Origin of the sequence: Peribacillus sp. FSL M8-0224, from assembly GCF_038003055.1 — a bacterium.
In the GTDB taxonomy this organism is placed as follows: Bacteria; Bacillota; Bacilli; order Bacillales; family DSM-1321; genus Peribacillus; species Peribacillus frigoritolerans.
Genome location: NZ_JBBOOJ010000001.1, coordinates 2,595,217 through 3,056,589, shown reverse-complemented (window position 1 = coordinate 3,056,589; position 461,373 = coordinate 2,595,217). Strand labels below are relative to the sequence as shown.

Here is a 461,373-nt window from a genome sequence, read left to right as displayed (position 1 = left end):
AAATCAAGTGCTGAAAGTGATGTTGAAACGAACGGGATTTTTATGTATGATGTAAATGTTATATGTGAGGATTATTATTCAAAAACAAATTAATTGGAAACAGAAAGATAATAAAAACGTTATTTAGTAACGAGGGATATTATGTTGATTAAGTATAAGAAAAGTTATGAGAAGTTTGCCATGGGATTATTATCATTCATGCCAAATGAAAAAGAGATAAAAACGCTTCGGAATACGATGAAGAATTATGAAACGGATGAAAACCTACAGCTGTTCTTATGGAAAGATGAAGAGATTACGGGCCTGATCGGTATAGAAGTCTCTCCAACCCACATTGAGATACAACATATATCTGTAAATCCATCCTTCCGGAAGCAAGGTATCGGTAAAACGATGGTCAGGGCCATCAAGGAGCAATATCCTGACAAAGAATTAAAAGCAAATGAGTTTACGGAAAGCTTTCTTGACAGGTGTGAAGATTTCTGAATATGAAAGCTTGAATGGAGGACCGCCTTTAAGGGCGGTCCTCCATTCTTGTTTTTCGAAGGGATAGCTGTCGAGCCCTTTTTGAAATGACATCCGAACGGTCACGCATTAGGTGCTTATCAACTATCGATGTATTGGCCATGTCGCTATCCGCACCCCATATGGATCCTTCTTGCAAACACATGGACTGGCATTTTTCGATCAGTCTTTGATCCGATATGGGCAGATTGATGCTTTTATATGGCTTTTGTGATAACATTCGCTCATGGGTATCCTCGAGCAATTTGAACAGTCGTTCTGGGTCGAGTCCCAACTTCAGGAGCTCGGCCTTTTTTAGGTGGAGATTTGCCAAGGCTTTAGACAGGGTCCTTGCAGCCCCTTTTTTGTTTCCCCTGCGATCATGATACAGGGCAACCGCAATTTGAATGAGCCCGACCCAATGAGAGTCACGCTCTTTTGGTGCGGTTTCTTTCCAATATTCTTCAAGAATTTCATGACATTCGAAGTAATCCCTAGTCCCATGGAAATGGACAAGGAAAGAAAGGTAGTCTTCCGCGTAAGTCAATAGGAGCACCCCTTTTGTTTGATGGAATTATCTAAGGTAAGGCAAAAAACATTTTCTTATAGCCTAACACCCGCTATGTATACTCACCAAGTTTAGCATAGAATTTTTTCTTGGAAAATAAAGAAAGCCGATTGCAAGGCAATCAGCTTGATTCGTCAGTCTTCCATTAACACCAAGAAGCACCGACGATAACTAATAAAATGAACAATACTACAATAAACGCGAATCCGCCGCCGTGTCCAAAACCACCTGCACCCATAATGAGTACCTCCTTTGTTCTGCTATTCTTACATTTCTAGGTTATGTTGGATTTCGTAATGTGATTGGGCAACGACCCATTTGTCGGAAATCCCTAATAAAAACTTTTCTAGGGACAGTAAATTATTATTTGGATAAAGGGCGGCAATCCACTATACTTGATTAGTAAAAGAAATAGGCCTTTTCCGGCCAATTAGATTTAAATGAGGTAATTTAATGGGTTATAATATAAAAATTGACGCTTTCGAAGGTCCGATGGATTTACTCCTGCATTTGATTAATCGCCTGGAAATAGACATCTACGATATTCCGATGGCTGATATTACAGATCAATACCTAGGGTACATCCATACAATGCAGCATCTGGAATTGGATGTGGCCAGCGAATATCTGGTGATGGCTGCAACACTGCTTGCCATCAAGAGTAAAATGTTGCTTCCAAAGCATGAAGATGAACAATTGATTGATGAAGATGGGGAAATATTTGAGGAAGATCCACGGGACGAGCTTGTGGAAAAACTATTAGAATATAAAAAGTATAAATATGCAGCCGAAGAATTTAAAGGGATGGAAGAAGAACGCAGCTTGCTGTTCACTAAACCCCCAAGTGATTTATCTGTTTATGTTAAAGAAGCGGAAAGTGATAAACAAGAGTTGAATATAAGTCTATATGATATGTTGGGTGCTCTGCAAAAACTGCTGCGAAGGCAAAAAATTCAAAAGCCGCTTTACACGAAAGTAACGAAACAAGAGATGTCGATAGAGAAACGAATGGATGAAATCAAGATTGAGTTACAGTCCATTAAAGGGAAGAAAAGTTTTTTTGAACTGTTTTCGCTCCCGGTCAAGGAGCATATCGTCATCACTTTCATGGCGGTGCTGGAACTGATGAAACTTAATGAAATCATCGTTGAACAGGAAGGTAATTTTTCGGAAATCATGATTGCTGCTAAGGAAGGTGTAGAACCAGTTGGAAGTTATTAATTGGAAAGGGATTCTTGAGGCATTATTGTTTGCTGCCGGAGATGAAGGGCTCTCTGTCAAACAAATTGCCTCGGTCCTGGAAATTACGGAATATCAAGCAACGGACATCGTTGAAAGTTTAAAGGAAGAATATGTATCGGATGTACGCGGGATTCAAGTGATCGAAATAGCGGGCGTTTATCAAATGACGACAAAAAAAGAGCACTCGGATTACTTGAAAAGACTAGTCGAAACATCAAGCACTCAAGGCTTATCCCAGGCGGCATTGGAAACACTCGCAATCATTGCTTATAAGCAGCCGATTACTAGAGCTGAAATTGATGAAATACGCGGAGTGAAAACGGAACGCCCCATTCATACACTTGTCACCAAAGTCTTAATTAAAGAGGTTGGACGTGCTGAAGGCTCGGGCCGGGCTTATTTATATGGGACAACAAAAGAGTTTTTGGATTACTTCGGCCTGAATTCCATAGATGAATTACCGCCTCTCGCCGATAATTCGGATGATAGCTTTGAAAGTGGTGAAGCCGATTTGTTTTTTGAAAAATTTCAGCAAACAATCGAATAACATTTTTCTTTGAATTGTGATAATATAGAAAAAAATGAATGCGGGGGGATTGCGGGTGCGAATTGTAGCATGCAATGGATTTGGGCTTGAAAAGGAAAAGTCAAATTCACCTGAGGACTTCTTTAATCGATCCGTTATACAATACATAAAGGATGGAGAAGAAAAGACGCTGAATGTACTGTATCTTCGCTATTTTGATGAGATGGTCACTCTTTGGACCCCATATCCCGCCAATCCCCTATTCAAAAGCCCTAACAGAGATATTTATATGGCTGACATCATCGCCATGGTCTGTCTACTCAAAGACCCAAGCCTGGTTAACCGAAAACGAATATATATAAATGCAGAAAAAGACATGGCTGGTTATTTCGAAAATATAGATTTTGAAAAATTGGAGAAAGTGTTTATATCTATTGACCAAGCTAAACCATATGATATAGAATCACATGTTGACTATTATATTTAATCTTAATCAATTTGAGGAGGGTTCACGGTTGGGGAATACATTGGTAAAATCTCAGCTTGAGGATGTAAAGGGCTTTTTGGAAACGACAGTGGCTCAACTGGAAGAATTTATAAATGAGACGACCTATTCTAAGCTGCAAGAAGAAAAAAGCGGGGATGAAACCTATTATAAAGGAATCCTTTCAAGTTTAAGAAGAATGCTTGTAAGTTGTGAAGAGGGCCTGGAGGCTTGCCAAATCGTTCTGAAAAATGATGTTTTCAATAAAGCTGCAGCTGAAAAGACGCTTTATAGAGTTTATCATCAATGTATCGAAGAATACTTTTCCCCAAAATCAGATCGGTGGTTTGAGGACAGCAGATCTGCCTATACAGGAAAAAACTCGATTAAATTTCACCAAAGTGTACCTGACAGCATAATATCCATTCTGAAGGCCGTGGAAAGTGGATTCCAGACCATGCGTGAAGAATTGGAGTTTTATGAAACGGATTACCGGACGAAAATGTTACAGTCAAGATAATGAAACAGCAAGGCTTAATAAGCCTTGCTGTTTTTTTTAGCTATAAATGGAATCTCCGCTTAATCGAAACATAAAATACTTTGATGATTTATGTGCATGGGAATAGGGGGAGGTTGCAAGATGTCTGAGGTAAGAGATTATGCTAAAGAGGTAAGTGATTGGGTTGATGGAGTGATGGAATATCTTGAGAAGATCGATATCACCGATTCGCCGTTGCTGTCAAATATTGAACGGCTTTCCGGGTTGGCTAAGAATATGGATGAGGAAGAAATGGATTATGAGGATATGGTCCTGATTGAAGAAGAGATGGCTCGGGTCTACGAGGAAATTGAAGAACTCGCTAGAGAATTCAATATACAGGAAAGGCAATCAGTGCCGATTGGGAAGCATACGCTACCGCCGTTACCTTATGCCTATGAAGCGTTGGAACCGACGATCTCAAGGGAAATCATGTATCTGCACCATGATAAGCATCATCAAGCATATGTCGATGGTCTGAATAAAGCGGAATTGATGATGAAAAAAGCGAGAGAAACGAATGATTTTTCCTTGTTGAAACATTGGGAAAAGGAAGCAGCCTTTCATGGATCAGGCCATTATCTCCATACGCTGTTCTGGGAAGTGATGATTCCGGGAGGGGGCGGACAGCCAAGGGGGGATTTACTTAAACAGATTGAGAAGGATTTTGGAAGCTTTGCAGCTTTTAAAAGTCATTTTAGTGAGGCTGCCAAACAAGTAGAAGGTGTTGGCTGGGCGATATTAGTCTGGTCTCCGCGTGCGCGGCGGCTAGAAATACTTCAATCGGAATTGCACATGGTTTTGACCCAGTGGGATACGATCCCAATCCTTGTTCTTGATGTATGGGAACATGCTTATTACCTGCAATATAAAAATAATCGGGCAGGCTATGTGGACAAATGGTGGGACGTTGTAAACTGGCCGAAAATAGCCGTAAGGTTCACCGAAGCGAAAAAGCTTATTTGGAAAAAGCAATAACTGATAAAATATAGAAATGTCTTTGGAGAACCAATTACAACTAAACGGGCCGTCAAGGTTCGTTTTTTTTAGATTGAAATTTTGAAACAAGAATTTTTTAAGGGAAATATGGGAAAGATATGAAGGGAGATCTGAAAATTTTATTTGAAAGCGACTTATGATTCTCATTTGGATATTATAATTAGATTGAAAAGGAGAGGAAATCATCTCACGAAATAATGAGCATGTGTCTTATTTGTATCTTAGAAATAATATTGGAAATGTGTTGAAAATGCTAATTTGAAGTACTATGGGATTTTAAAAATAATTAATTTATATTAATATAAAAACTGTGACCAATTTGTGAACTTAAAAATTATTAAGGTATATTTATTGACTAGTTTCTATTTAATAATTATTATAAACAGGAGCAGATAAAAAAATAGCTATTGGAGGAATTTATTATGTCATTGATCAATAAACAAGTTGAAGATTTTAAAGTACAAGCTTACCATGCAGGAGAATTCAAAGAAGTTACACTTGAAGATGTTAAAGGGAAATGGGCAGTATTCTTTTTCTACCCAGCTGACTTCTCTTTCGTATGTCCAACTGAATTAGCCGATCTTCAAGATAACTATGAAACATTCAAGGAAATTGGTTGTGAAGTTTACTCAGTTTCAACAGATACTCATTTCAGCCACAAAGGATGGGCTGATGCTACTGATACAATCGGAAAAATCCAATATCCAATGTTAGCTGACCCAGCAAACGTTTTATCCCGTCAATTCGGTGTATTGATTGAAGAAGATGGATTGGCTCTACGTGGAACTTTCATCGTAAATCCAGAAGGACAAATTAAAGCATACGAAGTCAATGATTTAGGAATTGGCCGTAATGCTGAAGAACTTGTAAGAAAAGTTCAAGCTGCACAATTCGTAGCGGAACATGGAGATAAAGTTTGCCCTGCAAAATGGACTCCAGGTGAAGATACTCTTGAACCAAGCCTAGACCTAGTAGGTAAACTTTAATTTTTATGGGATGGTCCATTTCTTCAATTAATGGACATACCCAGCATTGATTACGATTACTGGACAAATCGTCCGACATGATCTAATGACAAAAGGCACTTACCTAAAATAAGTGCCTTTTGTTTTTCAAAATAATCAGTTTAGCACGTTATAATCATTCAGCAAGGAGCACAAAAGATGAAAAAAATATATGATTTATTAATTATTGGTGGCGGTCCTGCAGGCCTCTCAGCCGGTGTTTATGCAGGAAGAGCTAAGTTAAAAACAATAATCCTAGAAAAAGGAACTGGCGGCGGACAAGCTGCAACTACGTCGGAAATAGCCAATTATCCTGGTATCCGTCATATATCGGGCCCTAGGTTAGTTGAAGAAATGAAGCTTCAAAACGAAGATTTTGGCGTTGAGTTCGCCAAAGCCGATGTAACGGGCGTGGATTTCTCCGGTGAGGTGAAAGTCGTTAAAACCCTTGGCGGGGATTACCATGCACGCGCCGTCATCATTGCAACGGGTGCTTCTCCAAGAACACTAGGATTTCCAGGTGAAGAGGAATTCACTGGCCGCGGTGTAGCTTATTGTTCAACATGTGATGGTGAATTCTTTGAAGGGTTGGAAGTTTTCGTTATCGGGGCAGGATATGCAGCCGCTGAAGAAGCAATATTCCTGACACGCTTTGCTACAAAAGTGACAATCATCGCCCGTGAATCAAGCTTCTCGTGTGCCCCGTCCATTGTTGATAAAGTAATGGCAAATGATAAGATTGAAGTGAAATTCAATACGGAAATCCTAGGGGTTCATGGAGACGGGATGATTCAAAGTGCACGTTTCATCAATAACGTTACCAAAGAAGAATTTGAATATAAGGCGAAGGAAGAAGACAATACGTTTGGCGTATTCGTTTTCATAGGTTACGAGCCGAAAACAGAGATATTCAAGGGCCATATCGAAATGGATGATGCTGGATACATTTTAACCGATGATGATATGAAGACTAATGTGAATGGTGTCTATGCGGCGGGTGACCTAAGGCCAAAATCCTTGCGCCAGATTATCACAGCTGTATCTGATGGAGCGATTGCAGCAACGGATGCCGGCAAATATATTGAGGAAGAAAAAGATCGCCTGGGAATCAAAGATGAACCTGAAGTTGAAAAACCGGCGAAAAAAGAACAGGCCGCTGTCCCAGCAGGCAAAAGCGCTTTATTAAGTGATGCGTTACGTGGCCAATTAAAGGGAATCTTCGGCAAGATGGAGAGCGACGTTACATTGGTGTCCATTGTCGATGAAAGTTTGCCAAAATCAGTCGAATTGCGAGACTTCTTGTTGGATGTTGCGGAATTAGGAGATAAGCTTCATCTTGAGGTATACAACAAAGGGGAAAATGCGGAAATTGAAGAAAAAATCAATGCGGATAAGTTCCCTGTCGTTTCCCTCTTAAATTCAAATGGTGAATACAGTGGCGTCAAATTCCACGGTGTACCAGGCGGCCATGAGTTGAATTCTTTCATTTTGGCCATCTATAACCTGGCTGGACCTGGTCAAGCATTGGATTCAGCCGTATTGAATTCAATTAAGGGAATCAGTAAAAAAGCGAACATTAAGGTCATGGTTTCATTGGCATGTCACTACTGTCCAGACGTTGTTGTGGGTGCACAGCGCATAGCGATTGAAAACCCTAACGTTGAAGCTGAAATGGTCGATATAAGCAATTTCCAGGAAATCAAGAAGAAATATAAAGTCATGAGCGTGCCGGCCATGATCATCAATGATGAAGAAGTCGTATTCGGAGCTAAGAAAATTGATGAAATCGCTGCATTATTAGTATAATAGAACACTAAATCGATAGGGGCCCCTATCGATTTTTTTTATGGGAATTCTCCCTTGAAATCAGTGGATATCAGGAAGGTTTAGATTCTTTTATTCATAACCCTTGTCCCTTTGCATAAACTTGTACAAAAACAAGTAAAGAGACGAGGGGGCACTCATGCGTTTTCTATATAAAGGGTTATCGAGTTTATGTATCGTCATTCTCCTGTTGTCTTTTATGGCACCTGTACAAAGCGTCAATGCAAATGTATCCGTAAGTGCCCATAGCGCGATTTTAATGGATGAGGATAGCGGAAGGGTCATTTATGAAGTGAATGCTCATGAAAAGAATCGCATAGCAAGCATTACGAAAATAATGACGGCTATCTTGGCTATTGAATCGGGACAAATGGATGAGACAGTGAAGGTGAGCAGCAATGCCGTCGGGACGGAGGGATCTTCCCTTTACTTAAAAGAAGGAGAAAAAATTAAGCTCGAAGATTTGGTATATGGCTTGATGCTTCGTTCAGGTAATGATGCAGCAGTGGCAATCAGCGAAAAGGTTGGCGGAAGCCTGGATGGATTCGTCTGGATGATGAATCAAAAGGCGGAAGAAATAGGGATGAAAAATACCCATTTTTCAAATCCACATGGTTTGGATAATACGAAGAACCATTATTCAACCGCCTATGATATGGCCATTCTCACTCGTTATGCCATGCAAAATGAAACGTATGCGAAGATTGCCGGCACAAAGGAACACAGGGCACCTAATTCCACAGAACAATGGGATTATGTATGGAAGAACAAAAATCGCCTACTTACACAATTATATGAGTATTGCACAGGGGGGAAAACAGGGTATACGAAACTAGCAAAACGTACCTTGGTTACGACGGCAACAAAAAACGAGCATGACCTGATTGCTGTGACATTGAATGGTCCGGATGATTGGAATGATCATATTCACATGTACGAATCCGCCTTTAAGGATTACAAGCCAACAGAAATTTTACCCACAGGCATGGTGGAAAACATGGAAAATAAAATATATAAAGGACATGTCTACATTAAAAATGATTTTTCATACCCACTGACAAACGAAGAGAGAGAATTGGTCAAAGTGAAAATGAAATTGCTGAAGCCCCAGAAGGCTTGGGATGATAAAAGGAAAATCCCGGAAGTGGTCGGCAGAGCATCCATCTATCTTGATGGGAAGAAAATAGGCACTCGCTCAATTTTTTATGGAGAAGCAAAAGAAAGCTTCAAGCAACAATCATTCCAATCTTCTTGGGCTGAAGTATTTGAAGCGGTATTGGGAATCGGACGCAATGGTTAATTACATTTGGGTCGGGATGTTCGTGATCGGTATAGTCTTTGGCATGATTAATGGAACGATGGATCAGGTGAATGAAGCTCTATTTGTCAGCGCAAAGGAAGCGGTCACCCTTTGCCTGGGACTGATGAGCATACTTGTCTTTTGGCTGGGTTTGATGAAAATAGCGGAGGAATCGGGGCTGTTAGATAAACTATCCAACTTGTTCAAGCCGTTCATGAGATGGCTATTCCCTGAAGTCCCTCCTAATCATCCCGCAATGGGGTATATACTTTCCAATATGATGGCAAACACATTCGGATTGGGGAATGCAGCTACGCCTCTTGGTATAAAAGCCATGGAACAGCTTAAGAAACTAAATGGAGGAAAAGCAACGGTCAGCCGCTCGATGGTCACTTTTTTAGCAATCAATACCTCAAGCGTAACGTTGATTCCAACCACTGTCATTGCGATCCGCATGAACTACGATGCCCACTCCCCGACGGACATCGTATTTCCGACCATAATAGCAACGGCCATTTCTGCCGTTGGGGGAATCGCGATAGATCGATATTTTTATTACAGGAGAAAGAGGAGCGGGAGGGAATAGGATGTTGCACTGGATGACTACCATTTCAATTTGGATGATACCGGTTTTGATCCTCGGTATATTACTGTATGGCACATTGAAAAGAGTTCCCACCTATGAGACCTTCGTTGAGGGGGGGAAAGAAGGAATCAGCATGTCCTTTTCCCTCATCCCTTTCCTGGTGGGGATGCTTGTGGCAATTTCAGTATTTAGGGCATCAGGGGCCTTGGATTTCATTGTACAATCACTGCATCCCTTGCTTTCCCTTCTTCATTTTCCGTCTGAGGTTTTACCCCTTGCGATTATTAGACCAATATCCGGAACAGCAGCTTTAGGAATCACCAGCGACCTGATATCGGTTTATGGACCGGATTCCTTTGTTGGCCGCTTGGCTGCCACGATTCAGGGAAGTACAGATACCACCTTCTATGTATTGACCGTTTATTTTGGAGCCGTCGGAATCAAAAAAATGGGTGATGCCCTTAAGGTCGGCCTTTTGGCAGACTTGATTGGAATCATAGCTGCCGTTATTGTCGTCACACTGGTTTTCGGTATGAATTAAAAGGTAGGGAAATGGACGATTCCATTTCTTTTTTTTGTCTTTTTTCTTAAAAGCAGCCCTCCATTATTAAGGTGTATTCAAACTTTCATCAAAAGAAACATTTTTTTGTATGGAAAAATAAGCTATGTTACACTCATTATGGAAACCAACCCATTTAACCGTCCCATTATTGGTGTAATAATAAAAGAAAAGCTCTTAATCGCGAAAAACCTTTTGTTTTTGCCTCTCAATATGTAATAATTGTATGATTGTGTATGTATAGACAATAACAAACGAATGATTATACTATGGGGTGAAGATAGATGGAACGATTACAAAAGGTGATAGCACATGCTGGACTGGCTTCCCGCCGTAAAGCAGAAGAATTGATTTTAGAAGGTAAGGTAAAAGTGAACGGCAAAGTAGTGAAGGAATTAGGTGTGAAAGTGGGGCCTAATGATAAGGTTGAGGTTAATGAAGTCCCGCTTGAAAAAGAAGCTCCGGTTTATTTCCTATTCTATAAACCGCGCGGCGTCATTTCGGCCGTTTCTGATGATAAGAACAGAAAAGTCGTAACGGACTTTTTCCCTTACATCAATGAACGGATTTATCCAGTTGGCCGCTTGGATTACGATACTTCGGGCTTGTTGATTTTAACCAATGACGGGGAATTTGCAAACACGTTAATGCATCCGAAGCATGAAGTGGATAAAGTGTATGTGGCAAAAGTGAAAGGGATGCCTTTGCGTGAAAGCTTGAAAAAGCTGGATAAGGGTATCAAGTTGGAGGATGGCAAGACTGCTCCCGCCAAGACGAGGGTATTGTCCACCGACAAGAAAAAGGAAACGGCCATAGTTGAAATCACTATACATGAAGGCAGGAACAGGCAAGTCCGCCGGATGTTCGAAGCAATTGGCCATCCCGTCATTAAATTGAAGAGGGAACAATATGGTTTCTTGACCTTGGACGGTTTAACTGCAGGGGATTCCCGGGAGCTGACTCCACATGAAGTTAAATTAATGCGGACTTTAGCAACGACCGAGCCTAAACAGCGGAGAATGTAAGCTAGTATTTTTTCCGTATTGATAGGTTGAAACCACTACCCCATTCTTCCCCTGGAAGAAATGGGTGGTGGAAAACAACCTGTAAATACCTTTTCCTTCATGAATCGGGAAAGAATGTCACAAAACCTTCAGAAATGTAAATATAAAGGACATGGCGTTAAATGGTATAATGGTATGGTTAAATTTAGTGTGGCCTTAGGAGGAACTCTATGGATAAAAAGAAGCGACGCCTCATTAGCAGAACCATCATTCTCCTGCTTTTAGGTGCAGCTTTAGTGTTTGCCCTTTATACGAACTTCACCAAAGATAAGAAAGAAAGCCTGAGAAAAGGATCCGATGCACCCAATTTCGTCTTGACTGATATGGAAGGTAAAGAGCATAAACTTTCCGATTACAAGGGAAAAGGCGTCTTCCTGAACTTTTGGGGTACATATTGCAAGCCGTGTGAATATGAAATGCCTTATATGGAAAATCAATATAAAAACTTTAAAGACCAGGGCGTTGAGATATTGGCCGTTAACGTCGGGGAATCTGACTATGCTGTCAATAATTTCATTACAAAGCATGATCTTACCTTTCCTGTCATGATCGATAAAGGTAGGGAAGTGGAAAATGCTTACCGCGTGGATATATTGCCTGTCTCCTTTTTGGTTGATAAAGAGGGGAAAGTGATAGATATCATCACCGGAGCCTTGACAGAAGAGAGCATCCAAAAGCATATGGAGAGAATTAAACCATAATATTGGGGAGTTTTTGACATGAAAGAAGTAAAATGCGATTGTGGTCATGTAAATCCGTTTGGCACAAAGATTTGCGGGAAATGCGGAATGGTGCTTGGAAACGAAAAAGAGAACAAGCTTATTGATATGAGATATGAAGGTAGTGCCAGGCGTTCACAAACATATAGAAAAACGATCATCGATAAAATATGGAATTTCTTTTCTTCCGTTAAGGTCGGGGTGACGCTCATTGTCATTGCTTTGATCGCTTCTGCTATCGGGACGATTTTACCCCAGGAAATGTACATCCCTTCAACAGTTACGCCTGCACAGCATTATGAGCAAGAATACGGCTGGTTCGGAAGGGTGTATTATGAACTCGGGTTTCATAACTTGTATAGTTCATGGTGGTATTTGATTATCATTGGCATGCTGGGCATATCACTATTGATTGCCAGTATCGATCGTTTCTTTCCATTATATCGATCGTTAAAAAAGCAAGGGGTCACACGTCATGACGGTTTCATGAAACGTCAGCGGATTTATGGGGTGACAAAGCTTGAAGAACAACAAGATATAAACCTTGAAGAAGTAAAGGCTAGACTAAAAAGGCAGCGTTATCATATACGAGAGGAAAACGGTCATATACTTGCCGAAAAAGGTCGTTTTTCACGTTGGGGACCCTATGTCAATCATATTGGACTTATCATCTTCTTAATTGGAGCATTATTTCGTTCCGTCCCTGGGATGTATATCGACAAAGTACTTTGGCTCCGAGAAGGAGAAAGAAAAGAAATCCCGGGTACAAATGGTGAATACTATCTTCAGAATAATGAGTTTACCTTAGATGTGTATGACAAAGAAAATGAAGAAGATAAACAGTACAGTGCTGCAATAGATAAAACCGGTACGATCGCAAAAACCTATCAATCCGATGTTACGCTCTATGAACGCAAGGGAGAAACCTTACCAGGGGAAAAAGTGGACCTTGTTAAGCTAAAAGATTATAAAATCAAAGTCAATGAACCTCTGAAACAAGATCATTATGCCCTCTACCAAGTAGACTATAAACTGGATGAACTCAGTACGATGTCATTTAATTTAATTAACAAAAAAACCGAAGAGAAATATGGCAGCTTAAAGGTTGATTTGAATAATCCTCAAAAGAAATACGAGTTGAAAGAAGGATATTCCGTTGACTTGATCAGTTACTTCCCCGATTTCGAGTTCGATGAAAAAGGCGAACCTAGAACGATATCGAAGATTCCGAATAATCCAGCATTTATTTTTAAAATGCATACCCCTGATAAGCCAGATGGTGAAGTCAGTTTCGTGGCGATTAAGGAGACTGTGGAGCCTTTAGGGGAAAACACTTATAAAATGGCTTTTAATGGTGTGGAAACCCAAGATGTCACGGCTTTGACCGTCAGGAAGGATTTAACGCTTTGGATCCTATTCACGGGTGGAATCATTTTCATGATCGGCGTTGTCCAAGGGTCTTATTGGAATCACCGGCGTATATGGATTAAGAGGAAAGATGATGAGATACTTTTGGCCGGCCATACAAACAAAAACTGGCACGGTATTAAAAGAGATATAAAACAAGCGATAGAATCAACATCACTTTCCGAACCAATGGATCAACTTGAAGAGGAGAAATCTTCTAGTAAGGGGGAAGTTTTAAATGGCTGAATTAAGCAGTAACCTTTTATATGCAGCTTTCATTTTATATCTGATCGCAACCTTTTTATTTGGGGGATCGATCAAGGATAAACGCGGTGCGGAGGAAAAGAAACAAAACAAATGGGCAAAATTGGGCATTTTCATCACCATTCTCGGGTTTGCGGCGCAAATTGGGTATTTCATCACCAGATGGATTGCTGCCGGACATGCTCCGGTAAGTAACCTGTTTGAATTTACGACCTTTTTCGGAATGATGCTGGTCGGTGCTTTCATATTAATTTATTTTCTTTATAAAACACCTGCCCTTGGGCTATTCGCTTTACCGATTGCGTTATTGATAATCGCTTATGCAAGTATGTTCCCTACAGAAATATCGCCACTCATTCCAGCTTTGCAGAGTGACTGGCTTTATATTCACGTAACGACTGCAGCGGCGGGACAATCGATCCTTGCCATAAGTTTCGTTACTGCCATCATTTATTTAGTCAAATACGTCGATCAGACACAATCAAACAAAAGAACGTTCTGGCTTGAAGCCATCATGTTCACATTAGTTTCCACCGTCGGTTTCGTCATCATCACTTCTTCTTTTGCGGCCATGGACTATAAGGCGAATTTTGAGTGGGTCGATAAAAACGGTGCCGAGCTTAAACAGGAATTCAACCTGCCGGCATTGGTAGGTCCCAATGAAGGGAAACTCATCGAGACGGATCGATTTGAACCGCTGGTGGACATGCCTGCACTGATCAATGCCAAGAAACTGAATACTGTACTTTGGTCAATCGGTATGGGACTCGTCCTGTATGGTTTAATAAGGTTGATTGCTCGCAAAAGAGTGGCAGCATTGATTAAACCGATCGTTAAAAATGTGAATTTGAATTTATTGGACGAGATTAGTTATCGTTCGGTCCTTATCGGTTTTCCGATCTTTACACTCGGTGCCCTCATTTTTGCAATGATTTGGGCTCAAGTGGCCTGGACGCGATTCTGGGGCTGGGATCCGAAAGAGGTCTGGGCACTGGTTACTTGGCTGTTTTATGCGGCTTTCTTGCATTTGCGCTTGTCTAAAGGGTGGCAAGGGGAAAAATCGGCTTGGCTTGCCGTCATCGGTTTTGCCATCATCATGTTTAACCTGATATTCGTCAATCTTGTTATTGCTGGTTTGCATTCATATGCTTGATTCTGTATTGTAATATTAGATGAAGGGGGTCTTTTGATAGAAACGTCGAGGAGTTGGCTTATCGATTTTTCTAGAGAATGATCCCTTTTTCCTTTCATCCCTTTTAATAAGAATATTTCGGAGAAAAAGCACTTATCCATTCTTAATGAGCGGTCGGAGCCTTTTTTGTGACAAAATGGTGAAAGGTTCATGGAAGCCATGTGAAATTGGCTCTTTATCGTACTTTGTAAGGAAAAAGTATTAGTCATGGAAGTATTCATTTTGTAGAATATATGATAGGAGGCTGATTACATAATGTATAACGCTATTAAAATTCTCGTGGTGGATGATGAGGAAAGAATCCGCCGGCTGCTAAAGATGTATTTGGAAAGAGAAGAATACATAATCGATGAAGCTGAAAATGGAGATATGGCTTTAACAAAAGCCCTTGAAAATGATTATGATTTAATTTTATTGGATATTATGATGCCTGGGAAAGATGGAATCGAAGTTTGCCGTGAATTAAGGGAAAAGAAAACGACTCCAATTATCATGCTGACGGCTAAAGGGGAAGAAGTGAATCGCGTTCAAGGATTTGAAGTGGGGACCGATGATTATATCGTAAAGCCGTTCAGTCCCCGTGAAGTCGTGTTAAGGGTTAAAGCTTTATTGCGTCGCTCTTCAAGCACAGGTTACATGCAGACGGAAACGACGGCAAAAGATGTGATCGTCTTCTCACATCTAACAATAGACAATGATGCCCACCGTGTACTTGCTGATAATAAAGAGGTTTCATTAACACCGAAAGAATATGAATTGTTATATTTCTTGGCGAAATCCCCAGATAAGGTTTTTGACCGGGAGCAATTGTTAAAAGAAGTATGGCACTATGAATTCTTTGGAGATCTTCGAACTGTAGACACGCATGTTAAACGCTTGCGTGAAAAATTAAACCGCATATCCGAAAACGCAGCCAAGATGATTGTGACCGTTTGGGGTGTAGGTTACAAGTTCGAAGTCATTAATGACTGATGCTATGGGGCAGTGTTGTAGGGAAGCTATGGGCAACGATCCTATTGCTCGTGTCGTTTGTATTAATTGTTTTAACCGTTCTGCTGGTCGAATTCTTTGAGAATTTCCAAATTGAAAATATTGAAAATGATTTAACCAAAACGGCTGAACAAATCATTAAGGTGACCAATGAACATCAGGGATCCAGCAATGAGGTATTACAAATAGCTTCGGAATTAATAGGCAATGAAACGAAAATGATCATTCTTAATGATGACAAAATGGTATTCTCATCCATCGGTGGAGATAATGAGTTTGAAATTACGCCGGAACTCATTAAAAATGACCCCGAATTGCTCAAGGTTTTTACGGAAAGAAAGACTGTAAAAAAGGAAATGGCGCTATCGGAGGATGCGGGAAACGAGGGCTTATCCGCAATCGTGGTAGGCATTCCGCTTGAATTGAATGGGGAACAGGATGAAGTGTTCCTATTTCAATCGTTGGAGTCCATGGAAGAAACCACAAAATCCACTACACAGTTCATTTTATTGGCAGCAGGCATCGCCATTATTTTGACAACGATTTTTGCTTTCTTTTTATCTACAAGAATCAATGCTCCATTGGTGAAGATGAGGGAAGCCGCCCTAGCGATTGCCCGGGGGAAGTTTGATACAAAGGTTCCAATACTGACTCAAGATGAAATCGGTGAGCTGGCCATAGCGTTTAATCAGATGAGGAAGCAACTGAAATTCAATATGAATGCACTTAGTCAGGAAAAGGAACATCTCTCAAGCATTCTTAGCAGTATGGCAGATGGGGTCATCACCTTCAATAAAGACGGCACAATTCTTGAAACGAATCCGCCAGCGGAAAGGTTTCTGCAATCCTGGTATTTTGAAAAGGGCTATAACCGGGAAGATAATGTGAATGTTCCTTTGGTTTTGATGAATCTTTTTGATGAATCAGAGTCCTTCGATAAGGAACAAGTCGGTGAAATTACCTTGCAGGGCCGTAATTGGGGATTGATTGTCAGTCCGCTATATACAAATGGCGACAATATTCGGGGAGCGGTGGCCATCATAAGGGATATGAGTGATGAAAGACGGATGGACAAACTCAGGACTGATTTCATTGCGAATGTTTCCCATGAGTTAAGGACCCCGATTTCAATGTTGCAAGGATATAGTGAAGCGATTGTAGATGACATTGCGGGCAGTGAAGAAGAAAAGGTGGAAATGGCCCGCATCATCTATGATGAATCTTTGAGAATGGGACGTTTAGTCAATGATCTTCTCGATCTAGCTAAATTGGAATCGGGTAAAATGAATCTTAGCTATGAATGTGTACCTATTTCTCCATATTTAAAGAGGATCACAAGTAAGTTTTCTGGGCTGGCTAAAGAAAAAGGGATTACCATATCAGCCAGCCTGCAAGACGATCAGATTCAATGGCATTTCGATCCGGACCGTATTGAACAGGTTTTGACCAATTTAATTGATAATGCGATTCGTCATACTCCCCCAGGCGGTAACATTGATGTCATTCAGAGGACAAGTGATCGAAGGGGACTGATCATTGATGTGAGGGACTCTGGATCTGGAATTCCCGAAGAAGATCTGCCTTTTGTATTCGAGAGGTTTTATAAAGCGGATAAAGCAAGGACCCGCGGCCGTTCGGGTACCGGATTGGGTTTGGCGATCGTAAAAAATATTATCAATGCCCATGATGGCTACATTTCGGTAAACAGTTTACCTAATAAAGGGACGACGTTCAGTATCATTTTGCCTCGAATTATGGAAAACGCTGAATGAATGACAGGTGGATCGCCAGATAATCCTGTTTCATAAAGAACTGCGAAGACAAAGGCAAGTGGATTTCCTTTCCAACTTGTCTTTGTTTTTTTAGGAAACAAATAAGAAGTCCCTGATATGTGGAAATTAACGGAATTTTATAATAAGATTAAAGCCGAAGTATGTAACTTTTGTTTAAGATTGACGACTATATTTATGAACGGATGTGGGGAAATGATGGATTCCGTTTTCCACGATCTTTATGAAAAATATCATCAGGAAATATATCAATTCATTTTTTATATGACTAAAAATCGAGAAACCGCCGAAGACCTTGTTCAGGAGGTCTATATCCGGGTGATGAAGGCCTATGAACGCTTCGAAGGAAAAAGCAGTGAAAAAACGTGGATGTATTCGATTGCAAGAAATGTGACGATTGATCACTTTCGGAAACAAAAAGGGTGGAAAGACAAAATCTTTCCTAATTTTGATTGGGATAGGCAATTGCTAAAAGATGAAGAGCCCATTCCCGAGGAAGTGGCTATCAAGAACGATGAAATCCAAGATATTTACCAATGCTTAAACCGGTGTACCACGAATCAAAGATCCGTGATCATTTTACGATATATTCAGGGATTGTCCATTACGGAAACTGCTGAAGTATTGAATTGGAGTGAAAGTAAGGTAAAAACGACCCAGCACCGAGCTTTGAAGGCCATTAAAAAGTTGATGGAAGATTTATCAGGAAAGGAGGGCCACCGCATTGAGGAGATCCCGTTGGAAAGAAAGCGAAATTGAAGACATGCTGCGCGAGCTTCCGAAATTAAAAGATGACCGAACCAAGGCAGAGGTGTATGCGAGAATACATGATAAAAAGAAAAAGAAACACTGGATACCTCTATTCGCGGGTGTTGCCTCCTTATTCTTAATGGTTGTTTTGGCATCATCGTTCATTATTGAAATAAAAGGAACGACAAGTCGAGAAGACAGCGGCAGCAGTGGGAAATTATCTCTATCTGAAAGTAAGGAAATGGCAGATCTTGAACGGAAGGATGCAAGTAACCAAGAAAAGCCCTCAGAAGATAAACAGGAATCTCAAGAGTTTTCGAGTAACCAAGCGAAAATCGAATCCAAAGACAAGTTTTCAGAAATGGAACCGCGAAAAGGGGAAAAGGAAAAAACATTTGAACAAGCGATCTATCAGGATGACCTTAAAAATGCCTCGATCATTACGATGGGTGTCCCAGATGATCAAATGAATTTCATCGTTCCCATTTCAATTAAACTTAAACATCATGATGAAAGTGATACACTGAATCAGTTAGTTAATCAAATGTCCGATATCGATGAAGCGCAATATGGGCTATCTGACTATTTTCCGCTTGATATAAAGATTAGCCAAGGAAACGATATAAACACTGCCCATATTGATTTTCCAGAAAAAAGCCAACTGTTGGCTGAAGATACACTTTTTCTCCATTCGATGGAAGAAACGCTTTCCTATAACAATATAGAGAAAATGACATTTTCCACAGAAGGGAAGCAAGGTGCCAGGTTTGCACATGCGGGATATTTAAAGGAGATGGATATACCTCATCAAAAAAAACGCACATACCTTCTTTATCAAAGGGATGAGTCCTCTCCAAGTTTCCTTGTTCCAAGCAATATGGGTTATCCGGACTTTGAAGAGGCGCTGCAAGCCGGAAAAGGGGAGGCGGACATCGAGGGAATGTCACCTGCAATCCCCCATGACCTGAAATGGGAAAGGATAAGCTCTAATGGAGATCTTGTGATCATTCATCTATCAGATCAAGCTGTTATTGAAAATAGTGAGGAAACCCTTCAAGCTTTAGAAGCCATACTCTTCATAGCTAAGGATTTTGGTTTTGAAAAAGTGAAGTTTGAAAATGCTCCTATTGAAGAGGTGGGCCAGTTGAATTTAACTGAAGACATATTGGTGCCAGAAGCACCGAACCAAGTGAATTGAATGCATTAACAGAAAAAAGTGCCCGCGCTGCGGGGCACTTTTTTCTTCTTATAATGAAATACGGGCCATGAACGTAATTTCTTCTGTTTCCATTAAAAACTGTTTCATGTTGTCTTCTAATGGTAAATCGAAGCTCAAAACCATGATGGCTTCACCGCCAGCTTCTTTTCGGCCAACCTGCATGGTGGCGATATTCACTCCATGATCACCCAGGATCTTACCTACGTTACCGATTACACCGGGTTTATCGGTATGCTGGATATAAAGTAAATTCGATTCTGGATGAAAGTCGATTTTGAAACCATTCAAACTTACAATTCGAGAACCATAGTTTTCGATATAGGTCCCACTTATTGTTAATTCTCGGTTGTCACCTTTTACTTTAAGGCTGATCAAATTCGAGTAGCCTAAAGAGTCCGTAGAGATTTTTTCGCCAATGGTTATGCCACGCTCTTTTGCGATCAACAAGGCATTCACTTCATTGACTGATGCATCGACTCTTGATCTTAAAAAGCCGGAGATTAGACTTTTTGTAAGAATCGCGGTATCGAAATCCAAAGATTCTCCTGCATATGTAACGGAGATTTCCTGAATTCCTTCATTCATGCACTGGGAAGCAATCGATCCCATTTGCTGAACGAGTTGATGGAATGGCTGTACCTTTTCAAACACTTCTTTAGATATGGCCGGAAGGTTGATTGAACTTGATACTGGATTTCCTTCGAAATAGGTCAATACTTCTTGGGCCACCTGTACGGCGACATTTAATTGGGCTTCTTTCGTAGAAGCGCCTAGATGCGGTGTAGCAATGACGCTATCCAGTTCCAGCAGTTTATGGCCAAGTGGAGGTTCTTCGACGAAAACGTCCAGTGCCGCCCCTGCAACATGCCCTTCAACTAACATTTCATATAAATCATCTTCGTCTAGAATTCCACCACGGGCGCAGTTCAGTACATAAACCCCTTTTTTACAGGTAAGCAGTTTTTCTTTATTAATTAATCCTCTAGTTTCATTCGTTAGTGGTGTATGAACAGTAATGATGTCTGCTTTAGGAAGCAATTCATCCAATGGCAGGGCCGTTACGGACATTTTCTTTGCGCGATCTACAGTCAGGAACGGGTCATAGACAATGACATCCATGCCAAACACTTTAGCACGTTTGGCAATTTCCCCTCCGATGCGTCCAAAGCCAACTATGCCTAATGTTTTACCACGAAGTTCAGTTCCCGTATATGAAGAACGTTTCCACTCCCCATTTTTCAATGAAGCATAAGCTTGCGGAATGTGGCGCAATAATGAAGCCATCATCGCGAATGTATGTTCAGCTGTTGAAATGGTGTTGCCGTCAGGTGCATTAACCACGACAATCCCGCGTTTTGTCGCTGCGGGGATGTCTATGTTATCAACACCGACACCAGCGCGTGCTATAATTTTTAACCGCGGCATACGGTTCATTAAATCTTCCGAAACCTTTGTTGCACTTCTCACAAGAATTGCATCGATCTGATCAAGTTCGTTTGCAGCTTCCTCTACGGTCTTCTGAATGAGATGAATAGTGGATGCCTCTGAAAGCGGTCCGAGTCCTTCTGGTTTAATGGCGTCTGCTACTAAAATCCGATACACGTCTAAACACCTTCCTAAGGAAAAAATTATCTTAAATTTCAGTTAATTTTACAATTGAAATGCTGATAATGTCAATTTGGCTTATCTGAATGAAAGCGCTTAAACAAATGATTTTCATCTGATCATCCGTTTAATGCGGCGATATAAATAGCTTCGTCTTCTTTTGCGAAAAATTTTTGAATTGTCATATTGTAAATCCGCCATTCGTTTTAAGCCGTTCACTGCGACGATCGATATTCATCCTACATGCATCAAATGAGAAAAAATGCTATCAAAAAAAAGGTATTTCAGATATAATGGGAAGTATAAAAAATTTTATAGGTCTATCTTCGGGGCGGGGCGCAATTCCCCACCGGCGGTGATGAAGGAATTTCTACTTCTAAGCCCGCGAGCCTTACAAGGCAGGATTTGGTGTGATTCCAAAGCCGACAGTATAGTCTGGATGGGAGAAGATGGAGGTTCCTTAGTGCGTTTCAACAGTTATTTGCTGAACGTTTGTTTGATGTAACCTTTAATTTATCCCTTTAATTCCATTGGAATTAAAGGTTTTTTATTGAACATCAACATATTTTGGAATCCTAACCTCTTTTTCAGGTAGATCGGAAAAGAAGGAGAGAGAACTATGAAAAAGAACAAAGTGAAAAAAATGGTCTCACTTGCCATGATGGGAAGCATATCGTATTTATTGATGCTTTTAAATTTCCCGTTTCCAGGATTCCCGCCTTTTCTCAATGTTGATTTTAGCGACATACCAGCACTGATGGCGGCATTGATTTTCGGTCCGATGGCTGGAATTCTAGTCGAGTTCATTAAAAACCTATTGGATTTAGTCATGACAGGGACCTTGACTGCTGTGCCTGTGGGGCATATCGCTAACTTTATAGCCGGAATACTGTTTGTCTTGCCGACTTATTATGTATTTCAGAAAATCAATTCAAAAAAAGGAATGACGTTCGCCTTACTTGCGGGAACAGTTTCCATGGCAGTATTCATGAGCGTATTAAACTATTTTGTCTTTTTACCGGCTTATACCTTCTTTATGGGATGGGATGCCATGTCGGCGCCCGAGTCAAGAAAGTTCGTTACGACGGCAATCTTGCCTTTCAACGTGATTAAAGGCGTGCTCATCACATCTGTATTCATGTTGCTGTTCATTAAATTACAGACATGGATCAATAAGCAAACATTATATAAAAATGCTTAATGGCATTGACGATAGATATGAAAAAACAACCGGATATCCATATCCGGTTGTTTTTTTATGCCTGTTTTTTGGTATGTGCATTGGCCAAAAGAAAAAGCCATTCTCGATTGAAAATGGCTTGTACCTTTATTCGAATTTTAGTGCATCTCCGTCAAATGCCTCGTCAGCAACTTTGATGGAATCCGTAGGGCATCCTTCAAATGCATCCATCATGTCGTCTATAAGTACATCTGGAATTTCAACGATACCCTCGTTATCGTCAAGGGTAACAAATGCGATCCCTTCGTCATCATAATCGTATATATCTGGTGCCGCTGCTCCGCAAGCTCCACAAGCTATGCATGTTTCTTTATCCACAATAGTAAATTTAGCCATGAATATAACCCCTCCTAAGTTGATTAACAACTGATAATCTTTTTATTTCAGATTATTATCTCTTTCTTATTGTAAGACCGAATGCCAAACTTTTCAATAGAAATTGTATTGATAATAACTATCATGTAGCTGAATGTCAACGAAAAACATCGAAATAATTAACTTGGTCCTTTCCATGTTTCGTCATTTAGTCACATAATTTCCGTTGTATTCATCAATAATAACGGCGGTTTTTGCAGATTTTTGTTACAATGGGTTTATTGGTTAAATGAAACAAGGATGTGAGTCCCATGAATAATTATCTACAGGCCATCATTCTATATGCGATAAAAAAATTTCAAGGTGAGCGCTCCATTTATGCTATATACCATATGCTGCAGGGTAAGAAATCGTCACAAACCATCCAAGATGCCCACTTATTCGGGTTAACGGATATTTTTGGGACAATACCTCGATTTACCCGTCAGCAATTAAATCAAAACATTGAACATTCGCTTAAGCATGACTTGATCAATTTAACGGATAAACCAGATGCTTATGAAATTAGTTTGCAAGGTGAACGAATGTTGGTCGATTACTTTAAAAATAATCCTTTTCCGGAGTATTTAAATGGTTGGAAGTATCACAATATCACCCCTGTTTTTTGGGGAAGGTTAAACTTACTCATTCAAACCATATCCCATATTGTCCACAATGAAAGACGTTTTTATCCGATACAACGAAATCCCAAAATCCAATTCTTCGTAAAGGAATTTTTACATGCCAATCGTCAGGATCGAGCGTTTATTGCCCAACATCTATATGATGAACTGGTATCCCTTTTAGAAGATCAAAGTGATATGAAACGAGACATTTTCATTTTGAAATTGACCGGGATAAACAGGATTGGACTAACGTTTGAACAGATTGCAAAAAGAAAAAATGCGGAAGAAGAGTATGTTCGCTATACATTCCTTGACTCATTGCATCAAATGCTTGCAGAAATGGAAACGGGTAGTGACTACCCTCTCTTATCCTCATTAACCAATGATTGGAAAAGAAGTGGTAATCCTCATTTGACACAATCTACAAAGACTACTTTACGATACATCCAGGAAGGGAAAAACCTCGGTGAAATAGCTGGTATCCGCAGATTGAAAGTCAACACCATCGAAGATCACCTCGTAGAAATTGTTTTATCGGAAAAAGATTTTCCGATTTCCGATTATGTGTCAATCGAGGATGAGAGGGAAATAACTGAAGCGATTAAGAAACTTGGTACAAAAAAGCTTAAAGCTATCAAGCAGATGGTCGATAATAAACAAATAAGCTTTTTTCAAATAAGACTTGTACTTGCGAAAATAGGTGAGAGATGATGAACATGGAACGAGTCCTCAAAGAAAAATTCGGTTTTGATGAATTTCGTCCTGGACAGAAGGAAGTGGTTGAATCATTGATGTCCGGCCGTCATACATTAGCGATGCTCCCAACCGGGTCAGGTAAATCATTATGTTATCAGCTGCCGGCTTATCTGGTAAATAAGACTGTCATAATTGTATCCCCGTTATTATCTTTAATGCAGGATCAAGCGGATCAGCTGAAGATGAGCGGCGAAAAAAGTGTATTGACCCTCAACTCTTTTTTGACGCTTAATCAAAAAAGGAAAGCTTTCGATAGGTTACATAGTTACCGTTTTATCTTTTTATCTCCTGAAATGCTGAGCATCGATGGTGTGATAAAATCCTTGAAATCCATAGAAATAGGCTTGTTCGTCATAGACGAAGCACACTGCATTTCACAATGGGGGTACGATTTCCGTCCGGATTATTTGAATTTAGGAGAAGTGAGGCGTGAACTGAATGATCCGTTGACGCTTGCCCTGACGGCAACTGCAACCGATGAGGTCCGGAGGGACATCGTTGTTAAACTTAACATTGGGCAGGCCGAGGAAATGGTCTCATCCGTTGATCGTGAAAATATTGCCATTATTATCGAGCGAATGTTCAGCTATGATGAGAAGCTAGCCCGTGTGCTGGAGCTTGTCAGGAAATTTACCGGAAGCGGAATTATTTATTTTTCCTCTAAAAAAGTGGCGGAATCAGTCGCTGGTTTTTTACAGGATAACGGGATCGATAGTGTCAATTATTATCACGGTGGAATGGAGCAGGAACAAAGGATGCTCATTCAGCAGCAATTCATTTCCGGCCAGTTGAAAATCATATGCGCAACAAGCGCTTTTGGAATGGGTGTGAATAAATCGGATGTCAGATATGTTATCCATTTTCATATCCCGTCCACGATGGAAGCATATCTTCAGGAGATTGGCAGGGCGGGGCGAGACCGGAAACAAAGTGTGGCTGTCTTATTATATAGCGAAGGGGATGAAGGGCTTCCCCTTCATTTGATGGAGCAACAGTTGCCTACGGATTCGCAAATCGATGGTGTATGTTCTTTCCTTAATGAATCACAAAAGAATCTGGCGAATTTGACCCCCTCAGAAAAAGAGCAGCTGTCGCAATCCTTTTCGTTGAACGAAATCCAGCTCCGTTTTTTTACCCAGTTTATTATGGGCAATAACCAGGATCAAGTGGCAGAGATGAAAGAGTATTGTCAAAAGAGGAAAACCAGTAATCAAGAAAAGCTGCATAAATTCCTTCACTGGATATATGCACAGGAATGTCGCCGTTCAGGGATACTGGACTATTTTGGAGAAAAGCATCGGGAAGCGAACCCCATCTGCTGTGATATCTGTGGGATGGATGCCGAAAAAATGGCTGATGTATGGCCGGAAGTAAAGGTGGATCCGGCTAATACCTTTTCCACTTGGAAAAAGGAATTGGCTTATATCTTACTAAAGAAGGAAAATGGCAATGAAAAATAAGCAAGCTGAATTAATTAAACAACTTACAGATAAACAGTTGCTATATAATTTGTTTCTTACACAAATTATTCTCTTAACGTTAGCCATCTTTTTAGGTATTATTTTATTTAAAGACCGTTCTGCTTTTTTCGACTTATTTATCTTTGGGGACCTGAACATTTTGCTGATTGGTGTTCCTGCTGGAGTCATTGTCGTGTTAATTGACATATTGCTTATGAAAGTGACACCATCTTCCTATCAGGATGATGGCGGTATTAACGAACGCATTTTCAGTAATTTGTCATACCCGATGATTTTTGTCGTAGCTTTAGTGGTAGCGGTAAGTGAAGAAGTATTATTCCGGGGAGTGCTGCAAACACATTTTGGTTTGCTTCTTACGAGCCTCATTTTTGCAGCCGTTCATTATCGTTACCTTTTTAATTGGTTTTTATTTTTAAATGTATTGGTTTTGAGCTTCTTTATCGGGTTTCTATTTGAAATGACTAATAATATCATCGTGACGATTACGGCCCACTTTTTGATTGACTTTATCCTTGGTATTTTAATCAGGAACAAAAAGCAAAGAGGGTTTAGCAAGAAAGGGGGTGACTTGAATGAGCCGGGTGCAAAAGAATGAAAAAGAAAATGATCAGGCTGGTGAACTTCGTTCGCGAATTGAACGCCAGAAGGCTAAGTCATCATTGCCCAAACGGAGCAAAGTCCATCAGAATAAAAAGAAAAAAAGTAAAGTGAAGATTAAACTTCCAATGATACAATTATTAGCGTTATTTTTCATTTTGCTTCCAATTGGATTTTACAGCCTTTATACATATTTTCAGGATAGGCCTTTACCTGTTACTAAAAGTGACCAAGTCGTCTTAAAAGAGGAAGATATAGAATCGATTCCAACTACAGCAACGGCAGAGGACTTAAAGGAAAAAGAGTCGGCAAAGGCTGAAGCGGAGAAAGAAAAAGAAGAAGCTGAGGCTAAAGCCAAAGCGCAGCAGGAAGAAGCTAAGGAAAAAGCCAAGGCACAGCAAGAAGCTGAGGAAAAAGCCAAGGCACAGCAAGAAGCTGAGGAAAAGGCCAAAGCGCAGCGAGAAGCTGAGGCTAAAGCCAAAGCGCAGCAAGAAGCTGAGGAAAAGGCAAAGAAAGCAGCAGCAGAAAAGAAAAATGTACAAGCCGCTAAACCGGATAAAGAGGGATACAAAGTTGTCTTACATACTGTTCAAGGTGAAGAAACATTATTTCGCATTTCCATGAATTACTACAAATCACAGGAAGGGATTGCTCTGATCAGGGAGTGGAATGGGCTGAATGGCAATGAAATTTCCAAAGGTCAGGTATTGAAAATTCCAATCAAGAAATAATGAAAAGGCACCTTTAGAAAAAATCAAGTTTTTAAATCCTTCTATTTCAAAACAAAAAAGACTTTAGGCAACAGGAGTTCTACCTTAATGTTAAAACAAAGTTGATTGGAGCGGGTGTTCGAGAATCCTGCGGGAAAAGCGCGTCCAAGGGAGACCCCGCAGGCGCAGTGGGGCCGAGGGCGGACCGCCCGCGGAAAGCGAGTGCCTGAAGTGAAAATCAACATTCAAATTTTAAAAACCTAAAAAAGCTGGAGACAAACTCAATTATTATCGAGTTTGTCTCTAGTCTGACCCTGTCTTTATAGGCAGGGTATTTTTAATATTGTTCAACTTGGTTAAGTATGAAAGCAATAGTGACAGGTACATTATCATTTTTTCCTCTACTCTTTCATATCATGATTTGAAAGAGCAGAGGAGGAAATGCGATGGAATCGACAATCATTTTACTGGATGAGAAAACGGATCAAGCAACAAAACAAATGCTTCAAAATGTCGTGGATCGGAAGAAAAAATTCGAGGCACTTAAAAAGAAGCATCTTCAAAGCTTGTGGGCAACCATGATTGTTGCTGTCCTTTTTATGATTTATCTTTATTTTTATATCGTTGTACCTTATTCCTATTCCTTTTTCAGCATGTTTAGTGTTTTCGTCGACCATTTTAGCCATTTCCTTTTTTTGGCGGCAGCAATTGGTCTATATGGATATATGGTTTTAATTAAAAAAAAGCTAGATAAAGCTGAAAAGGAGTTTCAACTGCTACGCTGTGAAATCATTAATAAAAGTAAGCAATTGTGGGAAAAAGAGGAAGAATGGAAAAATCGCCATAAGGTTTTTGAAATGATGAAGAAGAATTATGATATTAACTTATATCATGAAAATAAATGATGGTTGCTTTAAATCATATTTAATTGCGGGTAATACCGTTTTATGGTTATATGAAAGTACGTTTGGATAAGGATGGAAAGAAGGTTTAACGAAGATGTTATGGTTATCTGGATTATTTTTAATCATCATCCTGCTGTCATTTGCCACGATCTTTTACATGTGGCGTACGGCTATGCAAGATAGGGTGATTTCTCAAGACCTATATTTTAAAGACTTTCCTGAAGACTTTGGCGATGTGCGGATTTTTTTTATATCCGATCTTCATCGGCGGATCGTTGCGGATAAATTGATTGAGGAAACAGGTGACAAGGCAGATTTGGTGATAATCGGCGGTGACATTAGGGAAAGCGGGGTTCCCTTAGAACGTGTGGAAAAAAATTTATTAAAACTAAAAGAACTTGGTCCCCTTTATTTTGTTTGGGGTAATAATGATTATGAAGGGGACTTCCATGAACTGGATGCGACTCTTTTGAAACATGGGGTGAAAATCCTTGATAATACAGCTGTTTCTTTTGAGTCTCAGAATGGCAGCAAAATCGCTCTTCTGGGCATTGATGATATATCGGAAGAACGTGATAGGCTTGACCTTGCCCTGTCGGATTGCGGGAATGAAGATTTCCGGATTTTGGTGAGCCATAATCCATTGGTCAAGAAACAGTTGACTCCGGAACACCATATTAGTCTTGTCCTGTCAGGTCACACCCATGGCGGGCAGATTCGCCTATTCGGATTCGGGCCCTATCAGATCGGAAGTGTTAAAAAAGAGGGGGAATGTATATATATGACGAGTAATGGCTATGGGACAAGCGCAGTGCCTTTAAGGCTTGAAGCTAAGCCTGAAACGCACCTCTTCACCCTGAAAAGGGGGACAGACACTGAAATAGGCGAAGCTGTGGAAAAAACCTATTAGGCTGCTTTTAAGCGAGCATACCGGGATTTTACAGACCTTGAAAAATCCACTATAATTTCATCAAATGATCGTACAGTTATTGGAGGCCTTGTAAAACCATGCAAGAAGGTAAATATAATATAAAGGCAGTTTCAAAACTGCTGGACATTCAGTCGGGAACCCTTAGGGCTTGGGAAAGGCGCTATAAATTTATCGAACCTATCAGGAATGAATCGGGGCACCGGCTGTATACTGAAAAACACCTGCAAATCCTTAAGTGGCTCATTACTAAAACAAAGCAAGGTTTTACAATAAGCCAAGCCGTTTCTCTTCTCGAAAGTACTGGCACCCTAGCGCCTGGAGTTCCTGAAACGAACCGTAAGGATGAACAAGCGATTAAGTTATCGGATGAATTAATCGAAGCTCTATTGAATTTCAATGAAAATAAAGCCCATATGCTGATAAGCCAAGCATTCAGTATGTATACAATCGAACAAACCATAGTGGATGTACTCGGTTCAATATTGGTTCAGATTGGGGATAAGTGGGAAAGGGGAGAAATTACTTCCGCTCATGAACACTTTGCGTCGAACATAATAAAATCCAGGATCAGTTCGGTTATGCATACAATTCCGACTAATGGTTTTCTTCCGAAAGCCCTTACCGTTTGTGCTCCCGGTGAAAAACATGAATTTGGACTATTAATCTTCACCATTTTTTTGAAGCGGAAAGGGTATGAAACCATTTATTTAGGAGAATCCATTGCTGATAAGGACCTTTTCACCGTTTTAAACATCATTAAGCCCTCTTACCTATTCATGTCATGTTCACTGAAAGAGAATCTTGCTGGAACATTTAAGCTTGTTGAAGCGTTAATAAAGGATTTTCCGGATTTGAAGGTGGGTATTGGCGGTGCGGCTTTGAGCCTTATTTCTGAAGAAGACCGAACTGCCTTCAGCGGAGTCTTAATGGGGGACACGCAATCGAAATGGGAGGAGTGGCTGAAGGGTTAGCGACGGCCGTCTTAGGAGAAATAATGGATATGCACCCTGCGACCAAGGCTTCATATGATGTATGAAGATGGTAACCAGGGGGCATTTTTTTATGAAGCTGGAACGATTAACTAATAATAAAATCAAGATTTTTTTGACCCTTGATGATTTAATTGATAGAGGCATAACGAAAGAAGATATTTTAGGGAATTCCTTAAAGGTCCACAAGCTATTTCAGGATATGGTCGAAGAAGCGTGCGAAGAACTCAGCTTTAAAATGAGTGGCTCCATTGCAATCGAAATTTTCTCCTTGCCTGCACAAGGGTTGATAATCATTGTGACAAAGGAAGAAGAGGAACTATTGGCAGACGAAGAGGAATTTTTGGATTTACAGGTGAAAATTGATGACTTCCCCCATATTCTTTATGTTTTCGATGACTTTGAAGATATCGTCCAATTATCTCATAGATTATCTTTTCAAGGTTTGCTTAAAAGTACCCTTTATCATTTTGAGGGTAGATACTATTTACTTATCGAAAATGTTAAAGACACGACATATGACACGGTCATATCTCTAGCGGCTGAGTATGGCCATGCATCTACATTGACACTCAGCCGCATCAATGAATATGGAACATGTATAATCGAAAATGAAGCGATACATGTTTTGCTCACACATTTTAGCTGACGTAAGACAAATGAGACAAGGCAGCCGCATTACGGTGAAAAAATGTGGTTTGCCTTTTTTTGTGTCAACTTTCGGCCGAACAAGATATACGGTAAAAGAGTAAGAAAGCAGTTGATATGATAACGTTTTCATTTTTAGAATATTTCCAACTTTTAATTTCCCATTTTTACTCTTGCATAAATGTAACGAAGGTGTATACTAGCACATGAAGAGGACTATTTGTACATTATAATTTTATATACGGATGAGATTTTCTAGGAGGTACTTTTAATGGAATCGGCAAAAGGCAATAGCCATGTAAATGAAGAAGAAAAACACGACGTACTGAGGTCAACCCAAACTGTAATACATAAAGCTTTGGATAAGCTGGGTTACCCGGAAGAAGTTTTTGAGCTGTTGAAGGAACCTTTGCGTTTATTGACGGTGAAGATACCGGTACGCATGGATGATGGATCGGTTAAAATTTTCACGGGTTACCGTGCACAGCATAACGATGCTGTTGGGCCTACAAAAGGCGGTATCCGTTTTCACCCTAATGTAACGGAACGTGAAGTGAAGGCATTATCCATTTGGATGAGTTTGAAATGCGGCATCGTAGATTTGCCATACGGCGGGGGTAAAGGCGGTATCGTTTGTGATCCTCGTAATATGTCATTCCGTGAGCTTGAAAGACTGAGCCGGGGCTACGTTCGCGCAATTAGCCAAATCGTGGGGCCGACTAAAGATATCCCGGCACCTGATGTGTTTACAAATTCTCAAATCATGGCTTGGATGATGGATGAATACAGCCGTATGGATGAATTCAACTCGCCAGGATTCATTACGGGTAAACCGCTAGTGCTTGGTGGTTCTCATGGCCGTGAATCAGCCACTGCTAAGGGTGTAACGATCTGTATCAATGAAGCTGCCAAGAAACGCGGCATCGATATTAAAGGGGCACGGGTCGTCATTCAAGGTTTCGGTAACGCAGGTAGTTTCTTAGCTAAGTTCATGCATGACGCAGGAGCTAAAGTCATTGGTATTTCAGATGCATACGGTGCACTCCATGATCCTGAGGGATTGGATATCGATTATCTTCTCGATCGGAGAGATAGTTTCGGAACCGTAACGAAATTGTTTAAAAGCACAATTTCAAATAAAGAACTGCTTGAATTGGAATGTGATATTTTAGTTCCGGCTGCAATCGAAAACCAAATCACTGAAGAAAATGCTGCGGATATCAAAGCATCGATCGTTGTCGAGGCAGCTAACGGACCTACAACAATTGAAGCGACACAAATCCTGACGGATCGCGGAATCCTTCTTGTTCCTGATGTGCTTGCTTCTGCTGGCGGTGTAACGGTTTCTTACTTCGAATGGGTACAAAATAATCAAGGGTATTACTGGTCTGAAGAAGAAGTGGACGAAAAGCTGGAAAAAATCCTTGTAAAATCTTTTAATAACATTTATGAACTTGCTCAATCAAGACGCGTTGATATGCGCCTAGCGGCTTATATGATCGGCGTAAGAAAAATGGCTGAAGCTTCCCGCTTCCGTGGTTGGATCTAAAAGGATTCAAATCAGTATTAATATATAGTTAACTCATGTTCATTGCTTTATCATTGAAATGAATTGTAAAAACTCCTATCATGTATTGATAGGAGTTTTTATTTTTAGACGAACGTATCACACATAGTGGATGGAAAGGCAGTGGAGAATAAAGATGAATGTTGAAGAAGTCATTATCATAGGTGGGGGCCCGTGTGGATTGGCTGCTGCGATCGCTCTTAAAGAAGTGGGAATACAGTCCCTGATCATTGAAAAAGGAAATGTGGTTGATTCCATTTACCGTTATCCGACACATCAAACATTTTTCAGTTCGAGTGAAAAACTGGAAATTGGTGATGTCGCTTTTATAATCGAAAACCGTAAACCGGTCCGCAATCAGGCGCTAGCCTATTATAGGGAGGTAGTCAGAAGGAAAGAATTGCGGGTCAATACATTCGAAAAAGTGGAAAAAGTGGAAAAAGTGGAAAAAAGAGAAGATGGCCAGTTTTTGGTCAAGACATCGAAAGGGGAATATACAGCTCTGCATGTGATCATATCGACCGGATACTATGATCATCCTAACTATATGTGCATACCGGGCGAACAGCTCCCTAAAGTGTTTCATTACTTCAAGGAGGGCCATCCCTACTATAATTGTGATGTTACAGTCATCGGTGGCAAAAACTCAAGTGTGGATGCAGCTTTGGAATTGGTCAAATCAGGAGCAAGGGTTTCAGTCCTTTATAGAGGATCGGATTACTCTCCAAGTATCAAACCTTGGATTCTTCCGGAATTCGAATCATTAGTCCGCAATGGAACGATCAAGATGGAATTTAATGCGAATGTCGACAGGATAACGGAAGACAGCGTGATTTATCATGTAGGTGATGAGGAAAAAGTCATTAAAAATGATTTTGTATTTGCAATGACTGGTTACCATCCTGACCATTCCTTTTTAGCTGCAATGGGCATTACTATTGATAAGGAGACCGGAAGGCCTGCATATAACGAGGAAACGATGGAAACGAACGTTAAAGGTCTTTATATTGCAGGAGTTCTGGCAGCCGGAAATAATGCGAACGAAATCTTCATCGAGAACGGCAGGTTTCATGGTGGATTGATTGCCTATCATTTGGCCGTTAAAGAAAAGTGAATGATATGAATGAGGAGCTGTGACCGTATGGAAAAAATATCATTAATAACGACTGGTGGGACTATTGCCAGTAAAGAAACTGCGAATGGGATGTTGGCCTCTGGTGCATTGACTGGCCATGAGTTGGCATCTCTTTGCGAATTGCCCAGCGATATCGAGGTTAAAGTGGTTGATCTTTTCCAGATTTCAAGCATGTCCATGTCCTTTGAGAAAATGCAGCAGCTTCAATCAGCCATACAAAAGGAATTGGAGGATCCTGAAGTTACGGGAATCGTCGTGACACACGGTACGGATACACTTGAAGAAACGGCATATTTCCTTGATGTCACGAGTAAAGATCAACGTCCAATCGTATTAACCGGCTCCCAACGTTCTCCCCAAGAAGTGGGCACCGATGTATATTCCAATCTAAGGAATTCGATATTATGCGCTGCGAGTGATCTTATTAGGGATGTTGGGGTAGTGGTCGTTTTTAATGAGCGGATCTATTCAGCAAAGTATGTCAAAAAAGTGCATGCTTCCAATTTACAGGGATTCGAATCTTTTGGCTATGGATATTTAGGGATAATTGATAATGATGTCGTGAGCATCTATCAGAAACCTTTACATAGGGAGTGTTATGATATTCAGAATCGCATCCCAAGGGTGGATATCATCAAGTGCCATACAGGAGCTGACGGCCTCTTTATTGATGCTGCGGTTGCAAACGGTGCGAAAGGCATCGTGCTCGAGGGTGTAGGAAGGGGACAAGTCACCCCTGTAATGGTAACCTCCATACAAGCTGCAATCGATAAAGGAATAACGATCATCATGACTACAAGTGCAGAAGAAGGAAAAGTGTACCCTGCTTATGATTATGAAGGCAGCGCATTTGATCTAAAACAACGCGGTGTGATTTTAGGCGCTGATTATGACAGCAAGAAGGCACGAATCAAGTTAGCTGTCATGCTGGCAAGCGAAAACCCTATAGATGAGACCTTCTTTAAGTACTGAAGGATTAAATAAAATATGGAAGAGTTGATTCTTGGATTCAGTTTTTCTTCATTCCATGGTACGATTAAGGAAACGAAGATGAAAAGAGGGTCAGCTAATGCTGGTCATGTTGTCAGCGGCCATTGCGCCAGGATTGGCGCTACTGAGCTATTTCTATTTGAAAGATCAATATGAGACCGAACCGATATCGGTTGTGGTCAAAACATTTATATTCGGTGTTTTTCTTGTATTTCCGATTATGTTCATACAGTATGTGCTCGAAACCGAACATATCTTGAATACGGATTTAGCAAATGCTTTTTTATGGGCTGCACTGCTTGAGGAATTCTTCAAGTGGTTCATACTCATTTACGTTATTTATCAGCATGTGGCATTCGATGAGCCTTATGATGGGATTGTTTACGGAGCTGCAGTCTCCCTTGGATTCGCCACAATGGAGAATATTTTGTACCTGCTGGCCAACGGGGTGGAACACGCTTTTCTCAGGGCCGTTCTCCCTGTATCCAGTCACGCTTTGTTCGGTGTGATCATGGGATATTATTTGGGCAAGGCGAAATTTTCGGCTTCGAATAATAGGGTCTATTTATTATTGGCATTGATCATACCAATTTCGTTACATGGGGTTTACGATTATATTTTGGTTTCCCAAAAATTTTGGGTGTACTTTATTATGCCATTCATGATTTATCTATGGTGGTTAGGCATGAAAAAAGTAAAGAAAGCACGTTTGTTGTCTGACTTTCACGCAGAAAAACTTTCACAGAATCATTACCTTAGCAAATGACGAATACTATCAAAAAACGGAGTGCTGGCATATTTTGCCCGCTCCGTTTTTTTTATGTTTGGAATAAAAAAGCCAGTAAAGAAGAAAATAGAATTACATTAATTCAAGAAAAAGAGGAGTGTTTTTGATGAAAGGAATTTCGTCAAAATGGAAATGGCTTTTGCTGTTTTCGTGTATAACTATATGTTTCGCAATTTACCCGGAAACAAGAACAAATGCCTTTTCGAGCCAAGTCATTCAAAAAGGTGCGGTTGGAAATGATGTAATTGAACTGCAGGCACGCCTGCAAAACATCGGTTACTATAAGGGAAAGATTGATGGAGCCTATGGATGGGGCACTTATTGGGCACTTCGAAACTTTCAACAAGATTTCGGGCTTCCAATCGATGGTTTAGCAGGCACTACAACAAAACAGAAGTTGGCGAATGCGTCTAATTTCAATAAAGCATGGGTTCATGAGCAAATCAATAAAGGAAACGAGTTCACCTATTATGGGGGAGTCCCCATTGAAAAACAGGTAAAAGCGAAAGGAACTGGAACTGGAGGGACCGCTACCGGAAAGGCCCCTTCCAAACCAACGACATCTGCCAATCTTCCAGGGGGGTATTCTCAAAACGATATACAACTGATGGCCAATGCCGTTTATGGAGAGGCGCGAGGGGAGCCATATACTGGTCAGGTTGCCGTTGCAGCAGTAATCCTGAATAGGGTGGAAAGTGCTGCATTTCCTAATACCATTTCGGGAGTAATTTTTGAACCTGGGGCGTTTACGGCTGTTGCGGATGGACAGATTTGGCTTACACCGAACGAAAGGGCGAAAGAAGCCGTGGTGGATGCTATCAATGGGTGGGATCCAACCGGTAATGCAGAATATTACTTTAATCCCGATACGGCAACAAGCAAATGGATCTGGTCAAGGGAACAAATTAAAAGAATCGGAAAACATATCTTTTGTAAGTAAAGAGGTGAAGGGAAATGATCAGGAATATAGTGATTGCCCTGCTTGTTGTAGTTGTTGCGGGAACTGCATTCTGGGGTTATCAAGAACATAAGGAAAAAAATGCTGTATTAATAAACGCGGAAAATACGTATCAGCGAGCCTTTCATGATTTAAGCTATCAAGTGGATTTATTGCACGATAAGGTCGGCAGTACTTTGGCCATGAATTCACGTTATTCATTAAGTCCGGCGTTAACAGATGTTTGGCGTATCACTTCCGAAGCCCAAAGTGATGTCGGGCAGTTGCCATTGACCTTGCTTCCTTTTAACAAGACAGAGGAATTTTTATCAAAAATTGCGGACTTCAGTTATAAAACAGCGGTACGGGACCTTGAAAAAGAACCATTGAATGATAAGGAATATGCGACACTGCAATCCTTGTACACACAGGCAGGAGACATCCAGGGCGAGTTAAGGAAAGTGCAGTATCTAGTCCTTAAAAACAATTTAAGATGGATGGATGTCGAAATGGCTCTTGCATCAGGGAAAGAAAATTCGGATAACACGATCATTGACGGATTAAAGACGGTAGAGAAAAAAGTATCTGGGTACGGGGAAACGAATGAGATGAACCCGACTTTTACTTCTGCACAACAGAGGGATGAAAACTTCAAAAATTTGCAAGGTGAAACCATTACGAAAGAAGAAGCAATCGCGACAGCAAAAAACTATGCACACTCAAAAAGCAAAAATTTGAAGGTGAATGTGGAAGAAAACGGAAAAGGTTCCGATTATGGATTTTATAGTGTGAGCATCCTCGATAAAGATTCCGATACTGAATTGAATATGGATTTGACAAAAAAAGGCGGTTACCCTATTTGGTATATCAATAATAGAGATGTGAACAAAACAAATATTGATTTGAATCAAGCCTATACAAAAGCCGAAGCTTTTTTAAAGGAACATGATTTCAGTTCACTTGAATTATTTGAGAGTGCTCAATACGATAATATCGCATTATTGAATTTCGTGACATCAGAAAATGGGGTCAAGATTTATCCGGATTCAGTCAAGGTCAAAATCGCATTGGATGATGGATCCGTTATAGGGTTTTCAGCTGATGAGTATTTAAAATCACATAAAACCAGGGAATTAGGGAATCCGAAAATATCCGAGAAAGAGGCTAAGGACAAAATCAACAGCAACGTAAAAATAATGGAAGAAGGAAAGGCGTTAATCACCAATGATATTGGTGAAGAAGTTCTTTGTTATGAATTTCTCGGTACGATTAAAGACGATACCTACCGTATTTTCATTAATGCAGATACCGGTCAAGAAGAAAAGGTTGAAAAATTAAAGAATTCCGAACCGGTATACGAGAATTTAATTTAAAAGAATCGTCAATCATAAGTTATGGGGAAATGTGCTTAGTCACTTTCCCTTTTTCTTATTTCATGACATAATAACTTCATGATTATTGGATTATATGGGGAATTTCATAGGTAATATTATGTGGTTTCCTCCCTATCGAAAAGGACGTGGACGACGATGTTTAGAATTGGTGATATATTAATGCTCGAACCGAAATACACATCACAGAAGGAAAAGTTCAATTGTATGGTTGTAGAAATGGGGACGGGTTGTTTCTATACGGACTTTCCCATCGATGAAGAGACTGGGAAAATTGCATTCCTTATTGATGGGACACAGTTCAATGTCACATTTTCCAATGAAGAGCAGGCTGTTTATGTATTCGAGTCTGAAGTGCTTGGAAAAGTGAAAGGTAGAATACCCATGATGCAACTATTGCTGTCCGAACCAGAAACGTTTGTTAAATTCCAGCGGAGACAATTCGTGCGCCTGGATGTAACCTTGGATACCGCCATTCATCCAGAACATTCCGAGTTTACCCCTTTTCGTGCATTAACGAAGGATATCAGCGCTGGCGGAGCTTCCATAAGGCTTTTAAAAGGCACTGCTATTCAATCGGTTTCGCAATTATACCTGTGGATGGCGCTTACGATGAAATCAGGTGAGATTCATTATTTAAGGGTAAAAAGCAAAGTCATTCGCGTAACGGAAAAAGAACATGGAAATATGCTGCTGCACGTCCAATTTCTTGAACCTTCAAAAAATGATATACAGACATTAATGAGGTTTATATTTGAAAAGCAGGTGGATTTAAAGAAAAAAGGCTTGCATGTTTAACATGATTGAATGAAAAACAGCGATTCCATCCATACTGCTAATATAAACGGATGGAGGGTGCGGCTTATATGAAAACATTTGAAAGACTATTAATTAAAGTGATCATCATCCAATTGGCCTGCTTATTTTTTTTCCAATTCCTTTTGAGCAGGGAGGACCAAATCTTTGATTTGACCAAGCTCTCGAGGTATGAAGGTGTCAACAGCAATAATTATACGAAAATCATTGAAACATTCAATGGAACCCATAAGTAAAAGCGGTGATCCGCTTTTTTTTGTAAGAAGATTTTCAATAAAAGGATAACTTATGATGGCTGTAGGGATCAAAAAAGAACAAAGGTGATTTTAAACGTAGACATCCCTTTTATTAATGATTTTCCCGCTAGTTGTGATAAAATGAAAAGGTACTAAATAATCAGCATGATTGTAGGATTCTTGGGAGGATTTATGAAAAAAAAATTATCAGTCGCAATCGATGGACCAGCTGCTGCTGGAAAAAGCACGGTTGCTAAAATTGTTGCAGAAAAGTTCAATTACATATATGTGGATACAGGGGCAATGTATAGGGCCATTACCTATAAGGCCCTTAATCAAAAGATTCTTCTTGATGATGAACAAGCATTATCAGAAGTTCTCATCAATACGGAAATCGAATTAAGACCAAGTGAAAATGGGCAGTTGGTGTTCTTGGATAACGAGGACGTGACAGCCCAAATCAGGAACAATGAAGTGACTGGTTCCGTTTCGGAAGTGGCCAAGCACCGGAGCATCCGGGAGGAATTGGTTCGCAGGCAGCAAATCCTTGGTGAAAATGGCGGTGTCGTCATGGATGGCAGGGACATCGGTACGCATGTGTTACCAAACGCCGAAGTAAAGGTATTTCTAATCGCTTCTGTGGATGAAAGGGCACAGCGGAGGCATCAGGAAAATATATTGAAAGGTTTTCCATCAGATATCGAAAAATTAAGGGAAGAAATCGCAACAAGGGACAAGCTGGATTCCGAACGCGAGGTTTCGCCACTGAAAAAGGCAGCGGATGCTATCGAAATCGATACGACCTCATTATCGATTCAGGAAGTCGCAGAAAGCATCATGTCTTTAATAGAAGAGAGGAAAAGATGACATTGGATTTTTACACATTTGCCAAAAACATCGTAAAAGGCGTTTTAACGCCTTCGTTTAGGGTTAAAGCACTCGGAAAGGAACATATCCCTAAAGAGGGCGGGGTATTGATCTGTGCCAATCACATTGATAATTTGGATCCGCCCGTAGTTGGCATGACGTCTCCAAGGGATATTCATTTCATGGCGAAAGAAGAGTTGTTTCATGCACCTGTTTTAAAGGGTATATTACCAAGAGTAAATGCATTTCCCGTGAAACGCGGCAATAGCGATCGGGAATCCCTTAGAAAAGGCTTAAAGCTTTTGAAGGAGGGCAAGGCGATTGGTCTTTTTCCCGAGGGAACCAGAAGCAAGACCGGTGAATTGGGAGAAGGTTTGGCGGGTGCCGGATTTTTCGCGTTGCGGTCTGATGCCGTTATCATACCGTGTGCAATCATCGGCCCATATAAATTTTTACGTCCATTGAAGGTCGTTTACGGTCCTCCAATAAATTTTACCGAATATCGTGAACAGAAAATATCAGCCGATGAAGCCACCAGGATCATCATGGAGCATATTGGGAAATTGATTTCCGAGCATAAATAGTCCTTCATACTTGACAATTTTCTGATTTTGTTAGAATTTATAAAATAAGGGTATTGTTCCTTATTGCCGATGAAAAGGAATATAACTTTATTACTCTAAAAAAAACTGTTTTTATCTTTATTAGGAAAGTGTTTTTATTGAACCACTTTAAATAAAATATGTGGCCGATGAAGAGGAAATTTGCTGATCAGTCATGGGTTAAGGAGGAGTTAGTAATGACAGAAGATATGAACCAAGTAGAAGTGAACGATTACAAAGTTGGGGATCAAGTTAAAGCAACCGTTTCAAAGGTAGAAGAAAAACAGGTCATTGTCGATGTGGAAAACAGCAAAACTGATGGAATCATACCTATCAGTGAGCTTTCAAGCCTGCATGTCGAAAAGGCGTCAGATGCCGTTTCGGAAGGTGATGCATTGGAGCTGGAAGTCATTAAAGTCGAAGAAGAAGCTCTCATTCTATCAAAACGTAAAATTGACGCTCTTAAGGCATGGGATGACCTGGAATTGAAATTTGAAAATGGAGACGTATTTGAGGCTGAAGTTAAAGATGTCGTCAAAGGCGGGCTTGTCGTAGATCTAGGCGTACGTGGTTTTGTTCCAGCTTCTCTAGTAGAAGACTATTTCGTTGAAGACTTTTCTGATTACAAAAACAAAACTTTAACATTCAAGATCGTTGAGCTTGAGAAAGACAAAAATCGCTTAATCCTCTCACATCGGGCTGTGGTCCAGGACCAAAAGGAAAAGCAAAAAGCAAATGTCTTGGATAAGATTGAAAGCGGGCAAGTGCTTGAGGGTGTGGTCCAAAGGATTACCGATTTTGGTGCGTTCGTGGATATTGGTGGCGTAGACGGCCTTGTCCACATTTCACAGCTTTCCCATCAGCATGTCGACAAGGCATCCGATGTCGTTTCTGAAGGGGATAATGTGCAGGTGAAAGTGCTATCCATCGATCGTGATAATGAAAGGATTTCACTTTCCATCAAGGATACCCTTCCTGGACCTTGGGCAGGAATTGCAGAAAAAGCTGCCAAAGGCTCTACACTGGAAGGTATCGTCAAACGCCTTGTTTCTTTCGGTGCATTCGTGGAAATTTTTCCAGGCGTAGAAGGGCTTGTCCATATATCACAAATTTCACACAAGCATATTGCCACACCGCAAGAAGTACTTAAAGAAGGCCAGTCTGTCGAAGTGAAAGTGCTCGAAGTCAATGAAACGGATCAGCGTTTATCATTGAGCATCAAGGAACTTGAAGAACCTCAATCCAATTACAACACATCAGATTATGAGATGCCTGAAGAATCGAAGGGTTTTCAGCTAGGTGAAATGATCGGTGATCAATTGAAAAAACTAAAATAAGATAATAATGGTGATGGCCTTGGAGAGAAAACAACGAAAATTAGATCATATAGAATTTGCGCTTAAGACAGGACAGCAGCATCAAACCGGACTAGAAGATATTTCGTTTATTCACCAAAGCTTACCAGGTATTTCCTTGAATAATGTGAACCTCACAGCAGAAGTTGGCGAACTTGAATTAAGTTCGCCAATTTTTATAAATGCCATGACCGGAGGCGGAGGCCCTGAAACGGAAAAATTGAATGGTGACCTAGCCATTGCTGCAAGGGAAACGGGAATCGCCATGGCGGTAGGATCGCAAATGGCAGCCATCAAGGATCCTAGCCAGCAAGCTTCTTTCAAAGTTGTAAGGAAGGAAAATCCTGATGGTGTGTTGATTGGTAATCTCGGTGGTGAAGCAACAGTCGAACAGGCTAAGCGGGCAAGCGAAATGATCGGGGCCGATGCCCTTCAAATACATATTAACGTCATCCAAGAATTGACGATGCCTGAAGGGGACAGGGATTTTGCGGGTACCCTTTCGAGAATAGAAAAAATCAATAAAACGATCGGAATCCCTGTCATCGTAAAAGAAGTTGGATTTGGGATGAGTATGGAGACGGTGCAGCAATTACATTCCGTAGGTGTTTCAATCATTGATGTAGGCGGGTTTGGCGGAACGAATTTTGCTAAAATCGAGAATGAAAGACGTGCAAAAATACTCGGATACTTTAATGAATGGGGCATCCCGACAGCCGCGTCGATTGTCGAAGCGGTAAATGTTTCACCACAGCTTTCAGTCATAGGGTCGGGTGGCATTCAAAGCCCTTTGGAAATTACAAAAAGCCTGGCGCTAGGAGCAAGAGGTGTCGGATTGGCCGGACATTTCCTCAAGCTATATAAAGAGTTGGGCTTGGAACAATTGATTAAAGAAATACATTACATACATGAAGATTTAAAGGTCATCATGACTGCACTCGGATGCGGTAATATCTCAGAGCTAAGAAAATCGAAATTGGTCATCAAAGGAAATACCTATCATTGGTTATCTCAAAGAGGCATTGATTGTTCGGCATATGCTAAATGAATGACCACAAAAAGGAAGCATCTCATTGAAACGAATGGAGATGCTTCCTTTTTGTTCATGGATAGACTTAACTATTCCTTTTTCGTGCCTTTTCAGGGCTTTCCATACTTGTTGCCCCTTTATGACCCAGTGATTGGTCCCTGTCGGACTCCACCCGTTTACTTTCTCTCAATTTCTTCTCTTGTCGATCTTTTCCCATGTTCACACCTCCTTTTTACATGATAGGGGGAAGGTTTCCTCATTAAATGCCGTGCTTAACGTTTATACTTTGAATAAACAAGCCATAATGTTCCTTAAAGGGGGGACGCTGCATGGATGGAATTATATTTTATTGGATTTCATGGATAGTTTGGGTCATTGTCATGTATTTTATTCCGAAAACGGTTCCCTTTCGTTTTGATTTTCTTTTTCATCTATTAGCCGTAATGGTATTAGCGGGCTATAAACTGGAGGCTCCGTTGGTTTCCGTGCATTTGAGCGGACCGTATCTTTTCTTTATTCTGTGTGTGTATATTAGGAAGAAATCAATCATCAAGATGATGGAACTGATCAGCGGAAGTCTTATTATCACTCTCGCTTATGCGAGTTTTCAACTTTTTTCTTTACTTGATCCGATATGGCTCATAATGAAACCCTCTTATCTTTTGTGTATTTTCCTGAATTATCTTATATTATTACTTTTTAAAAATTGGAAACATCGATTGTTCGTCCTTTTAATTGGGATGCTGCTGGGAGATATCATATATTCCGGATTACTTGCTTACCACTCTTTACCTTATGTGGCCCTTGCTTACGCATGGCATGATAATGCCGTGCTGGTATTGGGAGCAAACATACTGTGGAGAATGTTGGAACTGGTTGGCCAATACATTTATACAATTTCCCATTCGAGATTTTTATCAAAACAAGGAAAAGAGAATTTTAATCAATGAGTATGGAGAAAATTAAAATGGGGTATTAGCTGTTTTATCAAAAGGCAGAAATATAAATGGAACCAATTGGAATTGGAAGGCTTTTATTCATACAATCATTGTTGATTGGCGAGAAATTTGTTACTATAGGATAGTTAGAGGTCTGTAGATAAATCGTAAAATGCTCTAAACAATTAAAAAGGAAGCCGTATGCCGAAGCTTTCTTCATTTTTTGGGGCTGTTTAGAATCATGTTTTAGCATGCAGAGGGTTCAGCTTCATGTCACCTAAGGAACCGGGGCGTCAAGTGGACAAACCGTCCGTGAATACCTGATGAGTTTAACTGAACATCAGTTGGGATTATTCTTACTGATGAAAGATTCCTTTAAATGATGATGAATACAACCTTTTCCTTTAAAAGGAAATTATGAAAATCAATAATGCAAAGCAACCGTAATAAATGCATTCATGAATTTCGTGACTTTGACAGAGATATAGTAGCAGAAAGGGTGAATAGCAATGCCAAAACCGGTAATTGCGATAGTCGGTCGTCCGAACGTGGGAAAATCGACAATCTTTAATAGAATAGTTGGAGAACGGGTTTCGATTGTCGAAGACGTTCCTGGAGTGACCCGGGACAGGATTTATAGTTCGGGTGAATGGTTGACACATGATTTCAACATTATTGATACAGGTGGAATTGATATCGGTGACGAGCCGTTCCTAGAACAAATTCGCCAGCAGGCTGAAATTGCCATTGACGAAGCTGATGTGATTATTTTTATGACGAATGGTCGTGAAGGTGTAACGGCAGCTGATGAAGAGGTCGCAAAGATACTCTATAAGTCAAGAAAGCCGGTTGTCCTTGCGGTAAATAAAGTCGATAACCCAGAAATGAAAGATCAAATTTATGATTTCTATGCGTTAGGTTTTGGCGATCCATTCCCGATTTCCGGGTCTCATGGACTTGGTCTTGGTGACCTTCTGGATGAAGCGGCTAAACATTTCCCTAAATTCGACGGCCCGGATTATGCTGATGATGTCATTAAATTCAGTTTGATTGGAAGACCGAACGTAGGTAAATCTTCTCTGGTCAATGCATTGTTAGGTGAAGAACGCGTCATTGTCAGTGATATTGAAGGTACGACTCGTGACGCGATTGACTCTCCGTATAAGTACAATGGCAAAGAGTATGTCATTATTGATACAGCAGGGATGCGGAAAAAAGGCAAGGTGTATGAAAGTACGGAAAAATATAGCGTACTTCGTGCATTAAGGGCAATTGAACGTTCAGACGTTGTTCTTGTAGTCCTGAACGCCGAAGAAGGAATTCGTGAGCAGGATAAGAAAATTGCAGGATATGCCCATGAAGCGGGTAGGGCGGTCATCATCGTCGTCAATAAGTGGGATGCCATCGAGAAAGATGAAAAAACGATGAAGGATTTTGAAGAAAAGATCCGGGCTCATTTCCTGTTCTTGGATTATGCGCCAATCATTTATCTTTCTGCCTTAACGAAAAAACGGACACATACCTTAATACCGGTCATTGATCAGGCTAGTGAGAATCATGCTATCCGGGTTCAGACAAATGTATTGAATGAAGTGGTAATGGATGCCGTGGCAATGAATCCGACACCGACTCATAATGGAAACCGTTTGAAAATTTACTATACGACACAGGTAGCCATCAAGCCGCCAACTTTCGTCGTATTCGTTAACGATCCGGAGTTATTGCATTTCTCATATGAGAGATTTTTAGAAAATCGAATTAGGGATGCCTTTGGTTTTGAAGGAACACCAATACGAATTTTTGGACGCCAGAGAAAATAGTAAAGGTGGTTATACCGTGGTAAAAGAAAAAGAAAGTATCGCAGTGATTGGAGCTGGGAGCTGGGGGACTGCTTTAGCGCTTGTAATCGCTGATAACCAGCATGAAGTAAGATTATGGGGACATAATCAGAATCAAATCAATGAAATCAATCAAAATCATACGAATGAAAAATACTTGCCTGGGATTGATTTGCCTTTGGGGATTAAAGGTTATTCTTCCATTAAGGAAGCATTGGCAGGGATTGAAATAATAATCTTGGCTGTTCCGACAAAAGCCTACCGGGAAGTGCTTGGTCAGATTGAAGAGGCTCATGATAAACCATTGACAATCGTTCATGTGAGTAAGGGAATTGAACCTGATTCCCTGCTTCGTATATCGGAAATGATTGAAGAAGTCTCTTCGTCAGAATGGCTTAAGGATATAGTGGTTCTTTCAGGACCGAGCCATGCAGAAGAAGTCAGTTTACGTCACCCGACAACAGTTGCCGTTTCCTCAAAGAATATGAAAGCTGCCGAAAGGGTTCAGGACATCTTTATCAATAATAATTTCCGTGTATATACGAATCCGGACTTGATTGGTGTTGAAATCGGAGGGGCTTTAAAGAACATCATTGCTTTGGCTGCCGGCATCACGGATGGTTTAGGCTATGGGGATAATGCCAAGGCTGCATTAATGACTCGAGGGTTGGCTGAAATATCCCGTCTAGGGGTGGCTATGGGGGCTAACCCACTAACGTTTTCAGGTTTAGCTGGGATTGGCGACTTGATCGTCACTTGTACAAGCGTTCATTCCCGTAATTGGAGAGCTGGGAATATGCTTGGTAAAGGGCAAAAGCTTGAAGAAGTTTTGGAAAACATGGGGATGGTCGTTGAAGGTGTCAGAACCACTAAAGCCGCCTATCAACTAGCCCAAAAGTACGAAGTGAATATGCCGATCACCGAAGCCCTGTACGATGTTTTATTCAATGGGGAAGAAGTGAAAAAGGCAGTTGACCTTTTGATGAATCGTTCAAAAACGAATGAGATGGAAGAACTTTTTAACATATTGGATAGCAGGCAGCAGGATTAATCCCCAATCTGTTGATTTTCATAAAAGAATTTCATTAAATTAGGCATTTGATGATGCGCCTTGCCGTGTATCAGCATACAATGCAACGAAAGTAAACTAGTAATTTGACCTCGGCACGGGGGATTTAGTCAAATGAGCAGAAGATATCTAAATATCTTCTGCTTTTTTTTATGGGCAAAAAATCTTCTGTTTATGAATAATTGAATAGATTATTCAAATTTGCATAAATCATTCTACATATTTCCTTGTTTTTTGTTAAAAATCGACCCTTTTTTTTTGGTATGAAAATTGCGAAGTGTAATATGACCAAAAAATTTTAAGGGGAGGCGAGAAAAGTTTGTTACTATTTTCTCGCTTAAAAAGGAAGGGGAATGATACATGCAAACAGGTAATCTGAAAAGGTCTTTAAACTTGTGGCATATCGTATTGCTCGGTGTTGGATATATGACGCCGATGGTTGTTTTTGATACATTCGGGATAGTTTCCGAAAAAACCGGGGGGCATGTGCCGACCGCTTATATCATTGCTCTTTTGGCAATGTTGTTTACAGCAGCCAGTTATGGAAAAATGGTTAAAATATATCCGCAGGCAGGTTCATCCTATACGTACACACAAAAAACGATCAGTCCGCATTTAGGCTTCCTTGTCGGGTGGTCTTCGTTACTTGACTATTTATTTTTACCGATGGTGAACGGCATTTTGACAAAAATATACTTAACTGCTCTTTTTCCGGAAGTATACCCGTGGATTTGGGTGGTGGCATTTGTCCTTTTAATGACAGTCATTAACTTATTCAATGTTAATTTTGCGGCCAACTTTAATAGCTTCCTTGTTTTTTTTCAAATGTTGGTCATCGTCATTTTTGGCGTACTTGTCGTTAAAGGAGTCATGGGTGGAGAAGGGACTGGAGAGGTCTTGTCGGTTCAGCCATTCATCGGGCCCCATATGGAAGTCTCGACGCTCATAACTGGTGCTACAATCCTTTGTTTTTCTTTTTTGGGGTTTGACGCAGTCACTACTTTATCGGAAGAAACACCGAATCCATCCAAAACGGTCCCCCGGGCCATCTTTTTGACTGCCCTGATCGGAGGGGTTTTATTCGTGACAGCATCATTTTTTACACAGTTATTTTTCCCGGATGTTTCCCGTTTTAGCGATCCTGAAGCAGCTTCTCCGGAAATTGCCCTTTTCGTGGGCGGGAAGTTATTTCAGGCATTCTTTCTTGCAGGAACCTTATGCGGTACCCTTGCCTCCGGTCTTGCATCTCACGCTAGTGTTTCTAGGTTGCTATATGTCATGGGGCGTGACCAAATGATCCCGAAAAAACTATTTGGGTTTGTCCACCCCAAGTACAACACGCCATTTTTTAATGTCATTTTTGTCGGGTCGATATCACTGGTTGCCTTATTCCTTGATTTGGTTACGGCCACTTCCCTCATAAACTTTGGGGCATTAATCGCTTTTACCTTCGTGAATATTTGCGTAATCGTCCATTCGATAAGAAACAAAAGCTTCAGAACGATTAGAGGTTTTCTTTCAACTATTCTGTCCCCGGTTTTAGGCGCGGCTTCAGTCTTCATCCTTTGGCTTAATCTCGAGATGAGTTCCTTGATTTTAGGAATAGTCTGGGCGGTAATTGGGATTGGTTATCTTCTGTATCGGACCAAATGGTTTACGGAATCCCCTCCGCTATTTCATTTTGAAAAAGCACAGTGAATTTAATCTACTGTTTCATTACACGAAGGAGGGTGTTATATGGCTGATGAGAAATGAAGAGGTCAGTAATGTTGCTTGTTGTTCTATCCCGTTCATGCCGTTAGCAACATGTATTCAGCGCTTAGAGCAAGAATATGTCGCTTAGTTTGGTTCCCGGGAGCTTTCATGGTGATGCTTTTCATGGTGTACAGTTATGTAATGTTGGAAAAGTCATTCCTTCGGCAGGAATCGGTAAAGGTTCATATGCAAAGTCCATTCATGCATATGCCTGTTTTTGTAGGCTAATCGATACTGATGGATTAATTATTCATTTCAATTATATTGCTTTTAATAAATTTCCTTCTTTACTGACCTTTCCATAAGCATTGAATTTACTGATTATTGTGACGGTTTCTGTGTCATGGTTAGGAAAATGGGTGCGAATGCAAATGCGGTACTAACGTTCGTCGCCTTGCCTTTTGATGGTATTTATCTTTCTGGAAAATTACGTAGGGGAATGAATAAGGAAAAGTGACGGGGGCAGAAGCATTGGAAGCTACATTTTACCCTTGGTACCTTATAGTGTTGCAAACAGGTATGGAGCCGTAATGACGGTATGGCGAGAGCTGTCCTATCTGTATAAAAAGCCTTAGCAGGGGACGGCCATCCACGAATCATAACAAACAGGAATAAGCAAAAGTCAAACATGATTGGAATGTATAAGATAAGGTGGACGGTCCTTTATAAAATAAGTCTAAGCTGCATATCAGGTTTTTAGGTCAAAAGGGTCCGTTAAAGGACCCTTTTGTCGTGGAACAAGTAAAGGTAAATGCTGGATATGAGTAATGGTGCTTCTTATTTTTTATCTTGCAATTCGGAATTGTGATAAAATATAGGTTAGGTTACAAAAGGAGAGTGAAACTGTGTTATCTATTCCGGATGATAAAATTAGACCATTCATAACTATAACAATTGATCAGCCTACATTTTCAGACCAAAATATTCATGAGATACAGGAACCTTTCTTCTTTCTTATGAAGGAAAATCAAGTGTTTGCGTATATCCGTATGGATGACCTCCCGTTAAATGAAAAAATAACGACAGTCGATCAGCTTTTACAGTATGCTTTTTCGATTGATAATGTCTGTAAATTGCACCCTAACATTTCCTTGCCGCATCTGTTTCAAATTATCGGTGAACCTATCGTGCTGATAAAAACGGATGATGGCATGCTAACCGGTTATGTAAAAAGGGAAGATGTATTAGCTGAATTATTCAAGCAGGACAGCAAACAAAATTTAGACCTGCTAAATGTTATATTAACCTCCATTCCTATGGGGATATTTGTGGCTGATAAAGAAAAGAATATCGTGAACTTCAATGAATCAGGCTTGAAGATGATAAAAAAACCTTCTGAACAAGTCCTTAATGAACCTGCTGCGAACATCTTCAATAAGCAGCATATACATAGCGTGTTTGCCAGCGGGAGCAGTATTCTGAATCAGTTGGAGATTACTGATGTCATGAGTGTGCTTGTCGACTATAGCCCGATTCTGAACCATGAAAAAGAAGTCGAAGGCCTGATCATCATCGTTCAGGATTTACCGATGGTTGAGGAAATGGCCATGGAAATAGAATTGATAAAAAGCTCGAATAAAGACTTGAATGCCATTTTAGCGAATATCTATGATGAAATACTTGTAGTCAATCAAAAAGGAGAGCTGCTGCGCTATAGTGACAGCATCATCTCGGGATTCTGGGGGAAGGACTTAAAAGATTATATCGGGAAGAATCTCTTGCAATTAGAGGATGAAGGGATTTTTAATCCTTCGGTAACCCGGTTAGTCCTTGAACAAAAAAAGAAAGTATCGATTGTCCAAGATACGAAAATGAATAAGAAAGTCCTTTCCGTCGGCACCCCTGTGTTCAATGAAAAAGGGGAAATAGATCGAATAGTCATTGCATCAAGGGATATAACGGAAACGACAAAATTGAAATCGGAATTAAATGAAATGAGGAAAGAACTGGACTCATTCAAAAAACAGGATCAATTTTATAAAGAGTTGGTTTTTGCAAGTCCTAAAATGGAGCAGATAATCAGCCAAGTCAAGAAAATCGCCCATTTTTCATCTACTGTATTAATCAATGGGGAGTCGGGAGTAGGTAAAGAAGTGATAGCTGAAGCCATTCATAAAATGGGCAGGCGATCTAAACAACCTTTCCTGAAGATAAATTGCGGGGCGATTCCGGAAAACCTTCTCGAAAGTGAATTGTTTGGTTATACGAAGGGTTCCTTTACAGGAGCGGATAAAAACGGGAAGGTAGGATACTTTCAGCAGGCCAATAAGGGTGTTTTATTCCTGGATGAAGTGGGTGACATGCCCATACATCTGCAAGTCAAGCTGCTGCGGGTACTCCAGGAACAGGAAGTGATACCGATTGGCAGCACTACACCCATTTCCATTGATGTTCAAATTGTTGCGGCCACGAATAAGAGTCTGGAAAAAATGGTCGAGATGGGCACGTTCCGAGAAGATTTATTCTATCGATTGAACGTCATACCCATACATGTGCCCCCATTAAGGGAAAGGCCGGAGGATATACCGCCGCTAGCCTTTCATTTCCTGCAAAAACTGAATGAAAGGTATCAGCGGAATTATCACTTTTCCCCCGATGCATTAAATATACTGGAAGTCTATACTTGGCCGGGAAACATTCGTGAGTTGCAGAACATGATTGAAAGATTGGTTGTTTCTGCAGATGAAGAGATGATCGATGCTGACTTCATTCAAAGGTTCATACCTGTGGGCAGTGACTTTAAACAAACGAAACCCATCATTACGAGAATCCTTCCGCTGCAGGAAGCACAGGATCATGTGGAAGAACAATTGATCATGCTTGCCATGAAACAGTATAAAACCACGACCAAAGCGGCTAAAGCGCTCGGGATAAGTCAATCGTCAGTGAGCAGGAAGTATCAAAAAGTGTTAGCTGAACAAAGTAAGAAAATCGAAAATGATGCATTTTGATTAAAAGCCGTTGCCGAGTGATGAAAATCACTTGTCAACGGCTTTTATTTTTATGAAGGCATTTTCGAAGCTTTTCAATGATTTCCCAAACTCGATTATGCAAAGTGAAATAACGATATGCATATTTGCATAGTTTTAGAGTGATTTTTTTAAAAAAATGCGTTTTTATTGGTTAATTAACTTGGCATGGTTCTTGCTTGATTAGTAAGTATAAGAAAAAAGGGAGGTAAGCATCAAAGTTTCATAAAAAAAGCAAACTTAATTAACCCATCAACTAAAGCTATAAAAAAAGGAGATTATAAAATGTCAATTAACGTAGAAAGTAAAAACACTCAAGCTAACCAATCAGCAACTCAAGATTATATTAAAAAGGTGCTTCAATTAATCGAGCAAAAAGAAATTTCAAAAGAAGATGCACAGTGGGTAACAAGAGAAACGGTCGAGAATTTCCGTAACCATGTAAACCCTGGATTTTTGGAATATCGGAAGACGGTCACTAAAGATACTCAATTCGCTTCGGTGGAGTGGTCTGATCAAGATTCCTGTTTTACAGATGTAAATGGAAAAAAATATATTGATTGTTTAGGTGGCTTTGGTATTTATAATGTTGGCCATCGTAACCCTAAAGTAGTAAAGGCCGTAACCGATCAATTGCAAAGACAAGCCCTTCATAGCCAGGACTTGCTTGATCCATTACGTGCAATGCTTGCCAAGATCCTTGCTGAAATCACACCGGGAGATCTAAAATACTCATTCTTTACGAACAGCGGTACCGAGAGCGTGGAGGCTGCACTTAAGCTGGCTAAAATGTACAGTGACAAATACACGATCATTTCCACGACAAAATCATTTCATGGGAAAAGCCTTGGTTCCCTATCGGCAACGGCAAAGGGCATGTTCAGAAAACCGTTCATCCCGTTGGTACCAGGTGTGCGCCATGTACCATTCGGTGATGTGGATATGATGAGAAAAACGTTTGAAAGTTGTGCATTGGTCGGTGAAGATGTTGCTGCTGTGCTGTTGGAGCCTATTCAAGGTGAAGGAGGGGTCATTCTGCCTCCGCAAGATTATTTAAAGCAGGTTCGTGCATTATGTGACGAATATGATGCGTTATTGATCTTGGATGAAGTGCAAACAGGAATGGGACGGACAGGTAAAATGTTCGCTTCTGAGCTATATGATGTTGTTCCGGACATTATTTGTTTAGCGAAAGCATTTGGTGGCGGAGTAATGCCAGCAGGCGCTGTTGTAGCCAATGAGAAAGTATTTAAAAGCTGGTTCGACAATCCATTCATGCATACTACGACATTTGGTGGAAATCCACTAGCTTGTGCTGCGGCAATTGCTACGATCGACGTACTTTTGGAAGAAAACTTACCGCAGCGTGCTGCAGAAGTTGGAGAATACTTCTTAAATGGGTTAAGGGAAGTGGCTGCTGAGCACAAAGATAAGGTGCTGGAAATCCGCGGCCAAGGTTTAATGATCGGTATTGAATTCCATAAAGATGAAGTGGGTTATGAATTCTCAAAAGCCCTTTTTGATAAAGGCATCTTGGTGGCAGGTACGCTTATTAATTCCAAAACAATCAGGATCGAGCCGTCATTGACTATTAAGCTGGATGAAGTCGATACAGTCATTAAAGCGTTTAAAGAAGTCTTGCCGACGCTTCAATCTTAATTAAAAAAAGCAGAAAAACAGCCTTTGGGCTGATTCAGACTGTAGATAAAAAGGTTTCGGAATGGTATCGTTCCGAAACCTTTTTGAATTTGTAGCAGTTTTAGAGATTGATGAACTCTCCAAGGTCATTATTTCGACCATTTCCACCCTTCGTCAAGTCCAGGTGGCCATCTTCTTTACATCAATGGCAGCCTCCATTTTACTAGTCAAATAGTTCACTGCACCAGGTTGTCTAAAGTAAACATTTCAAGCTGATCAATGGTATCCTCATCACCTCGAGCTTTCATCCTTAAATAAGGAGCTTATCTTCCTGTTAACACAAAGTTGATTGGAACGGAACTTACGGGACTCCTGCGGGAAAGCGGGGCCAAGGGAGACCCCCACAGGCGCTAATAGCGTCGAGGGCGGACCTTCCGTGGAAAGCGAGTGCCCAACATTCCAATCAACGGTCAAATTTTAAACACCTTAAAAAACGGTCGGCAAACTCAATTATTATCGAGTTTGTTTATAAATCGAAACAGTCTTTGCGTTGTTTTTTGTTGCTTGGAGGAGGGAATAATTACATATTTCTCTTTATATAACTGGATCTCAGAAATTTTTTTTCACGAGAACGAGTAAGGAATTACACAGATTGGACAAGGATTTAATTCCTTTAACGTAATTTGGTATGTTATAATAATTTCTGGAAAAAGGAGTGATGAAGATATGACACCTGCCCTGCAAAAAATGTGGATATCCTTTATAGCTATGGGCTTTATGGTTATCTCTATATTTCTAATCTACTTAAGCCGCTATAAATTAAAAGGTTTTTGGAGAGTCTTGACAGCAATTATCGCATACATACTTATGATTCTGGCCGGCTTGATCATCCTTATCGTTGTACTTAGCGGGCCAACCACTTGATAGGTGAGGAGAAATGATGAGAAATTTTTTCAAAATATTATGTTTATTATGCATCTCTGTATCATTAGCTGGCTGCTTATATCCGGAGAAGCAAAAAATGCAAAACCAACTGCCTTATAAAGAGCAATTACAATCCGTCCAAAGTGCAGTGGATCAATTTCAGAAAGATGAAGGCGGCATACTGCCGATAGTTACTAAAGATGCAGGGACACCGATTTATCAAAAATATGTCATAAAATTTTCTAAGATTTCGCCGAGGTATATGGCTGAACCGCCGGACAATGCCTTTGAATCAGGGGGTGTCTTTCAATACATCCTCGTTAATGTTGAAAAAGACCCGACTGTAAAGCTGTTGGATGTCAGAATGGCGCAGAAGATTCAGGATGTTTCCTTGAGATTGACTGCCTATCAGCAAAGCAACGGATACCCGCCGTTTAAGGAAAGGTTATCCGATAATGTCTTCACGCTTGATTATGAAAAGATGGGCCTGAAGGAAGCTCCGACGGTCACGAGTCCATTTTCACAAAAAGATTTATACCTTGTAGTCGATGGTCAAGGCAGCATTTTTGTTGATTATACCCCGGATTTACTTGAGGCATTGAAGAAGCATGAGGGGAAAATCAAGCAAGGTGAAGATATCCGGGAACTGCTGGTGCAGAGTTCGGATTTCGTCCCTGCCTATTCGTTACCTTATACAATTGATGAAAAAACAAATACTCCAATATTTCTTACAAAATAGGCATAACCCTTCTTCTGCAAAATATATTGTAGGGGAAGGGTTATTTCTTTTATCTTTATTTCATCTTACTTTTAAAATAACAACCCTTATATAAAAATTTCTGGTGGAGGAAGGGATTGAACCAGGGAAATAAATGGAATAAATTTTTAGGACAACATCATAGATATATATTGTCCTAAATAAATGCAAATGGATAAACGAAATCCCAAAACTCTAATTCGGGAGGGGATACCTTGGAAAAGGTAGATATTTTTAAAGATATAGCTGAACGGACCGGTGGCGATATATACTTGGGGGTGGTCGGTGCCGTCAGGACTGGAAAATCCACATTTATTAAAAAATTCATGGAGCTAGTCGTCATTCCGAATATACCGTCTGAGGCGGACCGTGCCAGGGCACAGGATGAATTGCCTCAAAGTGCTGCCGGAAAGACGATCATGACGACGGAACCCAAATTCGTACCGAACCAGGCAGCATCGATTCAAGTAGCTGAAGGTCTCGACGTGAACATCCGTTTAGTCGATTGTGTCGGTTATACAATACCCGGGGCAAAAGGGTATGAAGATGAAAATGGTCCCCGCATGATTCACACGCCTTGGTATGAAGAGCCGATTCCGTTCAATGAAGCTGCCGAGATCGGCACTCGCAAAGTAATTCAGGATCATTCCACATTAGGCGTGGTCGTTACGACGGATGGTTCGATAGGAGAAATCCCTCGAAGTGATTATTTAGAGGCCGAGGAAAGGGTCGTCGAAGAATTGAAGGAGGTTGGCAAGCCATTTATCATGATTGTCAATTCCGTTCAGCCTCACCACCCGAATACGGTAGCACTGAGGGAATCCTTGCAGGAAAAGTATGATATCCCCGTATTGGCCATGAGTGTCGAAGGAATGCGGGAATCGGATGTTTACAGCGTACTGCGCGAGGCCTTGTACGAATTTCCTGTTCTTGAGGTAAATGTTAATCTCCCGAGCTGGGTAATGGTTCTGCGCGAGGATCATTGGTTAAGGGAAAGTTACCAGGAAGCGGTTAAAGAGACCGTCAAGGACATTAAGCGCCTGAGGGATGTTGATCGTGTAGTCGGTCATTTCAATGAATTCGAGTTCATTGACCGTGCAGCGCTTGCAGGCATTGAGATGGGGCAGGGGGTTGCAGAAATAGACCTATACGCTCCGGATGAACTCTATGATGATATTCTGAAGGAAATTGTCGGTGTGGAGATTCGGGGCAAGGATCATCTGTTATCATTGATGCAGGACTTTGCGTATGCGAAAGCAGAATATGATCAGGTGGCCGATGCATTGAGAATGGTTAAACAAACTGGATATGGTGTCGCAGCCCCATCCCTTAACGATATGAGTCTTGATGAACCGGAAATCATCCGCCAGGGAGCCAGGTTCGGTGTCAGGCTAAAAGCCGTAGCTCCTTCCATCCATATGATCAAGGTCGATGTCGAATCCGAATTCTCGCCAATCATCGGTACGGAAAAGCAAAGTGAGGAATTGGTACGGTATCTGATGCAGGATTTCGAAGACAATCCACTCTCCATTTGGAACTCCGATATTTTTGGAAGAAGCCTAAGTTCCTACGTAAGGGAAGGCATACAGGTGAAATTAGCGATGATGCCAGACAATGCACGCTATAAATTGAAAGAAACACTTGAGAGGATTATTAATGAGGGCAGTGGCGGTTTGATTGCCATCATCTTATAGAAAACGTTTAAGGCTGGACCAACTCCATTTATGGATTGGTCTTTTTACATGAAAGAAATGGCAGGATCGCAAGAAAAATATCATTTATGAACGCTAATATTTGAATTAACCTGCTGTTTTTTAGTATAATCTTGAAAAAACCCTGTGGTTAAGCGATTTTCAGCAATATAATAAGTTTAATTTCTATAAAAAAGGGAAATGATGAATAGCGAAAGACAAAATTTATAATATATACAATTATTAATGAAAAGATTCCCATTATTTTTTGAATTCCCTTGCTAAGCTTATAGGATTTGTGATAATCTACATACAGAAAACGCGTTATAACAGCGATTTCAACCTATTTATACATTTCTGGATGAATAATTTGGAAATTAAACCGGCTTGGTAATCCCTGATTGTCAGGGAGTGAAAATTTTTTGACCGAAGCTAATATCAAATCACTATTATAGTGTTGTAATAATGATTTTTTATAAAGATTCCTTTTGGGAGGAGGTGAATGGCATGAACAAAACAGAATTAATTAATGAAGTTGTTACAGCAACTGAAATATCTAAGAAAGACGCTACAAAAGCTGTTGATGCTGTTTTTGATACAATCTTAGAAGCTCTAAAAAACGGTGATAAAGTCCAATTGATTGGTTTTGGTAACTTTGAAGTTCGTGAACGTGCGGCTCGTAAAGGCCGTAACCCACAAACTGGTGACGAAATCGAAATTGCAGCTAGCAAAGTGCCAGCTTTCAAACCCGGTAAAGCGCTGAAAGATGCAGTGAAGTAATTCTACCATTACATACGGGTGCTTAACCGAAAAGGGCCGCGTGAAAACGCGGTCCTTTTTTTGCTTCTTAATTTCCATCTGTGATAATATAAAAGACAGTGAATATTTTAGAAACGCTTCAGATGGTAAATCTGTCACAAGAAAATAACCATCCGAAACCGCTTCCGGCGAAACTGCCTTTAAAGGAATTCAATCTATGGATAATCGGTAGCTTTAATAATTGCAATTATGGATTTCCGGGTGCAACGCGCTTTGGTTTTTTTATCTGAATACATAATATTATTGATTTTTTAGGAGGTACAAAAAATGGCTAATGTTGATCATGCCAAATTAGAAGAAGCGGTTAAAATGCTTCTCGAGGCTGTAGGGGAAGACCCAACGAGGGAAGGACTGCTGGATACTCCTGCTCGTGTAGCCAGAATGTATGAAGAAATTTTTTCTGGACTTAATCAGGATCCAAAGGAATATTTCGATACTGTTTTTGGGGAGGACCATGAAGAACTCGTACTTGTAAAGGATATTCCGTTTTACTCGGTATGTGAACATCATTTAGTCCCTTTTTACGGGAAAGCCCATGTAGCATATATTCCGAAGAACGGAAAAGTGACTGGTTTAAGCAAATTGGCACGGGCGGTTGAGGCTGTATCGAAGCGGCCGCAGCTTCAAGAGCGCATCACTTCTACAGTTGCAGACTCGATAATGGAAAAGCTCGAGCCTCATGGTGTAATGGTTGTAGTAGAGGCTGAACATATGTGCATGACCATGCGAGGCGTAAAAAAACCCGGATCTAAAACAGTGACTTCAGCTGTAAGGGGAACGTTTGCGAAGGATCACCGTACGAGAGCTGAAGTACTGGCATTCATTAAAGACTAAGGATATGGGGGCAGGAAAAAATGAATGATAAAAAGATTCTGAATGATTTTGTCGTAATCAAAGCCATTGAGGATAGTGTGAATGTCATCGGGTTGACAAGGGGAACGGACACCAAGTTTCATCACTCCGAAAAACTGGACTCAGGAGAGGTGATGATCGCACAATTCACGGAGCATACCTCGGCAATTAAAATCAGGGGCCATGCAAAGGTCTATACTCCATTCGGAGAGATAGAAAGTGATTCCAAAAAGAATTCACCTGACAAATGATCGTTTCTCAATGCTTGGTTCATTATAAATCAATCACCTGATATCGCGTTTAACAAGCTGTAAATTTCCCGCATCCATTTTTTTGAAGAGCAAAAGTCGATAATTTCCTTGTTTTTGGAAGTTTCATTTTATAAACGTTGACCATTTCATCTGATTGTTTTTATGGTATAATAATGTGTATTTTACACAGACAGAAACCAATATGTATGAAAAAAATTATCTTTCGGGGATGCAAGGGTGATCTCAATTGTTAAACATTACGGACGACATAAGGCAATTAAAACGATTAATAGAAACGAAAGCTCAACATCCATATTTGTTGAAGTATATACAAAAGCCAAGCTTGGACGAAGATAAACTGATGTTGCTTTGGGGATTGTTTAACGATTTGGACGTTACAAGCGAAAAACGGAATCAATACATCATTTCAACCATGTTAGTGCAAATAGCTCTGGATACCCATGAAATCGTCTCGAATTCGGGTGAAGGAATCGAGTCGCCCGAGGTATTGAAAAATCGTCAATTACAAGTGCTTGCCGGTGATTACTATAGCGGCTTATATTATCAAGGGCTTGCCAGTGTAGGTAATGTTGATATGATCCGTATCCTTTCAAGCGCGATAAAAAAAATAAATGATAATAAAATCATTCTATACCAACAAGGATCGATTCATGATGTACCAACGCTTTTAATGACGGTAAAAGCGATAGAGGCTTCGCTGATTCAGAAACTGGCGGATTACTATAATGAGCCTGCCTGGATAGAAGTATCGGAAGACCTGCTGCTTTTAAAACGGTTGCATGCCGAGAAGAGCAGTTATATGAAGTCGGGGGAATCAATAGTTTTTGATGTCCTAAGGGAAATGCCTTTTGATGACTCGACCGGTGGGGATGTTCCCATTTCGGAAAAGGAAGAACAGGTACGCACCCGATTCGACAAGTGCCTGAGGGATGCCCGGCAATCCGTAGAGCGCTCGATGCGGAAGCTGGCAAAGTTGGATGATGAACTACTGGAAAGAGTGAAGGCCATTTTGGAACAAACAGAGAGTATGGCAAATTCATATGTGAAAGAAGGGTGAATCATGGAGCAGTCTAAAGAGCAAAAAGTTCATCATGTCTTTGAAAAGATTTACGGAAATTATGACAAGATGAATTCCCTCATCAGCTTTAAACAGCATCTTAAATGGCGGAAGGCTACAATGGCCATCATGAATGTCCCAAAAGGCGCCCATGCACTGGATGTATGCTGTGGAACAGCGGACTGGACCATTGCCCTTGCTAATGAAGTAGGACCAGAAGGAAAGGTTGTTGGTCTGGATTTTAGTAAAAACATGCTGAAAATCGGCGAACAAAAGGTGAAGGAACTCAATCTGGATCAAGTTTCCCTAATGCATGGGAATGCAATGGAACTTCCTTTTGAGGATAATAGCTTTGACTATGTCACGATCGGTTTTGGGCTGCGGAATGTCCCTGATTACATGAAAGTGCTTAAAGAGTTAAACCGTGTAGCGAAGCCAGGTGGTATGGTCGTTTGCCTGGATACGTCACAGCCAACGATGCTAGGCTTTAAACAGGGCTATTATTTTTATTTCCGTTTCATCATGCCCATGTTCGGCAAATTATTCGCAAAAAGCTATAGTGAATACTCATGGCTGCAGGAATCGGCTCGAGATTTCCCAGGCATGAAAAAGCTTGAAAACATGTTTAAGCAGGCAGGAATGGAAAATGTCAGTTATAAAGCCCATTTCGGTGGGGTAGCAGCAACACATTTCGGGTACAAGCCTTCAAAATAAGCAGAATAGCAATGGACAAAGCTGGGTGGAATGTATGAAATTTAAAATGATGTATTCATTTTTGAATGCAGATTTGCAATTAATAGAAAAAGAACTGGAAGCCGCAATTGAAGCGGATTCCACGGTTTTAAGGGAAGCTTCCCTGCATTTACTGCAATCCGGTGGAAAACGGATCCGTCCGGTATTCGTCCTATTGGGTGCGAAGTTTGGCAACTATGATATTCATGTCGTAAAGCATGTCGCAGCGACTTTGGAACTGATCCATACGGCTTCCCTTGTACATGATGATGTTGTGGATGATGCGGATTTACGCAGGGGGTCGGCTACCATCAAGTCGAAATGGGATAATCGTGTCGCCATGTACACAGGCGACTTCATTTTTGCTCGTGCTCTGGAAATGATGGCGGTCATCGAGTCTCCGCTTGCGCATCAAATTCTCGCTGATACCATGGTTGAACTATGTCTTGGGGAAATTGAACAAATTAAAGATAAGTATAATTTCGAACAGAATTGGCGGATATATTTTAGACGGATCAAACGGAAAACGGCATTGCTCATTGCATCCAGCTGCCAGTTGGGAGCCATTTCAGCAGGTGTTGACGAGGGAATTCACGAAAAGCTATTTAAATTCGGATATTATGTCGGTATGTCCTATCAAATCACCGATGATATATTGGATTTTACGGCGTCGGAAGAAGAACTTGGTAAACCGGCGGGGAGTGATTTGATTCAAGGTAATATCACTTTACCCGTTTTGATCGCTATGGAGGATCCAAAGTTAAAAAAGCTTATCGAAACTGTTCGGGAAGATACGCCAAAAGATGAAATGTCCCATATAATCAATGCGATAAAAACTTCCGGTGCCATTGAACAGGCAGCGAGGATCAGTGATATGTATTTAGAAAAAGCTTTTACTGAGTTGAAAGGTCTTCCTGCCATTAAAGCTAGAAAAACTTTATCGGATATCGCGAAAAATATCGGAAAAAGAAAGTTTTGATAATGGGAGTTGCGAAACTCATCAAACAATGGTAATATTCTAAAAGTATTGCCTTATATAGGCAAATAACAATGATACATATTAGGAGTGACATTCATGGAAAGAACATTTTTAATGGTAAAGCCTGACGGCGTTCAACGCAATTTAATCGGTGAAATCGTTTCCCGTTTCGAAAAGAAAGGCTTCCTTCTTGCAGGAGCAAAATTAATGGTCATTTCTCAAGAATTGGCTGAGCAACATTATGGCGAGCACAAAGAACGTCCTTTCTTTGGCGAATTAGTGGACTTCATTACTTCAGGTCCTGTCTTCGCAATGGTTTGGGAAGGCGAAAATGTAATCGCTACAGCACGTCAAATGATGGGTGCTACTAACCCTAAAGATGCAGCAGCAGCAACAATTCGTGGCGATTTTGCCGTAACTGTCGGCAAAAACATCATTCACGGATCTGATTCAGCTGAAAGCGCTGTACGTGAAATCGGTTTATTCTTCAAAGAAGAAGAACTTGTTGAGTATTCTAAACTTGTAAACGAGTGGGTTTATTAATTAGTACTCATCACTATATAGGAAGCGGGTTCCATCGGCATTATGCGATGGAACCCGTTTTTTTTGCATTGCTTTTTAAGCTTCCCGGCATGGTAAGGAATTATTGCAGTTTAAAGAAAATATGGCACTCTCCGATATATAAAGGGAAGGACCACTTAAAATAATTATGTGCAGGGGAGTCGTAGGAATGCCTCAAGAATATGAAGAGTTTATTCGCAATATCAAGACGTTGACAGGCATTGATTTGGCATTATATAAGGAAGGGCAAATGAAAAGGCGACTGACATCTCTATATGAAAAAAGAGGATATCATTCATTTCGTGAATACTATAAAGACATTCAAACCAACTCCGAAGTTTTAAATGAGTTTCTGGATAGAATGACAATCAATGTTTCCGAATTTTATCGAAATGCGAAAAGATGGGAAGTGTTGGAGCGGAAAATCCTTCCTGGGTTATTAGCAAGCAAAAAAAAGTTGAAGATTTGGAGCGCGGCCTGTTCAACTGGTGAGGAACCATACACGCTTGCCATGATTTTATCCAATCTGGTTCCACTTAGCCGGATAGAGATATTGGCGACGGATCTGGATGAAAATGTGTTGGCGCGAGCGAAATTGGGGATGTATCCTGAGCGTTCCTTAAATGAAGTGCCTGAAGAAATCAAAAGGAAATACTTTGAAAAAAAAGCGGATTTTTATCGTGTCGATGAAGAAATCAAGAGAAGGGTAACATTTAAAAAGCAAAACCTTCTCGCTGATCGATTTGAACAAGGGTTCGATTTAATCATTTGCCGCAATGTGCTAATTTATTTCACGGAAGAAGCGAAAAATTTGTTATATGAAAAATTCAGTGCATCATTAAGGAGCGGCGGGGTTTTTTTTGTAGGAAGTACAGAGCAAATATTCACCCCTGGAAAATATCAATTTGAAACGATCGACACATTTTTTTATAAGAAAAAGTAAATAATTTTAAAAAAGGGACTGATTCTGCTCATGGGCGTTCAGTCCTTTTCGTTTGTCGAGTAATAGTAAATCCAACAGAATTCTGATTTGAAAGATTAAACTATATCGAAAATGTTTAAGTACTTGTAAAATAGAATGAAAAGTGATTAAATTCAAACAATATGGTTTTTACGTTTTACATATACCCACATTTCATAAAATTGTGGTATATTGATACATATACACTTTAAAGTGCTAAAAGGGGGCTGGAAGATGAGATATTTAACAGCGGGAGAATCACATGGTCCGCAACTGACTACTATCATTGAAGGATTACCGGCGGGAATGCCGATTTCGAATGAGGATATCAATCAAGAATTGGGACGCCGGCAAAAAGGGCATGGACGTGGAAGAAGGATGCAGATCGAGAAAGATCAGGCTTTTATTTCTTCAGGAATCAGACATGGCTACACTCTCGGTTCACCGGTTGCTTTGGTGGTCGAGAACGATGATTGGAAACATTGGACAAAGATTATGGGAAGTGAAGGGCTTTCAGAAGAGGAAGCTGAAGAAATTAAACGTAAAATCACCCGGCCTCGTCCTGGTCATGCCGACTTGAACGGCGGGATTAAATATGGGCACCGCGATTTGAGAAATGTTCTGGAACGATCTTCAGCCCGTGAAACGACAGTAAGGGTGGCAGCAGGTTCTGTCGCAAAAAAACTATTGTCTTTATTGGGGATTGAAGTGGCATCGCATGTTTTGGAAATTGGCGGAGTGAAGGCAGAACCGCCAAAATACGAAACGATCCAGCAATTGCAACAAGTAACAGAAGAATCTTCCGTTAGATGTTTCGACAAAAACGTTGAGCAGCAGATGAAGGATGCAATTGATGAAGCGAAACAAAAAGGTGATTCCATCGGCGGAATCGTCGAAGTCATTGTAGAAGGAATGCCGGTGGGAGTGGGAAGTTATGTGCATTATGACCGTAAGCTTGATGCAAAACTAGCCGCAGCGATAATGAGCATCAATGCATTCAAAGGTGTGGAAATAGGTCTAGGATTTGAAGCGGCCCATCTATTCGGCAGTGATGTCCATGATGAAATCGCATGGGATGAAGAACAGGGTTATTACCGGAAAACCAATCGCCTTGGCGGTTTTGAAGGCGGTATGACAACTGGAATGCCGATAGTTGTACGCGGTGTGATGAAGCCGATCCCCACTTTATATAAACCTTTGAAAAGTGTTGATATCGATACGAAGGAAGTGTTTGAAGCAAGTGTCGAGCGTTCCGATAGTTGTGCGGTCCCTGCAGCAGCAGTGGTAGCTGAGGCGGTAGTGGCATGGGAACTGGCGGCTGCCATCGTTGATCAATTCCCTTCAGATCGTTATGAGCAATTAGCAGAGTACATAAGATCATATCGGGAAGAAGTAAAGGGGTTTTAAATCATGGAATCCATCCAAATTAAAACGGCTTCCAAGCAATACCCGGTTTTAATTGGCAAGAAGGCAATCAATGAATTGCCCGAATTAATAACACATGAACTGAATCATCTAAACAAGATTCTGATCATAACTGATGAGAAAGTGGCGGCACTTCATTTGCAGACCGTGAAGGATGCCCTGCTCAAGACGGGAAAACCGATCTTGCATCATGTAGTGCCAGAAGGGGAGCATGCTAAAACATTCGATGTGTTTTATGAATGCCAAAGCTTCTGCTTATCCCAACAGATTAATCGCAAGTCATTGATCATCGCCCTTGGCGGCGGTGCAGTCGGTGACTTGGCTGGATTCGTTGCAGCTACTTTTATGAGAGGGATTCCATTTATACAGGTTCCGACGACTTTGCTTGCCCACGATAGTGCAGTGGGCGGCAAGGTTGCCATCAATCACCCGCTAGGGAAAAATATGATTGGGGCCTTTCATCAGCCTGAAGCGGTCATTTATGATCTGGAATTTTTAAAGACTCTGCCACTTAAAGAATTAAGGTCAGGTTTTGCAGAAGTCATTAAACATTCCTTGATAGCAGATAATGAGCTTTATCTATGGTTAAAGTCGAATATTGTTGATTTGAATGATATAACGGATGAGCAATTCCTTACCATGATTACAAAAGGGATTGGCATTAAAGCTAAAATTGTCGAAGAGGATGAGAAAGAAAACGGCATTCGTGCCTTTTTGAATTTTGGTCATACGCTTGGACATGCAGTGGAAGGTTCAATGGGATACGGAAACTTTACGCATGGGGAATCGATTTTAATCGGGATGGTATATGCACTTAAATTAAGCAGAAAGAAAGTGGATCTCGATTTTAAACTAGATGAGTTTATTGACTGGGTTTCTTCTTTAGGTTATCAAATAACCATTCCAACCCGACTTGAACATGCAATGCTGCTTGAATTAATGAAAACAGACAAAAAATCGGTCAATGATGCAGCTACCTTTGTCCTGCTAAACGAAGTGGGGTCACCGCTATTAATGGATATAGACGACTCTGAGCTGATAGAGGAAATGACGGAGATGATTTAGAGTTCAGGAGAAGGGGGACTATGTGTGATAAGAGGAATAAGGGGTGCCACTACAGTAGAAAGAGACACAGAAATGGAAGTGATTTCTGCTGTCGAAAAGTTGATGGCCGAGATCATTCAGGTCAATGAAATTGATCCCGATATGGTAGCTTCTGTATTTTTTTCTGCTACGGAAGAGATTCGTTCTGTCTTCCCTGCCAAAGCCTTGAGGAAATTCGAAGGCTGGACTTATGTACCGGTTACATGCATGAAAGAAATACCGGTGAGCAATTCCTTGCCATTTTGCATCCGGGTCATGATCCACGTAAATACGACAAAATCTCAAAAAGAGATACAGCATGTTTACCAGGCAGGGGCTACCGTATTACGGCCAGACTTGACAAAGCGGATATAAGATGATTACAAATCTATGAATATGATATACTATTCTCACACTTTCTTACTTTAAAGTGATAAAAATATAGAGGTGATTGACATGAAATGGAATGAAGCGGTCCTTTCCTTGAAGTCTTATCAACCGGGAAAATCCACTGATGAAGTGAAAAAATTATACGGGTTGGAAAAAATCACGAAATTAGCTTCAAATGAAAATCCCTTTGGCTGTTCGGAAAAGGTCAAGGAATCCGTTAGGAATTCAACCCATTCGTTTGCCATCTATCCAGATGGATATGCAACGATGCTAAGGGAAGCTGTTGCGAAACATACAGGTGTGAAAGAAACTCAGCTTATTTTTGGAAATGGATCTGATGAGAACATTCAAATCATCTCCAGGAGTCTATTGGGAGCTGGAAAGAATACGGTCATGGCAACAGGCACTTTTTCGCAGTATCGCCATAACGCCACGCTAGAAGGAGCGGAAATCAGGGAAGTTCCTCATATTGACGGTGCTCATGATCTAGAAGGAATGCTTAAAGTAATAGATGATGAAACAGCGGTTGTCTGGCTTTGTACACCAAATAATCCAACAGGTAAATACATTTCGGAACAGGACTTATTATCGTTCATCGAAAAAGTGCCGGAAGATGTTCTTATCGTTTTGGATGAAGCTTATTGTGAATATGCAACCGCTGAGGATTACCCGAGAACGAATCAATGGATTAATAAATATAAAAATTTGATCATACTCCGGACTTTCTCGAAAATTTATGGACTTGCCAGTTTTAGGGTAGGGTACGGTTTGGCGGATGAGGATATCATCCAGAAATTAGATCCATCCCGGGAACCATTCAATGTGAACACATTTGCACAGAATATTGCTATCGTCGCTTTGGAAGATCAGGCCTTCATTGAAAAATGCAAGGAAGAAAATCAAAAAGGGTTAAAACAGTACTATGAATTCTGCAATAAGGAAAATTTGGCTTATTACCCGTCACAAGGTAATTTCATCTTTATCCATTTTAAACAGGATGCCGATGTGGTATTTCAATATTTGCTTGAGCGCGGCTTCATCGCAAGGTCGGGGAAATCTTTCGGTTTTCCTAACAGCCTAAGGGTAACGATTGGTTCTACGGAAGAAAATGAAGGAATGATCCATGCTATTAAAGCTTTTTTGAATGAAGTTGAGGCACCTTCTGATTCGCTGCTTTAACGTTTCATCAAACCTAGAGGAGCATAAAAGATGCGGGGGAGAGAAGAGTGAAGGGTAAGGTTTTTGTAATAGGTTTAGGTCTAATAGGCGGATCATTGGCCATGGCTGTACGCCATGCGCATCCTGAAGCCGTTATTGTTGGTATGGACCTAAGTGAAAAGAATATTCAACTATCGATGCTATTGGGGATCATTGATGATTCTGTATCATCTTTGGAAGCGGGAGCATGTGAAGCTGATTTGATTCTACTTGCTGTGCCTGTCAATGAAACCGTAAAGATTTTAGCTCAATTGACTGATATGGATTTAAAAAGTGATGTCCTCATATCTGACGCAGGAAGTACGAAGGATACAGTCGTTAAAGCAGCGAAACCATTGATAGATAAAGGGGTGGCCTTCATCGGGGGGCACCCTATGGCTGGTTCCCATAAGAGCGGCGCTGCGGCAGCCAAATTACATTTATTCGAACATGCATTTTATTTGCTTACTCCGGGGGATTCCATCAAACAAGAAAAGGTTGAGCAGCTGAAAGGGTGGCTGCAGGGGACAAGAGCTAACTTTCTTATTGTTAGTCCTGCCACACATGATAAGCTGACTGGGGTCATTAGTCATTTTCCGCATATTGTCGCATCGGGGCTCGTTAAGCAAGCAGAAAATTATAGTAAGGAAAACAAGTTGATTTCAAGGCTCGCAGCAGGTGGATTCCGGGATATTACCAGAATCGCCTCAAGCAGTCCGGAAATGTGGCGTGACATTTTGTTACATAACCGGGATGTGCTGCTTGAATTAATGAATGATTGGCTGAATGAAATGGAGCATATAAAAGGTCTGGTTGCGAATGAAGATAGTGAAGAAATCCTTCGATTCTTTACCGATGCCAAGATTTTCAGGGATGATTTGCCGACACATGCGAAAGGCGCCATACCAGCGTTTTATGATTTATATATCGATATACCGGATTATGCCGGAATAATTTCTGAGATTACCGGATATTTGGCACAAGAAGGTATCAGCATTACAAACATAAGGATCATTGAAACCAGGGAAGAGATATACGGTGTGCTGGTCATCAGTTTCCAAACGGATGTTGATCGGATAAAAGCTGCGGAGTGTATTTCAAGACATACAGATTATGAAACGATCCTGGCATAATAATATAGGGAAGGATGGTTTTATGAATACTAAAAAATTACAAACGAACATCCAAACATTGCGTGGTTCGATTGCCATACCTGGAGATAAGTCGATCTCCCATCGTTCGATAATGTTTGGAGCCCTTGCCGAAGGGGAAACGACAGTAACTAATTTTCTTCCAGGAGCTGATTGTTTAAGTACGATTTCCTGTTTTAAGCAGCTTGGAGTCCATATTGAACAAGATGGCCAGCACGTCAAAATTGAAGGCAAAGGTTTTAATGGATTAAAGGAACCTGAATCAGTACTGGATGTCGGAAATTCTGGTACCACGATCAGGTTAATGATGGGCATATTGGCAGGACAGGATTTTTCAGCCGTTTTGGCAGGTGACGAATCGATAGCCAAACGTCCAATGACCCGGGTAGTCAACCCTCTTCGTCAGATGGGAGCAGCCATTGATGGCCGAAAAGGAGCAGAATATACTCCCCTCGCCATAAGAGGAGGCAAATTACAAGGATTTCGCTACGAATTGCCTGTAGCGAGTGCACAGGTGAAATCTGCGATAATCTTGGCTGGTTTACAGGCAGAAGGTGAAACGATCATTATCGAACCGGAAGAGACCCGTGATCATACAGAACGAATGATCCAGGAGTTTGGCGGGAAAATCGAAAAAGACGGCCAAACGATTAAAGTAAGCGGAAATCAAGTCTTCAAAGGGACGGCCATCCATGTGCCGGGTGATATTTCTTCGGCAGCTTTCTTCATGGTGGCTGCAGCGATTACGGAAAATAGTGAAGTGGTATTAAAGAATGTGGGCCTTAATTCGACAAGGACTGGAATCATCGAAGTCATGAAATCGATGGGGGCTGATATCACGATAGAGAAGAAGACGAGCGAGGGCGAACCTGCAGGTGACATCACGGTCAGAAGCTCCCGATTAAAAGGAACGACCATCAGCGGTGATTTAATTCCCCGTCTCATCGATGAAATACCGGTAATTGCACTTCTGGCGACACAGGCAGAAGGGGTAACGACAATCAAGGATGCAGCAGAATTAAAAGTGAAAGAGACGAATCGAATTGATACTGTTGCAAATGAGCTTTCCATCCTGGGGGCAGATATAACCCCGACAGCAGACGGATTGATCATCAAAGGCCGTAAAGCCCTGAATGGAGGTACGGTTACAAGCCATGGGGATCATCGTATCGGGATGATGCTTGCTGTAGCGGCTTTGATAACGGATGGGGAAGTGGAACTTGCCGACCCTGATGCCATCGATGTATCGTATCCACAATTTTTTGGGCATTTGACGCAATTGATAAAGTAAATATAAAAAAAGTTTACATACCTTATTTGGTCTGTAAACTTTTTTTAAATGCTCAAAAGTGTTGAAAGCGCTAACATCAGGGCTATTTTGTATCTGTATGGATCATGAAAATAATGAAAAAGGGGTTCATGATCAAAAAGGAGATTTACCACAGCGTGGAGAATTAACTAGTAACCTTTTTTTAATGAGAATGGGAGGGGACTTCATCGATGGAATACAAGGCTGCAGTATGGTAAACTAATGAATACTGTTTACTATGCATCTCGCGATTACATGGTATTTTGTTCTTAATGGCAGAGTATGTTACATTATGGCGTGAGTGTGTATGACTAGGGACCAAGTCTATCATGCAAAAGGAAGGATTCAACAATGAACACAGTGGAACAAGTTATACAGCATTTAAAAAAAGGGGAATTAACAGAAGCTCTTAAACATATAAATCGAATTAAATCATCAGAGTCAGCAGAGGACATTTTATTGCTGGCCGAAGAAATGCTCCAGCTTGGCTTTGCGGAAGAGGCAAAGGATCTTTTTGAACATCTGCTGCAACTCTATCCCGATGAAGGAGAATTGATTGTTTCGTTGGCGGAAATCCTGATTGATATGGACCAGGAAGATGAAGCGATGCTGATGCTTGAAAAAGTAAGTGCAGATGATGAAGTATATCCAAGTGCTTTGCTTTTGGAAGCGGACCTTTATCAATTACAGGGGATGGATGAGGTCAGCGAACGGAAATTACTGCAGGCTAAGGAAATGCTTCCGGATGAGATCATCATTGATTTTGCACTAGCTGAACTGTTCTTTCATCAAGGCAGGGATCAGGAAGCCATTGCAAATTACATAAAGGTTTTGGAACAGGAACAAGAAATCGCTGGTGTTAATGTCAATCAGAGGCTTGCTGAAGCATTAAGCAGCTCGGGCAAGTTCGAGGAGGCCCTTCCGCACTTTGAGAAGGCCTTGAAGGATGGACTTGAAATCAATACTTTATTTGAATATGCATTTACAGCTTTTCAGGCAGGTCTTTATGAGACAGCCGTACGAAAGTTTATTGAACTGAAAGAATTAGATCATGAATATCATTCACTATATTTGTACCTGGCAAAGAGTTATGAACATCTTGAAGATCTCGAAAATGCCTTGAAAACGGTCAAAGAAGGAATCAAGGCTGATGAATTCAATAAGGAACTTTACTTCTTCGGTGGTAAAATAGCCTTGAAAAGCGGTCTTGACGAAGAGGCTGAAAATCTATTTAAAGAAGCACTTGCCATTGATCCGGGATATCTGGAAGCTGCACTCACCCTTTTGAAATTGTATATGCACCAAGAAAGGTATGAAGATGTATTGGAGTGTATAGGTGAAGTAAGGCGATATGGAGAGGATGATCCTCAGTTTGACTGGATAGCTGCTGTATCTTATCAGCATACTGAACAATTTAAAGAGTCATTAACCAGCTATCATAAAGCATATAATTCATTCAACAGCAATCAAGATTTCCTTGAAGATTATGGTTTCTTTTTAATTGAAGAAGGAGACAGAGCCACATCTAGAGAAGTATTTAATAAGCTGCTTGAGATGAATCCGGCGAATGATGAGTATGCAATGATTTTGGAGCGGCTAGGTGAAAACACAGAGGAAATGTAGATAAGTGAAACAAAACTAAATCAAGACAGAGGAGGGAATTCATGGTGGCTGCCCCTGTTTCTGTGAATGAGAAGAAGGATTTTATTCGGTGGTTCTTAAATCATTATCAACTGAAACGAAGAGAATGCGTGTGGATATTGAATTACTTAATGAGTCATGATCAACTGATGAAAAAGGTTCATTTTGTAGAAAATGCACAATATTGCCCACGTGGACTGATTATGTCGACACATTGTGTGGATGAGGTCCCTTTCAGGTTCTATAAGTCTAATATCATGACGACCGATGCAGAGAAATCTTTTCATGATATCCGTTTAAATCGGGATGAAGACATTTATATTCAGCTTAATTTTAAATCGTCTTACTCTTCCTATCAATATGCAGCGGTACTCGAGCACAATCCCTTCATGCCGAAATCGACGGCATCGAATGAAAAAGATCAGCTGCTAGCTGAACAATTTTTAGAAAGAAGCATGTTGTATTTTCAAAGGGACCGTCTGCTTAAGGAAATCGATGAAGCGCTTGATAAGCATGATGAACAAGCATTTAAGGATTTAACCGAACAATTGAATCAATTGAAAGTACTTGGATGAAATAAATTGACCTTTCCGTAATCAGGAAAGGTTTTTATTTTTTATAAAACATTGATAAAATCCACATTTTTGTAAAGACTATGGGTATATGGTAAAGATGTTATAAAAATAATGGTAAAATGATAAGGAGTTGATTCAAAAAATCGGGAGTGATGAAAAAACATGAAGTGGACAGCAAAAGATCTTGACATGTATATGCAGTCAAAAGAGTATGTGGATACCGTTTTGATTCCTTTGGTTCCCCTATCTTTTAAAGGGCAAATGAAGCAAACGGGCTCAATGAATGAATTTCTTACCATTTTAAGCTTGGAAATTGAAAAGCAGATGAAAGGTAGAATTCTTTTATTGCCGACATTTCATTATTTAAGTGATGAAATGGATAAGGTTGAACGGTTAAAGCGTTGGGCCAATGAAGTGAAAGAAAATAATTTCGAGCATGTTTTCTTTCTTACATCGGACTTCGAGTGGAAAAAAGAAGAACGGGAATTAGAGAATAATTTAGTATGGATTCCTGCCATTCCCTTGGAAGGGCTTGAAATTGAACAAGCAAGGGAAATGATTAACCAGCAAGTTCTCCAAATCCTTGATATTTTCTCTTATAATTGGAAAAATGAAAAAAAGTAGGATTTTTCGCATTATTTGACACATAGTTGCCACCTTTTGGGTTTTACAAATATTGACCTTGGTAAATTATTGAGATATCATGGAAATGTCCTAGTTTTATAGTGTCGCTATTTATTGGTCCTTTGGGCTCTCAGTATAGTAATAGAGGGGGGGAAAACGCATGAGCAAGCATAATGTTTCACGACGTCAATTCCTTAATTACACACTTACTGGCGTTGGTGGATTTATGGCGGCCGGTATGTTGATGCCTATGGTTAGGTTTGCAATTGATCCTGTATTATCAGCTGATAAAGGCGGGGATTACGTTGCAACTAAGCAGAAGGTAGGTGATCTGACTACCGAACCGACCCGTGTCGACTTTAGTTTTAAACAGGTCGATGGGTGGTATGAGTCTGAAGAAACAAATACAGCTTGGGTTTACAAAACGGATGATGGTAAGATCGTTGCTTTATCTCCAATCTGTAAACATTTAGGCTGTACGGTAGGGTGGAATACGGATAAGACTAATCCGAATCAATTTTTCTGTCCTTGCCATTATGGTAGGTATACGAAAGATGGGATTAATGTGAAAGGGACACCGCCGGTTTCACCATTGGATGTCTTTGACACGAAAGAAAAAGATGGAATACTTTATTTGGGTCAACTAAAACCGCACGGGGAGGCGTAAACATTGCTAACAAAGTTATATGACTGGGTGGACGAGCGTTTAGATATTACGCCGTTATGGCGGGATATTGCTGACCATGAGGTTCCTGAACATGTTAACCCCGCACATCATTTTTCCGCATTCGTATATTGTTTTGGTGGGTTAACTTTCTTTATTACGGTCATCCAAATCTTGTCAGGCATGTTCTTGACGATGTACTATGTCCCGGACATTAAAAACGCTTGGGAATCTGTTTATTATTTGCAAAATGAAGTTGCCTTCGGTCAAATTGTCCGTGGTATGCATCACTGGGGAGCAAGTCTAGTTATCGTTATGATGTTTTTACATACTCTTCGTGTCTTCTTCCAGGGAGCTTACAAAAAACCGCGTGAATTGAACTGGATGGTCGGCGTATTGATTTTCTTCATCATGCTGGCATTAGGCTTGACTGGTTATTTATTGCCATGGGATATGAAAGCGCTATTCGCAACGAAAGTTACGTTGACAATTGTCGAATCGGTACCGTTGATGGGACCGGCACTCAAGACATTGATAGCAGGAGATCCAACCATCGTTGGAGCACAGACATTGACACGATTCTTTGCAATTCATGTATTCTTCCTGCCTGCAGCATTATTTGCATTACTAGCGGCTCATTTCCTGATGATCCGAAAACAAGGTATTTCAGGTCCACTATAAAAGAATGGTGAACCAAGAACCAAAAAAACCTTTTCATAAAGGAGGGGAATTGTTCTATGCATCGTGGGAAAGGTATGAAATTCGTAGGTGACTCGCGTATCTCCGCGAACCGTAAACCGAATATTCCGAAAGATTATTCAGAATATCCTGGGAAAACTGAAGCATTTTGGCCTAATTTCCTTTTAAAAGAATGGATGGTAGGAGCTGTATTTCTTGTAGGGTATCTTTGCCTGACAATCGCACATCCGTCACCATTGGAAAGGATAGCAGATCCTACAGATACAGCGTACATTCCGCTGCCAGACTGGTATTTCCTATTCCTTTACCAATTACTTAAGTATACCTATGCTTCAGGTCCTTATAATGCAATCGGGGCCCTGGTAATACCTGGTTTGGCTTTCGGAGCGTTGCTCTTGGCACCTTTTTTAGATCGTGGTCCAGAGCGGAGCCCGGCAAAACGTCCTTTTGCTGTAGGCTTCATGCTATTGGCAATTGCCGGCGTATTCTATTTGACATGGGAGTCTGCAGCTCACCATGATTGGGAAGCTTCCAAGAAACAAGGAGCGATCGTGGAAGGTGCAGACATTGATAAAGAGAGCGATGGGTATAAACTGATGGATTCCAGTGGCTGTATTAGCTGTCACGGAGCAGAGTTAACTGGTGGAGCAGGAGCGCCAAGCTTAATTGACACAGGCTTAAGTCCAGAAGAAATCTCTAAAATCGCAGTCAAAGGCCAGGGTAACATGCCAGCTGGCATGTTCAAGGGTACAGATGAAGAATTGGCAACATTAGCTGAATTTGTATCTGGTTTATCGACAAAGTAATATAGCCATCAACATCAATTTCTATCATAGGCTGTAAATGAAGCTGACGACTACGGTTGTCGGCTTTTTTATTGGTAAATTGAAGCGTATATGAGAAGAAATTGAAATGAATACTTGGTTTTCTGGTTGATGGCCTGTAAAATGAATATACTTAAGAATGTAAGTGAGGGTAAAAGAATGAATGTTATTTACAGTTTGCTTGCAAGCCGGCAAATGCTCGCTTTGTTATTATTAATAAATATATTCGGTACTGCCTATGGATATTATTGGTACGGTAGTCAATTGGAAAACACTCCGGCGATTTTTTTGGCATTTGTACCGGACAGCCCGACAGCTAGCCTGTTCTTTGTATTTGTTTTATTGGGGTTCCTGTTAAGAAGGAATTTCGGACTTATGGAAGCGTTGGCAATCATGACACTATTCAAATATGGAATATGGGCGGTTGCAATGAATTTGATGACCTTCTTGACAACCGGTTCATTGCCATGGGAAGGTTATATGTTAATGGCTTCTCATTTGGGGATGGCGATACAAGGGGTATTATATGCACCATTTTATCGAATAAAACCTTGGCATTTGATAGTGGCTGCGATTTGGACCATACATAATGACATAATCGATTATGTTTTTGAAATGATGCCAATTTATCGTGATTTATTGGTATATATGAATTCGATAGGTTATTTCACTTTTTGGCTCAGTATACTATCCATTTTTGTCGGCTGGTACTTTGGATATAGAAAAAAGCGGACCACCCTATCCATCATCCATTAAAAAGTTAACTCTAAATACAGCTTTGTAAAAGCAGGGTTAACTTTTTTATGTTGAACGAGGTCTACTCATGTTTTTTCTTTCATATCGTTTTAGTAGAGATATGAGGAGGGACGAGTAGCATGTTGAAAAAATTCATATTAACCATTGCTGTTTTATTTGTCGTCTTACATTTCCCTGTCTATGCAGAATCCTCTTCAAGTTTGGAGCAATTAGATAACATTTCCGATAGAGCCTTGGAAATGACCAAGTTGAAGCGATATGGAGATTCGGAAAAGATGCTGACGTTTTTTTCTGACCGGTTTTTAAAAGAGACAGCGAAAGAGCAGATCCTTGACATGGACGAACTTCGAATTATCACTGTAGCTCATAATGAGGCGTTGATGACAATAAAGGATATGAACAAGGGAGATTCCGAAAAGGTTAATTCTGTTACAAAGTTCCGGCTTGTTGTTGATGCGGTCAAGTCTACCCATCAGCCTCTTTGGACAGAGATGGAGGATCAAATGATGAATTCTTTCCAGCAGACAAAGAATGCCGCGATCAATCAAGACACAATTACCTTCAATAGCCAATTGAACTTATTCCTATCACAATATGAAATGATATATCCAAGCTTGAAAGTCGACCTTTCTAAAGAAACGATGCAGCAACTGGACACGAGGATTCAATACATCAACCAATACCGTCCGGAGGTAATCAGTGATGGAGAAAGTCAAAAGGAACTGGATGCGTTGCAAAACGAACTAACCTCCATTTTTGATGATATGGGGGAAGATGATGCAGATCCTTCCCTTTGGTGGGTCATCATATCGACAGGCTCAATCATCATCATGACGCTTTCTTATGTAGGCTGGAGGAAATATAAAGGTGATAGGGAAAAACCAAGGAAAGAACATAATGATTAAAAAGACAGGGGAAGAGAACACTATATTTGACACGGTTGCCTTCAATCCATAGAATTAAGAGTAATAATAGTTATAGGAGGATACCATGTATTTCATTTATTTGGCGATTATCATTTTAATCCCGATTTATGCACAAATGAAAGTGAAAAGCACATATAAAAAATATTCAAAGGTATCGGCCTCTTCCGGTATGAGTGGTGCTGAGACGGCGCGGGCCATTTTAGATCAAAATGGTCTGTTCAATGTCAGGGTCGAAGAGACACCTGGAATGCTTTCTGACCATTATGACCCAAGGGATAAAACAGTGCGTTTATCATCGGATAACTATCACGGCCATTCAGTTGCCGGTGTAGCGGTTGCAGCCCATGAAGTTGGACATGCGATTCAAGATAAAGAAGCCTATGCATTCTTGCGTTTCCGTCATGCATTAGTACCGGTAGCTAATTTTGGCTCTAACATATCTTGGATTTTGATTTTAATCGGGATGTTAGCTTCAATTCCTGAGTTGCTATTGGCGGGTATCGTATTTATGGCCGCCGCTGTATTGTTCCAAGTGATAACCCTGCCGGTTGAATTCAATGCCTCTTCTAGGGCGATGGATCAACTCGTTTCCGCCGGGGTCATCCGGAATGATGAAGAACGGGAAACGAAAAAAGTATTAAGTGCCGCTGCGATGACTTATGTTGCTGCCGCTCTTGTAGCCGTACTGGAATTAGTTCGTCTTCTGCTTATGTATACAGGAATGAGGGAAGAAGATTAATGAGAAAAGGACACCATCTTGGGATGGGGTCCTTTTCTCATTTTTAAGAGTATTTGCTGCACATTGCTAATAAAATTCAGTTGGACAGGGCAACATTCATAAGGGTTGCATTCAATCGGTATGTACAGTCAATGGATCACCTTTCAATGGGATTCTTGTTCTCATCAAGGGTAAAGCCCTCACCCAATACGTCATGAACTTCACTGACGGATACAAACGCATGAGGGTCCACAGAAGTTATGGCATTTTTTAAGCGGACTAACTCATTTTTTCCAACAACACAATAGAGGACTTCCCGGTCATTGCGTGTAAAGGACCCATAGCCCCTTAATACAGTTACGCCCCGCTCCATATCATTCATGATTTTTTCGGCAATTTCCTTGTTTTTGTCACTAATGATCATTGCACCTCTAGCAGCATAGGCTCCTTCTTGCATAAAGTCGATTACTCGGGCACCTATAAAAACGGCAACGAGGGTATACATCGCTTGCCGGTAATCCAGGTAGGTAAGGATGGACAGGCCAATGACGACGGCATCAAAGATGAACATGGTCCGACCCATGCCCATCCCTAAGTAACGATGGGCAAAACGGGCAATGATATCCACTCCGCCTGTTGTACCGCCGTAACGGAAAATGATGCCCAGGCCGACACCAACCGAGACCCCGGCAAACAATGCCACAAGCATCAAATCATTACCGAGATTGATTTCAAATTCGTATCTCTCGAAAACCCATAGCCAAACGGAGAGTCCAACCGTTCCGATAATCGTATAAAAGAAAGATGTGCGCCCTAAATATTTCCACCCGATTAAAAATAAAGGAATATTCAAAATCAAATTAGAATAAGAAGGATTTATCCCGATAAGTTGATATATAATCAAGGTGAGACCGGTGAATCCGCCCTCGGCCAAGTTGTTCTGCATGTTAAAATGCACGAGGCCAAATGCGAATATTCCAGCCCCAAAAAGGATGAATATGATATTTTTCAATTTTAAGCCCAAAAGCATGTCCCATACCTCCAAAGGTTTGCATAGCATTAATTTACTTATTATAACTAATTAACCAACTATGGGCAATTTTGATTCGCAAACGTATCTGTTGTCATCTGTTTCACTTTTAGCTAACATGGAGAAGGTATGATGTTTGAAAACGAAAATCAAGAATGGGTGACTCATATGGAAAAGCAAAAGACGATCCAACAAATGCAAGCGGAAGTCGACCAATACATAGGACAATTTAAAGAAGGATATTTCAGCCCTCTCGCCATGCTCGCCCGCATGTCTGAAGAACTTGGGGAATTGGCTAGGGAAGTCAATCATTACCATGGTGAAAAACCAAAGAAAGCGACAGAGGAAGAGAATACCATTGAAGCGGAATTGGGGGACATGCTTTTTGTGTTGATTTGTTTTGCCAATTCTTTAGGGATTGATCTTCAAAACTCGCATGATTTGGTCATGGAAAAATTTACAACCCGCGATAAAGATAGATGGACAAGAAAAGAAGAGGAAATGGAGGAGGAAGGTAAAGATGAGTAAAGTGAAAGTGATTGTAGCAGGTCCACGAGGCAGAATGGGAAATGAAGCGGTGAAGCTTGTACATAGGACAGAAGGGTTTGAATTGGCAGCTGTCATAGATCGCAAGCATAACGGGGAAAGCCTTTCCGCAATAGAAGGTTTTCACGGGATCGAAGCGCCGGTTTTTTCTGATATAAATGAATGCTTTTCTTCTGTAGAGGCAGACGTATTGATCGATTTGACCACACCGGAAGTCGGCATGTTCCATACCGAAACGGCACTTAATCATGGCATCCGCCCTGTAGTGGGAACGACTGGTTTTACAAAAGATGATTTAGCAAAGCTGGATTCATTGACAAAAGAAAAAGGCATTGGTTGCATCATCGCGCCAAACTTTGCAATTGGCGCCATTTTGATGATGAAGTTTTCCCAAATGGCCGCAAAGTATTTCCCGGATGTGGAAATCATAGAAATGCACCATGATCAAAAACTGGATGCACCTTCTGGAACTGCTTCCAAAACGGCAGACATGATTGCAGCGGTACGTGAAACAAAACAACAGGGGCACCCTAATGAAAAAGAAACCATCCAGGGGGCAAGAGGTGCAAATGTAGATGGCATGCATATCCACAGTGTCCGTCTACCGGGACTCGTTGCCCATCAACAGGTGCTTTTCGGAAGTGAAGGAGAGCTATTGACGATTAGGCATGATTCCTTTAATCGAGCTTCGTTCATGTCAGGAGTCAAACTTGCTGTCGATACCGTCATGAAATTGGATGTTCTTGTATACGGCTTGGAAAATATTATTGAATAGGGATCAGGAGGATTTACGATGAAAATTGCCTTAATTGCCCATGATATGAAAAAAGAAGATATCATTCAATTTGTTACAGCCTATAAAGATGTATTTGAGCAGCATGAATTATTTGCAACAGGTACGACTGGGAAACGAATCATGGAAGAAGTATCACTGCCTGTCCATCGTTTTCATTCAGGACCTCTTGGCGGGGATCAGGAAATAGGTGCAATGATTGCACGCGGAGAAATGGACATGGTCCTATTTTTCCGCGATCCTTTGACATCACAGCCGCATGAACCTGATGTATCGGCGCTTATCCGCCTATCAGATGTATATGAAATTCCCTTGGCAACGAATATGGGCACTGCAGAAGTGCTCATACAAGGTTTGAAACACGGATATATGGACTGGCTAAAACTAAGGCAAAAACAAGGTGAGATAAATGATAAACAAAAGTAACATAGATATCCTGGCTTTCGGGGCACATGCGGATGATGTTGAAATCGGAATGGGTGGCACGATCGCTAAATATGTGCAACAAGGCAGGAAAATTGTCATTTGTGATTTGACAAAAGCTGAAATGTCGTCCAATGGAACCGTTCCATTGCGGCAAGAGGAAGCCGATAAGGCTGCTGAAATCCTTGGGGTGAAGAGGATTTCCCTTGATCTACCCGACAGGGGCCTATACATGAAGGCGGAATACATAAATCAAATCATCAAGGTCATTCGCCAATATAAACCTGCACTTGTATTTGCTCCATTTTTGGAAGACCGCCATCCCGATCATGGTAACTGTGCCAAATTAGTGGAGGAAGCAGTTTTTTCGGCAGGAGTAAGAAAGTATATGGAAGAAGAAGGCATGGATTCCCATCGTGTCCAAAATATGCACTATTATATGATCAATGGGTTTCACAAACCGGACTTCGTCGTGGATATCACTTCTACAATATCGAAAAAGCTGGATAGCCTTAGGGCATATGGGAGCCAATTCGAAAAAAGTCAAGTATCTGTAGAAACACCGTTAGTTAATGGCTATATCGAGACTGTAGAGGCACGGGAGCGGATGTTTGGCAAAGAAGTGGGTGTCGCCTTTGCGGAGGGATTCATGACAAAAAAACCGTTACTTATCGATGCCGACTTGTTAGGAGAATAATAATCTTATGAAATTAAAAATTGGAATTACCTGTTACCCGACAGTTGGGGGTTCTGGTGTCGTAGCAACTGAATTAGGTAAGATGCTTGCAGAAAAAGGACATGAAATACATTTCATTTCTTCAAGCATCCCTTTTCGCTTAAATAAGATGTACTGTAATATTTTTTATCACCAGGTTGAAGTGAACTCATATTCAGTCTTTCAATATCCACCATATGACCTGGCGCTTGCGAGCAAGATGGCGGATGTCGTAAAACGGGAGAAATTAGATATCCTACACGTTCACTATGCAATTCCACATGCTGTTTGTGCGATCCTTGCAAAGCAGATGTCAGGTAATGAAGTAAAGATCGTAACTACACTGCATGGTACGGATATCACTGTTTTGGGCCAGGATCCCTCATTGACCAATTTGATTAAATTCGGCATAGAGCAATCAGATGTCGTTACAGGAGTATCTAATTCCCTTGTTCAGCAAACGCACGAATTAATCGCGCCGGATAAGGAAATCAAAACCGTTTATAATTTTATTGATGAAAGAGAGTACCGTAAAACCGATTCCGATTACCTTAAGGATGAATACGGAATCAGGGAAGATGAAAAAGTGATCATACATGTTTCGAATTTCCGTTCGGTCAAGCGAGTGAAAGATGTCATCCAGGCGTTTTATTTAACTCAAAAGAAATTGCCTGCAAAGCTACTCCTCGTAGGAGACGGGCCGGAAGTGACAACCGTATTGAAATTGGCTAAAGATCTTGGAATCGATGATGCGGTCTTGTTCCTTGGTAAGCAGGATAACCTTGCGGAATTATATTCAATCAGTGATTTGATATTCCTGTTATCGGAAAAAGAGAGTTTCGGACTTGTGCTGCTCGAGGCGATGGCATGTGGAGTTCCTTGTATCGGGACGAATATCGGGGGAATACCCGAAGTCATCGTTGATGGGGAGACTGGTTATATTTGTGAACTGGGAGATGTCAAAATGGTTGCTGAAAAAGCGATTGGACTTTTAAGCGACCCGAGTTTACATAAACGCTTTTCTGAAGCTGCGCTTGAAAGGGCCAATACCGATTTTCATAGTGATACGATTATGTCAGAGTATGAAGCCATCTACATTCAAGCACTTGAAGGTAAATCCATGGAATAGGGAGGAGACGCTGATGGATCGATTATTCTTGAAATCAGTACCCATTCTGGAATTGATTGAAGAAGCAGGATATGAGGCTTATTTCGTTGGCGGCTCTGTAAGGGATTATATCCTTGGCAGGCCCATAAACGATGTGGACATCGCTTCTTCCGCCACACCCCAGGAAATCAAAAGGATTTTTCCTAATACGGCTGATATCGGAATCGACCACGGTACAGTGCTTGTCATTACGGATACGGGTACATACGAAATTACGACGTTTAGAACGGAAAGCGGGTATTCGGACTTTCGCAGGCCCGATGCCGTAGAGTTTGTCCGTTCTTTGACCGAAGATTTGCAAAGAAGAGATTTTACCATGAATGCAATAGCAATGGATAAGACCGGAAAGATCATTGATCCATTTAATGGTAAGCGCGATTTGGCACAAAAAAGGATTATCACGGTTGGTAACCCGCATGAAAGGTTTAATGAGGATGCATTGAGAATGATGCGTGCTTTAAGGTTCGTCAGTCAACTTGATTTTGAACTGGATCATGAAACCTTTGATTCCCTTAAAGAGAACGCCCAGAACATCAGTGAAATCGCTGTCGAAAGAATCCTGGTTGAATTTGAGAAACTAGCGGCCGGCTCTAATAAGATAAAGGCTTTCTCACTCTTGCTTGAAAGCGGATTATATCAATACCTGCCTCTATTCTCACGTAAAAAAGAACATCTAATGGACTTACTGAACCTGCCGCTTCATCAACTGAATGCGGCAGAAATATGGTCTATCATCATGATTCACACAAAGGAACAAGAAATCGAAGAGGCTTTGAGGGCATGGAAGCTGCCATTGAAAACCATAAGAAACGTTCAACGTACGATAAAGCTGGTGAAGAGTAAGGAACCAGCAGCCATCGATGTATTTCAGGCAGGTCATGGCATAACGGTACAAGCTGCTAAAGTCAGAGCTGCACTGAATGGCGGGAATGTATCGGATGCTGAAGAGAATGCACACCACCGCTATAATGGACTTATTATAAAACAAATGTCGGATCTTGCCGTCACGGGGACGGATTTATTGATTTGGCATCAAGAAAAGCCAGGTCCATGGGTCAAGGAATACTTGGAAAAAATATTGAAAGCTGTCTTGAATGAAGAATTAAGAAATGATAAAGAAGAAATTAAGAGGTGGCTGGTGAAATGCAATCTGAGTTAAGAACAAAGCTGATGGAAGCCCTCTCAAAAGCGGATGGTGCGTTTATATCCGGTCAGGAAATTGCTGAATACATTGGCTGTTCACGCACAGCGGTCTGGAAGCATATAGAAGACCTGCGCAGTGAAGGGTATAATGTCGAAGCTGTTAGGAAAAAAGGCTACCGGATCATATCAGCGCCGGAAAAAGTGTCCGAGAGCGAAATACAACTTGGCTTGGAAACAAAAACGATCGGCAAAATGATCCATTATCAGGAAACTGTGGAATCCACTCAAAAAATTGCGCATCAACTAGCAAATGAAGGTGTTCAGGAGGGAACCCTCGTCGTTGCCGAGGAGCAGTTATCCGGAAAAGGAAGGCTAATGAGATCTTGGCATTCCCCAAAATTCAGCGGGATATGGATGAGTCTGATCCTAAGACCGAAAATTCCGATTCATGAGGCGCCACAACTTACATTATTGGCCGCGGTCGCTGTAGCTCAGGCTATAGAGGATACCACTGATTTGAAGCCGCAGATAAAGTGGCCGAATGATATTTTGGTGAATCGCAAGAAAGTGGTGGGCATCCTGACGGAGATGCAGGCGGAGTCAGATAGAATCCATTCTGTCATTATCGGAATTGGAATGAATATCAATCAGCAATTGGAGGATTTTCCTGAAGAACTGCAGGAAAAAGCGTCTTCCCTTCTCATAGAAAGTGGAGGGACGGTTTCGAGGTCCAAGGTCATTCAACGAGCATTATTTCGTCTTGAAAATTTGTACGAACTCTATTTGGATCAAGGGTTCATGCCTATAAAGGATTTATGGGAGAGTTATGCAATCAGTCTTGGACAGGTAATCAAAGCCAGTACCGTTAATGACACGATTGTCGGAAAGGCATTGGGCATAACGGATTCAGGCGTTTTACTTCTCGAAGACGGAAAAGGTACCGTACATTCGATATATTCTGCAGATATTGAAATTCAGTAGATTTTTGTCAAATTCGTGAAAATTAAATAGAAAATTTCTTTTTTGCTTGATATAATGCAAGTGGGCAGTATCTTATTTGAACTGCACCCCCATAAATACCAAATTATTTGAAAATCTGCCTTGATCCAGAGAACTGGACTGGGACGGAGGGATGAAACTTCTGATGAAACAAAGGGATTGACTAAAAAGCTAAGTGCTGTTTATTGATCGAATTGTGGCTTTTCATGCCATTTTTCGTAGCGAAACAGATACTTTTTTAGTCAGTCCTTTTTTTGCGCATGAATGTATAGACACCAGTTTTAGCTGATGTTTTCATCTCCTCCATTAAAAGGAGGAAACGTAATGAAATTGTCCGGAGATTTTTTGAAGATGAAACAAAATCAAGAGAAGATTGTGATGCTCACGGCTTATGATTACCCGTCAGCAAAGTTAGCCGAACAATCAGGTGTAGACATGATTTTAGTCGGTGATTCTTTAGGAATGGTCGTATTAGGGTATGACTCAACGATTCCAGTTACGGTGAATGACATGATCCATCATACAAAGGCAGTAAAACGCGGGGCGCCAAATACATTTGTCGTGACGGATATGCCCTTTATGAGTTATCACCTATCTATGGATGAAACACTGAAGAATGCAGCCCGGATCATGCAGGAAGGTCATGCGGACGCCGTGAAGCTCGAGGGAGCGGATGATGTTGTTGAAAAAATCTCAGCATTGACAAAGGCAGGCATCCCGGTTGTAGCCCATCTTGGATTGACTCCTCAATCCGTCGGCGTTCTGGGCGGATATAAAGTGCAAGGAAAAGATGCAGAAAGTGCAGCACAGCTCTTGGAAGATGCGAGAAAGTGTGAAGCGGCAGGGGCGATGCTAGTAGTTTTTGAATGTGTTCCATATCAAGTGGGGGAACTCGTCACACGGAACCTCGAAATTCCAACCATTGGAATTGGAGCAGGCGCAGAAACGGATGGTCAAGTCCTCGTTTACCATGATGTCATCAAGTATGGAGTAGACCGGCTAGCGAAATTCGTAAAAGTTTATGGAGATGCAAATGAACTGATTGGCCAATCGATTACAAGCTTTGTGAATGAAGTGAAATCTAAAGATTTTCCGTCGGAAGAACATACATTCACGATGAAGGAAGAGCAGCTTTCTGAACTTTACGGAGGAAAAAGATGAAAACTTTTACATCAGCAGCTGATTTGCAATTGGCACTTAGAGAGGAAAAAAACAATCACAAAAGCATTGGCTATGTAGCGACAATGGGGTTTTTGCATGAAGGGCATGCAACCCTCCTGGAAAAGGCCCGCAAAGAAAATGATATTGTGGTATTGAGTATTTTTGTAAATCCGATGCAGTTTGGACCGAATGAGGATTTTGAAACATATCCACGGGATTTGGAACGGGATGAAAATGTCGCTGCCAATGGGGGAGTGGATTACCTCTTCTATCCAACAGTCCATGAAATGTACGGTGAAGAACCATCTGTGAAAGTTGTTGTCCAAAGCAGGACGGATGTTTTATGCGGGAGACAAAGGCCTGGACACTTTGATGGTGTAGCGACAGTCTTAACGAAATTCTTCAATATCATCCTTCCCGATAGAGCTTACTTTGGTAAGAAGGATGCCCAGCAAGTCGCCGTGATAGATGGCCTGATCAAAGACTTCAATTTCCCTATCCAGCTTGTTGCTGTAGATACCGTACGCGAGGAAGATGGGTTAGCGAAGAGCTCGCGAAATGTGAACCTGTCAGATCAAGAACGCATGGAGGCTAAAGAGCTGTACCAAAGTTTATTGAAGGCCAAAGAGGCGGTTGAATCAGGTGAAAGAAATGCAGCTACCGTCACGGCTCTAATTAGTGAACATATTACTGCCCAAACAAGTGGAGTGATCGACTATATTGAAGTCTATCAATACCCAGAACTTAAACCACTTGAATCACTGGCAGGAAACATCATCATTGCAATGGCTGTAAAGTTCAAGCATGCAAGACTAATTGATAATATCACCTTATATATAGAATAAATCATAAGATCAGGGGGAATTGAGATGTTTCGAACGATGATGAATGGAAAAATCCACCGTGCACGGGTAACTGAAGCTAATTTGAATTATGTTGGCAGCATTACGATTGATGAAGATATAATAGATGCGGTGGGCATTTTGCCTAATGAAAAAGTCGCCATCGTGAATAATAATAATGGTGCAAGGCTTGAAACGTATGTGATTGCGGGTGAACGGGGTAGCGGTGTCGTATGTTTGAATGGAGCGGCAGCAAGACTGGTGCAGCCGGATGATATCGTGATAATCATTTCTTATGTGATGGTTTCTGAGGAAAAACTGGGAGATCACAAACCAAAAGTTGCGATCATGGATGAAAACAATAAAATCATTGATTTAATTTCAAACGAACCTGCAGCTACAATCATGTAAGCGGAGGGCCGGCACATGTGCATGAAACATGCATACAGGTGCCGGCCCTTTTCGTCTGTTGATGAACGGCTTGTTTCCTTTATTACGATTATTATGGTATAAAAAAGATAAGAGAATTCCATCAGGAAGTGGAGAAAGTGAAGTTTGAGGTGTACAATTCATGATGCAACGATATGTAGTGGTTGATTTGGAAACAACAGGGAATTCTCCGAAAAAAGGAGATAGAATTATTCAATTTGCTGGAGTGGTCATCGAAAATGACCAAATTGTGGATGAATACTCGACATTCATCCACCCTGGACAGGAAATTTCCTTGTTTATTGAAGAATTGACCGGAATAAGCAACGAGACGGTAAAAAATGCACCTGACTTTGAAGATGTTGCAGAAAATATTGCCAGGCTTATAGAAGGGGCTTGTTTTGTTGCCCATAATGTTTTATTTGATTTATCTTTTTTACAGGAAGAACTAGTGCGATGCGGGTTTGAGCCGTTTTATGGTTCCACCCTTGATACAGTGGAGTTAGCGAAAATATTAAAACCAACATCCGATGGATATAAGCTTCACCAGCTGGCTAAAGAAGAAAACCTAGATCATTCCAGGCCCCATCAAGCGGATAGTGATGCATATGCCACCGCTTTATTGTTGTTGGAATTGAAAAAAAAGCTGATGAATCTTCCAGTCATGACACTAAAACAGTTGTATCGGTTATCTTATTCTTTACAAAGTGAGGTTTCCGAATTAATAGATGCTTGCATTGCAAGCAAACTTGCTAAAGCAGAAGTCCATTCACCTGATCTAATTACTTATAGGGGTCTTGCCTTTAAAAAGGCCGAACATGAAGGTGATCATAAAGACACGGGGGCGAAATTCCCGCTCGACAATGAGGAAAAAATAGCCATGCTTCAAAATGCATTCCCAGCATTCGAAGCAAGAAGCGGACAACTTGATATGATGAACCTGATCCACAATTCTTTCGAAACCAGCCAGGATGCAATCATTGAAGCTGGAACAGGTATTGGAAAATCCATAGGTTATCTGCTTCCGGCCGTTTATTTTGCAAAAAAACATCAAAAACCTGTCGTCGTTTCGACGTATACGCTTCAGCTGCAGGACCAACTTCTTCAAAACGAGGTTCCTAAGCTTAAAAAAATCCTTCCTTTTACCTTTCAAGCTGTTTTACTGAAGGGGAGAAGCAATTATTTGAGCTTGGCAAAGTTCGAAAGGGCTTTGCGTGAAAAGGAAGATAATTATGAAACGGCCTTAACGAAAATGCAGATATTGGTTTGGCTTACTGAAACCGTAACAGGTGATAAAGATGAATTGAACCTTACAAGCGGCGGTCAGCTATTTTGGAATAGGCTTCAAAGTGATGGTCTTACATACGCCGGTTTAAAACAGCCCTGGCTTGAACTGGATTTTTTTGAACGGGCAAAAAAAATAGCTGCCAAGGCGGATATCATCATTACTAACCATTCATTTTTAATGACGGATCTGCTTACAGAAGACGCATTGATCCCCAAAAAAGGGTATTTGGTTCTCGATGAAGCACACCATTTGGAACAGGCTGCATCCAAACAGCTTGGGAGCAGGCTTAATTACATTTCGGTGAAGACGATTTTGAACAGACTGGGGACATCTGATCAAAAGCAATTATTATATAAATTGGACAGGATGCTCTTAAATAACGGACTGACGGATGGAAAGTCTTCACATGAATTAGATCAAAAGCTTAGTGATTTTTCGTATGAATTCGAACAGCTTTTTTATTACCTTTCCAATCAGGCGGAAAAACTTTCACGTTCTGTGAGCCCAAAACGGCTTTCATTCAAAATAAATGATGGAAGATGGGGTAAAGCGATTCTTGTCGCTGAGCGGTTGGTGGATTTATTAGGATATATCATCAAGGGGTTAGAGAAAAGATTGGCCCTTTTATTGAATAATGAGTCCCCATTAGGAAAAAATTCATTATTTCACTTGAATGATATCGAGGTGCTGCTTGGACATTTACAGGATACCAGGGACTCTTTGCATGAGTTTTTCATCAAGCCCCACGAAGAAAATATTTATTGGCTTGATTATACGAATGCAGCACCTCAGCATGGGGTGACTTTGACGGTTCAGCCGATTGCAGGCAGTAAACGGCTATGGGATTCCTATTTCGGGCGTCAAAAAAGTGTGGTCATGACATCGGCAACCCTTGTGGTGAAGGATTCTTTTAAGTATTTTAAGGAACAACTCGGATTAGAGAATGAGCCGATCCAGACAGCAAGTTTTCCATCACCCTTTCCTTATAAGGAACTCGTAAAGGTACTGGTTCCAAATGATCTGCCAGATATCAATTGTTTATCAGTGGAGGAATTCTCCGAAACCGCGGCAAACCATATTATTGCTGCCGCTCAGGCAGCGAAAGGGAGAATGATGGTATTATTCACCTCGCATGAAATGCTGCGGGCGACCTATCATTCGGTCAAAGATTGTGGTGTTCTGGATGAGTTCACCCTGTTTGCACAAGGGATTTCTGGCGGAAGCCGGATGAGGCTGCTCAGGAATTTCCAAAACTTCGAGAAAGCGGTCCTGTTTGGGACAACCAGCCTATGGGAGGGCGTCGATATCCCAGGCGAGGATTTATCTTGTTTAATCATTGTCAGGCTGCCTTTTTCGCCACCGGATGAACCTGTGACAGCTGCAAAATGCCAACTTCTCGAGAAGCAGGGGCGCAATCCATTCTCTGAGTATTCATTACCCGAAGCCCTATTAAGGTTCCGACAAGGTTTCGGCAGGCTTATACGCACTCCAGAAGATAAAGGGATTTTGGTTATACTTGATCGCCGCATCATTACTGCCAAATACGGAACTGAATTTCAAAAGGCCATTCCGAAAGTGGACTGGCACCAAGGCTCTATATCAGAAATGGCTGAAATGATAGAAGAGTGGATTTAAAGGATCTTGATTATTCATTAATCCAGGAATTTTTATGAATTTATAAAGAAAAATAACCTTTGAACTGGTATAATGTGATAGGTGGTAAAGCCTTCAAATCCTATTCATACCAGTGGTTGTTGACAATTTATTAAAATGGAGGGGCGTTTTCATGGAAAGTAAAATCGAAGTAATTTCAACAGTCAGGTTGCAACATTCTCCTGATCTGTATAAAATTGTGGATTCCTTGAACCGAACATTGAAAAAAGATGACTTGATGTTCGGTCTGGCATTGGATTCCCAAGATCAAGAAAAAGCGATATTTACAATTTATCGTACATAGAAAGAAGGAAAAGCAGCTTTGAAAAAATGGTTGATTATTGCTTCCATCCTAGTCCTTTGTTTTATCGGATTTGTCAGCGGGGCATATATTAAAGCGTTGCAGCCTAAAAAAGTGGCTGGTAATGAGGCTTTTAAAAAGGCAAAGGAAGAGGGCGGCCTTGTGACCATGGAAGAATTCTACCTTTATAATGGGCAGGATTCATACTCCGTCATCATTGGTGAAGGTGAAAAGGGGACTAAGAAAATAGTCTGGCTTCCTGAGGACAAGAAGAAAGAAATAGTAGTGGAAAACTATAAAGATGGTAAATCAAAAAAAGAGATCATGAACATTGTCAAAGAAAAGCTTAATCCCCAAAAAATCATTTCGGTTAAGCTAGGCATGGAAAAGAACGTCCCGCTTTGGGAAGTAACGTATCTTGATGAATCCGAGCGCTTTAACTATGACTATTATGATTTTAAAACTGGGGAATGGCTAAAGTATTATCGAAGCATTTAGAATGGAGGATTAATTTAAAATGAAATTAGCGAACCGTGTTCAGTCATTAACGCCATCAACAACATTGGCCATTACGGCAAAAGCAAAGGAACTTAAGGCCCAAGGTTTAGATATAATTGGTTTGGGTGCTGGTGAACCAGACTATAATACGCCCAAACATATCATAGATGCAGCACTTCTTTCCATGAATGAAGGTCAAACTAAATACACGCCATCCGCTGGTCTGCCGAAGCTAAAAGAAGCAATTGCGGCTAAATTGAAGCGTGATCAGGGCTTGGATTACAAACCGTCTGAAATTGCAGTTGGCTCAGGTGCCAAGCACTCGCTGTACACATTGTTTCAAGCGATCCTGGATGAAGAAGATGAAGTCATTGTTCCGATACCATATTGGGTGAGCTATCCTGAGCAAATCAAGCTTGCAGACGGTAAGCCGGTTTATATAGTCGGTACGGAAGAAAATCAATATAAAATCACGAAAGAACAATTAGAACAAGCAATTACCGAAAAAACGAAAGCGGTTATCATCAACTCTCCAAGCAATCCAACGGGCATGCTTTATTCCAGGGAAGAATTGGCGGCTATCGGGGAAGTTTGCCTGGCTCATGATATCTTGATCGTTTCCGACGAAATTTACGAAAAATTGGTTTATGGAAAGGCTAAACATACATCCATTGCAGAGATTTCACCTGAACTGAAAAAGCAAACGATCATCATCAATGGTGTTTCTAAATCGCATTCGATGACTGGCTGGAGAATAGGTTATGCAGCCGGTGATGAGTCCATCATTAAAGCAATGGCGAACCTTGCTAGCCATAGCACATCCAACCCAACCACAACCGCTCAATATGGTGCGATTGCGGCTTATGAAGGTACACAAGAGCCTGTTGAGGAAATGCGTCAAGCATTTGAAGGCCGTTTGAATAAAATCTATGATAAATTGGTTGAAATTCCAGGCGTAAGCTGCATTAAACCACAAGGGGCATTTTATTTATTCCCGAACGTTAAACGTGCAGTTGAATTAACAGGGTACAGCAATGTCGAAGATTTTACGACTGCGTTGCTTGAAGAAGCTCAAGTGGCTGTTATTCCAGGTTCAGGGTTTGGTGCACCTGATAACATCAGACTCTCTTATGCAACTTCACTGGAGCTGCTGGAAGCAGCCGTTGAAAGAATACATTCATTCGTTAATTCAAAAATGGCCTAATTTATTAAAAACCTGCAGACTGGGTCTGCAGGTTTTTTTTAGTTGGATTATATTTCGAAACGGGAAGAAGACGGGACAGTGCATTTTAGCTCACTTCACTATTGTAAAGGAAAAGGTGGGCTGCCGGATTTTTCAGTTACATTCAGTCTATTCATAGGCACAGATCATTCATATATGCAAAACAAACATGTGAAAAAATCATATATGATTTTTAATGAAAATCGATTGCAATCATATATGATTTCATATATGATGAAAATATGGAAGAGAAAAACAAAAACCCCAGCAAAAAGCAAATAGCTTATGAGCACCTTCGTAAATTAATTTTGAATGGAACATATGGTTCTGGACAGCGGATCATTATCGATCAAACGGCAAAAGAACTTAGTTTAAGTCCAATTCCTGTCAGGGAAGCGATCAGGCAACTGGAATCTGACGGCCTTATTCAATATAAGCCTTATAGTGGAGCGGTGGTTACAAGCATAAATGAGAGCGAATACATTGAAACTCTTTCTGTCTTATCTTTGCTTGAAGGATATGCTGCTGCCCTCAGTTCTTTGACCATGAATGATCATGATTTTGAAAATCTAATTAATTTAAACAAAGAAATGGAAAAAGCCCTCCATAACTTTGAATTAGAGCTGTTTGGTAAATTAAACGAATGTTTCCATGCGGAAATTTATGAAAAGTGCGGAAATTCCTTTTTATTGGAGGAAATTAAACAGGCACAACAAAGAATGAATAGAGTCAGAAAGTCCATGTTCACCATGGTGCCGCAACGCGCAGTCCAATCGATTCGCGAACATGAAAGCATCATAAAGCTCCTAAAGGAAAAAGCATCTTTTGAAGAAATTGAATCATTGGTGAGAAAGCACAAACTGAATGCGATAAGCACTTTCAAGCAGAGGGCGGAAACGAATCAAGATCAGGCACTTTGATGACCCAGGCTTTGTTTTATTATAGTCGATTGATTATTGATAAAAGCAAAGCCGATTTTTTCACTTAGATTATTCGGAATATTCAAATAATGAAAAGGTGGTAGAAAAAATGTACGAGGAAATCAAAAGTCGTTTAAGAGGATCCATCGCACCCGTTGTCACTCCCTTTGATGACAAGATGGATGTTGATGTAAAGGCCATTGAAAATCTAGTAAACTGGCATATTGAAAGCGGTTCCCATGGAATTTCGGTATGCGGGACTACAGGAGAGCCGAGTTCACTAACGATTGAGGAACGGGAATTAGTGATGGAAACGGCAATTAAAGCAGCAAAAGCCCGTGTTCCAGTTGCACCAGGTACCGGATCTGCCAATCAGAAAGAAACATTGCATTTGACAAAAAGGGCACAGGAAATGGGCGCGGATGCTGCTTTAGTCATCGTTCCTTATTACAATAAACCGAATCAACAGGCACTTTATAATCATTTTAAAACGGTAGCCGATGCTGTTGATATCCCGCTGATCGTTTATAACATTCCCGGAAGAACGGCGACGAATTTAGAAGTGAAGACATTGGCACGTCTTGCTGAAGATTGTGAAAATATTATTGGTGTAAAAGAATCTAATAAAGATTTCGAACATGTGAACCGTGTCTTGTTGAATTGCGGAAGGGATTTTCTCTTATATTCTGGCATTGAATTATTATGCTATCCAATGTTGGCTATTGGAGGGGCAGGACATATAAGTGCTACTGCTAATATCACTCCTAAAGAAGTAGCGGACATTTATAATCTTTGGGTGGAGGGTGATGTAGATAAGGCGCTTGACCTCCATTACAAATTAATGCCATTGAACGATGTTTTGTTTAAAGAAACCAATCCAGGACCATTAAAAGCTGCGATGGGGATGATGGGGAAAATCAATCCCGCATTAAGGCCGCCTATGGGACCACCTTCGGAACCATTGGAAAAAGAACTGCGTGAAACCCTTCAATCATACGGGTTGATTGACCAAAAAATCCAGTCATAATGGCTAGTTGGGAAGATTGCACAAATCCAAACGGTTATTGTCATCTTCCCGAATTAATTTTAAAGGAGGATTTATCATGCAAACTTTTCCCGTGCAGGATGTGAAGCATTACATCAATGGTCAATTTGTCGAGGGTATCTCAGGAAAAACATTTGAAAATCTAAGCCCTTTTAATAATCAAGCAATCAATAATGTGGCAGAAGGCTTTAAAGAGGATATTGATCAAGCGGTCGCCGCCGCAAGAGCTGCATTCGATAATGGCCCATGGAGAACGATGAAAGTGGAAGAAAGATTGAAGTACATGAATAGGATTGCTGATCTAATTGAAGAAAATGCCGAAGAAATCTCCTTTTTGGAATCACTGGATACAGGGTTGCCGATTAGCCAGACAAAAAAACAAGCGGCAAGGGGAGCGGAGAATTTCCGTTTTTATTCTGAAATGGTGAAAAGCAGGCTAATAGGAGAGTCATATCAAGTGGATGACACTTTCATCAATTATACGATTCATAAACCGATAGGAGTGGCAGGATTAATCACTCCTTGGAATGCCCCTTTCATGTTAGAAACCTGGAAGATCGCCCCGGCCCTGGCTACAGGAAATACATGTGTCCTTAAACCGGCGGAGTGGTCTCCATTGACTGCCAATAAATTGGCTCAAATCATTGATCAATCCGGTCTGCCAAAAGGCGTATTCAATATCGTTCACGGTTTTGGGGAGACAGCGGGGGCTTCCTTGGTTGCCCATCCTGAAGTCCAATTGATATCCTTTACCGGAGAAACGACAACCGGTGCCGAAATCATTAAAAATGGTGCAGATACGATGAAACGTTTTTCCATGGAACTCGGCGGTAAATCACCAGCAGTCATTTTTGAAGATGCCGATTTAGAAAAGGCCCTGGATTCAGTGGTATGGGGAATCTATTCATTCAATGGGGAGCGCTGCACAGCCAATTCCAGATTATTTGTCCATGAATCGATAATAGACCAGTTCGTGGCAGAATTGAAGGAACGTGTTCATAATATCAAAATTGGAAACCCAATGGATCCAGACACGGAAATCGGACCCCTGATCCATCGTAACCATTTTAATAATGTCTCCCGATATCTGGATATAGCAAAAGATGAAGGGGCGGAAATTGTAAGCGGTGCCATCCCAAGTGCATTCAAGGAAGGGAATTATATTGCCCCGACGCTTCTTTTGAACTGTACAAATGATATGACGGTCGCCCAAGAAGAGATTTTTGGACCAGTCATGGCAGTCATTCCTTTCAAGACTGAAGAGGAAGTACTGAGAATGGCTAATGATGTAAAGTATGGGCTGGCTGCTTATGTATGGACCAATGATATGAAACGTGGACATAGATTTGCTCAAGCTGTCGATAGTGGGATGGTCTGGGTGAATTCCCAAAACGTTAGGGATTTGCGGATTCCATTTGGAGGATCGAAATATAGTGGGGTAGGACGTGAAGGCGGCCATTATAGCTTTGAATTCTATACGGAAACACAAGTTATCCACGTGGCAATTGGAGAACATCACATTCCAAAATTTGGCGACGTAAAACAAAATGCCGTTTCTTCTGCTGAAAAATAAACCGGGTTTCAATAAAGAAGGGGAGAATACTATGAATTTTTCTATTATTCGTGTTGCGAGAACGATACTTAATGTAACAGATTTAGATAAATCAAGAGCCTTTTATGTGGATGCTTTAGGTTTTATTGAAACGGAAAGAACGAATGACCACATATATTTACGTGGTTTAGAGGAAGCGCATCATCATTCGCTTATCTTGCAAAAGGCAGAAAAGCCAAGCGTTGAAGCAATAGGATACAAGGTTGAAAAAGAGGAAGACCTTGAAGGGTTGGAATCTTTCTTCCTGTCCAAGGGAATGAAAATGAAGTGGATGCAGGAAGGAACACAGCATGCACTAGGCAAGTCACTGCGAGTTCAGGATATTTCAGGATTGCCAGTGGAGTTTTTTCACAAAATGGATAAAGCCGAGAGATTGCTGCAACGATATGATATGCATAGGGGTTCGAGGGTCCAAAGAATCGATCATGTGAATTGTTGTGTGCCAAATGTGCAAAAAGCCTCTGACTTTTATATGAATGAATTAGGTTTTGCCTGCTCGGAAGATACAGTGGATGAGTCGGGCAAATTATGGGCAACGTGGCTACATAGAAAGCAAACGGTCCATGACCAGGCATTCATGAACGGTATCGGTCCAAGACTTCATCATGTAGGCTTCTTTCTGCCTGACCCCCTTGCACTTATCCATGCCTGTGATGTACTGGCATCTCTTGGATATGCGAAGTCGATCGAACGCGGCCCAGGGAGGCATGGCCTATCCAATGCATTCTTCCTATATTTAAGAGATCCGGACGGTCACAGGATCGAATTATACAATGGGGATTACTTAACATCTGACCCGGATACCGAACCGATTCATTGGGATTTGAATGATCCAAGACGCCAGACATTTTGGGGAGCCCAAGCTCCGGATTCATGGTTTGATGAGGCATCTTCTGTACTTGATATAATATCAGGAGAAGAAGTTCCTCTTAAAGAACCGATCCTGGCAAAAAGTAAGCCTGAATTCATCATCTAAAAAGAAGCGGGATTTAGGATGAACTATGGAAAATTCAGGCGAAACATGCATGAACTCTCATAGTCTTTTCAATAGGGCGCCAGTGCAAATGGTGAAAAGTTGAAGGAAGCCTGCTGGATAAGGAATAGCCCATCAAATAATGGACGGATCATTTCAAGGGAGTTGGCACTTACATTTCAATGATTCTCTTCACTTGAAAGGAAAGAGGATTCATATCAAATGGAAAAGTGAATGTATCAAGAAGTCGAAACAGATGAAGGATAGGCGAGCCAAGACTATTGTGAAAGTGCAAGCCTTTTAAAAGATATGGTCTGGGACAGGGCAGCAGTGGGAGCTTACTGCTGCCCTATTTGTAAGTTTCATCGGTTTCACAAAAGGAGTACGGAAAGCTTAGGGAATTGGCTTCAGACCCTCTTTGGGAAGATGAGGTTGTAGGTGTTCTGGGATGGAGGGGGATGTGCCGTTGAAGAATGCGGCTGACATCGGAGGAATACTCCCAGGACCGTCCTTGGAAAAAATAAATATCAGAAGAGGTGTGAAGAGATGGTTCGGCTGGAAAAAAAACTTGAAGAATCGGAACAAACTGATCTAGTGGATTATGAAAAAATTGTTGCCTCAAAAGAGTTTCAGAATATGCTTTCCGACAAAAAGAAGTTCGTCATCCCTTTTATGATTTTCTTTATGGGATATTCCTTGCTTTTGCCCTTCTTAGTTTTTTACACAGATATCCTGGATCACCCTTTCATTGGGGACATAACATGGGCGTGGGTGTACGGTGTCTCCATTACGGTTATGTCTGTATGGGTTTGCAGCATATATGTAAGTAAATCTGAAAGAATCGATGAACAAATAAAAGAAATCATCGAGAAAGAAGGGCTTTGATTCATGAATTGGACAGTTATCATTCTCTTTGCGCTAATGTCGATAGGTACGCTTTTCATCACGTATTTCGCTTCCAAAAAAACTAAAACGGCAGGCTCCTTTTATACGGCTGGGGGCGGGTTGACCGCTAGGCAAAATGGACTTGCATTGGCCGGGGATTTTATGTCGGCTTCCACGTTTTTAGGGTTGATAGGGGCATTTTCCTTAACGGGATATGATGGATTTTTCCTGATGTATGGAGCACTTGTTTCATTTCTTGTCGTGTTATTCCTAGTGGCTGAGCCATTAAGGAACTTAGGGAAATACACATTGGCTGATATGGTTACTACAAGGTTTAAATATAAACAGGTCCGGGGAGTGACCGCTTTTAATACCCTGGTGATATCAGTCATGTACATGCTGGGGCAACTTGTTGCTGCAGGTGCTTTATTTAAATTGCTTTTGGACATCCCGTATAATATCTCTGTCATCATCGTAGGTATTGTAATGTTGGTATTTGTTCTATTTGGGGGGATGACGGCGACAAGCTGGGTGCAGATCATTAAAGCCATCCTGCTGATAGGCGGAGTGTTTATATTATTCATGATCGTCATGTGGAAGTTGAATTTTAGTTTCATCGGAATTTTCACGGATATGAAAACAGCGACACCCATGGGTTCAGATTACCTGAAGGCAGGAATTAAGTATGCCAGTGGGTGGGATGCAGCATCCTTGTCACTGGGCCTGATTCTGGGAACGGCAGGTCTGCCTCACATTTTAATACGTTTTTTGACTGTCCCGAATGCACGAGTGGCAAGAAAGTCGGTTGTTTGGGTGATGTGGATTATGGGTGCATTTCATATCATGGTCATTTTTCTCGGATTCGGTGCTGCGAAGTTGGTCGGAACATCGAATATCATGGCCGCTAATCCAGCAGGTAACATGGCTGCACCTTTATTGGCCCAACTTGTGGGCGGGGACATCTTATTCGCATTTATTGCGGCCGTTTCCTTCGCAACGATACTCGCAGTAGTTGCGGGAATCGTTTTAACAGGTGCTACGGCATTTTCACATGATTTTTATAATGAAATATTAAAAGATGGAAAAGCGACGGAAAAACAGCAAATGACGATGGCTAGATGGGCTTCCATTGGTGTGACTGCACTTGCGATTGTTTTATCATTAGGTCTGCAGGAATTCAATGTAGCGTTTCTGGCATCTATCGCCTTTACATTGGCCGCCAGTTCGAATTTGCCAGTAATCCTTCTAACGATCTATTGGAAAAAATTCAATAAAACTGGAGCGATAGTCGGTATGATGACAGGTCTTTTTGGTACACTTTTGCTCGTGGCCCTCAGTCCAAATGTCTGGAACCCGGTCCCCGGAGCAACCATAATGACAGGTGAACCAATTTTCCCTTTGAATTCACCAGGAATCGTTTCCATTCCGCTTGGATTCATCGCCTGCTATTTAGGTGCCTTGATCGGTAATCGCAGGACCGGTCCGAAAACGGTTGCAAAAGACAATTATAATGAAATCCTGGTAAAGTCCAATACCGGTCATGATGTTAAGGGTGTTTTGCGACATTGAATGATGTAAAGGCATGCCTATTAATAAAGCGCAGGTCAACGCACTTGTGAATGGATTTGAAAAAGCAGCCATCTCCTGATGGGTTGCTTTTTTCTTTTCAAAATACCAAAGATTGAGGTACAGGTGCACTAATATTCAAGGGTAACTGGGCATTCATTCAGAAAATGTTTCTAGGAATTTGACGGCGCCTTTGGAAAGATAGCGTTCTTCAAGCCAAATAAGGGCGGCTTCCGATTGTACTTCACAATCTATCAATTCGACTATTTTTATCCCCTGGGTTGAAAACGATTTGGACGTGGTACGTGGCATGATGGTAGCGCCTACTCCTTCCTTCACTAGAGATAAGATCATTGCAGCATCAGGACATTCACATACAATCGTAGGGTCAAATCCATGTCTTAAGCATTCATCCACTATAAGTTCGTAAGTGCCTTGACCGCTAATCCTATGCAGCAATAAGAGGGGATATTCCTTAATTTGTTTGAATTCGATCGAGTCTGGGATATCCCAATCTTTTGGGGTGACAAGCACAAAATCTTCCGGCGGAAGGTTAATCGATGAGAATTGCTTACCGTTAATAGGAAGCCTTACAATGGCCAACTCGATTTCCCTGTTTATTAAGCCTTCTGTCAAACGGAACGTATCACCTTCCATTAATTTGAAACGTATGTCAGGGTATTTAACTCTAAAGGTTCTCATCCTTTGCGGAATGTAAGAAAAGCAAGTTTTTACTGACCCTATGGAAAGAGTGCCCTTTACCCCTTTACTGACTTCCTTCACTTCCAGTAGTGATTCTTCGAACTGGTTTAATAGAGCTTCAGCTTTTTTATAAAGGACCTTTCCAGTTTCAGTGAGTTCAAGTTTCTTTCCATTCCGATCGAAAAGTTTTTCACCGATTTCCATTTCCATTAATTTAAGTTGCTGGCTAAGAGGCGGTTGAGCCATATGTAATTTTTTTGCGGCTTTGGTTACTTGCTCTTCCTGAACGATCGTCACAAAATATTTTAACTGCCGGATGTCCATTATATACACCTCATACATATGATTAACATATACATATTGAATTTTTTAAGTATTATATATATATCATAACACATGGTATATTTTGTTATAGGAATTAATTCAATATTTGGAATTTATTTAATTGTAAGCGCTTCATCACTTTGATGCTAAGGGGGATGTAATTATGCCGGCTAAAACAGGTAAAGAATATATCGATAGGGTAGACAAAGCAAAGGCGAATGTATGGATCAATGGAGAGCAAGTAAAAGATAAGATCAGTCAACACCCAGCTTTTAAAGGGGTCATGAAAACACAGGCCGAATTATATGATTTGCAGCATGATTCCGCGAAACATGACATCATGACTTATATTTCACCAACTTCAAACGAAAGAGTAGGAACCTCATTCATGCAGCCGCGGACTAAGGAAGACCTTGAAAAAAGGCGGAAAATGATTCAAGAATGGGCAAGACATAATAATGGAATGATGGGACGTTCCCCTGACTATATCAACAGTGGGATGATGGCGTACGGTACTGCAGCTGATATGTTCGGCACTCAGGATTCGGCATTTGCAAAAAATATGAAGGATTATTATGAGCTCTGCCGGGAAAAGGATTTGTCGTTGACACATACCCTGATTCAACCCCAGGTTAATAGGGGAGTAAGTGCCGCAAAGCTTCCGGACCCTTACATCGCTGCACGGATTGCCGGAAAGAATTCAGAAGGGCTTATTATAAAGGGTGCCAGATTATTAGCTACACAAGGAGGAATAACGGATGAAATCATGGTTTTCCCTTCCACATTGCTTAAACAATCAGAAGAAGAAAACCCTTATGCATTCGCATTCTCCATCCCAAATAATACACCGGGGTTGAAATTCATCTGTCGTGAATCATTCGACTATGGCAAATCACATTTTGACCATCCACTTGGTTCACGATTTGAGGAAATGGATACGATTATCGTTTTTGATGATGTAGTCGTACCTTGGAATCGGGTATTTGCATATGGGGATGTCGGCATTTGCAACCAGGCTTATAATGAAAGCAATGCCGTTGTTCATATGACCCATCAGGTGGTATCGAAGAATATCGCCAAAACCGAGTTCATTCTGGGGATTTTGCAGCTAATGGTGGAAACCATCAATATCGGGCAATACCAGCATGTTCAGGAGAAAATCTCGGAAGTCATCATAGCGCTTGAAACGGTAAAGGCTTTCATTACAGCTTCTGAGGCAAATGCGAAAGTGGATAAGTGGGGAATGATGACACCCGATTTCACACCTTTAAACATAGCCCGTAATTATTATCCGAAGATTTACCCTAGATTCAGTGAAATAATGCAGCTTCTTGGAGCTAGTGGCTTAATGGCGATACCAAATGAAGCTGATTTCAATTCGGAGCTTCGACCGGATTTGGATAAATATCTTCAAGCCGCGAATGGTGGAGCGTATGACAGGGTTAAATTGTATCGTCTTGCATGGGATGTATGCATGAGTTCATTTGGATCCAGGCAAACGCTGTACGAAAGGTTCTTTTTTGGGGATCCGGTCCGTATGGCAAGCGCTTTATATAACGGCTATGATAAACAGGAATATGTGGACCGTGTCAAAGAGTTCTTGAACCGCACTGAAAACCTCGCAGAAATCAACTGAGTCAGGTAGCGGTGGAAAAACATGTTAATTTAAAGGCCTTCCCGATGATGTGGAAGGCCTTTAAATATGAAAACTTTGTTCATTTATTATAGCGATTATGGATATTATTCTTTTTATAGGTGCCAAAATCACTGAATTCCGTAAGTTCCATGGAGAGGGCAAGATATCTTTTTGAAAAGAGGGATGCCAAATGGGACTCCATCGTTTCGAAAAGGTGGTCACATACTTTTGTTTTATCACTGTCCTGGCGTCCAGCGCCAATTTTTAGTATGGCATGAACAAATGCATCATCCTCTGTACCATCGGCAACACGATAATGCTTCAATTCAATGGCCCGGGATCGAATCCCGCCAATTGGAAAGATGGAGGGATAGGATATCAGTACATCATTAACCTTTCTTAATAACCCGTCAATCTGGATTTCATCTTTGATATTATCCGTATATTCAATAATTATATGAGGCATATGATTAGTCCCTTCCATTATTTGTGGATTTTTAGATGAGGCCGATCCCCGTTTTCAGTAAATACATCGTCCCCGACTATTGTGCTAACGAGTTTTCCGATACCTTCAATTTCAGTGATGATTTCATCGCCTACAGCAGTATCCGCCAAGCCTTCAGGTGTGCCTGTCAATATGATATCGTTTGGACTCAATGTCATGAAGCTGCTGAAATATTCAATTAAATCAGTAATGCCGAAAATCATGTCTTTCGTGTTGCCTTGCTGAGTCAATTTTCCGTTGACGTAAGTTTTGATGGCAAGATTCGAAGGATCTGGAATATCTTCGGCATCGACGAGCCAGGGACCAATGGGGGTGCAGGTATCGCGATTTTTGACCTTTAAATTTGGCCGGTAGTAGTTCTCCAGATAATCCCGTATTGCATAATCATTTGCAATCGTATATCCACTTACATAATTAAAGGCTTCTTCCTTTTTTATGTTCTTCGCCTTTTTACCGATGACCACTGCCAGTTCACATTCATAATGCATATAAGCTGCATCAGCAGGCCGCCTTGTCTGTCCCCGGTGGCCGATGAATGTATTGGGACCTTTTAAGAACGCAAGGGGTTCTTCCGGGGATTTAAAAGCTAGTTCCTTCGCATGGTCTGCATAATTCAAGCCAAGCGCGAAGACAGTTCGTGGTTCCACCGGGGGAAGCCAGACAACGTCCTGCTCATTGACAAGCCGGCCATCCGCCAATTGGAGCTGGCCGTGATATTCACTTGCTGGATGTATGGCACCTGAATAGGCTACACGTGCTCTCTTCATAAAATCCCCTCCAGTGATAATTTTTCCTCGGAAATGATCGTATTTTCCAAATAACCGATTTCGTCTATTTCTATCCTGACTTGATCATTGGCTTTGGCCAGCGGTGCATTCTCAGGAACTCCAACTAGAAGGACGTCACCCGTACTCAAGGTCATGAAGTCCGTTACATCCTCAATAAGCCGGGGGATGGAGCGAATTAGATTTGAAGTTGAATTTTCTTGCCTTAGTTCTCCATTAATATATACACGAAGTCCTAAAGAATCGGGGTTGGAGATGGATTCCTTGGATACGACCCATGGACCGATCGGGCAAAATCCATCACGGGCTTTATGGCGGATAGCAGGACGGAAAACGCTTTCATGAGGAATGCTAATATCATTGGCGATCGTAAAACCTTCTATATAATCCGATGCATGTTCTTTCTTGACTCTTGTGGCCGTTTTACTGATCACTACTCCAAGTGCTGCTCCGATTTCCAATTCAGGTATGCCGGTTGGAAGGGGAACTGGATTTGAATAAGAAGAAAACGTGTTTCTAGGTTTAATATAAAGGATCGGCCCTTTAGGAGGTTCATTATAAGGCGGATGGTCGATCTTCCCCTTCAATGCTTCCAATGACCCTTTATAGTTTAATAATGTTCCATATACCGTTCCTGAAATAGGGTTATCCAACTTGATTCGTGATACCTCATACTTAACACCGTTCATTAATATATAGCGGTTCGACAGTATTTCCACTTCTTCTGAATAATCTGACTTTTGAAGTTTCACTCTTGCTTTTGCCATGGACACTCACCCCTTGATTTTATAATTAATCATATATGATATCGTATATGATTTTTTGTTTAAGTTCAACATATTTAGATTATTCAGTATAATTAGACAAAAAATGTTAGAAAAAAGATGGGTTTCAACAGAAAAATGCCTGGAACATTTAGTTAGTATGAAGCTAGGAATTCAAATTGAAAGATTGTGAATGGGGGATGTTACGATGATGAATGGCAAAGAGTATTTAGAAAGTTTACGAGATGGACGAACGGTATTCTTGAACGGTGATAGGGTAGATGATGTGACGTCACACCCAGCATATCGCAATTCTGCCAGGTCAATTGCGCAGCTATATGATGCTCTACATGATCCGGATACTGCACGGGTTTTAACGGCTAAGACAGATGAAGGCCATACTACCCATAAGTTCTTCAAGGCCTCAAAGAACGCAACAGAGCTGCTTGAAGCAAGGGATGCCATAGCACAATGGTCAAAGTTGAGCTATGGTTTCATGGGTCGTACCCCTGATTACAAAGCTGCATTTACAGGATCATTGGGACCTTATAGCGATTTTTATAAGGGATTTGAAGATAATGCGAAAAGATGGTATGAAAAAACCACAAGGGACGTTCCCTTCTGTAACCATACAATTATAAATCCGGCAATGGACAGGAATAAACCGCTGCATGAAAATAAAGAGGTATTTGTACGTACCGTGGAAGAGCGGGATGATGGAATAATCGTAAGCGGAGCCAAAATGGTTGGAACTTCTGCAGCACTTACGAATTATAATTTTGTCGCGAATTATTCTCCTGTCGATCTTGGGGAAGGAGATAGGAGCCATGCATTGATTTTCTTTGTGCCGATGAATGCGCCGGGATTAAAAATGATCAGCAGACAGTCTTTTGAAGAAACGGCTGCCAAGACAGGCACTCCTTTCGATTACCCGCTTTCTAGTCGGTTCGACGAAAATGACGCAGTCATCGTCCTTGATCATGTATTCGTGCCATGGGAGAATGTATTCGCCTATAATAATGTGGAAATTGCAAATGGATTTAGATCCAAGACTGGGTGGATGAATCGATATACATTTCATGGCTGCACACGCTATGCGGTGAAATTAGACTTTATGGCTGGGCTTCTGATGAAGGCTACGGAAATGGCAGGAACGAATCAATTCAGGGGAGTTCAAGCCAATATCGGGGAAGTGCTTGCTTACAGGAATATGTTTTGGGCAATCTCGACAGCGATGGCTACAGATCCGATGGAAGGGCCGAATGGCACTGTTCTCCCCAATAGCACATATGCAACTGCTTATAGGGTGTTCGCACCTATGGTTTGGACGAAGGTGAAACAGATATTTGAACAGGTTGTAGCAGGTAATCTCATTCAACTCCCATCAAGCTCCAAGGATTTTTTAAACCCTGAGGTCCGTCCATATCTCGATAAATATTATAAGGGTTCAGGTGCGGTTTCGGCAGTGGAAAGGGTAAAACTGATGAAACTTATCTGGGATTCCATCGGAACGGAATTTGGCGGCAGAAATGAGTTATATGAAATCAATTATGCGGGTAACCATGAAAATATTAGGCTTGAAACCATGAAAATGGCTGATTTAAATGGACAATCGGATAAATTCAAAGCTTTTGTGGACTTGGCAATGGACGATTATGACCTTCATGGCTGGACAAATGATAAGTGGATAAATGAAGATGAAGACATTAATGATTTGATTCAGCTCCGAATGAATTAAACTGTTTAAGAAAACGTGTAAAGAATGGTATGTATCGACTCCCACCGGTTTTTCCCCACGGCATGATATGAATGCGTTTACATTTATCTTGATAGGTAAGGTGTGGAAAAAGTATAATATTATGTAAAAGGAAAGCCGGGGGAATCATGACGAATCTTTTGAATCTTAAGAATGATGATGGTGAAATTCATTTAAATGATGAGAGGATGATCCTGACCTCCTCTTCAATTTTCGGTACCTTAAGAAAGGACCTGATCGAGAATATTGGATTTGAAAGAATGAAGTCTTTTTTAATACGATATGGCTGGAATATTGGCGTCAATGATGCTAAAAAAGCACTAAAAGGGAATTTGTCAACGGTTAAGGAGATACTGAGGCAAGGCCCCATATTACATATGATGCAAGGCTATACAAAAGTCAATACGACGAAACTGGAATTATCGATGGATGGTCATGCGGATGTACACTCTGTAAATGTGGAAGGGGTTTGGGTCAATTCCTATGAGGCAGAGGAACATATCACCCAGACTGGAATCGCGGAAAAGCCAGTCTGTTATACATTGACGGGGTATGCAAGTGGATTTTATTCAACGGTCTGCGGTCATGAAGTGATTTTTAAGGAAAGCGACTGTAAGGGAGCAGGGTATTCAGCGTGTAGATACGAAGGTAAATCGATACATTTATGGGGCATGGAGATTCAGGATGAGTTGAAATATTATAAAACCAAACCGATTGTCCAAGAGCTTGCCGTAACATATGAAAAGCTGCTGGAGGAGCGCAATAGTTTGTCAAAAGTGATGGATATTCATAATTTGCTGACAGAAGAGTTAATTAACGGAAGAAGCCTTCAATCGATAGTGAGGATGGTTTATCAGAAAACAAAAATACCTTTGTTGATGGAGAATTTCAATAACAATCAAGTTTATCTTGCTGGTTTTCACAAAGGGAAGGCAGAGGATGTCAGGAATCAGCTTAAACTAATGAGGGAAAATGGACCTGTCACTTTGGAGACCGGAAGAATCGTAAAAGATGGGATGGAACTGCTTTATACTCCCATTACATTACAAAATAAAACTTACGGCTATTGTGCCTTTGTGCAAGCTGATCGAGCTGAAGGTAAAATGAACCTGGAAATCAATCGAATGATTCTTGAGAGGGTGTCCATGACTGGTTCCTTATTCCTCTTAAATGAGAAAAGCAGTTTTGAAGCGCTTGAAAGGGTAAAAGGTTTATTCCTTGAACAAATATTAAATGGAGAGTTTGCTTCTAAAGAAGAAATAATCAAAAATAGTATGTATTTAGACGTTTCATTGGATCATCCTTTCACAATTGCGGTGCTGGGCTATCGTTTTTCCTCCAATCGGGGGACAGAGAATGACTATTTCATTCAGCAGAAAATCATCGAAGAGATTTATAGTTTCTTTAAAAAGCGGAATCAAGTCGTCTTAACAGCATTAAGGGATGGTCATATCGTATTGCTAATACCGCTGAGTCCAGGAAATGAATTCCCATTACGAACCAAGGAATGCATCGATCATTTATATACGGTTTTCAGCGGATATAACTTTAAAGTGGGACTTGGTACAATAAGTGATGAATTGGAACGGGCTCACGAGATTTTTCAAGAAGCTTTAACCGCTTTGAATATGAATGAAGGAACTCGGGATATTATCAAATTCGAAGAAGTCGATCTGCTATCCATTTTAATGCATACTGGGAGTACTCCGGCGGTACTGAAAAAAGCTGAGAAAATGCTGGGTCCTTTATTGATGGAAGATGACCCCAAAATGAAAGAATTATTGAAAACGCTTTACGTATTTCTCCAATGCGGTGGAAATCTTGAATGCAGTATGAAAGAATTGAACATTTCAATGAGTGGTTTACGCTATCGGATCAAAAGACTTGAGGAACTGCTTTCCTGCCAAATAAGAAATCCTAAAAGTGCTTTTCAATTATATGCATCATTTGAAACCCTGTTAAAGGCGAAAATGATTACCATTCGTTAATTTGTTTAGGAAATGGAAAAGTCCATCGATAACATATACCGAGATGATTTTACTGTAATAAGAGCGGGTGTTCGTGAATGGTAAACTACCATGCAATCTAGCGAATACACTAAAAAACATAATAAGAATGATATAAAAGGCATGGAACCCCCGCTTCAATTGATTTATTTGCTTGTAAGCAGGGCTATGGGTATAATAAGTAGAGTAAATTCATTAGTAAGTTAAGTTATTTTTGGAGGTAAATTCCGTGAAAATTACAATAAAAGATGCTAGCAAATTCGTCGATCAAGAAGTAACCATTGGAGGCTGGCTTGCCAGCAAACGTTCCAGTGGGAAAATTGCTTTCCTTCAAATACGTGATGGCTCTGGTTTTATTCAAGGGGTGGTCGTGAAAGCTGAAGTGGGTGAAGAGATTTTCGCTCGTGCGAAATCGGTTTCACAAGAGTCATCCTTGTATGTAACAGGTGTCATTCAAAAGGATGAACGCTCGCCGTTCGGTTTTGAATTACAGGTGAAAGATATTGAAATCATTCATGAATCATTGGATTATCCAATTACACCTAAAGCGCATGGTCCTGAATTTTTAATGGATAACCGCCATTTGTGGCTGCGTTCAAAACGGCAGCATGCAGTCATGAAAATCCGGAATGAAATAATCCGTGCTACATATGAATTCTTTAATGAAGAAGGCTTCGTTAAAGTGGATCCCCCAATTTTAACGGGAAGCGCACCAGAGGGAACGAGTGAATTGTTCGCGACTAAATACTTTGATGAGGATGCTTACCTTTCACAAAGTGGTCAACTCTATATGGAAGCGGCTGCCATGGCACTTGGGAAGGTATTTTCATTTGGTCCAACCTTCAGGGCAGAAAAATCCAAAACAAGACGACACTTAATCGAGTTCTGGATGATTGAACCAGAAATGGCTTTCATCGAATTTAAAGAAAACCTGGAGGTCCAGGAGAAATTCGTTTCTTCCATCATCCAATCCGTATTGAAAAACTGTGAGCTTGAGTTGAATACACTGGGCCGTGATACATCGAAGCTTGAACAAATCCAAGCTCCTTTCCCGCGCATTACATATGATGAAGCCATTAAGTTCCTTCATGAACAAGGATTTGATGATATTCAATGGGGTGATGATTTTGGAGCTCCGCATGAAACTGCGATAGCGGAAAGTTATGATAAGCCCGTTTTCATAACTCATTACCCAACCAAAATCAAACCTTTCTATATGCAGCCAGATCCTGACAGGGAAGAAGTCGTTCTTTGTGCCGATTTGATCGCTCCGGAAGGATATGGAGAAATAATTGGCGGTTCAGAACGGATTCATGATCAGGAATTGCTTGAACAGAGAATCAATGAGCATGGCTTGAGCGAAGATGCTTACAAATGGTATATGGAATTAAGAAAATATGGCTCTGTGCCGCATTCAGGCTTCGGTTTGGGATTGGAACGCACCGTGGCATGGATCAGTGGAGTCGAGCATGTCCGTGAAACCATCCCGTTCCCACGTCTATTAAATCGATTATATCCTTGATTCCGTAGTGAAGCGGTTATCTTGCCTATTGGCAGATAACCGTTTTTTGTTAAAATTATAAACTTATTCGATGAGCCGTATTCATGTTATACTAAACCAGAGGTGTCCAAAAACATGAATAAAGAACATTTATATGCGTGGTTTAAGGAAGGAACGATAACGATTCCATCCTTTTTGTTGACTAACTATAGTACAATGGGACTGAATGAACAAGAAATGGTCCTTTTATTACAATTGCAAAGCTTCATCGATAAAGGTAATCATTTCCCTGCACCATCCCAACTTTCTGACCGAATGACATTGCAGGAAACGGAATGTCTATTCATGATCCAGCGTTTGGTCCAAAGGGGATTTGTTGAAATGGTGGTTGAGGGGAGCCAAGAAATCGGACAGGAAAAATATTCGTTGTCTCCACTGTATGAAAAAATGATGGACTGTTTCTTGAAAACTTTGAAACAGGCAGAGTCTGCAGAAATCCAAAAAGCGGGGGAGAGCCTTTATACGATTTTTGAACAGGAGTTCGGCCGCCCTTTATCTCCCTTTGAATGTGAGACATTGGCAATGTGGATGGAGGATGACCATCAACCTGAAATCATTAAGTCAGCTCTGAGGGAGTCTGTCATTTCCGGAAAATTGAATTTCCGATACATTGATCGAATTTTATTCGAGTGGAAAAAGAATGGAATTAAAACCTTGGAACAGGCAAGGGAGCAAGGACAAAAATTTAGAGTTCATCAAAAGAGGGACCGAAAAACGGAAACTGCACAACCATTGAAAGATGTGCCTTTCTATAACTGGCTCGAGCAGTAATGTAAATTGAAGGAGAACCAATATGTTGAATAAAGCTCAAATTCGATATTGTCTGGATACAATGGGTGAAATGTTTCCGGATGCCCATTGTGAGCTGAATCACTCCAATCCATTTGAATTGGTGGTTGCTGTTGCCCTGTCAGCTCAGTGTACGGATGTATTAGTCAATAAAGTGACGAAGGATTTATTTCAGAAATATAAAACGCCTGAGGATTACATAAGCGTTCCGATTGAAGAGTTGGAAAATGACATTCGCTCAATCGGTTTGTTTCGTAACAAGGCTAAGAATATACAAAAGCTGTCGCGCATGCTGATCGAAGAATACGGTAAGGAAGTTCCGAGAGACCGTGATGAGCTTGTTAAATTGCCTGGCGTTGGCAGAAAGACTGCGAATGTAGTCGTTTCCGTTGCTTTTGATGTGCCGGCGATCGCTGTGGATACCCATGTAGAGCGTGTTTCCAAGCGCCTGGGATTATGCCGTTGGAAGGATAGTGTCCTCGACGTTGAGAAAACGTTGATGGCTAAGATACCAAAGGATGAGTGGTCCGTTACGCATCACCGCCTGATATTCTTTGGACGCTATCATTGCAAGGCCCAGTCACCAAGATGTGAAACCTGCCCGCTTCTAGAATTATGCCGTGAAGGAAAAAAAAGAATGAAAAGGAAAGAAGCCAATTGACGCAGTCCATATCATTAAAAGTCCCTGAAGAATTGGTCCATCATTTGTTTTTTCCTGAAAAGGAAACCATCTTGGAAAAAGAACGATATGCAGGTTGGAGTGAAACGGTTCCATTCGAGTCTTTCCCATACGAGTTACTTTATTATAATAATGTAGAAGCGTATGCTCCTTGGACGAAGGGGGCAATGCATGTAAAGGAACTGCTGGAGAGATGGAAGGGAATTGATTCGGAATGCAGTTTGCTATTTTCTGAGCGAAAATCGGGACAGACCTTGGGACTCATGAAGCAGGGGATCGGTTTATTTTTAACAGCAGTCTTCTGGATGCATGGGCAGCCAGTGGCATTGAATGATATCCGGTTCCAAATGCAATCCTTTAACAATATTCCGGTGAACATGGATGAAAGGCTTTCTTTCATCCTTGCTAGACCCGCTTTTTTTCATTCTTATAGACAGCTCAGTGAGTTGTTCCGAGAATTTGAAAAACAATATGTAAAGTTCATGATCAAAAATAAGAACAGCCAAAAAAACGTCTAAGCCAAAAGCTTAGACGTTTTTTTAGGTCAATCTTCATATATATTTATTCGGTATCTTGGTTTGGATCTGGGTCCGGATTAGGATCGGGATCAGGGGTCTCGACTGGTTTTTCCTCTTCTACCGTTCCAGGGTCAGTGGTATCATCCCCGCCCTCGACATCCTCTCCATTATTGCCATTTCCGTCATCCGTGTTGTTGCCATTACCATTATTATCATTGTTGCCATTACCATTACCATTATTATCATTTTTGCCATTGTCATTATTGTCGTTATTGCCATTATTGTTGTTATTATCGTTATTGCCGTTTTCGCCATTGTTATTTTTGTCTTCGTCTTGTTTATCTTCTTCGCCTTCAGCAGGAGTTTCTTGTTCCGTATCCTCACCTTCGGCCGGATCTTCAATCTCCTCGTCCTCAGTATCCTCAGGGACTGCCGCTTCAGCAGGTATTTTGACAGATGTACTCGCAGGATCACTTTGTTGGTTATCCACTAGAGCTACCACTGAGAAAGTATATTTACTTCCAGGGGTTGGATTAGGGATCGTTAAACTAGTATCCTTCGATTTTTTCAATACGCTCTGTGCGCCGCCATCAACGGACATCTTAACCTCGAATTGGGTATTCCCATTACCTTTAGGATATGACCATGATAAATTGATTTCATTGCTTTCCTGGTTGTAAGAAGCGCTAATGCCAGGTGAGTCGATTTTTTCATATTCTGTCGTCACCTGTGTTGGCTCGTGACCTTTAACATAATATTCATAAGTGATTTTACTGCTTGGTGTATATTCATTGGCTTTAACTGCTGGATTCGAACCTTTGATGACTCCAACCTTCACAACACTGTCAGGTTGATCAAAGTCTTTCGTTTCTTTTGATTGAGCCATATGTTCCATTAAATTCTTAAAGATGGATTTAGGGATTCTTTGAGATGATTCACCCAGATATTCCATTTGCTCACCAGATGCATTATCATAACCAGCCCAAACTGCGACTGTATAATTGGTTGTATAACCTGCCATCCAGCTATCTTTTACACCGGAAGATGGGATGTTGTTCGCTGCACGCTGCTCAGGTGTGAAATTGGTTGACCCCGTTTTACCGGCTACCGGGAGGCTAGGGATATTGGCTAACCTTCCTGTTCCATAAGGTTCTTTCATGACGCTTTTCAACATGTCCGTCACGATGAAAGCTGTAGAATCTTTCATGACCGGTTTTGAATCCGTCTTGTTTTTGATGGTTGTTTTATCACGTAAAACAATCTTTTTCACACTATGCGGTTCATTATAAATACCATTGTTTCCGAATGAACTGTATGCACCGGCAAGTTCAAGTGTAGAAACATCCTTACCGCCGCCCAATGCTGCCGATTCGGTAATTTCCTTGTCGAAAGGAATCCCAAGATCAGTGGCAAAATCACGTGCCCGGTCCAAGCCGACTGCCTGAAGCGTTTTTAAGGCAGGAATATTTAATGACCGTGCCAGTGCTTCACGAGTCGTTACAGTACCATAATGTCGTCCGGAAGCATTTTTAAGCGGTGTTCCATCACTGTAAGTGTATTCCTCATCCTTGATTTGGTGGTAGGTGGACCAATTTAAATATTCCACGGCAGGACCATAATCCAGAATCGGCTTAATGGTCGAACCAGGTGATCGCTTGGCATCCGTTGCATAATTCCAGCCGCGTTTAACTGTCGTGTTCCTGCCGCCGCCCACTGCTTTAATTTCACCAGTTTCTGTATCGAGTAATGTGACTCCTGCTTGGAGATCTTTACTTGGATAATTGATGATTTCATCACTGTTCAACATGTTATAAACATATTCCTGGGCATCTTTATCAATGGTCGTTTGGATTTCCAAACCATCGGTAAAGACGTTATAGTCACCCATATCCCCGACTTCCTCAATTACCAAATCGATGAATGCATCGTATGCGGTCGTATCGATTTGGCTCTTATCGATTTCTTGAAGTCCTTCTGTTATATCGATGCTTTGTGCATTTTTCATTTCCGTTTCGGTGATATATCCATGTTTGTTCATTAAGTGCAGGACAATATCACGGCGTTCTTTCGCACGTTCAGGGTATTTATACGGGTCATACCTGCTTGGGCTTTGCGGTAATCCTACAAGCATGGCCGCTTCGTTCAATTTCAATTCGTTAAGATCTTTTCCATAATAAGTTTGCGATGCAGTTAAGATCCCGTTGGCACGGTTTGCAAAGAAAATCTTATTCACATACATTTCGAAAATTTCTTCTTTTGTATACTTTCTTTCAAGCTGTATGGATAGCCACATTTCCTGGACTTTCCTTTTAATGGTCTTATCAGGCGTTAAATAAGAACGCTTGATGACCTGCTGGGTCAATGTACTTGCACCCTCTGAGCCGAATCCATTTTTGAAGTTGGCTATGACGGCACTGCCCAGACGTAAGAAATCGACCCCGTGATGCTCATAAAAGCGGGAATCTTCCGTTGCCAGGAAAGCTTCTTCGACAAGATCGGGTATGTCTTCATAATTTACATAATCCCGGTTTTCCTTTCCGATTTCAGCAAGTAATTTACCATTTTCATCGAGAATCTTGGATGTGACCGGATCTTTCAAAAGCTTTTCGTCAAGTTCTGGAGCGTCGCTTATAAAGTAAGCCATTGCAGCTCCTCCGGCAACCAGGCCTATTATTCCGATTGTTACAAGTATAAGGAAAATCCGCTTAAGCATATTGGTTGGCTTTTGAGGACTTTTATTCTGTCCCTTTTTTTGTGTCTGCCCCTGCTTTCGGCGTTCTTCTCTAGTATTATATTTTTCAGCCATTACAGCTAACCTGCCTTTCTAAAAAACTAAAAATTTTCTGAGATGAGCGAATCTACTACTTTAATATAGTCAATTCTCGGTTGAAAGCCAAGAGTAATCTTTCGTGAACTGCTTTCAACCTCTTGAAGAGTTATAGATTTGCGTCCGCCTTCTTTCATTCTCTTCCAATAAAAACTCAGTTGTTCGGAACTCATTAAATATATATCATCCATTGCGGAAAACCGGATGATGACAAACGCAATTCCGTCATGCTGAACGATATGCTTCATATGTTCAATTTGATGGTCATGAAAATTCTTTAGCGGGAAGGAACTGCTGTTTTTCGTTTCCTTTGCCTCAAAATCAATGTACTTTCCTTTATAAACACCATTATAATCGGTGGTCGATGCTTGTTTGAAATAAGCTTCTTTAATGACTGCAGCACTTCTTTTCGGATAGTGGACATCGACAATTTGTATGGGTGTCGGTTTTTTATGGATGACGGCAATGCCGTGTGCTAAATAATACTGATTGGTTTCGTTCAAATCGTCTTCCAATGTTTTTCCCCGGTTGCTGTAACTGATTTTTTTTAGTGGACTTTTCTTTTCTTCCATAGCCTGCGGTACAAATCTTCGTCCGTTGGGATAATGAAATGCCACTTTTACCCCTCCTTTTTTTCACTTATCTATATTAGCAAAAAAAGAATCCAAAATGTGAATAAAAAGAATTGTTTCTTAGAACGATAGGATTTATGTACAACTATATGTCACAATTCATCGCTATAGAAAGGCTAGATGCGAATGTTAAAGACGGAAAAGCAGTTGCTCCAATCCATAAAAGCCCAAACTGTAAAAGGGAATAGGGATAATATATCAAGAACGAAAGCATATGAACAATTTTTTAGAATCCATCCAGAAATACAATGGTCATTTTTAGCCGGGATGGTTTCCAGGAATGCAGGCTGGAATATGTGTGATCTTGAAGGGATTTGGTTTTCCAATTTACTTGGCCTTAAATACAGGCGTCAATTATTCCTAACGTATGAAGAAGCCAACTGGAGAATATTCCAAGATGCATATCCGCAATTACTTCTCTATCATTATTCGACGAAATATGGACGTCCATTGTTTCACTTATGTCAGTATTTTTTTATTACCAAATTCATGAAGAACGAATGGTATTCCTTTTGGAAACATGGAAATCGTGAAAAATTAGTCACTGCGCTTATCATAAATGAACAAAACATCATTGAAGAACCGGTTATTAAAAAGCAATCCTTCGTTTTTCATTCTCTGCTATTTTTCCTGCAGGACTGGATGCATTTTAGCACCGTTCTATTTCCTACTTGCAATGGAGAACTGTATGGCTCGTCCGTTTCGCATTTTAGAAATATCGATAAAAGGATTGAATTGGGGAAAAGGTTGGCTGGGCTTTTATTTTCTGAAGGTTTATTTCCACTATTTTATGAATTCTCCTGCAGGACTGAACCAACGGGTTCCAGATATGATTATGAACAATATCGAAAAAAGCCTAGGTACCATGAAACCCCGATGCTGAGAGGAGTATATCCATTGATTCATCATCAAGCAGGGGAGACAGAGCAATGGGATATGAAAAAAAAGGTTAAAAAAAAATGGTTCATTGAACCCAAATGGGAAGAAGACCCGCATTTGACGGAATGGTATGATCATAAACAAAAACAGCTGCACACGGCAGCAATAATCAAAAATTGGATTTTATAATAGGAAACAGGGAAGGCGTCGATGAAGCCTTCCCTGTTTATCGTTCAGTATTTATTACTTACGTAGAGGGGCGGTTTTCTCCACTAAGCTTCGGGTTTCCCGTTCCTGCCTTTTTGGTGGGCGGCTTTTGTCGTTTTTCGTTTTTCTGCTGTCTGCTTTCATTCGACTGCATAAAATCACCTCCTGTCTGTATTCTTGTTTAAAACTTCATTCTTCATTCTGCCATTGTTGTCGAAGGGCATAATAAATTAAGTGAATTGCACTTTCTTTGCCGATTCGCTTCTAGTTTTGTCAGTCATGAAGGGCTTTCAGATAAAAAAAAGAATAGTACAGGTAAAGAATGGGAGGGATCAGCATGGTCAATAAAAGTGTCGCAACAGAAGAGATATTAAGGATGATAGCTGAGATCAGTACCAGCCTGGATCGTTTGGAAATTTCATATGGGGAAACTGTAAATACAGTGCGGTGTAAACTATGGGCGGAACAATATACATTAGTTAATGAAGCCCAGGAAGCCATTGAGAAAGCCGAGGATTATTGGGTGAATGCTGAAGGTGTGAACCACTCCTTTTCCATTGTTCCGGAAAAAACAATTATAAAACACAAGGTTTTCACTGAATTGCACGTATAATCCGCAGGATTTTCATTTTATGAAGAACTGGATTATACTAAGGGAAACAAATGTACGGAGGAATATATTGTGCAAAAAGAAAAACTGCAGCTATTAACAGAACAATTGATTAAATATACGGACCAGGCAGATGATATTTATGAGGGTGTACGCCTGGAAGGAAAGGAAAAGGATTTCTTTTCGGAAGTAAAGCCGTTTGCAGATCAGGTCATGACCGTATGCATCGAATGGGAAACCGGAATGAAGGAGTGGATGAAAGAAACCGAATTTAGGCATCTTTTCCCCGAGCAAATCGAACAAACCGCCCATAACCTTTCTGATGTGGCCGTTCAGGCATTTTTTCCTAAAACAAGTTATAAGCGATTTAAAAGCCATGTCCAGTCGATCGAATTCATCCTTAATAATGTAAAAACGGAAATCGATCGGATTTTATCATAAAAACACCTACACTTTATTCCTTCTTTTTTCATATATTATCAGAACCATGTAATGAAAAAGAGGAGGGCTCATTGACATGATGAGATCCGGTTATAACCAAATCTCCCCAAATCAAGGACAGTTTCCTCAATCAATGCCGGAAAATTGGGGAGGATACCAACAGCCAATGCCGTATCCTCCGCCAAATGATCATAATCTTGAACAACCATTTATGTATCCATATCATCACCAGGATACAGGGGGCTATGTGACGCCATATCATGATCCTTTTCAGCAGGCAGCATATCACCCATTTCAACCAGTCCCGCAGCAGGCGATGCCTGTGGGAGCTTATCCGGGCAACAGTGTTATGCAGCCAATGGCACAAATGCAGCCAATGGCACAAATGCAGCCAATGGCACAAATGCAGCCAATAACACAAATGCAGCCAATTCAGTCCAATCTTCATCCGCAAGCTTTTAGTCCGTTCGCAAATCCGTTACAGCCAGCTAAAAGACCTCCGCAAAGTCAGCAGCAGGCTCATAATCCATATCCAAAGCAGCAGTTCATGCAAAAACCCCAGCCATCGGGTTTCAAATCGGTCATGAATCAATTTAAAACACAAGATGGCTCCATGGATATAACGAAGATGATGAATACAGCTGGACAAATGATGAATACAGTTTCCCAAGTATCTTCAATGGTCAAAGGAGTAGGGGGCTTCTTCAAGGCATAGATGGTGAATAAAAGAAAAAAGCAGACTTACAAGTGACCAGCCACTTTTTTAAGTCTGCTTTTATTCATGCCTAATGGATTTCAATCCGATTCCCCCTGATTTTGGGTAGGTGAAGCGTGAGGATGCCATCGCGATGTCGAGCGGTCACATTTGCTTCATCAATCGGTTTTGGAAAGGAAATGGTTCTTGAAAAAGTACCGGCTGAAACTTCCTTTTGGAACAATCCTTGATTTTTATGCTTTCTATCTACATGCTTTGCAGATATGGTTACGGCATGGGCCAGTACATCAATTGATATTTGGCTGCGTGGAATTCCGGGCAAGGTGGCAGTAAGGGTATATTCTGAATGCGTTTCGTGAATATCAACCGGAAAGCTGCGTTCTTTCGCCGAACCGAAGAAATCGTCAAGAGATTTCAACATGCCTTTAGGAGGCCTTTCGGAAAACAGCCGATCCATTTTGTTAATGAAATGGGAAAAGGGTTCTATTCGATTCCGATTATTTTTTTTTTCAGAAGAGGTCATCACGGTGCTCCTTTCTAAAAAATTCCTTTGCCTATAAGCTATGTGAGGAATGAAGAAATGTGAATGGACTGTTGGGTTTCAGATTCAGATCCAAAGGGAATAACGGTACTGAATGATTAATAAAGGAAATGAGGGGTTAATATGACAGATAGCAAGCTTTCCTACATAGATACCGGGAAAGGAAAGGAAACATTGTTGTTTATCCATGGATTTTGCGGAAGCCATGAATATTGGAGTGACATCATTGCTGGATTAAAGGAAGAATATCGGGTAATTGCCGTTGATTTACGGGGACATGGTGCAAGTGAGGAATTAGGGGAATCTTTCTCGATTGAAGATATGGCTGCTGATATTGCATCATTTTTGGAAGAACTGGAAATCGGACAGGTATATATGTTTGGTCATTCGCTAGGGGGATATATCACCTTGGCATTCGCAGAAAGGTTTCCTGGGAAATTGTCTGGTTTTTCATTGGTACATTCCACCGCTTTCCCGGATGATGAGACTGGTAAGGCGGGACGCTTAAAATCAGTCGAGAAAATCGAAAGTGAGGGAATCCCTGCTTTCATTGACGGACTTATACCAAAGCTTTTCGCTAATTCCGAAGATCCCAATATTGACCATACAAAGGAAATCGGATATAAAACAAGTGAAATGGGTGCAATAGGGTCTTTACATGCCATGAGGAACAGAATAGACAGAAATCATGTTCTCAAAGATACGAAGTTGCCTGTCCTTTTGGTTGCAGGTGAACAGGATAAGGTGATTCCCGTTGAAAAAACCTTTTCAGTAAAAGGGAGCCATATCAATGAAGTAATACTTAAGGGCAGCGGCCATATGGGAATGTTGGAAGCTCCAGGCAGACTAATCGAAGAAATCATTCGCTTTGTCGAGAAAAATTAAATGAAAAAAATGACCGGGCTGGAAACGAGATGTTGACGTTTCCAGCTTTTTTTTTTGAATAGGAAATAGTTTCCCTTTTGCATAGAACGTTCATTCGGTAGAATAGGAGTATGAGGTGGTTAAATGAAACTGCGAAAAAATTTATTAGAAGTCATCAAGGATCTAAAAACAAATGAAGATTTTAAAGATAATATAGTACATTGGCAAGTCATTGAAGCAAAAGAGGCAAAACATGTTCCTTTTCCCGATGCAATGAATGATAAGATCAAGCATGCTCTTGAAATACGGGGAATAAATGGGTTGTATACCCATCAGGCATCTGCATTTGATGCTGCTGTCAGCGGCAATAGCCTTGTAGCGGTCACACCTACAGCTTCTGGTAAAACATTATGCTATAATTTGCCGGTCCTTCAAAAAATACTGGAAGATGAAAAAACCAGGGCGCTTTATATTTTTCCGACAAAAGCACTGAGCTATGATCAAAAAAGCGAATTGAATGAAATGATCCATGAAATGGATGCTGAAATAAATAGTTATACATACGACGGGGACACACCTTCAAATATCAGGCAAAAAATCCGCCAGGCCGGACATATCGTGATCACCAATCCTGATATGCTCCATTCAGGAATCCTGCCCCATCATACGAAGTGGGTCTCTTTATTTGAAAACTTGAAGTATGTGGTCATCGATGAACTTCATATTTACCGCGGCGTTTTCGGAAGTCATACAGCCAACGTCATTAGAAGGTTAAAAAGGATTTGCAATTTTTATGGAAGTGACCCTGTATTCATCTGTACTTCCGCAACGATCAATAACCCAAAAGAGTTAGCAGAAGAGCTTACGGAAAAACAAATGGTCCTTATCGATAATAACGGAGCCCCGAGTGGGAAAAAGCATTTTGTGTTTTACAATCCCCCAATAGTCAATAAACCGCTGAACATACGCAGGAGTGCGGTTTTGGAAGTCAGGAAGCTGGCAAATGAATTTTTGAAAAATAAAATTCAAACCATCGTTTTTGCGCGAAGCAGGGTTCGTGTGGAAATTCTATTGACATATTTACAGGAACTTGTGTCAAAGCAATTGGGGCCAAAATCAATCAGGGGCTATCGCGGCGGATATCTGCCAACACAGCGTAGGGAAATTGAACAAGGCCTCAGGGATGGTTCCATTTATGGAGTGGTATCCACAAATGCACTTGAGTTGGGTGTCGATATAGGCCAGCTTCAGGTATGCATAATGACTGGTTACCCGGGATCCATATCGAGTGCCTGGCAACAGGCGGGACGGGCAGGAAGAAGACATGGTGAAGCATTGATCATCATGGTTGGCAGTTCCAGTGCCCTTGATCAATATATCGTACAGCATCCCGATTATTTCTTTACCAGAAATCCAGAAACGGCAAGAATCAATCCGGATAATCTTTTGATCCTGGTTGATCATGTGAAATGTGCAGCATATGAGCTGCCATTTAAAAAAGGCGATACATTTGGGAAAACAGAGATTATGGACGTTCTTGAATTCCTTACAGAAGAAAGGGTCTTGCACTTGAATGGGGACAAATGGCATTGGATGAATGATGCTTTTCCCGCAAGCAATATCAGCCTGCGTTCAGCCGCACAGGAAAATGTCGTGATCATCGACCAAACGAATGCACCGGTTAATCGGGTCATCGGGGAAATGGATACGTTCAGTGCAATGACCCTTCTCCACGATGAAGCCATTTATTTGCACCAGGGAATTCAATTTCAGGTGGAAGAACTTGATTGGGATGAAAAGAAAGCTTATGTACGAGAAGTCAATGTCGACTATTATACGGATGCTAACCTTGCTGTCCAGTTGTCTGTACTGGAAGTCGATAAACAGCGATCTTTCGCTTCCACAGCAGCTGCTTTTGGTGATGTCGCAATCCGGGCAATGCCTACGATCTTCAAGAAAATCAAATTCGAAACTCATGAAAATATTGGGTCAGGACCAATCAGTCTTCCGGAGATGGAGCTGCATACGAGTTCGGCCATGCTTTCCATGGATTCTGATATATTCAATTGGGACGAAAATCGAATAGAACAAGGAATGATAGGAGCCTCCCATGCTCTAAATTACATGATTCCGCTATATGTTATGTGCGATCCGCATGATATCCATGTGTATCCGCAGGTTAAGGCAGCGCATAATGAAAAACCGACCATTTTCATCTATGATAGTTATCCGGGTGGCATAGGGTTAAGTGATAAAGTATATGAAAACTCTGAAGTCATCCTGATGGAAACAATATCAATGATCGAGAATTGCACTTGTGAAAGCGGCTGTCCCTCGTGTATCGGAACGGAATCCGCAACGAAAACAGCCAAGAGTGATGCCAAACAATTATTAGGTCAATTTTGTAAGCAAAAACATTAATAGATTACAGTGATCCGTGAAAAGAGGTGTAATTTCATGTCTTTAAAAAATAAACTAAACCGTATGAAAACCCATATGAACCTAGAGAAACATACTTCTCCTATAGAAGTAATTGAACAGAAAGAGAATGAAGAAATTCCTTACTTTGAAAAGTGGCTGGAGAACGATACCGTTTCCTTTCATTTCGATGGTGACTATTGTTTCATTAGGGAAGTCCGCTACCCTATAAATCACAAACACGGCTTATATGCATTTTCCGAGCTGAAAAAGGTCGTAAAAGAGTGGAATCAAGCTTCATTGGAGCATCCACTCTCCGCCAAGGGTGTTAAAAGTGAAGATCTGTTTTTCTTCGATACGGAAACGACAGGGCTTGGAGGCGGAGCGGGCAATACCATTTTTTTACTTGGCTATGCGTATTTAGAAGGTGAAGAAGTTGTCGTGAAGCAACATATCCTTCCGCAGCCTGGAAGTGAAATCCCGCTTTATCAAAGCTTTCTGGAAAACATCAATTACGAAACCCTTGTCACATATAATGGTAAATCCTTTGATTGGCCTCAGCTAAAAACAAGACATACCTTGATAAAAGAACATGTACCAAAACTACCGGAGTTCGGACATTTCGATTTGTATCATGCTTCAAGACGCCTTTGGAGAAACAAATTGGAGCGAGTGAAATTATCTGCGGTCGAAACAGATATTCTAGGTGTACATAGAGAGGATGATATTCCTGGATATTTGGCACCGATGATATATTTTGATTTTGTTGAGAGGAAGAATCCGGAAATTCTGTTTGGGATCATGAAGCATAATGAATGGGATATCCTATCACTGATCACATTGTATATTCATTTGTCCCGAAAAATCCTCCAAATCGATGGATATACGGAAGAGTCCATGGAGATTGCACGATGGCTCGATTATTTGGGAAAAAAAGAGGAGTCAGTTGAGACATATCAAAAAATATTGGAAGCGGGAAGTGAGGAAGATCGGATAATGGCTGGTCATGCCTTAGCTTTCCAGAAAAAGAAGCTAAAACAATTCAATGAAGCTTTGGAGATTTGGAAGGAAGTTGCCTTAAAAGGGAATGTGCAAATAAGGATACAGGCACAGATTGAATGTGCAAAATTATACGAACATCAATTTAAGGAAGTCGGTCATGCTCTAAAATGTTCAATAATCGCCCATCAAGAGATGGTAAGAGAAGGGATCACCCAGGGGAAAAAACAATTGGAATTGGAAAAGAGGATTCGGCGGCTCGAAAGGAAAGAAGATTCAAAGGATATTTCTGTATAAAATAAAGGAATGAGAATGGTCTTTTAGTGCAAAAGGCTGAAAATAAAAAATATGTATACAATTATTGTAGCCTTCAACTATTGTGTGTAAAATGGAAAGAGTTGAGGGTGAAATTCCAAGCGTTCATTTCATACCTTTACATCAAATAAAATTAAGGTGAAAGCGGAGCGGAGAAATGTATAAAACGACTTTATTTCTATTTTTTGTTGTCCTTTGTTTAACGATTGTTTTATTTACTTCATTAAAAGACAGTCTCTATTCCTTTTTGTAGAAAATTACCCTCTATATTTGAAGAGATAGCATTCATATAATAGTGTACTTATCGACAGCCATACATCGTTTTATACTTATTCTGTATAATTAGGTCATTTCATCAGTACACGTATCCCCTTTTTTTCATAGTCTGTAATGGTAAGACTAAACTTATCATGATGAAAGGGGACGTATTATAAATGTATTTTCGTAATTGTGGAGGAAATAAACCCCATGTTATGGGAGCATCCAACAATGTTATGGGAACATCCAATGTAATGGGAGCATCCAATGTAATGGGCGCATCCAACAATGTAATGGGCGCACACAACAATGTAATGGGCGCACACAACAATGTGATGGGCACACACAACAATGTAATGGGCGCATCAACCGGTAAAAAAAATTCCAACGTAATGGGAGCGTCTGACGTAATGGGAGCCTATAGTCCAATGGCTGTGTCTCCAGCGCAATATGGTCCAACACAAACATCTCCATCTCAAGTTGCCCCAGCGCAAGTCTCTCCAACACAGCAATATGTCAATACGAATGTATCGAACACAGTGATTCCTGTCGTTCATCCATCACATACTACAAATGTCAATAAACATGTGAACACGTTCAAGCATTATTTCCCGCATACTCAATCCGTTGTGAACGAGTGCTATAATCAACACTTGATCTGTGGAAGGCCGCCACATAACCCAGGCTGTCCGCCTAGGCATTTTGGATACTAAAAAATAAGGGCTTATTAAGCCCTTATTTTCTTACATAATCATGTTAAAAGGGAGATTGACTATGCAATGAAGGTTTTGTATATGACCGGCTACAAAGCTTTTGAATTCGGGATATTTAAAAATGACCATGAAGCCGTAAAATATATAAAGAAAGCGATGAAACAGCGTCTCCTGCCATTGGTGGAAGATGGGCTGGAATGGGTGATCATCTCAGGTCAGTTGGGTACGGAACTATGGGGTGCCGAAGTGGTTTTCGAATTACAGGAAGAATTTCATCAGCTTAAATTAGGTGTGCTTACTCCTTTCCTGAAACAGGAAGAGTCATGGAATGAAACGAATCAAGAGTTTTACCGATCCATATTGGCCCGTGCCGATTTTGTTGAATCGATTTTTAACAAACCATATGAAGGGCCCGAACAGCTTAAAATCAAAAATAGGTATATGGTCCATAAAAGCGATGCCATGCTCATCATTTTCGAAGCCGAAAAAGAAGGATCAGCCCGATATCCTTATTTCGAAGCGTTGAAAAAAGCTGAAACACAGCCATACCCCATCTTTCAGATAAACTTTGATGATTTGCAATCGGCTGCGGAAGAAGCGAGCTGGTCCGAAGAATGAGAGAAAATAATTATGGATTAAAAGTTGTTTCTAAAGCATAATCATATTATTATGAAATTTAGATACAGTTTTAATGGGAATACATACCGTTCACTGAAACAGTAAGATACAAAAAGGTGTTTCGTTGACAAACCCAAGCAGATTTGAAAAAATAATAAAAAGTCGATTGTATTGGCGAAAGTATTGAGGTGAAGTCTTATGCTATCCGATAAGATAAAATTAACGGCTAAAGATATTCTTGAAAAAGATTTTAAAACAGCCATGCGCGGGTATAAACCTGAAGATGTGGATCAATTCCTGGATCTGATCATTAAAGATTATGAAGTGTTCCATCAGGAAATTGAAGATCTTAAACAAGAAAATCTTAAATTGAAAAAACAAGCCGATGAGAGTACAAAACGTCCAAATCAACCTGCTCCAAGTGCCACCCCGGGAACCACTAACTTTGACATCCTTAAACGGTTATCCAACTTGGAAAAGCACGTTTTTGGTAACAAGCTTTTTGATTGAGGTTTTGCATTGTAAAAGTAAAAATTATTTTGGTATTGTGTTTTCATGAATAATGGAGTATAATCAATTATGTTATGTTAACGTTTGGGTAATTGCTGCTGCATTTATGCAGTAGAGGAAAGTCCATGCTCGCACGGACTGCGATGTCCGTAGTGTTCGTGCCTGGCGAAAAAATAAGCTTGGGCAGCAATCTTGGATTGCTGACGGCTGGGAAAATGCCTAAGTCCTTTTGGATATGGCATGAATACCTATAAAAGTGCCACAGTGACGTAGCCTTTACAGAAATGTAAAGGGTGGAACGAGGTAAACCCCACGAGCGAGAAACCCAAATTAATGGTAGGGGCGCTTTCTTCCTTGGAAATGAACGAGGAGAAGGACAGGAGCACATGCTTCTGTAGATAGATGATTACCGCCGAAGTACGAGACGCGAGTCGCTTGCAGTACTGAGGAACAAAACATGGCTTACAAAACGTTATCATATTACACCAAAAGCACAACTCTCCTTTTAAAAGGAGAGTTTTTGTTTATGGAAATTGCCCTAATATAAAAAGATTGGGCATTTCCTTTTATTTTTCGTTTTCGGAAACTCCGCTGTGTTAAACTAAGAACTTGGCAAGTTTTTCATTCCATTCGAAAAGTGTCCAGCGGAAAGAAAATGGCTTGAATGAAGTCTTCGGAAACGTTTTTAAAAATAGTGTTGGAATGTTAAGCATTTCCTTGATTCTGGGTATCCTATTTATAAAGGTTCCTTAACTCTTCTGTTAGCCCTAAAAATGAAGGTGGATTATGGATGGGAACCATACATAATTGGTTTGGATGATTTCAAGCATATAATTGCAGCGATTATCTTAAGGTGCAGTGATAATAGAGTAAAGCTTTTATTTCACGGTAATCCATAGATGTTCCCGCTATATGATCATGATAGTAGCTAGGCCAACAATGAAGAATTCTAACGACAAGATAAAAGGCGGTGGACCTTTTAAATAAGGTTTACATGTAAAAAATCAATGCCTGCTTCTAAAATACATAAATGAAGAAATTCGTGAAAAGGTGCCATTGATTTGGATTAATGGAAAGAAGGTGCAGAATTAATGAAACAATTCGATATTATCGCAACATCAGCAATGGGATTGGAATCAATTGTTGCCAAGGAGGTTCGGGATCTTGGTTACGATTGTCAAGTCGAAAATGGTAAAATCACGTATAAAGGTGATCAATCCGCCATTGCCCGCTCTAATTTATGGTTGCGCACTGCCGATAGGGTGAAAATTAAAGTCGCGGAATTTAAAGCATATTCATTTGATGAGTTGTTTGAAAAAACAAAGGCATTGAATTGGGAAGATTACTTATCGGCCGATGTCGAGTTTCCCGTGAGTGGAAAATCCGTTAAGTCAAAGCTTTACAGTGTCCCTGATTGTCAGGCAATTGTCAAAAAGGCAATTGTTGATAGATTGAAAAGTAAATACAAGCAAGTGTCTTGGTTTGCCGAGACTGGTCCTTTGTTTAAAATTGAAGTATCTATTTTAAAAGATGTTGTGACACTTACCATAGACACTTCAGGTGCAGGTTTGCATAAACGGGGATATCGAACCGGGCAGGGGGAGGCACCTCTTAAAGAAACATTGGCGGCTGCGTTAATCATGCTGACCAATTGGAAAGCGGATAAACCTTTCATAGATCCATTTTGTGGATCTGGAACGATTCCCATCGAGGCGGCCTTAATTGGTCAGAACATAGCACCGGGGTTTAATAGGGAATTCGTATCTGAAACTTGGTCATGGATGGACAGCAAGGTTTGGGATGAAGCACGGATCGAGGCTGAAGATTTAGCCGATTATGATCAGTACTTGGACATAACCGGTTGTGATATTGACCATCGAATGGTCGATATAGCTAAAGCTAATAGTTTTGAAGCCGGTCTTGGTGATCTGATTGAATTCAAACAAATGCAGGTGAGGGATATCTCGACCAGGAAAGAGTATGGTGTCATTGTCGGGAACCCGCCTTATGGAGAACGTCTTGGTGAGAAAAAAGCGGTTGAGCAGATGTATAGGGAAATGGGCCAAGCCTTCAAGAAGCTTGATACATGGTCAGTATACATGATTACCTCCAACCCTGACTTCGAACAGCATTATGGTAAGCCTGCAACGAAAAAAAGGAAATTGTTCAATGGTTTCATCCGTGCTGACCTTTATCAATATTGGGGGAAAAGGCCGCCAAGACAGCCTCAAGGTGAATAAGTAGGTAGAATATAACGGAGGATTTTGCTAGTCAGGACGATTTATTCATAATAGGTTCCAGTCTTGCTTATCATTTCCTTTTCTGTTATTCTAATAATGAATTATTTTTGTTCAGATTTAAGGAATACCTTAATATTCTTTTGAACAAGGATAGTAATATAATGTGTGGAGAACACACTAGGAGGCAACAAAAATGGAACAAGGTAAAGTAAAATGGTTTAACGCAGAAAAAGGTTTTGGATTCATCGAACGTGAAGGTGGAGACGATGTATTCGTACATTTCTCAGCTATCCAAGGCGAAGGTTTCAAAACTCTTGAAGAAGGCCAAGACGTTACATTTGATGTAGAACAAGGTCAACGTGGACCACAAGCATCAAACGTAAACAAAGCTTAATTCAACCCTATATTATTTACAGACAGGCTCTCTTTTGGAGCCTGTCTTTTATTTTACGAATGGGGCAACCAGGCAGCATGCATAGAAAAAACATACATAATACGTTTCATTTTCTAATGGTTGGTAAATATCTTGACTATTAATGTGAAATAAAGGATAATATACTTTTGCCTAAGATTATAATGATTCGAATTCTATACACTGATGATAGATAAAAGGGGAGACCAGGATGCTTAAAACACTGCCTTTTTCGGTAACAAAGGAAGATTCTTTTTACGATAAGCTTTCAGAATGGATCGGTGATGTTTTTTACGATATTCTTCCCGAAAAAGGATTTGAGCTGCGTGACGAACAAATCTTCATGGCATTTCAGTTAGAAAAAGCCTTTAAGGAAAAGAATGTAAGTTTTGCTGAAGCAGGGGTAGGGACCGGTAAGACATTGGTCTATTTACTATATGCGATTTGTTATGCGAGATATACGAATAAACCGGCCATTATTTCGTGTGCAGATGAAACGTTGATTGAACAGCTGGTCAAAGAGGAAGGCGACATCCAAAAAATCAAGAATGCTTTAGGTATTGAAGTGGATGTTCGGCTTGCCAAATACCACGATCAATATGTATGTCTAAAGAAGTTGGATTACGCAGTGAATCATGAAGATTCAGAGGGAATAGATCAACTATATGATGAACTTCCCAAGTTTGTCCATGATAACTCATCCATGAACGCCTATACAGCATATGGGGACCGTAAACAGTACCCATATTTAAATGATGAAGACTGGTCTAAAGTTGGCTGGGATCAACTCCAAAACTGTTTCACTTGTGATAAACGCCATCGATGCGGGCAAACCCTATCACGGGACCACTATCGAAAATCAAGTGATTTGATCATTTGTTCACATGACTTCTTCATGGAGCATGTATGGACCAAGGAAAAGCGTAAGCGTGAAGGACAGTTACCATTGCTGCCAGATCATAGCTGCGTTGTCTTTGATGAAGGTCACTTATTGGAATTTGCTGCTCAAAAGGCTTTAACTTATAAAGTTGGGGAACAAACCCTTGCCTCGGTTTTAGAATTGCTTACAGCCAATCAGGTTCGTGAAGAAACCTTATATATCATTGAGGATTTAATTGATATCAATGAAGAATTTTTTGATTTGTTGGATGAAAAAGCGATACATGTCAGCGGATCTAATCGTTATGAAATCCCAATGTCCAAAGAAATTACAAGCTTTGCCCATAAGCTTCACAAAAAGGTTGAGGAATTAGAGGAGAACCTAGTTTTTGAAGCGGAAATGTACACGATCAATGATTATGATTTAAAAGTGACGGAAGAATATTTAGAGCAGCTGGGCTACTCCCTTTCTCTATTTGTAAAGGATGAACAGGCCGTTTCCTGGTTTGAAGAAAATGAAATGACCAAAACATTGGTCATCATGCCAAGGCTCGTACAGGATATTTTGTCTGAACAGGTATTCTCTAAAAAAATCCCTTACATTTTTTCATCGGCAACATTATCGGATAATAAATCCTTCCAATACATTGCAGATAGTTTAGGGATAGAAAAGTATGACAGCTTCTCCGTTGAATCACCGTTTGATTACGATGAAGTCATGAAAATGAACATGCCTGCCTTCGAAAATGGAAATCAATTGGCTAAACTTCAATATACGATGAAGACAATTGAGGAAAATGAAGGTCGAACACTCGTGTTGTTCCAGTCAAAAGAAGAATTGCATTGGTTCAAGGAAAACTGCCCAATGTCTTCTTATCCATTTTATTTTGAAGGGGAAGCGGAAATCAGCGAGCTGGTTAAGAAGTTCCAAGAGGAAGAGCAATCTGTCCTATTCTCCTATCATTTATGGGAAGGGCTTGATGTTCCAGGGCCTTCATTACAAAATGTTGTGATACACTCCCTGCCATTCCCGCCGCGCGATCCAGTTTTCGAGGCCAAACGCAACTCGGTTACCGACGCATTTGAAGAAGTGGACCTTCCATACATGCTCCTTCGCTTGCGCCAAGGAATAGGGCGTTTGATCAGGACGAGCAATGATTCGGGGACAGTCCAGATTTTGATTGATAAGGATATTTCGGAGCAGGTTAAAGAGAAGATTGTATCCATTCTTCCTGTAACGCTTTAACTCCATTCTATCCATTAAAAAGAGCCAAGGTGCCCCTTGGTTCTTTTTTTATTTTAATTTGTTAATCGGAGTGGTTCTGATAGGAATGATTTTTGTATAATATGGTAAAGTGTAGTTGGAAGGAGCAGTGAATATGACAAAAAAGGGTATCGATCTGATAGAAAAAGAGTTTAAAGAATATGTAAAGAAAATCTCGGCGTATAATGAAGCACTCGCGTTAATTTTTTGGGATTTGCGTACAGGTGCACCGAAAAAGGGTGTTGAGCAGCGTTCCGAAGTTATCGGGGTGCTTTCCTCCGAGGTGTTTAATATGAGCACAAGTAAAGAAATGGAATCCTTCATTGCAGAACTTTCGATGGAGCCTCTTAGTGAAACGACTAATAAAATGGTGCAAGAGTGTAAGAAAGATTTTGAAAGGAATAAGAAAATTCCTGCTAACGAATATAAGGAATTCGTCATTTTACAATCGCGTTCTGAAAGTGCATGGGAAGAGGCAAGGGAAAAAGCTGATTTTTCTTTATTTCAACCTTATCTGGAGCAAATTGTAGCGTATACCCGTAGGTTTGTAGAATACTGGGGATATGAAGGGACGAAATATAATACCCTTTTGGATATGTATGAACCAGGCATGACTGTAGATGTACTTGACAGCGTATTCAGTGAGCTTCGGTCGAGAATCGTTCCTTTGGTAAAACAGATTGCAACAAGCGAACATAGACCTGAAACAGGGTTCCTTTATAAAGAATTTCCTAAAGAAAAACAGCATCAACTCAACTTGGAAATTCTAAAACAGCTAGGATACGATTTCAAGGCTGGCAGGCTGGATGAAACGGTTCACCCTTTCGAAATTAGAATAAATAGGGGCGATGTCCGGGTGACGACCCGATACGATGAAAATGATTTTAGGGGGGCAATCTTTGGTACCATTCATGAATGTGGACATGCCATTTATGAACAGAATATCGCCAATGAGTTAACCGGAACACTTCTTGATTCCGGGACATCCATGGGGATCCATGAATCACAATCTTTATTTTTCGAAAACTTCATTGGACGGAACCATAGCTTCTGGAAAAATAAATTCTCCTTATTAAAAGAATATGCCCCCGAACAATTCAATGACGTGACGCTGGATGAATTTTACCGGGGCATTAACGAATCGAAACCATCGTTCATCCGTATTGAAGCAGATGAACTGACGTATCCTCTGCATATAATGATTCGGTATGAACTGGAAAAGGCTCTCTTTAATGGAGAACTTGAAGTGAAGGATTTACCGGGAGTCTGGAATGAAAAATACAAGGATTATTTGGGAATAGTTCCTGAAAATGATGCCATGGGCGTGTTGCAAGATGTACACTGGGCAGATGGCAGCTTTGGTTATTTCCCTTCTTATGCATTGGGCTATATGTATGCAGCCCAAATCAAGCAAGCGATGCTTAAAGATTTGCCTGATTTTGATGGACTGTTGGAAGCGGGGGATATTGCGCCAATCAGGGAATGGCTTAATGAAAAGATACATAAATATGGAAAAGCAAAAAAACCTTTGGAGATTTTGAAAGAAACGACAGGGGAAGGCCTGAATGTTCAGTATTTAATAAAGTATCTTGAAGATAAATATAAAGAAGTTTATAAAATCAAATGAATAAAAGGAAGAAGGACTTGCATTAAATGTCAAGCTCTTCTCAGTTTGTAGACAAAAGGGTCCGGAATTAAAAAATTCCGAACCCCTTTTGAAATTCCCTTTAAATTTCCGCCTAAAAATAAGAGATTGGGGCTCTACAAACCCACTAGGTTAGGCCATTTTTTGGACCTTACTATGTCCAATTGGCCATCTTTTTTAAAAAAATCGCAGCGAAAGTAAGCATCGCCTGCATCGACAATTTTTGCATACCATTCTTTTGCATATGCGAATACACGATCAATCGTTTCTTTACGTTTCGCATATATAGTTTTTACATCTTAATGATGACGCAGATGATGTGCTTCTTCCACATATGTTTGCCAGATATTCTTTTTGTACACTGTGATAAAGATGAGGATGTTGCACAGATGTGTTTTGGAGATTTGTACTCACGATAGCCGTGGAGTACATTAATAGTTCACCCAAAGGGCGGTTTAACTGATATAACTGGATCAATACTTTGGCGTCCTACCTCTGAATACATACCTTTCACCAAATCATAAATGAAAAAGAAGTCAATGGCAGCCTCCATTTCACGATTCGCTGGCACAAGTTGATTTAAAGTAATCATTTCAAGTTGATTTCGCTGAAAAGAATCATAATAGAAAGCATCCTCATTCCCTCAAGTTTTATAAATTTATAAACAATCAAGACTTTAGGCAAAAGGGTTCTATCTAAAAGTTAAAACAAAGTTGATTGGAGCGGGTGTGCGAGACTCCTGCGGGAAAACTAGTCCAGGGGAGACCCCGCAGGCGCGATGTTTTTTCTTTATAGGTAAATCCATTCCTGTTTAGGGTTAGTGATTTCACAATTTTCTAATAATACGAATGATGACTTATTTTTTTAATTGAAAGTTCGGTTTTTAACAAAAATAACTTTTCAAATAGAGTCAGCGTTGTTATAATTCATATATTAATAAAATATTAAGTTTCACTCGTATAATAGCAGGGATATGGCCTGCAAGTTTCTACCGGATTACCGTAAATAATTCGACTATGGGTGAGTAATAGATCTTGTTGCATAATGAAGGCTTTTGCTGATTCATTTTTCATTCATGCCCAAGAAGTATTGCTTCACTCCAAAAAAGTGCCGCAATGTTTCTTGGGCTTTTTTATATGCCTGGAAACAATTGCATGGTTTATGGGTCAATAAACATCCAAGATTGGGAGGAACCTTCATGCAACTTTTAAAGGATAAAATTTTGTCCGAGGGTAAAGCTTTATCAGAAGATATTTTAAAAGTAGATTCATTTTTAAATCATCAAATGGATCCTATGTTAATGAAAGAAATTGGTAAAGAATTCGTAAAACGTTTCGAACAAAAGGAAATAACGAAAGTGCTGACAATTGAATCTTCTGGCATTGGACCTGGTTTGATGGCTGCGCTGGAATTGGAAGTTCCGCTCATTTTTGCCCGTAAACGTAAATCACTTACTTTAACAAATGATTTAGTAACGGCGTCCGTTCATTCCTTTACAAAAAAAGAAACCAATACCATTACGGTTTCCAATAAATATATTGAAGCTGGAGATAAGGTTTTGATCATCGATGACTTCCTTGCTGTCGGACAGGCAGCCCGGGGTTTGGTGGAAATCTGTAAGCAGGTTGGAGCAGAAGTGGCCGGAATCGGAATCGTGATTGAAAAAGCATTCCAAAGCGGTGGTAAGGATCTTAGGGAACAAGGTTTTCAAGTGGAATCACTTGCACGGATTGCTGAGTTGAAATTCGGTGAGATAACGTTTGCTGAGGAAAAGGAAGGAGAAGCCGTCAATGTCTAATCAATCACCATTAAAAGTTGCTTCATTAGGATTACAACATGTTCTTGCCATGTATGCCGGTGCAGTCGTCATTCCATTGATAGTCGGTGGGGCGCTGGGATTGACTGCAGCGCAGTTAACTTATTTAGTCTCGATAGACATTTTGATGTGCGGGATAGCAACTTTATTGCAAGTATGGAAAAATAAATTCTTTGGAATTGGGCTTCCGGTCGTCCTGGGCTGCACATTTACAGCGGTAAGCCCGATGATTGCAATTGGTACGCAATATGGAATCAACTCCATTTATGGATCTATTTTGGCGTCGGGATTGATCGTCATTATCATTAGTAAGTTTTTCGGAAAACTGGCAAGGTTCTTCCCACCCATTGTCACTGGATCGGTCGTTTTGATTATTGGCATTACGCTCATTCCTGTTGCCATCAACAACCTTGGTGGTGGCCAAGGAGCTGCTGATTTCGGAGACTTGAATAATGTAGCTCTTGGTTTCGGAACTTTGTTATTCATTATATTCATGTATAAATTCTCATCAGGATTCGTACGCTCCATCTCTATTTTATTGGGGCTGTTAGTAGGAACATTTGCAGCTTTCTTCCTTGGGAAAGTGGACTTTAGCTCGGTTGTCAGTGCCAATTGGCTGCATATGCCTCATTTTTTCTACTTTGGAACCCCGACATTCAACGTCACGGCAATCATTACAATGACATTGGTGGCGATCGTCAGCTTGGTGGAATCGACTGGTGTTTATTATGCTCTTGGTGAAATCACGGACAAAGAGATTTCAGAAGACGATCTGGCTCGCGGATATCGTTCTGAAGGACTTGCCATCATGATTGGCGGTTTGTTCAATGCGTTTCCGTATACAGCTTTTTCACAAAATGTCGGCTTGATTCAATTGTCAGGCATTAAAACAAGAAATGTCATATACACAACGGCTGGCATTCTTATTTTCATAGGTTTTGTTCCAAAAATCGGTGCATTCACGACAATTATCCCTTCATCCGTGCTTGGCGGTGCAATGGTGGCGATGTTCGGGATGGTAATTGCCGCTGGAATTAAGATGTTGAGCAAAGTGGATTTTGCTTCTCAAGAAAATTTATTGATCATCGCTTGTTCAGTAGGGATGGGACTAGGGGTGACCGTCGTTCCTGAGCTATTTGCGCAAATTCCGGAAAGCTTTCAAATCCTAACGGAAAACGGTATTGTTGCCGGAAGTTTGACAGCCATATTCTTGAATATCGTCTTTAACATCATCCCTACAAAAGGGAAGGTGAAGGAAGCCCGTATTGAAGGGCAAAATGTAGCCTGATTAAAAATAGATTCGGGTAATCTTGATAGATTCACCCATTTACATGCCCAAAATTCTCAGTTGAAGAGGATTTTGGGCATTTTTTTCATTTAGGGCCGAAGCATATCATTGATAATGAATTTGGAGTTTTGTCAGATAAAAGGAAACTCTCTTCACTTTTTGAATATATTGATAGTATATGTTCAGGAAAGTAGTGATAGGGATGGAGAAAAAATATTGTATTCATTGCCGGACCATACTAAGCCAGGAGTATAGGTGCAGTGTGTGTGGAAAAGAGGAGTTTCAAAACATCATTATACAAGTGCAAAATCAATCTTCAGTAAAGAAAGAAGACTGAAAGCGCCCCCTTACCAAATTATAGGTAAGGGGGTTTTATTATATCGTGAATACTTTTCGATTATTAAGATGATATGAAGGGTACCTCGCCCTTTTATCGATATTGCCCATATGGGTATGATACCAATCAATGCTTTGTCTCCTGCTAAGGAGGCGGTAATAGTTACCGGCAAGCATGCTGCCGAATTCTGCTGCAAAGGATTTAAGCATTTCACCTTCTAACGGCATGCCAAACATGATTTCACCGTTTTACTCAGCCCATCCGTTTGTTCCCTCGATCATTAACTCCGTTATTCCTTGGACATTCAAAAGCCGTACCTCAAAAGACAGCCTTTCGTACAGGAAATCCATTAGCGTCCTTATCGGCATGAAAGGTGATATTCGTGGAAGTATTCCTCCGCTTGTATGGTTATATTCTTTATTTTTTAGTTACCTAGTTATTTAGAAGAAAATTAAAAAAATTTTATTAAATGCCTATACATATAACCATTTAGCTATAAAGCATAATTGATGTCCTGGTGGGTATATTAACCATATCATGAATAATTAGGGGTGGAATCATGCCATATTTATTATCTGCATCTCATGTAAAGCTGCCACATTTGCTTTCACAAGAAAAAATCATGGAATTTTCGAGAGAAATATTTGGAGCATCATTTAAGAATATAGAACGGTTACTAAAGGCCTTTAAGAATGGACAAGTGGAAAATCGATATTTTTCAAATGATCTCGATTGGTTTAAAGAGGATCATTCTTTTGCCGATCGGAATGATTTATATATACAGCAGGCAATCAAATTTGGGAAAGAAGCTATAGAAAAATGCTTAGCCAACACAGAATTTTTAAAAGAAGGACTGCAGGCAAACGAGCTAGATGCTTTCTTCTTTATCTCAAGCACGGGGATTGCCACCCCGACCATTGATGCCAGGATAATGAATGAACTTACATTTAACCCGCATGCTAAAAGGATTCCGATTTGGGGGCTTGGCTGTGCAGGGGGAGCGAGTGGCCTATCACGTGCTTTTGAATATTGCCAAGCATACCCGACTGCGAAGGTGATTGTTTTAAGCGTGGAGTTATGCAGTCTGACATTTCAAAGGAATGATATCTCCAAAAGCAATTTAATTGGGACTTCCTTATTTTCCGACGGAGTAAGCTGTGTTTTGGTTTGCGGTGATGAAGTGCCGAGTGAACAGTTTTCAAAAAAAGTAAGACATTTGCAATTTTTGGATTCGCAATCGACGCTTATGCCGGATTCATTGGAGGTTATGGGGTGGGATGTTAAAGATCAAGGGTTATACGTTATTTTTTCGAAAGATATCCCTACAATCATCAAGGATTGGCTTAAACCGAATGTTCAAGAGTTCTTAATGGAGAATGGATTCGATCTAAACGATGTAAAAGATTTCATCGCTCATCCTGGAGGCAAGAAAGTAATTGATGCTTATCACGAAGCCCTCGGGTTCGATGAAAGCATGACGGCAGAGTCAATGAGCATATTGCGTGAATTCGGCAATATGTCCTCAGCAACTATTTTGTACGTTCTGGAGAGGTTCATGCAGCGGGGCGGGGATAAAGGTGAGGTGGGCCTGGCTGCTGCATTGGGGCCTGGATTTTCATCTGAACTTGTGTTAATGAGGTGGAAGTGATGATCTTCGCCATTTTCATTATCTTGATCGCTATACAGCGCCTTGTTGAATTATATATCGCCAAACAAAATGAAAAACAGTTGAAAGCTGGAGGAGCAATTGAATACGGTGAGTCCCATTACAAATGGATGGTTCTAATGCATCTTAGTTTTTTTATTGTTCTCATTATTGAAGTGAGCGCCCTTGAAAGGGATATATCTGGACTTTGGCCGATTTGGCTGACCCTTTTTCTAATTGCGCAGTCAGGAAGGATTTGGGTAATCCGTTCATTGGGAAAACATTGGAATACAAAAATCATAGTGGTTCCTGATGCCGATGTAGTCATTAAAGGTCCTTATAAATTTTTCAAACATCCGAACTATATCATAGTGGCAACTGAGATTTTAGTTATTTCCTTATTATTCAATGCATATTATACTGCTATCATCTTTAGTTTATTGAATGTTTGGATGATGATGGTAAGAATCCCTATGGAAGAGAAGGCATTAAAGGAACACACGGAATATTCTACGGTTTTTAAGGGAGAATAATAAAAAAATTTAATTACTTATTGAAAATGATTATCGTTCGTGATAAGATTCTAAATGAAGATGAAAATTATTCTCATTCGGATTTCAATCATTTATTTTAACTAAAAACTAAAAGCTAATCAATATAAAAGAGGATGGTGTTGGTAATGGTTTGGGTATTCATTTTATTGACAATCGCTACATATGGCTTTGTGATGAAACATGTATTGAATAATATTCAAAAACCGGCAAAGGCAGTAAAACCTTATACCGAGTCACCAATGGAAAACCGAGCTGCTTTTAACCCCACCCCAACAACCAGGTAAACATCCTGGTTTTTTTTTGCATTTCAACAATATGATCAAATTGCGCGAATCCACCAATTGGTGGTTTTTTTTTTGAACATGGCCTGTAATGAATCATATAGTAAAAATAAAGCTGACGGTATGAATAACAAACGAAATCGTTTACAATAAGAATATCAAAATGACGATAGATTAAGGGGTATGGATTCATGATTCAAGAAACATTAAAGCAACAGTCCAAATTGGGAATTTTGACTGCCATGTATGAGAAATTTCAATCGGCAGGTGATACAGGCAATGCAGATAAAATGAAACAGTTAATCATGAAAGTGAATAATGAGGAGTTCATCATTGCTTTTTGCGGGCATTTTTCAGCGGGGAAATCTAGTATGATCAACTTTCTCCTTGGTGATCAAGTATTGCCTTCAAGTCCGATTCCTACGAGTGCAAATACGGTAAAGGTACAAAAAGGGGAAGACTATGCCAAAGTCTTTTACCATCATCAGCCACCAGTCTTATTTCCTGCACCTTATGATTTTAAAGAGGTCAAGAAATTTGCCAAGGATGGAGATTCAGTATCGGCAATAACGATAAGTTCCAATGATTTTTCACTGCCGGATTCATGTGCGATCATGGATACGCCAGGAATCGATTCGACAGACGATGCACATAGAGTTTCTACGGAATCTGCCCTGCATCTAGCTGATGTCGTCTTTTATGTCATGGACTACAATCACGTTCAATCAGAAGTGAACTTCCTATTCACGAAAGAATTGTTGGAGGCTGAAAAACCGACATACTTAATTATCAATATGATCGATAAGCATGATGAGAACGAGCTTGGATTTCAAGACTTCAAGCTTTCCGTTTCTGAAGCTTTTGCGAACTGGAATGTATATCCTGATGGTATTTTTTATACATCCGTAAGAGACTTGAACAATACCGAAAATGAAATAGAAGTGGTCAAGCAATTCATATATGACATGGCGGGCAAAGGTTTAAATGATGGGAAAGATGCCATCATGCAATCGGCTAATGCCCTTGTCGAAAGACATCTTAATTGGCTGAAGGAGCAGTATGAAGAGGAACATGCCGATGATTTTGAAGTATTATCAGAACTGCCTCATGAAGAGCGGATACACCTGACGAATCAGGTGGACAGCCTATTGAAAGAAAAAAAATCATTGACTGGACGCATAGAGGAAATCAAGGGCCAATATGCCGATGCATTGGAAACCATTTTAAAAGGCGCATACATCATGCCGGCGGCAACACGGGACCTAGGTAAATCATTCTTGGAATCGGCTCAGCCGGACTTTAAAATGGGTCTATTATTTGCCAAGAAAAAAACAGATGCCGAACGTGAGGCACGTATTAAGGCGTTCTTGAGCGATCTACAAGAAAAGGTGAAAACCCAGCTTGAATGGCATCTTAAAGAACTGGCGGTTAAAACGCTTAATCAAGCGGAAATCCATGATTCAACACTTGAAAGTAAGGCTCAGGCACTTCAGATCGAGGTAACGGAATCTTACATAAAAAACTCTTTGAAGCCTCAAGTCGATATTACGGGTGAATACGTTTTAAACTATACGAATGATTTGGCATCTGCCATCAAAAAGAAAGCACGTGATGTATCAGAAGGATTTTTGAATGATATGGTTACCGTTATGGAAGGAATAGTGGAACAGCAGTCCATGTCCATCGATAAGGAACTTGAAGGTTTTTCTGAATTTGCGGAAGCTCTTAAAGTTACTGCTGCGATGAACGCGGAAATCGAGTACCAAACGGAACGGATAGAGGCCATTGCCCATCAAACTGAATCATTAGTGGATGAGCGTGAAATCGATATGCTGTTAACTCAATGGAATGAAGAGGAAAAAAATATTACAGTCAAAATGATGACAACCGATAAAGTAAGTAATTCAAGGTCCGTCAACGAACAATCTGTAAGTGATCATGTTAAAGAAATCAAGGAAGCTGTACCTTCCGTGACTGTTTCTTCATCTGATGCTACTGATTTACGCGGAAAAGAAAAGCTGATGGAAACTGCAGCGAGTTTAAAACAGGCGGCCGAGCTGATCCAACCTCTGAGAGGGTTTCAATCGCTTTATAAAGAATTGAAAGAGAAGGCAAATCGCTTGGAACAACAGACGTTCACGGTTGCCCTCTTCGGTGCATTCAGTGCGGGTAAATCTTCCTTTGCCAATGCTTTGATGGGAGAAAGCGTCCTTCCTGTCTCACCAAATCCGACAACTGCCGCAATCAACAAAATCATGTCTTCGGACGCTGAGCATCCACATGGAACGGCAACCGTCAAATTAAAGACCGAAGCGATGCTGTTGGAAGATGTAAGCCTGGCATTGGCAGCTTTTGATAAATCGGCAAAGACTCTGGATGAAGCACTTCAACTAGCAGGGCAAATCATTGCGAAGGCAGGGGAAGTTGATAAGGGTAAAACGCACTTATCGTTTCTTAGGGCGTTTCATCAAGGGCTTCCCGAGTACCAAAATGATTTAGGAAATGTGGTTACGGTAGACCTTGAAGGATTTAAACGGTTTGCTGCGGAAGAGTCCAAGTCATGTCTTGTTGATCTGATCGAATTGCGTTATGACTGTGAAATGACAAAGCAGGGGATGGTCCTTGTTGACACACCTGGGGCCGATTCGATTAATGCACGCCATACAGGAGCAGCTTTCGAATATATAAAGAATTCGGACGCCATCCTATTTGTGACCTATTATAATCATCCATTTTCCCGCGCAGACAGGGAGTTCCTGATACAGCTTGGACGTGTGAAAGATTCTTTCGCTATGGATAAGATGTTTTTCATCGTCAATGCCGTCGACCTGGCACAAACGACTGACGAATTGGACGAAGTGATGGATTATGTCACAGATCAATTGAATGGATTCGGTATCCGTTTTCCAAAACTGTTCCCGCTTACGAGTAAGGGGGCGTTGATGGAAAAACAAACGCCTGGTTTGTTTAAGCATTCATTCCTTCCTAATAGCGGAATCATGGAATTCCAAGGCCAATTCGATTCTTTCATAGAAAACGATTTAACTGGACTTGCGATTGAATCGGCTCAAGCGGCTGTAAAAAGAACCGAAGAATTGCTACGAGATGTAATTACAGCTTCCAGACAGGATGAGAAAGCGAAACGAAAAGCCCTGGAGACCCTTTCTCATGAGTCACAGGCCATTTCGGAACTCCTTTCAGTCATTAAAGGGGATGCCGAAAAGCAACGGTTGAAAAAAGAGATAGACGAATTGACTTTCTATAGTAAACAACGGGTCTTCTTCCGGTTTAATGATTTCTTCAAAGAATCGTTCAATCCAGCTGTTTTAAAAGATGATGGAGGCGATCTGAAAATTGTCCTCAAGCAATCGATGAAGAACTTATTGGATGCGTTAGGCTTTGACCTTGCCCAGGAAATGCGGGCAACGGCTTTGAGGACGGAAATGTTCGTAAATAAATTACTGAATGAGAAACAGGGCAGTTTGCTTCAGCAAATGCAAAAAATAAGAAGAACCCTTTCATTACAGCCATATGAACCCAATGAGAGGGAATCCCTTGAATTCACTGGAGCTTTTGCCCAATTGGATACAGGGGAATTCAAAAAGGAATTGGCATTATTCAAGAATCCAAAATCTTTCTTTGAAAAGAATGAAAAAGCGAAAATGAGCGAAGGTCTTCAGAAGCGTTTGGATGAACCTGCCCTTATATATGCAAAAGAACAGGGTGAGCGGATTTACGAAATGTATAATGAAGTCCTCGATCAAGAGTTACTCGCGATTCAAAAAGAGTTTAAGACGGAAGTATCGGATATCTTTGCAGGGTTACGTGCAGCATTGGAGGAAACGGTTGATTTACCGTATTATGAAAATGCTGTAGCGGAATTGGCTAAAATGCATTCGAAATAGAAACGAGGTTCATTCATGAAAGAAAACCTTATTTCACGCTTGAGATACCTGGAAAAGAATGAGGATATAACCATATTGATGGCTGCTGTTACTGGCAGCCATTCTTTTGGTTTATCATCGGTCCAATCGGATTACGATGTTCGGTTTGTATATGTTCATAATGATAAGCGATCATACTTGAGCTTGAGGCAGCCAGTTGAAGTCATTCAAGTGAAAGAAGGCCTATTTGACATGGAAGGCTGGGATCTCTTTAAATCATCCCGACTTACCTTAAAGAGTAACCCTGCTCTATTTGAATTGTTTCAGTCACCTATCAGGTTGATAACCCATCCGGATTATTATAGGAAGATGACTGGTTTGATAGCGGATTGCTATTCCAAAAAGGCACTGGGGCACCATTACTATCGGATGATGAGCGACAATCTTCAACAATTGACAAAAACAAGGGGTTCCGAAAGAAAAGAGCTAAAAATATGGGTACAAGTATACCGTTCGTATTTAACCCTTGAATATATCATCCAACGGGGTTCGCTGCCACCATTATCGGTATGGGAATTACTTGATACGGTTTCAACGGATCAAGGAATGAAAAAAAGGATGACCCGGATATTTAAAGCAAAACAAATGGAAGAATGTATAAGCAACAATGAAAGTGAAAATAATCTTTCGCTAATAGAAGGGAAATCACTTTCCATAAAGAATGAGATAACTAGGCTACATCAAGGGAAGAACATGGAAATGGAACTTAATGAATTAATTTGGGCCATTTTGGAATAGGGGGATATGAGATGAGTTTTATAATCGAAAAAGAAGAGCTGTTGCCGTTGTTGAATTCTAGAGATATCAGAATTTGTGACTGCCGCTTTCAATTAGGCTCTCCCGACGCAGGGTATAATGATTACAAAAAAGACCATATTTCAGGCGCTGTTTATTTCGATCTTGAAAAGGACTTATCGGGTCAGGTTCAAGAACATGGCGGAAGACATCCTCTTCCTGACCTGGAAACCATTAAAAATAAACTGGAATCAAATGGAATCACCAACGATACTGTACTTATCGCTTATGATGGCGGGGAAGGTTCTTTTGCTTCCAGGTTTGTCTGGTTGCTAAGCTACCTTGGGCATCAGAAAGTCTTTTTCCTGAACGGGGGATATCGCGCCTGGAGGGATGCAGGCTATCCGATTGACTCGATTCAAATGAATTATATGCCAACCGAATATCGTATCGATTTAAATGAGCACGTTTTTGCATCTTTTCGAAAAGTGAAGGATTACACTTTGAATAGACCTGACGATATCGTATTAATGGATTCACGGGAATCTAAGCGCTACGAGGGAATCGAGGAGCCAATTGATAAAAAAGCCGGCCATATACCTGGTGCAGTAAATAAGGTGTGGACGAACGTTCTGGAAAATGGCTATTTTAAAAAGAAGGAAGATCTTCAGTCGAATTTTACAAGCATCGGTAAAGATAAGGAAATCATTGTGTACTGCGGTTCAGGTGTAACGGCCTCACCCAATTATATCGCCCTGAAAGAAGCGGGCTTTAAAGATGTGAAGATTTATATTGGCAGTTTCAGTGACTGGATCTCGTATGATGATAATCCAATTGAATAATATTTTTTCCAATTAAACGATCCTTAAAAAAAGGGACAGTTATGTTAAAATGGAAGTACATCATGATAGAGGTGATAATGTGTTAATGAAAGAAAATGAGCAGCATCCATCCTTTATGCTTGTCGATGGAATGGCGCTTTTATTTAGAGCTTTTTATGCAACGGCCGTTACTGGTCAATTCATGATTAACTCCAAAGGCATCCCGACCAATGCCGTTCAAGGTTTTTTGAAGCATATGCTGACGGCGGTGAATCACTTTTCACCCAGTCATGTAGCGGTATGCTGGGATATGGGCAGCAAGACTTTCAGAAATGAATTATTTGATGGATACAAGGCGAATCGATCAGAAGCTCCAGTCGAAATGATCCCTCAATTCGAATTAGCGAAAAAAGCGGTTGAAGCATTCGATATCCCTAACATAGGACTATCTGGTTATGAGGCGGATGACTGTATCGGAACAATTGCCAAAGCATCTGCACAGCATAGCCGAGTGGGTATATTGACTGGCGATCAAGATATGCTTCAGTTAATAGATGAAAACATTTCCGTACTATTGTTAAAAAAAGGGTATGGTAACTATGAGGTGCATAATCCCGATAGCTTTTTTGAGTGGAAAGGGATTACACCAAGGCAAATGATCGATTTAAAAGCTTTAATGGGTGATACAGCTGATAACTATCCCGGGGTTAAAGGAATTGGTGAGAAGACAGCATTGAAATTATTGATACAGTATCAAAGTATCGAAGGCATTCTTGAAAATGTTGCTTCATTGACGAATGGGCAACGGGCTAAAATTGAATCCGCTGTCGATATGCTTCATTTATCCAGAAAGCTAGCAGAAATAAAATGTGATGTACCAATTTCATGTTCTTTGGACGATGCGGTCTATCAGTATGATCGCGAAAAGGTCAAAAATCTGGCTAGGGATCATGAATTCAGGACTTTACTGCGAATGATCTAATCAAAAAAGGGGAGCTCCCCTTTTGAAATTCCCTTTAAATTTTCGCCTGAATTTAAGAGATTGGGGCTCTACTAGCCCGCGCGTTGAAGGGAGACCCTGCAGGCGCTTGCGCCGAGGGCGGACCGGCCGCGGAAAACGAGTGCCCTACGTTCCAATCAACGTTCAAATTGTACAGTCTGGGACCTCCCTAATGGGAGGTCCTTTATTTTGTACGATGATTTTTTTGTCGAAAAATGGATAGTCAAATTCTTTTATATACGGTAAGATGAAAATAAGGCATGAAGTATGGAGTGGATGCAGAAGTGGCGAAATCAACTGAAGAGTATGTTAGTTTTTTAGAGGGTAAGGGATTCACTTTTGGTAATGACGCGATTGGTTTTATTTATTTTGGTAAGCGCTACACGGATGCAAGTGATATTTTAGTCAATGCAGCAATAGAGTTGACATTGAAGGTACAAAAGAATTTTGATGGCAGCTTTTATATCTCCTTTTTGGAAAACTTAAAACAAAATGGCATTGAAACGCGTAGTGCAGCGGTATCGTTTGCAAAAGAACAGGGGCTACTTAAATAAATCGGACTTCGTAACTGGAAGTCCGATTTATTTTATTGGGCTTTTCAAGAAAACCCCTGTGTCACCGGTTTCTTTTTCTTAACAGGCAGTTCTGCAAAAATCATTCCCAAGAATATGAATGCGCAGCCGATGATGGAAGCGGAAGTCAATTTTTCCCCTATCAATATGTATGAGGATAACGCTGCAAAAACCGGTTCCATTGAAAAGATCAGCGCCACTCTTGTAGGTGTCGTATAGGCTTGGAAGAAGGTTTGTGCGAAAAAGGCGAACGCCGTGGCAAGGGCTGCCGTAACCAATAAAGCAGTCCATACATCCTTCTGTAACATGACCTCTGAGCTGAAGATGACGGAATGATTCTCTTTGAAAATGAAAGCTGAAACAAATGATAATAAAGATACGGTGGAAACCTGAACCAACGTCAGCGGTAAAGCGGGAAGGGTCTTGGCATATTTAGCGGTAGTGATGATTTGCATGGCAAAACTGATTGCACATAAAAATACCAGTAAATCACCGATATTCAAATTGGAGCGGTCAGCGAAAGTCATTAAATAAAGTCCGATGGTTGCGGCTGCGACACCTATTATTGTATTTCGGGAAAGCCTATGCTTTAATAGCAGCAGGGAAAAAACAGGTACCATGACAACACTTAATCCTGTTATAAAGCCAGTCTTTGCAGGCGTTGTATAATTCAATCCGATCGTTTGAAGCCCATAACCGAGAAAAAGCCATACACCAATATGAAACCCAGCTTTAAAAAGGCCCTTGCTCCCGTTTTTCCCCTTTTTGTGTAGAGTCAATAAATAAGGGATGAGCAAGAATACGAAGGCCATGAAAAAACGGACGGCATTAAACGTGAAGGGTTCAAGAAAAGATAGCGCATTTTGGACCATGACAAAAGTGACGCCCCAGATGAATACAACGAATAATAATGAAAAATCAGCTGTCTTGTTCATGAATTTCCTCAGCCTTATTCAAGCGAATGGCCCGTCTTGCCAACTCATCCGCGGACTTATTTTCGATATTTGGAATCCATTTCATGAAAAATAAATCAAGCTCGTCGGAAAGCTTTAAAGCCCGTTCCAGCAAAAGGGCATACTTATTTTTTGCAAATCTTTTTTCAATGGCCTGGTTGATGGCTTGGGAGTCCGTACGAAAAGAAACGACTTGATACTTATTGGCCACACAAATCTCCAATGCTTTGATTAAGGCATGGTACTCCGCTTCATGGTTTTCCATATTCCCAAGAGGAAAGGAATGCCTCTCGACCACACCGTTATTATTTATGAAAACACCTGCACCGCTAGGCCCTGGATTGCCCGCACTGGCACCATCAATATACACTTCGATCAAGATGTGCTCCTCCTCGAGTTTAACTGTTAAAATGTTACGTTTCATTTAAAATTAAGATTGAAACATGAGAATTTCAGGCTGATATGGGAACTATAATTAAAAAGAGTGATTAAAATGCTTACAATATATTATAAAGGGTATGACGAAAAAAAGGTATGAAATTTGTAAGCTGTTCTGCATGAATCGTGAATGGATAAGGAGCTGGAAATCTTTGAAGGTAATTATGCAATGGACATATCAAGCTTCAAAAAAACCATCTGCCGATTTCGTTTCGGATTGGCTCGATGCCGGGACTGCACTGGTCATTACGGAAGATCTTGAAAAGGCAGGAAGGCTGAAAGAAGTGGAATTCAAGGATGAATTCGATACAACATGGACCAAGAAGGAGTTAAAGAAACTCCTGACGGAAATTGAGGAAGAACCGCAGGATGTGACGGTTTTCTTTGATGGAGGTTTTCAAAAAGATGAAAAGGTGGCAGGAATTGGTGTTGCCATTTATTATCGTCAAGGAAAAAAGTTCTGGCGGTTACGCACCAATGTGAAATTGGAGCAATTCGAATCCAATAATGAAGCTGAATATGCGGCTTTTCATGAAGCGGTCAGGCAGATGGACGAACTTGGAATCCACCATCAAAGCTGTGTCTTTAAAGGGGATTCTCTCGTCGTCTTAAATCAACTTTCCGGTGAATGGCCCTGTATGGAAGAAAACTTAAATAAATGGCTGGACCGCATTGAAGCGAAACTGGATAAATTAAAGATCATTCCTGTCTGCAAGCCGATTTCTCGAAAGGAAAACCAGGAAGCCGATCGCCTGGCCACACTTGCACTGCAAGGAAAAGCCATTTTCAGTAAAATAGAAATTGCTGGGTCAAAGGAGCCATAACAACAATGAACAGGAAAAAAATATATGAAGAAGTGGAAGAGGTTCTCGCTTCATTTTGCCAAGATTGTTTTTTAAGAAAGCATTTTCGAAAAGAGAAGGGGCGTACGTATGCCCATCAGTTCTGTATTTCAGAATGCACGGTTGGTGAAAAATTAAAACAGCTGGGCAATGAACTTAGTGACCGAACTTAAGTGCCCAAAAATTGCTTTCATTAAGACACAAGGCAATGAAGGATATGGTATTATAGGTGAAAAATAGAGAAAAGTGTGAGAGCAATGAAAAATAGAAGAGGGAAACTATATAATGCGAAAACGCCTCTTACCATACCCAGAATTGATTTCATAAGGGAAGAATTGAAAAAAGATGCAACTTCTTTAACGGTAGATCATGCACGACCTAACGTAAATATTCAGGAAAGAATCAACGAAGCTTCGCTTCAATTGAAAAACATCTTTCAAGATATACGAAATGAAGGAAAAATACAGCTTGATAAGATTGTATTGATTAAAGCAAAAGTTGCACCTGTCATTGCAGAAGCTGCAAAGAATCCTGATGTTTATTACCTTTTCGAAGAGCTGCAAGCAAATAACGAGTACACCTATAAGCATAATATCGGTGTCGGGATCATTGCCACTTATCTAGGGATGAAGCTTGGATTATCGAAAGAAAACCTTTCAACACTGACACTGGCAGCCACACTGCATGACGTGGGTAAAACAAGGATTCCGGATAGTATATTGGAAAAGCCGGGTAAACTGACTGCGGCAGAATATGAAGAAATGAAACGCCATGCCATTTATGGTTATGAATTACTTAAAAGTATCCCAGGAATCCCACCATCGATTGCATTAACAGCCCTTCAGCACCATGAACGGGAAGATGGGAAAGGCTATCCACATGGTCTGATGGGGAATGATATCCATCATCATGCGAAAATCGTCGCAATAGCCGATGTATTCCATGCGATGTCTTCAAATCGTGTATATCATCGGGCCATGCCGTTTTATAAGGTGATTGAGCAAATGAACAGCGATAAGTTCGGTAAATTTAATCCTGAGATCCTAATGGAGTTTGTAAACCGATTAATGTCCACTTTAGTCGGAAAAGAAGTCACCCTTACCAATGGACGAAACGGGACGATCATCATGATCGATCCATACGATCCCCTTAAAGCTTTGTTGAAAACCGGTACAGAGATCATAGATTTACGAATGGAAAAAGAATGGCAAATCGAACGAATCATCGGTTAATGAAAAAGAGCCCGATTATAAAAAATCGGGCTTCTCGTCATTCTGCTTTACCGAATCAAAATAGGTTTTGAGCATTACTTTATTTTCGCTGAAGTCTGCAATCGTATATTGATCAAGGACCTTTAAAAAAGCATCCAAGGCATTGTTAAGGACAAATTTCAATGAACAAACGGGAGAAATCACACAGTTATCGTGATCTTTAAAACATTCCACTAAATAAAAATCTTCTTCGGTTCTCCGCACAAGTTCCCCTACATTTATTTCAGCGGGTGATTTTGCAAGCCGGAAACCGCCATTTCTTCCACGTATCGTCTCAATATAGCCTAATTTACCTAGATTATGAACAATTTTCATCAAATGATTTTTAGACAGTTGATATACTTCAGAAATCTCTTTGATATTTGATAATTTGCTTTGGTCGTGGGTAGCCAGGTAAATCAACACTCTAAGTGAGTAATCGGAATAACTCGTCAACCTCATGTTTATCGCCTCACATTCTATCCCCATTTGACTATATCATAAATGTGAACATTTTATAAACATGAAAACTTATTATCTGAAAAGATGTATAAAAAATATTGCTTTTAATGCATTTAAGTTCTAATATAAACATGTATTCAAAATACTTGTTTATGAAAAGGGGTTTACCTATGCTATCCCAGAAAACCATCGATATTATCAAATCAACCGTACCTGTATTAGAAGTGCATGGTACAACTATCACAACTGTATTTTATAAAAATCTTTTCGAAGCACATCCTGAATTATTAAATGTTTTCAATCATGCCAATCAAAAAAAGGGGCGCCAGCAAACGGCACTTGCCAACACGGTATTGGCAGCAGCTAAATATATAGATCAACTAGAAACGATTTTACCTGCCGTGAAGCAAATAGCACAAAAACATAGAAGCCTTGCAGTCAAAGCCGAACATTATCCGATTGTTGGAGAACACCTATTAGGCGCAATCAAAGAAGTGTTACAAGATTCGGCTACAGAAGAAATCCTTCAAGCTTGGGGAGAGGCGTATGGAGTCATTGCGAATGTTTTCATTAGCATCGAAAAGGAAATGTACGACGAAGCTTCCAATCAGGTCGGCGGATGGTCTGATTTCAAACGATTCACAGTGGTGGAAAAAGTACGGGAAAGTGAAGTAATCACATCCTTTTATCTAAAGCCATCAGATGGAGATAAGGTTCCGGCATTTCTTCCAGGACAATATATTACCGTTCGGATTGAGATACCGGGTGAACGCTATTTATTCAACCGTCAGTATAGTTTATCTGATGTTCCGGGAAAAGATTATTTCCGTATTTCCGTTAAAAAAGAAAAGCCGGGAACCTCTCCTGATGGTAGGGTCTCTAACTACTTGCATGAATCCATTCAGATGGGTGACAGTATTGACGTAACGGCTCCTGCAGGTGATTTCACCATCGACTTGGATAAACGAACACCGGCAGTATTCTTGAGCGGAGGCGTTGGCATAACGCCTTTCATGAGCATGGTCCATGCGGTAGCTGAACAAACACCTGAGCGTGATGTACAATTCATTCATGCAACAGATAATGGCCATTTACAGCCGTTCAGAATGGAACTGACAGAACTAGGACACAAGCTTACCAACTATCAATTATCCTTTGTCTTTAAAAATCCGAGTGAGGATGATAAGAACCTCCCGAATTTTGAAAAGGAAGGGTATATTGATAAGGAATTATTGAGCAGTATTGTTAAACCTGAGGCTGATTATTATGTGTGCGGCCCTGTGCCTTTCATGAAGGCCATCATCACTTACCTGAAAGAGCTTGGGGTAGATACGGATAAAATTCACTATGAGTTCTTCGGCCCAGCAATCGCTTTATAAGGATCATTCATCGCAGGAATGTTATTGACATCAAGAAGATAATTTTGCATACTATATTAAAACAATGAACGTTGAGAGAAGATTAGTATGCGAGAATCACTGTGACAGAGAGCGGCGTCGATTGCTGGAAGACCCGCGACAGGAAAGCGCAGAACCTGCTTCTTGAGTCCTATGCAAAACATAGGCGCAAATCCTGGCGTTATCAGGCAAAGTGGAATGCATGAACTTGCATTCAATGAAGGTGGTACCACGGAGAGCAGCCCTTTTCGTCCTTATTTCGAGGATGAAAAGGGCTTTTTTTCATGTCTTAGATATTTATTGGAGGAAGTAATCGATGGAAAAGAAACGCATCGTTGTAAAGATAGGAAGTAGTTCTTTGACCAATACACAAGGTGAAATCGACCAAAACAAATTTTCCGATCATATCCAGGCAGTGGCAGCGTTAAGGAAAGCGGGGCATGAAGTTGTCCTTGTTTCATCTGGTGCTGTAGCGACAGGTTTTCGCAAGCTCGGCTATCCTACGCGACCTGTCACTCTCAAAGGAAAACAAGCTGCTGCAGCGGTGGGGCAAAGCCTATTGATTCAATCATATATGGAACAATTAGGGAACTTTGGAATCGTTCCGGCGCAGATTTTATTAACTAGGAAAGATTTCTCGAAAAAGGATAGATATAAAAATGCCTATGCGACATTGATGGAATTGCTTGAACGCGGCATCCTTCCGATCATAAATGAAAATGATACAGTATCGGTCGAGGAGTTGACTTTTGGTGATAATGATATGCTATCCGCCTTGGTAAGCGGGTTAGTCCACGCCACGAACTTGATCATATTAACGGACATTAATGGGCTCTATGATTCCAATCCACAGACAAATCCAGGGGCGAAACGATTTGATAAATTATCCGAAGTTACGGATGATTTATTGCAAATGGCAGAAGGTGCAGGTTCCAATGTCGGAACCGGTGGGATGAAATCGAAGCTGATTGCAGCGCAAACGGCATTGTCACTAGGGGTGAAAGTATTCATCGGATCTGGTTTGGGGAGTGATAAACTTCTAACAATCCTTGAAGGCAATGGTGATGGCACAAATATAGGGAATGAAGACATGGCGATGGTAACGAAAAACAAACAATGGATATCCCTTCATTCAAAAGTATCCGGGAAAATTTTCGTTGATGAAGGTGCCGAAAGGGCCTTAGTTTCAAATGGAAGCAGTCTGCTGCCAGCTGGAATTTATGAAATTAAAGGAGTCTTCAATAAGGGTGATGTTGTCGAAGTCTTTGGTGCAAATGGGTTATTAGGGCGGGGTGAGGTCCTTTATTCCGACGAAGAATTAAAACAGGCGATGGGAAAGAGGACATCCGAGCTTATAATCACTTCCATAGAAGTTATTCATCGCGATAAATGGGTGAAAGCATAAAAAATCAATTTCAAGAAAAAAGGGGGAGTTTAGAAATGAGTGAAGTGACGGCGAAAGGAAAGGCAGCCAAAAAAGCCAGTTATCAGCTAATCGGATTGAGTACGGAAAAGAAGAATGAGGCTCTTGGGAAAATTGCGAAACAACTTATTATCGATAAAGATTTTTTGATAAAGGAAAACCAAAAGGATCTGGAAGATGGCAGGAAAAAAGGTCTCAGCGAGTCTATATTAGATCGAATTATGTTGAATGGTAACCGTATTGATGACATGGCAGCGGCCATTGAGCTTCTAATCGATTTAAATGATCCGATTGGGGAACAATTGGAGACGATTGAAAAAGAGAATGGTTTATTGATTAAAAAGCAACGGGTGCCGATCGGGGTAATCGGAATGATTTATGAAGCAAGGCCTAACGTGACCATCGATGCAGCTACATTATCTTTGAAAACGGGGAATGCTGTCATCTTAAGAGGCAGCTCGTCAGCCAAACACTCCAATATGGCACTAGTCTCTTCCATTCATAAAGCATTGGAGAATACGGAAATCCCTGTAGAAGCTGTTCAGTTGATCGAGGATACAAGTCGTGAAACCGCTAAGGAACTTTTTCATCTTAATGAGTATTTAGATGTTTTGATTCCCCGGGGCGGAAAGAATTTAATTGAAACGGTCATTAAGGAGTCCACTGTTCCCGTCCTTGAAACAGGTGCAGGCAATTGCCATATCTTCATCGATCAGACCGCAGATATTACGATGGTCGAGAAAATTGTCTTAAACGGTAAAACTCAGCGCCCATCCGTATGCAATGCTATTGAGGGGCTTCTGATCCATGAAAAATGGTTTGAAGAAAATGGAGTGCGTATTCTGGAACTCCTGGACGAAAAGGGTATTGAATTATATGGAGATGAAGCGGTTTGCAGCTCCTTTCCGAGAGCGAAAACGGCTACGGAGGAAGATTGGTCAACTGAGTACCTGGCTTTAAAACTCAGCGTGAAAACTGTAAAAGGTGTATCCGATGCCATTGATCACATAAACCGATACGGTTCCAAGCATTCTGAAGCAATCTTAACGGGGGATGAACAAAATGCTTCTGCATTTTTGAATAAAGTGGATGCCGCAGCCGTTTATCACAATGCTTCAACCCGTTTTACCGACGGCTTTGAATTCGGTTATGGCGCAGAAATCGGCATTTCCACACAAAAGCTGCATGCGCGCGGACCAATGGGTTTACCTGCCTTAACATCAAGCAAGTACTTCATTTATGGCCAGGGGCAAATCCGGGAATAGGATTCATTTCTTTCATGGAAGGTTATTAAAACTCAATTAAGGGTATTGTATAATACATTACTTTTAAAGGAGCAGATACCATGGACAAGAGGTTTATAGCAATATATGAAAATGAAAATGAAGCGATTTCAGCAGTCGGAAACTTAAAGGAACAAGGATATACATCCGATCAAATATCAGTATTGGCAAAAAACATTGATAAATTACCAAATGAAGCCGAGGAAGTCAGCCCGGCAAAAACTGATGGATTAGTAGCTGGGGCAGCAGCCGGCGGAGCTGTCGGATTGACAGGCCTGCTTATTGGAATGAGTGCATTGGCCGTACCAGGAATAGGTCCGATATTGGCAGCAGGACCGATTTTCGCCACTTTTGGGGGAGCGGCAGCCGGGGCAGCATCGGGAGCAGGCGGATTGAGAAAGCCATTATTGGACATTGGACTGGAGGAAGCCGAAGTCGATCAATATATGGAGGATATTAAAGCAGGGAAAATCCTTGTCATAGCCGACCCTTTTTAAGTTTGCAAGTAAAACCACCTTGAATGAACAGACTTATTGTTTGAGAACTAAACTCCATACAAACTCAAAATTAAACAGCTCTTATTTATTGAAAAACCCCGTTCAGGATTCTTGAACGGGGTTAATCTGTTTGTAGGCTAATTTTATTTATTGTCACTAACGATAAAATCAAAAGGAATTCCACATTGGTATGAAGAATAAAGGAATATAGTCCTATTAGCGAGAAAGGGAGGGGGATTATGGTGAAAAAGCAGAAGCCGATGCCACTTTAAGAAATTATAGATATTTTATTCATGATGATTTTCCCTTTGAGAATCATTATACTGATTATAATGTTAAAAAGCGTTTTCCAGTGATGAAAAGCAAGTTTTATTGAGAAGAATTGAATGACCATTCTTTTTGTGATATTTAATACCAATCGAAATCCTTGTAATGAAAAAACCCACGATAATAGGGTTTTTTATTTTTAAAAGTGAAAGATGGAATATCTTGATAAAACGGGGAATTAATCTCATGCGTACTTAAGGCATTAACTTTTCATATTCTGGCTTTGAAAAACTCTAAGGCATTCTTAGCTAACTCGAACTATCAAGACCTTGTATGACCAGGGCTTTGAGCTTTATCCAATAAAGCAAAATGATTTAGGTTGGAGGTGGGTGTTTTGATAAAAATAAAACTCGTTGTTCCTCGAAAAGGGTATATTACGGACGCCTTTGAAAGATTTGAGGAATTCAACAAGTTGGAAGCAGCGGAAAACAATGATAACGGATCGGTGAAGTTTGTATTAGAGGAGGTAGTTGAGGATGCCGATAAGATTGGGAAGTTGAAGCTTGATGCCGATGTAATCATCTCAAGGGGATTAATCACGAAACTATTAAAAGAATGCAATGAATTCATTCCTATCGTTGATATACCTGTACAGGGCATTGACCTCATTCGTTCCCTGCATGATTGCAAGGCTCGTTTTGGCAGTAAAAAAGTGGCTGTCATAGGTGCGTTAAATATGATTTATGGTGTTGAAAACCTTTCGGATATCGTTGATTTGCCAATTCAGTCCTATATATTAAATGATATCGAGTCCTCAGTCAGTTTAGTGGATTTAGCCGCCAGAGATGGCTGTGAGGTTGTGTTAAGTGGGTTAAGTACATGTAAATATGCCGAAGAAATAGGGTTGGGAGCCATTCTGGTTGATACTGGAAAGGAATCATTTCGGCAGGCGTTGATTGAGGCGAAACGAGTAGCTCTTGTCAGCAGAAGGGAACAGGAGAAGACCAAGCGTTACCAAACGATTCTTAATTATGCCTATGAAGGGGTTATTGCAATAGATTTAAAAGGACAAATATCCGTATTCAATACGGCCGCTCAGGAGATATTAGCCATTTCCAAGGGGAGCTTAATTGGAAATTCTGTATACGATATAATAAGGCCCGGAAAATTTCGTAATATGCTTTTAAGCGACGATGAATACGAAAAAGATACCGTTGCTTACCAATCCATTCAATTATCGGTAAAAAAAGTCGGGATATTTTTAAAAGGTAAAAAAGTGGGGGATATGGTCGCCTTTCAAGACGTTACCCGCATTCAGGAGATGGAAGGGAAGTTCTTTAGAAAGCTTCATTCACGCGGACATGTGGCGAAGTACACATTTGATGATATATTGTATCGGAGTTCGGAAATCAAGAGGACGATTGAAACGGCTCAACGTTATAGTGAAGTAGATTCAAACATTCTTATAATTGGAGAAACTGGAACGGGCAAGGAAATATTCGCCCAAAGCATACATAATCATAGCAACCGTAAAAATAACCCGTTTGTAGCCATTAATTGCGCAGCCCTTCCCGAAAATCTATTGGAAAGTGAGCTTTTCGGATATGCAGAAGGAGCTTTCACGGGAGCCATGAAAGGCGGAAAACAAGGATTTTTTGAACTGGCCCATAGAGGTACGATTTTTTTAGATGAAATAGGAGAAATCTCCCCAAAAATGCAAAGCCGGCTGCTGCGTGTCCTGCAGGAGCGTGAAATCATGCGCATCGGTGATGATAAAGTAATCCCGGTTGATGTGAGAATAGTGTCGGCAACGAACAAAGACCTCATGCAAATGGTAAAGAGTAATGACTTTCGGGAGGATCTGTATTATCGCTTGAGTGTGCTGGACCTTGTATTGCCTCCGCTTCGGGAACGCAGAGAAGATATTCCGTTATTGGTGAATGCCTTTATTCGGAAAGGTCATTCGGAACAAAAACAAATCAAGATCACGGATAGTGCCATGAAAAAGCTAAGTGAAGGGAATTGGGAGGGGAATATTCGCCAATTGCAAAATTTTTGTGAGCGATTATGTGCTCTTTATAAGAACAAATTAATTGATGTGTATGATATCGAGATGTATTTTCCGAATAAAAGTAATAAGAAAATACTGTTTTCGGACCAAAACGAAGAGATGGATATGTCACCTGGGATACATTTATCCGAGCGTGAAAGAATTGTTCAAACGTTAATGAAGGTGAATTTTAATAAAGGAAAAGCTGCCTTTGAGTTAGGCATGAGTCGCACGACTTTATGGAGAAAGATGAAAGATTTGAATATTGAAACAAATTGAAACGGATTGAAACAAATTAATTCATTATGAAACAATTTGTTTACTTTATTTATCTCTTAATTTGAGAACGAATTGGCTTCTTTCTTGAAAAAACGGATGTTTTTTATCTTGGCACAATAATTGTATATAAACAATGTAGTAGGAAAGGTTTTTTCTTCAAGGTTAACATGAAAGGTTGGTGGGAATGTGTGAGTCATTTAGTGTATATTCCTCAAGATATTGAGAAAGAGGGGAAAAGTTATTTAGTAGAAAAAGGCTTTAAGATTAAAGTAGGGTCTGATTTGTCGCAAGAAATTCTTATGGAAGAAATCAAGGGTTGTGATGCAGTACTAACGAGATCAACGGCTGTAATAAATAGAGAAGTTATTACAGCAGCTGAAAACCTCAAAGTAATAGCTAAGTATGGAGTGGGCTTGGACAATATCGATATCGAAGCCGCTACAGAGCGTGGCATATATGTAACAAATACCCCAGAGGCGAATGCGAATTCTGTAGCGGAACATGTAATGGCATTAATTTTATCATTGTCCAAAAACTTAAGCTTGGCTGATAAAGAGCTGCGCAGCGGGAATTTTGCTATCCGTAATCAACTTTTTGGCATGGACTTGGAAGGCAAGACATTGGGGATTATCGGACTAGGGAGAATCGGTAGAATACTGGCAAAAAAGGCTTCCGAAGGCTTCGATATGAAAGTAATTGGCTACGACCCTTATGTTACAGCCAGCCCGAATTCTGAGCTGGAGATAGCAACAGATTTAGAATGGGTATTCAGAAACGCTGATGTTATTAGTCTGCATCTGCCGTTAACGAAAACAACAAAAGGAATAATAGGAAGCCGTGAGTTTTCCTGGATGAAAACTTCCGCCTTTTTTGTAAACGCTTCCAGGGGCGGTGTGGTGAAGGAAATTGATTTAGTAAACGCTTTGCAAGCAGGCGAGATTGCCGGTGCTGGAATAGACGTATTTGAAGTTGAACCTCCTGATAAATGGAATCCACTTTTTAAATTGGATAATGTGATAGTCAGTCCTCATAATGCCGCTTTGACGAAGGAAGGTTCCGTACGCATGGCTGTACATGCCGCAATGCAGGTGGAACAAGTTCTTGCTGGCGCGAAACCGAACTGGGCTGTAAATGAGCCCTTAACCAAAGGGGTGTCAATGTAATAATACATTAACAATTATCTGTTTTTTCTGAAAAATGAGGTTTGGAAAATTCGAGTTTGGCATTTGTTGATAAGGGTGGTGAACAAATGAAGAAAATAATCTATGTGATAAGTGCAATACCGGCACTTGGCTCGCTTGTGGTTATCAATCGAATTGAACCTTATGTTTTAGGGATGCCATTTGTTCTTTTTTGGGCCATATTATGGGTCTGTCTTACATCAGTTTTTTTGATAATTGCTAATAAACTTGATCCTGCAACCGAGGAGGAAGAAGACTGATGAATGAAGCCCTGCTTGTTATCCTTTTCTTTCTGGTTCTGTGTATTTGGTTAGGGCTTCAAGCTCGAAAAGGTAAAAATATGAGTTTGGAACAATGGGCTATAGGCGGAAGAGGCTTCGGCAGCTTTTTGCTCTTCTTCTTGATAGCAGGTGAAATGTTTACGACATATACGTTTTTGGGGGCAAGCGGCGGAGCTTATCGATCTGGTATGCCTCCTGCCTTATACGCTTTCAATTGCTTCTATTTTGTAATCGCCTATTGGCTGTTACCGCCTATTTGGAGGTATGCCAAAAAAAATAATGTCATTTCTCAATCTGATTTTTATGACAAAAAGTACAACAGTCCTGCTCTAGGTGTTCTTGTGGCGGTAATTAGCGTCATTTCAATTATTCCATATCTGATCATGCAGTTGAAAGGATTAGGAATAATCGTATCGGAAGCCTCCTATGGGTCCATATCTCCGAATGTGGCTATAGTTGTTGGGGTAATTGCGATCACAATTTATGTAACGGCTTCTGGGATGCATGGAGTGGCGTGGACCGCGGTCATTAAAGATATCATGATTCTGGCTGTTGTCGTCTTTATGGGGATTTATTTTCCACTTCATTATTACGATGGTATACAGCCGATGTTTGAAGCAATCGATACAGCAAAACAAGGATTTTTGATTTTCCCGGAACAAGGTTTGAGTATCTCTTGGTTTATATCAGCTACGATCATGACAGCACTGGCATTCTATATGTTTCCTCATATGTTAGCGGGAGTGTTCTCAGCAAAAAGTCCGAAATCACTTCGTTGGAATGCTGGGGTTATGCCAATTTATCAAGTAATCATCATTTTTTCTTTATTTATTGGTTTTTCTTCGATTCTCCAAGTCCCGAATTTACAGGGAGCAGAAGCAGATTTAGCTTTATTTAAAATGGCGAAGATGTCATTTGATCCCTGGTTTGTCGGAGTTATTGGAGCATCAGGGGCAATGGCCGCCCTTATTCCCAGTTCACTCGTTTTGACGGCTACGGCCACGATACTTTCAAAAAATGTATATAAGGTATGGAAGCCGAATACATCAGATGACCAGCTACAAAGATTGAGCAGGATGTTAGTACCTGTCATTTCTATAGTGACTCTATATTTTACGTTCAATGGCGGGGAGTCGATTTTTACGCTGTATCTTATGGCATATAGCTTCATGGCACAGTTGTTTCCAGCACTATTTTTCAGTCTGTGGAAAAAGAATCCTGTCACGGTTCAAGGAGCATTTGCCGGAATGATCGTAGGAATTCTAATTGTTGTATACTCGACCACATCAGGTACGACACTTGCTACATTATTTCCATCTCTGCCGCAAGCCATACAAGATCTTGATGTAGGGTTAGCTGTATTATTCATCAACATCGCAGTAACTTTGGGAGTAAGTGCCGTTACTAGAAAAACTTCACTTGGGATGAAAGAAGATATTAAACAGGCTTCAGGAATGGAAAAGCTTGTTAAATGACAGTGGGAATCAGTCCAATATTCATATAATCGTAGATTAATAGAATAAAAACACGTTTTCGAAAGCGGGAGGCTTGATTATGAAAGTCAGTGGAGGAAGAGCAGTCGTAGAAGTAATGGCTAAAGAAGGGGTAAAAAAAGCTTTTTGTGTACCAGGTGAAAGTTATCTTAGTGTAATGGATGCACTATACCAACATCCTGAAATAGAACTTATTTCCGCAAGGCATGAAGGAGGTGCCTCTTTTATGGCGGAAGGGTATGCCAAGGCTTCAGGAGAGGTGGGAGTCTGTATGGCAACGCGTGGAGTGGGTGCTACAAACTTAGCTATCGGCATTCATACAGCTTCTCAGGATTCAACCCCTTTGGTTGCGCTTATTGGCCAAGTCGAACGCCCTTTTAAAGAAAAGGAAGCATTCCAGGAAGTGAATTTGACGGGTTTTTTCAGTCATTTATGTAAATGGACGGTAGAAGTAGATCGTGTGGAAAGAATCCCGGAATTATTGCAACGGGCTTTCCATATTGCGAGGTCGGGGCGTCCGGGCCCTGTATTAGTGGCTTTGCCGCATGACATGTTGGAAGACGAGGCAGAGTTGAACATAAATCCTTCTTATCGCTCGCTTCCTCCTCAACCACATATGGAAGATGTGAAGCAGGCGATGGATATGATACGAAACGCGGAGCGCCCCGTATTGATTGCTGGCGGAGGTGTGATTCATGCTAAGGCCAACAGGTTGCTTGTACAGTTTGTGGAGACAATGAAACTTCCTGTCGTTACAGCTTTCCGTCGGTTTGACGCGTTTCCGAACTCACATCCTTGCTATGCAGGGTGGCTTGGATTTGGGACACCTCAATATTTACTTGATGCAATCCGGGATGCAGATGTAGTTTTGGCATTAGGGACACGATTCTCCCAAGTAGGAACACAAGATTACACCTTGCTTTCTAAAAATTCAAAGCTGATCCATGTGGATATTTGTCCCGATATTTTTGGTAAAGTGTATGCTCCTTCTCTTGCCATTGAAGCGGATGCCAAGAGCTTTTTGGAACAAGCACTGCAAGCGCCAGAATCAGGATCTTTTATTTCAGGCGAAGATCATCTGAAAGAATTGCACGATAAATATATGGAATTTTCTGAACCGAAGGCCGATTACACAGAGGATTTCGTGGATATGGACGGATTGATGCATGATCTGGCTGTCTGTCTGCCGAAGGATACCATCATTACAAATGATGCAGGCAACTTTTTTGGATGGCTATCAAGATATTATCGTTTTGAACAAGAAAACACATACGTGGGGCCAACGTCGGGTGCAATGGGATATGGACTGCCTGCTGCTATTGGGGCAAAACTGGCGCAGCCTCACAAACATGTTGTTTCTATTTCGGGGGATGGTGGCTTCATGATGACTCTCCAAGAGATTGAAACCGCTGTAAGGTATAAAATTCCGACCATATCAATTGTTGTGAACAACAATATTTACGGAACAATTCGAGCACATCAAGAAAGGCATTTTCCAAACCGGGCCGTTGGAACTGACTTATCTAATCCTGATTTTGCTGGATTGGCCCGCTTATTTGGGGCACATGGTGAAAAGGTTGAAAAAAATATTGATTTTGCGCCAGCGCTGCAACGGGCGATTGCTTCAGGGCTGCCGTCTGTAATAGAAGTTACAGTCAATCCAAAGATTCTATCTGCAGGCCAGGACAAGAAGGAAGTATACGAAAAGTTAGTGTCTAATAATTAACTTTGGAAGTTAGCAGGACCCAATAAAAGGCATGTAAGGGAGGTATCATAGTTGTTAAAACCATATATAGTTGTTGAATGGAATGATACGGAAACAGATGCTAAAGGCTGGCTGGTCGTCCATAACTTTGTAAAAGGATACACAGGAGGCGGTACAAGAATGCACCCAACAGTTACAAGAGAAGAGGTCGAAAGGCTCGCCGAGGCGATGGCTTATAAGTATGTAGCCTGTGAGTCTGAGACGACTGGCGGTTGTAAAGCGGGCATTGCCTATGATTATAAAGCGCCAGACGCATATGCAGTGTTAAGAAGATTTCTGATTGCGATGATGCCTTATATAGATATAGGGGTATCGTTAGGCAGTGATTTAGGTACCAAATATGAAGATGTACTCAAAATATTTAATGAATTTGGCATTGATATCCCCCTAACGAAATCAATGAAGCAGAATCCGAATGTTCTGCAAGGGATAAAAGATTTCGATGAACTGTTGACGACAAAAATCGACGGGTTGTTTTTAAACGATGTCGTAACAGGCTATGGTGTGGCTTTCTCCGCAGATGAGGCATGGAAATTTAAAAACGGAAAAGGTGGAGCAAGAGTTGTCATTCAAGGATTCGGCTGTGTAGGGGCAAGCTGTGCATTGAAAATGACCCAGTTAGGTTATAAAGTTGTGGGAATTTCCGATGCAGCCCTTTTGGTTACATGTGACGAAGGATTGGATGTCCAAAAGCTTATTGATCATAAGAATATGTACGGGGAAATGGATAAAGCCTTTTTTGAACCGCATTATGTTGTAAGGCCAAACACGGAATGGCTCGACATAGATTGCGATATTTTAATTCCGTCCGCATTGGAGGATGTCATCCACATATCCAATGCCAAAAGCGTAAAAGCAAGCTTGATTGTGGAGGCGGCGAACATTCCCCTTTCATCTGAGGGAGACGAAATCATAAGACAGAGAGGAATAGATGTTGTCAATGATTTCGTTGCCAACCTGGGGGCGATAAGATTTTATGATGCGGTTATTTTCGGACTGGTTAAACCAAATCCACAAGCTGTCGTCGATGATATAGAAAAACTATGCAGGAAAAATACGTATCATTTGTTTACTCAAGCAAAAAAACAAAAAAAATATCAAAGAGAAGTAGCTTATGAAATATTTAAACCGACAATCAGCGACCTTCCAGAATATGCAGTGCCTTCCGAAGCGTTATCGTGAAACTCTCGTTAACTTGTGTTAATCATGAAAGTGTTCAGGCAGTTTATCAATCAGGAACGGGGGGGAATTCATGCAAACAGAACATGAAAATCAGCCAAAAGAATTACAGCGTTCAATGAAGAGTAGACATTTATTCATGCTCTCCTTAGGTGGGGTAATTGGAACAGGTCTTTTCCTGGGATCAGGATATGCAATCGGTGAAGCTGGACCCTTAGGAGCGATTGTTGCCTATTTGGTCGGTGGTTTATTAATGTACTTGGCGATGATTTGTCTCGGTGAATTATCGGTAGTGATGCCGGTATCCGGTTCCTTTCAGGTCCATGCAACGAAATTTATTGGTCCCGCCACTGGATTTGTCATTGGCTGGATTTACTGGCTAAGCTGGGCTCTTTACGTAGGCCTGGAATTTGTAGCGGCCGGTTTGCTCATGACCAGATGGTTTCCCGATATACCAGTATGGATATGGTGTGTGATATTTACGGTCCTTTTATTCACTATAAATGCATTGACTACGCGAAGTTTTGCAGAGACAGAGTATTGGTTCTCCGGGATTAAAGTGCTTGCCGTCATTCTCTTCATAATTATCGGTGCAGCAGCGATGTTTGGATTGATTCATATGGAGGATGCACAACCTGCCCCGTTCCTTTCCAATTTTATAGGAGATGGACTATTCCCTACAGGGTTCACGGGTGTGTTTATATCGATGATGACAGTCGTATATGCTTTCCAGGGATCGGAAATCATGGGTGTTGCAGCAGGAGAGACGGAAAACCCGCAAAAAAGCATTCCGAGAGCGATTCGAAACATCGTAATACGCGTGCTGCTTTTCTATGTACTGGCAATCTTTGTTCTATCGGCCATCGTTCCTTGGAAAGAAGTCGGGGTACTGGAAAGTCCATTTGTTACCGTGTTTGAAATGGTAGGCATTCCTTATGCAGCAGACATTATGAATTTCGTAATTTTGACGGCGGTCCTCTCCGTAGGAAACACGGGTCTGTTTGCTTGTACAAGGATCCTTTTCTCCCTTTCTCAAAACGGTATGGCACATTCTTCATTTGGAAAGCTCAATCGGCGCGGTGTACCTATGAACGCCTTACTAGTCACCATGGTCTTTGCCTTGCTGTCGCTGCTTACTAGTGTAGTAGCGGAAGAAACGTTATTCGTTGTGCTGCTTTCCATAAGCGGGGTTGGAGGGGTGCTTACTTGGATGGTGATTGCGATCGCACAGTACAGATTCCGTAAGCAGTATATCAGAACAGGCGGAAAGGTTGAAAATCTGAAGTTTAGAGTACCTTTTTTCCCGTTTGCCCCAATTCTCTGCATCATTATGTGTCTAGGTATTTTCGTGTTTACCGCTTATGATCCGACACAGCGAACTTCGTTGTATTGGGGATTAGGTTTCGTCATTGCTTGCTATATTTTTTACTATTTTAGATATTCGCGAAGGAACGTCGAGGTGCCAGCCCTAACAAATGAACAGACCAATGATTTTATTCAATAGTGATTATTATATCCAAGATATAAGAAAACGGTCGTTTAAGATTCATTTAGAAGTGCAGTTAAAAGCAAAACCTATAATTTAGAGAAGTAGAATAATAGAATACGGAGGAAATAGTATGCGTTACTTAAATTATATTAATGGAAAATGGAAAGAACCCACTACAGGAGAGTATAGAGAAAATCTTAGTCCCCATGATGGTGAAAATTTAGGAGAATTTCCATCAAGTGCTGCGGCTGATTTACATGATGCAGTGGCAGCCGCAAAAAATTCATTTCCTGACTGGAAAAAGTTGTCGTTTCAGCAACGGGCTTCATACTTGCAGAAAGCAGCTGATATTTTGAAAAAGAATATTCAGGAAGTAGGTCAAGATTTGATAAAGGAAGAAGGAAAAACATTCTTGGAAGGGATGGGGGAAGCCAATCGAGCTGCCAGCATACTTGAATATTATGCTGCTGAAGCCCGGCAGCCAATCGGGGAAGTAATTCCTTCAGCCAATGCCAATACATTTTTATACACTATCCGCATCCCGCTAGGTCCGGTGGGGTTGATTACACCATGGAATTTTCCTATCGCCATCCCTGTATGGAAATTGGCGCCGGCCCTGATTTACGGGAATACAGTCGTGATTAAACCGGCTGATCTTACACCTAAGTCTGTCTATCATGTGATAAAAGCCTTTGATGAGGCGGGTCTTCCGCCCGGTGTCATCAATTGTGTATTCGGAAGGGGTTCCGTCATTGGTGCTGCATTAGTGGAACATCCTGATGTGAAGGCTATATCTTTTACGGGCTCGAATCAAGTAGGTCAGCAAATTCAAAAACAAGCCATTGAGCATGGAAAGAAAGTGCAAGCGGAAATGGGAGGGAAAAACCCGCTTGTCGTCCTCGCCGATGCTGATCTTGAAAAAGCAGTGGAAATAGCTATAGGCGGAGCTTTTAAATCCACAGGGCAAAAATGCACAGCCACTAGCCGGGTGATTGTGGAAGAAGGAATTTATGAAGTATTCCGGGATCTTCTGGTGGCTCGTACGAAAGAATTAAAGGTGGGCAACCCGCTCAACGAAGAAACATATATCGGTCCCGCTGTATCTAAATCACAACGCGATGGCGTGCTTGAAATGATCGATGTTGGCAAATCAGAAGCTACACTTTTGTGCGGAGGAGAAATCCCGGCAGAAGTGGAATTGGCCAATGGTTTTTATGTCAAGCCGGCAATCTTTGAAAATGTTCCTCAACATGCCCGCATTGCGCGTGAAGAAATCTTTGGACCGGTCATTGCCCTTTTTAAGGCCGGAAATTATGAGGAAGCAGTTAAGATGGCGAATGATACAGAGTATGGGTTGAGCGCAGCCATTTGTACAAATAATTTAACTTCGGCTCAACGGTTTATTGAAGATGTTGAAGTGGGTCTTGTTCATGTCAATTCGGAAACAGCAGGAACCGAACCGCAAATGCCATTTGGCGGATGTAAAAATTCAAGTGCGGGCAGCCGTGAACAAGGGAAGAGTGCCGTTGAATTCTATACAGAAGTCAAGACAGTCTATATGGATCGGGTATAACGCAAATTGAACTAAGCGTGTTTAAACTTTTAAATTAGATCAAAAACAGGAGGGGAATTAAATATGTCCACGAAAGAAAATGTACAGTTCAGCCCTACACTGCCTTATTCACGGTATGTCAATCCAGAGGTATTCAAAGAAGAAAGTAAAAAAATCTTCAGAAAGAGTTGGATATTGGCGGGGCATGCAAGCCAAATGGAAAAGGTAGGCGATTTCATGACATTAGATATCGCCGGAGAGCCTATTATCGTTTCACATGGTACAGATGGTGAACTGCGTGCTTTCTACAATATTTGCCCTCATCGCGGAATGAAAGTAGAAAACGCCGATAAAGGAAATAAGAAAATTTTACAATGCGGATACCATGGATGGACGTTCAAATTAGACGGAAGTGTAAATAGAGCCCCTAATTTTAAAACGAATGAATTGGGAATACACAGCTGTATGAAATCCATTCGCTTAGAAGTTCAGAATGCCATGATTTTTGTCAATCTTGACAAAAATGCACCCTCTATGGCAGAAGCATATCAGGAATTTTTAGAGGAAATGAAAGAGTATCCATTCTTTGATTCACTGAAATTAGTTAGGGAAACCCGCCGTGAAGTAAAAGCTAATTGGAAGGCTGTTGTTGACAATTACCTGGAATGTGATCATTGTTCCATTGCTCATCCTGGCTTTGCAAAATCCTTTGATTTAGCCAACTTTTGCACAACGACACACGACAAATTCACCTATCAATATATGACAGCAAGCAAGAATGGCGAAGGGGACCAAGCGCGTTTTTATTGGGTTTGGCCAAATATGATGATTAACGTTTATCCAGGAGACGGAAACGTGAATACCATTCAAGTAATTCCCGTTGATGCTGTGACGTCGTTAGGTATTTATCGGGATTATTCCTTAGATGAAAAAACAACCATAGAAAAAGAAGAATATTTTAAATTTGTTGATCAAGTACGGCAGGAAGATTTTGATCTAGTGGAAAAACTGCAAAAAGGATTAAGTTCCGAGGCATTTACAAATGGAATCTTTTCTCCAACAGAACATGCTGCAGTCTATTTTCATGAACTCATTGAAAATAAGCTCCAGAACTAACCACTGAGCTCTCAATTGGAATGCACTAAAAAAGGAATGTTCAGGGAGAATTTGTAAATGGAAAAACCTGAGCAACCAACCAGTATGATTCTGCAGTTTACCGGAGCATACTGGTTGAGTTGTTTTTTTTTTGCCGCCTTTTTTGCCTTATTTGAACACCGATAAAGTTATGAAATTTGCGAACTTCCTTTTATTTATTCGGGGTGGGAGGATTTGTTCTTCCATTGTTGTTCTTCAGCAAGAAACTCAAAAAAAACATTCATGGCAGTAAGCGGATGCTCATTTACTCGTTTATAGTAGTTGTTTTTTCTGGCATCTGTTAAATAGTTGCTTTTTTTGATTCTCTCCAACATATATTTTTGACTCATTTTCACTATTTCTCTTTGATTGTGTTTGTTTTCTTTTAATAAGGCAAATCCTACAGCTCCCACCAATGCATAGATTCCAAGTGCGATTTTCGAGATGGGTAAAGAGTCGTTCTTAAATAAAAGAAAAAAAAGATTAATGATGGAAAAGCCTATCATCACCGTTGAAAAAAAACCGTATTTCATATTTTTCTTCAACAAGGGGGACAACTTTAATTGAAGTTGTTCGATTTCGTCTTGCATGAAACCCGGTATATTATTTATTTTGATATTCATTGTTTCCTCCTTATTATCTTGCACCAATAAATAAATGGCACTGTAAAATCGTACCTATTAATGAAATAGGAAAAGGAACCTATATATATCTTATCGTTTGGAAACATGTTTGTCATTTAATATACCCTTGGACCTTTTTGAGGGAAAAGTAAACGCAGTGACACATGTGGATGATCAATGGAATGCCCTGTTATATGTGTTGAAAAAAATTCTTGCAGTATGAGGAGTCGAAATACAGATCATTTACCTTAATAAACCAATAGTGGTATGAATGATGAATAGATTATGGTAAAATGGTCCTTAAATGGAAGCTTTATTTTTCGATTTTTCATTATTAATAGTCATGAATGACCTTCCCGCGCCTTTTTTTGTCATAATTACGTGACTATTGTGGTATTTAGTACTTTTAAATCGAGTTTTGGAACAAATCAATATATAATTAGAAAGCGAGATAGTAGATTCAAAGATTAAGGAGGGACATAGAATGATGGAATGGGCTCTGATCATTTTGTTCGCTGCAGCAGTATTACTGTTCATTTTATCGTTTATTAAAAAGGATTCTGTAAAAGTGGACAATCAATTGGAACAGATTGCCAGCACTTTTGGGGATGAAGTGAATGTATTACAGGAAAAAATCAGGAACATCGAGATAGATGCTGAAATTACGGTGCAAGAGGCAGGCATTTTGGCAATGTCTTCCGAAAAGCGAAACATGTTGCGTGAAGTACTAGACCTACATAAGCGAGGCTATTCATTTGAAAGCATCGCACTTAAGACAAAACAGCCGGAAGAAGAAATAGAACGGATGCTTACTCCTTACATGAAAACGACGAATGAAAGGAGAAATGTGGCCAATGACATCTAAATCAATGCGCAGCTTTGCCGGAGGCCTTGTTGTTGCCGCAGGCTTATGCGGTGCAGTGTACTTCTTTGGTCCAGGTGAAGTGACCGGCACGTCAGAGAAACTATCAGAAGATGAAATGAAAGAGTCTCTGGCTTCAGAAGGGTATGTCATACATTCCGAAAAAGAATGGGAAGATCAGATTGCTGAAGCACAGTCGGTTAAAGATAAGGCGGAGGCGGAAAAAGAAACGGTAAAAGAACCAACGGAAAAAATCATATACCGTACAGTTCTTACTGTATCTAAAGGCTCGACAAGCATCGATGTGGGTAAAACCCTACAAAAAGCTAAAGTCATCAAAAATGCCAATGAATTTTCCGACGCGGTTGAAAAGAAAGGCAAGGCCAACGGATTGCGACCTGGAACATATGTGGTAGATAGTGCCATGACGACGGAAAAAATAATTTCCATCATATTTAAATGAACATAAAAATGACCATCGGTAAGATGGTCGTTTCAGAATGTAGACAAACTCGATGAAAATCGAGTTTGTCTACATTTTTTTTTGCTTGTACAAATTTGGACGTTGATTGGAACGTAGGGCACTCGCTTTCCGCGCGCGGTCCGCCCTCGGCGCACTTGCGCCTTTGGGGTCTCCCTTGGACTCGCTATTCCCCCAGGAGTCTCGCACACCCGCTCCAATCAACAATGTTTTTGGATGGAACTCCTTTTGTCTATAAAAGGGATAAATGGTCATCCCGAACCCCCTTGCAGACAGTCGGCGGAAAGGGAGCGGGTTTCTGAAATCAACTGGAATGTTTTTTTTAAAAAGACCTTAGACCGATAATGGAATATGTTGGTCTCAGTTAGTTCACAGCATAGGGGTGAAAGGTCTTATCCGAATCCCTTTCACGATTTTTCTGATGGAATGGATACCATAATTTCAAAACAAACTTGGTTATACACCATGACTTTTTATTCATTTAAATAGAAAGAAACCTCATTAGATTGAAGAAATTTGCGACACTCCTGCCGAATAACTGGCTAGCCGAGACCCCGGAGACGTTTGCGTCGAGGAGGCTTGGCAGACAGTCGGCGGAAAGGGAGCGGATTTCTGAAATCAACTGGAATATTTTTTATATTTTTTTTAACTTAATCTTTGTCCGCACTCCGGCCCACACTGCAATGATAAGTCCTCCAATCGTATCCGCGATTAAATCGATCATTGTATCTTTATTTCCCCCGCCTTGTAGTGTCATTCCGAATAATTGATCAGAACAAAATTCGTAGATCTCCCATATGACACCACCAAGTGCCGAGAAAGAAAGGGTAAACAAAAAGACGAACCAAGGGGATATCTCTTTGCCTGCATTTCTGTATACCAATCGTTCATATAAAGCAATTCCCGAAAAAGCAAGAAGGGAACCGCTTAACAAATGCAAAAATGTGTCCCACCAACCCAATCCATACCAACCTAAAATAGATCCTAAAAATTGTGAACCGAATAAGAAGATCAAATAGGAAATGACAATTGGCAAATTGAATTGAAGCTTGGTAAATAAGGCCAGTGAAAGGGGAATTGCCCCACATACCACACCGCCTATCGAAACCAGTGATTTGAAAGTTTCATCGGCTGTATAGTAATAAATAGATAAAGCTCCCATGAAAAGTACATACACTAAACTTAATGAAATAACTAGCTTACGATTCATATGATTACCTCAACAAATCATCATAATTTTAATTTTTGTACACTAGAATAAATGGAAATGAGCAGGCCGCCGGTTAGTCCGAAAATTATATCGTACATGGTATCTTTGTTACCGCCTCGCTGCATGGTATGAGTAAAAGTGAGATCTCCTGCGAACTCATATATTTCCCAAAGAACAGTGGCAGTGACTGAAAGTGAGAGAACAAAAAGGAAAATGACCCACCTTGAAACATCTTTTCTCGCTTTTTGAGGGATGTATAGTTTATAAAGGGCAATCCCCACAAAACCCACGAAGATGCCTTTGTAGAAGTGAAGTCCAGAGTCCCACCATTTAAAATCAACATAAAAATTTGCGATGGATCCTAAAAATGTCGTACAGAAAACAAAAACATAATAGCCGATTATGATAGGAATGTTAAAGGGATTATTTTTTACAAACAGTAATGAAATGGGCATGGCACTTACCAATATTCCCCCAAGAGCTACCATCCATCGGGAAGAATCATCTTTTTTGAGGTAAAAGATGAGTAAACCAGTCATGAATGCTATAAATACCAAACTAAAAATAATGATTATTTTATGTTTCAATATACTCACCTCATTCGTGGGGGCTTTTTAATGATGTTTCTAAATTTAGCTGTTATAAACAATAATAAAGGCATGACCAGACCAAAAGCCGCTGCATGGAATAACCATATATTTTTATTGTATTCCCCGGATGAAGAGACCGTCGGAAAAACAATCAATGAATAAAAAACCATTATCATCCCTAAAGCTGTAGTAAATGGCCGATAATCTTTTATATTGAAAATGTTTGAAAATACGACAACCGAAACATAAAAATACATAACCGTCCTCGTATAGGTTGTGAAAATCCAAATAGTGGCAATTACTGCTTCGATCCGCATTAGGAAATTCCCTACATTTATTTTTTTGGCCATCGTATAGCTTGGAGCGATATTTCTTGCGGTGTTATGGGGTCCAAGAACCAAGATATCCATCATGATAACCAGAATTAATATGATTCCTCCGATCAAAGTGCCAATATAAAAAGCTTTTCCCCCTTTTTTTCTTTCACTGACTTTGGAAGGGAAAATCATTAAAAACATAACAGGAGACAGCGTGAACACGCTGACATAAAAAAGTATCGCCCGTATTAATGGTTTAGCGCCTCCTTCAAATACTGGCTGAATGTTTTGAATGTTTGCTTGAGGAATGATGGAAACCAAAAAAATAGTAAGTAATATTAATACGGGTATGAAGAATATTTCCAACGTGCGTGTAAAAGTTTCAAAACCAAGGCGGACTGTAAAGATCACTACTGCAGCTAACAATATATTTAAAGCTATAAGAGGAGTATCCGGCATCCAAAAAGTTTTAATGAAATTCCCCACATAATAAGTGGTCTCGGCAGCAGTTGAAAAAGACCAGAAGAAAAATGTGAGATTGATCATCTTTCCGACTAACTTACCGAAAACCTTTTCATTTATTTGATCTAAAGCGAGATCAGGATATAAATTTCCAACCTTGATGTAAAACCATACAAAAATTAATGCGATTCCTGTTCCAAATAATGCAGCAAGCCACGCATCCTGCTTTGCAAAACCAGCTAAAGGAGAAGGAGTATGTAAAATAACCGTTCCTACCGAATACAAAAGGATTAAAATCATCAATTGATGTGATGAAATTTTGAAACTGCCAGGCCTTATATTCACCTATTTGTTTGTTCCTTCCTTCTTAATACTCCCTATTTTTGGCTATTCTTGTTCAAGTTATTCACACGGACATCAATTGCCTATCTTCAACAATCCAGCCCCGTATCATCAATCGGTCGCGATTTTCTGCCTTTTTACTGATATAGCTCTACTATACAATCATCGAATTACTGTCCCTGTCCAAGAGTATGTAATTTAATTCCTTAGTCCCGAACTTTAATGGTTTAGGAACCGTATATTGTTTTAACTGCGGCCTAATTTTTCAGTAATTCCTCATAGTATTTGATAAGGCCCTTCTCTACTTTCCAGGACGATATTAATTGTACTGAACTTGTACATATCCTTTGGTATGGCACAATACTTGCATATGATTTATTGGTATATCTAATATTTGGAGAAAGGAAGAGGATGGGAAACTGTTGGACACTCAATTATTGAAAAACATTTAAGTTCTAGGTTATCGAGCATATTTGATAAGCTTAAATGTCAGAAAATTAATCCGGATTCATAAAGGGGAAGACGGAGCAGTTAAACTTAAAATGTTAGGAGAATATTAGTATGAAAATACCAGTGGAAAATATAGTGGAGTTAACTGTAGAACATCAATTTTTACAGGCTTATCCTATATTGAGTCAGTTAGTCTAGATTTATTAAATGAAATGCGTAAGGAGGGAAAACAGTTATTTGCTTTATATCATGATACAAGCATCGTAGCATTAGCAGGTATTAGCTGGCGTGAAGATTCATATAATGAACGCTATGTTTATGTGCAAGATTTGGTTACTGATGTAAATCATCGTCCTAGTGGCCTTGGATATAATCTGCTCAGTTATATACATAATTGGGCAAAAGAACAAGGAGCTGAATATATTACATTGGAAGCTTGAAATCGGCGCCTTGTCACCCATAAATGTACAATTTTTTAGGATGGGGAAGGGTACCTATTGGGTGTAGCTTTTTTTCATACATATATACCGGAAATGAAATGTTGCGACTTCAAGAGTATTGGGAAAATGGAGACAAAACAATTATAAAGTTGAGTTTGGAAAAACCAGGTATTAATAAACTTGGAATGAAAACAAGTTAAAGGAAAAAAGTTCTTTGCTCCCTAATCTAAGCCATCCAAAAATTAGTTGAAAGCTTTTAAAAACTCTGTGGAAGTCTGCAGAGTTTTTTTTGCTTTAAACCATCCTTTTTTCTTTCAATTTAGTCCAATAATGGATTATGCGAATATTGGCAATCTATGCATTTACTCATAGGATCCTTTTATACATAATTTCCAATGAATTTGATTTAGATTGTGCAACCTGCTGAATTGACTCCAAAAGGCAAATTGTTTCCGAGTTTGAAAAGATGGTAGGAAGTGGTTTTAATTTGTTGGAGAAAAGTAGAATTTTGATAAACGATTATCATGTATATTATGTTTTTTGCACGGCAATTTATTTTACTTACATGGATATAATTGCAGCCAAGGTGAAAACATAATTTTAACAAGCTTTTGGTTATGAGGGGGTTAGCATTGAAATCTCGAGTTCCTATCCCATTGAGGAAGTTAATTGAAGATAAACAATCGGTGAAAAATAAACAACAACAAGAAGACCTAAATCAAAGCGGAAATCCAAACTCCAGCAAAACTAAAAATCAGGACCAAAATCCAGTTCAATCCCAAAACGGAAGGAAGGACTCAAAGAATCATCAAACAAAACTTATATCCCCTGATCTTCAATATAATATAGACCATATTAAGAAAACGTTAGGAAATAGTTCAGACATCGTTATAAGGGATTTCCAAGCTGGTAAAAATGGGGAAATTAAATTAGGCATCATTTACACAGATGGATTAACGGATTCTGCTTCCATCCAGGATTTAATCCTCGACACTTTGATGGTTGAAATTCGGAACTCTGACTTGGAAGTAGCGGTCCATGATTGTTTTGAAATAATAAAATCACATACTCTTCCTGTAGGGGGAATAGTGGAAATAACTGATTTTCAAAAGCTTTTTAACCATGTTTTATCGGGAGACACGATGTTATTGATGGACGGCTCCCCAAAAGGATTGGCACTCGGCTCAAGAGGTTGGGTCGATCGCGGAGTTCAAGAACCTTCCTCCCAAACAGTAGTAAGAGGGCCAAAGGATGGGTTTACTGAAACACTGCGAACAAATACTGCTTTAATTAGACGGAGAATAAAAGATCCTAACCTTTGGCTTGAAACAAAGCAGATTGGAGAAAAAACGCAAACAGACGTTGCGATTATGTATTTAAAAGGTGTTGCCAATGATAAAACGGTTTCAGAATTGCAAAGCCGGTTAAATCGAATCAATATAGATGCGATTCTTGAGAGTGGATACATTGAAGAGCTTATTCAGGATGAAGTATACACTCCATTTCCAACGGTTTATAATACGGAACGTCCTGATGCTGTAGCCGCTGCCATTTTAGAAGGAAGGATTGCAATAATGGTTGACGGAACGCCGTTTGTCCTTATCATTCCAGCCCTGATGGTGCATTTTTTCCAGTCCAGTGAAGACTATTATCAACGGGCAGACATTGCCACATTAATTCGAGTATTACGGTATTTATCCTTTTTCCTAGCTTTGTTAACACCGTCACTTTATGTAGCTGTTTCGACTTTTCATCAAGAAATGCTTCCTACTCCATTACTCATAAGTCTAGCTTCACAACGAGAAGGAGTTCCTTTTCCTGCTTTTGTGGAGGCGATGCTGATGGAGGTAGTGTTTGAAATTTTGCGTGAGGCAGGTGTGAGGATGCCAAGGGCAATCGGTTCATCCATTTCCATCGTTGGTGCATTAGTTATTGGACAGGCTGCTGTCGAAGCAGGGTTCGTTTCAGCAACAATGGTTATCATCGTGTCCTTAACAGCCATCTGCAGCTTTGTGTTTCCAGCCAATAGTATGGCCAGCGCTTTTCGGATGCTTCGATTCTTGTTTATGATCCTTGCCGCTACATTTGGATTATACGGGATCATTTTGGGGCTGATCGTGATGGTCCTGCATTTAAATAGCTTACGATCTTTTGGTTTACCATATTTAGCTCCAAATGCACCATTCATTTTACAAGATCAAAAAGACAACATCATTCGTATGCCACATTGGTCATTATTAAAGCGGCCTCGATTGATCAGTAAAAATGATACAGACAGAGGAGATGTCAGTTCTCCGAAACCACCTAGATAAAATGATGAGATGATGAGGGTTTTACGATGAAAAAAATGCTAAAGGTATTTTTAACGTTACCTATGATTTGTTTATCCGGCTGTTGGAGCAGCATTGAGTTGAATGAACTTGCCATCGTTACTGCCATGGGAATTGATAAAACGGAAGATGGGTATCTTGTAAGCGTCCAAGTTCTGAATTCGAGCGAGTTGGCAGGTGATGCCAGGTCTGGCCGCACGGAAGTTGTAACCTTCAGGAAAAGCGGTGCAACCATTGCTGAAGCAATTAGAAGCCTATCAACTGATGTACCAAGGAGGTTATATGTCGCACATCTTCGTGAAATTGTCTTTGGTGAGGAAATGGCCAGGGCAGGAATTGCAAAGCCTCTGGATGTCCTTTCCCGGCAAAAGGAGTTGCGTTCCGATTTCTATATGACCGTTGCGAAGGGAGCAACTGCTTATGATACGCTTAATGTCCAAACGGCCCTTGAAAAAATACCGGCAAATAAAGTTTTTGATGCCTTGGAAAATTCAGAGAGAAGATGGGCGCCGACAAGGACGGTCACTTTAGATGAGCTGGTCAGCAGTATCGTCAGCAAAGGCAGACAGGCCATGCTAACGGGGATTCTAGTTTATGGTGATCCCGAATCAGGAAGCAATGTTACGAATGCACAAAATATCTCCCCGAAATCCGGCTTACGATTGGATTATCTTGGAGTATTCAAGAAGGATAAACTTGTCGGCTGGTTAAACAGGAACGACAGTAAAGGTGTTAGTTACATTACAGATCATGTTAAGTCCACTGCGGTAAATATACCATGTGAAGGTGATCAAATTACGGTCAACACGACTAGTTCAAAAACGAAAATCAAAGGGAAAGTGGAAAATGGAAATCCAAAAATTGATATAAATGTCACCTCAGAAGGGAGTATAGGTGAGGTAGAATGCACAATCGATTTAACTAAACCCGAAAAAATCGAAGAATTGAATAAAAGATACGAAAAAGATATTAAAGCTAAAATAGAAGGATCTATAAAGACGCTACAAGAGAAATATCAAAGTGACATCTTCGGTTTTGGTGACGAAATTCATAGAACCGATCCTAAAGCATGGAAACGTTTACAGGAAAATTGGGAACAGGAATTCGCAAATTTGGACGTGAATGTATCCGTTGAAGCAAAGATTCGCAATTTGGGGACGATATCAGAATCCTTTCAAAAAGAAATTGAGGAGTAAAGACCAATGTGGGCAATTATTGGAACAGTTTGTACTGGAGCTATTATTTCATTTTTTGAAATACCCCCCCTAATTAAAAAGAAATGCTGGAAGGAAATTGTCATTTTCATTTTATTGCTTTTAGTTGGCATGACATTAAGTATTTTAATAATCAAGGATATTACCATTCCGACCCCTATCGACTGGATAACGAAAATATATAGTCCACTCGCTCATTTCATGGATCGCATTTTATCCTAGGGAGGTATCGAATATGCTTGAAAAAGGAAAAATCAGCTCTGGTGAATTTCTTATAATGGTCATCATATTCACCATTGGAGGAGCGATACTTACTTTACCTTCCGTACTTGTTTCATTAGCGAAACAGGATGGCTGGATTGCCTATATTATAGCTACTCTCATTGGGTTATGTTTCGTTCTCTTATTTACCCGGCTTGCCTTACTTTACCCATCCATGAATTATATAGAAGTTAATGAAAAAATATTTGGGATATGGATCGGGAAGATCTCGGCACTGCTATTCCTATTATATTTATATTACCTTTCTTCAGCGTTACTTAGTGAAATTGGGAATTTTTTTTCAACACAGGTTCTGGTTGAAACACCTATGGAAATGATTATGATCTTGTTTATAGTAACAAGCTTATTTGGTGCACGGCTAGGATTGGAAGTCATCTGCCGAACTGCATTAATCTTTTTTCCTTGGCTTGTACTGCTCCTTTTCATATTATTCGTATTTCTTATCCCAGACATCAATATCGAAAATATGCAACCTGTATTTGAAAAAGGCATGAAACCGATAATGAGGGGATCATATCACTCTTTAGCCCTGCCTTATGTTCAGCTTGTTTTCTTTTTAATGATCACTCCATATGTACATGAAAAGGCTGAAATGAAGAAAAACTTTTATTTAGGGACTATATTAGGTGGCGGCGTTCTATTCTTAGTGATCATTTTCTGTATCCTTGTATTGGGTGCTGATAATACAGCAAGATTGAACTACCCTTCTTATAAATTGGGGATGAGGATAAGCATCGGTAATTTTTTTGAAAGGGTCGAGGTCATTGTGGCCTTCATATGGGTTTTTACAGAGTATTTTAAGTTGACCATATGCTTTTATGGACTCGCTTTAGGAATAGCTCAATTGCTAGGATTAAAAAATTACAAAATTCTTCTATTCCCATTAGCTTTTCTAATTCTCACTTTCACCATCTTTTCGCATCCCGATATCGTGCATTATCAAAACTTTATGGCTACAGCTTGGACACCATTATCCTTAACGATATGTTTTATTCTGCCATTGTTATTATTAATGGTTGGGAAAATTAGAAAAAAGTAAGAAGGGTTTTCCAGTACTTTTGCAGTTCATGTTCATGTTCATGTTCATGTTCATGTTCATGTGGACATTATTTACATCTGTAAAAAAGGAAATTTGCCATGAAAATTTTGATGGGAACAGAACCGGTATGTAGCAGATTCATGGAAAAGGAGTAAATAAAATATTCTGACAAATTCATTGACTAAAGAAAGAGGATGATTTAATATAACAATATATAACATTACATAATGTTGTATATCAAATATTAAAGGAGTGGGGAAATGAGTAAATCGGTTATGAATGTAAAAAGTAATGTAAAAACAGTATTGGATCAATTAAAGGGTAGGGAAATTAACAATATTTATTTGGTAGCATGCGGGGGATCTTCTGCCATTATGTATTCAGCTAAGTATATACTGGATCGTGAAGCCAAAAATATAACCTCCGATCTGTATAGTTCAAATGAGTTTATACATCGCAATCCGCAACAACTAGGGAAGGAATCTTTAGTCATTTTATGCTCTATGTCCGGAACAACTCCTGAAACAGCCGAAGCGGCTAAGTTTGCAAAAAGTAAAGGTGCGTTTACAGTGGCATTAACTAACGAACCAGCATCACCATTGGCCCAAAATGCGGACCTTTATATTAAATATGAATGGGGGAACGGTGTAAACGCCTTCGATACAAACCTCAGTGTTTTATATCAATTAGTTTTTGGTGTACTTCATATGGCGGAAAACAATGAAAAGTTTGGAAAACTGGTATCAAGTTTGGAGAACTTACAGCCAGTGTATGAAAAAGCCCTGGAGCAAGAAGCTTCAAATGCAAGGGTATTCGCACAATCTCAGGCAAAAGAACCTGTTATCTATACAATGGCAAGTGGTTCAAACTATGGGACAGCCTATTCTTTCAGCATTTGTATCTTAATGGAAATGCAATGGATACACTCACATGCCATTCATGCTGGTGAGTACTTCCATGGACCATTCGAAATTATTGACGAAAATGTACCGTTTATCATTCTTTTGGGATTGGATGAAACAAGACCATTGGAAGAAAGAGCATTATCTTTTTCTCAGCGTTATGGCAAAAAGCTAACGGTGTTAGATGCAAAACAGTATGATCTTGATGGTATTGATGAAGAAGTAAAAGGATATATTGCACCGCTTATCTTAAATCGTGTATTACGTCAATATGCAGAAGAATTAGCGGAAGCGCGTAATCATCCCTTAAGCAAAAGGCGTTATATGTGGAAAGTAGAATACTGATAGTCACAGAAAACTTAATATTCTGTATATTTTATTTGCGAATTATACTATAATGTTTTATAACATTATAGTATAATTTCCTGGTGATAAAAGCATTTATTAAAAGGAGGGTATTCATGAGAAAAACAAAACTTTTATTCGCATCATTTTTAAGTTTATCTTTAATGCTTGGGGGATGTTCTGGTGAAAGAACATCTTCAGAATCAAATGATGGAAAAACTACCTTAACATTTTTTCATAGGTGGCCAAAGGAACCGGAAAAAACCTACTTTAATGAAGTTGTAGAAGAATTTGAAAAACAAAACCCCGATATCCATATTAAAACCGAAGCAGTCCTAAACGATTCGTATAAAGACAAAATTAAAGTTATGACAGGTACAAATAATCCACCTGATGTTTATTTCTCTTGGAGTGATGAATTTGCCAGTCAGTTTGTGCGAGGCAATAAAGCTTTGGATTTAACTTCTTATTATAAAAACGATCCGACATGGTCTTCTCAACTCGTTCCATCCCAAGTCAAACCATATACATTTAATAATAAGGTGTATGGTGTCCCCGTAACAATGGATGGAAAAATGTTTTTCTATAACAAGGATGTCTTCGAAAAATTGAACATACACCCACCTAAAACCTGGAATGAATTTATCGATGTATTAAAAGTGTTAAAAAAGAATAACTACACAGCTCTTCAATTCGGCAGTCAAGATACTTGGACAATTTCCCATTATGTGGGCACATTGAATCAACGTCTGGTTAGTCCTGAAGTGCTGGCAATGGATTATAATCGAAAAACCGGAAAATTCAAGGATGACGACTACATAAAAGCGCTTGAGAAATTCCAGGAGTTGTTACCTTATTTTAATGAGAATACTAATTCAATAGATCATGAATATGCAAGACAGCAATTTTCAAATGGTAAAGCACCTATGTTTTATGCAGAAACGGCAGAGATCAAGTTATTTGGACCCACTAAGTTTGAACTTGGAATGTTTAACTTTCCTGAGGTAGAAGGAGGAAAGGGTAATCAAACAAATCTAACGGGATCGCCTGAAGGCTTTATGATTTCTTCCAAGACAAAGCATCCCAAAGAAGCGATGGAGTTTTTAAAGTTTCTAACCACTAAACATATGGGAGAAAAACTAGTCACTGATGTGGGCAAGTATAGTGCAGTTAAAGGTACGGTGAATGAAAATAATTCTTCCCCAGAACAGCTGGAAGCGGTCCAAAGCATATTAAACACAAAAGAAATGGCCCCATGGTTTGACATGAGCATCGATGCGCGTATTGCAGATGCCTATTTAACCGGAACTCAAATGATGTTAAATGGAGATAAAACACCTAAGCAGATTATGCGAGATGTTCAAAAAGCTGCTGATACCGTTAGATTTGAAGCGGGGAAATAAGGGAAATCATTTTTCCGTTTTATTAAGGGAGTGATATTTTAATGATAAAACCCGATAAATTTGTACCTTATCTATATCTTCTTCCAGCCTTAGTTTTTTTATTGCTTGTTTATATTCCCATTTTCCAGAATATTGGCGATAGTATGTATAATTGGAGTACATTTTCACCAGATAAAGCATTTGTAGGGATGGATAACTACTTTACTTTATTTAAAGATCCCGTATTTTATGAAGCTTTAAAAAATAATATTCTTTATGCTGTCATTTCGATTGTTTTCCAGGTTTTTGGAGGGTTAATTGTTGCAGCTGTTTTAGAAGATAAATTAATCCGTAAATTTTCACCTATATTTCGAACAGTCTATTTTTTACCAGTCGTCGTTTCAATGACAGTCATCGCCTTACTGTTTTCATTTTTTTACAACCCGGAAGTAGGATTGTTAAATCAGTTTCTTAAAATGATTGGATTGAATAATTTAGCACTGCCCTGGTTGGGTGATAGTGAAACGGCAATCTATGCAGTCATTGCTGTCTCACAGTGGCAATCAATAGGTTATATAGCCATGCTATATATCGTATCCATTCAAAAAATTTCACCTGAACTATATGAAGCAGCTGAAATGGATGGAGCGAATAAAATAAAAACGTTTTTTCACATTACGGTTCCAGCAACGAAGGAAATGACATTCGTCGCCGTAATATTAACATTGACAGGTGCCTTTACAGTGTTTAATGAGCCATATATCTTAACTGGAGGGGGACCGGGAACTTCTTCGGAAGTCCTGAGTACCTATTTATATAAAACGGCTTTTTCAAAAGATATGATGGGATATGCTTCTGCCATAGCAACGGTTATCTTAATTATTACGTTACTTATTTCTCTTGTTCAAATGAAAATATTTAAAACGGGAAAGGAGGACTAATAATGGAGATGCCTAAATCAACGATCGGAGTACCGGAATTAGTTGTGGAAAATCTAGAGTATGCAAGGAAAAGAAAAACCTATAATATGAGAATAGCCCTTGTTTATGCAGGTTTAATCGCCTACTTTCTTGTTGTTGCATATCCCTTATTATGGATGGTCATCAGTTCTTTCAAAAGCACAGAGGAAATTTTTAACCATAGTTGGTCACTTCCTCATACATGGTTGTTTGAAAATTATGTTACAGCTTGGAATAGTGGGATTTCTTCCTACTTTTTAAATAGTGTCATGGTTACTGGCATGACTTGTATGCTAACGGTTTTAGTAAGTGCGTTAGGTGCATACGGATTATCTCGCTTCGATTTTCGTGGAAAGGCTTTCATTTTGGTCATATGCTTAGGCGGTTTGATGCTATCTCCCCAAGTAAGCCTGATCCCTTTGTATAATATCATTCAGAAGCTTGGGATATATAACACCCATTGGGCGTTAATCTTACCTTATGTAGCTTACAGAATTCCGCTAACCATCTTGTTGATTCGTGCCTACTTCCTGTCCATTCCGAAAGAACTGGAAGAGGCTGCCCGGCTGGATGGGTGCACAAACCTTGGAATCCTTTTTAGGATTTTCATTCCCATGAGTAAACCTATTTTATTAACGACGGTAATTTTAACAGCCTACTATACATGGAATGAATTCATGTTCGCCATCATCTTTATAGACGATGATAGTTTACGTACGATACCTGCCGGTTTAATGCAATTCCGAGATGCATTGCAAACCGATTGGGGAGTGTTGCTTTCTGGATTAACGATTTCAGCGGCACCTATCGTCATTTTATTTTTATTCATGCAGAAGTATTTTATCCGTGGAATTGCTAGTGGAAGTGTAAAATGATAACAGGGGGAACAGGCATGAAGCTAATTGGAATTGGGGATAACGTAGTAGATTTTTATAAAGACCAAGGAAAGATATATCCCGGCGGCAATTCATTAAATGTGGCAGTAATGTGCAATCGTTTAAATGATGAGCAATCTTCATATATTGGCATTGTAGGAAATGATGGGGCGGCAGACCATGTGTTGGAGGTATTGCAAAAGGAAAAGATGGAGATTAGTAGAGTAAGACAAGCAGTAGGAGAGAATGGTATGGCCGTCGTCGCGTTGGATAAGGACGGGGACCGAATTTTCATTGGTTCCAATAGAGGGGGAATTCAATCCAGATTGGGGATTGTACTGAATGACGAGGATTTGGATTATATTCGGCAACACGACCTTCTTCATACAAGTGTTTATAGCCATATAGAGCATAACCTCCCATCATTAAGCCAACTCATTGACATTTCTTTTGATTTTTCGACAAATCAAGAGGAACCCTATTTACAAAAAGTTTGTCCGTATGTGACATATGCATTTTTTTCAGGAAGTAATTTAAACGCTGCAGAGTGCCATGCACTGATTCAAAAGGTGCATTCGTTGGGCTCAAAAGTGGTATGTGTTACTCGTGGGGAAAAGGGAGCACTCTTATCAATTGAAAATCAATTATATGAACAAGCTATTATCCAAACCAAAGTTGTAGATACATTGGGGGCGGGAGATTCATTTATTGCTGGTTTTCTCTCATCGTATGTCCAAGGGCAAGATGTAAATATAGCTTTACAAAAAGGAGCTTTAGCTGCCTCCCAAACCTGTCAGGATTATGGAGCTTTTGGGTATGGTAAAGAATATATTCCTGACCATATGCTGGTTTAACGATTTATAGATGGAAAAAGGTAACGAGATCCCGGATTAGGAGGGGGATTCGTTACCTTTTTCTTGCGACATGGAACTATCAATCGTAAAGGTCACACGATTGGCAGGATAATATAAGAAAGAGGAATGGATGGGCTGCTTCTTTGCGTCATATGCCACTTTCTCCACTTTGAAAAGGGGATCTCCCACTTCGCACTCTAAAAATTTTGCTTCATCTGCATTTGCCAATACCATATTTAAAAGTTTCGTGTTATGAACAGGAGTTATATTATATTTATGCTTTATGGTGTCATACATGGAAACGGAGTTATGGACATGTTCATTTAAATTAGGCAGAACCTTTAAGGAATAATGAGAAATTTCCAAGGTGAGAGGTTGATTATCATAGTATAAGATCCGTTGTAATTCAAGAACATCATTTTCAGGAGTAATCTCCAAGGATTTAGAAATATTAGCCGGTGCGGGTATGATCCCAAATGAAAGGATTTTAGTTTTAGGTATCTTCCCTAATTCTGACATATATTCAGCATGACCGTTAACAGCAAATAGTTCCCTTTTTACTTTAGGATATTGGACAAATGTTCCCTTTCCTTGTTGGCGTATTAGAAGACCCTCTTCCACCAAGTCCAAAACCGCTTTTCTAACAGTAATGCGACTTACCCCATATATGTCACATAATTCTGTTTCGGTTGGTAATCTTTCGCCAGGAGAGTATATCCCTTTGTTTATATCTTCGATAATAGATTGTTTCAATTGCATGTATAATGGTGTAGAACTATGAGTGTTGAGTTTCATATTTTCCCCTTTCTCTTATTTTTTTCTTTTATTATAACGTAATGTGATGTTATAGTACAAATCATCAATTCGACTAAATGCATAGCCAATATATATATATGGTTAAAGGCATCCGGCAACAACGATCCGAGATAACAATGTCGGAATCGTTGTTGTGGGAAAATATGCATTTTTGCACAGCTAACATAAAAAGAGTATACATTAGTGCAGCTCCCAACTTTTAGCTAAAGCTGGTGGCAGCATCATAAAATAGTCATAATACGACATCAAATTCCAACATATTTCTACTTTTCCATTTTGTATAATGAGATAGAAAAATATTTTAAGGGAGTGATTGTTGTCATATGAAAAACAGGAAAGTTATTTCAACTCTGGGAGTTGCCGTTTTATCGGCGAGTATTGCGGCACCAGCATTTGCAGCTAATGAAACATCCCCGGGAACACCCATTCAACAAACTTATTCGGTTTCAGGTTTTACAGATCATGCTGAACTAGGGAAAAAGCTAGAACAAATTGCGAGTGATAGCCAAGGTAAAGTAAAAGTGGATGTAGCTGGATATTCCAATAGACATAGAGAAATCTATAAAGCAACCGTGGGAACTGGCGACAAAGTCGTTTTCATTCAAAGTGAGATCCATGGAAATGAGAAAACTGGTACGGATGCCATCTTGAATATCTTGAAGTTTTTGGGGACCAACTCACCTGAAGCGGAAAAAATTCGTAAAGAAATTACCCTTGTCGCTTTGCCTAAAATGAATCCCGATGCCGCTGAATTGAACCGTAGGGGAAATGATATGACCTGGGCAGAGGTCGTCGACCAGTTTCCGCAGTTAGCAGGAGCGAATCCATCTTGGAACTATTATACATACAAAAATGAATCATTCGATTATGAGTCCAAACCTGGTTTCGATGTCAATCGTGACTTTAATCCTGATTTAAATTATATTCCCCAAGCTAAAGACTTCCCTGGAAAATCATCCACCCCTGGTTGGTTCATAACACCTGAATCACAAACAACACGTGATGTTTACAAGTCTCTACTGAAGCAATACGGAAAGGTGGAGATTTTTGTGGACTTGCATCACCAAGCTCCCTATTATGAAGTTGATGGAACGGATGATTTAGTCTCCTACTCGATTTCCGCTCAATTTGTACCTGATCCAAGCTCGCCTTCAGGACAAGATTATGCCAAATATGCAAAAAACTATAATTATGATTTTTCCAGACAATTGAATGTGGCGGTATATAATGCCATGAAAGAACAAGGTAATTCTCCATATGGGAATATATCCTTATATCCGCAAAACCAAAACCTTCCTGGAACGGCTTTAGGAGCCTTTGCTTTAAACGGAAGTGGGACAGTACTCTTTGAAGTTAGAGGTCAAACACAATCTTTTGGCCAAAAGAAAAAAGGCATGCTTATTAAAGCGGTTGAAAGAGGGTTATATGGAATAATTGATGGAGTTACTGATGGCTCTGTATATAAAATCAATCCGGAACAATACGAGTCAATTCCACTGACGGAGGGCAGGCAATAATAGAAATTGAGGAAATGATAGTTCTATCAACTTCCAGCCTATATTGAAGTAACCAGACGGAACTCTAGGCAAAAGTGTTCTATCTAAAAGGTAAGACAAAGTTGATTGGAGCGGGTGTTCGAGACTCCTGCTTAGAAAAGCGGGTCTAGGGGAGACCCCGCAGGCGAAAGCCGAGGAGGCTCCCCGACCGCCCGCGGAAAGCGAGTGCCCTACGTTCCAATCAACGTCCAAATTGTACAAGCCATAAAAATAGACAAACTCGATTTTCTTCAACGGGAACAAAAATGTTTTTTGAATATCGCCTTTGTAGAAGTAATTCTTTTCAAGTTATATTACGTAGAAGAAAACTATTTGGAAACATAGTCATTTTTCACTATTAACATAAAGTAGTAAAAATGTCAGAATATTAATAATAGTTATGTTTCTTGATTATTATATTTAATAAGGAGGGTTTATTTTGAATTTTAAAAAGAAAGTTCTATCAGTTTCATTATCTAGTTTAATGACGTTAGGCGCAGTAACAGCTGTTGCGTTACCAGTCGGAGCGGTTGGAAATGGCCCCAGTGCTGGAAATGGTCAAGTGACAACTTCAAATCTTCATACATATGAAAGCCTGGTGAGCTATCTTGAAACGCAGGATGCAAAACAAGAAAGGCTGGCACTGGAAGTAATCGGGGAAACGGTAAAAGGAAGGGACATTTACCTAGCGAAGTACATGTCAAATCCTAAGAATCCTACCATACTATTTTTAACGCAACAGCATGGAAATGAACAACTGACTACCGAGGGTGCACTCGAATTCATTAAACATCTAGGCACGAACAAGACTAAAGGTATTTTGGATAATGTCAATATACTGATCATTCCCATGTTAAATGCAGATGGAGCCATGGGAGATGTTAATTTCCCTCTTGATGACTATTTAGCAAAAGGTGATCGGCATTTAACACGGGCAAATGCAAATGGGATCGACTTAAACCGTGAGCATGATAAAAAAACTGATAACATGCAAGTAGAAGTAAAGGCTTTACACAAAAATGTATTTGCGAAATACGATATAGATTACATGATAGATTTACATCATCAAGGGACGCTAAGCGAAACGGACGGTGAACTTGTTTCAGGTTCAATTCTTTATCCTACAAACGCGAACGTAAAGCCTGAAGTGTTAGAAGCCTCAAAAAAATTGGGTGCTGTCGTATATAACTCCATTGAACCAACTGGTTGGGGGCATATTGGTAGGTATGATGGCGGTTCTGGAGAAAATATAGGCCGTAATGGTGCAGCCGTCCGTTATGACATTGCCACACTGCTCTTTGAGATGCGAGGTATGTCGGACCACAATGTCGAGTCTGTAGCGCTTGGACAAAAAAGTAATGGCTATCTAATTAAGCAAACGGTAACCACTTTGGATGCAGCTGTCAGAGCTATTGCCGATGATTCAATTGAAACTGTCGATGCAAGCTTTTGGGACACCCTGCCAACACAATCCAATCGGCCTGGGGCAGAATCAGACGAATAAAAGGATGGCACATCCCATTTTCAAAGGGATGTGTTTTTTATTTTTCCACACCGATAGAAGCTCGAAGTTGTTTTATGGAATGATTTATAGTCGAAGCAGCAGGACAAGGGTAAAGATTACATAGAAAAAAAGGCATCTGCTTTCACCTAAGATGCTCAGTTTGTCGACAAAAGGGGGTTCGGAATGATTTCACATAGAACCATGATTTTAAAGGAAGATTAGATGATCCTTAATGTTTTTTTCTGTTTTATGAAATCATCAATGGATGGAAGAAATTTGCGACACTCCTGCCGAATAGCTGGCTAGCCGAGACCCCACAGACGCTTGCGTCGAGGAGGCTTGGCAGACAGTCGGCGGAAAGGGAGCGGATTTCTGAAATCAGCTGGAACATTTTTAAAGAAAAAAGACTGTAGACAAATTCACTTTCTTCAAATTTGTCTACAGTCTGAGCATCTGTTTTCATAAACTGGTGCTTTTTGAATTTCAGGACTTTTTTATTTTGTACTTAGAGTTTTATATCATTAGCTTGGTTCTATCTGATCGATTAACAGTATCGGCCTATATGGCCAGTGTTTGTCCTATAAACTTTTTTCGGCTGAATTCTCCTTTTCTTGTTCTTCTTCTTCTTTTAGTTGTAAGGCTACTAGACTGGCAAAGTCATGAATGATGGTGGCTGCCAATAGTGATGTAATTTGTGTTGGATCATACGGCGGGAGGACTTCCACCAGGTCGAACCCAATAAAGTTGAATCCTTGCAGAGAGCGTATCATCTCAAGGGTTTCAAAGCTATTTAGACCGCCGACCTCCAATGTGCCAGTTCCAGGAGCGCAGGATGGATCGACAAAATCAATATCAAATGTCAAGAAACATGGTGTATCCCCAATGGTTTTCTTGACTTCCTTCACGACATCTTCGATTCCTCTCTTCTTCAGCTCGGGCGTAGTTATCACATTGTACCCTAGTTCTGTACTGGAATCTAAATCTCCTGGATGATTGAGCGTACCTCTGATGCCAATCTGGAAAACTTTATCCGTTTGGAGCAAACCTTCCTCATATGCACGGATAAACGGGGAACCATGCCAGTATTTTTCTTCGTAATAAGTATCCCAGGTATCTGTATGTGAATCAAAATGAAGAAGTGCAACAGGACCGTGGATTTTTGCGGCTGCTCTTAGATTAGCCAATGTTACTGAATGATCTCCTCCGATGCCTATTGGAATGATGCCGTTTTTCATCAAGTCTGACATAGCCTTTTCAATTAACTCATAGCTTCGATGTATATTATGGGGAATCACCGAAACATCCCCGATATCAATTGCATTACATTCGTCAAACGGAAATACCTTGTGAATGGGATGATAAGGAAACAACGTCATGGATGCTTGGCGGACTGCCTGTGGAGCAAACCGGGCTCCTACCCTGAATGAAGCAGCTGTATCAAAAGGCATACCTACCACTGCCAATTTGGCATTTTCTCTTGTAGAAGGTAAGCGCATAAATGATCCGGTGGTACAAAACTCTGGTTTAACATCAGGTGATAAAGGATATTTCATTTTTCTATTCCTCCATTTTCTTATAACTATAGTAGTTTTGAAACTCATTAAATGAATTCCTATAGATGATTAATCATGCAATTATCATGCCAAGTCACTGTGAGTGATTTAATGAGGGTTTTTACAAGATAACATGGGCTTTGTGTATGCAAAGGCGAATAAGTTATGGGAAATTGAATCGTCAATGAAGAGATGCTGGAAGACTTCATATCTGTGAATCAATCAATTGCGGGTAAGAATACAGGAATTAAGGCGTTTTTCGTTTGTCGAAATAAACCGAAATCATGTGGCACAGAAATTGCATAAAGGTATACAGGTAAAACTTTTAAAAAAGAGGGAGGCATGGGGATTATTCTAGTTAAGAAATTGAACTCACTAGTTTGAAAGCGGTTTCAAGGAGGAATGATAGGTGGAAAATGAGGTTACATTGAAAAGATCACTGAAATTATGGCAAATCGTAATGATGGGGTTAGCATATATGACCCCCATGGTTGTATTTGATACATTCGGCATTGTATCTGGGATTACGGGCGGCCATGTGCCGACTGCTTATATCGTTGCATTGGTGGGGATGCTTTTTACAGCTGCCAGCTATGGAAAACTTGTAAAGGTTTTTCCTGCTGCAGGTTCTGCCTACACTTATACGCAAAAGGCGATAAACCCGCATTTAGGATTCCTGGTAGGATGGTCCTCGTTGTTAGACTATTTGTTTTTACCTATGGTCAATGCATTGTTGACCAAAATTTATCTGACAGCATTATTTCCAGGAGTTCCTACATGGATTTGGGTAGTATTATTCGTAGCAATCGTCACCATTCTCAATCTCAGGAGCGTCAATGTACTTGCTAACTTTAATGCGCTTTTTGTTTTAATTCAGATTGCCATCATGGCAGTGTTCATCATTCTTGTTGTCAAAGGTTTGAATGATGGGGAAGGTACAGGAGAAGTGTTTACATTAATGCCTTTCGTAAATGAAGGGATGGACTTCTCGGCCATAATAACCGGGGCTACGATCCTTTGTTTTTCCTTTTTGGGATTCGATGCGGTAACGACCCTATCTGAGGAAACGCCAGATCCGAAAAAAACGATACCAAAAGCGATATTTTTAACTGCGCTATGGGGTGGAATCATCTTCATTACCGCATCTTTCTTTATTCAGCTCTTTTTTCCGGACATATCCCGTTTTAAGGAACCGGATGCTGCATTACCTGAAATCGCCCTTTATGTAGGCGGGAAGCTATTTCAATCCATTTTTCTTTGTACGACTTTCGTCAATACGCTAGCCTCTGGACTAGCATCGCATGCCAGCGTTTCCCGTCTTTTGTATGTTATGGGCCGTGATAAAGTGTTTCCGGAAAAATGGTTTGGATTCATTCATCCTAAGTGGAAGACACCAGCGATTAATGTACTCATAGTTGGAGTCATTTCAATGTCGGCTTTATTCTTTGATTTAGTGACAGCAACGTCACTGATCAACTTTGGTGCATTAATGGCCTTTACCTTTGTAAATCTTTCAGTGATCAGCCATTTTATCATTCGGGAAAAGGAGCACCGAACGGTAAAGGGGTGTATCAAATACTTAATTATGCCTTTAATTGGAGCTATAGCAATTGGCATTCTATGGATCAACCTTGAGGCAAGTTCCCTAATAATGGGGACAAGTTGGTTCATTATTGGTTTTTGTTATCTATTATATATCACAAAGGCATTCAGGAAGGCACCGCCCCAATACCAAGTTGAAGAAATTCAGCTATAAGACTTTGCAAGGAAAAACGCATCCGATAAGGATGCTTCAGAATGTAGACAAACTCGATGAAAATCGAGTTTGTCTACATTTTTTTTTGGCTTGTACAAATTTGGACGTTAATTTCCACTTCAGGCACTCGCTTTCCGCGGGCGGTCCGGGAGCCTCCTCGGCGCAATTGCGCCTGTGGGGTCTCCCTTAGACTCGCTATTCCCGCAGGAGTCTCGCACCTTCCGTTCCAATCAACTATGTTTAAAATTTTAGATGGAAGCTCCTTTTGTCTACAAACTGACGCATCCGATAAGGATGCGTCAGTTTGTATGCAATCCTGAAATGACTATGAATTAATACATATTCACGCCTCTAACGAAATGTAGTAAAACACATCCTTAAGCAGGCTATCTTCTTAGACGTAGAATTTCTTCACGTGCTTTTTGATATTTATCTATGGTTTTTTTATCGATTCGATGAAAAACACTTAAGTAAAGAGCATCAACCATGTTAAGTTGCATGATTCTAGATGCTATACTACCGATTCGTTGATCATGTTCGATGTCAGGAAAACAAAGTTGTATACTTGCTATTTTCAATAAAGGAGACTTTGTATAAGCGGTTATTGCCAATACTGGTACGTTTATCTTTTTCGCATATGAAGCCATCTCCAATATATCTTTTGTTTTTCCGGATGTGGAAAAAATGACCAATGCATCTTCTGGTGTGAAATTGGAAATATAGGAAATCACTGTATGAAAGTCAGTGTTCATTCCTGTAGTAACGCCAAGTTTAGCAAATTTATTACTAGCATCCAATGCAGCAGTAGAGGAGCCCCCGACACCAAAAAATGCAATTTTCTTTGCTAGGCTTAAGCATTCTACTGCTTTTTCAAACTCTTTTTTGTTAAGAGTTTGTACTAAAGAGTCTAAAGCAAATTTATTGCTCATAGTTACTTTTTGGAAAAGTTGATAGGGCGTATCATTTTCACGCAGTAAAGAAAGATCATTAATGTTGGCATTATTTGAACTCATTTCTTTCACCAATGTATGTTGAAAGGTTTTAAAGCTGTCTATACCCATTCTTTTACAAAAACGCACAACACTAGCTTGGGAAACATTTGCGTTGGTTGATATTTCAGAAATCGTGTAAGTTTGCACCAAATCTGCATGGTCCAATATATATTTGGCTACTTGCCGTTCAGCACGAGACAAGGAATCGGCTTTTTCATTTATTTTTTGTAATAAAGTTAAGCTCATGATATGTCCCCTTTATTAAATATTTTATTAAATGATGTAAATCCCTATTGTTTCATTTATATCATAAATGAAATGTTTTTTGCACATAATGCAAAAAAAAATGCCATAAAAGAAATTTTATTTCTTATTTTATTAATAAAAACTTGATTTTTTAATTCTTTTTTAATAAGATGAGTTTGTGTGAATATTCAAAAAAATATGTTATAAGGAGGAGATAGTTTGAATCGGGCCATTTTACTTGTAAGTCATGGGAATTTAGCTTCGACTATGAAAGACTGTGTAGAGCTTATAGCAGGGAAACAGAATCAACTCTTTGCATTAAGCATGGATGATCAAGTAACGTTAGATTCATTTGCAAGAGAACTGGAATCGGCAGTCAATCAATTGTTGGATTGGTACAAAGAAATAATCATTCTGGCAGATATTAAAGGGGGTACCCCATGCAATGCAGCTACACTTCAAGTGTTGAAAGATAGCCGGGTACAAGTAATCGCTGGTTTTCATTTAGGTTTAGTTATTGAATCTTGCCTTTCACCTGTAAGTCCCGAAGAGCTTATAGCTAATACCTCTATGAGTATTAGCTATATAAACTCTACAGTTAACCCCATAAAGGAGGAATTGTAATGAGTATCGTTGTTACCCGTATCGATGAAAGACTCATACATGGGCAAGTTGCTTATTCATGGAGTGTTGCTTATCAAGTTACAGAATTTATTGTAATTGATGATAGGGTTGCAACCGACCCTACACAACTTTTGTTACTAAGCTTGGCAGTACCTTCGGGGAAAAGATATGCTATCCTTTCTGTCGAAGATGCAGTCAAATATCTGGTTGAGCAGTCTGATCAGGAAAAAACGTTTATTGTAGTAAAAAGTCCTCGAGTCCTTTTATCTCTCATTGAAAAAGGTATCATTCTGCCTTCTATAAATGTAGGTGGCATGTACTATAAAGCAGGAAAACAGGAAATAAGTAAAACAGTCTATTTGGATGAAGAAGATAAATCTACTTTCCTCAAGATTAGAGATCACGGGATCCCTTGTGAGATCAGAACCTCTCCTAATGATAAATCGATTGATTTATTCACCAAGATTTAATGGTCGAAAAGATAGTCAGTGTAAAAAGGGGGAGGAAAAGTGGAAATTGAGTTAATATCAGCGATTTTGTTAAGTGGTTTTGTTGCAATTCTCATGACCGAAAATTATGGATATGGATATTGGATGATTAGCCGTCCCATTTTTGCTGGGCCATTGTTAGGACTAATGATGGGAGACCTACAGACTGGATTGATTGTAGGGGCCAGTGTGGAATTGATGTTTATGGGGGTCTTGCCCATTGGAGGTAGTGTTCCTCCTAATGCACAAATTGCTGGTCTAATGGGGACTATTTTCGCGATTAGTGCTGGGGGGAAGCCTGAGGTTGGAATTGCTCTGGCATTACCAATCGGTATTTTAGCACAATTTTTAATCATGCTAGCTTGGAATTTTAATATTTATCTAGTGCATCGGGCAGACAATGCTTTACAAGAGCTAAATCTAAAAAGGGCAGAACGGCTTCACCTTTTTGGAATAATCGTTTTTTTTACAGTTATGTTCATTCCAACTTTTTTAGCCGTTTATTTTGGTAGTGAATTTGTAAATAATATCGTAGGCTCAATGCCTTCTTGGTTTATGGAAGGATTAAAGATTACAGCAGGAATCCTACCCGCAATTGGAATGGCCATGCTCCTGAAAATGATGAACTTCAAGAAGTTTTGGTCATTTTTCCTAATTGGATTTGTTCTGGCAGTCTACTTGGAACTAAATGTACTTTCGATAGCCTTTTTGGGTCTTGGAATCGCGGTCAGCATTACAGCAGTGGGAACGAAAGGAAATGATAGTGGAATTTCCGGTGATTCCCCCAGCAAGAGTACAGCTAAAACGACGATTCTGACAAGGAAAGATTTAATGAAAACATTCTTCCGCACTTTCTTCAGTATGACGTCTATAAATTATGAGCGTTATGGCAGTTTAGGATTCTGCTATGCGATATTGCCGGCACTCAAAAAACTCTATCCAAATAATCAGGATTTAAAAGAATCGGTTGTTCGTCATAATGAATTTTTTAACTGCCATCCGTATACTTCCAATGCCATCATAGGTGTTACTCTTGCACTTGAAGAACAACGAGCACAAGGTAATCCCATCACATCTGACACAATTTCTTCTACGAAAGCCGCATTGATGGGACCGCTCTCTGGAATTGGCGATTCTGTTTTTAAAGCAACTTTTATGACCATTTTTGCTGCAATCGGCGCTGGTTTGGCGTTGGATGGAAATTCACTTGGACCCATTATATTTATTGTGCCAAACGTCTTGCTCAATATTTTTTCTCGTTACTACGGTATTGTCTATGGGTACCAGTTTGGGATAAGCCTAATCCTAAAAATGAAAGACTCTGATGTGCTAAATAAGTTTGTTCAGGGAGCTACTATTGTAGGATTAATGGTAACAGGATCAATGGTAGTGAATTTTGTTAAAGTGGCCGTGGCTGCTAAATGGAACTTTGGTGGAAAAGAAATAAATTTACAAGAACTTCTTGATTCAATTTTACCTGGGCTTTTACCCCTCCTCTTAACACTTGGTTTCTTATGGGCATTACTTAAATATCAAAAAGCTATCTACTGGTTAATCCTCCTTTGCTTTATGGTAGGATTAGCTGGTAAATTCTTGGGGGTTTTTTAGGTGGCAATTATGGATAAAAAAAACGTACTGGAATCTATTAAGAATGGATTGATAGTTTCGTGCCAGGCTAGAAGGGGATGGCCGATGTATGGGGCGGAAATCATGGGCGCATTAAGCAAGGCTGCAGAAAAGGGAGGCGCAGTTGGTATTAGGGCTAACGGGCCAGAAAATATTAAAGCGATTAAAAAGGTAACAAAATTGCCTGTATTAGGTATTCACAAGCAATGGACCGAAGAATGTGAAGTATATATTACTCCTACCTATGAAAGTGCTATAAGCATTATTGAGGCTGGAGCGTCAATCGTAGCATTAGACGGGACTCAACGAAAGCGCCCTAATGGAGAAACGTTAGAAAGAATCATAGGTAAAATCAATAGTGAGCATCCCAATATTTTAGTAATGGCAGATTGTGCGACTTATGAAGAGGGACTAATCGCAGAAAAATTCGGTGCTGATATAATATCAACCACATTGTGTGGGTATACAGAGGAAACAAAATACGTGAAGGAGGTTGATTATGACCTTATTCGAAAACTCTCTTCTGCCTTAAATATCCCCATCTTCGCTGAAGGGCATATTCATACGAAAGATCATGCTAGAAAAGCTATTGAAAGTGGTGCTTTTGCAGTCGTAGTAGGAACGGCCATTACTCGCCCGGAAATTATCACAAAAAGGTTTGTAGATGAGTTAAACCTGTTGGTTGGTAAATAGAAGTTTCAATATATATTTAGAGTATTTTTTTAAGCTGAACAGTTGGTTCCTAGGATTGACTGCCGTTGATTAGATTTGTACCATCATTTGGCATCTGCTACAGATCAACACTTTCTTTTTCAGGATAAACAAAAAAAGAGCACTCAATGAATGTTTATACATTTATCTGGTGCTCTTTTTTGTATTTAATCATCCCTTTTTACATATGCAAATCTGAATTGCTTATGAATTAATACATATGTCTTGATGATTGTATGTGTGATATGGATGAGGGCAAATGGCGGTATGGTGCTATTCATACAATATCCTCAAAGCTGGCATGAAAGTTGCTTAATAAGTAATAAGAATAAAAGAGAGGTGCTAAAATGACAGAGAAAATTAAGGTTATTGAAAAACGTCAATTGGATAATCCATTGCAAGAATTCCAGGATATCTTAAAAGAAGCGATTCATGTTTTGGACTATCCAGAGCAGGTTTTTGATTTTCTGAAAGCGCCAATGCGTTTTCTGGAAGTCTGTATTCCTATTCAAATGGATAATGGCGAGACAAGGATGTTTCAAGGGTATCGTGCTCAACATAATGATGCAGCCGGCCCAACGAAAGGGGGAATCCGGTTTCACCCGGATGTCACTCCTGAAGAAGTTAAGGCATTGGCCGGATGGATGAGCTTGAAATGCGGAATAACCGATCTTCCATACGGAGGGGCAAAAGGCGGCATTGTGTGTGATCCCAGACAGATGAGTTCATCTGAGCTTGAACGATTAAGCAGAGGGTATGTCAGGGCAGTAAGTCAAATAGTGGGCCCTACAAAAGATATCCCGGCACCAGATATGTATACGAATTCACAAATCATGGCCTGGATGCTGGATGAATATGATCACATCAGGGAATTCGATTCACCTGGCTTCATTACAGGAAAGCCTCTGAGATTAGGAGGATCGAAGGGCAGGGAAAAAGCCACTTCCAAGGGCGTATTATATACACTTCAAATGATTTGTGATTTAAAGGGGATTCCTATTGAAGGCATGCGGGTAATCATCCAGGGATTCGGGAATGTTGGCAGTCATTTAGCATTGTATTTACATGAAATGGGGGCTAAGGTTGTCGGAATAGCGGATGAACTTGGAGGTTTATATGATCCGAATGGATTGGACATTCCTTACCTTTTGGATAACAGGGACTCTTTTGGGGTCGTTTCGAACTTATACAAAGATTCATTATCCAATCAAGAATTATTGGAAAAAGAGTGTGATGTGCTGATCCCCGCAGCCATTAGCGGAGTGGTGAATAAGGATAATGCAAAACGACTAAAATGTGAAATCCTGATTGAAGCAGCAAATGGGCCGACGACAAAGGAAGCGATCAAGATTCTCGATGATAAAGGTATAGTGCTAGTCCCGGATATTTTGGCGAATTCAGGAGGTGTGATAGTCTCGTATTTTGAATGGTGCCAGAACAACCAAGGTTATTACTGGACGGAAGAGCTTGTAGATGAACGATTGAAGGAAAAGATAACGGCCAGCTTTTTGAATGTCTACCATACTTCACAAAAATATTCCGTGAACATGAAAGTGGCTGCTTATATTGAAGGGATTCGCAAAATAGCGGAAGCATCCCAGCTTCGGGGGTGGATCAGGTTCTGAACGAATTATGGTTTACAAGAAAGGAGGCAATCCGTTGAATTTTGATATTCTTTCCGAAAATAAAGAAAACCAGGCTATTCATCATTATTGCTTATTGTCACAAGATTATAGATATGATGTAACCATTGTATATTCGGCCCAGTTTTTCGGTAAAGCAATGGTGACTTCCATGCAAAGCGGAAGAATGATCCTGCTTTGTGCCAATGATATTAATTTGGATCAGTACTGGGCTCCGACCCTTGGCATTGAACAAGAAGATATATCTGAGTTCCAAAACTTTCTTAGGTTAGTTTTACAAACCCCATTTCATTTTGAAGAATACTGAAGGAAGGAATGATGTAAATGTACGTTGATGTGATTCTTAGCCCTTGTGATGGCAGGGTTGAAAAAATTTCAATATCCAAAAATTCAAGATTTTACGAATGGGAACAATTATTTCAGATTAAGAAGGCAGATGGAAGTGTGGAAATCATTGATATTGGTGTCAGCGGGAAAATTGAAACTTTGGAGGTATTGGAGGGCGAACCCGTGGTGGCCGGCGAGGTCCTCGCCTATTTTAAAGAAGATTTATTTGTGACCGGCAGCGATTAATATAAAGCGAAAAGAAGATGAAATGATTCATCTTCTTTTTTGGCTTATTCGATAATCCTCCACTGCTCTCTTATTTTCATGGTCCCCTATACCCCAATTTTGCAGAAACCCGAGTGCCAGTTTCCATCACATTCTTAATGAGGAAATCTAGTCTATCATCTGTCAGGTTAAAGCTGACAAAGCCAATGCTCACCGCACCGTGAACTTCCCCAAAATGGTTCAATATCGGCACGGCAACAGAACATGTACCCTCTGTTCTTTCACTGTGACTGATTCCATGTCCCTTCTTTTTAGTCTCTTGCAATATATCCCAAAAAGCTGCTCTTTCTTGAGTTGGCAGAAGAGCATCTACGATTTTTTTCGTTTGATTATATGGCATATAGGCGAGCATCGCTTTATTGGCAGCCCCGATATGCATAGGTACACGTGAGCCAAGCTGGTCATAAACCCGGATTTGGCTTTTTTCACTGTCGATTCTTTCGATAACGAGTGATTCCATACCGATTGGTTGGCTTAGATAGACGCTTTCCTCCACTTTGTTCATCAGCCTTTCGAGTTCAGGCCTTATTTGACTAATGTAATCCATTTTGTCATACATGCGTAAACCATATTCGAGCCAAATATTCCCCAAACCATATTGTTTGGATTGCCCGTCCTGTTGAATTAATCCATGCAAGGACATTGCCTTTAACAAACGATGCATGGAGCTGACAGGAAGATCACATTCTTGGGAAAGTTCCGTAATTGACAGCCAGTTTTCCGAAGAATTGGATACCAGCACCTTTATAACGTTCATGGCGCGGTCAATTGATTGCATATACAAACCACCTATCTTTCCATACAAGTTAAATAAAAAGTTAATTTATTTGAAAATTTAAAACATATTGACATTATACCAAAACAAAATTTATAATAAAAGAAAAATTCCTATTAGCGGAAACGTTTTCCACTATGCGGAAAAGGAGGGGGAGGCAGTGACATTTTGTTCGTCCATGTACAAACCATTGGAACGTGTCATTGTAAAACATCCGAAAGAAGCTTTTATTAGTCAAGAGCATTTAAGCCAAACATGGGAGAACTTCAATTTTTTGGAAGAGCCAGATTTCAACGAAGCGCTAACGGAGTATGGTGACTTTATATCCATTTTGGAGAAATATGTCCCAAACATCGATTATTTGCCAGCATCTTCGGTAGTTGGCATTGACTCCTTATATGCGCATGACCCAGTCAAATTCACTAGCCAAGGGGCCATTATTTTAAAGTCGGGGAAAGAATCGAGGCAGCCTGAAGCGACTGTATACAAGGAATACTGTAAGGAAAAGAACATCCCGATCATTGGATATTTAGCGGGTGATGCGGTCGCGGATGGCGGTGATATCGTTTGGCTTGATGATAAGACCTTGGTTGTCGGGCATGGTTATCGTACAAACGCTGAAGCCATTCGGCAATTAAAGGAAATGACCGCACATCTTGTGGATGAATTCATCGTAGTTCAGCTTCCGCATGATCAAGGAGAGGCAGAGTGTCTCCATCTCATGTCTTTCATCAGCATGGTCGACCATGATTTAGCGGTAGTTCATTCCCGCCTTATGCCTGTCTTTTTCAGAAAACTGCTTATTGAACGAGGCATTCAGCTTATCGAAGTGCCGATTGATGAGTACTTGAACTTGGGTTGTAATGTGCTTGCCATTGCTCCGCGGGTTTGCGTGATACCTTCTGGTAACGCTTACACGAAGCAAAAGCTTATTGATGCGGGAGCGACAGTTTATGAGTACAAAGGAACTGAAATCAGTTTCAAGGGAACTGGAGGTCCTACCTGTTTAACCTGCCCGGTGGTGCGTACAAATATTGATGAAGGGGGATTGAAATGAGTCAATTACTATGGGGTACTCCAGAAACGCTCCGTGCTTTGTTGTGTGAACTTGTTAGCTGGGAAAGCCGGACTCTTACACCAGGGGAGCGAACGTTCCCTTATAAAGTGCAAGAGAAATTAAGGGAGCTTGATTATTTTAAAAGGAACCCGGCACACTTATCGCTTCACGAGGCAGATTTAGGAAGGAATTTTGTCAATGCCTTTTATAAACATCCCGATAGCAAGGAGACCGTAGTATTAATTAGCCATTTTGATACGGTTCATACTGAAGAATACGGTGACCTTGAGTCTCTTGCATTTCAACCAGAGGAGCTCACGAAAAAACTTCATGATAGGAAAGATGATCTGCCGGAAGAAGCGCGCATTGATCTGGAATCAGGAAAGTACTTGTTTGGTAGAGGAACGATGGATATGAAAATGGGGCTTGCCCTTCATATGGCTATCATCGAAAAGGCAAGCATCGAACAATGGCCGATCAATCTCCTGCTGTTAACGGTCCCGGATGAGGAAGTGAATTCTGCGGGAATGAGGGCTGCAGTTAAAGAACTTGTGGCTTTACGTGATAAATATGACCTTTCCTATAAAATGTTTTTTAATAGTGAACCGTCCTTTTCACAGAAACCGGGTGATAATAATCATTATATTTATTCCGGAACTTTGGGGAAAATCATGCCCGCTGCCCTTTTTTATGGGAAAGAAACTCATGTAGGCGAGCCATTAAAGGGCATAACCGCTAACTATATAGCCTCGTTTCTCACGCAGCTCATGGAGTGGAACACTCTTTTTCTGGAAAGTGACCTTGGCGAGGAAACACCTTTACCAGTATCGCTTCAGCAAAAAGATCTAAAACTACAATATTCAACACAGACACCTTATCGGGCAGCCGCGCTTTATAATGTGTTCATCATGAAAAGAACAGCTGCAGAAATAATGGATTTATTCGAGCAGGTTGCGAACGAAGCAGCGATGAAATGCAATGAATCTTATAAAGAACTTTGTCTGCGTGAACAAATTGAAGGTGTAGGCGAAGTACAAGTATTGCGCTACGAAAAGTTACTTTCATATGCCGAGGGCAAATTTGGCGGGAGTTTTGTTCAGCAAATAAAGAGTGAAGTTAAAGGAAACAAGGATTTGGATGAACGGGAAAAATCAGTGCGGATCGCTGAAAAATTGATGATACAATGTCAGGAGCTTTCACCCGCCATTGTATTGCTGTTCGCACCGCCATATTATCCAGCCGTCAATTCGTCCGATGATCCGCTTATCATCGAATCTGTGAAATTAATGAAGGAAACGGCCAGAAAGTTTGATGAAGAAGTCAGACAAATTCATTATTTTAATGGCCTTTGCGATTTAAGCTATGTTCAATATACTGATGACTCTGACGGCTGGACGGCTTTTGAAAAAAATACACCAGTCTGGGGCGATACTTACAGCATTCCTTTTGCCGATATGCAAAAACTTCAGGCACCCGTACTTAATGTGGGGCCATTCGGCAAGGATGCCCATCAGCGTACTGAGCGCCTTCACATCGATAGCGCCTTTGTCCATACGCCCGTTTTGCTTGAGAAGTTAATAATGAGTATGTTTAAGTGTTTGGTTGAGAAGTGATGGTCCGACAGGAAAACTGGATTAATAGTATTAAACTTTAACTGGGGGTTTTAATATGAATGACCTGCCTAATGGTCCAATCACTTCCGAGCCGCTTAATCAGAATAATAAGCCACTTAACCAACTAACGGAGTTACCGGAAAAAGGGATAAATCCTTTTGTATTAATGTTTATCGTAATTGTGATAGTGACGGTTCTAACCTATATCTTACCCGCAGGCCAATATGAAAGAATTGAAAAGGATGGCCGAAGTGTAGTCGATCCCACTTCTTTTGAATTCGTAGAATCAACACCTGTGGGATTATTGGAAATGTTCAGCAGCATTCACGCAGGGATGATTGAAGGAGCGTCAATTATCTTGTTCGTCTTTTTGTTTGGCGGAGCACTGGGAATCATGCAGGCAACAGGGGCACTGGATTCTTTCATTAAGTTTGTGGCTGTCCGATTCGGAACAAAAGAAAAATTGCTTATTCCGTTGATGGTATTAATCTTCGCATCATTAGGGACACTGATCGGCTCTGCTGAAGATGCTTTAGTTTATATCGCCATCATTGTTCCGATGACGATCGCATTAGGGTTTGATGCACTTACTGGTTTTGCGATCGTCATCCTTGGAACTTTGGCGACTGGATTCATTTCGGGCATTACGAACCCATTTAATGTTGGAGTTGCCCAAAGCATTGCAGAATTGCCCATGTATTCGGGAATGGGATTGCGGATCGCTCTTCTTGCAGTGTTTTATGTCGTTACAGTATTGTACATCTATTTCCATGCAATGAAGGTAAAAAGAAACCCTGAACTGGGGGAGTATGGGAAATTCAGGCGTGAAGAACATGGACAACTTGATAAAAACTTTAGGATGAGCAAAAGACATAACGCTGCTTTAATTATTTTATTGGTGAATTTCATCCTATTAGTCTATGGAGTTATTAAATTAGGATGGTATATAAGTGAAATTGGCGGCTTGTTTTTATTAAGCGGGATCATAATGGGCCTAATCGGAGGCTTGACTCCGTCCAAGATGGCTAATGGTTTTATTTCAGGAGCAGGCGATATGGTTTCCGGGGCATTGATAATAGGTGTTGCTCAGACAATCTTGGTCATCATTACAAGTGGCGGTTTGCTTGATACCATTTTATATTATGCTGCAGGATTGGTTGAGCAGCTTCCTCCCGCCATAAATGCAATCGGAATGTTCATTGTCCAATTATTCCTTAACTTCATTGTTCCATCAGGAAGCGGACAAGCAGCATTGACGATGCCGATCATGGCTCCATTAGCGGATTTAATGGGTGTGACAAGACAAACGGCAGTTTTAGCTTTCCAATTAGGGGATGGGATTTCGAATATGATATTCCCTACTTCTGGAGTGCTATTGGCTGGACTGGCAGTGGCAGGCATATCATTTACGAAATGGGTAAAATGGGTATTTCCCTTTCTTTTGATTCAGGTTGCCGTAGCGATTATCTTTTTGATCACTGCTCAAAGCATACAGTATGGCCCTTTTTAAAGATCTAAAAAATCTGAATATTGGCACTACAAGGAGGCGTTTATGATGAAGACAATACAGGAGACAGTTGTGGATGAAGTGATTTCATGGAGACGTCATTTTCATGAAAATCCGGAGCTCTCGTATCAGGAGCACCAGACTTCCGAATTCATCTATAGGAAATTAAAAACCTTTACAGGATTAGAAGTGACGAGACCTACCGAAACGAGTGTTTTAGCGGTTCTCAAAGGCGCAAAAAAATCACCCCGAAAATCGTATACCATTTCCTTTCGTGCAGATATTGATGCACTCCCGATTGAAGAGGAGGCAGATATTGAATATAAATCAAAAAATCCAGGGGTTATGCATGCATGCGGACATGATGCACATGCTGCGATGTTATTAGGTGCTGCAAAAGTCCTCTCCGGGAAAAAAGAAGAGATTAATGGAGAAATCAGGTTTATTTTCCAACACGCCGAAGAGGTTCTGCCAGGAGGAGCTCAGGAATTGGTGAAAAAAGGGGTCATGGAAGGAGTGGATTATGCATTTGCACTGCATGTTACTCCTTATGAACGAACAGGAACCATATGTTTAAGGGAAGGGGTATTCTGTGCAGCAGCCGATGATTTTGAAATTAAAATCATTGGGCAGGGCGGTCATGCGTCGACTCCGGAATTAACGGTAGATCCGCTTATCATTGGTGCAGAAATAACGACGAATATTCAACATATCGTTTCCAGAAAAATTTCAGCTCTTAGGACACCTGTCATTTCAGTCACCCAGTTCCATTCCGGAAGTGCGCTGAATGTCATACCTGAATATGCAGAAATCGGCGGTACCATTCGATCCTTGGACTCTGATAGCCGAGTGAAAGCAAGGGAGTATCTAGAGCAAATCGTTAAGGGGATTTCAGAAACGCATGGGGCAAAATGTGAAGTCACTTGGTATTTAGGGTATCCAGCGGTGGTGAATGATAAAGCTGCCGTTGATATTTCAAGAACGGTCATGGAAGGTATTTTTGAGGAAAATAATATCATCCAGGTTGATGATCCCATGTTTGGGACAGAAGATTTCTCGGCTTTTTCCGAAATCGTTCCCTCTTCCATGCAATTTCTAGGCGTCCATGATAATGAATTTGGAAAAGCTTATCCTTTGCACCATCCTAAATTTAAAGTCGATGAGAAGGCTTTAGGGTATGGAGTAAGATATTTTGTAGGAATAGCGGATAACTTATGCGGTCATCAAAATAATTGAGAAAGCATGGGCTAAGAAGAGACACCCCTTATAGTTAAGAAAGGCTTTCGGTTGTCTCTTCTCTCTACCATGCCTATATATCTATAATTTCCGCTTCTGGAATAAACGAAACTCCATTTAAAGTACGGCAGGAGCATAAAGGTATTCCACATTATAAAAAGATAAACTACCTATTTAGGAGGAATATATATGTTTAATCACGCGATTGTAAGAAAGATTGGAAAAAGTTTTGTAAATGGCTTAACAACATCGGATTTAGGAAACCCGAATTATGAAAAAGCGCTTGTACAACACGAGGCTTATGTAGAAGCATTAAAACAATGCGGTGTGAAAGTGACCGTTCTCGAATCGGATGAGAGGTATCCTGATTCCACGTTTGTGGAAGATACCGCGGTGTTGACGCCAAAATGTGCCCTTGTAACCAATCCTGGAGCAGAAAGCCGGAATGGTGAAATTAATGAAATGAAAGAAGTTTTAAAGGACTTTTATGACACAATCGAATATATTCAATCTCCAGGTATGTTAGATGGCGGGGATGTAATGCAAGTTGAGGATCACTTCTATGTTGGCCTTTCAACCAGAACGAATGAAGCCGGTGCTCTGCAGTTCAAAGATATTATGGGGAAATATGGATATGATACGACCATCATTCCCCTTAAGAAATTCTTTCATTTAAAAACGGGTGTCAATTACCTGGGAGACAATAATTTATTAGTGGCAGGGGAATTCATTAATCACGAGGCTTTTTCCAGCTTCAATCAAATAACCGTAAAACAGGAAGAAGAATATTCCGGTAACTGCGTCAGAATGAACGACTGCGTTATTATCCCTAGAGGATTTGAGGGTACAAAGAAAAAAATTGAAGAATTGGGATACACAGTGATTGAAGTGGAAATGTCGGAATTTCAAAAACAAGATGGCGGCCTGAGTTGTCTTTCATTGAGGTTCTAAGATGGTTTTTGGGAGAAGGCATATGCTTACTAGATAAAATAAGGACGTGATTATATGGGGTATGGACTGGAGAATAATGATCAGCTGCAACGCTCAATGAAAAGACGCCATTTATTTATGCTTTCACTCGGCGGCGTTATTGGTACAGGCCTTTTTTTAAATGCTGGCTATACAATTAACCAAGCGGGGGCAGGAGGAGCCCTGATCGGTTATCTAGCAGGCGGTCTTATTTTGTATATGGTCATGGTCTGCCTTGGAGAGCTGGCCGTTCATATGCCGGTTACAGGATCATTCCAAAAATATGCTGCCGAATATATTGGGCCTTCCGCTGGTTTCTCTCTAGGATGGATGTATTTCGTAGGCTCAGCCGCAACTGCAGGAGTTGAGTTTACGGCAGCAGGAATATTGATGAAACAATGGTTCCCCCATAGTCCTACCTGGATTTGGTGTGCTTTGTTCATAGTGCTTTTATTTACATTGAATGCATTAACGACAAGAGGTTTTGCAGAGGCGGAATATTGGTTCGCTGGAATAAAAATCGTTGCAGTGATTTTGTTTATCTTGATTGGAATCGCTGGTATCTTTGGTTTTGTCTCTTTATCTGATCGTCCAACCCCATTCTTCGAGAATTTGGCACCTTCTGGTCTATTTCCAGCTGGCGGCATTACAATTATCTTTGTGACAATGATGAATGTAATATTTTCTTATCAAGGCTCAGAACTTATAGGAATAGCGGCAGGTGAAAGTGAAAAACCTGAAGAAAACATTCCTAAAGCCATTCGAAACGTACTATTTAGAATCATTGTTTTTTACATTTCATCCATTATCATCCTTTCCGCCATATTCCCTTCTTCGGAATTAGGTTTATTGGAAAGTCCTTTTGTAACTTTGATGAAGATAGCGGGGATTCCTTATGCAGCAGGTATCATGAATTTCATTATATTAACAGCCATTCTTTCAGTGGGGAATTCATGTCTTTATGCATCTACAAGGTTGCTTTGGTCGATGGCCCATGATGGGATGGCACCAAAAGTGTTTGGTCTATTATCCAAAAGGAAAGTGCCCTTGAATGCCCTTCTATTTACAATATGCTTTTCGCTTCTCTCGTTATTGACTAGCTTCATTGCTGCGGATACTGTGTTCGTGATACTAATGTCCATAGCGGGTATCTCCGTCACGATTTCATGGATGGGAATTGCTTTATCGCAATATATGTTTAGAAAGAAATTTATTAAAGCGGGTGGCAAAACGGAAGACTTACAATACATAGTACCGTTTTACCCATTCGTCCCGTTGTTTTGTTTAGGCTTTTGTTCGCTGATTCTAGTATTCCTTGCCTTTGACCCCACTCAAAGAGTTGGACTGTTTTATGGAATAGGATTTTTGGTAGCCTGTATATTATTCTATAAATTTAAATTGGCTAAGAAAGCAGAATCGAACACGAACTTGGAAAATGAAAAAATATTGTAATAGAGTCCCTATAATGATTGCCCGTTCGTATAAAAGGTTAGCCAGTTATTACTGGTTGACCTTTTTTTAATCTTGTAGCTGCGGTCACTTGATGATTATTTACTGAATCGGGAGGGGAATACTGCATTTTGACGAAATAGAAGGAATATCATATTACGAAAATAGGAAGGAGGAATGGAAATGTCTGATAACAAAGTGACTAATAACATGACAACGAGTATTGAGGGGCGGGATCTCGTCATGGAGCGTAAATTTGACGGGCAGCGGGATCTTGTTTTTAAAGCATTTTCAAATTCTGAGCATTTGGCTGGATGGTGGGGACCGAGTGGATGGCAAACGGAAAATCGGGAGTTTAATTTTAAGCCTGACGGCGTATGGCATTATTGCATGCGGTGCACAGATGAAAACCAAGGTGAATTTTATGGCCAAGAATCTTGGGGGAAAGCTGTTTATCAAGAAATAATCGTACCCGAGAAGATTGTCTTAACGGACATGTTTGCAGATGAAGGAGGCAACGCAGCCGACGGTATGCCAGTTACACTGGTAACTTTGACGTTTGTTGAACACGAGGGTAAGACAAAACTCATCATGCGTTCTCGATTCGCTTCAGCCGAGGGGCTTCAGCAAGTAATGGGAATGGGTATAGTCCAAGGATGTGCCTCACAATTTTATCGCCTCGACGACCTTCTGGAAAGCTTCAGGAGCCGTGGTAAAAAGGTATAGGTGCTATTTAACAACTCCGTGTCATATGAACTGAACATATGCGATTCTTACTTAAGCAGGATCGCTTTTTTATTATGCAGCTAAGGACAATGAAGCATGTGGGTAGAAGGAAAAGAAAACTTAAAAATGGGGGAAGTAATGAAAATCAATCACATAAATTTAACTGTTAATGATGTTACAGCTTCAGTGAGTTTTTAGAAACATACTTTGGATTGACATGTGCAGGAAGCAGGGGAGATGGGTTCGCTGCAATGAAAGATGATGATGGTTCCATAGTGACTCTGATGAAAGGAAGCAATGTACAATACCCCAAAACTTTTCATGTTGGATTCATACAAGAAAATGAAGAACAAGTTAACAGGATCAATCAGCGGTTGAAGGAGGATGGATTCAAGGTAAAACCTCCACAACATTTACACGGATATACTTTCTACGTAGAAGCACCCGGAGGATTTAACGTTGAAGTACTGTGTTAAAAGTATATGGAGATGAAATGCCGTTTTCTAAAGATGAATTAGGTGGAGAAATGAAAAAGATGGTAGTAAAAGTGCTAAAAATGCTGGATTTACACAAAATATTACTGCAATGGAAATGCAAGAATTTGTTCAAAATCAATTGATGGAAAAAAATGAAAATACCTACATTTATTGCAAACTAGGGAAATTCCAAAATTGGAGTGATGGAAGTAATCATGCTCCAGAAATCCACCAAGCATCTCTGAGATACTAGATTTTAAAAAGATCTTCAATGTATTCTTGAATCATTTTACTAAACGATAATTATACGAATTTTAGGGCAATACTACTTAGGAAATTGTAGTATTGCCCTTAGTTTTTCACAACTGATGGTATTGACAATGAAGTGAGAAAATCAGGAATGAAGGGGCTTGACAAGTATTTTATGAAATTACATCCTACCGGGGAGACGTTAAGGTGGTAAATCGGACTTTGTTTTCGCAAACCAAATTCATTCATGATAAGATAAATAAAATCAAATACTAATAAGGCGGGGTGGAGCCAATCAATTCTGGCTCCTCCCTGCTTTTTTTGCCCACCCGATATTTGGAGGTTTTATTTTGAATGTTATCGTAAATAAATTTAAAAAAATGGGATACAAGCAGGTTTCTTTGTACGCCGTCATAGCACTTTGTTTTGTCTTGTCTGTTATCTTTGTTCATCACAATTATTCATTCTATGAACGACCAATAGCCAAAGTCATCAAAACAAATCTGGAAAATACAACTGAATTGAATGATATGTATCAAAATGAAGATCGACTATTTACCCAGAGTATAATAGCGGAAATACAAAATGGAGAAGAAAAAGGAAAGCTAATTCATTTAAAAAATGAATATTCCTCATCCGGAGCTTTTGATCAAGAATATCGAGTTGGAAATGATTTATTTGTTTCGATTGATACGAAGACTAAAGAAAATTCAGAGTTAACTGGAACAATAAAAGACGTAAAACGTGATAAATTTGTGTTGATTGTAGCATGGGTTTTTATCTTTACATTACTTATCGTTGGAAAAAAACAAGGCCTGCTTTCAATTATTAGTTTGGCAGTCAATGCCATATTATTGTCATATGCATTAGATTTTTATTTGAATACATCAAACATTGGTTTGGTTTTGATTTGCAGTATAAGTATCATACTATTTACGGTCTTTTCTCTTTTACTCGTTAATGGTTTTAATGAAAAAACCTATGCAGCGGTGATTGCGACACTGTTAGGGACTTTTTTATCGCTGTTCATTGCTTATCTTGTTATGTGGTTAACTTCCGAAAAGGGCCTTCGATATGAAGAGATGCAATTTATCACTCGTCCTTATAAAATGGTGTTTTTGGCAGGGTTATTTATCGGTTCTTTAGGAGCTGTAATGGATATAGCCATTACCATGTCTTCTTCGATTTTCGGGTTGTATGAAAAGAATAACCACATATCAGTAAAAGCACTTAAAACTTCAGGATTAGAGATTGGAAAAGACATTATGGGGACCATGACAAATATTTTGTTTTTTGCCTATATAAGTGGTTCCATTCCTATGATTATTTTGTATTTGAAAAATAATTCTGCATTGGGATTTACCCTTTCCATGAACCTAACATTGGAATTGGCCCGTGCTCTTGCAGGTGGTATCGGAATTGTGTTAACTATCCCGATCGGTCTATATGTCTCTATTTTTTTCATTAATCGAAAGAGGGAAAGATAATGAATGTATTAGTGTTGCTAGCGTTTATACTATTTATATTAATGATCTTGATTGGCGGAAAAAAAGGGGCACGTTCATTTTTTGCTTTGTTCCTAAACTTTGGTGTGTTACTTTTCACCATCATTTTTATGACCAATCCATATATTGATCCGTATATCGTAACATTGATTGCATGTACGGTGATTAGTTATATTAATTTATTTTTCATTAACGAAGTGAACAGTACAACAAAAACAGCATTCATTTCTACTATTATCACGATTGTTATTGTACTCTTTTTTATTGTCATTGTGACGGAAAATGCGATGATACAAGGTTTCGGTGAAGAAGAAATAGAAGAGCTTAGCATCTTTTCCCTTTATATTGGGGTGGATTTTGTTAAAATTGGAGCTTCAGTAATTATTATGAGTACTATTGGCGCGATTATCGATACAGCCATGGCCATTGCATCTCCCATGCGAGAAATGTATCATCACCATCCATCCATTAGCAAGAAGGAATTATTCACATTTGGATTGAGTATTGGGCGGGATATTTTAGGGACATCTACGAATACACTATTTTTTGCTTTCTTTGGAGGCTATTTGGCATTGCTTATATGGTTTAAAGATTTATCCTATTCTGTTGGAGAAATAGTAAACTCAAAAATATTCAGTGCTGAAATGATCACAATATTTTGTGCTGGAACAGGAGTAGCCCTGATAATTCCTATTACAGCCTTGATAACTGCTTATTTTTTGGTGAAAAAAGGAGAAAATAAAGAGAAAGTTATATAGGTTTCATGGCAAAAAAGCTTATGGGCACTCATTTGTATAATCGGAATAAGTCTTTGGTTTTTTGCAAATGATTATCCATATTCTTCTCCATACGCTTAACCGTTTCATTTTTGAGGGCGGTTGGTGAAGGAACAAGATGCCATATTGCCTATATATGCTTACTGCCATTTTAATTCCTTCATAACGTTCATGATGTATATACGGTTTGATAATAACGAAAAAGCTGACTGCAGAAGCCCGTTCAAAACGGCTCCTGTAATCAGCTTTTCTCTTTTTACCCAGGGCTCCAATTCGATAATGGGACTGCATGCCGAAATCAAACATGTATGTTTAGTTGTTTACGGAGACGCTGCATTTCTGAATTGAAATAGGCTTTGCTGTAATCACATCCGACAATAGCTACGATATTGCCTTCATCATCGATGATTGGCGCAAAGCTTGTTTTCCACTCACCGTACCTGTCTTCGTATATGGGAGTAACACCCGCTTTACCATTAAACGCTTGGTAAGCGACATTGACCATTTCCGGGGGACCCATATATTCTTCCCCCGGTTCAATTACAAAGCCTTTGTCTGCAACGAGGTGAATCAGACGTCCATCCTCCGTCATGATAAATATAAAGACCCATTCAATTACGCCTTCCTTTTCTTGAATCATGGTAAGTTTTTGTTTTAATTTCTGGGAATAGGAAGGTTGACGGTTCATATTTTTTTGTAGACTGATTACCTCTTCAGCTGGAATGATAGCTGCGGTTACAACGGCAATGGATCGAAGCCGCTGGTTTATTTGTTCTTCTAAAATGGCCCGTTTATCCACTGGTGAAAAGCTTGCCTCTTCCATTTTATTTCGTAATTTTTTATATTTCCTGCTCATCGTCGGCTGGCTGACTTCCAATACCTTTGCCGCCAGTTTCAATGATTTATATTGTTCCATCGCCATGTTGATGAGTTGTTCTTCCACAAGGTCAACTGCTTCCTGCAAAGGCATTAGGAAATCGATGACGGGTAGTGAAGGGGGGTTGGGCTCTTTAAATGGAAGCACCTCTTTAACCAAAGCAACATCCACTTCCGGTATTCCGCTAGTAATCACAAGTCTTTCAACTGTATTTTCAAGTTCTCGCACGTTACCGGGCCATTGATAGATGCAAAGCAAGTCGATTGCATCCGGGGTGAACGCTACCTTTCGATTGTACAGTGTATTGTACTTTTGTAAAAAAAACTGAACCAGGTGGGGAATCTCATCCACACGATTTCTTAGCGGCGGAAGATGGATAGGCACGACATGAAGACGATAATATAAGTCTTCTCGGAATTCACCTTTTTTCACCATTTTTTCGAGCGATTTATTTGTTGCGGCAATCACTTGAATGTCAACAGGGTGTGAGGTCGAACTTCCAATTGGTGTGACGACTCGTTCCTGAAGGACACGAAGCAGTTTTACCTGTACGTTCAGCGGTAACTCGCCCACTTCATCCAAAAATAAGATACCTTTATGGGCCAGTGTGAATTTTCCCTTGGCGCCTTCTTTCCGTGCGCTGGTAAAAGCCCCTTCTACATAGCCAAACAGTTCGCTTTCTATCAGGTTTTCCGGAATGGCGCCGCAATTGACAGGTATAAATGGTCCGTCGCTTCTATTACCCATATTATGTATGGCCCTGGCTGCTATTTCCTTTCCTACACCGGATTCCCCCAATAAAAGGACGGTTGCGCTGACATCACAAACCATTTGCATTTTATGCAGAACATCGAGCATCGGTTTACTGCGGATCACAAATGGAAAAGTTGGCTTTTTCGATTCCAATAATGGTCCCGATTGCCCCCTTGATGTATCTGGATATGAGTCTTTAATTTCTTTGTAAGCCCAGACCCATGCCCCGGATTCAATCGGGTATGCCGTCATCAGCAGCTCATGCCCCTGCCATGAGGACTGCATGAAAGATCTTTTCTCATTTTTGCCCATTATCTCTTCTGCCAAGCTTGTAGAAAATAAATCTTGTTCAACATCCTTGATGGAACCACCGACAATAGCGGATTTGATTGTATGGAATAAGGTATTCCCTGTTCCGGTCGATTTCATGATGGTGCCATTTTTATCTGTCACAATAAGCTGGTCGTAAATAGACAAGAGTGCAGAGGTGAAGTGATCCATTTATGTCTACCTGCCTTTCATTTAACTTACTAGTTTCATATTACAGAAATTTCACAATTGTTCAATAGTTTCAGAAATGAATATTCTTCCTATTGAAAACCCTGTTAGCATAGTGCTTTCTGATTGGCATGGTTATTGCAATAAGTAAAGAGAAGGGACTAGAAAGCATGATTGCAAAGGAGGGAGAAGCGATTTTGAATAAAGAGAATCAGTTCCAACAGAATATCAATTCTGAAGATCCCTTTATTAAAAATCTATATTCAGATTTGAATGAGCGGATCAATGCGTATGAGCAGGAAGATGCCGTGAAAATCGAAAAAATGAAATGGAGTGATGCGTCAGGTTCTATTTTTTTCATGATTTTAATCATCGCCTACCTAATCTATACACTTGTCTGAAATGTTGTTTAGATCACCAAGAACAATGACAGCCTTATTCCAAGCCATACAATCATTATTTTAATAGTTGGGAGAGAAGCGTGTGAGCAAAGAGAATTCCTCCATTTCAAAGGATGTGGCCTTTGGGTTCTTACCGGCAAGTAAAAACGACCGGATTTTTAACCTACGGGATTTAATTTTAGTTCAAGTTGTTATTGGCCTCTCATCTTTTGGGCTATTAACTGGTGGATATACAGGTACAATGCTTGACGCGAAACAGTCACTTGCAGCGATTTTATTCGGTAACGCCTTCCCTATGCTGTTGATTGTTCCCATCACCCTTTATTTTGCGCGTTATGGCATAGACACTTTCGTAGGGTTTCGAAGTTCACTAGGGTATTTAGGATCCAATATCTTTTTCTTTGTTTTTCTTATTTTAACTCTCGGCTACATTTCCATTGCGCTCTTTATGTCCGGTCAGGCTTTGGCCGAGGCTGCTAATTGGATGGGGATGCCTGCCATTTTTTCAAGCCAGGCAATGGGGGCGCCGTTTTTCTCGATTTTACTCTTTATCTGTGCATTTCTTGTAACTGTGAGGGGACCGGTAGCGATACAAAAATATACCGCAGTGGCCGTGCCGGTTTTTATGGTTCTCATGTTTGGCCTTCTCGCAATTGTTTTGTTTGGACAGGGATTCACGAAAGTTGCCCATATACTTCCTTCTGAACCCTTTGAAACGACTTCTCGTTCATTCGCGACAGCCCTGGAATTAAATGTCGGTCTCGGCTTTTCATGGCTTCCGTATCTTGGCCAATACAGCCGTTTATCCAAAACAGAAGGAGGCGCATTTAAAGCGGGATTCTACAGCTATGGAATCATCGTCTGTATCGCTGCATTAGTTGGGGCCCTTGCTGCATTAGTCGCTGGTTCACTTAATCCTTCTGACTGGATGTTTTCCATCGCAGGAAGTTGGGGCGGCTTCATTGGCTTGATTTTACTTTCGGTAGGGAATGTCGGTGCAGCCATTTTTCTTATGTACTCACAAGCTGTCAGCTTTAAAACTGTATTCCCGAAAAAATCATGGATGATTGCGATGGGAACGACCGTACCGGCTATATTCTTACTTCTAAGCTCAACGTTCTACGATGCATTTGGTTCATTCATTGCTGTCATTTCTTTTATTATGGCTGTACTTGGAGGCATTGTCGTGGCAGATTACTTTTTTGTAAAGCGCCAACGCATTTCAATAAGGGATTTGTATGACACACAAGGCTCTTATACCTATTGGAAAGGCATTAACCCGTCTGCAGTTCTCACGGTGGTCATTGGAACGATCGTTTACTGGGCACTCTATAATCCATTGACTTTTGAAGCAAGTGATTTTTTCCTTTATACGGCTGCCGGAATTCCAACATACTTTGTCGCTTTAGTCACTTATTATGTTTCATCTAAATACATTTTCCGTTTCGAAGTTGACATGGAGCGTCCATCTGTTGAATTAAAGGAAGCTAAATGAAAAAATGCACTTTAAAGAATCTAGGGAACGAGAGGAGATTGTTCAATGTTTACACAAAGTTTAGATTTCAAAACAACTGATTTAGATACATTCCCATTTCCATTCACTTCAGGTAACTATCGCTATTCAAACGATTTGAAAAGACTCTCAAACATTAACTGTATTGAAGTTACACCAGAATACAAACTCCAAGTGGAAACGAAGCGTCGTCTCCTTCAAGAACAGCCGCATATTAGGTTTCAATCTTTTCCACACACAATGGAAATGCAATGGGAAGTATTGGAAATGCTGATCGACATGGCAGCTGATCGCTATCCGGAGCATTTCGAGGTCAGTAAAGATGGGGACAAATGGACTTTCAAGAACCACATTTTCGGGGAAACCGATTCATTCGTGTATGGCGATCCAAGCACGCTTCCATATGAGCCGCTTGATTATATTGGCCGCCATTTCCATAATGATTTTGTTTTAATGGTTCATCGCGATAGTAATTTCTATTTGGAAGTGGGGCAAGTTTCATACGCCGCACTCTTCTCAGCTAACTGGAATAAAGGCATGTCCTTTGATGAAATCCATGCACCTGTTCCATTTGTATCGCGGAAGGGCGATGAACTGGCAGAGCGCGTTCGCAAGTTTTTGTTATCCATCGAGCCAGGTAAGCCATGGACACGCATCAACTGGAACCTGATGGCTGACCGATGGGATGTCAACTATGAAACGATGGATGTCTGGGGACCGCAACGTTCTGAAATAACACCGGAAAATGCAGGTAAACTTGTTCGTTTGCGTGTTGAAGAACAAAAATTTTATCGCATGCCACGAAGCAACGCCATTCTATTTGTATTGAATACTCAATTCCTGCCACTAGAGGATTTGACATTGCGCCAGGAGTGGTTTGATCTGACATATAGCGTACTGCAGGATATTCCCGGACCAATGGCTGAATACAAAGGAATTGCCCCATTCCTTCCACAATCGGTCGAATATTTGAGGAGTATCGATGAAAAGAAAAAAGCGAAGATAAACAATAAGTAGGAGGATAGGGCCTTGTACAATAGTCCAGTATTGTTTGATAAATCCATTACGATTGTAAATAAATTTACCCCTCGGAATGAACGAAGAAAGTTTGTTGTCATTTCTGATCAAGCCGGATATGATCAGGCGAAAAGTTTCACTTCTGAAATCGAAGGTACAGTGCCTGTTGAATGTCTATCCATTAACGGAATGGAAGATAAAGAGGAGATTAAGAGACTCATCCTGTCACAAAAGATGGGCACCCAATTTTATATTGCGGCTGCATGGAACAATGCCGTGATGATCTTCTCGCTCGGAGTGGAGGCTGGCCTATCTGAAGCTGAGATCCAGACGTTGATTATCGGGCCTAAACGACGTTACGTATATTGCATGAAATGTTTCGAAGTGTCGGAAGTCGAAGAAGAAGCAGAAATTGCAGAATGTGACCATTGCAAAGCCAGTCTTGAAATAGGTCCTTTTTATTCAATCGTACGGGAAGGTTATATTGGTTACCCATACATCCCGATCGGAAAAGAAGAAGTAAGGAGCTGATCATCATGCGGGTAGTAGGAAATATTCAAATGAAAGTAAACAAGATCATTCAAGAAACTCCATTCGTGAAACAGTTCGAGTTGATTCCAGTTGATGGAAAGCCGTTGCCTGCATTTACAGGCGGTTCGCATTTGACCACTTACATGCCGGCTGGAGATAAGATTTTCGAGAGAGAGTACTCCCTTATCAGCAACCCAAGGGACCGCAATAAATATACAATAGCCATTCGACGTGATGAGGCATCACGCGGAGGTTCGGCTTTCTGGCATGATCAAGTAAAGGTAGATTCCAGGTTGGAAGTCAGTTTTCCTAAAAATAACTTCCCTCTCAGCTTTCGAGCTAAGCATCATGCTTTTTATGCAGCTGGAATCGGCATAACCCCATTTCTGGCAATGATGGAAGACATGGCCGCCGAAGGGCAAACCTTCGAACTCCATTATGCAGCACGCACTCCGGAGTTATGTGCTTTTTATGATCTGCTGAAAGCCAAATACCCTGATCAATGCACCTTTTATTTTTCGCAGGCAGAAGACAAACGCAGAATGATGCCCGAGACGATGATGGATCATCGCATTGGCACGCACGTCTATTTTTGCGGACCAATCGAGATGGTGCAAGAGTATCGAAAAGCTGCCAGTTCCTATGGTTATCCGGAACATGCGATCCACTTCGAATTATTTGCGACAAAAAATGATGGGGCGAGAGATCCTTTCATCGTCGACCTTACGGACAGCGATCGGTCCATCCGCGTTCATGAGGGTGAAACACTGCTTGATGCGCTTTTAAGGGAAGGAATCGATGCCCCTTATTCTTGTAAAGTAGGCGGGTGCGGAAGTTGTGAGGTGGATGTTGCAGAAGGTGAAGTGGATCACCGGGATTATTTCCTTAGCGAAGAAAACCGTCAAACACGAAAGTCAATCCTGACATGCTGCTCACGTGCGAAGGAAGACAGACTGGTCTTAAAACTGTAACGATTGAATTCCGTTCAGATCAATAAAAAAATAATGAAAACCGGGGGAATGAAACATGACAATATTAGAAACGGCAGTATTAGAGCTTAAAAATTATATCGACGGTAAGTGGCAGGCCTCATCTTCAAATGAAGTAATCCCGGTAATCAATCCTGCAACACAGGAAATCATTGCAAAAGCTCCGCGTGCCACCAAAGAAGATACAGAAAGGGCAATCTCAGTAGCGAAGGCAGCCTTTGAAAGTGGAATCTGGTCAGGCCTAACAGCACAGGAGCGTGCTTCCTATCTATATAAAATTGCTGATAAAATTGATGAACGTGCCGAAGAGTTAACGATTCTTGAAACAATGGACAACGGGAAACTTAAAGCAGAGGCAGGTTTCGATATTGCTGATGCCGCCGCGTGTTTCCGTTACTACGCGGGTTTGGTCCTTCATCCAGAAGGGGAAACGTATCAAGTTCCCGCTCCCGTGCAAGCGATGGTTGTTCGTGAGCCAGTAGGTGTAGCCGGTTTGATTGTACCTTGGAATTTCCCGCTTCTAATGAGTGTCTGGAAAATCGCACCGGCGCTTGCGGCAGGGAACACCATTGTATATAAACCGGCTGAAGTGACACCTGTAACAGCAATGAAATTATTCGAAATCCTGGAGGAAGCAGGCATCCCGAAAGGTGTGGCTAATATGGTGATGGGCCGCGGCACCGTTGTCGGTCAAACCATTGCGGAAAGCAACGATGTTGACATTGTTTCATTTACAGGAAGTACGGATGTTGGCCGCTCTATCATGAAGGCGGCAGCGGGCAACTTAAAGAAAATTTCCCTTGAGCTTGGCGGTAAATCACCTAACATCGTTTTTGCAGATGCAGATTTAGAGACGGCCGTCGATTACGGATTATTTGGCATCTTCTTCGGTGCCGGCCAAGTTTGTTCATCAGGCAGCCGAATTCTGGTTGAAGAAAGCATTTATGATGAATATGTAAAACGCTATGTTGAACGCGCAAATAAAATTAAAGTTGGACCTGGACTTGCAGAAGACAGCAACATGGGGGCAATTGTCAGCGAAGCGCAAATGAATAGCATTTTGAACTATATTGAAATCGGCAAACAGGAAGGTGCGACACTTGCGGCAGGCGGTTACCGTCTTGTTGATGACGGTCTTGACAAAGGGTACTTCATTGCACCGACTGTCTTCATCGATGTAACACCTGACATGCGCATCGTACAAGAGGAGATCTTCGGTCCAGTCGTTGTCATTCAAAAGTTCAAAGATGAGGAAGAAGCTATTAAACTGGCAAATGATACAGACTACGGCCTTGCAGGCGGCGTCTTCACAAACGATGGTGCAAAAGGATTGCGTGTGATCAAGAAGGTACGGGCAGGCATCACATGGGTAAATGATTATCATCCAACATATGTCGAGGCGCCATGGGGCGGTTACAAACAGAGCGGTATTGGACGCAGTTTAGGAAAATACGGCTTGGATGAATACCAGGAAATTAAACAAATCAACATTAATCTCGATGTAAAACCCGTCGGCTGGTTTCCAAAATAATCATATGATTATAGAGGAGACAAAGTACTTACCATAATTAAACCAAAGGGGTGCGGAAGTAAAAAATTTCGCCCCCTTATGAAATTTCCTTTGAAATTTTGTCCAAGGTTAATCAATGGAAGGTTCGCTGGCTAAAGTAATCATTTCAAGTTGATCTCGAAATAGAATCATGTTTAAAAAGCATACTCAGCACCTTAAGCTTTAAACCTACTAAAAGAGTTCTATCAAAGTTGTTTGGAACGGAGGTGCGAGACTCCTGCGGGAAAAGCGCGTCCAAGGGAGACAACGCAGGCGCAAAGGGCGCCGAAGAGGCTCCCGGACGCTAGCGGAAAGCGAGTGCCAGGAGCGGAAATCAGATTAGATTTTACAAACCCTCAAAAAAGTTCCAGTTGATTTCAGAAATCCAGTAAGGTTGCATTACTAATAAAAAAGTAAAAAATCATGTAGTATAACCAAATTTTTTTTAAAAACCAAGGGTCAGAGTGAGAGCATTCGGCCTTGCCAGACAATAAACTAATTCGAGAAAAGTCAGTTCACTTAGATTTTTTCTAAAAAACATTCCAGTTGATTGGAACGGAAGGTACGAGACTCCTGCGGGAAAAGCGCGTCCCAGGGAGACCCCGCAGGCACAAATGTGCCGAGGGCGGACCGCCCGCGGAAAGCGAGTGCCTGGAGAGGAAATCAACGTTCAATTTATCTACAGTCTGAAACCTAATCCAAATACGGATTAGGTTTTTTCAAACTGCGGAGAAACTTTTTAAAACACTTAACAAATTGTTCTTAAGCTTAAAGTATCTGAAATTAAACAATCTTAAGGTATGAGCCATTTCGCAGGCATTTTTATTATGCAACAAAAGGACAAGTTTTCCTGTGATGAGTGAAAATGGATTTGAGCATAAAAAACTCCATTGATATGATAAAAGTAACATACCATTGCTATTTATCGGTTTAATCAGAAATAGGGCAATGAGATTGAATCGTTTTTACCGGTGCAGCATTTATTCTTGGTGTCGTTGATTGTCTACATAGTATCATTAAAAAGGAAAAAACATTACATAATGCTTTAATAAGGTCATTGCCTTCTTTAATTGAATAGAATAGGAAGCCGACAGGACTTTAGTCTTCAATCAAGGAGGCAGCGTTGCGTTCTATCAAATAGTAAAGACCAGTCAGGGAGTGGATATTGATGACTAAGTTTTATTCGGATATGACAGTGGAGGAAGCAATATCATGTTTCCCGATAGGAAGCACTGAAGTGGAAGTTTTGGATGATTCAGAGGATTTCATCGGATTTTTGACTATAGAGGCGTTATCTGCGGCAGTGCAGCAGAGTGATTTGACGAAGCCCATTTCTCATTTCATTACGGTTAATGCACCGCTGCAAAATTTACGGAATTACTCAATACCATATGATCAATTTCAAGCATTCTTTGAGAGTGATTTATGCAGGGTTGTTTTTAATGCTCTATATGATGGAGTGTATATCACGGATGGTGATGGAACGACATTATTTATCAATCAAGCTTATCAACGTATTACTGGAATAAGAGAAGAGGAAATCATCGGAAAACCGATGAGTTATTTAATTGAGCAAGGTATGATATCCGTTTCAGCTTCATTGGATTCCATTCGAACGAAGAATCAAGTTACTTTGACACAAAGAATTCGAAATGGAAGGAAGATTATCGTATCGGCCACACCTATTCTATCGCCACAGAATGAAGTCATATTTGTTATAAATAGTGTCAGGGATATTACTGAATTAATCCGGATGAAGTATACGATTGATAGCCAAAAGTTATCTTTCCAACCTATTTCCCAATTATTGCCTGGCTCGGAACAGGTGAATTTACAGGAAATAATCATTGGTCCTTCTACAACTCCTTTATTCAAACTTGCTGATAAAGTAGCAAAAACGGATGCGAAGATCTTGTTGCAGGGGGAAACGGGAGTAGGGAAGAGTTTAATCGCCAAGTACATACATGCCAAAAGCTCCAGGAAGGAAAAGATTTTCCTTGAATTAAATTGCGGAGCCATTCCAGCGAACTTGGTGGAATCTGAACTTTTTGGATATGAACCAGGGGCATTTACCGGATCCCTTAAGAATGGAAAAATGGGGATTTTTGAGAAAGTGAATGGTGGCACGTTATTTTTGGACGAAATTGGGGATTTACCTTTAGAGTTACAGGTGAAACTTTTGAAAGTGGTAGAAGAAAACAAGTTTATAAGAGTGGGTTCTACCGAAATGAAAGAAGTGGATGTCAGGTTAATTACAGCCACCCATCGCGATCTTGCCTCCCTGGTGCAAGAAGGATCCTTCCGCGAAGATCTTTATTACCGGCTTAATATCGTTTCCTTTGAAGTCCCTCCTTTACGCCAGAGAAAGGAAGAAACGATCCCGCTTTTAGAAATGTATTTGAAAAAATTCAATGAAAAATATAATGAGAAGAAAAAGATGACACCGGAATGCTATGAATGGCTGACGAACTATTCGTGGCCTGGCAATATACGTGAGCTTGCGAGTCTTGCAGAGCGGCTGGTCGTCACGACATATGATGATACGATTGATTTACCTAATTTACCATCTTTCATCCAGCCGGTCTTATCAAAAAAAACGACAACACATTCTTTGAAGGAAGCCGTTTCCGAGCTGGAGCGTTCCCTGATATTGAATGCGATGAAGAAGTATGGGACTACAAGGGCCGCTGCCATCTCTTTGGATATCAGTCAAAGCGCTTTGGTGCAAAAAATGAAAAAATTTCACATGCGATTAGAAAACGAATCGAATTAGTTTATTTGATTTGTTTTCCACTCATTATTGATCCTGTTACCCATGAAAAAAACGTTTTCTCCCTTATGAATTAAGCGTTTTCAAACTTTGGCATGATTCCTGCATTAGTAAATACATGAAAGGGGAGATAACCATGAATATTTCTATTTTTTCTATGGCTAACAAATTGGTGACAGGAGCAGATTCTTTACAGCAGCTGACTGATGAGGTTACGCGATTAGGGATGAAGAATCCGTTGATCGTTACAGATAAAGTTTTAGTGGGTGCTGGGGTTGTACAAAGGGTTGAGGATTTACTTTCTGCAGAATGTGGTATTTTTTCGGATGTGAATCCAGAACCGGAAATTGAAATCGTTGAGCAATGTGTACGGTCAATCAAGGATGGAAAACATGATGGACTGATTGCGGTAGGCGGAGGAAGTGCGATGGATATTGCGAAAGCCTCTTCCGTCATGGCTACGAATTCCGGCTGCATCGAAACCTATTTCGGTACGAACTTGATTGAAGTCCCAGGTCTACCTTTAATAGCCATACCGACGACGGCAGGAACCGGGTCAGAAGTGACGAATATTTCAATTTTATCGGACAAGAAAGAACAGGTTAAGAAGGGAATTGTAAGTCCGTATCTTTTACCGGATGTAGCGATTGTATCGCCCGTCATGACGCTGACTTGCCCGCCAAGTGTGACTGCTGCGAGCGGAGTGGATGCACTTGTTCATGCGGTAGAGGCCTATATTTCCAAATTTGCGTCGCCCGTTACAGATGCTTTGGCAATTGGGGCCATGAAGTTAATCGCTGTACATTTACCAAAGGCTTATGCTGCGCCAGATAATCTGGAAGCACGGGAAGCGATGATCACTGGAAGCCTAATGGCAGGGTTAGCTTTTGGCAATGCAGGTGTTGGAGCTGTTCATGCCTTAGCTTATCCGCTTGGAGGCCGCTTCCATTTATCACATGGAGTCAGCAATTCATTATTACTGCCATTTGTCATGAAGTGGAATAAAATTGCATGTTTGGAAAGGTTTCGCGACATTGCTGAAGCACTTGGAGAGAAAGTCAATCATTTAAATGATGATGAGGCAGCGGATAAAGCTATAGAGGCGATGACCAGAATTTGTCGCTATGTTGATATACCACAGTCACTAAGTGAATTTGAGATTCCTGAATCGGCTTTAAGTGAAATGGCTGCCGAGGCCATCAAACAAGTCCGTTTACTTCGCAATAATCCCCGTGCATTAAACGTTCGGGATATCGAAAAAATATACCGTTCAGCCTATGGCTTTTAAGTGGAGGAAACAATATGAAATGGAAAAAACGCCGCTACGGAGAAGAGACATCGTATATACCTGCGGGACCTTTTAAGATTAGACTGCCATTTGTCCATTATCGTTTTGAGTGGCCTGACTACGTTCAAGGATTATTGATGTGTGCAGTTGACCTTGGAGCGATAACGCTGCTTGCAGACCATCTCGGTATGCCTTTTGATGTGGCTCTAGCCGTCGTTATCTTGAATGGATTATTATACTTGGCGCATCATTTACTCGGGGACCCGGTTATACCAGGTTGGATTACACCTGCGGTTCCATTGCTTGTATTGTTCGTCGGGCAATTTCCGGAGGGGCCTGATCGGGTCTATGCACTCGTTGCGTTTCAATTAACATTGGGTATTTTATCGATATTGCTAGGAATGACCGGACTTGCCAGTAAGGTCGTGCGATTAGTGCCGAATGCAATCAAATCAGGCATTATTTTAGGGGCGGGTATTGGTGCTGTCGTTTCCATTTTTGAAGTGGGTGGAAAGTTTGATTTATTTCCTTATACAATTAGCATTTGTATCGGCTTTGCTTTTTATCTGCTTTTTTCGAAAAGTTTTGGAAAATTGAAAATGCGAAATAAAGTTTGGGTATTCATAGGGAATTTAGGGATATTGCCGGCAATTTTGCTCGCGGTCTTTGTAGCCCCAATTTTTGGAGAAGCAAAATGGCCTGATATCCAATGGGGATTCAGCAGTCCGGATTTTGCTACGCTTTGGTCAGACTATACTGTTTTCGGTTTAGGTTTTCCTGCCTTGACCTTCTTTTTAAGTGCGATTCCAGCTGTATTTGCTACTTATTTAGTCGTATTCGGTGATGTGCTCAAAACAAAAGCGCTGCTTTCTGAATCCGATGAGGTCAGGGAAGATGAAAAAGTGGACTATAATCCAAACAGAGCCCATTTAATTTTTGGCGGCCGAAATGTGATCATGAGTTTTATCGGACCTGATATAACAATGTGCGGTCCGTTGTGGGCAGCCATGCAGGTCGTGGTTGTGGAACGGTTCAAGAATGGCAAGAAAGCCATGAATTCTTTCTTCGGCGGTGCCGGCTCGTTCCGTTGGGGTACGAATACAGGGTTGTTCTTATTGCCGGTAGTCAGCCTGGTGGAACCCATTCTCGGTGTCGCCTTGGCCTTGACGCTTTTGGTTCAAGGATATGTTAGCGTACGCGTAGGCGTGATGCAGGCGAAGAGCCAACGCGACCTCGGAATTGCAGGTGTCGTTGCTGCCATCCTTGTTATAAAAGGTGCTGGCATGGCGTTTGCTGCAGGAATTCTATTATGTGCCCTATTATATGGCAAGGACTTTTTCAAAGGAGAGAATGATAAGACTTTTACAGATCATGGAGAAGAAGAGGAGAGTAAAGCATCATGAAAAAAGTAGTGGAAAAATGGCCAATTTATATAAACGGCGAATCTATTCATACAGAAAGTCATTTTGTAGTGGAAAACCCAGCAACATTGGAGCCTGTGGGCTATGTTCCGGACGCTAACGAAATAGAGGCAAAGGCTGCTGTGGATGCAGCTCAAGCTGCTTTTCTGACTTGGTCGAAAACGAGTGCATACCATAGGGCGGAATTACTTGAGAAGTGGTATACAATCATTGAGAAAAGGCTGGATGAAATCGCAACGATCATGACCCTGGAACAAGGAAAGCCATTGGCAGAGGCAAAAGGTGAAATGAAGTATGCCTCAAGTTTCGTGAAATGGTACGCTGAAGAAGCAAAGCGCAACTATGGGGAAATCATACCAGCCTCCGTTGCATCAAAGCGTATTTTAGTGCAAAAGCAGGCAGTCGGTGTCATTGCTGCCATTACCCCGTGGAATTTTCCTGCTGCCATGATCACGAGAAAAGTGGCGCCAGCTCTTGCTGCGGGATGTACCGTGGTCATCAAACCTGCGGAACAAACGCCTTTGACCGCTTTGCTATTGGTTGAAAGTGCTCATGAAGCGGGCATTCCGGCTGGTGTGATAAATATTGTAACTACACAAAAACCGGGAGATGTATCGGACGTGTGGATGAATGATTCACGTGTTAAGAAGATCACATTTACCGGCTCCACTCCAGTAGGGAAACATCTAATGAAAAAGGCGTCAGAAACAGTGAAAAAAGTCTCGCTTGAACTCGGTGGATTGGCTCCGTTCATCATTGCTGAGGATGCGAATATCGAAGAAGCAGTAAATGGTTTGATTCAATCGAAATTCAGGAATGCTGGACAAACATGTATTTGTGCAAACAGGATATTCGTCCATGAGACAATTGAACAGCCGTTTTTACAAGCTTTCGAAGAAGCCGTTTTAACTTTGAAGGTTGGAAATGGAATGGAAGGAGCCGATCTTGGTCCATTGATAGATGGAGCTGCAGTTAAAAAGGTTCGGCTTCAATTGGAGGATGCTGCAAGTAAGGGCGCCATAATCCATAACACTTCAAAAGTCGATGAAAAACAAGGCCATTTCATAGCACCAGCCATACTTTCCAATGTAACGGATGATATGCTGTGCATGCAGGAAGAAACGTTTGGGCCAATTGCGCCAGTCAGTACATTCAAAACCGATCAAGAAGCGATAGATCGAGCCAATAATACGAATTTTGGGTTGGCAGCCTATGTGTATACCGAGTCACTTAATAAGGCGGTTGCCTACTCGGATGCTCTTGAATATGGGATTGTCGGTATTAATGACAGTGCCCCATCCACTGCCCAAGCGCCATTTGGAGGCATGAAGGAAAGCGGTATAGGCAGGGAAGGGGGACACTACGGCATGGATGAATATTTAGAAGTGAAGTATGTCTCCATGCAGCTTGGCCAGTAACAAAATAGAAGGGTCCGCCATGATTCTTAAGGCAAAAAAAGAGTGGAAGGCACATCAATTATCGATGTGCCTTCCACTCTTTTTCAATGGTTAAAATGCATTTTTACGTCCCTTCAGATAGGAAGGAGGAAAGGTCATGTTTCCAAGGATGACATCGGAGTCAGCACCGGTAGCCTTGGGAACGTTACTTGTATGACCATGGAAAGTCTCATTTGCAAGTAATGCAAAAGCCACCGCTTCTTTCGCTTCAGAAGAGTATCCCAACTCTTCTTGAGTCAAAACTCGAATAGAATTTCCAAGCAGTGATTGAATCATGTTTAATAACGTTTTGTTATAGCTGCCACCGCCGCCAATGATCACTTCTTCAATACTGGTTTTTGGAAAGATGAAATTTCGATAGTTTTCCACAATGGACTTTGCTGTAAACATCGTTACTGTTGCCAAAATATCTTGGTTCGGAACCGATTCAAACATCTTTAATAGTTTTACTACATATTGCTTTCCAAACAATTCCCTGCCCGTTGATTTAGGCGGAGGGCTCATAATATAAGGATGACTGATACAATAAGATAAAAGTCCGTCATTAATTTGCCCTTGTTTAGCTATGTTTCCACCTTCGTCATAGCTTATATTGAACAATTGGCGGCATACTTCATCAATGATCATATTCCCAGGACCTGTATCAAAAGCGTACATGTCATCCAGAGATGCTTGCTTGGGTAAGACCGTTACATTTCCAATGCCACCTATGTTTTGAAGTAATCGTCCCTTTGCTTCACTTCTATAAAGAATGTATTCGGTAAAAGGAACAAGTGGAGCTCCTTGTCCACCAGCAGCCATATCCATCGTCCGGAAATTAGAGATGACAAGTGTGTTTGTATCGTGAGCAATTACTGCAGCTTCCCCGATTTGCAAAGTGGAGGGTATATAATTTTGTTCTTGTAAAGGCTGGTGGTAAATGGTTTGGCCATGGGATCCAATAAGATCCAGTTTATTAATGGGAAATCCAGCTTTATGACAAACTTCCTTTACGGCATTGGCAAATAATTTCCCTAATTTAAAATTCAAACTGCATATTAACTGCACATTGGATGTATCTGCAGATAAAGACTGCATAATTTCTTTTTCAATTTCTTTTGGAAACGGGCATGTCACGAACTCAATCATTTCCATTTCAGTCTCGAGTCCACTATTATTCACCCGAACAAGTGCGGCATCAATTCCATCCAGTGATGTTCCGGACATTAATCCAACTATGTACATCGTCATTCCACCTACTTCAATTCTTTTATCATCCTGATATAGCATAATATGCAACAGTTTATGCTATTAAGATAAAACCTTTTCCAATATATTGTTTATGGATGCTTTACTTCCATTGTTCACTGAGAAGCGCCTTTTAAACTATAATGCTATTTCTTGAAGGTCATTTTATTTTTATATCAATCTGTTTAGTTTGTTTGCTTTCATTGTGGGTGCGGTCCAATGCTGTCACAACATATGTGTAAGTCTTTCCTTTTTCTACACTGCCGTCATTAAACAATTGACTTGTATTTTCTTTATGCACTGTGGCAAGTAAGTTCGTTGAATCTTCAATGTTTCCTTTTTTCTTCCCATCAAAACGATAAATGGCATAATAGGTTGCATCTGATTGCTTATGATCTTGAATTTCGAATTGTATCCCATCTCCTGATTGTGTGGCCTTGCTCACCTTTGGGGCCTTTGGTGCATGATCATCAATCCAAGGCATGGCTGGAACCAATGCGGGATGCTTATAAATATCCTCGCTTAAGCGATTCGCTATCCCAAGGGGGTTTTTCCGTAAATCCTTGGCACTGAAATGCATGCTTCCATCAAATTCCTTATATGTTCGATTCAGTTTTAACTGGTTTGGCATTTCTTCAGGGTTGAACCAGTTTTGCACACCATTGGACTCTGTATTAATTTTATAGTCTCCCTGTCCGATATAGAGTTGAACATTTTTACCTGCGACTTCTTTTGTCCACCAATCCAGAAGTTTGGCATAGTCAGCTACTGGCAATCCTATATTCCAATATAATTGAGGGGCAATATAATCAATGTATCCATTATTGATCCATGTTCGGGTATCTGCATATAAATCATCATAATTCGTTTGTCCAGCGGCAGTGTCAGATCCTGTGGGATCAACTGCTTTGTTGCGCCAAACTCCAAATGGACTTATACCAAACTTCACATATGATTTTTCTGCCTTGATTTCTTCGTTTATATTCTTAACAAGGTTATTTACATTATCCCTGCGCCAATCTTCAACATTTGTAAATCTATCTGCTCCATATTTTTGATAGGAAATATCATCTGGGAAAGGTACTCCTGCAATCTTGTAAGGATAGAAATAATCGTCCATATGGACTGCATCGATATCATAATTCTTAACAACTTCCAATATTCCATTGATCACAAACCGTTGTACGCCAGGAATGCCTGGGTCAAAGTACAATTGCTGTCCATATGGTATGACCCAATCCGGATGCTTTCTAGCAGGATGAGATTCTGGAAGATTATCAATATCCGCTATTTCAGCTGTTTTACCTAAAGGCATCGTAACGCGGTACGGATTAAACCACGCATGGAACTCCATATTACGCTCATGTGCCGCTTCTACCATGAATGCAAGAGGGTCATACCCAGGATCTTTTCCTTGGACCCCTGTTAAATATTTTGACCATAGACCGTATTCAGAAGGATAAAAAGCATCCGCAGTGGGTTTGATTTGCATAACGACAGCATTCATCCCCATCGCTTTTTGTTCATCCAAATATTTTATGAATTCTTCTTTCTGTGCTGATATGGATAAACCAGGTTTGGACGGCCAGTCAATATTTAACACACTTGCAATCCAAGTTGCCCGCAGTTCCTGTTTTACATAAGTAGTTGCTTGCGGGATTGTCCCTGATTCTGCATTTACAAGCAAATCAGCTGGAAGGAGAAGTGATCCTCCCACCAAAGCGGCTAGTGCCAATGAACCGAATTTTTTCTTTGTAATTCTTTCATGCATCAATAGTACAACCTCATTTCATTACTAATATTTATATTTAATTATTTGTAAGCGTTAACAAATAATGAATATATGTATTTATCACCTATGAAAACTGAGATAAAATCCAACAATAAAAAGAATCGTAGGTTTGGTTCACGAAATGGCCACTCGGTTCACTTTTAATTTTTAGCAGAAAGATAACAATCATTAGTTATCTTACTTTTATTTTAAAATTAATTTTTAAAAATGTATACACAATATTGAAATTAATTTTTAATAGTGATATAGTCTCTTTAGCTAATAAAGTTTCACCACTTTCACCACTGAAATAAAAAAGGATGATATGTATGCTAGAGCATTTAACGACAGAGAGTCGCAATGAAAAGACCATGAGTTTAGATGAAATGGGAACTCTTGAATTTTTAGAAGTGATGAACGAAGAAGACATTAAAGTTGCCCATTGTGTAAAAAAAGAACTTCCGCAAATTTCTAAAGCTGTGGACATGATCGTTGAAGCCATGAATAAAAACGGCAGATTAATTTACATGGGTGCGGGAACAAGCGGGCGCATCGGTTTATTGGATGCAGTAGAATGTCCCCCAACATTCAATACCGATCCGAGTGAAGTAGTGGGTCTCATAGCTGGTGGGGAAAAGGCTTTCATTAAGGCGGTTGAAGGTGCTGAAGACAGTTTTGAATTAGGTCCAGAAGATTTGAAAAAAATCGAATTGACAAACAGGGACGTCGTAGTGGGCATTGCAGCTAGTGGACGCACTCCATATGTTATTGCTGGATTGGAATATGCCAATCAAGTTGGTGCAGGAACTGTGTCGATAAGCTGTAACAAAGGTTCCGAAATAGGTAAGATTGCAAAAGTTGCGATTGAAGTTGTAAATGGGCCTGAAGTCCTGACGGGTTCTACACGTTTAAAAGCTGGAACATCGCAAAAGTTAGTATGCAATATGCTTTCCACCGCCTCAATGGTTGGAGTTGGAAAGGTTTATGGGAATTTAATGGTAGATTTACAGTTAACGAATGAAAAGCTGGTTGAACGTGCAAAACGTATTATCATGGATGCTACTGACTGTAGCTATGAAATTGCAGATGAATTTTTAGAAAAGGCACATGCCCAGCCTAAAATTGCAATTGTCATGATATTAACGAATGTATCATATGAAGAAGCCTCAAATCGTTTAGTGAAGGCACAAGGATTCATAAGAAAAACGATTTAACGCTTTTTATAAAAAAATTAAAAAATTGGAGGAACAAATAATGAAGGTATTATTCGTATGTTCAGGTGGAATGTCCAGTGCAATCGTTGTAAGCGCTTTAAAAAAAGAAGGGGAAAAACAGGGTATAAACATAGAAGTATTGGCGGTCGGCACACAAGAATTCGATGCAGAAGTACGAAATGGCTGGGATGTTGCAATGGTAGCTCCGCAAGTCAAACATCGTTTCGATGGTTTTAAGGCTTCTGCAGATGAAGCGGGCGTCCCATGTGAAGCCATTCCAGCCCAAGCTTACAGCCCTCTTGGCGGACCTAAACTATTAAAACTGGTAACGGAACTAGCAAAATAATAACTAATTACTATTTCTTTTCACTAAACGTAAAAGGGGAAAACACGAATGGACAAGTTTGTAGCTTTTTTAGAAAATAATCTTTCAACACCTATGGCTAAATTGTCTGAGCAAAAGCATTTACGCGCAATTCGGGATGGTGTGGTTTCCGCGTTACCATTCATCATCTTTGGCAGTTTATTCTTGATCATTGCATTTCCGCCCGTTGCAGCAGATACTGCATTAGGTGAATGGTCTGCAAAACATATAGCTGAAATTTTAATTCCATATCGATTAACGATGTTTATCATGACGCTATATATTACTTTTGGTATAGGCTACAGCTTATCTCAAAGCTATAAACTTGATCCGCTATCTGGAGGTTTACTATCATTGGCAGCCTTCTTGTTCACAATTGGTGTAGAGATGATGGATGATGTGGGGTTTGTTTTGCCAATGACAAATCTCGGAGGCCATGGCCTTTTTGTAGGAATGCTTGTATCCATTTTTGCTGTTGAAATTCTACGTTTTTGTAAAACAAAAAATATCACGATTAAAATGCCGGATTCTGTTCCAACTTCAGTAGCCCGTTCATTTGAAGCATTAATTCCAGTTTCAATTGTCCTGCTTGTCATGACTTTAATTACAGTCGTTTTTGCTGTTGATTTACATTCACTTGTTGATAAAGCGGTTGCACCACTCATCAGTGCTGGCGATACATTGCCAGGTGTATTAATTCCAGTATTTTTGATTACATTCTTCTGGTCATTTGGTATTCACGGCGTATCGGTAGTAGGTGCCGTAGCTCGTCCGGTATGGGAAGTATACTTGGGGAATAACTCGGCAGCAGTTGCAGCTGGAAAGGCAATTCCCCACATAGCACCTGAAACATTCTTCCAATGGTTTATTTGGATTGGTGGATCTGGTGCAACATTGGGATTAGTAATAGCCATGCTCTTAACTGCGAAGTCCAGCTATAGTAAAGCAATGGGGAAAGCAACAATTGTGCCGAGCCTTTTTAACATCAATGAACCTGTTATCTTTGGGATGCCGATTGTACTGAACCCGGTACTGATTATTCCATTCATCATTACACCGCTGATTGGAGCAACACTTGCATATATAGCAACGTCCATCGGCCTTGTGAACCCGACATATGTAATGGTTCCCTGGACATTGCCCGCTCCAATAGGTGCCTACCTTTCAACGGGCGGTGATTGGAGAGCCATTGTTCTTGTGATGGTGAATTTAACCATTTCGGTCCTTATATATCTGCCATTCTTTAAGATGTACGATAAAAAGCTTTTAGCACAGGAAAACATGGTAGAAACCACGGATAATAAAAATATCGCTTTATAAGGAATACCTAAAAGGGAGTTTGGGACTAATGCTCCAAACTCCTTTTATAAATTGAGAGGGGGAAAGGACATGAATTCAACATCCAGAATTCACTTTTTTAGTTACAAAAGTGCCTTTCTATTTTTTGGCTTCATTCTTGTTTTTAATTTTATCTTTAACAGATTAATGGATGCCTTTGAGATGAATAAACAATTATCACTGTACTTAGGAAATACCTTTGCCATAAGCGCAGGATTGACGATGGTTGTTTGTTTTGTTGAAGGTAAGTTTAAAAACAAGAAACAAGTTACACTATTATTCTTGTCTTTATTAGCGGTAAGTGCACTGGTTTGTTATGCAATAATCTATAAATGAATGAAGAATCCAGATTAGCTTACGATGAGGTGTTGGGGAAATGGAAATGAAAAAAGGGCTGAAGATTGCCACAATCGGTGGAGGCTCCAGTTATACGCCAGAATTAATAGAGGGATTTATAAAACGATATGATGAGTTACCTATTAGGGAACTGTGGTTAGTGGATATTGAGGCAGGAAAAGAAAAACTGGAGATTGTAGGAACCTTGGCAAAACGGATGGTTGAAAAAGCAGGACTTCCAATGGAAATACATCTAACGTTAGACCGCCGTCAAGCCTTGCAAGATGCTGATTTTGTCACAACTCAAATGAGAGTGGGTTTACTTGATGCACGAATCAAGGACGAGAGGATCCCTTTGGAATTAGGATTAATTGGTCAAGAAACAAATGGAGCAGGAGGATTGTCCAAGGCATTACGAACGATACCCATACTTCTGGAAATTGCAGAAGAAATGGAGGAGCTCTGCCCTGATGCATGGTTAATTAACTTCACAAATCCAGCGGGGATGGTAACGGAAGCCCTGCTCCGCTACAGTAAACATAAAAAAGTCATTGGAGTATGCAATGTTCCATTTAATATGCATATGTCTATTTCTAGCATGCTTGGTGTCGATATGAAGAGAGTGCACATAGATTTCGCCGGTTTAAACCACATGGTATTCGGGATGCATGTGTTCGTTGATGATCAAGAAGTAACAGATAAAGTGCTTGAAATGCTTGGCAATCCTGAAGTTCAGCTGACGATGAAGAATATTGCCCCATTGGCTTGGAACAGAAGGTTTTTGAAATCTTTAGGAGTGGTGCCTTGCCCGTACCATCGGTATTATTACAAAACAAAAACGATTTTAGAAGAAGAGTTGGAAGCATTCAAATCAGGGAAAACCCGAGCTGAAATTGTGAAAAAATTAGAAGAAGGTTTATTTGACCTATACAAGGATGAAACCCTTGACATCAAGCCTCCACAACTAGAGCAGCGCGGTGGAGCTTACTATAGTGATGCAGCATGTAACGTCATTTCTTCTATTTATAATGATAAAAAAGACATTCAAGTGCTAAATGTACAAAACAAAGGATCGCTTACTGATATTGATTATGATTCAGCAGTCGAAGTAAGCTGTATTGTCACCAAGAATGGACCAATTCCTTTGGCTATGGGTAAATTACCCGTACAAGTGCATGGCTTGATTCAACAAATCAAATCATTTGAGAGAATTGGTGCTGAGGCAGCCGTTACAGGTTCTTATGATAAAGCGTTATTGGCTTTAACCATCAACCCGCTCATCCCAAGTGATGACCTGGCGGAAATGGTTTTACAAAAACTTTTAAAAGCGCATGAAGAATACTTACCGCGATTCTTCAGTGAAAGTGCTGTTCCGAACATCAAGTGAATGGTGTTTTAAGCAGTGAATCTGGATTACAGTAATCCAATGAACCTTCATAATCTAACATAAAATGGGAGTGTAATGATATGTCAACTGAACTGAACAATAACGAAATGGAGATTTTTGAAATAATATCACATAGTGGAAATGCAAGAGGATTAGCATTCGAAGCACTGAAAGAAGCGGAAGAATTTAATTTTGAAAAGGCAGAGGAACTAATTAAACAAGGCCAGGAAGAATTGAACATGGCCCATAAGACACAAACCAAGCTCATTCAAGCAGAATTGAATGGAGTTCCAAGTGAGAAAACTTTATTGATGATTCATGCTCAAGATCACTTGATGACTGCAATGAGCGAACAAAAACTAATAGAACACATGATTCGCATAGTAAAAAAGCTAGCCCCACAACAGTAAAGAGGTGATTAAAAATGGGTAAACTCGGTATATCTATCTATCCAGAGCATTCAACCGTTGAAAAAGACATGGAATACATTGCACTTGCACACAAATATGGCTTCAAAAAGATCTTTACTTGCTTGCTTTCTGTCGAAGGAGATAAAGAGAAGATTTTAAAAGATTTTAAAGAAACGATTCATTATGCCAATCAATTGAATATGGAAGTGATGGTCGATATTGCTCCCCGAGTATTCGGTTCACTAGGCATTTCGTATAATGATTTATCATTTTTTGCAGAATTAGGTGCGTATGGAATCAGGCTGGACATGGGTTTTACAGGCAACGAAGAGTCGATCATGACACATAATCCATATGGTCTAAAAATTGAAATAAACATGAGTAATGCAACGAAGTATCTAGAAAATATCATGGATTACAAACCAAATATAGAAAATTTAGTTGGATCGCACAACTTCTATCCCCATCGCTATGCAGGATTGAGCTATCCACATTTCATTATATGCTGTGAGTCATTCAAAAAGCATAATATCCGCACGGCAGCTTTCATCAGCTCACATGCAGCAACGTACGGACCTTGGCCTATAATGGAAGGATTATGTACATTGGAAATGCACCGGGAATTACCGATTACAACACAAGCGAAACATTTGTATGCTACAGGATTGATTGATGATGTAATCATAGCAAATGCTTACGCATCTGAAGATGAATTGAAACAGCTTAGCTTGTTAAACAGCGGTCTGTTAACATTTAATGTTAACCTACACGAAACCATAACAGCTTTGGAGAATAAAATAGTATTGGAAGAATTCCATTTTTACCGTGGAGATGTTTCCGATTATCTGATTCGCTCGACTCAATCACGCGTGAAATATAAGAGCGAAGAATTTAAACCAACATATACGCCTGATATTAGACGCGGTGATATATTAATTGAAAACGAGCTCTATGGACAATATAAAGGGGAATTGCAGATTGCATTGAAGGAAATGAAGAATTCGGGGAAAACGAATGTAGTTGGCCGAATAGCAGAAGAGGAAATTTTTCTCCTCGATTATTTGGAACCATGGGGGAAATTCCAATTCAATATTAATGGATCAGGGAAGGAACGGTGATATTCCTTCCTTTTTTACTGAATAGGAGAATGACATGAATTATATTATCGGTGTTGACGGCGGAGGGACCAAAACTGAAGCAGTGGTTTATGATATGGATGGTAATAAAATTAGTGAAGGCAGAGCGGGGTTTGGAAACCTGCTTATTAATGAAAAACAAGCCACCGCTAACATTATACAGGCAATTGAACAAAGCATGACTCCTATTGATGATGGCAGCTGCCTATACATTTGTTTAGGATTAGCCGGGTATGGAGGAGTTGAAAATCCGCAGGGCATAAAAAGTGCATTAAGCAAGGCATTTAAGGCCCCGTTCACCATTGTAAATGATGCAATTATCGCTCATGCTGCTTTGCTAAAAGGAAATGATGGCATTTTGACCATATCCGGAACGGGATCTGTAAGTATCGGCATCCATGAAGGAATCGAGAAATCGGCTGGTGGATGGGGACACATTCTTGGGGATGAAGGAAGTGGCTATTGGATCGCCATGCAGGCTTTTATAAGAATGACGAAAGAAGAGGATGAGGGGTATGAATATAGCCATTTAACCGAGTCGATACTGAAAAAACTTGGCTATCTTAGTGTAATGGAACTGAAGAAATTCATTTATTCTGCCACGAAATCCGAGATTGCCGCGTTTGTTCCCCTAATAGTCCAACATGCGGAGAAGGGTGATGGCTTCTCGCAAAATATTCTGAATCAGGCCGGGTACCACCTTGCAAAACAAACGCTTGAGGTTATCAAGAAGTTAAAGTTGTGTAAGAATGTTACAATTGCATTAAAAGGTAGCATATTGACTAATGTACCATTGGTGCAAAGCTCATTCATCAATCATATTAAACTTGAAAACCCAAATGTGAAATTTGTTTTAGAAGACGTATCAGCTACCTTGGGTTGTTACTACATAGCAATGAAGCATTTAAAGTAAGTAAAGATCAAGGAGAGTAAATCATATGCACGGCGAAAATATTATATTGAGAATTGAAAGTTTATTGAACCAACTGCCCAAATCAGAAAAGAAAATTGCACAATATATTTTAGAAAATCCAAAAGATATAGTGAGAATGACGATACATGAATTGGCTGACCATGCCAATGCCAGCAGTTCGGCAGTAACGAGGTTCTGTCATTCCATAAAAGTTAATAGTTTTTCAGAACTGAAGGTATCCCTATCCTCCCTGATTTCCCAGCCGGAGAAAAAAGGTTTCCATGACATTGAGCCTAATGAAACAATAGCATCGATTAAAAATAAAATAGTGTCCAACTCCGTCCAGGCCATACAAGAAACGGCACATTATTTGGATGAGGCCGTTCTTGACAATATCATTGAAACCATGAGGAGTGCAGATGTGATTTATGTCTATGGTTTAGGGGCATCATGGCTCGTTGCTGAAGATATTACTCAGAAATGGTTACGGTTAGGAAAGATTGTAAGTGCCAATCAAGACCCGCATATTACGGCCACTGCACTTGCTGCATCATCAAAGAATACCGTTTTTTTCTGTATTTCCAATAGTGGCGAAACTGAAGAAATTCTGGAACTCGTTGATATTGCTAAAGCATATGGCATTAAAACAATTGGTTTATCGCGATTGGGGAACAATGGACTAACTAAAAAAGTTGATATGTCACTAAATCATGTACGTGCACCGGAGGCTAAATTCCGAAGTGCTGCAACAAGTTCGCTTTTTGCCCAATTTCTAACGGTCAGCATTATTTTCTATGCGTATGTTTCTAAATACTATAATGAAAATAAAAACGAAATTGAACGTTCAAGGGAATCGGTACTGAAATTCACAAAAAGGAATTTGGATACCTAAATGTGGGCCTAATAAAATGGATAAAATCAACGAACTTAAATTTTAGCTTGAGATGTTTCCGATCAGGATGCCTTGTAAGAATATACATCACGATGAAAGGAAGATGTAAGCTGAATGATCCAAAAGAATTCTCCGAGTCCCATTTATCATCAACTTGAAGAGGAGATTAAAGGAGCGATTCAAAGTCTTGAATTGGTGCCAGGAGAGATGATTCCTTCAGAAAAAGAATACACTGAAAAATATGGCATAAGCAGGATGACGGTGAGACAGGCCATTTCTAACCTCGTGAATGGCGGTTATTTATACAGGCAGCGCGGAAAAGGAACATTCGTTGCCGAACAAAAATCGGAGCCGCCCTTGCAAGGTCTGACTAAATTTACAGAGGATATGATTTCAAGAGGACTTAAACCAAGTACGCGAGTTATCAGTTTTACGGAGGTCAAGGCAGATAATGAACTTGCTGCAAATCTTGAGGTTGAAGCAGGTACTGCTATTTTCGAACTGGAACGTGTAAGGCTTGCTGATCGGTTGCCGATGGCATATGAAAAGCTATACATCCCTAAAAATCATGCCCTGGACCTTACGGAAGAAATAGCTGTAAGTGCCATTCATGATTATGTTGAAAAAAAGTTCGGCTTAAAAATCAAGCATGGCAGACAGGTAATTGAAGCCGCCATCGCTCAAAAAAAAGAGGCGGAAATGCTCGGGATAGCTGAAGGTTCCCCTGTATTGCTGATAGAACGAAGAAGTACCCTTGAAACCAATCAACCAGTTGCGGTTGTCAGATCTGTCTACCGGGCTGATCGGTATACATTCAAAATCAATTTGGAGCGGTTATCGTGAGCAAAATGGGAGTAATAATCCCGTTCTCAAAAGATAACTAAAAACCCCCCTTGCCCAAATATGGACAAGGGGGGTTTTTTAGTAGAATATCATTTTTCAAGTTTGAGAATTTGCCAGATAGAAAGGAAAGATACGATTAACAATCCGGGACTTTCATTATTTCGCTAAGCTTTCTGTCAATCGGTTTTCTTTCCAAATGACTGTAATGCCAAGGCCAATGACGATAATGACAGCAGCGAAAAGATAAGGGTAGTGGATGTTTACGTCAAAAAGCAATCCTCCCATGGATGGCCCGGCGATATTCCCTAAGCTCGTATAGGTGGAGTTCATTCCAGCAACGAATCCTTGTTCTTTCCCGGCAGCTTTTGATAAAAATGTCGTCAATGCCGGACGAAGCAGGTCAAATGCAAGGAATATGAAGCAAGTTACCACTAGTACTGCCAAAAAGCTGGAAATCATAGTGGATGCTACCGCAAAAATGGCCCCGACGATTAAACATAATTGGATAAGCTTCTTTTCGCCGAGTATATCTACCAGCTTTCCAAACATGAATACTTGCACAACAACTCCGAAAATAGAGCTTATTGTAATGATAATGGCAATATCCTTCGGCGTGAAGCCGAATTTATGATCAGAAAATAGGCTAAAAACCGTTTCATAGGCTGACAAACCAAAAGCGAGTACAAATACAATGATGAACGCAATAAAGTAAAGCGGATTCAGAGATTTTTTTAAATCGCCGATAAAGTTCGTTTGCTTTGTATTAGCAGAAACTTTTGCAAGCTGTTCCTTTGTCATCGGTTCTTTTAAAATGAACATTGATGAAAGGCAAGCTATAAAAGCAATGCCCGCCGCAAGGAAGAAGGGCAAGCGTATACCATATTCTGCAACAAAGCCACCGATTCCTGGTCCTATTATAAAGCCCAAGCTAATGGCGGCTGAAATATAGCCCATTGCTTTAGGCCTTTCTTGAACGGATGTAATGTCCGCAACATATGCAGTAACACCTGGCATGATAAAGGCGGCACTGATTCCGCCAAGGATCCTTGATAAATAAAACACCGACACGTTTGTCCCTACACCGAAGATTAGTTCCGAAACACCAAAAAGGAATAAGCCGATGATGATGATTTTCTTTCTGCCGTAACGGTCAACCCAACGACCTGCGAATGGAGACATGACAAGCTGTGAAACCGCAAATACGGCAACCAGATAGCCCATCGTGCTTCCGGATAAATGCATGATATTCATAAATGACGGCATAACGGGGATGATGAGTCCTATTCCCAGAAAAGCAATGAATATATTGCTTAGAAGAATAATTAATACCGCCTTTTGATCTTTAATTGGTTTATTCATGTGTTAACACCACTTTCTTTGTGAATCATTTTTGTGAAATACCCCTCCAAAACACTTTCCAGGAGGCAGTTAATTTATCCTTCAGCCTTTTCTCATCATTGCCGTATACAAGCTCAAGCAAAATGGAATCCACGACTCCCAAGAATGCATAGGTCGGCGTTATGGCTTCATCTTCGACGATTAATTTGGCATCGATCCAATCATGGAATTTACATTCCAGGATCGCCTGCACCTTTTCCTCGATATCTATCACTTCCTGCCCGATTTCTTTTTCAAGATGCGCTGGCGGAAAAAAGGACATACGCAGCCAAAACTTTATATGCTCATTTTTTTGGAAAAGGTCGATGACCAATTGAAGGAATCCGTATAAGTCTTTTTCAGGATTTTTTGAATCAACTTTACTGAAATATTGGAGTTTCGACGATAGCTCCGTCTCTTTCGCATCACGTAAAACTTGCAGGAAAAGATCATCCTTGCCTTTAAAATGAGCGTAAATGGATTGCTTTTTCATGCCGACTTCTTCAGCTATTTGAGAAAGCGAAGCTCCTTCATAACCATGAATCGTGAAATATTTTAGAGCGGCTTCCTTAATTTCATTACTTTTCAATAATATCACCTCATAATTTAACGAACGTTCGTCAGTTATAATAGCAAATTACATAAATATATGCAAGCGAATATGTTAATAAAAAAGTATTATGCCCGAGATCATTGATAATTATGGCGCTATGTTTGAAAAGGACATAGATATGCACTCAAGGCTATTCACAAAATTCCTGCATATAATTCTATATGGATAATAAAGAGGCAGGTGTGATGAAGTTGGATATGTATGACATCAGAAATGCGATTCATTACTATTACACAAAAATACAAGAAACGAATCATCCCTATTATTGGTACTGTTTGGCTGAGACCCAAAGTAGGGCAGGATTAACAAATGAAGCACTGCAAACGATAGATAACGCCTTGTCGTTTCAGAATCCTTATCCTTCCAAACAGGAACTGGTAGACATGCAATTGAACCTCCAAACCGTTCTTTCAAGACAAATGAACTCCAGCAGAACAGTCATAGTGACCTCAAAACAGGGAGATATTGATGGGGACGGGACAAATGACAATGTTTTTCTTACCGCAATTAAAACCCCTGATAGTCCCTTTTGGAGGAATATAACTTTGGTTATCCAAAATGGGAGGACTAATCAATATGAACAAGTTCCCATGAAAAATGACGCAGGATATAATCCGACCCTTTTTCTTGGTGATTTTACAGGTAATGAGGGGGATGACATATTAGTGGTCATTGATACAGGAGGAAGCGGGGGTTCCATTTATACGTATGTTTTTTCCTACCTTAACGGTCAACTCATGACCATTTTTAATTCAGATTCATTCAATGAATCCTTTCAATACGATGTTCATTATGAAAACCAATACAAAGTAAAGGTGAACAGTCATTACCTAAAAGAAAGGTACATTCTTGACCTGACTTATAAGGATCAGGAATATTTATCTGAAATTTATAACAAGGATGGTATATTGAAGGTGCCGATTGAAGGATGGGTCAATCCTTTATCTGCTTTATATCCGGTTGATTTCAATAGGGATGGCATATATGAGCTCGAAGCGTATCAGAGGATCGCAGGGAGGTACAATGCCGACTCACTGGGATTTGTACAGACTGTATTGAAGTGGAACGGGAAAGCATTTGCTCCTGACCGGCAGAATGTGGCTATTTTCGGAGAGGAAATATAGCACAATGGTACTGGCAAAATCTTCGCCCAAAAGACCGGAAAATATTCCTGGCAATGGTTCACCTGACTGTGTTCATTGACGAAGAAAATTGACCGGCTTTCTATACGATTTAATCGAAGGGGATTCATGCATATTGGAATTTTTAGTAGGCGATACCTACACGTGCTTTTAAAAAATTGTTACTTTTTATTTGGCTAAATGCAAATTCTGCTGTATCCGGAACGGATATTTCAATACCATCCTCCGGCAAAAAGTCGCCTTCTATACGATATATACCAACTCTCTTTCCATCCGGCAAATACGTAGGACAGACAATTGTCCATTGAAGTGTTGATTGTTTAAGCAAATCGAAAACTTCATGATGTTCTTTCGCTGCACGGGTAGACTTCTGCTTTGATTCACTTGTCTGATAACGCAGAGAATTTGGGGTTGTTCTACTTTGGAGGATACCTGCCGTTCCAATGGTTATAATTCGTTGTATACCTTCGTTTTTCATAGCTTCGATAATTAGTGGCATACTTGCTGATAAAGTCGTTGTCCCATCAGTATTAAGTGCACTAATAACTACATCAATTCCATGCATGGCACGTACGATATCATCTTTATTTAAAACATTACCTTGAATGATGGTTAAATTGGCATTGTTTATAGCAATCTTCTCTGGAGTGCGAACTAAAACGGTAACATGATGATTGTCTTGCAGACCATGAATAACTAATTGACCTCCAACTCGTCCAGTTGCACCCAAAATTAAAATATTCATGGAAACGACCTCCTTTTTTCGAATACTATCAAACCACTAACATTATATCGTCATTTTCGACTAATGGGGAGTTTTGTGCATTAAATCATTATAATTCAGTGTTATGTTGCAAGGATAATGTATAAAACGGGCCGCTCAATAGCTTCATGAGGGGCCCGTTTGAAGTGGGAAAAATATAAAAAAGCTTTAAAACAAGACAATAGCGACCACAATTCCGCCCCTAATATTCCTGTCCTTCTTTCGATTTTAGAAAAGCATCAACGGATTCATCCAATAATTTTTCTCGATTAGGATCTTCATTGACATCTGTATCCACTTCCATCACGTCGTTTAATCGACTAACCAAACTTTTTGGCTGAGCTGGATTATTTTTTTCTTTTGGCATATAAACTCCTTCTTAATAGTTATTTTTTATTTAGTATGAACGATTCATCCAATATTCACTAAGATTATTTCCGCGTCTTTCCCAAATTGAGTCCTGTTGTCTGGATGGAAACTTAAAACAGCATACATGTTTTATTTTGCTTATTATTGACTGAATATTATAAATATTGTAATATTTAGTTTGCGCATTTGTTTTCGAAACAACGTTTTATATTAGAAACAATTGGGTTTACCTTGTGTAAAGTCAAATAATCTGACAGGAGGTTTTTATTATGAAGAAAAGAATAAGGAATATTTCGTTTGGTTTTTTGTTGGTAGTGACCATAATTTTATCATTATCATTATTTCTTCCTTCATTTGGCCAAACAGCGGTCCAGCAAACAGATTTTAAAGTAACCCTATTAGGTACAGGCTCTCCACTTTTAAGTACATCCCGCTCCGGTCCAGCTACTCTTGTAGAAGTTGGTAATGAAAAACTCCTCTTTGATGCTGGACGCGGAACCGCTTTACAATTATATAAAGCGAATATGTTACCAGGCAGTGTTGATAAGTTATACCTTACGCATTTGCATTCGGATCATACAATCGGCATACCGGACGTATGGCTTACAGGTTCCTTACCAACAGGAGGGAAAAGAGAGCAACCATTTAAGATTTGGGGACCTAATGGAACCGAGAAAATGATGGTACATATGAATAAAGCATATAAAGCCGATTTGGATGCAAGGGATGACTCTGGAAATGGGAACGTTGAAGGAGCAAGTATTGTCGCAAATGATATCAAGGAGGGGATTGTCTATAACAAAAAGGGAATTGAAGTAATAGCCTTCAAGGTTGACCATAAATCAATAGAGCCGGCTTTCGGTTATCGGGTTAATTACAAAGGACATTCAGTAGTGATCTCAGGTGACACCCGCTATAATGAAAATCTTATAAAATTTTCCAAAGGTGCTGATGTGGTGATTCATGAGGTTGCAGCGGCAAAACCTGATAATGAATCAGAATCAATCGCCAATATACTTGATCTTCACACTACACCGGAGGAAGCAGGTAAAGTCTTTAGCCAAATACAACCAAAACTTGCTGTATACTCACATATAGTATTATTGGGAGGATTAACAGAAGAAAAAGCTGATTTGCTAGAAAGAACAAAAAAAACATATAAAGGAACTGTGTTAGTAGGGAAGGATTTGCTATCCATTGAAATAGGGGAAAAGGTACAAGTACAAAAGCCGGTTAACGAGGCGAACTCGGGGAACTAAAACGGACCAGCTTCAGCTATTTCATGAATGAGAGGGCTTACTTCAAAGGAAGGTTGCTGATGCAACCTTTTTTCTTATGTTAATAAAGGGGCAGGCAGTTTAAAAAATGTCGATAGTTAACTCAATTGATAAAATTGGAGAAGTGTCAATTCCAAAAGAACAAGGAAGAGCAAAGGAATATCATGAGCGAAAAGGGCGCTTGAATTTAATAAAAGGAAGCACATATTATACGTGACTAATATGTGCTCTTCTTTTTAAAAATTTATAATGTTTTAGGTGTTGAAACAAGCTTTATTCAATAAGGAAGTATAAATTAAAGATACCCATTTAATACTGTGCCAAAAAGATCGAATTCAGGATCTTTCGACTGGGCTTTTGGAGGGGCTTCGGATCGTCCTATAGAAGAGTTGATATCACCTTCAACGGACTCTACAAGGGTTTCGTCATTCTCTTTATACAATGGGTTATCAATCATCCCAAAATCAACTCCTTTTTATAAGATAAACAAATGGTTAGTTATTAATTCCCTAAATACTTTTATTTTATGCAAAAAATAGGTCGATGACTGGAATTCATTGAAATGAACGGGGAAAAACTTGTAAGCAATCGTGATGATTTTTATGACAGAATGCATAATGATTATTTTATGCCCATAAAAAAAAATGGTACCGATTCATTGATCAGTTAAGGGATGTAACAGGATTCAGTAGCTACCCCTGTACACGAATGAATTTTTGGACTTTGGCCTTCTTAGTAGCAAAAGGATTGAAAATGTTCATTCCACATGGTTACAGGACGCTCTAATGATCGGACCTGTTCTAATGACTGAAAGGTTAAAGTGGAGTGAGAATCCTTTCCTTTTTAACAAAGTAAGCCCACTCAGAAAAGCCGATCTCCTTTAGTCTTTTTTTAACTAGTTCAAATTCATCGCCAATACGTTCCGGTGTATGCGAATCTGATCCAAAGGTTACCTTCACATCATAGAAAAGAGCTCGTTCTAAAATGTCATCTGCTGGATACCACCCACCACAATCTTTCGTTTTACCAGAGGTATTAATCTCAATGGCGATATCTTCTGAACTAATGATTTTTAGCGTTTTTTCAATACTGTCTGTCTCAATGGAAGAAAAGGCTGGATAAAAACCTTTCATTGCATCAATATGGCCTAAGATTTGGAACACTCCGCTTTTAGCCGATTTCTGTATTAATTCATAATATTCATCCTTTACTTTTGCCTGTTCTCTAGAGCTTAAGCCATTCCAACGCCCTCTTTTAAAAATGCTAATATCCTGCACATAATGAACAGATCCAATTATGTAGTCAAAGGGGTGTAAAAGATATTGATCACGGTAGACTTCAATGTGATCAGGGAAGAAATCACTTTCCATTCCTAATAATACGTGAATTTTGCCTGCATATTTCTCTTTTAAGCGAAGTACTTCCTCAATGTAAGGGACAAGTTCACTTTTTGCCATTGCAATAGTTGGATAGAGATGGTCGTCCTCACTATAAAAATATGGAGAATGATCAGAAATCCCAATATAATGCAAGCCGTATTCGATGGCTTGCTTTACATAATCCTCAATTGTGCCGATAGCATGTCCACAGCGTTCATGGTGAGTGTGGAGATCAAATTTTATTGAATTCGTCATTTTCTTAGTCCTCCTAAAGTGGAACCAGATTGTCTTATTTTATCATATCCAAAATCACATCCTTTCTCACAAATTGAAAGAAGATTTATACCTTACTGCCCTTGAAAACGAATTTCTATCTTACGGACTTAATTTTATACCCATCAATTAAAGTATTTTAGTTCGAGTAATTGTATAAAGGTTGAATTCCCTAGACAAACTAGAATGTTCAAATATGTAAAAAGAAAGGGAAGATACTGAATGACAAAGGTATTGTATATCACGGCCCATCCTCATGATGACAAACAATCTTACAGTATGGCCGTTGGAAAAGCATTTATTGACACATATAAAGAAGTAAATCCTAGCCATGAAATTGTGAATATTGACCTTTATAAAGAAAATATTCCTGAAATTGATGTGGATGTTTTCAGTGGTTGGGGGAAACTTCAAGCTGGAAAGGGTTTTGAAGAACTCTCGTCGGAGGAGAAAGCGAAAGTTAGTCGGCTCTCAGAATTATGTGAGCAATTCATAGCTGCCGATAAATATATATTTGTATCGCCTTTATGGAACTTTTCATTCCCGCCAGTTTTGAAAGCGTATATTGATTCCGTAGCTGTTGCAGGTAAATCATTTAAATACACCGAACAAGGCCCAGTTGGTCTTTTAACTGATAAAAAAGCCTTGCATATTCAAGCTCGCGGTGGTATTTATTCAGAAGGACCGGCAGCTGAAATGGAAATGGGTCACCGATATCTAAATATCATCATGCAATTCTTCGGAGTGCCTTCCTTTGAAGGTTTATTCATTGAAGGACATGCAGCAATGCCTGATAAAGCACAAGAAATTAAAGAAAATGCTATAGCACGTTCAAAAGATTTAGCTTCTACTTTTTAAATCAAGGAGCCAACAATTTTTGTTGGCTCTTTTTTTGTCAAAATAAAAAATAATTATGTGGATGTATTCTTCTTCACCAATCATAGGGCATTAAGACTTCGTATTTTATCCACATGTTAAAATCTGGACCGCCCTAACGTCATTCGAACATGAAATTATATTAATCATTGTATAAAAAGTCAGAAAAATATAAAATGTACTTAAATCGGAGGGCTTCTTCTTATGCCATGAGTAAGGTTTTCAAATTGTTCCACTATCATTTAAATATTGATTTCTTAAAAGAAAAGAGTGAGTTTTATGATGAAAGACATTAAAAATATTTTTTGCGTAGGTCGAAACTATGCTTTGCATGCAAAAGAGTTGAATAATGAAATACCAACTTCCCCTTTTTTATTTTCAAAACCAACTCATTCGCTCGTGGAAGCAAACGGTCAGTCAATTACGTTGCCGAGTAATCAGGGTTCCGTTCACTTTGAAACTGAACTTGTCATACATATCGCAAAACAGTTCGGACCAGGAATGAAAGTAGATGAAATAGTAGATTCCATGGCCATTGGGTTGGACCTGACACTTAGAGATGTTCAATCACAGTTAAAACAAAAACAGCATCCTTGGCTTTTGGCTAAAGGATTCAAAAATTCGGCAGTTGTTAGTGATTTTATTCCGTTTCCAGGTGTCGAAGCATGTGAACAATTAGATTTTTCCCTTTTAAAAAATGGAGAGCGTGTACAAGTCGGGAATATTAAAGACTTACTTTTTGATTTGCAAACCATTATAGAATTTACAGCAGAGCATTTTGGGCTTGGAAAAGGAGATATAATTTTTACCGGTACTCCAAGTGGCGTCGGTCCTCTTTCAGATCAAGACCAGCTTTCACTTAACTGGGGTGGAAATGAAATAGGGTCCTGTTCAGTTACGATGCGTTAAAGAAAAAAGCAGTCATTTTGACTGCTTTTTTTATGGATTAACTCAATTTTAGACAAAAAGAAGAAACTCGTCTAAAATGAGAAGAACCAAATAACTTACATGGAAACGGCCAATATGGCACGCACTTTTTCAAATAAGTTTTACTATAAAAATTCTGGCTTTGGTAAAATTATTTTTTATGGAGTATTTTAGAACAATTTATATGCCTTATGATAATAAATTAAAGTGCCAAATTTTATTATAAAGGATAGAACAGGGTGGAATGTGCATGAAAAACAACCAAGATAAGAAGTATTTAGATAATTGGCTCTCGATTACAAATATTCAAATGAGCATTACGAATGAGCTGGAAAGTGCTTTGCAAAAAAATCATAACCTTTCATTAAAAGAGTTTTACGTTCTTTACTTTTTATCCAAAACAAGCGAAAAACAATTGAGGCTACAACAATTACAAGAGATGGTAGGATTAAGTCAAAGTGCTATATCCAGGCTGGTAGTCAGGCTTGAAGCAAAAAGCTGCGGCGTATTACAAAGGCAAATATGCGAAGATGATCGAAGAGGTATTTACACACGTTTAACTACATTAGGTGAAGAAAAACTACAAATATCATTAAATACAGTTCATGAAATTCTGCACTCTGCTTTTTCAAAAGGAAACCTTCAAGAGGAATTACAATCCTTAATCGAGAAATTATAATATGGTTCTTATATCCCTTAAAACGTGAAGTCGGTTATTTCTATATATTTTAGATAGGAATATACCTTTAGCCCAGTAAGGTAATAATGAACGGATCTGTTGAGAAAGAGAGAAGTGTTTCTCCGAAGTTGAATGTAAGCGCATGCATTTGAGTGGGGTGAAATAGGTTTGTTTTACCAGAGAGGATAAATTTGATTTATGCCTAATAATAAAAATGCCAGGGCGAAGAATTGTTAGCTCCTGGCATTCTTTTTTTTGAGCGAAAATTGAACTCTCCCTCAATCGTTATCTGTATTGTTGCTGGTTTTCCCCCTAAATTAACAATAATTAATGTTAATAATCCATCAACAGCATCATAAAAGATGACGAACTCCAATATCAAAGGAAGATCACTAACTGCGGTAAATTATTTGAAACTATTTTCATTTTTTGACGTAATACTATCAGGGATAATTTAGAAACTCATAAAATACAAATGGATTTCTTGTTCTTGTTCTTTCTAATTACGCCCCATTTTACATATAAATTCTAATAGAGGTTTGACGAAGGGAAGAGGACGTATGTTTAAAAAAATCTTAGCAAGCTTAGGAAAAGGAGCTGCAACTGTAGATTTACAATGTGACAATCATAATTATCAAGCGGGAGAAAGCATTCAAGGGCAGCTAGTCATTCAAGGCGGTGAGGTGGAACAGAAAATCAATCAATTGACTGTCCGGTTGATGATGAATGTGGTATTAAAACAAGGAAGCGTTACTAAGGAAGTTGCACATATACCATTAGTTAATCGAGATTGTATTCAGCCCAAAGAACGTAAGGTCATTCCTTTTCATTACGTCCTACCTATGAATATACCTATTTCAAGGGGAACTGTTTCATACTATCTGGATACACATCTTGATATTGAGGGCGGGGTCGACCGCAAAGATGTAGACCGGCTAGTCATCCAATCCCAGGAATCTATCACATCCATTTTTAATGCAATGGCTCAATTAGGATTTCGCGAGACAGCAGACTCAGGTAAACTCGATCAATATGGACAGGAATTTGCTTTCTTTCCCACACAACAATTCATGGGACAAGTAAATGAAGTGGAAATGCGGTTTGCCAATGAAGAATCAGGTATCCGGGTCTGGATGGAAGTTGACTGTAAAAGCGGCTACAAGGAAATTGAAGCAAAACGTGAGTTTCATTTAAATCAAAAAGTTCTTGAGCAAGAAGACGATCTTCATAAGCTACTTGGAAAGTATATATCGCAAGCTATTGATCAGCCTTTTGCTTTTACACAGCCGTTCTCTTATTCCGCAAACCATCCTCATGGTCGCTCTTCCCAAATGGGGAACACTATACCTGGAATGGTTGGTGGATTAGCAGTGGGTGTTTTAGGGACTATGTTATTCACTGAGATGCTGGAAGGTTTTGATATTGAGGAAATATTTGAAGAAGCAACAGAGGATTTTGATGGGGGATTTGATTCTTTTTTTGATAATGGGTATGGGGAATCCTAAAAATAATTAGAGAATAAAAAAAGTGCCACTAATCAGTGCGTGGGTAAGAATTGGTAGACAAGCGTTACTTACTTTGATCAGTAAGAAACGCTTGTTTTATTGTTGTTTTTATATGAAGCCAGGAAGAGGACATTTAACAGTGTAACTTGATTCCTTTTGCATATGCTCTGATTTCCCCTTAATCCTCCTATATTTAGAAAAGTTTTATCATCAGTCTGAAATCTCCATTCTTCTTTCCCAGAACAGTTCACTATAAACGAAATATCTCTATCTGTTGTTAATTGGATTAGGTGAAGTTGATCATGAGACTAATCATATTTTGTGAATCAAGAAAAGAAAAAAACATGTAGGTAAACTAGTTCATCCTAAATTAATGGTTGATTTTTACTTAAAGGCAATCAAAAATAAGGTTTTTGGGTTGAGAGAAAATATGAATGCTGCACTATGATAACTACAATTTAATGGAATTGACATGATTCATCTTCTGAAAGTAGCCCTTCGTTTTTTGGTTTGACATGAAATAAATGAATAAACAATCCTATAAGGCTAATTCTATATACAAGAATGTTAAAAAGGAGATTACATCGTGAAGCCATATGAAATAAAAAATATGATTATTGATGACGAGTTTAATGGTGAAGAATCGGTTACAGCTGACTTTACTCACAATGATAAAGATTATAGCATTACTTTAAAAAAAGAAGATCTTGAAATAATTAATGCATGGGTTTTTGAGGATGGCTCATCTCTTCCAGCAAACTTATCAGGTACTATCATTGAATCAATAAGAGAAGATATTAAAAAGAGAATCTAGTCATTGGCACTAGATCTTTTTTTGTCATTTTCTTAATCGAAGAATAATGTAGCCTTGTTTATATGGATGATAAAAGATAATGAAAAATTATTGCTTGGGTGCAATACCAATAAGAGTGGAAAAGGGCTTATATAACGAATATGTATATTTCAGAAAACTTGGGGACAAGGAATCTTTATTGTTTTGTTACTAAATTAGTTAATATAGCTTATAAAAGAAAAAAGGTCTTTTTCGTAGTTAATTACTAAAAAACCCATTAAGGTACTAACCAAAATTTCTCTTGAGGACTTAAGGATAATTTTTAAAAAAACGAGCGAAAGTCAATTCAATCGAATTTTTAAAAACGATTGCTGCATGATGACCTCCAAAGCCAAATGTATTGGATACAAGTTTATGAAGTAGAAGCAGAACTTCGTATCGAATCTGCTCTTCGTTTAAAGGTAACGGAAGATATAGCGAGTATTAAAAACCCTGTAGGATTATTTCCAGTATGTGTATTTTTATATTGAAAAACAAACGTATAAAACAAGGATAAATAATCCTATCAAAAACGTTCGTTATGTATAAACTCCTTGTACTAAGGGTACAGACTCATGTCCATCAAGCTAAGAAACAATATACCCCCAAAACAATATTTTTGTTTTGGGGTATTAGAAATATTAACTTATGGCAATGTGGTACTACCTCTTACAGAACCGAGCTGACTTTGTGAACAAGCTGAAGCCTTCTTTTTAAAAACTTAAAGAATTTTCTAAAATAAAAATAGTGATTTTATTCTCTTTTTTGTATCCTTATAGCAATCAAATATCCTGTTATGACAATAATTAGACCGCGGATGAAATTACCTGCTATAAGTCCAAACGAACCGCTCTCCTGAGTTGCTACATATCTACTTAAGTAATAAAACACTACGGTCGCAATAATAAAGTATAGAAAATATCCTAAATATTTCATTTTGTTATATCAATCCATCCATTATTTTTATACCAATCCCTACCATCACTAAATTTAGCTATAGCTGTTCCAGGATCGCCATAGTTTAAAGCAAATCCAATAGCAGAACCAATAACTGTTGCAATAGCAACGCCTCTTATCGTTTTAATCTTTAGCTTTTTAGCTTGGGCTGTAACTACTCTTGAAAGTCCTTCTTGAGCTTTCTTTATCCCTTTCTTTTTAATGTAATTTTTAACTGCAGATATACCCCCTCCAACTACTCCAGCTATTGCTAGGTTAAAAGCAGCACCTGCCACATAAATACCAACAGCAACTTTTCCCTTTTTCTTAGCTGCATAAACTGTATCCGAACCAAAAAGCACTTTTTTCACCTTAGAGACTAAAGCAATTTCTTCGAATTCTAACTTTTCTAAATATTTTTCTTCTAATTGTTCTTGAGTTGCCTCTAGGTCATTAAACGTTTCCGAATTTCCATCAAAAAGACCAATAAGTGCCTCTTCTAATAATTTTACTTCTTCAGTTCCCGAAATAGTTGCTGTTTCTTTAACAAGTATCAAAAATTCTTCTTTTTCATCATTTTCCATTTTAGAAATATCTAACTCTTCGACGGCGGCTTCAAAATCAAAATCATCATCTAGAATTTCTTCATTAAATTCTTCAGCACCTTCACCTGTATATACTCCTAAATTTTCAAGCTCATTATCACTCAACTTATTTAAATCTTCATACGTTAAATTTTCTAAGATTCCCTCACCAAAGAAAAAATCATCTTCGAATTTTTTTGTTGGTTTGGTATCAGCATAAGATAAAAGTGGTTCTGTAACCGTTGAAAATAAAAGAACAATAGCAGCAAAGAACAAGAATTTTGGAACAAAATTCTTCATATAAATACACCTCTTTTCTAAAATATTAGAGGTATCCACAACATTTTAGAAATGTTATACGGAAAGCAAATTAATCGGTCAAATCAAACCACTTTTTAAAGTTCTTTTAATGCTTAAATTAGCATTGAAAAACAACGGACGTTATCAGAACATTCCCTTTTATATCAACATTTCTAGGCTTAACGTACAATTTTTATGTTTTACTGCATTTACCTCTATTGGGATAAATATACTAAACTCCTATTTATTTTGCAATGCGTTAGGATAAAAGTCTTATTTTTCGATATTAAAAGAGAAGTTAGACTTATTTGTATAGAAATTATTCCGGATGACTAAAAATATATAAAAGTAGGGGTTGCCAAACAAAGGGCCAATTGCTATTTAATAGAAAGTGGGAAGGAAAAAGAATTTTTCAGTAGGTTAAACGCTTGATATTAATAATTTTTTAGGGATATTCGTACATATTAGTTTTGATAAGTACGAAATATAAAAAAAGAGCCATTTAGGCGCTCTTAAAATAATTTTTCAGGTAACTCTTTTAAAATTAGCATCCGTATAGGCACGATTCTTGAAGAAGTTTCAATTTTCTTAATGAACTAACGGGTGCGTTCTTAAGATCGGAGCTGTCTTTAAGGCAGCTTTTTCTTATGCAACTATCGGGGCAGGATAGTTCGAGATTGCTGTGTGGTCTTTGTTCAACAATAGGGCCATTTTGTGGAGGATCAGCAGAAACTTTGAGATCTTAATCAAAATAGTAATTAATCTATGGAAGTTGTAAAATAAAGGTAATAATAGTTCTGGGGGGATTTATATCAATTATAATGCTATTAATCTAAGCGAGAAACTGTCCAAATTCAGTGAACACTGGTCGCCCAAAGTCATTGGTGAAATGAATGACTATCAGTTTAAGTTAGTTAAGATTCTGGGGGATTTTGTATGGCACGATCATAAAGACACCGATGAGGCATTCATCGTGATAGACGGCGATATGTCCATCGCATTCCGCGATGGAGAGGTTAAACTTTCCAAAGGAGAAATGTATGTGATACCAAAAGGTATGGAGCATAAGCCTCATGCTGAAAAGGAATGCCATATAATGCTGGTAGAGCCTAAAGGTGTAGTCAACACTGGTGAAACTAATTTTAGACTACCTGCTGAAAATAATATATGGATTTAAACCAATAATTCAGTTACTTTCTTTGGATCAACATATAAAAGAAATTTACAAATTTTCGCAATCTGGAGCGATTCTTTTATAAGAATCGCTTTTCCGGTTAGTTCAATAAGAAGTGCTATTATAAGCCCTAACCCAACCTATTTTAAGGAGGCAAACATGAGCTTGGGCTTATTTCTAAGACAACTGATATAAAGGATGTTTGGATGTACAGAGAAAGAAATAACAGTGTAATCGATAGTATTGTTATACATGATTATTTGATTTAATACATTATGGACTCATTGGAATGGATTCCAAGTAAAAACCCATCATTGCAAGGAACTCCAAGTGGCAGGGGTATTAACAATCATGGAGTAACCCTTTTTGATATTCACTCTTCAGAAACTTTAATAAGTATTTTTTCGTCATGGAAGAGTTTAATTAAAAATGCACCTGATAAATTTGAACTCACTGGAGAATTCGTATATGGCGAAGCTGACAATCAGGAGGGGGACTATAAAAAACTAGTCTTCAACCGAGATGAAGTGATTACACAATTTGAAAAAATAATTTTAATGGGAGAAGCTTTAGCTAAAGGTGAATTTTATCTGTACCATTGTGGAATATGATTGGTGGGTTGTTACCCCAGCCTTTTTCTTATGGAGCTAAAGGAGCAGGATTGTAAAGAAGATTAAACACATCAATGTCTATCTATAAATATGATTAATATTCCTCGTAACAATTATTAATTGTTAAATTCATATAAATCATCTATTTAACTAGACTTATAATGGTATAATTAACCAAAAAACGACGATAAATATTTCTGATGTAGTTTATAGTCTTTTAAGGAGAAGTGGTCATGCTTAAGGTTACAGTTGGGATACCTTGTTACAATGAAAGTAAAAATATTCTAAAATGCTTAGATAGTATAACATCTCAAACAGATATATTTCAGGGTATCGAAGTACTAATAGTAGATGACGGGTCAACGGATGATACAGTGAAAATTATTGAGAATTATAAAAAAAAGTACAATATAAATGGCAATATGAAGATATTAACTCAAAAAAATACTGGCGGCCCATCAACCGCTAGAAATAGAATTATCGATGAAGCCGAAGGGGAATATATCTTCTTTGTTGATGGAGACGATTATCTTGGTGAAAATTCCATTTCAAATATGTATACATTAGGTAAAGAAAACGATTCAGATGTTATTATCGGAAAATATGAGGGCGTCAATCGTAGAGTTCCTGTATATGTATTTAAAAGTACGCAAATAAACACGAATTTTTTTGATTCGCTAGTAAAGGACACGATGTCAGTATTGAAAATGTTTAAATCTGAATATCTCCGTTCTTTGAATATTCGTTTTAGAAAAGATATTAGATTGGCAGAAGATCACCCCATTGCTATGAGTGCTTATTTACACACTAAAAAAATTAGTATATATGCGGATTCTCCTTGTTATTATTGGGTGAGACATATTAATACAGAGAATAAAACTCATTTAACTGGCAGCGTCATCCCAGTAGATGAATTTTATAAGTATTTATTTGAAACATTTGAAGTAATAAAAAATGCCCGAATCACAGAAAAAGAAAGAACTGAAGCTTATAGAATATATTGGGACAGATTACTTACACTTGATATAGTTACAGAGTTTAAACGTAATAGAACTGAATTGGAAAGAAATCATTCATTTGCGATTCTGCTACGTTTGTTTAATATGTATGAAGGCCCCTTAATTACACCGTTATTAACAGGTTATAAACGTTATACTGCAATGCTGCTTTGTAATAAGGATTATCTTTTATTTACTGAGTATTTGAAAATAAAGTAATAACTCGAATATATTAAAGCTAGCAAATTCTAATCTCAATTGTTAGCTTTCTAATACAAAGTATAACAATCTAATCTCGTCATCCTTTAGTTTATAAAAATAAGCGATGTATAGAAAAACTTCTAATGCATATCAATAAAGGGTTACTGTGGCAAACTTGATACGAACGGGTGCTTTAGCTGAGGCTGTTCCACATACTTTGTTGCTATTTACCAAGTAGTACGATGTGGTGATTTCCCCTCCAGATGCTCGCTTTCCGCGGGGCGGGCGGTGAGCCTCCTCGGCGTAAACGCCTGTGGGGTCTCACCTGTCCCGCTACTCCCGCAGGAGTCTCGCACTTCCGCTCCAATCAACCTTAAATAGTTTCGTCTTAAAAACAACTATCTTTACGAAAATAGCCTTAGCTGAAGATCGGAGCTGTCTATAAAGGCAGCTTTTTCTTTATGCAACTAGAGGGGGGGAGAATAGCTAACGGGGCTTTACTTCATTACCAGGAGCTGATGAGCAGCTCCTTTTCTTATGTAACTAAAGGGCCAGGGAGTCCAATGAAGAAATGTAATTTTATGTTAAAATAAGCAAGGGAAGTGTGAAGCAGACATTTAATGAGATGGGAGGGTAAGCCCTGTTTACTTCATTTCTATTTATCTATTTTCCAATTGCTATTTCATTACTAAGTATTTGGGGTTTGGTTTGGGTAATCAAGCACAAGAGAAAGATATATATTTCTCCATTGGTTCTTGTAATTTTAGGTATCATAACGCATCTTAGTGGTTTGATGTTAATTGGGGGATTTGCAGGAATGGGAGTAAGTATGGTAGGTGCAACTGTAATTGGAATAAGTCTGATAATCTTAGTTTTAAAATTAATTACAGATTTAAATAAAAAAAGAAAATTGAAAAGATCCATTTAATTGATTAATGATATTCTACTTAAACTAACGAGTCCGATAGCGTTTTTCTTAATGAACTAATAGGGCAGTTAGTGGAATAAGAAATATGGTTAATGATATTTACAGAGGAAGATATGAACTCAAATAAAACTTCCCGAAGTTCCATTTGAATGGTGATACACTTTAAAAAAAGGAGGGCAATTCAGTTTGGAATTCAAATTTGGGAACGGTGCTATTGTGCTACCCCCTTTACACATTACGATTATCGCAATAATTATTATTTTCTTTTTAGTAAGGTGGAGCAAGCAATTAGAAAAACGACGATTTACGATTTTCTTTTACTTTTTGATAAGCACTTTTATTGCTCCAATTTTTTCTCACAGTACAAAAGAAGGTGTTTTTCTGCTATGGATTCCGTTGGGTTTTATATTAGTTTTCTTTTACTTGTTTCTCAGTAAAAGAAACCATCCATCTAAAACGAAAGCATGTATTTTAGGACTTTGCATAGCATTATACCAGTTAATTATTCAATATATCAGGTAGTTTTTGGTATTGGAGCAATTGCTTATTTCTTCTTGTCAAAAATCAAAAAAAGCAAAAAAAGACCTTCAATAGTAAAGGTCATTTCATATTTTGTCTTATATTTTCTGGAATCATAACTACTTCTGTTTTTAAATCAACAGGTCTGAATGTTTCATCAATACATTCTTTCCAATACTCTAAATGCTTCTTATCTATCCAGTGGTCTGATTCCTCAACTTCTTGTCCGCCTTGACCCTGGACAGAGTACCAATATAAAAACTCATAACCATTTAGATGTAATATAGTTTCAACATACATTTTCTCGGCTCCAAGGGTTATTAGCACATCAATCATATTTTCGTTTAGAAACTTTAACCATTCATCTACCCGTTCCGATTTACCTTCCTTAACTCTAAATCTTGTTAGTTCTACTTTCATATTTCTCCCCCATTTTAATGGTTATCTTGCTTACATTACATATTTTAGCAAGTTTTAACCTAACAGGTGCAATAAGGGAGTTACTTTGGCAAATCTTTGTCTTATGGAACTAAAGGGGCAGGATAATAAAGGAGTGTTTTTTTTGAAAAAGGTGTTAATGGGTATTATTAGTATTGTGTTTTTATTTATAGGTTTTTTATTTTTTATGAAATTATACCAACCCTTAGTAGCTCATCCAAGTGCTTCAGCGAATGATAAACAGGTACAATTGGTTTCGGTAGGAAATAAAAGTCCATTTGGGGATATTCAAATTGAAGAAGTTCTTGTCAATGATAAAGCTATACCTTCCAAAGTGAAAATACAAGTGAGTTATCATCCAAAAGGGTTTATTATCTCTGACCATTTTAATGGCGAAGAAGAAAGTGAATATACGTTCAAAGGATTAGATTCCATAACTCTTAAACCAAAGACAGACCCACAAAAGCAACTCGATAAAGTAAATGCTGGTACTGCAACAGAAGATGATACTATTTATGCTCTTTCGTTAGTGCATGAACAAAGTATTGACAGAGTCATAATTAAATACCAACACCTTGGTATGGCACATGAATTGGTTGTGTCAATGGTTGGATTGTGAAATACTTTACTTAAACTAACAGGTGAGTTACTTCAATTTCAGGAAATTAATCAGCAGCTCTCTTTCTTATGAAGGGGCACAGCCAGTGAAATGAAACCAAAAGGTAAGATAAAAATAAAGGAGATGTGTTAGCTTAAGATCATAGCTGTCTTTAAGGCAGCTTTTTCTTATGGAACAAAAGGTGCATTTTAGTTTAGGTATATTTATTCACCAAGCTATAGAAAAATCCGGTTATCCTAGTTAGGCAAAGGAAAACCGGATTTTTTCTTTAATTGGTTCTAAAGCAATAACAATTGCAAAGCTGTAACACCAAATAATTTGCTTATTAAGTATTGCTACCAATCGATTCGTTTTCCATCTTTGAAGAATCCCCCGTTAGGTCCTTCAGCTCCAGTAGTAGCTAACCAAAGGATAGATTCAGCAGCTTGTTCGGGAGTTCTTGGAGCAGATGGTCCCCCCATATCTGTACTTACCCATCCCGGGTCGACCGCATTTATTTTGATATCAGATTTGATTTCTGCAGCTATCAATTGTGTCAATCCATTCAGGGCAAATTTGGACATTTTATATGCGCCTACTCCTGGATAGGACATTTCGCTCATTGCCCCATATTCTGAGGAAACATTAATGATTCTCCCATAGCCTTGTTTTTCCATGAGGGGAATAAAGGAACGGATCATATGGTAAACTCCAAAGAAATTGGTTGCCATTGTTTTCTCTAAAATTGATGGATCCATATTCAATAATTGTTTATTCTCATCCTGATACACGCCAGCATTATTGATCAATACGTCTAATCTTCCATACTTCTCATTTATTGCTACCGCAGCTTGACGGATGCTTTCTTGATTATTGACATCTATCGACACAAACGAAACGTCCAGATTTGACTCCCTAAGTTGTTGTATCGCTTTATGACCCATCTCTGGATCCCGACTTGCCAAAATAACCTTAAAACCTATCAAAGCTAATTGTTTGACCAATTCATATCCAATTCCTCTATTTCCGCCAGTGACAAGAGCAACTTTGATATCCTTTGACATGTTAATTCCTCCATTTTTCGGATAATAATTTTGAGCAGAGGAGATTACTCCAATTAAAACCTGTATACCATTCCGAGAAGAAAATGAATCTCTTAGTTTTATCTTATATTATTACCAAGGTTGACTTGTTGGTCCAATTGTAAACTCATTGATGTTCGTATCTTCTGGCTGATCAATGGCGAATGCCACAATATTGGCAACTCGATCAGGTGCAATACCATATTGTTCGTACAGCGCAGTCATACCTTCTGAAATATTCTTATCAGTAATCGTATCCAGCAATTCCGTGTTGATCGCTGCTGGATAAATAGTTGCTGTGCGGATGTTAGTACCTTCTTGGGCAGATTCCATACGCAAAACTTCCATTAAATCACGAACAGCCCACTTTGTTGCGCCATAAACAGCACCACCTGGGTAAGCTTTAAGCCCAGCTACTGATGACGTAGTGATGATATGTCCAGACTTTTGCGAAGTAAATGTTGGCAATACTGCTGCGATACCATTCAATACACCTTTAATATTAACGTCGACCATACTGTTCCACTCGTCAGTTTTTAATTCGGAAAGTGGTGAATTAGGCATTAGTCCAGCGTTCAAGAAGATTACATCGACACCTCCAAAAGTGTCTTTAGCTAGTTGAACAAGCTGCTGACTATCATCTGGGTTAACAACATCTGTGACGCGATAAGCCACTTGACCACCGTTCAATCTAATTTCTTCAGCTAATTTTGCTAAACGCTCTTCACGTCTTGCGCCAAGTACGACTTTTGCACCTTTTTTAGCTAACAGCTTAGCTGTTGCTTCCCCAATACCTGAACTTGCGCCTGTAATTACAACCACTTTGTTTTCAATTGTCATTTCGTTTCATCCTTTCATGTAAAATAAAACTACAATTGATGTTTTCTCGACATCTGTCTATAATTTAAAATATAAATTTAAACTAAACAAGGCATATAAATCGTTAATTTAATCAGTTTTGTTGTTTAAACAACAAATCAATAAAAATTGTCGACTATCTCAAGGAAAGATGGTGTTAATATGGCAAAAGTGGATAGAAGAATTGTAAGAACCCAAGAGGCAATTAAGAAAGCATTTCTTGAATTGATGTCAGAAAAAAATTTCGATAGCATGACCATTCAGGATATTTCTGATAGGGCAAATATTAACCGTGCAACTGTTTATCTTCATTACTTGGATAAATTTGATCTGTTGGATAAAATCATAGAAGAACATATCAATAACATGGTTAACCTTTGTGAGTCGGAAGCTGAAATGGAGTGGATTGAATCGACTGTACACTGCATGGAATATCTTGAACGTAATTATTTATTTTTTTCGACGATGTTGGCAAGTGAGGGAGCTCCGTACTTTCGCAGCCGGTTTGTTCAGCATAATATCGAAGAGTTCAAAAAAGACGTGGATATAACAAAAGGAAAAAATTTTGGTCAGAGTGAAGATGTAGTTGTCGAATTTGTGGCAAATGCTTATGTAGGTGTAGTGGAATGGTGGTTAAAAAATGGCATGCCTTATCCACCGCAGGAAATGGCAGAGAAAGTAGGGGACTTATTAGAGAGGATTTTATAGATTCATCGCTTAAAAAGTCTCTCTTATTTATTAAGGAATGAGGGGGATAATGTGTCCTTCCCTTATCAATACTTGGTGGAATAAGAATGGCCGAAAATCAATTTGATTTTTCGGCCATTTTAATATTTGAAAATGGGGGAATTCAAGAATCTCTTTCTACAGGTTCAATGATGTTTTTTAGCTAAGAGTTTTGAAACCACTAACACCATTTAGATATTTCTGTGATCCTTCACTAGACCAATCAAATATCTATATACTGCTAGATTTTTTATACTTCTTTAATGTTTGACTGGTTAGAAGGAATAATTTTATTGCCGGCTATAGCAAAAGCATTTAAACAGACTGTATGAGTTAGTCCATATTGCTTGTAATCACTCCATTCAACAGGTATTAAGTATTTTTCAATAGGCAACTCAACTATCTTTGTATTCTTTATTAATAACATTTTTTAAAGTGACTTTAGTTCTTTTGCCAATTAACGTTCCTTAGAAGGGCCGGGTCGCAATCAAACCAAGACTATCGATGATTACTTAATGTTGATCCAATTCCTTTAGCTTTTATAAATCATAGAAAAAAACAATACTTTAGAACAGTCCGTTAAAAACGAAGTCATATCTAGCCGATTGTGATAATTAAGGTATAATGATAGGGGAAAGATATTTTGTAACGGATTAGGTGAAGATGATCATGAAGCTAATCATTGCGGAGAAACCAGATCAAGGTTCAACGCTAGCGGCTCAATTTAAAACGAAAAAACAGCAAGGCTATATAGAAATCATGCCGAATGAACTTTTCCCCGATGGAGCTTATGTAACTTGGGCCGTCGGACATTTATGTCAACTTGTTTCGCCGGAAACCTATCATTCAAAATGGAAAAAATGGTCGATGGAAACGTTGCCGATGATTCCTGAGAAATTTCAATATGAAGTGACCCGGCAAAAGGCAAAGCAATTCAATGTTGTGAAGACCTTGCTTAGGAAACCGGAAGTCGATGAAATCATTCATGCAGGTGATGCCGGGCGTGAAGGAGAATTGATTGTACGCAATATCGTTAATCTATGCAATGTCAATAAACCGATGAAACGTTTATGGATTTCCTCTTTGACCCCGAAAGCGATTTATGAGGGATTCCAAAATCTGAAGAGCGAGGAAAAAACCAGGCCGCTTTATTATGAAGCGTATACGAGAGCTTGCGCGGACTGGGTTGTGGGAATGAATGCGTCGAGAGCGTATAGTATTTTGTTGAAACAAAGGGGCGTTTCGGATGTGTTTTCAGCTGGAAGGGTTCAGACACCGACTCTTGCTTTGATAGTGAAGCGGGAAATGGAAATTGAGCAATTCAAGTCTGAACCGTTCTGGGAGGTGTTCGCAGATTTCAAGATGGACGGTAAGAAATATCAGGGTAAATGGCAGCTGAACAATGACCCGAGAATCAAGACAAAAGAAATGGCTGATAAGATTGCCGCCTTTTGCAAGGGTAAGGAAGCTGAAATAGCGGAAATGGATACTGAAAGAAAAGAATTTCAGCCGCCTTTGTTATTTAATCTATCGTCATTGCAAGCTACAGTGAACAAGATTTATAAATATTCACCGAAACAGACGCTTGATATCGTGCAAAGTTTATATCAAAAAGGGATCGTTTCTTATCCACGTTCAGATTCCAATTACGTGACGGAGGGGGAAGCCGAAACATTTCCCGATATCTTGCAAAAACTAAGCGGATTTTCAGAATATGAATCCCTGTTTCCTTTGCCACAACCGAACATCATAAATAATAAAAGGTTTGTAAATGAAAAAAAAGTGACTGATCACTATGCAATTATCCCGACGGAGCAGGTAACCGACCCGAAGCGGCTTTCCGCCGAAGAACGGAATATTTATGACTTGGTGGTACGCCGGTTGATTGCGGCTCATTATGAGAAAGCGATTTTCGATTACACCACCATTAAAACGCTTGTCGATAAGCGTGCCGAATTCATTTCTAAAGGCAAGCAGCAGATTCAAGAGGGATGGCGCAAAGTGATTTTCCAAGATGACAAGGATGATGATATCATTTTGCCGTCCGTTTCCAAAGGGGATACTGGAAATGTCGCCAATATAAAGGTGAAAGAAGGAAAAACCCAGCCCCCTAAGCGTTATACAGAGGGTCAGCTGATCACTTTGATGAAAACAGCCGGAAAGCATCTGGATAATGAAGAGTTAGAAAAAGTTCTGATGAAAACCGAGGGTCTCGGAACCGAAGCAACTCGGGCTGGCATCATTACCATGCTCAAAGACCGTAAATACATCAATGTCAAAAAAAATCAGGTTTTTGCGACAGATAAAGGGAAAGTGCTGATTACTGCCATCGGGGAGAAAATCCTGGCTTCACCTGAAATGACAGCCAAATGGGAACAGCGTTTGAGGGAAATCGGTGAAGGAAAGGCTTCAGCTGGCGGATTTATGGAAGCTGTTAAAAAGATGTCAGCAAAAATCATCAGTGATGCCGTGGAATCATCGGAAAACTGGGATTTTCAAGGGCTGGATACCGAGTCGATTCAACGGAGCGGCTCTAAAAAAAGAAGCTCGGCATCTGTGGGCAGCTGTAAACTATGCGGTTCTAAGATTGTCGATAAAGGGGAATTCTATGGATGTGTAAGTTATCAAAAAACAAAGTGTAACTTCACCATCTCCAAAAAAATCCTTAATAAGAAAATCAGTCAAGCAAATATAAAAAAGCTGTTGGCGAGCGGTGAAACGGATCTGATAAGCGGTTTTAAAAAAGGGGAAAAAACCTTTGATGCCATTCTATCGTGGTCCGATGCTGAAAAGAAGATCAGTTTTACATTCCCAACAGAACAAAACATCAAGCAAACTTGAGAAGAAACATCATTAAAGGCGCCCTGAGACTTATATCTTCTTGTTTCGGGGCCGTTAATATAGTAAAATTTTTAGATATGCGTTTGAATGGGAGGATTCCGAATGCCTACACCGAGCATGGAGGATTACATAGAACAAATTTATTTACTTATTGAAGAAAAAGGATATGCAAGAGTTTCCGATATTGCTGAAAATCTTTCCGTCCACCCATCTTCTGTTACAAAAATGGTTCAAAAACTTGATCAGGAAAAATACTTGATATATGAAAAGTACCGGGGTCTCGTCTTAACTGCAAATGGGAAAAAAGTTGGTAAAAGGCTCGTTTACCGCCATGAACTTTTAGAACAGATGCTAAGGTTGATTGGGGTCAAGGAAGAAAATATTTATCAGGATGTAGAGGGGATTGAACACCACCTTAGTTGGAATGCCATCGATAGGATTGGAGACCTGGTTGAATTCTTTGAAGAATCTCCTGACCGTGTCGAAGATTTACGAAAGATACAAAAAAGAAATGAAGAAAATTCAAAATAAGCTGCCGCTGGCAGTTTTTTTTATGTATTTGAAAATCACTAGGGGTCGACGTTTTAAAGGAGGATTTTTGAATTAAGAGCAGAATAGCTATAGGGAAGCCCCGGTCGGGAAAATATTTTTCAGGAAAATATTTAATTAGGGGGTATATGGGAGGGTGAATTTCTTATGAATATACATACATGGCATAAAGAGTCGGAAAAGGAATGGGATGTTTTTGCACCTATGTGGGCGAAGAATTCGCAAGAAATGTGGGAAACGGGGAGCCGGAAAAACATCATTCCCTTCTTTTCTGAATATGTACCTTCGGGAGTGAAGGTGGCTGACATAGGCTGTGGAGATGGAGTTGGTTCCTTGAAATTGGCCGAAGCGGGATTTAAAGTAACTGGAGTTGATTTATCCAATGTGATGATTGAATTTGCAAAGGGGAAAACCGCTCAACAACCAGGACTTTCTTTCCTGCAAGGGGATTTCTATAACCTTCCCTTCGAAGATGAAGAAATGGATGCGGCAATGGTCATTAATTCTTTGGAATATACGGGTGAACCCTTAACGGTGTTGAAGGAAATTCAACGGGTAATAAAGCCTGGAGGTTATGTCTGTTTTGGAATACTTGGTCCAACAGCTGAGCCGCGAAAAAAATTCAGTTTCCACCGGTTATTAGGAGATAAAGTCATCATGAATACCATGCAGCCGTGGGAATTTGAAAAAATGGCTTTAGAAACGGGATGGAAGGCAGTGGCTGATACCGGCGTGGCAAAGAGAGGGGTGGACTATACAAAGCTCGGACATTTTTCAAAGGAATTAAAGCAAGCTGTATCGTTCATGTGGCTTTTCCTCCTGCAAAAAGAGGTGGGGCAGTGATGGAGAAGTATCAAATCGATCAATTCGTTGAAAAGACGAAACAGCAGGATAAAGGGCAAGGTCTATTTGAACTTGAAACGGAACGAATTCTGGAGATTAATTTGGAAAAACAGATTTGGGCAAAAATGGGAACGATGGTTTCTTATCGCGGCAACATTAAATTTGAGCGGGAAGGTATTTTGGAGCATGGTCTTGGTAAACTCTTTAAAAAAGCCTTAACCGGTGAGGGTGCATCCTTGATGAAAGCGACCGGAAGCGGCAAGCTATACGTCGCGGATCAAGGGAAGAAGATTTCCATTTTACAGTTAAATGGTGAATCGATCTGTGTTAACGGAAATGATTTACTCGCATTTGAGCCGGGGATTCAATGGGATATAAAAATGATGCGGCGCATTGCCGGGTTATTGGCAGGCGGATTGTTCAACGTAAGGCTCGAGGGGAGAGGCATGGTCGCATTCACTTCCCATTATGAGCCTCTTACTTTAATGGTGGAACCTGGGAATCCGGTTTATACGGACCCGAATGCCACAGTAGCTTGGTCAGGGGAATTGCAGCCTGAATTCGTAACGGATGTTTCATTGAAGTCGTTTTTTGGAAGGGGAAGCGGCGAATCCGTTCAAATGAAATTCGAAGGACAAGGATTTGTGGTCGTCCAACCTTTTGAAGAGGTATATTTCGGTAATAAGGAATCATGAAACAAACAACCTGAGTCAGCTACTCAGGTTGTTTCCCATGATGATCGGATGTGTCTGCAATGAAAAAGCGATTCATTTCAAAGTGAAAGCTTCTTTTTTCTTACCCTTTCAATCCCACTCATAAGGGGTTGATTGGTAGACATAATAATTCAGCCAATTCGAGAACATCAGGCTGCAATGGCTCTTCCAGCGGTGAAGAGGTATCCTGGTCGGATCGTTATCAGGAAAGTAATTTTCAGGGAGTTGCGTATTGATCCCGCGTTCCCTATCGCGCTTGTATTCTTCACCAAGGGTATCGGCATCATACTCGAAATGGCCGGTAACCATAATTCTTTTTCCATCAACTGAAGCAGCCATCAATACACCAGCTTGATCGGACTGTGCGAGAACCTTCAATTCAGGATGGTTAACTAATTTTTGATAGTCAATATCCGTATAGCGTGAATGAGGGGCCATAAAATAATCATCGAATCCGCGGACTAGATTTTCATTCGGTTCAAGGACCTCATGAGTGTATACCCCGAAGCATTTCTCTGGAAGTTCGTATTTGCCTATTCCATAATGATGGTACAGGGCAGCTTGTGCCCCCCAACAGATATGTAGGGTGGATGTGACATTTTCACTTGACCAGTTCATGATGCTCTGGAGTTCTTCCCAATAATTAACGTCTGAAAATTCCAGCTTTTCCACTGGAGCGCCTGTAATGATCAAGCCGTCATATTTCTTCGTGCGAATATCATTGAATGATTTGTAAAATTGATCTAAATGAAATTTACTTGTGTTCTTTGATTCATGTGTGCTTAAGCGCAGGAATGATATATTTACTTGAATGGGGGTATTGCCAAGAAAGCGTAGTAACTGGGCCTCCGTTTTTTCTTTCTCTGGCATTAGGTTTAAAATTAATATATTCAATGGACGGATTTCCTGATTGGTAGCTCTTTCCTCATCCATTACGAAGATATTTTCCTGTTCTAAAATTTCCCTTGCTGGCAGTTGTTCCGGAATTCTGATTGGCATGATTAGCCTCCTTCTTCAAAAATCATAATATTTTAATTATATAGAAAATTATTGAATAGAAAAGCTATTTTAATAATTTCTTGTAAATCCCGAAGGAAATGGCCTGGGAATGGTAAAATGGGAAGATCGGAAAACATTAACTATGAAGTTGGAGAGGTGTTTGGAGATTGTTTGATCCTACAGCATTTGAAAACATGAAGGTGGTATTGGAAGGAGCGGTTTACGATCGTGACTTCATTGGGGATATATTGGTCATAAACCGAGATGATATAGTGAATCTCTCAACCATGTCCAGATCATATAAGATCGAGATGGAATTGAAAAACCCAATCGCGCCCATTTCGATTAGCGGTGCCATTGAGCTACACGCTTCCCTACATAACCTAAGTTCGGAGTTACTCGATGCAGCTATTGATGATACGCATTCAGGCTGCACGGTCAATATATTCATTTCTTTTCCTAAAAAGCTTGATGAAGTGAATGCTGAACAATTGTTGAATGATCTGGAAAAAATTTGGGGAGATCAGAGAATCATTTCAGTGACGACCAGTGAAACGGTCAGTAAAAAAAAGCAAACCATTACTTCTTCTCTATATAAAATTTCATTTGGAAGGCTTGTAAGAGAAGAGCAAATGGATGATTTGGAAGACATGGTAGAGTATTTGATTCAATCCATACAAGCAGTGAAGATTCCGGGATGATAGGAAAAGGATTAAAGTTGGTAAACCTACCTTTAAATACGGTAAAATGAATCATCATACTAAAGGGAGAGATCATACATGTCCATTTACGAATTTGAAGTCAATAAAATCAATGGCGAAACCATCTCGCTTGAGGAATATAAAGGGAAAGTGATGATTATAGTGAATACCGCAAGCAAATGCGGTTTTTCGCCACAGTATGATGATTTGCAAAGTCTGTATGTGCAATATAAAGAGGATGGGGTAGTCGTGCTTGGTTTTCCGTGTAATCAGTTTTTGAATCAGGAGCCTGGTGATGATCTGGAAATCGATTCATACTGCAAATTGAATCATGGTGTAACATTCCCGATGTTCGCAAAAGTGAATGTCAAAGGAAAGGAAGCCCACCCCTTATTCAGCTATCTGACTGAAAATGCTCCTGGAGTGATGGGGTCCAAATCGATAAAATGGAATTTTACAAAGTTCTTGATTGATCGTAATGGAAATATCGTCAGCCGGTTTGCACCTAAAACAAAACCTCTGGAAATGGAAGAAGATATAAAAAAATTAATATGAAGTATGAAATCGAGTCCAACGGAAAGTTTCAGTTGGGCTCTTTTTTTGAGGGAAGATATTTATTGCATGCATCCGTTTTTAAAAGGGGACAGATGGTTGGGATATTGAATATAATAGAAGACACAAATGAGGGGGGAAACCATGGAACGAATTGCATGGGTAACAGATAGTACGGGAACTTTAGATGAAGAATTATCATTGAATGAACATGTATACGTCGTTCCGATGGTCGTCATCATCGATGGGAAGGAATATGAAGATGGCGTCGACCTATTACCTGAGGAATTATACCGGCGGATGGGTGAGGAAAAAATCACAGCCACCACGTCACAGCCCTCGGTCGGCCGATTCCAGGCATTATATAAGGAGCTTGAAAAACGCTATGATCGAATCATAGCCGTACATCTTTCCAGTGAATTGAGCGGGACGGTTTCTGCGAGCAGGCAAGCTGCACAAATGGTTACGATCCCTGTTGACGTTTTTGATACTTTACTTATCTCCTTTCCAATGCTATTAATCTTGAAACGGCTCATGCATTATATTGAGAATGGCGATTCCATCAATGAAGCATTCGTCAAAACGAGAATGTATGCGGATAACCATGAGACCTATGTAATGATAGGCTCTTTAGATCAGCTGCATCGCAGCGGCAGGTTAACAAACGCACAGTATATTCTAGGAAGCCTATTGAGCTTTAAACCCATCATTTCAATCGAAAATGGTGTGCTCCATACTAAATCTAAACCTCGGAACCTTAAAAAAGCGGAAAAACAGATCTTCACTGATTTTCACAGATCAGTCGAAGCGGGAAAAGTAAAAGAATGCACCATATTATATGGTGGAGTGTCGGAGCAGGCACAAAAATGGAAAAAGAGGATTTCCGAAGAATTCCCTCATGTGTTGACCCATGTATCCCCACTGGGGAGCGCCATCGGGGTGCATACCGGTGAACAGACGATTGGGCTCAGTTGGTTCAATGAAGATTAAAGCACACCATTATTGAGAACCATGGTAAAATAGAAAGGACATGGAGTGGTGAAATGAAACAAACGATGATTGAGTTAACGGAGAAGTATGTATATGACCAATTGAATTCTGATGCCAGCGGCCATGATTGGTTCCATATCGATCGTGTTCGTAAGCTGGCTTTACATATTGCAAAAGAAGAACGAGAAGGAAATGAGTTCATCATTGAAATGGCGGCTCTGCTTCATGATATCCCTGATGATAAACTAAACCAGGAAGCCGATGGGGGCTGGAAAAAGCTAGATGCTTGGTTTGATGAAATAAAGTTGGATATTGATAGTGTTGATGCCATTAAACAGATCATCAATACAATTTCATTTAGTGCAGGGCAGTTGAGGCTGCCTTCGATAGAGGCTGAAATTGTTCAGGATGCGGACCGCTTGGATGCTATTGGTGCCATAGGCATAGCCAGGACATTTGCATTTGGCGGAAAGAAGGGACAGCTTATGTATGATCCTTCATTGCCCATTAGGGAAAACATGACCAAGAAGGAATACAGGAATGGCAAAAGCTCTTCCATTCATCACTTTCATGAAAAATTATTGCACTTGCAAGATATGCTTAATACTTGTACAGCCAAGAAGATTGCTAGTGAAAGGCATGAATATATGGTAGGATTTTTAGAGGAATTTAATAAGGAATGGGATGTACGATTATGAAAGTTTTTAGCATGGAACATGTAATGAAAACCCAAGGGGAAAAGCTGCTTTTTAAAGATGTCTCTTTTTCCATTACCGAAGGGGAAAAAATCGGGATCGTTGGGATAAACGGTACCGGTAAATCGACATTATTGAATATCATCGCAGGGCTGGAAGACAGTGATTTAGGAACGAAGGATCATCCGAATGATTATACGATTTCCTATCTGTCCCAAGATCCGCATTTTGATGAGAAATTGACGATCATGGAATATATGTATGAAAGTTCAACTCCTGTATTTTCGTTGATTAAAGAGTATGAAAAGACGCTCATTCAACTTCAAGTAGACCCGCAGAATAGCGCAATACAGGACCGTTTGTTAAAACAGCAGCAGGATATGGACACGCTAGGCGCCTGGGATACAAGTGCCAATGCCAGAACGATACTGACCAAGCTTGGTCTTCCTGATCATTCAAGGAGACTGGGGGAACTGTCAGGCGGCCAAAAAAAACGTGCGGCCCTTGCAAAAACCTTGATTGAGACCCCTGATTTATTGATTTTGGATGAGCCTACGAACCATCTCGATTTTGAAAGCATCACTTGGCTTGAAGAATATTTAGGTAAATATCAAAAATCCGTTTTATTTGTAACCCATGATCGATATTTCCTTGATCGTGTTTCCAATAAGATTTGGGAAATTGCCCAGACCCAGCTTTTCGAATACAAAGGAAACTATGCGGATTATTTAGAATCAAAGGCCATTCGTGAAGAGAATGAATCGGCTGAAAGAACGAAAAAGGAAAGTCTATTCAAAAAAGAACTGGCCTGGATCCGTAAAGGTGCAAAGGCCCGGACAACGAAACAAAAGGCCAGGATCCAACGCTTCGAAACATTGGAATCAGGTGTAAAGGATAAGCAGAAAACCGAGAGCCTGGAAATGGAATTAAGCGGTGCCCGTCTTGGGAAAAAAGTACTTGAGATGCAGGATGTATCTAAATCCTTCGGTGATCGAACCATCATCAACCATTTTTCCTTCCTCTTCAAACCAGGTGATCGAATTGGGATCGTCGGTAATAATGGCAGCGGAAAGTCAACCTTGTTGAATATCCTGGCAGGTAGGGAATCCATAGATGAAGGAAACCTGGAAAAAGGGCAAACCGTGAAAATAGGATACTATACGCAAGAAAGCGTCGATATGGATGAGAATTTGCGCATGATAGAGTATATTCGGGAAACGGCGGATTCAATCGCACTTAAAGATGGTAGTTTCATATCGGCTGCGCAGATGCTTGAAAGGTTCTTATTTCCAATGGGATCGCATGGGACGCCAATTCGTAAGCTGTCCGGTGGGGAGAAAAGGCGATTATATCTCCTTAACATATTGATGTCGGCACCTAATGTCCTGCTTTTGGATGAACCGACGAATGATTTGGACACGCAGACCTTGACCGTTCTTGAGGATTATTTAGAAACATTTTCAGGGGTAGTCATTACTGTATCACATGATAGGTATTTCTTGGATAAAACGTGCCACCAGCTTCTTGTTTTCAAGAATAAAGGTGACATTGACTTCTATTACGGCTCATATTCAGAGTTCTTGGAAGACAAGACGGAAGAGGCTGTGCCAGTAAAAGCACCAGAGCCACAGATGAACCGGACCGAAAAGAAAAAGAAAAAACTAACCTATGCGGAAAGTAAGGAATGGGAAGAGATAGAAGGGAACATGGAGCGGGCCGAGCAGCGATTGAAAGACATTACATCAGAAATGTCAGCAGCGGGAAGCGATTTTGAAAAAGTCCGCCTGCTTCTTGAAGAAGAAAAGGAACTAACGGATAAATTAGACCATTTGATGGAAAGATGGGCGTATTTAGCGGAAAAATTGGAAGAAGAATGAGCGTGGTGACTGGTCCAAGGAAGTAAACTTGGATCAGTCTTTTTTTTTGCCAATCTCAATTGCATGAGAATCTGATGACGATGTGATAATATCTAGTACATGGAAACGTCTTGTAAAAGGAGAGAAATGCATTGAAAATTAAGTCGATAGAACCTACACCTAGTCCGAATACAATGAAAATCAATTTAACAGAAGAGCTATTAGCTGGTAAAAGCAATAATTATAAGAAGGATCAAGCTGACCAAGCACCCAAGCTGATAAGGGATTTATTTACGATCGAGGGAGTGAAAGGGGTATATCATGTTGCGGACTTCTTAGCCGTTGAGCGAAACGCGAAATATGATTGGAAAGATATCTTGGTCCAAATCCGTCAGGTCTTTGGTGAAAAAACCGAGGAACAAAATCAAAAAGCGGCATTAAATGAACATTACGGTGAAGTAACTGTTGCCATTCAACAATTCAAGGGCATTCCGATGCAAATTAAAGCAAGTGATAGTCAACACGAAAAACGTTTTGCCTTACCGGAATATTTCATAAAGGGCATTGCCGCTGCCCAAAAAGAAGATGATAATGTAGTCCTGCTTCGAAAATGGAAGGATTATGGCGTAAGATATGGTGATATGGAAGATATCGTGAAGGAAGTATCGGATGAACTGATCGCAGCTTATCCGGAAGATCGAATTAATCGGCTAGTTGCAGCCGCAAAAGAAATGGTGGATACGAAGGAAGCCATTTTGAAACGTCCAAAAATTAAACTGACTGCAGAAATGCTGAATGATGAAAGCTGGGAAAAGCGTTATCAGGCTTTAGAACAAATGGAAGATCCTACGGTTGATGATATTCCAGTATTGGATATGGCACTCTCCGACAGTAAAGTCTCCATTCGAAGGCTCGCGGTAGTATACTTGGGTATGATTGAAGATAGAAAAGTGCTTCCGAGCTTGTATAAAGCCTTGAAAGATAAAAGCGCGGCCGTAAGACGTACGGCTGGTGATTGTTTATCAGATCTTGGCTTTGAAGAAGCGATGGGAGAAATGTCTCAATCACTTTCGGATAAAAATAAATTGGTTAGATGGCGGGCCGCGATGTTTTTATACGAAGTGGGAAATGAAACGACCCTCCCTTATCTTAAACAAGCGGAACAGGATCCTGAATTCGAAGTGGCCCTGCAGGTCAAGATGGCCATAGACCGTATAGAAAATGGCGAAGAAGCAAAAGGTTCGGTTTGGAAGCAAATGACAGAATCAAGACAAGCGAATGACAAGTGATTTGAAATGACCCAGGAAAAAGGCATGCGGCTGATATAATCCGCATGCCTTTTTATTTTTTTAGGATCATTTCCAATCGTTTGAAAGGGGTTCACCTGAGATCGAATCTATAAATTGGAACTCTATTATTTTAGTAAAATGATTTTTGTAGATATTTAGTGAAGAATGGTTGCATTTGTCTATAAATATGTTAGAATTTTTAGAGTATACTAAAAATTATATTATTCTGAATCATTAAACATTTAGCGGAAATTGGGGGTACAACAAATGTCTACATCAAATATGAGAAGTGACATGATTACAAAAGGGGTCGATCGAGCTCCACATAGAAGTCTGTTGCGGGCAGCAGGGGTTAAAGAAGAAGATTTCGGTAAACCGTTCATCGCGGTTTGTAATTCATACATCGATATCGTTCCAGGTCATGTACACCTTCAGGAATTCGGAAAAATAGTGAAGGAAGCGATTCGCGAAGCGGGCGGTGTTCCTTTCGAATTTAATACAATCGGGGTAGACGATGGAATTGCAATGGGTCATATTGGTATGCGCTATTCCTTGCCAAGCCGTGAAATCATCGCAGATTCCGTGGAAACTGTTGTATCGGCACATTGGTTTGACGGTATGGTGTGCATTCCAAACTGTGACAAGATAACGCCGGGAATGATGATGGGAGCACTTCGTGTCAATATTCCTACAATATTCGTAAGCGGCGGACCCATGAAAGCAGGTAAAGATAAAAATGGTAAATCTCTTTCATTAACATCCGTTTTTGAAGGGGTGGGTGCTTATCAAGCAGGTAATATCAATGAAGAGGATTTGCAGGAGATCGAGCAAGTTGCATGCCCTACTTGCGGTTCTTGTTCAGGAATGTTCACAGCAAACTCCATGAACTGCCTGGCTGAAGGATTGGGACTTGCGCTACCGGGAAATGGTACGATTTTGGCGGTAGCCGAAGAACGTAAGGAATTCGTTAAGAAATCCGCTAAACAGTTGATGGAGATAATCAAACAGGATATCAAGCCTCGTGATATCGTGACGATTGATGCAATTGATAACGCATTTGCCTTGGATATGGCGATGGGCGGTTCGACGAACACCGTGCTTCATACGCTTGCATTGGCACATGAAGCAGGTTTTGAATATCCGATGGAACGCATAAATGAAATAGCTAACCGCGTACCGCATCTAGCGAAAATTGCACCGGCATCCGATTACCATATTGAAGATGTACATAATGCCGGTGGTGTAAGTGCCGTCATTAATGAGTTACTTAAAAAACCAGGTGCGTTTAATGGAGATTGCCTTTCTGTCTCAGGTAAAACGCTGCGCGAAAATGTTGCCGGTTGTGAAATATTGGACAAGGATGTAATCCATCCATTGGATAATCCGCATTCTGAGCGTGGCGGGCTTGCGGTATTGTTCGGTAACCTTGCTCCTCAAGGCTCCATCGTAAAAGTGGGCGCCGTTGACGCATCAGTTGGTGGCTATCACAGGGGTCCAGCCATTTGTTTCGATTCCCAGGAAGATGCACTTTCCGGAATCATTACCGGAAAGGTTAAAGAAGGGGATGTAGTGGTCATTCGTTACGAAGGGCCTAAAGGTGGGCCGGGAATGCCGGAAATGTTGGCACCCACTTCCCAAATCGTCGGGAGGGGACTTGGAGCGAAAGTCGGTTTGATCACTGATGGCCGCTTTTCAGGAGCATCCCGAGGCATCAGCATTGGTCATATATCCCCCGAAGCAGCTGAGGGAGGCCCGATTGCCTTTGTTGAAGATGGAGATATCATCGAATTGGATTTGAATAATCGTAAAATCCAATTGGAAATTTCCGATGAAGAATTCGAAAAACGCAAAGCCAATTGGAAAGGCTTCGAGTCAAAGGTCAGGACAGGCTATTTAGCACGGTATTCCAAACTTGTGACGAATGCCAGCTCAGGCGGAGTGATGAAAGTTTAAGTTTAAAAAGAAGACTAAAACATGGTGGCAGAAGGAAACTGGATTCTGTCACCATGTTTCTTTGTGAAGAAAAATGAAATTTTACAAAGCTTTAAGCGTCATTTTTGCATATGCACTGAAGAATATAGTATCATTATACTAATTGAAGAATTGTAACCAAGGAGGTTTTTTTATGTCGATGGCATATGATGAATATATGAAACAAATGGTGAAACCAATGCGTGCGGAACTGGTGCAGGCAGGTTTTGATGAGTTGGAATCCGCTGAAGCGGTTGAAAACTTTATGGAATCGGTGGAAGGTACGACACTTGTGGTCGTGAATTCAGTTTGCGGCTGTGCTGCCGGGTTAGCCCGTCCAGCTGCTACTCAAGCCGTACTCCAAGCGGACAATAAGCCAGATCATTTGGTAACTGTATTCGCAGGCCAAGATAAGGAAGCGACAGCTAAAATGCGCGAATACTTCGATGGAATAGAACCTTCTTCACCATCCATGGCTCTTTTAAAGGGCAAAGAGGTTGTACATTTCATTCCTCGCCATGATATAGAAGGACAGCCAATGGAAGCCATCATGGAAAATTTATTGGCAGCGTTCAGTAAGTAAATAAGTGATGAAGCGGAATGTCCTGGAAACAGGGCATTCTTTTCAAATTTTAAGAGAGTATGAAGGGGTAGGATTCATGTTTGTCACAACAGTAGGAAGAGCCGATAAAGAAACGATGATATTAGCCAAAAGGTTAGCTGAAGAATTGCAAATCCCCTTTATAGCAAGAAGAAAACGATCGGTGAGAGATATCCAAGCGGAACATAATGAAGATGATTGCCTTGTTTTTGGTAAAAAGCGGATGGAGTTATTTCGATACCAGGAAAAAGAACCATTCTTTTTTCATCCGAACCTGGCGATGATCCGTATAAAAAGAATAATGCGCGGAGAGAGTGATCCATTTCTCATTGCCGGAGATATAAATGAAGGGAACGCTGTGCTTGATTGTACCTTGGGATTGGGCTCTGATGCAATTGTCGCAAGTTTCTCAGTGGGTGAACATGGACAGGTTGTCGGATTGGAAGGAAATCAATATTTGGCCTTGCTCGTGGACCGTGGAATGAAAACATGGGAGGATGCAGAAGAAAAAATGATTTCTGCGATGAGAAGAATAGAGGTCAGGCAGGGTGACCATTACGAAATATTGAAAACATTGCCGGATAATCATTTTGATGTCGTATATTTCGATCCCATGTTTGAAGAAACGATTCAGGAATCGAATGGTATCAGGGGACTGACTCATTTTGCGGATGGTAAGGATCTATCGGTTGAAATAATGAAAGAAGCCAAGCGGGTTGCGCGCAATAGAGTCGTGTTGAAAGACCATTACCGCAGCTCCCGCTTTGAGGAATTTGGATTTGAGGTACTAAAAAGAAAAACATCCAAATTCCATTTTGGCTTCATTTCCATCCAGTGATCACGATTTATAATCTGTTTCGTCCAGACCCATGGCACAGCCTTCCCGGCTTGAATCGGCTGCACCATAGTTCGAGCCATCAGGGTTGATTTGAATCGCTTGGACATTCCCTATTGAGTGGGGAACTTCATTAAAGGCGAAGCCCATTGCTTCCAAGTGGCCTTTGCTAGTCATATCCATTCCAGGCTCCCATTCAATATGAGGCCCCATCGGAGTGAAAATTCTAGGTTCTTCGATGGCTGCTTTCAAATCCATTTTTAAATCGAGTACATTAATGATCGTTTGTACGACTGAACTGATGATGGTTGGTCCTCCTGGTGACCCTAACGTCAAGATCGGCTCGCCGTCTTTAAAGATGATGGTGGGGCTTTTACAGCTGACTGGGCGTTTATTGGGCTGCACTTCATTCATGCCGCCAGGAATGGAATCAAAATCAGTCAGTTCGTTATTCAGCATGAAACCATAGTCGGAAACCATGATGCCTGATCCGAATGGATGTTCCACTGTAGAAGTGCATGCTGCGATATTACCCCATCTGTCACGGACAGTGAAGTGCGTCGTTTCACTGATCTCTTCTTCATTAGGTTGCGGAATGACTTCCCTTTGTTGCACGGAATCATAAATCCAAGGGTTTCCGAAGTCAATGGCATTATTTCTTGACTTGAAATTAATGAATGAGCGGCGTTTAGCTATATACTCATCATGCATGAGACCCGCCAATGGCAATTCGGCAAATTCGGGATCAGCGAGAAATGCTTTTTTATCTGTAAATGCCAGACGCATCGCTTCTGCGATTAAATAATATTTTTCCCAAGAACGGGCGTCATATTGTTCGATTTGGAAGCTTTCCAAAATTTTCAGGATTTGAATGACCGTGAATCCGCCGGCACTTGGCGCATTTGATGAAGCAATTAAATAATCCTTATAAGTCCCATACATTGGTACATCGATAGTAGCTTTATAGTCCTTTAGATCAGAAAGCTCCATGAACCCTCCAAGTTCTTGTATGCAGGAAATGATGCCCTCCCCGATTTCACCTTCATAAAAAGCGGAAATTCCTTCACGTTGTAATATCCGATAGGTATTCGCCAATTTTTCTTTAATCAGCAAATCGCCATCCTGATAGGGTTTTCCGTTTGGTATGAAGAACTTACGCGCTTCATCGCCCAATCGATATTCAAAGTTTTTAAGAGCATCGCATAGAACCCAATTGACTGGAACTCCTTTTTCAGCAAATTCAATGGAAGGCTCGATAAGTTCAGCCAATGGCTTGCTGCCATTTTCGGCGAGTGCTTCATCCATAGCTTTCAGTATTCCAGGAATGCCAACCGCTGTTGCTTTGATAGATCTCTCTTTAAAAGGGATGACTTCCCCTTTTTCATCAAGAAACATGTCTCGATGTGCGGCTTTAGGTGCCCTTACATGGCCGTCGTATATTTTCGTTTCCTTATCTTTTGCATTATATACCATAAGAAAACCACTTCCGCCGATACCAGTCATCATTGGTTCAACAACATTTAGGGCAAATTGGATGGCGACGGCCGCATCGACAGCATTTCCACCTTCACGTAATATTTTTTCCCCTATGGAAGTTGCAACAGGATGAGCTGTAACGACCATTCCGGCGCTCCCTTTCGCAGTTTCCCTTTTGTAATCCTTATCTTTTATCTTTTCATTGTTGTTTTCCAAAATGATTCCTCCATTATTCAGTCCTTTTATCTGCCAAAAAGGTAAACTTATGTTTGAGTGAAAAGAAAACCTTGTCATTGTAGAAAAATGACAAGGAGATTTTTCGTAGGTATTCATTTATTCTTAATCAGCAAATGATAAATATACGAAAAATGCTAATGTTACAAGACATAAAGCCACCATGGCAGTAGAAGCCATATAAGACCCCTCCTTAAAAAGACTTGAATCTAATTAATTTCTCCAAAAATCGTCAAAATCCTTCATTTAAATGTAAATTTATTGATAATTTATTAAAAAGTTCGAGTTCATAAACGTTATATAGGTATTTATCCTTTTTTTTGATTTTTAAAACATGGGTAACTATATATTCGTAATTACCAAAAAATAAAAGTATACTAAATATAAAGACAATACAAAAAAGGAGGGGGAGTGTGTTGAAAGCAGCGGTATGGTTCAGGAAAAGTCTCGTCATTTTAGTATCCGTTTTGACGTTTGGTCTTGTTACTCCTTCAGATCTGGCGTGGTTAGCGGAAGCCGATTCGTTAAAGGATACTAAAAAAGGCTTAGTGGAGGAAGAGGGATTAGCTTATCTTCCTTCGCAGGATTCGACTGAACCTGAAGAGGAATTCAACCGGGAGGAGTTTTTATCGGACATCCTGAATAAGGCAGAGGAAAACGCATTTATGAAATTTGGCGATAAGATCAATCCAAAAATTGGCGATGAATTCAAAATGGTCATATTACCAAAAATGGAAGAAGCCATTACAGAAATGGCTGCACAATTTCCAGATGAAAAATTACAGCAATTGACCATCACTGAGCAGCCGAGTGCCGGCAGGGCCGAGAAAATATTCCATATTTATGATTCAAACAGCGGCAAGGATATCATCAGATTCCATGTCAGGCAGGAAAATCCACCACTGGAGGGACATTGGTTCGATTTTCACTATCATACCTATCATGATTCATTTGCCACCCATTATAATATAGGGAAAATATATTGGGATAAAAATACGCCTCCAGAGTGGACGAGTAAACAAAAGCTCTCATAGTGGTTGGTTTCGTTGATTTTATTTAAGTGGAAGAGTATGATTAAATGAAACGATAATAAGCATCGAATGATACGTTGTCCTGCAACGTATTTATTTTGTGTTTAAACTTAAAGTAAAGTTTTTATCATAACTGGGAACAATGTTATTTTAAAAGGTTTTCTAATTTTGCTGTTATAGGAACAGAGGAGTCTTTATCATGTTAGAGTTGTTAAATAACATCGTGCAAACGTATGCTCAATTTTTTGACTGGCATATGTGGGTGGAGGTTTTATCCGACCCTGTGAGCTGGGGGTTGATCGGGACGCTCGTCTTAATGGAAGGATTGCTATCAGCGGATAACGCACTGGTATTAGCTGTAATGGTGAGGCACCTTCCGGAAAAACAACGGAAAAAAGCATTATTTTACGGTTTGTTAGGTGCTTATGCTTTTAGATTTATAGCGATTGGAATCGGTGTTTTCCTCATAAAGCTTTGGTGGGTGAAGGTGATTGGAGCCGCCTACCTTGGTTGGCTCTCGTTTAAATACTTTAGGGATAAAAGAAAAAAACAAGCTGGGATCGACGAAGATATCCAGGGAATGAGTAAAAACAGCATACTGATCCGTATATTTGGTGCTTTTTGGGGAACGGTTGCGGCAGTGGAATTGATGGATATAGCGTTTTCAGTCGATAGTGTCTTGGCCGCTTTCGGGGTGAGTGAAAAAGTCTGGGTCCTTTTGACAGGCGGAATGATTGGTGTCTTGATGATGCGGGGAGTGGCCGGAGTATTTCTAAAATTGATAGATAAGGTTCCGGAATTGGAAACTGCCGCTTATGTGCTTATCGGATTCATTGCTATAAAAATGTTAATGGCAGTTGCTGGGATCGAAATCCCGCCTGCGATCTTTTTTGCCTTTATTTTACTGATTTTCGGCACTACAATCGTGTATCATTTGAAGAAAGGGAAAAAGGTCAAGGACCATGGCTGAGTACCATTTAAAAAGCTGTCATCAAAATGATGTCAGCTTTTTGTCACCAAAGTTTCGGAATGGTCTCAACCCGAAGTCCTTTCCCGATTTTTCATAAAAAAGTTCATTGTTTTAATCAATGGGAATTCCTTGTTCTTCTTCAACTAACGCCACAGGTTAGTGAAAGAAGGAGAATCAAATTAAGTGAGTATCTTCCCTGGAGGAAGTATCAATGGGATTACAAGATGGTTTATATGAAGAAATATCAAGTTTATGTTCCGAGGGGGATCTGTAAGTTGATTAAAAAACAGCGTAACATTATTTTATACATTGGTACTTCGATTGATGGCTATATTGCAAATGATGATGGTACATTAGAGTGGTTAGAATCAACAGAAGTAGAAGGAGATTCTGGCTACAATTCACTCCTCGAAAGAATTGACACTGTTGTTATGGGAAAAGGAACTTATGATGTCATTCGTGGATTTGATATGAACTATCCTTATAGTGATTATAAAAATTATGTATTTTCTAAATCTGTTAGTGGATCAGATGAATATGCCTCATTTATTGATGAAGATGTCAAAACCTTCATCAAAAATATAAAACAAAAGCCTGGTAAAGATATATGGTTAATTGGCGGAGGAAACTTAGCTCGTGAATTTTTCAAAGAAAATTTGATTGATGAATTCCAACTAGCCATTGCACCTACTATTTTAGGGAAAGGAATCTCCCTTTATATCGGAGATGATATTACTGTAAATTTCAAATTAACCAAAGTACAAAAATTAGGTCAACTTGCTATGCTTCATTATATTAAAAAATAATCACGCTCTTCGCCCGCAGGAGTCTCGTACACCTCTTCCGATCAACTGGAACGTTTTTTTGAGGGTTTAGTAAATTTGAGCGTTGATTTCCACTCCAGGCACTCGCTTTCCGCGGGCGGTCGGGGAGCCTCCTCGGCTTGCGCCTGCGGGGTCTCCCCTAGACACGCTTTTCCCGCAGGAGTCTCGTACCTTACACTCCAATCACTGGAACTTTTTTTTAGAAATATTGTAGGGCAACTGGCTCTTCTTCCAATTCGTCTTCAGTCTTGCGGTTCCATCAATTTCCCGGCAAAAGGGGTTCCAAATTGCTCTCGCCCCGAACCAAAATTTTAAAAGTAAACTAGATTAATCTTCATAGTTTTTTACAGTATTCCTTAAAGGATGGAAGAGATTTGCGACACTCCTGCCGAATAACTGGGTAGCTGAGACCCGACAGGCGCTTGCGTCGAGGCACTTTGGCAGGAAGTCAGTGGAAAGGGAGCGGATTTCTGAAATCAGCTGGAACTTTTTTCTTGAAGGGTTGTAAAATTTGAGCGTTGATTTCCACTCCAGGCACTCGCTTTCCGCGGGCGGTCGGGGAGCCTCCTCGGCTTGCGCCTGCGGGGTCTCCCCTAGACACGCTTTTCCCGCAGGAGTCTCGTACCTTACACTCCAATCACTGGAACTTTTTTTTTAGAAATATTGTAGGGCAACTGGCTCTTCTTCCAATTCGTCTTCAGTCTTGCGGTTCCATCAATTTCCCGGCAAAAGGGGTTCCAAATTGCTCTCGCCCCGAACCAAAATTTTAAAAGTAAACTAGAAATCTTCATAGTTTTTTACAGTATTCCTTAAAGGATGGAAGAAATTTGCGACACTCCTGCCGAATAACTGACTAGCCGAGACCCCACAGGCGCTTGCGTCGAGGAGGCTTGGCAGGCAGTCGGCGGAAAGGGAGCGGATTTCTGAAATCAAATGAAATGTTAATACAAAGAAAAAATTGAAGGTGAAAGGCTATTTCTTCGAATTCATCTGCAGTCTAAAGCTGACATCAAAAATGATGTCAGCTTTTTTTATGGAAAATATCAAGTATTTGAAGAAGGGCGGTAAATGTAGTGAAAAAAAGCAAAGGCAATAAAAAGTTAAGCCATAGAGAAGACAGTAGCGGATGCAGCAGTATGCCAAAGAAAATGGAGAACAGAAAAAGGTCGAGAATGATAAACACTTTTAAACTGTAAATATCAAGGACTTCTTCAGCAAGTTCATGTTGCTCATTCAAGATGGCTTTTTTATTATTGGTTTCCATGCGATCACCTTAAACCTTTTACGATTATATATTGTTGATATATGAAAACCGCGGATCAATGGTTCTTCTCAGGATGAATACGCAACCAAAATTACCAAAAAAACATAGAACTTTTACATCCAGGCAATATGTTATACTAATATAATAGTATGAAAGATTTAGAGATTTTAAATAACATATATTTTCTTAACGATACATGAAGAATGAAGAAAGGGGAGAAGAGTGTGAAGAGGAAGAAATGGTGGTTATCCTTATTTGCATTGTTTGTCTTTTTACTCTCAATGCTCTCCTATTCATTAGCGAAAGATGATGGGGTAAAATGGCGGAATTTACACAAAGATAATCTTTTAAGACAGGCTGAACTTTTTAAGGGAAATAAAGAATTGCAAAGAATATTTTTATTTCCAGAAGAGGAGTACGATGAAGGGGAAGCACTGAAAATTGCTGGAACCATTAATAAACTGCCTCATTCACTTTTGGTGAAAACAGCGGAAAGTGGTGTGAGGATCAAACTATTCGAGGGCGATATAACAGAAAATCAATCCGCGGCCAAATTAAAGGGGAAAACTCCGCGTGGTTATTTGAATAAAGAAACAACTTGGGATGATGTGCCTGGTATGGGCGGATCACATACGGTATTGGTTAAAATCGGGGCGAGTGACAAAGGCAACGGGCATGGCTCGGTTAATTTGGAACTGCATGAGCTGGGGCACTCCATTGATAATATAGTGTTTAATGGAATCCGTGAAGACATGGATTATTTGAAGATTTGGGGTAAGGAAGTGGATGGGCTGTTTCCTGGGATTACGTATTTTTCCAACTACCCTGAGGAATACTTTGCAGAAACGTTTGCCATGTTTTATGTGAACAATGAACAAAATCAATTGCTTAGACAAAAAGCACCCGAGACTTATAATTTTATTAAACAATTAGATTAAACATTAGGCAATAATACGTTAAAATAAGGAGAATGAAAGTAGAAAAGGTGGTTTATCATGAAGCAATATTTAGATTTATGTAAGCATGTACTCGAAAATGGAACGCAAAAAGGTGATCGTACGGGAACAGGAACGATCAGTACCTTTGGATATCAAATGAGATTCAATTTAAAAGATGGATTCCCTGTACTTACAACGAAAAAGGTTAGTTTAAAAGCGATTATCCATGAACTATTATGGTTTTTGAAGGGTGATACAAACGTTAGGTACCTTCAGGAAAACAGTGTGCGCATCTGGAATGAATGGGCGGATGAAAAGGGGGAATTAGGCCCGATTTATGGTCATCAATGGCGTTCCTGGGGAACGGCTGATGGAAGGCAAATCGATCAAATCAGTGAATTGATCGAACAAATCAAGACCAACCCAAATTCAAGAAGATTGATAGTCAGTGCTTGGAATGTTGGGGAACTGGATGAAATGGCCTTGCCGCCTTGCCATGCTTTCTTTCAATTCTATGTTGCTGATGGCAAGCTTTCATGTCAGCTATACCAACGTTCTGCGGACGTCTTCTTAGGTGTTCCTTTTAATATAGCTTCGTATGCGCTTTTAACGATGATGATCGCCCAGGTGTGTGATTTGGAAGTTGGCGAATTTGTACATACTTTCGGGGATGTCCACATCTACTCTAACCACCTTGAACAAGTGGAACTGCAGTTGACTCGTGACCCGAAACCATTGCCAATCATGAAAATCAATCCAGATGTGAAAAATATCTTTGATTTTAGCTTCGAGGACTTCGTTTTGGAAAATTACGAAGCCCATCCCCATATAAAAGGTGAGGTTAGCATATGATATCGTTGATAGTGGCTATGGATCAAAATCGTGTGATAGGTAAAAACAATAAACTGCCATGGCATTTACCAGCAGATCTGCAGTACTTTAAAAAAGTGACGATGGGCCATCCAATCGTCATGGGGCGAAAAACATTTGAATCGATCGGCAGGGTCCTGCCTGGCCGCGAAAATGTCATCGTCACCCGCAATCAGGAATTTAAAGCGGAAGGCTGCGTAGTATTACATGATATTGCACAAATCAAAATGTTCGCAGATAACCATGAAGAGGAAGTCTTCGTAATTGGCGGAGCCGAAATCTTCAAGGAAATCCTTCCTTTTACCGACCGCCTGTATATTACGGAAATTCATGAAACTTTCGAAGGGGATACTTTCTTTCCCGAGATTGATGAAAATGAATGGGATGAAATCTCCTCAAAACCAGGTAGCATTGATGAAAAAAATCGATTTGCACATGATTTTATTATTCTACAAAAAAAATAAAGTGCTAATCCGATTATGGGAAATGACCATAATCGGATTTTTTTGGTATGGAACAAACAAAAGAAAGAATTTTTAGAAAAATCAATTACATTAATAACAGTAAAGTGCTATAATGATTGAATTCATCAGAAAGGAAATGAGGGATTGTTATGAATCAGACTGCATCTAAGAATAGGGGGATTCAATTGGAAGATATTCTAATTGCCTATAGAGAACTGAAAGAAATCGTTTTACATACTCCTTTACAAAAAAATCAGAGGCTCTCTGAAAAATATGATTGTAATGTTTATTTAAAACGCGAGGACTTACAACACGTACGTTCCTTTAAATTAAGAGGGGCTTACTATAAAATGAAAAGCCTGACCGAGGAAGAGACGAAGAACGGGGTCGTTTGTGCCAGTGCAGGAAACCATGCACAGGGTGTTGCTTTTTCCTGCAGCCAATTGGGCATTCACGGGAAAATTTATATGCCTGCTACAACTCCAAGGCAAAAAGTCGATCAAGTTCAGCTATTCGGCAGGGATAATGTGGAGATCATCCTAATCGGGGATACATTCGACGATGCATTTGCCATGGCGATGGAATGCTGTGAAAAAGAAGAGCGTTCCTTTATCCATCCATTTGACGATGAAAAGGTAATCGCCGGGCAGGGTACAACGGCTGTAGAAATCCTGAACGATTGTGAAGATGGAATTGATTATGTATTTGCCGCTATGGGCGGCGGCGGTTTAATGGCCGGAGTATCGAGTTATTTCAAATCGGTTTCCCCAAATACGAAATGCATTGGAGTTGAGCCGCAAGGTGCTGCTTCGATGGAATACTCCTTCAAGGAAGGAAAAGTTTCTGAACTTGAAAAAATAGATACATTCGTTGACGGAGCAGCTGTCAAGTGTGTGGGACAGTTGACATATCAGCTTTGTAAGGAAAACCTGGAAGATATCGTTGTCGTACCTTCAGGCCAAATCTGTACGACGATTCTCGATTTGTATAATCAGCATGCGATTGTCGCTGAACCTGCAGGGGCTATATCTGTAGCCGCGTTGGATTCATATAAAGAACAAATCAAAGGAAAAACGGTTGTTTGCATGGTCAGCGGAGGGAATAACGACATTGGGCGCATGCAGGAAATTAAAGAGAAATCCTTATTATATGAAGGGCTGCTTTATTATTTTATCGTGAATTTTCCACAACGTGCTGGCGCTTTAAGGGAATTCCTTGATGAGGTGTTGGGACCGAATGATGATATAAGCCGTTTTGAATATACGAAGAAAAATAATAAAGAAAGCGGGCCGGCCCTGGTTGGTATTGAGCTAAAAGATAAAAATGATTATGAAGGGCTCATTCAAAGGATGAACAAGAAAGGATTCTCTTTCGTAGAGGTCAATAAAGACAGTAATTTATTTCACTTGTTGATTTAAACATGGACAAAATGTTAAATTAGGATAGAATAATACCTATGTTTTTACATTTTATTCTGCCGGCCCAGTCGTATATGGGCATACTGTCGATAATTGTTACCATTCTATGACGAATTGCCAGTTCCCTTTCAATTGGTTGGAAATGGTATTATAATCGGAGTAGGTCTAATTACAACACCAAAGGGGATGTATCCATGTCGAACATTGGAGTACCTGGTCTAATTCTCATCTTAATTTTGGCATTAATTATCTTTGGTCCGAAGAAACTTCCAGAAATTGGCCGTGCATTTGGACAAACGCTTCGTGAGTTTAAAAAATCCACAAGTGATTTAACAAAAGGTGATTATGAAGAAGATAAGAAGCTACAACAAAAAAATCATGAATGATTGAATGCTGGGCGTAAGATGGAATCGTCTTGCGCCTTTACGCTGTAACAAAGATACGGATTTTCAGATGAAGGCGTGATCAACTTTGGAAGATAAGGAATTAAATATCATCGATCATCTCGATGAATTGAGAAAACGGCTCATCATTACAGCTGTTGCTTTTGTCATCTTTTTTATCGCCAGCTTTATTTATGTTGAGGAGATTTATAATTGGTTCGTGAAAGATCTCGATTTTGACCTGATGGTATTGGGACCAAGTGATATTATCTGGATTTACTTCATGCTTGCAGGTGTCGTAGCCATTGCGGCAACGATACCGGTAATTGCCCTGCAAATCTGGTTATTCGTTAAACCCGCTTTGATGCCAAATGAAGTGAGGGCGACCCTTGCCTATATTCCAGCACTTTTCCTGCTTTTTATCGGAGGGCTTGCTTTCGGTTATTTTGTCATCTTCCCGACCATTCTTCAATTTTTGATTGAACTGGGTGATGGGATGTTCATAACCAGTTTTACAGCTGATAAGTACTTTTCATTCGTATTTAATATGACGATACCTTTTGCTGTTTTATTCGAGCTTCCTGTCGTTACCATGTTTTTGACCTCCCTTGGCATAATAAATCCTTATGTGCTTCAAAAATTAAGGAAGTATGCATACTTTGTACTGGTTGTCATAGCGATATCGATTACGCCGCCTGACTTTATGTCGGACTTTATGGTGATGGTTCCATTGCTGTTATTATACGAAATCAGTATATCTTTATCTAAAGTCGTCTATAAACGAAGGGTGAGACGTGAAAGCTTGCGGGAAGACACCTACGAGGAAGGTTTATAAGAAGAAGCCCATAATGGCATTTTGCCCTTATGGGTCTTTTTTTTTATGATTATTAATCTGATTTCTCTGTTTTTTTACACATTTGAATATTTATACTTTTGGATTTATTGTGTATAATGTAAGCAATCGGTTAAAAATGAGGATTGATATTTTGATGTTCAAATGCTTGGAATTCAAAGATTGTTTTGGACATAAGGTCACCATTTCAGAAATACCTGTCTTACTGCCTAGTGATCCGAATTTTTTTATGTTGACCGTGCGTTTGGAAGTATTTGTTAAGAAGGTTTTTGCCAATAAAGATCATAAAGAAAATTACTCATTTAAGCATTATTTAGCATCCGTACTCAAATGGCCCGTTTATAACAAGCTTTTTTTTGGAAGTTTACTCAATAATGCTTAATGCGGATTGTTCCATAGCTAACTTCTCCGTTAAAAGAGATGACACGAATGCCAGGCAATATCGAATGTATCGGCATGTGTTTTGGTTGGCTCATGGAACGGTCTTTTTTTGTGTAATCAATTCAAAAGATAAGTATCACTTCAGTCGAAAAAAGAAACCTTTGGTTTGAATGCTTACCTTGAATAGGTATAATACAATAGATATGTTAATTTAGGGATGTGTAATGATGAATAAAGTAAAGATAGTAACAGACTCGACAGTAGATATGACACCAGAAGAACTGGATTTTTATGATGTTACAATGGTCCCTTTATCGATCTTTATAGATGGGGAGACTTTTTTGGATAAGGTTGAAATCGAACAAGAAGAATTCCTGAAAAGGATGAACCAGTCAAAAGAACTGCCAAAAAGCTCACAACCGGCTATAGGTACCTTTGTGGAGGTATATGATGAACTCGGAAAAGACGGCAGCGAGATTATTTCCATACATATGACAGGTGGCATGAGCGGTACAGTTCGCTCAGCGGAAAGCGCAGCTAGCATGTCTGAAACGAAGGTTACCGTTCTTGACTCGAAATTCATTTCAAAAGCGATGTCATTTCAGGTGATCGAGGCAGCGAAGATGGCGAAGGAAGGGAAATCCGTAGCTGAGATAATTGAACGATTGGAACATATTAAAAGGCAGTCAAGTTTAATCATTGTCATAGAAACACTTGATAACCTCGTTAAGGGTGGAAGGATTGGCAAAGTTTCTGCATTTATCGGTTCATTGCTGCACATAAAGCCGATTGCACTTCTTGATGATGGTGTACTGAACCCTGTATCCAAAGCCAGGAGCCAGTCACAGGTCGTGAAGTTCATCATCAAGAAATTCAAAGAAGATACTCAAGGGAAAAAGATTAGAGGCATCGGTTTTGTACATGCGAATGGCCTTGAAATAGCGGATAAGGTCCGCCAGGCCATTGCAGACTTAACAGGATATCAAGACATAAAGATAGAAGCAACGACTGCCGTTGTCAGTACCCATACAGGTGAAGGCGCCATGGCGATCATGTATTATTGGGACTGATAATGATATAGCATATGAAACAGCGTTTGGCGGCGGTTTTGTCACTTTTACAATTGTCTTTAATTCGTAGAAATAGTTGCTGTCCTCATTCCGGATGGTCTGTTAGAATAAATGAAGTAACAGAATATTTTATACATAAAGGACGGGGTAGGGATGAGAAAGCTGCAATTGCTTATGGCAGCTATGGGAGCATCAATTTTATTGCTGTTGACAGCATGCGGTTCCAATGGTGTACCTGATGCCAAAAATTGGGACCTTGAAGATTTCAGTTATATCGATCAGGAGGGGAAGCCTTTCTCAAAAAGCGATCTTAAAGGAAAGGTTTGGGTAGCGGATTTTATATTCACGAGCTGTGAGACGGTCTGTCTCCCCATGACTTCGAATATGACGAAGCTGCAGCAGCAATTGAAGGATGAAGGGATTAAGGATGTAGAGTTCGTTTCATTTTCCGTGGATCCGGAAATTGACAAACCTGATGTTTTAAAAAAGTTTGGTGACCAATTTAATGTGGATTACGGCAACTGGCACTTTCTGACCGGTTATGGACAGGAAGAAATCGAGCAGTTCGCATTGGATAACTTTAAAACGATCGTCAAAAAACCAGAAGCAGAAGATCAGGTGATTCATGGGACCAGTTTTTTTCTGATTGATCAAGAAGGAAAGATCATCATGGATTATACAGGTCTGCAGGATATTCCGATTGATGAAATCATTAAGCATATTAAAATTTTACAGAATTATTGAACAGGTTAAATGACCTGTTCTTTCTGTTTTCATCCATCTTTATTATCGAGCTTTATCGATGGTGAAAATGAGCAATACGTTTTTGAAGAAACAGCGGTAGTGAAGAATGATTTTACATGCTAAGTAACATGCTAATTTTTATAGGACTAGCTTTAATTCACAGCATTTTTCATATTGTATAGTAAGGAATGCTCATTTTTGGAAGTACAATGAAGGTATATTGTTTGCAATCTTTCGTTTTCTGCATGATATAATATATGGGTAGGAAGGTGAGGGTCATGAGGAACAAAATCACCTGTCTTTTCATATGCCTAGTTTGGATTTCAGGCTGCAGTCAAAATGAAACAGCCTCAAATCAGCCATCTGTTCAGCAGAAAAGCATAGTTGAGCTGAGTAAAAAGGAAACCATTCCTGCCAGCTTTTTTCCGGACCCTGTGAAAATCGTGTCAATTGGCGACTCCTTGACTCAAGGTGTCGGTGATAGTAAAGATAATGGCGGGTATCTGCCTTATTTACAAAATAAGCTGGAAAAAGAACCATCGATTACTTCCGTTGAGATGATTAATCATGGCATACGTGGAAATAGGACCGACCAACTATTGAAAAGACTGGATAAGACTAGGATTAAAGAAGACATAAAGCAAGCTGACTCGATTGTCGTCACAATCGGTGGAAATGATATCATGAAGGTCTTTAAACAGAATTTCTCCAACCTGGAACTGAATCAGTTTGATTCGGCAAAAATAGGGTATGAAAAAAGATTAAGGCAGATACTTGATAAGGTTCGTTCTGAAAATGATTCTGCGCAAATATATCTTGTAGGCGTCTATAATCCATTTTCCAAATGGTTCGGAGATTTTTATGAACTTGATATGATCATGAATGATTGGAATGAAAGTGGAAAAGAGATCATTGAAGAATATGATTCAGCCTATTTTATTGAAATAGCAGACATTTTCGAGAATTCCGAAGAAGATTTGCTTTATGCCGAGGATTATTTTCACCCAAATGACCGCGGATATGAATTAATCGCGACAAGAATCTATAATGATATGGATATTACCACTATCGGAAAGGACACATTGGAAGCGAGTGCCAAAGGAGATGATGACCAAGAATGACAAATGTCAAATGGAAGACTTTGTTTATTTCCCTATTAGCCTTAAACATCCTGGTCATCCTGTTTGTAACGATTTTAGTTAATCTGCCGACTAAAGATAAAGAGCTGATACCCAAAGTAAGCCACGAAGAAGATATCCAATTTCAAATTCACACGAATCGGGAAGATTTGACAAGGTTAATCAATCAGTATCTGGATAAAGAGGGTTTGACGGGATCCATTCACTATGAAGTGTATTTAACGGATGAGGTGGAGCTATACGGAACAATGCCATTTTTCAACCGTGAAGTGGAAATGAAATTGACTTTTGAACCAATTGCCCAAAAGAATGGGGATTTGATTCTTAAGCAAAAATCAATTGCAGTCGGTAAAATGAACCTTCCTGTTTCATATGTAATGAATTTAATTAATGAGCGATATAATATGCCTGAATGGGTTAGCATAAGTCCCAATGACGAAAGTATTTATGTGTCATTACAGGATATGGAACTGAAAAGCGATATAAGGGTGAAGGCGAATGAATTCGATCTGAAAAATGATGATATTTCATTTTTATTGACCATCCCATCATCATTACAGTGATCGTGAATAAATGGATAAAAAACCAGGATCGATGCATCCTGGTTTTTTATCCATTTATGGGGAGAGCGTTAGGGTTTCTAGTGAGGATGATTCCCGATTCGATCCGATTATATAAATGGTTGAGGAAGTATTTTCTTGAAATGCCTTGTTTGGCAAAGCGAGTGCGATTTCTTTTGTTCCAGCTTTCCTCACTTCGAAGTCAACTATCATGGGATAAATAGTGAGATATTCGCTTGCTTTCCTGAAATGGATTTGATCAAAGACGACATCTCCGCCTTTGACCGCAATGTCCACCGAGAGTAAATCATGTGAAAGCTGGATGAATCGGACCTTTGCTTCATTTGGAGGAACAGATGGGTTATCCTCGAAAGGTAACATTTTCAACGATTCGTTAGCCACGGTAGGTGTTAGAGCAATGGTATAGGAAGCTCCGATTTCGAGAGCCACTTTACAGCTTAATAGAGGTGAGGTGTTTTGCCCGCTGCGGTATATATCCAATTTGTACTTGCCAGGGGGCAGTGATAAATAACCATTGCTCTCTTTATATGAGAAATTTTTGAGGATACGCATTTCATTTACATGAACATCAAATGGGTGAGCTGTTGGGACAGCATGTAAGAAGCGGACTTGTGCAGGCAGTAGGACTGTTATTTGTCCATTTCTGTATGTTGAATTTTCGAGACTTTTCAAATGTTTATGGTAATAATAATCATGCAATTGCGGATCGCTGTTTTTATAAGACGATAGTAAATCATATGTTTTTGATTTTTGTGGATATGATTGTTTATCGCTCATTTCCAACACCTCTCATTTTTCCATCATGTTTTTAACATATGTAATCATGCTTGGGCGTGTGTCTCCTTTCTAAAAAGAAAGGTAACATTTTCGTGAAATGCTCTCGGCATATTATTTTACAGGGGTATATAAAAACGTTAAAATGCATTCAATGGATGGTTTGTAAAAAAGGAGGATTTTCATTTGACAAAGCAATTAGAGAAAGCAACATTCGCAGGTGGATGTTTCTGGTGCATGGTGAAACCGTTCGATGAACAGCCTGGCATCGAATCCGTGATCTCCGGCTATACAGGCGGGACTACGGAAAATCCCACATACAAAGAGGTTTGTTCTGAAACCACGGGACATTATGAAGCTGTTCAGATCACCTTTGATCCAAACGTATATCCATATGAGAAGATAATTGAGTTATTTTGGCAGCAAATTGATCCGACAGATCCTGGCGGGCAATTTTATGACCGGGGAAGTTCTTATCAAACGGCCATTTTTTATCATGACGAAAACCAACGTGAAATTGCAGAAGCATCCAAAGCTAAGCTGCAGGCGAGCGGGAAATTTTCCGGACCGATCGTAACCCCGATTATACCGGCCAAAACGTTTTATCCAGCCGAGACATACCACCAGCATTACTATAAAAAGCAACCTGAACATTATGAAAGATATTCGATTGGCTCAGGACGCAAAGCATTTATACAACATCATTGGGGGGAAAAAAATGAAAAGTAAAGAAGAATTAAAAAAGAAACTCACTCCGATTCAATATGAAGTCACGCAAAATAATGGAACGGAACCAGCCTTTAACAATGAATATTGGAATTTGAAGGAGGAAGGATTATATGTGGATATCATTTCAGGTAATCCTCTTTTCACTTCAAAGGAAAAGTTCGATTCAGGCTGCGGTTGGCCAAGCTTCACTAAACCGCTTAAAGAAGAGGAAGTGGTGGAAAACCTCGATACGAGTTATGGTATGAGAAGGATCGAGGTCCGCTCAAAAACTGCCGATTCTCATCTGGGACATGTTTTCAATGACGGGCCGGGACCGTCAGGATTACGCTATTGCATCAATTCTGCATCATTAAGGTTCATCCCGCTCCAAGATCTTGAAAAAGAGGGTTACGGGGAGTATAAAAAGCTTTTTGATTGATTGGAAAACCCCCTATCAGATTATGATAGGGGGTTATTTATTGAGTAATATTCAATCTGTGATGATTGACGCAATCCGGACATATGGAATGTCGGTCAGGTCCATTGCTTTAGTCCTGCCAGTCACCTCAAAACGGACAGTATGTGAACCGGGGCGAAGCCCATTAGTGACAAATAAATATCTTTCACGGGCAAATGGCCACCATGTATTCAAAGTCGTGATTTCATTTCCGTCGATCCAAACATTCACTTCCCCGCCATCAGGACTTCTAAGCAGTTTCACACCAAGCATACTCCCTTTGAAGGTATATTGAATCACACTGCCCTTTTCACTACTAGTGAAATAGCCGCCCATTGGCCGGAAACCGCTCATTTTTTCATAGTGGTCAATTTCCGATAATTCAAAACCGGAACGGGCATGCAGCTTAGTTGGAAGACCAGCTACAGCCTTCTCTTGTTTGATGTTATCCAGGAACCGTTCATAAATGGCATCGGCATATAATTTATACCCCAGCCCATTTGGATGTACCAAATCTTTGGTCAGCTGTTTTTCCGTATATCCTGAATTTTTGAATATTGGTCGCATATCCACATTTGTAGCACCATAATGTTTGGATAAAAGTCCGATGGCTGACGCAAATTCCTCATATTTCAAGGAACTCTCTGTTATTGTGAATAACTCAGCATTAGGGTGGAGCCGTTTTGCCTTTCTCATTAACGCTTCATATGTCATGGTAAAATCATCGACATTCATATATTTACGGTCATTTTCACCAAAAACGAAGAAAATCAGATCTTTATGATCATGCTTCCTTCTTTGGGAAAGCTTGAATAGGCCCTCAAAAGCAGTTGATCCGCTTTGGACCACGTAGTCACCGTGTAAAGGAATATCATTGGCATCATTCATCTTATTTTCTAGCTGTTTGAACCATGTTAGATTAGGTTTTTCAGCTCCCGATCCTCTTCCGATACTGTCACCAATGACGAGATACTGAATGGGCTGGCCTGATTGGAATTTTTGATAAACATTTATCGAATCATCTGATCCATATGTTTTAGGAACTTTTTGAAGGATATAGCTGATTAGAAGGATCGTGGCGATTGCAGCGAAAGGGATGAAGGATTTTGCGTTCGTTTTCAAATATGTTCCCCCGTATTGCCTTTTATGTATCCATGTAGGTATGAGATAGCTTAAAGAGGCTAAGAATTGTTTTTTCCTTATTATATCCCAATTTTAAAGTAACACAATAAATTTGTGACAATTTTCATGGTTACTCGTGGGATTTCAGCCATTGAATGAATAACGTTTAAGATGGTGTTGATTGAAGTTTTTTCTTAAATCCAGAAAAATAGGCAAATGCACAGACCAAGGCGGGCGTATCGACATATGGTAAGGTGTAAAGAGAAAACAGAATTCTAAAAGGAGTGAAACTTAATGTACGGATATGGTGGAAATGTTGCAGGACCAGGGTACGGATATGGTGGCGGTGGATACGGCGGCGGTAGCTGCGGATTTGGATCAGGCTTCGCTTTAATCGTTGTCTTGTTCATTCTATTGATTATCATCGGTGCTTCATTCTGCTGCTAATTCAATAACCCAAAGACCAGTTGATAAAGCTGGTCTTTTCTTTATGTAAGGAAATTGGTGGTTTGACGGTGAACCTTTCTGATTCCATGGTTGTTGACTGAATCGTCATGGATAAATCCAGGTGATCATGGGACAGGCGATACACAGCCATTCCTTTTTTAAATCCTGATTTCTGCGCATCGGGAATGACGTAAGAATTCAAAGAAACTAGCTCGGTGAATGACATACGATAAGGGACTTAGTTTTCTTTGTAAACCATTTCTGCTAAAATAACGACAGAATGTAATTAATTTAGGGGGATAAAGATATGAAACCTTCCCGTTTACAAGCAGGGGATGAAATTCGCGTAATTGCTCCTTCAAGAAGCTTGGCGATTGTTAAAGGGGAACAACGCAGATTGGCAGAAGAAAGATTGACTGAGCTTGGTTTTAAAGTGACATATGGTAAAACGGTTTTGTTCCATGATGACTTTTTCTCGAATTCGATCGAAGACCGGATCGAAGATTTGCATGATGCGTTCAGGGATCCGAATGTTAAGGGGATTTTTACAAGTATCGGGGGGTATAACGCTAACCAATTGTTACGGTATATCGACTATGATTTGATTAAGGAAAATCCAAAAGTGTTGATGGGGTATAGTGATATAACCGCAATTTTATTGGCCATTTATAATAAAACAGGCTTAACTACATATTCAGGTCCTCATTTCTCGACGTTCGGGATGAAGGCTGGTCTGGAATATACGATGGAATATTTCAAAAAGGCCGTAATTGAAAGTGAAGGCTTTTATCTTGAACCAAGTGAAACGTGGAGTGATGATTCTTGGCATTTGGAACAGGATGACCGAACCTTCCACCCGAATGCTGGATACATGGTCATTCAGGAAGGTGAAGCTGCCGGGACAATCATTGGGGGAAATCTTTGTACACTCAATCTATTACAAGGTACAGAGTACATGCCATCTTTAAAGGACAGTATCCTTTTCATAGAAGATGACGAAGAAAGCCATCCATTCAGTTTTGACCGGGATTTACAATCCTTGCTCCATCAGCCAGGTGCAAGTGGGATTAAAGGAATCGTCATCGGCCGTTTCCAAAAAGATTCAGGAATGACTGAATATGCTTTGCAGGAAATCATCGCCGCCAAAAAGGAGATAAATGGCATACCCGTGATCGCTAATGCCAACTTTGGTCATGTTCATCCTTTTGTAACTGTGCCGGTTGGTTCAAAAGCAGAAATGAAGGTAAAGAACGGAAAAGCGACGATCCAGATCCATCCATGAACAGTTTGAAAACGCCGTTCAAAAAATGGACGGTGTTTTAATCTGTTGGGGGTATGTATGAATATGGTTTGCATTATGGTGTATATTAGGAATCTTTCCTCTTGTCAGCCCTGGAAATTGTCCTATTTTACAAGCATTATTAGGGAATATGAGTCTAATAGTTCAAATTCTTTATTTTTCTGATATAATACTAAGAGATTTAAAATAGAAAAGGTGATTATGTGTTATTAACAATTCCAGCATCCATTCGTTTAGAAGGGGCTTTGGCCGAATATAATAAAAAAGGCCGTGTGAGCCATACATGTTCAGTTTGTAACGAAGACACTTCTAACGGGGATGCAAGTAACTTGAACTACTATAAGTTAGGAACTAAAAAAGTTTGTCATTCCTGCATGAAAAATGTTTTGCGTCATCCGTCTTTAAAAGAGTATGAATATGTACATACTTCAAATATCGATAAAACGGCTTTTTATAAAAATGTGTTGGCTGTTTTAAAGGATGAAAGTTTTTTGGAATCCATTCGTGAAGAAAAACTAAATAGCGTATTGTAAGAAAAAAGTGTATCTCTCGCGGATACACTTTTTTTGTCGCCATTTTTGGACAATCACCCATGAAACCAAGAAATTATCCGTATACATGCTTAGGACAATTTCCTTAGCAAGATTGCCTTCATCTGGACATACACTTTACTATATGGCATTTGTTTTTAAAGAGAAGGAGTGTGTGGGCTTATGGAGCAGTCTTCATTGATCAAACCGGTCCTGGGAGGAGCCTACCAGACTATCAGTCATGGTCAGGGAGTGTTTTTATACGATAAAAATGGAAAGGATTACCTCGATGCTTCTTCCGGTGCTGTTACAGCCAATATTGGCCATGGAGTCCAGGAAATCATTGAGGCTATGGTAAAACAGGCTAAACAGGTTTCATTTGTGTATCGTTCCCAATTTACCAGCGATGCTGCAGAGAAACTCGCCGGGAAAATTGCAGAATTGACCAAAGGGGAACTGACATACAGCTTTTTTGTAAACAGCGGCTCCGAGGCGACTGAAACGGCATTGAAAATTGCCATTCAGCATTGGCAGGAAAAAGGGAAGCCAAAGAAACAGAAAATCATATCGAGATGGATGAGCTACCATGGCATCACGATGGGAGCTCTTTCAATGTCTGGACATCCGATTCGCCGGGAACGCTTTACTCCTTTGCTTGAATCATATCCTTCAGTATCTCCTCCATATTGTTACCGATGTCCACTTCAACTTGACCAACATACTTGCGGAATGGCCTGTGCTTCGGAATTGGAAGCATCAATCCGGCGCATTGGCAGTGAAAATATAGCGGCTTTCATTGCAGAACCTGTTATCGGCGCAGCCGGAGGGGCCATTGTTCCTCCTGACGGTTATTTTCAAAAACTCAAGAAAATCTGCGAAGAGAATGATATTTTATTCATTGCGGATGAAGTAATGACCGGTTTTGGACGTACTGGTAAGATGCTTGCTTCCGAATATTGGGATGTGGAACCTGATATCGTGACATTAGGTAAAGGTATGAGTGGGGGGTATACCCCAATAGCGGCAGCAGTAATGACCAAAAACGTGATGGAACCCATAATGAAAGGCTCGAAGTCAATTATAGGAGGTCATACTTTAAGTGCAAATCCGTTATCGTGCGCGGTATCTTTGGCGGTTTTAGAATATGTCGAAAGGAATGAACTTGTCGAAAAATCAGCCGACAGGGGGAATTACCTGATTAGGGGCCTGAAAAAGTTGGCAGGGAAGTATTCCTTTATCGGTGATATACGCGGGAGAGGTTTATTGATTGGCATCGAATTTGTCCAGGATAAAGCAACGAAGGCCCCATTTCCGAAGGATGCAGATGTGACCAATCAAATCATTGAATTGGGGATGAGGAACGGAATCCTTCTTTATCCCGCAGCTGCAGGCCTTGACGGTGTAACCGGGGCAGCGCTCATCATCTCCCCGCCGCTAACGATATCGGAAGAGGAGTGTGCTGAGTTGTTAATGAGGGTCGATATAACCTTTGGACAATTTAATGATTCGATAGGTAAACGATCATCACAACAAGGAAGTGAGTCATAGTGGTGGAAAATACATTCCAGAAGATTTGTCGTTTGGAAGATGTCCGCCATCACTTTAAAGATAAACAGTCCATCCTATTTGGGGGATTCGGTGGCATAGGGACGCCTCCGGGATTGATCAATATGATTTTGGAATCAGGTATTAAGGATTTAACCTTGATTGGGAACGATACAGGTTTCCCAGATATCGGAATCGGAAAACTGGTCACCCAGCGCCGAGCGAAAAAAGTCATCGTTTCCCATATCGGTTCCAATCCCAATGCAGGCCTATTAATGAACAATGGTGAACTTGAAGTGGAGTTCTGTCCTCAAGGGACACTTGTCGAACGCATCCGGGCCGGAGGGATGGGACTCGGCGGAATATTGACCGATATTGGAATGGAAGCCGATATCGTCCGGGAAGGCAAGCAAACCGTAAAGCTAGGTAAGAAAAATTATCTGGTGGAATCGGCATTAACTGCAGATATCGCCATTGTTTACGCAGAAATGGCAGATCCTTATGGAAATCTTCTATTCGATAAAAGTGCCAGGAATACGAATCCAATCGTTGCTGCGGCCGGACAGATCACTATAGTCGAAGTCAGGCAAATCGTTCCGCTGGGCACTTTGGATCCAGAGAACATCATTGTACCGGGTGCCTTTGTGGATTATATCATTCCATCAAAAGGAGTCGATTGGAAATGGGTTTGGGAACAGGGGAAAGAAACAGAATAGCGAAACGGGCAGCAGCAGAAATAAGCGATGGGATGCTGGTCAATTTGGGAATTGGCATTCCATCACTTGTACCGAATCATCTTTGGGATGATCATAAAGTTATGTTTCATGCAGAAAATGGCCTTGTGGGAATGGGCAGTACTCCTGAAACGGGGAAGGAAGATGCGCATCTTTGCAATGCTGGGGGATTGCCGATCACCATTAGAGCCGGGGCTTCTTACTGCGACAGTACTGTTGCATTTGGAATGATACGCCGCGGCAGGGTGGATATCACGATTCTTGGAGCCCTTCAAGTAAGTCAAGCGGGGGATCTCGCTAATTGGATTGTTCCGGGAAAGCGGGTGCCAGGCATGGGCGGTGCAATGGAACTGGCTGCAAAGGCAAAAAAGGTCATTGTCTTGATGGAACATAACGATAAAGCGGGCATGTCTAAATTAGTCAAAACATGTACGTTGCCGTTAACAGCCCAGAAATGCGTACATATGATCATCACCGAATTAGGCGTGTTTTCCGTTACTTCGGAGGGCCTCCTATTAACTGATGTATTTGATACGTCCAGCATTGAGGAAATCAGGAATCGGACCGAAGCCTCGTTTACCGTCTCTGAAAACATCCAAAAATTAAAAGAATGAGAGAGGAGAATGGATATGTATGAGGAAAAAATAAGAACATGGCTGAATGAACATCGGATGAATGGGGTTCAGCTTTTGCAAAAACTGGTTCAGGAACCGAGCAAAAGGGGCCAAGAAGGAAGTGCACAAGCAATAGTGGTCGAAAAGTGCAGACAACTTGGTCTGGAAATAGACCTTTGGGAAATCGGGGATGAACAATTAAGAAAACATCCCCATTTTTATTGCGACCGCAGGGATTTTAAAGGAAATCCGAACCTTGTGGCCATTAAAAGAGGAACAGGCAAGGGGAAATCCCTTATTTTAAACGGACATATTGATGTAGTTCCTGAAGGAGATCATGCAGCATGGCACGATGAACCCTATAGCGGCAAGTTGATGGACGGGAAAGTTTTCGGGCGGGGAACGACGGATATGAAAGGCGGCAATGTATCTTTATTGCTGGCCATTGAAGCGATCGTCGAATCTGGAATCCAATTGAAGGGGGATTTGATATTTCAGAGTGTGATTGAAGAGGAAAGCGGTGGTGCCGGCACACTTGCGGCAGTCATACGCGGGTATAAAGCTGATGGTGCAATCATTCCGGAACCTACAAATATGAAACTATTCCCATTACAGCAAGGTTCGATGTGGTTTCGACTGAGAATAAAAGGCAAGTCTGCACATGGAGGCACTAGGTATGAAGGAGTCAGTGCAATTGATAAAGCGGTTGTTGTAATGAAAGAAATCAAGATGCTTGAACAAGAACGGAATGAGTCACTCCGTCATTCACTCTATAAAAATGTCCCTATCCCCATTCCAATCAATATTGGTAGCATTCAAAGCGGGAATTGGCCTTCTTCCGTGCCGGATACAGCCGTCCTGGAAGGAAGATTCGGCATCGCCCCTACAGAAACCATGGAAGAGGCACAGAAATCGCTGAAGGAGCGAATAGATGCTTTAAACGAGAGTGATGGATGGTTCAAAGAAAGACCTATTGAATTAGAATGGTTTGGGGCCAGATGGCTGCCTGGCAATCTCGAAATCAATCACCAGCTCATGAAGACAATTGGCACATACTATGAAAAAGTGGTCGGGGAAGAACCGCTTGTCGAAGCTTCCCCATGGGCGACGGATGGAGGGTATCTTTCATCGGTTGGTTCTACCCCCGTCGTTGTGTTTGGACCAGGAGAAACGAAGATGGCCCATGATTCGAACGAATATATAGAGGTGGATAAAATGATGGAAGTTGCGGAAATCATCGCATTGACCATTATTGAATGGTGTGGGGTGGACCAGGAATAATCATTTTTCCCAAGGTCTGATCCCAGGAAGGGTCAGGCCTTTCGCAACAATTTTCGAAGATGTGAAAGGAGCGGGACAAATGGAGGCTGGAATCATCGAAAAAAGAATTCAAAAGCCAATGTGCACCATACATATTACGATCGATCATTTTAATAAGCGAATCAGGGTTGATGATTATCTAGGGCACTTTCAAGAATGCGTGGAGGAATCTTTGAAGGTGGCTAAAAGCATATCAGCAGAAAAAATCATCTTCAAGTCCCGCAAGGAAAACGTTATGGCATTGCTTGCTCAGGGCTTTCTATATGAAGGAAGCATCGATAAATTCTTTTTGGGAAGCGATTGTTTCTTCCTTGTTAAATATAACAGGAATGAAAGGCGCAACAGTGCTGAATGGGAAAGGGAAGATCATATCCTTACCGATGTTCAGAGGCTGCCGATTAAATCCGGGCTGGATGAACCGCCGTCAGCCTATCAAGGACGTAAAGCTGAAGTGGCAGATGCACTTCAGCTGGCCCAACTGTATGGGAAGGTTTTCGAAGTGTATCCCACACCGATGAATGATCCGTTATATGTGAAAAAGTGCATGGAAATGGGAACGGTTTTTTATATTTATGTCCATGAAGAGAGGATCGTCAGTGCTGCTTCCGCAGAAATTAATTCCTTTTACCATAATGCAGAAATCACTGATTGTGCGACATTGCCGGAACATCGGCAGTACGGCTTGATGAAACACTTGATTTCCGCGCTTGAAGACTATCTTATTTCACACGGCATTTATTGTATCTATTCGATTGCCCGGTCGCTCTCGTTCGGCATGAATGCTGCATTGCATCAGCATGGATACTCGTACCGCGGACGTTTGGCCAATAATTGTTATATCTTTGATAAACTGGAAGATATGAATCTTTGGGTGAAAAACTTTAGTTAGATGCTCATTTTTAGGCGGTTCATGACAAGTTTTTGGCATTTCCTCATATACATCTAGCAAGAAGGTATTGAGGAGGGATAGCTTGCCTAGTGAATTTTTTAATACAAGTGAAGTGTTGGAAGCGATATTAGAAACCATTGATGAAGGCATTCATGTGATAGATCCAAAAGGACAGACCATCTTTTATAACGGAGTGGCCGCCAATCTTGATGGGATGAAAAGAAGTGAAGTGCTCGGGAAACCGTTGCTTGAAGCGTTCCCTTCTTTGAATCACAAATCATCTACGTTACTCCGGGTCATTAAATCTGAAAAACCAATCTATAACTATAGTCAATCGTATGTTAATGCTCATGGGCGTATCATTGAGACGCTAAATACTACCCTACCCATATATGTAGATGGGTTTATGATAGGTGCAATAGAAATCGCAAAGGATTATTCAAGCTTGAAGCAATTATCGGAAAGGTTAGCTGATCTGGAAAGCTCGCTCAAGACAATCAAAAGTCCTCAAAGTAAAACGACTGGGAACGGAGGATTGTATTCTTTCACTGAAATCCTGACAAGTGATAAGGGGTTTAAAGGTTTGATATCCCAAGGTAAAAAGGCTGCCCGCTCCACCTCATCGGTATTGGTTTATGGGGAAAGCGGTGTAGGAAAAGAGCTTTTTGTTCAAAGCATCCACCAGGAATCGAGCCGCAGTAAAGAACCTTTCATCGCGCAAAATTGTGCGGCCCTACCAGAAAGTTTATTGGAATCGCTTCTATTCGGTACGGCAAAAGGAAGCTACACTGGTGCTGTGGAGCGACAGGGATTGTTTGAATTGGCCAACGGCGGTACCTTGTTTTTGGATGAATTGCAATCAATGCCGATTGACTTGCAGGCAAAGCTTCTGCGCGTGCTTGAAGATGGGTTCATCAGGAGGATAGGTGGCACAAAAAGTGTACAGGTGAATGTGAGGATCATGGCAGCGATGAATATTGATCCGAAAAAGGCCGTATCGGAAAACAGGCTAAGGCCGGATTTATTTTACCGATTGAACGTATTGAGCTACGAGCTGCCTCCGCTAAGGGAGCGGATTGATGATATAGAGCTTCTTTCTGAACATTTCATATCAATATTTAACAGTAAATTAGGACTGTCCATAAAAGGCATGGATGAGAAGACAAAGGGTTTTTTTCGGAAATATCACTGGCCTGGAAATGTAAGGGAACTTAAACATACGATAGAATTCATGATGAACCATACGGAAAATGATGTTATGAATCTTGAAGATTTGCCCCAGTTTTTAAAGAAGCGCAACCCATCCGAAAAAATACTTCCGCTTCGTGAGGCCATGATTGAGATGGAAACAAAATTGATTACCGAGGCCCTTCTTCAAACGAACGGTAACGTTTTCCAAGCATCGAAGCTATTGCAAATTCCAAGACAGACCTTGCAATATAAAATAAAAAAACATATTTGATGGAAAAAATCCGGATGCAGCCTGCAGTCCGGTTTTTTTGGGGGGCATTCGAATTTTTGGGTCATTTTGGCACCCTTCTTGCATTTAATACTACTATCATAACTCAGGAGGTATAACCATGTTATTTGACTTATATAAGCCAGATCGCAATTGGAAAGATATAGAGCTATGGAAAGATGTAACCGAAGAACAATGGAACAACTGGCTGTGGCAGCTTACAAATACGATCCGAACAGTTGATGATTTGAAAAAAGTGATAAACCTGACTCCGGATGAAGAGGAAGGTGTGAGGATTTCCACAAAAACCATTCCATTGAATATCACCCCATACTATGCTTCGTTAATGAATAAAGATGACCCAAGGTGTCCAATCAGGATGCAATCGGTCCCAATCTCGGAAGAAATGCATAAAACCAAATATGACATGGAAGACCCCCTGCATGAGGATGAGGACTCCCCTGTACCGGGATTGACCCATAGATATCCGGATCGCGTTCTTTTTTTGGTGACGAATCAATGTTCCATGTACTGCCGTTATTGTACGCGAAGACGTTTTTCAGGCCAAATTGGCATGGGCGTGCCCAAAAAACAATTGGACGCTGCAATCGGTTATATCCGTGACACACCGGCAGTTCGGGATGTCCTTATTTCCGGCGGGGACGGATTATTGATCAATGACACGATCCTTGAATATATCCTCAAAAACTTAAGGGAAATTCCTCATGTTGAAATAATCAGGATTGGTACACGGGCACCGGTTGTTTTTCCTCAAAGAATCACTGAAAATTTATGTGCCATTTTAAAAAAATATCACCCGGTTTGGCTGAATACTCATTTCAATACCTCGATAGAAATTACCGAAGAGTCAAAGAAAGCATGTGAGATGCTTGCCGATACGGGTGTACCTGTAGGTAACCAGGCAGTTATTTTAGCAGGGATAAATGACAGTGTCGCAATCATGAAAAAGCTGATGCATGATCTTGTTAAGATCCGTGTACGCCCTTACTATATCTATCAGTGCGACCTCTCGGAAGGGATCGGTCATTTCAGGGCACCCATTTCAAAAGGAATTGAAATCATCGAAGGGCTCCGGGGCCATACATCCGGGTATGCTGTACCTGCCTTCGTCGTCGATGCTCCAGGAGGGGGAGGGAAAATCACCCTGCAGCCGAATTATATCCTTTCACAATCTCCAACAAAAACGGTGCTGCGCAATTTTGAAGGTGTGATAACCACATATCCTGAACCTGAGCAATATACACCAGGACTTGCAGATGATTATTTCAAAGGGGTATATCCTGATATGGAAGAAAAACAGTCAGATATAGGTGTATCCGGTTTAATGAACGACAAGCAATTCAATTTAGTGCCTGAAGGGCTGAAGCGAATGAACCGACGTGAAAATTACGTGACCAACCCAGAGCATGCTTCATTGAAAAACAAACGTGAAAAGCGAGATTTGTTAAAAGAAAAGAAATTCCAGGCACAGCAAAAAAAGAGCACTCCTAAGGGGGATGAATAGCATGGAGTTGTGTCCATGGTGTGAGAAAGGGAAGCTTGCATCAGTAAAGGGGACTGTGTATTGGGAACTGCCGGATGGTACGAGGGCGGTTGAAATTACGGAAACCCCTTCATCTCATTGTGAAAGTTGCGATGCCTTTTTTCAAAGTGATGAAATAGTAAAGGAAATTGAAGATCAATTATTTTTAATTGATTCGAAAAAGCTTGAAAAACAAACGAAGTACAGTGAGCTAATGAACATGAAAAGGCTGTTGAAACGTAATTACTTTGACTTTTAGCGGCAGGTGTATTACTTTTCCATAAATGAATTAATCCCCTCATTTTAGACAGAACAGTGTAAACCACTATTTCTATCCTAGGTGAAGGGGATTTTCCATTTCAGAAAATGATGGCCAGCGTTTAAATTGGCTAATGAAGAAATTCCGCCAGCCTTCAAGCAGCATGTCAGGACATGCGCCACGTGTTTTATTATGGGAATGGGGTTTATTGGTTGAAGAGTAGGATAAATAATATTGAAGCACTTCGCTTTCCTCGGATCATATAAAAAAATCTTAAAAGGATGTAATCAATATGGAATGAGTACGATATGTTAGTATAGCTTCGTAATTTAACGTATGCATTTTGTGTTGAAAAATCGCGGTTTTCATAAAATGAGGAAGAAAAAACCAAATTGTTTTTTAAAAAAGTGGACGGAAGCGAAAGTTTCCGATATATTAAAGCAGAAATCATAGTTATTTTAGGGGGGGGCTCGACATCATGAGACCATTTTATTTATATTTAATGAAATTTCGACAACCAAAGGAAATTGATGCAATCACTAAATTTGCCAATTATGCCTATGAGGATCATGGCTTCCCAAAACAATCGACTGATTATAATGAACTGAGCAGTTATTTAGAATTGAATGCAGACTATCTCGAAAGTATGTCAGTATTCGATCAAGCGTGGGAACAGTATGTCCAAATAGAAGAAGGGCTCATATTGGGAGATCAGGAATAGGGAGGATCGGAAGGATGTTAAAAAGCCTTCAAACCCGAATTTTGCTTTATTCTTTACTTATTGCAAGTGTTCCTCTTCTGATTTTGGGAATCATATCCTATGGATCACAACGCTCCCTTCTGGAGAAGGAAGCAAAAAATGCCCTGAATGCAGGTTCACTGAATATTGTAAATGAAACATACAGCTATTTGAACGAACGGATCAGTGATGTGAAGTTAATGAGTGCAAATTCTGCAATCATCAATCCTGGCCACTCAAAAGAAGAGAAGTCAGATGAACTAAAAAAGTTTATTGATGCAAAAGGAAATTATTACGGAGTTTTGCATTTGGATATGGAAGGAAATGTCATTGCAGATACATCCAATAAAATGATCGGGGATAACCTCGCGAAGAGAATATGGTTCAAAGAGGCAATAGAAGGTCATGAATTCCTTTCAGACGTATATAAAACCCGGGCTTTCTCGGAACCGATTATAGCTCTGAGTGCTCCGGTATATGATAATTCAGGGGAAATGATCGGAGTCGTATCCACAGCTTTCCGATTGGAAGGGCTTTGGGAGATGATGGAGAAAAAGGCTAATGAAATTAGCGATAAATACCCAGTCAACTTTTACATGATCAACCAAGAAGGCATCATGATTTCGAAAAAAGACCCACATGGCATGATGCAGGATTCTGCCTTGAGAGAAATGGGATTAACGAAAGATAAGCTTATGGGAGCATCGTTAACGGATGAATTATACAGTGAAGAGAATGGGGAAAAAATATATTCCATCCAGCCTGTCCATACGGTAGCACAAACAGAGAATAAATGGTTTGTTGTTGTGGGTGCTGATAAGAAGCAGGTGTTTCAGCCTTTGAATGACCTATTGACACGGTACCTGACCATCTACAGCATTGTATTTGTTTCTATCATTCTGGCTGTCTATTTACTAACAAAGACCCTCGTTCGGCCAGTTCAAGAACTTGTCGAAGCGACAGAGGATTTCATAGGAGGAAAGGAATTCATCATTTCCGATAAAAGAAGCTTCGAGGAAATGGAAAAATTGAACCTTGCCTTTCTAAGAATGATGGAAACGATAGAAGATCGTGAGAAGGAAATCGTCCGTACGGAAAAATTGAAATATGTAGGCCAGCTAGCTGCCGGTGTCGCCCATGAAATCAGGAACCCATTGACGACAATAAAGGGTTTTTTTCAACTATTGAAGAGCCAGGATCATGATCAATCATTGATAGAAAAATATAGCGATGTCATGCTTCATGAAGTGGATCGGGTCAATGTATTTGTGACACAACTTCTTGATTTGGCAAAACCGCATCAACTGGAATGGGAGAAAATCGATTTAAAGGATTTCCTTGCTGAAATTATAGATACCTATACTTCCTCAATTCCGAGTTCTCATGTAAGAATAATTAATGGTATGACACAATCCGTCATTGTTTATTCAGACAGGAACCGGTTAAGGCAGGTTCTCTTGAATGTCTTGAATAATGCATGTGAAGCCATCGAAGCAAGGGGGCAGATTGAACTGCATCACGATTCCATCTCCCAATATATAAGATTAGTGATCAGCGATGATGGAAAAGGCATCAGTCCCGAGAATTTAAAAAATATCGGTATGCCCTTTTATACCACCAAACCGGATGGAAACGGATTAGGTGTGGCGACATGCATCCAGATAATGGAGGAATTAAAAGGGAAATTCCAAATTGAGAGCGTCCGCGACGAAGGAACGAAAGTGACGCTCACAATCCCCACTACGAACCGTCTCATTAAATGAGGCGGTTTTTTTTGTTGTAGTGCCCTTAAATAAATGGGCCGGTTAATTAGCTAAATGAGCAAAATGCCCGCTTATTTCCATTAACCTCCATGTTTGTTTGTGCATATAATTTACTAATCAAACGATAAGGACCATATTGGGGGATGTCTCTTATGGGCAAAAAAAAACAGCCGAAATTTAAATTAGGCGATACAGTCGTAATAACAATGTATGGGACAGTCGGGAATATAACCGATGTGAAATTTCTCGATGGTGCTTATGTGTATGAAGTGAACTATAGTGAAGGTCTTTATATCGAAAAAACATTGCAATCGATAAATGAATATGAAGGAGAAATCCTTTATCCGAAAGAACAAATCGATATTGAATATAAATTTTTATTAGGTGACTTGGTCCAAGTGGATGGATATGAACAGGATTATTTCAAGATTATCGGCTATCGAACGGAAATTTGGCGCTATAAGGAAAATGCCTGGGAGGATGTAATCTATGAGTTATCAAGAATCTCTGATGGTGAATGGCTTGAAGCGCATGAAGAAGAACTGACTTTGATTGCCGATGCTAAACGTGCAGATGGAATCATTAAAAAGTTGGGTCTGCTCCTTCCTCAAAAGAAAAATGAGCTTGCTATCATTGCTAAACAAAACAACCCTGGTAAAGGTGAGCGAGAAATGACAATGACAAAAGATGAAAAAAAGGAAATGATTGATGGCCTGTTGGATTTATATAATGATTATTGTAAGCTCTACGAACATTTTGGCGATGATGAATATCGTCACATCATGAAGATTGCCCTCGCTAAAATAGAAAAGGCGGCAGAGGAAATTTATCCAGATCATAAAAAGAAGCAAACGAAGTGAAAGGCATCTATAAAGGGCAAATTCCAGATTCCCTATAGAAGTATCCATTCAAATTGAACACGAATGGAACTTGATAACGATAGACCCTTCATATGTTTTTCCATTAAGGGATGCCTTACTGGTATATTTGTCTCTACACATTCATAGACCTTTAAATAAGGGGGCGATGATTTGCGAGAAATTGAGGTTTTTATTGATACAGAAGAGATAGCGGAATTCTTTTTTCAAGAATTGATAAGACGGGGCTATCTTCCAACAGAAGCTGAAGTTGAAGATCTTGCTGACATCACATTCGAATATCTTCTTGAAAAATGCATAATTGATGAAGAAGTCGATGAGTAGCTGTCATAAGACGGTTAGCAGCTTCCTTTCCCTTAATTTTATTAACCATTAAAAAAAAGACGGCGGACCTCCGCCGTTTTGTTTGCGATTTAGGAAGGGTGCCAAAAGTCGTTTCGTGATTTCCATTTTTCAAGTTCCAGATAAGGTTCGATTTTCCTAACTTGTGGTTGATATGGTATAGTAGTTTTTGAATATGATTTCAACCACAAGTTAAGGAGGACATAGTCGTATGAGCGTACATATTGGTGCAAAAGAGAATGAAATTGCGGAAACGGTCTTACTTCCTGGGGACCCGTTGCGTGCAAAATATATTGCTGAAACATTTTTAGAGGATGCTAAACTTTATAATGAAGTTCGTAACATGTTTGGATATACAGGGACATATAAAGGAAAACGAATTTCTGTACAAGGTACAGGCATGGGTGTCCCATCCATTTCGATTTACGTGAATGAATTGATGAATAGCTATAATGTCCAGAAGTTGATTCGTGTGGGAACTGCAGGAGCGATTCAAAAAGATGTAAAAGTCAGGGATGTGATCCTTGCAATGAGTGCTTCCACCGATTCCCAAATGAACCGTATGACTTTCGGCGGGGTGGACTTTGCCCCGACCGCAGATTTCGAATTACTAAGAAAAGCTTATGACGCCGGCACGGCAAAGGGCTTGCAATTGAAGGTCGGTAATGTATTTACGGCCGATCAGTTTTATAATGATAATAGTGAATTGGAAAAATGGGCAAAATACCAAATACTTGCGATAGAAATGGAATCAGCAGCCCTATACACGCTTGCTGCTAAATTTGGCCGCCAAGCTTTATCTGTATTAACCATTTCCGATCACATTTTAACTGGTGAGGAAACGTCGGCGGATGAGCGCCAGTCAACTTTTAACGAAATGGTTGAAGTGGCATTGGAAGCAGCTATCCAGGACTGATAATTGGATGTAAATGACAGGCGGGTGACCAGGAATAAGTGATGCTGTATAATGGCAGGTTGGATACAGGCATTTGTTCCAGGTATCCGCATTTTTGTAATATCAGGAGATGCCTGTTGTCCTTGGAGCATTCTCCATGATTTGAAGTTTATTAAAAAATACATATGGCTATAAGTTGTTATTTTTGATAACTATTATTTTTCGATTGGCATGAAAGCTGATAAAATAGGAATGAAATCGTTTATATCGTCATGAAGAATGAAAGTGGTGAGGCTTCAGTGGAAGAAGAAAATCAAAAACAGCCAAAAGAGGCAGGGAAATTCATTAAAATAAAGAAGTTTACGTTCATTATGGGGATTTTTTTAGTCATATTTCTAACTGCAGGGATTACTACAATAGCCTTGACCTTTGGAGATGAAAAAGTAGAGTCATTAGCACCGGATAAGCATGCGGAATTTGAAAAGCTGTATTCTACATACGATAAGATAAAAGATAACTATTATGAAGAGGTTGATGAAGAAAAGCTGGTTGACGGCGCAATTAATGGAATGATCAAATCATTGGATGATCCATACTCTGCTTATATGGATAAAAAGGAAGCGTCGAGTTTCCGTGAAAGCATCTCTTCATCTTTTGAAGGAATCGGTGCTGAGATTCAGGAGCAGGATGGAAAAATCATGGTCGTCTCACCGATAAAAGGGTCCCCGGCAGAAAAAGCAGGGGTAAAACCAAATGATATCATTTTAAGTGTGGATGGTAAAAGTGTTGAAGGGCTAACCTCGTCTGAAGCTGTCCTGAAAATCAGGGGCGAGAAGGGTACCAAAGTGGATCTTTCCATCTCAAGAGCTGGTGAGTCGGAACCGATCGAGCTCACCATTAAACGGGACACAATTCCGATTGAAACGGTATATGCGGAAATGCTTGATGATGGAGTTGCAAAAATTCAAGTGACCAGTTTTTCCGAACATACAGTCCAAGAGCTGAAAACGGCGCTTGAAGAAATGTCCAAGAAGGATATGAAGGGTCTCGTATTGGATTTACGGGGAAACCCAGGAGGACTTCTTGACCAAGCTGTAGAAATGGCAAGCCTGTTCGTACCTAATGGGAAAGTGGTCCTTCAAGTTGAGGATCGCAGCGGGAAAAAAGAAGTCTTTAAATCGGAGAATGATGGAGAACTGAAAATCCCGGTAGTCGTGTTGATTGATGACGGAAGTGCCAGTGCTTCTGAAATCGTTGCAGCGGCTGTCAGTGAGTCTGCGGACATTCCATTGATTGGTGTCAAGTCATTTGGGAAAGGGACAGTGCAGACTGCCGCAAAACCCTTTAAAGATGGATCTAACTTCAAATATACGGCAGCTAAATGGTTGACTCCTGAAGGCAATTGGATTCATAAAAAAGGGATCAAGCCGGATATTAATGTGAAGCTTCCTGATTATGCCAGCCTTCCGTACATTTCCCCTGAAAAGGAATTGAAAGCATCCGATTCTTCGAGTGAAGTGAAAGCAGCTGAAGAGATGCTGAAGGAAGCAGGCCATGATCCGGGTAAGATAGATGGATTCTTTGATGAAGCAACAACGAATGCGGTCACAGCATTCCAAAGGGAACAAAAAATTAAAGAAACTGGCACCATTAAAGATGATACTACCGTGAAATTGATGCAGGTCATCCAGGAGAAAATCCTTAAGAATGACACACAAGTGAAAAAGGCGGTAGAAGTATTAAAGAAAGAAATCAATAAATGATTTTGACCGAAAAGCCTGTCAGCGAATATCGTTGGCAGGCTTTTTTGTCGTTTCATGCATAGGATTCCAAAATTAGGCAGAGAATAGGGGTAATTTTCCGATGAGGTGAGGTAATGAAAGAAAAGGTATTGTTCATATATCTATTGGTCTTGATTCTGGCAGGCTGCACCTATGTGCCTTTACCCAAACAAAATGGAAATGAAGGTACGGAAAAAAAACTAACAAAAGAAGAGACTAAGGAAAGCGATAAAATATTTCTGTTAATTGGTGTTGACACAAGGGGAGAGCAAAAATCTCGATCAGATGCGATTATCCTGGCAAAATACTTTCCTGAGCAGGAGAAACTGAAGCTGGCTTCCATTATGCGTGATAGTTATGTGAAAATCCCCGGGAATAAATCAGGATATAACAAAATAAATGCTGCTTATTATTATGGTGGGAGGGAATTGCTGAAGAAAACCATACAGGAAAACTTCGATGTCAAGGTCGACCATGTTGCGGTAATCGACTTCCAAGGATTTGTGAAGATGGTGGATTTACTTGCCCCTGAGGGGGTGGCGGTGAATGTGGATCAGGAAATCATAGATGATATGAGTATCCAAGCAAGCGTCGGTAAAAATGTTTTACATGGTGAGGAAATATTGAAATATGTCCGTTTTAGACATGACGATGAAAGTGATTTTGGCAGGGTTGAGCGTCAACAAGAAGTAATGGTTCAATTAAAAACAGCGTTTATAAATCAAATCTCATCCTTCGAAGGGATGGCTGCCCTTCCTAGTATCATAGAACAAGGACTATCGTACTTGGATACAGATATTGGTCTGAAAACAATAATGGAAATGGGACCAAAAGCCGTTTTCCATACACCGGACAAAGTCGAAACCCTAAGGGTTCCAGTGGAAGGAAGCTTTAAAGATGAAATATATCCCCAGTCCGGAGCCGTTTTGGAAATGGACTGCACTGAAAATAAAAAGGCACTTAAGGAGTTCTTTTCAAAATAATAAGAATGTCCAATTATCTTTTATTATCGAAGACATCCTTATATTAACTGAAGATGTTCGAAATTTAATATTGTAGTATAGACCTCGCAAGAATAATCTTAATTCGATCACCTTTAAAAAACGAGAGGGATAAGAAATCCTTCTCGTTTTTTATCACCAATAAAGGAACCTGGATCAATTAACAAAATGCGGAATGTTTTTGAAGAAATCCGGTGTTATGATGCCGTTTTCGGTAATGATGCTTGTAATTAGATGATTCGGTGTAACGTCAAAGGCTGGATTGAAAGTCTTCACGTTTTCCGGAGCGATCCTTACACCTTGAATGAAGGTGATTTCCGCTTCATTCCGTTCTTCGATCGGGATGGATGTGCCGGATTCGATAGACAGGTCGAATGTGCTTGATGGTGCGGCCACATAAAAGGGGATACCAAAGTGCTTGGCTAGTATGGCCAATCCCAATGTCCCGATTTTATTGGCTGTATCTCCATTGGCCGCAATCCTGTCGGCCCCGACGATAATTCCATTTATCCGTTTCTGGTGAATCGTATGAGCAGCCATATTATCAGAAATTAAGGTGACGTCAACTCCCGCTTGCATCAACTCCCAAGCCGTCAAACGAGCCCCTTGCAGGACAGGCCTGGTTTCACATGCGTACACTTTTAGCGGAAAGTCCCTTTCTTTAGCCAGGTGGAAGGGAGCCAAGGCAGTACCATACCGAGCTGTGGCGATTCCCCCAGCGTTGCAATGCGTAAGAATGGAATCACCTCTAGTGAATAGGGATAAACCATGTTCCCCGATTTTCCTGCACATTTCTTCATCTTCAGCAAAGATGGCTTTAGCCTCCGCTACAAGTGCTTCCTTGGCAGTTGAAATGCTTTGCGCAGCCTGCAAGGTGTTCTCCATCCTCTTTAAAGCCCAAAAAAGGTTGACTGCAGTTGGCCGTGAAGAGGCGAGTTTTTCAATATGCCTCGTTACATTTTTCTTGAATTCCCCTATTTCAGCGGTTGTTTCCTGTTTGGCACCAAGTGCAACACCAAATGCTGCCGTCAGTCCAATTGCAGGGGCACCGCGAACCTTTAAAGTCAAAATGCTGTCATATACATCATCAACAGAATGAAGTTCTATAAATTCAGTTATGGAAGGAAGGGCTTGTTGATTTAATAATGTAATATGGGTATCATCCCAATGTACAGAATATGGTAAGGGTGCTATTGTAGTCATGTTCAGGTCTCCTTTTAAATGGTTGAGTAAGATGGCAGTGTCCGTTGCTTCAACGCTTCAATGACGGCTGGAACATCCAATTCCTCCCGTTTTTTAATTAATAAAGTACCGATTTCCAATGTTGCCGTTTTGGCAGCGATCCTTGATACTTTATCTTCAATGACGTTTAAATCGGCAACATGGGAAAGGCCAATGGTTCGCCGAATCAGTTCACAGCCTGCAAAACCGAATGCATCTTTTTTGAATTTTGTCAGCAAATAAGGCAGATACCCTTTCACATGGCGGAATGGGCTTTTATTTTGGGCTTCCCATAATTCGGTATAAGTTTCTTCAAAGGCATTCCAAAATTCATGAAGGTGTGAGAAAATCTCTTCCTTTCCAGCGCCATTTCGTGTAATTGCCTGAAAAAGAAGGTTGGCGGTGTATTGGCCAAGGTCAAAACCAACGGGCCCATAAAAAGCGAATTCAGGATCAATAACCTTTGTTTCAGTTTCACTTGCAAATATACTTCCAGTATGTAAATCTCCATGAAGTAAGGCTTCCTGCTCGGTTTCAAAGCTTTGTTTCAGCTTAGCGACCTCAAGTATCACTTCTTGATCATTCCATATTTTTTGGGCGGCATCTTTCAATTCCACCTCGAAATCTCCCGGGAGTTCCTCAAAAAATGGATCCGTGAAAATAAAGACCTCAGTTATTTTGCAGAGTTCCGGATTCGTGAAATGTCGGGCCACTTCCTTTTTCGCGGATGGTTCTAAATGATAATCGGATGTATAAAATGCCGTCTTCGCAACATACTCACCAATATGCTGTGAAAGCAATGGATATGAATCGCCATCAATCAATCCTGTTCTAACGATTTTCAAGTGCGATAAATCCTCCATGACTGTGATGGCAAGCTGTTCATCCGAATAGTAAACTTGCGGTACGAATTCGGGGCAATAACTTCTGAAATGAATCAGCGCATTCGCTTCAATGGCTGCCCTTTTCAATGTCAGCGGCCAGCTTTCACCAAGTACCTTGGCATAAGGGACCGCTTGTTTGATTATTATACCTTTGTTTGTGACCGTGTCTGTAATATGAAAAACATAATTTAAGTTTCCATCGCCGATTTCATTACATGTCAAACTTGCATCCGCATTGACCAACCCAAGTTTTTTTGCAAGAGTTATAGCTGTTTCGTTTGTCAATCTCTTAAAATTTGAATGGTTTTGAGTCATTCTTTTCCCCTCCAGATTCAAAATAAGAATAAAAAAGCCTCTTTCATATAGAAAGAGGCAGAAGTTTTGGCTTCGGACCTCTTATCTTCCAGAAAATGAATTCTGGTGGAATTAGCACCGTGCTCTGTGGATTTAATAATCCGGCGGAGAATCCGCCCCATTTCACAATGGTATTACAGTCGGTTGCTGGGCTTCATAGGGCCTTTATCCCTCAGCCTGCTCTTGATAAGAGTAAATGTTTTCTGAAATTTTAATCTTCGGGAAAATAATATCAACTTTTTAAATAGTTTGTCAATGGGTAAATTAATAAAAATCAGGACGGCGATCTTCGAATACAGGTATTTTGTTACGTGCTTCCGTAACTTTGTTGAAGTCCAAGGTGCCTGTCAATAGTTCGTTTCCTTCTCCGGCTTCACTTATGATATTCCCCCATGGATCAATAATCAAGGAATGGCCCGCAAATATATTATTGACATCCGAACCTGTACGATTAACGGCTACAACATAGGCTTGGTTCTCGATGGCACGGCTTATCAATAAGGCTCTCCAGTGATCGAGTCTCGGCTTTGGCCATTCAGCCGTAACGAATAGAACTTCCGCGCCTTGAACGGTATGGACTCGCTGCCATTCGGGGAAACGAATGTCATAACAAACGAACCCGGCACATATTTTTTCATCAAGAGTAAATAAACCATCTTTTTCACCTGGCTGCAGGAAATGATGTTCATCCATTAATTGAAATAAGTGAAGCTTATCATATTCTTTAATGAGCTTTCCGTGTTTATCGATGATGATCATGGTGTTATAGATTCCCTTGCTTGTTTTTTTCGCAATGGAACCGCCGATGATGTGAATCTGGTGTTTCTGTGCCTGTGTTTTAAGAAATTCAATCGTTTTTTCTGCCTCTTGATCAGCAATCTCATTCAGCCTGGTCAAGTCGTATCCGGTTGTCCAAAGCTCTGGTAATATGACGATATCGGGTTCGGACCGAGCTGCTTTTTCCATCCATTGTTCTGCAACCTGAAAATTGATATCCGGTTGCCCGAAGGCTATATCCATTTGAATACAAGCTATTTTCCACTTCATCGTTTAAAACCCCCACACGTAAAAAATGCTTTACAAGACTACGATAAACATATATCATTTGTGACTAGAATTTCAAGAAATTTCAGAGAAGGTGTATAAATGGTGCAATTCGAAAAATCCGGACTGCTTCAGGACCTGCCCAAGCAGTTTTTTGCTTCACTGGTCGCAAAAGTCAATGCAATCACGGAGCAAGGACATGATGTCATTAATTTAGGCCAGGGAAACCCTGATCAGCCGACGCCGGAACATATCGTCAAAAGTTTGCAGTCTGCTGCTGAAAAAACGATTAATCATAAATATTCGCCATTCCGGGGACATCAATATTTAAAAGATGCTGCTGCCGTCTTTTATGAACGGGAATACGGTGTCAAGCTGGATCCGAATAGTGAAGTGGCGATTCTCTTCGGGGGCAAGGCAGGTCTTGTCGAACTTCCGCAGTGTTTATTGAATCCAGGTGATACGATCCTTGTTCCAGATCCCGGCTATCCGGATTATCTTTCCGGTGTTGTTTTAGCCCAGGCAAAGACCGAACTGATGCCCTTGACAGAAGAAAATGATTTTCTTCCGAAATACGATGACATACATAAAGAAGTTTTTGATAAAGCCAAAATGATGTTCTTGAATTATCCGAATAATCCCACAGGCGCTTCTGCAACTGAAAGTTTCTTTGATGAAACCGTCTCCTTTGCAAAAGAACATTCAATATGTGTGGTCCATGATTTTGCCTATGGGGCGATAGGATTCGACGGAAAAAAACCGATAAGCTTTCTCCAGGCGGAGGGAGCGAAGGATGTAGGAGTTGAAATAAATACTCTATCGAAAACATACAATATGGCAGGGTGGAGAGTCGGCTTCGCAGTGGGCAATAAGAGTGTAATAGAAGCTCTTGAACTATTACAAGACCATCTTTATGTGAGTCTTTTCCCGGCGATACAAGAAGCTGCGGCAAGCGCTTTGCTTGACTCACAGACCTGTGTAGAGCAGTTAGTGCAAATGTACGAGGGGCGAAGGAATGTTTTCATTGAGGGATTGAGGTCCATCGGCTGGGATGTCAAAGCTCCAGCGGCATCGTTTTTTGCCTGGCTCAAAGTACCTGAAGGTTTTACGTCCGAGAGTTTTGCGGACTATTTATTAACTCATGCCCATGTAGCTGTTGCCGCAGGGAATGGGTTCGGTGAATTTGGCGAAGGTTATGTCAGGGTAGGGCTACTGACTTCGGAAGAACGGCTGCAAGAGGCTGTGGAACGAATACGAACATTACACTTATTTTAATGCAATAAGATATCCGATTTATTCACCTTTAAATAGTTAAAACTTATTGACAAAGTAGGAATTACCTGTCAGAATACAAAATAAATTCTTAATCTTTCGATACTTGGATGCAACTTATATATCAGCGTTTTCTTATTTTGAGCAGGTGGAGGGACTAGCCCGATGAAGCCCAGCAACCGACCGTAATTCCATTGTAAAATGGGGCGGAATCCTTCCGCCGGATTTTTTTGAAATCCACAAGGCACGGTGCTAATTCTTGCAGCCGATGGCTGGGAGATAAGAAGATGGCTTTTTAAAGCCTCTTCTTTATGAAGGGGCTTTTGCCATTTTGAGACCATCTCAGGCCAATAATGACATCGAGAGTTTACTAACGTGTTATAGGAGTGATCAGATGAGCGAGATAGTCGCTACTTATTTAATTCATGACTTTAATGGAAATCATGAGAAAAAAGCAGAGAGCATTGCCTTGGGTCTGACTGTCGGGACATGGACGGACTTGCCGCATTTGGTACAGAAACAACTGGAAAAACATAAGGGACGCGTCGTATCGGTGACACCCCTATCTGAAAAAGAGAGGGCAAACAGCTACTTTAATCGGAAAGTATACCGTTCGCTGATTAAAATTGCCTATCCGGCAAGGAATTTCTCCAATGATTTACCTGCAATCCTTACGACGGTCTTCGGCAAACTTTCATTGGATGGTGAAATAAAACTTATTGACTTGGATTTTGTCGGTGATATTCAAAAAGCTTTTCCCGGGCCGCAATTTGGCATTGAAGGCATAAGGGAAAAGCTTGGCGTATTTAACCGGCCCTTGGTGATGAGCATCTTTAAAGGTGTATTGGGAAGAGACCTAACATTTCATAATGAGCAACTGAGGCAACAAGCATTGGGAGGTGTCGACCTAGTTAAGGATGATGAGATCCTCTTTGACCAGGAACTGACTCCATTTTTCGATAGAATAAAAACGGGAAAAAGAATATTGAATGAAGTCTATGAAACCACTGGCCACCGTACTTTATATGCTGTCAATCTATCAGGGAAAACTTTTGAATTATTGGATAAGGCAGAGCAAGCGGCTGAAGCAGGGGCAGATGCTTTATTGTTCAACGTTCATACATATGGTTTGGATGTATTGCAGGCCTTGAGTGAACATGATCGTATCAAGCTGCCGATCATGGCGCACCCCGCATATAGCGGGGCATTGGCATCTTCATCATTTTATGGTGTCGGCTATCCATTATTGCTTGGTAAATTAGTAAGGTTATCAGGTGCGGATTTATCCTTGTTCCCTTCTCCTTATGGAAATGTCGCACTTGAAAAAACGGAGACCTTAGCGATTGCTGAAGCTCTGACAAAAGAAGAACTTTCATGGAAAAAAGCCTTCCCTGTTCCTTCTGCAGGCATTCATCCGGGCATGGTTCCGGACCTAATCAAGGATTTCGGGCTTGATAGTGTGATTAATGCAGGAGGCGGAATTCACGGGCACCCTGACGGAGCAGAGGGCGGTGCCAAGGCATTCCGTTCTGCTGTGGAAGCCGTTCTGGCAGGAAAAGAACTTTCTGAAGCGGCGGCTGAGGAAGAAACCCTAAAAAAAGCTCTTGTGTTGTGGGGAGGCCTATAAGAAATAATGAAACCGATCATCTTTTGTGATTTTGACGGAACGATCACCAACACAGATAATATCATTTCAATTATGAAGAAATTTGCGCCTCCGGAATGGGAAGCGTTGAAAGACGGTGTCCTTCAGCAAAAAATCAGTATATCTTCAGGAGTTGGGGATATGTTTTCCCTGCTTGATAGTGGCTTGAAGGATGACATCATCCAATATGTAAGAAAAACGGCCGGCATTCGTCCGGGGTTTTATGAATTCGTTGAGTATACGAAACAAGCCAATATCCCTTTATATATTGTAAGCGGGGGCATGGATTTTTTCATTGCACCCCTTTTGAATGATATCTTGCCAACAGAGTCCGTGTATTGCAACCATGCATTTTTTGATAAGGAAAAGATTTATATTGAGTGGCCACATGCTTGTGATGATCAATGTAATAATGATTGCGGTTGCTGCAAGCCATCCATTATGAGGAAAATTACGGGCCCGGAAGATTTTAAACTCGTTATTGGAGATTCAGTGACGGATTTTGAAGCGGCAAAACAGGCCGATTTTGTCATAGCCCGTGACATACTGCTTGAAAAATGCGATAGGGAAGGAATTCCACATCAAGGATTCGAAACATTTTTTGATGTAATTGACATTATAAAGCAGCAGGAGGTGGTTAAAGCGTGAACACTCATTCTAAAGAATGGCAGGAGTTGGCAGATATTAAAGCTGAACTGGCCGAAAGGGATTGGTTTATGGGAACTAGCGGGAATTTGTCCATCCGCGAACCCAAAAGCCCTTTCTTTTATATTACCGCAAGCGGTAAGGATAAAAGGAAGCAATCGGATTCGGACTTTTTACTGGTGGATTTAAAAGGAAAACCAGTTGAAGAAACGAACCTAAGACCATCGGCCGAAACTTTACTTCATACAGACATTTACCGAAAAACCAATGCGAACTGTGTACTTCATGTCCATACAGTTGAAAATAATGTGATATCGGAATTGTATGGAGATGAAGGCCAAGTTTCCTTTCGTAATCATGAAATCATTAAAGCGACCGGTCGGTGGGATGAAGATTCGGAGCTTCGGATTCCAATCATATATAATCACGCTGACATTCCGCTGCTATCCGATAAGTTCAAGCCGCATGTCGAAGGAGACTCTGGCGCTGTGCTGATACGCAATCATGGCATTACGGTTTGGGGCAAAAGCGGATTCGAAGCAAAAAGAATACTTGAAGCTTGCGAATTTTTATTTCAATATCAACTGTTGCTTAATCAACAAAAGGCGTTTGCAGGTTCTATAAGATAAATACTCATAGAGGAGGAATGAATGATGGCAACGATCAGATTCCATGAAACAAACGAGGTTATTGAAAACGGTGAACAGGTAAAAGGTTTTTTAGAAACACAAGGGGTTATTTATGAGCAATGGGACATTTCTAAATTACCTGCCCATCTTGTGGAAAAATACGATTTAACAGATGCTGACAAGGAGGAAATCCTTGTAACATTCCAATCAGAGATAGCGGAAATCTCTGAAAGAAGAGGCTATAAAGCCCATGATATCATCACATTATCCGATGCAAACCCGAACTTGGATCAAATGCTTGAAAACTTTAAGCAGGAACACCATCACGAAGATGATGAAGTGCGTTTCATAGCAGGCGGAACGAGTATCTTTGCCATTGAAGGCAATGATAAACAGTGGTTTGATGTACGGCTTAATCCAGGAGATCTTATAAGTGTACCAGAATCAACAAGACATTATTTCACGCTCGCGGAAGATAGGAAAACTGTTGCTGTCCGGATTTTCGTAACAGCTGCAGGATGGGTGCCGATTTACGAAAAAGACGAAGTTCAAGCATGAATCAATGTTGAATAACCAGCTTACGGGCTGGTTTTTATTTGTAGAAAAAAGGGAAGTCGGAATGGTCTCATCTCGAACCATGATTTTAAAACAAGACCAGATTATCCTTAATGGTTTTTTCCTGTAATCCCCATTGGATTGAAGAAATTTGCGACACTCCTGCCGAATAACTGGCTAGCCGAGACCCCACAGACGCTTGCGTCGAGGAGGCTCGGGAGACAGTCGGCGGAAAGGGAGCGGATTTCTGAAATCGACTGGACGTTTTTAAATAAAAAACTGCAGTCGAACTCGCTTTTCTTCGAATATGTCTAGTCTGAAACCAGCTTACGGGCTGGTTTTTTTATGTGAATCCGGCAAGTGCTTTAGTAAGCTAATTATGATAAAATTTAACGGAATCGAATTTAACCGGATTTAGGAGCAGATAAGAATGAAAACGACCGAAGTGTACATATTGGGCGGCTTTCTCGGCAGCGGGAAAACGACGCTTCTTCGAAATATTTTAAAACAGGAAAGTGAAGCGGGCAGAAAAGTGGCAGTGCTTTTAAATGAGCTCGGCAGTGTATCGGTTGACAGCGGACTCATAGGTGATGGAGTGCCTCTGAAGGAGTTGTTTGACGGGTGTATTTGCTGCACAATTCAAGATAAACTGGAGGTTCAGCTTCATGAGTTACTAACCGAAAATGAACTGGATGCGGTTTATATTGAAACGACGGGTGCAGCTCATCCAGTTGAAGTATTGGATGGCATCATGTCGCCGATTTTCGCCAAAAAGCTGGAATATAAAGGGATCATCACGGTCGTCGATTTATTAAGGTGGCGCGATCGGGAGGAACTGTCTCCGCAGCTTCGACAGTTGCTTGCAGAGCAAATCCATCATGCCGATTTCATTTTATTGAATAAAGCGGATATGGTAAGTGAGATGAAGGCCGCACAGCTAATATATACGATACAGGCGCTGAATACGGATGCTGTATGTTTATTGACGGAGTATGCAGCCGTTTCCTTGGCATCATTGCAGCAAATGCAAAGAAAAAGGCATAATGGACATCAAAAGCTTGATGTACATGACCATTTGCACTTAACTGCAATCGTTCATACATTTGAAGGTGCTGTGGCACAAACCGACTTTGAAGAGTGGCTTAGGGCTCTGCCGGAAACGGTCTATCGAATGAAAGGATATATTTCCTTTACACATTCACAATACCCGCATTTATTCCAATACTCTTACGGAATGCCGATGTATATGAATGAAATGATGAAAATGCCATTGAATATCGTCATGATCGGGGAAAAGTTGGAAAAGGAAATGTTGATCGGTCAGTTGAAAGCTTTGGAAGCGAAAGCGGCCCGATAAACGTTTACCGCCCATTAAAGAAGGGAAACATGAAAAGAAGACTTTCTTATTAAGGAGGCGGTATTAGTGCCATGGAATAAGAACGATTACCCAAACTCGATGAAGAATCTAGATAAAGATGTTAGGGAAAAGGCTATAGAAATCGCAAATGCATTATTGGATGAAGGATATGAGGATGGAAAAGCCATTCCAATTGCCATAGACCGGGCTAAGATGTCAGTAGGAAATGATTGAGAAAATGGTCAGACCCACATAGGGGTCTGACCATTTTTATTGTTGCATTCCAAAGGCGGCAAATGTCTTTTCGTCTTCTATCAATCCGCAGGCAGCACACTGAACCCGAACTTCAGGACCATTATATGCTAGATGGAATGGCAGAAGGGAGTCGTTCGAATATTGTTCAACAATCTCACCGGATTGGGGATCCTTTTTAATGGGTGTTGCTACTTGCTGAATGAGATTGAAGCGAGATTTATTTGTCCGGCAATTCGGACAGCGGTATACTTGAGACATTGTACTCACTCCTTTTTTGGATTTTAAAAAGCATGATATCTTATTATGAAGATAGTCTTTACAAACTTGAACATTAATATGTATAAATTAGTAATGGATGGAAGGGATACTATGAAAGAAACTGTCAGGCAAGAAGAATTACTGGTGGCTTATTTAAGCATATGGAACAATCGTAAGGTGAACGATGGAGGGGGAAGGGAAGTGTTGCCGGAACTCATCCGACGAGAGCTTTTGGATGAAAATGCCCATCCCCGCGCCCGAAAACCAGTATTGGAGAAATTTTACCTTTCTATTAAACGCGTGATGGAATCTTCGCTTTCGGAAGAAATGAAAAATGCGATTGTAATGGCCTATATCACTGAATTGGAAAGATTATGATTTTTCGAGTGTGATACGGATGCTTGTTAGCAAATATTCTTTTATGCTTCATACTTTTTTCACAAATCATTGTTAAAATTTTTTAAAAATAGATATTTAATGAATAAGGAGCTTAAAATTATGAAGTGGGGCATTGGGCTTTTTCTTGCCATCGTACTGCTTACGGGGTGTAATAGCGGTAATGCATTTACTAAAATCAATAAAAGTCAATCTTTCCTGGCAACTGTCAATATCAAGGATACATCACTGACTTTCATAGACGAAAACTATCATGCTTTTGCAAAATGGGATATTTCAGAACCATTTACCGGAGCCCTGCTCCTGGCAGACAAAGATACTATCCTGCTTTATGGAAAAGAGATGGAGAAAGTCCAAGTGTACTCTTTATCTGCAGGAAAACTGATAAACAGTTGGGAAATTGGGAAAGGGATCGTCAATATGCAGTTGTTACGTGATGGTAAAAGCATCGTGGCGGTCAATCAATCGAATCACTCCATTTATTTTTTAAATGCTGATGGGGAGGAACAGGATATTGTCAAGGTTGGTAAAAGCCCCTTGACCGTTCTTCAAGGAGAGCAAGCGAATCGATTGTATGTTATTAATTTTGGTGATACCAAATGTTCAGTGATAAATCTTGAAACGAAAAAGGTCGATTTCGAATTTCCCGTACATAGTTCCAGCACAGGCACATTATTAAGGGAAGAAAAGGATGAAATATGGATCGGAGGACACGGTGATGGGGATCAAGTGGAAGAAGATCTATATATTTATTCGGCAAAAACTGGAGAGTTGAAGAAAAAGCTTAAGGCGCCAACCATGCCGATAAAGTTCCTGGAAAATGATGAAGGAATATTTGTCCTTAGTCATGGGACTAGCTCCTTATATAAATTGAATGATCAATATGAGGAAGTCAAAAGCAAAGTGGTCGGCGTCAACCCCTTTGAAATGGCGAACTTTAATGAAGATGTGGTCGTGGCGGGATATGATAGTGATGAAGTGTATGTAATGGATGCTGAAACAGTCGATGTTAAAAAAACGATCAAAGTCGGCGAAGGTCCATTCCAATTGATGTTGAGGGAGTAGATGACATGCATGTTTACACCATTTTAGTCGTGGATGATGAAGAAGATATGCGTAATCTAGTTGAAATGTATTTGCTGAACTCAGGTTATCGATGCCTTCAAGCTGCAAATGGAAAAGAAGCTATAAGTATGGTTGAAACAGAGGAAGTGGATTTAATCCTATTGGATATCATGATGCCAGGTATGGATGGTTTCTCCGTTTGTGAAGAAATTCGTGAAATTGGGGAGATCCCTGTGATATTTGTCAGTGCGAAAGGTGAAGAATGGGATAAGGTGAAAGGGCTGAAGCTTGGCGGCGACGATTATATCGTCAAACCGTTCAATCCAGGAGAATTGGTCGCAAGGGTCGAAGCGGTATTGCGAAGGACAGGGAAATTATCATTGAATGAAGAGAATCAAAACCATGTCCGATTCGGTAAAATTAGCTTGAACTTACAATCCAGAACGGTTTTAGTGGAAGGGAAGCCAATCAATTTAACCTTGAAAGAATTCGATTTGCTGTTATTCCTCATGCGTCATAAAAGCCAGGCACTCAGCCGTGAACAACTGCTTGAAAATGTATGGAGCGGTGAGTATGGAGGATCTTTACGTACTGTGGATACCCATATTAAAACGTTACGAATGAAATTAAGAGCGGCCGATTACATTCAAACCGTCTGGGGAATCGGTTATAAGATAGAGGAAAAGAAATGATCTATAAATGGCGAACCCTTTCTTTTAAATTATGGCTCACCATTATCTCCGCCATCATCCTATCCGTGCTGTTCGCTTACTCCCTTTCTCAATATTATTATAAAAATCTATATGTGGAGAAGCTTAAAACGGATTTAGTCAATGAAGCATCATTGCTAGGGGCGGATTATTCCGGCGGTGAAATCAGCGAAGACTTTAAGCAAAAAGTTGAATGGTTTAACAGTAAGAACGACAGCGAAGTCTTTGTCGTCAATAATCCCAGGGAATTGAGTGCTTGTCTGCCTTTTGAAATCAATTACGATACCCTTATTTCTGAAGAAGAACGGCAAATGCTTTTAGATGGGAAAGCCGTTGAAAAAGAAGGATATGAGAAAAGGTTTGAAAAGAACATCGTAGCGGCGATCATACCCCTGATTGACGAAAATCGCCTCGAAGGTATCATCTATACATATATTCCTGTAGATTCCATTACGGTCTTATTTAAGGAATTTGCTGCAAAATGGTTGGCGGCGGTTCTATTATTTTTGATTGTCGCGATTTTGTTTACTACTAAATGGTTGAAAAAGCTAGTCAGTCCGATTAAGGAAATCGAGACTGCGGCCCATCGTGTCTCAGAGGGGGATTATGACATACAGGTCGAGGTAAGGAGTCATGATGAGATAGGTAAACTAGCAATAGCCTTTAATGATATGGCCAATTCCATCCATTTGGAAGAAGAAAGAAAAAAAGAATTTCTAGAAAATGTTGCACATGAGCTCAGAACCCCCCTTAGTTACGTAAAGGGATATACGCAGGCCATATTGGATGGTGTCGTGAAAAATGATGAAGAGCAACGGAAATACCTTCAACTCATTTCAAGGGAGGCTCTTAGGCTGCAGCGGCTTGTGGGAGATCTTATGGACTTATCAAAAATGGAAAGTGCTCCATTCCTGTTAAATAAAACCCCGATTGCCTATGCGCAATTCATTGAAGACGTACTTGTGAAATATGAACCGATAATAAAGGAAAAACAATTGGGCTTGAAGCTAGACCTGGATCCAGACCCGATTATTTTTGGGGATGAAGGAAGGATGGAACAGATCCTGCATAACATTTTTGATAACGCCATTCAGTATACGGATTCCGGAGGGGCGATTCATATTACCCTAATTCAGCATAAAGATGATTGCGAACTGCTGGTAACTGACACGGGCAACGGGATTCCGGAAGCGGATCTGCCGTATATCATGAATCGTTTTTACCGTGTGAACAAAGCACGCAGCCGTTTTGATGGCGGTTCAGGGCTTGGACTGTCCATTGTCAAAAAATTGGTGGAATTACAAAATGGTAAAATCGAAATAGAAAGCAAGGAAAAAAGGGGAACAACAGTCAGGGTCATCCTGCCGAATATAAAAGAAGAATGGAATTCATAAAAAGGGGATACGTTCAAAAATGAAAAAAATCATGTTATTTTGCATGGCGTTAATTTTTTTGGCTGGATGCGGCAAGAAAGAGGAAATTCCAAAAATGTTAAATGTCGATTTAGCTGTTGATCCAACTCAGGGTAAAGTGAATGAGCCTGTGAAATTTCAGGCAAAAGTAACATATGGGGACGAAGTCGTGACAGATGCGGATGATGTCAGTTTTGAAATTTGGCTTGCGAATAGCGATGACCATGACAAGATAGCAGTAAAACATAAAGGGAACGGTATATATGAACTGGAAAAGGCTTTTGATGAAGAAGGAACCTATTATGTATATGCCCACGTAACGGCAAGGGACATGCACAACATGCCAAAGAAAGAATTCGTCATAGGTAAACCAAGCACTCCCGAACAAAATGGCGGAAAAAAAGAAATGGATGAGATGAATGATGAAGAAATGAAATGATGAATGGACCATCAAAATCAAAACAATTCGGGCCTAAATCCGGATTGTTTTTTTTATTTGGAAAAATGTTCAGGACGATAGGGGGAAAATGACGAAATGTCGAAGTGAAACCGAAAAATTTGTAACATAAAAGTAAAGAAAGTCATAATAATTCGGTTAGTAACGATATGTCAACTAAAAGTTATTAGTATTCCATGGAAATGGTTCTATGTAACTACCATTGACAAATAATTACTGGAAAAATATGAGTATTTATACTGATGGTAGAAACATAGATAGTTAAAGCATTTATGCTTGTTTTCTCTGAAACTTGGATCATAAATATATTTTCATTCGCATCCTTTGAATTTGATGGAAATTGATGGTGCCTTTATTACAAAAAGTGCATGTTATGATAATTCCAGAAGCAAAGCACAACAAAAAATGAACATCACAGGAGGAAATACGAATGAAAAAGAAAATGATTATGTCAGCAGCTGCGGCTGCAGCTATTATATTCACAGGAGTAGGAGCTAACCAAGCTGAAGCAGCCAACTGTGATACAGTGAAACAAGTAACTTATAAAACTACGAATAAAGAGGATATGCAAAAAGTCCTTAACCAATACCTAGCTAAATACAATATCACTATACCTGCAGCGCAGGCACAACAAAAACCAGTTCAAAAACCAGCTCAAAAACCAGCTCAACAACCAGCTCAACAAGAAGCTGGAACAACGAACCAATCAAAACCAGCAGCAAAACCTGCAGCACCAGAAGTAACACCTGATAAATCAACTGATAAAAAACCAGAGACAAGCTCTGAATTAAGTGCTTTTGAACAAGAAGTTGTTAAATTAACGAATGCAGAACGTGAAAAACAAGGTTTGGCAGCTCTTAAAATCGACACTGAGTTGAGCAAAGTTGCACGTATCAAGTCTCAAGACATGAAAGATAAAAACTACTTTGACCACAATAGCCCGACTTACGGCTCACCTTTCGATATGATGAAACAATTCGGAATCAGCTATAAAACAGCTGGCGAAAACATCGCACAAGGTCAACAAACACCTGAAGAAGTGGTACAAGCTTGGATGAATAGCCAAGGACACCGTGAAAACATCATGAATTCTAGCTTTACTCATATTGGAGTAGGTTACGTAGAATCTGGTAACTACTGGACTCAACAATTCATCGGAAAATAATAGATTAATAGAATAGTGCATCCCATTAAATTGGGGTGCGCTTTTTTTTTTTGCGAGAATGAATCATTCCATTCCATGAAAAAAATCAATTGTGACATCGATTGGTTCTCTATAATGTACCCAAATCTAAAAAAAATTGAACCAAGAAATAACTGGAACCGCACCTTAACATCAGTGAGGTCCCGGTGAAGCCACTTAAAATTCCGATACATCGATTTCTGAATACTGTGTATTGAAACTTTTTTGAAGCCGTATTTCCAATGTTGATTCTTTATATTGGGCTGATGCCCCTTTTTTCTTTACAGGTGCGGGGAGTGTTATGACATGCCGATCTGACTCTTCAGGAATCCCCTCGATGATGGATTGGTTAGATGTATGGTAAAGTTTCATTTTCTTTAGCCAAGATTCATCTTGTATTGGAATTCTTACGAAGACATATAAGTGGGTTTCAAATACTTCGGCATGTAAAGGATGTTCAGATCTGGCATTTACTTTTTGTGAGCCGCCATCATTTTGGTTCATCATACCTTGCATATTGTCAGGGATCACTTGTGAAAATACCTTTTCAATGAACGATTGAACATCACTTTGCTGCATATTTTTCATGAATTCCTTTTGGTTCGGGTTATTCTTAAAAGAAAAAAGTGAATTCCAGGGAAACATATTGAATTCCTCTCTCCTGCTTATGGTCTGACAGGTTTATTTGTTATATTTTATGCAGCTAAAGCCCAGAGGTTCTTTTTTATAATTACTAAATTATAGAAAATGGAATAAACTTATGTATAATTAAGTAAAATCCATTAGATAAAGAGGGTAAGCCTGTGGATGAAAAAGTAGCTTTTATTACTGGTGGAGCAACGGGTATCGGCAAAAGGATGGCATTTTCACTCGCGGATAATGGAATGTCCATTATCATTACTTATCGAAAAAGTAAAAAGGCAGCTTTAGCATTAGTGGATGAATTACAGGAAATGTACCATGTTAAGGCAATTGCGATTCAAGGTGACTCGTCAAGTGAGGAAGATTGCCGGAATATATTGCAAAAGATTTCGGAGACATTTGGCCATGTTGATATCTTCATTCATAACGCAGGGCCATATATGCATGATCGTAAACCGATGACTGCTTATCGCAGCGATGAATGGAAGTACATCATGGACGGGAATTTAAATGGTTTTTTCTATTTTGCGAAGGAACTTATTCCACAAATGCGCAGCAGAAACTGGGGCAGAGTCATTACCTTAGGGTTTGAACGGTGTGAAACTGCACCAGGTTGGATTTATCGTTCTGCTTTTGCCGCTGCAAAGAGCGGCTTGACCTCCTTGACAAGAACTTTGGCTGCGGAAGAAGCTACTCATGGAATCACCGTGAATATGGTTTGTCCTGGTGATATCATAGGGGATTGGAAAGAGAAGGAAATAAGGGTTGCGAGAGCCGAAAAGGATGATACGGTTCCAGTCGGCAGACCGGGTACGGGGGAAGATATAGCGAGGGTGATCACGTTCCTTTGTGATGAAAAATCAGATTTCATTACCGGGAGCATCATACCGGTAACAGGCGGTAAGGATGTTCTTGGGAAAATATATAAAGCCTAGTGCTTTAGAATTTGAATTCGGTATGAAAAAAGTGAGGCCGGTTAATCCAGCCCCACTTTTTTTATGCCATTTTTTTATATTTTACTTGCTGAATGTACCGTAAGCGAGCAGCCAAGCCTATAGCCCCAAGAGCCAAGCCGGAAATTAAGCCGATCCAATACCCAAAGGCTCCCATATCCGTAAACTTTGCAAAGAAATAGCCAATTGGAAGCCCGAGAATCCAGTAGGAGACCAGTGACATGGCAAATGTGACATTTACATCCTTATATCCACGCAAAATGCCCTGAATAGGTGCCTGCAGGGCGTCCGATATCTGAAAGAAGATGGCATATATTAAAAAATGTGATGTCAGCATCATTACTTCGTGATCTTTAGTGTATAAAGAGGCCACAGGTTCACGGAAGAGGAAGAGGATGGTCGACAAAACGAGTGACATCGTCAAGGCCATCGAAATGCCAATCCAGCTATACTCTTTGGCATCTTTATAACGGGCTGCCCCAATTTCAAATCCAATGACGATCGTCAATGCCATGGATATACTTAGCGGTATCATATAAAGCAGTGACGCAAAATTCATGGCAATCTGATGTGACGCAATCGTCACGGTATCATACTTACTCATCAAAAGGGTGACAGCTGAAAAAATGCTTGTTTCAAAGAAAATAGCAAGACCGATGGGTACCCCAATCAACAATAAGGCCTTCCATTCTTTCCAGGAAACACGGAAAAATTCAGTGAAAACCTGATATGTCGAAAATGGGTTTATTTTTATCACGACCAATATGGCCACCAGGGCAATTAACCAATAGGTAATGGCAGTGGCGTACCCGGAACCGACACCGCCAAGTTCAGGGAATCCAAACTTCCCGTATATTAACAAGTAATTAAAAAGGACGTTTACCGGGAGCGCACATAAGGTGATGATCATGGAAATCCTAGTTTGGCCCAGAGCATCGATGAAAGCCCTCAACGCATTATAAATGAATAAAGGAATGATACCGAGTGAAAGGGCGATCAAATAATCATGAGCCACCATGTGGACACTATCTTCAAGATCCATGGCATTTAATACGGGGTTCAGAGAAAAAGCTCCAATGATTAAAATGATCAAGGCTAAAGCCACAGCTAAATAAATGGCCTGCATCACGGAATAGGAAACGGATTTGGACTGCCTGGAACCCACCAGCTGTGAAACCACCGGTGTTAAGGCAATCAATATCCCGCTCAGCCCCGTGTACACGGGTGTCCATAGCGAACTGCCGATGGAGACGCCAGCAACGTCCTGAGTGCTGTATTGCCCTGACATCATCACATCAAAAAAAGTCATGGCATACATGCTGATTTGGGTGATCAGGATAGGTATCAATATATAAAATAACAGGCGGATCTTTTGTGATTTAGTAAAAGTCTGATTCATCAAAGTACCTCAATATCAATATTTGGAATTTTCAACACAATGAAAGAATTATATCACATAAGCATGTGATGTTTTAAGAGTTTTTATTTGAAACAAAAAAGACTTGCCGTTTGGGGCAAGTCTCAGTTTGTAGACAAAAGGGTTTCGGAATTAAAATTTTCAGAACCTCTTTTGAATTTTCCCTTATTTAAGTTAATAAGTGCAGAGCAAGTATAGGTGGATTCCCACACATGTGAAAGAGTGCGATATGGTTTCCATGATAAAGTGAGTTATATCTCAATGTTCGGGGAAAATTAAACGACACTTTAAAGATACAGACTTGTTTGAACAGATTTTTATCGTATCTTAATGACAACTGCTGAGCCAAAGAACCAACTGTAAGCCATATTAGTTTCAACCTTCTTTCAATTCTATTGTTTTACGCATGAACGAATACTGAAGGTATATTGAATGAAGGTCAGATTAACTTATTTAGCTGGAACAAAACTTGGGCGTCCTACCTCTAAATACATATCTTTCACCAAATCTAAATGAAAGAGAAGACAATGGCACCTTCAATTTTACGAACCAAATGGTTTGCTGGCACCAGTTGATCTAAAGTAACCATTTCAAGTCGATCTCGCTGAATAGAACTATGTTTAGAAAGCATCCTCATCACCTCAAGTTTTAATTATTTTAAAACAATAAAGACTTTAGGCAAAAGGGTTCTATCTAAAAGTTAAAACAAAGTTTATTGGGCGGGTGTGCGAGACTCCTTCGGGAAAAGCGCGTCCAGGGGAGACCCCACAGGCGCAAGGGCGCCGAGGGCGGACCGCGGAAAGCGAGTGCCTTACGTTATAATCAACGTCAAAGTTTGTGCAAGCCAAAAAAAATGTAGACAACATCAATTTTCATCGAAGTTGTCTACAGTCTGAGACTTGCCGTTTAGGGCAAGTCTTTTTTGTCAGTCGCGCATGGATTCAAAATCATTCATGGCTTCCATATCTGAGTCTTTTTGAAGAATGAATGCCTGTGAAGGAATGGCAATTTGTACACCTTCCTGTTCCAATATCTCCATTATATTAAAGTTCACATCTTCTTTGATTGATAAATATCCTCCAAAGTCGGTGGCTTTCGTGAAGAAATATAGGTAAAGGTTGAAGCCGGAATGACTGAACTCATCAAATTTAACCAAAATCGTTTCCGGATGTACTTCAGGATGATCAATAAGCATTCTTTCAATGTCTTTAATGACATTTTCCAATTTTTCTTTTGGTGTCGTGACATTAACACCTAAATGGAAGGCGATCTGTCTTTTGCCCATCTTGGACCAGTTGATGATCGGTTCATTCGAAAGGGTCGCATTTGGGACTGTAACTAAAGCTTGGGCAAAAGTCCGAACTTTAGTGCTTCGGAATGTGATGTCTTCAATGGTTCCCTCCACACTTGGAGTTTTGACCCAATCTCCTATGGTAAAAGGTTTTTCGGTGACGATGACGATACCCCCGAAGAAATTGCTGACGGTATCTTTAGCGGCAAGTGCGAAAGCCAATCCACCCAAACCAAGCCCTGCAACAAATCCATCGACATTAAATCCCCATTCTTCCGCGATGATGGATGCACCAAAAGCAATGATGATTATGTTTATGATTTTCGTAAAGAACGGCATGACGATTTGATCGACTTCTAGTCCGAATTTACTTACTAATTTCGGAAATAAAATGGTTAAGATCGAACTGATGTTGAAAATCGTCCAAAAGAATAAGAAGACAAAAAACGATCTGTATATCTTCGATCTGAGTTCAACCGAAGGTGAGTCGATCGGAAAATAGTGCAGTGAAATGATAACCCCAATCAAAACGATAAGCCATCTTACTGGCTGTTCTATTGCGAGCATTAAATTGGCGGCAAATTCAACTTTGCGTTTTTCTGCAATCCGTAGAAAGAACTTGAATATATATGTAGTAAATACTTTCCGAAGCAAAAGGAAGATTAGAAAAATGCCTATGGAAATTCCTAATTTGGTCCAGGCTTCGATTCCATCAAATTGATTGAGTGATTCAGAAACTTCTTGCAATGTATTACTCCTCCATTGTATCTTGTAGTATTGTAGAATACTAAGATTATAATATATTCATGCTGAAAAAGGAAAAATAATCGATAATTACATACATAATGGGGGATTTCGGTTCACTGAATACTTTTTCAAGTTATTAATGGCAAGGATATATGGTAATATGGATGCAAAGTGATTTTTTAAGTTTGGAAGGTGGAAATATTGACTAAGAAAATAGTATTTACCGGAGGCGGTTCTGCCGGTCATGTATCTGTTAATGCAGCAATCATCCCCGAATTTTTAAAGAATGATTGGGATGTTACTTATATTGGTTCAAAAAAAGGCATTGAAAAAAATATCATCGAAACGGAATTTCCCGAGGTCCGTTATGAAACGATTTCCGTTGGGAAATTCCGACGTTACCTATCTGTTGAAAATATGAAAGACCCTTTCCGGGTCATAAAAGGGATTTTTGATGCACGAAAAATATTAAAAAAGACCAAGCCTGATTTCATTTTTTCTAAAGGGGGTTTCGTTTCGGTTCCAGTCGTTTTGGCAGGCAGGATGCTGAGGATTCCGATTGCGATACATGAATCGGATTATACGCCTGGTCTGGCTAATAAGATCGCGATGCCACTTGCATCGAAAATTTTCACAACCTTCCAAGAAACGGAAAAAGACCTTCCGAAAGAGAAGGCCATGTATCTTGGCGCTGTATTGCGCGATGGAATCTTTACGGGAAAAGCTTCTGCTGGTAAAGCATTTTGTGGATTCACGAATAACAAACCGGTGCTACTCGTTATGGGCGGAAGCCTTGGGGCCGTTAAAATCAATAATTTAATTACAGAAAACCTTGATGCCTTATTAAAGGATTATCAGATTATTCACATTTGCGGGAAGGGAAATGTGAAAAGCGAATTGAAACAAAGGGGATATGCTCCTTTCGAATTCGTGCACGAAGAATTATTCGATCTTTTGGCGGCTGCTGATGTCGTTGTGTCAAGGGCTGGTTCAAATTCCATCTTTGAATTCCTTGGTTTGCAAAAGCCGATGCTGCTTATCCCTCTAAGTGCCAATGCATCCCGTGGAGATCAAATCCTGAATGCGTCAAGTTTTGAAAAACAGGGTTTTTGTAAAGTCATCCAGGAAGAAGAGCTGAATGATCGGATTTTTAATGCTACATTAGCGGATTTATTGAAAAAATCGGATGAATATCAAGAGAAAATGCGTCAAAAACGCCCATTCAAAACGGCAGCTGAAATGTATGAATTACTGCTTAAAGTAATGGCCGCAAAAAAATAAGTATCATTCCCCCCTATTCAGCATATCTATTTCGAACAGAGGAGGGGGTAGAATGGCTTATGAATATTCAAAAGGATGGTTCATTCAGCAGCTAAAAGCCGCAGGGATTAGCTACCATCCAATTGAAAAAAGAAAGCTGGAGCTGTATAAAACTTATATTCTAAGGCGTTTATACGAGGATCTGCAAAAAAGATAATCATAAAAATAACCGCAACGTCGTTGACGTTGCGGTTATTTTTATAGGAATTTACTTATAAAAGGAAAGAAACAGGATATAAGGATACCTGCGATAGCCATTGCCGCACCTGCGACAGCCCCGGTAAACTCACTTTCCTGGGCAGCTTGAGCCGTTCCGAGACCATGAGCGATCGTACCATAGGCGATACCACGTGCGAAGGGCATCGTAATGTTTAATTTATCCATCATTTTTGGAGCGATCATTGTACCCAGCACCCCTGTCAAAATGACGAAGGCAGCTGATATATTGGAATTTCCCCCATAAAGTTCCGTGATTTCCACCGCGATGGGCACTGTAATGGATTTAACTGCCAATCCTTGGAATATGAATGGCGGAAGTGAAAATGCTTTAGCGATGGCGAAGGCAATGATCAATGTGACAAGGAGACCAAAAATCATGCCGCTAATTGCCGGCATTGCATATTTAACGATTATTTTTCTATTTTTATAAAGTGGTACGGCCAAAGCAACGGTAGCTGGTCCCAGGAAATAGGTGATGATGTCTTTTCCTGGTGAATAATCCTCGAAGTCCAAACCGCTGATCAGCAGTACGAGAATAATTGTAACCGTACTGAAAAATACGGGCGTCGTAAAAGGTGATGGATGTTTAGCATATATTTTCCTTCCAATGAAATAGGCAAGAATGGTTATCAAGATGCTATATATTGTGATGAGCGCTGTCATGCTGTTTAATCTCTCCTCTATGGGATAGCTTCTGAACGGTCCATGCTGAAACGATGAATCCAAATATCAGGCTGACTCCCAATGTAAGTGCCAAAGGCAAACCAAATTCAATGAAAAGCCATCCCATGGTCATTAAACTGATTGAAATGGGAATGAAGAAAAAGGCTAGGTGCTTTACCAAAAATCCTGAAGTAAGTTCAATCCATTCGACTTTTATGACCTTCGTCTGTAATAAACCGAATAACAGAATCATGCCGATGACGTTGCCTGGTATAGGTAAGTGAAGTAAACTGGCTAAATAATAGCCAAGCTTGCAAATGATGAGCAGGAAGATAAGCTGCACGATAAAAGCAAATGTTTTTTTCATGATTAAGTCCTTTCCATGACGCTTTGAATATATTGTTGAATTGGTCAATTGTATTCATTATAAAAAAATATCCCTAAAAAGAATAGGGATTTGCAGCAATCTATGTTTAACATCCTGTGAAACTGGAAAAAAGAGCTTTCCAGGTATGGAAGCTCCGGCCATTTTATGAAAGGATAAACAAAGCCATATTGAAATGTTCTTCGCTCTATGCTTCAAGTAACTGCTGTTCGTCATCATCATGCTGTCTAAGGATATGAAAGTTGTATAAATCTTTAGGGATTTCATACAAATCGTAGATATCAGCTTCATGATTGATCTGATCATAAAGGGATTTTCTTGTTTCGTTGGCATTGACGGCATAGGGAAGCTTTTCTGCGGCTTTTATGGAGCGGATATTTTTTTTGCGAATTCGCATGAAGACCGTTTCCAAACCGAGCTCGAAAAAAAGCTCTTTGAAGAAAGCGTCTTTTGCGATGGCATTATACCCTTTTCCATGATAAGGCTTGCCAAGCCATGTGCCTAAGAAACCTGCACCATTTTCAATATCGTATAAAGAAATACAACCGATGGGATTTTCCCATTCATCCAAGATTGTTCGTGAAATGAGTTGCCCAGCATCTTCGGCTTCGATCGTTTGCTTAGTAATGAAAACATATTCTTCATATGAATCTACCTTATGGCGCACGAAAGGGAAGACATCTGGATGCGTCATTTGTTCATAAAGAGAAAAACAATCTGTGAAATCTCTCTTTTTTAACATTTCCGTCCCTCCGTTTGAGGGCAGTTCTTATGCGTAGTCGCTGCCCACCCTCGAAATTTTTTAAGTCGTTCATCAAAAAATTTCGGGGTGGGAATCGAACCCACTAGAACCGGAAACCGGTGGCGCACCATTTGCCTTCCCTATTTTTATTGTCAGAAAGTATGCAAATCTAAAGAACCTTACGAAGGTATAATACTAAAAAAAAAACGGTTTGGGAATAGGTTTTTTGCCTTTTTTTTTCGTCAAATTTCAACTTTTTCTCGAAGGGTGAAATCTTTAGGCAACCGTCTGCATTGTTCCATGAAAAACTGCTTTTTTCGCCCGCTTTTTTCTTTAAAATTTACCTGTGAATTGCATGAATAAAATGATTGCGCCAAGGGCCCATACATATATGGAGAATATTTTGAGTGAACGCTTTTTTAAGAAATCGATCATCCATACCACGGCTATATATCCAAAGATTGCTGCTGACAGGGTTCCAACGAAAAGCGCAGTGAGTGGAAGCCGTTCAACTTCTCCTGTAAAAATCGGTTTCATCTGAAATACGATGCCACCCGTAATGGCAGGAATGGAAAGCAAAAAGGAAAAATAGGCTGCAGTGGCCCTATCCAGTTTGCAGAAGAGGCCAGCCGCTATCGTTAAGCCGGAGCGCGAAAGAGCTGGCATGATGGCAGCAGCTTGGAAAGTACCGATGATCAGCGCATCTTTAATCGAAATTTCATGAAGGGATTTGCCCCCTTTTCTTACTCCGTCGGCTACCCATAAAATCAGTCCGGTCGCTATAAATTCCCAGCCTATGGTCACGCCTGTTTTTGAAAGATCATCAAACCAATCACCGAGTAAAATGCCGGCAATCACGGCAGGAATCGTCCCAGCAATGAGAAGCAGAGTCATTTTGGAGAAAGGATTTTTCAAAATGGCAATTATGTCATTCTTATAGACGACCAATAACGCCAGCAAGGTTCCGATGTGGAGCATGGTATCCAGAAAAATGCCGGCCTCGTCAAGGTGGAAAATATGCCGTCCTAAATATAAATGTCCAGTGCTTGAAATAGGTAAAAACTCAGTCAAGCCTTGAATGATCCCAAGGATGAAGGCTTGAAATTCATTCAGCAAAAAAACATCACTCCATTCTAGAAGGTATAGGACAATCCATTATTAAAACTGTATGCACAAGACGGATGAACATGTCCGGATTTTATTGTTCATATCAAGAAAAGGCAGTCCAGATTTACCTTCTTTCGAATATAATGAGAGGAAAAATGAAACTATTTTTCATTTGATTCGTAATTATTTATATGAGAAAGGAGGAGAAGACACTATGCCTACTAAAGATGAAAGAGTGTTTGCTGCCCTTATTTATGTGATCAGCTTTTTTACAGCATTTATCGGTCCTTTGGTGATTTGGTTATTGAAGAAGGACTCGTCACAATTTGTGGATTATCACGGAAGGGAATACTTGAATTTTTTCATTTCCTATACCGTTTATTCAATAGTCGCAGGGATACTCACTATAGTATTGGTTGGATTCTTGCTATTGCCGGTAATCGGGATAGCTTTAGTCGTATTCACCATCATTGCTGCTGTTAGGGCTTATGAAGGAACGGATTATCGATTCCCGTTGATCTTCAGGATATTATAGAATGATGTAAAAGGATTCCATTCATTTGGAGTCCTTTGAGACTGCAGGCAAATTCGAGGAAAAGCGAGTTTGCCTGCAGTTTTATATTTAAAAAAACGTTCCAGTGGATTTCAGAAATCCGCTCCCTTTCCGCCGACTGCCTGCCAAGCCTCCTGCCTAGCGGCTGCGGTGTCCCGGCTAGCCAGTAAATCGGCAGGAGTGTCGCAAATTTCTTCAATCCAATAAGGAATATAGTAACATTAAGAAAAATCTAGTCTTGTTTTAAAATTGGGTAGGACCCCATTCTGTCTACAATAGGATTCCATTCAATTCGGAGTCCTTTTTTATTTGGTCCGTGTGGGGAATTCCCTTACATTAAAGAGGGAATAGATCACACTAAAGCGAATAAAGTATTATGATAACTGCTTCTATGCACGTTTAGGAAGCGGATGCCGGGCGGGTTGTGGTACTGCTAATCAATGGCCGCCTAAAGGCGGTAATCTTTCTTGTAAGGAGTGAGGAGTAAAGCGGGATATGAATATACGTGAATATTATCAGAAAACGAGCAATTCAAATTTTCATGCATCTTGGGTATCTCTTCTATTGGCCGTTGTTTTTTTCATTTGCCATATTTTTGCGATGATTCCGGGCAATATATTATTGATAACTTCTCCTTTTATTTTCTTTAGCATTGCTCAATTTGTCAGTCATCGTATATATGAAAATAGAATGAAGGAATTGCCTGAAGAACATATCGGGACGAATGCCGGGTTATTAAAAAATGAACATGTTTTATTGACTTTTATGCCAGCACCGACTTTGCGACTGCTTCTCTTTGCGCCCGATGGGTCACTAATGGGCGAGGTACGTGATTTGAATATGAAGTGGTTCATGTGGATGATTCCCAATTTCTTGTCGATGCTAATGGCCAAGCGATATGAACTGGTGGACCATGAGGGACGTTTGCTGGCTAAGTACCATATCAAAAGGGGGCTTTTCAATAAAATGACGATCCTGGATGATCAGGGCGGCATTATTGGATCGTATCAAGAAAATCGGTCATTCGTGAAGGTAAATGGAATGATCTATAAGGAAGATGGTACGGAATGGATGCCAATTGAAACTCCGGGAAGTGTAAATTCTTTCGAGATTGCCACAAAAGACGGGGAAAAGATCGCTTCATACCAAGAAGGCTGGATGCCTTTGGAGTGGGGGAAACGATTCAAGACTAATACACCCATACTTTCTTTTTCATCAAATGTTGCTGAAAGTCCTAAAATCATTGTCTTTGGGTTCTGTGCAGCCACGCTGAATCATCGTTCAAATTGACTACGGTTCCCCTTTAGCAAATCTTTTAAATACCTGATATAATAATAGGAGATACATAGATTAAATACACAATAAAAAGGTGGTAAATATGAGTTTACTTAATGAGATTCTGGATTATAATGAACAGTTTGTAGAAAAAGGTGAATATGTTAAGTATAGGACGGATAAGTTTCCTGAGAAACGTATGGTCATCATAAGCTGTATGGACACTCGGCTCGTTGAACTATTGCCAAAATCCTTGAATGTCAAAAATGGTGATGTCAAAATCCTGAAGACTGCCGGGGCAATCGTCTCCCACCCATTCGGAAGTGTCATGCGGAGTATCCTTGTTGCTATTTATGAGCTAAAGGCAGATGAAGTATTGGTCATACCTCACCATGACTGCGGGATGGCATCAGTCGATGCCGATGCTGTAATGGACAAGATGATCGAACGTGATATACCGAAGAGCACCATCGATACACTGGGAGCTGCAGGAATCGATATCCGCAGTTGGCTTCGCGGATTTGATGATGTTTATGAAAGTTGTAAGAACAGCGTCGAAGTGATTAAAGGACATCCATTGATTCCTAAAAATATTCCTGTGCATGGTCTAATCATTTCGCCTGATACAGGGAAGCTGGAATTGGTAGTAGATGGGTATTCTCAAGAACAAAAATAATATATTCATCGAGGCTGTCGGGAGCATTTCCGACAGTTTTTTTCAAATTTTTATCATTGCTATTTATTTTTATCCTTTTTTTTGTTAAAATCGCCAAGTGTAGTTTGTCACTAATACAAACGGGTGGGCGAGGGATAAATTTGATAAGGACACAACATGAAGAAATTAAACTTGGAAACGTTTTTTCATTTTTCCGACTATGGAACGAATGGAAAACGTGAAATCCTTGCTGGAGTGGTCGGCTATTTTACGATAGTCTATATTCTCATCGTGAATTCCCTGATTTTATCGGAAGCGGGCATACCGATTAATGGTGCAGTGATTGCCACGATTCTTTTATCTGCTTTAAGCTGTGTCATGATAGGATTTTGGGCGAATGTCCCAATCCTTCTCGTTCCAGGAATGGGCGTCAATGCCCTATTTGCTTATACCATGGTTCAAGGAATGGGTCTATCATGGCAATCGGCTCTTGGTGCTGTGTTTATCTCAGGGGTAATTTTTGTAATCATCGCTTTTACAAAATACTCCAAAATCATCAGTGATTCGATTCCAAGTTCGATAAAAGAAGCCATATCTGTTGGTCTTGGCCTATTCTTGATGCTGATCGGACTTGAAAAGGGCGGGATAATCACAAGAGGTTCATCATCAATCGTCGCACTGGGAGATTTAAGCGATCCAGCGGTGTTTGCAACGGTGTTGACCTTTTTACTGGCAATCACGCTGTTCATCAAGAATATCCCCGGTAATTTCATGATAACCATCCTGGCAGGCAGCCTCATTGCCTATTGGTTCGGGACGGTTCAACTATCGGAAATCCATTTTTCAGGCATTAACACAGCTTCCTACGGCGATCTCTTCTTTTCATTATCGTTCTTGGAAGCGAACCGGATTGAATTCTGGATAAGTGTATTTGCGATGACGATGGTTCTTGTTTTTGAAAATATTGGTCTTGTACACGGGCATGTAGACAGTATCAACCGCCAGGATGCATATAAAAAGTCGCTGCAGGCGACAAGTGTGTCCGTTCTATTATCAGGCTTATTCGGTTCGAGTCCTACCGTCGCAACAGTAGAAACGGCAGCAGGAATCGCATCGGGAGGCAGGACTGGTCTTACTTCAGTGGTGACGGGCGTGCTATTCATCCTATCACTGTTATTTATACCGGTGATTAAAGTAATCCCTGATAGCGCCATTGCCCCCATCTTGATTATCATTGGCATTTTGATGCTCGGAAACATAAAAAAGCTGAATTTCAGTGATTTAACCGAGAGCATACCTGCAATCATGATCATCACGATCATTCCTTTCACATACAGTATTGCCGATGGAATGGCATTCGGTTTCATCCTGTACCCATTCTTGAAGCTTGTAACCGGAAAAGCGAGAGAAGTGTCAGCCCCGATGTATGTGAGTGCCGGAATGTTTATTGTCTATTTCATCATTGGTATGATCGGTTAAAATTCAAAAGAGCGGTTGGAATGAGTTAATTCTTATTCCAACCGCTCTTCTTATTGGTTTTTTCGTCGAAAAAAATGGATTTAATGTGATTTACGCGATGACACATCCATCTTGAAAATGCTATGATATAGAATATTAAAAAAATGATAAATGACAAGCAGCTTATTAGAGGATGTGACAGGATGATTATTGAAGGTTTAAAAAGCCATGGTTCAGGAAATGATTTCTTGATAATTGATGAATTGACTACGACCCTGATGTTTACGGAAGAAGAGCGGAAAAATTTCGCAAAGGCCCTATGCAATCGGGAGAGGCTCGGAGCGGATGGTATTTTGTTCGTAATGAAAAGTGAACATGCTGATTGCCGGATGCGTGTCTTTAATGCGGATGGATCGGAAGCCTCGATGTGCGGCAACGGACTTCGCTGTGTGGCACGTTACGCGAACGACGTTCTGGGGCTAGATAAAATGATCGTGGAAACCATGAAGGCAAATTTACTAGTCGAAAAAACGGAAGATATTTATGAGGGCATTCCGACTTTCAAGGTGGAAATTTCACCAGTAAGTTTTAATGTGAAGGATCTACCTCTTATATTGGCTAAAGAACAGCTGCAAAACGAAACATTGCCGGAACTTCATGATACCCTGCTATTTTCGGCATTGGCGGTTCCTAATCCACATTTGATCACACTCGTCGATAGTGATGTTTTACAAAGTGATTTGCAGGAAGAACTTTCAACAAAGGTCAATCAACCGAATGAACTTTTCCCTGATGGTGTCAATGTCAGCTTTGTGAAAGAGTTGGAACCAGGGAGCATTTATGTGCGGACATTCGAACGTGGAGTAGGCTTCACGAATGCATGCGGAACGGCGATGTCGGCTTCTAGCCTAGTAACATGCTCTGTTGGGTTAAACGCGTTGGAAAGTGAAATATCTGTCTACAATAACGGCGGAAAAGTTAAATGCGTGGTCCACCATGATGTAGAAAGCCAAACGTATTCAATTGATTTAATCGGGAATGCAACCTATGAATTCAAAGTATCGATTGAAATGGACTTAGATCAGCCTGAAAAATTTGAAATACTTGAAAAAGAGGATTTTGAATTGGAAACAAGCTTATATGCCAAGCTGCAGGATGAAGTGCAAAGTTATTTGAGAACAAAATTATTATGAAATTTTTAAACTGCAGGCGAACTCGAAAAAAACGAGTTTTCCTGCAGTTTTCTTATTTTAAAAAAGTTGCAGTTGATTTCAGAGATCCGTTCACTTTCCGCCGACTGTCTGCCAAGCCTCCTCGGCTCAAGAGCCTGTGGGGTCTCGACTAGCCAGTTATTCGGCAGGAGTGTCGCAAATTTCTTCAATTCATTAAAGATTATAGTAAAAAACATGTAGGTAACCTAGTCTTAAACATTATACGGATGAGACTAGCCTAGAGTTTTTCTTAAAGAAACGCCCCAGTTGATTGGCCGTAAGGTACGGGACTCCTGCGGGAAAAGCGTTGCCAAGGGAGACCCCGCAGGCCAGCGCCGAGGGCGGACCGCCCGTGGAAAGCGATTTTCTAGAGCAACTTTCCATCTTACCAATTAGTTATTGGTCTTTTTTTGTTTTAGGAACGATAATACTTCCAAAAAGGCTGGTCCATTATCCACCAGTCGGTAATCCATAAACGCACACCCGTCCCTTTTTATTCTGTTTGGTATGGTTTCAATCGTAAAGTCCTTTAACTGGAGACTTTCGTTCACTTCCTCCCAAAACAAAGGTGTAGCCACACCAGCGAAAGAATTTCCCCGTGGGGAATAAGGAAGAATGATGGTTTTTCCTTCACTATGCTGCACAAAGTCCAAGTAAAGTCGATTATGCCGATTTATTTTCATTCTTTCCGTTGTAAAATCATTCGGGTGGGAACTTGTTAAATAATCACCAAGAAAGTCAGTGAATATGCGTGTCTCCTGATAAGTAAATGTGTCTTCAGGCAGAGGGATGTGAATTTGCAGTCCTTTGTTACCTGAGGTTTTTACAAAAGCTTTTATCCTTAATGATTCCATCACCTTTTTTATTTCCTGTGCAGCCTTTACCGCAAAGGAGAAATATTCGATGGAAGGAGGATCCAAGTCCAGGACGATTTCGTCGGGTCTTGTTTTACCGGCTTTCTGAAATGGGGCATGAAATTCCAATGCAAGTTGATTACCAAACCAAAGGAGAGTTTCAATGTCGTTACACAGCATATACTCGATATCCTCATCCATGAACGTTTTAATAAAGTCCGGCGCATAATCAGGTTTGTTTTTTTGGAAAAATCTTTCTTTATCCAAAGTTCCATGAGGATAGCGGATCGTGGTAAGAAGCTTATCCTTCAAGAAGGGTAAGAAGAAAGCTGAAACCTCCCGTAAATAATGAAGGTATTCTACTTTTACCACCTGTTTACCTTCTGTTTTCCAAAGCGGTTTATCCTTGGAAGTTATTTGTACAGTATCTGGAAATGTATATTGCCCTAGCACGAATTTCTCCCAGGTACATTCGTCGGGAGAAGTTTGTAAAAGCCACTGCGAAAACTGAGGTTCACGCAATTCATTTTCCTCATATACGTGTAAGAATTGAACTTCAATGCAAATGGACGGATGGATATAAAAAAATTGTGTGTCTTCGTCTGATGCATTTTGCTTGATCAATTGATGCAATATACTTTTATCTCTAGCACTCAGTCCATTTTTGACACTTCCGATTTTCGTTACGGCACCTTCTTTGAATACTGCAAGGGAAACGTAGCCATTTTCTTTGTGCAATGCTGTGATGAAACAAGAAACGGTCTTCCAATTTTTCACCTTAATCCAAGATGTTGTACGTCTTCCTTCTTGCCAAGCACCCCGAGTTTCCTTGGCGACAATCCCTTCACCATCTAACAAGGTGACCTTATTCAAGGCAATATCCAAAACGTCAAAACTCTCTATTAATTGTATCAAAGCCTTATCGGTGGGATCAGGAGGCATAGGTAGACCGAGTTTTCCCCCTATATTCAACATCAATTCCCTTCGTTCCACCATTGGATTAGCTGCTACCTCTTTTCCGCTGATGCGAAGCAGGTCAAACGCTATAAACCGACATGGGGAAAAACGGGCATTTTCTGAAATTAAGGATTGTTTCCCAAGGCGTCCTCGCCACTGTATTTGAAAAAAGTCCGCTTTCGCTTGATTGGTAAGCCAGACCAATTCTCCATCTAACTGAAGCGGGAGATAATCTTCCAGGTCCAGGTCTTTGATGTAAGCAATGATTTCTGGGAATTGAGGTGATAATTCCTTTTCATTTCGACTCGAAATGCTTATGGTATCGGATTCTATCGTTAATATAGCCCTAAAGCCGTCATATTTGACTTCATAACGCCAATCCTTGGAGTTGGGGGCTTCAGGGTAATAGGTAGGCAGCATCGGTTTCATATTTGTATTTACCTCCGCAAATAATTGATAACATTATTTTGCCAAAAAAACGAAGTGTTACAGTTGGCAATTGTTTTTTCGGTTTTTTTTGAACAAAGGGGAATAATAAAATTGTTCTTCTCATCAAAAATAAGTTATGAGGTGACGAATATGCATACGATGTGGAAGGGAAGCATATCATTCGGCTTGGTGAACATTCCGATCAAACTTCATGCTGCAACGGAGGATAAGGATATATCTTTAAGGACGTTGCATAAGGAATGTCATACACCGATTAAATACGAGAAGGTTTGTCCAGTATGCGAGAAAGAAGTGGGGAAGGATGATATAGTCCGCGCTTTTGAGTATACAAAGGGAAAGTTTGTTGTATTGGAAGACAATGAACTAGAACAACTGAAAAAACAAAACGAAGAAAAAGCCGTGGAAATCGTGGATTTTGTTAAAATTGAAGAAATAGATCCCATTTATTTTAACCGGAGTTATTACATGTCCCCAAATGACGGGGGGATAAAAGCTTATTCCCTTTTGAGGCAGGCCCTCAAGGAATCGAATAAGGTGGGGTTGGCAAAAATCATCATTCGATCCAAAGAACAAATGGCGGTAATCCGAGTCGTTGATAATACCTTGGTTATGGAAACGATTCATTATCCGGATGAAGTCCGCTCCACAGCGGATGTTCCGAATATCCCTGCCAATGATACCATAGTAAAAAAAGAAATCGATACTGCCGTATTATTGATAGATCAATTAACGACTACTTTCGATCCGACAAAATACACCGATGACTATCGAACCGCGTTACTAGAATTGATTGAATCAAAGAAAACGGGACAGACGACGATTACAGCGAAAACAAAAGAACCAGTTTCCAACAATGTAACTGATTTAATGGAGGCATTACAGGCATCCATAGACCGTACAAAACATGATGAAACGGAAAAGAAAAAGACGACCCGAAAGAAAGCGGCACCGAAAAAAAAGAAACAAGCGTAAACAGGAAGCTGAGCGGAAGACGGATGATGTCGCTCGGCTTTCTGCTTGTTTTTGCAAGGAATCAGGCTTCTAATAAGGAAATGAAAGGGACTTGATAAGGAGGGAAGGAAAGTACAAATAGGTGAGTCGATCAAGATGCAAGAAACTGAATGGAATTACAGGGAATTAGTGGATATTAATGAAAGCAAAAAAAATTCGCTCCCTAAAGAGCGACAATGAGGAATTCAATCGTGAAAATCAACATATAGGCGAACGGTTGTAGTTTTCGACTATATATTGTGTTCATATTCTACCATATTTAATTCTGAAATAGCAACTAAATTACTGAAACTAACCTATGAATTTTTCTGGAAATCAATGATATTTCGCCCATTAACTGCTCATATGGCTTTTTCATTTCATATACATATAAAAAGGTACTGAATAAAATGGATTTTTAGTATAATTTATACATATAGGATGATATAAATTTAATATGAATGGAAGATGCAAAATGGAAAATGGAAAAATCAAATCACTACATGCGGGGAAGCCGAAACATGAAATTTTTTCGAATATCGATATCTTTTCAGCCATGGATAAACAAGCACAGGATAATTTGACAGTGACTAAAGCTGGCATAATCGGCGATGGTGTCGGTAATGTAAAGTTCCATGGAGGTCCTGATCGGGCTTTGTGCTTTTACCCATTTGAGCATTATTCATTATGGAATGAAAAATTCTCTAAAAAGCTGGATATCCCTGCATTCGGTGAAAATTTAACTATAGCGGGGATGAGGGAAGAAACAACGTATATCGGCGATATTTATCAAATAGGCGATGTGATTGTTCAAATTAACCAAGGGAGGATACCTTGTTCGACCATTTCCTTCTTCAATCAAGAACCTAAGTTTTTGGAACGCGTGCTGAAAACGAGTTTCACTGGTTATTTTGCAAGAGTACTTCAAGAAGGAACGATAAATAAACAAAACGAGATTGTGCTAATAGATCGTCTACAAGAAAAAATTTCTGTCCATTACGCAGCAGAGGTCATCCTTCATAAACGGGATGGGCTGGAAGGTGCTAAGGCTTTACTTACACTAGACTCGTTAGCGGAAGACTGGAAACAAAGGATCTTGAAGAGGGTTCAAGCAGCAAAAAATTGAATGATTTTTGCAAAAGTGAAAAAAATGTCGATCAGGTATTGAAATTGACAGATTATTAATGTAAATTAAATATAATCAAATTTTGAAATCTTATGAAAATTATATAAATGGATCTTATCGAGAGAGGTGGAGGGACTGGCCCGAAGAAACCTCAGCAACCAGCTTAGGCAAAGGTGCTAAATCCAGCAAGCAGAGCTTGATAGATGAGGAGAATGTTTCAAAAACCTTCTTCTTTGAGAAGGTTTTTTTTCCTTTTCTCTCATACTCATAGACTACTACAAAAACAGGATTGTTTTTGAGAGAGGGTGTAATGATGAATTTTCGTAAAGAATTAAAAGAAAGAATGCTGATTGGAGAAGGGGCAATGGGGACCTTGCTTTACTCTAATGGCATTGATCAATGTTATGAGGAATTAAACTGTACGAACCCAGATCAAATAGAGTCCATCCATCGAGCCTATCTGGAAGCTGGTGCAGATATCCTTCAATCGAATACATACGGAGCCAATTTCAATAAATTGAAGCGGTATGGACTTGAAGATGAAGTAAGCAGAATCAATCGCCAGGGAGTCATTCTTGCTAAAAAAGCGGCAAAAGGAAAAGCATACGTCTTCGGTACCATAGGGGCCCAGCGGAGTATCAGGAAATCGGATTTAAGCATGGAAGAGATAAAACGGGGTTTTCGTGAACAGCTATACAGTCTGTTGATGGAAAATCCTGATGGGATTCTCCTGGAAACATTTTATGACCTGGAAGAACTGGAAACCGTCCTGCAAATCGTTAAAAATGAAACGGGACTGCCGATTATCGCAAATGTCTCGATGCATGAACTGGGTAATCTTCAAAGTGGAATCCATTTAAATGAAGCCTTTCAAAAACTCGAGCAATTGGGTGCCGATGTGGTTGGTGTAAATTGCCGCCTCGGACCACATCATATGATTCGGGCCTTGGAAGAAGTGAGTTTGCCAAAGCAAGCATCGATTGCCATTTACCCTAACGCCAGCCTGCCGGATTATGTCGATGGGAGGCTCGTTTATAAAGCTGTGCCGGAATATTTCGGTTCTAGTGCCCTGGAACTTCGTGAGCAAGGCGCCGCGATCATAGGAGGGTGCTGTGGAACGACTCCACTGCATATTCAAGCTGTAAAGCATGCAATTGGAAGTTTGGCTCCCGTGAAAGAGAAATTTACGAAATCCCGTGAAATAGAAGTAATTGAAGTGAACGATAGGGAATTGGAACTTCCCCTTTACGAAAAAGCCAAAACGGAACGGACGATTCTTGTTGAGCTTGATCCACCGAAAAAGCTAGGGATAGAGAGCTTCATGACTGGTGCTGAGGTTTTGAAAAAAGCAGGAGTCGATTCCATTACATTAGCGGACAATTCACTTGCCTCACCAAGGATATCGAATGATGCACTGGCTAATTTACTGAAGAACCAATTGAATATAAATCCGATGGTGCATATAACATGCCGTGATCGAAATTTGATTGGCCTGCAGTCACATTTAATGGGTCTGCAGACGGTAGGGCTAAACGAAATATTGATCATCACCGGAGACCCTTCAAAAATTGGGGACTTCCCGGGTGCCACCTCGGTTTATGATTTATCTTCCTTTGACCTGATAAGCATGGTCAAACAATTTAATGAAGGTCTTTCCTATTCCGGTCAAAGTTTGGGGCAACGGGCAAATTTTAAAATTGCGGCAGCTTTTAATCCCAATGTGAAATATCTGGATAAAGCCGTACTAAGAATGGAAAAGAAGATTGCCTGCGGTGCTCAATCCTTTTTGACACAGCCAATTTATTCCGTGGAGCAAATCGAAGAAGTATATGAAGCGACAAAACATCTAGAAACCCCGATTTTCATCGGTATCATGCCCTTAACAAGCACCCGGAACGCCGAATTCATCCATAATGAGATCCCAGGCATCAAATTGCCTGATAATGTTAGAAGGGCCATGGCTCTAGCGGGGGATGACCCTGTAAAGTCAAGGATTGAAGGGGTGAATATTGCGCGGGAACTGGTGGACGCGGCTAGGGAAAAATTCAAGGGCATATATTTAATCACTCCATTCCTTCGCTATGAAATGACGGCGGAACTTACGAAATATATTAGAAAAGTCGATAGTAAACAGACATCAGAGGTGGCAGTACATGAATAAAAAAGCGATTCAAGATCAGTTAAATTCTAAAATTCTCCTACTTGATGGGGCGATGGGAACGATGCTTCAAGCGGAGAATTTGACAGCAGACGATTTTGGCGGGGAACAATTCGAGGGCTGCAATGAATATTTATCACTGACGCAACCGGATATCATCCAATCCATTCATGAAAAATATTTAGCGGCGGGCGCAGATATCATAGAAACAAATACCTTTGGAGCGACCAGCATCGTCCTTGAGGAATACCAAATAAGTACGATTGCCTACAAGCTAAATAAAATTTCCGCTGAGCTTGCCGTTAAAGCTTGTGAAAAGTATTCCAATGATGAATGGCCAAGATATGTAGCTGGCTCGATGGGCCCCACTACAAAAACGCTTTCCGTAACGGGAGGAACGACTTTTGATGTTTTGACAGATTCTTATGAAGAGCAGGCACTGGGTCTCTTGGATGGCGGGGTAGACTTGCTGTTGGTGGAAACCTGTCAGGATATGCTTAATGTCAAGGCTGCCTTTTCTGGAATCAAAGCAGCATTCGCTAAAACGGGAAAAGATGTGCCTGTCATCATATCAGGAACAATCGAACCGATGGGCACGACACTTGCCGGACAGTCCATAGAAGCTTTTTATTTATCGGTTGAACATATGAAGCCCGTAGCTGTCGGCCTTAATTGTGCAACAGGGCCGGAATTCATGATAGACCATATCAGGACACTTGCAGATATATCAAATAGCGCCATCAGCTGTTATCCGAATGCCGGGCTCCCTGATGAAGAAGGCCACTATCATGAATCACCTGCTTCCCTGGCAGAGAAAATGAAGCAATTTGCCGAGAAGGGATGGGTCAATATCATTGGCGGATGTTGTGGTACCACGCCAGAACATATTAAAGAACTTTCCAGGGTACTCGAAGGAATGAAGCCACGTACACTTACGGAAACTGCCCATGGTCATGCCGTATCAGGGATAGAGCCGCTCATTTATGATGATTCAATGCGCCCTTTATTCGTAGGGGAGAGAACGAATGTTATCGGTTCCCGAAAATTCAAGGAGCTGATACGCGGAAAGCATTACGAACCAGCTGCCGAAATTGCACGTAACCAGGTAAAAAAAGGCGCCCATGTCATTGATATCTGTCTTGCTGATCCTGATGGGGATGAGCTTGGCGACATGAAGGAATTTGTAGAAGAGGTCGTCAAAAAAGTGAAAGTCCCATTGGTCATCGACACTACGGATGAAGTCGTACTCGAACAAGCATTAAAACATTCACAAGGAAAATCGATCATTAATTCCATAAACCTTGAAGATGGTGAAGAGCGCTTTGAAAAAATAGTGCCCTTAGTCCATCAATATGGTGCTGCCGTTGTCGTAGGAACCATTGATGAAATTGGGATGGCCGTTGATGCTGAACGGAAATTGGAAGTGGCTACACGGTCTGTGGATTTGCTCGTCAATAAGTACGGTCTAAACAAAAATGACATCATTTTTGATCCGCTGGTATTTCCTGTAGGCACAGGGGATGAACAATATATCGGATCTGCATTGGAGACGGTGAATGGAATAAAGGCGATTAAAGAAAAGTTTCCGGAATGCCTAACGATACTTGGGATTTCCAACGTTTCTTTCGGTCTACCGGCGAGGGGAAGGGAAATATTAAATGCCGTTTTCCTTTACCATTGTACAAAAGCGGGTCTCGATTATGCTATCGTGAATACAGAAAAACTTGAACGTTTCGCCTTGATACCGGAAGAGGAAGTAAAATTGGCTGAGGCACTCCTGTTTGAGACTTCAACTGAAACTTTAGCGATTTTTACCGAATTTTATCGTGGGAAAAAAGCGGAGAAGAAGGATGATGGTGTGATCCTGCCATTGGACGAACGTCTTGGTAACTATATTATCGAAGGAACGAAAGAAGGATTGATTGATGATTTAAATGAAGCGATAGAGCGCGGTGATACCCCGTTGGAAATCATCAATGGACCATTGATGGATGGGATGAGTGAAGTGGGGCGGCTGTTCAATGACAACCAACTTATTGTCGCAGAGGTGCTTCAGAGTGCTGAAGCGATGAAGGCGGCTGTAGCTCACCTTGAACCACTTATGGAAAACTCTGAAGATAGTGCTAAGAAAGGGAAAATCCTGTTGGCGACCGTCAAGGGAGATGTGCATGATATCGGGAAAAACCTAGTGGATATCATTCTATCCAATAACGGCTATGAAGTCATTGATTTGGGAATAAAGGTCGCACCGCAACAAATCATTGAAGAGGTTCGAAAACATGAGCCAACCATCATTGGCCTATCTGGGTTACTTGTCAAATCTGCACAGCAAATGGTTTTAACCGCGCAGGATTTAAGGCAAGCGGGAATAGATACCCCAATTTTAGTTGGAGGGGCAGCATTATCCCGTAAATTCACCGATTTTAAAATTTCACCTGAATATGAAGGGCCGGTTTTATATTCCAAAGATGCGATGGATGGTTTGGCAGTAACGAATATTTTGCATGACGCCGACAAAAAAGTGGTGTACTTGGAAGAGTTGGTCGAGAAACGAGAAAGATCGAAAGCGAATGCCGCCATTGCTGCCACGTTGGAGAAACCTGTTCGTAAGCAGTCCACAGCGGCTCCTTTAAGCGATGCTCCTGTTCAAACACCGCGTGACATCAAACGTCACGTCCTGAAAAACTATCCATTGGATGTCGTCCAGCCATATATAAATAGGCAAATGCTGATTGGACATCATTTGGGGTTAAAAGGCAAAGTTTCCGAATTGCTTAAGCAAGGGAATGAAAAAGCAGTGCAGCTCAATGATCTCGTTGACGAATTGATAGAATTCCTAAAGACGGAACCGGATTATGGCCTGAATGCAGTTTATCAATTTTTCCCTGCTCAAAGCGAAGGAGATAAGCTATTTATATACAACCCGGACAATCATCATGAGGTTTTGGAAACTTTCGACTTCCCCCGGCAAGATACGAATCCGCATCTTTGTTTAGCGGACTTCGCAAAACCGATCTCCTCCGGACAAATGGATTATGTTGGTTTCTTCCTAGTCACTGCCGGAAAAGGAATCAGAAAATGGGCGGAAAAACTGAAGCTTGAAGGTGATTTCTTGAAAAATCACGCCCTTCAATCACTTGCTCTCGAGACAGCTGAAGGGTTCGCGGAAAGAATTCATCAATTAATGCGGGATGATTTAGGTATAAGCGATCCGATTGATATGTCCATGAAAGAGCGATTTGCAGCTAAGTACACCGGGCAAAGGTTTTCATTTGGTTATCCTGCTTGTCCTAATCTGGAGGACCAGGAGAAGCTATTCCGCCTGTTGCAACCTCAAGATATTGGCGTGGAATTGACTGAAGGATGCATGATGGAACCAGAGGCTTCCGTTTCAGCCATTGTTTTTGCACATCCTGAAGCTCGTTACTTTAATGTCGATCGATAACTTCATTTAATAAAGGCAGCGGTATTTTTTACCGCTGCCTTATTGCGCATGAAACCCCTTAACTGGTACACCTTAATGGTCAAAAGGAAGGGGATGCAGCAGCTATGAAGAAGATGCTAAAATTAATTCTTGTCATGGCGAGTTCTTTCATTATTATTTTGTCTGATGTGGATGTGCAAAACATTCAAGTACATGCAGTGGTTCCTGAAGAGATCACACCGTTACTAAAAAGTAAGGCGAATCAGAAAATCGCTTATTTGACCTTTGATGACGGACCATCCTTGAATACCATGAAGATATTGGGGATTTTGGACCGCTATCATGTTAAGGCCACATTTTTCGTTAAAGGTAACGAAGAACCATACGCTAAGAGATGTTATCAGGAAATGATATCCCGCGGTCATTCGATTGCTCTTCATTCTTATACACATGATTATTCCATCGTTTATCGGTCGACTGAGAGTTTCTTTCAAGATTTGAATAGGCTTGAAACCATGCTGCAAGAGGATTATGGGATAAAAAGCCGTATTGTGCGCCTTCCTGGCGGCTCGAATAATCGTCTGCGGCATCAGGCGTCAACAAAACCAATCATCAATGGAATCCTTCAACAATTAAAGGAAAAAGGGTATATTTATTTTGATTGGTCCATTGACTCGACAGATGGCTTCAGTCCGTCAATAAGTGAACAACAAATCATTACTGCTGTACAAAAAGGGACGAAAAACCAAAAGCATGTTAATATCTTATTGCATGATATCAATAGTATGAAAAATACAGTGAAAGCATTGCCTGATATAATTGAATTCCTTAAAAAAGAAGGATATACCTTTGATACTATTGATGAGACAACGCCGAAAATGCAATTTAATTGATGAACACATTGTTTAACTATAGTAAATTAAGGTATAGGATATTGAGATTACAATGTGAAAGGATTTATCGTCTCTATGATGCCATCATTGTTTTTATCACATGGAACACCGCTATTAGCTTTGGAAAAGAATAGCTATACTCTTTTTTTGAAGGAGTATATGCAAACTATGAAGAAACCTGCTGCCATCGTTATTTTGTCAGCACATTGGGAAAATGAAGATCAAATGATTTCTGCAGTGCGGAAGCATGAAGTCATTTACGATTTTGCTGGATTTCCTGAAGAAATATTTCAGATAACATATCCTGCGAGGGGATGCCTGGAGCTGTCAGATCGAATTTTAACCTTATTGTCCAGGATAGATGTATTGGGGGAACTTGATGAAAGGCGCCCCCTGGATCATGGAGCATGGGGGCTTTTGCATCTCATGTACCCAGAAGCTGATATCCCGACCGTATCTATGTCCATTAGTCCTTCGCTGCCATTGGACAAGCAGTATGAAATTGGGAAAGCATTGAGGGAATTAAAGGAAAATAATGTCCTGATCATAGGAAGCGGCGGAATTGTCCATAATTTCACACATATTCAGAAAGATATGCATGTTGCAGAGGGATGGGCAATCGAGTTTGAGAACTGGGTCGAAGAAAAAATCCTGAAATGGGATTTGCAATCTTTGTTCAATTATGAAGATATTGCCCCTTACAGTACAGAGGCTGTGCCTTCCAAAGAGCATTTCATTCCATTGGTCATCGCAATGGGCTCAGGGGATGACAATAAAAAAGCGGCTCTTCTGCACAGAAGCTTTCAATATGGCAATCTAAGTTTAACAGCTTGGAAGTTTGAGTGAGGTGAAAGGGTTTTCAAACTAGTTAAATTTACCTGAAAAATAATCATTATACAAAAATACAAAAATCTTTTTTCAGCGAAAAAAAGACTTAAATGAGCAAAAAAGACAGTTAAAAGCGATTTTTGACGAATTAAGCAGAAATATAGTTGAAAAAAGGTTGTATAAAGTGGTTTAACCTTTGGATATTTCGACAAAAACATGTTAATATAACATCTGAAAACGTTTTATCCTTTAAAATTTTATTATTCAATAACCAAAGTTATTTATTATATATCTTATATATATCATATATTTGGGGAAAATTTAGAAGAAAGAAATTTGGGGATGGATAAAACGTAATGAAAAAAATTATGAGAAAAATTTGGGGGTTTACAAAATGACCATCAATGATTCTAAGGTATTAGACCACTGGAAAGCTTTTTCGGGTCCAAACCTTGGGTATGTCATGGAGCAATACGATTTATTTCTAGCCAACCCGGAAGAAGTGGATCCGGAACTGAAAAACTTTTTTGAAGTAGCAGGTCCTCCTTCATTCGATGTATCGGCAGAAACAACGACTGTATGTGCATCAACTGTACAAACTGGAGAAGTTCTTCCAATGAAGAAAATTATGTCTGCAGTTAATTTAGCTGAAAATATCCGTGCATACGGGCATCTTGCTGCAAATATTTATCCTTTAAAAGAAGAAGCTCTGGACACTGAACAAATTCACTTTGAAAAATATGGCTTGACTGCAGATGATTTAAGGAAAATACCGGCTGACTTAATTTGTCCGGAATCACCTGAAGACGTGAAAGACGGATACGAAGCCGTACAATACCTAAAACAACTCTATACAAAAACGATAGCCTTTGAATTTCATCATGTTAATGACTTGGATGAAAAGCAATGGCTTACTGATATGGTCGAATCTGGAAACATGTTCCCGGAAGTGGGAAAAGAGAAAAGAGAACTATTACTTAAACGATTGAATGAAGTAGAAGGTTTCGAGAAATTCCTTCACCGCACATATGTAGGGCAAAAACGTTTCTCTATTGAAGGACTGGATGCTTTGGTTCCGATTTTAGATGAAATGATCTCACAAACTGTCCAAAACGGAACGGGTAATGTGAATATCGCCATGGCTCACCGTGGACGTTTGAATGTGCTTGCACATGTATTAGGAAAGCCTTATGAGGTCATTTTCTCTGAATTCCAACATTCACCGAATAAAGATTTGGTTCCTTCCGAAGGTTCGACAGGCATTAACAATGGATGGACAGGTGATGTTAAATATCATTTAGGTCTGGATAAACAGATTACTAAAGCTAATATACAAAAAGCAAGGATTACACTTGCCAATAACCCAAGTCACTTGGAAGTGGTCGGTCCAATCGTGGAAGGGTATTCTCGTGCGGCTCAAGAAGACCGTACAGAAAAAGGATTCCCGGTGCAAGACATTTCCAAATCTCTTGCAATCCTGATTCATGGTGATGCTGCATTCCCAGGTGAAGGAATTGTACCTGAAACGTTTAACTTAAGCCGTTTACGCGGTTATCAAGTTGGCGGCGCAATCCATATCATCGCCAATAACATGATCGGTTTTACAACGGAAAGTGAAGATTCACGTTCAACCTTATATGCTAGTGATTTGGCAAAAGGCTTTGAAGTGCCGATCGTGCATGTAAATGCAGATGATCCAGAAGCATGTATGGCTGCTGTGAACCTTGCTAACCTATATCGTGAAAAATACAACAAGGATTTCTTGATCGACCTGATCGGTTACAGACGTTTCGGCCATAACGAAATGGATGAGCCATTGGTGACTCAACCTGAAATGTATGCATTAATCCATAAGCATCCAACCGTAAAAGAGCTTTATGGGAAAAAACTTATTGAATCCGGCGAGTTCACTGAAGCTGAAGTTAAAGCGATTGCTGAGCAAGTGGATACAAGGCTTGCAGATGCATATGCGAAAATTTCCGGAAATAAACCGGAAGCTTCCAAAGAATGTAATCCTCCTGGGATTATTGAAAAAGGACTTCCAGCCATTGAAACGGCAGTTCCGAAACAAGAACTTGTTACAATTAACGAAGAGCTTGTTAAGTGGCCGGAAGGATTCACCCCTAATAAAAAATTAGGAAAGATTTTATCACGTCGCTTGGATTCCTTTGGTCCTGAAGGAAAAATCGATTGGGCACATGCCGAGACATTGGCTTTTGCTTCGATTTTAAGTGACGGCACGCCAATCCGTTTGACAGGACAAGATTCAGAGCGTGGAACATTCGCACAACGTAATATCATGTTACATGATAGTGTTAATGGAAAAACATATTCACCACTTCACACACTTGAAACTGCCAAAGCTTCATTCGCTGTTCATAACAGCCCGCTTACGGAAACGGCAGTTCTGGCTTATGAATATGGTTATAATGTTTTTGCACCTGAGACACTTGTATTATGGGAAGGCCAATTCGGTGACTTCGCTAATACTGCACAAGTGATCTTTGACCAATTCATCGCGGCTGGCCGTGCAAAATGGGGTCAAAAATCTGGTCTTGTCATGCTGCTTCCACACGGTTATGAAGGACAAGGGCCAGAGCACTCAAGTGCACGACTGGAACGCTTCCTTCAATTAGCAGCTGAAAACAACTGGACAGTTGCTAACTTAAGTTCGGCAGCTCAATACTTCCATATCCTTAGAAGACAAGCTAAGATTTTGGATCAAGAACAAGTACGTCCGCTTGTCATCATGACACCGAAGAGTATGCTTCGTAATCAGGTGATGGCTTCTACAACAGAAGAATTCAGTGAAGGCGCATTTGAATCATTCGTAGAAACCAAAGCCTTGGGCAAAAAACCTAAATCGGTTGAACGCATTGTTTTTGCAACAGGTAAATTGGCGGTTGAACTTCGTGAAAAAGCGGCAACTGAAAAAAATACGGATTGGTTGCAAATCATCAGTATCGAAGAAATTTATCCATTCCCATTCACTGGAGTTCAAGAAGCCCTGAAAAAATATACAAATCTTAAAGAAATCTTCTGGGCTCAAGAAGAACCTAAAAACATGGGTGCTTGGACATTTGTTGAACCTCGCCTAAATGCAGCGGCTCCTGGCAATCTTTCAGTAACATATATAGGAAGGAAGCGCAGATCAAGCCCGGCTGAGGGAGATCCACTTGTCCATAAAAATGAACAACAACGGATTATGACTCAAGCAATTACACGCAATAATGAGGGGGAGAAATAAAAATGGCTGAAGTAAAAGTACCTGAATTAGCAGAATCAATTTCTGAAGGATCTATTGCGCAATGGTTAAAACAACCCGGTGATCACGTTGAAAAAGGAGAATATGTCCTTGAACTTGAAACGGATAAAGTGAACGTTGAAATCATTTCAGATTATACTGGTACACTTTCGGAACATTTAGCAGAAGAAGGCGATACTGTCCAAGTCGGACAGGCTATCGCCATCGTTGATGAAAATGGATCAGCTGCAGCAGCTCCAAAAGCGGAAGCTCCTAAGGTTGAAGAAGCTAAAGCAGAACCAGTTAAGGCTGAACAAGCGGCTCCTGCTAAAGAGGCTCCTAAAGCAGAAGCGAAAGAAGCATCATCCACTCAACAAGTTATTGCATCACCAGCTGCAAGGAAATTGGCTCGTGAAAAAGGAATTGACTTGACTCAAGTGCCTGTAGCAGATCCACTAGGTCGTGTACGTGTACAAGACGTAGAAGCGGCAAGTAATGCACCTGCAGCTCCTACAGCACCTGCGGCAGCTCCAAAACAAGCTCCTGCAGCTAAACAAGCAGCCACTCCTGTTGAAGTGAATGATGACCGCATTGAAGTGGTTAAGATGACACGCCGTCGTCAAACCATTGCCAAACGTCTAGTTCAAGTACAATCAGAAGCAGCCATGCTTACTACTTTTAACGAAGTCGATCTTTCTGCAGTCATGGAATTGCGTAACCGCCATAAGGATTCTTTCGTGAAAACAAATGATGTTAAACTTGGTTTCATGTCATTCTTCACTAAAGCGGTCATTGGGGCATTGAAAAAATATCCGTTATTGAATGCTGAAATCCAAGGTGACCATATCCTGAAAAAGAACTTTTATGATATCGGTGTGGCAGTATCCACTGATGAAGGTCTTGTCGTTCCGGTTGTAAGGGATGCTGACCGCAAAAGCTTTGCTGAAATCGAGAAGAACATTTCGGATTTAGCTGTTAAAGCGCGTAACAACAAACTGGGACTTTCAGATTTATCAGGTGGTACTTTTACCATCACTAACGGAGGGACTTTCGGTTCCCTATTATCAACACCAATCTTGAATGCCCCTCAAGTTGGGATCTTGGGCATGCATACAATCAAGACTCGTCCAATCGCTGTTGGAGACCAAATCGAAAACAGACCAATGATGTACCTTGCATTATCTTATGATCACCGTATCGTAGACGGAAAAGAAGCAGTTGGTTTCTTAGTGGCCATCAAAGATATGCTTGAAGATCCAGAACAACTTTTACTTCAAGGCTAATTAGATAATACTACCCCCCCTGTCATTTTGACATGGGGGGTTTTTTTGTTGAATTGAAAGGATATTTTCATAGAAAAAAAGATAAGGGAATTCAAGAAGGTTCATGTCTAATAAAAATGAATGTTTTTGAATGTATTTTTGAATGAATTTGATTATTTTTAAACGTTTATGATTGATTATTCCTTCATTTTCATATATGATGATGATATTAAAGTGAGGTGGGCGAATTGTTGACAACTGAAAGGCACCAGTTCATCTTATCGATCCTTAAAGAACAAGGAACGGTAAAGCTGCAGGAGCTTGTAGATCAGTTACAAGCCTCGGAGTCGACCATTCGGAGAGATTTAGTGCAACTCGAAGAAATGAAGCTCTTGAAACGCGTGCATGGCGGGGCCTCTTTACTGCAAAGAAAAGGCCTTGAACCAACAACTATGGAAAAGCAATACAAAGCAAGAGCTGAAAAACAACTTATAGCAAAGCTGGCGGCTTCATTCATAGAGAAAAATGATTGTATATATCTTGATGCAGGCACGACAACTGCCGAAATGATTCCTTATTTAAAAGATAAAAATATAACGGTGCTGACAAATGGTCTTATGCATATTCCAAAACTCATCGAATTGGAAATCAAAACAGTGTTAGTTGGCGGAACGATAAAATTTTCGACAAATGCAATTATAGGAAGTAATGCTGTACAGTTTTTGAATGAATACCGTTTTGATAAATGTTTCTTGGGAATGAACGGCATCCATCAAGAATTGGGTTTCACAACACCCGACCCGGAGGAAGCCCTGCTGAAGAAGATGGCATTACGCCTCTCTAACGAGACCTACGTGCTTGCTGACAGTTCAAAACTTAATGAAGCCACTTTCGCCAAGGTGGCAGATGTAAGCGATGCCATTATCATTACTGACAGCAATGATGAAGAGGCTGTTGCTCACCTTCAAAAAAATCCAAAGGTAAAGGTCGTGACCATTTAATGATTTATACAGTGACACTTAATCCATCCATCGATTACCTGGTCGAAGTGGAGAGCTTTCAAATGGGCAAGGTGAATCGAACCAGTTATGATGCAAAATTCCCAGGAGGGAAAGGGATCAATGTTTCCCGTGTGCTAAAAAGGCTGGGTAATAGTACAACAGCGTTAGGATTCATCGGTGGACAAACAGGTGAATTTGTAAAAAGGTTTTTAAGACAGGAAGAGATTTTCACGGACTTTACAGAAATAGCTGGAGATACAAGAATTAACATTAAATTGAAAACAGGGCTTGAGACCGAAATAAATAGCCAAGGGCCAGTCATTTCAAAAGGGAACTATCAACAATTATTTAGTCAGATTGAACAGTTGAACAATAATGATATCCTCATTTTGTCAGGAAGCATCCCTCCAAGCGTTCCTTCGGATGTATACGAAGCCATGGCAAGGTCTTGTACCCACAATGGCATTAAAGTGGTGGTGGATACCAGTGGCAAGGAATTACTGGATGTCCTTCCACACCGGCCATTTTTAATAAAGCCGAATCATCATGAACTGGGTGAGCTTTTTTCCACCGAAATAAGTACGATTGATGATGCTAGGGAATATGGCGCTAAATTGGTTGAAGCAGGAGCACAGAACGTTATTGTATCAATGGCGGGACAAGGTGCCGTCCTTTGCTCCGGTGGAGAATCATATTCCGCAAATGTTCCAAGAGGGAACGTCATCAACTCAGTGGGGGCAGGTGATTCCATGGTCGCAGGTTTCATCGGGACATATGAAAGGACAGGGGATATTCTATCCGCTTTCCGCTTCAGTCTTGCAGCAGGAAGTGCTACAGCCTTTTCATCCGATCTCGGTACATTGGATAAAATTGAAGAATTATTACCGCAAATTGCTATCAATCAACTAACAGGAGGCTGACTCTATGAAAATTACAGACTTGTTAAAATTGGATACAATCATAATCAATCTGCAAAGTGATACAAAGCAAGCAGTCATTGATGAACTATCAGGAAAGTTAGCCGAGGCAGACAGGTTAAATGATGTGGAGGGTTTCAAAGCTGCCATCTTAAAACGTGAAGAGCAAAGCACAACCGGGATTGGTGAAGGGATAGCCATACCGCATGCAAAAACAAATGCTGTAAAGATACCTGCCATCTGTTTCGGCAAATCGGTCAGTGGTGTGGATTATGAATCGCTTGATGGACAGCCGGCCCATTTGTTCTTTATGATTGCAGCCAGTGAAGGAGCGAATGCAGATCACTTGGAAACCCTTTCCCGGCTTTCTTCATTACTGATGGATGATAAATTCAGGGCCCGATTGATTTCTGCTTCTTCTGGTGAGGAAGTGTTGGAGATAATCAATCAAAAAGAAATGGAAGCTTATGAAGAAGAAAGGGAAGAGCAGCAATCGAGCAATGGTGCCAGCAGTAACGAGAAAGGAGGCAAAATCCTTGCCGTTACAGCTTGTCCGACAGGAATTGCCCATACTTATATGGCTGCCGATGCGTTAAAAGCCAAAGCGAAGGAAATGGGAATCGATTTCAAAGTGGAAACAAATGGTTCCACAGGAATCAAAAATGGTTTAACCGCCGCAGAAATTGATGAGGCGGATGCCATTATCGTTGCGGCCGATAAGCAGGTTGAAATGAATCGTTTTAATGGAAAACATGTCATTATTGTCCCTGTTGCCCATGGGATCCGGAAGACCGAGGAACTGTTAACCAGAGCCGTGAATCAGGATGCACCTGTTTACAATGGAACTGGAAATGATAAAAATGATGAAGGTGAATCAGCTAAAGGAGGATTGGGGATTTACAAGCACTTAATGAATGGCGTAAGTAATATGCTTCCATTTGTCGTCGGGGGCGGAATCTTGATTGCGCTTTCTTTCTTTTTTGGAATCGAGGCAGCCGATCCGGCAAATCCGAATTATAATCCCATTGCCAAAGCATTAAGTGATATTGGCGGGGGAAATGGTGCCTTCTTCTTACTTGTCCCAATACTCGCTGGATTCATTGCATCAAGTATAGCCGACCGTCCAGGTTTTGCCCCTGGTATGGTAGGGGGATTATTGGCAGCACAGGCTAATGCCGGTTTTCTTGGCGGACTGATCGCCGGTTTCCTTGCAGGTTATGTCGTCTTACTATTAAGAAAATTGTTTTCCAAATTACCGCAAACACTTGATGGCATTAAACCGGTTTTACTCTATCCTGTATTCGGGATGTTAATTACAGGGTTTATCATGATATTTCTCGTAAATGAACCAGTAACTGCAATTAACACGGGCCTGACCAATTGGCTGCAGGGCTTATCCGGCACGAACGCAATATTCCTCGGCTTGATTCTTGGGGGTATGATGGCTGTGGATATGGGTGGCCCCTTAAATAAAGCGGCATTCACTTTTGGGATTGCAGCCATTGAAGCATCAAGTTTCGGACCGCATGCTGCAGTTATGGCCGGTGGAATGGTTCCTCCTCTTGGAATCGCACTTGCAACTACATTCTTTAAAAGTAAATTCAGTGAAATGGAAAGGAAATCCGGCTTCACTAATTACTTCATGGGTGCTTCGTTCATTACAGAGGGGGCCATTCCTTTTGCGGCGGCGGATCCATTGCGGGTTATTGTCAGCAGTGTTATTGGGTCAGCTACGGCAGGGGCGCTGTCAATGGCTTTTAGTGTAACATTGCCAGCGCCGCATGGGGGTATATTCGTCATCCCCCTAGTCAACCATCCTTTCCGTTATTTGCTGGCGATTTTAATAGGAGCCCTCATTACCGCTTTAATATTGGGATTCTGGAAAAAGAAACAAAAATAAATATACTGCAAAAGCGGGTCCGAGATAAATGGACCCGCTTTTTATCATTTCCATTCCAATATTTCGATCCGGTTGCCGAAGGGATCGGATAAATATATACGGTTCGCACCGGGCAACCTCCCGTCTTCAATAAAAGAAATATGCGTAGTCATTAAATGTTGTATAAATTCGGTGAGATTTTCAACTTCAAGTGCTGGATGCGCTTTTCTTGCGGGAATGAAATGATCCTCCGTTCCGACATGAATCTTGATCGATCCCGATTTGAACCATAACCCGCCATTGGAACTTAATGACGAAGGCTTTTTCACTTCCCGGAACATTAGTATCTCAGTGAAAAACTTTCTTGATTGGTCCTCGGTATTTTTAGGAGATGCTAATTGGTAATGGTCGATTGACTTAAAAATGAAGTTCATCTTGCAACTCCTTCCAATTCCTTATATATCCAATTTTAAAGTGAAAGATCATTAAGGATAGATTATTTTTTAAATTGTCATTGATAAGATTTCCTTATGTTTAAGTCGTGAATGGTTTAAGAAAGCTTGAATTTTTATGTTTATGGGTAAAGAAGTATTAAAATGAACAAAAGGAGTGAATGTACATGCTGAAGAAAAATACCTTAAAAACGGTGAAAAGGGATGATATGATAGATGTTACGACAGAAGTACAGGCATTCATCATGGAAAAGGGGATTCAAGAGGGGGTAGCTCTTATATATTGTCCACATACGACTGCAGGGATCACGATCAATGAAAATGCTGACCCCGATGTCAAAAAGGATATATTAAGAAGACTGGATGAGCAATACCCATGGAATCATACATTGGATTTACATATGGAAGGAAACACGGCTGCCCATTTGAAATCAAGTACGGTTGGTTCTTCACAACAGGTGATCATCCATAAAGGGAGCTTAGTCCTTGGTACTTGGCAGGGTGTGTATTTTTGTGAATTCGATGGTCCCAGAGAAAGGCAATATTTTATTAAATTATGTGTCGACCAGTAAAATGGAAGGTACAGCATGGATGAAGTGGGAGGAAGCGGATTGGATGATGTTCGGATTGAAGGAAGCAAAGTCATATTGAGAAATGTTAAACAAGCCGATTTAAAAAGTTTATGGAGCCTGAAATATGGCGAAACCGATCCGGAATGGAAAAAGTGGGATGCACCTTATCTCCCTCTTGAACTCATTGATTTCCATACGTTTATCGATAAAGAAACGAAGCATAAAACCTATGATGAGAAAATCGGGGCTTACTCCGAGCTATTAATGGAAAAAAACGATCAAATAATTGGATCTGTTGTATATTACTGGGAACATGAACCTTCACGCTGGCTTGAAATCGGGATTACCATTTTCGATCCCAAGTATTGGAATGGCGGTCATGGAACAGAAGCATTAATGATGTTCATTGGGTATTTATTCGAAAACCTGGAGATTGAGCGGGTTGGACTTACAACTTGGTCAGGTAATGAACGTATGATTGCAGTTGGAAAAAAGGTGGGCATGCAAGTAGAGGGAAGAATGAGAAAATGCCGCTATCATGATGGTTATTATTATGATTCAATCAGAATGGGAATGCTGCGGGAAGAGTGGGAATCATTAAAATTTTGAAGGTAAATGGAACCGAGAAAATTTTTCCTTCATTTCCTTGGAAAAAATTTAGCACTGTTTTCTCCCATATGGTCTGTTATCCTAGGAAGGTGCTTAACGAGGAGGTAACAGGATGAAATTATCAGTATTAATATCCGTGATAATGACTCTAAGTGTCATCGTACTTGGTATAGCTTTTCCTAAGGGAACGACAAGTAAAGCTTCTGATGGGGCAACCAAACATGTCATTAAACAAGGTGAATCGATATGGGATATCGCAAAGCAGCACGGTGTTCCGATCGGTAAGTTAAAAGAAGTCAATCATAACGTAAATAATGTTGCCGAACCTGGTAAAACATTGATTATTCCGCATGTAATGAATGATAAAGATAAAGAATTATTAGCAAGGCTTGTGCATGCAGAAGCAAAAGGGGAACCATACAGAGGAAAGGTCGAGGTGGCGGGAGTTGTTTTGAATCGCCTTGATAGCAATGAATTCCCTGATACGGTCCGGGAAGTGATTTATCAAAAAAACCAATTCTCGCCTGTTGGTGATGGCAGTATTAACAAACCGGCAGGAAATGATGCAAAGAGAGCTGTCAATGAAGCATTGGCTATTCATGGCTACACAAATGATGCCTTGTATTTTTGGAATCCCAGTATTTCGGACAGCGAATGGATGAAACAATTAGAAGTAATAAAAATTATCGGCGGACACCATTTTGCCATATAAACTGCATCTCAAGAACCGGCTTTCCAAAAGGGGAGCCGGTTCTTTTATATTAGAATACCGTTAACCGATATCAGCCCACATTTCGCGGGGATTCAGTTCATAAATGCTGTTTTCGCGGTACATGATGCTTCCGATAATGAGTTCACGTCTTATCGTTGCGTAATCATCATGGAAAGACTGGATGAATTCATTCAGTTCTTTTTCTGGATATTTACGTCCCTTTTCCAGAAGGCTTCCAATATGATGAAGTACGATCATTTTCTTTTTTCTCTGTGCTGGTATGGTTTTTAGTCGACCATCTGGCGTAAAAAAGTTTTCAAGGATCTTTTTATGTTCTAAAATCAGCTTTTGATTATCCATTTTATTGGAGTCCCCCTTAGTTGAAACCATTTTAGGCAATGCTGACGAATAATGCTTCAGGACATCTTCATTCAAAAAATAATAGACCGTATTTTTTTCCCTCCGATCCTTCACTAAATTAATGTCTTTCAATTTCGATAAATGGTGTGAGATGGTCGGAGCCGTCAATTTTAGTATTCCCGCAAGTGCTTGTCCGTGTTTTGGACCGTTTGCCAGGATGGATATTATCCTGATCCTTGTCACATCACCAATCGTCTTGTGGAAAGCGACCAATTTTTCTAATTGCACTTTTATCCCCCTTTTTAATTAGATTATTATCTAATTAGATAATAATCTAATTAGTGGCAGTTAATCAAGTTACTATTCACTTTTCTATATTGCTTGGAAGATCTGATGTATACTTTAGGGAATACTAAAAAAAATAATCCGGAATTAAGGAGCTGTAACATGGCCAATACTCATGTATATACAAAAAAAGAAGAAGTGGTCAATGCGATAACCCACGGTGTCGGCGTTTTGTTGAGTATTGCCGCACTTGTGTTTTTAATCATATTCTCAGCCCAAACAGGATCGCCTTGGAATGTAGTCATTTCGGTCATATATGGTGTTTCCATGCTTCTTTTATACGTCTCTTCCACTTTAGTGCATAGTTTTCCAGAAGGTAAAACAAAGGATATATTTGAAATCTTTGATCATTCAGCCATATATATATTCATCGCAGGAACATACACGCCCATCATGCTTCTTGTGATCAAAGGGTCACTAGGCTGGACCCTGCTGGGTATCATTTGGGGAGTTGCAATCATTGGCGTCGTCTTCAAAGCTTTCTATGTGAAAAAATTCCTCTTCCTTTCGACGATCCTTTATATTGCCATGGGGTGGATGATCGTTATCGTTTGGGGACCACTTACAGCTACGATGCCTGCAGCGGGTATCCAGTTACTGATTGCAGGGGGATTGCTTTATACGTTTGGAGCCATCTTTTATGTTTGGCGCGGTTTTCCGTTCCATCACGCGGTTTGGCATGTATTCGTGCTTGGGGGAACTGCCACACACTTTTTTGCGGTATTGTTTTATATCCTTCCACAATGATCACTTGGCCGATTTGATGTATTTGAGAGAGTGGTTGAGGTTTTAAATGACGCCGATCAGGAAATAATTAAGGTATACAAACTAAAGGAGGAAAAAACTAATGAGAAGATCAATCAAAATATTATCAGTGCCGTTTGCCGCTATGCTTGTTTTGGCTGGATGCGGCGAAGAAAACGATGAAGTGAAAAACCCGCCGGTTCAGGAAAATGAAAATCAAGCGGAAAATAATCCTGAAACAGGTACGGATAATAATGAAAAACTGCCTTTCACATATAAGGATTTTCAATTAGAAGTGGATTATACCGGCAATGATAACGAATACGAAGCTGAATATGATACAATGGGAGCTCAAACAGAAGCTTCGATCGAGGACAAACTTAACAAACACGAAGTTCATGGTGATGAAGCAATGAAAGAATTGACCCCGATTCTAGAAAAATTGACATTCACTAAAGATTCAACAGATGAGGAAGTCATTCAAGAAGTGACAAAAGCTTTTAATTTGAAGGATGACTATCAAGAATTTGATTTAGAGGTCGTTTTCGAAGATAGTACGAAAAAAGAATATAAAGTGAATAATAAGTAACTAAAATACGTTACTATATTCCCCATATTCATATGTGCCGACAATAGTTGTCAAATTACTGTTCCTATAGTAAAATGATTACGGTTAGCAAAGGGGATAATATACATTTGCTATTCATATTCGGACTTATGGGGATAGGACCGCAATAAACACTTGCAAAAAAGATTCTTTTTTAAGAGTCTTTTTTTTTGCAGTGATCTGGAAGTTGAATATAGAAGAAAAGAGAGGATACCACAAGCGGTACCCTCTCTTTCATTTACCCATCATTGGGAAATTGGTGCATTTTTTTTAGGCAGCATATTAGCCGACGCTAACCTTGAACGGATCGTGATGCCAAGCCAAGATGCAAGGAATGCCTTTAAAACGCCTACGATTATAAATGGTGCAAAACCGCTGGCAAATGCCACTGGCCAAGATAATGAACTCATATATTTTAACCAAACCGTACCGATTATTAAAGTAATTATCATCCCGATTGTATTTGCAACGAAAGCCATTGCAACTGAGAAACGGGTTTTTTCCAATATCAGACCCGTTATATATACTGTCGGGATATAGGATAATAAATAACCGCCAGTCGGACCGAATATCTTAGCTAGTCCCCCAGACATTTCAGCGAAAACCGGTACTCCCGCTGCCCCTATGAACAAGTATAATAAAACGGAAGAGGTTCCATAACGTGAACCCAGTATCGTTGCTGCCAGTCCAACAGCTAGAGTCTGTCCTGTAATCGGAACTAAGGGCAGTGGTATTGTAATTTGGGCAAGTATTCCTATAAGTGCTGCAAATAATGCTGTAACCATCATCATTCTTAACTTCTCATGACGCTCCTTCATCGTGCTTCCTCCCTTTATGTAAACCTTGTGTTATAACGAGTTGACATATAAAGAATTTTAATATGTTAAGTAAACACTGTCAATGGTATTATGCATTTTATTTCAATAATGGTCCTAGAGAATACAGGGTTTTCCAAGGCTAAATTCAAAACTTGGAAAATAAATGAAACTTTTTGAATGCATCATTCGTATGAATGGTAAGTGAAGTAAATGGAGGGGATTATAACCATATATTAATAATGCTGGTAAAACACTTATCCTGGGCCATTAAAGCAGTATGCGGCTTGGAAAAATCGAATTTAAAGGATGAAAGAGATGGAGTTATTCGGAGTTCCATTAGAAACTGTCTATTTATACGGATTAATTATATTCGGGGGGGTAACATTCTTATTTATCTTGTTTAATGATATATTTTCCGGCCTTGAATTACCTGATATATTTAATCCTACGCTCATTTTTAGCTTTTTGACCGTGTTTTTTGCAAGTGGTTTTTTGCTTGAATCGCTTTCAGGGCTTAATGCTGGATTGTGTGCCGGCATTTCCCTCATCATCTCATTTACCATCGTCACTTTACTGAATGTATTTGTTTTGATTCCCATTTCATCAGCGGAAGAAAGTTTGACATTTCATGATAATGACCTGAGAGGAAGGGTCGGCAGGGTTCTCACATCAATCCCTGTTGACGGGTTTGGGGAAGTCCTGATAGAAAGCATCAGTGGAAGCATCGCAAAAACTGCGGCCAGCTATAAGAATGAAGGAATTGTTTCGGATACAAAGGTCTTGATCATCGAAGTGAAAAATGGGGTTGTCTATGTTATGCCCCACCAGGATTGAAAAAAAAGAGTAGGAGGTAAGGTATGTTTGATTTGATTTGGATCGTTGTCGCCATTGTTGCAGTTTTACTTATCGCACTTATTGCTGTCTTTGTTACGAAATATCGCACGGCTGGTCCCGATGAGGCATTGATCGTGACCGGAAGCTACTTAGGAAGCAAAAATGTTCACATCGACGAATCAGGAAATAAAATTAAAATCGTCCGCGGCGGGGGAGCTTTCGTTCTCCCGGTATTCCAGCAAGCGGAACCACTAAGCTTATTGTCAAGCAAGCTTGAGGTTTCAACTCCGGAAGTATACACAGAACAGGGAGTTCCTGTCATGGCAGATGGTGTATCGATCATCAAGATTGGCGGTTCAATCACCGATATAGCCACAGCTGCAGAGCAATTCCTTGGTAAATCGAAAGATGACCGTGAACAGGAAGCGCGGGAAGTATTGGAAGGGCATCTTCGCTCCATCCTTGGTTCGATGACCGTCGAGGAAATTTATAAAAACCGTGAAAAGTTTTCCCAGGAAGTACAGAGGGTTGCCTCGCAGGACTTAGCTAAAATGGGACTCATTATCGTATCGTTCACGATTAAAGATGTTCGGGATAAAAATGGATATCTTGAGTCGCTCGGAAAGCCAAGGATTGCACAGGTGAAGAGGGATGCCGATATAGCTACCGCCGATGCAGAGAAAGAAACGCGAATCAAGCGAGCCGAAGCTTCGAAGGAAGCGCAGCGTGCCGAACTTGAAAGGGCAACTGAAATAGCCGAAGCCGAAAAAATCAATAAGCTAAAGGTTGCGGAATTCCGTCGTGAGCAGGATATTGCCAAGGCACGGGCTGACCAAGCTTACGATCTTGAAACGGCTAGATCTAAACAAGATGTAACAGAACAGGAAATGCAAATCAGGATCATTGAACGTCAGAAGCAAATTGAGCTGGAGGAAAAAGAAATCCTTCGCCGTGAAAAGCAATATGATTCAGAAGTGAAGAAAAAGGCCGATGCCGACCGTTATGCGGTAGAGCAGGCAGCCTCCGCTAACAAGATGAAACAGATTACAGAAGCGGATGCCGATAAGTATAAAATTGAAGCCATGGCGAAAGCGGAAGCGGAACGTGTTCGCATGGACGGTCTTGCTAAAGCGGACGCCCAAAGGGCACAAGGTACGACAGAAGCGGAAATCATCCGGTTAAAAGGGGTAGCAGAAGCAGAAGCCAAGCAGAAAATAGCTGAAGCTTTTGAACAGTTCGGGCAAGCCGCTGTAATGGACATGATTTTGAAAATGCTGCCCGAATATGCAAAACAAGTGGCAAGCCCGCTTAGTAATATCGACAAGATCACTGTAGTGGACACAGGCGGAAGCGGTGCGAATGGCGGGGCTAATAAAGTGACTGGATATGCAACGGATTTAATGGCAACCTTGCAGGAGTCATTAAAAGCATCTTCGGGAATTGACGTCAAAGACTTGCTTGAGAATTTCTCAGGAAAGCGAAATTTACCATTCACCACCATCAGCCAGGAGAATGTCGAAGCGAACATGAATATGGCAGCAAGCAAGGAAGAGTAACGATTGAAAATACATGGTAAATCCTACTGTTCAACACGAAATTAAAGCTGATGTATTACCAATACAGATAGGTTATTGGACTTACTTATAGAGAATAAACCAACAGGGATCCATTTTCATTCAGTAATACTCAATTGACTAATAAAATTGATTAAATGAAAAAGTTGAAATAGAACAAAAGATTCGAAGAATAAATTAAAATAAACAACCAAGATGATTGGTTGTTTATTTTTTGCTTTTTAATAAGGCCTAAATTGTTTTTTTAGTTTTCGCTATTACTTAATGTTTGAAACCGATATTTGGATGTACTTAATACTTAAACTTAGTAACGTATTTAAAGACAAGTCTTTTCTTTAAACCTATTTAGTCAACGTATTTAAATCAACATATGCAGAGAAATCTCGTTTTGTTTTTGCTAGGTAGGATGCTTTGTTGAATGCAAAATCATACATTTTATCGACAAAATAAGATTCATCATCGTAAATGACACTATCAGCAATATAATATTCACAATATGGTGGACATCTTGAAGGTGCACTCCTGGCAGCTGATCAGGCAGTTTTTGAAATCACTAATCTAAAAAAACAGACCTTAATAAAGGTAACTTAACATTCTATTAAACAATTAACTATTTTATTTTTTATCTTATTTTCAAAAATTCCATTACTAAACTGTAGGAGCTAATAGGTGATGAAAATTATGAAAGCTATACAGATTCCGTCTAAAGGCGAATGAATTATCTGTATTAGAAGCAGCACCACTTATGTGTGCTGGTGAAACAACGTTTAGTGCATTAAGAAACAGCAAAGCTCGGCCTGGCTATCGTGTATGTCTCCAATAATCTATAATAAATATTTTTTAATTATTTGTTAAATTCTGAATTATTTGTTGAAATATATATTGGAAGGTGTTTTAATAAATGTAAGAATATAACTTATCGGATATGTGATGTCTGAAAGGATAGAGGATGGGTGTGTAAATATGGGGAAAATATTCACCAAGAAAGTATCGGAAACAGTCGAAGAAGAAATAGAGAAGATGATTGAGTCTGGCAAATTCCAGTCAGGTGAAAAGCTACCTTCCGTTAGGGAATTATGTGATTTATTCGGTGTTGGACGTTCCGCTGTCCGAGATGCAATCACAACACTTAAAGGAAAAGGTACTGTTTACGTGAAACAAGGGGAAGGTACATACATTTGCGAATTTGATTCCGCAAAATTGTTTACCAACCATATGTTAATCCCCAGCTGTGAAGACATAAAAGACTTATTTCAAGTCAGGAAAATATTGGAGACAGGCATTGCGGAAATGGCTGCTTCCAATCGGTCGGTACAAGATTTGGTACGTATGGAAGAAATCCTTTCAAACCTCTGTATCAATGGCTGGGAAGGGGACTACCACTTTCATATGGCGATTGCTAATGCGACAGGAAACAAAAGCCTGATCCAATTAGTGCAAACCATTTCAACCACCATGAAGAAGGCAATGATTGATTTTCACAGGTATATTCAAGAGAATGAGAACATCGTAAAAACGATGGATGAACAACATGATAAAATCTATGAATCAATAAAGATGGGGAACCCTATAAAAGCTAATCAGTCGATGATTAACCACTTACAATATGTTGAAGAAATTTTGCAAAACAATATTTTACAAAAGGTATGAAGTTTAAAATGTTTTTTTTGCAACAATATAGAAACGATGTTAGTTATTACGAAACAAAAAGGAGGCGTGGGTTTTGATCGTAGCGGATCTTCTATCAGATTTAAAGTCATTTTTACCTGATGTGCAAATAGTTGATGGGAAAAACCAAAGGCATCTACTTGGGAATGGTGGTCAGGTATCTGTTTACCCGAAAACAGAGGGAGAAATAGCAAGTATTTTAAAGTATGCAAACGATAAAGGGAAAAAAATAACGGTGGTAGGAGGCGGAACCAAGAGAGGTTTTGGAGGATTGATTGAAACAGCTGATATCTTACTCTCATTATCGAAATATAAAGGAATTGTCAAACATACTGTAGGAGATATGACATTAACGGTTAAAGCAGGTACTTCATTTAAAGAATTGCAAGAATATTTGGCACAACATAATCAGAAGGTTTCGCTGGACCCTGTATGGCCTGAAGATGCGACAATTGGCGGAATCATTGCTTCAAATGAAAGCGGTCCCAAAAGATTGGGTTATGGTTCTTCCAGAGATGTGGTAATAGGACTTCGCTTGGTTTACCCGGATGGCAGTATCATAAGAGCTGGGGGAAATGTAGTAAAGAATGTTGCTGGGTACGATATGAACAAACTTTTTATAGGATCGATGGGTACACTTGGTATTTTATCTGAAGTGACTTTGAAGCTTAGACCAATACCAAAGTACGAAAGCCTTGGACTGTTAGTGTTTCCCAATGGAAATCTCGAAGAAGTTCGGTCACTAGCAGTTAAGTTGTTGGATTCAGTGATGGAACCAATCGCTTTGGAACTGCTAAATCCTGCTTTATCGGAAAGGTTAACGGGTCAAAACGTTTATACCTTAGCAATTTCATTTGAAGATGTGGAGAGCTCTGTTCATTACCAGGAGGATTTTGTAAAGAACATCCAACCTTCTAACGCAAAAATGACAGTGCTTTCACAAAATCAGGCACAAGCTTTTTGGGAAAAATTTTATTCGATTTCTCCAAATGGGGCAACACTTGCTAGTGGAAATCAGATAGAAGCGGCATTGAAAATAGGCGTTGTTAACCTAGATGTTTTGAAGGTCATTAAAGAAAGCCACATTTTACATCACTCTAGTACTCTTACAGTAGAAGCACATGGTGGACTAGGTCATGGAATATGCCAGGTTAACCTAAAGGGAACTGAAGATGAAGAATTAACACAGGTAATATTAAAGCTCAGAAAATCCGTCGAAGCATTGGGTGGTTATGTGATTGCGAAGCATCTGCCTTTAACGCTCCGTCAGCAAATAGATGTATGGGGTGAAAAACCATCACATTTCTTCTTGTTAGAAGGAATTAAAACAAAGATCGATCCTAATAGAGTACTTAATAATAAAAGATTCGTGGGAGGGATTTAATAGTGAGTCTGAGAGAAGTAGATATAAATCAAGATCCATCATGTACATCCAATATCTTAAGCAACTATCTATGGAGTGATAAGCCTGATGAAAACAAATGGGCAGATTGCGTACATTGTGGTATGTGTTTGGAATCCTGCCCAACATATGAGCTAACAGGCCAGGAACAGCATTCTCCCCGTGGGCGTGTTCATCTTATCAAATCAGTAGCAGAAGGAAAGCTCGAGGTGAACGAGCAATTCATGGATCCTGTTTTTGCTTGTCTTGACTGTCGTGCATGTACCACTGCTTGTCCAGCGAATGTAGATGTCGGAGGATTAATTGAAGAGGCTCGCGGACAAATTCGACAGGCGATTCCATTGACAGGAGTGAAAGGAAAAGTAAGTAGATTAGTACTTGAAGGAATGTTCCCACATCAAAACAGACTGAATACAGTGGGGAGTTTATTAAAGTTCTATCAGAAGAGCGGATTGCAGAAAGTGGTTCGCAAAATAGGGTTAATGAATATTATGCCACAGCATTTAATTGAGATGGAAGCAATTATGCCTGAAATTAAAGAGCCTGTACGCAAAAAATACAAAAATGAAAAAGTGATCAAAGCATTAGGAAAAACTAAAGCAGAAGTGGCGTTTATGACAGGTTGCGTGATGGACGTTATGTTCAGTGATATTAATCAGTCCACGATTAATGTTTTAACACGAAACGGAAATGATGTGACAATTCCGCAAAACCAAACTTGCTGTGGAGCCTTACATGTTCATGCCGGTGACCGTGAAACTGGAAGAAAGCTGGCGAAACAGAATATCGAAGCGTTTAAGGATGCTGATAAAGTCATCGTTAACGCAGCAGGATGCGGCTGTATGCTTCAGGAATATGCTGAATTGTTTCGGGAAGAGCCTGAATGGCATGATAAAGCTGAAAAATTTTCCGCTAAGGTCGAGGACATCTCTAAATATATTCATGAAACAGGCTATGAAATACCAAAAGCTGAATTGAACACTCGTATCACATATCATGACGCATGCCATTTAGCACATGGTCAAGGAATTCGCCAGGAACCGAGAGACCTTCTTGTTAGTATTCCAGGAGTTGAAATGGTACATATGCCAAACGCTGATCGCTGCTGTGGAAGTGCAGGTATATATAACATCACTAATCCGGAAATGGCCGGTGCCGTGCTAGAAAGCAAAATGCAAAATGTGCCAGGCGATGTTGAGATGATTTCAATGGGTAACCCAGGATGTATGCTTCAGATGGCAATGGGGGTACAGAAATATGGTAGAAATCAAAAAGTCGTCCATACAATTCAGCTTCTGGATTGGGCTTATCAAAAAGAGGATGATCTAAAGGGGGGACAGTAAATGGCACCGAAAAAAATAAAATCGAATGATCGACATATAAAGAATTTAGAGGCTATTGTTGGCGACGCCAATTCAATTCTATTTCACAAAGAGGATCTGCTTGCCTATGATAGCGATGGATTTACGCTTCATAGACACTTACCTAAAGCGGTTGTTTTTCCAAAAGATACTCAGGAAGTAGCCAAACTAGTTAAATATTGTTCCGAAAATAAACTGCCGTTCCTAGCCCGTGGCGCTGGAACTGGATTAAGCGGCGGTGCTATACCTTTAAATGAAGAAGTCATTATCAGTCTGGTCAGGATGAAGAAGCTATTAAGCGTTGATCTCGAAAATAGGCGTGCTGTTGTACAGCCTGGTTTTATCAATCTTAAACTCACGAACTCTATCTCTGATAAAGGATATTACTATGCTCCGGATCCTTCTAGCCAATATTGTTGTACAATTGGCGGAAATGTCGCAGAGAATGCTGGAGGGGCTCACTGTCTTAAGTATGGAGTAACCACGAATCACATTCTAGGGCTGGAAGTTGTACTTCCTAACGGGGAAATTATAGAAATGGGTGGAAATGGAATTCCTGATTCTCCTGGATATGATTTGCTCGGTCTGTTGACAGGGTCTGAAGGAACATTAGGCATTGTAACGAAAATCACTGTTCGTATATTGAAAAATCCGGAAGCGAAACAAACTGTTCTTGCTTATTTTGATAAAGTGGAGGACGGAAGTCAGGCCGTATCTGATATAATTTCAGCAGGAATCGTACCGGCAGCCCTTGAAATGATGGATAAAACAGCGATTGAAGGAGTGGAGGCGGCTGCTTTTCCAGTAGGTCATCCAAGTGATATTGAGGCTGTCCTACTCATTGAAGTGGATGGAATCTCATTAGGTATTGAAGAGCAAATTAATCACATTTTGGAAGTGTGTAAGTACAGAAATGTACTTGAAGTGAAGGTAGCACAGGATGAACTCGAAAGAGGTAGATGGTGGGCCAATCGTAAAACAGGATTTGGTGCCATGGGAGCCATTTCACCGGACTATTTAGTACAGGACGGTGTTATTCCACGAAGCAAATTGCCCGAGGTATTAAACAAAATCAATCGAATCAGCGAAGAATATGGTTTGCGAATCGCTAATATTTTCCACGCGGGTGATGGGAATTTACATCCACTTGTTCTTTTCGATGCCAGAATCCCTGGGGAAAGCGAAAAGGCCCTGGCAGCTGGTAGTGCCTGCTTAAAAGCATGTGCTGATGTTGGGGGGACGATTACAGGTGAACACGGAGTGGGGATTGAAAAAATAGAGGAAATGCGTTTCGTCTTTTCTGACGAAGAGATTATTGCACAAACAGATATTCGAGAAGTATTCAATCCTCATAACCTTTTAAATGCAGGGAAATTATTCCCGATGCCGGGACGCTGTGTTGAGATAAAAAGAGATTTAAAAGAAAAAGAAGCAGCTGCTATATCTTAAATATGTTTGTCTAGTAAGGCGCAGTCCATAAAACGGATGAAGCCAATTCATTTCGTGGCAAAGTCCTTTTGCTAAAGTTTAGAGATAAATATAAATTATTATAATATTATGAAATATTCGAATCCATATCAGGTATCGTGCCATCGTTTTTATACACAGATAAAGAAACATTGTTTTGTAAAAACAAATAGAGCAATTAGGATAATTACATCCTAGAGTGAACAAATTACTTTTTTCCAGAGAAGAATTATCTAAAATAAAATCTTGATTTACAAGGAGGAACTCATAGTGACAAAATATATTAAATCAGGGAATCTTCAAGTTGCAACGGAATTATTTGAATTTATTAATTCAGAAGCTCTACCAGGTAGTGAAGTGGATCGTGATCAGTTTTGGTCTGGTTTAGAAAATTTGATAAATGAATTAACTCCTAAAAATAAGGAATTATTGGCACATCGTGAAGAGATTCAAAATCAAATAAATGCTTGGTATCGAAAAAATAATAATGATTTTGATTTTGAAGAGTATAAATCATTTTTAAAAGAAATTGGATATCTTGAACCAGAGGCTGAAGATTTCAAGATCACCACTGAAGGTGTGGATGCCGAAGTAGCTATCCAAGCTGGACCGCAACTGGTTGTTCCAGTTAATAATGCTCGTTATGCAATCAATGCCGCCAACGCCCGCTGGGGAAGCCTTTATGACGCACTTTATGGTACAGATGCAATCAGTGAAGAAGATGGTGCACATCGAGAAGGTGGCTACAACCCAGTTCGTGGTGCTAAGGTTATTGAGTTTGGAAGAGAGTTTCTTGACCAAGCAGCTCCATTAAGGGAAGCTTCTCATAAAGATGCTGTAAAATACACAATTGAGTCTGGAAAGCTGAATGTTGCACTCCGGAATGGAGAAACGACAGGACTTGAGGACGAATCGAAATTAACTGGCTATCAAGGACAACCACAAAACCCAAGTGCTGTACTTTTGAAAAATAATGGCCTGCACTTTGAAATTCAATTCAATTTCAGTCATCCAATCGGAAAAACTGACGAGGCTGGCGTTAAAGATATTCTATTAGAAGCAGCAGTAACGACGATTATGGACTGTGAAGATTCAGTAACTGCGGTAGATGCCGAGGATAAAGTTCTAGTTTACCGTAACTGGTTAGGATTAATGAAAGGAGATTTATCTGCTACCTTCATAAAAGGCAATAAATCAACGACAAGAACTCTTAATCCTAATCGCATTTATTTGACCCCGACTGGAGAAGAATTGTCTTTGTCAGGTCGTTCACTTTTGTTTGTTCGTAATGTAGGTCATTTAATGACGAATAATGCAATCTTAGATCAAAATGGGGAGGAAATCCAAGAGGGAATTTTAGATGCAATCATCACTAGTCTTCTTGGAAAACATACTCTTTTAGGAAACGGCCCATACCAAAACACATCCGAAGGATCCATTTACATCGTTAAACCTAAAATGCATGGATCAAAAGAGGTCGCTTTTGCCAACCATCTATTTGATCAAGTAGAGGAATTGCTCGGTCTAAAACGGAATACTCTAAAAATTGGTGTTATGGATGAGGAGCGCCGCACATCTTTAAACTTAAAAGCTTGCATAAGCGAAGTTAAGGAACGGGTAGTATTCATAAATACCGGATTTTTAGACCGTACTGGTGATGAAATCCATACCTCTATGGAAGCGGGAGCAATGATTCGAAAAAGTGAAATGAAATCATCCACTTGGTTGCAAGCCTATGAAAAATCGAATGTTAATACAGGCCTTGTAAGCGGCTTCCAGGGGCGTGCCCAGATTGGAAAGGGTATGTGGGCTATGCCGGACTTGATGGATGAAATGTTAAAACAAAAGATTGGACATGTAAAAACAGGTGCAACTACGGCGTGGGTTCCATCACCTACTGCAGCTACATTGCATGCACTGCACTACCATCAAGTTGATGTAACGAAGGTCCAAAATGAAAAGATCAGTGAATCTAGAGACTTGAGGGATGAAATTTTACAATTCCCAGTTGCGAAACATTCTAATTGGAGCCCGGAGGAAATACAGGAAGAGATTAATAACAATGCTCAAACTATGCTAGGTTATGTTGTTCGCTGGGTGGACCAGGGAGTTGGTTGCTCGAAAGTACCTGATATCAACGACGTGGGACTAATGGAAGATCGTGCGACCTTACGTATATCCAGCCAACACATGGCGAACTGGCTACACCACGGTATCATAACAAAGGAACAAGTGCTAGAGACGCTTCAGCGTATGGCTAAAGTAGTAGACGAACAAAATGCTGGAGACGCTGCATATCGCTCAATTTCTGCGAATTTTGACGATTCGGTGGCATTTCAAGCTGCATGTGACCTGATTTTTGAAGGTTATAATCAGCCAAGTGGCTACACTGAGCCAATATTGCATCGTCGCCGCATTGAAGCAAAAGCAAAGTTTGCTATAAAACAATAAACAACTAGGGGACATTCTATTTTTTACAACGTCACGATTTACAATGTAAAGAGTATATTGCTAATTTAATTGAAGTACTGCAGTTTCAACAACTAACTTTCATTATTAAATAGTGATAACAGATTAGGGGAGTTGAAGCTATGAAAGACCTTCGGGAAAAAGCACTAGACCTTCATATGAGTACTAAAGGGAAAATAAATGTAAATGTAAAGTAGCTGTAGAAATTTCCAGGGATTTTTAAAGGGGCACTTCAGGTGTTCGCTTCTGAAATTAATGAGTAAATGAAAGTGGCAGCGGTTTATGCAATTGCAAACTTAATTCAGCCGCAAGAACTGACACATGATTATGTAATACCAAATGCTTTCGACAACCGAGTAGTAGAATCTGTCGCCAATGCTGTAGCAGAGGCAGCAATACAGTCTGGTGTTGCGAGAAAAAAAACCGAAATAGAAGTCTGAGAGGAGCAATAAAACAATGAAGTTTACTAGGTTTATAGCTAATTCTTCCATTCATACAGGTGTTATAGAAAAAGGTATAATAAGAGTAATTAAGGGCGATATTTTTGGTGCTTGGGAGTATACAGGCCAAACATTTTCTCAGGGTGAAGTTAAGTCTATTGCACCCCTAGAACCAAATCAAATCATTGGAATCGGTGCAAACTTCGTTTCAAATGTGGAGGATCTTCCGGAACAGCTCCCGGAAATTCCAGTATTCTTCTTTAAGCCAACTTCATCAGTGATTGGACCTGAAGATGAAATTATCATTCCAGAGGGTATCAAGGAAGTAAAGTTTGAATCCGAATTAGCGATTGTCATTGGGAAAGAGGCAAAAAATGTGCCTGAATCCGACGTACTGGATTATGTTTTTGGATACACAGTTGGAAATGACGTAACAGCACCTCAGTTTTTCCACCAGGATGGCCACTGGACAATTGGTAAATCATTTGACACGTTCACTCCATTAGGTCCTGTTATTGAAACCATACTTGATCCTTTTAATGTAAAGGTCAAAGCAAAACTGAACGATGTTGAAAAACAAAACAGTTCAACTGAACTGATGATTATTCCAATTCGCAGAATGGTTTCCTATCTGACGAAAGTTATGACACTTAAACCGGGAGATGTAATTTTAACAGGTAGTCCTGTTGGAGCAGAGTTGGTCGGCGCAGGCGACGTTATAGAATGTGAAATAAAGGAAATTGGAATTCTTCGAAATACATTTGTTACGGCTAAAGAAGGTGCAAGAGCGTATTAGGTACGGTTAAAAATTTTTAGAGGTTAGTTCCAAATTGCTGGAATCAATTGATTTGAGATCGGAAGCAAGGCAATACTTGCAAGAACTGGAGAATACCACAAATAAGGTTATCCATCTAGTTGTTTATGACCAAGGTGAAGTGGTGTATATTGAAAAGTTAGAAGGAAACGAAACTCTGCGAATGCACGCTAAAGTTGGAAAACGAGAACCCATGCATTGTACTTCAGTCGGCAAAGCAATTCTTGCTTATTTGCCATCTAATGTCGTGCTTAACATTCTTGAGCAAAAGGGAATGCCAATGCATACTGACAAAACGATTACGAATAAAGATGATTTCCTTCAAGAACTCATTCAGGTTAGAATTAAAGGCTGTGCATTGGATCTAGAAGAAAATGAATACGGAATTACTTGTATTGCCGTTCCTATTTTCGTTCATTCGGGGAAAGTCATTGCTGCTGTCATCATATCTGGTCCAACAAGGCTTGGAATTCAAAGTGGAATTACTTTCCAATATATTTTTAGAATTTTTTTTCAAAGAAAATTTGCCCGATATATCTTTTTTTCAAAATAATCGGGCAAATTTTGATATTGGTTTTAAAATTTTACCAATAATTTGTATAATTAAAATAGGATTAGTGATTGTTATATAACAACTACTTATATAGTTACTAAACATAGTGTTTTTTCGCAAACTTACAGAAACATTGTTTCTTAATACGAAACAGAAAGGGGGAATTGTCTTATAGAGTGTTATCATGCCGATAGAAAGTGTTAAGGGAAATATTATGTAGAGAAGACAGCAGATTTCCTAGCGTTTTTCTTTTTGTATATCTCACCCTTAGTCGCAATAAACCTTTAGTAACTAAAGGTTTAAAGTACTTTATAGTCCCTTTACCGGACAAGCACTATTATGATTTTATCATTACGCAACCAAGATAAAATCACAAACATCCGGACTTTACAACACGAAAAAATTGAATATTTTCAGTGGATTCAAATTTTTTTTCACTTTCTTGTAAATTAGAGCAGAAGAAATGGTAGCATATTTTAATAAAAATATGTAAGCGGTTACTTTTAGGGACTATAAATTGGAGGGTACAATATGACATATACACAAAACTTTACAGTGGTAGGAGATAGCCTCGCTTTATCCGCTATCGTGGCAGTAATTCCAATACTTTATTTCTTCTGGGCATTGGCAGTGAAGAGAATGAAAGGGTATCTGGCAGGGCTCACGACGCTATTAATTGCTTTGATGTTGGCGGTTATTGCATTTGGAATGCCAACACAAATGGCGATTATGTCTGCTACACACGGGGCAGTATACGGGGTTTTGCCTATTGGTTGGATCATTATCAGTTCAGTTTTCCTTTATAAATTAACCGTAAAAACAGGACAATTTGATATTATTCGTAATTCAGTTGTTTCACTTACGGAAGACCGTCGTCTTCAGGCACTATTGGTAGCGTTCTCATTTGGGGCATTTCTTGAAGGAGCCGCTGGTTTCGGTGCGCCTGTTGCCATTTCTGCTGCACTTCTTGTTGGTCTTGGATTCAATCCTTTATATGCAGCTGGCTTGTGTTTAATTGCCAATACAGCACCGGTTGCATTTGGTGCAATAGGAGCACCAATTATTGCGCTTGAGGGACCTACCGGAATTTCTGCGATGGAGATTTCAAAAATGGTTGGTCGCCAATTACCGTTTTTATCTGTAGTCATACCATTTTATTTAATCGTGATTATGGCAGGCTTTAAAAAAGCCTTCGAAGTCATGCCTGCAATTTTAGTAACTGGTATTACTTTTGCTGTAACACAATTCTTAAGCTCTAACTTCCTTGGACCAGAACTTCCGGATATTTTATCGGCTCTTGTTTCATTACTTGCTTTAGCAGTTTTCCTTAAATTTTGGAAACCGAAAACCATCTTCCGTTTTTCAGCCGAACAAGAAATGGCTGCAACACTTGCTGTAAATGAACCTACTGGCCACAAGCTAACTTATACCGGCGGACAAATTTTTAAAGCGTGGTCACCATTCCTGGTTTTAACGGGAGTAATCTCCCTTTGGGGAATTCCAACCATAAAGCAGGCACTAACAGGACACTATGAAGGAACAAATGTTGTTTTATCAATGATTAATTCTATAGGGCATGCATTTTCGTTTATACCTAACGTTCCATTATTAAATAATAAGATTATAAACGCTGCGGGAGAAGCGATACCTGCCTTTTACAAGCTGGAATTGCTAGGTGCTGCTGGTACAGCGGTTCTGATTGCAGCAATCATTACGAAATATATTGTAAAAATTTCTTGGAAGGGTTGGATAGTTACATTCGGTGAAACACTAAACGAACTTAAATTTCCCATTATCACAATCGCTTCTGTTGTAGGATACGCTTATGTAACAAACTCTTCAGGAATGAGCACATCTATGGGGATGGTATTGGCGAAAACAGGATTTTTATTCCCTTTCTTCTCTCCTATACTAGGGTGGCTAGGAGTGTTCATTACTGGTTCTGATACTTCAGCCAACTTACTATTCGGTAACATGCAAAAAGTTACAGCTACTTCAATAGGCATGGATCCGGTGCTCGCAGTGGCAGCGAACTCTTCAGGCGGAGTTACCGGAAAGATGATTTCGCCTCAATCAATTGCAGTAGCTTGCGCCGCAGTAGGCCTAGCAGGGAAAGAATCTGATTTGTTTCGATTCACTATAAAGCATAGTATTATACTGGTGATTATTGTTGGAATCATGACATATTTGCAGAATGGGGTGTTATCCTGGATGATTCCTTAAGTAAGATTGCAAAGCAAATATCTTTATTTAGAGTCAATATGAGATCAATATGAGTTGATAAAAATAAGAAAAACACCATTTAAAAGTCGCAAGTTTGTCAAACGACTTTTAAATGGTGTTTTTTCATTGGAAAAGAAAGATAGCTACGCATGAAGTTGATGGCGCACTTATAGAATTAAATCCAAGAAGATATAATGTCCCACCTCTTGTTGAACACCATATGATTAATAAAACTAATTTTTATGTAGAATTTATAGTTACTTCTGCCAAAAAGTTGGGGCAATAGAGTTTCGCCCTAAAGGTTTATATCCAGTATTCTCCTTTTGGAGGAACTTTTTAAATATACATCTCTGTGATTGTTTCACGCTTTTAAATAAAGTCACGGTGTTTATAAAAAAGATAGATACAGGCTCAAAGGCGCTGAGTAGGCTTCCGGACCGCCAGCGAAAAGAGAGTGCTTGGAGAGGAAATTAACGTTCATTGTACAAACCATAAAAAGACTATAGACAACAGTCTGAACACCGCAAAATGCGGTGTTTTTATTTGTGAATTTTCTTTCATTTTATACAATAGCTATTCTAAAAAAGATTGAATGATGTAAATTCTATCTATGTCTCGTGTTGAAATATTACATATACTTCTTAATTACTTTTTAAAAAGTTCTACAATAGATGAAATTGAAGCCAAGCCCCCTTCTAATTAAGTGCCTCTCCGAAAATCTTAATAAAGAACAATTGATATCAATTTTGGAGGCTATCGAATGATCTAATCAATACAGCAATTGGCATCCAGTAAATGCTTCAGAATCAACAAGTAATTAACTAACAGAAAGGATGTTTCAGAGTTGACTAATGTTTTAATCCTTGGAGCAAACGGGTCACTTGCTCGTGTAGCTATTGATATGTTCCTTAAAGAAACTGACGCACAGTTGACGCTTTATATGCGAAATTCACGAAGACTAAGAAAAATCGATTCTAATCGTGTTCAGGTAATCGAAGGGGACGTTATAGACCTAGAAAAACTAAAAGAGGCTATGAATGGACAAGATGTTGTGTATGCCAATCTAGCTGGTAATTTAGAACAAATGGCGACAACGGTAGTGGAGGCAATGAATGCCACTGGGGTAAAGCGTTTGATTTGGATCAGTTCCATGGGAATTTATGATGAAGTCCCAGGTCAGAGATATAGCAGTATATTAGACCCTTATCGTAATTCGGCTGAAATCATTGAAGCCTCAGATCTTAATTATACGATTTTAAGACCCGGATGGTTTACCAATAAAGATGAAATTGATTACCAAATTACTCAGAAAGGCGAACCATTTAAAGGTCATGATATATCCAGAAAAAGTCTTGCAGACTTGATTGTTAAATTAGCAGTAACGCCTGGAATGGAAGTTCGAAACAGTTTAGGGGTAAGCAAACCCAGTTCATAAAAATATGAAATTGGAATGTAGATAGCCGTTTCCTTATAGGAAAACGTCTGTTTTAGTACAAGTTTGTGAACATGCGTACTTTATTGGAGGTCTAACAAACACTAAAGAAGCGGTCTGTTGAAGAACATTAAAAGTAGTAGAGCCTGTGTAAATTTTAGGAGGATAAATAATGAAAGAAGTTATTCTTTGGACCGGTGCCGGACAGATCGGCATGGCGATAGCAAGAAGAATCGGCTTTGGTAAGAAAATTATTATTGGTGATAAGAACCTAGATAATGCCAAGGCTATTGCAAAAATTATGGAAGAAGCCGGATTTGATGTGGTGCCTGTCGAAACGGACATTTCTTCCAGAGAATCTATTTTAAAATGGATTGCAGAAGGTCAGAAATATGGTGAAATCTCTGTTCTTATCAATGCAGCTGGTGTATCACCTAGTCAAGCACCTATTGAAACAATTTTGAAGGTAGATTTGTATGGAACCGCAGTATTGCTGGAGGAAGTAGGTAAGGTCATAGCTCCTGGAGGCGTTGGTGTAACAATTTCCAGTCAGTCTGGACATAGAATGCCTCAATTGGGGATTGAAATTGACGAACAGCTGGCAACGACACCAACTGAAGAACTCCTTAGTTTAGAAGTCCTTCGACCAGAAAACATCAGGGACACGTTGCACGCCTATCAAATGGCGAAACGTTGCAATGTGAAACGAGTTATGTATGAATCTATACGTTGGGGGGAAAAAGATGCTCGTATCAATTCCATTTCCCCAGGGATTATCGTAACTCCATTGGCTATAGATGAATTTAATGGTCCAAGAGGAGAATTCTATAAGAATATGTTTGCCAAGTGCCCTGCCAGACGCCCAGGAACAGCTGATGAGGTTGCAAATGTGGCTGAGCTGCTAATGATGCCACAGGGAGCTTTCATCACGGGGTCTGATTTCTTAATTGACGGGGGAGCGACTGCTGCTTATTTTTACGGACCACTTAAACCAGCAGAACGATGAAAGAAATCTCAAAATGCTGTCTCAATTAGAAATGAGGCAGTATTTTTTATAAAGTTACCCCCCCTTATATTATAGGAAATTGGCATAGGTCAATTCCTATGCCATTTATAATGTCATTTAATCAAGATGCACCTCAAAAGGGACGAATTAATACTAGGTAAAGTTGGCTTTTTAATACATTAAAAAAAGCGAGAGACAATATTCATTTATTGTTGGAGTTTCTCTAAAATTCGTCAAATTTCCCATTTGGGTATTTCACAATCCTAAGTTTCTTACCTCGCATCAAGTAGGGGGCGAACTGTTTAGTTGACGGGATCTAGTCCCACAGGTGCGGACGTTCTACCCCGGCTACGGTTATCATATATCGATATAAAAAATGGTCAACCAGAAATATTTTCTGGATGACCTTATAATACGAAAGGGTGCGTTAGTTCTTTAAAGAGCTGTGGCGATCACTCTTTTTCTTGTGGAGTTAACGGGGTAATCTAATATAATAAGAATTATAGAAAGTATAAAGGACCGGAAATTCACTATATTAAAGGGTGGGAAATGACATGCCAAGAAAGTACCGATTATATCAAATTGATTCATTTACGAAAGAAAAATTATCGGGTAATCCTGCTGGTGTAATTACAAATGCAGATGGTTTATCTTCGGGTGAGATGCAGAGGATTGCAAGAGAGCTAAACAATTCGGAAACGGCATTTATCTTTAAATCAGCCAATAGTGAATCTGATGTACATATTCGTTTTTTTACGCCTACACATGAGGTTCCCCTTTGTGGACATGCGACGATTGCGGCCCACTATGCTCGTGCAGTTGAAAATAGTTTAAATACAGTTAAAGTTTATCATAAAACCGGTGTCGGCATTTTACCAGTCGATGTGATTAATGAAGATAATGATTACAAAATTATCATGACGCAGGGTAGTATTAGTTTTGAAACGGTGATTGATGGTGTAGCTTTGGAAAACATATTAACGGCTCTCAATATTAGTGAAAAAGATTTATTAGAAGATTGTCCAGTACAAATCGTTTCTACCGGGCATTCCAAGGTGATGATTGGAATTAAGGGTTCTGAACTTCTTCACCAATTAAACCCTAATATGGATCTACTTACAAAAGTCAGTGGGTTAATTAATTGCAATGGTTTCTATGTTTTTACGATAAATGCTCCCGACTCGGAAATTTTAATTCATGGAAGAATGTTTGCTCCTGCAATTGGTATTAACGAAGACCCTGTTACGGGTAATGCGAACGGTCCTTTAGGCGCATACTTAATACACCATGGACTTGTCAAACATGATAATTCTTTATTCAGCTTTAAAGCAGTGCAGGGCGAAGCTATAAAACGGTCGGGTATCATTGATGTCCAAGTGAAAATTTGTAATCAGGAACCAGAGGAAGTAAGGATTGCGGGAAATGCTGTAATCGTATTTAAGTCCGAGTTATTACTAGAATAGCCATTTAACGTGCGTTAGCTTAAGATCGAAGCTGTCTCAAGGCAGCCTTTTTCTTATGGCACTAACGGGGCAGGTTAGTCGAATTATATGTTATGATGGAAAAAAATAGATTTTTCGGGGGGATTAAAATGGTTACATGCTATTTGAAATATGTTATTGACCCATATAAATTAAATGAGTTCGAGGAATACGGTAAGATGTGGATTCGATTAGTTAATAAATTAGGCGGTACACATCAGGGTTATTTCCTTCCACATGAGGGTGCTAATAATATTGCTTTTGCATTATTCACTTTCCCAAGTTTAGCAGCATATGAAGAGTACCGAGTAAAAATGGCATTGGATGCAGAATGTCAAGAAGCATATAAATTTGCAGAAGAGACTAAATGTATTTTAAGTTATGAGAGAAGCTTTATGCGTCCTATATTCGAATGAACATAAATTAAAGTAAAAAAAATCTATACATACCTTGTTAAGCTAACAGGTGCTTTACTTCAATAAGGGAGGTTGCTGTTAGCAACCTTTTTTTTACGGAACTACCATGAAAATAGACTTCTGGAATTTAGGGGAAAAGGCAATACTTAAGAAGACGCAGCTCATTGTTTTTTTAAAAAGGGGAGAGCGCCTAATTTACTGATTTATTGTAGGTAAGTGGACTGGATTAAGATGCTTCAGGTTCTTGTAATGTAACTGTGTATCCTAAACTTTCAAGTCTTCTTAGTGAATGCCGAAAAATTGATTGTTGTCTCTGTTTATCAAAGTAGTCTTCGCCTAAGTCTACATACATTTCTTTTCGAGTTAAGAGATAATAGGAGATACGTAACATGGCATGAGCGACTACTATTCCTGCTCGTTTCTTACCTTTTCGTGATGCTGTACGCCTATACAGTGCTCCGAGATAGTTTTTAGATCCTCTTACAGAATGAGCTGCTTCTGTTAATGCTGATCTCAAATACTTGTTTCCTTTTTTTGTTTTAGCCGATTTTCTTTTTCCCGCACTTTCGTTATGCCCAGGAACTAGTCCTGCCCAAGAACACATATGAGCTGCACTTGGAAACTGTTTCTTAATATCAGTCCCAATTTCAGATAAAATTTGCTCAGCCATTCTTGTAGCTATACCAGGAATAGAGTCTAATCGTTCCACATCTTCTTGATAGGAGCTTACTCTTTCCTCGACCTCTTGGTCGAGCATCTCGATTTGTTCTGTTAAAAAATCAATATGCTTTAAAATGGTTTTTAACATGAGGCGTTGATGCGAATTGATATAACCTTTAAGGGCGAGTTCTAGTTCATCTTTCTTCTTTTTCATTGTGCGTCGAGCAAAGTTTGCTAGTTTTTCAGGATCTTCTTCACCTTCGGCAATTGCGTTAAGCATGTCTCGAGCTGAAACACCCATAACGTCTGAAACGACAGAGCCTAGCTTAATATTTGCGCCCTCTAACACTTTTTGGATTCGATTATGTTGTCTAGCACGTTCTTCAATGATACTTCTACGGTACCGAACTAGTTCACGTAGTTCCCGTTGATTTCGGTCTGGAATGTAACTAGCTTTTAGAAGTCCATGACGAAGAAGTTTGACAATCCATTCTGCATCTTTAACATCTGTTTTACGCCCTGGCACTGCTTTCATATGTTGAGCATTCACAACCAAAAATTCAATCTCTTCAGCTTCTAATAAATTAACAATAGGTTTCCAATATACACTGGTACTCTCCATGGCAACATGAGTACAGTTATTCTTTTTAATCCAATCCACTAACTGTATTAGAAAAACAGTTTTTGTTGAAAACGTTTGAATCTCCTTTCCTTCTGGTGTCATAATACATGCAGTAATATTGTCCTTATGGACATCCATACCACATGCTCTTTCAATGACTACTTCCAATGAAAACATCCTTTCTACGGCTCTCAATACAATTGGAGGCTGGTGCAAAAACCAGAATAGGATTAATCTACCATGTGTGCTTCCCGTAAGGGAGCGACAGTCAGTGGTGCACCTTGGTCGTTGGAGTCAGACTAACGGATGGGCTCTAAAGCACCATAGTTCATCGACCTTCCTCTCCCAGCCGTAGAATCAGTATTGACCGTTCTGAACCATTTTCATTCTCTGTGGTGAAGCGCTGATTTTTGCGCTTCATGGTTGGCTAACGGGTGCGTTAGCTGAAGAACGGAGCTGTCTTTAAGACAGCTTTTTCTTATGGCACTAACGGGGCAGTTTAGTTGTATAAGAAATTTCTATAAGTCCTAATTTATCTATTTTTCCTGTTTTATTTTGGCAAGTCATTCACTTCATATGCAACCCGTATTCCAGATTCAATCGCCCCTTGCATCCAAGCGTGGGTAAGCGAAGTATGTTCACCGGCAAAGTGCACTCTTCCTTCAGGTATAGGGATATAAGGATACAACTCGGTTTCCTGACTCGGTTCAAAAGCAGTGAAAGCTCCAGAAGAATATTCATTATCGACCCAACTAAAGGAAGTTCCTGACACAAACTCAGAATAGACTTGGTCTCCGTAAATTTCAGCTAAGTTCTTTAAAGCATATTGAATGCGTTTTTCGTTGGATAGACCGTTCCATGATAAAGCCTCATCTGCCCATGTATAGCTTGCCAAAACCACAGCAGGTCCTTTTGTACCAATCCCCTGACTGGGGTAATAAGTGAATCGAATCGGAAGGTCAGTTATGGATTTACCACCATATTGATGGTGCCTTTCCCAAAACCTGCTTTTAAACTCGATTCCGATCTTTGTTGCGCTCATATAGTTTAGTTCACGAATCGCTCGTCGTTTATAATAGGAAAAAGAATGGTATGGTTCAACTTTCACAAATCGTAACACTGAAAAGGGGATGGTTATGATGGCAAGATCACCAGTTATGGTGGAATCCTCTAAGGTGTGCTGATGGGTGGAATGGATGGTTACTCTGTTGTTATGTTGGAGAATTTTCATCATCCTTTGATTGAACATAATAACTTCTTTTAATTGCGGGAGAAATGCCCTTGGCAGCAGATCCATACCGCCGGTTATCTCATAGAAACGATTTGCTCCGAAGGACGCCTCTTCTCGCAAAACTTCAATAAATGACATCCCCATATATGCTTCTAAGTCAAGGAGTACACCAATCATATCAACCGCGCCATCTGAAAAAGTCGTTCCATATTGATAATGGTAATAGTTTAAGAAAGTACCTAGTGAGTAGTTTTTAAATTCTTTTTCTACGAGATACCAATTTCTCGTTGGGTCTTGTTTAATAAAATCGAGAATTGGCTGTGTAGCTAATTTCACCAGCTCCTGTGCGCTTTTACCTCTTTCATTTGATGCAACGGGAAAGTTTAGAATACCAGGAGAACGTTCAAAAATGTTAAGACGTGTTTTGATTCCATTGAGATAAAGAATATCCATTGGAGTTCGGTTAATAAAAGGGTTTACGGTTAGCCCCCATTTTTTTATATACTCTAAGGTCAAAAAATGAACATCAGGAATACGCATTGGGCCTGGGTTAAAATAAAGCCCATTGCTAAAGGGGGAGCGTATGGTATAGGCACGTCCGCCTACCCTGTTGTTTGCTTCAAGGATTGTGACGTTGTGCCCTGCCTCCTTCAATAGAGAAGCAGCAACCAGTCCTGCTAGTCCTGCGCCAACAATAGTAATATGTTTGGGAACTTGTGACTTTTTAAGACCATTTCTAATAATGCTGATCATTTGTTGAGTCGTTAATTGATTATTTGTGTTATTAGGCATCTCTTTACCCCTAGTGAATTAGATTTATTACATTGTATTCCCATGTATAGATGCCTATGTGTTCTTTTATGGATAAAAAAAGTATGTAGTTTAACAGATAAAGAGATAAAGTCTGCTTTTGTGAAAAACTCCTAACAAGGAACAAAGAGACAGGTAACAGCTTATTCGAACTATCTTTGTACAGTATTTTGATAATTTTCCTAAAGATTTACAAAGATATTTATAGAAGATTGGATTTGATCTTTTAGAGGAGAAAAAAGCAAGAGAATTATGTAGGTTAAGTGATGAACTTTTAACCCGTTCTTGTTGAACTAACAGGTGCGTTAGTGCCTTAAGAAAAAGTAAAAAAAGTCGATTCCTTAACGTTGAACTGACCCCATAAAGTTAGACAGGTTATTTCGTTAGGCAGCCCGTTGGGCATGAGCTCGGTATTGTACCGGGCTAAATGCCTTTTAATTTGCCTTGATTCGTTTGTTTTTATAGTATTCTATATATTTTGCTAGTTCTTGTTTCTAAGGATCGTTTCGTGAGAAAAGCCCGCCTCTTCAGCACGCATTGCGAAAACTGAAGAGCCGGACTTAACATAAGTTGAAATTATTTCACTTCTACCCATCCGTTTTTAATAGCTAGAACAACAGCTTGTGTACGGTCGTTTACTTCCATTTTTTGAAGAATGTTCGTCACATGGTTTTTTACTGTTTTTTCACTGATATATAAAGTTTCGCCGATGACACGGTTGCTTTTTCCATATGCTAAAATTTGAAGAACTTCACACTCGCGTCGAGTCAATAGGTGAAGCGGTCTTCTGATCTCTACAGCATGCACTGAATCACGATCAGTAGCTAAACGGCGATATTCTTTGACTAGATTATGTGTCACCTTCGGATGAAGGTATGAGCCACCTTCTGCGACTACACGAACAGCATCAATTAACGCATCTGCGTCCATTTCTTTCAACAGATAACCTTGTGCTCCTGTTTTCAATGCATGCTGTACATAGTTTTCATCATCATGAATCGATAAAATGATGACTTTCGTTTCAGGGTAACGGTTTACAAGCATTTTAGTTGCTTCGATACCGTTCATATTCTGCATGTTGATATCCAGGATAACGACATCTGGTTTGTGTGTGCTAACAAGATCCATAGCCTCGCTTCCGTCATCGCCTTCGGCAACAACATTAAAGGATGATTCAAAATCTAATATACGCTTAACGCCTTCACGGAAAAGCTGATGGTCATCGATAATGATGATACTAGTCTTCAACAAGCTTCTTCCTCCTAATTTATATAAATGCCTATTCTCTAAAATTTATAAATTGATAGGGAATTTTTTTTCAGCAGCATTTACAAAGAATAGCATATTTTTTCGTTTTGGGGATAATCCTTTTTCTTAGCTTGATGGCGATGTGGCGGTACCCTATAGTAACTAAACTGTAAACGGATTGTTATACAAATAGCATTGTTGGAGGAGACTTCATTGTATATAATTAATCCTCGTTAAGGAGTGTTGAAAGATGATAAACGTAACAGTAGATAAGTTAAAATTCAAGAAACAATTATCGATGCTTGAACAAATCACACTGAAAGATTTTCTGTATACCTGGGTAGGTAGCTCAAGCAAGGGATTGGATGACTTTTTTCACCTTGAGTACACAGAAGATGTATTTGCCAAAATAGAAAAAATGACGAATGACACCGATTTGTTGATTTCTGATGATGAGTATTTCAGATACATAACATTGACGGAAGATAATCAATTTGTGATAGGTGTTTTAGATATGAATTCAGAATTAAAACATAGAATAATTTCACTAGATAAGTTTAAATAATTCTTCGTTTTCTTTAACCCATACAAAAAGAGGCAGCGTGGTACGTTGTCTTTTTTATTTGTTCACTATATGTCACTGTTTGTTATACCTTGGATAATGATATTAAACGAGAAAAAAATATTAAAAGGGCCAGATGTAAAGAAGGAATACGTTCTACAAGATGCATAAGATGAGATAGTACGAAGTGATTACTTTATTGCGAAAACCGACCAAGGAGAGTATAGGATAAATTCTTCCTTAATTCGTTATATACAGGTTTTGCATGAAATGCATTGTTATAAATACCATACCGACCATCAATTGCTATTGAGTAAATAAAAGGTTATTTCTTTGCATAGTTTTCTTAAATTTTGTTGAATAACTTGAATATGGGAGAGAAGATTAATGTCAGAAACGTATCGTTCTCGTCAGGAACGAAAACAAGTGGAAAAAACAAAACAAGATCAAAAAAAAGATAAAAATTCCCCTAAAAGAAGGTCTTTCTTGAATAAAGTTTTACTTTGGTTTTTACTGTTAGGTGTTGTTTCAATTGGAATAGGGGCAGTTACGGTTGCAGCAATGATTAAGGATGCACCTAAAATAGATGCTTCAAAACTAGTCGATCCGCTTTCTACCAAATTATACGATAAAAACGGGAATTTCCTTTACGAATATGGTAAAGAAAAGCGGACAAAAATTGAGTATTCTCAAGTTCCAAAAATGTTGGAACATGCTTTCATTGCCACGGAGGATGTACATTTTTATGAACACAATGGCATTGATATAAAAGGAACTGCGAGAGCAATCTCCAAGAACCTAATAGGTGATTTTGGATCTCAAGGCGGAAGTACCATTACACAGCAGGTCATTAAAAACTCCTTTTTGTCACCTCAGAAAACAATAAAGCGGAAGGTACAGGAATGGAGCTTGGCCTATCAGCTTGAGCAAAAGTATTCCAAACATCAAATATTAATGATGTATTTAAATAAGATATACCTTGGAGACGGGACATATGGTGTAGCAGCTGCCGCCAAAAATTACTACGGAATCGATGCCGATCATCTAAATAAATTAACGCTTCCGGAGGCCGCTATGTTGGCGGGGCTCCCACAGAGTCCAAGTAATTACGATCCCACTGAACCAGAACATGTGAAAGCTGCAACAAATCGTCGTAATATTGTTTTAGAAGCTATGTATAAACAAGGGTATATTACGAAAAAGCAATTGGAGGATGCAAAGAAGGTTTCAGTTACAGCAGGACTTGTTCCAAAAACGAAACAGCAAGGAATGCCGTACGAGGCGTTTTTGGATGCTGTTGTAAAAGAAGTTGAAAGAAAGCTGAAAAATGTAGATATCAGTTCGGATGGATTATCTATTTATACGACGCTAGATCCAAAAGCTCAGACCTATGCGGACAAAATAATGAACACCGATACGATTATTTCTTATCCAAATGACAATTTTCAAGGAGCCTTCGTATTTTCAGATACAAAAACAGGAGAAATTCGAGCTATTGGAAGCGGTCGAAACCAATATAAAGCTTCCTTCCGAGGCAACAACTTTGCGGTTGATATTAAACGTCAACCAGGATCTACTTTCAAGCCAGTCTTTGATTATGGTCCGGCTATTGAAAATTCAAAATGGTCTACAGCACACCAAATTAATGATCATGAGATAACCTACTCAAATGGTCAGTCTATTTCTAACTGGGATCATCAATATCACGGAATGATGTCGATTAGAACAGCACTTCAATGGTCATACAATATTCCAGCACTTCTTACCCTTCAAGATGTAGGGATGGATAAAGCACAAAATTTTGCAGAAAATCTGGGTATTACTTTTAATAATAATAAGGTGTACGAATCATATGCGATTGGAAGTAATACGGTTAATCCATTAGAGTTGGCAGGGGCATATAGTGCTTTTGGAAATAATGGTGAATACAATACACCACATTTTGTTCGTAAAGTTGTCTATCCTGATGGCAGAGTTGTTAATTTAACTCCAAAGCCAAAACGTGCTATGCATGATTACACAGCTTATTTGGTGACGGATATGTTACGGACAGTCGTAAAATCTGGTACAGGAAAAACAGCAAATGTCCTTGGACTAGATGTGGCTGGAAAAACTGGCACAACCAATTTTGACAGTAAAACCAGAGCACAATATGGATATCCAACCGGTGCGGTAAATGATAGTTGGTTCGCTGGTTATACACCGCAATACACTATGGCGGTTTGGACTGGATATACTAAAAATGGTCCAGGAAATTATATGGATGGAAATTCAACTAAAATCTCGCACCAAATGTTTAAGGCCATGCTGGAAGCGTTTGGAACAGACCAAAGTAGCTTCCAGCAGCCTAGTGATGTATACCGGGTGAATAATGAACTGTTCATTAAAGGTGCAAATCCTGAAGAAGCTCCACCAGTTACAAAAAATAATAATGATAAACCATTTGAAATTGGTCGAAATAAAGAGGATAAAAAACATAAACAAGAGGAAGAGAAGCATAAACAACAAGAGGAAAAGAAACACAAACAAAAGGAAGAGAACCATAAACAACAAGAGGAAAAGAAACACAAACAAAAGGAAGAGAAGCATAAACAACAAGAGGATAAGAAACACCAACAATAAAGATTTTTAGGATGGGATTGAATTGGTTCCATCCTTTTTTTGATTCACAAAAGAAATGTGAAGGTATCTACTTAAACGATAGGGTGCTTTACTTCAATAAGGGAGGTTGCTGAGGCAGCCTTTTTCTTATGGAACTAGAGAGGTAGTTTAGTTGAAAAAGCTTAGTTTGAACACAGTGAAGGCTGGAAGGGATTGTCAAATAAGTAAATTCAAAATATCAGATTGGTAAACGATTGCAGGGCTCAAGGTTATCTATTTAACTGCATCGGTATATTGATAACTGGATTGTGAAAAGATGAATTTGGTTTGCTTCTAGGGATTGAAGAAAATAATTGAATAAAGCCAGCTGGCATAATAGAGTTTAAAGATTAAGTGCAAGGTAAAGTTTTAGAAATTATACAAAGGCAGGCTTGCTCCGCATTCCTGTCTTATATAATCAAATAAAATAGTGAAGGTGATTTTACTTTGTCTGTAGAAAATCCAGAAGGTAATTATTTATGACTACGAAGATTATACGTTAGTAGTCGCTGTGACAATTGCGGTAACACTTAGTTTGAAAGTTCGGTTAAATATATTCGTAAATGCAGAGAGTGTGGCATGAAGAAATCGAATTAACCCTAGTATGAAAGAAGTGAAATTCGTTAAAACAACAGCATCTAAGATTGGATCATCTACATTACCATTATTAACTTGGCTAACCACTTCCTATGATATACCCCTAAAAAAAGCAATGTATCTCAAGGTTGAGAAATTCATTGCTTTTTTCCATTCGCCCGAACCCCGATGTGATCTGTCTGCTCTCACATCCATGAGTTGACTTTATTGTTGAGGAAGGTTTAGGGCTGTATTTGCTGTATTTAAATCAACTTGTAATTGTTCACTTAAATCATGTGGATGATAGTAACCTTTTGCAATCAAATAGTTACTTATCTCTCCATGTCTTTCTACAGCGACACGAAGCTGTTCTCTTAAGGCTGCTTTCAATTCAGGTGTTTTTGTTTCTGTAATGGCAAAAGCAAGATTTCTAATTCCTGATTTTGCGGATATTAAGAAGTCCGTCGCAATCACCTGATCAGTCATGCCACCCATACCCGCCATATTTTGCAAAAAATTTGTCATTACTGTTCCCCTCTATTCGTCAGAATTTCCTGCAGTGTTTGAATATCTTGTGTTCCAGTGTCCATGTCTTTTAATAGAATATTTTGTAGTTCTGTATCCTGCACTAAACTGCTCATTGTAGAGGACTTTGTTAGACAAAGACTCTTGAAAGTTAAAATTTCGTGCGCCTCTAGAGTTTCATGCAGTCCTAAATTTTTCGTCATGATTTTTTCCCTCCATTTCTTTGAGAATTCACTTACATATCTTTCGTCATACAAAATTTTTTATTCATCATCATTTGCAAAGGTAACGTGTACTTTGCGAAATATACTACGTATCGGTCAATAATCCGTATAACAAACAGATGAACTGGGAAAGGTATTTTTGTTATATAGATTAGGGAGGTGAGCGTATGGAAAATGAAAGCTTGGCATTTCATGAAACCATGGAAACGCATGAAATTTTAAATCTTAAAACAATAGGGTTAATGAGATCAAAATTAATGCAAGGAATTTGCTTTGACAATGACTTAAAAGCATTAATGGAAAAAGACGTACAACAATCTATAGCTGCAATAAACGAGCTAAAGGGTTTTTATACAGGAGCCCGAACAAACTATGAAAAATGAGGTGAAATTTAAATGGAGATGGATTTTTTAGATCCTCAAGGCGCTGAACATATGCCGGAAATGGCTGATTCCTCTTTTGCGCTAGATTTTTTACTCTCTATCAAAAGTGGGATTCATACTTATGGTATTGCATTATCTGAAACAGCGAATCCCGCATTGAGAAAAGCATTGTACCAGCAAATGGAGCAATCCATTGACTTACATGGTGAGTTATCCGATTTAATGATCAGGAAGGGCTGGCTTTATCCGAACGATGTAGGTAAACAGGTGGAATTAGATTTGAAATCAGCCGATATGGCGGTTAGTATCGCTGGAATGAATCTTTTCCCGAATGATACTGACAGACTCGGCATGTTCGCAACGCCGAATAAATAAAGGAGGAAAAGCATCATGAAAGCCGTAACTTACCAGGGCAATAAAAATGTACAGGTTAAAGAAGTTAAAGACCCTAACATCAAAAATTCGGATGATATTATTGTAAAAGTCACTACTTCAGCCATTTGCGGCTCCGATTTGCACTTAATTCATCAATTAATTCCCAATATGCCTACAGATTATGTCATTGGTCATGAGCCGATGGGGGTTGTTGAGGAAGTTGGACCAGGGGTAACTAAGGTCAAGAAGGGAGACCGGGTCATTATCCCCTTTAACGTTAGCTGCGGGAGCTGCTGGTATTGCGACCACGACCTTACAAGTCAGTGCGATAATTCAAATCCTCATGGGGAAATGGGTGGTTTTTTTGGATACTCAGAAACAACTGGTGGGTATGCGGGCGGGCAAGCTGAATATATGCGTGTTCCTTATGGAAACTTTACCCCTTTCAAAATCCCAGAAGACTGCGAGGTAGAAGATGAAAAATTGGTGTTGCTCGCAGATGCAGCATCCACAGCATTCTGGAGTGTAGATCACGCAGGTGTCAAATCTGGCGATACGGTTATCGTTTTAGGCTGTGGCCCTGTAGGTCTACTTACTCAAAAATTCGCTTGGTTTAAAGGGGCGAAAAGAGTGATTGCTGTCGACCATCTCGACTATCGTTTAGAGCATGCAAAAAGGACGAATAAAGTCGAAACCGTAAATTTTGCACAATATGAAAATGCTGGTGAATACCTTAAAGAAATCACTAAAGGTGGTGCAGATATCGTTATTGACTGTTCCGGGATGAGTGGCAAAATGACTCCGATGGAATATCTTGCATCGGGTCTTAAATTACATGGGGGAGCCATGGGAGGGATTGTAATTGCGTCCCAAGCCGTGCGTAAGGCGGGAACCATACAAATAACAGGCGTTTATGGCGGCCGTTATAATGGATTCCCCCTAGGAGATATTTTCCAAAGAAACGTGGATATTAAAACCGGTCAGGCTCCTGTTATTCCTTATATGCCCTACCTTTATAAACTAATATCAGAAGGAAAAGTAGATCCTGGCGATGTTGTAACCCATGTACTTCCAATTGACCAAGCAAAGCATGGGTATGAAGTATTTGATACAAGGACAGATGGATGTATTAAAGTGGTCCTTAAGCCATAAAGATGGTTGTTTTCATTTGGAAAAATAGATTTGAAGGTATCAAACCCTTTTTTAACTTTTGGAAGTGATTTTTACTTCTGGATGAAATACGCATAGAAGAAGATTTAAGAAAAGTGAACACCCCTGTCTTGAGAGCTACATTTACCTTATTCAAATTATGTACCAGAAAAGACGATTTTGCCCCACGTTAAGGGAAAATCGTTTTTTTTGTGCTCTAAGCTATCTTTTTTTCATTAAGTAAAACCCACGACCTACAAAAACTATAAGGGGCAAATTAGTTATAGGGTTTTCGTTATTTTTTATTTCTTTCGTTTGGGTATTTCACATATACTTTTTCTTTTCTTTGGCGATCAAAATCAGAAAAGGTTATAGCAGTAAGTGGATTCACTCAGCGAATCATTCAGCATATAGTCTTTCATGGCAAAATCCCTATCAATTGTGATAGGGATTTTAGTTTGTTACTTTGATTTAGCAATGTTTTTTTTTTCAATCGATCCATCATCTTTCAAAACAAGAGAAGCATAAAAAGGCTTCTTTTCTTTTGTCCTCGGTTTCATCCCTTTGATCGCACTTGTTTTCTTCTTGGTGCATAAATCTTTCACATGTTATTCTGTTTATTTTTTTCAGCATTTGAGATGGGAATGTCTGTTTACACCCACTTGAATATTCCGGAAATTTGATCAAAGCGATTACGATGACTGATATCCGAAGAAGATTATCCTCAATAGCTTCCAAGTATTATCTTTTTGTTCTCTCCAATAAACGATCTATGGAATCCTGTATGTGGCTGGAGATCGCAATCTCGGCTCTGTATACATCCCTTGTCCGGATGGCCTCAATGATTTCCATATGTTCCGATGGTGCGTCTTTTTGGTCGATCTCACCTTTGACGTGATAAAACCGGCCTATATGAAGATGACAGTGCATGCCTTTATATGCTTCAAATAAAAACGGGTTTCCTCCAGCGTTCATGATGGCATGATGAAATTGCTGATCTAAATGAGTAAAATCTAGTATTTTTTTGTTGGAAGCACCTGTGTTTGTGGAAAACATTTCATCTGTAAGCGCGGCCATTTCTTCCGTCACGCTTACATTATTTAAGCGGATAATATTCCGGACCGCATGCGTCTCCAGTAATATCCGGGCCTCCAACATTTTCGCCATATTTTCAGTATCTAATATGTCACTGACCCGATATCCCTTATTTGGTTCTAAGATGACTAAGTTCTCAGAGTTCAGACGAGATAATGCTTCTCTGAGAGGTATGGCGCTAATGTTGATTTCCCGGGTTAAATGGCTGATATTGATTTTTTGTCCCGGCGATAAATCCCATTCAAAAATCTTTTCTTTTAATAAATTGTAGACATATTCCGTTGTCTCCCCGCGTTCTTTTTCCTTTATCATCGAAATGCCCCTAACTTAAAAAAATTTCTATGAGAACGAGTGTTATTTCATATAGATGTAACAACTTAAATTATTACTGAAGTAACTTTCTTATTGTTGCCCTTATCAATAAGATAAGGCGAAACCATATTGATATCAAGAATAGAGAGTTTATAAGGTGACCTATAGTTTGCTGGATAGCTAAAAAAAAATATCCTCATTACTGATAATTATATATTAAATTTGTGAGTTTTGTACAAAATTATATATAAAATAATTCAAATTAACATGAATTAATTAATCTATCAATATTATTTAAATCAATAAACCCTTTATTGTTAAGGTTTTGTTCAGAAAAACAGAATATTTTTAATTTTAAATATTTACATAATCATATATTATGTGATATATTTTCGGAAATGATTACATACTATTTTGAGCAGGATTCTATAAACAACAATTAAAGAGTATGGATGGGCAGGCAAAATCTTAAGTTTAAAATGGAAGCGCTTTATGCTTGCCTTTTTCTTGATTGAAATTTATTGAATTAGCAGAAATAACTGTGAAGTGAAAAAATGTGATCGTTATTTTTCAAAGGAGGAATCTTCAATGAGCACATCGCTAAGTAGAAGAAATGCATTTTATGGCCATTTCATAAATGGGCAATGGATATCCGATCAACATACAATCGCTGTTATGAACAAATATAACAAAGAAGAAATTGCCCGGATTGGCAGGGCATCCCGCGAAATTGTTTCTGATGCGGTGACCAATGCATTGGAAACCTTTAATACGAGAAAGCTAGATTTCGATCAACGCTACGAGATTTTAATGCGTGCAGCGGATATCGCGAAAGAAAGAAAAGAAGAGCTGGCGATGATTCTGGTTCAGGAAGTCGGTAAAGTATTGAAGGATGCCAGGGGGGAAATCGATAGAGGAATTCAAACGATGATTGCATCAGCGGAAGAAGCAAAACGGATTGCCGGTACAGGCGTTCCTTTGGGGCAGTCTGGAAACGACAATAAGATGGCTTTCACCATCCGGGTTCCTGTTGGAGTTATCGGTGCGATCACCCCGTTTAACTTCCCGTTCAATCTCACCATCCACAAGGTTGCTCCTGCGTTGGCAGCGGGAAATACAATCGTGTTGAAGCCGGCTGAAATGACGCCGCTCATTGCATGTAAGATAGCAGAAATCTTTTCCGAAGCTGGATTGCCTGCAGGTTTTCTGAATGTGGTCAACGGGTTTGGGCAGGAAACAGGTCAATACCTTTTGGAGGATGAACGAATTGCGATGTTCACTTTTACAGGGAGTCCCAGCGTAGGACGGCACATTAAGAGCAGTACGGGAATTCGTAAGGTTACCTTGGAATTAGGGAATAACTCCCCAAATATCATTCACAAGGATGTCCCTGATTTAGACAGAGCAGTTGAGCTCTGTGTCACGCGGGGGTATGTGAATGCAGGGCAAGCCTGCATCTCTGTGCAGCGCATCTACGTTCATAGTGATATCTGCGATGTGTTTGTGGAGAAGGCAGTCATGGTGGCACAGGGCTTGAAGGTCGGAAATCCTGCAGATTCTTCCACGGACATTGGTCCTATGATTTCCGAGAAGGAAGCAAGGCGTGCGGAAGAATGGATTCAGGAGGCTGAGCGTCTAGGTGCCAAAGTGCTATATGGAGGGAAAAGGAGGGATTCGATTCTAGAACCTACTATATTAATAGATGTGAAACCGGAAATGAAGGTAGTCTGCCAGGAAGTGTTCGCGCCGGTGATCAGCATCATTCCTTTCGATAGCATCGAGGAGGCTTTCCGTCAGGCCAATGATACGAAGTTCGGCTTACAAGTTGGTTTATTTACATCCGATATCACTTTAGCCATGCGGGCAACACAGGAACTTCATTTTGGCGGTGTGATCATCAATGATGTTTCTACATACCGTGCCGACATCATGCCGTATGGCGGCGTGAAGGACAGCGGAATTGGCAAAGAAGGGCCGCATTATGCCATGCAAGAGATGACAGACGAAAAACTTGTCGTCATCAATCTATAGACTTTGGAGGTAAGGGATATGAGAAATACATGGGATTTTTATTCTACCGAAAGAATCGTATTTGGAAACGGGGCGATCGGGCAATTGGATTCAATCCTGCAAAGGTTAAAGGCGAAAAACATCTTGCTCGTTACTGACCCAGGTATCAAAAATGCAGGAATCGTAGACAGAATTTCATCGTTGTTGGAACATGCAAATTACGAAACAGTTATCTATGACCAGGTCGTACCCGAGCCTCCGGTAGATTCGGCGATGGACTGTTATAAGTTTGCTAAATCTCAAATGGATATTGATGCAGTAATTGGCCTTGGCGGAGGAAGCAGTATTGATATGGCGAAGATTGTCGCTTTGCTGGTCGCGCATGGCGGACATCCCCTGGACTATTATGGCGGAGAAAACCAGGTTCCTGGACCAATCGCCCCTCTAGTAGCGATTCCGACGACTGCAGGAACCGGTTCAGAAGTGACATCTGTAGCGGTGTTGACCGATGTGGAAAATAACCTGAAAGTTGGTATCTCGGATAATTACCTAAGACCAACCGTTGCTCTGCTTGATCCAGAATTAACGGTAGGGCTTCCCGCTTATGTAACAGCTTGTTCCGGAATTGATGCTTTGTCACATGCGATAGAGGCATACACAGCCAAACCTTCTGCATATATCCAGGCAGAAGGAAACATTTTATTCCAAGGTTCAATCCCCATAAGCGATGCACTCGCCTACAGAGCTATTGAATTGATTGCAAAAAACCTGCCGCTTGCGGTGCAGCAAGGGAGCAATCTCGAGGCACGTTCCAATATGCTAATGGGCAGCCTGCTTGCTGGAATGTCCTTTTCAAATGCAGGTACTGCAGCAGCCCATGCATTGGCTTACCCAATTGGAGGGCTTGTGAAGTCGCCGCATGGAGAGGTGACCGGGCTCTTGCTTCCATATGTCATGGAATATAATGCAGTTGTAGAAACAGAAAAAATGGTGAGGATTTCCCAGGCATTCAATGTTAACTCGGATGGCCTCTCCGATAAGGAAGCCGCTTTGGCTGCTTCAAAAGCTGTGCTTACCCTGCTTGGGGAAATTGGACTGCCTACAAAGCTGACGGAGATTGGGATCAAAGAAGAGGATATTCCCGAAATTGCTGAGAAGACCCTCCAAATCGATCGCCTGATTCGGAATAACCCAAGAATGCCTACCCAGCACAGTTTAGAAGAATTACTTAGAAAAGCTTTATAGATTGCATGTAAAGGAATGGTGTCCCTGGAAGGTTAAGCATCATAACCATTCATGATGGATAAGCATACCGGGGCGGAAAGGTTTTCACCATCTAATAGAATATAAATGGAGAGGAAGATGAAAATGTCTCTTATGCCTTTTACATATAGTATGCCGACACGGGTGGAGTGCGGTAACGGAATATCTGGAAAAACAGGGGAGCTAATTAAGGATTTAGGTGTATCGAGTGTGCTGATCGTAACAGATAAAGGGGTTAGAGGAGCTGGTCTCTTACAAGGCATTGAACAATCCCTTGCTTCGGCAAACCTTTTTTTTGAGATTTACGATGAGGTAGAACCTAATCCATCAGCTCAAACAATCCAACAGGGGACAGTGTATCTTAAGCAACAAAAGATGGAGGCGGTTCTGGCTGTAGGTGGAGGAAGCAGCATTGACACAGCCAAGGGCATTGCGGCAATGGCTACTAATCCCGGCCATATCCTGGATTATGAAGGAGTTGGAAAGATTTCCAATCCTCCGCTCCCGATCATAGCAATCCCGACTACGGCTGGAACTGGCAGTGAAGCTACTAATTCGACAGTGGTAACGAATAAGGACACCTCTTTTAAATTAGGTGTACTTAGTTCACTTTTGTTTCCAAAGCTAGCTATATTGGATCCTGCCCTTACATTAAATTTGCCTCAAGAGATTACTGCAGCGACTGGTATGGATGCTCTGACTCATGCAATTGAATCTTATACCTCCAAATCTGCCAACCCTGTCAGCAAGGCTTTCGCGATGCAGGCCATGAAGATGATCGGTGAAAATTTAACACGATCGTACTTTGTAGGAACGGACATGGAAAGCAGGGAAAACATGCTTGTAGCCTCCCTGTTAGCTGGTGCAGCCTTTTCGCAATCCCGACTGGGTAATGTACACGCCATTTCCCATACATTTGGAGGAGTTTTTAATATCCCGCATGGCATCGCAAATGCAGCACTATTGCCATTCGTCATGAGATTCAACCTGCCGGCATGCGAGGATCAGTATAGAGAAATTGCAATAGCTTTAGGAAGGGATGTAAGCGGTTTATCCAATGCGCAAGCAGCCGAGAAAGCAATCGAAACCATCATCGAAATGAATCGGAGCATGAATATTCCTCTTAATATTAAAGAGCTTGGAGTCTCATTGGACGTTTTGCCGAAATTAGTGGAAGATTCCATGCGAAGCGGTAACGTGGTCGTTAATCCAAGGCTGACGAAGGCATCGGATATCCAAATGATTATAGAGAAGGCTTATGAGGGGGACTTTGAAGGTTTTAATTATGGTAATCGAAATACAAGCAGTGCCAAAAGTTCAGAAACGGCCATCGTGAATGTATAAAAACCATTCAATTAGAAAATCACCTGGAATTTCAGGAGATTTCAAATCAGTTTCCCCTTTTTAACTTTTTTCGGACACATGGATTTCCCGCAGCATTTTTTCTACCTGAATATAATTATCTAATGAGGTGACGTATGAAAAAGACCAATGGAAGATGGCTTGTAGTGGTACTCCTTTTCGTCGCAACAACAATCAATTATATGGATAGGGCAATTCTTGGCATTGCAGGACCCTCGATGATGAAGGATCTTTCGCTTTCGGCAGTAGAATTCGGGATATTGGGGTCAGCGTTCTTTTGGTCGTATGCCTTAATGCAGATCCCGGTCGGGGTAATCGTTGATAAATTGGGGGCACGCTTAACGTATTCGATTGCCATCGTTTGGTGGTCGCTCTGTACGGTGTTTACTGGAATGGGGCGTTCGCTTGGCGGACTAATCGGTATTCGCGTTTTAATGGGAATCGGAGAGGCTCCAGCGTTTCCAACCAATACGCGCGTTATTTCGGACTGGCTGCCGTCACACGAACGGGGCATTGCAAACGGGATTTTTAATTCTGGTACAGCTATCGGGATTGGCATAACGACACCCATTTTAGCATGGATCATCCAGGCTTGGGGATGGCAAGCATCCTTTGTGGTAATTGGATCCATCGGTTTTGTATGGCTGGCATTCTGGTTATTCTTTTTCAAAAACCATCCAGAGCAAAGTAAGATTGCAAACGAGGCCGAAGTAGCCTATATCAAAGAGGAGCAAACTCAAACCGAAAAAGCGAAGACACTAAACTTCTCACCATTTAAATTCTTTAAATTCAGAAGTGTTTACCCTATGTTATACGGCTTGTTTGCCCATAATTATCTTACGTATTTAATGATGACCTGGCTTCCCACTTATCTTGTAGTCGAAAGGGAAATGACTCTTTTAAAAGCCGGTTTTTTTACGATGCTACCTTGGATCATGTCCTTTCTGGGAAATATTTTGGGAGGTGTGTTGTCGGATTTCTTAATTAAAAGAGGTTGGAATTCCATCAAAGCAAGAAAAACTATTTTAACCATCGGAATGCTTTTTCCATTAGCCATAATACCGACTATCTATACAGACAGTGCCATAATGGCACTTACGTATATCTCAATAGCAATCGGCGGTGAAGGATTGGCTGCCGGTATTCTCTGGGCCACTGTTTCGGATGTTGCTCCAAAGGGTGCGGAAGGAAAGCTTGCAGGGCTGCAAAACTTCGTGGGGAACCTCGCTGGCTGGATTGCCCCAGTAGCAACAGGGATCTTAATAGCGAAATTCAATAATTTCAATATAGCCCTGATCATACCTGTAGTCATTTGCCTAATTGCTGCTGTGGGGTATACATTCGTTCTTAAAAATGAAAGGATTTCGATTAACACGGACATTGACGGGGGAACAAAAGTTTCAGGGCTATAATCTTTTTGTGTATATAATGAATCGCTTTGCAAATCCAACGAAAAAAGGAGACATATTCATGCTAAAAACTAGTGGATTGGTCAATTTAACTGAACTGAAAATGTATGTAAACGGTGAATGGACTGCAGCACATAACGGAGAAACTTTACCAGTAACAAATCCATCAACAGGGAAAGTTGTGGCAAGGATTCCAAGTGGAGGACGCCAAGAAACGCATGCCGCAATTACAGCTGCTGAGGAAGCGTTTAAAACCTGGTCAAAACTGACGGCACAGGAACGCAGTAAATATCTTAAGAAATTGCATGACCTTATGCATGAATATAAAGATGAATTAGCAGAAATCATGAGTATGGAAATGGGCAAGCCCTTAATGGAAGCCCGGGGTGAAGTGGATTTTGCTGCAAGCTACCTGGAATGGTTTGCTGAAGAGGGCCGCCGGATTTATGGGGAAACGATCCCTGCTTCTGCCGCAAATAAAAGGCTATCGGTGATTCGCCAGCCGATTGGAGTGGTTGCTTCCATTACCCCTTGGAATTTCCCGTTGGCTATGATGACGCGGAAAGTGGGACCGGCCATGGCCGCTGGATGTACAGTCATTGTCAAGCCTGCAAAACAATCTCCTATTAGTGCGTTAGCGTTTGGTAAATTGGTGGAAATGGCGGGAGTGCCTGCTGGAGTGGTCAGTATCGTAACAGGGAGTGCCGGACCTATCTCGGATGAAATTTTTGAAAATCCGGTAGTAAGGAAAATATCTTTTACCGGATCTACTGAAGTAGGAAAATTGCTGGTTACCAAGTCAGCCCCGCAGCTCAAGAGACTTTCCCTTGAACTTGGAGGACACGCGCCCTTCATCGTTTTTGAAGATGCTGATTTGGAAGCCGCAGCAGTTGGTGCCGTTGCAAGCAAATTCAGGAACACCGGACAAACGTGCGTATGCGCAAATCGAATTTATGTCCACCGTTCTGTCATCAATGATTTCTCTTTACTTTTTGTTGAAAAAGTAAAAGCTCTAAAAGTCGGAAATAGCATCGATCCAACCGTTGAAGTCGGGCCGCTTGTCAGCAGTGATGGCCTGGAAAAGGTAGAGGAACATGTACAAGATGCCTTGGAAAAAGGTGCCAGACTTCTTTGTGGCGGACAAAGAGTTGAAGGGGAATTGGCTGATGGATTATTCTATGAACCGACCGTACTAGGTGGAGTGAACAAGGATATGCTCATCACATACCAGGAAACATTTGGACCGGTCGCGCCAATCATTCCGTTTGATACAGAAGAAGAGGTGATCGAGCTTGCCAACAATACAGAGTACGGGCTGGCCGCTTATTTTTACACACAGAATATAAGCAGGGGAGTCAGAGTATCCGAAGCTCTGGAGTTTGGCATCATTGGGTACAACGACGCCATTCCCACCGTTGCACAAGCCCCATTTGGCGGCATGAAAGAAAGCGGCATGGGAAGGGAAGGCGGCCATCAAGGCCTTGAAGAATATTTAGAAGAAAAATATATATCGATGGGTTTTTAAAATAGGGCAAGAAAAGGCTTAAGGTGAAGTAGAATCCTTAAGTCTTTCCTTATTTACCTCATAAAAAGTCTAAATACGAATATGTGGTTGTGGCTTTAAAAAACATATCTCAGACGTCATATTTTACCTAGTTTGATATTTGTATAAATCAAAAGCAAAGGGGGAAAATGAAATAAGAAATAATGAAATTTGAAAGGGAAGATGAGAAATCACGAATCCAATAATAGTAGAAATAAATGAGGCTTTTAAAGATGCAGAAGACTTTTTCATAGAACCGTTTATTTTGGATGGTGAAGCAGTCCTTTTACTTGGTTTACATTCAATAGTTAACCTTATAAAAACAAAAGAAATATTAAAAAAAGATATGGATACCAGTGAAGCGATTCATTCAGTAAAAGTAAAAAGAACTCTTTTCAAGAGAAAATGTGTTGAAATAAATAGTGAAGAAGCAATAGAGTCTATTCTTCAGGGTAAACTCATTGTTTATTCAAAAGAAAAAAATATAATGTTGCAATTTGAACCACATCCTAAAGAATTGACTCGATCAATTGAACCGCCTGCTAATGAAAACGTATTACAAGGTCCTTTAGATTCTTTTATTGAAGATATGTCAACAAATATAGGAATAGTGAGAAAAAAAGTTTCCACTGCTCAGCTCTCAGTTAAAACCTATACGGTAGGAAGTGATCAAAAAAAGAATTTATCAATAGTTTATTTGAATGACCGAGCAGATAAAAGTATGATCAAAAAGATCATTTCACATATTGAAATGAATCAACACACAAATATTATCTACCTTCAGCATCTTTATCGTTTTATGGGTATGCGGAAATGGGAGGTTATCCCTCAGTTTAATAACACAGAAATGCCATTGGAAGCAGTAGATGGTTTAAACAAAGGTAAGGTCATTCTATTCGTTGACGGTTATCCCTTTGCGCTTATCCTGCCACATTTATTATGGGATATGTTTGTCCAGGCGAATGACCGTAACTATGCTTACCCAATTATGGGCGCCATCCGATTTTTACGTGTTCTTGGTGCTTTGATTACCCTTATATTCCCAGCTATCTATGTGGCCCTTGTTGCTGTAAATCCTGAGATATTAAAAATTGAACTGGCTCTATCGATCGCTCAGAGCAGGGAGGGAATACCCTATCCCCCTTTTGTTGAAATTACAATTATGCTCCTTATTATAGAGTTAATTATTGAAGCGAGTATAAGGCTTCCGCTCAGTATCGGGCCAACGGTAACAATGGTAGGGGGAATTGTCATTGGACAAGCAGTAGTAGACGCAAAGCTGGTTAGCAACCTTTTAATTATCATTGTAGCAGCAACCTCAATTGCGAATTCAACCGTTGTAGGGTTTCAAAATGCCTTAATCCTGCGTTTACTTAAATATGTAGTTGTTATTTTTGCTTCAATCTATGGCGTGTTGGGCATATTATCCGGTCTGGTATTCATAAGCGCTTACTTTGCAAGTCGAGAGATTTTTGGAATTCCATACACCAGTTTAGCTAAGAGGAGAGGGGAAATTGGATAAAAGCCTTCAGGTTATATGCATGGGGTTAATGTCTCATTTTGGTCTTATTTTTTTCATTTATCCAGAAAGAATTATTGCCAGCACACACAAAGGTCACTGGGAACCAATTTTAATTCAATGTGTCATATTTATTCTGTTTTTATCGCTTTACCTAAAGGGGCTTTCTTATTTTCCCGAACAGAATATTATTAGTATTTTAAAGATATTAGGTAAAGCTTTTTCTTTCACATTACTTTTTCCTGTTCTTCTTTACTTAGTCATAACTACTATTGAACTTGTTAGTGCCTATGCAGAAGTAACCAACATTATCTTTTTGGCAAATACTCCTACATGGGCAATTATTACATTAATGAGCGTTATTTCAACTTATATCGCCATAAAAGGAATAGAAACCATCTTACGTACAGCCTTATTAATATTCTGTATCTTTTTCCCGTTAATCTTACTTATGCTTTTGATTTGCTTTCAAGACATTGATTGGCATAATGCCTTTCCGATTATGGATACCGACTTTTCTTTTTTTCGACAACCTCCCTATTATACAAGTTTTTTTTCTTTCGCCATTGTTTTTTCATTTTTAGGTTTTCTTCCTAAAAAAATATCGTATAACTCTAAAAAAATCATGTTAGCAGTCTTTTTTCTTATTCCATTTTTTTTCTTATCCGTTTATTTACCTCTTTTAACCTTTGGAAATGAAACGGCTAGTACGCTGCTTTTTCCCTTTATAGCCACATTGGATAAAGTTCAGCTTCAATGGCTTATATTTGACAGGGCTACCTTGTTTTTTGCGTTAAGCCTAGTTACCTTTATCATGTTGCTCACTTCCTTACTTTTATGGCAGTCCTCAATAATAATGAATCAATATTTCCCGAGATTAAAGCAAAAATATCATATTGTAGCCTTATCTGTTAGCATTTTTATCATTTGCTTATGTATTCCTAGTTGGCAAGAGACTGAAAAGTTGCTATGGTGGAATACTGCTTTCCGTTTTTATATTTTAATCGTACTCCCTTTAATTATATTCCTCATCGGTGTAAGGAGAAAAAGACTATCATGAGAAGTATTATAATTTGTTCTAAACTAGTACTTAGTCTATGTATATTAATGCCATTAAGTGGTTGCTGGGATATTAAAGACATTAATCATCGAGCCTTTCCGATTGCAATGGGAATTACTAAAGAAGGAGAAAAATTCAAAGTCTTACTTCAAATTCCTATCTCTTCAGAGGGTGTTCAGAAACAGACAATTGTCAAAGGAACAGGATTAACCATTTTAAAGGCTGTAGAGGACATTAGAACTAATATGGAAAGCGGTGTAGACTTATTGCACATAAGGGTAATCATATTTGATCGAAAATTAGTAGAAGAAGGAGGGATGGAAGAACCGATTAACACGTTTATGAGAATTCGTGAAATATCTTCAAAAACAATAATCGCAATATGTGATGATAATATAGATACTTTTTTCTTAACACTCAAAAAAAATCTAGAAAAAGGGATAAATCTTTATGAATTTTTTGAGAAATATGCAGGTTGGACTCCACAAATATCTTTAACACGTCTATGGCATGTTTATCGGGCTCTTAATTCCTACACTCAAAATGTAGCAATTCCTATGGTCAGATCAGGGGAAAATACGCCAGTTACATATGCAGGTTCTGCAGTGATGAACAAAGGAAAAATCGTTTCTAAAATGGATCCTAAAGAAACCCTCCTTTTTAATGCCTTTCATGGGAACAGTATGAAGGGAAGGGTAGAAGTAATGGAACATGCAACCATCATGATTGTTGGAAATACAGGTTTTCATAAAGGAGAATTAAGAAATCATATTCCATATATGTTCTCAACGATTCGTTTAGATGTAGTTATTCAAGAGAGAAGAGGAAAAGTTTCCAATGCAATAATAAAAAAAGAGCTGGAAAAGGTGATGGCAAAGCGTTTTGATGGAATGCTGAAACGATTTCAAAAGCACGAAACAGATGTCTTTGGTTTGGGGCAATACTACAGAAATAAAATTCCTTATGAGGAATTGAAGGACTGGCGAAAGAAATATTATCCCAATCTAGAAATGAAGCTTACCATTCATACTACAATACAAAACGAGGGAAATATAAAGACTAATAATTGACAAATAGATATTGGATATCATATAAAAAAATGGATAGGCTTTACTTTTAAAATGATCATTATCAAGAGCCCCATGCATCATTGTGCACTTTTTGAAGTGGAAATACTACAGTTCATGCTCTACTTCAGATAGTTTATATTTTTAATCTTTTAAGAAATAGTGAATACTTTAGTACTTGTTAATTATTAGGTACTTTGGGAAACTTCCCAATAAACACATGAAATCAAGAAAGGACATCCAGACTTTTTAACACCTACTCATTTTACAGTTTTATTAGTTTAACCTTGGTTGCAAGTATTCTACCCGAGCTTTCTATAATTGTGCTTCTATGAATGAGAATACTAATATTGAGAAAAGGGGCTGTCTAATAGTCCCTAAAATAAAACAGGAGAAGAAAAACGATTCGTTTTTCTTCTCCTGTTTTTCTAGTTTTATAATTATTCATTAAATCTGAGTATATATCTATCGGTGAACTGGCTCGAATAACTGATTTGAGATACGGTACATTAAAATATTATACCGAATCTAATTTAATTCCATTTGAACAATTAGATGAAAACTTAACACGTCGTTACCCTCGAGAAGCAGCAGTGGAAAGAGTTGAGACTATTAAAAGCTTAAAGAAATCTGGTTTATCCATTGCTGAGATTAGAAAGAAAATACCGAAACAAAGTTAACAAAATATAACTTTTAGAGTATCGATTTGATCAAAAAAAGGATTACTACCTTAGAATCATTACGTCCGTTGAACAACCTTTATAGAAAAAAGTACCGGTTACACCCTTACCGTGGTGAGAACCCGGTTATTTTTTACACAAATCTCCTTAGCGTTTTAAATTCGCTTTTTGCTGGTGGTGCTCGCTTAATGAACTAACGGGGCAAGATAGTTCTACAAGCACAGTGTTTTCGAACTATGAAGAACTTCTAAAGGAATTTTTTGAAACTTGTTGAATTTCTTTAGGTAAGGTTCAATGAAAGGTGGATAACAATGAAAATAGCTAGTTCTCCTATCAATAGTAAAATAAACAATGTTTTTATTCATGTTAAAGATTTAAAGAAATCAGTTGAATGGTATTGCAATCTCCTTGGAATCTCGCGAAATAATGACTCTGTAGAATCACCTGTTTACAATATTCCTGTAACAAGTGAAACTGGATTAACTTTAGATGACCATACGTTTGATCCTAATTTTATATTTAAGCCATCCAATAATGTCTTATTTAATTTCTATGCAAAAGATATAGACGAAGCTTACCAATTTATCAAGAGTAATAACATAGCCATTGTTAAAGAAATAGAACGTATTGGAAATTTTGCTTATTTTAACTTTTTAGACCCAGATGGTAATGTACTTATGATTTGTAATGCTTAATGTTCTTAGGGAGTAGCAGGCTCACTACTCCCTTTACTTAAGTTTTTTTCGCACTTCCTTTTAACTTCACAGTTTGTGTCAACTCTACAATAAGGCAGGTTGCTGAAGCTGCCTTTTCTTATGGCAGGAGACAGATTTATTTTCTAACCAGGCTGCTGGACGGGAGCAAATCATAAAAGTTTTTATGTTAATTCTAAAATTGACTGCAAACGTAAATTCAGACGCTCTCATTCCCCGTCTTTGAAGAGCCAGTGGAAGTTTGAATCACTTTATCGAAACTCCCATGTTTCTCGGACTAATAAACCCACAGCATCCATCACGATAGAAAAACTTATCAAGAACCAGGCACTACAAAAAAATTTCATCATATATAGGTGATATCCGTTCGGATTTGATGAGGAGGATATCATGCAACCTATGTTACCTATGGAAAAATATTTTGGGCAGTTTGAACTGGTGCATGCTTTTTATGGGGCTATGCCTACGGGTGTCAGCGTTTCCGAAACCGGTCGTATTTTTGTATGCTTTCCGAAATGGGGAGACGACGTTCAATTTACTGTGGCAGAAATTGTTGAGGGTGAATTGCAGCCTTATCCCAGTGTAGAAACCAATTTAGTTAATACTGGGAATATTACGATGTCTTTCGTCAGTGTCCAAAGTATCGTTGCTGATGGAAGAGGAACACTTTGGGTACTAGATACAGGAGCACCAAATTTTTCTGAACCTATTCAAGGGGGAGCAAAATTAGTTGCTGTTGATTTAAGCACGAATACAATAAGGAGAGTATATACCTTTACAGAAGAGGTTGTCTTGCCAACAACTTATCTGAATGATGTCCGTTTGGATTTTCGGGTTGGAAGAGCAGGCTATGCATATATAACGGATTCTTCTTCCAGAGGGCCAGGGGCTATTATCGTCGTAGATTTAGAAAATGGGAACGCGTTTAGACGGTTAAATGGGGCAATATCAACTTCACCTGATCCCTATTTTTTACCGAAAGTAGAAGGTGAAATTTTGATGAATCGAAACCCGGACGGCTCGACCTTCCCATTTAGATTGGCTTCCGATAGTTTAGCGATTTCTCCTGATGGAAAGGTTTTATTTTATGCTCCGCTAACCAGCCGTCAGCTGTTCTCGATCTCAACAGAAGCCCTAAGAGACAGAATGATACAGGACCTGAATTTATCCCAATATGTGCAGTATTTGGGGGAAAAAGGTGCGTCTGATGGAATGATCACCAGCGCAAAAGGAATCGTTTATGCGGGAGACTATGAAAACAATAGTATCCGGAAGATATTGCCGAATGGCGCAATGGAAACCATCGCACATGACCCGAGAATTTTATGGCCGGATACTTTTTCGATTGGCCCCGATCAATACTTATATGTCATTGTGAATCAATTACATCGTCAGGCGAGATTTCATTATGGAAGAGACCTCCGGGAAAAACCATATAGTTTACTTCGTATGAGAATTGATGAATTCCCCGCTCCTACCTTTTCATAGTAATCGTAAACGAAGGTAGCTATCCCCCACCAGGGAGCTGCCTTTTTTGTCAGATATTCCAGCAAGTGTCCTATAATAAAGAGGTGACTTAACTCAAATTGAAAAGCCTGCTTCATCTTAGACTTTAAAATATAAATAAAGCACCATAGGCATGTAGCTACATAAGTATCAACTTACGGTAAGAGGAAAAGTTTTGATCAAAACTAGGAGGTAATCATGGGAAGATTAGTTCACCTCGAAATTCATGTGGATGACATGGAACGGGCAAAGAAATATTACAAAAGCGGACGCCCAAAGGGCACAAGGTACGACAGGAGCGGAAATCATCAGGTTAAAAGGGGTAGCAGAAGCAGAAGCCAAGCAGAAGATAGCTGAAGCATTTGAACAGTTCGGGCAAGCCGTCGTAATGGACATGATTTTGAAAATGCTGCCGGAATATGCAAAACAAGTGGCAAGCCCGCTTAGTAATATAGACAAGATCACTGTAGTGGACACAGGCGGAAGCGGTGCGAATGGCGGAGCTAATAAAGTGACTGGATATGCAACGGATTTAATGGCATCTTTGCAGGAGTCATTAAAAGCATCTTCGGGAATTGATGTCAAAGACTTGCGTGAGAATTTCACAGGAAAACGAAATTTACCATTCACCACCATCAGCCAGGAGAATGTCGAAGCAAGCATGAATATGGCAGCAAGCAAGGAAGAGTAACAGGGGAAAATTTAAGGGAGGTAAGAGCTACTTGTATGCTCTTACCTTTTTTGAATAGTTGGGCTTATAAAAGGCATGATCAGTTTATCTAACAAATATGTACGTTATACTCGGTTTTTAAGTAATTCACCATCCTTTGTTTTTGTTGGGGATAATGAAAGCAATTAAAGTAAATTATTTGTCAAAGTCAAAAGCCAGTTATAGTCCTCGAAAAAATCCATAGCAATAATAAAGGTGAAACTAAATTAGATTGTTTTATGGGTTCAAGATCAACAGGACAGGCTGCTATAAATTTAAACTGGAGCTTCAGTGGTTTTGAATTAGATAATTCCTATTTAAAAAAGTTTTGAAAGCCTTGCATAATGATACCTTAAGCTAAATAGGTTTTTGCTTTATACCTCCTGAAGACACGGGGTACCCATCTTATATTATGTTTGTATGTCTCATTTTTATCTTTGGTTCATTCACAGTTAGTCATGGCTATGTTACTTGCGACTTAGGAAGCGTTATGATTTAATTTGCAACCTAAAATTTCCAAAAACAGCCCGCCCTTTAAAGTTTGAGCTGTTTTTGGATTTCTGTGAAGTAGTATTGGAGTTGGATAAGCTTGTATGTTTTATTACATATTTCATATAGGATTTTCACTAGACTTAGAACTTAGAAATAGTGAAAAATTATGCACAAGGCGCTGGCCGATAAAAAGAAGAGAGCATCTGTAAACTACACAGATGCCCTCCTGATTTTTTCTCCAAGATCGATTATTAATCTCTTAATTCTGTACAATGAAGTATTTAATCTACCGGACGATCATCAAAATCATAGTCTACCGTGCCAGGAGCTACACGTGCATTTGTTAATGCCGGAGTTTCCGGACGGGCAATTTGATACACACTGGCACCGACAATTTCAGCTGCTTGCTGCAATTTTTCTTTCGATATCTTATCCAGTGTATCTGTAGGCTGGTGATACCAAGGCTCTACAGGGGAATGGATAAACAAGGCGGATGGAATGCCAAGCTCATGGAATGGTTGGTGGTCACTCCTGCCCAGCTGTCCATAAGGAATCGCAACATCCATCGTTCTGGCCCCTGCTGAGGAACCCAGGTCCGTCACAAGGTTTTTCATTCCATCAATGGTATACATAATCAAACCACCTGCAGGATTATCCTCGCCAGCATCACGTCCGCCTATCATATCCATTTGGAAGTGAGCCACCATGCGGTCTACATCCTCTTTGGGAAGGGAATCAGCATAGAAGGATGATCCAACGAGCCCTCTTTCCTCAGATCCGAACGTGAGGAAGCGAATTTCAGTGTCAATTGGCGTTTTGGCCAGGATCCTTGCCAGTTCCAGAACAGCTGATACACCAGAAGCATCATCGTTTGCACCAGGGCCTCCCGGGACAGAATCATGATGGGCTCCAACAGTCACGATTTGACCATTATCCTTATTGGCTTTTGGTTTTAGGGAAGCGATGACATTGTAGGATGTCTTTTCGATCCTTTCAGCTTTTCCCACTTCCAGAGTGGACGTGATTTGTTTAGTTTTAAGCTGTTCGACCAACTCTAACCCTTGGGCTTGGGTAATGGCTACAGCAGGTATATTTTGCCCCGCTGATACTTGTCCGAAATTATTTCCTGATGGTGAGTTGTTGTACATTAAAACGCCAACCGCTCCTTTATTTAGGACATTCTGAACCTTTTCAACAAAGGTAATGTCCCCACGTTCAACTAGTGCAATTTTCCCGGATACATTTTCTCCAACTTCCTCTGGCTTTGCTTTTCCAACATTAACAAGTTCGGCCGTTACCTTTCCGCTGATACTGCCGCTAAGGGCACGCGGTGTTCCTCCTAAATCACTGTCACCAATTTTCACTTTTACATTTTGCACCGTATCATAGATGGGAAAAGGCTGAACCCTTGTTTCGAAACCAAGACTCTTAAACTGACTTTCTATGTATTTGACTGCACGGAGCTCCCCTTCTGTACCAGCAGCTCTCGGTTGCTCTGATAGATAGGCAATCGTATTATACATATTGTCCGCACTAATTTTTTTGATAACTTTGTTATCAAAAGCTGTGTCAGACTGGGCATTTATTGCTCCGCTAGTTTGTGCAAATACTGTACCAGTTGATAGAACCATACCCGCAGCTAATAGTACTGTTAGTGATTTTCTATACATATAATCCCTCCTTCTTCATAATCTTCCTAATTATGTATTTAACTGAATAGTTTGTAAATGAGTCATTAGTCTTTAAATTCCGAATATCAATCGGTATCTGACACCCGCTCTCCCTTAAGATTATGCCGCAAAGAAAAAGCGATCCTTCTTAATGAAGAATCCATCATGTATTGAAGCCGTCAATATATTGTATTGTAAAAAAATGATCAAACATTCAAATCTATCAACCTCATTTTAATCTAACTTTTGAAAAGCAATACCGTTTAGTCCCAATGACAATTTGAAAAAGATAGGGAAACCAATTCTTTCTGGACTAACGATCTTGGAATGACTTCGGATAAACTTTAGAAATCAGTCCGTATTGTCGATAAGGGAGTCCGCCGACAAAACGGGGATATTATACGTTAAGTAATTTTCAGTCTAAAAAGTCGATTTACTTAATATTCATTTTTTATTATTGATTTTACGATTTCCTAAAATATTCTAATGTTCAAACCTTCACAAATTGTTCACAACAACAATGAAAACGCTTACGATTTTCATTGTATAATAAATATATCCTAATCGATTTCATAGTTTTGCACCAATTATCATACAATTTTAGTAAATAATTCAATAGACAGAAAGGAGATAATCAGGTGATCTTAAAATCGTTGAAAAAAAAGGGCATAACGACCATCATTTATTATAAAGAAGGAGTATTAAAAACATGTAAGGGTCAATTGCATAAACTTAACCTTAATGAACAAACCCTTTCCTTAAAGGATGAAAATCAAAAGATTTTCTCTATTCGTTTATCTCGTATTATGGAAATATATTAATTTAATTGCTTTCATTTAATATATTAACAATATATTTATTAATCCTGAATCTTTAGTATATTACTAGAGGTTCTTTTTTCATATATGGATAGCTTGTCAGTTTAGCATTCCTGTAGTTAGTAATTTTTCAGTTTTGAAAAAATAGGGCTCCTCATTTCCGGATTGATAAATATAGTTTTTATACTTTATAGATGGCAGTATCCTTCGTGTGGAATTCCTCAATATGGTGTTCGTAAGAAAGTTTGTGCCGATTAACTATAGAATGTATGGAGTGATTACATAAGAAATTAATATTTATAAGAGATAATTTTTCGGGTTTGTTTCCCCAGGAAATAATCGTCTTTAATATCAAGTTTTCTATAATTCCCCGAATCAAACCCCATTTACTTCACAAGAGCTGAGTAGTTGGGTTTCGTTATTATTTAAATTCCAATCACTAATCTAGTTCGTACAGCTTCAGTAATAATGGATGTCAGATTATTAATTTTGAGATTACTACGTTCAATATAAGTAAAAAAAGTCTAATTGCTTCCACTGAAGAATGGGAATTCCCCTAATAATAAACTATCAAAGAATCGTTAAAATTAACGATACGGCGAAGACGCTTAATTGTTTCATTAAACTTTAAAGTGGTAAATATATATTATGAAACTAGCAGGGAGGTATTAAAATGAGAGTTCTAGTAATAGGAACAGAGGACATGACCGGAGAGCACGTTGTAAAACAGCTGGCAGACAGGCACCATAACCCGGTAGCACTGGTGGGAGCAGAGAATAAAGTAGAGGAAATGGTTAAACTTGGAGCTCGAGATGTAGTTTCTTTGGAAAGAAGGGATTTTTCCAGTGCTTTTTCGGGCTGTGAAGCAGTAATCTACCTGAGTAGCGCCAGTCCCCGGACTGGGGAGGGCAAACCAATACTGGTTGACCATCAGTCAGTAATAGACTCTGTTGAGGCTGCTAAGAAACATGGGGTGAAGCGCTTTGTTCTGATGAACACCATGCGAGCAAAAGAAATGGAAAGCTTAGATTCTAGTACAAACGATGTCAAGTACCACTCAGAAGAGCTATTAAAACAGGAAAAGCTTACATATACGGTTATACGGACAAGTATGCCTGTGGATAAGCCGGGAATAGGTAAAGTTGAAGCTGGACCATCAATTGTGAATGGCAAAGGCGAGATACCAAAAGAGGATATTGCTTCTGTATTGGTCAAAGCGCTGGATACTGAAGAAGTATTTAATAAAACGTTCCATGTAACTTCTGGCGAAATTCTGATTGATGAAGCACTCCAAAGATTATAGATAACTCGAGTAACTTGCACAAAAATAAGAAGCAAAGGGTGATAAAATGTCCAAGTTAAAAAATTACCTTCCCACAGTTTTAAAAGGATCTGCGGTTTTAGGGACAGTTGCGGCCGCAGCGTACTTTTACCGAAAGGATGATACACAAAAACAACATTCAATCCTGAGGAATTTCCCCCTAATCGGCAGAATTAGATACATGACAGAGCTAATAGGACCTGAACTTAGGCAGTATTTATTTGAAAATAATAATGAAGGCACCCCTTTCTCAAGAAAGGAATTCGAGGATGTTGTAAAAGCAGGAAAATATAAGGAGCGTTTAATCGGATTTGGATCGGAACGTGACTTCAATGAGGCTGGATACTATATTCGAAATAGTATGTTTCCCAATCTCCGGGAAGAATTGAGAATAGATAATAGCCAAAAAATCAATACAAAGGTATATGAAGTAGATGAGGAAGGTCTATTGACCAGAAAGGAGAAGCGCGAAGATAGACAAATAGAACCGTACTTTTTACGAGACGAGGATGCTGTCATAATCGGAGGGGATACATGCCGGAATCCCTTTAAATTAAAGGGGCTCGTAGGACAGTCTGCAATGAGCTACGGGGCACTCGGTGAGAATGCCATCACTGCACTGTCGAGAGGATTAGGGCTTGCAGGAGGAACATGGATGAATACTGGTGAAGGTGGTCTTTCCAAATATCATCTCTCCGGAAATCCCGACATCATGATGCAAATCGGTCCGGGACTGTTTGGAGTAAGGACACCAGGTGGGGAGTTCTCCTGGGAAGAATTCAAGAAGAAAAGTGAAATCGAGCAAGTAAAGGCATTTGAAATTAAGCTGGCACAAGGTGCCAAAATCAGAGGTGGGCATATTGAAGGACAGAAGGTGACAGAAGAAATTGCCCAAATCCGCCTGGTAGAACCTGGCCAAACGATCAATAGCCCTAACAGGTTCTATGAATTCAAGAATTTTAATGAATTGTTCGAATTTGTGGAAAGAATGAGGGATGTAGGCGGAAAGCCTATCGGTATCAAAATTGTTGTGGGGGATCTTGATGCACTTGAGGAAATGACGAAAACCATGAGAGATACAGGTAAAGGGCCGGATTTTATCACGGTGGATGGCGGGGAAGGCGGAACTGGGGCAACCTATCAGGAGCTTGCAGATGCAGTCGGACTCCCAATTATGTCAGCCTTGCCACTTGTAGATGAGATGTTAAAAAAATATGGTATACGAAGCCGGGTCAAGCTGATTGCATCAGGCAAGCTGACTTCTCCAGATAAAGTGGCGGTCGCTTTAGCGATGGGGGCAGATTTAGTCAATATAGCCCGCGGTTTTATGATTAGCGTTGGCTGCATCATGGCTGAAATCTGCCATACAAATCATTGCCCTGCAGGAGTAGCCACAACTGATTCAAAGTTGCAGGAAGGTCTGGTTATTGAGGAAAAACAATACCGAGTCGCCAATTACGTGATTTCCCTCCGCGAGGGGCTATTTAACCTTGCAGCTGCCGCAGGTATAGATACTCCGACCAAATTTGAACGAAAACACATCGTTCACAAGGATGAATGGGGAAGAGTTTCCCCTGTCCGGGACATCACCCTCACTCCCGAAAAAGTGGAGAAGTTAAGAAATAAGGAAAAAGTGGAGAAATAGCTTGGCGGGATTTTTATTTTTAATATATAGAAGAAACTCGTCAAAAAGGTAAGCCTTTGCTCAATGCAGCAAAGGCTATTTAAGTGCGTCCGGCATTGGTGCAATCTATATCTCTCGAAACATGAAGGCAGTAGGAGTGTGAAGGGTGTCTGAATATTCAAATAAAATAGAGTAAAAGGTAAAATATCGAGGTTTCAAGGAAGGATTGTTTACAAATGGAAAATGAGCTCGTCTAGTAACATCTTCTGAGACCCGTGAGATAGTAAAAGTAACAGAAAGACCAGAAGTCATTTCATTTGCGGGGGGACTTCCTGTTTCAGAGCTGTTTCCTGTAGAAGCGCTTAAAGTTGCGTGCAATATTGTATTGAATGAAGAGGGAGCGGCATTTCTTCAATATATATGTGCGTGTGAATGACCCCGTGAACTATACCCGTTGATTTGGATGGGGCAAAAGGAGAGAGCCGAATCAGGCATTTCAAGAAACCGTATGGTGAAGTTGCTTTACAGCTTTAAGAAAATAAGCTTGTGGACGTTTCCCACAAACTTCTGATAGATGACTGGCAGGAAGTCATCCGTTTGGCAGGACAGAAAGTGGGCTGGAAAGTATTTAATCGATTTTTATTTGAGAATGGAATAAAGTTTATAGTTGAATGTTACTGTTTCAAACACAGGGGTCTTTATTAGTTATGAATAAAAATAAACAACCAAGGGAGAAACCTAATTGGTTGTTTATTTTTTATTTTCGCTCCTTTCGTAAAGATTGTTGTTTTTAAACGAAACTATTTAAGGTTGATTGGAGCGGAAGTGCGAGACTCCTGCGGGAGCAGCGGGACAGGTGAGACCCCACAGGCGTTTACGCCGAGGAGGCTCACCGCCCGCCCCGCGGAAAGCGAGCATCTGGAGGGGAAATCAACCACACCGCACTACTTGGTAAATAGCAACAAAGTATGCGAAAACAGCCTTTATTTTTTAGTAGCTTCCTTGGCCGATATAACCTTTTGTACAAACTTTCTGTCATTTTTGTACCCTATTCTGTCCAAGGTGAATGCAAAATACAATCACAGAAATTTTTATTTTTATATTCCGGTTTAAAATATTCAATAATATCTTCCTTCATATTGCCGAAAGTGGTTTCTGGCTTATGCTTAAAGCCCTCATAAAACGCTGGAATAATGTCCTTTTTGAAATTGTTACGTGGGAAGGCTTTTATAATTTCTTCACGCAAGTCGTCAGGGAATTGTTCAAAGCCATCTCCCATCACATCTAAACCAACACCTGAAAAGAGTAGTGCCACTTCAGCTTCTTTATGTTCTGCAACGCCAGGTGTCGTATGTAATGCAATAGCATCCCATACAAGGCGAATCGACTCATCTGGAATTTGATACTGTTGTAAAAAGCTCCTCGCAGCATTTGCACCGTCTACTTCAAATCGTAAATCTGGACTGCTGAACTTTTTTGTTAAACCTAAATCATGGAATAATGCACTAACATATAGCAACTCTAAATCATGATTCTGCTTCGTTTTTTTTCCGTTGACTGCACCAAATAAAAATACACGATTTGAATGATTCCACAACAAGTCGTCCCCATGCTCGCGTAAAAGATCTGCTGCTTCTTTAGCCAATTGAGAATCTGGAATTTTAATACCTGCTACTTCTTGAAACATAATTGAAAATCCCCTTTACAATTTGATTATGAACTTGTTTTCATTGTAAAGAGGAATTTATCATTTATCTATCCATTCATTTCTATGATAATAATAGATAAAAACTATAATATAGAACTTTTTAAAGAAGCTATCTCATCTTTTTCTGTATGAAAACTCAGCCTTTCGATTTCACATAATAATAACTCAATATACTTACGTGCCGCATAATTGATAAAACGATTCTTTTTCATCACGAGATAAACAGATCTAGTCAAAGTTGGTTTTTCAATACGTTGGAAAAATAAATCCTCTGTATCATAAAATTCATATAATGTACGCGAAACAAAACTGCGGCCAACCCCATTTCGAACGAGCTTCAAGATAGATTCAATGCTAGACGTTTCGACGATAGGTTCTAACTGCCTGCCAGCCTCAAGACTCGTTTTATCAAGTATTTTTCTGCATTGATGGATATTTGGAAATAAAATAAGCGGACTGTCTAAAACATCGGAAAATGAAACCTTCCGCTCTCCATTACTTTGATTACTAATCAGGTAAAATTCTTCATCATACAACTTCGTCACCATCAACATATCATCACGATTGAATTCAAAACCAATACCAAAATCTGCTTGATTCTCTAAAAGAGCCTTTTCCACTTGATCAGTACTTTGAACAAACACTTTTATGTTTGGATATAATTGGTTGAATTTAATGCACAAAGTGGATACCAAATCAGTTATTTCTCCTGGTAACACGGCAATTTTCAATTCCCCGATTTCTACTTTTGTAAGTGCTCTAATTTGAGAAGATATACTTTGTAAGGAATTTTGAATATTCAATGCTTCTTGTTGTACGATTTCCCCCACCTTAGTAAGTTCAATCTTCTTACCAATACGGTTGAATAGTGCATAGCCCACATCTTGTTCAAGCATTTTAATTTGATGGCTTAAAGTTGGTTGCGAAATTCCTAATTTTTCAGCTGCTTTTGTAAAATGCAGTTCTTTACTGACCATTAAGAAATATTCTAAATGTCTTATTTCGATACTATTTCAATCCTTTCTAATGAAAATAATTAAATCTGTATGCTTCCAATAAAATAATCTAGTTATTAAGTTACTTTATTTGAAGGGATTATTCCATAATTTGGCCCGATTGCTGGATAAAATTAAAAAACTCCATTAGGCTATTTGTTATTTTGGTTCATAAATACCTCACTATGATTTGGATAACGGGCCTGGTTAAACAGAAATCATGTCTAATTACTGCTTAAAATTGAAGCTGTAATTAATTCACTAAATGTAAGTTTAATATTCATCAAAATAAAAGGTCATCATTATATGAAAATTGTAATCAATATTGACATGTACAATTTATAATAATTGTACCTTTTTAGATGTCAGTTTACATAATAGAATATTTTCTATAATACTTAAAATTTGAGATAGCCGAAAATTGAAATGACTTTATCAAGGAGGAGCTAAATCATGTATATCCCTAAACATTTTCAACTCAAGGATGAAGAAATAATTTATGATTTTATCGAAAAGTACAGCTTTGCCACTTTATTTTCTCAACACAATGGAGAACCATACGCTACCCATCTTCCACTCACATTAAATAAAGGTGAAAGTTCATTATATGGTCATTTTGCCCGTCCAAACGAACAATGGAAGGATATAGAATACCAAAAAGTTCTTGCGGTTTTCCAAGGTCCTCACTCTTATATATCTCCTTCTTGGTATGAAACAACGATGGCAGTTCCTACTTGGAATTATGTCTCTATACATATATATGGAAAGATGGAGATTGTCGAAGATCAAAAAGTCATATTCGATTCCCTGAATGATATGGTAAAAAAATATGAAAGTCCAGATAGCCCATACAATTTAATTGATGTGGATTCCAGATTTATCGAAGGAATGAGTAAAGGGATTGTAGCATTTAAAATAAAAATCACAAAAATTGAAGCGAAAGCTAAATTAAGTCAAAATCACCCTGTGGAACGGCAAGAATTAATTATTAAGAATCTAGAAAACACTTCTCAACAAGATAATATACAAGTAGCGTCTCTTATGAAGAAGAATCTACAAAAATAAAAGTTATTCGACATTGTCTTGTTCAACTGATGTGGTAGATTTGTTAAAAAATTAAGCCTAATTTCAGATGGAAATTAGGCTTAGTTTTTGATCTACAATTGACACTTAATTTCATCGCAATTAAAAATTAAGGGACCTATGAAGATTATTTATCGGTGCAGCACCAAACATTCAAATAAAACAGCTACAATTCATTCTTTCAAAGAATGGTGGAGTTATTCTTTGAACCATGCCTTCTTTAAGAGTTTCACACCCACATCAATTTCATGGGAAGAAAGATTACTGAAACCCAATTTTACCATTGGTCCGTCGGTGTTATTTTTAATGAAGTAGAGAGAAGTAGGATACACAGTAACTCCATGTAAGGAAGCTTGCTGAATTAACCATTCTTCTGAATGCTTCAGATGTACTTTGACTAATACGTACAAACCAGATTGTTCACCAATAATGGATATATTTTGAGCGAATTGCTCTTTTAAAGCGGATACTAAGTGCTGCATTTTTCTTTTATAAACAAGGCGCATGCGTTTAATATGTCTACTCCATTCTCCCTCTTCCATAAATTTAGCCATTGTAAGTTGGCTAAGCAGGGAGGTAGTAGCTTCAAAATGAAGAAACTGATTTTTATAACGATTTAAAAGTGGCTGTGGCAAGACCATATAACTTAAACGAATTCCTGGAAGAAAGGACTTCGAGAAATTCCCTAAATAAATGACTCTTGCTGAATCAATGGAGGCAAGAGCAGGGAATGGTTTTTGTGTATAGCGAAATTCACTATCATAATCGTCTTCGATAATATATCCACGCATCTTGTTAACCCAATGAATAATCATTTGCCGTTGTTGGATAGACATGCTTACTCCAATGGGGCTTTGATGGGAAGGAGTTACATAGATTAATCGTGATTTCATTTGTTCTAATTGTGAAAGTTCAGCACCTGTTTCATAAACCGGCAAAGTTTCAAACATAAAACGATGGAAATGAAAAGCTTCCCTGGCACCGTCGTAACCAGGGTCTTCAACTATAATACTCTGGAATTCATCCTTCAGTATATGTCCCAGGTATACAAGCATTTGTTGGGTACTGCTTCCGATAATAATTGCATTTGCATTTGTTTTCACGCCGCGTGATTGGAATAAATATGTGGAGATTTGTTCGCGCAGGCATTCTTCCCCAAATGGTTCCCCGTATCGAAAGCTATCCTGTAATGTTAATACTTGATTAGCCATTCTCCTCCAAATTTTCAGTGGGAAATGTGTTTGATCAACGGCATCTGCCCTGAAATTAACTTCCGGAGGTCTCTTGGACTCAGTCCGCTTTTTATCATAAGAGATTAAGGGTTCCTGAAATATACGGGGTTCTAACTCGTTTGCAAAATAACCTTTTCTGCCCTCTCCACGAATATACCCTTCAGCAACAAGTTGTTCATATGCCAGTAAAGTTGTATTGCGGCTTACATGTAAAGAATCTGCAAGTTGACGAATGGAGGGTAATTGCTCATTTGCCAAAATGTCTCCTTGTTCAATATATGATTTGAATTTCTCATAGATTTGTTTGTATTTTGGGGCGTTATCATTGAACGTAAAAATGGTATTATTCATTTGCATTCCCTCTGACATGTATATTTGTTTAATATTGTACCTTTTTTTATGTCAACTTGTATAATAATATTTTTTTATCGGATATTTATTTTAAAAATTCAAATACAAGTTGAAAGGAAGATGATTGTGTACATTCCTAAGCAATATCGTATGAAAAATGAAGAAGCAGTTCAAATTATGAAGTCTAACCCGTTTGCCTTATTGATTACTGTTAATGAACATCGTCCCTTGGCTACTCATATTCCTTTGGAAATTCGCGAAGATGAAGGGAAAATCTATGCGACTGGGCATATTGCATACGGAAACATGCAGAAAAAGACTTTAGACAATAATAGTGATGTGTTACTGATTTTTCAAGGGCAGCACGCTTACATTTCATCAAGTTGGTATCAGTGCGAAGAGGTTCCAACATGGGACTATCTAGCTGTACATGCGTATGGATCAGCGCGTTTAATCACTGAAGACGAGCTGATTTCCTCCTTGGATACTATGCTTAATCATTATGAGGGTCACCGAGAAAATGGCCGGACCTGGGAAACGTTTGATCCAGAGTTGCTAAAGAGTGAAATGAAAGGAATAGTGGGCTTTGAAATTGAAATCACATCTATTCAAGCTGCAGCCAAAATGAGTCAAAATCGTAATGACACCGATTACAAAGCGATTATTACAGAGCTTGAAAAATCAAATGAACAAGGGGAGATTCAGGTTGCGAAATGGATGCGTGAGCAAAGGAAAGGGTCAATTGAATGATTAGTATATTAATAGGGTTTGCTGTGGCACCCTAAAAACAAAAATGGTGTTTATCATTTTTTAAGGAAAGCAAAGGTAAGTCAAAACCATTCCTTACAGACAGGAGCTCATAATAAAAAAAGTTGGAACAGATTCCTTTTCTAAATGAGCAACAAATCGCCTCCTTGATGAAAACGAACCTAAAAAAAGTGTAATCTTGCTTTCACCATCAAGGAGGAGCCCAATAAATCTTGTGCCAAAATACAATAAGGAGTTGCTTTTTATGGAGTTTTCAAATATTTGGCTATTTGTAATTGCTGCTGCTACATTGTTAATAATACCTGGACCGGCTGTGTTGTATATTATGGCAAGAAGTATAGACCAAGGGAAGAAGGCGGGCATAGTATCAGTTCTTGGTGTATCACTTGGCGGTTCTGTTCACGTTTTAGCTGGAGCGATTGGAGTTTCAGCGATCCTTATGACATCAGCAACAGCCTTTAATATCGTTAAATACTTGGGTGCTGCTTATCTTATCTATCTGGGGTGCAGGACTTTATTTTCTACATCTGATCGAACGACTTCAGAAATTCCAAAAGCCCCTCGCAAAAAGATATTAAAGATATTTTACGAATCTGCGCTCGTAGAAGTAATGAATCCTAAGACAGCACTCTTTTTTTTAGCCTTCTTTCCGCAATTCATATCACCTTCGGCCGGATCAGTCACCATACAATTTTTACTTTTAGGAATTATATTTATTATCCTAGCTTTTATTAGTGATGGTCTGTATGCAGTACTTGCAGCAAGTATTAGAAAGCGGATTCTGGGTAGTGAAGTGAATTCTAGGTTTCAGAATCGGATAACTGGTTATTTATATATTGTTCTAGGGGTATTCTCCGTCTTTGCGAGCCCCTCCAAAACATAAGAGTATTTGATAAAAATCGATTCTACTAAGATAATAAGTAAAATGAAATGGAAAGATATTTTATGCCTAGATTTATCATTGATGATGATTTTTGGTCGTTATTCCCTCATGCAATTGCATGCTTTAAAGTCAATGGCAGCCTCAATTTTACGAACCAACTAGGTCGCAGGCACCAGTTGCTCTCCCTGAATAGAATCATGTTTAGAAGGCATTCTCATCACACAAGTTTTTTAAATAATTCGGTTAAAATCAATAAAGACTCTAGGCAAAAGGTTTCTATCTAAAGGTTTGGAGCGAAAGTGCGAGACTCCTGCGGGAAAAACGTGTCAAGGGGAGACCCCCCAGGCGCAAAGGTGCAGAGGAGGCTTCCTCGCGACCGTCCGCTGAAAGCAAGTGCCTGGAGCGGAAATCAACATCCAAATGGTACAGGCAAGGCAAAAACTGTAGATCCAATCATATTGACATGGGAGCCACAGTTTGTAGACTACCATCTAAAAGCTAAACCAAAGTTGATTGGAGAGAAAGGTGCGAGACTCCCGCGGAAAGCGAGTGCCTGGAGCGTAAATCAACGTCTAAATAGTACACCCATAAAAAACCATAGGCATACTCAATTTTCATCGAGTTTGCCTACAGTCTGAGGTAAGGGCACTATTATACTCTTATCTTTTCTTTGATAATTGCAGCTTCTGCCTTTTTAAACTTAACAAATACGTTGTCATACTCGGTTTTCAAGTAATTCATCATCTTTTGTTTTTAACGGGAATTATGAAAGTAAAAGGAAAGTCGTTCAAAAAAAGAGAAGGGTTTTATCATAAAGGGTCAAAAAGAACGTTTAATTCTTATTAATAGGGGCTTCTAATGATGCTCCTGCGTTAGTGGAAACGTAAGAATTCACCCTTGTCAAAATTAAGTTATTGTTTGAAAAAGTATTACATCGTTTTATGGGGTCAGGATCAACAGGACAGGCTGCAATTAACCTAAAAGGGAACTTTATTGGTTTCGAATTAGATAATAAGCTACGAATGTTAAGCTTTTAAAAGTTGATTGTGCAGTCTTATTTTGGCCGTGAGATAAGTGTTTATTTGATACAGGTATTTTAGTATTGAGGTACTGTCACATGCCCTAGCTTGATGGGCATGTGACGGTATACCTTTAACATCATTTCTCTTTTTTTGGTTTGAGTTTTCTTGTGCAACGGGTAGTTGCACATTTGCAGGAAACTGCAAGATACAGCTTGGATAACAGTCTAACATCAGTAAAAAAGGGAGCTTGTTTTAAAACAAGCTCCCTCTTATAATAAATTATTGGTTCTAAGGTTGTATTATTTTTTTATTCCAGGAAATCCTCTGTCGAAATTACATTGGCATACATACCGTTAAGTGCGCTGACAAAGGCATAATGGACCTGTTCAGCTGGAACGACCTTATCTTGATAAGATAAGTCCCTTGTCGCACATGCATCTTCAATAAGTGTAGTTTCAAAGCCTAAATCCACTGCAGCTCTGACTGTGGCATCAATGCACATATGCGTCATCATACCTACAATCACTAGCTTTGTTACTCCTTTTTCTTTTAATTTGCTTTCTAATTCAGTCTGTAAAAAGCTGTTAGGGAAATGTTTTATGATAACGCTTTCGTGTTCTAATGGTAGAACAGCTTCATTTAGTTTAACTCCATCCGTATTCGGAAGAAAAAAGCCTAACCCAGGATCACTAGCGATATGCTGAACATGAAAAATATTATCTTTGTTATTCTGCCTAAACCATTCAAGAACTTTAGCAGCATTAACGGCTGCTTTTTTAGGGTTGCTTAATTCCATCTTTCCATTTGGAAAATAGTCATTTTGAATATCGACAATGATTAAAGCTGTGCTCATTTTTTCCACCTCTTTTAAAAATTTTAGTACAATATAATGATAAATGATATATTGATTTCTATCGATACTTTGATGAAACACTTTTATATCAAAGCATTTCATGGTGAAAGGAATTTATTATGGAACTTGATAACATTGATTTTCAAATCCTTCGGTTATTATCCGAAAATTCACGTATTCAGTGGAAAGACTTAGGTGAACAAATTCATATGACGGGACAAGCAGTAGGAAATCGGATTAAAAAACTTGAGGAAAATGGAGTAATTAAAGCCTACTCACTAATAGTCGATGAAATGAAATTAGGACTTTCTTATACAGCATTTGTCATTATTTATATGAAAACAGCAAACCATGATTCGTTTATACGTTTTATTAATGATAGAAATGAGATAGTTGAAGCTCACCGAGTATCGGGAGAAGGTTGTTACCATTTAAAAATAAAAGTTAACTCTCAAGAACTATTGAATCTTTTTCTTAATAAAATTCTCGATTATGGGAACTATTCTTTATATCTATCAATACAAGAAATTAAGCAACATAATCCATTGACTGCCACAATTTAATAAATATATTTTTATTTAAAAGAAGATACTGTATTCCCAATCATCATGAATCGTTCCAAGTATGGGGATGTTCGACTGGGACAGTAGCAGTGGGAATAGTCTTTTTAAATATCGTAGATTCTAAGGGAAAAGAAAAACGGTAGATGATTATGCGCTTGCTTATGTTGGTGTTGGAATGGTTGAAATAGTAATTGTTAGTTTTGCTCCTGAATTGATGATGACGGGCCAACATTGGTTTCTACGTTAGGTACCGTAGTAGCAGGATCTGCTATCTTATTATTCCCAAATTGCGAGGGATGTGGGTAAAAGCGGGAATCCGCCAGCAAAGAGGTGGCAAAGAGATATAGTGTAGACTTAAACAAGGGGATAGATTGTTAACGAAGATGGTCCATGAACTGAATCTAACATGAAACCATAACCGAAGGTGGAAGTTAATTAATGTATCGAAGAAATATGGACAAATTACTGTTCTTATAAGCTGGTTACAGACACACTTTGTTTTTTCCTTGGTTAATCAAGTGAATGGATTGCACCTGTTCCATTTTGTTCATCTACATGCTCAATGTAGATACTTTCCTCGTTGCAGGTTACGTTAGCCATATTTGTTGATTAAGTAATCTCTTCTGCTCGTTTAGCTACCCCATTTGGTTTGCAACAGTTATACTATTTGTTCCAATTTCCTTAGATATGGTGTTTTATTAAAAATTACTGAACTAATGGGTCTTGCTTTAAAAAGGGAGGTTGCTGTGGCAGCCTTTTTCTTATGGAACAAAACGGGTTCAGCTTTTAAAAAAATAGGGCTCCTCAGTGAGATATGAGTAAGACACCACACTAACTCAAAACCCTATGAGGAACCCTAATATGAAGTTTTAAAATGCAAGATAAACAAAATCAACTAAACGATAGAATTTCCATTGAAGTGGATATTGCCCAACAATTACATGTGCTAGAGCAGTGAATTCCCGTGGAATTGTAATCGTAGACCCATTTGCATTTGAAAATAATGAAGATGGATTTGCTGGTTTAATAAAATGGATGGAGGCAGCCATTGTGGGAGTAGAGCCTATAGGCATCAGACACTAAGGTTATTGTATGTCTAACTCTTTGACAGTTTCGCCTTCAATTAACACTGGCTGATAATAGGTTTCGTTTGGTAAATCCTTCTTACCTTGTAATTTCTTAATGACCCAATCAGCTGCATCATGTCCCATTTGTTCTTGTGGGTGTGTCAATGTCGTTAGTTTGATATTGGCATTTTTCGCAATATAAGAATTGTCCTGGCCAATAATTGATAATTGTTCGGGAATAGAAATATCAAGTTGTCTGCATACATTTACTGCTTCCAACCCTACCTCGTCGTTATAGCAAACAATGGCAGTCAGCACGTCTCTATTTTCATTTAGGAACTCTTTCAAGTTCGTGTATAGGTCCAGCTTCGTTTCTGTAGTATACGAAAGCAATTGTTCTGGTTGAAAGCGTAATTTGGCTTCTCCAAGTGCTTTTATATACCCCTTCATTCGATACTTTCCTTGTAAATCATCCATTTTCGAAATGAGTCCAATTTGGGTATGTCCTTTCGAAATCAATTCTTTTGTTGCGAGGTAGCTTGACTGCACATCATCCAGGCAAAAGAAAGGGACCTCTAATTCTTCATAATAAGCGTTGATCATGATGAATGGAACCTCTTGTTCCTTAAATGATAGGTAGTAACCGATGTTGGGATTGTATAGATTGCTTTTTGTAGGTTCAATGATCATACCATCCACGCCAAATGACAACATCATTTCCAAGGCTTTTTTTTCTTGTTCGACATCATTATTTGTACTGGCTAATAGTAACGAATAATTATCTTCATTCAATCTTCTTTCAATTCCGCGGATAATAGAAGGGAAAATGTAATCAGAAATGTAGGTCGTGATTACACCAATCGTTTTATTTTTGGAATTGCCACCAGATTTTGATTGATATTGGTTACTAACATATGTGCCAGATCCTTTTTCACTTCTCAAGAATCCCTCGTTTGATAATTCTAAAATGGACTTTCGTACAGTGTGTCGGCTAACGTTGTACATTTCTTGCATGACGGATTCAGTAGGAATTTGTTCCCCTACACTATATTCACCTGTAAGGATTTTATTTTTTAAATCATCAATGATTACCTGATACTTTGGTTTCATTAAATCTCACTTCTTCCATAGTTGTTTGCATTCTAATTTATGCGCTTAAAATATTTGTGCGGACATATTTTAACATAATTTTTGAATGAATTAAAACAAATCATCTTATTTTTTGTATAAAGTTGTAAATTCCCCCTATTTACCTTTAGGTTTCATGTCGGATAACTTCCTTTAATCCTAATTTATGACTTTAAGGTGAGGATGGAGTATTTCGCTTTGAAGTTGTAAGTATAAATAATATAAAACGTTGACAAATGTACGTACAAAAAATATAATATGGTTGTTAATAAATTTAAGCGCCTCCTTTTATTGAAAGCGCTGACAGAAGGGGGATTAACGTGCAAACAAATATATTAAAAATTAAACAAGCTATTACCGGGGGAGAAACTTCACTTGGAATCGAATTTGGATCCACTCGTATTAAAGCGGTGTTGATTGATAATCATCATGAAACTATCGCATCTGGAAGTTATGAGTGGGAAAACCTCTTGGAAGATGGAATTTGGACGTACAACTTAGTGGATATTATCACTGGTCTGCAAACAGCTTATAGTGAAATGAAGCAAGAAGTTGAACGGAATTATGGAATTACCATTCGGAAAATAGGTTCTATTGGATTTTCTGCAATGATGCACGGGTACATGGCTTTTGACAGTACAGGGGAGCTACTGGTTCCGTTTCGGACTTGGCGTAACTCTACAACAGGTGTTGCAGCAAAAGAACTAACTGATCAATTTCAATTTAATATCCCTGAACGATGGAGTATTGCTCACCTTTATCAAGCGATATTAAATGAAGAGAAACATTTGCCTCGCATTGATTGTATTACGACTTTGGCTGGATACATTCACTGGTTATTGACTGGAAATAAAGCAATTGGCATTGGGGATGCTTCAGGCATGTTCCCAATTGATGAATCAACGCAAGATTACAATGAATCAATGGTCAAGCAGTTTGACGATTTAATTGCGACGAAAGGTTATCCTTGGAAGCTAAAAGAGATTCTTCCTAAAGTCTACATTTCAGGCGAGCAGGCGGGTGAATTGACCGAAATTGGAGCGAAAATCCTGGATAGATCAAGAAATTTACAACCAGGCACTCCAATTTGTCCACCGGAAGGCGATGCTGGGACTGGAATGGTTGCTACGAATAGTGTGAGGAAACGTACCGGAAACATCTCAGTAGGAACTTCCGTTTTTGCGATGATTGTACTAGAGAAAGAACTTTCAAAAGTATATCCAGAAATTGATCTTGTAACTACACCAAATGGAAGTCCCGTTGGAATGGTACACGCGAATAACTGTTCAAGTGATCTCAATGCTTGGCTAGGATTGTTCCGTGAATTTTCTGAGGCAATGGGACAAAAGGTTGATATAAATAAATTATTTGAAGTAATGTTGAATAAAGCTTTGGAAGCGGATCCAGATGGTGGCGGTTTGCTTAGCTACGGTTATTTCTCAGGTGAAAATATCACAGGATTAGAAAAAGGGCGACCATTATTTGTCCGCTCGCCTGAGAGTCAATTCAATTTAGCAAACTTTATGCGGACTCACCTTTTTACTGCTTTCGGTGCATTGAAAATCGGAATGGGTATTTTGACAAAAGAAGAAAATGTTGCAATTGATCGTATTTTGGCTCACGGTGGTTTATTTAAAACCCCTCTTGTTGGACAAAAAATTGTTGCGGCTGCAATGAATGCTCCAGTATCAGTTATGTCAACAGCAGGAGAAGGCGGCGCGTGGGGAATGGCGATTCTTGCATCTTACATGATGAATAAAGATCAAAAAGAAAGTTTAGAAGACTTCCTTGACAAAAAAGTATTCGAAGAGGCTGATGGGCAAGAAATTTATCCTGATCAAGTAGATGTTAAAGGATTTGAAGCATTTATTGAAAGATACAGGAAGGGTTTAGTGATTGAGCAGGCCGCTGTAGACAATTTGATGTTATGAGTGGAAAACTGGAGGGATTGACGTGTTAGAACAACTGAAAGAAGAGGTATTTCAAGCAAATTTGGACTTGCCTAAATATGGACTCGTGAAATATACATGGGGAAATGCGAGTGCCATTGATCGTCAAAGCGGTTTATTTGTTATCAAACCTAGTGGTGTTGATTACGAAACGATGAAAGCCAGCGATATGGTTGTTGTTGATTTAAATGGCAATGTTGTTGAAGGAGAGTTGAGGCCTTCATCAGATACAGCGACTCACGCAGTACTTTATAGATATTACCAAGAAATCGGCGGCATTGTGCATACTCATTCAACTTGGGCGACAATCTGGGCTCAAGCAGGCCTTGATGTTCCAGCGATGGGTACCACTCATGCAGACACATTTTATGGATCCATCCCATGTGCCCGCTACCTAACACAAGAGGAGATTGATCGTGGTTACGAAGTGGAGACTGGGAAGTTAATCATCGAAACATTTGAAGAGCGCGGGTTAGACATTTTAGCCGTTCCTGGTATCTTACTTCATGGTCATGGTCCCTTTACTTGGGGGAAAGATGCAAAATCCGCCGTAATGAATAGTGTGGTGTTGGATGAAGTTTCGAAAATGAATTTATTTACACGGGAATTAAATCATTTTGCAAAAGAATTACCACAAAATATTTTGGATAAACACTATTTACGAAAACATGGAAAATATGCTTATTACGGTCAAAAGTAAGATCAACTCTATCAAATTATCAACCTATTAGATAAAGAAAAGAGGCTTATTATGTTAACAACAGAAAAAAAGGAATTTTGGTTTGTCGTAGGATCACAACATCTATATGGGGAAGAAGCGTTAGCAGAGGTCAAGGCGAATGCACAAACGATAGCAGATGCATTAAATGAAAGCGGTATTTTACCCTATCCACTTGTACTGCAAGATTTAGCTGTCAGTGCAGATAAAATAACAAGCATCATGAAAGAAGTCAATTATCGTGACGAAGTTGCCGGTGTCATCACTTGGATGCATACTTTCTCACCTGCAAAAATGTGGATTCGTGGAACAAAATTATTACAAAAACCATTGCTTCATTTAGCAACACAATTCAATGAAAGTATTCCTTGGGCAACGATTGATATGGACTTTATGAACCTGAACCAATCCGCTCATGGTGACCGTGAATATGGTTTTATCAATGCTCGTTTGAAAAAACAAAATAAAGTTGTTGTAGGTTATTGGGAGCGTCATGAAGTGCGACAGCAAATTGCACAATGGATGGACGTAGCGGTTGCTTATAACGAAAGCTTCAACATTAAGGTCGCTCGCTTTGGAGACAACATGCGTAACGTTGGAGTAACCGAAGGGGATAAGATTGAAGCGCAAATCCAATTTGGGTGGACAGTTGACTATTTTGGAATCGGAGACCTTGTTCAATATGTAAATGCGGTTACTGATGAAGAAATTGATGCTTTATTTGCAGTATACGAAGGCCATTATGAATTTGATTATGGTACCTACAGTAGGGAAAATTGGGAGAAAAGCGTAAAGGTACAGGCAAGCTATGAAATTGCGATTAAACGTTTCCTTGATGATGGTGGTTACACGGCCTTCACAACGAACTTCGAAGATTTATATGGGATGAAACAACTTCCTGGTCTTGCCGTCCAACGTTTGATGGTACAAGGATATGGCTTTGCGGGTGAAGGAGATTGGAAGACGGCAGCACTTGCTCGCTTACTGAAAGTGATGAGCCATAACCAATCAACTGGATTTATGGAAGATTACACATATGAATTAGCTGCTGGACAAGAATCAATCCTTCAATCACATATGCTCGAAGTCGACCCATCTTTAGCAAGTAACAAACCAAAAATTGTCGTATCTCCATTAGGTATAGGTGATCGTGAAGATCCAGCACGTTTAGTATTCGACGGCAAAGCAGGAGACGGTGTCGTTGTTTCCATGGCTGACTTTGGTACAAACTATAAACTTTTGATTAATGAAGTTTCTGCATTCGAGCCAACAGTTCCAGCACCAAACCTGCCAGTGGCCCGTGTACTTTGGGAAGTGAAGCCAAACTTCCAAGATGGAGTGAAAGCTTGGCTTGAGAATGGTGGCGGTCACCATACAGTTGTTTCATTGAATTTAACAACAGACCAAATCATAACCTATGCCAAACTTGTTGGCTTGGAATACGTAGTTATTAAGTAATGTCTCTCCCTCCAAGGAGGCTCCGCTTCCTTGGAGGGAAAAAATAGGTAATCCAGAAGTTGAAGAATGGATATAGTGACCATTAGTATGATCCCTTTATTTTCGTAAGCGTTTTCGTAGTTTTTAGGGAAAAGATGAAAGCGTTTTAATAGACAATGACGACACGGAATTTATCCTAATAAATATTTTTACGATGGAAACTGGCATGTATTTGTGGTTTGAAAACACTATTATTATTTCTCAAAAAGCAATCAATATTTTAGTAGTGGGATTAAATATAATTTTAAAACCTTTAGGGGGGAACTTAAATGGTTAATGAAAAGAAAATCTCAAGTGGATTCATTTATTTTTTTGGGGCTTTTGGAGGCATTCTCTTCGGTTATGATATCGGCGTTATGACGGGTGCTTTGCCTTTTCTGCAACATGATTGGAACCTTCAAAACAACCCAGGTGCCATTGGCTGGATTACCTCTTCGTTGATGTTTGGAGCTATTTTTGGAGGGGCCATGGCCGGACAACTTTCTGATCGTTTAGGACGGCGCAAAATGATTTTAATATCTTCTATCATTTTTGCTGTTGGATCCATTTTGGCAGGAATATCCCCTCATAACGGGATCCTTTTTATGATTGTTGCCAGGATTTTATTAGGGTTGGCTGTTGGAGCTGCTTCTGCGTTGGTCCCAGCCTATATGTCGGAAATGGCGCCTGCACGTTTACGTGGACGTCTGTCAGGAATTAACCAAACAATGATTGTCTCTGGAATGTTGCTTTCCTACATTGTCGCTTATTTATTGAAAGACTTACCAGGGACAATGGCATGGCGGTTGATGCTTAGTTTGGCTGCCGTACCTGCTTTGATCTTATTTATTGGAGTGTCAAGGTTACCCGAATCACCACGTTTTTTAATTAAGAACAATAAAATGGATGAAGCTCGTAGGGTGTTGGGCTATATTCGCCCTAACAAAGAACAAATTGATTCTGAAATAACACAAATACAAGAAACTGTTAAAGAGGAAGCAAAGGTAAATCAAAAAGCATCATGGGGTACCCTTTTAAGTAATAAATACCGTTATTTAGTAATGGCTGGTGTGGGTGTTGCTGCGTTTCAACAGTTCCAGGGAGCAAACGCAATTTTTTATTACATTCCTATGATTGTGGAAAAAGCAACAGGGCATGAAGCCAGCTCAGTATTGATGTGGCCAATTATTCAAGGGGTTATACTCGTACTAGGTTCATTAATATTCCTAATGATTGCTGATAAATTTAATCGCCGTACTTTATTAACAATCGGCGGAACGATTATGGGGCTATCCTTTATTTTGCCGGCCATATTGAATGTATTAATTCCTAATGCAAACCCGATGATGATGGTTGTTTTCTTAAGTATCTATGTAGCTCTTTATTCATTCACTTGGGCTCCATTAACTTGGGTCATAGTTGGAGAAATTTTCCCGCTGGTAATTCGCGGGCGGGCGTCAGGAGTGGCTTCATCATTTAACTGGATTGGTTCCTTCTTGGTTGGCTTGCTATTTCCGATCATGACCGCTTCGATGTCTCAAGAAGCTGTTTTTTCAATCTTCGGTGCTATTTGTTTACTTGGTGTTTTATTTATTCGGACATGCGTTCCTGAAACTCGAGGTCATACTTTGGAGGAAATTGAAAAAATTGGGGAAAGTAGACAAGCTAAGGGGAAAAGTGCTTAAATTAGAACTATTAAGGTTTTGAGCGGAATTAAAAGAAGCTATACGCGAATAGAAGAGATTTTAAATCAGGGGGACATAAGGGAAAATACTTCATCAAGAATATGTTGATTTACTCATATGATTCCTTTTCTTAGGCCCGAGGTTGCTACTTCGGGCTTTACAATTATTAAAAATGTTAGCTGAACTTTTAGTGCAATTCATGGTGTTTTAGCTTTTATTTATATGAAGGAATTTAATAGGGAAGGAGCCGATAAAAATGAAAGTATCACAAAGCTCGTTTGGAAATGAAGTCTTGCTGTTTACGATAGAAAATGATCATGGAGTAAGAATGGAAGTTACGAACTTTGGTGCAAGAATCGTCAATCTGTTCGTCCTAACGGAATCGGGTCGTAATAATATCGTATTGGGATTTGACTCGATTGAGGATTACAAAAAAGAAACGTATTATGGAGCAACAATAGGAAGAGTCGCTGGAAGAATAAAAAATGGCGAATTTTCAATTGGTGAATCACGTTACCAAACAGCTGTAAATCAATTAGGGAATACATTACACGGTGGCAGTCCTGGATTCGATGAAAAAATCTGGGATTATGAAGTGAAGGAGACGGATGAAAGTGCATCGATCATCTTTTCAACCCACTCACCTGATGGCGAGAATGGTTTTCCGGGGAATTTGAAAGTAAGTGTGACTTATACATTGGACAACTTAAATATTTGGTCAGTGAGCTATCAAGCAAAAAGTGATAAAGACACAGTTTTTAATCCGACCAATCACGTCTATTTTAACTTAACAGGGCATCCCAGCAATCCAATCGATGATCATTTCTTACAAATCTTTTCTGAAGAATTTGCACCAGTAAATGAAGATACCACGGTAACTGGGGAAAAGCGAAGCACAATCGGCACGCCTTATGATTTTCGAACCCCGAAGAAATTAAAATCAACCTTTGAAGCCAATGACGCAGAAGTTAAAAAAGTTCAAGGGATCGATCATCCATTCTTCCTTACGTGCCCAGGACTTCATCAAACTGCAGCCAAATTAATTAGTCCTGACCAGAAAATAACAGTCGAGGTATACACAGAAGAGCCTGCGGTTGTCATATACACGGCAAACTTTGTGAAAGATGTGCCACTTATGCACGGAGAAAAATTAATTCAACATGGCGGAATAACGTTTGAAACCCAAGCTGCTCCAGGGGCGATTGAGTTTGAAGATTTTGGGGATATTCTTCTTTTAGCAGGCCAAAATTATACTTCCCAAACAAAATACAAAATTGAGGTCAGTACCCACTCAGCTGAAGGTTCCAGTTAGTGTTAAAGAGTTGAATTGGTTGATTTCGTTTCGATAATTTTACATAGATTCGGCTGCTAGTTAGGATCAACATCAGTGACTGTAAGAACGATCGAGCATAGCTCGTGACATGTAGCGGGTAGGATTCCCGCCGAATAAGAATTAGCCATTCACTCGAACTGAGTTTTCGAGGATAGAGGATAACTTATATCTTTAAGCGTAAACAGTTAGATAGTGGGCTGTAAAACTAAGGTTAAAGATAAGCCCCCATTTAAACAGCACATATTCTATACGTAGCACCTCCTGATACAATCCTTGTATCAAAGGAGGTGCTTTTCCTATGCCTCAAAAAAATTAACGATTGTTTCGTACAAATCATTCACTCGATTGTTTTGTACGAAACAAGGCAGGAATTCTACAAGAATGGAATGGCATCACGAAAAATATTCAGGCAGTTATAGTCGTGAGCGATATGCCTTTGTTAGACACCACCTAATTTAAGGGTAAGGGGATGTTTATTTTACTTAAATGGAATATCCCAAATTAAATAACTTCGATGTATTTAATAAGCTCAAGGATTTGTAACTAGTGAAAAAATAAAATGTAAGGAGTGGAGAATATATTACAGTACGAGGAGACTATCCAAACAGGATGGTTACTACTATAAAAAGCAAGGAATTTACTCTTAATTAATACCTTTCGAAAGCATGAGCGATATTTTGGTTATTTTGTATTTTATACTCACTTTATGTATGCATTTGTAATAATAATGTAAAATTAGGTAAATATGTGTGTCACTTAAAGATGATAAAATGATAAAAAAGAGATTTAATCGGGGGAGAAAATGAAAAAAATCATAGCATCTTTTGTTGTTTCTGGATTGTTACTATCAAATCCGTTGGTTGGTAATGCTGCATTGGGCGATCGTACATTAAAAAGTGGAATGACTCATACAGAAGTAAAACAATTACAAGAGGTTCTAAAGAAAAAACAATATTTTAAGAGTAATAATACAACTAAATATTTTGGGACCGTTACTAAAAGTGCAGTCGTAAAGTTCCAAAAAAGTAAAGGTTTAAAAGCTGATGGTATTGTCGGTCCGAATACATATAAAGCTTTGGGAGTAAAAAAGAAGACCTCCAACGCTAATGTAAATAAAACAAGCAATAAATCTACTGCGATAGTGAAGGAAGCAAAGAAACATTTGAATGTACGGTATGTATGGGGTGGAACTACACCAAAAGGTTTTGATTGCAGCGGATTCCTAAAATACGCTTTCGATAAAGGTGCAAATGTCACATTACCAAGAACGGTATCGGAAATTTATAAAAAGGGGACAAAGGTGTCCAAACCACAAGTTGGAGATGTGGTCTTTTATGAAACCTATAAACCTGGTGCCTCACATGCCGGTATTTATATAGGGGGCAATCAATTCATACACAGCTCCTCATCAAACGGTGTGAGCATTTCCTCCATGGATAATAGTTATTGGAAGAAAAGATATGTAGGAGTAAAAAGAATGTATTAGAGAAAGTGGCCAGTTCTTTTTTGAAGAGACTGGCTTTTCTAGTTCTACCAATAGATTACGATACTAATAAGTCCTGCGGATGGTAGAATCGGTATTAGAACATAAAATTTTTTTAAGATACAATTTTAGCTTTTATTGCTCCCAGAAACACTTGGGTATAATCGATACTTCATTTACCAAATATAAATTCTTTAATTCTCACATAAGACATTCGAGGAAGTTTATAAAAACCGTGAAAGTTTCCCCAGGAGGTTCAGAAGGTAATCTCGCAGGACTTAGCTAAAGTTGGACTCATTATCGTAGCGTTCAAGCTGCGGCTCTCTGTTATCGTAGGGTCTTTTAAACTTTAGCATACAAATTAATTTTTTTGTAAATAACTTAAAATTTGCAGAGTGAAATCGATAAATAAGTCTTGATGTTTTAGGAAGGGCTGTGCTTTTCTAATTCTAACTTAATTGGAGATACCCCAATTGGAGTTGTTTAGAAATCTCTAATTCGATTTTTCAGTTTAAGTTATTCAATCTTTTCAATAATTTACACACCTTGGATTAAACAAATAAATTGTAATCTAATAATATTAATTGATTCGATGTTTTTTGAATAATTTTACAATTCCGATAGTAGGGAATATAATAATCCTATAAACATTTTGCAAAAAAATATTTTAAATGTTTTGGAGTAAAGAGTTTTTTGTTTAGAGAAGCAAGAATATAGGTTTAATAATGAAAATCCATAGGAGGAAAATTATATGGCAAAATTTACTGTAGGTAATGAAAATCATGCTCCAATTGAACTTTATTATGAGGACCATGGTTCAGGGAAACCCGTTGTCTTAATACATGGTTGGCCTTTAAGTGGACGCTCTTGGGAATATCAGGTGCCAGCTCTTATTGAAGCAGGTTACAGAGTCATAACATATGATCGTCGAGGATTCGGAAAATCATCCCAGCCATGGGAAGGGTATGAATATGAGACATTTGCTTCCGATTTACATAAACTGTTAGAACATTTAGATCTTCAAAATGTCACACTTGTTGGTTTTTCTATGGGTGGAGGTGAGGTAGCTCGATACATTAGTACCTATGGAACAGATCGTATTGAAAAGGCTGTTTTTGCTGGAGCAGTTCCTCCTTATTTATACAAATCAGAGGATAATCCTGAAGGAGCATTAGATGATGCAACAATTGAAGAATTCAAAAGTGGCGTGATAAATGACCGCCTTGCATTTCTTGACAAATTTACGAAGGGATTTTTCGCGGCGGGTAATCAAACAGATTTAGTTAGTGAGCCATTCCGTTTATATAATCGGGATATTGCAGCCAGTGCCTCACCTAAGGGAACGCTCGATTGTATAACGGCCTTTAGCAAGACAGATTTTAGAAAGGACTTGGAAAAGTTCAATATACCTACTCTTATTATTCACGGTGACTCTGATGCAACTGTACCTTTTGAGTTAAGTGGAAAACGGACATATGATTCCATTCCTGGTAGTAAGCTCGCTTTAATAGTGGGTGGTCCGCATGGATTAAACGCAACTCATCCAAAAGAATTTAATGAGGCGTTACTAACATTTTTAAAAGATTAATAAAGTAATGACGATCCTATTTCAAATGAGAAGGAGGAGCAGTCTTTCTTTTTTGTAGGTTGTAGGAAAACTCTTATTATGAGGCAGAAGCAGAGTGTTTGCTAGAAGATACTTTTAGTAAATGACTCGTACAAATTATTAATACACTGATATCAGGGATTGATTGGATAATTCTACACTTTTCAATACCCTTTATGTTAACTGCAATTGCATTTTTGGGGTTCTGCTAATAAAAAAGTTAGCTGTGATATATACAGTATTATAGCTATTAGCAGATCTAGGGCACCCCGAGATGTACTTGACCTTAATTGTTATAAATGTATTTCTAAAGAAAAAGGGCAGTCTAATATCTTCCTATTTACAATAGAAGAATCTCGTTAAAAAAGGAGCCTTTGCCCAAAGTGACAAAGGCTTACTTCTATATTTATTTCCCATTTCCGTCCTTGCATCGAGACCGTGCTTTAACTGAAAGAGTGAATTACTTTTTCTTCTTTCAGTCTCTCTATCAACTGTTTATCCAAATCAATTCTATCTCTACTTTGAATTATTCGATTCGTTTTAAAGTTATATTTATGTGAATGTTTATTTATTTTATTTAAACTAACAGTTACTCCTATAAATGTTAATAGAATCTTCGATATTCAAATGTATACTTGTAGGAAATTTATATTTTGTATAAAATCCTACAGCCGTACCCCATATTAATATAGTCCAGACATATCCTTTTCATAATTCATCATATTTTGAAAAATATCATCTAAAATTAATCTAAATGGAAGATTAATTTTCCTTAATATAGTTACTGAGTTAATTAATTTATTCTCGTAACTATAACTAATGAAGGTGAAACAGTATTGAATTGTTTTATAGGTTCAGGATGAACAGGGCAGGCTACTATAATCTAAATCGGAACTTTATCGGTTTCGAATTAGACAATGATTACTTTAACGAAGCTTCGAATTCTTTACATAAAGATACGACAAGGTAAAGATGTTGTTGCTGTTTGAAACCTTCTGAAGCCATCGAATTACCACCTCTTGTGACAATTAGGATGACGGACTGCGGGAATGCAGCCAGTCAAACTATTATTAACCGGGGCGGGATTTTCTATGGCCTTCTCAGGTCTGATGCTGATCGCCAAAAGGTGGATTTTATTGCAAATTGGCTGTCAGGGAACATATGGGGTGCAGACTGGCCTTTCATTAGGGCCATCCTTCCATGGGCTGCTATTCTCTTCCCCTTTACACTGTACAAAGCGAATCGGCTGAATCTTCTTTGGTTGAGTGAACCTGTGCCGATAGGCATAGGTGTATCAGTTGAAAAAGAAAGGGCGATCCTGTTGCTGACAGCGGTTGCGCTTGCAGCAGCAGCTGTCTCTGTCACAGGAGGCATCGCCTTCGTCGGGCTCAGGGTTCCTCACTTTGCAAGAGCTCTGGTCGGACCTCGAAATCAGCTCTTCCTGCCGGTAGCGATTCAGATCCGCGCCTGGCTGCATACCATCGGAAGAAACATACTGGAACCCAAAGGCATACCTGCGGGGATTATGATCTCTTTAATAGGGGCTCCTTATTTTATGTATTTGTTGACGAAGAGTAGGAGAAAAAGCACAATTTTTGTAAAAGCTGAAGATGTCTTCAGCTTTTTTTGCTTGCCTTATCATCTTCAATTCTCTGGTGCAGCGAAGATTGGAACATAATATAAGCCCGAACTGCGAAATATAACGATACATGCACTTACACGAATCCTACTTAAGCATGATTGACTTGGTTTTTTGATTTGATATAGTTTTAGGATGCTAAAGTGAGAAGATAAGATCAGACTAAAAAAAGAGCCTTCTGCGAAAGGGGGTGCCTCCTGTGAAAAGCATACAAAGCCGTTTATTGATCATGCTGCTGATTTTCATCGTTCTGCCCTATTTCCTGTCCGTTTTTTTCATCTACACTTATACAAAAAACAGTGTGGAGCAGTATGAACTTGAAAACAGCCGAGAGCAGCTTCAGAAGAATGCGGATGAACTGGAGCAGTATTTTGACGACATGATTGATTTTCCATATATTCTGTACCGCAACCCTGATCTGTTTCGGATTTTTAAAAACGGCTTCGAAGACTCCATTTATTTCAACCCTATGACCATGGAAAAGAGTCTCGAAACCTTTTATTTAATGAGAAAAGAATTCCGGCAAATCCGTTTCTATATTGCTAAAAACAATGAGTCATTTACTGTCTATAATGCAATGGTCAGCACACACAGGTATCAGCCGAATTTTCTGAACCAGGACCCGATCAAACAGCTGTATACATCTGACTCACAATATTTGATTGAGCCGCCCCACCCTCTTGAGAATTACAATAATGCAGCCATTATTCCAAAATCGGACAAAACGATGGTGATGACTTTTCACCACAAAATTATAGACGTTCTTTCTAAAAAGTTTCTTGGGATGATTACAATCGACATTGATTTGGGCGAGTACGCCCGCATTTGCAATAACCTTGTCCAGGGAGACGCATCTTCTGTTTTGCTTATTGATTCAAAAGATCGGGTCATGTATGCAAATGATCGTGCCCTGATTGGAAAACCTCTTCCTACCGATGAAAAGCAACGTCTTGACGGGAATAGGAGCCGGCATGATGACGATATTCTCTTATCAAAGGAGTTATCAGGGTCATTGAACGGCTGGAAATTGATTAAGGTCATGTCGAGTCAGGCTTTATATGAAGATGTCAGGAAAACCGCCTATACCAATATCCTTGTCGGCATCGGCGTAGGAATACTGGGTTTGCTGATGATAGGCATTATCTCAAATAGGATTACCCGTCCCATTACGAGGCTGAGCAGCAAAGTCCGCTCCATTGAAGGCGGAAATATGAATGTCCCTTTTGATGATACCAAAAGTGATGAAATTGGCCATTTGGAGTCACACATGAAGGACATGATGAACCGGATCAATTCCCACATTGACCGTGAATATAAGCTTGAAATTGAAAACAGGAAGAACCAGTTCAGGGCGTTAAAATCACAGGTTAATCCTCATTTTTTGTTTAACGCTTTACAATCCATCGGCGCCGTTGCCCTTAGGTCGAATGCACCAAAGGTCTATCAATTGCTGACCTCGCTGTCCAAAATGATGCGCTACTCAATGCAGGCAGATCAATGGGTACGGGTCCGGGATGAAGCTGAGTATACAAAAGCGTACCTCTCCCTTCAAACAGAGCGTTTTGGTGAAAATGTAAGTTACTCGGTCAATATCGATGAGTCCATTTTGGACATGACTATTCCAAGTATGATTCTGCAGCCCCTAGCAGAGAATTTCTTTAAACACACATATGAGGAAGGTTACAGCAACGCTCATTTGTCCATTAGCGGGGAAAAACAAGGAAACGATCTGTGCTTTACTGTCGAGAATGATGGTCCGGGTCTGACGGAAGAAGAGCTTCAGACTCTACGGGAACATATCTATACACCCCCTTACGAAGGGACTTATTCGCATGAACATATAGGCCTGAAGAATATTCGTGACAGGCTGCTTCTAGGGTATGGATCAAGTGCAGAAATGAAAGTAGATTCGAATGACGGACAGGGGGTTTCCGTCAGCATGAGGATCCCGATAAAGACCGCCCTTGGGAATGATAAAGACTTACTTCAGGAAAGGAGATGAACACAGTGAAAGCACTGATTGTCGATGATGAATTCAATGTGCGGGACGCCATACGCCATTTAGGGCAGTGGGAAACTTACGGCATCACCAAGCTATTGGAAGCCAAAAATGGCCATGAGGCAAAATCACTGATTGAGAAAGAACGCCCTGAGATTATCTTTACTGACGTGAAAATGCCCGGTATGGGCGGAATTGAACTGATTGAGTGGCTGGATTCCATTTCCTATCCGGGGAAAGTTATTTTCATTACTGGATATAACGATTATTCCTATATGCGCAAAGCCATTCAGCACAGCAGCTTTGATTACCTGCTGAAGCCGATTGAGTATGAGGCGTTCAATCATACACTGGAAAAATCGGTACAAGCCTGGAAGGATGACTTTGAACATGCAGAAGTGCTGGAAGATGTGAAAAAACTGCGGAGAAACCAGTTAGCCACTGCGATATGTCTGGGGGACCGTTCAGATTCAATCAGCCTTGCCGAGTTTCTCCCTGAATCGGAGGGCTATAAGCTGACACTGCTCTCCTTTTACCAGATGCACAATCCGGATCTATATATCCAAAAGCTGTCTGATGAGCTTACGGACCGCAAATTAGGCAATGCGTTTTCCCTGCAGACGGATCTTAACCTCTGCCTTGTTATCACCATTCGCGATCAATGGCTCTCCGTTGAGGAATGGATCAGCCAGAAGTTCGATATCCCTGTAAGGCTTGTACCTGAAGAGCAGGTCGAAACTTTATCGGATATCAGGACCTCGTTTCAGGCTCTGCAGAAAAAGCTCGAGGAACAAAACTTCCGATCGATCCACCGTCTGGATGAAATAGATGCCGCTCGCCGCATGGAAGACATGGTTTCCTATGTTGACATGTATTATATGGAGGATTTGAGTCTGGAAAAGCTGTCGAATGTTTTCTTTTTAAGCCGCGAGCATATCTCAAGAAAGTATAAGCAAGAAACCGGTATGACCCTGTCCAAATACATCACGGAGCTTAGAATCAGCCAGGCAAAGTCGTGGCTGAAACAAAAAGACAAAAGCATTTACTCCATCTCGACCATGCTTGGCTATCAAGATGAAATCTACTTTTCAAAGCTATTTAAAAAGGTCGTCGGCATGACGCCTTTTGAGTTCAGGAACAAGAACGATCAACAAGAATCGAATCAAAAGGGGTGACATGATGAAAAACAGGTTTTTATCCCTTTTGTTAATTGGAGCCGTCAGCCTGCCTCTTTCTGCATGTCAGGACGTAGCCCCACCAGAAAAAACGGAAAAGACAGAGCGGAAAATCACGCTGGATTTAAGGAATCCGAAAGTGGAAATCTCCACTCAATTTGAAGAAATGACGCGTGCTTATGAACGGGAAAACCCTCACGTCAATATCAGGGTACATACAGTTGGAGGCGCAATGGATGACCTCGCCGACCTAAAAGCCGAAATGGCGACCGGCACTGGTCCGGATATCTTTACAAACAGCGGCTATGAAAATGCCAAGCTGTGGCGGAACTATCTGGAGGATCTCTCAGGGGAGCCCTGGATTAATCAAGCATACAAAGAAGCCCTGACGCCGGTCACATTGGATGGGAAAATTTACGGAATGCCGGTTAACCTTGAAGGGTATGGCTTTATCTATAATAAGGATCTATTTAAACAAGCCGGCATTACTGAACAGCCCGCCACTCTTTCTGAACTGACAGCAGCTGCCGAAAAGCTACAGAATGCAGGCATTACTCCCTTTGCAACAGGCTACTATGAAGACTGGAAATTGGGCGACCATCTAATGAATGTTGCTTTTGCCCAGCAAAAGGATACTGATGCTTTTATAAGAAATTTAAATAACGGAACGGAAAAAATCAGTACCAATCAAACATTTAAGGATCTCCTTGCCCTGCTGGATCTCACCATAAAGTACGGAAACGATAATCCACTGTCAACGGACTATACAATGGAAGTGAATCTGTTTACCTCCGAAAAAGCAGCCATCATTCAGCAAGGCAACTGGATTCAGCCGATGATCGATCAAGCTTCGCCTGACATGAACATCGGTTTTATGCCGATTCCTATTAATGACCGACCTTTAAAGGAAGCCCTTGTCGTCAGCGTTCCAAATTATTGGGCCGTAAATAAACAGTCCATTCCTGAAAAGAAAAAAGAAGCCAAGAAATTTTTAAATTGGATGGTGTTGTCAGAACAAGGAAAACGGTTCATGACGGAAGAATTCAAATTCATTCCTGCGTTTAAGAACATTAAAACTGATGATATAGGGCCGCTCGCAGAAGAAACCCTTCGAAATTACAAAGATGGGAACACCGTCCCATCTAACTGGTTTCACTTCCCTGTTGAAATTAGAGAAGAATTCGGAGCCGCGACTCAGCTCTATGTCGGGAAACAGCTGAACCGCAATCAGCTGCTCAATGAATATCAGAAGTCCTGGGAGAGGTTTTCGAAGGAATAGCCTCTTGCCGGGGCTTTTTTTGCCTTCCACAATTACGATATCAATATACGACTAAATTCCAATCAATATGTGGCATACCCCTCATTTCAGGAATCGCCTATAATTCTATTGTACTAGCAAACACATAAAACGAGGAGGAAGATTTATGAACTTTAGCAGGCTTGCCAAACAGGCAACAGCAGGAATACTTAGTACTGGCATTCTATTAAGCGGTACTGTTACCCAATCATTTGCAGCTCCAAAGGATCCGGCAGATTACAAAGAAACGTACGATACTTCACAAATCACTCGATCAGCTATGAAAGATATGATTAATCAGCACGGTGATACTAGATATGCCGTTCCTAGGTTTGACGAATCCACAATTAAAAACATCCCTTCTGCCAAAAAAGTAACGGAATCAGGCGAAACCATTGATTTAGATGTGTGGGATACATGGCCATTGCAAAACGCTGATGGAACTGTTGCAGAGTACAAAGGATATCATATCGTTTTTGGATTAGCAGGCGATCCTAAAAACGCGAGTGATACGTTCATCTACATATTCTACAAAAAAGTGGGCGACAACTCCCTTGATGCTTGGAAGAATGCTGGAAGAGTATTTGATGACAATGATAAAAACGTTCCAAATGATCCTTACCTAAAAGAGCAAGCCGAAGAGTGGTCAGGTTCTGCAACCTTCACTGAGGACGGGGAAGTTCGCTTATTCTATACAAACCGTGAACCGTATAAACCTGAGTCAGGGAATTATGGGAAACAAACCTTGACAACCGCTCAAGTAAACCTTTCAGAGCCAAATTCTGAAACATTAAAAGTGGATGGTGTTGAAGATTACAAATCCATCTATGAAGGCAAAGACAGCAAGTACTACCAAACTGTAGATAAATTTGTAGAGGACGGAAATTCCGCTGATAATCATACCTTCAGAGACCCTCACTATGTAGAAGACAACGGCCGCAAATACCTTGTGTTTGAAGCAAATACGGGTACAGAATATGGCTACCAAGGCGAAGAATCGCTATACAATAGAGCTTATTATGGCAACAGCAATAAATTCTTCCAGGGTGAGAAAAACAAACTTATACAAAGCCCTAAAAAAGAGTTAGCTGAACTCGCAAACGGTGCAATTGGAATTATTGAAGTAAACGACGATTATACATTGAAAAAAGAAATGAAGCCATTGATTGTTTCCAATACGGTCACAGATGAAATCGAACGTCCAAACATCTTTAAAAAGGACGGCAAGTGGTATTTATTCACAAGTTCAAGAGGATCAAAAATGACCATTGATGGAATCGATAATCAAGATATTTACATGTTAGGCTACACGTCAAATTCCTTAACTGGCCCATATAAACCATTAAATAAAACGGGCATCGTCCTGCATCAGGATCTAGATCCATATGACATCACTTGGAACTATGCACACTATGCGATCCCGCAGGCTGGCAGTGATAATGTTGTAGTGACTAGCTACATGACAAACAGAGGTTATTTTGAAGACAATAAATCTACCTTTGCCCCAAGCTTCCAGCTTAACATTAAAGGGAAACAAACATCGGTAGTAAAAGACAGTATTCTTGAACAAGGCCAGATTACGGTTAAGTAGTTACCAGTGAAAAGAAAAAGAAAATGTCAGGAAAACTTGGCATTTTCTTTTTTCTATTTTAAAAGAGAAAAGTGGTGAGTTTAAGTGAACAAAAAGAAATATAAGATGGTTGCATTATTCGTTCTTGGATTAGGGATGGTTATTAGCACAGGAATTTTGATTCATTCATTTTATAAAACAAAAGAAGCTACTCCGCCAAATAAGGTAGAAAAGCACTCATACCGGGCTGCCTATCATTTTACTTCTCCTGATCATTGGAAAAACGATCCACAGAAGCCCCTTTACCATGAAGGAAATTATCATTATTTTTACCTCTATAATGGAGATTACCCGGATGGCAATGGTACAGAATGGCGACATGCCACCTCTAAAGATTTAATTCACTGGAAGGATGAAGGAATTGCCATTCCAAAATATACGGATCAAAATGGGGATCCATGGACAGGGTCAGTCGTTGTAGACAAGGAAAATACAGCTGGGTTTGGAAAAGAGGCTTTTGTGGCGATCGTAACACAACCCTCTAAGGATGGCCAGAAACAAGAACAATTTCTATGGTACAGTACGGACAAAGGAAATACGTTTACCTCTTACAGGGACGAGCCTATTATGAAAAATCCAGGAACGAAGGATTTTAGAGATCCAAAAATCATCTGGGATAACACGAATCAAAAATGGGTCATGACCATGGCCGAAGGATCGAAAATAGGTTTTTATGAGTCTTATAACCTGAAAGATTGGCGCTATACGAGCAGTTTTTCCACTAAGAACATTGGAGTTTTAGAGTGCCCTGACCTTTACCAGATCCGTGCTGATGACGGGACAGTAAAGTGGGTGCTGGGCGTTAGTGCAAACGGAAAAGCAGCAGGGAAACCCAACACCTATGCATACTGGACAGGAACGTTTAATGGAACGGAATTTCTTCTAGATAACAATGAACCGCAATGGCTAGACTACGGTTTCGATTGGTATGGCGGAGTAACGTTTGAAGATGGCAAGGCAAGTGACAAATTAGACAAACGCTATGCCCTCGCTTGGATGAATAACTGGGCCTACGCCAATAATACGCCGACATTAAAAGAAGGGTTTAACGGAATGGATTCGATCGTCCGTCAAATTGAACTAAAGCGTGAAGGCGAGAACAAGTATTATCTTTCTTCACAGCCTTCAGAAGCATTAAAAGAATTGTCAAGCTCAACGAATTCTTTTGATAAAATCGAAGTGGATGGCTCGGAAACACTTGATGTTAAAGGAGATACCTATCAAATAGAGGCAGATCTCTCATGGTCGGATTTTAAGAATGCAGGATTTAGGCTCAGGGAGTCAGAAGATCAAAAACGCCACGTTGACGTAGGCATTTCTGCAGAAGGAAATTACTCTTATGTCAATCGGGTATTCACAGATCAACCTGACGAAACGAATCAGTTGGTTGAAAGTACTGCACCATTTGATGTCAGTAAGAAGAAGGTTCATTTAAAGATTCTCGTCGATAAAACCAGTATTGAAGTTTTTGTGGATGATGGAAAGGTTGCTTATTCAAACTTAATATTCCCTCATGCTGAAGATAAAGGAATTACTCTCTTCTCCGAGGGCGGCAAAGCAATCTTTAAGAATATGAAGGTTACACATTTTGATCCGATTAATTGAACCTCATCTTGGCAGATACCTTTCATATGAATACACATACATTCTTTTATAAGAAATGACTCTTCAAATATGAACATTTACTAAAGGGGCACCACCAACTTTTCGCCCAAAACATACGTTAAGCAAATTTCGACATAGAAAAAGCTCGATTTCTATAAGCTAAGACTGTCTTATATGTACTGAAACTTATCTTTGTCATATTAACTGAACATAGATAAATGTATGAGTTATTGAACATCAACAGATGAGGAAAATCCTCATAAATCCTTCAGCTAAAATGTGTTAAGAAACTTAGGTTTTCAGAACAGAACCTTAGTTCTTAACACCTTACGGGAAATGATACAATTTTAGGTTTTATTTCTCTCAGAAACACTTGGGTTTAATGGATATGCCATATACCATATATAAATTCTTTAATTCTCACATAAGACAGTCGAGGAAATTCATAAAAACCATGGAAAGTTTTCCTGGTAAAGTAAAGAGGGGAGCCTCGCAGGACTTAGCTAAAATGGGACTCATTATCGTATCGTTCACCATTAAAGACGTTCAGGATAAAAATGGATATCATTAGTCGCTTGTAAAGCCAAGGGTTACGCAGGTGAAGAGGGAGGCCGATATAGCTCCGTCGATGCAGAGAAAAAATCGCGAATCAAGCGAGCCGAAGCGAACATGAATATGGCAGCAAGCAAGGAAGAATAACAGGGGGAAATTTAAGGGGCACTTACCTCAATATGTAGACAAAGTGTGTTCGGAAATCGACATCCAAATTATATAGGCAAAAAACTGTAGGTCCAATCATATAGACAAGGTGATCTGACCCAATAAAGTTAGACATATAATTTAAGCAGCTTCTAAGACCTGAGTTCGGTATTCTATCGGACTCAGGTCTTTTAATTTTACCTTCATTCGTTTGTGGTTATAGTAATGAATATAATCATCTAATTCCTTTTCAAAGTGCTCCATACTTTCAAACTCTTGGAGATAAAGCAATTCAGACTTTAACAAGCCAAAAAAGTTTTCCATGACTGCGTTATCTAAACAATTTCCCTTACGGGACATGCTTTGTATAATGCGGGAATCTTTTAAGGTTTTTTGATACTTCTTCATTTGATAATGCCACCCTTGATCCGAATGGAGGATGACCGTATCTTCTGGTTTTAGGTGTTTAATCGCCTCATCTAACATATCTCCAACAAGTTTATAAACAGGCCGTTTCATCACTTTGTAGGCAATAATTTCACCATTACATAAATCAAGGATAGGGGATAAGTAACGTTTCTCCCCAAATAAATGAAATTCCGTTACGTCTGTTACCCATTTTTGATTCATTTTCTCGGCTTGAAAATCACGTTGTAAAATATGGGGGGCAATTCGACCAACACGCCCCTTATATGAACGATACTTTTTCATACGGACTAAACATTTTACGCCCATTTCATTCATGAGGCGGTTGATGGTCTTTGGATTGTGAGAAAACCCATATTTTTTTAACTCTTTTGTGATACGACGATAACCGTAACGTCCTTTATGTTCATGATAGATAGACTGAATAGTGGCTTTTACCTTCGAATACTTATCTTCTCGATTCAAGCGTTTTTCCCAATAATAGTACGTGCTACGTGGAATATCAGCGACTTTAATTAAGGCCACAACCTCATAAATGGACTTTAGTTCATAAATTACTTGCGCTTTGATTTTGGTTGTAATTTTTCCTGCATTTGAACTAAAGTATTTAACTTTTTTAAATACGCATTCTCCATTTCCAGTTGTTTAATTCGTTCTTCAAGCTCTTTAACCGAACCTTCAATTTGTTTGGATGGATTGATATCTTTTTTCATGGATGGTCTCCCCTTTTTCTTAGAAATTAGGGCATCTAATCCATAGGCATTAACATTTATTCTCCACGTCCGAATTAGCGCTGGAGATGAAATATTAAACCTTGCGGCTGCGTCGTAAGAAGATATACCCGTTTCATTCATATAATTAAGTACATCCATTTTAAACTCCGTAGAATAACTTGTATAGGATTTCTTAAATCCATCGGCTCCTTGAATTTGGTATAAACGAACCCATCCTTGAATCATTTGATACGAAACTTCAAATATTTTCTGAAGATCCATATAGCTGTGCTTTCCTTCAAGGTAAAGTCGTACAATGAATATTTTCTGTTCGGCAGAAAAATTAGCCATAAAAAACACCCCGTAAATGTTAGTTTGGTGTCTAACATTTACGGGGCAGTTCAAGGGAGCTACAGTTTGTAGACTACTATCTAAAAGTTCAACCAAAGTTGATTGGATAGAAAGGTGCGAGACTCCTGCGGGAAAAACGCGACCAGGGGAGACCCGCAGGCGCAAAGGCCGCCGAGGAGGCTTCCCGGACCGCCCGCGGAAAGCGAGTGCCTGGAGCGGAAATCAACATCTAAATCGTACAACCATAAAAAAACTATAGGCAAACTCAATTTTCATCAAGTTTGCCTATAGTCTCAGGTAAGGCACGATTATACTATTACCTTTTTTTGAATAGTTTTGGCAGTTTATCTGGTCTTTTATACTACTTAACAAATATGTTCGTCATACTCGGTTTTCAAGTAATTCATCATCCTTTGTTTTTGGTGGGAATAATGAAAGCAATTAAAGTAATAGGAAAAGTCGTCAAAAAAGAGAGGGTTTTTATCATCGAAGCCATAAGAATTTAAAAAATCCGAGATTACTTTTTCTTGTTCCACTACATCGAACAATCCGGATATATAAAAATGATAACTGAATTTATCATATAAAAAAAGGTATCCTGTATCATCAAAAATATTTTTCACTGTATGACCATCCAATTCTAACTCACTCCTTCCTTACCAATATACCTTTTTATCCATGAAATTATTCAGTGCTCATCTTTCAGGGAATATTATTATATTTATGGCAGCGTGTTTTTTATGCCTTCAATACATTAAAGGTATGAAATAAATGCAGGCAGAAAGAATAGGGAACGAAAAAAGCACATCCAATAAGGATATGCTTTCATAAAAGTATTATTTGTACATTTCAGCGACTTGTTTTTGCAATTCGCCATTTTCAAGGTACTCATCATAACTCATTTGCTTATCGACTGTACCTTTTGGAGTAAGTTCAATGATCCGGTTCGCAATAGTTTGGATGAACTGATGATCATGAGAAGAGAAGATCATAGATCCTTTAAAGCTGATTAAACCGTTGTTTAATGCCGTAATCGACTCTAAGTCCAGATGGTTGGTAGGTTCATCAAGCATCAGGACGTTCGAACCGCTTAACATCATTTTGGAAAGCATACAGCGAACTTTTTCGCCCCCTGAAAGTACACTTGCCTTTTTCGTGACTTCATCGCCTGAGAATAACATCCTGCCCAAGAAACCGCGCAGGAAGCTTTCGCTCTGGTCATTAGGAGAATATTGACGGAGCCAATCGACAAGATTTAAATCGACACCTTCAAAGAATTCAGCATTATCCTTAGGGAAGTATGCCTGAGAGGTCGTAACGCCCCATTTGAATGAGCCGCCATCCGGTTCGATTTCACCTGCCAAGATTTTGAACATTGTTGTTTTAGCAATCTCATCTTTACCGACAAATGCAATTTTGTCGCCTTTATTCATCGTGAAGCTGACATTATCCAATATCTTTACGTCATCGATCGTTTTCGAGATTCCATCTACACGAAGCAGGTCGTTCCCGATTTCACGTTCAGGAGTAAAGCCGACATATGGATAGCGGCGTGAAGAAGGCTCGATGTCATCCAAGCTGATTTTATCCAATAATTTCTTACGGGATGTCGCCTGGCTCGATTTGGATGCATTGGCACTGAAACGCGCGATGAAATTTTGAAGCTCTTTGATTTTTTCTTCTTTTTTCTTATTGGCATCTTGAGTCAGTTTAAGGGCAAGCTGGCTTGATTCATACCAGAAGTCATAGTTACCGATATAAACTTTGATTTTACCGAAATCAAGATCCGCGATATGTGTACAAACTTTGTTAAGGAAGTAACGGTCATGGGAAACTACGATAACAGTGTTTTCAAAGTTGATTAGGAATTCTTCCAGCCATTTGATCGCTTTTAAGTCCAAGTGGTTGGTAGGCTCATCCAGTAAAAGAACATCCGGTTTACCGAATAGTGCCTGGGCAAGCAATACTTTAACTTTGTCGCCACCGTTCAATTCAGCCATTTTCTTCGTATGCAGGTCTTCTGTAATCCCAAGGCCTTTTAAGAGGATTGAAGCTTCGGGTTCAGCTTCCCATCCGTTTAATTCGGCAAATTCCCCTTCAAGCTCGGCCGCTTTCATTCCGTCTTCGTCGGTGAAGTTTTCCTTCATATAGATGGCATCTTTTTCCTGCATGACTTCATATAATCTTTCGTGTCCCATAATGACAACTTTAAGGACTTCTTCCTCTTCATAAGCGAAGTGATCCTGCTTTAGAACGGCAAGGCGTTCGCCTGGCCCCATATGGACATCACCGGATTGTGCTTCAATTTCACCGGAAAGGATTTTTAAGAAAGTGGATTTACCGGCACCATTCGCACCAATCAGGCCATAGCAGTTACCGGGAGTGAATTTTATATTAACATCTTCAAACAGTTTACGATCGCCATAACGTAAACCAACATTATTTACTGTAATCATTTATTTACATTCCTCCAAAATACATTTGTTTCAACGTGTCCAACACTTTGTTTCATTAGTTTTACGCTGATTCATTCAAACGGCAGTTTACAATCTTATATGTTTTAAACTGTGCATCATTTAAATTGTATCTTATTTCTTAGGAAAATTAAAGGCAGATTAGCAAAAACAAACGTTTATAAGCAAAAATTACACAAGGATTTAATTTTGTTTATAAAATTGTCACCTATAAATGTAAGTACTATTTTTTTATTGAATACTATTATAGGTGTAAAGACCCATTACGCAACAACTTTATAATTGGTAATATAGGTAACTGTAACTAATACAACGGGAGGAACATATATGAGTGATTCAGTAGGTTTTTGGAAACGTCTTTTCGCAGGAGTTTTGGACGGCATAATAGTATCAACACCATTAGCGATAATTTTCGGGGTGATTACCGGTGATTGGGAAAATGAAAATTTTTCAACTCTTTTTAACTTTCTCTACATGGTGATTGTCCCGATACTATGGTATGGCTATACAGTTGGCAAAAGGATTATGGGAATACGCATAGTAAGGATGGACGGCAAAAAATTAGGGATAGGCACTATGCTATTGAGGTATTTAGTTGCTGCTTTGGTATATGCCATTACATTAGGGATAGGGTTTATTGTCAGTGCATTCATGGTTGGCATTAGGAAAGACCATAGATCGATACATGATTTCATAGCGGGTACATACGTGACATCAAATAAACCATGAATAATGGATAAGCAGCTTAATAGCTGCTTTTTTTATGCGAAATTACAGATTTAAACCGATGAGATCTATAATATGGAGGAAATTTTGCTGAATACTTTATTGTTTGGTATTTAGGTATAAATATTACATTGGAAACCACGACAGAATATCTTTAGCAGTAATACAGTGGCAGTTAGGAAGCTAAAAAGCACTTAACCTTAATGGTCAAGTGCTTACGATCTTGATTTATTTCATTTTGAAGAAGACGCCCTTGATATGCTCGTGTTTCTTTGCTTACAATTTTCTTTTCAAATTCTCGCTTATTCGCATTGACTTTCACATGTGTGGAATCGACGAATATGTGTTCAGCACTTATTAACTTTCTATCAGCGGCTGTTATTAAGATGCGATAGAAAATCTGTTCAAACAGGTCTGTATCTTTAAAGCGTCACTCATAATTTTACCCTAACGTGGAGGAGGTACTTTATCATGAAAAGCGTAGCCTAAGAACCAACGGTAAGTCATATCTGTTTCCGCTTCTTGAATTGTTTTACGCATGGAACGAATACCGAAAGTATATTGAATGAATGTCAGTTTAACTAAAATAACAGGATCAATACTTGGGAGTCCTACCTCTGAATACATATCTTCACCAAGTCATAAATGAAAGTGAAGTCAATGGCAGCCTCCATTTTACGAACCAAATGGTTCGGTGGCACCAGTTGATCTAAAGTAATCAGTTCAAGTTGATCTCGCTGAATAGAATCATGAAAGCATCCTGATCACCTCAGGTTCTAATACTTCTATTTTAAAACAAAAATGACTTTAGGCAAAAGTTGTTCTATCTAAAAGGTAAGACAAAGTTGATTGGAACGGAAGGTACGAGACTCCTGCGGGAAAAGCGCGTCTAGGGGAGACCCCGCAGGCGAAAGCAGAGGAGGCTCCCCGACCGCCCGCGGAAAGCGAGTGCCCTACGTTCCAATCAACGTCCAAATTGTACAAGCAAAAAAAATGTAGACAAACTCGAATTTCATCGAGTTTGTCTACAGTCTGGGCACTTAACCTTAATGGTCAAGTGCTTTTGTTATTCAAAACTTCTTTATTTTGATTGATGATGATTTTATTTCTTAAAATCATTTCTTTATTATTAAGTCCAACATTGAGTTCTTTGGTATTATTCACTTTTTCCAGCAGTGAAATTACGGATATTTCCAGTAATTCAGAAATAGGCATTTGTGTTTTGGATGATAAAATTTCAAGTTCATGGATTAATTTAGGGGATAGCATTGGTTGTTTTTGATTTATTTCCATGACAGGACCCGCTTTCTTAAAAAAGTTATGTAATTGTCATTTAAGTATATAATGTCGGTTTCCGATAAAACATTAAATTAGCGTTATTTATGTTAAGAGTTGATGACAATTACGGAAGAAAGGCATAACCATGAATGTCTCAGCATAAGTCAAGATAACACCTAACCAATCTGGAATATATCGCATATTCTTCGAATTATATGAAATATCAGGGAAGGTATATTACAAGTATATAATTCTATGTCTCCAAATTTGTCAACCATTGGCTTTTCTGATAGTATAAATGTCCATTTCGTCTTAGCATCGGCATTTTAATAAGTTTGATCAATATACAAGGAAGGGGAGTGATTTCATTGGGTAATCACCCTGATTTTGAAAAGGAACGACAGCGGCTGGATTTTACAAAACGTTATATCGATGTAGTCATCAAAACATCAGAAACAAGCAAAGATCAATTTCAGCGGAATATGCAAGAAGCTTTTGGCGATGCCGATTGGTCTGAATCAGCCTTATATTCACAGCTGCTGACGACGGCCAACTTTTTTGAGATGTCCAAAACCGAACTTGAAAGTTTACGTAAAGCAAGTAAAAAACCTTACTTTGCAAGAGTGGATTTTGAAAGGAATGATGGGGAGAGAGGCGAAGTCCTTTATTTCGGAAAAGCATCTCTTTATCAGAGGGAAAGCCAGGAACAGATCATCGTTGATTGGCGTTCACCGATTGCAAATCTGTATTATGAGGGACGGATTGGTGAAATAGAATATGAAGCGGAAGGGGAGACATTTAGCGGGAATATCACTTTAAAAAGACAGCTAATGATAGAAGAAGGTGTCTTGGAGGAGATAAGGGACATTGATTTGACAACAACGGATGAATTGTTGCAGGAATCCCTTTCCAAGAGTTCCAGCAATCGATTGACGGATATCATCACCACGATCCAGGAAGAACAGAATAAAATCATTCGGGCAGATTTGAATAAACCTATCATTGTCCAGGGCGCAGCGGGCAGCGGTAAAACCACAATCGCTTTACATAGGATCTCTTATTTCATTTACCACTATAAAGACTTGTTCGATCCGCGACAATTAATGATTCTTGCTCCGAGCCGGGTATTCATTGATTACATATCTGAAGCTTTACCTGAATTGGGTGTCGAAAAGGTAAAACAATTCACGTTTTCCGAATATGTTCAGGCAGCGATAGGAAAGCAAGTGAAGCTTATAGCGGATGATAAATTAACGCGATTGCTGGAAAAGGATGATGAAGAAATTAATTCAGCCGTCTGGATATCAGGTCTGAAGGGATCCCCTGCCTTTAAATATATATTGGACGAATATATAAAGGACATTTTCAGTGGGTTTCATCCGGACGCTGATTTTTATTGTGATAAATATCGCCTCTATTCCGCTAAGAAGTTCATTAGATTATTGGAAGAGGATTATTGGTATTTACCGTTATATAGCCGGCTGGACAAACTGAAGGCCATTTTACAAAATGAAGTGAAATTAAAAAAGAAAACAATGCTTGAACGCGTTGTTGATCTTTATGATGCCAAAATCGAGAAGGCGCTCTATAAGAATATCGATCCAGTCATACGCAAGGAATTTGTTACAAAATGCCTCGATAAAAAAGAGGAAAGGATAGGACAGATCCAAAAGGCAATCCGTACTTCTGTAAAAGCGTATTTTAAGCAATTCAAAAGTAAAGATCTCCTGGAGTACTATAAGGAATTATACCAAGATCCGGAGCGTCTCGCCTCATACAGCAACGGTAAGCTTACTGTTGAAGATGCCAGGGTTTTATGTGTGTACAATCATAAATTATTTTCTGCTAATAGTTATGAGCTGGAGGACTTGGGAGCATTATTATATCTTCAGGAGCGGCTTTTCGGTGTCGATAAAGAAAACAAAGCAAAAAATGTCGTCATTGATGAGGCACAGGATTATAGCTTCATGCAGTTACAGGCCCTAAAGACGGCAGTGGATACCGATATGTTCACACTAGTAGGCGATCTTGCACAAGGCATACATTCATACCGCGGACTTCAAACATGGGATGAGGTTCACAGTCGTATTTTCCCTCGGGCGACGTATACTGAATTACAAAAAAGCTACAGAACAACTGTTGAAATTATGAAACAAGCTAATGAAATACTTCAGTTGTTAACATACGATTTCCCGGAAGTTGAACCCGTGGTCCGGCATGGCAAGGATCCAGAATTCATTTACATTGAAAAGGAAGGTTGGGAAGAAGAACTGATTGAACTGATCGCAACCCTTAAAGGTGAAGGTTTTAAAACGTTTGCCGTTATTGCCAAAACGATGAAAGATTGCAAGCTGGCAAACGAGAAACTAAGTGAATTCCATCAAGGCTTTCATTTAATAGATGAAGCGGGAAACATCCCTAAAGATAAAACATTGATTGTTCCTTCCTATCAAGCCAAAGGTCTCGAATTCGATGTTGTATTTGCAATATCCCTCGAAGAAGCGTATTGCCACGAAAATGAACTTGATATCAAATTGCTGTACGTAACAATGACAAGGCCATTGCACAGGCTATATTTTTTAGGTAAAGAGAAAAATGCTTTCCTTATTGAGACATGAAAGGGGTAGGGTGGAATGCCTCCACCCTCCTCGTGAAATGCTCACAGATGCAAAAGGATATCCTGAATATCTTCCCATCCAAAACCGACTTCGATAAGCTCGATGCCTGCCATTTTAACGGTTTTTTCAGCTATCACTTGACCTTCAAGTGCTTTGTAAAAACCGCATGATGGATTATCCTTTAATGCCCAGATTATTAAATTCTTATGTTCCATTTTTATAAGCTCATGTATGACCGCTTTTATCATTTTTCGGCCAAGTCCCTGTTTTTGATATTCTTTTAAAAAATAAATGGCATATACTTCACCTTGAAAATGCGGATCATTCGTTTGTTCTGGTCCTCCGGCAGCGAAACCGATGATTTCCCCATTGGCGTTTTCCGCAACAAAGGTAGCATTATGCAGCATCTTTAAATTCCTTAGCCAGTTTTTCTTTTTGGCCTCCAGATTCATGGAAGACAAATATTGATCCGGAAGGATTCCTTTATAAGTTGTTTTCCAGCTGTTTATATGTACAATTGCTATTCCATCTACATCTTCTTCTATGGCTTTCCTTATCTTCATAAAAAACACCTTCAGATTTTCATATTTCCCCCTAGAATATCATGGAAAAAGTGAATAAGCATTTTATTTATGTTTATAACTGCTTGAGAAAGGATAAGAAATAAAAGAGTGATCAACCAGATGAAGGGAAGGATGAGAAAGATGAAATTGAAAGTTGGTTTTTATTTTCCGGGCGGCAAAGAACTAGAGCATGAGGTTGAAGGCGATGATTCAACTCAAATGATTTCAAATATTCAAAAGCACCGTTATTATAATTTAGTTAAAGGCGATTGCCATTATGTCGTAGATACGGAAAAAGCAGCATATTTTTCTGTAACAGAAATATTGGATTGAGAATGAACCGCATTGGACTTTTATTCCATTGCGGTTTATTCTTTTTGTTGTAAGGAAACCGGAAAAGGAGTATCGTCAATGAAAATCAATTTTACCAAGAAACAGTATGAAACATTATTCAAAATGGTTCAGTACGGATATTGGGTTGCTTCCGATACTGAAGATAATAAAGAATTCAGTGAAATGGAACAGTATATCAATTCCTTTGCGAAAGATTTCGGCATGGGAGGAGTACAGTTTATAAAGGATTACGAAATGTATGATCTGAGCAGGGAATTGGAGGATCAACTTCATACAGTCATAAATGAGTATGAAGATGGAGTGTTCAGGGATAAGCTTGCCTACCATTTGGCTAGGAAAGAGTTCGCCGAGGAGTCGGAAAACCATGAATGCAATCAGGAGGAAGCGTTTAAACGTATCATGGAGCTCGAGGAAAAATATCATCTTCATATTGAAGAACACGGGTTAGGGAAATTGAAAATAGAAGAATAAAAATAGAGAGGACGTAATCTGTCCTCTCTTTTCTAATTTTGAGAAGTAATGATTCCTATGATCATCACGTATGCCATCCATTACGGATCGGTTTTATGCACGAGGATTTTGACCTAATTTTTCAACTGAGTATTGATAAAATGCAATTAAGTCATTTTGTGACGCAAAGCCTGCTTGTGCAGTTCGTTCGTTCCCTCCGCCTTTTCCATTATAGGAGCCCAGTTCCGCTTTAAAATATTGTCCGCAATGAAAAGGGCTGTCCCCGCTGTCCGAGAGGATGACCTTTTGCTCCTTACGTGATGCTAATAATACGGTAACCTTTTCTTTTTTTACAATCGTACCTGCAAGGTAAAGCAGTTCTTTCATTGAGCTATCTTCGAAAATATGAGAGATGAATCCCCCTCCATTTTCTGCAAGCAGGGAGTCAGCAAGAAAATTTGCATTTTCAAGTTTTAAGTTTTCATTTGCCGATAGCAGCTGCTTATAGTCATTTTCAAGTTTCTCCACCCTATTCAGGATTTCTGTACGTCCGGTATTGAATTTAGTCGATAATGCAGAAAGAATTCCTAGACTTTCGGAATAATCATTCAATGCCCTGAAGCCGCACTTAAAGTAGAGCCGGGTAAGCTCCTTCTGCTTCTCCGCTTTGAAAATTTTTATTAACCCAATCTCACCGGTACGCCCTACATGAGTTCCACCGCAAGGGTTATATTCAATTCCTTCTATCTCAACAATACGGATATTTTCAGACACTTTAGGCATTTTGACGACAGGAAGTGTCTGTAGTTGCTCGTTTGTCACGTAATAGATAAGTATTTCGCGATTCTCGATGATATATTGATTAACTAGCTTTTCAGCAGCAGCCGTATGTACCTCAGTCCATTGAAATCCTGCCATTATATCGATCGTTAAATATTCCTTTCCAAGGTGAAAGCTGACCGTATTAGAGTCAAACAGTTCCCTGCAGACAGCAGAGAGTAGATGCTGGCCGCTATGCTGTTGCATATGATCGAAGCGGCGGGACCAATCAAGTTCACAGTGAACGATCTCTGAATCTGGCCGTCTCTCCAACTTATGAAGAATCTTTCCATCATTGTCTTTTATAACGTCAAGAACGGTGATTCCTTCTATTTTACCCGTATCTGCAGGCTGACCGCCGCCTTCGGGATAAAAAGCGGTTTCTTCAAGAGTGATATAGTAAAAGCCATTTTCTACAATGGTTTCCCGAATTTCGGTATCCCATTGGGAAGTCTTGGTGGACGTGTAATACAATTTTTTTGTCATGAATGATTTCTTTTTCCTTTCAGTTGATCATTAAATTATATCACCGAAATACTAGAGTTTAAAATCGCGGGTTTTAGAAGATTAGTCAGGGAAAAAAAGCAAAACTTTATGACAAATCACGGCGGAGATGTTACGGTGGTTTCCAATTATGGACATGGAAGTACCTTTACCATATCCTTACCTAGAGTTACTCTAAAAGAAGTGGGGCTTAACAATGAAGGACAGTCAAGAAAACTGACCCATGAAATTATGGTCATTGAAGATGATATTAACTTAGCGGAACTGCTAAAATATGAATTGATGGACAGTGGTTTCCACGTCAGCTATTTCAAAAGTGGTAGAAAGGCTTTTCAAAAGCTAAAATCCTCACCTCCGGATGCCATTGTGCTGGATATCCTTCTTGAAGAGGGGGAGATGGACGGCTGGGCGATCCTGAGGGAATTAAAAGGATCCGTTGATTTGAATGAGTCCCGTTTTTGTTTCGACTGCACTTGACGAAAGGGAGAAGGGGATTTCCTTGGGAGCTAAGGATTATTTAGTTAAACCTTATAAACCGAGCCAATTATCCAAAGTGATCATGCATACCTTGTTAAGTAACGGTAAACAAGGGCAGATACTAATCCGGCAGGCATTTCATGGAGAAAACAAGGGTTAAAAAATAAAAAACCGTAATAGGTATACAGAACATCAAAAAAATGATAAATTCAAATATGTTGGAAAAATAAATAATTGGGTACAATTGTAGGTAAAGGTAAGTTACAGGAGGATTTTTATTCATGCAAAAAATTCAGGCCGGCATGGCTGTAGAGTTAGAAGTGGAACGTAAGGCTGATTTCGGATGGTTTTTAACGGATGGTTCAGAAGATGTCTTACTTCATCATAATGAAATGAATGAAGGAACGGAACTTGAGATTGGCGATGAAGTAACTGTGTTCATCTACCATGACAAACAAGCAAGGCTAACAGCGACAATGAAGATACCCGAAATTCAGATTGATCAGTATGGCTGGGCGGAAGTTGTCAATGTGAAAAGGAAACTTGGTGTTTTTGTTGACATCGGTCTTTCGAAAGATATTCTTGTTTCCCTGGACGACCTTCCGAATATAGATCGATTATGGCCTGAGGTTGGTGATCGTCTATATGTATCCCTGAAGACAGATCGTCATGATCGCCTGTTTGGTAAACTTGCAACCGAAGATGTCATTCAGGAGATTGCAGTAACAGCTCCATTAAAAGGGATTCGCAACACCAGTATTAAGGGAAATGTCTATCGTTTGCTTATGGTTGGATCATTCTTTATTTCAGAAGAAGGGTACCGCTGTTTCATTCACGAAAGCGAACGCAAGGAGGAGCCCCGTCTTGGTGAATTAGTTGAAGGGCGCGTCATTGATAGTAAAGAAGATGGAACGCTTAACGTTTCTTTAATCCCCTTTAAACAAGATTTAATGGGGGAAGATGCTGATGTCATTTTCACTTATTTAATGAATCGCGGCGGTGCAATGCCTTATGGTGACAAAACACCACCTGATGATATCAAGTTTCACTTCGGTTTGAGCAAGGGAGCGTTCAAGCGTGCTCTCGGCAAACTGATGAAAGAAGAAAAGATTTACCAGGAAGATGGATGGACATATTCTTCAGACCGTAAATGAAAAAGGCAGCGGATTTTATCCGCTGCTTTTTTATTGTGAATTTCATTAAAAGAACTTCTTTTTACCTTTTTCTTCTTTTAAAATCTCCACAGCTTCCCTGAACCTCATCGAATGGACAATTTCCCTCTCGCGTAAAAACCTGAGTGAATCATTGATATCAGGATCATCCGAGATGTCAATTAACCACTGGTAGGTTGCTCTGGCCTTCTCTTCAGCAGCGATATCTTCATATAAATCTGCAATTGGATCTCCTTTTGCTTGGATATAAGTGGCGGTCCATGGATTCCCTGCTGCGTCATGATAATAAAGGGCACTATCATGATTGACATAATGATCCCCTAGCCCGGCTGCTGCCATCTGCTGAGGTGTGGCATCTTTTGTAAGCTTATAGATCATCGTGGCGATCATTTCGAGATGGGCAAATTCTTCCGTTCCGATATCCGTAAGCAGGCCAATGACTTTATCCGGAATTGTATATCGTTGATTTAAGTAACGGAGTGCTGCAGCCAACTCACCATCAGCACCACCGTATTGTTCTATTAAATATTTAGCCAATCGAGGATTGCAGTCTCTTACTTTAACTGGATATTGCAGCTTCTTTTCATAAACCCACATAGCTCATCTCTCCTTATACCTGCCATGGCCAAGGGCCTTGGCCCCATTCCCATTTATTTTCACCGCCTGGACTGTTTCCAAATCCCAATAATGGACCATATTTAGGCTCAAAAACCGATTTCAGTTGTTGGGAGTATTCATGAAATTGATTGAATTGCTGTAAAGCCTGCTGGTCGTTAGGATGTGTATCCAAATAAAGAGTCAACTCGACAAGTACGAAATCGGCAGCCTGGATTTGTTCAAGCAACTGATAATATTCATCATCCAGTTTCTTATTCATTTACGTCTCCCTTTCCCGATATGGATTATCATAAAAATCATAAAAGAATTTCCAAAGTGTACCGTATTTCAAAGCTTCTTCCGGTGTGAACTGCTCCATATTGGGCGGTTGAAAATTAATATACAAATTAGGAGGTGTCCTGTAATACTTTCTCCCAATAGGCGGACACGGATCGAATTTACTATGGAAAGGTTTATATGACTTAACTAGGGTAAAAGTCTTTTCGCGAGTCACAAAAAATACCTCCTTTGTAAAGATATAGCCTTTAATTTTTATGCCTCGGTAATGCATAATATGACTGCTCTGGCCTGGAATGGGAGTTATATGGAAAATGATGTTTTTTCAGAATATTATAAAATCTTGTTATAGTCCCGTTATCTTACTGTGATGTTTGTCATCTATTCTTTATCTGTTTGTTCTTTGTATAGAAAAAAACTATGTTAAGATTTAACTCATAGCTTATAAAGCAGCTCACAAGGAGGTAACAACATATGAAAAAATCAATCTTATCGTTAGCGGCAGCGGCTGCTATATCCGGTGCATTCACAATTCCGGTACAAGCAGAAGATGTCAAAGTGAAAGATGGAGACACATTATGGGGGATATCTCAAACATATAAAGTATCAGTAGAAGATATTAAGTCTTGGAACGATTTGTCTTCAGACGCGATTTATGCCGGAGAAACCATACATATTTCTCAAGAAGAGCATTATAAAGTAAAGTCAGGGGACACATTATCGGGAATTGCACACAAATATGATGTAGGGGTAAATGATATTAAATCTTGGAACGGTTTAAGTTCAGATACAATCCATCCTGGTCAAGAAATTGTCATTAAACCGGCAGCTAACAAAGTCGAAGCTGCAAGTGTAGGGCCTGCACAGAAATCAGAGCAAGCTGCACAAGCAGAGCAATCCGAACCAGCAGAACAATCTAAGCCAGCAGAACAAACAAAGCCGGTTGAACAATCGGAACCAGTTGAACAATCGGAACCAGCAGATTCAAACAATGAATCCCAAGATCAAGCAGAATCTGGAAAAGAGATTACTGTTAGTGCAACCGCCTATACGGCTGATTGTCAAGGCTGCAGCGGAACAACAGCAACAGGAGTGGACTTGAAAGCTAATCCTGATGCAAAGGTGATTGCTGTGGACCCATCAGTCATTCCGCTAGGATCAAAGGTTTATGTTGAAGGTTATGGCTACGCAACGGCAGCCGATACAGGCAGTGCCATCAAAGGGAATAGAGTGGACATATTTGTTCCAAACGAACAGGATGCCGTGAATTGGGGCGTTAAAGACGTTAAAGTGCAAATCCTGAATTAATTTAACCATGCAAAACATGTTTATATATTGAAAAAGCAGACACAGTTATATTGTGTCTGCTTTCAGTTTGTAGACAAAAGGATTCTATCTAAAAGTTAAAACAAAGTTGATTGGAGCGGGTGTGCGAGATTCCTGCGGGAAAAGCGTGTCCAGGGGAGACCCCGCAGGCGCAAAGCCGCCGAGGGCGGTCCGCCCAAGGAAAACGGAGTGCCTGGAGAGGAAAATCAACGTCCAAATTGTACATATCCTAAAAAAATGAAGACACAAACATAATGTGTCTGTTTTTTTAGTCCTTTTGGTTCACGGGAAAAGCAGGTACAATGAAAGAAATAGATCCTTATAAATCCTTGCAAGAGAAAAAGGAGGAGTAATAAATTGATGGAAAAAGCACGTGATTATTTACAAGAATACTTTGGTTATGAGTCATTCCGAAAAGGTCAGGAACAGATTATCGAACAGGTTTTAGGAGGAATAAACACAGCGGGAATCATGCCTACTGGCGGAGGTAAATCAATATGTTACCAAATTCCAGCCCTTCTGTTACCAGGTGTAACACTCGTAATATCCCCACTTATTTCCTTGATGAAAGACCAAGTAGATGCCCTCGAACAAAATGGAATTGATGCCACGTTTCTTAATAGCTCCATTTCTGGGTTAGAATCATCCAATAGAATGAATGATATTAAGCACGGTAGATATAAGCTGGTTTATGTGGCACCTGAACGTTTGGAAAATCCTGCGTTTCAACAGGATCTATTTAATGTGGAAATTTCTTTGGTTGCCATTGATGAGGCTCACTGTATATCTCAATGGGGTCATGACTTCAGGCCAAGCTACTTAAAAATCAACACCTTATTGAAAAACATGCCATCTGCTCCGACTGTACTGGCATTAACGGCAACTGCCACACCGCATGTGACCGATGATATATGTCAGTCGCTCGGAATATCTGTACAGCATACAGTTTCCACGGGATTTTCTAGAGATAACCTGTTCTTTTCCGTTGTGAAAGAAGAAAATCGCGGACGGTTTTTAATGCGCTATTTGGAGA

Annotated in this window: 426 protein-coding genes, 1 other RNA gene, 11 pseudogenes, 5 riboswitches and 1 other annotated feature (1 of these 444 only partly in view); of the genes and pseudogenes, 355 read left to right on the top strand and 83 right to left on the bottom strand. The window is 39.9% G+C overall.

Going from position 1 to position 461,373, the window contains the following annotated elements:
* The first annotated feature begins 141 nt into the window (after positions 1–141).
* Positions 142–486: a GNAT family N-acetyltransferase gene (locus tag MKX49_RS14575; protein ID WP_034308124.1), complete on the top strand. Its 345-nt coding sequence runs from the start codon at positions 142–144 to the stop codon at positions 484–486.
* Positions 487–514: 28 nt separating this feature from the next.
* Here the strand turns inward: MKX49_RS14575 and MKX49_RS14570 are convergent, their stop codons facing one another.
* Both MKX49_RS14570 and MKX49_RS14565 read right to left on the bottom strand, forming a co-directional pair.
* The gene (locus tag MKX49_RS14570) at positions 515–1,051 is read right to left on the bottom strand and encodes a DUF309 domain-containing protein (RefSeq protein ID WP_340876871.1); all 537 of its coding nucleotides are present in this window, start codon (positions 1,049–1,051) and stop codon (positions 515–517) included.
* 166 nt (positions 1,052–1,217) lie between these two features.
* Complete coding sequence (locus MKX49_RS14565; RefSeq protein WP_081108854.1) at positions 1,218–1,310, bottom strand: YjcZ family sporulation protein; 93 nt, start codon at positions 1,308–1,310, stop codon at positions 1,218–1,220.
* A gap of 215 nt (positions 1,311–1,525) precedes the next feature.
* Between MKX49_RS14565 and MKX49_RS14560 the strand changes: the two genes are divergently transcribed.
* The 18 genes from MKX49_RS14560 (at position 1,526) to MKX49_RS14475 (ending at position 19,508) form a co-directional block, all read left to right on the top strand.
* The gene (locus tag MKX49_RS14560; RefSeq protein ID WP_340876870.1) at positions 1,526–2,293 is read left to right on the top strand and encodes a segregation/condensation protein A; all 768 of its coding nucleotides are present in this window, start codon (positions 1,526–1,528) and stop codon (positions 2,291–2,293) included.
* Complete coding sequence (gene scpB, locus MKX49_RS14555) at positions 2,280–2,861, top strand: SMC-Scp complex subunit ScpB (RefSeq protein ID WP_034308120.1); 582 nt, start codon at positions 2,280–2,282, stop codon at positions 2,859–2,861. The genes MKX49_RS14560 and scpB overlap by 14 nt, the downstream gene beginning before the upstream one ends.
* Positions 2,862–2,916: 55 nt before the next feature.
* On the top strand, positions 2,917–3,327 hold the full coding sequence (locus MKX49_RS14550) for a hypothetical protein (RefSeq protein ID WP_340876868.1): 411 nt from the start codon (positions 2,917–2,919) through the stop codon (positions 3,325–3,327).
* 28 nt (positions 3,328–3,355) lie between these two features.
* The gene (locus tag MKX49_RS14545; protein WP_034308117.1) at positions 3,356–3,844 is read left to right on the top strand and encodes a YpuI family protein; all 489 of its coding nucleotides are present in this window, start codon (positions 3,356–3,358) and stop codon (positions 3,842–3,844) included.
* A gap of 120 nt (positions 3,845–3,964) precedes the next feature.
* Positions 3,965–4,840, top strand: coding sequence for a superoxide dismutase (locus MKX49_RS14540; protein ID WP_048680134.1), 876 nt, complete (start codon positions 3,965–3,967; stop codon positions 4,838–4,840).
* Between the two features lie 443 nt (positions 4,841–5,283).
* The gene (ahpC, locus tag MKX49_RS14535; protein ID WP_034308115.1) at positions 5,284–5,847 is read left to right on the top strand and encodes an alkyl hydroperoxide reductase subunit C; all 564 of its coding nucleotides are present in this window, start codon (positions 5,284–5,286) and stop codon (positions 5,845–5,847) included.
* 177 nt (positions 5,848–6,024) lie between these two features.
* On the top strand, positions 6,025–7,671 hold the full coding sequence (locus MKX49_RS14530) for an FAD-dependent oxidoreductase (RefSeq protein WP_289350393.1): 1,647 nt from the start codon (positions 6,025–6,027) through the stop codon (positions 7,669–7,671).
* Positions 7,672–7,828: 157 nt separating this feature from the next.
* The gene (locus MKX49_RS14525; RefSeq protein WP_340876867.1) at positions 7,829–8,989 is read left to right on the top strand and encodes a D-alanyl-D-alanine carboxypeptidase family protein; all 1,161 of its coding nucleotides are present in this window, start codon (positions 7,829–7,831) and stop codon (positions 8,987–8,989) included.
* Positions 8,982–9,575: a nucleoside recognition domain-containing protein gene (locus tag MKX49_RS14520; protein ID WP_048680124.1), complete on the top strand. Its 594-nt coding sequence runs from the start codon at positions 8,982–8,984 to the stop codon at positions 9,573–9,575. The genes MKX49_RS14525 and MKX49_RS14520 overlap by 8 nt, the downstream gene beginning before the upstream one ends.
* A gap of 13 nt (positions 9,576–9,588) precedes the next feature.
* Positions 9,589–10,116 (top strand): spore maturation protein, encoded by a 528-nt coding sequence (locus MKX49_RS14515; RefSeq protein ID WP_375543381.1) that lies wholly within the window; start codon positions 9,589–9,591, stop codon positions 10,114–10,116.
* A 302-nt stretch (positions 10,117–10,418) separates the two neighbouring features.
* Positions 10,419–11,159, top strand: a complete 741-nt coding sequence (gene rluB, locus MKX49_RS14510) for a 23S rRNA pseudouridine(2605) synthase RluB (protein WP_034308106.1) — start codon at positions 10,419–10,421, stop codon at positions 11,157–11,159.
* Between the two features lie 209 nt (positions 11,160–11,368).
* Entirely contained in the window at positions 11,369–11,899 is a 531-nt protein-coding gene (resA, locus tag MKX49_RS14505; RefSeq protein WP_340876865.1) for a thiol-disulfide oxidoreductase ResA, read from the top strand.
* An 18-nt stretch (positions 11,900–11,917) separates the two neighbouring features.
* A complete protein-coding gene (gene resB, locus MKX49_RS14500) occupies positions 11,918–13,570 on the top strand; it encodes a cytochrome c biogenesis protein ResB (protein WP_340876864.1) in 1,653 nt (550 codons plus the stop codon).
* A complete protein-coding gene (gene ccsB, locus MKX49_RS14495) occupies positions 13,563–14,741 on the top strand; it encodes a c-type cytochrome biogenesis protein CcsB (protein WP_340876863.1) in 1,179 nt (392 codons plus the stop codon). The genes resB and ccsB overlap by 8 nt, the downstream gene beginning before the upstream one ends.
* A gap of 294 nt (positions 14,742–15,035) precedes the next feature.
* Complete coding sequence (locus MKX49_RS14490) at positions 15,036–15,752, top strand: response regulator (RefSeq protein WP_034308096.1); 717 nt, start codon at positions 15,036–15,038, stop codon at positions 15,750–15,752.
* Positions 15,749–17,542: an ATP-binding protein gene (locus tag MKX49_RS14485; protein ID WP_048680105.1), complete on the top strand. Its 1,794-nt coding sequence runs from the start codon at positions 15,749–15,751 to the stop codon at positions 17,540–17,542. Before MKX49_RS14490 ends, MKX49_RS14485 begins: the two co-directional genes overlap by 4 nt.
* 216 nt (positions 17,543–17,758) lie before the next feature.
* A complete protein-coding gene (gene sigX / locus MKX49_RS14480) occupies positions 17,759–18,319 on the top strand; it encodes an RNA polymerase sigma factor SigX (RefSeq protein ID WP_048680217.1) in 561 nt (186 codons plus the stop codon).
* Positions 18,285–19,508, top strand: a complete 1,224-nt coding sequence (locus MKX49_RS14475) for a GerMN domain-containing protein (protein WP_340876862.1) — start codon at positions 18,285–18,287, stop codon at positions 19,506–19,508. Before sigX ends, MKX49_RS14475 begins: the two co-directional genes overlap by 35 nt.
* A gap of 48 nt (positions 19,509–19,556) precedes the next feature.
* Here MKX49_RS14475 and serA read toward each other — a convergent pair whose 3' ends face one another.
* Positions 19,557–21,131: a phosphoglycerate dehydrogenase gene (gene serA, locus MKX49_RS14470; protein ID WP_340876861.1), complete on the bottom strand. Its 1,575-nt coding sequence runs from the start codon at positions 21,129–21,131 to the stop codon at positions 19,557–19,559.
* Between the two features lie 321 nt (positions 21,132–21,452).
* Positions 21,453–21,589: riboswitch (FMN riboswitch) on the top strand.
* 164 nt (positions 21,590–21,753) lie between these two features.
* Here serA and MKX49_RS14465 point away from each other — a divergent pair.
* Positions 21,754–22,335 (top strand): ECF transporter S component, encoded by a 582-nt coding sequence (locus MKX49_RS14465; RefSeq protein WP_034308089.1) that lies wholly within the window; start codon positions 21,754–21,756, stop codon positions 22,333–22,335.
* A gap of 126 nt (positions 22,336–22,461) precedes the next feature.
* Here MKX49_RS14465 and MKX49_RS14460 read toward each other — a convergent pair whose 3' ends face one another.
* Entirely contained in the window at positions 22,462–22,710 is a 249-nt protein-coding gene (locus tag MKX49_RS14460; protein ID WP_034308087.1) for a ferredoxin, read from the bottom strand.
* A 290-nt stretch (positions 22,711–23,000) separates the two neighbouring features.
* On the opposite strand from MKX49_RS14460, the gene MKX49_RS14455 reads away from it, so the two are divergent.
* From MKX49_RS14455 to fni, 20 genes are all read left to right on the top strand, one after another.
* Positions 23,001–24,065: a helix-turn-helix domain-containing protein gene (locus MKX49_RS14455; protein ID WP_340876858.1), complete on the top strand. Its 1,065-nt coding sequence runs from the start codon at positions 23,001–23,003 to the stop codon at positions 24,063–24,065.
* On the top strand, positions 24,065–25,570 hold the full coding sequence (locus MKX49_RS14450) for a RecQ family ATP-dependent DNA helicase (protein WP_340876857.1): 1,506 nt from the start codon (positions 24,065–24,067) through the stop codon (positions 25,568–25,570). Before MKX49_RS14455 ends, MKX49_RS14450 begins: the two co-directional genes overlap by 1 nt.
* Positions 25,560–26,186: a CPBP family intramembrane glutamic endopeptidase gene (locus tag MKX49_RS14445; RefSeq protein ID WP_340876856.1), complete on the top strand. Its 627-nt coding sequence runs from the start codon at positions 25,560–25,562 to the stop codon at positions 26,184–26,186. The genes MKX49_RS14450 and MKX49_RS14445 overlap by 11 nt, the downstream gene beginning before the upstream one ends.
* On the top strand, positions 26,164–26,919 hold the full coding sequence (locus MKX49_RS14440) for a LysM peptidoglycan-binding domain-containing protein (RefSeq protein ID WP_340876855.1): 756 nt from the start codon (positions 26,164–26,166) through the stop codon (positions 26,917–26,919). The genes MKX49_RS14445 and MKX49_RS14440 overlap by 23 nt, the downstream gene beginning before the upstream one ends.
* Positions 26,920–27,344: 425 nt before the next feature.
* Positions 27,345–27,803: a YpbF family protein gene (locus MKX49_RS14435; RefSeq protein ID WP_034308074.1), complete on the top strand. Its 459-nt coding sequence runs from the start codon at positions 27,345–27,347 to the stop codon at positions 27,801–27,803.
* Between the two features lie 94 nt (positions 27,804–27,897).
* On the top strand, positions 27,898–28,713 hold the full coding sequence (locus MKX49_RS14430) for a metallophosphoesterase (protein ID WP_340876854.1): 816 nt from the start codon (positions 27,898–27,900) through the stop codon (positions 28,711–28,713).
* A 98-nt stretch (positions 28,714–28,811) separates the two neighbouring features.
* A complete protein-coding gene (locus tag MKX49_RS14425; protein ID WP_063594038.1) occupies positions 28,812–29,705 on the top strand; it encodes a MerR family transcriptional regulator in 894 nt (297 codons plus the stop codon).
* Positions 29,706–29,796: 91 nt separating this feature from the next.
* On the top strand, positions 29,797–30,372 hold the full coding sequence (locus MKX49_RS14420) for a genetic competence negative regulator (protein ID WP_095389680.1): 576 nt from the start codon (positions 29,797–29,799) through the stop codon (positions 30,370–30,372).
* A gap of 270 nt (positions 30,373–30,642) precedes the next feature.
* A complete protein-coding gene (locus MKX49_RS14415; RefSeq protein ID WP_048681753.1) occupies positions 30,643–31,920 on the top strand; it encodes a Glu/Leu/Phe/Val family dehydrogenase in 1,278 nt (425 codons plus the stop codon).
* Positions 31,921–32,074: 154 nt separating this feature from the next.
* The gene (locus MKX49_RS14410) at positions 32,075–33,052 is read left to right on the top strand and encodes a YpdA family putative bacillithiol disulfide reductase (protein WP_340876853.1); all 978 of its coding nucleotides are present in this window, start codon (positions 32,075–32,077) and stop codon (positions 33,050–33,052) included.
* 27 nt (positions 33,053–33,079) lie between these two features.
* Positions 33,080–34,045 (top strand): asparaginase, encoded by a 966-nt coding sequence (locus tag MKX49_RS14405; protein WP_063594035.1) that lies wholly within the window; start codon positions 33,080–33,082, stop codon positions 34,043–34,045.
* 97 nt (positions 34,046–34,142) lie between these two features.
* Positions 34,143–34,829 (top strand): glutamic-type intramembrane protease PrsW, encoded by a 687-nt coding sequence (gene prsW, locus MKX49_RS14400; protein ID WP_063594034.1) that lies wholly within the window; start codon positions 34,143–34,145, stop codon positions 34,827–34,829.
* A 136-nt stretch (positions 34,830–34,965) separates the two neighbouring features.
* Positions 34,966–35,790: a spore cortex-lytic enzyme gene (gene sleB, locus MKX49_RS14395; protein ID WP_445670166.1), complete on the top strand. Its 825-nt coding sequence runs from the start codon at positions 34,966–34,968 to the stop codon at positions 35,788–35,790.
* Positions 35,791–35,804: 14 nt separating this feature from the next.
* Positions 35,805–37,160 carry a germination protein YpeB gene (gene ypeB, locus MKX49_RS14390; RefSeq protein ID WP_340876850.1) on the top strand — a complete coding sequence of 452 codons (1,356 nt, stop codon included), beginning with the start codon at positions 35,805–35,807 and terminating at the stop codon, positions 37,158–37,160.
* Between the two features lie 156 nt (positions 37,161–37,316).
* The gene (locus tag MKX49_RS14385) at positions 37,317–37,976 is read left to right on the top strand and encodes a flagellar brake protein (RefSeq protein WP_340876849.1); all 660 of its coding nucleotides are present in this window, start codon (positions 37,317–37,319) and stop codon (positions 37,974–37,976) included.
* 68 nt (positions 37,977–38,044) lie between these two features.
* Positions 38,045–38,230: a YpfB family protein gene (locus MKX49_RS14380; RefSeq protein WP_340876848.1), complete on the top strand. Its 186-nt coding sequence runs from the start codon at positions 38,045–38,047 to the stop codon at positions 38,228–38,230.
* A 192-nt stretch (positions 38,231–38,422) separates the two neighbouring features.
* The gene (gene cmk / locus MKX49_RS14375) at positions 38,423–39,097 is read left to right on the top strand and encodes a (d)CMP kinase (RefSeq protein ID WP_048681724.1); all 675 of its coding nucleotides are present in this window, start codon (positions 38,423–38,425) and stop codon (positions 39,095–39,097) included.
* Positions 39,094–39,681 (top strand): lysophospholipid acyltransferase family protein, encoded by a 588-nt coding sequence (locus tag MKX49_RS14370; protein ID WP_340876846.1) that lies wholly within the window; start codon positions 39,094–39,096, stop codon positions 39,679–39,681. Before cmk ends, MKX49_RS14370 begins: the two co-directional genes overlap by 4 nt.
* Positions 39,682–39,896: 215 nt before the next feature.
* Positions 39,897–41,036, top strand: a complete 1,140-nt coding sequence (gene rpsA, locus MKX49_RS14365) for a 30S ribosomal protein S1 (RefSeq protein ID WP_340876845.1) — start codon at positions 39,897–39,899, stop codon at positions 41,034–41,036.
* A gap of 19 nt (positions 41,037–41,055) precedes the next feature.
* Positions 41,056–42,102, top strand: a complete 1,047-nt coding sequence (gene fni, locus MKX49_RS14360; RefSeq protein ID WP_251540834.1) for a type 2 isopentenyl-diphosphate Delta-isomerase — start codon at positions 41,056–41,058, stop codon at positions 42,100–42,102.
* A gap of 67 nt (positions 42,103–42,169) precedes the next feature.
* Here fni and MKX49_RS14355 read toward each other — a convergent pair whose 3' ends face one another.
* A complete protein-coding gene (locus tag MKX49_RS14355; RefSeq protein WP_340876844.1) occupies positions 42,170–42,301 on the bottom strand; it encodes a YpzI family protein in 132 nt (43 codons plus the stop codon).
* Positions 42,302–42,413: 112 nt separating this feature from the next.
* Here MKX49_RS14355 and MKX49_RS14350 point away from each other — a divergent pair, with 112 nt between their 5' ends.
* The 33 genes from MKX49_RS14350 (at position 42,414) to MKX49_RS14190 (ending at position 75,899) form a co-directional block, all read left to right on the top strand.
* The gene (locus MKX49_RS14350) at positions 42,414–43,034 is read left to right on the top strand and encodes a YphA family membrane protein (RefSeq protein WP_251540832.1); all 621 of its coding nucleotides are present in this window, start codon (positions 42,414–42,416) and stop codon (positions 43,032–43,034) included.
* 497 nt (positions 43,035–43,531) lie between these two features.
* Positions 43,532–44,842 carry a ribosome biogenesis GTPase Der gene (der, locus tag MKX49_RS14345; protein ID WP_034308039.1) on the top strand — a complete coding sequence of 437 codons (1,311 nt, stop codon included), beginning with the start codon at positions 43,532–43,534 and terminating at the stop codon, positions 44,840–44,842.
* Positions 44,843–44,858: 16 nt separating this feature from the next.
* A complete protein-coding gene (locus tag MKX49_RS14340; protein WP_323597748.1) occupies positions 44,859–45,911 on the top strand; it encodes an NAD(P)H-dependent glycerol-3-phosphate dehydrogenase in 1,053 nt (350 codons plus the stop codon).
* Between the two features lie 378 nt (positions 45,912–46,289).
* Complete coding sequence (locus MKX49_RS14335) at positions 46,290–47,627, top strand: APC family permease (RefSeq protein ID WP_202186201.1); 1,338 nt, start codon at positions 46,290–46,292, stop codon at positions 47,625–47,627.
* Positions 47,628–48,529: 902 nt separating this feature from the next.
* Complete coding sequence (locus MKX49_RS14330; RefSeq protein ID WP_323597746.1) at positions 48,530–50,635, top strand: sigma 54-interacting transcriptional regulator; 2,106 nt, start codon at positions 48,530–48,532, stop codon at positions 50,633–50,635.
* A gap of 303 nt (positions 50,636–50,938) precedes the next feature.
* A complete protein-coding gene (locus tag MKX49_RS14325; RefSeq protein WP_048681701.1) occupies positions 50,939–52,312 on the top strand; it encodes a putrescine aminotransferase in 1,374 nt (457 codons plus the stop codon).
* Between the two features lie 61 nt (positions 52,313–52,373).
* Entirely contained in the window at positions 52,374–52,526 is a 153-nt protein-coding gene (locus tag MKX49_RS14320; RefSeq protein ID WP_323597745.1) for a hypothetical protein, read from the top strand.
* Positions 52,527–53,017: 491 nt separating this feature from the next.
* Entirely contained in the window at positions 53,018–53,215 is a 198-nt protein-coding gene (locus MKX49_RS14315; RefSeq protein ID WP_048681698.1) for a DUF2768 domain-containing protein, read from the top strand.
* 13 nt (positions 53,216–53,228) lie between these two features.
* A complete protein-coding gene (locus MKX49_RS14310) occupies positions 53,229–53,954 on the top strand; it encodes a hypothetical protein (protein WP_251540827.1) in 726 nt (241 codons plus the stop codon).
* A 233-nt stretch (positions 53,955–54,187) separates the two neighbouring features.
* Entirely contained in the window at positions 54,188–55,666 is a 1,479-nt protein-coding gene (gene spoIVA, locus MKX49_RS14305) for a stage IV sporulation protein A (RefSeq protein ID WP_034308024.1), read from the top strand.
* 504 nt (positions 55,667–56,170) lie between these two features.
* On the top strand, positions 56,171–56,443 hold the full coding sequence (locus MKX49_RS14300) for an HU family DNA-binding protein (RefSeq protein WP_034308023.1): 273 nt from the start codon (positions 56,171–56,173) through the stop codon (positions 56,441–56,443).
* Positions 56,444–56,749: 306 nt separating this feature from the next.
* On the top strand, positions 56,750–57,316 hold the full coding sequence (folE, locus tag MKX49_RS14295; RefSeq protein WP_034308020.1) for a GTP cyclohydrolase I FolE: 567 nt from the start codon (positions 56,750–56,752) through the stop codon (positions 57,314–57,316).
* Between the two features lie 20 nt (positions 57,317–57,336).
* A complete protein-coding gene (gene mtrB / locus MKX49_RS14290) occupies positions 57,337–57,585 on the top strand; it encodes a trp RNA-binding attenuation protein MtrB (RefSeq protein ID WP_034308017.1) in 249 nt (82 codons plus the stop codon).
* Between the two features lie 247 nt (positions 57,586–57,832).
* Positions 57,833–58,663 (top strand): heptaprenyl diphosphate synthase component 1, encoded by an 831-nt coding sequence (locus MKX49_RS14285; protein WP_340876842.1) that lies wholly within the window; start codon positions 57,833–57,835, stop codon positions 58,661–58,663.
* Positions 58,664–58,666: 3 nt separating this feature from the next.
* A complete protein-coding gene (locus MKX49_RS14280) occupies positions 58,667–59,377 on the top strand; it encodes a demethylmenaquinone methyltransferase (protein ID WP_034308012.1) in 711 nt (236 codons plus the stop codon).
* Between the two features lie 34 nt (positions 59,378–59,411).
* Positions 59,412–60,374: a heptaprenyl diphosphate synthase component II gene (hepT, locus tag MKX49_RS14275; protein ID WP_048681687.1), complete on the top strand. Its 963-nt coding sequence runs from the start codon at positions 59,412–59,414 to the stop codon at positions 60,372–60,374.
* Positions 60,375–60,470: 96 nt separating this feature from the next.
* Positions 60,471–60,917, top strand: coding sequence for a nucleoside-diphosphate kinase (ndk, locus tag MKX49_RS14270; RefSeq protein WP_034308008.1), 447 nt, complete (start codon positions 60,471–60,473; stop codon positions 60,915–60,917).
* A gap of 187 nt (positions 60,918–61,104) precedes the next feature.
* On the top strand, positions 61,105–61,878 hold the full coding sequence (locus tag MKX49_RS14265; protein ID WP_340876840.1) for a CheR family methyltransferase: 774 nt from the start codon (positions 61,105–61,107) through the stop codon (positions 61,876–61,878).
* 252 nt (positions 61,879–62,130) lie between these two features.
* A complete protein-coding gene (gene aroC, locus MKX49_RS14260) occupies positions 62,131–63,303 on the top strand; it encodes a chorismate synthase (protein ID WP_034308003.1) in 1,173 nt (390 codons plus the stop codon).
* 3 nt (positions 63,304–63,306) lie between these two features.
* Positions 63,307–64,386, top strand: coding sequence for a 3-dehydroquinate synthase (aroB, locus tag MKX49_RS14255; RefSeq protein ID WP_340876838.1), 1,080 nt, complete (start codon positions 63,307–63,309; stop codon positions 64,384–64,386).
* A gap of 24 nt (positions 64,387–64,410) precedes the next feature.
* Positions 64,411–64,779, top strand: coding sequence for a chorismate mutase (aroH, locus tag MKX49_RS14250; protein WP_048681675.1), 369 nt, complete (start codon positions 64,411–64,413; stop codon positions 64,777–64,779).
* Positions 64,780–64,860: 81 nt separating this feature from the next.
* Positions 64,861–65,973 (top strand): histidinol-phosphate transaminase, encoded by a 1,113-nt coding sequence (hisC, locus tag MKX49_RS14245; protein ID WP_289350370.1) that lies wholly within the window; start codon positions 64,861–64,863, stop codon positions 65,971–65,973.
* Positions 65,974–66,020: 47 nt separating this feature from the next.
* Entirely contained in the window at positions 66,021–67,124 is a 1,104-nt protein-coding gene (locus MKX49_RS14240) for a prephenate dehydrogenase (protein ID WP_340876836.1), read from the top strand.
* Positions 67,125–67,146: 22 nt separating this feature from the next.
* Positions 67,147–68,433, top strand: a complete 1,287-nt coding sequence (aroA, locus tag MKX49_RS14235) for a 3-phosphoshikimate 1-carboxyvinyltransferase (protein WP_252267000.1) — start codon at positions 67,147–67,149, stop codon at positions 68,431–68,433.
* Positions 68,434–68,802: 369 nt separating this feature from the next.
* The gene (locus MKX49_RS14230; protein ID WP_323597742.1) at positions 68,803–70,074 is read left to right on the top strand and encodes a tetratricopeptide repeat protein; all 1,272 of its coding nucleotides are present in this window, start codon (positions 68,803–68,805) and stop codon (positions 70,072–70,074) included.
* A 41-nt stretch (positions 70,075–70,115) separates the two neighbouring features.
* Positions 70,116–70,667 carry a ReoY family proteolytic degradation factor gene (locus MKX49_RS14225; RefSeq protein ID WP_034307987.1) on the top strand — a complete coding sequence of 184 codons (552 nt, stop codon included), beginning with the start codon at positions 70,116–70,118 and terminating at the stop codon, positions 70,665–70,667.
* 162 nt (positions 70,668–70,829) lie between these two features.
* Complete coding sequence (locus MKX49_RS14220) at positions 70,830–71,291, top strand: YpiF family protein (RefSeq protein ID WP_053535588.1); 462 nt, start codon at positions 70,830–70,832, stop codon at positions 71,289–71,291.
* A 160-nt stretch (positions 71,292–71,451) separates the two neighbouring features.
* On the top strand, positions 71,452–71,958 hold the full coding sequence (locus tag MKX49_RS14215; RefSeq protein ID WP_048681654.1) for a ubiquinol-cytochrome c reductase iron-sulfur subunit: 507 nt from the start codon (positions 71,452–71,454) through the stop codon (positions 71,956–71,958).
* A 3-nt stretch (positions 71,959–71,961) separates the two neighbouring features.
* Positions 71,962–72,636, top strand: coding sequence for a menaquinol-cytochrome c reductase cytochrome b subunit (qcrB, locus tag MKX49_RS14210; protein WP_034307974.1), 675 nt, complete (start codon positions 71,962–71,964; stop codon positions 72,634–72,636).
* A gap of 56 nt (positions 72,637–72,692) precedes the next feature.
* The gene (locus tag MKX49_RS14205; protein WP_340876835.1) at positions 72,693–73,460 is read left to right on the top strand and encodes a menaquinol-cytochrome c reductase cytochrome b/c subunit; all 768 of its coding nucleotides are present in this window, start codon (positions 72,693–72,695) and stop codon (positions 73,458–73,460) included.
* A gap of 177 nt (positions 73,461–73,637) precedes the next feature.
* Positions 73,638–74,234 carry a DUF1405 domain-containing protein gene (locus MKX49_RS14200; RefSeq protein ID WP_048681648.1) on the top strand — a complete coding sequence of 199 codons (597 nt, stop codon included), beginning with the start codon at positions 73,638–73,640 and terminating at the stop codon, positions 74,232–74,234.
* A 119-nt stretch (positions 74,235–74,353) separates the two neighbouring features.
* Complete coding sequence (gene ypjB / locus MKX49_RS14195; protein ID WP_034307968.1) at positions 74,354–75,139, top strand: sporulation protein YpjB; 786 nt, start codon at positions 74,354–74,356, stop codon at positions 75,137–75,139.
* Between the two features lie 85 nt (positions 75,140–75,224).
* The gene (locus tag MKX49_RS14190; protein WP_034307967.1) at positions 75,225–75,899 is read left to right on the top strand and encodes a zinc metallopeptidase; all 675 of its coding nucleotides are present in this window, start codon (positions 75,225–75,227) and stop codon (positions 75,897–75,899) included.
* Between the two features lie 136 nt (positions 75,900–76,035).
* Here the strand turns inward: MKX49_RS14190 and MKX49_RS14185 are convergent, their stop codons facing one another.
* Positions 76,036–76,908, bottom strand: coding sequence for a YitT family protein (locus MKX49_RS14185; protein ID WP_034307964.1), 873 nt, complete (start codon positions 76,906–76,908; stop codon positions 76,036–76,038).
* 132 nt (positions 76,909–77,040) lie between these two features.
* Here MKX49_RS14185 and MKX49_RS14180 point away from each other — a divergent pair, with 132 nt between their 5' ends.
* The 20 genes from MKX49_RS14180 to MKX49_RS14085 all read left to right on the top strand — a co-directional run bounded on the left by MKX49_RS14180 (position 77,041) and on the right by MKX49_RS14085 (position 97,093).
* On the top strand, positions 77,041–77,436 hold the full coding sequence (locus tag MKX49_RS14180) for a nucleotide pyrophosphohydrolase (protein ID WP_238141515.1): 396 nt from the start codon (positions 77,041–77,043) through the stop codon (positions 77,434–77,436).
* Positions 77,429–78,229: a 4-hydroxy-tetrahydrodipicolinate reductase gene (gene dapB / locus MKX49_RS14175; protein WP_340876832.1), complete on the top strand. Its 801-nt coding sequence runs from the start codon at positions 77,429–77,431 to the stop codon at positions 78,227–78,229. The genes MKX49_RS14180 and dapB overlap by 8 nt, the downstream gene beginning before the upstream one ends.
* 18 nt (positions 78,230–78,247) lie before the next feature.
* A complete protein-coding gene (locus MKX49_RS14170) occupies positions 78,248–78,673 on the top strand; it encodes a methylglyoxal synthase (protein WP_048681639.1) in 426 nt (141 codons plus the stop codon).
* Positions 78,657–79,367: a bacillithiol biosynthesis deacetylase BshB1 gene (bshB1, locus tag MKX49_RS14165; RefSeq protein ID WP_054400281.1), complete on the top strand. Its 711-nt coding sequence runs from the start codon at positions 78,657–78,659 to the stop codon at positions 79,365–79,367. The genes MKX49_RS14170 and bshB1 overlap by 17 nt, the downstream gene beginning before the upstream one ends.
* Before the next feature lie 7 nt (positions 79,368–79,374).
* Positions 79,375–80,514, top strand: coding sequence for an N-acetyl-alpha-D-glucosaminyl L-malate synthase BshA (gene bshA, locus MKX49_RS14160; RefSeq protein WP_340876830.1), 1,140 nt, complete (start codon positions 79,375–79,377; stop codon positions 80,512–80,514).
* Between the two features lie 13 nt (positions 80,515–80,527).
* On the top strand, positions 80,528–81,712 hold the full coding sequence (locus MKX49_RS14155) for a CCA tRNA nucleotidyltransferase (protein WP_340876828.1): 1,185 nt from the start codon (positions 80,528–80,530) through the stop codon (positions 81,710–81,712).
* Positions 81,697–82,677 (top strand): biotin--[acetyl-CoA-carboxylase] ligase, encoded by a 981-nt coding sequence (locus MKX49_RS14150; protein ID WP_048681627.1) that lies wholly within the window; start codon positions 81,697–81,699, stop codon positions 82,675–82,677. Before MKX49_RS14155 ends, MKX49_RS14150 begins: the two co-directional genes overlap by 16 nt.
* A gap of 342 nt (positions 82,678–83,019) precedes the next feature.
* Positions 83,020–83,856 carry a 3-methyl-2-oxobutanoate hydroxymethyltransferase gene (gene panB, locus MKX49_RS14145; RefSeq protein WP_053535578.1) on the top strand — a complete coding sequence of 279 codons (837 nt, stop codon included), beginning with the start codon at positions 83,020–83,022 and terminating at the stop codon, positions 83,854–83,856.
* Positions 83,853–84,701 (top strand): pantoate--beta-alanine ligase, encoded by an 849-nt coding sequence (panC, locus tag MKX49_RS14140; protein ID WP_057276302.1) that lies wholly within the window; start codon positions 83,853–83,855, stop codon positions 84,699–84,701. Before panB ends, panC begins: the two co-directional genes overlap by 4 nt.
* 24 nt (positions 84,702–84,725) lie before the next feature.
* Complete coding sequence (gene panD, locus MKX49_RS14135; protein ID WP_048681619.1) at positions 84,726–85,109, top strand: aspartate 1-decarboxylase; 384 nt, start codon at positions 84,726–84,728, stop codon at positions 85,107–85,109.
* Between the two features lie 160 nt (positions 85,110–85,269).
* The gene (dinG, locus tag MKX49_RS14130; protein ID WP_252266997.1) at positions 85,270–88,050 is read left to right on the top strand and encodes an ATP-dependent DNA helicase DinG; all 2,781 of its coding nucleotides are present in this window, start codon (positions 85,270–85,272) and stop codon (positions 88,048–88,050) included.
* Positions 88,051–88,201: 151 nt separating this feature from the next.
* Positions 88,202–88,372 carry a YpmA family protein gene (locus MKX49_RS14125; protein ID WP_065310840.1) on the top strand — a complete coding sequence of 57 codons (171 nt, stop codon included), beginning with the start codon at positions 88,202–88,204 and terminating at the stop codon, positions 88,370–88,372.
* An 18-nt stretch (positions 88,373–88,390) separates the two neighbouring features.
* Positions 88,391–88,867 (top strand): cell wall elongation regulator TseB-like domain-containing protein, encoded by a 477-nt coding sequence (locus MKX49_RS14120; protein WP_340876826.1) that lies wholly within the window; start codon positions 88,391–88,393, stop codon positions 88,865–88,867.
* A 19-nt stretch (positions 88,868–88,886) separates the two neighbouring features.
* Complete coding sequence (locus tag MKX49_RS14115; protein WP_340876825.1) at positions 88,887–90,071, top strand: pyridoxal phosphate-dependent aminotransferase; 1,185 nt, start codon at positions 88,887–88,889, stop codon at positions 90,069–90,071.
* Between the two features lie 260 nt (positions 90,072–90,331).
* Entirely contained in the window at positions 90,332–91,009 is a 678-nt protein-coding gene (locus MKX49_RS14110) for a GntR family transcriptional regulator (RefSeq protein WP_048681607.1), read from the top strand.
* Positions 91,010–91,118: 109 nt separating this feature from the next.
* Complete coding sequence (gene hpaI, locus MKX49_RS14105) at positions 91,119–92,036, top strand: 2,4-dihydroxyhept-2-ene-1,7-dioic acid aldolase (RefSeq protein WP_340876824.1); 918 nt, start codon at positions 91,119–91,121, stop codon at positions 92,034–92,036.
* A 76-nt stretch (positions 92,037–92,112) separates the two neighbouring features.
* Positions 92,113–93,627 carry a 5-carboxymethyl-2-hydroxymuconate semialdehyde dehydrogenase gene (gene hpaE / locus MKX49_RS14100; protein WP_289350358.1) on the top strand — a complete coding sequence of 505 codons (1,515 nt, stop codon included), beginning with the start codon at positions 92,113–92,115 and terminating at the stop codon, positions 93,625–93,627.
* Positions 93,628–93,658: 31 nt separating this feature from the next.
* Positions 93,659–94,642, top strand: coding sequence for a 3,4-dihydroxyphenylacetate 2,3-dioxygenase (hpaD, locus tag MKX49_RS14095; RefSeq protein ID WP_323597733.1), 984 nt, complete (start codon positions 93,659–93,661; stop codon positions 94,640–94,642).
* 543 nt (positions 94,643–95,185) lie between these two features.
* Complete coding sequence (locus tag MKX49_RS14090; RefSeq protein WP_340876823.1) at positions 95,186–95,524, top strand: DUF485 domain-containing protein; 339 nt, start codon at positions 95,186–95,188, stop codon at positions 95,522–95,524.
* A 3-nt stretch (positions 95,525–95,527) separates the two neighbouring features.
* Positions 95,528–97,093, top strand: a complete 1,566-nt coding sequence (locus MKX49_RS14085; protein WP_340876822.1) for a solute symporter family protein — start codon at positions 95,528–95,530, stop codon at positions 97,091–97,093.
* A 153-nt stretch (positions 97,094–97,246) separates the two neighbouring features.
* Here MKX49_RS14085 and MKX49_RS14080 read toward each other — a convergent pair whose 3' ends face one another.
* Entirely contained in the window at positions 97,247–98,116 is an 870-nt protein-coding gene (locus MKX49_RS14080; protein WP_251540779.1) for a LysR family transcriptional regulator, read from the bottom strand.
* A 163-nt stretch (positions 98,117–98,279) separates the two neighbouring features.
* Here MKX49_RS14080 and hpaB point away from each other — a divergent pair, with 163 nt between their 5' ends.
* Positions 98,280–99,752, top strand: coding sequence for a 4-hydroxyphenylacetate 3-monooxygenase, oxygenase component (gene hpaB / locus MKX49_RS14075; protein WP_048681584.1), 1,473 nt, complete (start codon positions 98,280–98,282; stop codon positions 99,750–99,752).
* Positions 99,753–99,831: 79 nt separating this feature from the next.
* Here hpaB and MKX49_RS14070 read toward each other — a convergent pair whose 3' ends face one another.
* Genes MKX49_RS14070 through MKX49_RS14060 form a run of 3 tightly spaced genes read right to left on the bottom strand, consistent with a single transcriptional unit; the run spans position 99,832 to position 101,809 of the window.
* Positions 99,832–100,218 carry a 5-carboxymethyl-2-hydroxymuconate Delta-isomerase gene (locus MKX49_RS14070; protein WP_034307909.1) on the bottom strand — a complete coding sequence of 129 codons (387 nt, stop codon included), beginning with the start codon at positions 100,216–100,218 and terminating at the stop codon, positions 99,832–99,834.
* A 17-nt stretch (positions 100,219–100,235) separates the two neighbouring features.
* A complete protein-coding gene (locus tag MKX49_RS14065) occupies positions 100,236–101,024 on the bottom strand; it encodes a fumarylacetoacetate hydrolase family protein (protein WP_340876820.1) in 789 nt (262 codons plus the stop codon).
* Complete coding sequence (locus tag MKX49_RS14060) at positions 101,021–101,809, bottom strand: fumarylacetoacetate hydrolase family protein (RefSeq protein ID WP_318291214.1); 789 nt, start codon at positions 101,807–101,809, stop codon at positions 101,021–101,023. Before MKX49_RS14060 ends, MKX49_RS14065 begins: the two co-directional genes overlap by 4 nt.
* Before the next feature lie 205 nt (positions 101,810–102,014).
* Here MKX49_RS14060 and MKX49_RS14055 point away from each other — a divergent pair, with 205 nt between their 5' ends.
* The 6 genes from MKX49_RS14055 (at position 102,015) to MKX49_RS14030 (ending at position 109,115) form a co-directional block, all read left to right on the top strand.
* Positions 102,015–103,544, top strand: a complete 1,530-nt coding sequence (locus MKX49_RS14055; protein WP_340876819.1) for a 4-hydroxyphenylacetate 3-hydroxylase family protein — start codon at positions 102,015–102,017, stop codon at positions 103,542–103,544.
* A gap of 146 nt (positions 103,545–103,690) precedes the next feature.
* Complete coding sequence (locus MKX49_RS14050; protein WP_340876818.1) at positions 103,691–105,550, top strand: XylR N-terminal domain-containing protein; 1,860 nt, start codon at positions 103,691–103,693, stop codon at positions 105,548–105,550.
* 247 nt (positions 105,551–105,797) lie between these two features.
* Positions 105,798–107,090 (top strand): asparagine--tRNA ligase, encoded by a 1,293-nt coding sequence (gene asnS / locus MKX49_RS14045; protein ID WP_054400296.1) that lies wholly within the window; start codon positions 105,798–105,800, stop codon positions 107,088–107,090.
* A gap of 114 nt (positions 107,091–107,204) precedes the next feature.
* Complete coding sequence (locus tag MKX49_RS14040) at positions 107,205–107,900, top strand: DnaD domain-containing protein (RefSeq protein WP_048688355.1); 696 nt, start codon at positions 107,205–107,207, stop codon at positions 107,898–107,900.
* Between the two features lie 22 nt (positions 107,901–107,922).
* The gene (gene nth, locus MKX49_RS14035; RefSeq protein ID WP_063593994.1) at positions 107,923–108,579 is read left to right on the top strand and encodes an endonuclease III; all 657 of its coding nucleotides are present in this window, start codon (positions 107,923–107,925) and stop codon (positions 108,577–108,579) included.
* On the top strand, positions 108,576–109,115 hold the full coding sequence (locus MKX49_RS14030) for a YpoC family protein (protein ID WP_340876817.1): 540 nt from the start codon (positions 108,576–108,578) through the stop codon (positions 109,113–109,115). Before nth ends, MKX49_RS14030 begins: the two co-directional genes overlap by 4 nt.
* 43 nt (positions 109,116–109,158) lie before the next feature.
* Here the strand turns inward: MKX49_RS14030 and MKX49_RS14025 are convergent, their stop codons facing one another.
* Complete coding sequence (locus tag MKX49_RS14025; protein WP_340876816.1) at positions 109,159–111,921, bottom strand: PBP1A family penicillin-binding protein; 2,763 nt, start codon at positions 111,919–111,921, stop codon at positions 109,159–109,161.
* Between the two features lie 26 nt (positions 111,922–111,947).
* The gene (gene recU, locus MKX49_RS14020; protein ID WP_034307899.1) at positions 111,948–112,559 is read right to left on the bottom strand and encodes a Holliday junction resolvase RecU; all 612 of its coding nucleotides are present in this window, start codon (positions 112,557–112,559) and stop codon (positions 111,948–111,950) included.
* A 141-nt stretch (positions 112,560–112,700) separates the two neighbouring features.
* Between recU and MKX49_RS14015 the strand changes: the two genes are divergently transcribed.
* The 4 genes from MKX49_RS14015 to MKX49_RS14000 all read left to right on the top strand — a co-directional run bounded on the left by MKX49_RS14015 (position 112,701) and on the right by MKX49_RS14000 (position 115,426).
* Positions 112,701–113,642, top strand: a complete 942-nt coding sequence (locus tag MKX49_RS14015) for a DUF2515 family protein (RefSeq protein WP_340876815.1) — start codon at positions 112,701–112,703, stop codon at positions 113,640–113,642.
* Between the two features lie 355 nt (positions 113,643–113,997).
* Positions 113,998–114,273, top strand: a complete 276-nt coding sequence (locus MKX49_RS14010) for a hypothetical protein (RefSeq protein WP_048688368.1) — start codon at positions 113,998–114,000, stop codon at positions 114,271–114,273.
* A gap of 69 nt (positions 114,274–114,342) precedes the next feature.
* Positions 114,343–114,711, top strand: coding sequence for a YppE family protein (locus tag MKX49_RS14005; RefSeq protein ID WP_048688372.1), 369 nt, complete (start codon positions 114,343–114,345; stop codon positions 114,709–114,711).
* A gap of 76 nt (positions 114,712–114,787) precedes the next feature.
* Positions 114,788–115,426 carry a YppG family protein gene (locus tag MKX49_RS14000; protein WP_340876813.1) on the top strand — a complete coding sequence of 213 codons (639 nt, stop codon included), beginning with the start codon at positions 114,788–114,790 and terminating at the stop codon, positions 115,424–115,426.
* Between the two features lie 70 nt (positions 115,427–115,496).
* Here MKX49_RS14000 and MKX49_RS13995 read toward each other — a convergent pair whose 3' ends face one another.
* A complete protein-coding gene (locus MKX49_RS13995; protein ID WP_340876812.1) occupies positions 115,497–115,949 on the bottom strand; it encodes an Hsp20/alpha crystallin family protein in 453 nt (150 codons plus the stop codon).
* A 141-nt stretch (positions 115,950–116,090) separates the two neighbouring features.
* Here MKX49_RS13995 and MKX49_RS13990 point away from each other — a divergent pair, with 141 nt between their 5' ends.
* From MKX49_RS13990 to MKX49_RS13940, 11 genes are all read left to right on the top strand, one after another.
* Entirely contained in the window at positions 116,091–116,852 is a 762-nt protein-coding gene (locus MKX49_RS13990; RefSeq protein WP_340876811.1) for an alpha/beta fold hydrolase, read from the top strand.
* A 123-nt stretch (positions 116,853–116,975) separates the two neighbouring features.
* A complete protein-coding gene (locus MKX49_RS13985) occupies positions 116,976–119,252 on the top strand; it encodes a DEAD/DEAH box helicase (RefSeq protein WP_340876810.1) in 2,277 nt (758 codons plus the stop codon).
* Between the two features lie 36 nt (positions 119,253–119,288).
* Entirely contained in the window at positions 119,289–120,545 is a 1,257-nt protein-coding gene (locus tag MKX49_RS13980) for a ribonuclease H-like domain-containing protein (protein ID WP_340876809.1), read from the top strand.
* 452 nt (positions 120,546–120,997) lie between these two features.
* Entirely contained in the window at positions 120,998–121,534 is a 537-nt protein-coding gene (locus MKX49_RS13975) for a CotD family spore coat protein (RefSeq protein ID WP_340876808.1), read from the top strand.
* Between the two features lie 66 nt (positions 121,535–121,600).
* Positions 121,601–122,152 carry a DUF1273 domain-containing protein gene (locus MKX49_RS13970; RefSeq protein ID WP_289350344.1) on the top strand — a complete coding sequence of 184 codons (552 nt, stop codon included), beginning with the start codon at positions 121,601–121,603 and terminating at the stop codon, positions 122,150–122,152.
* Positions 122,153–122,350: 198 nt separating this feature from the next.
* Positions 122,351–122,662, top strand: coding sequence for a cell division regulator GpsB (gene gpsB, locus MKX49_RS13965; protein ID WP_034307876.1), 312 nt, complete (start codon positions 122,351–122,353; stop codon positions 122,660–122,662).
* A gap of 80 nt (positions 122,663–122,742) precedes the next feature.
* An RNA gene (rnpB, locus tag MKX49_RS13960) (RNase P RNA component class B) lies at positions 122,743–123,132 on the top strand.
* Between the two features lie 621 nt (positions 123,133–123,753).
* The gene (locus tag MKX49_RS13955; RefSeq protein ID WP_048688389.1) at positions 123,754–124,902 is read left to right on the top strand and encodes a THUMP domain-containing class I SAM-dependent RNA methyltransferase; all 1,149 of its coding nucleotides are present in this window, start codon (positions 123,754–123,756) and stop codon (positions 124,900–124,902) included.
* A 193-nt stretch (positions 124,903–125,095) separates the two neighbouring features.
* Positions 125,096–125,296, top strand: a complete 201-nt coding sequence (locus tag MKX49_RS13950; protein WP_034307871.1) for a cold-shock protein — start codon at positions 125,096–125,098, stop codon at positions 125,294–125,296.
* A gap of 229 nt (positions 125,297–125,525) precedes the next feature.
* On the top strand, positions 125,526–127,439 hold the full coding sequence (locus MKX49_RS13945; RefSeq protein ID WP_340876807.1) for an ATP-dependent DNA helicase: 1,914 nt from the start codon (positions 125,526–125,528) through the stop codon (positions 127,437–127,439).
* Positions 127,440–127,572: 133 nt separating this feature from the next.
* A complete protein-coding gene (locus MKX49_RS13940; protein ID WP_340876806.1) occupies positions 127,573–129,084 on the top strand; it encodes a carboxypeptidase M32 in 1,512 nt (503 codons plus the stop codon).
* A gap of 172 nt (positions 129,085–129,256) precedes the next feature.
* On the opposite strand, the pseudogene MKX49_RS13935 reads toward MKX49_RS13940, so the two are convergent.
* Positions 129,257–129,523, bottom strand: a pseudogene (locus tag MKX49_RS13935) (IS5/IS1182 family transposase); the annotation flags it as partial.
* A gap of 514 nt (positions 129,524–130,037) precedes the next feature.
* Positions 130,038–130,139: riboswitch (purine riboswitch) on the top strand.
* A gap of 161 nt (positions 130,140–130,300) precedes the next feature.
* On the opposite strand from MKX49_RS13935, the gene MKX49_RS13930 reads away from it, so the two are divergent.
* Positions 130,301–130,900 (top strand): xanthine phosphoribosyltransferase, encoded by a 600-nt coding sequence (locus MKX49_RS13930; RefSeq protein WP_340876805.1) that lies wholly within the window; start codon positions 130,301–130,303, stop codon positions 130,898–130,900.
* A complete protein-coding gene (locus MKX49_RS13925) occupies positions 130,893–132,206 on the top strand; it encodes a nucleobase:cation symporter-2 family protein (RefSeq protein ID WP_340876804.1) in 1,314 nt (437 codons plus the stop codon). Before MKX49_RS13930 ends, MKX49_RS13925 begins: the two co-directional genes overlap by 8 nt.
* A gap of 498 nt (positions 132,207–132,704) precedes the next feature.
* Here the strand turns inward: MKX49_RS13925 and MKX49_RS28450 are convergent.
* Positions 132,705–132,788: pseudogene (locus MKX49_RS28450) on the bottom strand (chemotaxis protein CheX); the annotation flags it as partial.
* A 314-nt stretch (positions 132,789–133,102) separates the two neighbouring features.
* Here MKX49_RS28450 and MKX49_RS13915 point away from each other — a divergent pair.
* From MKX49_RS13915 to MKX49_RS13880, 8 genes are all read left to right on the top strand, one after another.
* Positions 133,103–134,191, top strand: a complete 1,089-nt coding sequence (locus MKX49_RS13915; protein WP_340876802.1) for a type III polyketide synthase — start codon at positions 133,103–133,105, stop codon at positions 134,189–134,191.
* On the top strand, positions 134,191–134,721 hold the full coding sequence (locus MKX49_RS13910; protein ID WP_340876801.1) for an isoprenylcysteine carboxyl methyltransferase family protein: 531 nt from the start codon (positions 134,191–134,193) through the stop codon (positions 134,719–134,721). Before MKX49_RS13915 ends, MKX49_RS13910 begins: the two co-directional genes overlap by 1 nt.
* Positions 134,722–134,867: 146 nt before the next feature.
* Entirely contained in the window at positions 134,868–135,026 is a 159-nt protein-coding gene (locus tag MKX49_RS13905) for a hypothetical protein (RefSeq protein ID WP_156404370.1), read from the top strand.
* Positions 135,027–135,214: 188 nt separating this feature from the next.
* The gene (locus MKX49_RS13900; protein ID WP_340876800.1) at positions 135,215–138,928 is read left to right on the top strand and encodes a dynamin family protein; all 3,714 of its coding nucleotides are present in this window, start codon (positions 135,215–135,217) and stop codon (positions 138,926–138,928) included.
* 15 nt (positions 138,929–138,943) lie between these two features.
* Complete coding sequence (locus MKX49_RS13895; protein WP_340876799.1) at positions 138,944–139,705, top strand: nucleotidyltransferase domain-containing protein; 762 nt, start codon at positions 138,944–138,946, stop codon at positions 139,703–139,705.
* An 11-nt stretch (positions 139,706–139,716) separates the two neighbouring features.
* Positions 139,717–140,544 (top strand): sulfurtransferase, encoded by an 828-nt coding sequence (locus MKX49_RS13890; protein ID WP_340876798.1) that lies wholly within the window; start codon positions 139,717–139,719, stop codon positions 140,542–140,544.
* Between the two features lie 85 nt (positions 140,545–140,629).
* On the top strand, positions 140,630–141,505 hold the full coding sequence (locus tag MKX49_RS13885) for a 5'-3' exonuclease (RefSeq protein WP_340876797.1): 876 nt from the start codon (positions 140,630–140,632) through the stop codon (positions 141,503–141,505).
* A gap of 278 nt (positions 141,506–141,783) precedes the next feature.
* Positions 141,784–142,077, top strand: coding sequence for a DUF6123 family protein (locus MKX49_RS13880; protein WP_048688421.1), 294 nt, complete (start codon positions 141,784–141,786; stop codon positions 142,075–142,077).
* A 44-nt stretch (positions 142,078–142,121) separates the two neighbouring features.
* Here the strand turns inward: MKX49_RS13880 and MKX49_RS13875 are convergent, their stop codons facing one another.
* Positions 142,122–143,030 carry a DMT family transporter gene (locus tag MKX49_RS13875; RefSeq protein WP_340876796.1) on the bottom strand — a complete coding sequence of 303 codons (909 nt, stop codon included), beginning with the start codon at positions 143,028–143,030 and terminating at the stop codon, positions 142,122–142,124.
* Positions 143,014–143,427 carry a reverse transcriptase-like protein gene (locus MKX49_RS13870; RefSeq protein ID WP_053535537.1) on the bottom strand — a complete coding sequence of 138 codons (414 nt, stop codon included), beginning with the start codon at positions 143,425–143,427 and terminating at the stop codon, positions 143,014–143,016. Before MKX49_RS13870 ends, MKX49_RS13875 begins: the two co-directional genes overlap by 17 nt.
* Before the next feature lie 211 nt (positions 143,428–143,638).
* Here MKX49_RS13870 and MKX49_RS13865 point away from each other — a divergent pair, with 211 nt between their 5' ends.
* From MKX49_RS13865 to MKX49_RS13855, 3 genes are all read left to right on the top strand, one after another.
* Positions 143,639–144,310 carry a ribonuclease H family protein gene (locus MKX49_RS13865; protein ID WP_252266978.1) on the top strand — a complete coding sequence of 224 codons (672 nt, stop codon included), beginning with the start codon at positions 143,639–143,641 and terminating at the stop codon, positions 144,308–144,310.
* Between the two features lie 5 nt (positions 144,311–144,315).
* The gene (locus tag MKX49_RS13860; RefSeq protein WP_340876794.1) at positions 144,316–144,501 is read left to right on the top strand and encodes a zinc-finger domain-containing protein; all 186 of its coding nucleotides are present in this window, start codon (positions 144,316–144,318) and stop codon (positions 144,499–144,501) included.
* Between the two features lie 84 nt (positions 144,502–144,585).
* Positions 144,586–145,560: an HD-GYP domain-containing protein gene (locus MKX49_RS13855; RefSeq protein WP_340876793.1), complete on the top strand. Its 975-nt coding sequence runs from the start codon at positions 144,586–144,588 to the stop codon at positions 145,558–145,560.
* A 15-nt stretch (positions 145,561–145,575) separates the two neighbouring features.
* Here the strand turns inward: MKX49_RS13855 and MKX49_RS13850 are convergent, their stop codons facing one another.
* Positions 145,576–146,040 carry an RrF2 family transcriptional regulator gene (locus MKX49_RS13850; protein ID WP_048688442.1) on the bottom strand — a complete coding sequence of 155 codons (465 nt, stop codon included), beginning with the start codon at positions 146,038–146,040 and terminating at the stop codon, positions 145,576–145,578.
* A gap of 170 nt (positions 146,041–146,210) precedes the next feature.
* Here MKX49_RS13850 and hmpA point away from each other — a divergent pair, with 170 nt between their 5' ends.
* The 13 genes from hmpA (at position 146,211) to MKX49_RS13785 (ending at position 163,292) form a co-directional block, all read left to right on the top strand.
* The gene (gene hmpA / locus MKX49_RS13845) at positions 146,211–147,419 is read left to right on the top strand and encodes an NO-inducible flavohemoprotein (RefSeq protein ID WP_072273954.1); all 1,209 of its coding nucleotides are present in this window, start codon (positions 146,211–146,213) and stop codon (positions 147,417–147,419) included.
* 62 nt (positions 147,420–147,481) lie between these two features.
* Positions 147,482–147,696, top strand: a binding site (T-box leader).
* Positions 147,697–147,753: 57 nt separating this feature from the next.
* Positions 147,754–148,842, top strand: coding sequence for a glutamate 5-kinase (gene proB / locus MKX49_RS13840; protein WP_340876792.1), 1,089 nt, complete (start codon positions 147,754–147,756; stop codon positions 148,840–148,842).
* 35 nt (positions 148,843–148,877) lie between these two features.
* Positions 148,878–150,125: a glutamate-5-semialdehyde dehydrogenase gene (locus tag MKX49_RS13835; RefSeq protein WP_048688460.1), complete on the top strand. Its 1,248-nt coding sequence runs from the start codon at positions 148,878–148,880 to the stop codon at positions 150,123–150,125.
* 80 nt (positions 150,126–150,205) lie between these two features.
* A complete protein-coding gene (locus MKX49_RS13830) occupies positions 150,206–150,640 on the top strand; it encodes a general stress protein (protein WP_082196440.1) in 435 nt (144 codons plus the stop codon).
* Between the two features lie 661 nt (positions 150,641–151,301).
* Positions 151,302–153,236, top strand: coding sequence for a sigma 54-interacting transcriptional regulator (locus MKX49_RS13825; RefSeq protein WP_251540713.1), 1,935 nt, complete (start codon positions 151,302–151,304; stop codon positions 153,234–153,236).
* Between the two features lie 188 nt (positions 153,237–153,424).
* Positions 153,425–154,399 (top strand): hydroxyacid dehydrogenase, encoded by a 975-nt coding sequence (locus tag MKX49_RS13820; protein WP_340876791.1) that lies wholly within the window; start codon positions 153,425–153,427, stop codon positions 154,397–154,399.
* An 86-nt stretch (positions 154,400–154,485) separates the two neighbouring features.
* Entirely contained in the window at positions 154,486–154,677 is a 192-nt protein-coding gene (locus MKX49_RS13815) for a DUF3311 domain-containing protein (protein WP_034307824.1), read from the top strand.
* Positions 154,677–156,173: a sodium:solute symporter family protein gene (locus tag MKX49_RS13810; RefSeq protein ID WP_340876789.1), complete on the top strand. Its 1,497-nt coding sequence runs from the start codon at positions 154,677–154,679 to the stop codon at positions 156,171–156,173. The genes MKX49_RS13815 and MKX49_RS13810 overlap by 1 nt, the downstream gene beginning before the upstream one ends.
* 79 nt (positions 156,174–156,252) lie before the next feature.
* Positions 156,253–157,917: a thiamine pyrophosphate-dependent enzyme gene (locus MKX49_RS13805; RefSeq protein ID WP_340876788.1), complete on the top strand. Its 1,665-nt coding sequence runs from the start codon at positions 156,253–156,255 to the stop codon at positions 157,915–157,917.
* 51 nt (positions 157,918–157,968) lie between these two features.
* Positions 157,969–159,138, top strand: coding sequence for a Glu/Leu/Phe/Val family dehydrogenase (locus MKX49_RS13800; protein ID WP_340876787.1), 1,170 nt, complete (start codon positions 157,969–157,971; stop codon positions 159,136–159,138).
* Positions 159,139–159,208: 70 nt separating this feature from the next.
* Positions 159,209–160,639: an amino acid permease gene (locus tag MKX49_RS13795; RefSeq protein WP_323597692.1), complete on the top strand. Its 1,431-nt coding sequence runs from the start codon at positions 159,209–159,211 to the stop codon at positions 160,637–160,639.
* 115 nt (positions 160,640–160,754) lie between these two features.
* A complete protein-coding gene (locus tag MKX49_RS13790) occupies positions 160,755–162,197 on the top strand; it encodes an aldehyde dehydrogenase family protein (RefSeq protein ID WP_340876786.1) in 1,443 nt (480 codons plus the stop codon).
* A gap of 63 nt (positions 162,198–162,260) precedes the next feature.
* The gene (locus tag MKX49_RS13785) at positions 162,261–163,292 is read left to right on the top strand and encodes an aromatic ring-hydroxylating oxygenase subunit alpha (RefSeq protein WP_340876785.1); all 1,032 of its coding nucleotides are present in this window, start codon (positions 162,261–162,263) and stop codon (positions 163,290–163,292) included.
* Between the two features lie 194 nt (positions 163,293–163,486).
* Here the strand turns inward: MKX49_RS13785 and MKX49_RS13780 are convergent, their stop codons facing one another.
* A complete protein-coding gene (locus MKX49_RS13780) occupies positions 163,487–163,933 on the bottom strand; it encodes a DUF5392 family protein (RefSeq protein WP_323597687.1) in 447 nt (148 codons plus the stop codon).
* Between the two features lie 484 nt (positions 163,934–164,417).
* Here MKX49_RS13780 and MKX49_RS13775 point away from each other — a divergent pair, with 484 nt between their 5' ends.
* Both MKX49_RS13775 and MKX49_RS13770 read left to right on the top strand, forming a co-directional pair.
* Positions 164,418–164,798: a hypothetical protein gene (locus tag MKX49_RS13775; RefSeq protein WP_340876783.1), complete on the top strand. Its 381-nt coding sequence runs from the start codon at positions 164,418–164,420 to the stop codon at positions 164,796–164,798.
* On the top strand, positions 164,788–165,258 hold the full coding sequence (locus MKX49_RS13770) for an endolytic transglycosylase MltG (protein WP_063593962.1): 471 nt from the start codon (positions 164,788–164,790) through the stop codon (positions 165,256–165,258). Before MKX49_RS13775 ends, MKX49_RS13770 begins: the two co-directional genes overlap by 11 nt.
* A 652-nt stretch (positions 165,259–165,910) precedes the next feature.
* Here the strand turns inward: MKX49_RS13770 and MKX49_RS13765 are convergent.
* Genes MKX49_RS13765 through MKX49_RS13755 form a run of 3 tightly spaced genes read right to left on the bottom strand, consistent with a single transcriptional unit; the run spans position 165,911 to position 168,200 of the window.
* Positions 165,911–166,486 (bottom strand): hypothetical protein, encoded by a 576-nt coding sequence (locus tag MKX49_RS13765; protein ID WP_336864395.1) that lies wholly within the window; start codon positions 166,484–166,486, stop codon positions 165,911–165,913.
* 20 nt (positions 166,487–166,506) lie between these two features.
* Entirely contained in the window at positions 166,507–167,082 is a 576-nt protein-coding gene (locus MKX49_RS13760; RefSeq protein ID WP_252266965.1) for a membrane-spanning protein, read from the bottom strand.
* A complete protein-coding gene (locus MKX49_RS13755; protein ID WP_340876782.1) occupies positions 167,079–168,200 on the bottom strand; it encodes a GerAB/ArcD/ProY family transporter in 1,122 nt (373 codons plus the stop codon). The genes MKX49_RS13760 and MKX49_RS13755 overlap by 4 nt, the downstream gene beginning before the upstream one ends.
* A gap of 659 nt (positions 168,201–168,859) precedes the next feature.
* Here MKX49_RS13755 and MKX49_RS13750 point away from each other — a divergent pair.
* The 10 genes from MKX49_RS13750 to MKX49_RS13705 all read left to right on the top strand — a co-directional run bounded on the left by MKX49_RS13750 (position 168,860) and on the right by MKX49_RS13705 (position 179,269).
* On the top strand, positions 168,860–169,087 hold the full coding sequence (locus tag MKX49_RS13750; RefSeq protein WP_340876781.1) for a GNAT family N-acetyltransferase: 228 nt from the start codon (positions 168,860–168,862) through the stop codon (positions 169,085–169,087).
* Positions 169,088–169,719: 632 nt separating this feature from the next.
* Positions 169,720–171,399, top strand: coding sequence for a spore germination protein (locus MKX49_RS13745; RefSeq protein ID WP_445670128.1), 1,680 nt, complete (start codon positions 169,720–169,722; stop codon positions 171,397–171,399).
* Positions 171,400–171,425: 26 nt separating this feature from the next.
* Entirely contained in the window at positions 171,426–172,613 is a 1,188-nt protein-coding gene (locus MKX49_RS13740) for a Ger(x)C family spore germination protein (protein WP_063593957.1), read from the top strand.
* 6 nt (positions 172,614–172,619) lie between these two features.
* A complete protein-coding gene (locus MKX49_RS13735; RefSeq protein ID WP_053535516.1) occupies positions 172,620–172,853 on the top strand; it encodes a hypothetical protein in 234 nt (77 codons plus the stop codon).
* A 13-nt stretch (positions 172,854–172,866) separates the two neighbouring features.
* Positions 172,867–173,952 (top strand): GerAB/ArcD/ProY family transporter, encoded by a 1,086-nt coding sequence (locus MKX49_RS13730; RefSeq protein ID WP_252266962.1) that lies wholly within the window; start codon positions 172,867–172,869, stop codon positions 173,950–173,952.
* Positions 173,953–174,212: 260 nt separating this feature from the next.
* Positions 174,213–175,199, top strand: coding sequence for an SIS domain-containing protein (locus MKX49_RS13725; RefSeq protein WP_336864389.1), 987 nt, complete (start codon positions 174,213–174,215; stop codon positions 175,197–175,199).
* Positions 175,200–175,315: 116 nt separating this feature from the next.
* Positions 175,316–176,602 carry an ABC transporter substrate-binding protein gene (locus MKX49_RS13720; RefSeq protein ID WP_340876780.1) on the top strand — a complete coding sequence of 429 codons (1,287 nt, stop codon included), beginning with the start codon at positions 175,316–175,318 and terminating at the stop codon, positions 176,600–176,602.
* 41 nt (positions 176,603–176,643) lie between these two features.
* On the top strand, positions 176,644–177,522 hold the full coding sequence (locus MKX49_RS13715) for a carbohydrate ABC transporter permease (RefSeq protein WP_034307788.1): 879 nt from the start codon (positions 176,644–176,646) through the stop codon (positions 177,520–177,522).
* An 86-nt stretch (positions 177,523–177,608) separates the two neighbouring features.
* Positions 177,609–178,415 (top strand): carbohydrate ABC transporter permease, encoded by an 807-nt coding sequence (locus tag MKX49_RS13710; RefSeq protein ID WP_226990416.1) that lies wholly within the window; start codon positions 177,609–177,611, stop codon positions 178,413–178,415.
* Between the two features lie 17 nt (positions 178,416–178,432).
* Entirely contained in the window at positions 178,433–179,269 is an 837-nt protein-coding gene (locus MKX49_RS13705) for a PfkB family carbohydrate kinase (RefSeq protein ID WP_340876779.1), read from the top strand.
* A gap of 36 nt (positions 179,270–179,305) precedes the next feature.
* On the opposite strand, the gene MKX49_RS13700 is transcribed toward MKX49_RS13705, so the two are convergent.
* Complete coding sequence (locus MKX49_RS13700) at positions 179,306–180,064, bottom strand: GntR family transcriptional regulator (RefSeq protein ID WP_340876778.1); 759 nt, start codon at positions 180,062–180,064, stop codon at positions 179,306–179,308.
* A gap of 344 nt (positions 180,065–180,408) precedes the next feature.
* Here MKX49_RS13700 and MKX49_RS13695 point away from each other — a divergent pair, with 344 nt between their 5' ends.
* Together MKX49_RS13695 and MKX49_RS13690 are read left to right on the top strand one after the other, a co-directional pair.
* Positions 180,409–181,602 (top strand): M14 family zinc carboxypeptidase, encoded by a 1,194-nt coding sequence (locus MKX49_RS13695; protein WP_048680271.1) that lies wholly within the window; start codon positions 180,409–180,411, stop codon positions 181,600–181,602.
* Positions 181,603–182,059: 457 nt separating this feature from the next.
* Positions 182,060–183,124: a M14 family zinc carboxypeptidase gene (locus MKX49_RS13690; protein WP_340876776.1), complete on the top strand. Its 1,065-nt coding sequence runs from the start codon at positions 182,060–182,062 to the stop codon at positions 183,122–183,124.
* A 578-nt stretch (positions 183,125–183,702) separates the two neighbouring features.
* Here MKX49_RS13690 and speB read toward each other — a convergent pair.
* A complete protein-coding gene (gene speB / locus MKX49_RS13685; protein ID WP_340876775.1) occupies positions 183,703–184,677 on the bottom strand; it encodes an agmatinase in 975 nt (324 codons plus the stop codon).
* 409 nt (positions 184,678–185,086) lie between these two features.
* On the opposite strand from speB, the gene MKX49_RS13680 reads away from it, so the two are divergent.
* Complete coding sequence (locus MKX49_RS13680) at positions 185,087–186,433, top strand: APC family permease (RefSeq protein ID WP_048687571.1); 1,347 nt, start codon at positions 185,087–185,089, stop codon at positions 186,431–186,433.
* A 386-nt stretch (positions 186,434–186,819) separates the two neighbouring features.
* On the opposite strand, the gene MKX49_RS13675 is transcribed toward MKX49_RS13680, so the two are convergent.
* Entirely contained in the window at positions 186,820–187,674 is an 855-nt protein-coding gene (locus MKX49_RS13675) for a MurR/RpiR family transcriptional regulator (RefSeq protein WP_422121646.1), read from the bottom strand.
* Positions 187,675–187,890: 216 nt separating this feature from the next.
* On the opposite strand from MKX49_RS13675, the gene MKX49_RS13670 reads away from it, so the two are divergent.
* From MKX49_RS13670 to MKX49_RS13640, 7 genes are all read left to right on the top strand, one after another.
* The gene (locus MKX49_RS13670) at positions 187,891–188,295 is read left to right on the top strand and encodes a PTS sugar transporter subunit IIA (RefSeq protein WP_340876774.1); all 405 of its coding nucleotides are present in this window, start codon (positions 187,891–187,893) and stop codon (positions 188,293–188,295) included.
* Complete coding sequence (locus tag MKX49_RS13665; protein ID WP_340876772.1) at positions 188,295–188,765, top strand: PTS system mannose/fructose/N-acetylgalactosamine-transporter subunit IIB; 471 nt, start codon at positions 188,295–188,297, stop codon at positions 188,763–188,765. Before MKX49_RS13670 ends, MKX49_RS13665 begins: the two co-directional genes overlap by 1 nt.
* Before the next feature lie 39 nt (positions 188,766–188,804).
* Positions 188,805–190,391 (top strand): PTS system mannose/fructose/sorbose family transporter subunit IID, encoded by a 1,587-nt coding sequence (locus MKX49_RS13660; protein WP_340876770.1) that lies wholly within the window; start codon positions 188,805–188,807, stop codon positions 190,389–190,391.
* Positions 190,392–190,400: 9 nt separating this feature from the next.
* Positions 190,401–191,102 (top strand): N-acetylmannosamine-6-phosphate 2-epimerase, encoded by a 702-nt coding sequence (locus MKX49_RS13655; RefSeq protein WP_340876768.1) that lies wholly within the window; start codon positions 190,401–190,403, stop codon positions 191,100–191,102.
* Positions 191,103–191,467: 365 nt separating this feature from the next.
* Positions 191,468–192,745, top strand: a complete 1,278-nt coding sequence (locus MKX49_RS13650; protein ID WP_048687572.1) for a Glu/Leu/Phe/Val family dehydrogenase — start codon at positions 191,468–191,470, stop codon at positions 192,743–192,745.
* Positions 192,746–192,779: 34 nt separating this feature from the next.
* On the top strand, positions 192,780–193,070 hold the full coding sequence (locus MKX49_RS13645) for an SAV0927 family protein (RefSeq protein ID WP_034307765.1): 291 nt from the start codon (positions 192,780–192,782) through the stop codon (positions 193,068–193,070).
* A 17-nt stretch (positions 193,071–193,087) separates the two neighbouring features.
* Complete coding sequence (locus MKX49_RS13640; protein ID WP_048687574.1) at positions 193,088–193,336, top strand: hypothetical protein; 249 nt, start codon at positions 193,088–193,090, stop codon at positions 193,334–193,336.
* Between the two features lie 76 nt (positions 193,337–193,412).
* Here MKX49_RS13640 and MKX49_RS13635 read toward each other — a convergent pair whose 3' ends face one another.
* Positions 193,413–194,153, bottom strand: coding sequence for an IclR family transcriptional regulator (locus tag MKX49_RS13635; RefSeq protein ID WP_048687575.1), 741 nt, complete (start codon positions 194,151–194,153; stop codon positions 193,413–193,415).
* Between the two features lie 175 nt (positions 194,154–194,328).
* Between MKX49_RS13635 and MKX49_RS13630 the strand changes: the two genes are divergently transcribed.
* The 10 genes and pseudogenes from MKX49_RS13630 (at position 194,329) to MKX49_RS13585 (ending at position 205,695) form a co-directional block, all read left to right on the top strand.
* Positions 194,329–195,207: a dimethylarginine dimethylaminohydrolase family protein gene (locus tag MKX49_RS13630; protein ID WP_340878548.1), complete on the top strand. Its 879-nt coding sequence runs from the start codon at positions 194,329–194,331 to the stop codon at positions 195,205–195,207.
* A complete protein-coding gene (locus MKX49_RS13625) occupies positions 195,204–196,820 on the top strand; it encodes a M20/M25/M40 family metallo-hydrolase (RefSeq protein ID WP_340876767.1) in 1,617 nt (538 codons plus the stop codon). The genes MKX49_RS13630 and MKX49_RS13625 overlap by 4 nt, the downstream gene beginning before the upstream one ends.
* A 166-nt stretch (positions 196,821–196,986) precedes the next feature.
* Positions 196,987–198,330 carry a YfcC family protein gene (locus tag MKX49_RS13620; RefSeq protein WP_340878546.1) on the top strand — a complete coding sequence of 448 codons (1,344 nt, stop codon included), beginning with the start codon at positions 196,987–196,989 and terminating at the stop codon, positions 198,328–198,330.
* A gap of 42 nt (positions 198,331–198,372) precedes the next feature.
* Positions 198,373–199,563: an amidohydrolase gene (locus MKX49_RS13615; protein WP_340876766.1), complete on the top strand. Its 1,191-nt coding sequence runs from the start codon at positions 198,373–198,375 to the stop codon at positions 199,561–199,563.
* A 189-nt stretch (positions 199,564–199,752) separates the two neighbouring features.
* Entirely contained in the window at positions 199,753–200,514 is a 762-nt protein-coding gene (locus tag MKX49_RS13610) for a dimethylarginine dimethylaminohydrolase family protein (RefSeq protein WP_340876765.1), read from the top strand.
* A gap of 54 nt (positions 200,515–200,568) precedes the next feature.
* Positions 200,569–201,984: an amino acid permease gene (locus MKX49_RS13605; protein ID WP_053535493.1), complete on the top strand. Its 1,416-nt coding sequence runs from the start codon at positions 200,569–200,571 to the stop codon at positions 201,982–201,984.
* Positions 201,985–202,164: 180 nt separating this feature from the next.
* A complete protein-coding gene (locus tag MKX49_RS13600; protein ID WP_340876764.1) occupies positions 202,165–202,707 on the top strand; it encodes an SRPBCC domain-containing protein in 543 nt (180 codons plus the stop codon).
* 138 nt (positions 202,708–202,845) lie between these two features.
* Positions 202,846–203,183 (top strand): annotated as a pseudogene (locus MKX49_RS13595) (VOC family protein).
* Positions 203,184–203,782: 599 nt separating this feature from the next.
* A complete protein-coding gene (locus MKX49_RS13590) occupies positions 203,783–204,919 on the top strand; it encodes a YibE/F family protein (protein ID WP_406593518.1) in 1,137 nt (378 codons plus the stop codon).
* Positions 204,919–205,695 (top strand): YibE/F family protein, encoded by a 777-nt coding sequence (locus MKX49_RS13585; RefSeq protein WP_063593937.1) that lies wholly within the window; start codon positions 204,919–204,921, stop codon positions 205,693–205,695. Before MKX49_RS13590 ends, MKX49_RS13585 begins: the two co-directional genes overlap by 1 nt.
* A 316-nt stretch (positions 205,696–206,011) precedes the next feature.
* Here the strand turns inward: MKX49_RS13585 and MKX49_RS13580 are convergent, their stop codons facing one another.
* Positions 206,012–207,844 (bottom strand): sigma-54 interaction domain-containing protein, encoded by a 1,833-nt coding sequence (locus MKX49_RS13580; RefSeq protein ID WP_340876761.1) that lies wholly within the window; start codon positions 207,842–207,844, stop codon positions 206,012–206,014.
* 167 nt (positions 207,845–208,011) lie between these two features.
* On the opposite strand from MKX49_RS13580, the gene MKX49_RS13575 reads away from it, so the two are divergent.
* From MKX49_RS13575 to MKX49_RS13530, 10 genes are all read left to right on the top strand, one after another.
* Entirely contained in the window at positions 208,012–208,242 is a 231-nt protein-coding gene (locus MKX49_RS13575; RefSeq protein WP_048683687.1) for a hypothetical protein, read from the top strand.
* Positions 208,243–208,324: 82 nt separating this feature from the next.
* Positions 208,325–209,737, top strand: coding sequence for a purine-cytosine permease family protein (locus tag MKX49_RS13570; protein WP_340876760.1), 1,413 nt, complete (start codon positions 208,325–208,327; stop codon positions 209,735–209,737).
* A 45-nt stretch (positions 209,738–209,782) separates the two neighbouring features.
* Complete coding sequence (locus MKX49_RS13565) at positions 209,783–210,772, top strand: heme-dependent oxidative N-demethylase family protein (RefSeq protein WP_340876759.1); 990 nt, start codon at positions 209,783–209,785, stop codon at positions 210,770–210,772.
* Between the two features lie 12 nt (positions 210,773–210,784).
* Positions 210,785–211,303: a hypothetical protein gene (locus tag MKX49_RS13560; protein ID WP_340876757.1), complete on the top strand. Its 519-nt coding sequence runs from the start codon at positions 210,785–210,787 to the stop codon at positions 211,301–211,303.
* A gap of 5 nt (positions 211,304–211,308) precedes the next feature.
* Positions 211,309–212,274 carry a PDR/VanB family oxidoreductase gene (locus tag MKX49_RS13555; protein ID WP_340876755.1) on the top strand — a complete coding sequence of 322 codons (966 nt, stop codon included), beginning with the start codon at positions 211,309–211,311 and terminating at the stop codon, positions 212,272–212,274.
* A gap of 55 nt (positions 212,275–212,329) precedes the next feature.
* The gene (locus tag MKX49_RS13550; protein ID WP_340876753.1) at positions 212,330–213,823 is read left to right on the top strand and encodes an aldehyde dehydrogenase family protein; all 1,494 of its coding nucleotides are present in this window, start codon (positions 212,330–212,332) and stop codon (positions 213,821–213,823) included.
* A gap of 1,186 nt (positions 213,824–215,009) precedes the next feature.
* Positions 215,010–216,614: a sigma-54 interaction domain-containing protein gene (locus tag MKX49_RS13545; RefSeq protein ID WP_340876752.1), complete on the top strand. Its 1,605-nt coding sequence runs from the start codon at positions 215,010–215,012 to the stop codon at positions 216,612–216,614.
* 133 nt (positions 216,615–216,747) lie between these two features.
* Positions 216,748–217,899, top strand: coding sequence for an iron-containing alcohol dehydrogenase (locus MKX49_RS13540; protein WP_340876751.1), 1,152 nt, complete (start codon positions 216,748–216,750; stop codon positions 217,897–217,899).
* Positions 217,900–217,913: 14 nt separating this feature from the next.
* Positions 217,914–219,302, top strand: a complete 1,389-nt coding sequence (locus MKX49_RS13535; protein WP_034307729.1) for a solute carrier family 23 protein — start codon at positions 217,914–217,916, stop codon at positions 219,300–219,302.
* Positions 219,299–220,738, top strand: coding sequence for an NAD-dependent succinate-semialdehyde dehydrogenase (locus tag MKX49_RS13530; protein ID WP_340876750.1), 1,440 nt, complete (start codon positions 219,299–219,301; stop codon positions 220,736–220,738). The genes MKX49_RS13535 and MKX49_RS13530 overlap by 4 nt, the downstream gene beginning before the upstream one ends.
* 90 nt (positions 220,739–220,828) lie before the next feature.
* Here the strand turns inward: MKX49_RS13530 and anmK are convergent, their stop codons facing one another.
* Positions 220,829–222,001 (bottom strand): anhydro-N-acetylmuramic acid kinase AnmK, encoded by a 1,173-nt coding sequence (gene anmK, locus MKX49_RS13525; protein WP_340876749.1) that lies wholly within the window; start codon positions 221,999–222,001, stop codon positions 220,829–220,831.
* 163 nt (positions 222,002–222,164) lie between these two features.
* The gene (locus tag MKX49_RS13520; protein WP_340878545.1) at positions 222,165–223,775 is read right to left on the bottom strand and encodes a glycoside hydrolase family 10 protein; all 1,611 of its coding nucleotides are present in this window, start codon (positions 223,773–223,775) and stop codon (positions 222,165–222,167) included.
* A 329-nt stretch (positions 223,776–224,104) separates the two neighbouring features.
* On the opposite strand from MKX49_RS13520, the gene murQ reads away from it, so the two are divergent.
* The 10 genes from murQ to MKX49_RS13470 all read left to right on the top strand — a co-directional run bounded on the left by murQ (position 224,105) and on the right by MKX49_RS13470 (position 232,608).
* A complete protein-coding gene (murQ, locus tag MKX49_RS13515; RefSeq protein ID WP_063575832.1) occupies positions 224,105–224,989 on the top strand; it encodes an N-acetylmuramic acid 6-phosphate etherase in 885 nt (294 codons plus the stop codon).
* Between the two features lie 40 nt (positions 224,990–225,029).
* Positions 225,030–225,335 carry a PTS sugar transporter subunit IIB gene (locus tag MKX49_RS13510; protein WP_034307721.1) on the top strand — a complete coding sequence of 102 codons (306 nt, stop codon included), beginning with the start codon at positions 225,030–225,032 and terminating at the stop codon, positions 225,333–225,335.
* Between the two features lie 48 nt (positions 225,336–225,383).
* Positions 225,384–226,673, top strand: a complete 1,290-nt coding sequence (locus MKX49_RS13505; protein ID WP_048683650.1) for a PTS sugar transporter subunit IIC — start codon at positions 225,384–225,386, stop codon at positions 226,671–226,673.
* Between the two features lie 69 nt (positions 226,674–226,742).
* Positions 226,743–227,027, top strand: coding sequence for a hypothetical protein (locus MKX49_RS13500; RefSeq protein WP_340876747.1), 285 nt, complete (start codon positions 226,743–226,745; stop codon positions 227,025–227,027).
* Between the two features lie 40 nt (positions 227,028–227,067).
* Positions 227,068–228,414, top strand: coding sequence for a 6-phospho-beta-glucosidase (locus MKX49_RS13495; RefSeq protein ID WP_340876745.1), 1,347 nt, complete (start codon positions 227,068–227,070; stop codon positions 228,412–228,414).
* A gap of 80 nt (positions 228,415–228,494) precedes the next feature.
* A complete protein-coding gene (locus MKX49_RS13490; protein WP_034307713.1) occupies positions 228,495–228,824 on the top strand; it encodes a PTS lactose/cellobiose transporter subunit IIA in 330 nt (109 codons plus the stop codon).
* A gap of 14 nt (positions 228,825–228,838) precedes the next feature.
* Positions 228,839–229,942 (top strand): DUF871 domain-containing protein, encoded by a 1,104-nt coding sequence (locus tag MKX49_RS13485; RefSeq protein WP_340876744.1) that lies wholly within the window; start codon positions 228,839–228,841, stop codon positions 229,940–229,942.
* Positions 229,943–229,976: 34 nt separating this feature from the next.
* On the top strand, positions 229,977–230,873 hold the full coding sequence (locus MKX49_RS13480; protein WP_340876743.1) for an N-acetylglucosamine kinase: 897 nt from the start codon (positions 229,977–229,979) through the stop codon (positions 230,871–230,873).
* Positions 230,874–230,898: 25 nt separating this feature from the next.
* Positions 230,899–231,765, top strand: a complete 867-nt coding sequence (locus tag MKX49_RS13475; protein ID WP_048683641.1) for a MurR/RpiR family transcriptional regulator — start codon at positions 230,899–230,901, stop codon at positions 231,763–231,765.
* Between the two features lie 114 nt (positions 231,766–231,879).
* Complete coding sequence (locus MKX49_RS13470; protein ID WP_340876741.1) at positions 231,880–232,608, top strand: GntR family transcriptional regulator; 729 nt, start codon at positions 231,880–231,882, stop codon at positions 232,606–232,608.
* Between the two features lie 156 nt (positions 232,609–232,764).
* On the opposite strand, the gene MKX49_RS13465 is transcribed toward MKX49_RS13470, so the two are convergent.
* Positions 232,765–233,967 carry an MFS transporter gene (locus MKX49_RS13465; protein WP_063593921.1) on the bottom strand — a complete coding sequence of 401 codons (1,203 nt, stop codon included), beginning with the start codon at positions 233,965–233,967 and terminating at the stop codon, positions 232,765–232,767.
* A gap of 25 nt (positions 233,968–233,992) precedes the next feature.
* Positions 233,993–234,574, bottom strand: a complete 582-nt coding sequence (locus tag MKX49_RS13460; RefSeq protein WP_323597601.1) for a TetR/AcrR family transcriptional regulator — start codon at positions 234,572–234,574, stop codon at positions 233,993–233,995.
* A 407-nt stretch (positions 234,575–234,981) separates the two neighbouring features.
* On the opposite strand from MKX49_RS13460, the gene MKX49_RS13455 reads away from it, so the two are divergent.
* Positions 234,982–235,722 carry a VCBS repeat-containing protein gene (locus MKX49_RS13455; RefSeq protein ID WP_340878543.1) on the top strand — a complete coding sequence of 247 codons (741 nt, stop codon included), beginning with the start codon at positions 234,982–234,984 and terminating at the stop codon, positions 235,720–235,722.
* 142 nt (positions 235,723–235,864) lie between these two features.
* Here the strand turns inward: MKX49_RS13455 and MKX49_RS13450 are convergent, their stop codons facing one another.
* Positions 235,865–236,485: an NAD(P)-dependent oxidoreductase gene (locus MKX49_RS13450; protein ID WP_340876739.1), complete on the bottom strand. Its 621-nt coding sequence runs from the start codon at positions 236,483–236,485 to the stop codon at positions 235,865–235,867.
* Between the two features lie 220 nt (positions 236,486–236,705).
* The gene (locus tag MKX49_RS13445) at positions 236,706–236,870 is read right to left on the bottom strand and encodes a hypothetical protein (protein ID WP_323597597.1); all 165 of its coding nucleotides are present in this window, start codon (positions 236,868–236,870) and stop codon (positions 236,706–236,708) included.
* A 271-nt stretch (positions 236,871–237,141) separates the two neighbouring features.
* Between MKX49_RS13445 and MKX49_RS13440 the strand changes: the two genes are divergently transcribed.
* On the top strand, positions 237,142–238,131 hold the full coding sequence (locus tag MKX49_RS13440) for an MBL fold metallo-hydrolase (protein WP_340876737.1): 990 nt from the start codon (positions 237,142–237,144) through the stop codon (positions 238,129–238,131).
* A gap of 313 nt (positions 238,132–238,444) precedes the next feature.
* Here the strand turns inward: MKX49_RS13440 and MKX49_RS13435 are convergent, their stop codons facing one another.
* Positions 238,445–238,606, bottom strand: a complete 162-nt coding sequence (locus MKX49_RS13435) for a hypothetical protein (protein ID WP_340876736.1) — start codon at positions 238,604–238,606, stop codon at positions 238,445–238,447.
* A gap of 358 nt (positions 238,607–238,964) precedes the next feature.
* Complete coding sequence (locus tag MKX49_RS13430; RefSeq protein WP_340876735.1) at positions 238,965–239,783, bottom strand: histidinol-phosphatase; 819 nt, start codon at positions 239,781–239,783, stop codon at positions 238,965–238,967.
* Positions 239,784–240,023: 240 nt separating this feature from the next.
* Here MKX49_RS13430 and MKX49_RS13425 point away from each other — a divergent pair, with 240 nt between their 5' ends.
* The 5 genes from MKX49_RS13425 to MKX49_RS13405 all read left to right on the top strand — a co-directional run bounded on the left by MKX49_RS13425 (position 240,024) and on the right by MKX49_RS13405 (position 244,602).
* Positions 240,024–240,659 carry an FMN-dependent NADH-azoreductase gene (locus MKX49_RS13425; RefSeq protein ID WP_098937171.1) on the top strand — a complete coding sequence of 212 codons (636 nt, stop codon included), beginning with the start codon at positions 240,024–240,026 and terminating at the stop codon, positions 240,657–240,659.
* A gap of 300 nt (positions 240,660–240,959) precedes the next feature.
* Complete coding sequence (locus MKX49_RS13420; RefSeq protein ID WP_340878542.1) at positions 240,960–241,586, top strand: fumarylacetoacetate hydrolase family protein; 627 nt, start codon at positions 240,960–240,962, stop codon at positions 241,584–241,586.
* A 268-nt stretch (positions 241,587–241,854) separates the two neighbouring features.
* A complete protein-coding gene (locus MKX49_RS13415) occupies positions 241,855–242,283 on the top strand; it encodes a MarR family winged helix-turn-helix transcriptional regulator (RefSeq protein ID WP_340876732.1) in 429 nt (142 codons plus the stop codon).
* Positions 242,284–242,843: 560 nt separating this feature from the next.
* Positions 242,844–243,788, top strand: coding sequence for a sporulation protein (locus MKX49_RS13410; protein WP_340876730.1), 945 nt, complete (start codon positions 242,844–242,846; stop codon positions 243,786–243,788).
* A 586-nt stretch (positions 243,789–244,374) separates the two neighbouring features.
* On the top strand, positions 244,375–244,602 hold the full coding sequence (locus MKX49_RS13405; RefSeq protein ID WP_202316435.1) for a hypothetical protein: 228 nt from the start codon (positions 244,375–244,377) through the stop codon (positions 244,600–244,602).
* Positions 244,603–245,552: 950 nt separating this feature from the next.
* Here the strand turns inward: MKX49_RS13405 and MKX49_RS13400 are convergent.
* On the bottom strand, positions 245,553–246,440 hold the full coding sequence (locus MKX49_RS13400; protein ID WP_340876726.1) for a hypothetical protein: 888 nt from the start codon (positions 246,438–246,440) through the stop codon (positions 245,553–245,555).
* An 811-nt stretch (positions 246,441–247,251) separates the two neighbouring features.
* Here MKX49_RS13400 and MKX49_RS13395 point away from each other — a divergent pair.
* From MKX49_RS13395 to MKX49_RS13380, 4 genes are all read left to right on the top strand, one after another.
* Positions 247,252–247,617 carry a cupin domain-containing protein gene (locus MKX49_RS13395; RefSeq protein ID WP_340878541.1) on the top strand — a complete coding sequence of 122 codons (366 nt, stop codon included), beginning with the start codon at positions 247,252–247,254 and terminating at the stop codon, positions 247,615–247,617.
* A 272-nt stretch (positions 247,618–247,889) separates the two neighbouring features.
* On the top strand, positions 247,890–248,225 hold the full coding sequence (locus tag MKX49_RS13390) for a hypothetical protein (protein WP_340876725.1): 336 nt from the start codon (positions 247,890–247,892) through the stop codon (positions 248,223–248,225).
* Positions 248,226–248,458: 233 nt separating this feature from the next.
* Positions 248,459–249,442, top strand: a complete 984-nt coding sequence (locus MKX49_RS13385) for a glycosyltransferase family 2 protein (RefSeq protein WP_340876724.1) — start codon at positions 248,459–248,461, stop codon at positions 249,440–249,442.
* Between the two features lie 685 nt (positions 249,443–250,127).
* On the top strand, positions 250,128–250,352 hold the full coding sequence (locus MKX49_RS13380; protein ID WP_340876723.1) for a YesK family protein: 225 nt from the start codon (positions 250,128–250,130) through the stop codon (positions 250,350–250,352).
* A gap of 600 nt (positions 250,353–250,952) precedes the next feature.
* On the opposite strand, the gene MKX49_RS13375 is transcribed toward MKX49_RS13380, so the two are convergent.
* Positions 250,953–251,291, bottom strand: a complete 339-nt coding sequence (locus tag MKX49_RS13375) for a DUF6176 family protein (protein WP_340876721.1) — start codon at positions 251,289–251,291, stop codon at positions 250,953–250,955.
* A gap of 142 nt (positions 251,292–251,433) precedes the next feature.
* On the opposite strand from MKX49_RS13375, the gene MKX49_RS13370 reads away from it, so the two are divergent.
* Positions 251,434–251,928, top strand: a complete 495-nt coding sequence (locus MKX49_RS13370; protein WP_340876720.1) for a hypothetical protein — start codon at positions 251,434–251,436, stop codon at positions 251,926–251,928.
* 335 nt (positions 251,929–252,263) lie between these two features.
* On the opposite strand, the gene MKX49_RS13365 is transcribed toward MKX49_RS13370, so the two are convergent.
* Together MKX49_RS13365 and MKX49_RS13360 are read right to left on the bottom strand one after the other, a co-directional pair.
* Positions 252,264–252,971, bottom strand: coding sequence for an SDR family oxidoreductase (locus MKX49_RS13365; RefSeq protein WP_340876719.1), 708 nt, complete (start codon positions 252,969–252,971; stop codon positions 252,264–252,266).
* A gap of 111 nt (positions 252,972–253,082) precedes the next feature.
* Positions 253,083–253,829 carry an SDR family oxidoreductase gene (locus MKX49_RS13360; protein WP_340876718.1) on the bottom strand — a complete coding sequence of 249 codons (747 nt, stop codon included), beginning with the start codon at positions 253,827–253,829 and terminating at the stop codon, positions 253,083–253,085.
* Between the two features lie 180 nt (positions 253,830–254,009).
* Between MKX49_RS13360 and MKX49_RS13355 the strand changes: the two genes are divergently transcribed.
* From MKX49_RS13355 to MKX49_RS13335, 5 genes are all read left to right on the top strand, one after another.
* Positions 254,010–254,555, top strand: a complete 546-nt coding sequence (locus MKX49_RS13355; RefSeq protein WP_063593904.1) for a TetR-like C-terminal domain-containing protein — start codon at positions 254,010–254,012, stop codon at positions 254,553–254,555.
* A gap of 687 nt (positions 254,556–255,242) precedes the next feature.
* On the top strand, positions 255,243–257,414 hold the full coding sequence (locus tag MKX49_RS13350) for a DNA topoisomerase III (RefSeq protein WP_340876717.1): 2,172 nt from the start codon (positions 255,243–255,245) through the stop codon (positions 257,412–257,414).
* Between the two features lie 102 nt (positions 257,415–257,516).
* Complete coding sequence (gene mntR, locus MKX49_RS13345) at positions 257,517–257,945, top strand: transcriptional regulator MntR (RefSeq protein WP_048687667.1); 429 nt, start codon at positions 257,517–257,519, stop codon at positions 257,943–257,945.
* Between the two features lie 165 nt (positions 257,946–258,110).
* Positions 258,111–258,806, top strand: coding sequence for a class I SAM-dependent methyltransferase (locus tag MKX49_RS13340; protein ID WP_340876716.1), 696 nt, complete (start codon positions 258,111–258,113; stop codon positions 258,804–258,806).
* Positions 258,806–259,501, top strand: a complete 696-nt coding sequence (locus tag MKX49_RS13335; RefSeq protein WP_063593900.1) for an AIM24 family protein — start codon at positions 258,806–258,808, stop codon at positions 259,499–259,501. The genes MKX49_RS13340 and MKX49_RS13335 overlap by 1 nt, the downstream gene beginning before the upstream one ends.
* Positions 259,502–259,609: 108 nt before the next feature.
* Here the strand turns inward: MKX49_RS13335 and metA are convergent, their stop codons facing one another.
* Positions 259,610–260,518, bottom strand: coding sequence for a homoserine O-acetyltransferase MetA (metA, locus tag MKX49_RS13330; protein ID WP_034307589.1), 909 nt, complete (start codon positions 260,516–260,518; stop codon positions 259,610–259,612).
* Positions 260,519–260,685: 167 nt separating this feature from the next.
* Between metA and MKX49_RS13325 the strand changes: the two genes are divergently transcribed.
* From MKX49_RS13325 to MKX49_RS13285, 9 genes are all read left to right on the top strand, one after another.
* Complete coding sequence (locus MKX49_RS13325) at positions 260,686–261,219, top strand: hypothetical protein (RefSeq protein WP_323597572.1); 534 nt, start codon at positions 260,686–260,688, stop codon at positions 261,217–261,219.
* A gap of 78 nt (positions 261,220–261,297) precedes the next feature.
* Positions 261,298–261,774 carry a glutathione peroxidase gene (locus tag MKX49_RS13320; protein ID WP_034307586.1) on the top strand — a complete coding sequence of 159 codons (477 nt, stop codon included), beginning with the start codon at positions 261,298–261,300 and terminating at the stop codon, positions 261,772–261,774.
* Between the two features lie 141 nt (positions 261,775–261,915).
* A complete protein-coding gene (locus tag MKX49_RS13315) occupies positions 261,916–262,761 on the top strand; it encodes a DegV family protein (RefSeq protein WP_323597569.1) in 846 nt (281 codons plus the stop codon).
* Between the two features lie 53 nt (positions 262,762–262,814).
* Complete coding sequence (locus MKX49_RS13310; protein WP_340876715.1) at positions 262,815–263,459, top strand: HD domain-containing protein; 645 nt, start codon at positions 262,815–262,817, stop codon at positions 263,457–263,459.
* Positions 263,456–265,333: an ABC-F family ATP-binding cassette domain-containing protein gene (locus MKX49_RS13305; RefSeq protein ID WP_340876714.1), complete on the top strand. Its 1,878-nt coding sequence runs from the start codon at positions 263,456–263,458 to the stop codon at positions 265,331–265,333. Before MKX49_RS13310 ends, MKX49_RS13305 begins: the two co-directional genes overlap by 4 nt.
* A gap of 131 nt (positions 265,334–265,464) precedes the next feature.
* Positions 265,465–266,601 carry a conserved virulence factor C family protein gene (locus MKX49_RS13300; RefSeq protein ID WP_340876713.1) on the top strand — a complete coding sequence of 379 codons (1,137 nt, stop codon included), beginning with the start codon at positions 265,465–265,467 and terminating at the stop codon, positions 266,599–266,601.
* 282 nt (positions 266,602–266,883) lie between these two features.
* A complete protein-coding gene (ilvD, locus tag MKX49_RS13295) occupies positions 266,884–268,554 on the top strand; it encodes a dihydroxy-acid dehydratase (protein ID WP_034311212.1) in 1,671 nt (556 codons plus the stop codon).
* A 172-nt stretch (positions 268,555–268,726) separates the two neighbouring features.
* Positions 268,727–269,155 (top strand): BrxA/BrxB family bacilliredoxin, encoded by a 429-nt coding sequence (locus MKX49_RS13290; RefSeq protein ID WP_057277313.1) that lies wholly within the window; start codon positions 268,727–268,729, stop codon positions 269,153–269,155.
* A gap of 76 nt (positions 269,156–269,231) precedes the next feature.
* Entirely contained in the window at positions 269,232–270,011 is a 780-nt protein-coding gene (locus MKX49_RS13285) for a class I SAM-dependent methyltransferase (protein ID WP_340876711.1), read from the top strand.
* On the opposite strand, the gene ggt is transcribed toward MKX49_RS13285, so the two are convergent.
* A complete protein-coding gene (gene ggt, locus MKX49_RS13280) occupies positions 270,012–271,700 on the bottom strand; it encodes a gamma-glutamyltransferase (protein WP_258831230.1) in 1,689 nt (562 codons plus the stop codon).
* A 434-nt stretch (positions 271,701–272,134) separates the two neighbouring features.
* Here ggt and MKX49_RS13275 point away from each other — a divergent pair, with 434 nt between their 5' ends.
* The 3 genes from MKX49_RS13275 to MKX49_RS13265 all read left to right on the top strand — a co-directional run bounded on the left by MKX49_RS13275 (position 272,135) and on the right by MKX49_RS13265 (position 274,525).
* A complete protein-coding gene (locus MKX49_RS13275) occupies positions 272,135–272,752 on the top strand; it encodes a YpjP family protein (protein ID WP_340876710.1) in 618 nt (205 codons plus the stop codon).
* Between the two features lie 196 nt (positions 272,753–272,948).
* Positions 272,949–273,719 carry a TerC family protein gene (locus MKX49_RS13270; protein ID WP_340876709.1) on the top strand — a complete coding sequence of 257 codons (771 nt, stop codon included), beginning with the start codon at positions 272,949–272,951 and terminating at the stop codon, positions 273,717–273,719.
* Between the two features lie 275 nt (positions 273,720–273,994).
* The gene (locus tag MKX49_RS13265) at positions 273,995–274,525 is read left to right on the top strand and encodes a dihydrofolate reductase family protein (protein ID WP_340876708.1); all 531 of its coding nucleotides are present in this window, start codon (positions 273,995–273,997) and stop codon (positions 274,523–274,525) included.
* Positions 274,526–275,564: 1,039 nt separating this feature from the next.
* Here MKX49_RS13265 and MKX49_RS13260 read toward each other — a convergent pair.
* The gene (locus MKX49_RS13260) at positions 275,565–275,807 is read right to left on the bottom strand and encodes a hypothetical protein (protein WP_048686776.1); all 243 of its coding nucleotides are present in this window, start codon (positions 275,805–275,807) and stop codon (positions 275,565–275,567) included.
* A gap of 224 nt (positions 275,808–276,031) precedes the next feature.
* Between MKX49_RS13260 and MKX49_RS13255 the strand changes: the two genes are divergently transcribed.
* The 11 genes from MKX49_RS13255 (at position 276,032) to MKX49_RS13205 (ending at position 284,630) form a co-directional block, all read left to right on the top strand.
* Positions 276,032–276,745 (top strand): anthrax toxin lethal factor-related metalloendopeptidase, encoded by a 714-nt coding sequence (locus MKX49_RS13255; protein ID WP_340876707.1) that lies wholly within the window; start codon positions 276,032–276,034, stop codon positions 276,743–276,745.
* A gap of 57 nt (positions 276,746–276,802) precedes the next feature.
* Positions 276,803–277,597, top strand: a complete 795-nt coding sequence (locus MKX49_RS13250; RefSeq protein ID WP_340876706.1) for a thymidylate synthase — start codon at positions 276,803–276,805, stop codon at positions 277,595–277,597.
* The gene (locus MKX49_RS13245; protein ID WP_048686770.1) at positions 277,594–278,079 is read left to right on the top strand and encodes a dihydrofolate reductase; all 486 of its coding nucleotides are present in this window, start codon (positions 277,594–277,596) and stop codon (positions 278,077–278,079) included. The genes MKX49_RS13250 and MKX49_RS13245 overlap by 4 nt, the downstream gene beginning before the upstream one ends.
* A 149-nt stretch (positions 278,080–278,228) precedes the next feature.
* Complete coding sequence (gene ilvA, locus MKX49_RS13240) at positions 278,229–279,497, top strand: threonine ammonia-lyase IlvA (protein ID WP_034307560.1); 1,269 nt, start codon at positions 278,229–278,231, stop codon at positions 279,495–279,497.
* A gap of 194 nt (positions 279,498–279,691) precedes the next feature.
* Entirely contained in the window at positions 279,692–279,883 is a 192-nt protein-coding gene (gene tatA / locus MKX49_RS13235) for a twin-arginine translocase TatA/TatE family subunit (RefSeq protein WP_034307557.1), read from the top strand.
* A gap of 85 nt (positions 279,884–279,968) precedes the next feature.
* On the top strand, positions 279,969–280,715 hold the full coding sequence (tatC, locus tag MKX49_RS13230; protein ID WP_034307555.1) for a twin-arginine translocase subunit TatC: 747 nt from the start codon (positions 279,969–279,971) through the stop codon (positions 280,713–280,715).
* Between the two features lie 136 nt (positions 280,716–280,851).
* A complete protein-coding gene (locus tag MKX49_RS13225) occupies positions 280,852–281,115 on the top strand; it encodes a DUF2535 family protein (RefSeq protein WP_306804680.1) in 264 nt (87 codons plus the stop codon).
* 226 nt (positions 281,116–281,341) lie between these two features.
* Entirely contained in the window at positions 281,342–282,184 is an 843-nt protein-coding gene (locus tag MKX49_RS13220) for a DegV family protein (RefSeq protein ID WP_340876703.1), read from the top strand.
* Between the two features lie 153 nt (positions 282,185–282,337).
* Complete coding sequence (locus MKX49_RS13215) at positions 282,338–282,928, top strand: SCO family protein (RefSeq protein WP_063593888.1); 591 nt, start codon at positions 282,338–282,340, stop codon at positions 282,926–282,928.
* 278 nt (positions 282,929–283,206) lie between these two features.
* The gene (locus tag MKX49_RS13210) at positions 283,207–284,049 is read left to right on the top strand and encodes an SGNH/GDSL hydrolase family protein (RefSeq protein ID WP_318291319.1); all 843 of its coding nucleotides are present in this window, start codon (positions 283,207–283,209) and stop codon (positions 284,047–284,049) included.
* Positions 284,046–284,630, top strand: a complete 585-nt coding sequence (locus MKX49_RS13205; RefSeq protein WP_063593886.1) for a YpmS family protein — start codon at positions 284,046–284,048, stop codon at positions 284,628–284,630. The genes MKX49_RS13210 and MKX49_RS13205 overlap by 4 nt, the downstream gene beginning before the upstream one ends.
* Positions 284,631–284,684: 54 nt before the next feature.
* On the opposite strand, the gene MKX49_RS13200 is transcribed toward MKX49_RS13205, so the two are convergent.
* Positions 284,685–285,425 carry a DUF4397 domain-containing protein gene (locus MKX49_RS13200; protein ID WP_340876702.1) on the bottom strand — a complete coding sequence of 247 codons (741 nt, stop codon included), beginning with the start codon at positions 285,423–285,425 and terminating at the stop codon, positions 284,685–284,687.
* Positions 285,426–285,608: 183 nt separating this feature from the next.
* Between MKX49_RS13200 and msrA the strand changes: the two genes are divergently transcribed.
* Both msrA and msrB read left to right on the top strand, forming a co-directional pair.
* Positions 285,609–286,151: a peptide-methionine (S)-S-oxide reductase MsrA gene (gene msrA / locus MKX49_RS13195; RefSeq protein WP_053535379.1), complete on the top strand. Its 543-nt coding sequence runs from the start codon at positions 285,609–285,611 to the stop codon at positions 286,149–286,151.
* Positions 286,141–286,569 (top strand): peptide-methionine (R)-S-oxide reductase MsrB, encoded by a 429-nt coding sequence (gene msrB / locus MKX49_RS13190; RefSeq protein WP_340876701.1) that lies wholly within the window; start codon positions 286,141–286,143, stop codon positions 286,567–286,569. Before msrA ends, msrB begins: the two co-directional genes overlap by 11 nt.
* A 51-nt stretch (positions 286,570–286,620) precedes the next feature.
* Here the strand turns inward: msrB and MKX49_RS13185 are convergent, their stop codons facing one another.
* The gene (locus MKX49_RS13185) at positions 286,621–287,709 is read right to left on the bottom strand and encodes an SGNH/GDSL hydrolase family protein (protein WP_048686752.1); all 1,089 of its coding nucleotides are present in this window, start codon (positions 287,707–287,709) and stop codon (positions 286,621–286,623) included.
* A gap of 294 nt (positions 287,710–288,003) precedes the next feature.
* On the opposite strand from MKX49_RS13185, the gene MKX49_RS13180 reads away from it, so the two are divergent.
* The 18 genes from MKX49_RS13180 (at position 288,004) to MKX49_RS13095 (ending at position 305,730) form a co-directional block, all read left to right on the top strand.
* Positions 288,004–288,156 (top strand): YjcZ family sporulation protein, encoded by a 153-nt coding sequence (locus MKX49_RS13180; RefSeq protein ID WP_072273171.1) that lies wholly within the window; start codon positions 288,004–288,006, stop codon positions 288,154–288,156.
* 307 nt (positions 288,157–288,463) lie between these two features.
* Entirely contained in the window at positions 288,464–289,438 is a 975-nt protein-coding gene (locus tag MKX49_RS13175) for a S66 peptidase family protein (RefSeq protein WP_340876700.1), read from the top strand.
* 221 nt (positions 289,439–289,659) lie between these two features.
* On the top strand, positions 289,660–289,989 hold the full coding sequence (locus tag MKX49_RS13170) for a hypothetical protein (protein WP_034307530.1): 330 nt from the start codon (positions 289,660–289,662) through the stop codon (positions 289,987–289,989).
* A gap of 180 nt (positions 289,990–290,169) precedes the next feature.
* A complete protein-coding gene (locus MKX49_RS13165; protein ID WP_340876699.1) occupies positions 290,170–291,534 on the top strand; it encodes an aspartate aminotransferase family protein in 1,365 nt (454 codons plus the stop codon).
* Positions 291,535–291,536: 2 nt separating this feature from the next.
* The gene (locus MKX49_RS13160; protein ID WP_323597775.1) at positions 291,537–292,247 is read left to right on the top strand and encodes a CoA transferase subunit A; all 711 of its coding nucleotides are present in this window, start codon (positions 291,537–291,539) and stop codon (positions 292,245–292,247) included.
* Entirely contained in the window at positions 292,214–292,879 is a 666-nt protein-coding gene (locus MKX49_RS13155) for a 3-oxoacid CoA-transferase subunit B (RefSeq protein ID WP_340876698.1), read from the top strand. Before MKX49_RS13160 ends, MKX49_RS13155 begins: the two co-directional genes overlap by 34 nt.
* A gap of 9 nt (positions 292,880–292,888) precedes the next feature.
* The gene (locus MKX49_RS13150; RefSeq protein WP_340876697.1) at positions 292,889–294,160 is read left to right on the top strand and encodes a peptidase; all 1,272 of its coding nucleotides are present in this window, start codon (positions 292,889–292,891) and stop codon (positions 294,158–294,160) included.
* 79 nt (positions 294,161–294,239) lie between these two features.
* Positions 294,240–295,088: a putative beta-lysine N-acetyltransferase gene (ablB, locus tag MKX49_RS13145; RefSeq protein WP_340876696.1), complete on the top strand. Its 849-nt coding sequence runs from the start codon at positions 294,240–294,242 to the stop codon at positions 295,086–295,088.
* An 82-nt stretch (positions 295,089–295,170) separates the two neighbouring features.
* Positions 295,171–296,550 carry a sigma-54 interaction domain-containing protein gene (locus MKX49_RS13140; RefSeq protein ID WP_340876695.1) on the top strand — a complete coding sequence of 460 codons (1,380 nt, stop codon included), beginning with the start codon at positions 295,171–295,173 and terminating at the stop codon, positions 296,548–296,550.
* Between the two features lie 118 nt (positions 296,551–296,668).
* Entirely contained in the window at positions 296,669–298,072 is a 1,404-nt protein-coding gene (gene ablA, locus MKX49_RS13135) for a lysine 2,3-aminomutase (protein WP_340876693.1), read from the top strand.
* Between the two features lies 1 nt (position 298,073).
* Complete coding sequence (locus tag MKX49_RS13130; RefSeq protein WP_048686734.1) at positions 298,074–298,349, top strand: YokU family protein; 276 nt, start codon at positions 298,074–298,076, stop codon at positions 298,347–298,349.
* 478 nt (positions 298,350–298,827) lie between these two features.
* Complete coding sequence (locus tag MKX49_RS13125; protein ID WP_034307512.1) at positions 298,828–299,070, top strand: YozE family protein; 243 nt, start codon at positions 298,828–298,830, stop codon at positions 299,068–299,070.
* Between the two features lie 14 nt (positions 299,071–299,084).
* Positions 299,085–300,851, top strand: coding sequence for an ATP-binding protein (locus tag MKX49_RS13120; RefSeq protein WP_340876692.1), 1,767 nt, complete (start codon positions 299,085–299,087; stop codon positions 300,849–300,851).
* 152 nt (positions 300,852–301,003) lie between these two features.
* Positions 301,004–301,711, top strand: a complete 708-nt coding sequence (locus MKX49_RS13115; protein WP_034307510.1) for a hypothetical protein — start codon at positions 301,004–301,006, stop codon at positions 301,709–301,711.
* 171 nt (positions 301,712–301,882) lie between these two features.
* Positions 301,883–302,053, top strand: coding sequence for a YozD family protein (locus tag MKX49_RS13110; RefSeq protein WP_064505166.1), 171 nt, complete (start codon positions 301,883–301,885; stop codon positions 302,051–302,053).
* A 229-nt stretch (positions 302,054–302,282) separates the two neighbouring features.
* Positions 302,283–302,987, top strand: coding sequence for a purine-nucleoside phosphorylase (gene deoD, locus MKX49_RS13105; RefSeq protein ID WP_034307509.1), 705 nt, complete (start codon positions 302,283–302,285; stop codon positions 302,985–302,987).
* A 251-nt stretch (positions 302,988–303,238) separates the two neighbouring features.
* On the top strand, positions 303,239–304,729 hold the full coding sequence (locus MKX49_RS13100; protein WP_445670127.1) for a S41 family peptidase: 1,491 nt from the start codon (positions 303,239–303,241) through the stop codon (positions 304,727–304,729).
* A 113-nt stretch (positions 304,730–304,842) separates the two neighbouring features.
* On the top strand, positions 304,843–305,730 hold the full coding sequence (locus tag MKX49_RS13095; protein WP_340876690.1) for an LCP family protein: 888 nt from the start codon (positions 304,843–304,845) through the stop codon (positions 305,728–305,730).
* 174 nt (positions 305,731–305,904) lie between these two features.
* On the opposite strand, the gene mtnA is transcribed toward MKX49_RS13095, so the two are convergent.
* The 3 genes from mtnA to MKX49_RS13080 form a co-directional block, all read right to left on the bottom strand.
* Positions 305,905–306,951, bottom strand: coding sequence for an S-methyl-5-thioribose-1-phosphate isomerase (gene mtnA, locus MKX49_RS13090; protein WP_289350241.1), 1,047 nt, complete (start codon positions 306,949–306,951; stop codon positions 305,905–305,907).
* Positions 306,952–306,965: 14 nt separating this feature from the next.
* Complete coding sequence (mtnK, locus tag MKX49_RS13085) at positions 306,966–308,168, bottom strand: S-methyl-5-thioribose kinase (protein ID WP_340876689.1); 1,203 nt, start codon at positions 308,166–308,168, stop codon at positions 306,966–306,968.
* A 78-nt stretch (positions 308,169–308,246) separates the two neighbouring features.
* Positions 308,247–308,400: riboswitch (SAM riboswitch) on the bottom strand.
* 71 nt (positions 308,401–308,471) lie between these two features.
* Positions 308,472–309,254, bottom strand: coding sequence for a carbon-nitrogen family hydrolase (locus tag MKX49_RS13080; protein WP_340876688.1), 783 nt, complete (start codon positions 309,252–309,254; stop codon positions 308,472–308,474).
* A gap of 99 nt (positions 309,255–309,353) precedes the next feature.
* Here MKX49_RS13080 and MKX49_RS13075 point away from each other — a divergent pair, with 99 nt between their 5' ends.
* The 7 genes and pseudogenes from MKX49_RS13075 to MKX49_RS13045 form a co-directional block, all read left to right on the top strand.
* Positions 309,354–310,526 (top strand): pyridoxal phosphate-dependent aminotransferase, encoded by a 1,173-nt coding sequence (locus MKX49_RS13075; RefSeq protein WP_340876687.1) that lies wholly within the window; start codon positions 309,354–309,356, stop codon positions 310,524–310,526.
* 129 nt (positions 310,527–310,655) lie between these two features.
* A riboswitch (SAM riboswitch) is annotated at positions 310,656–310,809 on the top strand.
* 108 nt (positions 310,810–310,917) lie between these two features.
* Entirely contained in the window at positions 310,918–312,150 is a 1,233-nt protein-coding gene (gene mtnW, locus MKX49_RS13070; RefSeq protein ID WP_340876685.1) for a 2,3-diketo-5-methylthiopentyl-1-phosphate enolase, read from the top strand.
* A 6-nt stretch (positions 312,151–312,156) separates the two neighbouring features.
* On the top strand, positions 312,157–312,816 hold the full coding sequence (locus tag MKX49_RS13065; protein ID WP_340876684.1) for a 2-hydroxy-3-keto-5-methylthiopentenyl-1-phosphate phosphatase: 660 nt from the start codon (positions 312,157–312,159) through the stop codon (positions 312,814–312,816).
* Entirely contained in the window at positions 312,813–313,442 is a 630-nt protein-coding gene (locus tag MKX49_RS13060; protein ID WP_048686715.1) for a methylthioribulose 1-phosphate dehydratase, read from the top strand. Before MKX49_RS13065 ends, MKX49_RS13060 begins: the two co-directional genes overlap by 4 nt.
* Before the next feature lie 24 nt (positions 313,443–313,466).
* Complete coding sequence (locus MKX49_RS13055) at positions 313,467–314,000, top strand: cupin domain-containing protein (RefSeq protein ID WP_048686713.1); 534 nt, start codon at positions 313,467–313,469, stop codon at positions 313,998–314,000.
* Between the two features lie 427 nt (positions 314,001–314,427).
* Positions 314,428–315,354 carry a CobW family GTP-binding protein gene (locus MKX49_RS13050; protein ID WP_340876683.1) on the top strand — a complete coding sequence of 309 codons (927 nt, stop codon included), beginning with the start codon at positions 314,428–314,430 and terminating at the stop codon, positions 315,352–315,354.
* Between the two features lie 66 nt (positions 315,355–315,420).
* Positions 315,421–315,567: pseudogene (locus tag MKX49_RS13045) on the top strand (DUF2188 domain-containing protein); the annotation flags it as partial.
* Positions 315,568–315,624: 57 nt separating this feature from the next.
* On the opposite strand, the gene MKX49_RS13040 reads toward MKX49_RS13045, so the two are convergent.
* A complete protein-coding gene (locus MKX49_RS13040; protein WP_034307479.1) occupies positions 315,625–315,867 on the bottom strand; it encodes a hypothetical protein in 243 nt (80 codons plus the stop codon).
* A gap of 111 nt (positions 315,868–315,978) precedes the next feature.
* On the opposite strand from MKX49_RS13040, the gene MKX49_RS13035 reads away from it, so the two are divergent.
* The 6 genes from MKX49_RS13035 (at position 315,979) to MKX49_RS13010 (ending at position 321,072) form a co-directional block, all read left to right on the top strand.
* Positions 315,979–316,245: a hypothetical protein gene (locus MKX49_RS13035; RefSeq protein ID WP_340876682.1), complete on the top strand. Its 267-nt coding sequence runs from the start codon at positions 315,979–315,981 to the stop codon at positions 316,243–316,245.
* A 120-nt stretch (positions 316,246–316,365) separates the two neighbouring features.
* Positions 316,366–317,328: a YncE family protein gene (locus MKX49_RS13030; RefSeq protein ID WP_251540144.1), complete on the top strand. Its 963-nt coding sequence runs from the start codon at positions 316,366–316,368 to the stop codon at positions 317,326–317,328.
* A gap of 5 nt (positions 317,329–317,333) precedes the next feature.
* A complete protein-coding gene (locus MKX49_RS13025) occupies positions 317,334–318,020 on the top strand; it encodes a response regulator transcription factor (protein ID WP_340876681.1) in 687 nt (228 codons plus the stop codon).
* A complete protein-coding gene (locus tag MKX49_RS13020; protein ID WP_054400403.1) occupies positions 318,017–319,432 on the top strand; it encodes a sensor histidine kinase in 1,416 nt (471 codons plus the stop codon). Before MKX49_RS13025 ends, MKX49_RS13020 begins: the two co-directional genes overlap by 4 nt.
* 19 nt (positions 319,433–319,451) lie before the next feature.
* On the top strand, positions 319,452–319,889 hold the full coding sequence (locus MKX49_RS13015) for a FixH family protein (RefSeq protein WP_063575895.1): 438 nt from the start codon (positions 319,452–319,454) through the stop codon (positions 319,887–319,889).
* Between the two features lie 448 nt (positions 319,890–320,337).
* Positions 320,338–321,072 (top strand): CAP domain-containing protein, encoded by a 735-nt coding sequence (locus MKX49_RS13010; RefSeq protein ID WP_340876680.1) that lies wholly within the window; start codon positions 320,338–320,340, stop codon positions 321,070–321,072.
* Between the two features lie 195 nt (positions 321,073–321,267).
* Here MKX49_RS13010 and MKX49_RS13005 read toward each other — a convergent pair whose 3' ends face one another.
* The gene (locus MKX49_RS13005; RefSeq protein ID WP_289350236.1) at positions 321,268–321,735 is read right to left on the bottom strand and encodes an Hsp20/alpha crystallin family protein; all 468 of its coding nucleotides are present in this window, start codon (positions 321,733–321,735) and stop codon (positions 321,268–321,270) included.
* Positions 321,736–321,893: 158 nt separating this feature from the next.
* On the opposite strand from MKX49_RS13005, the gene MKX49_RS13000 reads away from it, so the two are divergent.
* Entirely contained in the window at positions 321,894–322,667 is a 774-nt protein-coding gene (locus tag MKX49_RS13000; protein ID WP_340876679.1) for an SDR family oxidoreductase, read from the top strand.
* A 61-nt stretch (positions 322,668–322,728) separates the two neighbouring features.
* Here the strand turns inward: MKX49_RS13000 and MKX49_RS12995 are convergent, their stop codons facing one another.
* The gene (locus MKX49_RS12995) at positions 322,729–324,084 is read right to left on the bottom strand and encodes an MATE family efflux transporter (protein WP_323597495.1); all 1,356 of its coding nucleotides are present in this window, start codon (positions 324,082–324,084) and stop codon (positions 322,729–322,731) included.
* Between the two features lie 943 nt (positions 324,085–325,027).
* Positions 325,028–326,140, bottom strand: coding sequence for a mechanosensitive ion channel family protein (locus MKX49_RS12990; protein WP_323597493.1), 1,113 nt, complete (start codon positions 326,138–326,140; stop codon positions 325,028–325,030).
* A 192-nt stretch (positions 326,141–326,332) separates the two neighbouring features.
* Between MKX49_RS12990 and MKX49_RS12985 the strand changes: the two genes are divergently transcribed.
* The gene (locus tag MKX49_RS12985) at positions 326,333–327,421 is read left to right on the top strand and encodes an undecaprenyldiphospho-muramoylpentapeptide beta-N-acetylglucosaminyltransferase (RefSeq protein ID WP_323597491.1); all 1,089 of its coding nucleotides are present in this window, start codon (positions 326,333–326,335) and stop codon (positions 327,419–327,421) included.
* A 52-nt stretch (positions 327,422–327,473) separates the two neighbouring features.
* Positions 327,474–327,617, top strand: coding sequence for a DUF2639 domain-containing protein (locus tag MKX49_RS12980; protein WP_072273150.1), 144 nt, complete (start codon positions 327,474–327,476; stop codon positions 327,615–327,617).
* Positions 327,618–327,658: 41 nt separating this feature from the next.
* Here the strand turns inward: MKX49_RS12980 and MKX49_RS12975 are convergent, their stop codons facing one another.
* From MKX49_RS12975 to MKX49_RS12960, 4 genes are all read right to left on the bottom strand, one after another.
* On the bottom strand, positions 327,659–328,342 hold the full coding sequence (locus MKX49_RS12975; RefSeq protein ID WP_202316758.1) for an LrgB family protein: 684 nt from the start codon (positions 328,340–328,342) through the stop codon (positions 327,659–327,661).
* Positions 328,317–328,709 carry a CidA/LrgA family protein gene (locus MKX49_RS12970; RefSeq protein ID WP_323597486.1) on the bottom strand — a complete coding sequence of 131 codons (393 nt, stop codon included), beginning with the start codon at positions 328,707–328,709 and terminating at the stop codon, positions 328,317–328,319. The genes MKX49_RS12975 and MKX49_RS12970 overlap by 26 nt, the downstream gene beginning before the upstream one ends.
* A gap of 205 nt (positions 328,710–328,914) precedes the next feature.
* The gene (locus MKX49_RS12965; protein ID WP_048688640.1) at positions 328,915–329,469 is read right to left on the bottom strand and encodes a GNAT family N-acetyltransferase; all 555 of its coding nucleotides are present in this window, start codon (positions 329,467–329,469) and stop codon (positions 328,915–328,917) included.
* A 333-nt stretch (positions 329,470–329,802) separates the two neighbouring features.
* Positions 329,803–330,582 carry an undecaprenyl-diphosphate phosphatase gene (locus MKX49_RS12960; RefSeq protein ID WP_340878540.1) on the bottom strand — a complete coding sequence of 260 codons (780 nt, stop codon included), beginning with the start codon at positions 330,580–330,582 and terminating at the stop codon, positions 329,803–329,805.
* Positions 330,583–330,790: 208 nt separating this feature from the next.
* On the opposite strand from MKX49_RS12960, the gene MKX49_RS12955 reads away from it, so the two are divergent.
* The 5 genes from MKX49_RS12955 (at position 330,791) to dapF (ending at position 335,710) form a co-directional block, all read left to right on the top strand.
* Positions 330,791–331,111, top strand: coding sequence for a DUF4870 domain-containing protein (locus tag MKX49_RS12955; protein ID WP_034311189.1), 321 nt, complete (start codon positions 330,791–330,793; stop codon positions 331,109–331,111).
* Positions 331,112–331,624: 513 nt separating this feature from the next.
* On the top strand, positions 331,625–332,419 hold the full coding sequence (locus MKX49_RS12950) for a hypothetical protein (protein ID WP_328118911.1): 795 nt from the start codon (positions 331,625–331,627) through the stop codon (positions 332,417–332,419).
* Positions 332,420–332,507: 88 nt separating this feature from the next.
* On the top strand, positions 332,508–333,080 hold the full coding sequence (locus tag MKX49_RS12945) for a beta-class carbonic anhydrase (RefSeq protein ID WP_048688633.1): 573 nt from the start codon (positions 332,508–332,510) through the stop codon (positions 333,078–333,080).
* A gap of 156 nt (positions 333,081–333,236) precedes the next feature.
* Positions 333,237–334,538 (top strand): NCS2 family permease, encoded by a 1,302-nt coding sequence (locus MKX49_RS12940; RefSeq protein ID WP_340876678.1) that lies wholly within the window; start codon positions 333,237–333,239, stop codon positions 334,536–334,538.
* 182 nt (positions 334,539–334,720) lie between these two features.
* Complete coding sequence (gene dapF, locus MKX49_RS12935) at positions 334,721–335,710, top strand: diaminopimelate epimerase (RefSeq protein ID WP_340876676.1); 990 nt, start codon at positions 334,721–334,723, stop codon at positions 335,708–335,710.
* Between the two features lie 410 nt (positions 335,711–336,120).
* On the opposite strand, the gene ligD is transcribed toward dapF, so the two are convergent.
* Complete coding sequence (ligD, locus tag MKX49_RS12930) at positions 336,121–337,968, bottom strand: DNA ligase D (RefSeq protein WP_340876675.1); 1,848 nt, start codon at positions 337,966–337,968, stop codon at positions 336,121–336,123.
* 150 nt (positions 337,969–338,118) lie between these two features.
* On the opposite strand from ligD, the gene ku reads away from it, so the two are divergent.
* The 11 genes from ku (at position 338,119) to MKX49_RS12875 (ending at position 355,732) form a co-directional block, all read left to right on the top strand.
* Positions 338,119–338,961 (top strand): non-homologous end joining protein Ku, encoded by an 843-nt coding sequence (ku, locus tag MKX49_RS12925; protein ID WP_340876674.1) that lies wholly within the window; start codon positions 338,119–338,121, stop codon positions 338,959–338,961.
* Between the two features lie 493 nt (positions 338,962–339,454).
* Entirely contained in the window at positions 339,455–340,105 is a 651-nt protein-coding gene (locus tag MKX49_RS12920) for an MOSC domain-containing protein (RefSeq protein ID WP_340876673.1), read from the top strand.
* Between the two features lie 111 nt (positions 340,106–340,216).
* Positions 340,217–340,315, top strand: a riboswitch (SAM riboswitch).
* A gap of 103 nt (positions 340,316–340,418) precedes the next feature.
* Positions 340,419–342,266, top strand: a complete 1,848-nt coding sequence (locus MKX49_RS12915) for a bifunctional homocysteine S-methyltransferase/methylenetetrahydrofolate reductase (RefSeq protein ID WP_340876672.1) — start codon at positions 340,419–340,421, stop codon at positions 342,264–342,266.
* Complete coding sequence (gene metH / locus MKX49_RS12910; protein WP_340876671.1) at positions 342,259–345,708, top strand: methionine synthase; 3,450 nt, start codon at positions 342,259–342,261, stop codon at positions 345,706–345,708. Before MKX49_RS12915 ends, metH begins: the two co-directional genes overlap by 8 nt.
* A 104-nt stretch (positions 345,709–345,812) precedes the next feature.
* Complete coding sequence (locus MKX49_RS12905) at positions 345,813–346,580, top strand: polysaccharide deacetylase family protein (protein ID WP_340876670.1); 768 nt, start codon at positions 345,813–345,815, stop codon at positions 346,578–346,580.
* Between the two features lie 75 nt (positions 346,581–346,655).
* Positions 346,656–347,426: a dioxygenase family protein gene (locus MKX49_RS12900; protein WP_340876669.1), complete on the top strand. Its 771-nt coding sequence runs from the start codon at positions 346,656–346,658 to the stop codon at positions 347,424–347,426.
* Between the two features lie 376 nt (positions 347,427–347,802).
* Positions 347,803–350,655 carry a 2-oxoglutarate dehydrogenase E1 component gene (locus MKX49_RS12895; protein WP_340876668.1) on the top strand — a complete coding sequence of 951 codons (2,853 nt, stop codon included), beginning with the start codon at positions 347,803–347,805 and terminating at the stop codon, positions 350,653–350,655.
* Between the two features lie 2 nt (positions 350,656–350,657).
* Entirely contained in the window at positions 350,658–351,935 is a 1,278-nt protein-coding gene (gene odhB, locus MKX49_RS12890; protein ID WP_340876667.1) for a 2-oxoglutarate dehydrogenase complex dihydrolipoyllysine-residue succinyltransferase, read from the top strand.
* Between the two features lie 227 nt (positions 351,936–352,162).
* Positions 352,163–352,915: a DeoR/GlpR family DNA-binding transcription regulator gene (locus MKX49_RS12885; RefSeq protein ID WP_323597456.1), complete on the top strand. Its 753-nt coding sequence runs from the start codon at positions 352,163–352,165 to the stop codon at positions 352,913–352,915.
* Positions 352,915–353,835 carry a 1-phosphofructokinase gene (gene pfkB, locus MKX49_RS12880; RefSeq protein WP_340876666.1) on the top strand — a complete coding sequence of 307 codons (921 nt, stop codon included), beginning with the start codon at positions 352,915–352,917 and terminating at the stop codon, positions 353,833–353,835. Before MKX49_RS12885 ends, pfkB begins: the two co-directional genes overlap by 1 nt.
* Positions 353,836–353,839: 4 nt before the next feature.
* Positions 353,840–355,732 (top strand): PTS fructose transporter subunit IIABC, encoded by a 1,893-nt coding sequence (locus MKX49_RS12875; protein ID WP_340876665.1) that lies wholly within the window; start codon positions 353,840–353,842, stop codon positions 355,730–355,732.
* A gap of 44 nt (positions 355,733–355,776) precedes the next feature.
* Here the strand turns inward: MKX49_RS12875 and MKX49_RS12870 are convergent, their stop codons facing one another.
* Entirely contained in the window at positions 355,777–356,145 is a 369-nt protein-coding gene (locus MKX49_RS12870; RefSeq protein ID WP_340876664.1) for a VOC family protein, read from the bottom strand.
* Between the two features lie 185 nt (positions 356,146–356,330).
* Between MKX49_RS12870 and MKX49_RS12865 the strand changes: the two genes are divergently transcribed.
* From MKX49_RS12865 to MKX49_RS12855, 3 genes are all read left to right on the top strand, one after another.
* The gene (locus MKX49_RS12865) at positions 356,331–356,735 is read left to right on the top strand and encodes a secondary thiamine-phosphate synthase enzyme YjbQ (protein ID WP_340876663.1); all 405 of its coding nucleotides are present in this window, start codon (positions 356,331–356,333) and stop codon (positions 356,733–356,735) included.
* A gap of 39 nt (positions 356,736–356,774) precedes the next feature.
* Positions 356,775–357,344, top strand: a complete 570-nt coding sequence (locus tag MKX49_RS12860; protein WP_340878539.1) for a GNAT family N-acetyltransferase — start codon at positions 356,775–356,777, stop codon at positions 357,342–357,344.
* Between the two features lie 112 nt (positions 357,345–357,456).
* Complete coding sequence (locus MKX49_RS12855) at positions 357,457–358,056, top strand: cell wall hydrolase (protein WP_052137268.1); 600 nt, start codon at positions 357,457–357,459, stop codon at positions 358,054–358,056.
* Positions 358,057–358,116: 60 nt separating this feature from the next.
* Here MKX49_RS12855 and MKX49_RS12850 read toward each other — a convergent pair whose 3' ends face one another.
* Positions 358,117–358,704 (bottom strand): DUF2087 domain-containing protein, encoded by a 588-nt coding sequence (locus tag MKX49_RS12850; RefSeq protein WP_048679985.1) that lies wholly within the window; start codon positions 358,702–358,704, stop codon positions 358,117–358,119.
* A gap of 159 nt (positions 358,705–358,863) precedes the next feature.
* Between MKX49_RS12850 and trhA the strand changes: the two genes are divergently transcribed.
* Together trhA and MKX49_RS12840 are read left to right on the top strand one after the other, a co-directional pair.
* Positions 358,864–359,508 carry a PAQR family membrane homeostasis protein TrhA gene (gene trhA, locus MKX49_RS12845; protein WP_072273139.1) on the top strand — a complete coding sequence of 215 codons (645 nt, stop codon included), beginning with the start codon at positions 358,864–358,866 and terminating at the stop codon, positions 359,506–359,508.
* A 100-nt stretch (positions 359,509–359,608) separates the two neighbouring features.
* The gene (locus MKX49_RS12840) at positions 359,609–360,094 is read left to right on the top strand and encodes a YusW family protein (protein WP_063593840.1); all 486 of its coding nucleotides are present in this window, start codon (positions 359,609–359,611) and stop codon (positions 360,092–360,094) included.
* Between the two features lie 263 nt (positions 360,095–360,357).
* Here the strand turns inward: MKX49_RS12840 and MKX49_RS12835 are convergent, their stop codons facing one another.
* Positions 360,358–360,930 carry a biotin transporter BioY gene (locus tag MKX49_RS12835; RefSeq protein WP_340876662.1) on the bottom strand — a complete coding sequence of 191 codons (573 nt, stop codon included), beginning with the start codon at positions 360,928–360,930 and terminating at the stop codon, positions 360,358–360,360.
* A gap of 315 nt (positions 360,931–361,245) precedes the next feature.
* Here MKX49_RS12835 and MKX49_RS12830 point away from each other — a divergent pair, with 315 nt between their 5' ends.
* From MKX49_RS12830 to MKX49_RS12760, 15 genes and pseudogenes are all read left to right on the top strand, one after another.
* Entirely contained in the window at positions 361,246–361,764 is a 519-nt protein-coding gene (locus tag MKX49_RS12830; protein ID WP_264894927.1) for an NfeD family protein, read from the top strand.
* 23 nt (positions 361,765–361,787) lie between these two features.
* Positions 361,788–363,320: a flotillin family protein gene (locus MKX49_RS12825; RefSeq protein ID WP_340876661.1), complete on the top strand. Its 1,533-nt coding sequence runs from the start codon at positions 361,788–361,790 to the stop codon at positions 363,318–363,320.
* Between the two features lie 981 nt (positions 363,321–364,301).
* A complete protein-coding gene (locus MKX49_RS12820; RefSeq protein WP_240520696.1) occupies positions 364,302–364,988 on the top strand; it encodes a FadR/GntR family transcriptional regulator in 687 nt (228 codons plus the stop codon).
* A 73-nt stretch (positions 364,989–365,061) separates the two neighbouring features.
* Positions 365,062–366,390, top strand: a complete 1,329-nt coding sequence (locus MKX49_RS12815; RefSeq protein ID WP_340876660.1) for an FAD-binding oxidoreductase — start codon at positions 365,062–365,064, stop codon at positions 366,388–366,390.
* Positions 366,391–366,392: 2 nt separating this feature from the next.
* Positions 366,393–367,751 carry a (Fe-S)-binding protein gene (locus MKX49_RS12810; RefSeq protein WP_340876659.1) on the top strand — a complete coding sequence of 453 codons (1,359 nt, stop codon included), beginning with the start codon at positions 366,393–366,395 and terminating at the stop codon, positions 367,749–367,751.
* A complete protein-coding gene (locus MKX49_RS12805; RefSeq protein WP_340876658.1) occupies positions 367,752–369,218 on the top strand; it encodes an FAD-linked oxidase C-terminal domain-containing protein in 1,467 nt (488 codons plus the stop codon).
* Between the two features lie 288 nt (positions 369,219–369,506).
* Positions 369,507–371,687 (top strand): malate synthase G, encoded by a 2,181-nt coding sequence (locus MKX49_RS12800; RefSeq protein ID WP_340876657.1) that lies wholly within the window; start codon positions 369,507–369,509, stop codon positions 371,685–371,687.
* Between the two features lie 224 nt (positions 371,688–371,911).
* Positions 371,912–372,145, top strand: a pseudogene (locus MKX49_RS12795) (NAD-dependent malic enzyme); the annotation flags it as partial.
* A 16-nt stretch (positions 372,146–372,161) separates the two neighbouring features.
* On the top strand, positions 372,162–372,941 hold the full coding sequence (locus MKX49_RS12790) for a fumarylacetoacetate hydrolase family protein (RefSeq protein ID WP_340876656.1): 780 nt from the start codon (positions 372,162–372,164) through the stop codon (positions 372,939–372,941).
* A gap of 10 nt (positions 372,942–372,951) precedes the next feature.
* Positions 372,952–373,512 (top strand): annotated as a pseudogene (locus tag MKX49_RS12785) (IclR family transcriptional regulator); the annotation flags it as partial.
* A 531-nt stretch (positions 373,513–374,043) separates the two neighbouring features.
* Entirely contained in the window at positions 374,044–375,735 is a 1,692-nt protein-coding gene (locus tag MKX49_RS12780) for an L-lactate permease (protein ID WP_262869403.1), read from the top strand.
* 844 nt (positions 375,736–376,579) lie between these two features.
* Entirely contained in the window at positions 376,580–377,170 is a 591-nt protein-coding gene (locus tag MKX49_RS12775; protein WP_340876655.1) for an SDR family oxidoreductase, read from the top strand.
* 169 nt (positions 377,171–377,339) lie between these two features.
* Positions 377,340–378,173, top strand: coding sequence for an SDR family oxidoreductase (locus tag MKX49_RS12770; RefSeq protein WP_340876654.1), 834 nt, complete (start codon positions 377,340–377,342; stop codon positions 378,171–378,173).
* Between the two features lie 554 nt (positions 378,174–378,727).
* On the top strand, positions 378,728–379,636 hold the full coding sequence (locus MKX49_RS12765; protein WP_340876653.1) for a PhzF family isomerase: 909 nt from the start codon (positions 378,728–378,730) through the stop codon (positions 379,634–379,636).
* Positions 379,637–379,764: 128 nt separating this feature from the next.
* Positions 379,765–380,070: an NIPSNAP family protein gene (locus tag MKX49_RS12760; protein ID WP_141993620.1), complete on the top strand. Its 306-nt coding sequence runs from the start codon at positions 379,765–379,767 to the stop codon at positions 380,068–380,070.
* Between the two features lie 226 nt (positions 380,071–380,296).
* On the opposite strand, the gene MKX49_RS12755 is transcribed toward MKX49_RS12760, so the two are convergent.
* The 3 genes from MKX49_RS12755 to MKX49_RS12745 all read right to left on the bottom strand — a co-directional run bounded on the left by MKX49_RS12755 (position 380,297) and on the right by MKX49_RS12745 (position 384,641).
* Positions 380,297–381,520 carry an IS110 family transposase gene (locus MKX49_RS12755; protein ID WP_340876652.1) on the bottom strand — a complete coding sequence of 408 codons (1,224 nt, stop codon included), beginning with the start codon at positions 381,518–381,520 and terminating at the stop codon, positions 380,297–380,299.
* 382 nt (positions 381,521–381,902) lie between these two features.
* Positions 381,903–383,375: a flavin monoamine oxidase family protein gene (locus MKX49_RS12750; RefSeq protein ID WP_340876651.1), complete on the bottom strand. Its 1,473-nt coding sequence runs from the start codon at positions 383,373–383,375 to the stop codon at positions 381,903–381,905.
* Positions 383,376–383,969: 594 nt separating this feature from the next.
* Positions 383,970–384,641 carry a response regulator gene (locus MKX49_RS12745; protein WP_445670165.1) on the bottom strand — a complete coding sequence of 224 codons (672 nt, stop codon included), beginning with the start codon at positions 384,639–384,641 and terminating at the stop codon, positions 383,970–383,972.
* 250 nt (positions 384,642–384,891) lie between these two features.
* On the opposite strand from MKX49_RS12745, the gene MKX49_RS12740 reads away from it, so the two are divergent.
* Both MKX49_RS12740 and MKX49_RS12735 read left to right on the top strand, forming a co-directional pair.
* A complete protein-coding gene (locus MKX49_RS12740; RefSeq protein ID WP_063592358.1) occupies positions 384,892–385,206 on the top strand; it encodes a hypothetical protein in 315 nt (104 codons plus the stop codon).
* Between the two features lie 384 nt (positions 385,207–385,590).
* Complete coding sequence (locus MKX49_RS12735; RefSeq protein WP_340876649.1) at positions 385,591–387,825, top strand: transglycosylase domain-containing protein; 2,235 nt, start codon at positions 385,591–385,593, stop codon at positions 387,823–387,825.
* Between the two features lie 819 nt (positions 387,826–388,644).
* Here the strand turns inward: MKX49_RS12735 and MKX49_RS12730 are convergent.
* Positions 388,645–388,944 (bottom strand): spore coat protein, encoded by a 300-nt coding sequence (locus tag MKX49_RS12730; RefSeq protein WP_340876648.1) that lies wholly within the window; start codon positions 388,942–388,944, stop codon positions 388,645–388,647.
* A complete protein-coding gene (locus tag MKX49_RS12725; RefSeq protein WP_340876647.1) occupies positions 388,944–389,147 on the bottom strand; it encodes a hypothetical protein in 204 nt (67 codons plus the stop codon). The genes MKX49_RS12730 and MKX49_RS12725 overlap by 1 nt, the downstream gene beginning before the upstream one ends.
* Before the next feature lie 188 nt (positions 389,148–389,335).
* Between MKX49_RS12725 and MKX49_RS12720 the strand changes: the two genes are divergently transcribed.
* The 3 genes from MKX49_RS12720 to MKX49_RS12710 are packed head-to-tail and all read left to right on the top strand — an operon-like array spanning position 389,336 to position 391,078.
* Positions 389,336–389,551, top strand: a complete 216-nt coding sequence (locus tag MKX49_RS12720) for a hypothetical protein (RefSeq protein WP_063575944.1) — start codon at positions 389,336–389,338, stop codon at positions 389,549–389,551.
* A gap of 12 nt (positions 389,552–389,563) precedes the next feature.
* On the top strand, positions 389,564–389,926 hold the full coding sequence (locus tag MKX49_RS12715) for a spore coat protein (protein ID WP_048682441.1): 363 nt from the start codon (positions 389,564–389,566) through the stop codon (positions 389,924–389,926).
* A 15-nt stretch (positions 389,927–389,941) separates the two neighbouring features.
* Positions 389,942–391,078: a zinc-dependent alcohol dehydrogenase gene (locus MKX49_RS12710; protein ID WP_340876646.1), complete on the top strand. Its 1,137-nt coding sequence runs from the start codon at positions 389,942–389,944 to the stop codon at positions 391,076–391,078.
* A 458-nt stretch (positions 391,079–391,536) separates the two neighbouring features.
* Here MKX49_RS12710 and MKX49_RS28445 read toward each other — a convergent pair whose 3' ends face one another.
* Positions 391,537–391,680, bottom strand: coding sequence for a topoisomerase C-terminal repeat-containing protein (locus MKX49_RS28445; RefSeq protein ID WP_445670126.1), 144 nt, complete (start codon positions 391,678–391,680; stop codon positions 391,537–391,539).
* A gap of 136 nt (positions 391,681–391,816) precedes the next feature.
* Positions 391,817–392,482, bottom strand: a complete 666-nt coding sequence (locus MKX49_RS12705) for a GntR family transcriptional regulator (RefSeq protein ID WP_057215460.1) — start codon at positions 392,480–392,482, stop codon at positions 391,817–391,819.
* 588 nt (positions 392,483–393,070) lie between these two features.
* On the opposite strand from MKX49_RS12705, the gene MKX49_RS12700 reads away from it, so the two are divergent.
* The 13 genes and pseudogenes from MKX49_RS12700 to MKX49_RS28440 all read left to right on the top strand — a co-directional run bounded on the left by MKX49_RS12700 (position 393,071) and on the right by MKX49_RS28440 (position 407,655).
* The gene (locus tag MKX49_RS12700; protein WP_340876645.1) at positions 393,071–394,513 is read left to right on the top strand and encodes an aldehyde dehydrogenase family protein; all 1,443 of its coding nucleotides are present in this window, start codon (positions 393,071–393,073) and stop codon (positions 394,511–394,513) included.
* Positions 394,514–394,531: 18 nt separating this feature from the next.
* Positions 394,532–395,737 (top strand): hydroxyacid-oxoacid transhydrogenase, encoded by a 1,206-nt coding sequence (locus MKX49_RS12695; RefSeq protein ID WP_323599662.1) that lies wholly within the window; start codon positions 394,532–394,534, stop codon positions 395,735–395,737.
* 117 nt (positions 395,738–395,854) lie between these two features.
* Positions 395,855–397,099, top strand: coding sequence for an iron-containing alcohol dehydrogenase (locus MKX49_RS12690; protein WP_340876644.1), 1,245 nt, complete (start codon positions 395,855–395,857; stop codon positions 397,097–397,099).
* Positions 397,100–397,233: 134 nt separating this feature from the next.
* Complete coding sequence (locus tag MKX49_RS12685) at positions 397,234–398,529, top strand: MFS transporter (RefSeq protein ID WP_323599664.1); 1,296 nt, start codon at positions 397,234–397,236, stop codon at positions 398,527–398,529.
* Positions 398,530–398,587: 58 nt separating this feature from the next.
* On the top strand, positions 398,588–400,051 hold the full coding sequence (locus tag MKX49_RS12680; protein ID WP_340876643.1) for an NAD-dependent succinate-semialdehyde dehydrogenase: 1,464 nt from the start codon (positions 398,588–398,590) through the stop codon (positions 400,049–400,051).
* Between the two features lie 208 nt (positions 400,052–400,259).
* Positions 400,260–401,591, top strand: a complete 1,332-nt coding sequence (locus MKX49_RS12675) for a spore germination protein (RefSeq protein ID WP_340878538.1) — start codon at positions 400,260–400,262, stop codon at positions 401,589–401,591.
* A complete protein-coding gene (locus tag MKX49_RS12670; RefSeq protein ID WP_340876642.1) occupies positions 401,584–402,648 on the top strand; it encodes a GerAB/ArcD/ProY family transporter in 1,065 nt (354 codons plus the stop codon). Before MKX49_RS12675 ends, MKX49_RS12670 begins: the two co-directional genes overlap by 8 nt.
* Positions 402,645–403,718, top strand: a complete 1,074-nt coding sequence (locus tag MKX49_RS12665; RefSeq protein WP_340876641.1) for a Ger(x)C family spore germination protein — start codon at positions 402,645–402,647, stop codon at positions 403,716–403,718. Before MKX49_RS12670 ends, MKX49_RS12665 begins: the two co-directional genes overlap by 4 nt.
* 443 nt (positions 403,719–404,161) lie before the next feature.
* Positions 404,162–404,395: a helix-turn-helix domain-containing protein gene (locus MKX49_RS12660; RefSeq protein ID WP_340878537.1), complete on the top strand. Its 234-nt coding sequence runs from the start codon at positions 404,162–404,164 to the stop codon at positions 404,393–404,395.
* Between the two features lie 311 nt (positions 404,396–404,706).
* Positions 404,707–405,090: a VOC family protein gene (locus tag MKX49_RS12655; protein WP_340876640.1), complete on the top strand. Its 384-nt coding sequence runs from the start codon at positions 404,707–404,709 to the stop codon at positions 405,088–405,090.
* 408 nt (positions 405,091–405,498) lie between these two features.
* Positions 405,499–406,596, top strand: a complete 1,098-nt coding sequence (locus tag MKX49_RS12650; protein WP_340876639.1) for an L-dopachrome tautomerase-related protein — start codon at positions 405,499–405,501, stop codon at positions 406,594–406,596.
* A gap of 274 nt (positions 406,597–406,870) precedes the next feature.
* A pseudogene (locus tag MKX49_RS12645) lies at positions 406,871–407,305 on the top strand (flotillin domain-containing protein); the annotation flags it as partial.
* Positions 407,306–407,478: 173 nt separating this feature from the next.
* Positions 407,479–407,655: a DNA methyltransferase gene (locus tag MKX49_RS28440; protein ID WP_445670164.1), complete on the top strand. Its 177-nt coding sequence runs from the start codon at positions 407,479–407,481 to the stop codon at positions 407,653–407,655.
* Between the two features lie 441 nt (positions 407,656–408,096).
* Here MKX49_RS28440 and MKX49_RS12640 read toward each other — a convergent pair whose 3' ends face one another.
* Positions 408,097–409,485 (bottom strand): M28 family peptidase, encoded by a 1,389-nt coding sequence (locus tag MKX49_RS12640; RefSeq protein ID WP_340876638.1) that lies wholly within the window; start codon positions 409,483–409,485, stop codon positions 408,097–408,099.
* 638 nt (positions 409,486–410,123) lie between these two features.
* Between MKX49_RS12640 and MKX49_RS12635 the strand changes: the two genes are divergently transcribed.
* The 3 genes from MKX49_RS12635 (at position 410,124) to MKX49_RS12625 (ending at position 413,269) form a co-directional block, all read left to right on the top strand.
* The gene (locus tag MKX49_RS12635) at positions 410,124–410,306 is read left to right on the top strand and encodes a YolD-like family protein (RefSeq protein WP_034307388.1); all 183 of its coding nucleotides are present in this window, start codon (positions 410,124–410,126) and stop codon (positions 410,304–410,306) included.
* A gap of 670 nt (positions 410,307–410,976) precedes the next feature.
* On the top strand, positions 410,977–411,606 hold the full coding sequence (locus MKX49_RS12630) for an NAD(P)H-binding protein (protein WP_340876637.1): 630 nt from the start codon (positions 410,977–410,979) through the stop codon (positions 411,604–411,606).
* Between the two features lie 46 nt (positions 411,607–411,652).
* Positions 411,653–413,269 carry an FMN-binding glutamate synthase family protein gene (locus tag MKX49_RS12625; RefSeq protein ID WP_340876636.1) on the top strand — a complete coding sequence of 539 codons (1,617 nt, stop codon included), beginning with the start codon at positions 411,653–411,655 and terminating at the stop codon, positions 413,267–413,269.
* A gap of 1,027 nt (positions 413,270–414,296) precedes the next feature.
* Here the strand turns inward: MKX49_RS12625 and MKX49_RS12620 are convergent.
* Together MKX49_RS12620 and MKX49_RS12615 are read right to left on the bottom strand one after the other, a co-directional pair.
* Positions 414,297–414,935, bottom strand: a complete 639-nt coding sequence (locus tag MKX49_RS12620) for an HD domain-containing protein (RefSeq protein ID WP_340876635.1) — start codon at positions 414,933–414,935, stop codon at positions 414,297–414,299.
* Between the two features lie 104 nt (positions 414,936–415,039).
* The gene (locus MKX49_RS12615; RefSeq protein WP_340878536.1) at positions 415,040–415,957 is read right to left on the bottom strand and encodes a LysR family transcriptional regulator; all 918 of its coding nucleotides are present in this window, start codon (positions 415,955–415,957) and stop codon (positions 415,040–415,042) included.
* A gap of 447 nt (positions 415,958–416,404) precedes the next feature.
* Here MKX49_RS12615 and MKX49_RS12610 point away from each other — a divergent pair, with 447 nt between their 5' ends.
* Positions 416,405–417,016: an FMN-binding negative transcriptional regulator gene (locus tag MKX49_RS12610; protein ID WP_323597357.1), complete on the top strand. Its 612-nt coding sequence runs from the start codon at positions 416,405–416,407 to the stop codon at positions 417,014–417,016.
* A gap of 215 nt (positions 417,017–417,231) precedes the next feature.
* On the opposite strand, the gene pdxR is transcribed toward MKX49_RS12610, so the two are convergent.
* A complete protein-coding gene (gene pdxR, locus MKX49_RS12605) occupies positions 417,232–418,617 on the bottom strand; it encodes a MocR-like pyridoxine biosynthesis transcription factor PdxR (protein WP_340876634.1) in 1,386 nt (461 codons plus the stop codon).
* 126 nt (positions 418,618–418,743) lie between these two features.
* On the opposite strand from pdxR, the gene MKX49_RS12600 reads away from it, so the two are divergent.
* From MKX49_RS12600 to MKX49_RS28435, 3 genes are all read left to right on the top strand, one after another.
* Positions 418,744–419,367: an FMN-binding negative transcriptional regulator gene (locus MKX49_RS12600; RefSeq protein ID WP_048686129.1), complete on the top strand. Its 624-nt coding sequence runs from the start codon at positions 418,744–418,746 to the stop codon at positions 419,365–419,367.
* 262 nt (positions 419,368–419,629) lie between these two features.
* Positions 419,630–420,268, top strand: a complete 639-nt coding sequence (locus MKX49_RS12595; protein ID WP_063593793.1) for a LysE family translocator — start codon at positions 419,630–419,632, stop codon at positions 420,266–420,268.
* Between the two features lie 914 nt (positions 420,269–421,182).
* Positions 421,183–421,305, top strand: a complete 123-nt coding sequence (locus MKX49_RS28435; protein WP_081088624.1) for a DNA methyltransferase — start codon at positions 421,183–421,185, stop codon at positions 421,303–421,305.
* A gap of 292 nt (positions 421,306–421,597) precedes the next feature.
* Here the strand turns inward: MKX49_RS28435 and MKX49_RS12590 are convergent, their stop codons facing one another.
* Positions 421,598–422,143, bottom strand: a complete 546-nt coding sequence (locus MKX49_RS12590) for a cysteine hydrolase family protein (protein ID WP_340876633.1) — start codon at positions 422,141–422,143, stop codon at positions 421,598–421,600.
* A gap of 119 nt (positions 422,144–422,262) precedes the next feature.
* On the opposite strand from MKX49_RS12590, the gene MKX49_RS12585 reads away from it, so the two are divergent.
* Positions 422,263–422,706, top strand: coding sequence for an Lrp/AsnC family transcriptional regulator (locus tag MKX49_RS12585; protein ID WP_048686120.1), 444 nt, complete (start codon positions 422,263–422,265; stop codon positions 422,704–422,706).
* Positions 422,707–423,216: 510 nt separating this feature from the next.
* Here MKX49_RS12585 and MKX49_RS12580 read toward each other — a convergent pair.
* Entirely contained in the window at positions 423,217–423,306 is a 90-nt protein-coding gene (locus tag MKX49_RS12580; RefSeq protein WP_318292825.1) for a small, acid-soluble spore protein, H family, read from the bottom strand.
* Positions 423,307–423,580: 274 nt separating this feature from the next.
* On the opposite strand from MKX49_RS12580, the pseudogene MKX49_RS28430 reads away from it, so the two are divergent.
* Positions 423,581–423,777, top strand: a pseudogene (locus MKX49_RS28430) (IS110 family transposase); the annotation flags it as partial.
* A 14-nt stretch (positions 423,778–423,791) separates the two neighbouring features.
* Here MKX49_RS28430 and MKX49_RS12575 read toward each other — a convergent pair.
* Positions 423,792–424,883, bottom strand: a complete 1,092-nt coding sequence (locus MKX49_RS12575) for a GntR family transcriptional regulator (RefSeq protein WP_340876632.1) — start codon at positions 424,881–424,883, stop codon at positions 423,792–423,794.
* 338 nt (positions 424,884–425,221) lie between these two features.
* On the opposite strand from MKX49_RS12575, the gene MKX49_RS12570 reads away from it, so the two are divergent.
* The 14 genes and pseudogenes from MKX49_RS12570 to MKX49_RS12505 all read left to right on the top strand — a co-directional run.
* On the top strand, positions 425,222–426,832 hold the full coding sequence (locus tag MKX49_RS12570) for a xylulokinase (protein ID WP_340876631.1): 1,611 nt from the start codon (positions 425,222–425,224) through the stop codon (positions 426,830–426,832).
* Positions 426,833–426,854: 22 nt separating this feature from the next.
* Positions 426,855–427,550, top strand: coding sequence for an L-ribulose-5-phosphate 4-epimerase (locus tag MKX49_RS12565; RefSeq protein WP_340876630.1), 696 nt, complete (start codon positions 426,855–426,857; stop codon positions 427,548–427,550).
* 51 nt (positions 427,551–427,601) lie between these two features.
* Entirely contained in the window at positions 427,602–429,026 is a 1,425-nt protein-coding gene (gene araA, locus MKX49_RS12560) for an L-arabinose isomerase (RefSeq protein ID WP_340876629.1), read from the top strand.
* A gap of 308 nt (positions 429,027–429,334) precedes the next feature.
* Positions 429,335–430,729, top strand: coding sequence for a sugar porter family MFS transporter (locus tag MKX49_RS12555; RefSeq protein ID WP_063590904.1), 1,395 nt, complete (start codon positions 429,335–429,337; stop codon positions 430,727–430,729).
* A 256-nt stretch (positions 430,730–430,985) separates the two neighbouring features.
* Complete coding sequence (locus MKX49_RS12550) at positions 430,986–432,041, top strand: aldose epimerase family protein (RefSeq protein WP_340876628.1); 1,056 nt, start codon at positions 430,986–430,988, stop codon at positions 432,039–432,041.
* Positions 432,042–432,864: 823 nt separating this feature from the next.
* A complete protein-coding gene (locus MKX49_RS12545; RefSeq protein ID WP_340876627.1) occupies positions 432,865–433,548 on the top strand; it encodes a C40 family peptidase in 684 nt (227 codons plus the stop codon).
* A gap of 748 nt (positions 433,549–434,296) precedes the next feature.
* Positions 434,297–435,133, top strand: coding sequence for an alpha/beta fold hydrolase (locus tag MKX49_RS12540; protein ID WP_318292822.1), 837 nt, complete (start codon positions 434,297–434,299; stop codon positions 435,131–435,133).
* A gap of 1,055 nt (positions 435,134–436,188) precedes the next feature.
* Positions 436,189–436,727, top strand: a pseudogene (locus MKX49_RS12535) (FecCD family ABC transporter permease); the annotation flags it as partial.
* 262 nt (positions 436,728–436,989) lie between these two features.
* On the top strand, positions 436,990–438,792 hold the full coding sequence (locus MKX49_RS12530; RefSeq protein WP_340876626.1) for a cache domain-containing sensor histidine kinase: 1,803 nt from the start codon (positions 436,990–436,992) through the stop codon (positions 438,790–438,792).
* A gap of 5 nt (positions 438,793–438,797) precedes the next feature.
* Positions 438,798–439,964, top strand: a complete 1,167-nt coding sequence (locus MKX49_RS12525; RefSeq protein ID WP_340876625.1) for a response regulator — start codon at positions 438,798–438,800, stop codon at positions 439,962–439,964.
* Positions 439,965–439,968: 4 nt separating this feature from the next.
* Positions 439,969–441,243 (top strand): ABC transporter substrate-binding protein, encoded by a 1,275-nt coding sequence (locus MKX49_RS12520; RefSeq protein WP_340876624.1) that lies wholly within the window; start codon positions 439,969–439,971, stop codon positions 441,241–441,243.
* A gap of 145 nt (positions 441,244–441,388) precedes the next feature.
* The gene (locus MKX49_RS12515; protein ID WP_340876623.1) at positions 441,389–442,852 is read left to right on the top strand and encodes a glycoside hydrolase family 68 protein; all 1,464 of its coding nucleotides are present in this window, start codon (positions 441,389–441,391) and stop codon (positions 442,850–442,852) included.
* 135 nt (positions 442,853–442,987) lie between these two features.
* The gene (locus tag MKX49_RS12510) at positions 442,988–444,496 is read left to right on the top strand and encodes a glycoside hydrolase family 32 protein (protein WP_445670163.1); all 1,509 of its coding nucleotides are present in this window, start codon (positions 442,988–442,990) and stop codon (positions 444,494–444,496) included.
* A gap of 429 nt (positions 444,497–444,925) precedes the next feature.
* Positions 444,926–445,192 (top strand): annotated as a pseudogene (locus MKX49_RS12505) (SPFH domain-containing protein); the annotation flags it as partial.
* Between the two features lie 144 nt (positions 445,193–445,336).
* Here the strand turns inward: MKX49_RS12505 and MKX49_RS12500 are convergent.
* The 3 genes from MKX49_RS12500 to MKX49_RS12490 all read right to left on the bottom strand — a co-directional run bounded on the left by MKX49_RS12500 (position 445,337) and on the right by MKX49_RS12490 (position 449,141).
* Positions 445,337–446,685 (bottom strand): IS3 family transposase gene (locus tag MKX49_RS12500; protein ID WP_340876385.1). Its coding sequence is split into 2 segments (ribosomal slippage): positions 445,337–446,226 and positions 446,226–446,685, totalling 1,350 coding nucleotides; the frame shifts between segments, so codons are not numbered across the junction.
* Between the two features lie 365 nt (positions 446,686–447,050).
* Complete coding sequence (locus tag MKX49_RS12495; protein WP_034307327.1) at positions 447,051–447,323, bottom strand: hypothetical protein; 273 nt, start codon at positions 447,321–447,323, stop codon at positions 447,051–447,053.
* A gap of 198 nt (positions 447,324–447,521) precedes the next feature.
* The gene (locus tag MKX49_RS12490; RefSeq protein ID WP_340876622.1) at positions 447,522–449,141 is read right to left on the bottom strand and encodes an ABC-F family ATP-binding cassette domain-containing protein; all 1,620 of its coding nucleotides are present in this window, start codon (positions 449,139–449,141) and stop codon (positions 447,522–447,524) included.
* Between the two features lie 345 nt (positions 449,142–449,486).
* On the opposite strand from MKX49_RS12490, the gene MKX49_RS12485 reads away from it, so the two are divergent.
* Positions 449,487–449,888: an RDD family protein gene (locus MKX49_RS12485; RefSeq protein WP_063593777.1), complete on the top strand. Its 402-nt coding sequence runs from the start codon at positions 449,487–449,489 to the stop codon at positions 449,886–449,888.
* 211 nt (positions 449,889–450,099) lie between these two features.
* Here MKX49_RS12485 and MKX49_RS12480 read toward each other — a convergent pair.
* Positions 450,100–450,628: pseudogene (locus MKX49_RS12480) on the bottom strand (transposase); the annotation flags it as partial.
* 310 nt (positions 450,629–450,938) lie between these two features.
* Positions 450,939–451,178 carry a hypothetical protein gene (locus MKX49_RS12475; protein ID WP_048683463.1) on the bottom strand — a complete coding sequence of 80 codons (240 nt, stop codon included), beginning with the start codon at positions 451,176–451,178 and terminating at the stop codon, positions 450,939–450,941.
* Positions 451,179–451,522: 344 nt separating this feature from the next.
* Between MKX49_RS12475 and MKX49_RS12470 the strand changes: the two genes are divergently transcribed.
* A complete protein-coding gene (locus tag MKX49_RS12470) occupies positions 451,523–453,781 on the top strand; it encodes a HelD family protein (RefSeq protein ID WP_340876621.1) in 2,259 nt (752 codons plus the stop codon).
* A gap of 41 nt (positions 453,782–453,822) precedes the next feature.
* Here the strand turns inward: MKX49_RS12470 and MKX49_RS12465 are convergent, their stop codons facing one another.
* Positions 453,823–454,344, bottom strand: a complete 522-nt coding sequence (locus MKX49_RS12465; protein WP_340876620.1) for a GNAT family N-acetyltransferase — start codon at positions 454,342–454,344, stop codon at positions 453,823–453,825.
* 141 nt (positions 454,345–454,485) lie between these two features.
* Between MKX49_RS12465 and MKX49_RS12460 the strand changes: the two genes are divergently transcribed.
* The gene (locus MKX49_RS12460) at positions 454,486–454,677 is read left to right on the top strand and encodes a hypothetical protein (protein WP_034307314.1); all 192 of its coding nucleotides are present in this window, start codon (positions 454,486–454,488) and stop codon (positions 454,675–454,677) included.
* Positions 454,678–454,755: 78 nt separating this feature from the next.
* The gene (locus MKX49_RS12455) at positions 454,756–455,169 is read left to right on the top strand and encodes a hypothetical protein (RefSeq protein WP_340876619.1); all 414 of its coding nucleotides are present in this window, start codon (positions 454,756–454,758) and stop codon (positions 455,167–455,169) included.
* A 93-nt stretch (positions 455,170–455,262) separates the two neighbouring features.
* Here MKX49_RS12455 and MKX49_RS12450 read toward each other — a convergent pair whose 3' ends face one another.
* The gene (locus MKX49_RS12450) at positions 455,263–456,453 is read right to left on the bottom strand and encodes an alanyl-tRNA editing protein (protein WP_340876618.1); all 1,191 of its coding nucleotides are present in this window, start codon (positions 456,451–456,453) and stop codon (positions 455,263–455,265) included.
* Positions 456,454–456,588: 135 nt separating this feature from the next.
* Between MKX49_RS12450 and MKX49_RS12445 the strand changes: the two genes are divergently transcribed.
* The 3 genes from MKX49_RS12445 (at position 456,589) to MKX49_RS12435 (ending at position 458,102) form a co-directional block, all read left to right on the top strand.
* Complete coding sequence (locus tag MKX49_RS12445) at positions 456,589–456,948, top strand: response regulator (RefSeq protein ID WP_340876617.1); 360 nt, start codon at positions 456,589–456,591, stop codon at positions 456,946–456,948.
* A 22-nt stretch (positions 456,949–456,970) separates the two neighbouring features.
* Positions 456,971–457,108, top strand: a complete 138-nt coding sequence (locus MKX49_RS12440; protein WP_340876616.1) for a hypothetical protein — start codon at positions 456,971–456,973, stop codon at positions 457,106–457,108.
* A 121-nt stretch (positions 457,109–457,229) separates the two neighbouring features.
* Positions 457,230–458,102, top strand: coding sequence for a CvfB family protein (locus MKX49_RS12435; protein WP_048683447.1), 873 nt, complete (start codon positions 457,230–457,232; stop codon positions 458,100–458,102).
* A 45-nt stretch (positions 458,103–458,147) separates the two neighbouring features.
* On the opposite strand, the gene cotJC is transcribed toward MKX49_RS12435, so the two are convergent.
* From cotJC to MKX49_RS12420, 3 genes are read right to left on the bottom strand one after another with little or no spacing between them, the layout of a single operon-like run.
* The gene (cotJC, locus tag MKX49_RS12430) at positions 458,148–458,717 is read right to left on the bottom strand and encodes a spore coat protein CotJC (protein ID WP_048679126.1); all 570 of its coding nucleotides are present in this window, start codon (positions 458,715–458,717) and stop codon (positions 458,148–458,150) included.
* Between the two features lie 13 nt (positions 458,718–458,730).
* On the bottom strand, positions 458,731–458,997 hold the full coding sequence (locus MKX49_RS12425; protein ID WP_034307303.1) for a spore coat protein CotJB: 267 nt from the start codon (positions 458,995–458,997) through the stop codon (positions 458,731–458,733).
* On the bottom strand, positions 458,998–459,231 hold the full coding sequence (locus tag MKX49_RS12420; protein WP_048679115.1) for a spore coat associated protein CotJA: 234 nt from the start codon (positions 459,229–459,231) through the stop codon (positions 458,998–459,000).
* Positions 459,232–459,488: 257 nt separating this feature from the next.
* On the opposite strand from MKX49_RS12420, the gene MKX49_RS12415 reads away from it, so the two are divergent.
* Positions 459,489–460,322 (top strand): 3D domain-containing protein, encoded by an 834-nt coding sequence (locus MKX49_RS12415; protein WP_072273075.1) that lies wholly within the window; start codon positions 459,489–459,491, stop codon positions 460,320–460,322.
* Between the two features lie 378 nt (positions 460,323–460,700).
* On the top strand, positions 460,701–461,373 hold the 5' portion of the coding sequence (gene recQ, locus MKX49_RS12410; protein WP_340878534.1) for a DNA helicase RecQ. 1,454 nt of this gene lie beyond the right edge of the window; only the first 673 of its 2,127 coding nucleotides appear in the window; the start codon lies at positions 460,701–460,703; its stop codon lies beyond the right edge, outside the window.

Excerpts from the sequence above, each read along its gene's own strand:
- MKX49_RS14575 (WP_034308124.1), top strand. The coding sequence starts at position 142 with ATGTTGATTAAGTATAAGAAAAGTTATGAGAAGTTTGCCATGGGATTA.
- MKX49_RS14565 (WP_081108854.1), bottom strand. The coding sequence starts at position 1,310 with ATGGGTGCAGGTGGTTTTGGACACGGCGGCGGATTCGCGTTTATTGTA.
- MKX49_RS14560 (WP_340876870.1), top strand. The coding sequence starts at position 1,526 with ATGGGTTATAATATAAAAATTGACGCTTTCGAAGGTCCGATGGATTTA.
- MKX49_RS14540 (WP_048680134.1), top strand. The coding sequence starts at position 3,965 with ATGTCTGAGGTAAGAGATTATGCTAAAGAGGTAAGTGATTGGGTTGAT.
- ahpC (WP_034308115.1), top strand. The coding sequence starts at position 5,284 with ATGTCATTGATCAATAAACAAGTTGAAGATTTTAAAGTACAAGCTTAC.
- MKX49_RS14530 (WP_289350393.1), top strand. The coding sequence starts at position 6,025 with ATGAAAAAAATATATGATTTATTAATTATTGGTGGCGGTCCTGCAGGC.
- MKX49_RS14525 (WP_340876867.1), top strand. The coding sequence starts at position 7,829 with ATGCGTTTTCTATATAAAGGGTTATCGAGTTTATGTATCGTCATTCTC.
- MKX49_RS14520 (WP_048680124.1), top strand. The coding sequence starts at position 8,982 with ATGGTTAATTACATTTGGGTCGGGATGTTCGTGATCGGTATAGTCTTT.
- MKX49_RS14515 (WP_375543381.1), top strand. The coding sequence starts at position 9,589 with ATGACTACCATTTCAATTTGGATGATACCGGTTTTGATCCTCGGTATA.
- rluB (WP_034308106.1), top strand. The coding sequence starts at position 10,419 with ATGGAACGATTACAAAAGGTGATAGCACATGCTGGACTGGCTTCCCGC.
- resA (WP_340876865.1), top strand. The coding sequence starts at position 11,369 with ATGGATAAAAAGAAGCGACGCCTCATTAGCAGAACCATCATTCTCCTG.
- resB (WP_340876864.1), top strand. The coding sequence starts at position 11,918 with ATGAAAGAAGTAAAATGCGATTGTGGTCATGTAAATCCGTTTGGCACA.
- ccsB (WP_340876863.1), top strand. The coding sequence starts at position 13,563 with ATGGCTGAATTAAGCAGTAACCTTTTATATGCAGCTTTCATTTTATAT.
- MKX49_RS14490 (WP_034308096.1), top strand. The coding sequence starts at position 15,036 with ATGTATAACGCTATTAAAATTCTCGTGGTGGATGATGAGGAAAGAATC.
- sigX (WP_048680217.1), top strand. The coding sequence starts at position 17,759 with ATGGATTCCGTTTTCCACGATCTTTATGAAAAATATCATCAGGAAATA.
- MKX49_RS14465 (WP_034308089.1), top strand. The coding sequence starts at position 21,754 with ATGAAAAAGAACAAAGTGAAAAAAATGGTCTCACTTGCCATGATGGGA.
- MKX49_RS14460 (WP_034308087.1), bottom strand. The coding sequence starts at position 22,710 with ATGGCTAAATTTACTATTGTGGATAAAGAAACATGCATAGCTTGTGGA.
- MKX49_RS14455 (WP_340876858.1), top strand. The coding sequence starts at position 23,001 with ATGAATAATTATCTACAGGCCATCATTCTATATGCGATAAAAAAATTT.
- MKX49_RS14450 (WP_340876857.1), top strand. The coding sequence starts at position 24,065 with ATGAACATGGAACGAGTCCTCAAAGAAAAATTCGGTTTTGATGAATTT.
- MKX49_RS14445 (WP_340876856.1), top strand. The coding sequence starts at position 25,560 with ATGAAAAATAAGCAAGCTGAATTAATTAAACAACTTACAGATAAACAG.
- MKX49_RS14440 (WP_340876855.1), top strand. The coding sequence starts at position 26,164 with ATGAGCCGGGTGCAAAAGAATGAAAAAGAAAATGATCAGGCTGGTGAA.
- MKX49_RS14435 (WP_034308074.1), top strand. The coding sequence starts at position 27,345 with ATGGAATCGACAATCATTTTACTGGATGAGAAAACGGATCAAGCAACA.
- MKX49_RS14430 (WP_340876854.1), top strand. The coding sequence starts at position 27,898 with ATGTTATGGTTATCTGGATTATTTTTAATCATCATCCTGCTGTCATTT.
- MKX49_RS14425 (WP_063594038.1), top strand. The coding sequence starts at position 28,812 with ATGCAAGAAGGTAAATATAATATAAAGGCAGTTTCAAAACTGCTGGAC.
- MKX49_RS14420 (WP_095389680.1), top strand. The coding sequence starts at position 29,797 with ATGAAGCTGGAACGATTAACTAATAATAAAATCAAGATTTTTTTGACC.
- MKX49_RS14415 (WP_048681753.1), top strand. The coding sequence starts at position 30,643 with ATGGAATCGGCAAAAGGCAATAGCCATGTAAATGAAGAAGAAAAACAC.
- MKX49_RS14410 (WP_340876853.1), top strand. The coding sequence starts at position 32,075 with ATGAATGTTGAAGAAGTCATTATCATAGGTGGGGGCCCGTGTGGATTG.
- MKX49_RS14405 (WP_063594035.1), top strand. The coding sequence starts at position 33,080 with ATGGAAAAAATATCATTAATAACGACTGGTGGGACTATTGCCAGTAAA.
- prsW (WP_063594034.1), top strand. The coding sequence starts at position 34,143 with ATGCTGGTCATGTTGTCAGCGGCCATTGCGCCAGGATTGGCGCTACTG.
- ypeB (WP_340876850.1), top strand. The coding sequence starts at position 35,805 with ATGATCAGGAATATAGTGATTGCCCTGCTTGTTGTAGTTGTTGCGGGA.
- MKX49_RS14385 (WP_340876849.1), top strand. The coding sequence starts at position 37,317 with ATGTTTAGAATTGGTGATATATTAATGCTCGAACCGAAATACACATCA.
- MKX49_RS14380 (WP_340876848.1), top strand. The coding sequence starts at position 38,045 with ATGAAAACATTTGAAAGACTATTAATTAAAGTGATCATCATCCAATTG.
- cmk (WP_048681724.1), top strand. The coding sequence starts at position 38,423 with ATGAAAAAAAAATTATCAGTCGCAATCGATGGACCAGCTGCTGCTGGA.
- MKX49_RS14370 (WP_340876846.1), top strand. The coding sequence starts at position 39,094 with ATGACATTGGATTTTTACACATTTGCCAAAAACATCGTAAAAGGCGTT.
- rpsA (WP_340876845.1), top strand. The coding sequence starts at position 39,897 with ATGACAGAAGATATGAACCAAGTAGAAGTGAACGATTACAAAGTTGGG.
- MKX49_RS14355 (WP_340876844.1), bottom strand. The coding sequence starts at position 42,301 with ATGGGAAAAGATCGACAAGAGAAGAAATTGAGAGAAAGTAAACGGGTG.
- MKX49_RS14350 (WP_251540832.1), top strand. The coding sequence starts at position 42,414 with ATGGATGGAATTATATTTTATTGGATTTCATGGATAGTTTGGGTCATT.
- der (WP_034308039.1), top strand. The coding sequence starts at position 43,532 with ATGCCAAAACCGGTAATTGCGATAGTCGGTCGTCCGAACGTGGGAAAA.
- MKX49_RS14335 (WP_202186201.1), top strand. The coding sequence starts at position 46,290 with ATGCAAACAGGTAATCTGAAAAGGTCTTTAAACTTGTGGCATATCGTA.
- MKX49_RS14325 (WP_048681701.1), top strand. The coding sequence starts at position 50,939 with ATGTCAATTAACGTAGAAAGTAAAAACACTCAAGCTAACCAATCAGCA.
- MKX49_RS14320 (WP_323597745.1), top strand. The coding sequence starts at position 52,374 with ATGGTATCGTTCCGAAACCTTTTTGAATTTGTAGCAGTTTTAGAGATT.
- MKX49_RS14315 (WP_048681698.1), top strand. The coding sequence starts at position 53,018 with ATGACACCTGCCCTGCAAAAAATGTGGATATCCTTTATAGCTATGGGC.
- MKX49_RS14310 (WP_251540827.1), top strand. The coding sequence starts at position 53,229 with ATGATGAGAAATTTTTTCAAAATATTATGTTTATTATGCATCTCTGTA.
- MKX49_RS14300 (WP_034308023.1), top strand. The coding sequence starts at position 56,171 with ATGAACAAAACAGAATTAATTAATGAAGTTGTTACAGCAACTGAAATA.
- folE (WP_034308020.1), top strand. The coding sequence starts at position 56,750 with ATGGCTAATGTTGATCATGCCAAATTAGAAGAAGCGGTTAAAATGCTT.
- mtrB (WP_034308017.1), top strand. The coding sequence starts at position 57,337 with ATGAATGATAAAAAGATTCTGAATGATTTTGTCGTAATCAAAGCCATT.
- MKX49_RS14280 (WP_034308012.1), top strand. The coding sequence starts at position 58,667 with ATGGAGCAGTCTAAAGAGCAAAAAGTTCATCATGTCTTTGAAAAGATT.
- hepT (WP_048681687.1), top strand. The coding sequence starts at position 59,412 with ATGAAATTTAAAATGATGTATTCATTTTTGAATGCAGATTTGCAATTA.
- ndk (WP_034308008.1), top strand. The coding sequence starts at position 60,471 with ATGGAAAGAACATTTTTAATGGTAAAGCCTGACGGCGTTCAACGCAAT.
- MKX49_RS14265 (WP_340876840.1), top strand. The coding sequence starts at position 61,105 with ATGCCTCAAGAATATGAAGAGTTTATTCGCAATATCAAGACGTTGACA.
- aroC (WP_034308003.1), top strand. The coding sequence starts at position 62,131 with ATGAGATATTTAACAGCGGGAGAATCACATGGTCCGCAACTGACTACT.
- aroB (WP_340876838.1), top strand. The coding sequence starts at position 63,307 with ATGGAATCCATCCAAATTAAAACGGCTTCCAAGCAATACCCGGTTTTA.
- hisC (WP_289350370.1), top strand. The coding sequence starts at position 64,861 with ATGAAATGGAATGAAGCGGTCCTTTCCTTGAAGTCTTATCAACCGGGA.
- aroA (WP_252267000.1), top strand. The coding sequence starts at position 67,147 with ATGAATACTAAAAAATTACAAACGAACATCCAAACATTGCGTGGTTCG.
- MKX49_RS14230 (WP_323597742.1), top strand. The coding sequence starts at position 68,803 with ATGAACACAGTGGAACAAGTTATACAGCATTTAAAAAAAGGGGAATTA.
- MKX49_RS14225 (WP_034307987.1), top strand. The coding sequence starts at position 70,116 with ATGGTGGCTGCCCCTGTTTCTGTGAATGAGAAGAAGGATTTTATTCGG.
- MKX49_RS14220 (WP_053535588.1), top strand. The coding sequence starts at position 70,830 with ATGAAGTGGACAGCAAAAGATCTTGACATGTATATGCAGTCAAAAGAG.
- MKX49_RS14215 (WP_048681654.1), top strand. The coding sequence starts at position 71,452 with ATGAGCAAGCATAATGTTTCACGACGTCAATTCCTTAATTACACACTT.
- MKX49_RS14205 (WP_340876835.1), top strand. The coding sequence starts at position 72,693 with ATGCATCGTGGGAAAGGTATGAAATTCGTAGGTGACTCGCGTATCTCC.
- MKX49_RS14200 (WP_048681648.1), top strand. The coding sequence starts at position 73,638 with ATGAATGTTATTTACAGTTTGCTTGCAAGCCGGCAAATGCTCGCTTTG.
- ypjB (WP_034307968.1), top strand. The coding sequence starts at position 74,354 with ATGTTGAAAAAATTCATATTAACCATTGCTGTTTTATTTGTCGTCTTA.
- MKX49_RS14190 (WP_034307967.1), top strand. The coding sequence starts at position 75,225 with ATGTATTTCATTTATTTGGCGATTATCATTTTAATCCCGATTTATGCA.
- MKX49_RS14185 (WP_034307964.1), bottom strand. The coding sequence starts at position 76,908 with ATGCTTTTGGGCTTAAAATTGAAAAATATCATATTCATCCTTTTTGGG.
- MKX49_RS14180 (WP_238141515.1), top strand. The coding sequence starts at position 77,041 with ATGTTTGAAAACGAAAATCAAGAATGGGTGACTCATATGGAAAAGCAA.
- dapB (WP_340876832.1), top strand. The coding sequence starts at position 77,429 with ATGAGTAAAGTGAAAGTGATTGTAGCAGGTCCACGAGGCAGAATGGGA.
- MKX49_RS14170 (WP_048681639.1), top strand. The coding sequence starts at position 78,248 with ATGAAAATTGCCTTAATTGCCCATGATATGAAAAAAGAAGATATCATT.
- bshB1 (WP_054400281.1), top strand. The coding sequence starts at position 78,657 with ATGATAAACAAAAGTAACATAGATATCCTGGCTTTCGGGGCACATGCG.
- bshA (WP_340876830.1), top strand. The coding sequence starts at position 79,375 with ATGAAATTAAAAATTGGAATTACCTGTTACCCGACAGTTGGGGGTTCT.
- MKX49_RS14155 (WP_340876828.1), top strand. The coding sequence starts at position 80,528 with ATGGATCGATTATTCTTGAAATCAGTACCCATTCTGGAATTGATTGAA.
- MKX49_RS14150 (WP_048681627.1), top strand. The coding sequence starts at position 81,697 with ATGCAATCTGAGTTAAGAACAAAGCTGATGGAAGCCCTCTCAAAAGCG.
- panB (WP_053535578.1), top strand. The coding sequence starts at position 83,020 with ATGAAATTGTCCGGAGATTTTTTGAAGATGAAACAAAATCAAGAGAAG.
- panC (WP_057276302.1), top strand. The coding sequence starts at position 83,853 with ATGAAAACTTTTACATCAGCAGCTGATTTGCAATTGGCACTTAGAGAG.
- panD (WP_048681619.1), top strand. The coding sequence starts at position 84,726 with ATGTTTCGAACGATGATGAATGGAAAAATCCACCGTGCACGGGTAACT.
- dinG (WP_252266997.1), top strand. The coding sequence starts at position 85,270 with ATGATGCAACGATATGTAGTGGTTGATTTGGAAACAACAGGGAATTCT.
- MKX49_RS14125 (WP_065310840.1), top strand. The coding sequence starts at position 88,202 with ATGGAAAGTAAAATCGAAGTAATTTCAACAGTCAGGTTGCAACATTCT.
- MKX49_RS14115 (WP_340876825.1), top strand. The coding sequence starts at position 88,887 with ATGAAATTAGCGAACCGTGTTCAGTCATTAACGCCATCAACAACATTG.
- MKX49_RS14110 (WP_048681607.1), top strand. The coding sequence starts at position 90,332 with ATGGAAGAGAAAAACAAAAACCCCAGCAAAAAGCAAATAGCTTATGAG.
- hpaI (WP_340876824.1), top strand. The coding sequence starts at position 91,119 with ATGTACGAGGAAATCAAAAGTCGTTTAAGAGGATCCATCGCACCCGTT.
- hpaE (WP_289350358.1), top strand. The coding sequence starts at position 92,113 with ATGCAAACTTTTCCCGTGCAGGATGTGAAGCATTACATCAATGGTCAA.
- hpaD (WP_323597733.1), top strand. The coding sequence starts at position 93,659 with ATGAATTTTTCTATTATTCGTGTTGCGAGAACGATACTTAATGTAACA.
- MKX49_RS14090 (WP_340876823.1), top strand. The coding sequence starts at position 95,186 with ATGGTTCGGCTGGAAAAAAAACTTGAAGAATCGGAACAAACTGATCTA.
- MKX49_RS14085 (WP_340876822.1), top strand. The coding sequence starts at position 95,528 with ATGAATTGGACAGTTATCATTCTCTTTGCGCTAATGTCGATAGGTACG.
- MKX49_RS14080 (WP_251540779.1), bottom strand. The coding sequence starts at position 98,116 with ATGGACATCCGGCAGTTAAAATATTTTGTGACGATCGTTCAGGAAGAG.
- hpaB (WP_048681584.1), top strand. The coding sequence starts at position 98,280 with ATGCCGGCTAAAACAGGTAAAGAATATATCGATAGGGTAGACAAAGCA.
- MKX49_RS14070 (WP_034307909.1), bottom strand. The coding sequence starts at position 100,218 with ATGCCTCATATAATTATTGAATATACGGATAATATCAAAGATGAAATC.
- MKX49_RS14065 (WP_340876820.1), bottom strand. The coding sequence starts at position 101,024 with ATGAAGAGAGCACGTGTAGCCTATTCAGGTGCCATACATCCAGCAAGT.
- MKX49_RS14060 (WP_318291214.1), bottom strand. The coding sequence starts at position 101,809 with ATGGCAAAAGCAAGAGTGAAACTTCAAAAGTCAGATTATTCAGAAGAA.
- MKX49_RS14055 (WP_340876819.1), top strand. The coding sequence starts at position 102,015 with ATGATGAATGGCAAAGAGTATTTAGAAAGTTTACGAGATGGACGAACG.
- MKX49_RS14050 (WP_340876818.1), top strand. The coding sequence starts at position 103,691 with ATGACGAATCTTTTGAATCTTAAGAATGATGATGGTGAAATTCATTTA.
- MKX49_RS14040 (WP_048688355.1), top strand. The coding sequence starts at position 107,205 with ATGAATAAAGAACATTTATATGCGTGGTTTAAGGAAGGAACGATAACG.
- nth (WP_063593994.1), top strand. The coding sequence starts at position 107,923 with ATGTTGAATAAAGCTCAAATTCGATATTGTCTGGATACAATGGGTGAA.
- MKX49_RS14025 (WP_340876816.1), bottom strand. The coding sequence starts at position 111,921 with ATGGCTGAAAAATATAATACTAGAGAAGAACGCCGAAAGCAGGGGCAG.
- MKX49_RS14015 (WP_340876815.1), top strand. The coding sequence starts at position 112,701 with ATGTTAAAGACGGAAAAGCAGTTGCTCCAATCCATAAAAGCCCAAACT.
- MKX49_RS14010 (WP_048688368.1), top strand. The coding sequence starts at position 113,998 with ATGGTCAATAAAAGTGTCGCAACAGAAGAGATATTAAGGATGATAGCT.
- MKX49_RS14000 (WP_340876813.1), top strand. The coding sequence starts at position 114,788 with ATGATGAGATCCGGTTATAACCAAATCTCCCCAAATCAAGGACAGTTT.
- MKX49_RS13995 (WP_340876812.1), bottom strand. The coding sequence starts at position 115,949 with ATGACCTCTTCTGAAAAAAAAAATAATCGGAATCGAATAGAACCCTTT.
- MKX49_RS13990 (WP_340876811.1), top strand. The coding sequence starts at position 116,091 with ATGACAGATAGCAAGCTTTCCTACATAGATACCGGGAAAGGAAAGGAA.
- MKX49_RS13985 (WP_340876810.1), top strand. The coding sequence starts at position 116,976 with ATGAAACTGCGAAAAAATTTATTAGAAGTCATCAAGGATCTAAAAACA.
- MKX49_RS13980 (WP_340876809.1), top strand. The coding sequence starts at position 119,289 with ATGTCTTTAAAAAATAAACTAAACCGTATGAAAACCCATATGAACCTA.
- MKX49_RS13975 (WP_340876808.1), top strand. The coding sequence starts at position 120,998 with ATGTATTTTCGTAATTGTGGAGGAAATAAACCCCATGTTATGGGAGCA.
- MKX49_RS13970 (WP_289350344.1), top strand. The coding sequence starts at position 121,601 with ATGAAGGTTTTGTATATGACCGGCTACAAAGCTTTTGAATTCGGGATA.
- gpsB (WP_034307876.1), top strand. The coding sequence starts at position 122,351 with ATGCTATCCGATAAGATAAAATTAACGGCTAAAGATATTCTTGAAAAA.
- MKX49_RS13955 (WP_048688389.1), top strand. The coding sequence starts at position 123,754 with ATGAAACAATTCGATATTATCGCAACATCAGCAATGGGATTGGAATCA.
- MKX49_RS13950 (WP_034307871.1), top strand. The coding sequence starts at position 125,096 with ATGGAACAAGGTAAAGTAAAATGGTTTAACGCAGAAAAAGGTTTTGGA.
- MKX49_RS13945 (WP_340876807.1), top strand. The coding sequence starts at position 125,526 with ATGCTTAAAACACTGCCTTTTTCGGTAACAAAGGAAGATTCTTTTTAC.
- MKX49_RS13940 (WP_340876806.1), top strand. The coding sequence starts at position 127,573 with ATGACAAAAAAGGGTATCGATCTGATAGAAAAAGAGTTTAAAGAATAT.
- MKX49_RS13930 (WP_340876805.1), top strand. The coding sequence starts at position 130,301 with ATGCAACTTTTAAAGGATAAAATTTTGTCCGAGGGTAAAGCTTTATCA.
- MKX49_RS13925 (WP_340876804.1), top strand. The coding sequence starts at position 130,893 with ATGTCTAATCAATCACCATTAAAAGTTGCTTCATTAGGATTACAACAT.
- MKX49_RS13915 (WP_340876802.1), top strand. The coding sequence starts at position 133,103 with ATGCCATATTTATTATCTGCATCTCATGTAAAGCTGCCACATTTGCTT.
- MKX49_RS13910 (WP_340876801.1), top strand. The coding sequence starts at position 134,191 with ATGATCTTCGCCATTTTCATTATCTTGATCGCTATACAGCGCCTTGTT.
- MKX49_RS13905 (WP_156404370.1), top strand. The coding sequence starts at position 134,868 with ATGGTTTGGGTATTCATTTTATTGACAATCGCTACATATGGCTTTGTG.
- MKX49_RS13900 (WP_340876800.1), top strand. The coding sequence starts at position 135,215 with ATGATTCAAGAAACATTAAAGCAACAGTCCAAATTGGGAATTTTGACT.
- MKX49_RS13895 (WP_340876799.1), top strand. The coding sequence starts at position 138,944 with ATGAAAGAAAACCTTATTTCACGCTTGAGATACCTGGAAAAGAATGAG.
- MKX49_RS13890 (WP_340876798.1), top strand. The coding sequence starts at position 139,717 with ATGAGTTTTATAATCGAAAAAGAAGAGCTGTTGCCGTTGTTGAATTCT.
- MKX49_RS13885 (WP_340876797.1), top strand. The coding sequence starts at position 140,630 with ATGAAAGAAAATGAGCAGCATCCATCCTTTATGCTTGTCGATGGAATG.
- MKX49_RS13880 (WP_048688421.1), top strand. The coding sequence starts at position 141,784 with ATGAAGTATGGAGTGGATGCAGAAGTGGCGAAATCAACTGAAGAGTAT.
- MKX49_RS13875 (WP_340876796.1), bottom strand. The coding sequence starts at position 143,030 with ATGAACAAGACAGCTGATTTTTCATTATTATTCGTTGTATTCATCTGG.
- MKX49_RS13860 (WP_340876794.1), top strand. The coding sequence starts at position 144,316 with ATGAACAGGAAAAAAATATATGAAGAAGTGGAAGAGGTTCTCGCTTCA.
- MKX49_RS13855 (WP_340876793.1), top strand. The coding sequence starts at position 144,586 with ATGAAAAATAGAAGAGGGAAACTATATAATGCGAAAACGCCTCTTACC.
- MKX49_RS13850 (WP_048688442.1), bottom strand. The coding sequence starts at position 146,040 with ATGAGGTTGACGAGTTATTCCGATTACTCACTTAGAGTGTTGATTTAC.
- hmpA (WP_072273954.1), top strand. The coding sequence starts at position 146,211 with ATGCTATCCCAGAAAACCATCGATATTATCAAATCAACCGTACCTGTA.
- proB (WP_340876792.1), top strand. The coding sequence starts at position 147,754 with ATGGAAAAGAAACGCATCGTTGTAAAGATAGGAAGTAGTTCTTTGACC.
- MKX49_RS13835 (WP_048688460.1), top strand. The coding sequence starts at position 148,878 with ATGAGTGAAGTGACGGCGAAAGGAAAGGCAGCCAAAAAAGCCAGTTAT.
- MKX49_RS13830 (WP_082196440.1), top strand. The coding sequence starts at position 150,206 with ATGGACAAGAGGTTTATAGCAATATATGAAAATGAAAATGAAGCGATT.
- MKX49_RS13815 (WP_034307824.1), top strand. The coding sequence starts at position 154,486 with ATGAAGAAAATAATCTATGTGATAAGTGCAATACCGGCACTTGGCTCG.
- MKX49_RS13810 (WP_340876789.1), top strand. The coding sequence starts at position 154,677 with ATGAATGAAGCCCTGCTTGTTATCCTTTTCTTTCTGGTTCTGTGTATT.
- MKX49_RS13805 (WP_340876788.1), top strand. The coding sequence starts at position 156,253 with ATGAAAGTCAGTGGAGGAAGAGCAGTCGTAGAAGTAATGGCTAAAGAA.
- MKX49_RS13795 (WP_323597692.1), top strand. The coding sequence starts at position 159,209 with ATGCAAACAGAACATGAAAATCAGCCAAAAGAATTACAGCGTTCAATG.
- MKX49_RS13790 (WP_340876786.1), top strand. The coding sequence starts at position 160,755 with ATGCGTTACTTAAATTATATTAATGGAAAATGGAAAGAACCCACTACA.
- MKX49_RS13785 (WP_340876785.1), top strand. The coding sequence starts at position 162,261 with ATGTCCACGAAAGAAAATGTACAGTTCAGCCCTACACTGCCTTATTCA.
- MKX49_RS13780 (WP_323597687.1), bottom strand. The coding sequence starts at position 163,933 with ATGAATATCAAAATAAATAATATACCGGGTTTCATGCAAGACGAAATC.
- MKX49_RS13775 (WP_340876783.1), top strand. The coding sequence starts at position 164,418 with ATGATGGAATGGGCTCTGATCATTTTGTTCGCTGCAGCAGTATTACTG.
- MKX49_RS13770 (WP_063593962.1), top strand. The coding sequence starts at position 164,788 with ATGACATCTAAATCAATGCGCAGCTTTGCCGGAGGCCTTGTTGTTGCC.
- MKX49_RS13765 (WP_336864395.1), bottom strand. The coding sequence starts at position 166,486 with ATGAATCGTAAGCTAGTTATTTCATTAAGTTTAGTGTATGTACTTTTC.
- MKX49_RS13750 (WP_340876781.1), top strand. The coding sequence starts at position 168,860 with ATGCGTAAGGAGGGAAAACAGTTATTTGCTTTATATCATGATACAAGC.
- MKX49_RS13740 (WP_063593957.1), top strand. The coding sequence starts at position 171,426 with ATGAAAAAAATGCTAAAGGTATTTTTAACGTTACCTATGATTTGTTTA.
- MKX49_RS13735 (WP_053535516.1), top strand. The coding sequence starts at position 172,620 with ATGTGGGCAATTATTGGAACAGTTTGTACTGGAGCTATTATTTCATTT.
- MKX49_RS13730 (WP_252266962.1), top strand. The coding sequence starts at position 172,867 with ATGCTTGAAAAAGGAAAAATCAGCTCTGGTGAATTTCTTATAATGGTC.
- MKX49_RS13725 (WP_336864389.1), top strand. The coding sequence starts at position 174,213 with ATGAGTAAATCGGTTATGAATGTAAAAAGTAATGTAAAAACAGTATTG.
- MKX49_RS13720 (WP_340876780.1), top strand. The coding sequence starts at position 175,316 with ATGAGAAAAACAAAACTTTTATTCGCATCATTTTTAAGTTTATCTTTA.
- MKX49_RS13715 (WP_034307788.1), top strand. The coding sequence starts at position 176,644 with ATGATAAAACCCGATAAATTTGTACCTTATCTATATCTTCTTCCAGCC.
- MKX49_RS13710 (WP_226990416.1), top strand. The coding sequence starts at position 177,609 with ATGAGAATAGCCCTTGTTTATGCAGGTTTAATCGCCTACTTTCTTGTT.
- MKX49_RS13705 (WP_340876779.1), top strand. The coding sequence starts at position 178,433 with ATGAAGCTAATTGGAATTGGGGATAACGTAGTAGATTTTTATAAAGAC.
- MKX49_RS13700 (WP_340876778.1), bottom strand. The coding sequence starts at position 180,064 with ATGAAACTCAACACTCATAGTTCTACACCATTATACATGCAATTGAAA.
- MKX49_RS13695 (WP_048680271.1), top strand. The coding sequence starts at position 180,409 with ATGAAAAACAGGAAAGTTATTTCAACTCTGGGAGTTGCCGTTTTATCG.
- speB (WP_340876775.1), bottom strand. The coding sequence starts at position 184,677 with ATGAAATATCCTTTATCACCTGATGTTAAACCAGAGTTTTGTACCACC.
- MKX49_RS13665 (WP_340876772.1), top strand. The coding sequence starts at position 188,295 with ATGAGTATCGTTGTTACCCGTATCGATGAAAGACTCATACATGGGCAA.
- MKX49_RS13655 (WP_340876768.1), top strand. The coding sequence starts at position 190,401 with ATGGATAAAAAAAACGTACTGGAATCTATTAAGAATGGATTGATAGTT.
- MKX49_RS13650 (WP_048687572.1), top strand. The coding sequence starts at position 191,468 with ATGACAGAGAAAATTAAGGTTATTGAAAAACGTCAATTGGATAATCCA.
- MKX49_RS13640 (WP_048687574.1), top strand. The coding sequence starts at position 193,088 with ATGTACGTTGATGTGATTCTTAGCCCTTGTGATGGCAGGGTTGAAAAA.
- MKX49_RS13635 (WP_048687575.1), bottom strand. The coding sequence starts at position 194,153 with ATGCAATCAATTGACCGCGCCATGAACGTTATAAAGGTGCTGGTATCC.
- MKX49_RS13630 (WP_340878548.1), top strand. The coding sequence starts at position 194,329 with ATGTACAAACCATTGGAACGTGTCATTGTAAAACATCCGAAAGAAGCT.
- MKX49_RS13625 (WP_340876767.1), top strand. The coding sequence starts at position 195,204 with ATGAGTCAATTACTATGGGGTACTCCAGAAACGCTCCGTGCTTTGTTG.
- MKX49_RS13620 (WP_340878546.1), top strand. The coding sequence starts at position 196,987 with ATGTTTATCGTAATTGTGATAGTGACGGTTCTAACCTATATCTTACCC.
- MKX49_RS13615 (WP_340876766.1), top strand. The coding sequence starts at position 198,373 with ATGATGAAGACAATACAGGAGACAGTTGTGGATGAAGTGATTTCATGG.
- MKX49_RS13610 (WP_340876765.1), top strand. The coding sequence starts at position 199,753 with ATGTTTAATCACGCGATTGTAAGAAAGATTGGAAAAAGTTTTGTAAAT.
- MKX49_RS13605 (WP_053535493.1), top strand. The coding sequence starts at position 200,569 with ATGGGGTATGGACTGGAGAATAATGATCAGCTGCAACGCTCAATGAAA.
- MKX49_RS13600 (WP_340876764.1), top strand. The coding sequence starts at position 202,165 with ATGTCTGATAACAAAGTGACTAATAACATGACAACGAGTATTGAGGGG.
- MKX49_RS13585 (WP_063593937.1), top strand. The coding sequence starts at position 204,919 with ATGAATGTATTAGTGTTGCTAGCGTTTATACTATTTATATTAATGATC.
- MKX49_RS13580 (WP_340876761.1), bottom strand. The coding sequence starts at position 207,844 with ATGGATCACTTCACCTCTGCACTCTTGTCTATTTACGACCAGCTTATT.
- MKX49_RS13575 (WP_048683687.1), top strand. The coding sequence starts at position 208,012 with ATGATTGCAAAGGAGGGAGAAGCGATTTTGAATAAAGAGAATCAGTTC.
- MKX49_RS13565 (WP_340876759.1), top strand. The coding sequence starts at position 209,783 with ATGTTTACACAAAGTTTAGATTTCAAAACAACTGATTTAGATACATTC.
- MKX49_RS13555 (WP_340876755.1), top strand. The coding sequence starts at position 211,309 with ATGCGGGTAGTAGGAAATATTCAAATGAAAGTAAACAAGATCATTCAA.
- MKX49_RS13550 (WP_340876753.1), top strand. The coding sequence starts at position 212,330 with ATGACAATATTAGAAACGGCAGTATTAGAGCTTAAAAATTATATCGAC.
- MKX49_RS13545 (WP_340876752.1), top strand. The coding sequence starts at position 215,010 with ATGACTAAGTTTTATTCGGATATGACAGTGGAGGAAGCAATATCATGT.
- MKX49_RS13540 (WP_340876751.1), top strand. The coding sequence starts at position 216,748 with ATGAATATTTCTATTTTTTCTATGGCTAACAAATTGGTGACAGGAGCA.
- MKX49_RS13535 (WP_034307729.1), top strand. The coding sequence starts at position 217,914 with ATGAAATGGAAAAAACGCCGCTACGGAGAAGAGACATCGTATATACCT.
- MKX49_RS13530 (WP_340876750.1), top strand. The coding sequence starts at position 219,299 with ATGAAAAAAGTAGTGGAAAAATGGCCAATTTATATAAACGGCGAATCT.
- anmK (WP_340876749.1), bottom strand. The coding sequence starts at position 222,001 with ATGTACATAGTTGGATTAATGTCCGGAACATCACTGGATGGAATTGAT.
- MKX49_RS13520 (WP_340878545.1), bottom strand. The coding sequence starts at position 223,775 with ATGCATGAAAGAATTACAAAGAAAAAATTCGGTTCATTGGCACTAGCC.
- murQ (WP_063575832.1), top strand. The coding sequence starts at position 224,105 with ATGCTAGAGCATTTAACGACAGAGAGTCGCAATGAAAAGACCATGAGT.
- MKX49_RS13510 (WP_034307721.1), top strand. The coding sequence starts at position 225,030 with ATGAAGGTATTATTCGTATGTTCAGGTGGAATGTCCAGTGCAATCGTT.
- MKX49_RS13505 (WP_048683650.1), top strand. The coding sequence starts at position 225,384 with ATGGACAAGTTTGTAGCTTTTTTAGAAAATAATCTTTCAACACCTATG.
- MKX49_RS13500 (WP_340876747.1), top strand. The coding sequence starts at position 226,743 with ATGAATTCAACATCCAGAATTCACTTTTTTAGTTACAAAAGTGCCTTT.
- MKX49_RS13495 (WP_340876745.1), top strand. The coding sequence starts at position 227,068 with ATGGAAATGAAAAAAGGGCTGAAGATTGCCACAATCGGTGGAGGCTCC.
- MKX49_RS13490 (WP_034307713.1), top strand. The coding sequence starts at position 228,495 with ATGTCAACTGAACTGAACAATAACGAAATGGAGATTTTTGAAATAATA.
- MKX49_RS13485 (WP_340876744.1), top strand. The coding sequence starts at position 228,839 with ATGGGTAAACTCGGTATATCTATCTATCCAGAGCATTCAACCGTTGAA.
- MKX49_RS13480 (WP_340876743.1), top strand. The coding sequence starts at position 229,977 with ATGAATTATATTATCGGTGTTGACGGCGGAGGGACCAAAACTGAAGCA.
- MKX49_RS13475 (WP_048683641.1), top strand. The coding sequence starts at position 230,899 with ATGCACGGCGAAAATATTATATTGAGAATTGAAAGTTTATTGAACCAA.
- MKX49_RS13470 (WP_340876741.1), top strand. The coding sequence starts at position 231,880 with ATGATCCAAAAGAATTCTCCGAGTCCCATTTATCATCAACTTGAAGAG.
- MKX49_RS13465 (WP_063593921.1), bottom strand. The coding sequence starts at position 233,967 with ATGAATAAACCAATTAAAGATCAAAAGGCGGTATTAATTATTCTTCTA.
- MKX49_RS13455 (WP_340878543.1), top strand. The coding sequence starts at position 234,982 with ATGCAATTGAACCTCCAAACCGTTCTTTCAAGACAAATGAACTCCAGC.
- MKX49_RS13450 (WP_340876739.1), bottom strand. The coding sequence starts at position 236,485 with ATGAATATTTTAATTTTGGGTGCAACTGGACGAGTTGGAGGTCAATTA.
- MKX49_RS13445 (WP_323597597.1), bottom strand. The coding sequence starts at position 236,870 with ATGCCAAAAGAAAAAAATAATCCAGCTCAGCCAAAAAGTTTGGTTAGT.
- MKX49_RS13440 (WP_340876737.1), top strand. The coding sequence starts at position 237,142 with ATGAAGAAAAGAATAAGGAATATTTCGTTTGGTTTTTTGTTGGTAGTG.
- MKX49_RS13435 (WP_340876736.1), bottom strand. The coding sequence starts at position 238,606 with ATGATTGATAACCCATTGTATAAAGAGAATGACGAAACCCTTGTAGAG.
- MKX49_RS13430 (WP_340876735.1), bottom strand. The coding sequence starts at position 239,783 with ATGACGAATTCAATAAAATTTGATCTCCACACTCACCATGAACGCTGT.
- MKX49_RS13425 (WP_098937171.1), top strand. The coding sequence starts at position 240,024 with ATGACAAAGGTATTGTATATCACGGCCCATCCTCATGATGACAAACAA.
- MKX49_RS13420 (WP_340878542.1), top strand. The coding sequence starts at position 240,960 with ATGAAAGACATTAAAAATATTTTTTGCGTAGGTCGAAACTATGCTTTG.
- MKX49_RS13415 (WP_340876732.1), top strand. The coding sequence starts at position 241,855 with ATGAAAAACAACCAAGATAAGAAGTATTTAGATAATTGGCTCTCGATT.
- MKX49_RS13410 (WP_340876730.1), top strand. The coding sequence starts at position 242,844 with ATGTTTAAAAAAATCTTAGCAAGCTTAGGAAAAGGAGCTGCAACTGTA.
- MKX49_RS13400 (WP_340876726.1), bottom strand. The coding sequence starts at position 246,440 with ATGAAGAATTTTGTTCCAAAATTCTTGTTCTTTGCTGCTATTGTTCTT.
- MKX49_RS13390 (WP_340876725.1), top strand. The coding sequence starts at position 247,890 with ATGGACTCATTGGAATGGATTCCAAGTAAAAACCCATCATTGCAAGGA.
- MKX49_RS13385 (WP_340876724.1), top strand. The coding sequence starts at position 248,459 with ATGCTTAAGGTTACAGTTGGGATACCTTGTTACAATGAAAGTAAAAAT.
- MKX49_RS13375 (WP_340876721.1), bottom strand. The coding sequence starts at position 251,291 with ATGAAAGTAGAACTAACAAGATTTAGAGTTAAGGAAGGTAAATCGGAA.
- MKX49_RS13365 (WP_340876719.1), bottom strand. The coding sequence starts at position 252,971 with ATGTCAAAGGATATCAAAGTTGCTCTTGTCACTGGCGGAAATAGAGGA.
- MKX49_RS13360 (WP_340876718.1), bottom strand. The coding sequence starts at position 253,829 with ATGACAATTGAAAACAAAGTGGTTGTAATTACAGGCGCAAGTTCAGGT.
- MKX49_RS13355 (WP_063593904.1), top strand. The coding sequence starts at position 254,010 with ATGGCAAAAGTGGATAGAAGAATTGTAAGAACCCAAGAGGCAATTAAG.
- MKX49_RS13350 (WP_340876717.1), top strand. The coding sequence starts at position 255,243 with ATGAAGCTAATCATTGCGGAGAAACCAGATCAAGGTTCAACGCTAGCG.
- mntR (WP_048687667.1), top strand. The coding sequence starts at position 257,517 with ATGCCTACACCGAGCATGGAGGATTACATAGAACAAATTTATTTACTT.
- MKX49_RS13340 (WP_340876716.1), top strand. The coding sequence starts at position 258,111 with ATGAATATACATACATGGCATAAAGAGTCGGAAAAGGAATGGGATGTT.
- MKX49_RS13335 (WP_063593900.1), top strand. The coding sequence starts at position 258,806 with ATGGAGAAGTATCAAATCGATCAATTCGTTGAAAAGACGAAACAGCAG.
- metA (WP_034307589.1), bottom strand. The coding sequence starts at position 260,518 with ATGCCAATCAGAATTCCGGAACAACTGCCAGCAAGGGAAATTTTAGAA.
- MKX49_RS13320 (WP_034307586.1), top strand. The coding sequence starts at position 261,298 with ATGTCCATTTACGAATTTGAAGTCAATAAAATCAATGGCGAAACCATC.
- MKX49_RS13315 (WP_323597569.1), top strand. The coding sequence starts at position 261,916 with ATGGAACGAATTGCATGGGTAACAGATAGTACGGGAACTTTAGATGAA.
- MKX49_RS13310 (WP_340876715.1), top strand. The coding sequence starts at position 262,815 with ATGAAACAAACGATGATTGAGTTAACGGAGAAGTATGTATATGACCAA.
- MKX49_RS13305 (WP_340876714.1), top strand. The coding sequence starts at position 263,456 with ATGAAAGTTTTTAGCATGGAACATGTAATGAAAACCCAAGGGGAAAAG.
- ilvD (WP_034311212.1), top strand. The coding sequence starts at position 266,884 with ATGAGAAGTGACATGATTACAAAAGGGGTCGATCGAGCTCCACATAGA.
- MKX49_RS13290 (WP_057277313.1), top strand. The coding sequence starts at position 268,727 with ATGTCGATGGCATATGATGAATATATGAAACAAATGGTGAAACCAATG.
- MKX49_RS13285 (WP_340876711.1), top strand. The coding sequence starts at position 269,232 with ATGTTTGTCACAACAGTAGGAAGAGCCGATAAAGAAACGATGATATTA.
- MKX49_RS13270 (WP_340876709.1), top strand. The coding sequence starts at position 272,949 with ATGTTAGAGTTGTTAAATAACATCGTGCAAACGTATGCTCAATTTTTT.
- MKX49_RS13260 (WP_048686776.1), bottom strand. The coding sequence starts at position 275,807 with ATGGAAACCAATAATAAAAAAGCCATCTTGAATGAGCAACATGAACTT.
- MKX49_RS13250 (WP_340876706.1), top strand. The coding sequence starts at position 276,803 with ATGAAGCAATATTTAGATTTATGTAAGCATGTACTCGAAAATGGAACG.
- MKX49_RS13245 (WP_048686770.1), top strand. The coding sequence starts at position 277,594 with ATGATATCGTTGATAGTGGCTATGGATCAAAATCGTGTGATAGGTAAA.
- ilvA (WP_034307560.1), top strand. The coding sequence starts at position 278,229 with ATGAATCAGACTGCATCTAAGAATAGGGGGATTCAATTGGAAGATATT.
- tatA (WP_034307557.1), top strand. The coding sequence starts at position 279,692 with ATGTCGAACATTGGAGTACCTGGTCTAATTCTCATCTTAATTTTGGCA.
- MKX49_RS13225 (WP_306804680.1), top strand. The coding sequence starts at position 280,852 with ATGAGGATTGATATTTTGATGTTCAAATGCTTGGAATTCAAAGATTGT.
- MKX49_RS13220 (WP_340876703.1), top strand. The coding sequence starts at position 281,342 with ATGAATAAAGTAAAGATAGTAACAGACTCGACAGTAGATATGACACCA.
- MKX49_RS13215 (WP_063593888.1), top strand. The coding sequence starts at position 282,338 with ATGAGAAAGCTGCAATTGCTTATGGCAGCTATGGGAGCATCAATTTTA.
- MKX49_RS13210 (WP_318291319.1), top strand. The coding sequence starts at position 283,207 with ATGAGGAACAAAATCACCTGTCTTTTCATATGCCTAGTTTGGATTTCA.
- MKX49_RS13205 (WP_063593886.1), top strand. The coding sequence starts at position 284,046 with ATGACAAATGTCAAATGGAAGACTTTGTTTATTTCCCTATTAGCCTTA.
- MKX49_RS13200 (WP_340876702.1), bottom strand. The coding sequence starts at position 285,425 with ATGAGCGATAAACAATCATATCCACAAAAATCAAAAACATATGATTTA.
- msrB (WP_340876701.1), top strand. The coding sequence starts at position 286,141 with ATGAAAAGTAAAGAAGAATTAAAAAAGAAACTCACTCCGATTCAATAT.
- MKX49_RS13180 (WP_072273171.1), top strand. The coding sequence starts at position 288,004 with ATGTACGGATATGGTGGAAATGTTGCAGGACCAGGGTACGGATATGGT.
- MKX49_RS13175 (WP_340876700.1), top strand. The coding sequence starts at position 288,464 with ATGAAACCTTCCCGTTTACAAGCAGGGGATGAAATTCGCGTAATTGCT.
- MKX49_RS13165 (WP_340876699.1), top strand. The coding sequence starts at position 290,170 with ATGGAGCAGTCTTCATTGATCAAACCGGTCCTGGGAGGAGCCTACCAG.
- MKX49_RS13155 (WP_340876698.1), top strand. The coding sequence starts at position 292,214 with ATGGGTTTGGGAACAGGGGAAAGAAACAGAATAGCGAAACGGGCAGCA.
- MKX49_RS13150 (WP_340876697.1), top strand. The coding sequence starts at position 292,889 with ATGGATATGTATGAGGAAAAAATAAGAACATGGCTGAATGAACATCGG.
- ablB (WP_340876696.1), top strand. The coding sequence starts at position 294,240 with ATGGAGGCTGGAATCATCGAAAAAAGAATTCAAAAGCCAATGTGCACC.
- ablA (WP_340876693.1), top strand. The coding sequence starts at position 296,669 with ATGTTATTTGACTTATATAAGCCAGATCGCAATTGGAAAGATATAGAG.
- MKX49_RS13130 (WP_048686734.1), top strand. The coding sequence starts at position 298,074 with ATGGAGTTGTGTCCATGGTGTGAGAAAGGGAAGCTTGCATCAGTAAAG.
- MKX49_RS13125 (WP_034307512.1), top strand. The coding sequence starts at position 298,828 with ATGAGACCATTTTATTTATATTTAATGAAATTTCGACAACCAAAGGAA.
- MKX49_RS13120 (WP_340876692.1), top strand. The coding sequence starts at position 299,085 with ATGTTAAAAAGCCTTCAAACCCGAATTTTGCTTTATTCTTTACTTATT.
- MKX49_RS13115 (WP_034307510.1), top strand. The coding sequence starts at position 301,004 with ATGGGCAAAAAAAAACAGCCGAAATTTAAATTAGGCGATACAGTCGTA.
- deoD (WP_034307509.1), top strand. The coding sequence starts at position 302,283 with ATGAGCGTACATATTGGTGCAAAAGAGAATGAAATTGCGGAAACGGTC.
- MKX49_RS13100 (WP_445670127.1), top strand. The coding sequence starts at position 303,239 with ATGAAGAATGAAAGTGGTGAGGCTTCAGTGGAAGAAGAAAATCAAAAA.
- MKX49_RS13095 (WP_340876690.1), top strand. The coding sequence starts at position 304,843 with ATGAAAGAAAAGGTATTGTTCATATATCTATTGGTCTTGATTCTGGCA.
- mtnA (WP_289350241.1), bottom strand. The coding sequence starts at position 306,951 with ATGACTACAATAGCACCCTTACCATATTCTGTACATTGGGATGATACC.
- mtnK (WP_340876689.1), bottom strand. The coding sequence starts at position 308,168 with ATGACTCAAAACCATTCAAATTTTAAGAGATTGACAAACGAAACAGCT.
- MKX49_RS13080 (WP_340876688.1), bottom strand. The coding sequence starts at position 309,254 with ATGAAGTGGAAAATAGCTTGTATTCAAATGGATATAGCCTTCGGGCAA.
- MKX49_RS13075 (WP_340876687.1), top strand. The coding sequence starts at position 309,354 with ATGGTGCAATTCGAAAAATCCGGACTGCTTCAGGACCTGCCCAAGCAG.
- mtnW (WP_340876685.1), top strand. The coding sequence starts at position 310,918 with ATGAGCGAGATAGTCGCTACTTATTTAATTCATGACTTTAATGGAAAT.
- MKX49_RS13065 (WP_340876684.1), top strand. The coding sequence starts at position 312,157 with ATGAAACCGATCATCTTTTGTGATTTTGACGGAACGATCACCAACACA.
- MKX49_RS13055 (WP_048686713.1), top strand. The coding sequence starts at position 313,467 with ATGGCAACGATCAGATTCCATGAAACAAACGAGGTTATTGAAAACGGT.
- MKX49_RS13050 (WP_340876683.1), top strand. The coding sequence starts at position 314,428 with ATGAAAACGACCGAAGTGTACATATTGGGCGGCTTTCTCGGCAGCGGG.
- MKX49_RS13040 (WP_034307479.1), bottom strand. The coding sequence starts at position 315,867 with ATGTCTCAAGTATACCGCTGTCCGAATTGCCGGACAAATAAATCTCGC.
- MKX49_RS13035 (WP_340876682.1), top strand. The coding sequence starts at position 315,979 with ATGAAAGAAACTGTCAGGCAAGAAGAATTACTGGTGGCTTATTTAAGC.
- MKX49_RS13030 (WP_251540144.1), top strand. The coding sequence starts at position 316,366 with ATGAAGTGGGGCATTGGGCTTTTTCTTGCCATCGTACTGCTTACGGGG.
- MKX49_RS13025 (WP_340876681.1), top strand. The coding sequence starts at position 317,334 with ATGCATGTTTACACCATTTTAGTCGTGGATGATGAAGAAGATATGCGT.
- MKX49_RS13020 (WP_054400403.1), top strand. The coding sequence starts at position 318,017 with ATGATCTATAAATGGCGAACCCTTTCTTTTAAATTATGGCTCACCATT.
- MKX49_RS13015 (WP_063575895.1), top strand. The coding sequence starts at position 319,452 with ATGAAAAAAATCATGTTATTTTGCATGGCGTTAATTTTTTTGGCTGGA.
- MKX49_RS13010 (WP_340876680.1), top strand. The coding sequence starts at position 320,338 with ATGAAAAAGAAAATGATTATGTCAGCAGCTGCGGCTGCAGCTATTATA.
- MKX49_RS13005 (WP_289350236.1), bottom strand. The coding sequence starts at position 321,735 with ATGTTTCCCTGGAATTCACTTTTTTCTTTTAAGAATAACCCGAACCAA.
- MKX49_RS12995 (WP_323597495.1), bottom strand. The coding sequence starts at position 324,084 with ATGAATCAGACTTTTACTAAATCACAAAAGATCCGCCTGTTATTTTAT.
- MKX49_RS12980 (WP_072273150.1), top strand. The coding sequence starts at position 327,474 with ATGGCTTATGAATATTCAAAAGGATGGTTCATTCAGCAGCTAAAAGCC.
- MKX49_RS12975 (WP_202316758.1), bottom strand. The coding sequence starts at position 328,342 with ATGACAGCGCTCATCACAATATATAGCATCTTGATAACCATTCTTGCC.
- MKX49_RS12970 (WP_323597486.1), bottom strand. The coding sequence starts at position 328,709 with ATGAAAAAAACATTTGCTTTTATCGTGCAGCTTATCTTCCTGCTCATC.
- MKX49_RS12965 (WP_048688640.1), bottom strand. The coding sequence starts at position 329,469 with ATGTTAAAAAAGAGAGATTTCACAGATTGTTTTTCTCTTTATGAACAA.
- MKX49_RS12955 (WP_034311189.1), top strand. The coding sequence starts at position 330,791 with ATGCCTACTAAAGATGAAAGAGTGTTTGCTGCCCTTATTTATGTGATC.
- MKX49_RS12950 (WP_328118911.1), top strand. The coding sequence starts at position 331,625 with ATGAATATACGTGAATATTATCAGAAAACGAGCAATTCAAATTTTCAT.
- MKX49_RS12945 (WP_048688633.1), top strand. The coding sequence starts at position 332,508 with ATGAGTTTACTTAATGAGATTCTGGATTATAATGAACAGTTTGTAGAA.
- MKX49_RS12940 (WP_340876678.1), top strand. The coding sequence starts at position 333,237 with ATGAAGAAATTAAACTTGGAAACGTTTTTTCATTTTTCCGACTATGGA.
- dapF (WP_340876676.1), top strand. The coding sequence starts at position 334,721 with ATGATTATTGAAGGTTTAAAAAGCCATGGTTCAGGAAATGATTTCTTG.
- ligD (WP_340876675.1), bottom strand. The coding sequence starts at position 337,968 with ATGAAACCGATGCTGCCTACCTATTACCCTGAAGCCCCCAACTCCAAG.
- ku (WP_340876674.1), top strand. The coding sequence starts at position 338,119 with ATGCATACGATGTGGAAGGGAAGCATATCATTCGGCTTGGTGAACATT.
- MKX49_RS12920 (WP_340876673.1), top strand. The coding sequence starts at position 339,455 with ATGGAAAATGGAAAAATCAAATCACTACATGCGGGGAAGCCGAAACAT.
- MKX49_RS12915 (WP_340876672.1), top strand. The coding sequence starts at position 340,419 with ATGAATTTTCGTAAAGAATTAAAAGAAAGAATGCTGATTGGAGAAGGG.
- metH (WP_340876671.1), top strand. The coding sequence starts at position 342,259 with ATGAATAAAAAAGCGATTCAAGATCAGTTAAATTCTAAAATTCTCCTA.
- MKX49_RS12905 (WP_340876670.1), top strand. The coding sequence starts at position 345,813 with ATGAAGAAGATGCTAAAATTAATTCTTGTCATGGCGAGTTCTTTCATT.
- MKX49_RS12900 (WP_340876669.1), top strand. The coding sequence starts at position 346,656 with ATGATGCCATCATTGTTTTTATCACATGGAACACCGCTATTAGCTTTG.
- MKX49_RS12895 (WP_340876668.1), top strand. The coding sequence starts at position 347,803 with ATGACCATCAATGATTCTAAGGTATTAGACCACTGGAAAGCTTTTTCG.
- odhB (WP_340876667.1), top strand. The coding sequence starts at position 350,658 with ATGGCTGAAGTAAAAGTACCTGAATTAGCAGAATCAATTTCTGAAGGA.
- pfkB (WP_340876666.1), top strand. The coding sequence starts at position 352,915 with ATGATTTATACAGTGACACTTAATCCATCCATCGATTACCTGGTCGAA.
- MKX49_RS12875 (WP_340876665.1), top strand. The coding sequence starts at position 353,840 with ATGAAAATTACAGACTTGTTAAAATTGGATACAATCATAATCAATCTG.
- MKX49_RS12870 (WP_340876664.1), bottom strand. The coding sequence starts at position 356,145 with ATGAACTTCATTTTTAAGTCAATCGACCATTACCAATTAGCATCTCCT.
- MKX49_RS12865 (WP_340876663.1), top strand. The coding sequence starts at position 356,331 with ATGCTGAAGAAAAATACCTTAAAAACGGTGAAAAGGGATGATATGATA.
- MKX49_RS12855 (WP_052137268.1), top strand. The coding sequence starts at position 357,457 with ATGAAATTATCAGTATTAATATCCGTGATAATGACTCTAAGTGTCATC.
- trhA (WP_072273139.1), top strand. The coding sequence starts at position 358,864 with ATGGCCAATACTCATGTATATACAAAAAAAGAAGAAGTGGTCAATGCG.
- MKX49_RS12840 (WP_063593840.1), top strand. The coding sequence starts at position 359,609 with ATGAGAAGATCAATCAAAATATTATCAGTGCCGTTTGCCGCTATGCTT.
- MKX49_RS12835 (WP_340876662.1), bottom strand. The coding sequence starts at position 360,930 with ATGAAGGAGCGTCATGAGAAGTTAAGAATGATGATGGTTACAGCATTA.
- MKX49_RS12830 (WP_264894927.1), top strand. The coding sequence starts at position 361,246 with ATGGAGTTATTCGGAGTTCCATTAGAAACTGTCTATTTATACGGATTA.
- MKX49_RS12825 (WP_340876661.1), top strand. The coding sequence starts at position 361,788 with ATGTTTGATTTGATTTGGATCGTTGTCGCCATTGTTGCAGTTTTACTT.
- MKX49_RS12820 (WP_240520696.1), top strand. The coding sequence starts at position 364,302 with ATGGGGAAAATATTCACCAAGAAAGTATCGGAAACAGTCGAAGAAGAA.
- MKX49_RS12805 (WP_340876658.1), top strand. The coding sequence starts at position 367,752 with ATGGCACCGAAAAAAATAAAATCGAATGATCGACATATAAAGAATTTA.
- MKX49_RS12790 (WP_340876656.1), top strand. The coding sequence starts at position 372,162 with ATGAAGTTTACTAGGTTTATAGCTAATTCTTCCATTCATACAGGTGTT.
- MKX49_RS12780 (WP_262869403.1), top strand. The coding sequence starts at position 374,044 with ATGACATATACACAAAACTTTACAGTGGTAGGAGATAGCCTCGCTTTA.
- MKX49_RS12770 (WP_340876654.1), top strand. The coding sequence starts at position 377,340 with ATGAAAGAAGTTATTCTTTGGACCGGTGCCGGACAGATCGGCATGGCG.
- MKX49_RS12765 (WP_340876653.1), top strand. The coding sequence starts at position 378,728 with ATGCCAAGAAAGTACCGATTATATCAAATTGATTCATTTACGAAAGAA.
- MKX49_RS12760 (WP_141993620.1), top strand. The coding sequence starts at position 379,765 with ATGGTTACATGCTATTTGAAATATGTTATTGACCCATATAAATTAAAT.
- MKX49_RS12750 (WP_340876651.1), bottom strand. The coding sequence starts at position 383,375 with ATGCCTAATAACACAAATAATCAATTAACGACTCAACAAATGATCAGC.
- MKX49_RS12740 (WP_063592358.1), top strand. The coding sequence starts at position 384,892 with ATGATAAACGTAACAGTAGATAAGTTAAAATTCAAGAAACAATTATCG.
- MKX49_RS12735 (WP_340876649.1), top strand. The coding sequence starts at position 385,591 with ATGTCAGAAACGTATCGTTCTCGTCAGGAACGAAAACAAGTGGAAAAA.
- MKX49_RS12730 (WP_340876648.1), bottom strand. The coding sequence starts at position 388,944 with ATGACAAATTTTTTGCAAAATATGGCGGGTATGGGTGGCATGACTGAT.
- MKX49_RS12725 (WP_340876647.1), bottom strand. The coding sequence starts at position 389,147 with ATGACGAAAAATTTAGGACTGCATGAAACTCTAGAGGCGCACGAAATT.
- MKX49_RS12720 (WP_063575944.1), top strand. The coding sequence starts at position 389,336 with ATGGAAAATGAAAGCTTGGCATTTCATGAAACCATGGAAACGCATGAA.
- MKX49_RS12715 (WP_048682441.1), top strand. The coding sequence starts at position 389,564 with ATGGAGATGGATTTTTTAGATCCTCAAGGCGCTGAACATATGCCGGAA.
- MKX49_RS12710 (WP_340876646.1), top strand. The coding sequence starts at position 389,942 with ATGAAAGCCGTAACTTACCAGGGCAATAAAAATGTACAGGTTAAAGAA.
- MKX49_RS12705 (WP_057215460.1), bottom strand. The coding sequence starts at position 392,482 with ATGATAAAGGAAAAAGAACGCGGGGAGACAACGGAATATGTCTACAAT.
- MKX49_RS12700 (WP_340876645.1), top strand. The coding sequence starts at position 393,071 with ATGAGCACATCGCTAAGTAGAAGAAATGCATTTTATGGCCATTTCATA.
- MKX49_RS12695 (WP_323599662.1), top strand. The coding sequence starts at position 394,532 with ATGAGAAATACATGGGATTTTTATTCTACCGAAAGAATCGTATTTGGA.
- MKX49_RS12690 (WP_340876644.1), top strand. The coding sequence starts at position 395,855 with ATGAAAATGTCTCTTATGCCTTTTACATATAGTATGCCGACACGGGTG.
- MKX49_RS12685 (WP_323599664.1), top strand. The coding sequence starts at position 397,234 with ATGAAAAAGACCAATGGAAGATGGCTTGTAGTGGTACTCCTTTTCGTC.
- MKX49_RS12680 (WP_340876643.1), top strand. The coding sequence starts at position 398,588 with ATGCTAAAAACTAGTGGATTGGTCAATTTAACTGAACTGAAAATGTAT.
- MKX49_RS12665 (WP_340876641.1), top strand. The coding sequence starts at position 402,645 with ATGAGAAGTATTATAATTTGTTCTAAACTAGTACTTAGTCTATGTATA.
- MKX49_RS12655 (WP_340876640.1), top strand. The coding sequence starts at position 404,707 with ATGAAAATAGCTAGTTCTCCTATCAATAGTAAAATAAACAATGTTTTT.
- MKX49_RS12650 (WP_340876639.1), top strand. The coding sequence starts at position 405,499 with ATGCAACCTATGTTACCTATGGAAAAATATTTTGGGCAGTTTGAACTG.
- MKX49_RS12640 (WP_340876638.1), bottom strand. The coding sequence starts at position 409,485 with ATGTATAGAAAATCACTAACAGTACTATTAGCTGCGGGTATGGTTCTA.
- MKX49_RS12630 (WP_340876637.1), top strand. The coding sequence starts at position 410,977 with ATGAGAGTTCTAGTAATAGGAACAGAGGACATGACCGGAGAGCACGTT.
- MKX49_RS12625 (WP_340876636.1), top strand. The coding sequence starts at position 411,653 with ATGTCCAAGTTAAAAAATTACCTTCCCACAGTTTTAAAAGGATCTGCG.
- MKX49_RS12620 (WP_340876635.1), bottom strand. The coding sequence starts at position 414,935 with ATGTTTCAAGAAGTAGCAGGTATTAAAATTCCAGATTCTCAATTGGCT.
- MKX49_RS12610 (WP_323597357.1), top strand. The coding sequence starts at position 416,405 with ATGTATATCCCTAAACATTTTCAACTCAAGGATGAAGAAATAATTTAT.
- pdxR (WP_340876634.1), bottom strand. The coding sequence starts at position 418,617 with ATGAATAATACCATTTTTACGTTCAATGATAACGCCCCAAAATACAAA.
- MKX49_RS12595 (WP_063593793.1), top strand. The coding sequence starts at position 419,630 with ATGGAGTTTTCAAATATTTGGCTATTTGTAATTGCTGCTGCTACATTG.
- MKX49_RS12590 (WP_340876633.1), bottom strand. The coding sequence starts at position 422,143 with ATGAGCACAGCTTTAATCATTGTCGATATTCAAAATGACTATTTTCCA.
- MKX49_RS12585 (WP_048686120.1), top strand. The coding sequence starts at position 422,263 with ATGGAACTTGATAACATTGATTTTCAAATCCTTCGGTTATTATCCGAA.
- MKX49_RS12580 (WP_318292825.1), bottom strand. The coding sequence starts at position 423,306 with ATGGCTAACGTAACCTGCAACGAGGAAAGTATCTACATTGAGCATGTA.
- MKX49_RS12575 (WP_340876632.1), bottom strand. The coding sequence starts at position 424,883 with ATGAAACCAAAGTATCAGGTAATCATTGATGATTTAAAAAATAAAATC.
- araA (WP_340876629.1), top strand. The coding sequence starts at position 427,602 with ATGTTAACAACAGAAAAAAAGGAATTTTGGTTTGTCGTAGGATCACAA.
- MKX49_RS12555 (WP_063590904.1), top strand. The coding sequence starts at position 429,335 with ATGGTTAATGAAAAGAAAATCTCAAGTGGATTCATTTATTTTTTTGGG.
- MKX49_RS12550 (WP_340876628.1), top strand. The coding sequence starts at position 430,986 with ATGAAAGTATCACAAAGCTCGTTTGGAAATGAAGTCTTGCTGTTTACG.
- MKX49_RS12545 (WP_340876627.1), top strand. The coding sequence starts at position 432,865 with ATGAAAAAAATCATAGCATCTTTTGTTGTTTCTGGATTGTTACTATCA.
- MKX49_RS12540 (WP_318292822.1), top strand. The coding sequence starts at position 434,297 with ATGGCAAAATTTACTGTAGGTAATGAAAATCATGCTCCAATTGAACTT.
- MKX49_RS12520 (WP_340876624.1), top strand. The coding sequence starts at position 439,969 with ATGAAAAACAGGTTTTTATCCCTTTTGTTAATTGGAGCCGTCAGCCTG.
- MKX49_RS12515 (WP_340876623.1), top strand. The coding sequence starts at position 441,389 with ATGAACTTTAGCAGGCTTGCCAAACAGGCAACAGCAGGAATACTTAGT.
- MKX49_RS12510 (WP_445670163.1), top strand. The coding sequence starts at position 442,988 with ATGGTTATTAGCACAGGAATTTTGATTCATTCATTTTATAAAACAAAA.
- MKX49_RS12490 (WP_340876622.1), bottom strand. The coding sequence starts at position 449,141 with ATGATTACAGTAAATAATGTTGGTTTACGTTATGGCGATCGTAAACTG.
- MKX49_RS12485 (WP_063593777.1), top strand. The coding sequence starts at position 449,487 with ATGAGTGATTCAGTAGGTTTTTGGAAACGTCTTTTCGCAGGAGTTTTG.
- MKX49_RS12475 (WP_048683463.1), bottom strand. The coding sequence starts at position 451,178 with ATGGAAATAAATCAAAAACAACCAATGCTATCCCCTAAATTAATCCAT.
- MKX49_RS12465 (WP_340876620.1), bottom strand. The coding sequence starts at position 454,344 with ATGAAGATAAGGAAAGCCATAGAAGAAGATGTAGATGGAATAGCAATT.
- MKX49_RS12460 (WP_034307314.1), top strand. The coding sequence starts at position 454,486 with ATGAAATTGAAAGTTGGTTTTTATTTTCCGGGCGGCAAAGAACTAGAG.
- MKX49_RS12455 (WP_340876619.1), top strand. The coding sequence starts at position 454,756 with ATGAAAATCAATTTTACCAAGAAACAGTATGAAACATTATTCAAAATG.
- MKX49_RS12450 (WP_340876618.1), bottom strand. The coding sequence starts at position 456,453 with ATGACAAAAAAATTGTATTACACGTCCACCAAGACTTCCCAATGGGAT.
- MKX49_RS12435 (WP_048683447.1), top strand. The coding sequence starts at position 457,230 with ATGCAAAAAATTCAGGCCGGCATGGCTGTAGAGTTAGAAGTGGAACGT.
- cotJC (WP_048679126.1), bottom strand. The coding sequence starts at position 458,717 with ATGTGGGTTTATGAAAAGAAGCTGCAATATCCAGTTAAAGTAAGAGAC.
- MKX49_RS12425 (WP_034307303.1), bottom strand. The coding sequence starts at position 458,997 with ATGAATAAGAAACTGGATGATGAATATTATCAGTTGCTTGAACAAATC.
- MKX49_RS12415 (WP_072273075.1), top strand. The coding sequence starts at position 459,489 with ATGAAAAAATCAATCTTATCGTTAGCGGCAGCGGCTGCTATATCCGGT.